Annotated in this window: 425 protein-coding genes, 5 tRNA genes, 3 pseudogenes and 1 riboswitch (1 of these 434 running past the window's edge); of the genes and pseudogenes, 177 read left to right on the forward strand and 256 right to left on the reverse strand. The window is 67.0% G+C overall.

What is annotated here, in order from left to right; translation table 11 throughout:
• The 5 genes from K7711_RS06165 to K7711_RS06185 form a co-directional block, all read right to left on the reverse strand.
• Positions 1–83, reverse strand: partial view of a hypothetical protein gene (locus K7711_RS06165; protein ID WP_222965596.1) — the beginning only. Its footprint begins 361 nt before the window's first position; 83 of the gene's 444 nt are visible here — the first part of the coding sequence; it begins with the start codon at positions 81–83; the stop codon falls past the left edge of the window.
• 171 nt (positions 84–254) lie between these two features.
• Positions 255–464, reverse strand: coding sequence for a hypothetical protein (locus K7711_RS06170; RefSeq protein ID WP_222965598.1), 210 nt, complete (start codon positions 462–464; stop codon positions 255–257).
• On the reverse strand, positions 461–769 hold the full coding sequence (locus K7711_RS06175; protein WP_222966914.1) for a hypothetical protein: 309 nt from the start codon (positions 767–769) through the stop codon (positions 461–463). Before K7711_RS06175 ends, K7711_RS06170 begins: the two co-directional genes overlap by 4 nt.
• Positions 766–1,227 carry a hypothetical protein gene (locus K7711_RS06180; RefSeq protein ID WP_222965600.1) on the reverse strand — a complete coding sequence of 154 codons (462 nt, stop codon included), beginning with the start codon at positions 1,225–1,227 and terminating at the stop codon, positions 766–768. Before K7711_RS06180 ends, K7711_RS06175 begins: the two co-directional genes overlap by 4 nt.
• Before the next feature lie 43 nt (positions 1,228–1,270).
• Positions 1,271–2,014, reverse strand: coding sequence for a GntR family transcriptional regulator (locus K7711_RS06185; protein ID WP_222965602.1), 744 nt, complete (start codon positions 2,012–2,014; stop codon positions 1,271–1,273).
• Between the two features lie 65 nt (positions 2,015–2,079).
• On the opposite strand from K7711_RS06185, the gene K7711_RS06190 reads away from it, so the two are divergent.
• Both K7711_RS06190 and K7711_RS47360 read left to right on the forward strand, forming a co-directional pair.
• Positions 2,080–3,186: a DUF1152 domain-containing protein gene (locus K7711_RS06190; protein ID WP_222965604.1), complete on the forward strand. Its 1,107-nt coding sequence runs from the start codon at positions 2,080–2,082 to the stop codon at positions 3,184–3,186.
• A gap of 26 nt (positions 3,187–3,212) precedes the next feature.
• Positions 3,213–3,395 (forward strand): annotated as a pseudogene (locus K7711_RS47360) (site-specific integrase); the annotation flags it as partial.
• 444 nt (positions 3,396–3,839) lie between these two features.
• Here the strand turns inward: K7711_RS47360 and K7711_RS06195 are convergent.
• From K7711_RS06195 to K7711_RS06215, 5 genes are all read right to left on the reverse strand, one after another.
• Positions 3,840–4,877: a type II toxin-antitoxin system HipA family toxin gene (locus K7711_RS06195; RefSeq protein ID WP_235746582.1), complete on the reverse strand. Its 1,038-nt coding sequence runs from the start codon at positions 4,875–4,877 to the stop codon at positions 3,840–3,842.
• Positions 4,878–5,082: 205 nt separating this feature from the next.
• Positions 5,083–5,427, reverse strand: coding sequence for a helix-turn-helix domain-containing protein (locus tag K7711_RS06200; RefSeq protein ID WP_222965608.1), 345 nt, complete (start codon positions 5,425–5,427; stop codon positions 5,083–5,085).
• A gap of 479 nt (positions 5,428–5,906) precedes the next feature.
• A tRNA-Arg gene (locus K7711_RS06205) sits at positions 5,907–5,979 on the reverse strand.
• Positions 5,980–6,014: 35 nt separating this feature from the next.
• Positions 6,015–6,104, reverse strand: a tRNA-Ser gene (locus tag K7711_RS06210).
• A gap of 87 nt (positions 6,105–6,191) precedes the next feature.
• Positions 6,192–6,908, reverse strand: a complete 717-nt coding sequence (locus K7711_RS06215) for a dienelactone hydrolase family protein (RefSeq protein WP_222965610.1) — start codon at positions 6,906–6,908, stop codon at positions 6,192–6,194.
• 123 nt (positions 6,909–7,031) lie between these two features.
• Here K7711_RS06215 and hisC point away from each other — a divergent pair, with 123 nt between their 5' ends.
• Positions 7,032–8,111, forward strand: coding sequence for a histidinol-phosphate transaminase (hisC, locus tag K7711_RS06220; RefSeq protein ID WP_222965612.1), 1,080 nt, complete (start codon positions 7,032–7,034; stop codon positions 8,109–8,111).
• Positions 8,112–8,165: 54 nt separating this feature from the next.
• Here hisC and K7711_RS06225 read toward each other — a convergent pair whose 3' ends face one another.
• Positions 8,166–9,221 carry an alpha/beta hydrolase gene (locus tag K7711_RS06225; RefSeq protein ID WP_222965614.1) on the reverse strand — a complete coding sequence of 352 codons (1,056 nt, stop codon included), beginning with the start codon at positions 9,219–9,221 and terminating at the stop codon, positions 8,166–8,168.
• A 136-nt stretch (positions 9,222–9,357) separates the two neighbouring features.
• Here K7711_RS06225 and K7711_RS06230 point away from each other — a divergent pair.
• Positions 9,358–9,442 (forward strand) — tRNA-Ser (locus tag K7711_RS06230).
• 14 nt (positions 9,443–9,456) lie between these two features.
• Here K7711_RS06230 and K7711_RS47365 read toward each other — a convergent pair.
• A complete protein-coding gene (locus K7711_RS47365) occupies positions 9,457–9,663 on the reverse strand; it encodes a PASTA domain-containing protein (protein ID WP_235746583.1) in 207 nt (68 codons plus the stop codon).
• Between the two features lie 710 nt (positions 9,664–10,373).
• Between K7711_RS47365 and K7711_RS06240 the strand changes: the two genes are divergently transcribed.
• Complete coding sequence (locus K7711_RS06240; RefSeq protein ID WP_222965616.1) at positions 10,374–10,811, forward strand: NUDIX hydrolase; 438 nt, start codon at positions 10,374–10,376, stop codon at positions 10,809–10,811.
• 97 nt (positions 10,812–10,908) lie between these two features.
• On the opposite strand, the gene K7711_RS06245 is transcribed toward K7711_RS06240, so the two are convergent.
• Complete coding sequence (locus K7711_RS06245; protein WP_222965618.1) at positions 10,909–11,373, reverse strand: MarR family winged helix-turn-helix transcriptional regulator; 465 nt, start codon at positions 11,371–11,373, stop codon at positions 10,909–10,911.
• Between the two features lie 125 nt (positions 11,374–11,498).
• Here K7711_RS06245 and K7711_RS06250 point away from each other — a divergent pair, with 125 nt between their 5' ends.
• Positions 11,499–12,467 (forward strand): alpha/beta hydrolase, encoded by a 969-nt coding sequence (locus K7711_RS06250; protein ID WP_222965621.1) that lies wholly within the window; start codon positions 11,499–11,501, stop codon positions 12,465–12,467.
• Between the two features lie 61 nt (positions 12,468–12,528).
• On the opposite strand, the gene K7711_RS06255 is transcribed toward K7711_RS06250, so the two are convergent.
• Both K7711_RS06255 and K7711_RS06260 read right to left on the reverse strand, forming a co-directional pair.
• Positions 12,529–13,023 carry a MarR family winged helix-turn-helix transcriptional regulator gene (locus tag K7711_RS06255; RefSeq protein WP_235746584.1) on the reverse strand — a complete coding sequence of 165 codons (495 nt, stop codon included), beginning with the start codon at positions 13,021–13,023 and terminating at the stop codon, positions 12,529–12,531.
• Between the two features lie 28 nt (positions 13,024–13,051).
• Positions 13,052–14,227 carry an alpha-hydroxy-acid oxidizing protein gene (locus K7711_RS06260; protein WP_222965623.1) on the reverse strand — a complete coding sequence of 392 codons (1,176 nt, stop codon included), beginning with the start codon at positions 14,225–14,227 and terminating at the stop codon, positions 13,052–13,054.
• A 213-nt stretch (positions 14,228–14,440) separates the two neighbouring features.
• On the opposite strand from K7711_RS06260, the gene K7711_RS06265 reads away from it, so the two are divergent.
• Positions 14,441–15,430, forward strand: a complete 990-nt coding sequence (locus K7711_RS06265; protein ID WP_222966752.1) for an NAD(P)H-quinone oxidoreductase — start codon at positions 14,441–14,443, stop codon at positions 15,428–15,430.
• 15 nt (positions 15,431–15,445) lie between these two features.
• On the opposite strand, the gene K7711_RS06270 is transcribed toward K7711_RS06265, so the two are convergent.
• Positions 15,446–16,648 (reverse strand): cysteine desulfurase-like protein, encoded by a 1,203-nt coding sequence (locus K7711_RS06270; protein ID WP_040817337.1) that lies wholly within the window; start codon positions 16,646–16,648, stop codon positions 15,446–15,448.
• A 368-nt stretch (positions 16,649–17,016) separates the two neighbouring features.
• Here K7711_RS06270 and K7711_RS06275 point away from each other — a divergent pair, with 368 nt between their 5' ends.
• The 7 genes from K7711_RS06275 (at position 17,017) to K7711_RS06305 (ending at position 23,466) form a co-directional block, all read left to right on the forward strand.
• Entirely contained in the window at positions 17,017–17,607 is a 591-nt protein-coding gene (locus K7711_RS06275) for a bacterial proteasome activator family protein (protein ID WP_222965625.1), read from the forward strand.
• A 33-nt stretch (positions 17,608–17,640) separates the two neighbouring features.
• Positions 17,641–18,534, forward strand: coding sequence for a galactan export ABC transporter permease subunit Wzm/RfbD (gene wzm / locus K7711_RS06280; protein ID WP_372460099.1), 894 nt, complete (start codon positions 17,641–17,643; stop codon positions 18,532–18,534).
• Positions 18,535–18,542: 8 nt separating this feature from the next.
• Positions 18,543–19,358 (forward strand): galactan export ABC transporter ATP-binding subunit Wzt/RfbE, encoded by an 816-nt coding sequence (gene wzt / locus K7711_RS06285; RefSeq protein WP_222965627.1) that lies wholly within the window; start codon positions 18,543–18,545, stop codon positions 19,356–19,358.
• On the forward strand, positions 19,355–20,308 hold the full coding sequence (gene glfT1 / locus K7711_RS06290; RefSeq protein WP_222965629.1) for a galactofuranosyltransferase GlfT1: 954 nt from the start codon (positions 19,355–19,357) through the stop codon (positions 20,306–20,308). The genes wzt and glfT1 overlap by 4 nt, the downstream gene beginning before the upstream one ends.
• Positions 20,309–20,327: 19 nt before the next feature.
• Positions 20,328–21,176, forward strand: a complete 849-nt coding sequence (locus K7711_RS06295; protein WP_222965631.1) for a hypothetical protein — start codon at positions 20,328–20,330, stop codon at positions 21,174–21,176.
• A 737-nt stretch (positions 21,177–21,913) separates the two neighbouring features.
• The gene (locus tag K7711_RS06300; protein ID WP_222965633.1) at positions 21,914–22,762 is read left to right on the forward strand and encodes an SDR family oxidoreductase; all 849 of its coding nucleotides are present in this window, start codon (positions 21,914–21,916) and stop codon (positions 22,760–22,762) included.
• Positions 22,763–22,857: 95 nt separating this feature from the next.
• Positions 22,858–23,466 (forward strand): TetR/AcrR family transcriptional regulator, encoded by a 609-nt coding sequence (locus K7711_RS06305; protein ID WP_222965635.1) that lies wholly within the window; start codon positions 22,858–22,860, stop codon positions 23,464–23,466.
• A 216-nt stretch (positions 23,467–23,682) separates the two neighbouring features.
• Here the strand turns inward: K7711_RS06305 and K7711_RS06310 are convergent, their stop codons facing one another.
• Together K7711_RS06310 and K7711_RS06315 are read right to left on the reverse strand one after the other, a co-directional pair.
• The gene (locus K7711_RS06310) at positions 23,683–25,587 is read right to left on the reverse strand and encodes a glycosyltransferase (protein WP_222965637.1); all 1,905 of its coding nucleotides are present in this window, start codon (positions 25,585–25,587) and stop codon (positions 23,683–23,685) included.
• 66 nt (positions 25,588–25,653) lie between these two features.
• The gene (locus K7711_RS06315; RefSeq protein WP_308014493.1) at positions 25,654–26,163 is read right to left on the reverse strand and encodes a GtrA family protein; all 510 of its coding nucleotides are present in this window, start codon (positions 26,161–26,163) and stop codon (positions 25,654–25,656) included.
• Positions 26,164–26,427: 264 nt separating this feature from the next.
• Here K7711_RS06315 and K7711_RS06320 point away from each other — a divergent pair, with 264 nt between their 5' ends.
• A complete protein-coding gene (locus K7711_RS06320; protein ID WP_222965639.1) occupies positions 26,428–27,393 on the forward strand; it encodes a glycosyltransferase in 966 nt (321 codons plus the stop codon).
• The gene (locus tag K7711_RS06325) at positions 27,390–28,955 is read left to right on the forward strand and encodes a DUF2142 domain-containing protein (protein ID WP_222965641.1); all 1,566 of its coding nucleotides are present in this window, start codon (positions 27,390–27,392) and stop codon (positions 28,953–28,955) included. The genes K7711_RS06320 and K7711_RS06325 overlap by 4 nt, the downstream gene beginning before the upstream one ends.
• Before the next feature lie 25 nt (positions 28,956–28,980).
• Here K7711_RS06325 and rfbB read toward each other — a convergent pair whose 3' ends face one another.
• Positions 28,981–29,982, reverse strand: coding sequence for a dTDP-glucose 4,6-dehydratase (gene rfbB / locus K7711_RS06330; RefSeq protein WP_222965643.1), 1,002 nt, complete (start codon positions 29,980–29,982; stop codon positions 28,981–28,983).
• A gap of 309 nt (positions 29,983–30,291) precedes the next feature.
• On the opposite strand from rfbB, the gene K7711_RS06335 reads away from it, so the two are divergent.
• Positions 30,292–31,005, forward strand: a complete 714-nt coding sequence (locus K7711_RS06335) for a DUF8020 domain-containing protein (protein WP_222965645.1) — start codon at positions 30,292–30,294, stop codon at positions 31,003–31,005.
• 100 nt (positions 31,006–31,105) lie between these two features.
• Here the strand turns inward: K7711_RS06335 and K7711_RS06340 are convergent, their stop codons facing one another.
• Positions 31,106–32,104 (reverse strand): alpha/beta hydrolase, encoded by a 999-nt coding sequence (locus K7711_RS06340; protein WP_222965647.1) that lies wholly within the window; start codon positions 32,102–32,104, stop codon positions 31,106–31,108.
• Between the two features lie 229 nt (positions 32,105–32,333).
• Between K7711_RS06340 and rfbA the strand changes: the two genes are divergently transcribed.
• Both rfbA and K7711_RS06350 read left to right on the forward strand, forming a co-directional pair.
• A complete protein-coding gene (rfbA, locus tag K7711_RS06345; RefSeq protein ID WP_222965649.1) occupies positions 32,334–33,233 on the forward strand; it encodes a glucose-1-phosphate thymidylyltransferase RfbA in 900 nt (299 codons plus the stop codon).
• Between the two features lies 1 nt (position 33,234).
• Positions 33,235–33,792, forward strand: coding sequence for a dTDP-4-dehydrorhamnose 3,5-epimerase family protein (locus K7711_RS06350; RefSeq protein ID WP_222965651.1), 558 nt, complete (start codon positions 33,235–33,237; stop codon positions 33,790–33,792).
• 228 nt (positions 33,793–34,020) lie between these two features.
• Here K7711_RS06350 and K7711_RS06355 read toward each other — a convergent pair whose 3' ends face one another.
• Positions 34,021–35,493 carry an MFS transporter gene (locus K7711_RS06355; protein ID WP_235746585.1) on the reverse strand — a complete coding sequence of 491 codons (1,473 nt, stop codon included), beginning with the start codon at positions 35,491–35,493 and terminating at the stop codon, positions 34,021–34,023.
• Between the two features lie 86 nt (positions 35,494–35,579).
• On the opposite strand from K7711_RS06355, the gene K7711_RS06360 reads away from it, so the two are divergent.
• Entirely contained in the window at positions 35,580–35,981 is a 402-nt protein-coding gene (locus K7711_RS06360; protein ID WP_051192484.1) for a MarR family winged helix-turn-helix transcriptional regulator, read from the forward strand.
• A 172-nt stretch (positions 35,982–36,153) separates the two neighbouring features.
• Here K7711_RS06360 and K7711_RS06365 read toward each other — a convergent pair whose 3' ends face one another.
• Positions 36,154–37,032, reverse strand: coding sequence for a helix-turn-helix domain-containing protein (locus tag K7711_RS06365; RefSeq protein ID WP_222965655.1), 879 nt, complete (start codon positions 37,030–37,032; stop codon positions 36,154–36,156).
• Positions 37,033–37,217: 185 nt separating this feature from the next.
• Positions 37,218–37,772, reverse strand: a complete 555-nt coding sequence (locus tag K7711_RS06370) for a DUF4282 domain-containing protein (RefSeq protein ID WP_222965656.1) — start codon at positions 37,770–37,772, stop codon at positions 37,218–37,220.
• A gap of 353 nt (positions 37,773–38,125) precedes the next feature.
• Here K7711_RS06370 and K7711_RS06375 point away from each other — a divergent pair, with 353 nt between their 5' ends.
• The gene (locus K7711_RS06375; protein WP_040817384.1) at positions 38,126–38,611 is read left to right on the forward strand and encodes a hypothetical protein; all 486 of its coding nucleotides are present in this window, start codon (positions 38,126–38,128) and stop codon (positions 38,609–38,611) included.
• 130 nt (positions 38,612–38,741) lie between these two features.
• On the forward strand, positions 38,742–40,958 hold the full coding sequence (locus tag K7711_RS06380) for a molybdopterin oxidoreductase family protein (RefSeq protein WP_222965658.1): 2,217 nt from the start codon (positions 38,742–38,744) through the stop codon (positions 40,956–40,958).
• Positions 40,959–41,123: 165 nt separating this feature from the next.
• On the opposite strand, the gene K7711_RS06385 is transcribed toward K7711_RS06380, so the two are convergent.
• Positions 41,124–41,678, reverse strand: a complete 555-nt coding sequence (locus tag K7711_RS06385) for a GtrA family protein (RefSeq protein ID WP_372460100.1) — start codon at positions 41,676–41,678, stop codon at positions 41,124–41,126.
• A gap of 136 nt (positions 41,679–41,814) precedes the next feature.
• On the opposite strand from K7711_RS06385, the gene dprE1 reads away from it, so the two are divergent.
• From dprE1 to K7711_RS06415, 6 genes are all read left to right on the forward strand, one after another.
• Positions 41,815–43,299, forward strand: coding sequence for a decaprenylphosphoryl-beta-D-ribose oxidase (dprE1, locus tag K7711_RS06390; protein ID WP_222965660.1), 1,485 nt, complete (start codon positions 41,815–41,817; stop codon positions 43,297–43,299).
• On the forward strand, positions 43,296–44,057 hold the full coding sequence (gene dprE2 / locus K7711_RS06395) for a decaprenylphospho-beta-D-erythro-pentofuranosid-2-ulose 2-reductase (RefSeq protein WP_040817310.1): 762 nt from the start codon (positions 43,296–43,298) through the stop codon (positions 44,055–44,057). Before dprE1 ends, dprE2 begins: the two co-directional genes overlap by 4 nt.
• Positions 44,058–44,372: 315 nt before the next feature.
• Complete coding sequence (locus K7711_RS06400; RefSeq protein ID WP_222966760.1) at positions 44,373–46,286, forward strand: galactan 5-O-arabinofuranosyltransferase; 1,914 nt, start codon at positions 44,373–44,375, stop codon at positions 46,284–46,286.
• Positions 46,287–46,487: 201 nt separating this feature from the next.
• Positions 46,488–48,617: a hypothetical protein gene (locus K7711_RS47370; RefSeq protein ID WP_372460101.1), complete on the forward strand. Its 2,130-nt coding sequence runs from the start codon at positions 46,488–46,490 to the stop codon at positions 48,615–48,617.
• Positions 48,618–48,788: 171 nt separating this feature from the next.
• On the forward strand, positions 48,789–52,082 hold the full coding sequence (locus K7711_RS06410) for an arabinosyltransferase domain-containing protein (protein WP_308014495.1): 3,294 nt from the start codon (positions 48,789–48,791) through the stop codon (positions 52,080–52,082).
• Positions 52,083–52,176: 94 nt separating this feature from the next.
• Positions 52,177–55,548 carry an arabinosyltransferase domain-containing protein gene (locus K7711_RS06415; RefSeq protein ID WP_222965662.1) on the forward strand — a complete coding sequence of 1,124 codons (3,372 nt, stop codon included), beginning with the start codon at positions 52,177–52,179 and terminating at the stop codon, positions 55,546–55,548.
• 51 nt (positions 55,549–55,599) lie between these two features.
• Here K7711_RS06415 and K7711_RS06420 read toward each other — a convergent pair whose 3' ends face one another.
• On the reverse strand, positions 55,600–55,800 hold the full coding sequence (locus K7711_RS06420; RefSeq protein ID WP_040817300.1) for a DUF5988 family protein: 201 nt from the start codon (positions 55,798–55,800) through the stop codon (positions 55,600–55,602).
• 256 nt (positions 55,801–56,056) lie between these two features.
• On the opposite strand from K7711_RS06420, the gene K7711_RS06425 reads away from it, so the two are divergent.
• A complete protein-coding gene (locus tag K7711_RS06425; RefSeq protein WP_235746866.1) occupies positions 56,057–58,159 on the forward strand; it encodes a class I SAM-dependent methyltransferase in 2,103 nt (700 codons plus the stop codon).
• Between the two features lie 49 nt (positions 58,160–58,208).
• On the opposite strand, the gene K7711_RS06430 is transcribed toward K7711_RS06425, so the two are convergent.
• The 9 genes from K7711_RS06430 to K7711_RS06470 form a co-directional block, all read right to left on the reverse strand.
• Positions 58,209–59,753, reverse strand: a complete 1,545-nt coding sequence (locus K7711_RS06430; protein WP_222965666.1) for an acyl-CoA carboxylase subunit beta — start codon at positions 59,751–59,753, stop codon at positions 58,209–58,211.
• Positions 59,750–65,023, reverse strand: a complete 5,274-nt coding sequence (pks13, locus tag K7711_RS06435; RefSeq protein WP_222965668.1) for a polyketide synthase Pks13 — start codon at positions 65,021–65,023, stop codon at positions 59,750–59,752. Before pks13 ends, K7711_RS06430 begins: the two co-directional genes overlap by 4 nt.
• A gap of 67 nt (positions 65,024–65,090) precedes the next feature.
• Complete coding sequence (fadD32, locus tag K7711_RS06440; protein ID WP_222965670.1) at positions 65,091–67,013, reverse strand: long-chain-fatty-acid--AMP ligase FadD32; 1,923 nt, start codon at positions 67,011–67,013, stop codon at positions 65,091–65,093.
• Positions 67,014–67,156: 143 nt separating this feature from the next.
• Positions 67,157–67,567: a hypothetical protein gene (locus tag K7711_RS06445; protein ID WP_222965672.1), complete on the reverse strand. Its 411-nt coding sequence runs from the start codon at positions 67,565–67,567 to the stop codon at positions 67,157–67,159.
• 168 nt (positions 67,568–67,735) lie between these two features.
• The gene (locus K7711_RS06450) at positions 67,736–68,701 is read right to left on the reverse strand and encodes a cutinase family protein (RefSeq protein WP_308014496.1); all 966 of its coding nucleotides are present in this window, start codon (positions 68,699–68,701) and stop codon (positions 67,736–67,738) included.
• 29 nt (positions 68,702–68,730) lie between these two features.
• Positions 68,731–69,264, reverse strand: coding sequence for a DUF732 domain-containing protein (locus tag K7711_RS06455; protein ID WP_222965674.1), 534 nt, complete (start codon positions 69,262–69,264; stop codon positions 68,731–68,733).
• Between the two features lie 380 nt (positions 69,265–69,644).
• A complete protein-coding gene (locus K7711_RS06460; RefSeq protein ID WP_372460102.1) occupies positions 69,645–71,531 on the reverse strand; it encodes an alpha/beta hydrolase-fold protein in 1,887 nt (628 codons plus the stop codon).
• 1,210 nt (positions 71,532–72,741) lie between these two features.
• Positions 72,742–75,360, reverse strand: coding sequence for a hypothetical protein (locus K7711_RS06465; protein ID WP_222965677.1), 2,619 nt, complete (start codon positions 75,358–75,360; stop codon positions 72,742–72,744).
• A gap of 324 nt (positions 75,361–75,684) precedes the next feature.
• Complete coding sequence (locus K7711_RS06470) at positions 75,685–76,707, reverse strand: NAD(P)/FAD-dependent oxidoreductase (RefSeq protein WP_235746587.1); 1,023 nt, start codon at positions 76,705–76,707, stop codon at positions 75,685–75,687.
• Positions 76,708–76,890: 183 nt separating this feature from the next.
• Between K7711_RS06470 and K7711_RS06475 the strand changes: the two genes are divergently transcribed.
• The 5 genes from K7711_RS06475 (at position 76,891) to efeB (ending at position 83,312) form a co-directional block, all read left to right on the forward strand.
• Positions 76,891–78,294, forward strand: a complete 1,404-nt coding sequence (locus K7711_RS06475; protein ID WP_308014498.1) for a glycoside hydrolase family 27 protein — start codon at positions 76,891–76,893, stop codon at positions 78,292–78,294.
• Positions 78,295–78,378: 84 nt separating this feature from the next.
• Entirely contained in the window at positions 78,379–79,395 is a 1,017-nt protein-coding gene (gene curA, locus K7711_RS06480; RefSeq protein WP_222965681.1) for an NADPH-dependent curcumin/dihydrocurcumin reductase, read from the forward strand.
• A gap of 125 nt (positions 79,396–79,520) precedes the next feature.
• Positions 79,521–79,721 (forward strand): hypothetical protein, encoded by a 201-nt coding sequence (locus K7711_RS06485; RefSeq protein ID WP_222965682.1) that lies wholly within the window; start codon positions 79,521–79,523, stop codon positions 79,719–79,721.
• A gap of 178 nt (positions 79,722–79,899) precedes the next feature.
• Positions 79,900–82,029: an iron uptake transporter permease EfeU gene (efeU, locus tag K7711_RS06490; RefSeq protein WP_222965684.1), complete on the forward strand. Its 2,130-nt coding sequence runs from the start codon at positions 79,900–79,902 to the stop codon at positions 82,027–82,029.
• Positions 82,030–82,076: 47 nt separating this feature from the next.
• Positions 82,077–83,312: an iron uptake transporter deferrochelatase/peroxidase subunit gene (gene efeB, locus K7711_RS06495; protein ID WP_222965686.1), complete on the forward strand. Its 1,236-nt coding sequence runs from the start codon at positions 82,077–82,079 to the stop codon at positions 83,310–83,312.
• 35 nt (positions 83,313–83,347) lie between these two features.
• On the opposite strand, the gene K7711_RS06500 is transcribed toward efeB, so the two are convergent.
• Complete coding sequence (locus K7711_RS06500) at positions 83,348–84,001, reverse strand: sigma-70 family RNA polymerase sigma factor (RefSeq protein ID WP_222965688.1); 654 nt, start codon at positions 83,999–84,001, stop codon at positions 83,348–83,350.
• Between the two features lie 357 nt (positions 84,002–84,358).
• Between K7711_RS06500 and K7711_RS06505 the strand changes: the two genes are divergently transcribed.
• From K7711_RS06505 to metE, 4 genes are all read left to right on the forward strand, one after another.
• Positions 84,359–84,559 (forward strand): CbtB domain-containing protein, encoded by a 201-nt coding sequence (locus K7711_RS06505; RefSeq protein WP_372460117.1) that lies wholly within the window; start codon positions 84,359–84,361, stop codon positions 84,557–84,559.
• Between the two features lie 21 nt (positions 84,560–84,580).
• On the forward strand, positions 84,581–85,441 hold the full coding sequence (locus tag K7711_RS06510) for a CbtA family protein (RefSeq protein WP_222965692.1): 861 nt from the start codon (positions 84,581–84,583) through the stop codon (positions 85,439–85,441).
• The gene (locus K7711_RS06515; RefSeq protein ID WP_222965693.1) at positions 85,438–85,998 is read left to right on the forward strand and encodes a histidine phosphatase family protein; all 561 of its coding nucleotides are present in this window, start codon (positions 85,438–85,440) and stop codon (positions 85,996–85,998) included. The genes K7711_RS06510 and K7711_RS06515 overlap by 4 nt, the downstream gene beginning before the upstream one ends.
• A 113-nt stretch (positions 85,999–86,111) precedes the next feature.
• A riboswitch (cobalamin riboswitch) is annotated at positions 86,112–86,343 on the forward strand.
• Between the two features lie 94 nt (positions 86,344–86,437).
• Positions 86,438–88,747: a 5-methyltetrahydropteroyltriglutamate--homocysteine S-methyltransferase gene (gene metE, locus K7711_RS06520; RefSeq protein WP_222965695.1), complete on the forward strand. Its 2,310-nt coding sequence runs from the start codon at positions 86,438–86,440 to the stop codon at positions 88,745–88,747.
• A gap of 156 nt (positions 88,748–88,903) precedes the next feature.
• On the opposite strand, the gene sthA is transcribed toward metE, so the two are convergent.
• The 5 genes from sthA to K7711_RS06545 all read right to left on the reverse strand — a co-directional run bounded on the left by sthA (position 88,904) and on the right by K7711_RS06545 (position 94,493).
• Entirely contained in the window at positions 88,904–90,304 is a 1,401-nt protein-coding gene (gene sthA / locus K7711_RS06525; protein ID WP_222965697.1) for a Si-specific NAD(P)(+) transhydrogenase, read from the reverse strand.
• 70 nt (positions 90,305–90,374) lie between these two features.
• A complete protein-coding gene (locus K7711_RS06530; protein WP_222966767.1) occupies positions 90,375–90,920 on the reverse strand; it encodes a LeuD/DmdB family oxidoreductase small subunit in 546 nt (181 codons plus the stop codon).
• 17 nt (positions 90,921–90,937) lie between these two features.
• Positions 90,938–92,185, reverse strand: coding sequence for a 3-isopropylmalate dehydratase large subunit (locus K7711_RS06535; protein ID WP_222965699.1), 1,248 nt, complete (start codon positions 92,183–92,185; stop codon positions 90,938–90,940).
• Entirely contained in the window at positions 92,176–93,063 is an 888-nt protein-coding gene (locus K7711_RS06540) for an isocitrate lyase/PEP mutase family protein (protein WP_222965701.1), read from the reverse strand. Before K7711_RS06540 ends, K7711_RS06535 begins: the two co-directional genes overlap by 10 nt.
• Positions 93,060–94,493 carry an MmgE/PrpD family protein gene (locus K7711_RS06545; RefSeq protein WP_222965703.1) on the reverse strand — a complete coding sequence of 478 codons (1,434 nt, stop codon included), beginning with the start codon at positions 94,491–94,493 and terminating at the stop codon, positions 93,060–93,062. Before K7711_RS06545 ends, K7711_RS06540 begins: the two co-directional genes overlap by 4 nt.
• A gap of 146 nt (positions 94,494–94,639) precedes the next feature.
• Between K7711_RS06545 and K7711_RS06550 the strand changes: the two genes are divergently transcribed.
• The 3 genes from K7711_RS06550 (at position 94,640) to K7711_RS06560 (ending at position 97,340) form a co-directional block, all read left to right on the forward strand.
• On the forward strand, positions 94,640–95,749 hold the full coding sequence (locus K7711_RS06550) for an Lrp/AsnC family transcriptional regulator (protein WP_235746589.1): 1,110 nt from the start codon (positions 94,640–94,642) through the stop codon (positions 95,747–95,749).
• Positions 95,750–95,785: 36 nt separating this feature from the next.
• Positions 95,786–96,820, forward strand: coding sequence for an ABC transporter permease (locus K7711_RS06555; RefSeq protein WP_308014500.1), 1,035 nt, complete (start codon positions 95,786–95,788; stop codon positions 96,818–96,820).
• A gap of 202 nt (positions 96,821–97,022) precedes the next feature.
• Positions 97,023–97,340 (forward strand): hypothetical protein, encoded by a 318-nt coding sequence (locus K7711_RS06560; protein ID WP_040826102.1) that lies wholly within the window; start codon positions 97,023–97,025, stop codon positions 97,338–97,340.
• Positions 97,341–97,412: 72 nt separating this feature from the next.
• Here K7711_RS06560 and K7711_RS06565 read toward each other — a convergent pair whose 3' ends face one another.
• The 5 genes from K7711_RS06565 to K7711_RS06585 all read right to left on the reverse strand — a co-directional run bounded on the left by K7711_RS06565 (position 97,413) and on the right by K7711_RS06585 (position 101,528).
• A complete protein-coding gene (locus K7711_RS06565) occupies positions 97,413–98,249 on the reverse strand; it encodes an alpha/beta fold hydrolase (protein ID WP_222965707.1) in 837 nt (278 codons plus the stop codon).
• A gap of 12 nt (positions 98,250–98,261) precedes the next feature.
• On the reverse strand, positions 98,262–98,537 hold the full coding sequence (gene catC, locus K7711_RS06570) for a muconolactone Delta-isomerase (RefSeq protein ID WP_222965709.1): 276 nt from the start codon (positions 98,535–98,537) through the stop codon (positions 98,262–98,264).
• 41 nt (positions 98,538–98,578) lie between these two features.
• Complete coding sequence (gene catA / locus K7711_RS06575) at positions 98,579–99,424, reverse strand: catechol 1,2-dioxygenase (RefSeq protein WP_222965711.1); 846 nt, start codon at positions 99,422–99,424, stop codon at positions 98,579–98,581.
• 62 nt (positions 99,425–99,486) lie between these two features.
• On the reverse strand, positions 99,487–100,590 hold the full coding sequence (locus K7711_RS06580) for a mandelate racemase/muconate lactonizing enzyme family protein (RefSeq protein WP_222965713.1): 1,104 nt from the start codon (positions 100,588–100,590) through the stop codon (positions 99,487–99,489).
• Positions 100,587–101,528 (reverse strand): LysR substrate-binding domain-containing protein, encoded by a 942-nt coding sequence (locus K7711_RS06585; protein WP_222965715.1) that lies wholly within the window; start codon positions 101,526–101,528, stop codon positions 100,587–100,589. The genes K7711_RS06580 and K7711_RS06585 overlap by 4 nt, the downstream gene beginning before the upstream one ends.
• Before the next feature lie 265 nt (positions 101,529–101,793).
• Between K7711_RS06585 and benA the strand changes: the two genes are divergently transcribed.
• The 10 genes from benA (at position 101,794) to K7711_RS06635 (ending at position 114,044) form a co-directional block, all read left to right on the forward strand.
• The gene (gene benA / locus K7711_RS06590; RefSeq protein WP_222965717.1) at positions 101,794–103,185 is read left to right on the forward strand and encodes a benzoate 1,2-dioxygenase large subunit; all 1,392 of its coding nucleotides are present in this window, start codon (positions 101,794–101,796) and stop codon (positions 103,183–103,185) included.
• A gap of 10 nt (positions 103,186–103,195) precedes the next feature.
• The gene (gene benB / locus K7711_RS06595; protein ID WP_222965719.1) at positions 103,196–103,720 is read left to right on the forward strand and encodes a benzoate 1,2-dioxygenase small subunit; all 525 of its coding nucleotides are present in this window, start codon (positions 103,196–103,198) and stop codon (positions 103,718–103,720) included.
• An 18-nt stretch (positions 103,721–103,738) separates the two neighbouring features.
• Positions 103,739–106,441, forward strand: coding sequence for a benzoate 1,2-dioxygenase electron transfer component BenC (gene benC, locus K7711_RS06600; protein WP_222965721.1), 2,703 nt, complete (start codon positions 103,739–103,741; stop codon positions 106,439–106,441).
• Positions 106,442–106,506: 65 nt separating this feature from the next.
• Positions 106,507–109,365: a helix-turn-helix transcriptional regulator gene (locus tag K7711_RS06605; protein WP_222965723.1), complete on the forward strand. Its 2,859-nt coding sequence runs from the start codon at positions 106,507–106,509 to the stop codon at positions 109,363–109,365.
• Between the two features lie 209 nt (positions 109,366–109,574).
• Positions 109,575–109,925 carry a hypothetical protein gene (locus tag K7711_RS06610; RefSeq protein ID WP_222965725.1) on the forward strand — a complete coding sequence of 117 codons (351 nt, stop codon included), beginning with the start codon at positions 109,575–109,577 and terminating at the stop codon, positions 109,923–109,925.
• A 554-nt stretch (positions 109,926–110,479) separates the two neighbouring features.
• Positions 110,480–110,662: a hypothetical protein gene (locus tag K7711_RS06615; RefSeq protein ID WP_222965727.1), complete on the forward strand. Its 183-nt coding sequence runs from the start codon at positions 110,480–110,482 to the stop codon at positions 110,660–110,662.
• A gap of 40 nt (positions 110,663–110,702) precedes the next feature.
• Positions 110,703–111,095, forward strand: coding sequence for a hypothetical protein (locus K7711_RS06620; protein WP_222965729.1), 393 nt, complete (start codon positions 110,703–110,705; stop codon positions 111,093–111,095).
• A gap of 308 nt (positions 111,096–111,403) precedes the next feature.
• Complete coding sequence (locus K7711_RS06625; RefSeq protein ID WP_040826112.1) at positions 111,404–111,835, forward strand: hypothetical protein; 432 nt, start codon at positions 111,404–111,406, stop codon at positions 111,833–111,835.
• 173 nt (positions 111,836–112,008) lie between these two features.
• Positions 112,009–113,118, forward strand: coding sequence for an FAD-dependent oxidoreductase (locus tag K7711_RS06630; protein ID WP_222965731.1), 1,110 nt, complete (start codon positions 112,009–112,011; stop codon positions 113,116–113,118).
• Positions 113,119–113,300: 182 nt separating this feature from the next.
• The gene (locus tag K7711_RS06635) at positions 113,301–114,044 is read left to right on the forward strand and encodes a DsbA family protein (protein ID WP_222965733.1); all 744 of its coding nucleotides are present in this window, start codon (positions 113,301–113,303) and stop codon (positions 114,042–114,044) included.
• Between the two features lie 140 nt (positions 114,045–114,184).
• Here K7711_RS06635 and K7711_RS06640 read toward each other — a convergent pair whose 3' ends face one another.
• Positions 114,185–114,544 carry a DoxX family protein gene (locus K7711_RS06640; protein WP_222965735.1) on the reverse strand — a complete coding sequence of 120 codons (360 nt, stop codon included), beginning with the start codon at positions 114,542–114,544 and terminating at the stop codon, positions 114,185–114,187.
• Between the two features lie 183 nt (positions 114,545–114,727).
• On the opposite strand from K7711_RS06640, the gene K7711_RS06645 reads away from it, so the two are divergent.
• The 3 genes from K7711_RS06645 (at position 114,728) to K7711_RS06655 (ending at position 117,700) form a co-directional block, all read left to right on the forward strand.
• On the forward strand, positions 114,728–115,609 hold the full coding sequence (locus K7711_RS06645) for a sigma-70 family RNA polymerase sigma factor (protein ID WP_222965737.1): 882 nt from the start codon (positions 114,728–114,730) through the stop codon (positions 115,607–115,609).
• Positions 115,610–115,685: 76 nt separating this feature from the next.
• Positions 115,686–116,609, forward strand: coding sequence for an SDR family oxidoreductase (locus K7711_RS06650; RefSeq protein ID WP_235746590.1), 924 nt, complete (start codon positions 115,686–115,688; stop codon positions 116,607–116,609).
• A 251-nt stretch (positions 116,610–116,860) separates the two neighbouring features.
• Positions 116,861–117,700 carry an alpha/beta fold hydrolase gene (locus K7711_RS06655; RefSeq protein ID WP_222965739.1) on the forward strand — a complete coding sequence of 280 codons (840 nt, stop codon included), beginning with the start codon at positions 116,861–116,863 and terminating at the stop codon, positions 117,698–117,700.
• A gap of 51 nt (positions 117,701–117,751) precedes the next feature.
• On the opposite strand, the gene K7711_RS06660 is transcribed toward K7711_RS06655, so the two are convergent.
• The 5 genes from K7711_RS06660 to K7711_RS06680 all read right to left on the reverse strand — a co-directional run bounded on the left by K7711_RS06660 (position 117,752) and on the right by K7711_RS06680 (position 121,927).
• Positions 117,752–118,516 carry a crotonase/enoyl-CoA hydratase family protein gene (locus K7711_RS06660; RefSeq protein WP_222965741.1) on the reverse strand — a complete coding sequence of 255 codons (765 nt, stop codon included), beginning with the start codon at positions 118,514–118,516 and terminating at the stop codon, positions 117,752–117,754.
• A 144-nt stretch (positions 118,517–118,660) separates the two neighbouring features.
• Entirely contained in the window at positions 118,661–119,413 is a 753-nt protein-coding gene (locus K7711_RS06665; protein ID WP_222965743.1) for an SDR family NAD(P)-dependent oxidoreductase, read from the reverse strand.
• A gap of 12 nt (positions 119,414–119,425) precedes the next feature.
• The gene (locus K7711_RS06670; protein WP_222965745.1) at positions 119,426–120,256 is read right to left on the reverse strand and encodes a mycofactocin-coupled SDR family oxidoreductase; all 831 of its coding nucleotides are present in this window, start codon (positions 120,254–120,256) and stop codon (positions 119,426–119,428) included.
• A gap of 19 nt (positions 120,257–120,275) precedes the next feature.
• Positions 120,276–121,157 carry a DUF6282 family protein gene (locus tag K7711_RS06675; RefSeq protein WP_222965747.1) on the reverse strand — a complete coding sequence of 294 codons (882 nt, stop codon included), beginning with the start codon at positions 121,155–121,157 and terminating at the stop codon, positions 120,276–120,278.
• Positions 121,154–121,927, reverse strand: coding sequence for an SDR family NAD(P)-dependent oxidoreductase (locus K7711_RS06680; protein WP_222965749.1), 774 nt, complete (start codon positions 121,925–121,927; stop codon positions 121,154–121,156). Before K7711_RS06680 ends, K7711_RS06675 begins: the two co-directional genes overlap by 4 nt.
• A gap of 129 nt (positions 121,928–122,056) precedes the next feature.
• Here K7711_RS06680 and K7711_RS06685 point away from each other — a divergent pair, with 129 nt between their 5' ends.
• Positions 122,057–123,289 (forward strand): cytochrome P450, encoded by a 1,233-nt coding sequence (locus K7711_RS06685; RefSeq protein ID WP_222965751.1) that lies wholly within the window; start codon positions 122,057–122,059, stop codon positions 123,287–123,289.
• Between the two features lie 417 nt (positions 123,290–123,706).
• On the opposite strand, the gene K7711_RS06690 is transcribed toward K7711_RS06685, so the two are convergent.
• Both K7711_RS06690 and K7711_RS06695 read right to left on the reverse strand, forming a co-directional pair.
• Positions 123,707–125,146, reverse strand: coding sequence for an MFS transporter (locus K7711_RS06690; RefSeq protein WP_222965753.1), 1,440 nt, complete (start codon positions 125,144–125,146; stop codon positions 123,707–123,709).
• A gap of 98 nt (positions 125,147–125,244) precedes the next feature.
• On the reverse strand, positions 125,245–126,294 hold the full coding sequence (locus K7711_RS06695) for an LLM class flavin-dependent oxidoreductase (RefSeq protein WP_222965755.1): 1,050 nt from the start codon (positions 126,292–126,294) through the stop codon (positions 125,245–125,247).
• Between the two features lie 118 nt (positions 126,295–126,412).
• Here K7711_RS06695 and K7711_RS06700 point away from each other — a divergent pair, with 118 nt between their 5' ends.
• The gene (locus K7711_RS06700; RefSeq protein ID WP_222965757.1) at positions 126,413–127,540 is read left to right on the forward strand and encodes a CaiB/BaiF CoA transferase family protein; all 1,128 of its coding nucleotides are present in this window, start codon (positions 126,413–126,415) and stop codon (positions 127,538–127,540) included.
• Between the two features lie 198 nt (positions 127,541–127,738).
• Here the strand turns inward: K7711_RS06700 and K7711_RS06705 are convergent, their stop codons facing one another.
• Together K7711_RS06705 and K7711_RS06710 are read right to left on the reverse strand one after the other, a co-directional pair.
• Complete coding sequence (locus tag K7711_RS06705) at positions 127,739–128,209, reverse strand: nuclear transport factor 2 family protein (protein ID WP_222965759.1); 471 nt, start codon at positions 128,207–128,209, stop codon at positions 127,739–127,741.
• A 40-nt stretch (positions 128,210–128,249) separates the two neighbouring features.
• Entirely contained in the window at positions 128,250–129,059 is an 810-nt protein-coding gene (locus K7711_RS06710) for an SDR family NAD(P)-dependent oxidoreductase (protein ID WP_235746591.1), read from the reverse strand.
• A gap of 158 nt (positions 129,060–129,217) precedes the next feature.
• Between K7711_RS06710 and K7711_RS06715 the strand changes: the two genes are divergently transcribed.
• Genes K7711_RS06715 through K7711_RS06725 form a run of 3 tightly spaced genes read left to right on the forward strand, consistent with a single transcriptional unit; the run spans position 129,218 to position 131,563 of the window.
• Positions 129,218–129,949, forward strand: a complete 732-nt coding sequence (locus K7711_RS06715) for a FadR/GntR family transcriptional regulator (protein ID WP_222965761.1) — start codon at positions 129,218–129,220, stop codon at positions 129,947–129,949.
• A gap of 1 nt (position 129,950) precedes the next feature.
• A complete protein-coding gene (locus tag K7711_RS06720; protein ID WP_222965763.1) occupies positions 129,951–130,370 on the forward strand; it encodes a Zn-ribbon domain-containing OB-fold protein in 420 nt (139 codons plus the stop codon).
• Between the two features lie 5 nt (positions 130,371–130,375).
• Entirely contained in the window at positions 130,376–131,563 is a 1,188-nt protein-coding gene (locus K7711_RS06725; protein ID WP_222966775.1) for a thiolase C-terminal domain-containing protein, read from the forward strand.
• A gap of 20 nt (positions 131,564–131,583) precedes the next feature.
• On the opposite strand, the gene K7711_RS06730 is transcribed toward K7711_RS06725, so the two are convergent.
• Entirely contained in the window at positions 131,584–132,360 is a 777-nt protein-coding gene (locus K7711_RS06730) for an SDR family NAD(P)-dependent oxidoreductase (RefSeq protein WP_222965765.1), read from the reverse strand.
• A gap of 82 nt (positions 132,361–132,442) precedes the next feature.
• Positions 132,443–133,648: an acetyl-CoA C-acetyltransferase gene (locus K7711_RS06735; RefSeq protein ID WP_222965767.1), complete on the reverse strand. Its 1,206-nt coding sequence runs from the start codon at positions 133,646–133,648 to the stop codon at positions 132,443–132,445.
• Between the two features lie 247 nt (positions 133,649–133,895).
• Here K7711_RS06735 and K7711_RS06740 point away from each other — a divergent pair, with 247 nt between their 5' ends.
• From K7711_RS06740 to K7711_RS06750, 3 genes are read left to right on the forward strand one after another with little or no spacing between them, the layout of a single operon-like run.
• The gene (locus K7711_RS06740) at positions 133,896–134,687 is read left to right on the forward strand and encodes an SDR family NAD(P)-dependent oxidoreductase (RefSeq protein WP_222965769.1); all 792 of its coding nucleotides are present in this window, start codon (positions 133,896–133,898) and stop codon (positions 134,685–134,687) included.
• Positions 134,688–134,745: 58 nt separating this feature from the next.
• On the forward strand, positions 134,746–135,939 hold the full coding sequence (locus K7711_RS06745; RefSeq protein WP_308014503.1) for a CoA transferase: 1,194 nt from the start codon (positions 134,746–134,748) through the stop codon (positions 135,937–135,939).
• Complete coding sequence (locus tag K7711_RS06750; protein ID WP_222965771.1) at positions 135,936–137,324, forward strand: amidohydrolase family protein; 1,389 nt, start codon at positions 135,936–135,938, stop codon at positions 137,322–137,324. Before K7711_RS06745 ends, K7711_RS06750 begins: the two co-directional genes overlap by 4 nt.
• 18 nt (positions 137,325–137,342) lie before the next feature.
• Here K7711_RS06750 and K7711_RS06755 read toward each other — a convergent pair whose 3' ends face one another.
• The 7 genes from K7711_RS06755 to K7711_RS06785 form a co-directional block, all read right to left on the reverse strand.
• Positions 137,343–138,446 (reverse strand): acyl-CoA dehydrogenase family protein, encoded by a 1,104-nt coding sequence (locus tag K7711_RS06755; RefSeq protein WP_308014504.1) that lies wholly within the window; start codon positions 138,444–138,446, stop codon positions 137,343–137,345.
• A 49-nt stretch (positions 138,447–138,495) separates the two neighbouring features.
• On the reverse strand, positions 138,496–139,755 hold the full coding sequence (locus K7711_RS06760; RefSeq protein ID WP_222965773.1) for an acyl-CoA dehydrogenase family protein: 1,260 nt from the start codon (positions 139,753–139,755) through the stop codon (positions 138,496–138,498).
• 3 nt (positions 139,756–139,758) lie between these two features.
• Entirely contained in the window at positions 139,759–142,131 is a 2,373-nt protein-coding gene (locus K7711_RS06765) for a CaiB/BaiF CoA transferase family protein (RefSeq protein WP_222965775.1), read from the reverse strand.
• 101 nt (positions 142,132–142,232) lie between these two features.
• Entirely contained in the window at positions 142,233–142,373 is a 141-nt protein-coding gene (locus K7711_RS06770) for a hypothetical protein (RefSeq protein ID WP_157186392.1), read from the reverse strand.
• 19 nt (positions 142,374–142,392) lie between these two features.
• The gene (locus tag K7711_RS06775; RefSeq protein WP_222965777.1) at positions 142,393–142,542 is read right to left on the reverse strand and encodes a hypothetical protein; all 150 of its coding nucleotides are present in this window, start codon (positions 142,540–142,542) and stop codon (positions 142,393–142,395) included.
• Positions 142,543–142,663: 121 nt separating this feature from the next.
• Entirely contained in the window at positions 142,664–143,404 is a 741-nt protein-coding gene (gene fabG / locus K7711_RS06780) for a 3-oxoacyl-ACP reductase FabG (protein WP_222965779.1), read from the reverse strand.
• A gap of 49 nt (positions 143,405–143,453) precedes the next feature.
• Positions 143,454–144,638 carry an acyl-CoA dehydrogenase family protein gene (locus K7711_RS06785; protein ID WP_222965782.1) on the reverse strand — a complete coding sequence of 395 codons (1,185 nt, stop codon included), beginning with the start codon at positions 144,636–144,638 and terminating at the stop codon, positions 143,454–143,456.
• A 107-nt stretch (positions 144,639–144,745) separates the two neighbouring features.
• On the opposite strand from K7711_RS06785, the gene K7711_RS06790 reads away from it, so the two are divergent.
• On the forward strand, positions 144,746–145,969 hold the full coding sequence (locus K7711_RS06790) for a CoA transferase (RefSeq protein ID WP_222965784.1): 1,224 nt from the start codon (positions 144,746–144,748) through the stop codon (positions 145,967–145,969).
• A 76-nt stretch (positions 145,970–146,045) separates the two neighbouring features.
• Here K7711_RS06790 and K7711_RS06795 read toward each other — a convergent pair whose 3' ends face one another.
• From K7711_RS06795 to K7711_RS06815, 5 genes are read right to left on the reverse strand one after another with little or no spacing between them, the layout of a single operon-like run.
• Complete coding sequence (locus tag K7711_RS06795) at positions 146,046–147,338, reverse strand: acyl-CoA dehydrogenase family protein (RefSeq protein ID WP_222965786.1); 1,293 nt, start codon at positions 147,336–147,338, stop codon at positions 146,046–146,048.
• 60 nt (positions 147,339–147,398) lie between these two features.
• Entirely contained in the window at positions 147,399–148,163 is a 765-nt protein-coding gene (locus tag K7711_RS06800; RefSeq protein WP_222965788.1) for an SDR family NAD(P)-dependent oxidoreductase, read from the reverse strand.
• A 36-nt stretch (positions 148,164–148,199) separates the two neighbouring features.
• Positions 148,200–148,961, reverse strand: a complete 762-nt coding sequence (locus K7711_RS06805; protein ID WP_222965790.1) for an SDR family NAD(P)-dependent oxidoreductase — start codon at positions 148,959–148,961, stop codon at positions 148,200–148,202.
• A 45-nt stretch (positions 148,962–149,006) separates the two neighbouring features.
• Positions 149,007–150,185: a thiolase family protein gene (locus K7711_RS06810; RefSeq protein WP_222965792.1), complete on the reverse strand. Its 1,179-nt coding sequence runs from the start codon at positions 150,183–150,185 to the stop codon at positions 149,007–149,009.
• Between the two features lie 47 nt (positions 150,186–150,232).
• Complete coding sequence (locus tag K7711_RS06815) at positions 150,233–151,711, reverse strand: class I adenylate-forming enzyme family protein (RefSeq protein ID WP_222965794.1); 1,479 nt, start codon at positions 151,709–151,711, stop codon at positions 150,233–150,235.
• 252 nt (positions 151,712–151,963) lie between these two features.
• Here K7711_RS06815 and K7711_RS06820 point away from each other — a divergent pair, with 252 nt between their 5' ends.
• The 4 genes from K7711_RS06820 (at position 151,964) to K7711_RS06835 (ending at position 156,399) form a co-directional block, all read left to right on the forward strand.
• Positions 151,964–153,010, forward strand: coding sequence for a phosphotransferase family protein (locus tag K7711_RS06820; protein ID WP_222965796.1), 1,047 nt, complete (start codon positions 151,964–151,966; stop codon positions 153,008–153,010).
• Positions 153,011–153,029: 19 nt separating this feature from the next.
• Positions 153,030–153,947, forward strand: coding sequence for an enoyl-CoA hydratase (locus K7711_RS06825; protein WP_222965798.1), 918 nt, complete (start codon positions 153,030–153,032; stop codon positions 153,945–153,947).
• Between the two features lie 101 nt (positions 153,948–154,048).
• Positions 154,049–154,756: a DUF8020 domain-containing protein gene (locus tag K7711_RS06830; RefSeq protein WP_222965800.1), complete on the forward strand. Its 708-nt coding sequence runs from the start codon at positions 154,049–154,051 to the stop codon at positions 154,754–154,756.
• 233 nt (positions 154,757–154,989) lie between these two features.
• The gene (locus tag K7711_RS06835; RefSeq protein ID WP_222965802.1) at positions 154,990–156,399 is read left to right on the forward strand and encodes a purine-cytosine permease family protein; all 1,410 of its coding nucleotides are present in this window, start codon (positions 154,990–154,992) and stop codon (positions 156,397–156,399) included.
• A 56-nt stretch (positions 156,400–156,455) separates the two neighbouring features.
• Here K7711_RS06835 and K7711_RS06840 read toward each other — a convergent pair whose 3' ends face one another.
• Entirely contained in the window at positions 156,456–157,349 is an 894-nt protein-coding gene (locus K7711_RS06840) for a fructosamine kinase family protein (protein ID WP_222965803.1), read from the reverse strand.
• Between the two features lie 24 nt (positions 157,350–157,373).
• Complete coding sequence (locus tag K7711_RS06845) at positions 157,374–158,327, reverse strand: glycoside hydrolase family 3 N-terminal domain-containing protein (RefSeq protein ID WP_308014506.1); 954 nt, start codon at positions 158,325–158,327, stop codon at positions 157,374–157,376.
• A gap of 310 nt (positions 158,328–158,637) precedes the next feature.
• Between K7711_RS06845 and K7711_RS06850 the strand changes: the two genes are divergently transcribed.
• The 3 genes from K7711_RS06850 to K7711_RS06860 all read left to right on the forward strand — a co-directional run bounded on the left by K7711_RS06850 (position 158,638) and on the right by K7711_RS06860 (position 164,354).
• Positions 158,638–159,348, forward strand: coding sequence for a DUF4328 domain-containing protein (locus K7711_RS06850; protein WP_222965807.1), 711 nt, complete (start codon positions 158,638–158,640; stop codon positions 159,346–159,348).
• 114 nt (positions 159,349–159,462) lie between these two features.
• Positions 159,463–160,104, forward strand: a complete 642-nt coding sequence (locus tag K7711_RS06855; protein ID WP_222965809.1) for a hypothetical protein — start codon at positions 159,463–159,465, stop codon at positions 160,102–160,104.
• 77 nt (positions 160,105–160,181) lie between these two features.
• Complete coding sequence (locus K7711_RS06860; protein WP_222965811.1) at positions 160,182–164,354, forward strand: nSTAND1 domain-containing NTPase; 4,173 nt, start codon at positions 160,182–160,184, stop codon at positions 164,352–164,354.
• A 4-nt stretch (positions 164,355–164,358) separates the two neighbouring features.
• Here the strand turns inward: K7711_RS06860 and K7711_RS06865 are convergent, their stop codons facing one another.
• Entirely contained in the window at positions 164,359–165,024 is a 666-nt protein-coding gene (locus K7711_RS06865) for an RNA polymerase sigma factor (protein WP_222965812.1), read from the reverse strand.
• A gap of 30 nt (positions 165,025–165,054) precedes the next feature.
• Entirely contained in the window at positions 165,055–166,164 is a 1,110-nt protein-coding gene (gene rlmN / locus K7711_RS06870) for a dual-specificity RNA methyltransferase RlmN (protein ID WP_222965814.1), read from the reverse strand.
• Positions 166,165–166,273: 109 nt separating this feature from the next.
• Between rlmN and K7711_RS06875 the strand changes: the two genes are divergently transcribed.
• Positions 166,274–166,702: a lipopolysaccharide assembly protein LapA domain-containing protein gene (locus K7711_RS06875; RefSeq protein ID WP_222965816.1), complete on the forward strand. Its 429-nt coding sequence runs from the start codon at positions 166,274–166,276 to the stop codon at positions 166,700–166,702.
• A 3-nt stretch (positions 166,703–166,705) separates the two neighbouring features.
• Here K7711_RS06875 and K7711_RS06880 read toward each other — a convergent pair whose 3' ends face one another.
• The 7 genes from K7711_RS06880 to rpsB all read right to left on the reverse strand — a co-directional run bounded on the left by K7711_RS06880 (position 166,706) and on the right by rpsB (position 173,314).
• Complete coding sequence (locus K7711_RS06880) at positions 166,706–168,382, reverse strand: metallophosphoesterase (protein WP_222965818.1); 1,677 nt, start codon at positions 168,380–168,382, stop codon at positions 166,706–166,708.
• A 111-nt stretch (positions 168,383–168,493) separates the two neighbouring features.
• A complete protein-coding gene (locus K7711_RS06885) occupies positions 168,494–168,712 on the reverse strand; it encodes a hypothetical protein (RefSeq protein WP_222965820.1) in 219 nt (72 codons plus the stop codon).
• 156 nt (positions 168,713–168,868) lie between these two features.
• A complete protein-coding gene (locus K7711_RS06890) occupies positions 168,869–169,813 on the reverse strand; it encodes a phosphatidate cytidylyltransferase (RefSeq protein ID WP_222966779.1) in 945 nt (314 codons plus the stop codon).
• Positions 169,814–169,912: 99 nt separating this feature from the next.
• Complete coding sequence (frr, locus tag K7711_RS06895; protein ID WP_222965822.1) at positions 169,913–170,470, reverse strand: ribosome recycling factor; 558 nt, start codon at positions 170,468–170,470, stop codon at positions 169,913–169,915.
• Positions 170,471–170,554: 84 nt separating this feature from the next.
• On the reverse strand, positions 170,555–171,283 hold the full coding sequence (gene pyrH / locus K7711_RS06900) for a UMP kinase (protein WP_222965824.1): 729 nt from the start codon (positions 171,281–171,283) through the stop codon (positions 170,555–170,557).
• 195 nt (positions 171,284–171,478) lie between these two features.
• Positions 171,479–172,303 (reverse strand): translation elongation factor Ts, encoded by an 825-nt coding sequence (tsf, locus tag K7711_RS06905; RefSeq protein WP_222965826.1) that lies wholly within the window; start codon positions 172,301–172,303, stop codon positions 171,479–171,481.
• Positions 172,304–172,435: 132 nt separating this feature from the next.
• Complete coding sequence (rpsB, locus tag K7711_RS06910) at positions 172,436–173,314, reverse strand: 30S ribosomal protein S2 (RefSeq protein WP_222965828.1); 879 nt, start codon at positions 173,312–173,314, stop codon at positions 172,436–172,438.
• Positions 173,315–173,679: 365 nt separating this feature from the next.
• Between rpsB and K7711_RS06915 the strand changes: the two genes are divergently transcribed.
• Complete coding sequence (locus tag K7711_RS06915) at positions 173,680–174,144, forward strand: M23 family metallopeptidase (RefSeq protein WP_235746885.1); 465 nt, start codon at positions 173,680–173,682, stop codon at positions 174,142–174,144.
• Between the two features lie 13 nt (positions 174,145–174,157).
• On the opposite strand, the gene K7711_RS06920 is transcribed toward K7711_RS06915, so the two are convergent.
• Positions 174,158–174,925: a siderophore-interacting protein gene (locus K7711_RS06920; protein ID WP_222965832.1), complete on the reverse strand. Its 768-nt coding sequence runs from the start codon at positions 174,923–174,925 to the stop codon at positions 174,158–174,160.
• Positions 174,926–175,048: 123 nt separating this feature from the next.
• Here K7711_RS06920 and K7711_RS06925 point away from each other — a divergent pair, with 123 nt between their 5' ends.
• Positions 175,049–175,564 (forward strand): DUF1990 domain-containing protein, encoded by a 516-nt coding sequence (locus K7711_RS06925; protein WP_222965834.1) that lies wholly within the window; start codon positions 175,049–175,051, stop codon positions 175,562–175,564.
• Between the two features lie 60 nt (positions 175,565–175,624).
• Here K7711_RS06925 and K7711_RS06930 read toward each other — a convergent pair whose 3' ends face one another.
• The 13 genes from K7711_RS06930 to K7711_RS06990 all read right to left on the reverse strand — a co-directional run bounded on the left by K7711_RS06930 (position 175,625) and on the right by K7711_RS06990 (position 188,828).
• Positions 175,625–175,996 carry a GatB/YqeY domain-containing protein gene (locus K7711_RS06930; protein WP_235746593.1) on the reverse strand — a complete coding sequence of 124 codons (372 nt, stop codon included), beginning with the start codon at positions 175,994–175,996 and terminating at the stop codon, positions 175,625–175,627.
• Between the two features lie 62 nt (positions 175,997–176,058).
• Positions 176,059–176,982, reverse strand: a complete 924-nt coding sequence (locus K7711_RS06935; RefSeq protein ID WP_222965836.1) for a tyrosine recombinase XerC — start codon at positions 176,980–176,982, stop codon at positions 176,059–176,061.
• Positions 176,983–177,441: 459 nt separating this feature from the next.
• The gene (gene dprA / locus K7711_RS06940; protein ID WP_235746887.1) at positions 177,442–178,554 is read right to left on the reverse strand and encodes a DNA-processing protein DprA; all 1,113 of its coding nucleotides are present in this window, start codon (positions 178,552–178,554) and stop codon (positions 177,442–177,444) included.
• Between the two features lie 479 nt (positions 178,555–179,033).
• The gene (locus K7711_RS06945) at positions 179,034–180,542 is read right to left on the reverse strand and encodes a YifB family Mg chelatase-like AAA ATPase (protein ID WP_222965838.1); all 1,509 of its coding nucleotides are present in this window, start codon (positions 180,540–180,542) and stop codon (positions 179,034–179,036) included.
• Positions 180,542–180,898, reverse strand: a complete 357-nt coding sequence (locus K7711_RS06950; protein WP_222965840.1) for a YraN family protein — start codon at positions 180,896–180,898, stop codon at positions 180,542–180,544. The genes K7711_RS06945 and K7711_RS06950 overlap by 1 nt, the downstream gene beginning before the upstream one ends.
• A 129-nt stretch (positions 180,899–181,027) precedes the next feature.
• Positions 181,028–181,333: a DUF2469 domain-containing protein gene (locus K7711_RS06955; protein WP_011210678.1), complete on the reverse strand. Its 306-nt coding sequence runs from the start codon at positions 181,331–181,333 to the stop codon at positions 181,028–181,030.
• 67 nt (positions 181,334–181,400) lie between these two features.
• Positions 181,401–182,144: a ribonuclease HII gene (locus K7711_RS06960; protein ID WP_308014587.1), complete on the reverse strand. Its 744-nt coding sequence runs from the start codon at positions 182,142–182,144 to the stop codon at positions 181,401–181,403.
• 75 nt (positions 182,145–182,219) lie between these two features.
• On the reverse strand, positions 182,220–183,047 hold the full coding sequence (lepB, locus tag K7711_RS06965) for a signal peptidase I (RefSeq protein ID WP_222965844.1): 828 nt from the start codon (positions 183,045–183,047) through the stop codon (positions 182,220–182,222).
• An 80-nt stretch (positions 183,048–183,127) separates the two neighbouring features.
• A complete protein-coding gene (gene lepB, locus K7711_RS06970; protein ID WP_222966785.1) occupies positions 183,128–183,940 on the reverse strand; it encodes a signal peptidase I in 813 nt (270 codons plus the stop codon).
• Between the two features lie 150 nt (positions 183,941–184,090).
• On the reverse strand, positions 184,091–184,432 hold the full coding sequence (gene rplS, locus K7711_RS06975; RefSeq protein ID WP_040826229.1) for a 50S ribosomal protein L19: 342 nt from the start codon (positions 184,430–184,432) through the stop codon (positions 184,091–184,093).
• A 147-nt stretch (positions 184,433–184,579) separates the two neighbouring features.
• Entirely contained in the window at positions 184,580–185,464 is an 885-nt protein-coding gene (locus K7711_RS06980) for a hypothetical protein (protein WP_222966787.1), read from the reverse strand.
• 163 nt (positions 185,465–185,627) lie between these two features.
• Positions 185,628–188,006, reverse strand: coding sequence for a Tex family protein (locus tag K7711_RS06985; protein ID WP_222966789.1), 2,379 nt, complete (start codon positions 188,004–188,006; stop codon positions 185,628–185,630).
• A gap of 246 nt (positions 188,007–188,252) precedes the next feature.
• Positions 188,253–188,828: a TetR/AcrR family transcriptional regulator gene (locus K7711_RS06990; RefSeq protein ID WP_222965846.1), complete on the reverse strand. Its 576-nt coding sequence runs from the start codon at positions 188,826–188,828 to the stop codon at positions 188,253–188,255.
• Between the two features lie 83 nt (positions 188,829–188,911).
• Between K7711_RS06990 and K7711_RS06995 the strand changes: the two genes are divergently transcribed.
• Entirely contained in the window at positions 188,912–189,796 is an 885-nt protein-coding gene (locus K7711_RS06995; protein ID WP_222965848.1) for an SDR family NAD(P)-dependent oxidoreductase, read from the forward strand.
• A gap of 15 nt (positions 189,797–189,811) precedes the next feature.
• Here the strand turns inward: K7711_RS06995 and trmD are convergent, their stop codons facing one another.
• The 11 genes from trmD to ftsY form a co-directional block, all read right to left on the reverse strand.
• On the reverse strand, positions 189,812–190,495 hold the full coding sequence (trmD, locus tag K7711_RS07000) for a tRNA (guanosine(37)-N1)-methyltransferase TrmD (RefSeq protein WP_222966791.1): 684 nt from the start codon (positions 190,493–190,495) through the stop codon (positions 189,812–189,814).
• A gap of 37 nt (positions 190,496–190,532) precedes the next feature.
• Positions 190,533–191,087, reverse strand: a complete 555-nt coding sequence (gene rimM, locus K7711_RS07005) for a ribosome maturation factor RimM (RefSeq protein ID WP_040826251.1) — start codon at positions 191,085–191,087, stop codon at positions 190,533–190,535.
• 32 nt (positions 191,088–191,119) lie between these two features.
• Complete coding sequence (locus tag K7711_RS07010) at positions 191,120–191,365, reverse strand: RNA-binding protein (protein ID WP_040826244.1); 246 nt, start codon at positions 191,363–191,365, stop codon at positions 191,120–191,122.
• On the reverse strand, positions 191,366–191,800 hold the full coding sequence (rpsP, locus tag K7711_RS07015; protein WP_222965850.1) for a 30S ribosomal protein S16: 435 nt from the start codon (positions 191,798–191,800) through the stop codon (positions 191,366–191,368). It lies immediately after the preceding gene.
• A 289-nt stretch (positions 191,801–192,089) separates the two neighbouring features.
• A complete protein-coding gene (locus tag K7711_RS07020; protein WP_222965852.1) occupies positions 192,090–193,190 on the reverse strand; it encodes an amidohydrolase family protein in 1,101 nt (366 codons plus the stop codon).
• Positions 193,191–193,374: 184 nt separating this feature from the next.
• Positions 193,375–194,940: a signal recognition particle protein gene (gene ffh, locus K7711_RS07025; RefSeq protein ID WP_222965854.1), complete on the reverse strand. Its 1,566-nt coding sequence runs from the start codon at positions 194,938–194,940 to the stop codon at positions 193,375–193,377.
• A 143-nt stretch (positions 194,941–195,083) separates the two neighbouring features.
• Complete coding sequence (locus K7711_RS07030; protein ID WP_040826300.1) at positions 195,084–195,395, reverse strand: hypothetical protein; 312 nt, start codon at positions 195,393–195,395, stop codon at positions 195,084–195,086.
• 320 nt (positions 195,396–195,715) lie between these two features.
• Complete coding sequence (locus K7711_RS07035; protein ID WP_308014512.1) at positions 195,716–198,124, reverse strand: [protein-PII] uridylyltransferase; 2,409 nt, start codon at positions 198,122–198,124, stop codon at positions 195,716–195,718.
• Between the two features lie 98 nt (positions 198,125–198,222).
• Positions 198,223–198,561 (reverse strand): P-II family nitrogen regulator, encoded by a 339-nt coding sequence (locus tag K7711_RS07040; protein WP_222966793.1) that lies wholly within the window; start codon positions 198,559–198,561, stop codon positions 198,223–198,225.
• Between the two features lie 5 nt (positions 198,562–198,566).
• Positions 198,567–199,982 (reverse strand): ammonium transporter, encoded by a 1,416-nt coding sequence (locus tag K7711_RS07045; protein ID WP_222965858.1) that lies wholly within the window; start codon positions 199,980–199,982, stop codon positions 198,567–198,569.
• A gap of 571 nt (positions 199,983–200,553) precedes the next feature.
• Positions 200,554–202,050: a signal recognition particle-docking protein FtsY gene (gene ftsY, locus K7711_RS07050; protein ID WP_222965860.1), complete on the reverse strand. Its 1,497-nt coding sequence runs from the start codon at positions 202,048–202,050 to the stop codon at positions 200,554–200,556.
• Between the two features lie 267 nt (positions 202,051–202,317).
• Here ftsY and K7711_RS07055 point away from each other — a divergent pair, with 267 nt between their 5' ends.
• Entirely contained in the window at positions 202,318–202,707 is a 390-nt protein-coding gene (locus tag K7711_RS07055; RefSeq protein WP_040826261.1) for a DUF2237 family protein, read from the forward strand.
• A gap of 273 nt (positions 202,708–202,980) precedes the next feature.
• Here the strand turns inward: K7711_RS07055 and K7711_RS07060 are convergent, their stop codons facing one another.
• The 6 genes from K7711_RS07060 to K7711_RS07080 all read right to left on the reverse strand — a co-directional run bounded on the left by K7711_RS07060 (position 202,981) and on the right by K7711_RS07080 (position 207,518).
• The gene (locus K7711_RS07060) at positions 202,981–204,252 is read right to left on the reverse strand and encodes an MFS transporter (RefSeq protein WP_222965862.1); all 1,272 of its coding nucleotides are present in this window, start codon (positions 204,250–204,252) and stop codon (positions 202,981–202,983) included.
• 31 nt (positions 204,253–204,283) lie between these two features.
• A complete protein-coding gene (locus K7711_RS07065; RefSeq protein ID WP_222965864.1) occupies positions 204,284–205,210 on the reverse strand; it encodes a hypothetical protein in 927 nt (308 codons plus the stop codon).
• 20 nt (positions 205,211–205,230) lie between these two features.
• Positions 205,231–205,902, reverse strand: a complete 672-nt coding sequence (locus K7711_RS07070) for a hypothetical protein (protein WP_222965866.1) — start codon at positions 205,900–205,902, stop codon at positions 205,231–205,233.
• Positions 205,903–205,914: 12 nt separating this feature from the next.
• Positions 205,915–206,313 carry a hypothetical protein gene (locus K7711_RS07075; RefSeq protein ID WP_222965868.1) on the reverse strand — a complete coding sequence of 133 codons (399 nt, stop codon included), beginning with the start codon at positions 206,311–206,313 and terminating at the stop codon, positions 205,915–205,917.
• 68 nt (positions 206,314–206,381) lie between these two features.
• Complete coding sequence (locus K7711_RS48340; RefSeq protein WP_268929154.1) at positions 206,382–206,516, reverse strand: hypothetical protein; 135 nt, start codon at positions 206,514–206,516, stop codon at positions 206,382–206,384.
• A gap of 210 nt (positions 206,517–206,726) precedes the next feature.
• Positions 206,727–207,518 carry a TetR/AcrR family transcriptional regulator gene (locus K7711_RS07080; RefSeq protein WP_222965870.1) on the reverse strand — a complete coding sequence of 264 codons (792 nt, stop codon included), beginning with the start codon at positions 207,516–207,518 and terminating at the stop codon, positions 206,727–206,729.
• Between the two features lie 109 nt (positions 207,519–207,627).
• Between K7711_RS07080 and K7711_RS07085 the strand changes: the two genes are divergently transcribed.
• The gene (locus tag K7711_RS07085) at positions 207,628–208,524 is read left to right on the forward strand and encodes an NmrA family NAD(P)-binding protein (RefSeq protein ID WP_222966795.1); all 897 of its coding nucleotides are present in this window, start codon (positions 207,628–207,630) and stop codon (positions 208,522–208,524) included.
• Between the two features lie 156 nt (positions 208,525–208,680).
• Positions 208,681–209,484, forward strand: coding sequence for a DUF6585 family protein (locus K7711_RS07090; RefSeq protein ID WP_222965872.1), 804 nt, complete (start codon positions 208,681–208,683; stop codon positions 209,482–209,484).
• A gap of 3 nt (positions 209,485–209,487) precedes the next feature.
• Here the strand turns inward: K7711_RS07090 and smc are convergent, their stop codons facing one another.
• Complete coding sequence (gene smc, locus K7711_RS07095; RefSeq protein ID WP_222965874.1) at positions 209,488–213,096, reverse strand: chromosome segregation protein SMC; 3,609 nt, start codon at positions 213,094–213,096, stop codon at positions 209,488–209,490.
• A gap of 73 nt (positions 213,097–213,169) precedes the next feature.
• Positions 213,170–213,610 carry a DUF1707 SHOCT-like domain-containing protein gene (locus K7711_RS07100; protein ID WP_222965876.1) on the reverse strand — a complete coding sequence of 147 codons (441 nt, stop codon included), beginning with the start codon at positions 213,608–213,610 and terminating at the stop codon, positions 213,170–213,172.
• A 167-nt stretch (positions 213,611–213,777) separates the two neighbouring features.
• On the opposite strand from K7711_RS07100, the gene K7711_RS07105 reads away from it, so the two are divergent.
• The 3 genes from K7711_RS07105 (at position 213,778) to K7711_RS07115 (ending at position 217,084) form a co-directional block, all read left to right on the forward strand.
• Positions 213,778–215,007 (forward strand): acyl-CoA dehydrogenase family protein, encoded by a 1,230-nt coding sequence (locus K7711_RS07105; protein WP_222965878.1) that lies wholly within the window; start codon positions 213,778–213,780, stop codon positions 215,005–215,007.
• Between the two features lie 16 nt (positions 215,008–215,023).
• Positions 215,024–216,148, forward strand: coding sequence for an acyl-CoA dehydrogenase family protein (locus K7711_RS07110; protein WP_222965880.1), 1,125 nt, complete (start codon positions 215,024–215,026; stop codon positions 216,146–216,148).
• 96 nt (positions 216,149–216,244) lie between these two features.
• Positions 216,245–217,084: a DUF72 domain-containing protein gene (locus K7711_RS07115; protein WP_222965882.1), complete on the forward strand. Its 840-nt coding sequence runs from the start codon at positions 216,245–216,247 to the stop codon at positions 217,082–217,084.
• 91 nt (positions 217,085–217,175) lie between these two features.
• On the opposite strand, the gene thpD is transcribed toward K7711_RS07115, so the two are convergent.
• The 6 genes from thpD to K7711_RS07145 all read right to left on the reverse strand — a co-directional run bounded on the left by thpD (position 217,176) and on the right by K7711_RS07145 (position 222,156).
• On the reverse strand, positions 217,176–218,066 hold the full coding sequence (gene thpD / locus K7711_RS07120) for an ectoine hydroxylase (RefSeq protein ID WP_222965884.1): 891 nt from the start codon (positions 218,064–218,066) through the stop codon (positions 217,176–217,178).
• A gap of 15 nt (positions 218,067–218,081) precedes the next feature.
• Positions 218,082–218,477, reverse strand: a complete 396-nt coding sequence (locus K7711_RS07125; RefSeq protein ID WP_222965886.1) for an ectoine synthase — start codon at positions 218,475–218,477, stop codon at positions 218,082–218,084.
• A 2-nt stretch (positions 218,478–218,479) separates the two neighbouring features.
• A complete protein-coding gene (ectB, locus tag K7711_RS07130) occupies positions 218,480–219,739 on the reverse strand; it encodes a diaminobutyrate--2-oxoglutarate transaminase (protein ID WP_040826274.1) in 1,260 nt (419 codons plus the stop codon).
• Positions 219,736–220,326 carry a diaminobutyrate acetyltransferase gene (ectA, locus tag K7711_RS07135; protein WP_222966797.1) on the reverse strand — a complete coding sequence of 197 codons (591 nt, stop codon included), beginning with the start codon at positions 220,324–220,326 and terminating at the stop codon, positions 219,736–219,738. The genes ectB and ectA overlap by 4 nt, the downstream gene beginning before the upstream one ends.
• 74 nt (positions 220,327–220,400) lie before the next feature.
• Positions 220,401–221,459 (reverse strand): HAMP domain-containing sensor histidine kinase, encoded by a 1,059-nt coding sequence (locus K7711_RS07140; protein WP_222965888.1) that lies wholly within the window; start codon positions 221,457–221,459, stop codon positions 220,401–220,403.
• Entirely contained in the window at positions 221,446–222,156 is a 711-nt protein-coding gene (locus tag K7711_RS07145; protein ID WP_222965890.1) for a response regulator transcription factor, read from the reverse strand. Before K7711_RS07145 ends, K7711_RS07140 begins: the two co-directional genes overlap by 14 nt.
• A 540-nt stretch (positions 222,157–222,696) precedes the next feature.
• Between K7711_RS07145 and K7711_RS07150 the strand changes: the two genes are divergently transcribed.
• A complete protein-coding gene (locus K7711_RS07150) occupies positions 222,697–223,905 on the forward strand; it encodes a L,D-transpeptidase (RefSeq protein ID WP_222966799.1) in 1,209 nt (402 codons plus the stop codon).
• Between the two features lie 70 nt (positions 223,906–223,975).
• Here K7711_RS07150 and K7711_RS07155 read toward each other — a convergent pair whose 3' ends face one another.
• The 4 genes from K7711_RS07155 to kdpF form a co-directional block, all read right to left on the reverse strand.
• Positions 223,976–224,911 carry a potassium-transporting ATPase subunit C gene (locus tag K7711_RS07155; protein WP_222965892.1) on the reverse strand — a complete coding sequence of 312 codons (936 nt, stop codon included), beginning with the start codon at positions 224,909–224,911 and terminating at the stop codon, positions 223,976–223,978.
• A complete protein-coding gene (gene kdpB, locus K7711_RS07160; protein WP_222965894.1) occupies positions 224,911–227,067 on the reverse strand; it encodes a potassium-transporting ATPase subunit KdpB in 2,157 nt (718 codons plus the stop codon). The genes K7711_RS07155 and kdpB overlap by 1 nt, the downstream gene beginning before the upstream one ends.
• Before the next feature lie 243 nt (positions 227,068–227,310).
• Positions 227,311–228,984 carry a potassium-transporting ATPase subunit KdpA gene (gene kdpA / locus K7711_RS07165; protein WP_222965896.1) on the reverse strand — a complete coding sequence of 558 codons (1,674 nt, stop codon included), beginning with the start codon at positions 228,982–228,984 and terminating at the stop codon, positions 227,311–227,313.
• Positions 228,985–229,182: a K(+)-transporting ATPase subunit F gene (gene kdpF / locus K7711_RS48845; RefSeq protein WP_040826286.1), complete on the reverse strand. Its 198-nt coding sequence runs from the start codon at positions 229,180–229,182 to the stop codon at positions 228,985–228,987.
• Positions 229,183–229,479: 297 nt separating this feature from the next.
• Between kdpF and K7711_RS07175 the strand changes: the two genes are divergently transcribed.
• The 6 genes from K7711_RS07175 (at position 229,480) to K7711_RS07200 (ending at position 236,060) form a co-directional block, all read left to right on the forward strand.
• Positions 229,480–232,020 carry an ATP-binding protein gene (locus K7711_RS07175; RefSeq protein ID WP_222965898.1) on the forward strand — a complete coding sequence of 847 codons (2,541 nt, stop codon included), beginning with the start codon at positions 229,480–229,482 and terminating at the stop codon, positions 232,018–232,020.
• Positions 232,021–232,112: 92 nt separating this feature from the next.
• A complete protein-coding gene (locus K7711_RS07180) occupies positions 232,113–232,778 on the forward strand; it encodes a response regulator (RefSeq protein ID WP_222966801.1) in 666 nt (221 codons plus the stop codon).
• Positions 232,779–233,193: 415 nt separating this feature from the next.
• Positions 233,194–233,664, forward strand: coding sequence for an OsmC family protein (locus K7711_RS07185; protein ID WP_222965900.1), 471 nt, complete (start codon positions 233,194–233,196; stop codon positions 233,662–233,664).
• Positions 233,657–233,968: an acylphosphatase gene (locus K7711_RS07190; protein WP_222965902.1), complete on the forward strand. Its 312-nt coding sequence runs from the start codon at positions 233,657–233,659 to the stop codon at positions 233,966–233,968. Before K7711_RS07185 ends, K7711_RS07190 begins: the two co-directional genes overlap by 8 nt.
• 25 nt (positions 233,969–233,993) lie before the next feature.
• Positions 233,994–234,890, forward strand: a complete 897-nt coding sequence (locus tag K7711_RS07195; protein ID WP_308014514.1) for a hypothetical protein — start codon at positions 233,994–233,996, stop codon at positions 234,888–234,890.
• Positions 234,891–236,060, forward strand: coding sequence for a glutathionylspermidine synthase family protein (locus tag K7711_RS07200; RefSeq protein WP_222965904.1), 1,170 nt, complete (start codon positions 234,891–234,893; stop codon positions 236,058–236,060).
• Between the two features lie 6 nt (positions 236,061–236,066).
• Here the strand turns inward: K7711_RS07200 and coaD are convergent, their stop codons facing one another.
• Together coaD and K7711_RS07210 are read right to left on the reverse strand one after the other, a co-directional pair.
• Positions 236,067–236,552 carry a pantetheine-phosphate adenylyltransferase gene (gene coaD, locus K7711_RS07205; RefSeq protein ID WP_222965907.1) on the reverse strand — a complete coding sequence of 162 codons (486 nt, stop codon included), beginning with the start codon at positions 236,550–236,552 and terminating at the stop codon, positions 236,067–236,069.
• A gap of 37 nt (positions 236,553–236,589) precedes the next feature.
• Positions 236,590–237,108, reverse strand: coding sequence for a GtrA family protein (locus tag K7711_RS07210; RefSeq protein ID WP_235746595.1), 519 nt, complete (start codon positions 237,106–237,108; stop codon positions 236,590–236,592).
• Positions 237,109–237,334: 226 nt separating this feature from the next.
• On the opposite strand from K7711_RS07210, the gene K7711_RS07215 reads away from it, so the two are divergent.
• The 7 genes from K7711_RS07215 (at position 237,335) to K7711_RS07245 (ending at position 242,667) form a co-directional block, all read left to right on the forward strand.
• Positions 237,335–238,081 carry a DivIVA domain-containing protein gene (locus K7711_RS07215; protein ID WP_222966805.1) on the forward strand — a complete coding sequence of 249 codons (747 nt, stop codon included), beginning with the start codon at positions 237,335–237,337 and terminating at the stop codon, positions 238,079–238,081.
• Between the two features lie 103 nt (positions 238,082–238,184).
• A complete protein-coding gene (locus K7711_RS07220; protein ID WP_222965909.1) occupies positions 238,185–238,787 on the forward strand; it encodes a YceD family protein in 603 nt (200 codons plus the stop codon).
• 63 nt (positions 238,788–238,850) lie between these two features.
• The gene (rpmF, locus tag K7711_RS07225) at positions 238,851–239,033 is read left to right on the forward strand and encodes a 50S ribosomal protein L32 (RefSeq protein ID WP_040826295.1); all 183 of its coding nucleotides are present in this window, start codon (positions 238,851–238,853) and stop codon (positions 239,031–239,033) included.
• Between the two features lie 22 nt (positions 239,034–239,055).
• Complete coding sequence (rnc, locus tag K7711_RS07230) at positions 239,056–239,790, forward strand: ribonuclease III (RefSeq protein ID WP_222965911.1); 735 nt, start codon at positions 239,056–239,058, stop codon at positions 239,788–239,790.
• 58 nt (positions 239,791–239,848) lie between these two features.
• Positions 239,849–240,706 (forward strand): bifunctional DNA-formamidopyrimidine glycosylase/DNA-(apurinic or apyrimidinic site) lyase, encoded by an 858-nt coding sequence (gene mutM / locus K7711_RS07235; protein WP_222965913.1) that lies wholly within the window; start codon positions 239,849–239,851, stop codon positions 240,704–240,706.
• Positions 240,707–240,786: 80 nt separating this feature from the next.
• Complete coding sequence (locus tag K7711_RS07240; protein WP_222965915.1) at positions 240,787–241,413, forward strand: dihydrofolate reductase family protein; 627 nt, start codon at positions 240,787–240,789, stop codon at positions 241,411–241,413.
• A gap of 210 nt (positions 241,414–241,623) precedes the next feature.
• A complete protein-coding gene (locus tag K7711_RS07245; RefSeq protein ID WP_222965917.1) occupies positions 241,624–242,667 on the forward strand; it encodes a PHP domain-containing protein in 1,044 nt (347 codons plus the stop codon).
• 1 nt (position 242,668) lies between these two features.
• Here the strand turns inward: K7711_RS07245 and K7711_RS07250 are convergent, their stop codons facing one another.
• Positions 242,669–243,292, reverse strand: a complete 624-nt coding sequence (locus tag K7711_RS07250) for a LysE/ArgO family amino acid transporter (RefSeq protein WP_308014517.1) — start codon at positions 243,290–243,292, stop codon at positions 242,669–242,671.
• Between the two features lie 72 nt (positions 243,293–243,364).
• Between K7711_RS07250 and K7711_RS07255 the strand changes: the two genes are divergently transcribed.
• A complete protein-coding gene (locus K7711_RS07255) occupies positions 243,365–244,273 on the forward strand; it encodes a LysR family transcriptional regulator ArgP (RefSeq protein ID WP_222965921.1) in 909 nt (302 codons plus the stop codon).
• An 11-nt stretch (positions 244,274–244,284) separates the two neighbouring features.
• On the opposite strand, the gene rsmD is transcribed toward K7711_RS07255, so the two are convergent.
• Both rsmD and K7711_RS07265 read right to left on the reverse strand, forming a co-directional pair.
• Entirely contained in the window at positions 244,285–244,842 is a 558-nt protein-coding gene (rsmD, locus tag K7711_RS07260) for a 16S rRNA (guanine(966)-N(2))-methyltransferase RsmD (protein WP_222965923.1), read from the reverse strand.
• An 84-nt stretch (positions 244,843–244,926) separates the two neighbouring features.
• The gene (locus K7711_RS07265; RefSeq protein WP_222965925.1) at positions 244,927–248,331 is read right to left on the reverse strand and encodes a pyruvate carboxylase; all 3,405 of its coding nucleotides are present in this window, start codon (positions 248,329–248,331) and stop codon (positions 244,927–244,929) included.
• A 420-nt stretch (positions 248,332–248,751) separates the two neighbouring features.
• On the opposite strand from K7711_RS07265, the gene K7711_RS07270 reads away from it, so the two are divergent.
• Entirely contained in the window at positions 248,752–250,173 is a 1,422-nt protein-coding gene (locus K7711_RS07270) for a short-chain fatty acyl-CoA regulator family protein (protein ID WP_040826659.1), read from the forward strand.
• A 13-nt stretch (positions 250,174–250,186) separates the two neighbouring features.
• Here K7711_RS07270 and K7711_RS07275 read toward each other — a convergent pair whose 3' ends face one another.
• The 3 genes from K7711_RS07275 to K7711_RS07285 form a co-directional block, all read right to left on the reverse strand.
• Entirely contained in the window at positions 250,187–251,098 is a 912-nt protein-coding gene (locus K7711_RS07275) for an EamA family transporter (RefSeq protein WP_308014518.1), read from the reverse strand.
• 88 nt (positions 251,099–251,186) lie between these two features.
• On the reverse strand, positions 251,187–253,454 hold the full coding sequence (recG, locus tag K7711_RS07280; RefSeq protein ID WP_222965927.1) for an ATP-dependent DNA helicase RecG: 2,268 nt from the start codon (positions 253,452–253,454) through the stop codon (positions 251,187–251,189).
• A gap of 2 nt (positions 253,455–253,456) precedes the next feature.
• Positions 253,457–255,391 carry a DAK2 domain-containing protein gene (locus K7711_RS07285; protein ID WP_222965929.1) on the reverse strand — a complete coding sequence of 645 codons (1,935 nt, stop codon included), beginning with the start codon at positions 255,389–255,391 and terminating at the stop codon, positions 253,457–253,459.
• A 328-nt stretch (positions 255,392–255,719) separates the two neighbouring features.
• On the opposite strand from K7711_RS07285, the gene rpmB reads away from it, so the two are divergent.
• Both rpmB and K7711_RS07295 read left to right on the forward strand, forming a co-directional pair.
• Positions 255,720–255,911, forward strand: a complete 192-nt coding sequence (rpmB, locus tag K7711_RS07290) for a 50S ribosomal protein L28 (RefSeq protein WP_011210730.1) — start codon at positions 255,720–255,722, stop codon at positions 255,909–255,911.
• An 80-nt stretch (positions 255,912–255,991) separates the two neighbouring features.
• Positions 255,992–256,519: a GNAT family N-acetyltransferase gene (locus tag K7711_RS07295; RefSeq protein WP_222965931.1), complete on the forward strand. Its 528-nt coding sequence runs from the start codon at positions 255,992–255,994 to the stop codon at positions 256,517–256,519.
• 34 nt (positions 256,520–256,553) lie between these two features.
• Here K7711_RS07295 and K7711_RS07300 read toward each other — a convergent pair whose 3' ends face one another.
• The 3 genes from K7711_RS07300 to K7711_RS07310 are packed head-to-tail and all read right to left on the reverse strand — an operon-like array spanning position 256,554 to position 258,517.
• On the reverse strand, positions 256,554–256,820 hold the full coding sequence (locus tag K7711_RS07300; protein WP_222965933.1) for a hypothetical protein: 267 nt from the start codon (positions 256,818–256,820) through the stop codon (positions 256,554–256,556).
• Positions 256,821–256,855: 35 nt separating this feature from the next.
• Positions 256,856–257,533, reverse strand: coding sequence for a uracil-DNA glycosylase (locus K7711_RS07305; protein ID WP_222965934.1), 678 nt, complete (start codon positions 257,531–257,533; stop codon positions 256,856–256,858).
• A 39-nt stretch (positions 257,534–257,572) separates the two neighbouring features.
• Positions 257,573–258,517, reverse strand: a complete 945-nt coding sequence (locus K7711_RS07310) for a thiamine-phosphate kinase (RefSeq protein WP_372460104.1) — start codon at positions 258,515–258,517, stop codon at positions 257,573–257,575.
• A 145-nt stretch (positions 258,518–258,662) separates the two neighbouring features.
• Between K7711_RS07310 and K7711_RS07315 the strand changes: the two genes are divergently transcribed.
• On the forward strand, positions 258,663–259,256 hold the full coding sequence (locus tag K7711_RS07315; protein ID WP_222965936.1) for a DUF3515 domain-containing protein: 594 nt from the start codon (positions 258,663–258,665) through the stop codon (positions 259,254–259,256).
• A gap of 143 nt (positions 259,257–259,399) precedes the next feature.
• Here K7711_RS07315 and K7711_RS07320 read toward each other — a convergent pair whose 3' ends face one another.
• A complete protein-coding gene (locus tag K7711_RS07320) occupies positions 259,400–260,563 on the reverse strand; it encodes a D-alanine--D-alanine ligase family protein (protein WP_308014519.1) in 1,164 nt (387 codons plus the stop codon).
• 33 nt (positions 260,564–260,596) lie between these two features.
• Positions 260,597–261,592 (reverse strand): NAD(P)H-dependent glycerol-3-phosphate dehydrogenase, encoded by a 996-nt coding sequence (locus K7711_RS07325; protein ID WP_040826333.1) that lies wholly within the window; start codon positions 261,590–261,592, stop codon positions 260,597–260,599.
• A gap of 91 nt (positions 261,593–261,683) precedes the next feature.
• On the opposite strand from K7711_RS07325, the gene cofC reads away from it, so the two are divergent.
• The 3 genes from cofC to K7711_RS07340 all read left to right on the forward strand — a co-directional run bounded on the left by cofC (position 261,684) and on the right by K7711_RS07340 (position 265,703).
• Positions 261,684–262,385, forward strand: a complete 702-nt coding sequence (cofC, locus tag K7711_RS07330; protein WP_222965938.1) for a 2-phospho-L-lactate guanylyltransferase — start codon at positions 261,684–261,686, stop codon at positions 262,383–262,385.
• 154 nt (positions 262,386–262,539) lie between these two features.
• Positions 262,540–264,756 carry an RNA degradosome polyphosphate kinase gene (locus tag K7711_RS07335; RefSeq protein ID WP_222965940.1) on the forward strand — a complete coding sequence of 739 codons (2,217 nt, stop codon included), beginning with the start codon at positions 262,540–262,542 and terminating at the stop codon, positions 264,754–264,756.
• On the forward strand, positions 264,753–265,703 hold the full coding sequence (locus K7711_RS07340; protein ID WP_222965942.1) for an NUDIX hydrolase: 951 nt from the start codon (positions 264,753–264,755) through the stop codon (positions 265,701–265,703). Before K7711_RS07335 ends, K7711_RS07340 begins: the two co-directional genes overlap by 4 nt.
• 81 nt (positions 265,704–265,784) lie before the next feature.
• Here K7711_RS07340 and K7711_RS07345 read toward each other — a convergent pair whose 3' ends face one another.
• The 3 genes from K7711_RS07345 to leuC all read right to left on the reverse strand — a co-directional run bounded on the left by K7711_RS07345 (position 265,785) and on the right by leuC (position 268,698).
• Entirely contained in the window at positions 265,785–266,408 is a 624-nt protein-coding gene (locus K7711_RS07345) for an HU family DNA-binding protein (RefSeq protein WP_040826339.1), read from the reverse strand.
• 165 nt (positions 266,409–266,573) lie between these two features.
• On the reverse strand, positions 266,574–267,173 hold the full coding sequence (gene leuD, locus K7711_RS07350; RefSeq protein WP_222965944.1) for a 3-isopropylmalate dehydratase small subunit: 600 nt from the start codon (positions 267,171–267,173) through the stop codon (positions 266,574–266,576).
• Between the two features lie 100 nt (positions 267,174–267,273).
• Entirely contained in the window at positions 267,274–268,698 is a 1,425-nt protein-coding gene (gene leuC, locus K7711_RS07355; RefSeq protein ID WP_222965946.1) for a 3-isopropylmalate dehydratase large subunit, read from the reverse strand.
• Between the two features lie 277 nt (positions 268,699–268,975).
• Here leuC and K7711_RS07360 point away from each other — a divergent pair, with 277 nt between their 5' ends.
• Entirely contained in the window at positions 268,976–269,677 is a 702-nt protein-coding gene (locus K7711_RS07360) for an IclR family transcriptional regulator (protein ID WP_222965948.1), read from the forward strand.
• A gap of 64 nt (positions 269,678–269,741) precedes the next feature.
• Positions 269,742–270,242 (forward strand): PPOX class F420-dependent oxidoreductase, encoded by a 501-nt coding sequence (locus tag K7711_RS07365; RefSeq protein WP_040826345.1) that lies wholly within the window; start codon positions 269,742–269,744, stop codon positions 270,240–270,242.
• Positions 270,243–270,302: 60 nt separating this feature from the next.
• On the opposite strand, the gene K7711_RS07370 is transcribed toward K7711_RS07365, so the two are convergent.
• The 4 genes from K7711_RS07370 to K7711_RS07385 all read right to left on the reverse strand — a co-directional run bounded on the left by K7711_RS07370 (position 270,303) and on the right by K7711_RS07385 (position 272,871).
• A tRNA-Glu gene (locus K7711_RS07370) sits at positions 270,303–270,375 on the reverse strand.
• A 41-nt stretch (positions 270,376–270,416) separates the two neighbouring features.
• Positions 270,417–270,488 (reverse strand) — tRNA-Gln (locus K7711_RS07375).
• 131 nt (positions 270,489–270,619) lie between these two features.
• A complete protein-coding gene (gltX, locus tag K7711_RS07380) occupies positions 270,620–272,083 on the reverse strand; it encodes a glutamate--tRNA ligase (protein ID WP_222965950.1) in 1,464 nt (487 codons plus the stop codon).
• A 14-nt stretch (positions 272,084–272,097) separates the two neighbouring features.
• Positions 272,098–272,871 (reverse strand): fumarylacetoacetate hydrolase family protein, encoded by a 774-nt coding sequence (locus K7711_RS07385; RefSeq protein ID WP_222965952.1) that lies wholly within the window; start codon positions 272,869–272,871, stop codon positions 272,098–272,100.
• 159 nt (positions 272,872–273,030) lie between these two features.
• On the opposite strand from K7711_RS07385, the gene K7711_RS07390 reads away from it, so the two are divergent.
• The gene (locus K7711_RS07390) at positions 273,031–274,209 is read left to right on the forward strand and encodes an MFS transporter (protein ID WP_222965954.1); all 1,179 of its coding nucleotides are present in this window, start codon (positions 273,031–273,033) and stop codon (positions 274,207–274,209) included.
• Between the two features lie 230 nt (positions 274,210–274,439).
• On the opposite strand, the gene K7711_RS07395 is transcribed toward K7711_RS07390, so the two are convergent.
• From K7711_RS07395 to K7711_RS07405, 3 genes are all read right to left on the reverse strand, one after another.
• Positions 274,440–275,447 (reverse strand): 3-isopropylmalate dehydrogenase, encoded by a 1,008-nt coding sequence (locus K7711_RS07395; protein WP_222965956.1) that lies wholly within the window; start codon positions 275,445–275,447, stop codon positions 274,440–274,442.
• A 324-nt stretch (positions 275,448–275,771) separates the two neighbouring features.
• A complete protein-coding gene (gene serA / locus K7711_RS07400) occupies positions 275,772–277,370 on the reverse strand; it encodes a phosphoglycerate dehydrogenase (RefSeq protein WP_222965958.1) in 1,599 nt (532 codons plus the stop codon).
• Positions 277,371–277,715: 345 nt separating this feature from the next.
• Positions 277,716–279,734, reverse strand: a complete 2,019-nt coding sequence (locus tag K7711_RS07405; protein WP_222965960.1) for an ATP-binding protein — start codon at positions 279,732–279,734, stop codon at positions 277,716–277,718.
• 146 nt (positions 279,735–279,880) lie between these two features.
• Between K7711_RS07405 and K7711_RS47385 the strand changes: the two genes are divergently transcribed.
• A complete protein-coding gene (locus K7711_RS47385; protein ID WP_235746597.1) occupies positions 279,881–280,078 on the forward strand; it encodes a hypothetical protein in 198 nt (65 codons plus the stop codon).
• Position 280,079: 1 nt separating this feature from the next.
• Here the strand turns inward: K7711_RS47385 and K7711_RS07415 are convergent, their stop codons facing one another.
• The 12 genes from K7711_RS07415 to K7711_RS07470 form a co-directional block, all read right to left on the reverse strand.
• Positions 280,080–280,283 carry a cold-shock protein gene (locus tag K7711_RS07415; RefSeq protein ID WP_040749676.1) on the reverse strand — a complete coding sequence of 68 codons (204 nt, stop codon included), beginning with the start codon at positions 280,281–280,283 and terminating at the stop codon, positions 280,080–280,082.
• A gap of 321 nt (positions 280,284–280,604) precedes the next feature.
• Positions 280,605–280,781, reverse strand: a complete 177-nt coding sequence (locus K7711_RS07420) for a hypothetical protein (protein ID WP_157186394.1) — start codon at positions 280,779–280,781, stop codon at positions 280,605–280,607.
• An 81-nt stretch (positions 280,782–280,862) separates the two neighbouring features.
• On the reverse strand, positions 280,863–281,072 hold the full coding sequence (locus K7711_RS07425; RefSeq protein ID WP_222965962.1) for a cold-shock protein: 210 nt from the start codon (positions 281,070–281,072) through the stop codon (positions 280,863–280,865).
• 97 nt (positions 281,073–281,169) lie between these two features.
• Positions 281,170–283,011 (reverse strand): 3D-(3,5/4)-trihydroxycyclohexane-1,2-dione acylhydrolase (decyclizing), encoded by a 1,842-nt coding sequence (iolD, locus tag K7711_RS07430; RefSeq protein ID WP_222965964.1) that lies wholly within the window; start codon positions 283,009–283,011, stop codon positions 281,170–281,172.
• A 169-nt stretch (positions 283,012–283,180) separates the two neighbouring features.
• Positions 283,181–284,068, reverse strand: coding sequence for a 5-deoxy-glucuronate isomerase (gene iolB, locus K7711_RS07435; RefSeq protein WP_222965966.1), 888 nt, complete (start codon positions 284,066–284,068; stop codon positions 283,181–283,183).
• Positions 284,065–284,211: a hypothetical protein gene (locus K7711_RS07440; RefSeq protein ID WP_222965968.1), complete on the reverse strand. Its 147-nt coding sequence runs from the start codon at positions 284,209–284,211 to the stop codon at positions 284,065–284,067. The genes iolB and K7711_RS07440 overlap by 4 nt, the downstream gene beginning before the upstream one ends.
• A complete protein-coding gene (locus K7711_RS07445) occupies positions 284,208–285,101 on the reverse strand; it encodes a Cgl0159 family (beta/alpha)8-fold protein (protein WP_308014520.1) in 894 nt (297 codons plus the stop codon). Before K7711_RS07445 ends, K7711_RS07440 begins: the two co-directional genes overlap by 4 nt.
• A 9-nt stretch (positions 285,102–285,110) precedes the next feature.
• Complete coding sequence (iolC, locus tag K7711_RS07450; RefSeq protein ID WP_222965970.1) at positions 285,111–286,076, reverse strand: 5-dehydro-2-deoxygluconokinase; 966 nt, start codon at positions 286,074–286,076, stop codon at positions 285,111–285,113.
• A 71-nt stretch (positions 286,077–286,147) separates the two neighbouring features.
• Positions 286,148–286,945, reverse strand: coding sequence for an ATP-binding cassette domain-containing protein (locus K7711_RS07455; RefSeq protein ID WP_222965972.1), 798 nt, complete (start codon positions 286,943–286,945; stop codon positions 286,148–286,150).
• Positions 286,942–288,009: an ABC transporter permease gene (locus K7711_RS07460; RefSeq protein WP_222965974.1), complete on the reverse strand. Its 1,068-nt coding sequence runs from the start codon at positions 288,007–288,009 to the stop codon at positions 286,942–286,944. Before K7711_RS07460 ends, K7711_RS07455 begins: the two co-directional genes overlap by 4 nt.
• Positions 288,010–288,020: 11 nt before the next feature.
• Positions 288,021–289,025 carry a sugar ABC transporter substrate-binding protein gene (locus K7711_RS07465; RefSeq protein ID WP_222965976.1) on the reverse strand — a complete coding sequence of 335 codons (1,005 nt, stop codon included), beginning with the start codon at positions 289,023–289,025 and terminating at the stop codon, positions 288,021–288,023.
• Positions 289,026–289,067: 42 nt separating this feature from the next.
• Positions 289,068–290,000, reverse strand: coding sequence for a TIM barrel protein (locus K7711_RS07470; protein ID WP_222965978.1), 933 nt, complete (start codon positions 289,998–290,000; stop codon positions 289,068–289,070).
• Between the two features lie 171 nt (positions 290,001–290,171).
• Here K7711_RS07470 and K7711_RS07475 point away from each other — a divergent pair, with 171 nt between their 5' ends.
• Together K7711_RS07475 and K7711_RS07480 are read left to right on the forward strand one after the other, a co-directional pair.
• Positions 290,172–291,266, forward strand: coding sequence for a LacI family DNA-binding transcriptional regulator (locus tag K7711_RS07475; protein WP_235746598.1), 1,095 nt, complete (start codon positions 290,172–290,174; stop codon positions 291,264–291,266).
• 66 nt (positions 291,267–291,332) lie between these two features.
• Positions 291,333–292,337 carry a Gfo/Idh/MocA family protein gene (locus tag K7711_RS07480; RefSeq protein ID WP_222965981.1) on the forward strand — a complete coding sequence of 335 codons (1,005 nt, stop codon included), beginning with the start codon at positions 291,333–291,335 and terminating at the stop codon, positions 292,335–292,337.
• Positions 292,338–292,343: 6 nt separating this feature from the next.
• On the opposite strand, the gene mraY is transcribed toward K7711_RS07480, so the two are convergent.
• On the reverse strand, positions 292,344–293,420 hold the full coding sequence (gene mraY, locus K7711_RS07485; RefSeq protein WP_222965983.1) for a phospho-N-acetylmuramoyl-pentapeptide-transferase: 1,077 nt from the start codon (positions 293,418–293,420) through the stop codon (positions 292,344–292,346).
• Positions 293,421–293,610: 190 nt separating this feature from the next.
• Positions 293,611–294,093 carry an NUDIX domain-containing protein gene (locus K7711_RS07490; protein WP_222965985.1) on the reverse strand — a complete coding sequence of 161 codons (483 nt, stop codon included), beginning with the start codon at positions 294,091–294,093 and terminating at the stop codon, positions 293,611–293,613.
• A 218-nt stretch (positions 294,094–294,311) separates the two neighbouring features.
• Between K7711_RS07490 and K7711_RS07495 the strand changes: the two genes are divergently transcribed.
• Complete coding sequence (locus K7711_RS07495) at positions 294,312–295,304, forward strand: GIY-YIG nuclease family protein (RefSeq protein WP_222965987.1); 993 nt, start codon at positions 294,312–294,314, stop codon at positions 295,302–295,304.
• Positions 295,305–295,400: 96 nt separating this feature from the next.
• Here the strand turns inward: K7711_RS07495 and K7711_RS07500 are convergent, their stop codons facing one another.
• On the reverse strand, positions 295,401–295,646 hold the full coding sequence (locus K7711_RS07500) for a hypothetical protein (RefSeq protein WP_222965989.1): 246 nt from the start codon (positions 295,644–295,646) through the stop codon (positions 295,401–295,403).
• 129 nt (positions 295,647–295,775) lie between these two features.
• Here K7711_RS07500 and K7711_RS07505 point away from each other — a divergent pair, with 129 nt between their 5' ends.
• Positions 295,776–296,204, forward strand: a complete 429-nt coding sequence (locus tag K7711_RS07505) for a MarR family winged helix-turn-helix transcriptional regulator (RefSeq protein ID WP_222965991.1) — start codon at positions 295,776–295,778, stop codon at positions 296,202–296,204.
• Between the two features lie 584 nt (positions 296,205–296,788).
• On the opposite strand, the gene K7711_RS07510 is transcribed toward K7711_RS07505, so the two are convergent.
• Positions 296,789–297,484 (reverse strand): KpnI family restriction enzyme N-terminal domain-containing protein, encoded by a 696-nt coding sequence (locus K7711_RS07510; protein WP_222965993.1) that lies wholly within the window; start codon positions 297,482–297,484, stop codon positions 296,789–296,791.
• A 117-nt stretch (positions 297,485–297,601) separates the two neighbouring features.
• On the opposite strand from K7711_RS07510, the gene K7711_RS07515 reads away from it, so the two are divergent.
• The 5 genes from K7711_RS07515 (at position 297,602) to K7711_RS07535 (ending at position 303,698) form a co-directional block, all read left to right on the forward strand.
• The gene (locus K7711_RS07515) at positions 297,602–299,008 is read left to right on the forward strand and encodes a ParB N-terminal domain-containing protein (RefSeq protein ID WP_222965995.1); all 1,407 of its coding nucleotides are present in this window, start codon (positions 297,602–297,604) and stop codon (positions 299,006–299,008) included.
• Positions 299,008–300,837 carry a DEAD/DEAH box helicase gene (locus K7711_RS07520; protein ID WP_222965997.1) on the forward strand — a complete coding sequence of 610 codons (1,830 nt, stop codon included), beginning with the start codon at positions 299,008–299,010 and terminating at the stop codon, positions 300,835–300,837. The genes K7711_RS07515 and K7711_RS07520 overlap by 1 nt, the downstream gene beginning before the upstream one ends.
• Complete coding sequence (locus K7711_RS07525) at positions 300,821–301,654, forward strand: protein NO VEIN domain-containing protein (RefSeq protein ID WP_222965999.1); 834 nt, start codon at positions 300,821–300,823, stop codon at positions 301,652–301,654. Before K7711_RS07520 ends, K7711_RS07525 begins: the two co-directional genes overlap by 17 nt.
• Before the next feature lie 266 nt (positions 301,655–301,920).
• Positions 301,921–303,153 (forward strand): DUF262 domain-containing protein, encoded by a 1,233-nt coding sequence (locus tag K7711_RS07530; protein WP_222966001.1) that lies wholly within the window; start codon positions 301,921–301,923, stop codon positions 303,151–303,153.
• Positions 303,150–303,698: a HEPN domain-containing protein gene (locus K7711_RS07535; protein WP_222966003.1), complete on the forward strand. Its 549-nt coding sequence runs from the start codon at positions 303,150–303,152 to the stop codon at positions 303,696–303,698. The genes K7711_RS07530 and K7711_RS07535 overlap by 4 nt, the downstream gene beginning before the upstream one ends.
• 524 nt (positions 303,699–304,222) lie before the next feature.
• Here the strand turns inward: K7711_RS07535 and K7711_RS07540 are convergent.
• On the reverse strand, positions 304,223–304,717 hold the full coding sequence (locus tag K7711_RS07540) for a very short patch repair endonuclease (protein ID WP_372460105.1): 495 nt from the start codon (positions 304,715–304,717) through the stop codon (positions 304,223–304,225).
• A gap of 95 nt (positions 304,718–304,812) precedes the next feature.
• On the opposite strand from K7711_RS07540, the gene K7711_RS07545 reads away from it, so the two are divergent.
• From K7711_RS07545 to K7711_RS07555, 3 genes are all read left to right on the forward strand, one after another.
• A complete protein-coding gene (locus tag K7711_RS07545) occupies positions 304,813–306,213 on the forward strand; it encodes a DNA cytosine methyltransferase (protein WP_308014521.1) in 1,401 nt (466 codons plus the stop codon).
• A gap of 145 nt (positions 306,214–306,358) precedes the next feature.
• A complete protein-coding gene (locus K7711_RS07550) occupies positions 306,359–306,775 on the forward strand; it encodes a PPOX class F420-dependent oxidoreductase (protein ID WP_222966007.1) in 417 nt (138 codons plus the stop codon).
• 127 nt (positions 306,776–306,902) lie between these two features.
• A complete protein-coding gene (locus K7711_RS07555; RefSeq protein ID WP_222966009.1) occupies positions 306,903–307,178 on the forward strand; it encodes a hypothetical protein in 276 nt (91 codons plus the stop codon).
• Positions 307,179–307,232: 54 nt separating this feature from the next.
• Here K7711_RS07555 and K7711_RS07560 read toward each other — a convergent pair whose 3' ends face one another.
• Positions 307,233–307,856, reverse strand: coding sequence for a DedA family protein (locus tag K7711_RS07560; RefSeq protein WP_222966011.1), 624 nt, complete (start codon positions 307,854–307,856; stop codon positions 307,233–307,235).
• A gap of 186 nt (positions 307,857–308,042) precedes the next feature.
• Here K7711_RS07560 and K7711_RS07565 point away from each other — a divergent pair, with 186 nt between their 5' ends.
• A complete protein-coding gene (locus K7711_RS07565) occupies positions 308,043–308,462 on the forward strand; it encodes a hypothetical protein (RefSeq protein WP_222966013.1) in 420 nt (139 codons plus the stop codon).
• Between the two features lie 225 nt (positions 308,463–308,687).
• On the forward strand, positions 308,688–309,023 hold the full coding sequence (locus K7711_RS07570; protein WP_222966015.1) for a hypothetical protein: 336 nt from the start codon (positions 308,688–308,690) through the stop codon (positions 309,021–309,023).
• Positions 309,024–309,049: 26 nt separating this feature from the next.
• On the opposite strand, the gene K7711_RS07575 is transcribed toward K7711_RS07570, so the two are convergent.
• Complete coding sequence (locus tag K7711_RS07575; RefSeq protein WP_222966017.1) at positions 309,050–309,811, reverse strand: TetR/AcrR family transcriptional regulator; 762 nt, start codon at positions 309,809–309,811, stop codon at positions 309,050–309,052.
• 117 nt (positions 309,812–309,928) lie between these two features.
• Here K7711_RS07575 and K7711_RS07580 point away from each other — a divergent pair, with 117 nt between their 5' ends.
• On the forward strand, positions 309,929–310,588 hold the full coding sequence (locus K7711_RS07580; protein ID WP_222966019.1) for a hypothetical protein: 660 nt from the start codon (positions 309,929–309,931) through the stop codon (positions 310,586–310,588).
• A gap of 153 nt (positions 310,589–310,741) precedes the next feature.
• Here the strand turns inward: K7711_RS07580 and ilvC are convergent, their stop codons facing one another.
• The 3 genes from ilvC to K7711_RS07595 all read right to left on the reverse strand — a co-directional run bounded on the left by ilvC (position 310,742) and on the right by K7711_RS07595 (position 314,424).
• Positions 310,742–311,755 carry a ketol-acid reductoisomerase gene (gene ilvC / locus K7711_RS07585; protein WP_222966021.1) on the reverse strand — a complete coding sequence of 338 codons (1,014 nt, stop codon included), beginning with the start codon at positions 311,753–311,755 and terminating at the stop codon, positions 310,742–310,744.
• 228 nt (positions 311,756–311,983) lie between these two features.
• Entirely contained in the window at positions 311,984–312,487 is a 504-nt protein-coding gene (ilvN, locus tag K7711_RS07590; RefSeq protein ID WP_040826388.1) for an acetolactate synthase small subunit, read from the reverse strand.
• The gene (locus tag K7711_RS07595) at positions 312,484–314,424 is read right to left on the reverse strand and encodes an acetolactate synthase large subunit (RefSeq protein WP_222966023.1); all 1,941 of its coding nucleotides are present in this window, start codon (positions 314,422–314,424) and stop codon (positions 312,484–312,486) included. Before K7711_RS07595 ends, ilvN begins: the two co-directional genes overlap by 4 nt.
• Positions 314,425–314,782: 358 nt before the next feature.
• Here K7711_RS07595 and K7711_RS07600 point away from each other — a divergent pair, with 358 nt between their 5' ends.
• From K7711_RS07600 to K7711_RS07625, 6 genes are all read left to right on the forward strand, one after another.
• Complete coding sequence (locus K7711_RS07600; protein ID WP_222966025.1) at positions 314,783–315,304, forward strand: PH domain-containing protein; 522 nt, start codon at positions 314,783–314,785, stop codon at positions 315,302–315,304.
• A gap of 367 nt (positions 315,305–315,671) precedes the next feature.
• Positions 315,672–317,513 (forward strand): dihydroxy-acid dehydratase, encoded by a 1,842-nt coding sequence (gene ilvD, locus K7711_RS07605; RefSeq protein ID WP_222966027.1) that lies wholly within the window; start codon positions 315,672–315,674, stop codon positions 317,511–317,513.
• 192 nt (positions 317,514–317,705) lie between these two features.
• Positions 317,706–318,032, forward strand: a complete 327-nt coding sequence (locus K7711_RS07610) for a WXG100 family type VII secretion target (RefSeq protein ID WP_222966029.1) — start codon at positions 317,706–317,708, stop codon at positions 318,030–318,032.
• Positions 318,029–318,325, forward strand: coding sequence for a WXG100 family type VII secretion target (locus K7711_RS48350; RefSeq protein ID WP_222966031.1), 297 nt, complete (start codon positions 318,029–318,031; stop codon positions 318,323–318,325). Before K7711_RS07610 ends, K7711_RS48350 begins: the two co-directional genes overlap by 4 nt.
• Positions 318,322–319,809: a colicin E3/pyocin S6 family cytotoxin gene (locus K7711_RS47390; RefSeq protein ID WP_235746599.1), complete on the forward strand. Its 1,488-nt coding sequence runs from the start codon at positions 318,322–318,324 to the stop codon at positions 319,807–319,809. Before K7711_RS48350 ends, K7711_RS47390 begins: the two co-directional genes overlap by 4 nt.
• The gene (locus K7711_RS07625) at positions 319,806–320,084 is read left to right on the forward strand and encodes a DUF7683 domain-containing protein (RefSeq protein ID WP_222966033.1); all 279 of its coding nucleotides are present in this window, start codon (positions 319,806–319,808) and stop codon (positions 320,082–320,084) included. Before K7711_RS47390 ends, K7711_RS07625 begins: the two co-directional genes overlap by 4 nt.
• A 62-nt stretch (positions 320,085–320,146) precedes the next feature.
• Here K7711_RS07625 and K7711_RS07630 read toward each other — a convergent pair whose 3' ends face one another.
• From K7711_RS07630 to K7711_RS07655, 6 genes are all read right to left on the reverse strand, one after another.
• A complete protein-coding gene (locus tag K7711_RS07630; RefSeq protein ID WP_222966035.1) occupies positions 320,147–321,586 on the reverse strand; it encodes an NCS1 family nucleobase:cation symporter-1 in 1,440 nt (479 codons plus the stop codon).
• A 10-nt stretch (positions 321,587–321,596) separates the two neighbouring features.
• Complete coding sequence (locus tag K7711_RS07635) at positions 321,597–321,902, reverse strand: hypothetical protein (RefSeq protein ID WP_222966037.1); 306 nt, start codon at positions 321,900–321,902, stop codon at positions 321,597–321,599.
• Entirely contained in the window at positions 321,899–322,924 is a 1,026-nt protein-coding gene (locus K7711_RS07640; protein ID WP_222966039.1) for a TIGR03842 family LLM class F420-dependent oxidoreductase, read from the reverse strand. Before K7711_RS07640 ends, K7711_RS07635 begins: the two co-directional genes overlap by 4 nt.
• Before the next feature lie 10 nt (positions 322,925–322,934).
• Entirely contained in the window at positions 322,935–324,356 is a 1,422-nt protein-coding gene (gene hydA, locus K7711_RS07645; protein WP_040826396.1) for a dihydropyrimidinase, read from the reverse strand.
• 67 nt (positions 324,357–324,423) lie between these two features.
• Complete coding sequence (locus tag K7711_RS07650; RefSeq protein WP_222966041.1) at positions 324,424–325,272, reverse strand: nitrilase-related carbon-nitrogen hydrolase; 849 nt, start codon at positions 325,270–325,272, stop codon at positions 324,424–324,426.
• 203 nt (positions 325,273–325,475) lie between these two features.
• Positions 325,476–326,285 carry a DoxX family protein gene (locus K7711_RS07655; protein ID WP_222966043.1) on the reverse strand — a complete coding sequence of 270 codons (810 nt, stop codon included), beginning with the start codon at positions 326,283–326,285 and terminating at the stop codon, positions 325,476–325,478.
• Positions 326,286–326,511: 226 nt separating this feature from the next.
• Here K7711_RS07655 and K7711_RS07660 point away from each other — a divergent pair, with 226 nt between their 5' ends.
• Positions 326,512–327,645, forward strand: coding sequence for a PQQ-dependent sugar dehydrogenase (locus K7711_RS07660; RefSeq protein ID WP_222966045.1), 1,134 nt, complete (start codon positions 326,512–326,514; stop codon positions 327,643–327,645).
• A 60-nt stretch (positions 327,646–327,705) separates the two neighbouring features.
• Here the strand turns inward: K7711_RS07660 and gatB are convergent, their stop codons facing one another.
• The 4 genes from gatB to K7711_RS07680 form a co-directional block, all read right to left on the reverse strand.
• Entirely contained in the window at positions 327,706–329,220 is a 1,515-nt protein-coding gene (gene gatB / locus K7711_RS07665) for an Asp-tRNA(Asn)/Glu-tRNA(Gln) amidotransferase subunit GatB (protein ID WP_222966047.1), read from the reverse strand.
• Between the two features lie 362 nt (positions 329,221–329,582).
• Positions 329,583–332,075: an ABC transporter permease gene (locus K7711_RS07670; RefSeq protein ID WP_222966048.1), complete on the reverse strand. Its 2,493-nt coding sequence runs from the start codon at positions 332,073–332,075 to the stop codon at positions 329,583–329,585.
• Positions 332,072–332,797, reverse strand: a complete 726-nt coding sequence (locus K7711_RS07675; RefSeq protein WP_222966050.1) for an ABC transporter ATP-binding protein — start codon at positions 332,795–332,797, stop codon at positions 332,072–332,074. Before K7711_RS07675 ends, K7711_RS07670 begins: the two co-directional genes overlap by 4 nt.
• Positions 332,798–332,858: 61 nt before the next feature.
• Entirely contained in the window at positions 332,859–333,179 is a 321-nt protein-coding gene (locus K7711_RS07680) for a hypothetical protein (protein WP_222966820.1), read from the reverse strand.
• Positions 333,180–333,362: 183 nt separating this feature from the next.
• Here K7711_RS07680 and K7711_RS07685 point away from each other — a divergent pair, with 183 nt between their 5' ends.
• From K7711_RS07685 to K7711_RS07720, 8 genes are all read left to right on the forward strand, one after another.
• On the forward strand, positions 333,363–334,727 hold the full coding sequence (locus K7711_RS07685; protein ID WP_222966052.1) for a sensor histidine kinase: 1,365 nt from the start codon (positions 333,363–333,365) through the stop codon (positions 334,725–334,727).
• Positions 334,727–335,419, forward strand: a complete 693-nt coding sequence (locus K7711_RS07690) for a response regulator transcription factor (RefSeq protein ID WP_222966822.1) — start codon at positions 334,727–334,729, stop codon at positions 335,417–335,419. The genes K7711_RS07685 and K7711_RS07690 overlap by 1 nt, the downstream gene beginning before the upstream one ends.
• Positions 335,420–335,491: 72 nt before the next feature.
• Positions 335,492–338,365: a serine/threonine-protein kinase gene (locus K7711_RS07695; RefSeq protein WP_308014524.1), complete on the forward strand. Its 2,874-nt coding sequence runs from the start codon at positions 335,492–335,494 to the stop codon at positions 338,363–338,365.
• A gap of 182 nt (positions 338,366–338,547) precedes the next feature.
• The gene (locus tag K7711_RS07700; RefSeq protein WP_222966054.1) at positions 338,548–339,447 is read left to right on the forward strand and encodes a serine hydrolase; all 900 of its coding nucleotides are present in this window, start codon (positions 338,548–338,550) and stop codon (positions 339,445–339,447) included.
• 254 nt (positions 339,448–339,701) lie between these two features.
• A complete protein-coding gene (locus K7711_RS07705; RefSeq protein ID WP_222966056.1) occupies positions 339,702–340,565 on the forward strand; it encodes an amidohydrolase family protein in 864 nt (287 codons plus the stop codon).
• Positions 340,558–341,454 carry a substrate-binding domain-containing protein gene (locus tag K7711_RS07710; RefSeq protein WP_222966058.1) on the forward strand — a complete coding sequence of 299 codons (897 nt, stop codon included), beginning with the start codon at positions 340,558–340,560 and terminating at the stop codon, positions 341,452–341,454. The genes K7711_RS07705 and K7711_RS07710 overlap by 8 nt, the downstream gene beginning before the upstream one ends.
• Positions 341,455–341,540: 86 nt before the next feature.
• Positions 341,541–342,863: a cation:dicarboxylate symporter family transporter gene (locus K7711_RS07715; RefSeq protein WP_222966060.1), complete on the forward strand. Its 1,323-nt coding sequence runs from the start codon at positions 341,541–341,543 to the stop codon at positions 342,861–342,863.
• A gap of 187 nt (positions 342,864–343,050) precedes the next feature.
• A complete protein-coding gene (locus tag K7711_RS07720) occupies positions 343,051–344,082 on the forward strand; it encodes an ATP-dependent 6-phosphofructokinase (protein WP_222966062.1) in 1,032 nt (343 codons plus the stop codon).
• Here K7711_RS07720 and K7711_RS07725 read toward each other — a convergent pair.
• Positions 344,030–345,214, reverse strand: coding sequence for a Cmx/CmrA family chloramphenicol efflux MFS transporter (locus tag K7711_RS07725; protein WP_222966064.1), 1,185 nt, complete (start codon positions 345,212–345,214; stop codon positions 344,030–344,032). The two genes, K7711_RS07720 and K7711_RS07725, sit on opposite strands and share 53 nt — an antisense overlap.
• 870 nt (positions 345,215–346,084) lie before the next feature.
• Positions 346,085–346,924 (reverse strand): LysR family transcriptional regulator, encoded by an 840-nt coding sequence (locus K7711_RS07730; RefSeq protein WP_308014526.1) that lies wholly within the window; start codon positions 346,922–346,924, stop codon positions 346,085–346,087.
• Between the two features lie 104 nt (positions 346,925–347,028).
• Between K7711_RS07730 and K7711_RS07735 the strand changes: the two genes are divergently transcribed.
• The 6 genes from K7711_RS07735 (at position 347,029) to K7711_RS07760 (ending at position 351,727) form a co-directional block, all read left to right on the forward strand.
• On the forward strand, positions 347,029–347,754 hold the full coding sequence (locus K7711_RS07735) for an SDR family NAD(P)-dependent oxidoreductase (RefSeq protein WP_222966066.1): 726 nt from the start codon (positions 347,029–347,031) through the stop codon (positions 347,752–347,754).
• Positions 347,755–347,987: 233 nt separating this feature from the next.
• Positions 347,988–348,317: a helix-turn-helix domain-containing protein gene (locus K7711_RS07740; RefSeq protein WP_222966068.1), complete on the forward strand. Its 330-nt coding sequence runs from the start codon at positions 347,988–347,990 to the stop codon at positions 348,315–348,317.
• Positions 348,314–349,147, forward strand: a complete 834-nt coding sequence (locus K7711_RS07745) for an ImmA/IrrE family metallo-endopeptidase (RefSeq protein WP_222966070.1) — start codon at positions 348,314–348,316, stop codon at positions 349,145–349,147. The genes K7711_RS07740 and K7711_RS07745 overlap by 4 nt, the downstream gene beginning before the upstream one ends.
• Positions 349,144–349,785 carry a PIN domain-containing protein gene (locus K7711_RS07750; RefSeq protein ID WP_222966072.1) on the forward strand — a complete coding sequence of 214 codons (642 nt, stop codon included), beginning with the start codon at positions 349,144–349,146 and terminating at the stop codon, positions 349,783–349,785. Before K7711_RS07745 ends, K7711_RS07750 begins: the two co-directional genes overlap by 4 nt.
• Positions 349,786–350,654: 869 nt before the next feature.
• Entirely contained in the window at positions 350,655–351,536 is an 882-nt protein-coding gene (locus K7711_RS07755; protein ID WP_222966074.1) for a helix-turn-helix domain-containing protein, read from the forward strand.
• Entirely contained in the window at positions 351,533–351,727 is a 195-nt protein-coding gene (locus tag K7711_RS07760) for a DUF397 domain-containing protein (protein ID WP_222966076.1), read from the forward strand. Before K7711_RS07755 ends, K7711_RS07760 begins: the two co-directional genes overlap by 4 nt.
• An 11-nt stretch (positions 351,728–351,738) precedes the next feature.
• Here the strand turns inward: K7711_RS07760 and K7711_RS07765 are convergent, their stop codons facing one another.
• Positions 351,739–352,875, reverse strand: coding sequence for a hypothetical protein (locus K7711_RS07765; protein ID WP_222966078.1), 1,137 nt, complete (start codon positions 352,873–352,875; stop codon positions 351,739–351,741).
• Between the two features lie 137 nt (positions 352,876–353,012).
• On the opposite strand from K7711_RS07765, the gene K7711_RS07770 reads away from it, so the two are divergent.
• The gene (locus K7711_RS07770) at positions 353,013–353,819 is read left to right on the forward strand and encodes an SAM-dependent methyltransferase (RefSeq protein WP_308014527.1); all 807 of its coding nucleotides are present in this window, start codon (positions 353,013–353,015) and stop codon (positions 353,817–353,819) included.
• 8 nt (positions 353,820–353,827) lie between these two features.
• Here the strand turns inward: K7711_RS07770 and K7711_RS07775 are convergent, their stop codons facing one another.
• The 4 genes from K7711_RS07775 to K7711_RS07790 form a co-directional block, all read right to left on the reverse strand.
• Complete coding sequence (locus K7711_RS07775; RefSeq protein WP_222966080.1) at positions 353,828–355,591, reverse strand: serine/threonine-protein kinase; 1,764 nt, start codon at positions 355,589–355,591, stop codon at positions 353,828–353,830.
• 115 nt (positions 355,592–355,706) lie between these two features.
• Positions 355,707–356,366 (reverse strand): response regulator, encoded by a 660-nt coding sequence (locus K7711_RS07780; protein ID WP_222966082.1) that lies wholly within the window; start codon positions 356,364–356,366, stop codon positions 355,707–355,709.
• Positions 356,367–356,376: 10 nt separating this feature from the next.
• Positions 356,377–357,321 (reverse strand): undecaprenyl-diphosphate phosphatase, encoded by a 945-nt coding sequence (locus K7711_RS07785; protein WP_222966084.1) that lies wholly within the window; start codon positions 357,319–357,321, stop codon positions 356,377–356,379.
• A 124-nt stretch (positions 357,322–357,445) separates the two neighbouring features.
• The gene (locus K7711_RS07790) at positions 357,446–358,657 is read right to left on the reverse strand and encodes a sensor histidine kinase (RefSeq protein ID WP_222966086.1); all 1,212 of its coding nucleotides are present in this window, start codon (positions 358,655–358,657) and stop codon (positions 357,446–357,448) included.
• 858 nt (positions 358,658–359,515) lie between these two features.
• On the opposite strand from K7711_RS07790, the gene K7711_RS07795 reads away from it, so the two are divergent.
• Positions 359,516–360,193, forward strand: a complete 678-nt coding sequence (locus K7711_RS07795) for a hypothetical protein (protein ID WP_222966088.1) — start codon at positions 359,516–359,518, stop codon at positions 360,191–360,193.
• Between the two features lie 287 nt (positions 360,194–360,480).
• Positions 360,481–361,773 carry an alpha/beta-hydrolase family protein gene (locus tag K7711_RS07800; RefSeq protein ID WP_308014528.1) on the forward strand — a complete coding sequence of 431 codons (1,293 nt, stop codon included), beginning with the start codon at positions 360,481–360,483 and terminating at the stop codon, positions 361,771–361,773.
• A 40-nt stretch (positions 361,774–361,813) separates the two neighbouring features.
• Here K7711_RS07800 and gatA read toward each other — a convergent pair whose 3' ends face one another.
• Both gatA and gatC read right to left on the reverse strand, forming a co-directional pair.
• Positions 361,814–363,289, reverse strand: a complete 1,476-nt coding sequence (gatA, locus tag K7711_RS07805) for an Asp-tRNA(Asn)/Glu-tRNA(Gln) amidotransferase subunit GatA (protein ID WP_222966092.1) — start codon at positions 363,287–363,289, stop codon at positions 361,814–361,816.
• A complete protein-coding gene (gatC, locus tag K7711_RS07810) occupies positions 363,286–363,582 on the reverse strand; it encodes an Asp-tRNA(Asn)/Glu-tRNA(Gln) amidotransferase subunit GatC (protein WP_222966094.1) in 297 nt (98 codons plus the stop codon). The genes gatA and gatC overlap by 4 nt, the downstream gene beginning before the upstream one ends.
• Positions 363,583–363,945: 363 nt before the next feature.
• Here gatC and K7711_RS07815 point away from each other — a divergent pair, with 363 nt between their 5' ends.
• Positions 363,946–364,596 (forward strand): ACT domain-containing protein, encoded by a 651-nt coding sequence (locus K7711_RS07815; RefSeq protein WP_222966096.1) that lies wholly within the window; start codon positions 363,946–363,948, stop codon positions 364,594–364,596.
• 43 nt (positions 364,597–364,639) lie between these two features.
• Here K7711_RS07815 and K7711_RS07820 read toward each other — a convergent pair whose 3' ends face one another.
• Together K7711_RS07820 and ligA are read right to left on the reverse strand one after the other, a co-directional pair.
• Entirely contained in the window at positions 364,640–365,188 is a 549-nt protein-coding gene (locus tag K7711_RS07820) for a GNAT family N-acetyltransferase (protein ID WP_222966098.1), read from the reverse strand.
• Positions 365,188–367,281, reverse strand: coding sequence for an NAD-dependent DNA ligase LigA (gene ligA, locus K7711_RS07825; protein ID WP_222966830.1), 2,094 nt, complete (start codon positions 367,279–367,281; stop codon positions 365,188–365,190). Before ligA ends, K7711_RS07820 begins: the two co-directional genes overlap by 1 nt.
• Positions 367,282–367,489: 208 nt before the next feature.
• Here ligA and K7711_RS07830 point away from each other — a divergent pair, with 208 nt between their 5' ends.
• From K7711_RS07830 to K7711_RS07840, 3 genes are all read left to right on the forward strand, one after another.
• Entirely contained in the window at positions 367,490–368,275 is a 786-nt protein-coding gene (locus K7711_RS07830; protein ID WP_222966100.1) for an SAM-dependent methyltransferase, read from the forward strand.
• Between the two features lie 44 nt (positions 368,276–368,319).
• Positions 368,320–368,739, forward strand: coding sequence for a PPOX class F420-dependent oxidoreductase (locus tag K7711_RS07835; protein ID WP_222966102.1), 420 nt, complete (start codon positions 368,320–368,322; stop codon positions 368,737–368,739).
• Between the two features lie 277 nt (positions 368,740–369,016).
• On the forward strand, positions 369,017–370,096 hold the full coding sequence (locus K7711_RS07840) for a YncE family protein (protein WP_222966104.1): 1,080 nt from the start codon (positions 369,017–369,019) through the stop codon (positions 370,094–370,096).
• A 58-nt stretch (positions 370,097–370,154) separates the two neighbouring features.
• On the opposite strand, the gene K7711_RS07845 is transcribed toward K7711_RS07840, so the two are convergent.
• Together K7711_RS07845 and K7711_RS07850 are read right to left on the reverse strand one after the other, a co-directional pair.
• On the reverse strand, positions 370,155–370,937 hold the full coding sequence (locus K7711_RS07845) for a nucleotidyltransferase domain-containing protein (RefSeq protein WP_372460119.1): 783 nt from the start codon (positions 370,935–370,937) through the stop codon (positions 370,155–370,157).
• 54 nt (positions 370,938–370,991) lie between these two features.
• Complete coding sequence (locus K7711_RS07850) at positions 370,992–371,801, reverse strand: ArsR/SmtB family transcription factor (protein WP_222966108.1); 810 nt, start codon at positions 371,799–371,801, stop codon at positions 370,992–370,994.
• 119 nt (positions 371,802–371,920) lie between these two features.
• Here K7711_RS07850 and K7711_RS07855 point away from each other — a divergent pair, with 119 nt between their 5' ends.
• A complete protein-coding gene (locus tag K7711_RS07855; RefSeq protein WP_222966110.1) occupies positions 371,921–373,165 on the forward strand; it encodes an AAA family ATPase in 1,245 nt (414 codons plus the stop codon).
• Positions 373,166–373,246: 81 nt separating this feature from the next.
• Entirely contained in the window at positions 373,247–373,594 is a 348-nt protein-coding gene (locus K7711_RS07860; RefSeq protein WP_222966112.1) for a hypothetical protein, read from the forward strand.
• Between the two features lie 109 nt (positions 373,595–373,703).
• Here the strand turns inward: K7711_RS07860 and K7711_RS07865 are convergent, their stop codons facing one another.
• The 3 genes from K7711_RS07865 to K7711_RS07875 form a co-directional block, all read right to left on the reverse strand.
• Entirely contained in the window at positions 373,704–374,747 is a 1,044-nt protein-coding gene (locus tag K7711_RS07865) for a methionine synthase (RefSeq protein ID WP_308014532.1), read from the reverse strand.
• Between the two features lie 109 nt (positions 374,748–374,856).
• Positions 374,857–375,981, reverse strand: coding sequence for a tRNA 2-thiouridine(34) synthase MnmA (mnmA, locus tag K7711_RS07870; RefSeq protein WP_222966116.1), 1,125 nt, complete (start codon positions 375,979–375,981; stop codon positions 374,857–374,859).
• The gene (locus K7711_RS07875) at positions 375,978–377,204 is read right to left on the reverse strand and encodes a cysteine desulfurase family protein (protein WP_222966118.1); all 1,227 of its coding nucleotides are present in this window, start codon (positions 377,202–377,204) and stop codon (positions 375,978–375,980) included. Before K7711_RS07875 ends, mnmA begins: the two co-directional genes overlap by 4 nt.
• A gap of 384 nt (positions 377,205–377,588) precedes the next feature.
• Between K7711_RS07875 and K7711_RS07880 the strand changes: the two genes are divergently transcribed.
• On the forward strand, positions 377,589–378,290 hold the full coding sequence (locus K7711_RS07880) for a type 1 glutamine amidotransferase domain-containing protein (protein ID WP_222966119.1): 702 nt from the start codon (positions 377,589–377,591) through the stop codon (positions 378,288–378,290).
• A gap of 66 nt (positions 378,291–378,356) precedes the next feature.
• On the opposite strand, the gene K7711_RS07885 is transcribed toward K7711_RS07880, so the two are convergent.
• Positions 378,357–379,331: an aldo/keto reductase gene (locus K7711_RS07885; protein WP_308014533.1), complete on the reverse strand. Its 975-nt coding sequence runs from the start codon at positions 379,329–379,331 to the stop codon at positions 378,357–378,359.
• A 532-nt stretch (positions 379,332–379,863) separates the two neighbouring features.
• Here K7711_RS07885 and K7711_RS07890 point away from each other — a divergent pair.
• Entirely contained in the window at positions 379,864–381,270 is a 1,407-nt protein-coding gene (locus tag K7711_RS07890; protein ID WP_222966122.1) for an MmgE/PrpD family protein, read from the forward strand.
• A 65-nt stretch (positions 381,271–381,335) separates the two neighbouring features.
• Here K7711_RS07890 and K7711_RS07895 read toward each other — a convergent pair whose 3' ends face one another.
• Complete coding sequence (locus tag K7711_RS07895) at positions 381,336–381,587, reverse strand: hypothetical protein (protein WP_222966124.1); 252 nt, start codon at positions 381,585–381,587, stop codon at positions 381,336–381,338.
• A 225-nt stretch (positions 381,588–381,812) separates the two neighbouring features.
• Complete coding sequence (locus tag K7711_RS48850) at positions 381,813–382,709, reverse strand: LysR family transcriptional regulator (RefSeq protein WP_222966125.1); 897 nt, start codon at positions 382,707–382,709, stop codon at positions 381,813–381,815.
• Positions 382,710–382,925: 216 nt separating this feature from the next.
• Here K7711_RS48850 and K7711_RS07905 point away from each other — a divergent pair, with 216 nt between their 5' ends.
• From K7711_RS07905 to K7711_RS07920, 4 genes and pseudogenes are all read left to right on the forward strand, one after another.
• Positions 382,926–384,347 (forward strand): DHA2 family efflux MFS transporter permease subunit, encoded by a 1,422-nt coding sequence (locus K7711_RS07905; RefSeq protein ID WP_222966127.1) that lies wholly within the window; start codon positions 382,926–382,928, stop codon positions 384,345–384,347.
• Positions 384,348–384,483: 136 nt separating this feature from the next.
• Positions 384,484–384,765, forward strand: a pseudogene (locus K7711_RS07910) (muconolactone Delta-isomerase family protein); the annotation flags it as partial.
• A 107-nt stretch (positions 384,766–384,872) separates the two neighbouring features.
• Entirely contained in the window at positions 384,873–385,586 is a 714-nt protein-coding gene (locus tag K7711_RS07915) for an SDR family NAD(P)-dependent oxidoreductase (RefSeq protein ID WP_222966129.1), read from the forward strand.
• 40 nt (positions 385,587–385,626) lie between these two features.
• Positions 385,627–386,001, forward strand: a complete 375-nt coding sequence (locus K7711_RS07920; protein WP_222966131.1) for a nuclear transport factor 2 family protein — start codon at positions 385,627–385,629, stop codon at positions 385,999–386,001.
• A gap of 109 nt (positions 386,002–386,110) precedes the next feature.
• Here K7711_RS07920 and K7711_RS07925 read toward each other — a convergent pair whose 3' ends face one another.
• From K7711_RS07925 to K7711_RS07935, 3 genes are all read right to left on the reverse strand, one after another.
• Positions 386,111–387,814, reverse strand: coding sequence for an alpha/beta hydrolase fold domain-containing protein (locus tag K7711_RS07925; RefSeq protein WP_222966133.1), 1,704 nt, complete (start codon positions 387,812–387,814; stop codon positions 386,111–386,113).
• Between the two features lie 410 nt (positions 387,815–388,224).
• Positions 388,225–388,722 (reverse strand): hypothetical protein, encoded by a 498-nt coding sequence (locus tag K7711_RS07930; RefSeq protein ID WP_222966135.1) that lies wholly within the window; start codon positions 388,720–388,722, stop codon positions 388,225–388,227.
• A gap of 48 nt (positions 388,723–388,770) precedes the next feature.
• On the reverse strand, positions 388,771–389,259 hold the full coding sequence (locus K7711_RS07935; protein WP_222966137.1) for a hypothetical protein: 489 nt from the start codon (positions 389,257–389,259) through the stop codon (positions 388,771–388,773).
• A gap of 113 nt (positions 389,260–389,372) precedes the next feature.
• Here K7711_RS07935 and K7711_RS07940 point away from each other — a divergent pair, with 113 nt between their 5' ends.
• Positions 389,373–389,567 (forward strand): hypothetical protein, encoded by a 195-nt coding sequence (locus K7711_RS07940; protein ID WP_222966139.1) that lies wholly within the window; start codon positions 389,373–389,375, stop codon positions 389,565–389,567.
• A gap of 289 nt (positions 389,568–389,856) precedes the next feature.
• A complete protein-coding gene (locus K7711_RS07945) occupies positions 389,857–390,492 on the forward strand; it encodes a hypothetical protein (RefSeq protein WP_222966141.1) in 636 nt (211 codons plus the stop codon).
• A 16-nt stretch (positions 390,493–390,508) separates the two neighbouring features.
• Here the strand turns inward: K7711_RS07945 and K7711_RS07950 are convergent.
• From K7711_RS07950 to K7711_RS07980, 7 genes and pseudogenes are all read right to left on the reverse strand, one after another.
• A pseudogene (locus tag K7711_RS07950) lies at positions 390,509–390,895 on the reverse strand (transposase); the annotation flags it as partial.
• Positions 390,896–391,457: 562 nt separating this feature from the next.
• Entirely contained in the window at positions 391,458–391,739 is a 282-nt protein-coding gene (locus K7711_RS07955) for a hypothetical protein (RefSeq protein WP_222966143.1), read from the reverse strand.
• Between the two features lie 237 nt (positions 391,740–391,976).
• Positions 391,977–392,528, reverse strand: a complete 552-nt coding sequence (locus K7711_RS07960; protein WP_222966145.1) for a carbonic anhydrase — start codon at positions 392,526–392,528, stop codon at positions 391,977–391,979.
• A gap of 79 nt (positions 392,529–392,607) precedes the next feature.
• Positions 392,608–393,579, reverse strand: a complete 972-nt coding sequence (locus K7711_RS07965) for a GlxA family transcriptional regulator (RefSeq protein WP_222966147.1) — start codon at positions 393,577–393,579, stop codon at positions 392,608–392,610.
• Between the two features lie 341 nt (positions 393,580–393,920).
• Positions 393,921–394,298: an NAD(P)H-dependent oxidoreductase gene (locus K7711_RS07970; protein WP_222966149.1), complete on the reverse strand. Its 378-nt coding sequence runs from the start codon at positions 394,296–394,298 to the stop codon at positions 393,921–393,923.
• A 297-nt stretch (positions 394,299–394,595) separates the two neighbouring features.
• A complete protein-coding gene (locus K7711_RS07975; RefSeq protein ID WP_222966151.1) occupies positions 394,596–394,997 on the reverse strand; it encodes a PPOX class F420-dependent oxidoreductase in 402 nt (133 codons plus the stop codon).
• A gap of 303 nt (positions 394,998–395,300) precedes the next feature.
• A complete protein-coding gene (locus K7711_RS07980; protein ID WP_222966153.1) occupies positions 395,301–395,948 on the reverse strand; it encodes a maleylpyruvate isomerase family mycothiol-dependent enzyme in 648 nt (215 codons plus the stop codon).
• 72 nt (positions 395,949–396,020) lie between these two features.
• Between K7711_RS07980 and K7711_RS07985 the strand changes: the two genes are divergently transcribed.
• Positions 396,021–396,959: a MerR family transcriptional regulator gene (locus K7711_RS07985; RefSeq protein WP_222966155.1), complete on the forward strand. Its 939-nt coding sequence runs from the start codon at positions 396,021–396,023 to the stop codon at positions 396,957–396,959.
• Between the two features lie 85 nt (positions 396,960–397,044).
• On the opposite strand, the gene K7711_RS07990 is transcribed toward K7711_RS07985, so the two are convergent.
• From K7711_RS07990 to K7711_RS08000, 3 genes are all read right to left on the reverse strand, one after another.
• The gene (locus K7711_RS07990; RefSeq protein ID WP_308014534.1) at positions 397,045–397,818 is read right to left on the reverse strand and encodes a MerR family transcriptional regulator; all 774 of its coding nucleotides are present in this window, start codon (positions 397,816–397,818) and stop codon (positions 397,045–397,047) included.
• 66 nt (positions 397,819–397,884) lie between these two features.
• Positions 397,885–399,018: a serine hydrolase domain-containing protein gene (locus tag K7711_RS07995; RefSeq protein ID WP_222966159.1), complete on the reverse strand. Its 1,134-nt coding sequence runs from the start codon at positions 399,016–399,018 to the stop codon at positions 397,885–397,887.
• Positions 399,019–399,152: 134 nt separating this feature from the next.
• Positions 399,153–399,359, reverse strand: a complete 207-nt coding sequence (locus K7711_RS08000; RefSeq protein ID WP_222966162.1) for a hypothetical protein — start codon at positions 399,357–399,359, stop codon at positions 399,153–399,155.
• A gap of 197 nt (positions 399,360–399,556) precedes the next feature.
• Between K7711_RS08000 and K7711_RS48855 the strand changes: the two genes are divergently transcribed.
• Positions 399,557–400,003, forward strand: a complete 447-nt coding sequence (locus K7711_RS48855; protein ID WP_308014535.1) for a hypothetical protein — start codon at positions 399,557–399,559, stop codon at positions 400,001–400,003.
• A 12-nt stretch (positions 400,004–400,015) separates the two neighbouring features.
• Here K7711_RS48855 and K7711_RS08010 read toward each other — a convergent pair whose 3' ends face one another.
• From K7711_RS08010 to K7711_RS08020, 3 genes are all read right to left on the reverse strand, one after another.
• Positions 400,016–400,885: a lysophospholipid acyltransferase family protein gene (locus tag K7711_RS08010; RefSeq protein WP_308014536.1), complete on the reverse strand. Its 870-nt coding sequence runs from the start codon at positions 400,883–400,885 to the stop codon at positions 400,016–400,018.
• A gap of 93 nt (positions 400,886–400,978) precedes the next feature.
• Positions 400,979–401,833, reverse strand: a complete 855-nt coding sequence (locus K7711_RS08015; protein WP_372460106.1) for a GNAT family N-acetyltransferase — start codon at positions 401,831–401,833, stop codon at positions 400,979–400,981.
• A 191-nt stretch (positions 401,834–402,024) separates the two neighbouring features.
• Positions 402,025–402,504 (reverse strand): MarR family winged helix-turn-helix transcriptional regulator, encoded by a 480-nt coding sequence (locus tag K7711_RS08020; RefSeq protein WP_222966166.1) that lies wholly within the window; start codon positions 402,502–402,504, stop codon positions 402,025–402,027.
• A gap of 82 nt (positions 402,505–402,586) precedes the next feature.
• Between K7711_RS08020 and K7711_RS08025 the strand changes: the two genes are divergently transcribed.
• Both K7711_RS08025 and K7711_RS08030 read left to right on the forward strand, forming a co-directional pair.
• Entirely contained in the window at positions 402,587–403,522 is a 936-nt protein-coding gene (locus tag K7711_RS08025; RefSeq protein ID WP_222966168.1) for a VC0807 family protein, read from the forward strand.
• A gap of 18 nt (positions 403,523–403,540) precedes the next feature.
• The gene (locus tag K7711_RS08030; RefSeq protein WP_222966170.1) at positions 403,541–403,762 is read left to right on the forward strand and encodes a hypothetical protein; all 222 of its coding nucleotides are present in this window, start codon (positions 403,541–403,543) and stop codon (positions 403,760–403,762) included.
• A gap of 89 nt (positions 403,763–403,851) precedes the next feature.
• Here K7711_RS08030 and K7711_RS08035 read toward each other — a convergent pair whose 3' ends face one another.
• From K7711_RS08035 to K7711_RS08055, 5 genes are all read right to left on the reverse strand, one after another.
• Complete coding sequence (locus K7711_RS08035) at positions 403,852–404,730, reverse strand: AIM24 family protein (protein ID WP_222966172.1); 879 nt, start codon at positions 404,728–404,730, stop codon at positions 403,852–403,854.
• A gap of 6 nt (positions 404,731–404,736) precedes the next feature.
• The gene (locus K7711_RS08040; RefSeq protein WP_222966174.1) at positions 404,737–405,534 is read right to left on the reverse strand and encodes an AIM24 family protein; all 798 of its coding nucleotides are present in this window, start codon (positions 405,532–405,534) and stop codon (positions 404,737–404,739) included.
• Positions 405,535–405,623: 89 nt separating this feature from the next.
• Positions 405,624–406,883, reverse strand: a complete 1,260-nt coding sequence (locus K7711_RS08045) for a glycosyltransferase family 4 protein (protein ID WP_040826448.1) — start codon at positions 406,881–406,883, stop codon at positions 405,624–405,626.
• The gene (locus K7711_RS08050; protein WP_308014538.1) at positions 406,880–408,466 is read right to left on the reverse strand and encodes a 1,4-alpha-glucan branching protein domain-containing protein; all 1,587 of its coding nucleotides are present in this window, start codon (positions 408,464–408,466) and stop codon (positions 406,880–406,882) included. The genes K7711_RS08045 and K7711_RS08050 overlap by 4 nt, the downstream gene beginning before the upstream one ends.
• Positions 408,463–409,287 (reverse strand): class I SAM-dependent methyltransferase, encoded by an 825-nt coding sequence (locus K7711_RS08055; RefSeq protein WP_222966178.1) that lies wholly within the window; start codon positions 409,285–409,287, stop codon positions 408,463–408,465. The genes K7711_RS08050 and K7711_RS08055 overlap by 4 nt, the downstream gene beginning before the upstream one ends.
• Before the next feature lie 191 nt (positions 409,288–409,478).
• Between K7711_RS08055 and K7711_RS08060 the strand changes: the two genes are divergently transcribed.
• The 6 genes from K7711_RS08060 (at position 409,479) to K7711_RS08085 (ending at position 414,443) form a co-directional block, all read left to right on the forward strand.
• Positions 409,479–410,264: an electron transfer flavoprotein subunit beta/FixA family protein gene (locus tag K7711_RS08060; RefSeq protein WP_222966179.1), complete on the forward strand. Its 786-nt coding sequence runs from the start codon at positions 409,479–409,481 to the stop codon at positions 410,262–410,264.
• 35 nt (positions 410,265–410,299) lie between these two features.
• A complete protein-coding gene (locus K7711_RS08065; protein ID WP_222966181.1) occupies positions 410,300–411,259 on the forward strand; it encodes an electron transfer flavoprotein subunit alpha/FixB family protein in 960 nt (319 codons plus the stop codon).
• Positions 411,260–411,585: 326 nt separating this feature from the next.
• Positions 411,586–413,079: an ATP-binding protein gene (locus tag K7711_RS08070; RefSeq protein WP_222966183.1), complete on the forward strand. Its 1,494-nt coding sequence runs from the start codon at positions 411,586–411,588 to the stop codon at positions 413,077–413,079.
• Positions 413,079–413,486, forward strand: coding sequence for a roadblock/LC7 domain-containing protein (locus tag K7711_RS08075; protein ID WP_040826456.1), 408 nt, complete (start codon positions 413,079–413,081; stop codon positions 413,484–413,486). The genes K7711_RS08070 and K7711_RS08075 overlap by 1 nt, the downstream gene beginning before the upstream one ends.
• 11 nt (positions 413,487–413,497) lie before the next feature.
• Positions 413,498–413,848 carry a DUF742 domain-containing protein gene (locus tag K7711_RS08080; RefSeq protein ID WP_040826457.1) on the forward strand — a complete coding sequence of 117 codons (351 nt, stop codon included), beginning with the start codon at positions 413,498–413,500 and terminating at the stop codon, positions 413,846–413,848.
• Positions 413,823–414,443: a GTP-binding protein gene (locus tag K7711_RS08085; RefSeq protein WP_222966185.1), complete on the forward strand. Its 621-nt coding sequence runs from the start codon at positions 413,823–413,825 to the stop codon at positions 414,441–414,443. Before K7711_RS08080 ends, K7711_RS08085 begins: the two co-directional genes overlap by 26 nt.
• A 3-nt stretch (positions 414,444–414,446) precedes the next feature.
• On the opposite strand, the gene K7711_RS08090 is transcribed toward K7711_RS08085, so the two are convergent.
• Positions 414,447–415,304 carry a LysR family transcriptional regulator gene (locus tag K7711_RS08090; protein WP_040826745.1) on the reverse strand — a complete coding sequence of 286 codons (858 nt, stop codon included), beginning with the start codon at positions 415,302–415,304 and terminating at the stop codon, positions 414,447–414,449.
• Between the two features lie 111 nt (positions 415,305–415,415).
• On the opposite strand from K7711_RS08090, the gene K7711_RS08095 reads away from it, so the two are divergent.
• A complete protein-coding gene (locus K7711_RS08095) occupies positions 415,416–416,708 on the forward strand; it encodes an NAD(P)/FAD-dependent oxidoreductase (protein WP_222966187.1) in 1,293 nt (430 codons plus the stop codon).
• Between the two features lie 58 nt (positions 416,709–416,766).
• Here K7711_RS08095 and K7711_RS08100 read toward each other — a convergent pair whose 3' ends face one another.
• Positions 416,767–417,471 carry an SDR family NAD(P)-dependent oxidoreductase gene (locus tag K7711_RS08100; RefSeq protein ID WP_222966189.1) on the reverse strand — a complete coding sequence of 235 codons (705 nt, stop codon included), beginning with the start codon at positions 417,469–417,471 and terminating at the stop codon, positions 416,767–416,769.
• Positions 417,472–417,570: 99 nt separating this feature from the next.
• Here K7711_RS08100 and K7711_RS08105 point away from each other — a divergent pair, with 99 nt between their 5' ends.
• On the forward strand, positions 417,571–418,239 hold the full coding sequence (locus K7711_RS08105) for a TetR/AcrR family transcriptional regulator (RefSeq protein ID WP_222966191.1): 669 nt from the start codon (positions 417,571–417,573) through the stop codon (positions 418,237–418,239).
• Positions 418,240–418,248: 9 nt separating this feature from the next.
• Here the strand turns inward: K7711_RS08105 and K7711_RS08110 are convergent, their stop codons facing one another.
• The 8 genes from K7711_RS08110 to K7711_RS08145 form a co-directional block, all read right to left on the reverse strand.
• Positions 418,249–418,677 carry a nitroreductase family deazaflavin-dependent oxidoreductase gene (locus K7711_RS08110; RefSeq protein ID WP_372460107.1) on the reverse strand — a complete coding sequence of 143 codons (429 nt, stop codon included), beginning with the start codon at positions 418,675–418,677 and terminating at the stop codon, positions 418,249–418,251.
• A gap of 72 nt (positions 418,678–418,749) precedes the next feature.
• A complete protein-coding gene (locus tag K7711_RS08115; protein WP_222966195.1) occupies positions 418,750–420,075 on the reverse strand; it encodes a cryptochrome/photolyase family protein in 1,326 nt (441 codons plus the stop codon).
• 115 nt (positions 420,076–420,190) lie between these two features.
• Entirely contained in the window at positions 420,191–420,796 is a 606-nt protein-coding gene (locus tag K7711_RS47400; protein WP_308014539.1) for a lipocalin family protein, read from the reverse strand.
• Between the two features lie 622 nt (positions 420,797–421,418).
• The gene (locus tag K7711_RS08125) at positions 421,419–422,780 is read right to left on the reverse strand and encodes a TIGR01777 family oxidoreductase (protein ID WP_222966199.1); all 1,362 of its coding nucleotides are present in this window, start codon (positions 422,778–422,780) and stop codon (positions 421,419–421,421) included.
• Positions 422,781–422,917: 137 nt separating this feature from the next.
• Positions 422,918–423,643: a hypothetical protein gene (locus K7711_RS08130; RefSeq protein WP_222966201.1), complete on the reverse strand. Its 726-nt coding sequence runs from the start codon at positions 423,641–423,643 to the stop codon at positions 422,918–422,920.
• Between the two features lie 76 nt (positions 423,644–423,719).
• Positions 423,720–425,366 (reverse strand): M4 family metallopeptidase, encoded by a 1,647-nt coding sequence (locus K7711_RS48355; protein WP_222966203.1) that lies wholly within the window; start codon positions 425,364–425,366, stop codon positions 423,720–423,722.
• A gap of 263 nt (positions 425,367–425,629) precedes the next feature.
• On the reverse strand, positions 425,630–426,172 hold the full coding sequence (locus K7711_RS08140; protein WP_222966205.1) for a DUF1697 domain-containing protein: 543 nt from the start codon (positions 426,170–426,172) through the stop codon (positions 425,630–425,632).
• A gap of 55 nt (positions 426,173–426,227) precedes the next feature.
• Complete coding sequence (locus tag K7711_RS08145; protein ID WP_222966840.1) at positions 426,228–426,998, reverse strand: acyltransferase; 771 nt, start codon at positions 426,996–426,998, stop codon at positions 426,228–426,230.
• A gap of 224 nt (positions 426,999–427,222) precedes the next feature.
• Between K7711_RS08145 and K7711_RS08150 the strand changes: the two genes are divergently transcribed.
• A complete protein-coding gene (locus K7711_RS08150) occupies positions 427,223–428,593 on the forward strand; it encodes an outer membrane protein assembly factor BamB family protein (protein WP_308014540.1) in 1,371 nt (456 codons plus the stop codon).
• A 21-nt stretch (positions 428,594–428,614) separates the two neighbouring features.
• Here the strand turns inward: K7711_RS08150 and K7711_RS08155 are convergent, their stop codons facing one another.
• The 8 genes from K7711_RS08155 to ctaD form a co-directional block, all read right to left on the reverse strand.
• Positions 428,615–429,784 (reverse strand): THUMP-like domain-containing protein, encoded by a 1,170-nt coding sequence (locus tag K7711_RS08155; RefSeq protein WP_222966207.1) that lies wholly within the window; start codon positions 429,782–429,784, stop codon positions 428,615–428,617.
• Positions 429,785–429,806: 22 nt separating this feature from the next.
• On the reverse strand, positions 429,807–430,784 hold the full coding sequence (locus K7711_RS08160; RefSeq protein ID WP_222966209.1) for a class I SAM-dependent methyltransferase: 978 nt from the start codon (positions 430,782–430,784) through the stop codon (positions 429,807–429,809).
• A 116-nt stretch (positions 430,785–430,900) separates the two neighbouring features.
• Positions 430,901–431,665, reverse strand: coding sequence for an enoyl-CoA hydratase-related protein (locus K7711_RS08165; RefSeq protein ID WP_222966211.1), 765 nt, complete (start codon positions 431,663–431,665; stop codon positions 430,901–430,903).
• Positions 431,666–431,685: 20 nt separating this feature from the next.
• The gene (locus K7711_RS08170; protein WP_235746937.1) at positions 431,686–432,459 is read right to left on the reverse strand and encodes an NUDIX hydrolase; all 774 of its coding nucleotides are present in this window, start codon (positions 432,457–432,459) and stop codon (positions 431,686–431,688) included.
• Between the two features lie 269 nt (positions 432,460–432,728).
• Entirely contained in the window at positions 432,729–433,559 is an 831-nt protein-coding gene (locus K7711_RS08175; protein ID WP_222966215.1) for an ABC transporter ATP-binding protein, read from the reverse strand.
• Between the two features lie 161 nt (positions 433,560–433,720).
• Positions 433,721–434,473, reverse strand: a complete 753-nt coding sequence (locus K7711_RS08180) for an aminoacyl-tRNA hydrolase (RefSeq protein ID WP_222966217.1) — start codon at positions 434,471–434,473, stop codon at positions 433,721–433,723.
• Between the two features lie 11 nt (positions 434,474–434,484).
• Positions 434,485–435,780 (reverse strand): phosphoserine phosphatase SerB, encoded by a 1,296-nt coding sequence (serB, locus tag K7711_RS08185; protein ID WP_222966219.1) that lies wholly within the window; start codon positions 435,778–435,780, stop codon positions 434,485–434,487.
• A 158-nt stretch (positions 435,781–435,938) separates the two neighbouring features.
• Positions 435,939–437,675 carry an aa3-type cytochrome oxidase subunit I gene (gene ctaD / locus K7711_RS08190; RefSeq protein ID WP_040826489.1) on the reverse strand — a complete coding sequence of 579 codons (1,737 nt, stop codon included), beginning with the start codon at positions 437,673–437,675 and terminating at the stop codon, positions 435,939–435,941.
• 380 nt (positions 437,676–438,055) lie between these two features.
• Between ctaD and K7711_RS08195 the strand changes: the two genes are divergently transcribed.
• Complete coding sequence (locus K7711_RS08195) at positions 438,056–439,063, forward strand: ABC transporter substrate-binding protein (protein ID WP_222966221.1); 1,008 nt, start codon at positions 438,056–438,058, stop codon at positions 439,061–439,063.
• An 8-nt stretch (positions 439,064–439,071) separates the two neighbouring features.
• Here the strand turns inward: K7711_RS08195 and K7711_RS08200 are convergent, their stop codons facing one another.
• From K7711_RS08200 to K7711_RS08270, 16 genes are all read right to left on the reverse strand, one after another.
• Positions 439,072–439,911, reverse strand: a complete 840-nt coding sequence (locus tag K7711_RS08200) for a hypothetical protein (protein WP_308014541.1) — start codon at positions 439,909–439,911, stop codon at positions 439,072–439,074.
• Complete coding sequence (locus tag K7711_RS08205) at positions 439,886–440,719, reverse strand: alpha/beta fold hydrolase (RefSeq protein WP_222966223.1); 834 nt, start codon at positions 440,717–440,719, stop codon at positions 439,886–439,888. Before K7711_RS08205 ends, K7711_RS08200 begins: the two co-directional genes overlap by 26 nt.
• Positions 440,720–440,902: 183 nt before the next feature.
• A complete protein-coding gene (locus K7711_RS08210) occupies positions 440,903–441,748 on the reverse strand; it encodes a hypothetical protein (RefSeq protein ID WP_222966225.1) in 846 nt (281 codons plus the stop codon).
• Between the two features lie 2 nt (positions 441,749–441,750).
• Complete coding sequence (gene aroQ, locus K7711_RS08215) at positions 441,751–442,197, reverse strand: type II 3-dehydroquinate dehydratase (protein WP_222966227.1); 447 nt, start codon at positions 442,195–442,197, stop codon at positions 441,751–441,753.
• Positions 442,198–442,200: 3 nt separating this feature from the next.
• Entirely contained in the window at positions 442,201–443,376 is a 1,176-nt protein-coding gene (locus K7711_RS08220; RefSeq protein WP_222966229.1) for an MFS transporter, read from the reverse strand.
• Entirely contained in the window at positions 443,373–444,848 is a 1,476-nt protein-coding gene (locus tag K7711_RS08225; protein ID WP_222966231.1) for an FAD-dependent oxidoreductase, read from the reverse strand. Before K7711_RS08225 ends, K7711_RS08220 begins: the two co-directional genes overlap by 4 nt.
• Positions 444,849–444,891: 43 nt before the next feature.
• Complete coding sequence (locus tag K7711_RS08230) at positions 444,892–445,632, reverse strand: SDR family NAD(P)-dependent oxidoreductase (protein ID WP_222966233.1); 741 nt, start codon at positions 445,630–445,632, stop codon at positions 444,892–444,894.
• Positions 445,633–445,679: 47 nt separating this feature from the next.
• Complete coding sequence (locus K7711_RS08235) at positions 445,680–446,855, reverse strand: enolase C-terminal domain-like protein (RefSeq protein WP_222966235.1); 1,176 nt, start codon at positions 446,853–446,855, stop codon at positions 445,680–445,682.
• The gene (locus K7711_RS08240; RefSeq protein WP_222966237.1) at positions 446,845–447,717 is read right to left on the reverse strand and encodes an alpha/beta fold hydrolase; all 873 of its coding nucleotides are present in this window, start codon (positions 447,715–447,717) and stop codon (positions 446,845–446,847) included. Before K7711_RS08240 ends, K7711_RS08235 begins: the two co-directional genes overlap by 11 nt.
• Positions 447,717–449,402, reverse strand: a complete 1,686-nt coding sequence (locus K7711_RS08245) for a GH3 auxin-responsive promoter family protein (RefSeq protein ID WP_222966238.1) — start codon at positions 449,400–449,402, stop codon at positions 447,717–447,719. The genes K7711_RS08240 and K7711_RS08245 overlap by 1 nt, the downstream gene beginning before the upstream one ends.
• 3 nt (positions 449,403–449,405) lie before the next feature.
• On the reverse strand, positions 449,406–450,296 hold the full coding sequence (locus K7711_RS08250; RefSeq protein WP_308014544.1) for an NAD(P)-dependent oxidoreductase: 891 nt from the start codon (positions 450,294–450,296) through the stop codon (positions 449,406–449,408).
• Entirely contained in the window at positions 450,290–450,475 is a 186-nt protein-coding gene (locus K7711_RS47415; protein ID WP_235746602.1) for a hypothetical protein, read from the reverse strand. The genes K7711_RS08250 and K7711_RS47415 overlap by 7 nt, the downstream gene beginning before the upstream one ends.
• Positions 450,472–451,383, reverse strand: a complete 912-nt coding sequence (locus tag K7711_RS08255; RefSeq protein WP_235746941.1) for an NAD(P)-dependent oxidoreductase — start codon at positions 451,381–451,383, stop codon at positions 450,472–450,474. Before K7711_RS08255 ends, K7711_RS47415 begins: the two co-directional genes overlap by 4 nt.
• Positions 451,384–451,388: 5 nt before the next feature.
• On the reverse strand, positions 451,389–452,009 hold the full coding sequence (locus tag K7711_RS08260; protein WP_222966242.1) for a 3-isopropylmalate dehydratase small subunit: 621 nt from the start codon (positions 452,007–452,009) through the stop codon (positions 451,389–451,391).
• Positions 452,006–453,430 (reverse strand): 3-isopropylmalate dehydratase large subunit, encoded by a 1,425-nt coding sequence (locus K7711_RS08265; RefSeq protein WP_222966244.1) that lies wholly within the window; start codon positions 453,428–453,430, stop codon positions 452,006–452,008. Before K7711_RS08265 ends, K7711_RS08260 begins: the two co-directional genes overlap by 4 nt.
• 25 nt (positions 453,431–453,455) lie before the next feature.
• Positions 453,456–454,253, reverse strand: a complete 798-nt coding sequence (locus K7711_RS08270; RefSeq protein ID WP_222966246.1) for an SDR family NAD(P)-dependent oxidoreductase — start codon at positions 454,251–454,253, stop codon at positions 453,456–453,458.
• A gap of 227 nt (positions 454,254–454,480) precedes the next feature.
• Between K7711_RS08270 and K7711_RS08275 the strand changes: the two genes are divergently transcribed.
• The 4 genes from K7711_RS08275 to K7711_RS08290 all read left to right on the forward strand — a co-directional run bounded on the left by K7711_RS08275 (position 454,481) and on the right by K7711_RS08290 (position 457,502).
• Positions 454,481–454,954, forward strand: a complete 474-nt coding sequence (locus K7711_RS08275) for a helix-turn-helix domain-containing protein (protein ID WP_222966249.1) — start codon at positions 454,481–454,483, stop codon at positions 454,952–454,954.
• The gene (locus K7711_RS08280) at positions 454,923–455,477 is read left to right on the forward strand and encodes a hypothetical protein (RefSeq protein ID WP_222966251.1); all 555 of its coding nucleotides are present in this window, start codon (positions 454,923–454,925) and stop codon (positions 455,475–455,477) included. The genes K7711_RS08275 and K7711_RS08280 overlap by 32 nt, the downstream gene beginning before the upstream one ends.
• Positions 455,474–456,622 carry an MAB_1171c family putative transporter gene (locus K7711_RS08285; RefSeq protein WP_222966253.1) on the forward strand — a complete coding sequence of 383 codons (1,149 nt, stop codon included), beginning with the start codon at positions 455,474–455,476 and terminating at the stop codon, positions 456,620–456,622. Before K7711_RS08280 ends, K7711_RS08285 begins: the two co-directional genes overlap by 4 nt.
• Positions 456,623–456,716: 94 nt before the next feature.
• The gene (locus tag K7711_RS08290) at positions 456,717–457,502 is read left to right on the forward strand and encodes an L-threonylcarbamoyladenylate synthase (RefSeq protein ID WP_235746603.1); all 786 of its coding nucleotides are present in this window, start codon (positions 456,717–456,719) and stop codon (positions 457,500–457,502) included.
• A 55-nt stretch (positions 457,503–457,557) separates the two neighbouring features.
• On the opposite strand, the gene nrdF is transcribed toward K7711_RS08290, so the two are convergent.
• From nrdF to K7711_RS08310, 4 genes are all read right to left on the reverse strand, one after another.
• Entirely contained in the window at positions 457,558–458,520 is a 963-nt protein-coding gene (gene nrdF, locus K7711_RS08295) for a class 1b ribonucleoside-diphosphate reductase subunit beta (RefSeq protein WP_222966848.1), read from the reverse strand.
• A 401-nt stretch (positions 458,521–458,921) separates the two neighbouring features.
• The gene (locus K7711_RS47420; RefSeq protein WP_222966255.1) at positions 458,922–459,764 is read right to left on the reverse strand and encodes a helix-turn-helix domain-containing protein; all 843 of its coding nucleotides are present in this window, start codon (positions 459,762–459,764) and stop codon (positions 458,922–458,924) included.
• Between the two features lie 2 nt (positions 459,765–459,766).
• Positions 459,767–460,285 (reverse strand): DUF6879 family protein, encoded by a 519-nt coding sequence (locus K7711_RS08305; RefSeq protein WP_222966257.1) that lies wholly within the window; start codon positions 460,283–460,285, stop codon positions 459,767–459,769.
• Positions 460,266–460,595 (reverse strand): hypothetical protein, encoded by a 330-nt coding sequence (locus tag K7711_RS08310; protein WP_222966259.1) that lies wholly within the window; start codon positions 460,593–460,595, stop codon positions 460,266–460,268. The genes K7711_RS08305 and K7711_RS08310 overlap by 20 nt, the downstream gene beginning before the upstream one ends.
• Positions 460,596–461,373 lie beyond the last annotated feature (778 nt).

Consider the following 461,373-nt stretch of genomic DNA (forward strand, 5'->3'; position numbering starts at 1 on the left):
GGCGGCTTGGCGTGTGCTGGCGCGGCGACCGATGTCGCGATGATCGCGGCGGCCGCGGCGACCCCCTTGGTGACGATGTTCAATTTGTCCTCCCTGAATTGCGTTGGGGCTAATCGGGTTTCGATTGCCCCTGGTCGCGCCGATCGCACTCGGCCCATTCGTCTAGGCCGGTCGCGACGCGGATCAGCAGCGCGAACGCCGCTGATCCCGATCTGTGCGGAATCTGGGGTGCGCCGGGTGCGCGGCGCGGCAGCTCACGATTCATCCGCGCCGCCGATCTCACGGTGAATTTCGTTGTCCCGCAACATCTCCGGCTCGACGTCGGTGGTGGGCACATCCAAGGCGGCGGGCCCCGACTCGCCCTCGAGTTCGCGGGCGAATTCGGCCGGGTCCGAGAGTTGGCCGTCGGACCCGACGATCTTCCATCCGTCAGGGCCGATGTAGTGCCCGATATAGTCGCTCATCGCGTCCGTCCAGCGTCCGGCCGCACGTGGCCCTCTTCGACGAGCACGTTGTACGCGTGCTGCTTGCGCGGGCACTCGGTGATGATGCAGTCGATGTGCAGCTGCATCGCGCGGTGCGCCTGGTCGACAGTGAACCGGCGCAGCGGTGCGGCGCACACGCCGGTCGTGAGCCGGGCAGGAGTGAAACGGTGCGCGGAATCCGCGCGCGAGTGCAGGACGCCTTGCCAGCGCAGGCCGCCGACGGTGACGACCAGGAAGCACGCGAGAGCAACCGCGATCAACCACGTCGTTGCCTCGGGGCTCATCGGATTGCCGCCCACTTCGCCTTGGCGCGTGCGTCGGCCTCGTCCATGATCTGCTGGGCTGCGACCGAGATCAGCTGGGCGCGTGCGCGAATCTGCTGCTCGATGCCTTCGACGACTCGCATGTCCGGAACGATGACGTGCGTCGCGCGGGTGCGGCCGATGGCGTTCGCGACGGTAGCCCACGGCCCCATGACGTCTGGATCGATGACGACGACCGTGTCGTCGACAGCGAGGTGCAGACGCACGCCGAGCTCGGTCATTTCCTGCTCAATGCGTTCGCGGTCACCCTCGGCGATCAGGTCCGGCCGGATGCAACGTATCGCGAGGCGGGATGAGGGGGTGTTTTTCTTCATCGGAGGCGTCCTCCTGATGTCGGTCGGATGGGTCCAAACCGCCCCAAGATGTGAACTGAGGCATAAGTGGACTATGCCACCTGCCAGAGCAGTGGCATAGTCCACTTGCGCGAATGTGGAGATTTTTCTGGAGTAACAGCGTGTCGAGCTAGAGAGTTACGGGGAACTCTTGGCGGAAGGCAAACCGTTCCGGAGGATAGATACCCTCGTCGAATTCGAGTGGTACATCGTTGCTGTCGCAGGCGACGAGCCAGTACACCAGCACCGCCGATGTCTCCGGCAGGTGCAGTGCGGCAACTTCCTCGGCGGTTCCCAAACGGGCGCACACCTGGTCACGCGCATAGGTGGGCTGTATGTCGGTGGAGCGGGCGAGGTAGCCGAGCGTGCCACCACCGACGCGCTCGGTTTCGAGCAACCGCGGTGCGACGTCCGCCAGCGCGGCCGGGAACCACGACGTAGAAAACTCGACCGGCCCGGTCGGGTTGTTGATGATCCGCTGGCGGCGAACGACTCGACTGCCAGCGGGTAGGTTCAACGCCTCGGTCACGTACCCGGGGCCGTCCACGATGCCGACGAACGGGAACGTGCAATCCTCGCTGTCGCTGTACATGCTGCCCAGCTCGACGGCGCGTTCGAGGCGCTCACGTGCGCGCGGCGCCGCATTCGGAGAACGGACGAAAGTGCCCGCGCCCTGCCGGGCTTCGACGAGCCGTTCGCGACGCAGGACCTCGAGCGCGCGACTCGCGGTCGGTCGCGCAACGCCGTAGAGCTCGGCGAGCCGACGCTCGGACGGTACTTCGGCGCCGGGCTGGAGGTCGCCGCGGATGATCTGATCGCGCAAGAAACCAGCAATCTGCAAGTACTTCGCGGGCACCTCTTTGATCTCGGACACCCGGACACCTCCTGAACTACCATAGGCCACTAGCCACTATAGGACCACGGAACAGGTAGTCGCCGATGCGCTCTGCGATAGCTATTGCGGCGGGAGGCGGTGGCGACGCGGTCTCCGCGGCCATGCTCGCCTCCGCCCGCCCGGAGCTGGGGATCGCGGCAATCATGTCGTATTCCTGGGATCGCTTCATGATCGACCCGTCGCCCGGCCCGCGTGTCCGCGGCGATTTCGACGGGCTGATCGACCGCGGCGGCGTCGCGGAAATCCCGCCGACCGCGGCACTGCGGATCGGGCAGTCGACGCTGCCGAGGCTCGCCGGGGCGATCGACCGGCCGTTGCTGCTCATCGAGGCCGACGAGGGGGCCGTCGGGTTGTCGGCGCTGATCGCTCGCGCCGCAACGGCATTCGACGCCGACGGGATCGTCGTGATCGACGTCGGCGGCGACATCCTCGCCGAGGGGCATGAGGTGGGTCTGCGCAGCCCGCTCGCCGATTCGCTCGCGCTCGCCGCGGCCGTGCGCACCGGGATCGACACTCGGGTCGTGGTGGCCGGGATCGGCATGGATGGCGAGCTGTCCGCGGCCGAGGCTGCCGAGCGACTCGACAAGCTGCACGCCAACCAGCTCCCTGACCTCACTCCGCGGGACGCTGCACCGTTCGAGAGCATTTGGGCATGGCACCCGAGCGAGGCGAATGCTCTGCTCGCCGCGGCGGCGGCCGGTTGGCGCGGCGTGGTGGAATGCCAACGCAATGCCGCGGTGGAGCTCACCGACGCGTCGATCGGCGTGTACGAAGTGGACGCGCGGCAGCTCGTCGACGCGTCCCTCGCCGCAGTGCTCACGGGCACAACGAGTCTGGCCGAGGCCGAGCAGTTGCTACGAGACCGGCGTGCCGGTCGCAGCGAGCTGGACGTCGAGCGCCAGCGCGCGGCCGGTGACCGTGCGAAGGTCCGGATGCCCGGCCCGGAAACGCTCGCCGTGATCGACGAGTACGCCGCCGACGCGTGCGAACGAGGCGTTACTGCGCTCACCGTGCGGCGGGTGGCCGAGATGGTGTCGGCGATCGCGCCGGAGGCTACCGACGCGCTTCGCGCCCTGCTCGCCCAGCATCGGCCGGACAGTTTCCGGCCGCCGCTGTACCGGGTAAGTTCGCCGGATGCTTCGGGCGAATAGCGGCGTGCACTTCGCGAAGAATTGCGGTGACGCCGTACAGCTTCCGGCGGACGGTCGCGACAGTGGTTCGTGATGATCTCGGTCCGGCGCAGGCTCAGGCTCAGCTGTCGCATGCGAAGCTGTCGACAACCGAGCAGCACTACCTCCAGCGACAGACTCAGGGACCGGATGCGCGACGCGCCCTCGACCGGTACGCCGAAGGAAAGTAATGGCTCGTTTGTATGGAGAAAGTGAGAAGCCAGAGGGTTACCGTAGTCGTATATAGCCTGGCCGGGATGCTGATTTCCATAGCGGCCTTGGTCGTGGATTCGTTCAAGAAACACTACAGTCCTGCTGATTGGTCACCTCCACTGTTTGCCGGTTCCGAGGTGCGTGCACGGACCGGTCGGAGCATGATCCTCGGTCCGCCTGGTACGGGACTGAACATGAAAATCATCTCAAATTGACTGTGCCGGATCCTGAGTGATGCCGACGCGGTGGAGAAGGCTCGTGCAGTGGTCGTCGAATCACCGTCCGGATCCCCGGCGACGACTCGTAAAGAGGTTGGCGCACAAGGCATGCCGCCGGGCTGGCATACGATGCGGGTCGGGGACATCTGTGATATCAAGATCGGGCCTTCCGCTCGGGCCATGCCCGAAGACGAGCACGGCTCGCTACCCGTAGCCGTACCCGGCAAAAGGGTTGAGGATTTGCCTGTGCCACAGGAAATTCCGCTGCGCCTGCGTTAGCCCGACAAGATCGGCGACTTCCGAGAAATCTCGTTGGACAACATCGATCTGGTAGTCGATGATCTCGCGGCCCTCGGCCTTGCTCAGGCCGTATACAGCGCACGCATTCAGCAAGGCAGCGAACGACGAGTCTCGTTGTCCCGCACGATCGAACGCCATCGCCTGTGCGGACGTCTCACCCGAACGCGGCTGTGGGCACAGGTCGTAGGCGGGCGTCAGCCGAAGATCTCGCCCGTTCCAGAACGCGGCATGATTGCGCGCGTGATCGTCATTGTTGCCGATGGCGACGTTGAACACGATGCGCTCGAACAGCTTTCGGCCGACCTGCGGATCCGCTCCGTCGCGGCGCAAGACGTCCAGCAGGTCGGGGTAGGTGGCATACCGAGCCTCCATTTCGTCGAGGCCGAGCATTGTCAGTCCCGAGACCAGGATGCGCCGGTCGCCCGCTCGCCCTCGGTCGAAACGCTCGATCACCAGGATGTCTTTACCCAAGGACGAGGTGACGAACGAATGCGGCGTGTCGATGCCGACCCTGCGCGCGAATTCGAAGGCCAACGCTTCGGAGTTCACCACCGGATAGTGGTCGGAAGTCGACGAGAATTTCGCGATACACGGAACCCCGTCGACGTCGATCAGCGCTTTGGGGCGCGCGCCACCGATGGAAGTCCCCCGCACCAGAGCCGCAGCCAGTTCGGGACCTATCGGCCGTCCTTCCTGCAACGCATCGGCGGCCGCGTGCAACTCGTCGATCGACGCGGTAGTGCCGCGTGGGACATAGGTTTCCGGGCTGGTTTGAAAATCGAGTCCGCCGATACGGTTCGAGCCCGATTCGAGAAAGTAGGTGATCTGGTCGAGATCTCCGGGGTCGGCATCACGACCTCTGACGCCATCAACCCGCTCCAGAATCACTCGTTGTCCCCACGAGTCCGGACCGGCATCACGCAGAACCGAGGCGATGGCCATATAGCCGGACGGCTCCTGCCAGCCGCTGATGAGCGGAAGCTCCGGCGCGTACAGGCTGATGGCATCCGGACGTTCGAGGTAGCTTCGTCCGTATCCGAAGCGGTACCGGCTCCCATGACGCTGAACGCGCCCGGCGACGACCGGCTGCAGGTGACCGGGAAGCCACGCCCAGACATAGGCGTCTTCTCGCCGAGGAGAACTGCCGTCAGAAATCGAGGCCATCGTCGTCTCCCTTGGAACGCGGCCGGTATTCCCGAGCAGGGATCAACGCAACGCGCTCCTGCCCTCGTCTGCGAAGCCGAGCCAACTCGTCATTACTCGCGGCGAAGAGCGGAACGCCCACAACAGAGGCCGCACTGAATACCGTCCCCACAGCGACTCCCGGCGCCCCTCGCTCGATGGCCGTAATCGTCCGCGGCCCCACACCGACACGCGCCGCCAGGTCAGCAGCACTCCAGTTCTTGTCATGCCTGGCAAGCCGGATGTGCGCACCGAGCACACTCAACGCATCAGCTGCCCCACGGGTCGGAGCAATTTCACGCTTGGCCATGGTCCACCTACCATTAAAGTGCAGTAGATCTACTCTACTGCACTTTAATAGTGAACAGCGATCGATCTCGCCGGTTTCGATCAGCATCCCGCGTACTCAGTTCACGCGCACAGCTTCGACCGAGACAGCGGTCAGGGCGACCAGTTCACCCGGGTGGGTAGGAGACAGCGCGACCAGCACGCCGACCTGGCCAGCGACCCGACCCACGAAGTAGCAAGGTTTCGTGCCGAATTCGAACGAACTGAGGACTTGGTCCCGATACAGCGAGCGCCCCACCGTCCAAGGCATCCCGTTTCATGTCCGAGGTCAGCTGGTCGCCTTCACGGCGCCAACATCCCGCACGCGCACGACCACGATCGGCTCGCCGTCGCCCCGGATCTGCGCAATCACAAATGCGAGCCCGTCGTCGCCAATCCCACCGTTGGCACACGGGACGGAAGAGGCCCCTTCCGCAGTGAGCGAAAAGGGCCTCCTACCAGCGCGCCCGAAGGGATTCGAACCCCTAACCTTCTGATCCGTAGTCAGATGCTCTATCCGTTGAGCTACGGGCGCAGATCTATCAAGTTGTGTGTCCGGCGAACCGGACGTGGCGGAGGCGAGAGGATTTGAACCTCCGGTCCCCGTGAAGGGACAACTCATTAGCAGTGAGTCCCATTCGGCCGCTCTGGCACGCCTCCTGGAGCCTTCTCTTCCGAGGGCCCGGTCCTTTCGAACCGCCGAGACGAAAGAGTACAGAGCAACAGCTCAGGACGCAAAACGGCTGGTCAACGTAGGTGAGAATCGAACCAATCGAAGATTCTCGTGTGCGCGGAGACCAACTCGTCCGCATCCGCGGGGTCGAAGGCCAGACGATCGGGGCGGTGCCCCAGACCCGGGTAGCTGACGACCAGGGTCGCCACGGCGGCGGCCGCGGCGGCCTCACGCAGACGTTCGACCTGGTCGGCGGGGATGACCGGATCGTCCGCGCCGTACAGGCCGAGCCAGGGGGCCTGTAATTGCGCGGCGGCCCGGATCAGCGCGTCCGCGCGCTCGGTGAGCGGCTCGTCGATACCGGGTGCGGCGACGCTGACCGCCGCGCCGATCTGTCGATTCGTGGCGACCAGGAATGCGGCGGTTCCGGCGCTGTCGAAGCCGAGAACTCCGGTCAGATCCGGGTAGACGCCACGTCCGACGAGCCAGTCGAAACAGGCGTCGAAATCGGCGAACAACTCCTCGCCGAAGATCTGATCGTCGGCGGCCTCACGGTGGAACAGGTTGGGCGCCACCACGATCCAGCCCTCGGCCGAGAGCGCCGTCATCAGCTCCAGCAATGTTTCGGCGAATTCGCGCGATTCGTGCAGCAGGACGATTCCGCCGCGCGCACGCCGGTCCGGTTCGATCACCCGAATAGGTACTCGCGCGATTGTCGTGGCCTGTCCGTCCTGCGCCTGAGCGGGGTCGCCGGCGCGCAGGGGCGCGTTGTCGTGATAGCTGCCCGGCATGAAAACCAGAATAGTTCGGTTGGGTAACGTTCCGGACAACTCGTATGCCCGATATTCGGGCGCGAAATTACCCACGGCATCCACCCGGTAATCGCAGTCGCGCCGCACGTCTAATGTGGAGGGGTGAGCGCTCGTATTCGTCCGGACCTCGAGTCCATCCCGGCCTACTCCCCCGGCCGCAGCCATCCCGGCGCGGTGAAACTGGCCAGCAACGAGACCACTCTCGGACCGTTGCCGACCGTCGCCAAGGCCATCGCCGAAGCCGCCGAACAGGCCAACCGGTACCCGGACAACCAGTCCGGCGAACTCCGGGCGGCCATCGCGAAGTTCCACGGCATCGAGGTCGAGCGGGTCGCGGTGGGCTGCGGCAGTGTCGCGCTGTGCCAGGAACTGGTGCAGATCACCTGCGATTCGCCGAGCGACGAGGTGCTGTTCGCGTGGCGGTCGTTCGAGGCGTATCCGATCGTCACGCAGGTGGGCAATGCGACGTCCGTGCAGGTGCCGCTGACCGAGGGCCTCGGGCACGATCTCGACGCGATGGCTGCGGCGATCACCGATCGCACGCGACTGATCTTCGTCTGCAATCCGAACAATCCGACCGGTACCGCGGTCGGCCGCGCCGAACTGATCCGGTTCCTCGACAAGGTGCCCGAGCGCATCCTGGTGGTCCTGGACGAGGCCTACTACGAATATCTGCGGCTGCCCGCGCAGGAGCACCCGAACGGCGTGGAGATCGGCCGTGACCGCCCGAATGTGCTTGTGCTGCGGACGTTCTCGAAGGCCTACGGCCTGGCCGGGCTACGCGTCGGCTACGCGGTCGGCGATCCCGAGGTGATCACCGCGCTGCTCAAGGTGCACATCCCGTTCAGCGTGAACCGTCTCGCCCAGGCGGCGGCGATGGCCTGCCTCGAGGCGGGCGACGAACTGCTCGATCGCACCGACCGCACTGTCGCGGAACGCGATCGAATGCGTGCGGCGCTGGTGGCGGCCGGATATCCGATCGTCCCGAGCGAAGCCAACTTCGTCTGGCTCGCACTGGGTTCGCGCAGTGCGGAATTCGGTGAGGCGAGCGCGGAGGCCGGGGTGCTGGTGCGGCCTTACGGCACCGATGGTGTGCGGGTGACCGCGGGTGATCCGCACGAGAACGACAAGTTCCTCGCGTTCGCGACGAATCCGGAGATCACCGGACGCTTCCTGGGCTGATCGGCGAAGCCGCGGGTTCGGCCGGAGAGCCTGGCCCGCCGCAGGTCTCGTGCCTCAGCGAATGCCGAGCGCACCGGCCAGCGTCGGCCAGGCCCGCGGCAACTCGGCAGCCCAGTACGGCCAGGAGTGCGTGCCGACCTTGCGCAGATCCACTGTCGCGGGGATCTGCATGCGCTCGAGCCGGTCGGCCAGCGCCATCGTGCAGGCGTAGGCACCGGCCTCGAGCGGGCCGCCGAAGATGACCGAGGTGCGCGAATCGGGATTGCTCGGGCCGTCGAAGGGGCCGGGCATACCGTTGCCCGCCGACAGGTACAGGGCCGTACCGCGCAACTCGCCGGCGTGCGTCATCACGTCGTGTGCGAGCCAGGCAGGATTGTCCTGGCCGCCGAACATGTTGTCCGGATTCCCGTTGTAGGTGCTGACGATCGCGCGGGCCTGCGCCTGGCCGACGTCCGAACCCATCGCGTAGCAACCGCTGTGCGCGGCGACCGCGAGATAGTCGCCCGGATGCCGCATGGCCAGCATCATCGCGGCCTCCGCGCCCATCGACACACCTTCGAGGGCTTTTCGGCCGTTGCCGTTGAACTTCGCGTCGATCAGCGGGGGCAGCTCACGGGTGAGGAAGGTCTCCCATTTGTTGTTGCCCAACACCGGGTCCGGATGGTGCCAGTCGGTGTAGTAACTGGCCGGGCCGCCGAGCGTGAGCACGACGTTGACGTCCTTGTCCGCGAAGAACTGCACCGCCCCGCCGTACTTGGTCCAGTTGTTGACCTCGTTGCTCGCACTGCGTCCGTCGAGCATGTACAGGGTCGGGCGCGGTGCGCTGCGGTTCTTCGGCAGCAGGATCTCCACCGGCAGTGTGCGTCCCATCGCGGGCGAGCGCACGAACACCTTCAGCCGGCGATCGGTGATCTTCTGGATGTGGTCGATCGACGCGGCGACCGGTCGCGGATTGTCCACCGGCGCCTGTGGTTCGGGACCGTCCGAGGATCCGCTGTTCACCGGCGGACCGGCGAACGCGGTCGGCACCGTCCCCGCCGCCGCACCGACCAACAGTGCGGCGCACGCGAGAGCGCCGGCTAACCGACGCCGGTTCCAACGGCGTCTCATGGCCGACATCCTGCCAGAGTCCGCTGAATCATTCCTGTGAGGCGACACGCCCTCTCCTGCACCCCCGAACCGCCGATTCGGCAACCCACCCCTCCCGCCGCTACCCTGAAACGGCCACGCATCCCACGCGAGGCGAGGTGGGTTGCCCGAGCGGCCTAAGGGAACGGTCTTGAAAACCGTCGTGGTTCACGCCACCGTGGGTTCAAATCCCACACCCACCGCACATCTTGTCGGCTCAGCCACACGAGTTCGGTTCGCCGTTCTTCACGACCGAAAGAACCGCGCTTCCCTCTGTGATCGGGGTTCCCGGGCCTGGCGACTGGGCGACAACGATCCAGTTGCGATCGATGATCTGCCGTCGACCGGCGCCGGTGGCATCCCGCGAGCGGGAGAAGAAGACTCCGACAGCATGAATCGCATTCTGTGCGTCCTGCAGATTCATGCATACGACATGGGGCATCAGTCGCGTGGCGGCAATGGCACCCGCGGATGACGTGTTCGTCGGCGTCGCCGCACTCGAGGTGGGCACGAGGGTCGATGCTGGTGTTACGGAAGCCGATATCGCGACCGCCGCGCTACTCGCCGAAATATTCTGTGGCACAGCCCTATCGGAACTCGCCGCACATCCTGCAGTCGCACCGACGATACCGACCGTCAGCACGGCGAAACGCAGTATTTTCGGCCGGTTTCGGCTGCTTCCTGGATCAAGGACCGAATTTGAATTGGTGGCGAATATCTTCACAAAGTCCCCTCGATAGCAGGATCTCTCGCATGCCGAACCGTGATCTTCACCGAGTCACCGAACTTGCCATCAGGATCGGGCGAGGAATAGAGCATTCAGGCCCTTGTCATCGAGAGGTCGCTCATGCATCGTCCGAACGGATGCCGAACTCGGGTCCTGTGCCCGAGACAGGGCTACCCGAGAGACGAATTCTCACCCAGAATGGGCAAATAACCGAAGACTTCCGAGCGTGGCACGGCTTCAGGCCAGGGGAACTATTCGTCGCCTCTCCTTCCCATTCAGCACTCAGCACACCGAGAGAACTCGGGCTCTGGCGGACAAGCGGCTTGATCGGACCGGTGCCGGTTCGGTCAGCGACAGAGCGATCTGCATTCCCGAGAAGATGTCGACCACCTGAAAGGATGAGTTTCATGGAACCCGACCTGATCGAACGACTCACCACCGAAGCGAGCGGCGACGGCATCCAGCAACTCGTGGTCGGTGCCGTTGTTCAACACGACGGCAAAGTGCTTCTGCTGCAACGTCCCGAGGACGATTTCATGGGCGGCATCTGGGAACTGCCGAGCGGCAAGGTCGAACTCGGTGAAGCCCTTGACCAAGCTCTGGTCCGCGAGGTCAAGGAAGAAGCCGGTCTCGACGTCACGGCCATGAGCGCCTATCTCGGCAGCTTCGACTACCAGTCGGGCAGCGGTAAGAAGTCGCGGCAGTTCAACTTCGCGGTCAACGTCGCCGACGCTGATCCTGTGCTGCTCCAGGAGCACGGCGCCTACACCTGGACGGCACTCAGCGAGGAACCGCCCGTGACGGATGCCGTGCGGCAGGTGCTTGCGGCGTACCAGGCGTTGTAAAGAAAAGCCCGCGAATCCATACGAGGGGCGAACTTCGGGGACCGAGACCTCTGTACCGCAGGAGTTTCGCGGTGTCGGGCGCGGCTTCCCGCCCGGATCAGGATTGCCCGGAGACGTTGATCGTCAGCTGGCGGAGGATTCGTTTGGCTTCGGTGAAGTCGTTCTCCGGCAACGCCATTGCCGCACCCATGGCGGCGGGGACTTCGCGGGCTCGTTCGCGCAGGTCGACTCCGCGGTCGGTGAGGCTGACGCGGACGGTGCGTTCGTCGTCGGGGTCGCGTTCGCGGCGGACGAAACCTGCTGTCTCCAAACGTTTCACCAGTGGGGTCAGGGTGCCGTAGTCGAGTTGGAGGGCTGCGCCGATGTCCTTGACGGGGACGGTGTCGTGTTCCCAGAGGACCAGCAGGACCAGGTATTGCGGGTAGGTCAGGCCGAGGTTCTCGAGCAGGGGGCGGTATCGCTGGGTGACCGCGCGGGAGGCCGCGTAGAGGGCGAAGCAGAGTTGGTCGTCCAGGATCAGGGAGAACTCCCGTGGCGGCCCCTCGCCGGTGTTCCTACTCATCGAATCGACGCTACATCGACGATCAGGCAATTTCAACGGGCACATTCTACTTGTGCACGAGGTAATCGTGCGATAGGTTTCTCTCCAGCGGGAACCACCGGGGTTGCCGCAGAAAAGGAGCAGAGATGTCGGAGTACACGCCCGTTGCGCCGGTGCTCGAGCAGGCCGCGGCCGAGTTCGCCCAGGCCACGTCGAAGCCGCCGTTCCTTTTTCAGCTGCCCGTCGAGGAAGGCCGCAAGACCGTCGACGAGGTTCAGGCCGGGGAGATCGCCAAGCCCGCGGTCGACGAGGAGTGGGTCACCGTATCGGGTGGGCCGACCGGGTCGGTCAAGGCTCGGATCGTGCGGCCCGCCGGTGTCGAGGGCACCCTGCCGGTCATCTTCTACATCCACGGGGCGGGTTGGGTTTTCGGTGACGCCCACACCCACGACCGCCTGGTCCGCGAGCTCGCGGTCGGTGCGCACGCGGCCGTGGTCTTCCCCGAGTACGACCGCTCGCCCGATGTCCGCTACCCCGTCGCCATCGAGCAGAACTACGCCGTAGCGCAGTGGGTCGTCGCCGAGGGCGCGGGGAAGAATCTGGATTCCGGCCGGATCGCCGTGGCCGGTGACAGCGTCGGCGGCAACATGGCCGCGGCGCTGACCCTGATGGCCAAGGAGCGCGGCGATGTCCCGCTGGTCGCGCAGGTGCTGTTCTACCCGGTCACCGATGCCAGCTTCGACACCGGTTCCTACCACCAGTTCGCCGAGGGCTACTTCCTCGCCCGCGAGGGCATGAAGTGGTTCTGGGATCAGTACACCACCGACGAAACCGAGCGCGCCCAGATCACCGCCTCACCGCTGCGCGCCACCCTCGACCAACTCGCCGGACTCCCCCCGGCGCTGGTCATCACCGGCGAGGCCGACGTCCTGCGTGACGAAGGCGAGGCCTACGCCAACAAACTCCGCCAGGCCGGAGTTCCGGTCACCGCCATCCGCTACCAGGGCATCATCCACGACTTCGTCATGCTCAACGCCCTGCGCGGCACCCACGCCGCCGAAGCCGCCATCACCCAGGCGGTCACCACTCTGCGAAATACATTGGGCACCAACTGATCACGACGCGGCGCCTGACGGTCCGCAGCATCACAACGCGGACCGCCGGGCGGCTCGCACCCTATTTCGTCGGGCGCGTGGAGAGTTCGGTGTCGATGAGTTCGAAGACTTCGGCGATTACGCGGAGTTGGGTGGGGGTCAGTAGGTCTACGAAGTCGCGGCGGACTTCGTCGACGTGGCCGGCGGAGGCGGCCCGGAGGCGTTCCATGCCCTCGTCGGTGAGGTGGGCGCGGACGCCTCGGCCGTCCTCCTCGCAGGAGGTGCGGCGGACCAGGCCGGCGGTTTCCATGCGGCGGATCTGGTGGGTCAGACGGCTTCTGGAGGACAGGACGCCGTCTGCCAGGTCGCTCATCCGCAGGGAGCGGTCGGGGGCCTCGGACAGCAGGACCAGGATGCGGTACTCGGCGACGCTCAGGTCGTTGTCGCGCTGGAGTTGGCGGTTCAGTTCCGCCATCAGACGCTGATGACCGTCCATGTAGGCGCGCCAGGCCCGCTGCTCGGCCGAGCTGAGCCACCTCGGCTCCACCGCCATGCGACCGACCGGTTCCTTGATCATCCGGACAGTGTATTGGCCGAACCGAACCTCACCGAGCGCTCCGCAGCACAGTGCGATCCAGGTCGCCGGGGCGGGCGTAGCCCGAAAGTCCCATCGACGCATCGAAATCGGCCAGCAGCAGGCGCAGCGCGTGACGCACGCCGTCGCGACCGGCCAGGCCGAGGCCGTACGCCCACGGACGGCCGTAGAGCACGGCCTTGGCTCCCAGCGCCAGGGCGATCATGACGTCCGAACCGGTGCGCACGCCGGAATCGAACAGCACGTCGGCGCGGTCGCCGATCGCCGCGACGACCTCCGGCAGGGCATCGAGCGCCGCGATCGAACCGTCCACCTGACGGCCGCCGTGATTGCTCACCACGATCGCGTCCGCACCCGCGTCGACCAGTTCGCGGGCGTCGGCGGGATGCAGCACACCCTTCACGGCGATCGGCAGATCGGTCCATTCGCGCAGTCGCCGCAGGTCCGCGGGACGCAGGGTGTGATTGCCGAACAGCCCCACCCAGGTCAGCACGGCTATCCGCATCGCCTCCTCGCTCTCCTCCGGCGGGGTGGCGAGTTTGGCGCGGAACACCGGATCGGACAGGTAGTTCGCGATGCCTTTCGCCTGCAGGAAGGGCAGATGACCGAGTTCGAGATCGCGTGGCCGCCAACCCATTCCGGGAGTGTCGGCGGTGACGACGATGGCCCGCGCCCCGGCCGCGGCGGCACGCTCGACCAGTGACCGAGCCAGGTCGTGGTCGTCCGGCCAGTACAGCTGGTACCACCACGCGCCAGCGGCCGCGCCGACCTCCTCGATCGGCGTGGAGGACGCGGTCGACAGGACCATGCCCACACCCAATTCCGCGGTGACCTCCGCGACCAGCTTCTCGCCCTGTTCACGCAACAGTTCCAGCACGCCGATCGGCGCGGTGAGCACCGGCGCGGCGAGCTTGGTGCCCAGCACCTCCACCGACAGATCCCGCCCGCCCGGACCGCTGGTCCCGCGCCACATCCGCGGCAGCAGCCGATGCCGATCGAAGGCGGCCAGGTTCGCCGCGGCAGTCCGCTCCGCCGACGCACTACCCGCGACGTAGGCGTAGGCCACCGCGTCCAACTGCTCCTGCGCCCGCTGCTCCAAACCCGCGGCGGACATCGGCAGATCCGGCACCACACCGGACAATCCGGCCAGATAGATCTCGTTCTGGAAGTCGGCGAAGCTGCTCATGCCGGGAACGCTAGCCTACGGCCACCGACCGGCACATCCGTCACAGATCGCCGCGGGAGCCGATCATCGTCGGCACGCGAGGTCGACATCCGGAAGGTGAATGCAAGCCCCCTCGACTCCGGAACGCGGACAACCTGCGAATCCGCCGGAACCGGGCACGCCCGGCGAGGCCCGGGGCCGCATCCGCGGCGAGCGGAGTTCACAATGAGCGTCATGTATGCGATCGAACTGGACGGCTTCGGTGGGCCCGAGGTGATGCGGTGGGCGCAGAGCCCTGATCTGCCTGGTCCGGGAGCCGGGGAAGTTCTGATCGACGTCACCGCGGCGGGGGTGAACCGGGCCGACCTGTTGCAGCGGCAGGGGTTCTATCCGCCGCCTCCGGGTGCCAGCGAAGTGCTCGGGCTGGAGTGTTCGGGAGTGATCGCGCAGGTCGGGGACGGTGTGCGGGACTGGCATCCCGGTGACCGGGTGTGCGCGCTGCTGTCCGGGGGCGGGTACGCCGAGCAGGTGGTGGTTCCGGCGACGCAACTGCTGCCGGTACCCGAGGGGATGGATCTGGCTGTGGCAGCGGCGCTTCCGGAGGTCGCGGCGACCGTCTGGTCGAATCTGGTCATGCGGGCCGGACTGCGCGCCGGACAGCTGCTGCTGATCCACGGCGGCGGAAGCGGGATCGGGACGCACGCCATTCAGGTGGCGGTCAGCCGAGGTGCGCGAGTCGCGGTGACGGCCGGATCTCAGGGAAAACTGGATCGCTGCAAGGAATTCGGCGCGAGCATCCTGATCAATTACCGCGAAGAGGATTTCGTCGCCACCCTCGCCGAATCCGGCGGCGCGGACGTCATTCTCGACAATATGGGCGCGGCCTATCTGGGCCGCAACATCGAGGCCCTCGCCGAGGACGGACAGCTGTGCGTCATCGGCATGCAGGGCGGGGTCAAGGGCGAGCTGAATCTGTCCACGCTGCTGGGCAAACGCGGCACCGTGCACGCCACCAACCTGCGCAAACGCCCGGCCACCGGCCGATCCAGCAAAGCCGAGATCATCACCGAACTGCACCGCCACCTGTGGCCGCTGATCGCCGAGGGCACCGTGGTCCCGGTCGTGCACGCCGAACTTCCGGTTACCGAGGCCGCCGGCGCGCATCAACTGCTCGATTCCGCGGAAACCGTCGGCAAGGTCATCCTGCGAATCCGTGAGGACTGAGCTCGGGGAGGCTCGTCAGTCCAGTGAGGTGAGTGCTCGGCCCAGCTGATCGATCTCGAATTTCGTTGTGTACGGGGCCAATCCGATGGTCACCGCACCGCCCTCGTCGTTGACGCCCAGCGCGTCGAGCAGGCGGCTGCCGCCGTGCGCACCCGACAACGTGCCGATCCGCAGATCGGCCAGTTTGGCGGACACCTTCTCGGCCTGCAATCCGGAGATGGTGAAACTCACCGTCGGGATGCGGGTGGACGCGCGGCCGATGACGGTCAGGTTCGGGATGCGATCGAGCACCTCCATGAGGTGCTCGAACAGGTGGTCGTGATAGTCCTGCAATGAGGTGATCGACATCTCGAGTCGTTCGCGCCGGGTCCCGGTGGCCTGCTCGTCCAGCCCGGCCAGATAGTCGATCGACGTGGTCAGCCCGGCCAGCAGGGCGTACTGATGCCCGCCGACCTCGAGCCGTTCGGCGCCCTTGGCGTACGGGTTCAGCGACATCGACGGAATCCGGTCCAGGAAGGCCGGATCGCGGAACACCAGGGCGCCGATCTGCGGACCGCCCCACGCCGGAGCGGACAGCGCGACCACATCGGCGTTCAGATCGTCGATATCGATCAGCGCGTAGGGTGCGGCGCCGAAGCAGTCGGCGACCAGCAGCCCGCCGACCTCGTGCACACGATCGGCGGCCACCCGCACCGACGGGGCCGAACCGACGATCGGCGAGGCGGCGGTCAACGCGACCAGCCGCGCGGTCGGCCCGATCAACTCCTCGAACTGCCAGGCGGGCATCTCACAGGTCTCGATCTCCACCTCGGCCCAGCGCACATGCGCGCCATACCGATTCGCGATCCGCAGCCACGGCGCGACGTTCGCCTCGTCGTCCAGGCGGGACAACACGATCCCGGTGCCCAGCCCGAGCCGGGAACTCAGCGACTCGGCCAGCCAGGCGAGCAGAACCGCCCGATCCGGACCGAGCACCACACCCGCCGGATCCCCGCCGACCAGATCCGCGACGGCCTCGCGGGCCGCGTCCAGGATGGCGCCGCTGCGCTTGGCGGCGGCGTGACGATTGGTATGGGAAAAGGCCGACGTGCGGAAACCCGTTGAGACGGCGCGCGATACCGAATCCGGAACAAGCATGCCTGCCTGCGGGTCGAGATGGATCCACCCGTCGCCCAGGGACGGTATGAGGCCCCGAACCCGTGCGACGTCGTAAGTCATGCAGGCCACTCTAAGCGCACGGGGCAAGTCGGCGTAACCGTGTTCACGGCAAACGACCGGTCGCCGACTGACGAACGCGGCACCTCGGAACCCGCAGCGAGCGGACTACCGGGTGGGAGATCACGCAACATGGGTAACCGACTTTCAGCAAACCGAGCACCACACCTGATGCGAACAAGACGGCAACAGAATACTGGGTTCAATTTGCCTCCGCTCCGCTCCGGCGTGTTCGCGGTCGGCGTTTTCCGAGGTATCCGAACCAGGCCGGGCCGGGGTTGTCTCGTCTCCGGGCAGTCGGTTCGTAGCGCTGCGGCCGCGGATCCAACCTCACTTAGCGCATCGCGTTCCAACCGGACATGATGGAGGTCATGACGCACTCGGACGGAGAATCGGATTCCATCGTGGTGATCGGACCCGACGGCCAGCCGCTGGTCGTCCCTGCCAGTTCCCGGGGTGAATCGCCGCTCGCCGGTCAGGTGGTCGGCGAGGGCGACGCCGAGGCCGGTGACGACGCGGCCAAGGAGGAGTCGCTCGCCGATATGGTCGAGCAGCCCGCCAAGGTCATGCGGATCGGCACCATGATCAAACAGCTGCTGGAAGAGGTGCGGCACGCGCCGCTGGACGATGCCAGCCGCACCCGGCTGCGCGAGATCCACAAGACCTCGATCCGCGAGCTGGAACAGGGCCTGGCGCCGGAGCTGCGCGAGGAGCTCGAGCGGCTGGCGCTGCCGTTCGGCGACGACACCATCCCCTCCGACGCCGAATTGCGCATCGCCCAGGCCCAGCTGGTCGGCTGGCTGGAGGGTTTGTTCCACGGCATTCAGACCGCGCTGTTCGCCCAGCAGATGGCCGCCCGCGCCCAGCTCGAACAGATGCGTCACGCGTTGCCGCCCGGTATGCACGTTCCGCGCGACGGTGGTCAGCAAGGTTCCTCGGGGGTCTCCGGTCAGTACCTGTAGAGCGATCGACACAGTCCGCTACAGTCGAGCACTGTGCCTGCAGCTGCCCCTGCCGAGTCGGCGGTCGCCGAACAGAGCCCGGCCGACGTCTCGGTAGCCATAGTGTCCGATTCCCAATCTTTCCGACGTGCCTTCAAGGATCTGCGCGACGGCTTCTCCCAGCGTGAGCTATGGCTGTCGCTGGGCTGGCAGGACATCAAACAGCGTTATCGGCGATCGGTGCTGGGTCCGTTCTGGATCACGATCGCGACCGCGGTCCAGGCGGGCGCGATGGCGGTGCTGTATTCGACGCTGCTGGGCCAGGATCTGCGCGCCTACGTGGCCTATGTGACGGTCGGCCTGATCACCTGGAACATCATCTCGAACAGCATTCTCGAGGGTTCGGAGATCTTCATCGCCAACGAGGGGTTGATCAAACAACTCCCGTCGGCGCTGAGCGTGCACGTCTACCGGCTGGTGTGGCGGCAACTGCTGTTCTTCGCGCACAACCTGATCATCTACGTGATCCTGATCCCGGTCGCCGGCCTGTGGCATCACCTGCATTGGAGTGTGCTGCTGGCGATTCCGGCGATCGCGCTGATCTTCCTCAACGCCATGTGGGTGACGCTGGTGTTCGGCATCTTCGCCACCCGCTACCGCGATATCGCGCCGATTCTGAGCAGTATGACGCTGATGCTGTTCGTGCTGACGCCGGTGATGTGGAATACCAAATCGCTCACCGACCACGCCGGCGCCGTCGGCGAACGCGCCCGGCTGATCGAGATCATTCCCACCTACCACTACCTGGAGATCGTGCGCGCGCCGCTGCTGGGTGAGCCGTCGAGCCTGTTGAGCTGGGTTGTGGTGCTGGGCATCACCGTGGTGGGCTGGGCAGTGGCGATCCTGGCCATGAAGCAGTTCCGTTCTCGCGTCCCGTACTGGGTGTAAAGGGCCATATGACCGAGCGAGTGAGCATCGAAACCCATGACGCATGGGTGGAATTCCCGATCTTCGACGCCAAGTCGCGATCGCTGAAGAAGGCGTTCCTGGGCAAGGCGGGCGGCGCGATCGGACGCAATCAATCCGACGTGGTGGTGGTCGAGGCGCTGCGCGAGATCACCCTGTCCTTTTCCGAGGGCGATCGGGTCGGGCTCGTCGGGCACAACGGCGCGGGCAAATCGACACTGCTGCGCCTGCTTTCGGGGATCTACGAACCCACCCGCGGCAGCGCGCAGGTGCGCGGACGGGTCGCGCCGGTGTTCGATCTGGGCGTCGGCATGGATCCGGAGATCTCCGGATACGAGAACATCATCATTCGCGGACTGTTCCTCGGACAGACCCGCAAGCAGATGCTCTCGAAGGTGGACGAGATCGCCGAGTTCACCGAACTCGGCGAATATCTGAACATGCCGCTGCGCACCTATTCGACCGGTATGCGGGTGCGCCTGGCGATGGGCGTGGTGACCTCCATCGACCCGGAGATCCTGCTGCTGGACGAGGGTATCGGCGCGGTGGACGCCGAGTTCCTGAAGAAGGCGCGCAACCGGCTGCAGGATCTGGTGGCCCGCTCGGGCATCCTGGTGTTCTGCAGCCATTCCAACGAATTCCTCGCGCAGCTCTGCGATTCCGCGATCTGGATCGATCACGGCACGGTGCGGATGCGCGGTGACATCGAGGAAGTGGTGCGGGCCTACGAGGGTCCGGAGGCCGGTGACCACGTCGCCCAGATACAGCGCGAACTCGCACGGGAACTGGAGCACAATCGTTCATGAGTGATCAGGTCCCGGGCGACGGCGCGCAGCTGCCTCCTCCCGGCCCAACGTCCCGGATCGTCGCGGTGGTCGTCACGCACAAACGCCGTGAGCTGCTCGCCGAATCGCTGAAGGTGCTCACCGCGCAGACCCGGCCGATCGATCATCTGATCGTCGTGGACAACGCCAACGAGCCCGAGGTCGGCGAACTGGTGCGCGAGCAGCCGGTGGAGTCGACCTATCTGGGTTCGGAGCACAATCTCGGCGGCGCGGGCGGTTTCGCTCTCGGCATGTTGCACGCGCTGACCCTCGGCGCGGACTGGGTGTGGCTGGCCGACGACGACGGACGTCCCGAGGGACCCGAGGTGCTGGCCACGCTGGCCGACTGCGCGACGAAGAACGGGCTGGCCGAGGTGTCCCCCGTGGTCTGCGATATCGACGACCCGGATCAGCTGGCCTTCCCGCTGCGCCGCGGCGTGGTGTGGCGGCGTCGGCGTTCGGAGCTGTACACCTCCGCGGACGGCGACGAGGATCTGCTGCCGGGGATCGCCTCGCTGTTCAACGGCGCGCTGATCTCCGCTCGCGCAGTGGACGTGATCGGCGTGCCGGATCTGCGGTTGTTCGTGCGCGGCGACGAGGTGGAGGTGCATCGGCGGCTGGTGCGTTCGGGTCTGCCGTTCGGCACCTGTCTGCGCACGGCCTATCTGCACCCCAACGGGTCCGCGGAATTCAAGCCGATTCTGGGCGGCCGCATGCACACCCAGTATCCGGACGATCCGGTGAAGCGGTACTTCACCTACCGCAATCGCGGATACCTCATGGCCCAACCCGGTATGCGCAAACTGCTTCCGCAGGAGTGGGCCCGATTCTCCTGGTTCTTCCTGGTACAGCAGAAAGATCCGGCGGGTCTGCGAGAATGGTTGCGCCTGCGGCGGCTCGGGCGGCGCGAGCAGTTCCACAAACCCGGATAGACCAGTACTTTTTGGAGGCATGGCCGTGAGCAACCCCTACGGCGGACAATCACCCTACGGGCAGCCCTGGCAGCCGAACAGCCCACAGCCGAGTCCCGGTGCGCCACAGTCGCCCAACGGACACCACCCGCAGGGGGCAGCGCAGCCGCAGACCGGACCGGGACAGGCCGCGGTTCCGCAGCCGGGTTATCCACAGCCGCAAGGCAATTCCATGCCGGGCTACCCGCAGGTCGGCTATCAGCAGCCCGGTTATCCACAGCAGCAGAATGTTTCGTCGCCCGGAATTCCGCAGCAGGGTGTGCCGCAGCCGGGCTACCCGCAGCCCGGGTATCCGCCGCAGGGTGCACCCCAGCCGGGTTACGGCGCGCCGAATCCCGGTGTGCCACAGCAGTTCGGCGGTCCGGTGAATCCCTACGGCGCCCAACCCGCTCCGTACCCGCAGCCGAATTACGGTGCGCCGCAAGCAGATGTCTTCCAGCCGCAGCCCGGACCGCCGGGAATCGTGGTCGAGGCGTCGTACTACCCGCTCCAGGCCCTGCTCGCGCTGAGCAGCCCGCGAATCCTGCTGAACGGGCAGGAAGTGCCCGGATCACGTTGGGGCACAACGCATATCCCCGTCGGTGCGGGTCAGTACCACGTGCAGGTCAAGACCAAATGGCTCTGGGATTTCGGCCCGGGTGACGCGGTCGTACCCGTCGCCGACGGGCAGAGCACGAAGGTCTACTACCGCTCACCGGTGATGTGGATGCTCAAGGGCGCGATCGGCCCGGTACCGCAGAAGACGCCCGGCGTCACGGCCATGTACATCATCTGGGGCATCCTGGCGGTCCTGATCCTGCTCGAGCTCGTCGTCGGCCTGGCCGCGTAAGAGCCGACGCTAAATTCCGTTGCGGTCCGTGTAATGGACTGCGACAGTAGGTATCACAGTTCAGCAGCCATCGAAGGGCAGGAGGTGAGATACGTGAAGGCGAATTTCCGGACAGAGGTGGCCGGACTGCGAGGTGGTGAGGCGACCCCCATCGCCGCACATATCTCACTCCGCTACCCGTTGCGCTGAGTTCCCGCGCGCAGGCACCGGACCGCCCTACCGGTCCGGTCGCACCTGTGCCGTTCTCACCGTCGACGTGACCTCTGTCCGCACGGCTGGAATACGGCCGTCTTTCGCTGGGTATGCACGGCTGTTCGATACCGGCTGGGTCCCGGCCCGCGCGATCCTTGTGGACGCGGCGCAGAAATCGCGACACCTTCGGGGCTCTCGCATGCGCGCCGCCGCGGGCGGATACCAACATCGACGGCCTGTGCGCCGGTGATTCCCCTTGTCCAGCATACGATTTCGTAGCAGCCGCCCGGAGCCGAACTGCCACAGCGGAGCGGAGGCCAACTCCAAGGTTCGCGGCCCGTCTCGCCGATCGGACGCGTGGCGGGTGCGAGGAACGAGTACCCGACACGGGGCCGAACGGTGAGACTCAGGGGGCCGCGAACCCGCCGGAGCGAAGCGGAGGCCAAAGACACAGGTTAGTCTGCGATTCAGGTCGATCCGGACACCGGCGGCGACTCATTCGAGATCATCGAGTGGGAGCGACGCCGAGAAGATTGGAGACAGGCATGACGAACGCAGCAAAGCCGCTAGCGGGCAGGACCATGATCATGTCCGGCGGCAGCCGGGGCATCGGACTCGAGATCGCCAAGCGTGCCGCCGCCGACGGGGCCAACATCACCCTGATCGCCAAGACCGATCAGCCGCATCCCAAACTGCCCGGCACCATCCACACCGCCGCCGCCGAACTCGAGGAAGCGGGCGGCGCCGTGCACAAATTCGTCGGCGACGTGCGCGACGACGAGGGCGTCGCGCGGGCGGTACAGGAGACCGTGGACCGCTTCGGCGGTATCGACATCGTGGTGAACAACGCCTCGGCGATCGATCTCGCGCCCACCGAACAGCTGGCGATGAAGAAGTACGACCTGATGCAGGACATCAACGCCCGCGGCAGTTTCCTGCTGTCCAAACTGAGCATTCCGGCACTGCGAGCCTCGGCCGAAGCCGATCGCAACCCGCACATCCTGACCCTCTCGCCGCCGCTGAACCTGGACCCGAAATGGGCCGGAGCCTCGCTCGGCTACACCATCGCCAAATACGGAATGTCGCTCACCACACTGGGTTTGGCCGAGGAACTGCGCAAGTACGGCATCGGGGTGAACTCGCTGTGGCCGCGCACCACCATCGCCACCGCCGCGGTCCGCAATCTGCTCGGCGGCGACGATATGGTCTCCACCTCCCGCACCCCCGACATCTACGCCGACGCCGCGTACCTGGTGCTGACCTCACCTGCCAAGAGCGCCACCGGCAACTTCTACATCGATGACGAGGTGCTCGCCGAACACGGCATCACCGATCTGGACAAGTACCGGGTGACCCCCGGCGACGGACCGCTCACCACCGACCTGTTCCTGTAATCGACAGTCCGCGCCCGGACCTCGTGCCAGGTCCGGGCGGGACTAGTCTGTGGTGCCATCGGAGTTCCGCTTCCCGACCGAGGAATGCCCTGGAGATGGCCCCACCCCGCAAGCACGACACCGACGCGATCCTGGATGCCGCCCGCAGTCTGGTACTGCGGGACGGTCCGCGCGCGGCCAGCGTCGCCGCGATCGCGGCGGCCAGCGGTGCGCCGGTGGGCACGCTCTACCACCGGTTCGGCAATCGCAACGGCGTCCTGGTCGCGACCTGGATGCGGGCCCTGGAGCGTTTCCAGGCCCGCGCCCTGGCCGCCGCCGAACACCCCGACCCGCTCGAGGCCGCGGTCGGAATGGCGGTATCCACAATAGATTTCGCCCGCGCCCTACCCGAGGACGCGAAACTCCTGCTCCAACTGCGCCCCCGCGACCTACTCGACGGCGAACCCGAATCCGATCTGCGCCAGCGCCTCGAGCAGATGAACGCGCCCCTGTTCGGCCACATCCAACGCCTCACCCGAGACCTGTTCCACAGCACCGCCCCCCGCGACCTGGACCGGGTGGCCAACGCCGTGGTCGACCTCCCCAACGCCACCCTCCGCCGGCACGCCCGCCAGGGGGAACTACCCCCCTGGCTGGAAACGGACGTCGCCGAATCGGCCCGAATCCTGCTGACCGCCGACCGAACGCGCTGCGACACCTGGTAGCCACGCGAAACCAACCGGAGGCCACCTGGTTCCGCCCGCCCCGAGGCACGCCAACTCCAAGGCCGGGGCCCGCCCCGGTCCTGGACTGACCGGAGCGGAGGAGCGAAGCGGGGGAGCGGAGGGAGGGAAGGACCGGGGTTAATAGGGCCCCGGCCCGCCGCAGCGAAGCGGAGGCAAATCAGACACAGCCCCGCCGCAGCGAAGCGGAGGCAGAAATTACAGCTCGTACAGGCGTTCCCAGTTTTCTCGGCTGGTGAGTTCGGGCATGGCGGTGCGGTACTGCTGGCTCAGGGCCGGGAGTTCGCGGCGCAGACGACGCAGGACGCGGATGGTGCGCAGCAGCAGGGCGCGGGCCTTGGCCTTGTCCCGCTTGCGGATTCGCACACCGGACTGCGAGGCGTCGGTGACCATGACGTGGTCGAACAGGGCCACGTGCCACCAGTGCGCGTCCTCGCGGGTGACCGCCTTGAGGCCGGGCTGGGTGCGGCCGGTCCACTGCTGGATCGCGCGCTTGATCAGCACCAGGACCGGGCGGCTCGGATCGCCGACGTCGCGGCGCACCTGGATGTCGGCGGACCGGATCGGAGCCGTCGCGGCCGGATGTTTGACCGTCTCCTCGAACTCCGAACGAGTGCCGCGCGCGGCGGCGAGGGCGTCGATTCCGCCGTCCCGCAACACCTTCGGGCCCTTCAGGAAATCCTCGATCCCCTGCAGCGTGGTGTGCACCAGGCCGTACTGCATCGCGACGAGATGTTCGGCCAGCGTCCGGAACAGCTGGCGGGTGACCGCCTTGGGATCCAGGTCCGCGTGCATCGATCCGACGATGAGCGAATTGCGCATACTGAAGTAGCGCGCCCAGTCGTCGTAGTCCTTCCAGTAGAAGTCCGCGTGCCACACCGCGGCGTTCGGCAGCGTCACCGTCACGAAACCGGCCTCACGGGCCCGGATGCCGTATTCCACGTCGTCCCACTGGAAGAAGATCGGCACCGGAAGTCCGATCCGGTCCACCACCTCGGCCGGGATCAGGCAGGTCCACCAGGCGTTGTAGCCCGCGTCGACGCGACGTTCCTGATTGCGCTTGAGCATGCTGGTGTTGCGCAGCGCCTTGGGCACCTTCTGGCCGTGCTTGAGCTCGCCCAGGTGCACCTCCTCCGCGCCGACGTTGAGGTAGTCGGGGTTGAGCAGGAACAGCATCTGCGCGCCGACCAGCGTCGGCTCCACGGTCAGATTGGCGAAAGCCTGAAGTCGCACAACGGTTTCCGGCTCGCACAGGATGTCGTCGTCCATCAGGATGATGTCGGCGTGCTCCGAACCGGTGAAACTGCCCGACGCGGACACCTCGTACAGTCCGCGCGTGAATCCGCCCGCGCCACCGAGATTGGGCTGCCGGATGTAGTGCAGCTTCTCGCCGAACCGCGGTGCGGTCTCCTGGTACAGCGGACGGTTCTCGACCAGATCAGTGCCCTGATCCACCACGTACACCGCGGTCAACGCGGACAGCACCACCGGATCCGAGGCCAGCGCGGCGACGGTGTGCGCGCAGTCCTGCGCGCGGTTGAACGTGCAGATCGCGATGGCCACCGGGCGGACGCGCTCGGGCGCGGGCGCGGTCCAGGCGAGTTCGGTGATGCCGAGTTCCCCACCGACAGCGTCGAATTCGAGCCACAGCGCACCGCCGTCGACGTACTGGTCCAGCGGTGCGCGCAGCACCACGCGGCCGTCGCCGGAGACGTCGGCGGAGTCGATGATGCGGCGATGCCCGGCGATGTCGGAGGCGGCCAGGCGGATACGCGCCCGATCACCCACCTCGAGGGTCATCGCGACCTCGACCTCGGTCACGGTCGTCCACCGCTGCCAGTAACTGGCCGCGAACCGGCCGAAATAGGTGTTGGTGTGCGCGCTCGCGCCCTTGTCCAGCCGTAACGACTGCCGCTCGCGCTGCGATTTGCCCTTGACCACGGCGTATAGTTCGTCGCTGATCTTGGGCGCCGGTCCGGTGAACACGCCGCGCGCCAACACCAACCGGTCCGGGGCCAGGTTCTCCGTGGCCCGCGCCTCGGGCGCGGGGGTGACGGAGCGCGGGTCGTTCTCGGTCACGGCCTGGCCAGCCGACTGTTCCATACTGGATTTCCCTCTGTGTTTCGTCTGCTAGGTGATTCCTGTGCGACGGCAATCATTATCGCCGACTCACGCGTCCGCGTCGGGCCGGGCTGCCGACGCGCCGGTGAACACGAATTTGTCGTATGCCCAATAGCGAAAAATCACGGCCACGATCTGACCGATGAGTGTGCCGGAGATGTTGTCCGACAGCGGTGTCGAAAGATGCAGCACATACCGGGAAAACCCCAGGCAGCCGAGCTGCAACGCGATGGCGATCAGGTTGAACACGGTGTACAGCACATATTCGCGTGCCGCGCTGCCACCCTTCTTGTGCGCGAAGGTCCACCATTTGTTGCCGAAATAGGTGACCACGGTCGCAACCGCGATCGCGATGATCTTCGCGACCAGCGGCGAGTGGTACAGCACACCGTGACCGCCCCAGAACACCAACAGGTTGTAGGTGCCCGCATCGACCAGGAACCCGATCGCGCCGACCACCAGAAACGCTCCGCCGGTACGCAATGCGGCGATCAACTTGCCGAGCAGGGCACCACCCGATTTCTCGGTTCCCTCGGTCACCGTCTCACTGCCAGGCACGCTGCCATCATGGCCTCCGCTTCGCTCCGGCGTGTTCGCGGCCCCCCAAGTCTGGTCGTGCCGCGAACCTCGGGGCCGGCGTTGTCCGGGTGTATCGGAACCAGGTGGGCGGGTTGTGGAGTCACTACCCGTTCGGTGCGCTGGGTGTCGTCGAAGGTCGGGCACAGCTCTTATACAGGGTTACCGGGCGGGGGTTTTCGCGGGCGCTGTAATCTCCCGGTGTTGTGTTTCGTCGGCCGATCAAAATACCGAGGGATTGACGGGGTGGACCCCACCGAATTTCGCATCGCCGCCGTGGTGCCGTGTCATAACGAAGAAGCCGCGGTCGCCAAGGTCGTCAGCGACCTGAAGGCCGCCGTGCCGGACATCGTCGTCTACGTCTACGACAATCTGAGCACCGACGGCACCGCCGACCGGGCCCGCGAGGCGGGCGCGATCGTGCGCACCGAGACGACCAAGGGCAAAGGCAACGTGGTCCGGCGTGCCTTCGCCGATATCGAAGCCGACATCTATCTGATGATCGACGGCGATGACACCTACGACGCCGCCGCCGCACCCCGGATGATCGAGGCACTGCTGTCCGGCCCCTACGACCATGTGCTGGGCGTGCGCCGCGAGGACGCGGGCGCCTCGGCCTACCGCGCCGGTCACGAAACGGGCAACAAAGTGCTCAACGGCGTGGTCGGCAAGGTGTTCGGTGAGAACGTCGAGGACATGCTCTCCGGCTATCGGGTGTTCTCGCGCCGATTCGTCAAGAGTTTCCCGGCGGTCTCGCGCGAGTTCGAGATCGAAACCGAACTCACGGTGCATTCGCTGCATCTGCGAGTGCCGCAGACCCAGGTCCCGGTCGGTTTCCGCGATCGGCCCGCGGGCAGTGAGAGCAAACTGCGCACCTACCACGACGGCTTCAAGATCCTGGCGTTGATCGTCGGCCTGGCCCGGCACGAGCGCCCGGTCGCGTTCTACGGGCTGTTCGGCACGCTGGCGTGGCTGATCTCGATCATCCTGACGGTGCCGATCATCGTGGAGTTCTACGAGATCCACCAGGTGCCGCGATTCCCGACGCTGTTCCTGGCCTTCACCCTGCTGCTGCTCGGCAGTCTGGCCTGGACCGCCGGCCTGATCCTGGACGGTATCCGCCGGTCCCGGCACGAGGCCGCGAGACTGATGTACCTGCGCTATTCGGCGGTGGGCGCCGCGGTGCCCGAACATGCCGGGCAGGCGAGATGACCACCCAGGCCGAGCCCGAAGCCGACAACTCGCCCGCCGACGACGCCGGGCACACCGACACCAAGTCGGATGATGCTGTGCCACACGAGGATTCGTCCTCGACGTCGAGCCGTACGAGTGCGGTGGTGTGCTGGGCGCAACGGCACCTGGGCATCGGCACGGTCGCCTTCCTGCTGATCGCCACGGTCTTCGGCGCGGTGTTCACCGCCGTCACGCCGCCGTTCTGGGGACACGACGAGCTCACCCAGTTCGGCAGGTCCTATCAGGTCGCACACGGCGGCTTCGGGCCGGAGCGGATCGCGGATTCGCGCGGGGTGGCCTACGGCGGGCAGATCCCGGTCAGCATCGACGCGCTGATGGATTACGCGTTCAAGGACTACAACCGCAGGCCGCCCGAGCCCGCCCCGCTGTCCGCCGGTCGCGCGCAGTACGACCGGCTCGGGGACGCGCCGGTGTCCTCGGCGACCAAGCAGATGTGGTTCACCAACACCGCGGCCTACTCTCCGGTTCCGTACGTACCCGCGGCGGTGGGCCTGCGCATCGCGGAGGCCGCCGGGCTGAACGTCGGGCTGACGGTCCTGCTGACCAGGCTCGCCGGACTGCTCGCCTATCTGGTGCTCGTCGCGTTCGGGCTGCGCGCGTTGCGCGGGTATCGGGTGCAGTGGCTGGCGTTCACCGTGGCGGTGCTGCCGATCGCACTGTTCCAGGCCGGCACGGTCACCGCCGACACGATCACCAACGCGCTGGCCGTGCTGGTGTCCTGTCTGCTGGTGAAGGGCCTGTTCCTGAACGCCCGGCTCTCCCGCGGCGAGATGGTCGCGGCGCTGTTCACCGCGATCGCGCTACCACTCAGCAAACCCACCTATGTGCTCCTCGCGATGCTGGTCGCGCTGATTCCGGCCCGGCAGTACGGCTTGCGCCGCGCGCTGCGCTGGATCCCCTGGTTCTTCGCGATTCTCGGTGCGGCGCTGTTCGCGGTGTGGATGAAGATCGCCGCGCCGACCACCGAGGGTATGGGCCTGATGCGGCCGCCCGCCCAGTGGTATTCGGTGCGGACGGGCGATCAGCTGCACTTCATCCTCGAACATCCAGTGCAGTTCACGCAGATCTTCGTGCACAGCATCTGGCTCCGGGATCAGCACTGGTTCATCCAGTTCTTCGGTGAGCTCGGCTTCTCCTACGTGGAGGTTCCGGCGCTGTCGATCCTGGCCTGCCTGCTGGCCTTCGCGGTGAGCGCCGGGATCGCCGAGCGGATGTCCGCCGCGCACCTGCGCACCGCGATCGTCGCGCTGGTGATCGTGGCGAGCGTCGCGATGATCTACGTGACGCTGTACATGTCCTTCTCACCGGTCGGGTTCTACCTGCTCGACGGGGTGCAGGGTCGCTACTTCGTCCCGCTGGCCATCGTGGGCCTAGCGGTGCTGCTGCGCTGGATGCCGTTGCGGCTGGCCGACTCGACCGGTCGCACACCGGCGCGCGGCCCGGCCGTGGTGATCGTCGTGGCGACGGTTGTGGCGCTGGTCGCCGCGATCCTGAAGTACCGCTACATGGTCTGGGGCTGAGCCCGGGAATTCGCGGTGGGAGCGATCACAGCACCCGCTCCCCCGCTTCGACATAGGCGTTTTCCACGGCGGCTTTGCCGGGCCGCCACCAGGTTTCGTTCTCGCGATACCACCCGATGGTGGCGGCCAGCCCGGCGCGGAAATCGCCGTACCGCGGTTCCCAGCCGAGTTCGGTGCGCAACAGGCTCGCATCGATGGCATAGCGACGGTCGTGTCCGGGCCGATCGGTGACGTGGTCGAAATCGCCGGGATCGCGGCCGAATTCGGTCAGAATCAGCTGTACCACGGATTTGTTGTCGAGCTCCCCGTTCGCGCCGATCAGATATGTCTGTCCGATTCGCCCGAATTCCAGAATCGTCCAGACCGCTCGGTTGTGGTCCTCGACGTGAATCCAGTCCCGGATCTGATTCCCCGCGCCGTACAACCGCGGCCGCACACCATCGATGAGATTGGTGATCTGGCGTGGAATGAACTTCTCCACGTGCTGATACGGACCGTAATTGTTACTGCAGTTGGAGATCGTCGCGCGCACCCCGAACGAGCGCACCCAGGCTCGCACCAGCATGTCGCTCGAGGCCTTGGACGCCGAATAGGGACTGGACGGATTGTAGGGAGTGCTCTCGGTGAATGCCGGATCCTCGGCGTCGAGGTCGCCGTAGACCTCGTCGGTGGAGATGTGGTGATACCGCACGTCGTGCCGCCGCACCGCCTCGAGCAACGTATAGGTGCCGACGATATTGGTCTGCACGAACGGCCACGGCCGGGCCAGGGAGTTGTCGTTGTGCGATTCCGCGGCGAAGTGCACGACCGCGTCCGCGCCGCCGACCAGGCGATCCACCAATTCCGTGTCGGCGATATCGCCGCGCACGAACTCGATTCGATCGGCGATCGAATCCAATGAGGCGCGGTTACCGGCATAGGTGAGCGCATCGAGTACCACCACGCGGATATCCGGACGTTCCGCGACGGTGTGCTGGACGAAGTTCGCACCGATGAATCCGGCGCCTCCGGTAATGAGCAATCGCACGGTCACCGATCATATCGGCCGAGTGGATACCCGGCGTGCGCGTGGTGTCAATACCCCATTCAGATCAAGTTTCCAGCACTGAATGCCTTCATTGGCTGTGATGTTCGCCACACTGAGTCCTGGGTCACCGGCCCGATAGACCCCTGAAAACCGCACGCGCGCTGCGTTTTTCCGCAAACGCACAGACCGCTGGTACCGCTCGGTGAACAGAATTTGAATTAACGGTCACAGCCGATTCACCGCACGTTAGCTGACCTGGATTTCGATTTCCATGTCCCCCCGATTCGAAACCACCGAGGTTCCACGAACATGTTGATGAGGAAATTCGCCGCGACGTCGGCCCTGGTGATCGCCGCGCTCGGCATCACCGCCGGTACCGTCAACGCGGCCCCGGCCGCCGCCGACAAGGGCGCGGTCGACTACAAGGCCACCACCACCAAGACCGCCACCATCATCAAGACCGATGCCGGTTCGATGGACGTCGAGAACGGCGTCTTCAAGATCAAGGCCGCCAGCGGCAAGGTACTGGCCGGAACGCCACTGAACTTCCGGGTGGACGACTTCGTGTTCCCGATCGCGGCGAACATCGCGGATCACACCGCGACCCTGACCCCGCAGTTCGATATGCAGCACGCGGTCTACAAGCCGGTCGACCTGCCCTACCAGGACAGCGCGCCGTGGAAGACCCCGTACGACCGTGAGCAGGCGGCGTTCAACCGCATGAAGGACACCATCTCCACCGGCGCCACCATCGGCACCCTGGTCGGTGGCCTCAGCGGCGGCGCGGTCGGTTGCGTCCTGGGCGGCATCGCCGGTGCGACCGTCGCGGCCGCGGCCATCGTCGGCCTGTTCGGCGGCTTCATCCCGGCCGCCGCTGTCGGCTGCCTCGGTGGCATCATCGCCGTCGGCGCCCTGGGCACCCTCGCGGGCCAGTTGCTGGTGACCGCTCCCGTCGCGATCGCGGCTGCGGCGCAGTACTTCACCACCATCAACGCGCCGTTCAACGCACCCAAGACCAAGTAATACCGCTCGAAACGAACAGCACCCCCGCACGAATCGACAGTGCGGGGGTGCTTTCTCATTCAGGTCGTGCGGCTGCGGCGTTCGAGCAGCACGCGCACTCTCATGCCGTGCGAGCGGGCGATTCCGCCTCGATCCGGGCCCGCACGAAACGCGCCACCCGGCCCAGCACCGACCGGCTCTCGGGCATGTTCGGCAGGATGCTCATGAACGCGTGCACCTGACCGCGCCACAACTCCAGGGAGTTCGGCACCCCGGCCGCGGTGAGCCGTTCGGCCATCAATTCGCAGTCGTAGCGCAGCAATTCGTCCTCGCCGACGACCAGCAGCGCCGGCGGCAGACTCGCCAGCGCGCCGTTGACCGGCGAGAGCGCCGGATCCAGCCGACCCTGGACCTTCGCGCCGTATTCGACCACCTGCTCGAGTCCGGACAGCGGGATGTAGGGGTCGCGGTGGACGTTGACGTAATCGCGTTTGGCCGCACAGTCCAGATCCAGCAGCGGGGACAGGCCGACCAGTCCGGCCGGGCTCGGCAAACCGGCCGCGACCGCGCGTAGCGCGGTCGCGAAACTGAGATATCCACCGGCCGAGTCGCCGGCGAAGACGATCTTCGCGGGATCGGCCCCGTGCCGCAGCAGCCAGCGGTACGCGGTCAGGCAGTCCTGGACCGAATCGGCGATGGATGTGCCCGGCAGCTGGCGGTATTCGACGTTGACCACCGCGAGGCCGGTACGCCGGGCCAGGGCGGCCGCGACCGGACGATGCGTATCCAGGCCACACAGGAAGAATCCGCCGCCGTGCATGTACATGACCGCGCCGTCGCGCAATGCCTTGCGGGCTCCGGCGGGACGCAGGATCTCCATCCGGAAACCGTTGAGCCGCACCTGTTCTCGTTCCACACCCGACGGTCCCGGGCGCAGTGTGGACAGTCCGTCCACGAGCATTCGGGCGAGCGGCATGGTCAGCGGGGTGACCGGATAGTGCCGTACGAACGGTGCGACGACCCCTCGGCAAGCGAACAGCAACATTCGGGAAGTCAGACTGCTTCCATCCGGATTCGCCACGACACCCGGGCCGGATTCCAGCACTCGCACGGTCGCCATCACGCACCTACCTCACTCCGGGCGCGCCGCATTACCAGCAACCGGAGTTCCGGCGGCGAGTTGTCGGCGCTGACATCTCACACAGTGCCATTTCAGAGGACCACGGAAACGTGATCCCCGCAATATCAATCGACCGCATCGAGTCCCGCGTAACCCGCCGTGACAGTTTCGCCGCCGAGTCGGAACCTCACCGAGCCCTATCTCGCGGCAGCTGGCAGACTCGTGTGACATGCGCGGAATCATCCTGGCCGGTGGCACCGGAACACGGCTGCACCCGATCACGCGCGGGGTGAGCAAACAGCTGGTCCCGGTCTACGACAAGCCGATGGTGTACTACCCGCTCTCGACTCTGATGCTCGCCGGTATCCAGGACATCCTGATCATCACCACGCCCGAGGACGCCCCGTCGTTCACCCGGCTGCTGGGCGACGGGTCGCAGTTCGGCATCGCGATCAGCTACGTCGTCCAGCCCGAGCCGGACGGGCTGGCGCGGGCGTTCGTGCTCGGCGCGGATCACATCGGCCATGAGCCGGCCGCACTCGTGCTGGGCGACAACATCTTTCACGGCCCCGGCCTGGGCACCCGGCTGCGCCGGTTCCACCGGATCACCGGCGGTGCGATCTTCGCCTACCCGGTGTCCGATCCCACCCGCTACGGCGTGGTCGAATTCGCCGACGGCCGTGCGATTTCCATCGAGGAGAAGCCCGCGAAGCCGCGGTCGAGCTACGCGATCCCGGGGCTGTACTTCTACGACAACGACGTCGTGGCGATCGCCCAGGGCCTACGCCCTTCCGCGCGTGGCGAATACGAGATCAGCGATATCAACCGGATCTATCTGGAACAGGGCAGACTCCGGGTGGACGTGCTGGCCCGCGGCACCGCCTGGCTCGACACCGGGACGTTCGATTCGCTGCTGGACGCGGCCAACTACGTCCGTACCATCGAGGAACGTCAGGGCCTGAAAATCGGTGCGCCCGAAGAGGTCGCGTGGCGGATGGGCTATATCGACGACGATCAGCTCCTGCGGCTGGCCGAACCGCTGACCCGTTCGGGCTACGGCGAGTATCTGCTCGGCCTGCCCGCGCGCGGACGCGAGCCGAGTCCGCCGGAATACGAACAGGATTGGTGATATGCAGATTCGCGAGTTGTCCGTCCCCGGCGCCTGGGAGTTCACCCCTCGCCTGCTCGGTGACGATCGCGGGATCTTCCTCGAGTCGTTCAAGGCTTCGGAGTTCGAGAAGGCCGTCGGGCGGCCGTTCGATCTGCGGCAGGTGAACACCTCGGTGTCCGCGGCCGGGGTGCTGCGCGGCATCCACTACACCGAAACTCCGCCCGGACAGGCGAAATACGTGACCTGCGTACACGGTGCGTTCCTGGACGTCATCGTGGATCTGCGCCCCGGCTCCCCCACCTTCGGCACCTGGGACTCCGTGCTGATCGACGACACGGACCGCCGCTCGGTCTACCTGTCCGACGGCCTCGGCCACGCCCTGCTCTCCCTCGCGAACGGCTCCACCGCCACCTACCTCTGCTCCCTGGAGTACTCCCCCGAATTCGACCGCGACCTGGACGCTTTCGACCCGGACCTCGCCATCGACTGGCCCACCACCGGCCGCGACGGCCAACCCCTCACCTACGTCCGCTCCCCGAAGGACGCGGCGGCCCCGAGCCTGCGCAGCTTGCTGTAGTTTTGGCCTCCGCTTCGCTCCGGCGTGTTCGCGGCCCCCGAAGTCTCACCGCTCGGCCCCGTGTCGGGCACTCGTTCCTCGCACCCGCCACGCGTCCGAACGGCGAGACGGGCCGCGAACCAGAGGTTGACGTTGTCCGAGGTATTGGAACCAGGTGCGCGGGCCGCAAATACCAACTCGGTGGACGAATCATGTTCGTCCACCGAGGGGGTTGCCCGATCATGGGATTCAGGCGGCTGCGAGTTCCTCCCGAGGCTCGTCGTCGAGGTCCCGGACAGGTTCGTCCGCTCGGCGGGTGGGCAGGAAGTGGGTCAGCGCCACGAGTGCGCCGATGAACGCCACCACGCCGACGAAGATCAGGCCCGGACGGTAGCCGCTCAGGACGGCAGCGGGTGAGGTGTCGGTGTGTGACCCGGAGGCGATGATCGCGGTGTTGACCGCCAGGATGATCGCCGCGCCCACCTGCATCGAGGTTTGCAGCACGCCGGCGGCCAGGCCCTGTTCGTCGTCATCGATGCCGGCGGTGGCCTGGATGTTGATCGACGGGAAGCCGATCCAGCCGATGCCGACCAACATGACCGCAGGCAGGATGACCGTCAGATAGGACGGGTGCGTGTCCACCCGCAGGAACAGCAGGTAGCCGATGCTCATCGCGATCATGGTCACCGCGATGATCGGGCCGGTGCCGAACCGGTCGACCAGCTTGTCGGAGAACACCGAGGACAGCGCCACCAGCAGACCCACCGGCAGCAGGCCCATGGCCAGTTGCAGCGGCGACCAGTGCAGCGTGTCCTGTAGATACAGCGTCACGATGAACTGCCAGCTGAAGTAGGACCCGGCCAGTGCGACGATCACCAGACTGGCCCGCACCAGCGTCGCGCGGCGCAGGATGCCGAGCCTGATCAGCGGATGCCGCACCCGCTTCTCCACCGCCACGAAGCCGACGAACAGCGCCGCCACCGCCGCGAACGAGCCGATCGTACGGGCCGAACCCCATCCGGCCTGCGGTGCGGAGACCACTGTGTACACCAGCAGCAGCATGCCCGCGGTGGACAACAGCGCGCCCAGCAGATCGTGTCCGCCCTCCTCCGCGCGGCGGTCGCGCGGCACCAGGATCAGTGCGGCGATCAACGCGGCCAGGGCGATCGGCACCGGCAGCAGGAAGGTCCAGCGCCAGCCCAGCCCGGTCATCAGGCCGCCGAACACCAGGCCCATCGAGTAGCCGCCCGCGCCGAACACGGTGTAGATGGACAGCGCCCGGTTGCGGGCCGGGCCCTCGGCGAAGTTGGTGGTGATGATGGACAGGCCGGTCGGCGCGGTGAACGCCGCGGCCAGCCCCTTGACGAAGCGGGTCGCGATCAGCAGTGCGGCCGAGCTGACCAGCCCGCCCGCGAGCGAGGCCAGCGCGAACACGCCCAGCGCGATCAGGAAGACGCGGCGGCGGCCGAGCAGGTCGGCGGTGCGCCCGCCGAGCAGCAGCAGCCCGCCGTAACCCAGCACGTAGCCGCTGACCAGCCACTGCAGGGTCGAGGTGCCCAGATGCAGATCTTTACCGATGGACGGCAGGGCGACGCCGATCATCGAAACGTCGAGTCCGTCGAGGAACAGCACGATGCACAGCGTGATCAGCATGCCCCACAGGCGTGCCGACCACCGGGAATCGGCAGCGGAGCTTGCCGAGAACGTTGCCGTGGAAGTCATGACACGGAACATTACTTGCGCGTGCATTAATTGTGCAAGCATTTAATGCGTTTGCATTGTTCGGCTCGCAGCACTAGGATGGCGACATGACAAAGGCGTCGACAGCGTCAGCGCCGCGAGCGGCAGCACCCACCGCACTGGTGGGGCAATGGCGCGAGCTCCTGGACAAGCACGCGACGGTGTCCTGCGCTCTGGAGAAGGAGTTGCAGCACCGGCACCGCATCGGTCTGAGCGAATTCGAAACGCTCGACCGCCTGGTCGACGCCGACTGCGAGACCTATCGGATGAGCGATCTGGCCGCCGACATCTACCTGAGTCAAAGCGCCCTGTCCCGCGCGGTCGCCCGCCTCGAGCGCGACGACCTGGTCAGCCGCAGCATGTGCAGCGACGACCGCCGCGCCATCTTCGTCTGCCTCACCGACAAGGGCCGCGCCGTGCACGCGGAGTCGGCCCGCACGCACCGAGAGGTGCTGTCCGAGCTCCTGTGAGCTCCCCCGCCTCTCCGCGACTTCAGCGGGTCGTCGGGGGCACAGGGACTTTCGCGTCGGGCCGGGGGTTGAGAGCCGATTGCGTTCTGGGCGTACCCGGGGAGTTACCGATGTTCTTACGAAACCAGTTGTTGCGGTGGCGCACTCGAGACAGCAGGGCGCAGGCGGAGGGTTATGCGCTCAGACCCGCGCGGGCCTGTTCGAGTGGTTCGCGCGCGTCGATGGTGACCGAGCGGATGCTCTCGAAGGCCTCGCGGTAGCGGGTGATGTCCTGTTCTTTGTCGAAATACGCGGTGCCGGTGTAGTTCTGGACGAACACGACCGGGGGTTCGGCGAGTTCCCCTGCGGCATCGTCGAATTCGAGTAGTGCGAAGCGACCCGAGTCCATGCCCTCGTGATAGCCGGAATCGGTTGGCACGACCCGGATCTCGATATTCGGTAACTCGCACAGGCGACGCAGGTGGTCGAGCTGGGCGGCCATCACGCCGGTGCCGCCGATGCGATGCCAGAGCAACGCCTCGGTGATCATCGCTTCCAGCCGAAGCGGATTCGGGCTGCGGGTCAGCACCGACTGACGGGCCAAGCGCACCGCCACCCGCCGATCGACGTCGATCTGGGAGATGTCCGGGCGCGCGCCGGTCAGCACCGCGCGAGCGTAGTCCGGGGTCTGCAACAGGCCGGGGACCAGCTCGTTCTCGTAGGTGGCCAGGCGGGTGGCGGCCTCTTCCAGGCCGAGATACACCTCGAAACCCTCGGCGATCACGTCGCTGTACTCGGTCCACCAGCCGCGCGCCTTGGTCTCGCGGGCCAGCGCGATGAGCGGTTCGGCCGATTCCGCGGACGCGCCGTAGATCTTGCACATGGCCTCGACATCCAAGCCGCGCAACGACGTTTGCCCGGTTTCGATGCGCCAGATCTTGGCCTCGGACCATTCCAGCCGCTGTGCCGCCACCCGCGTGGTCATCCGGGCCCGGTTGCGCAGATCACGCAGGCGGCGGCCCAACTGGCGGCGGGGCATCGTCGAACCGGTGATCCCGTGCGGTAGGCCCATGTACTTCCCCCTGCGTCACGTGCGCCGATCGCACTCGCTCCATCGCGGCACGCCGAACGGCAAAACCCTTATGCGGTACCGGATTCGGCTTGCCGGACCCGAGCTCGGATTGTCGCACAACAAAACGATCTCCCGATATAGGGTGTGGCGCATTCACGCCAACCTCACAGATGAGCCAACCAGGGTTATTTTCGCGGGGCGCGCTTGCGGAACCGCCAGAACTGCACCGCCCGTACATCCTCGGACAACTGGTTGACCGGTGCGGCCACATCGGACAGCGCCTGGAACAGATCGTCAGCGAGTTCGGTGATGTGCTCCACACGTCCGGCCAGGCGCGCGGCGTTCACCAGGAACTCCAGCGCCAACCGCACCACCGCCGCGATCGTGAGTCCCAGCGGCACCGCCACCACCACCAGAAATACGATCCCCAGCGGTAGTGAGAGCCGCCACAGCAGCACCGTCAGCACGGTCGGCACCGCGAGAGCGAAGGCCAGACCCAGGATGTAGGCCAGCGGCAGCAGGGTGCGCGTCGCGGGCCGGGCGAACTGCACGTCGAGCAGGGCCCGCGCGGCGGAGGCACACCACTCGCGGAATGCCCCCGGACTGCGGAACGGCTCCGCCCGCGGCTCCTCACTCGCATTACGGGAACGCAACGGCAGCCGCTGTGCCACGGATTCACGCCAGGCGAGGTACTCCTCGTCCGGATCCACGGTCACCGGTTCGCCGGTGTCATCGGTCATATCCGTGATCCTCTACCCGCCCGCAGCCTGCGGCAATGCGGCGGCTCCCAGCAAGCGTTAAGAAATCCGTTGGGAATCTGCCAGTCCCAACGGATTTGATTCACAGGCAGCACCTCGGAGATTCACAGGCAGCAGCGCGAAGGTAGGAGCCATGACAGCCGGAGGCAACACCGTCGAGGTCATAGCGGTTACGAATCAGACCGCCGATCTTGTGATGAATTCTACGGCTGGCGAAAAAGTTTCGAGGATATGTAACACCGCGGATGCTGCCGCCCGATATCACTCGTGACCAGCTGGTGACAGCAGCAAGACCTCAAAGCAGGACTAGATCTACCCGGGGAATGGAGAAGACAGTGCGTACGACGTTTCCGACTTCCGTCAAGGCGGCCGAGCGTGCCGCTAGCGCGCAGGACTACATCCAGCGCGGCTGGACGGTCGCCGAAACGGCCAACGGCATCTGCCTGATCACCGACGAGGATGTATCGGGCATCGAGGTCACCGGCGAACTCGCCGCGGCCGTGCGCCGGTTCTTGCGAGCGAACGATCTGACGGGTCCGGTCATCGAGATTCCGGGCGCCGAGCGCCGCGAGATCCATCTGGTCACCGGAGTCGCCAAGGCCGCCATGGCCGTCGAGGCGCTGCGCAGGGCAGGCGCGATCGTCCACACCGACGGCGCGGGCATCCCGCTGCCGCCGACCCAGCTCTCGACCGGCGACGCCTGCTGGGGCGTCGCCCCGAGCGAGGCTCGCTGGATCCCGCCGGTGGTCGCGCTGGGCGCGGCCGTCCGTTCGGCCACCACCGGCCGACGCAAGCCGCAGCTGGCCCGCATCGCGAGCTGAGCCGGGCCGAAGGACCAACAACGCTGAATTTCTGACAACAAAGCCGCGAGAACCACCCGGTTCTCGCGGTTTTGTGTTGTGGATGGCCGTTTACATATCCGCAGTCGGCGGTGCGGGTGATGATGGGGATATGACGGATGTCACCACTGCGCATCGCACCCTGTTGCGCACCTGCCCGCTGTGCGAGGCCGTGTGCGGACTCGAACTCACCCTCGACGCCGAGGATCACGTCGTCGGCGTGCGCGGGGATCGGGCGGATCCGTTCAGCCGCGGATTCCTGTGCCCGAAGGGGGCGAGTCTGGGACATCTGGACGCCGACCCGGACCGGCTCACCGAACCCATGATCCGCGATCGCGCCGACGACAGCTGGCGCACCGCCTCCTGGCAGGAGGCGTTCGATCTGATCACCGAACGGATTCCGGCGCTGGTCCAGGAATTCGGGCGTTCGGCCACGGCGCTGTATCTGGGAAATCCCAACGCCCACACCGTCGCCGGGGCACTGTACGTCCCGGTGCTGATCCGCGCGTTGAGCACGCGCAACCTGTATTCGGCCAGTACCGCGGACCAGATGCCCAAACAGGTCGCCAGCGGGCTGATGTTCGGTGATCCGCTGACCGTGCCGGTGCCGGATCTGGACCGCACCGACTACCTGCTGATGCTCGGGGCGAATCCCCTGGAGTCCAACGGATCACTGTGCACCGCGCCGGACTATCCGGGACGGCTCAAGGCGCTGCGCAAGCGCGGCGGACGGTTCGTGGTGGTGGATCCGCGGCGCACGCGCACCGCGAAACTGGCCGACGAACATCTGTTCATCCGTCCCGGCAGCGACGCCTATCTGCTGTTCGGGATCGTGCACACCCTCTTCGCGGAGAATCTCACGCAGATCCGCGTGCCGGTCGACGGGCTGGCGGAGGTGCGCTCGGCCGCAGCCGATTTCACCCCCGACGTGGTCGCCGAACGCACCGGCGTCCCCGCGGACACCGTGATCCGGCTGGCGCGCGAACTCGCCGCCGCGCCCAGCGCCGCGGTCTACGCGCGCATCGGGACGTGCACCGCCGAATTCGGCACGCTGACACAGTGGCTGGTGGACGTGATCAACGTGCTCACCGGCAATCTGGATCGTCCGGGCGGGGCGATGTTCGCCACCGCCGCCGCACTCGGCATCGTGCGCACCCGGCCGTTCCGGCTCGGCCGCTGGACCACCCGCGTGCGTGAATTGCCCGAAACCATGGGCGAATTCCCGATCGCGGCGCTCGCCGAGGAGATCCGCACACCGGGTAAGGGGCAGATCCGGGCGCTGATCACCGTCGCCGGGAATCCGGTGCTGTCCGCACCCGGCGGCGCCCGGCTCGCCGAGGCGCTCGCCGACCTGGAGTTCATGGTGAGCGTGGACCGATACCTCAACGAGACCACCCGGCACGCCGATGTGATCCTGCCGCCACCGCGCACCGTGCAGTCGCCGCACTACGATTTCGCGCTGCTGCAATTCGCGGTGCACAACTACGCGCGCTACTCCCGGCCGCTGGTTCCGCTGGGCGACGCGGTGTCGGAGGCGGAGATCCTCGCCCGGTTGGCGACGGCAGTTTCCGGTCAGCAACCCGAACCGACCCGCGATCCGATCGCCGCCGTGGACGAATTGGTCATCGCCGGAACGCTGCACAAGGCCGGACTGCTCGAACGTCGCGAGGAGCTGCACGGCGAGAACAGCACCGAACAGCGCATCGACATGATGCTGCGCCTGGGCCCGTACGGCGAATGGAACTCCGCCGCGGCCCCCGAGGACGCCGCCGTCCGCCACGATCTGAATCTGCAAGTGCTGCTGGACAATCCGCACGGCATCGACCTGGGACCGCTGCGTCCGCGCCTGCCCGGCGTGCTGCGCACCGCCTCGCGCCGCGTGGACCTCGCACCGCAGCCGCTGCTGGACGACCTGTCCCGGCTGCGCGAACGCCTCGCCGACACCGCACCCGAACTGCTGCTCATCGGCCGCCGCCAACTGCGCTCCAACAACAGCTGGATGCACAACATCCCCACCCTGGTCGGCGGATCCAACACCTGCACCCTGCACATCCACCCCGACGACGTCGAACGCCTCGGCCTGACCGACCGCGCGGTGGTGAAATCCGCCGCGGGCACGGTCACCGTCCCGCTCGAACCGACCGAGGAGATCATGCCCGGCGTGGTCAGCCTCCCGCACGGCTGGGGCCACGAGGCGAACAACACCCAATCGGTCGCCCGCACCCATCCCGGAGTCAACGCCAACATCCTGACCGACGACACACTGGTCGACGTCCCCTCGGGCAATGCGGTGTTCAACGGCGTCCCGGTAACCCTGACACCCGCCTGAGCCATCCGACAGCAACCGTCGCCCGACAGAATCACTGATCTCGCGAGACCATGGGTAACTCCCCGGGCACGCCCGAAAGGTAATCCGGCTCTCGACCGCCGGCCCGAGGCCCCGAGTCTCCACGCTCCCAACGGCCCGCTGAAGTCTCGGGGAGGCGGGCGAGCCCTAGCGCATCTTGAAGATGACCGCGCGCTGCACGACGAAGTTGATCACCGTCGCGACGCCCTGGGCGATGACGAAGGCGACCAGCACCGCGAGCGCCACCTGGTGGCCCGCGATGCTCAGCTTCATCGCTGGCAGCGTCGTGTTCAGCAGCGCGTTGATGCCGACCTGGGCGGCGAAGGTGATGGCGTAGAGCACGACCACAGCGATGAACCGGGCGCGGCTGGGTTCGGCCTTGAACGTCCAGCGACGGTTGATCAGATACGCCGTCGTGGTGCCGACGATGAAACTGCAGGCCTTGGCGATGTCGCGGTCGAAGCCCACGACCTTCCACAACACCAGGTAGAGCCCGAAATCCACGACCGCCGACAACACACCGGTCAGAATGAACCGGATGATCTGCGTCAGCAGATCGACATCCGTGCTCGGTTCGACTCGGTGCTCCAGGGGCCCTACGTGGTTACGCAAGCTGCCTCCTTCGGGCCTGCCTTGCTCGCCGCCGGGCTCGTCGACCAGAGGCAGTTCGGGCGGCAGAGGCAGGTGGGGTTCCGCGGTCACGGGCACGAGCGTAGCGGTCCGGACTCGTGGGCGGGATCCAGTGACCACCCAGCACACTGTGACCTCGGTTCCGATCCGGGCAGGGCGGTGGTGACACCCGATCCTTCCTCCGGCGATACCTGTAGCCTCTATCCCGATGTCCACGAAAGCTCAGACCTCAACAGCCGCGGATCCGGCCGCCAGTGAGGGCGGCGAACCGCAGATCGGCAGCGCCGAGTCGCAGGGATCACCAGCACTCGCCACGCACACCCGTCGGCTGACCGGGTGGGGTCGCACCGCGCCAACCACCTCCGAAGTGCTCACGACCGGTGATCCGGAAGTGATCGCCCGAGCCGTCGCCATGGTCGCCGAGGACAACGAGTCCAAGCCCGCACACCTGCGCCGCGGCGTCATCGCCCGCGGCCTGGGCCGTTCCTATGGCGACCACGCGCAGAACGCGGGCGGTCTGGTCGTCGACATGACAGCGATGAACCGCATCCACCGCATCGACCGCGACACCCACATGGTCGACGTCGACGGCGGCGTCAGCCTGGATCAGCTGATGAAGGCGGCGCTGCCGTTCGGGCTGTGGGTTCCGGTGCTGCCGGGCACCCGGCAGGTCACCATCGGCGGCGCGATCGCCTCCGACATCCACGGCAAGAACCACCACAGCGAAGGCAGCTTCGGCAATTGGGTTCGCTCGATCGAGCTGCTCACCGCCGATGGTCAGGTGCAGCACGTCACGCCCAAGCGCAACGCCAAGTTGTTCTGGGCGACGGTCGGCGGCAACGGGCTGACCGGCATCATCCTGCGCGCGAGCATCGAGATGGCGCCGACCGAGACGGCCTACTTCATCAACGACGGCCTGAAGACCGCGACGTTGGACGAGACCATCGCCGCGCACAGCGACGGCAGCGAGGCGAACTACACGTACTCGAGTGCGTGGTTCGACGTGATGAATCCCGCGCCGAAACTGGGCCGGGCCACCATCACCCGTGGACGCCTGGCGAAGCTGGACGAACTGCCGAAGAAGAAGCAGAAGGCTCCGCTGAAATTCGATGCGCCGCAGTTGCTCACGGTGCCGCCGATCTTCCCGAGCTTCACCGCGAACCGGCTCACGCTGGGTGCGGTCGGCGAGGCGTACTACGCGATGGGCGGCAACTACACCGGCAAGATCCAGAACCTGACGCAGTTCTATCACCCGCTGGACATGGTCGCGGAATGGAATCGCGCCTACGGTCCGGCCGGATTCCTGCAGTACCAGTTCGTGGTGCCGACCGAGGCGGTCGACGAGTTCAAACGGATCATCATCGACATCCAGGCATCCGGGCACATTTCGGCGTTGAACGTTTTCAAGCTGTTCGGCCCGGGTAACCCGGCTCCGCTGAGCTTCCCGATGCCCGGCTGGAACATCTGCTGCGATTTCCCGATCCGGCCCGGCCTCAACGAGCTGGTGAGCGATCTGGACCGCCGCGTCATGGAATTCGGCGGGCGGCTCTACACCGCGAAGGACTCCCGGACCACCGCGGAGGCCTTCCACAAGATGTACCCACGGATCGACGAGTGGATCAAGATCCGCCGAAGTGTCGATCCCACAGGCGTTTTCATGTCCGATATGGCGAGAAGGCTGGAGCTGCAGTGATCAACGCCGTAGGTAACCCGCAGACGATTCTGCTCCTGGGCGGCACCTCGGAAATCGGCCTGGCGATCTGCGCCGAGTACCTGAAGAAGGGTCCGGCGCGCATCGTGCTGGCCGCGCTGCCGAACGATCCGCTGCGCGCGGACGCGGTCGCGCAGATGGAGGCCGCGGGTGCGTCGGCGGTCGAGGTCGTCGACTTCGACGCCCTGGACACCGAGAGCCACGCCAAGGTGATCGACGCGGCGTGGAGCACGGGCGACGTCGACGTCGCCATCGTCGCGTTCGCCCTGGACGGCGATCCCGAGGAACTCTGGCAGAACCAGGCCAAGGCCGTTCGGGTGGCGCAGGTCAACTACACCGCGTCGGTGTCGGTCGGTGTGCTGCTGGGCGAGAAGATGAAGGCGCAGGGCTTCGGGCGGATCATCGTCATGTCCTCGGTCGCCGGTGAGCGCGTGCGTCGCTCCAACTTCGTCTACGGCTCCACCAAGGCCGGACTGGACGGGTTCTACCTGGGCCTCGGAGAGGCGCTGCGCCCGCACGGCCCGCGCGTGACGGTCATCCGCCCCGGCATGGTGCGCACCCGGTTCTCCGCGCACGTCAAGGAGGCCCCGCTCACCGTCGACAAGGAAGACATCGCGACGCTCGCGGTCTCGTCCGCGCAGAAGGGCCGCGAACTGGTTTGGGCCCCCAACCAGTTCCGCTTCGTCATGATGATCCTGCGCCACATCCCGCGCCCGATCTTCCGGCGTCTGCCGATCTAGCCGCAGATCCCGATCCAGCACCACAGATCCCGGGGCGTCGAAACGCTCCGGGATCTCGTGCATATCGGGACCGAACCGTTCGACGGACACCGAACCGACCTCGTCCACCGGCGTGATGACGAGTGGCTAGGCTGACGCCCGGCGACGGACGCTCACCGCAGCGTGGCGAGAAGACTTTTCCGGAGGCACAGTGCACAGGATCGGGCAGTTCCCGGTATGCGGCTCACCCGCGCGACGATTCGGCGGGGATCGCCCGGCCGGGGTCGTGGTGGGGACGCTGTGATGAGTGCGGTGCGTTCGGCGGGGCGGTTCTCGATGGTCGGGCGGCGGATCGGTGGGGCCGTCGGCGACGGCGTGCTCGCGACGGTGGTTGCCGTCGTCGTGGCTCTCGTCGGGCTCGAAGCGTTCTCGATGGTGCACTGGCCGGCGTTCAACGCGTCCAACGTGACTCGCGCGATTGCGACCGTCGGACAGGTGGGGGCGGCGGTACTGCTGATCGCCGCGGTGACGCTGATGCGGCTACGGCGGTGGCCGTGGCTGGCGAAAGTGCTGTCGTGGGCAGGGATTTCGGCGTTCGTCACGGTAACGCTCGGAATGCCGCTGGCGGCCACCAAGTTGTATCTGTACGGAATTTCGGTGGATCAGGAGTTCCGGACCGAATATCTCACGCGGCTCACCGATTCCGCGGCGCTGCACGATATGACCTACGCGGACCTGCCGCCCTACTACTCGGCCGGCTGGTTCTGGCTCGGCGGTCGGGTGGCGAGCGTGCTCGGGATGCCGGGGTGGGAGGCGTACAAGCCGTGGGCGATCGTCTCGCTGGCGGTCGCCTCGGTGCTGGCATTGGTCCTGTGGTCCAAGCTGATTCGCGCGGACTGGGCGGTCGGGGTGGCCGCGGCGACCACCGCGGTGATGGTGGCCTATGCCTCGCCGGAGGCGTACAGCGCGGTTCTGGTGGTGTTGTTCGCGCCGGCGATGGTGCTGGCGTGGGGTGCGCTGCACCGGCCGCAGACCGCCGAGGACGTCGCGACCGCGGGCGGTTGGGGAGCGGTCGTCGGCACCGGGATCTTCCTGGGCGTGTCGGCGATGTTCTACACGTTGTTCTTCGGCATCGCGGTATTCGCGGTGTGCCTGATGGCGCTGTTCGCGTGGATCGCGGCGATTGCACGACGACGCCGGGACGGGGATCGGGCGGGCGTGTGGTGGCTGCGCCCGGCGTGGCCGATCCTGTTGCGGCTCATCGTGATCGGCGTCATCTCCGGGGTGCTCGGCCTGATCACCTACGGGCCCTACCTGCTGAAATCGCTGAGCGGGCAGATGTCCAACGCCGCACTGCACTATCTGCCCGAGGCGGGCTCGCAGCTGGCCTTCCCGATGTTCCAGTTCTCCCCGCTCGGTGTGCTGTGCCTGATCGGCACGATCTGGCTGGTGCTGCGGGCGGCGAGTTCGCGGCGGGCGCAGTCGCTGGGTATCGCGGTCGTGGCGATCTACCTGTGGTCGCTGCTGTCGATGACCGCGACGGTCGCCGGGACGACCCTGCTGGCCTTCCGGCTCGAACCGATCCTGCAGGTGCTGCTGGCCTCGGCCGGGGTCTTCGGATTCGCCGAGGGAACCCGCGCGGTGTACCGATCCCTCAACGAGCCCAAGCGGTTCCGCGCGGTGACCGTGGTGGTCGGGGTGGTCGGCGCGCTCGCGTTCACCCAGGACATTCCGAGCATTCTGAACACCGAGATCACCACCGCCTACACCGATACCGACGGTGACGGCGTGCGCGCCGATCAGCGCAGCCCGTCGGCGGTATCGCACTATCACGACGTCGATGCGGCACTACTGGCCCAGACCGGGCGTCCGCGTAACCAGACCGTGGTCCTGACCGCGGACACCAGTTTCCTGTCCTACTACCCGTACTACGGTTTCCAGGCGCTGACCCCGCACTACGCGAACCCGCTGGCCGACTTCTCCGCCCGCGCCGACGAGATCACACGCTGGAGCAAGCTGAAGTCCCCGGCCGAACTCCGCGACGCGCTCGCGCACTCCCCCTGGCGCGCGCCGGATGCCTTCCTGTTCCGCACCAGCGACGACAGCTACACCCTGCGCCTGTCCTCGGATGTGTATCCGAACGATCCGAACGTGCGGCGCTACTCGGTGACGTTCCCGAAGACGTTGTTCGCTGATCCGCATTTCCGAATCACCGATATCGGGCCCTTCACGCTGGTCGTCGTCCGATAACACTCCCGCGATAACGCCTCTACCTGGTGTTTCATCCTGCCGACAGCGACATGGTGGCGATGCACACACACTCGGCAGCCTGTGCATAACCTTGTGGAAGAGGGCATTTTCTTGTGGATAACTCCCCGCCCGATCTGCGGGCAGCCCGGCTACGCAGGTAGCCTGGGCCGCTGATCGCGATCGGCAAGAGGAGTTCTACCAGTGGTATCGGGGCGGGCATCGGATCCAACCGACCAGACGGCGGGAGGCGCCGGAGCCGCGGTTCTGGATCGGCCCACAGCGGGCGACGAGGTCGCCCCGCACGGACGGCGGCTCGCGCTGTCGCGCGCCGACCTGGTCATCGGCGCCGTCTATCTGGTCCTGGCCACCTACGTCCTGTCCGGTCAGTGGCGCGACACCCACAACGGTTACCTGGTCAAGAGCGGGCAGGACCAGTTCATGTGGGAATGGTTCTTCGCCGAGACCGCCCACGCGATCGCCCATCTGCAGAATCCGCTGGGCACCCACCTGCAGAACTTCCCCGACGGCGTGAACATGATGGCCAATACGGCCATGTTCGGCGTCGGCGTACCGCTCATCCCGGTCACCATGCGGTTCGGTCCGACGGTCACCTTCGTTCTGGTCCTCACGCTGGGCCTGTCCGGCACCGCCTTCGCCTGGTACTGGCTGTTCTCCCGCGAACTGGTGCGCTCACGCTTCGCCGCGGTCGTCGGCGGCCTGTTCGGCGGCTTCGCCCCGGCGATGATCTCGCACGCCAACGCCCACCCCAATTTCGTCCTGCTCGCCGCCCTGCCCGCCATCGCCGCCCTGCTCATCCGCATGGCCCGCCGCACCCTCGCCGAGGACTCCGCCCCAGACAACACCGGCACCAGGTTCGCGGCCCGTCTCGCCGTTCGGACGCGTGGCGGGTGCGAGGAACGAGTGCCCGACACGGGGCCGAACGGCGAGACCAAGGGGGCCGCGAACACGCCGGAGCGAAGCGAAGGCAATCACACACAGTTCGCGGCCCGTCTCGCCGGTCGGACGCGTGGCGGGTGCGAGGAACGAGTACCCGACACGGGGCCGAACGGCGAGACTCCAGGGGCCGCGAACACGCCGCAGCGAAGCGGAGGCAAATCAAACGTAGCTCTGTTGGCCGCGCTGCTCACGTTGCAGATCGCTCTCGGCGAGGAACCGCTGCTGATCTTCTCGCTCGGGTTCGGGGTGTTCGTCCTCGTGTACTACCTGCATCGGCCGCGAGCCGGACTGCGGGTGCTGCGCGGGCTGGCTCCCACGGTGGTGGCGGCTGCGGTGATCACGGTCGCGCTCACCGCGATACCGCTGTGGTGGCAGTTCTGCGGACCGCAGAGTTACGGCTCCATCGATCATGGGCCGATGGGAAACGACGTGAAGACGCTGGCGCAGTTCCCGTCCGAATCGCTGGGCGGGGAGTTCGCGCCGGGACAGAACGTCGCGATCAACCCCACCGAACAGAACGCGTATTTCGGCTGGCCCCTGCTGATTCTGGTGGCGGTGGCCGCAATACTGCTGTGGCGCAGGCGCGATCGGTCGGGTCAGGAGCGCGCGGGATATCGCGTGGTGCGCGCGGGCACGGTGGTGATCCTCGGTTTCGGCGTGCTGTCCCTGGGCTCACCGGCGATGTTCGGCACGCACAAGACCGGAATCACCCTCCCATGGCATTGGCTGGCGAACCAGCCCCTGCTGGACACGATGCTCGAGACGCGCTTCAGCATGGCCGCCGTCCCGGCGATCGCCGCGATACTCGCGCTGGCCACCGAACGCGCACTGGCCTATTGGCAGGTTTCGCTGACCGAACCGCGGCCGCTGATCTGGTTCGCCGCCCTGGCCCTGGCGCTGGTCCCGCTGGCCCCGACGATCCTGCCGGTCACCCACCGCCCGGCGGTACCGGCCTTCTTCACCGACGGCACCGTGAAACGCTATGTCACCGACGGCTCGGTGGTCATCGCACCGCCGCCGACCCGCCTCGATGCGAGCCCGCTGCGCTGGCAGTACGCGGCGAACTTCGACTTCCCCATCGCCGGAGGCTATTTCGTCGGCCCGATGGCCGACAAGAAGGGCGGCTACGGCCCCATCGACCGCCCCACCGCGGGCCTGCTCATGGACGTCAAGCGCACCGGCCACCTTCCCCGCATCGACGCCGCCACTCGCGAACGAGCTCGAAAAGACCTGCGCTACTGGAACGCCGACATCGTCGTCCTCCCGCCCACGCGCAACGCCGACGCCCTGCAGGACGCCCTCAACCAATTGCTGGACGTGCCAGAGCAATACGTCGACGGCGTCCGGCTCTGGGATGTGCGCGGACTCAGCTGATTCCCACGGTCCGGGCGAACCAGCAGGCACGCGCACCTCGCCGCCCACGACATCGGGCACAGGCAACGCCGACGGAACCTGCACCTCGCTTCACCGACACGTGGCCCAGGTCACTGCAAGGTAGAGCCCACCACGAGGATCCGAACAGGTCGATGGCTAGCATCGGGGATCGTGCGCGCTGACTCCCCGGGATTCTCCCGTGTCCGGCTGGTTGCTCTCGTCTCGGGGGTGCTGGCAGTTCTGTTGGCGGTGATCACGCCACTGCTGCCGGTGCGGCAGGATCACGCGACGCTGGACTGGCCGCAGCCGCAGTCGGTGAACGTCGATGCGCCGCTGGTGTCGTATACGCCGCTGGAACTGCATCTTTCGATGCCGTGCACGGTTTTGCGCGAGCTGTCGCACGGGACCGTGCTGTCCACGGTGCCGGTCGAGGCGTCCAAGGCATCGGCCAAGGGGCTGCTGGTGCGGGTGAGCGACGAGCCGGGCACCGGGCGGATGTTCTCGGTGTTGCAGCGCGAGATTCCGGTGCTGTCCGCGCCGGTCGCCGAGGTCGCCGGATGCGGTGAGTTCACCCTCGACTCCACGGTTGCCGGGACGACCGCGACCCTGACCGACGTGCACCGCAAGGACGGCACGCCGTTCACCAACACCGTCGGTGGGGATGTACGGCCGCAGGTGGTGGGTGTGTTCACCGATCTGAACCGCGCCCAGCTCGGCGATACCCATCTGCACGCCGACATCGACGCGCGCTTCTCCTCCTCGCCGACCGTGCTGAAGACCGCCGCGACCGTGGGCGCGGTGCTGTTCACCATCATCGCGCTGATCGCCCTGCACCTGATCGACACCGCCGACGGCCGCCGCCCGCGCCGGTTCCTGCCCGCGCACTGGTGGCGGTTCTCCCTCGCCGATGCGGTGGTGCTGGGCACGCTGGTGCTGTGGCACATCATCGGCGCGAACACCTCCGACGACGGCTACATCCTGAATATGGCTCGCACGGCCGGACATTCGGGCTACATGTCGAACTACTACCGCTGGTTCGGCGTGGCCGAGGCCCCCTTCGGCTGGCCGTACGAGGTGCTGTCCTGGATGACCCGGATCAGCGATTCGAGCCCGTGGATGCGCCTGCCCGCGCTGCTGGCCGGAATCCTGTGCTGGCTGGTGATCAGCCGGGAAGTGTTGCCGCGCTTGGGCGCTCGGGTGCGCCGGGATCGGGTGGCGCTGTGGACCGGCGGGCTGATCTTCCTGGCCGCCTGGCTGCCCTACGACAACGGTCTGCGCCCGGAACCGCTGATCGCCCTGGGCGCGTTGCTGACCTGGGCCTCGATCGAGCGCGCGATCGCCACCGGACGCCTGCTCCCGGCCGCGATCGGCGTACTCATCGCGGCCTTCTCCCTGGCCGCCGGTCCGACCGGACTGATCTGCATCGCCGCCATGATCGCCGGATCGCGTCCGGTACTGCAGATCATCGTCAAGCGCGCCCGGCACGGTTCCGGGCGCGAGGTGTCCGATGCGAAGCGGGGCGGAATCGGTTCGGTCCTCTTGCGTTACGGTTCGGTGCTCGCGCCCGGCGTGGCCGCGGGAACGCTGGTGCTGGTGGTGGTCTTCGCAGATCAGACGCTGGCCGCGGTGATGGAGGCGACCCGGGTCCGCACGATCATCGGGCCCAATGCCGCCTGGTTCGACGAACGCACCCGCTGGGACGCGCTGCTGGCGCTGTCCCCCGACGGGTCGCTCGCGCGCCGGTTCGGCATCCTGGGAATGCTGCTGTGCCTGGCGGTCTGCGTCCTGGTGATGTTGCGCAAGAACGGCAGGATTCCCGGGACCTCGCGCGGGCCGTCGGCACGCATCCAGGGCATCGTGTTCATGTCGCTGCTGCTGATGATGTTCACGCCGACCAAGTGGACCCACCACTTCGGCGTGTACGCGGGGCTGGCCGGTTCGATGGCCGCGTTGACCGCGGTCGCGGTGGGCACCAACGGAATTCGCGCGCGGTACAACCGATCGGTGTTCGCCGCCGGGGTGTTCTTCCTGCTGGCGGTGACCTTCACCGGGTCCAACGGCTGGTGGTACGTGTCGAGTTACGGGGTGTCCTGGTACGACAAGGCCCCGCTGATCCTCGGCAAGGGTTTCTCCACCGCATTCCTGGGGCTGGCCGTGCTGTGCCTGCTGCTCGCGGCCTGGCAGTACTACCGGGAGCCGTACCGGCACAAGGGCGTTGCGGGCGGGACGGGACGTTTCGACCGATTCGCGGTTCAGCCGCTGACCATCGCCGCAGCGGTCATGGTGCTGTTCGAGGTCGCCTCGCTGGGCAAGGCCGCGATCACGCAGTACCCGGCGTATTCGATCGCGAAGTCGAATCTGCGTGCGCTGGCGGGCAATACCTGCGCCCTCGCCGATGACGTTCTGGTGGAGACGAATACCGCGGACTCGCTGCTCACCCCGTACTCCGGTACGGCCGCCAACGGCCTGTCCGGGGACAGCGCCGGATTCACCCCGAACGGCGTCGCCGAGGATCTGACCGCCGACGCCGAGGAGACCTCGACCGGCGGCGCGAACTCGGTCAACCAGGATTCGCAGAACAAGACCACCCGCACCACCTCGGCCGGAACCGGCGGCGGCACGATCGAGCACCCGGGCGTCAACGGCAGTACGGTCGCACTCCCGTTCGGCCTGGACCCGGCCCGCACGCCGGTGATGGGTAGTTACACGACCGGCGACAAACAGCAGGCCCACCTGACCTCGCAGTGGTACGGCCTGGACCTGGCCCGGGCACAACAGGATCCGGCGTATCGGATGCTGGTGGTGACCGCGGCGGGCCGGATCAAGTCGGTCGACAAGGACGGCGTGGTCACCTACGGCCAGGATCTGAGCGTCGAATTCGCCCATCGCGCACCGGATGGCACCGAAACCTCGCTCGGCTCGTTCGTCCCGCTGGACATCGGCGGCGCACCGTCCTGGCGGAACATGCGGATCCCGCTGGACCGAATTCCCGCGCAGACCAACGCCGTTCGCATCGTCGCGGTCGCTAACGACCTGACCGACAAGCAGTGGCTCGCGGTCACCCCGCCCCGCCTGCCGAGGCTGGCGACGCTGGATTCGGTACTGGGCCACCACGATCCGGTTCTGGAGGACTGGCACGTCGGGCTGGCCTTCCCCTGCCAGCGCCCCTACGACCATCGCGACGGCGTGGCCGAGGTCCCGAAGTGGCGCATCCTGCCGGACCGCACCGGCTCGGACGCCGCCAACGCCTGGCAGGACGATATCGGCGGCGGCCCCCTCGGCTGGACCGGCCTGCTCCTGAAAGCCCAAACCGTCCCCGCCTACCTCGACAACGACTGGGACCGAGACTGGGGCTCCCTGGTCCGCTTCACCCCGTACGCCCCGCAATCCACCCCCGCCACCATCGGCGTCACCACCCGGAACAACTGGGGCTGGAAGAAGGAACCGCCCATCAAAGAGAAGTGAGCACCGAAAAACTGCCGCGGCGCAGCGGAGCGCGAAAATACAGCACGACCAGCCGTAGCGAAACGGAGACTGGAATCACAGCTACGATCAGCCGGTGCCCGACGCTGCTACTGCTGTCTTGACAGACCCGACCCCCGCCGCTACTCGAGCGGCGTCCCGAGACTTCCGCACAGCGCGCCTGATCGCCCTGATCGCCGGCATCCTGGGCGCGCTGTTCGCGCTCGCGACGCCGTTCCTGCCGGTGAACCAGACCACCTCCGAGGTGAACTGGCCGCAGAACGGCACGCTCGGCAACGTCGAGGCGCCGCTGATGTCGCAGGTCCCGGTGGATCTGCAGGCGAGTATTCCGTGTTCGGCGGTGGCGAAGCTGCCGACCGGCGCGATGGTGCTCAACACCGCCCCGGCGCAGGGCGATCGCGCCGCGCTCGAGGGACTGTTCGTCCGGGTCACCCCGGACACCGTCGATGTGGTGAATCGCAATGCCATCGTGGCCTCGGCCAAGCGCTCCGAGCTGCGCGGTTGCAGCACGATCCACATCGTCTCGGATATCGGTCACACGTATGCCGCGTTCGGGGGCCTGACCACGCAGGTGGATCAGCCGGGCCCGAACGGGGTGACCACGAAGGCGACCGTGCCGGTCGAGGGCACCCAGGCGGGCGATCTGCGACCGCAGGTGGTGGGCGTGTTCTCCGATCTGAAGGGGGCCGTCCCGGCGGGGCTGTCCTTCCACATGACCGTCGACTCGCGTTTCACCTCCACCCCGACGGTGACCAAACTGGCGGCCTCGATCGCGGCGCTGCTGTGCACGCTGATCGCCCTGGGCGCGCTGGCCCGGCTGGATTCCGGCGACGCGCGCGGCCATCGCCGGATCTTCCCGCGGCACTGGTTGAAGCCGACCTGGGCGGACGGCGCGGTGATCGGCGCGCTGGTGGTGTGGCATTTCATCGGGGCGAACACCTCCGATGACGGCTACATCCTGACCATGGTGCGCGTCGCACCGCACGCGGGCTATCTGGCGAACTACTTCCGCTGGTACGGGGTGCCCGAGGCGCCCTTCGGCTGGTACTACGACGTCATCCAGGCGTTCGCGCACGTCTCCACCGCCAGCCCCTGGGTCCGCATCCCCGCGACGCTCTGCGCCATCGCGTGTTGGATGGTGATCAGCCGCGAGGTGGTGCCCCGACTGGGCCGCGGCGTACGTAACTCCCGCGTCGCACTGTGGACCGGCGGGCTGGTGTTCCTGGCCTTCTGGCTGCCGTACAACAACGGCCTGCGCTCGGAACCCATTGTCGCCCTGGGCGTTCTGCTGACCTGGGTGTCCATCGAACGCGCCATCGCGACCGGACGCCTGATGCCCGCCGCGATCGCGGTACTGGCCGCCGCGTTCACCCTGGCCGCCGCGCCGACAGGATTGAACTGCATCGCCGCACTGCTGGCCGGAATCCGTCCGCTGGTGCGAATCGTGGTGCGCCGCAGACGCGTTCTGGCCGAATCGGGCCGGACTCGGTGGGATCGATCGTTCCTCGGTTCGACACTTCCGCTGCTGGCCCCGATAGCCGCGGCCGGATTCCTGGTGCTGACGGTGGTCTACAGCGATCAGACCTTCGCCGGAATCCAGGAAGCCGACCGGCTGCGCCAGCAGACCGGGCCGAATCTGGCCTGGTACGAGGATTATCTGCGGTACTACTACCTGTTCGTGGAGACCGTGGACGGCTCGGTGTCGCGCCGCTTCGCCTTCCTGGTGATGATCCTGTGCCTGTTCACCACGATGCTGGTGCTGCTGCGCCGGCGCCGGGTGGCCGGCATCGCGAGTGCGCCGACATGGCGGCTGCTGGGCGTGGTGTTCGGGACGATCTTCCTGATGATGTTCAACCCGACCAAGTGGACGCACCACTTCGGCGCGTACGCCGGTATCGCCGGATCGCTGGCGGCGGTGACCGCGGTCGCGGTCTCGGCGACGGCGCTGCGCTCACGCAAGAACCGCTCGATTTTCCTTGCGGCGCTGCTGTTCACGCTGGCGGTGTCGTTCTCGGGCATCAACGGCTACTGGTACGTGTCGAGTTACGGCGTGCCGTGGTTCGACAAAATGGTGATACTGCACGGCATCAAGTCGAACACCGTGATCCTGGTGTTGTTCGGCCTGGCGGTGATCCTGGTGGGCTGGCAGGCGTTGCGCGAGGGCTACGCCAAACCACCCGAGTCCGCGAAATCCGTGCGCGGCAGGCGGATTCGAAAATTCGCCGCCATCCCGCTGACGGTCATCGCCGCCGCGATGGTGCTGTTCGAGGTGCTCTCACTGGCCAAGGGCGCGTACTCGCAGTATCCGGCGTTCTCGCTGGGCCGCTCGAATTTCGATGCGGTGGGCGGTAATTCCTGCGGTCTGGCCAACGACGTTCTGGTGGAATCGAATCCGAACGAAGGACGATTGCAGCCGATCATCGACCGGACGAATCCGCCCGCGAAGGGTGACCCGCTCGCGGGCGCCGACCCGTCCGGATTCACGCCCAACGGCGTGCCCTCGGATCTGAAAGCCGATGCGGTGGAGGTGAAACCAGGCACCGGCAACACCTCGAGCCAGTCGGTCGGCGCGAATTTCGCGGAAGGACAGAGCGCCGGGACCGGCGGCGGTTCGATCCAGCATCCGGGCGTCAACGGCAGTACCGTCGCCCTGCCGTTCGGGTTGGATCCGGCGAAGACGCCGATCATGGGCAGCTACCAGGAGGGTCTGCAGACTCCGGCGCATCTGACCTCGAGCTGGTATCAGCTGCCGCCGCGTTCGGCGCAGTCCCCGCTGATCGTGGTGACCGCGGCCGGGCGGATCCTGTCCTACGACCAGACCGGCGCGATGCAGTACGGCCAGAATCTGGTGGTCGAATACGGTAAGCGCCAGGCCGACGGAACGGTGCTCTCGGAAGGCAGCTACGTGCCGCGCGACGTGGGTCCGGCGCCGTCGTGGCGCAATCTGCGGGTCCCGCTGGACAAGCTCGCCCCCGACACCGACGTGGTGCGCATCGTCGCGGATCGCCGGGTGCTGATCGGCGATCAGTGGCTGGCCTTCACCCCGCCGCGGGTGCCGAAATTGCAGACGCTGAACACCTTCCTGGGTCCGAAGCAGCCGGTGCTGCAGGACTGGGCAGTCGGCCTGCAGTTCCCCTGCCAGCAGCCGTTCCTGCACCGCTACGGCGTGGCGGATATGCCGAACTACCGCATCCTGCCGGACCGCCCGCTCGCGGTGAGCTCCACCGACACCTGGCAGGCCGAGGAATTCGGCGGTCCGCTCGGCTTCACTCAGATGCTGGCGAGCTCCACCACCATTCCCACGTATCTGAAGGACAACTGGGCCCGCGACTGGGGTTCGCTCGAGCGTTACGACCGGTACGTCCCCGACGCCACTCCCGCGGCCATCACGACGGGCACCGCGACCCGCTCGGGCCTGTGGTCTCCGGGCCGCATGCGCTCCTACTGAACCCGAGCGGCAGGCGGCGCGGTCGTCCGCGCCGCCTGCCGCCGGTTCGCCTCAGGGCTCGATGCGCTCGCACCACTGGTACACGGGGAGGTTTCCCTCTGGGGTGTCCTGGTGCCGGGGCGTGACCTTGAAGCGCTCGTAGCCGCCGTGGAACTGCACCCGTAGTTCGATACCGGGCGGGGTGATCGGAACGATGCGTTGTGGCAGGTCGGCGGGCCCGCCTTCTAGTACGGCCTTCGGTGCGCTACCCATAGCTGAAGGCTCTCACATGCGGGAGGGTGGACCGGCCGAATCCGGCAAAGACACTCCGTTCAGCTGTCGTTCAGTACCCCGACGATGACCGTTCAGCACGACCTCACCCGCGTTCCGCGCTCAACCGCGGTCTCGCGCACGAAATTACAGGCATTCCCCGCTCCGGTAGACTGCGGTGAATCCAGACGCGGCTCGGCCGCGCGGTGCCGATGGGAAGGCGTACATCTCCGTGCCGGTCGACGGACAACCCGTGGTCATGCTCACATTCGCCGGTCGTCGGGACCGCATGGAACTGCTGACCGATTATGTGCGAGAAGCATTGCGCCGGGGCATCATCGATGAATGGCACGTCTGGAACTTCTCCCGGAACGATGACGACGACAGTTGGCTGAAATCGCAATTTCCGGTGATCGGGCGCACTCCGGATGATCTGGTCTATTACCCGACGGTCCGGGTGGACACGAATTTCGAGAACACCCGAAAATTCTCCGCCCGGGTACGCGCGGGAAGCGATGTCCATATCGGGATACACCCCTTCTATCCGTCCGCACCGGCCTATGAATTGATCATCGGGGGATGGGCGAACACCCGGACCGCACTCCGGCGCATGGACGTTGCCGACCTGTTCGCGGAACGCGGCGAAGAACCACCCGTGATCGCCCAGAAGGAAACGCCCGGAATTCTTTCCGCGGTGCTGTTCCGCGATATCGAACTCACCATGGACTCGTCGGGCCTGACACTGTCGATCGACGGTAGCCCGGCATTCGAGCACCAGATGGACATGGCGCAGGGCAAGTACGACATCCACGTGAAGACCGGTTTCGGCGCCGCGGGTGAATGGCGATTCCCGGACCGGGAGGACGTCAAGGAATACCTCTACCACACGGCCGGGCGCTCGGAGTCGGGCTGGTCCGAGGCACTGGCGAGCTACGCGAACCGCGCCGAGCACTACGCCGATACGGTATTTCTCAAATGCGATGACGACATCGTCTACATACAATTGGAAAACCTCGCCGACTTTATCCGATTCCGCGCCCGCGAACGCCGGTATTTCCTGGTGAGCGCGAATGTCGTCAACAATGGCGCGTGCGCCGATCTCCAGCAGCAGCAGGGTGTGTTACCGCAGGACCTGATCCGGGTCACCCCTTCCCCGCACGACCATCACCCGTTCCTCTGGACCAGCGCCGCGATGGCGACCGATCTGCACAATTATTTCCTGGACAACCGCGAACTGTTCGAGCAGATGCCCGACCGGCCCGTCCCGTTCAACGGCCGCATCAGCATCAACTTCGTCTCCTGGCTCGGCAGGGATATGTCCTTCATGTCCGCCGACGTGGCGGACGACGAACAGATGCTCTCCGTTCAGATACCGGAATATCTCGGCCGGCAGAATTGCATATACCCGAAACTGCTGGTCAGCCATCTCACATTCTTCACGCAGGATGCGGGGTTCGGCCACGACGCGGTCCTGGGCAGATATCGGCAACTCGCGGAACAGGTGATGGCATCGTCGAACGATGTCGTCGACCACGATGCTCGCCCGGCCCGGTGGACCGTCGAATCACACGAGGAATCGGCGATCGAATGGTCCCGGAAGCTCGACGAGCTACGGCATTCCCTCCGCGAGGAGATAACCAAGGAACTGCGCGATCACGTGACGTCCACCGCCAACGAGATGCTGTGGTCGATCGACGGTTACGAGCGACGTCACCGGCGCAACCTGGCTTTCGCCGCGCAGGCCGTGGCCGCCTCGGACAGCGCCCGCCTGGCGACCGACGAGATGACGACCGGCCAGGTCTTCAACACTCCGTGCAACACCCTGCAGTACGCGTTGTCGCTGTGCACCGGCGACGGTCTGGCCTTGGAATTCGGCGTGTCCACCGGCGGAACCCTGCGGATCATCGCCGCGAACCGCAACGGCGGGGTGTACGGATTCGATTCGTTCCACGGTCTGCCCGAGACGTGGCGGACCGGCTTTCCGGCGGGCACCTTCGCCACCGAGGAATGGCCGGAGGTGGCAGGCGCGGAACTCGTCGTCGGGCTGTTCGCCGATGTGCTGCCGGAATTTCTGGACGAACATCCCGGTCCGGTGGATTTCCTGCACATCGATTGCGACCTGTACAGCTCCGCGCGCACCGTGCTCGAATTGGTCGGGCCGCGACTGCGCCGGGGCAGCATCATCGTGTTCGACGAGTACTTCAACTATCCGGGCTGGCAGCACCACGAGTATCGGGCCTGGAAGGAGTATGTGGCCGCCACGCACACCGAATTCGCCTACGAGGGTTACACCATCGACAACGAGCAGGTCGTGGTGCGCATAACCCACACGACAGGTGAGGACACCTCGCCGCAGGCGTGACCGGTGCCCGCCCACCGGGATGGTGATCGGGCACCCGTGTCGTCGGCTGTTACAGCGGCAGCAGGTGGTGCTTGCGCGGGTTGCGGATGAGCTTCTTGTCGCGCAGCAGCTTCATGGCGCGACGGATCTCCAGACGCGTCGCGGAGGGTTCGATGACCGCGTCGACATATCCACGTTCGGCCGCCACCCAGGGGGTCGCGACGGTCGCGTTGTAGAAGTCGATCATCTGCTTGCGGATGCCCTCGCGCTGCTCCTCCGGCGCGGCGGCGATCTGCCGTCCGCCGATCAGGCTCACGGCACTCTCCGCACCCATGACCGCGATACGGGCGGTGGGCCAGGCCAGATTGATATCCGCGCCGAGCTGCTTGGACCCCATCGCGGCGTAACCGCCGCCGTAGGACTTGCGGATCACCACGGTCACCTTCGGCACCGTGGCCTCGACGAACGCGAACAGCAGCCGCCCGCCGCGCTTGATGACGCCGATCTTCTCCTGCTCCACACCGGGCATGAACCCGGGCGTATCGACGACGTACACCAGCGGAATGTCGTACGCGTCGCACATCCGCACGAAGTGCGAGGCCTTGTCCGAGGCGCGCGCGTCCAGCGAACCCGCGTACACCATCGGCTGATTCGCCACCACACCCACGGCATGTCCGTCCACGCGGGCGAATCCGGTGATGATGTTCTTCGCCGCCGCCCCGCCGACCTCGTGGAAATCACCGTCGTCGAAGATGCGCAGCAGAATGTCGTGCATGTCGTACCCGGCGTTGTCCGAGTCCGGCACGATCGAGTCCAGTTCGCGGTCGGTCTCGGTGACCTCCGGCTCGAGCCCCGGATTGATCACCGGCGGAACGTCCTGGCAGCTCGACGGCATGAAGCTCAGATAGTGCCGCACCCAGTCGAAGGCCGCCTGCTCGTCCTTGGCGATGTGGTGGACGTTGCCGTACTCGGCCTGGCTGTACGCGCCGCCGAGCTCCTCGAGGCTGATGTCCTCACCGGTCACCTCGCGCAGCACCTTCGGCCCGGTGACGAACATGTGCGCACTCTCGGTGGCGACCACGACATCGGTGTTGATCGGCTGGTACACCGCACCACCGGCACAGTTGCCCAGAATGATCGAGATCTGCGGAACCATGCCGGACAGCGGCTCGGTCAGCAGCGCGAGGTTGGCGTACCAGGCCAGCGAGACCACGGCCTCCTGCACGCGCGCGCCGCCGGAGTCCTGGATGCCGACGATCGGGCAGCCGACCTTGGCCGCGTACTGCATGATCATGCCGACCTTGCGGCCGAACATCTCGCCGACCGACCCGCCGTACACGGTCTGATCGTGCGAGAACACCGCTACCGGACGCCCCTCGACCTTGCCGTGGCCGACCACGACACCGTCGCCGTACAGCGAGTCCTTGACGTTCGGGTTGCGCATCAGCGCGCCGATCTCGACGAAGCTGCCGGGATCGAGGAACATGTCTATCCGCTCGCGCGCGGAGGGAATCCCCTTCTTGGCGCGTTTGGCCACACCGGCTTCGCCGGCCGGTTCCTGGGCAAGTTCGAGCTTCTTGCGCAGATCGGCAAGCTTCTCCGCCGTGGTGTTCACTGGGCTCCCTTCGCAATTTCCGCGAGTTTCAGGGTGAGGTCTGCCCCGATCGTTGCGATGCGTGGTTCGTCGATGATCTGGAGATGATCCCCCGGGATGTGGATGATTTCCAGACTCGGGATGAAATCGTCCCAGCCGCCGTCGGGCAGCCGGTCCGCGTAGCGGGGTTCGATCTCGATGATGCCGTCGTGGTAGCGATCGGCGAGGTACAGCACGGTGTCGCCGTCGTAGTGCGACGGGCGGGTCTTCTCGAGGTCCCGGCCGTCCAGCCACGAGGTGCGCTGATGTTCGATGACGCCGCCGGGAATCTTGACGTCGGCGAACTTCATCAGCTCCATGATGATCTGGTACTGCTCCTCGTCGGAGGCCGCGGCCAGCTCGTCGAGCATGTCGTCGTCCAGTTCGCCCTTGATGCCGTAGGTCTTCTGGGCGAACTCCTGGAACCGCTCGACGCGGGCACGACGGCCCTTCGGGCTGTTGTCCTCCGGCTCGACCGGAATCGCGAGATCGATCAGACCGACCAGGCGCACGTCGTCACCGGCGGCGCGCATCACCTGACCGACGCCGAGCGCGAACACCGCACCCAGCGACCAGCCGTACAGCACGTACGGACCATCCGGATGCAGCGCGCGGATCTTGTCCGCGTACTCCCGGGAGCGATCCTCGATCGAGCCCTCGATGCGCTCGAAGCCGTACATCGGGGTGTCGTCGGGCAGCCGCCTGAGCAGCGGCTCGTACACCAGCGTGTTGCCGCCCGAGGGGTGGAAGACGAAGACCGGCAACGCATTCGAGCCCTCGACGGGCGCGCGCAGGGTGCGCACGTAACCGTCGACGTCGCCCTCCTGATGTTCGCGCACGATGTTCGCGAGCTGTTCGATGGTCTCGCTGGTGCGCACGTCGGCCGCGGTGACCTCCGAGCCGAGCCGCTCGGTGAGCCGTTCGGCCAGCTTCTGCGCGGTGGACTCGTCCAACTGCGGAAGCGCGTCGAAGATCCCGCCCGCGGACTTGCCGACGATGGTCGCCCAGGTGGCGTAGGCCAGTCGTTCGGCGGCATCACGCGGTGGGATGTTCGCCTCGGCGGCCTTGGCGATATCCGCCGGAGTCGAATCCGGCTCCGTGGCAGCGGAATTCCCGTCCGAGGATTCGGTTGCCGCAGCAGCCTTTTCGGCATCGGCGTACTTCCCCGCTTCGTCGACCTTGGCCTTCACCGCAGCCGCAGGATCGTGCCCGGCCTCCACAGCAGCCCGCGCAGCGGCGACGAATTCGTCGTCCACCGCGAGCGTTCCGCCCTCGGCGGCCTGCTTCTCCGCCATGGCGACCATCTCGTCGCGGTGCTCGATGGCGTAGTGCAGCACCTTGCCGACCTCGTGCAGGCTGGCATCGCGCACCGCCGCGATCTGCAGCTGCGGAATGTCGAATTCGTATTCGACGCGGTTCTTGATCCGCATGGCCATCAGCGAATCCAGACCCAGCTCCATCAGCGGGATCTCCATCGGCAGATCCTCCACGGCATAACCCATGGATTCCGCGACGATGATCGCCAGGCGCTCCTCGACCGTCTCACTGCTGGCCGGATCCCAGCGCTCACCGAATTCGGCGAGCACGGCCGGACCGTCCTCGGCGGCAACAGCCGGCGCCGCAACGGTTTCCACGGCGGCCGGAGTCGTCGCGACCGGGGCAGCACCTGCCGACGACGAGGTGATCACCGCTTCGAACAACAGCCGGAAAGCGTTGTCCTGCTTGGCATGCACCTGCACCGACGCACCACCGGGATGCGGGGTCAGCGTGGTGGTCAACGTGCCCGAGGCGGGTGCCGGCGAATGCGCCACGGCCGCACCGACAACGGCGTCGGCGAGCACCTGCGACGCGGCGGCGGCGACCAGTTCGGGCAGTCCGGCCACGGCCGCTGCCTGCACCTCCCAGGCGTGCCGGCCGTCCGGCATCGCGACGTGCGCACCCGGCGCCCGGCCGCTGCCCGCTGTAGCCGATTCGCGGCTCGCCGCGGTGGCAGCGAGACTGACCTTGGGCCAATATTCCTTGCGCAGGAAGGCCGTTCGCGGAATGTCGGCGTAGTCACCGTCGCCCAGCAGCGAGGACAGATCGACCTGGTGTCCCTGCACGTACAGCTGGGCGAGCGCGGAGATGATGCCCGCGGACTCGTCCTCCTTGCGCTTGAGCGTCGCGATCAACGCCGCGTTGTGCACTCCGGCAGCGAAGGTGGTGCCCAGAACCTGCATCAGCGCAATGGAATTCGGCGCGAGCTCGAGGAACGTGGTGATCCCGGCGTCCACGGCCTGGCGCACCGCATTGGTGAAGTACACCGAGTGACGCATATTGGTCACCCAGTAGTCGACGTCGTGCACCGGATCCGAACCGGCGCGGTACACCACGCTCTTGTGCACGGTGGAAAACAGATCGACCGTCGGCTTGGTCGGCTCGATACCGGCCAGCTCGGCCGCCAGCTCACCCAGCAGCGGATCCATCTGCGAGGTGTGCCCCGCGCCGCGGGTCTGCAGGACGCGGGCGAATTTGCCCTCGGCCTCGGCCCGCGCGACGATCGCGTGCACCTGATCCGGCGGGCCGCCGATCACGGTGTTGGTGGGCGCGGCGTACACGGCCACCTCGATATCCGGGAATTCCGGCAGCAGCGCGTCGACGTCCTCGGCGCTGTACTCCAGCAGCGCCATGTTGCGGATGTCGGAGTCGGGCAACATCTCGTCGCCCTCCTTCATCAGCCGCGAACGCGCGCAGATCACCCGGACCGCATCCTCGAGCGGCAGACCGCCGGACAGATACGAACCGGCCGCCTCGCCCTGGGAATGTCCGACGATGGCCGAGGGCTCGGCGCCGTGCGCGCGCAGCAGCGCGGCGATACCCAGCTGGATGGCGAACACGCCGACCTGCGAGGTGCCGATATCCCAGTCCTGCGCGTCGTCGAGCATCATCTCGCGCACCGAGTATCCGGCCTCGTCCTGCACCAGTTCGTCGACCTCGTCGACAGTGCGGGAGAAGATCGAATTCTCCAGGTACAGCTGCTTGCCCATCTTGCGGTGGTGCGAGCCGAAGCCCGACAGCACCCACATCGCGCCCTTCGCGGCGGGCGCGTCGGCGGTGAACACACCCTGCCCCGGCTTACCGGTGGCCAGGGCGCGCAGACCGGCGACGGCCTCCTCGCGAGTGGTCGCCACGACGACGCCGCGCGAGCGACCGTGGTTGCGCTTGGCCAACGACCGCGCCACATCGGCGAGCGGAACATCCTGTGCCGCATCGGATTCCAGCCAGTCGGCCAGCTGCTGCGCGGCATGGCGACGACGCGAGGGCAGATAGGCCGAGACCGGCAGGATCACCGGCAGCGCCTCGGTGCGCTCCGCGGTCCATTCCGGCGCATCGGATCCGACGCTCTCGTCGGTCCGGTCCAGGATGGCCTCGGCGTCGGCGACGATATCGGTGGTCTCGTCGTCCAAATCTGTTGTGCCGCTTGCCTCCGGGGCCTGCACCTCGGCGGTCGCGGGCACGTATTCCTGGATCACGACGTGCGCGTTGGTGCCGCCGAATCCGAAGCCGGACACGCCGATCGTGGCCGTGCCGCTGTAGCGCGGGAATTCGGTCGGCGCGTCGACGATCTTCAGATGCGCCTCGTCGAACTGGATGTACGGGTTCGGGCCCGCGAACCGGATGTTCGGCGGAATGACGTTGTGCTGCAACGACATGATCACCTTGGCCAGGCTCGCCGCACCCGCGCCGGATTCCAGGTGACCGAAGTTGGTCTTGGCCGAGCCGAGCAGCGCGGGCTTGTCCTCGTCACGTCCGCGACCCACGATGCGGCCCAGCGCACTCGCCTCGATCGGATCGCCGATCAAGGTGCCGGTGCCGTGCGCTTCGATGTAATCGACTGTGGAGGGCGCGATTCCGGCATCGCGGTAGGCGCGACGCAGCACATCGGCCTGCGCCTCGGGATTGGGCGCGAGCAGGCCGTTGGACCGGCCGTCGTTGTTGATCGCGGTGCCCTTGATCACCGCGTGGATGGTGTCACCGTCGCGTTCGGCGTCCGCGAGCCGCTTGAGCACCACCAGACCGGCGCCCTCGGACCGGATCATGCCGTCGGCGTCGGCGGAGAACGCCTTGATGTGCCCGTCCTTCGCGAACGCCCCGATGGCGTCGAAACCCAGCGATCCCGCGGGCGCGAGCAGCATGTTCACCCCGCCCGCGAGGGCCAGGTCGGCATCGCCCGAACGCAGATCGCGCACGGCCTGATGCACCGCGACCAGCGCCGAGGAGCACGCGGTGTCGACCGCGACCGACGGGCCGCGGAAGTCGTAGAAGTAGGAGACGCGGTTGGAGATGATCGCCGAGGAACTACCGGTGATCGCGTAGGCGTCGGCCGAGGCGGGCGCATCCGGATCGGACTTGCCCGCGCCCAGCACCGCGAGCAGCTGGAAGTCGTTGGTCGAGCTGCCGACGTACACGCCGACCGACTCGCCCTTCAGCCCGTTCGCGGGAATCCTGGCGTGCTCCAACGCTTCCCAGGTCAGTTCCAGCATCAGCCGCTGCTGCGGATCCACCCGCGCCACCTCGACCGGCGACATCGCGAAGAACTCGGCGTCGAAGCCCTTGACGACGTCCTGGTCCAGATAACCGCCCAGGGTGTTGGCCGCGGCCACGGCCCCGGCGACCTCCGGATCGGCGGTGAACTCCGACCATCGGCCCGGCGGCAGATCCCGGATGGCATCGCCGCCGCCGATCAGGAATTCCCACGTCGACTCGGGCGTATCGCCCGCGCCCGGCAGCCGGGTGGACAGGCCCACGATCGCGATGTCGTGCGCCGCGCCCGGCTGATATCCGGCGGTATAGAAGGAATCGTCGGTGGTCTCCTCGGGAAGTTCGGGCTCCCCGTTGATGATTCGCTCCGCCAGCGAGGCGATCGTCGGATGCTGGTACACGATCGTCGCGTTCAGCATCACGCCGGTCAGTTCCTCGACATCGCCGCCGAGTGCGATGGCATCGCGCGAGGCCAGGCCGAACTCCTCCATCGGCCGGTCCACCGTGATGCTCTCGATCGGCTGTCCGGTCGCATCGGCGACCCAGCGCTGCAACCACTCGCGCAGTTCGGCCACCGACATCTCGGCGCCCGCGGCGGGCTGCGAATCGCCCGTCTTCGCTACTGCCGCAGTCGATTCCGCGTTCTCGCTCGACGCCGCGGCGGTGCCTTCGGCAGACTCCGCGTGCGCAGCGTCGGTCTGGGTCGTCTGGGTGCCCTCGTTATCAGCCATCAATCCTCAAGCTACCTGTGTCCGGGTGGTGCGCGGGCAGGGAACGACGGCCGACATCGCCGTCACGTCACTCTTCATCGGGTGCATCGGGGAATGCCTGCTGTGTGTAACCGCCACGCAGCGTGCCTTCCAGATACGAGGCCTTGCAGGCGCGGCGGGCGATCTTGCCGCTCGAAGTGCGGGGGATCGAACCCGCCGGAACCAACAGTACGTCGCGAACGGTAACACCGTGCCGCTGCGAGATCGCACCGCGTACCGCATCGGCGATCGGCAGCGGATCGGCCTTACCCGCACCCGGTCCGCGCTCGGCCACGACGACCAGCTGTTCGGAGGAGTCCTCGGGATCGAACTGCAGACCCGAATGGCTGCCCGCCTCGAACACCTCGGCCGGCAGCTGATTCGCGGGCACCGAGAAGGCGGCGATGAAACCGGGGCGCAGCGCGTTGCTGGCCTCCTGCGCCGAGTACTCGAGATCCTGCGGGTAATGGTTGCGGCCGTCGACGATCACCAGGTCCTTCACGCGGCCGGTGATGTACAGCTCGCCATCGATGTACACGCCGTAGTCGCCGGTGCGCAGCCAGATACCGTCCTGCGGCGAACCCTCGGCGTGCGAGCCCTCGGGCTGCCGGTGCGTCAGCTGGTTCTTGAAGGTCTTGCGAGTCTCCTCGTCCCGACCCCAGTACCCGATACCGATGTTCTCGCCGTGCAACCAGATCTCACCGACCCGGCCCTCGGGCAGCTCGCGCGCGCCCTCGGCGCTGTCGATGGAGTCGCCGTCGACGATCGCCGCCCACTGCGACAGCGCGATGTAACCGCAGCTGACCTGCGGGATCGCGTTGGGCGTGCCCTGCTCGACCTTGACCACGCGACCGGCGTTGAGCTCGTCGCGGTCGACGTAGATGACCTTCGCCTCGTCCTCGTGCCGCGTCGCGGAGACGAACAGCGTCGCCTCGGCCATGCCGTAGCAGGGCTTGATGGCCGTCTTGGGCAGGCCGTACGGCGCGAACGCCTCGTTGAACTTCTTCATCGAGGAGGTCGTCACCGGCTCACTGCCGTTGATCAACCCGATGACGTTCGACAGGTCCAGCGTCTCGCCGTTGCGCGGCAGGCCACGGGCGGCGGCGTGCTCGAACGCGAAGTTCGGCGCCGCGGCGAAGGTGCCCGCACCGTCGGATACCGCGGCCAGTTCCTTGATCCACCGGTACGGACGCCGCACGAAAGCGCTCGGGGACATGATGGTGATGTACTTGCCGCCGATTGCGGGCAGGATCACGCACAGCAGGCCCATGTCGTGGAACAGCGGCAGCCAGGTGACACCGCGCGAATTCCAGTCCAGATTGATCGCGTTGACCATCTGCAGCAGGTTCGTGCCCACCGCGCGGTGGGTGATCTCCACACCGGCCGGAGTGCGCGTCGATCCCGAGGTGTACTGCAGGTACGCGATATCGTCGACGTCGACCTGGGGCACGACCCATTTGTCGCCCAGGGCATCGGGCACGGCGTCCACGGCGATGATGCGGGGACGTTGCGCGGCAGGCAGGGCACGGAAGAGCTGGCGCACGCCGGCGGCGGAGGAGCTCGCCGTCAGGATCGCCGAGGGCTCGCTGTCGGCCAGCACCGCATGCAACCGGTCGGTGTGACCGGGCTCGTCCGGATCGAACAGCGGCACCGAGATGCAGCCCGCGTAAATCGCGGCGAAGAAGGAGATCACATAGTCCAGACCCTGCGGCGCCAGAATCGCCACTCGATCGCCCGGCTTGCTCACCTGCTGCAGGCGCGCGGCCACCGCGCGCAGCCGGACACCGAATTCCTTCCAGGTCAGGTCCTGGTACTCACCGTCGCGCTCACGTGAGTAGTCGATGTATCGATAAGCAAGAGTGTTCGCGTCATTGCGGGTGTGCTTCTCGACGTAGTCGACCAGGGTACGACCCTCGGGAATTCTGATGTTCCCGGTTTCGTCCAGGTAGTCGTCGAAAGTCTCGTCCGTCATTCCTTCTCCTCCGAGGCACACGCAGCACGGCGCCATGGCCGCTGATACCTGTGAGGCCCCGACTCTCTTACGCCCGCGGCCGCTCTTCGTGCAAGAGCCTGCCTGCAGCTTTGTCGGCGGTCTGCGCGGTGACCGCCTATCGGTTAGATGTATTCAAAACCAGAGACATGGTACAGAGCGGGCACCGTGGCAGTCAGCTCAGCGGACCCAACCTGTTGCGGACCACACCCCGTGGCCCGATTCCGCTCTGCTGTCACGATGTCGCCACCCCGTGACGACGAAATCTCCGGCACGAGGACATCCGTCCGGGTCGGAAACGCTCCACTATAGAACATCGACCCGTCCCGAAACACGTTACGGATATCTTCGCTGATCTCACCGGATGTGCCGATCACCACAGTCGGCGAGAGACCGGCGCCGATGCGCGGGACACGTTCGGTGAACGCGTCCACATCGCCCCGGTGCTGATTGCCCTCGCCTGCCGTCACGGGGAGCACCCGCGGCGGCGTGCCCGGCGCGGTCGTACGACCGGCCGGTGCAGCGACTTGTGTCATGAACCCATGCTCCTGACCCTGCGGAAATCGGTGCGACGCCGGTCGGTCCCGATGGAACCGGCTCCGGCGTCGCGATCAGAGGTGCACTTTACAGCCTATGAGGCGAACCGAGTGGTTCTCGCCGGGTACTCCCTGCGAGGACTCCCGATGAGGACCTCGCGAACCCGCTCACGAGTGCTTCGGATACGGCGCACCCTTGACCAGACCCTCGGCCCAGCCCGCGGTCCACTGCGTCGCGGTGGTGCGATCGCTCGCATCGACCACGAACGAGTTGTACAGGCTGTGGATCGGATTCCCGGCCGCGCGGACCAGCGTCAACGCACTCGGGATCATGTTGGCCGGCGTCAGCGCCTGATTCGGCGCATCGCAGATCAGATCGCCCTTCGCGCAGATGGTGTAGGTGCGGTCGGCCACCTTGCCGAATCCCGCACGCGCCCCGGTCATGCTGATGCCCGGCACGCTCAGCCCCTTCAGGGTGACCTCCGCGCCCACGCCCGCCGGCACCGGGCCGACCTCGATCGCCTGTCCGGGTCCCGGCTCACGGCGGCCGTCGGCGATGAGCATCACCCCGAGCACCTGATCGGCCGGAACCGGGCCCTTGTCCGCGCCGATATCGGCCGCGATGTCACCGGCGATCACCGCGCCCTGCGAGAAACCGGCGATCACATAGGTGGTCAAGGGGCATTTCTGGTACATCGTGGTCAGTTCGGCCACCGCCCGCGAGGTGCCCTCGGACCGGCTGACGTTGTACGAGGCCTGACCGTCCGGCGGGAAGGCGATCGGATTGGAGAACTGCGCGACGTACGGGACGGTGTAGACGTCCAGGCGACTACCCGCGTACTGCTGCTGCACCGGTTTGGTGACGTTCAGCATCAGTGACGCCGGATTCGCGGTCGGATTGTGCGGATCGTCGTTGCTGCTGGACTCCCAGGTGCCCGGAATCGCCAGCAACTGCACGTCCGGACAGGAAGCCGATTGCGAGGTCGGCTTCTTGGTCGTTCCCGGCGGCGTCGGCACGGGCACGTGCGAACACCCGGCCAGCATGTACCACAGCAGAATCACGATGACGACGATCACCGCGAGAGCCGCGAGCACCGTCAGACATCCCGCACCCCGGCGTCGCCGTCCGCGCACGCCCCTGCCGTATCCCGAACGTCGCGGCGTCACTTGTTGCAGTACGTCTGGTTGGCTACATCGACATAGATCTGGCCGAGCTGAGCGATCGGCATCTTGTTCGGATCATAGGAAGGATCCTGACCGGCCATCGCGTTCACGTAGGTCTGGATCTCCTGCGGTGACACGTTGCTCTTCTTCGCCTGGCAGACGTAGTTGGCCACGGCCAGCGGGATGTCCGGGGAGGACACCGAGACCCCGCGCGCCTTGAGCGCGTCCAGGAACGCCTGATCCTTCGCGGTGATCTTCGGGGTGGCCAGCGTCGGCGTCACGGCGGCCGGTGGCTGCTCGCTCGTGGTCGTCGTGGGGGCGGCCTTCGTGGTGCTGTCGGCGACGCTGGGCGCGGACGTCGTAGTGGTCGCCGCGGCCGTGGTGGTCGAGGTCTTCAGCGTCGGCGTGCTCGATGCGGTCGAGTCGTTGCCGCCACAGCCGGTGAGCAACAGGACGGAGGCGATCGCGACGGCCGCACCCGCGGCCACACCGCGTCCGGCGAGGCCGGCAGCCTTTCCACTGGTCCGAAGCATGAATTCGTATCCTCGATCTGGGTCAGGGCAGAAGGTCGCCGTCCAGGCTAGCCGCATCCACGAAGAACCCCCACCGTCCACGGCCCGCGAACAGCGAGGTTCGCGCCCGGACAACCTCGAGGTCCGCGGCCAGACGCCTCGTTACGCCAACCCCAGACAACACCAACCCCAACGTCCGCCGCCACACAATCTCACGGTCCGCACCCGGACACCTCGTTCCGCCAACCCCGGACAACGCCCACCTGTTCGCGGCCCGTCTCGCCGGTCGGACGCGTGGCGGGTGCGAGGAACGAGTACCCGACACGGGGCCGAACGGTGAGACTCAGGGGGCCGCGAACCGCCGGAGCGAAGCGGAGGCCAAAGACACAGCGGAGGCCAAATTACAGCCCGTGGATTTCCGGTTTTCCGTCGTGGAACACGATGAAGCCGGTCTGGAAGTTCTGCTGTACGCCGCCGGGGACCGGGAACTCGTCGCTGATCGGGTAGCCGAGCTTGCCGTGTTCGAAGCCCTGCCGGCCCCAGGCGTCCATGATCGGTCCGTTGCGTACCGCCCACGCGCCCGAGAGCGGGCTCCAGTAGATGTTGCCGCCTTCGAAGCGGCTGATCCGTCCGGCGTTGGCGACCGGCTGTTCCTCGGCGATCGGGAAGCCCAGGAAGCTGTTCTCGAAACCGAGCTGCGCGTACTTGCCCAGGATCAGCCCGAGCACCCGATGGGCTCCGGTCTTGGCGCTGAAGTACATCGGGCCGTTCTGGAAGCCCTGCACCACACCGTCCCGGTTCGGCGTCCTGGTCTCCGGTCCGGTCGGATATCCGGCCGGGCCGCGCTCGGATCCCTGTTTGCCCCACGCCTCCAGGATCGCCCCGCGCACCACCTGGGCGCCGGTCTGCGGAGTCCAATAGATCACGCCGTTGCGGAAGCTCTGGAAACGTCCGTGGCCGTCGGGCAGCGGGCGTTCGTCGGAGACCGGAAGTCCCAGTGGCCCAGCGGGTCCCGCGGTGGCCTGATAGGTGCCGCTGATCGCACCGGCCACCGGATGCGCACCGGCGGACGGGGACCAGAACACCTGGCCGCCGTGGAAGTCCTGCGCGCTGCCACCGGCCACCTGGTATTCGCCGGTGGTGCACGGGCCGAGCCAGGTGCCGATCTTCGCCGCGCCCGCGATCGCGCCGCCGGAGTTGCAGGCGGGGGCGTCGGCCTGCAGGCCGAGCGCTTGTGCGGCCTGCGGCCAGGACTGTCGCATCTCGAAATCCCAGTACGGCCACGAGTGCGTGCCCGAGGGGCGATATTCCGTGGTCACCGGGATCGCCAGTTTGTTCAGCTTGCTGACGAAGTTCTGGGTGGTCAGGCGGGACAGGATCTCGAGGCCCATCCCGGTGACGTTCGTGCTGACCCCCGGCGCGAGGCCCGACGGCGTGTCGAAGGTGCCCGCGGTGCCCGCGCCCGCCGAGACGTACAGGCTGATTCCCTTCAACTTCTCGGCGAGACCGGCGGGATCGTGTGCGGCCCATTCCGAGCTGGTCGGCGGACCCCACATGTCGTTCGCGTCGAAACCGCCCGCATCGCGCATCGCGAACATGATCGCCTGCGGCATGCCCAGCGTCGTGGTGGTCAGGAAGCCCGAATACGAGGCCGCGTACTTCACCCAGTTCGGATTGCGTCCCGCCAGGAACATCGCGGCCGTGCCGCCCATCGACAGACCCTCGACGCCGCGCACGGCCGTGGCTCGCCACTGGTTCTCGAGGACGGGGGACAGTTCCTTGGTCAGGAATGTCTCCCACTGATAGTTCTTGCCGTTGTCCTGGCGCGCCCAGTCGGAGTAGAAACTGGACTGCCCGCCGATCGGCAGTACGACCAGCGCATCCTTGTCGGCGTAGAAGTCGATCGCACCGGCGTCGTGGGTCCAGCCGCTGAAATCGTCGGTCGCGCGCAGACCGTCGAGCATGATCAGCTGCGGGAAACGCATGTCCGGGTGGGTGTACCAATCGCGCGGCAACAGCAGCTGCACCTGAACCGGCGTTGCCATCGACGGCGAATTGATCCACAACGAAACCCACCGGCTCGTCAACCACACCACCTTCTGCACGCTCGCCCCACCCGGCAGCGGGGCCGGCGCGGGCGCGGGCTTGGCCTGCGGCGCGGGAGCCGGTTGCGCAGCCTGCGGCGCGGGAGCCGGAGCGGCAGGCTGCGCAGGCGCGGCCTGTGGCGCCGGAGCAGCAGGTGGCGGGGCAGGCTGTGGCGCGGCCGGGGCAGGAGCCGCAGGCTGCACGCCCGCCGCCGGTGTCGCCCCGGGCGCTGGTGCAGGCGCAGCCGGGGCGGGAGCAGGCGCGGCATGGGCCGGAGCGGGAGCCGCAGGGGCCGGAGCAGGTGCGGCCGAAGCCGGGGCCGGAGCCGGAGCAGCCGGTGCGGGGGCACGAGCGGGAGCCGTGGCCGGAGCTACTCGGCCCGGAGCGGGCCCCGCCGGGGCAACCGGTGCCGGCGCAGGCCGGGATGGCCCCGCCGGCGCCGGGGCAGGTGCTGCGGGGCGAGCCGGAGCCGCCGCGGAGGGAGCGGGGGCCGGAGCAGCAATCTCGGCTGGGCCCGCATGGGTCGCAGGCGCAGGGGCCGGAGCCGCCGAAGAAGGAGCGGGGGCCGGAGCAGCAATCTCGGCTGGCCCCGCATGGGTCGGAGCTGCCGCTGCGTGGCCTGTGGCGGCCGGGACAGCGGGAGCAGGGGCCGCGGGTGCCGGAGCGGGGGCAGCCGGTTTTGCGGCGGGGGGGGGAGAAGGGGGGGGGGGGGCGGCGGCGGGGGGCGGGGGGGCGGGGGGCGGGGGCGGGGGGGGGGGGGGGGGGGGGGGCGGGGGGGGGGGGGGGGGGGGTTGTGGGGGGGGGGGTGTGGGGGGGGGGGGGGGGGGGGGGGGGGGGGGGGGGGGGGGGGGGGGGGGGGGGGGGGGGGGGGGGGGGGGGGGGGGGTGGGGGTGGGGGGGGGGGGGGGGGGGGGGGCGTTGTGGCGGTGGATGTTCGGGTGGGGGGTGCCGTGGAAATCGTGCGGCATCCAGATGTCGTGGAAGGTCTCGGCGGTGACCGTGGGGTCGGGGCGCGCGAGATCGATGTCCAGCAACAGGATGTCGTCCTCGGTGTGCGGAATTGCGTTCTCGTCCAACCATGTTCCCGGGCCGGTGAGGACCAGGTCGCAGATCGTGGCAGCCGGATCCAGGTCGCAGGGACGGGCCGCGAGCAATGCCTCGGCGGTGGCGGGATCCTCCAAGCGGTGGTCCAGGGTGATCGTTGTCAGTACCCCGGGGACGATCCTGCCTGCCACACACCACTGGCAACGCACCCGGTCGGGACGCAGCAGTCCGTGCCGGGCGGTGATGTCGGCAAGCCGGGCGGCCACCTCGAACTGCGCCGCGGGGCCGTCGGCCACCTCGGTGGGCCACCACGTCCAGGTGAGGCTGAAATGCGGGGCGCGCAACAGCGTCCGATCAGACATCACTCACCTCACCCGCCGGGGAATACCGATCCGTCTCCGGGAATGGTACGGGTGGTGCCGTCGGTAAATCGGAGGTAGTAGGTGAGACCGCCGCGCTGGGCCGACTGCGCCAGACTCTGCGCGGTCTCATCGCTCAGTTGCGAGGCCGGAAAGGGCACATCGAGGATGCCGACCTTGTGATCGGCCGGTGCGTTGACCAGTTGCCGCACAACGCTGTTCGAGGCATTGCGCGGATTTCCGGTCTCCTTGAGCTGATAGCCGTACAGCAGATGGCCGTCGGAGCCCTTCACCCCCACATCGATGTCGTAGACCCCGTCGACCTTCCGCTCGAAGACCAGATTTCGCTGGCCGCGCCGATACAGTTCGTCACCGAAACGCAGCTGCTGCGCCGCGGCGCTGCGCCCGGTGGCACTGGATTGGGCCAACGCCGAGACCTGATCGGCGTAGCCCTCCATATCCTTCAGATGCTCCGAGCGAACGATCTCGGCGACCTCCGCACCCGCGGGCGTGCGATCACCGGCGCGCAGATTCGCCAGAATCTTGGCCCGGTCTCCCTGCTTGACCGACAGACGACCCAGCGCCGCGGACACCGCCTCCTCCTGATCGGACCGCATCCCGCCGGTGCCGGGCGCCCGTGAGGAGATCCGGTCGTACTCCCGGGTCCACTGCTGCCGCGGAATCGGACTGCCCGAATCGGTATGGCGCTGCGCGGCATCGGCGGCGTCCTCGGGCTCGTCGGGATTCAGCGCGGGAACCTTCTGACCATTGCCCGTGACCTGCTTGCGCACCGCGTCGACCTGGGCGTTCCCCATCGCCCGAACATGGCAGACGACTCTGGCCTCGATCGGGAAGGTCTCCCCCTCGTACGACGCGACCGGCGGGACGTAGGTCGCGGTGCAGGTCAACGTCTTCGAACCATTGGCGGGCATGACCGCCTCGCCCTGACACTCCGGCCCGAGATTCATCGCGACCTCGGCCGACATGGTGACCTGATAGGTGAAATCGACCGATTCGATAGTGATCCCGGGCCCGGCCGTGACGGTGTTGGACACATCGAACTGCACCGTGCAGACGCCGTCGCACGGAGTCTGCAGGAAGTGCCCGGTGACGGTGCCGTTCAACTGAACTCGGGAATCGATGGCATCGGACAGGGTGTTCACCTGGTCCGGCATCGCGTCGTAGAGATCCTCGGCCTTGTCGCCGTCCGCCGAACTGGTGTTCAGGTCCATCTGCGGCAACTGCGGCTCGCCCGGTGCACTCGCGCCCGCGTCGACCACGATCCGATCGATATCGGGCACCGGGTCGCCGGACTGATTCGAGGACGGCTCGTCGGAATTCGGCACCCCGGAAGGAGCGGGATCGCGATGTGCGGGGGTGTACCGCGCGGGTACCACGGCCGCCGATGATGACGAAAGCCCCAGGGACACCGGACCGGAGGTCTGCGACGGTGGCATCGCGACCGCCGACGTGCCCCGCGACCGCACCTCCGGATACCGCGTAAGAGCCAATGTCGTTGCGACCGATCGCGTCCCCGGAGAAAGCTGCCGCTCGGCCGCCGAAAGCGTTCCCGGAGACGACATTGCGAGCATCGACAGCCCTGAAGACGGCAGTGCAGGCGACGGCGTCCCCGACGACATCGCGATCGTCGCTGCCACGGCCGACTGCGTCCCCGGGAACGACATGCCCACAGGTCGCGTCCCGGGCGACGGTGTCGCAGGCGGCGGCGCGACCGACGACGCTGCGGGCGGTTGTGGCGCGGGCGTCGCTGTCGCGGGCGGTTGTGGCGTCGGCGTTGCGGGCGCGGGTGCCGCCGGAGTTGGCGTTGGCGGGGGCGGTGATGCGGCCGACGACGGCGCTGTCCCCTGCGGCGCGGACGACACTGCGGGGGACGGCGTGGACGCCTGCGCGGTGTGCCGCACCGGATCGCTCAGATACACGGTGACATTCCCACTGGTCACCGGTGTCGAACGATGGCCGCCGATGGTCACCGGCGTGCCGATGCGCAGCGGTTTATCATGTGCCGCAGCCGGATCCAGGGCGACGGCGAGGTTGATCGGAGCCAGGACCGTGGCCGGGTCGGCGGTGAACAGGCTGGGCGGAATCAGCACCTTGTGCCCGGCATAGTTCGCGGCGGTGTCGGCCGGGACGCCGAACGCGGCCCAGGCATCCGCCGCACCCTCGAGGAAGGACTTCCCGCCCGTGGCGAAGTAGTTCAGCGACGCACCCGAGGAGGCACCGACCGTGCCGGTCGCCTCGCCGACGTTGGTCACCATCAGATCCACCTGCAACCACTGCGACGGCGAACTCGCGCCCCCGAGCATCCTGCCGGTGAAATGCACGGCCGGAGTGCGGGTCAGCCGCAACTGGGCCGTCGCCAGGTTCTCCCGGGCGACCTGCTGCCGCTGGGCGGTGGTGTCGGACACCTGCCCGATCCGCACCGCCGTGAACACCACCAGCCCGACGATCAGCAGAACGGACAGGACCGAGAGAACGATCGGCAACCCCCGGGAACGACGTCGCGGCCCGGGAGAATTCGACGGCGGAAATCCCGGCGCGTTCGACGGCAGCGGAACTCCGAACGAATGACCCGGCGGCACCGGATATCCCGGCCTCGAAGCGTCGGTCACGGCCCCTCCTCGCGAGTCGGTCACCCCTCGCGCCGACCAGGACAATCGTACGACGGGGCACCGACAGGCACCAGGAAGTTTCGGTGCCGCAACGGGATCGAGCGACCACGTCCGACCGCGGATCGAAACTCCCGGTCGCAGCCACCGAGCACTCCCGGCCGACCGCGTCGACCAGCGGCCGTGCACTCGCCCACGCCGACCGCGGCAGAGACTCGAGCCGCCGTCGTATCGAAGACAACGACCCGGAGCCTCCGCCGCGGTCGAAGAGCTATCGGCAACGCGCGGTTCCGAAAGTTCCGGACCGAAACGGCCGATCGCCGCGCGCTAGATCCCGTGCACGCGTTCGCCGCCGACCGCCGCGGCGACCTGCGCCTCCATCGTCGCGGAGAACGGCGATTCGTAGGCGGCCACGGCCTGCGCGGTCTCCTCGAGGATCAGATCGGCGTTGATCTGCGCACCCGCCATGGCTCCGGCCGCGGCGGCCGCGCCGACCTGCGCGAAGGGGTCGGTGACGTTGCCCGCCAACCAGACTCCCTCGACCTCGGCCCGCCCGACCGGATCGGACGGGATGTAATCGCCTGCGCCGCTGGGATGTTCGACCGGGTGCAGGTCGATTCCGGCGAGGAATCCGGCGCGGGCGGCCAGCCGGGAGGCGACGGCCACGGCCGATCGCGGAACCAGCGTGCCGTCGGCCAGGCGCACACCGGTGATGTGCCCGTCGGTCACCTCCACCGCGGTCACCGTGCCCTGCACCACGCGGATTCCACGCGCGGCGAGCTGCACCGCCTGCTCGGTGGACAGCGCGGGCGCGGTGTGCGCGAAGTAGACCACGTCGTCGCTGAGCTGCCGGAACAGCTGCGCCTGGTGGATCGACATGGGCCCGGTGCCGAGCACCCCGATGGGCTGGTCGCGGACCTCCCAGCCGTGGCAGTACGGGCAGTGCACCACGTCGCGGCCCCACTGCTCCCGCAGTCCCGGAATATCGGGCAGCTCGTCGACCACGCCGGTCGTGACCAGCAGCCGCCGCGCCCGCACCGACCTGCCGTCGCCCAGACTCACCACGAATCCGTCCGCGTCGCGTCCGAGCGCGGTGACCTCGCCGGTCACCACCGTCCCGCCGTATCCGGCGACCTCCGCGCGACCGCGGGCCAGCAACTCACCGGGCGGGGTGCCCTCGCGGGCCAGCAGCCCGTGCACCCCGTCGGCGGGCGCGTTGCGCGGTGCGCCGGAATCGATCACCGCCACCGATCGCCGCGACCGGCCGAGCATCAGCGCCCCGTTCAGCCCGGCCGCACCGCCACCCACCACGACCACGTCGTATCCGTCCTGCAATTGCTCGGTCACCATGACCACCTCCTCGACACACCACACTCCGGACGGCATCCAATTCCGGCAAGTAGATTTGCTGAATCAGCAAAATGCGGCCGGACGTCACCCCGCGCACATTGCCGGACGCGCACACCCCGTACCGATATGCCACCGTGGTGCGCGACCCGGTGAACGCGCCGGGCGTGACCGGCGGGAGGCAGCGTGGTTCGCAGAGGCCGATGGGCCGGTCTGCTCGGCAGCGTCGTCGCGACGATATGCCTGCTACCTCTGCCGTCCGCGACGGCAGCACCCGCCGCAGCGGGCCCGCCGATGGGCTGGAATTCCTGGAACTCCGGAATCGCGTTGTCGGAGAAGAATATCGAGACGACGATCGATGCCATGGTCGCCTCCGGCATGCGCGACGCCGGATACCGCTACGTCGATCTGGATGCGGGCTGGGCCGCACCCGATCGCGATACACGGGGCGATCCGCAGGCCGATCCGGAGAAGTTCCCGCACGGGATGGCGGCCCTGGCCCGCTACGCGCACCAGCGCGGCATGCTGCTGGGCCTGTATTCCAGCCCGTACAACGAGACCTGCGGGCAGACCCTGCAGAATACGAGCGCGGGGCACGAGGTCCAGGACGCGCGGACCTTCGCGGCCTGGGGCGTGGACTACCTCGAGTACGACTGGTGTCGCGCGAGCAGCGACCAGATCTATCAGGTGCGCAAGTTCACCGCCATGCGAGATGCGTTGCGCGCCAGCGGACGTCACATCGTCTACAGCATCAACCCGAACAGCTCGGATCGGGACACCGCGGCCGACTACGACTGGTCGCGCATCTCCGATGTCACCCGCAACGCACACGATCTGTTCCCGTTCTGGCGCAACGCATTACCGCCGATCTCGATCAACCAGTTCGTTTCGCAGCAGTTCCTCGGCGTGGTCGATCAGGTGCGCGCCGTGGCACCGCTGGCCGGGCGCAGCCGCCCGGGGCACTGGAACGATCCGGACATGCTCGTGGTGGGCACCCAGCTCGCGGAATTCCTCGGCACCCATGTGGGCACGGTGCCCGGCACCCTGCTGAAGGCGTTTCCGCTGACCCAGGATCAGCAGCGGGCCGGGCGCACAGCGGTCAAACAACTCTCCGGAATGGTCACCCTGAGCCCGGAACAGATTGCGGCCCTGAGTAATCCGCAATACAGCCTGACCCCCGCCGAACAGCGCGCGCACTTCACGCTGTGGGCGATGTTGGCCGCGCCGCTGATCGCGGGCAACGATGTGCGCACGATGTCCGCACAGACCCGGGCCGTGCTGACCGATCGCGACGTCATCGCGGTCGATCAGGATCCCGCCTCGGTGCAGGGCGCGTTCCTGCCGACCGACGATCGAGTCATGACCAAACGCCTGTCCGACGGGTCGACGGCCGTGGCGCTGCTCAACCGCGCCGATACCGCCGCCGACGTCATCACCAGCGCCCACGCCGCCGCCCTGACCCCGGCATCCTGTTACACGGTGCGAGACCTGTGGTCGCACACCACGACCACCACGACCGGCGCACTCACCGCGAAGACCCTGGCGCCGCACGACGCCGCACTGCTGCGGGTCACCCCGCACTGCGACTGAGCAGCGGGTCCTCGCCCTCGCCGCGGCGACGCGTGGGAGACTCTTGCGCGTACCGATTCCGACTCACCGGAGGTGGCAGCACCGATGAAGAGCACCCGGATCGTCCTGGCCTCGCGCCCGGTCGGCATGCCCGAACCCGACAATTTCCGGACCGAAACCGTCGAGCTGCCCGAACCCGATACGGGTCAGGCGCTGCTCGAGACGCTCTACCTCTCGCTCGACCCGTACATGCGCGGGCGGATGAGCGATGCGCCGTCCTACGCGCCCCCGGTGCAGCTCGGGCAGACCATGGTCGGCGGGACGGTCTCACGCGTCCTCGAATCCCGTGATCCCGCACTGAGTTCCGGCGACATCGTGCTGGGTTACGGCGGCTGGCAGACCCATTCGGTCGAGCAGGTGCGCTATCTGCGCCGTCTGGATCCGGCCGTCGCGCCGGTCAGCACCGCGCTGGGCGTGCTCGGAATGCCGGGATTCACCGCGTATTCCGGTCTGCTCACCATCGGCCGGCCGCAGCCCGGAGAGACGGTGGTCGTCGCGGCGGCCACCGGGCCGGTCGGATCCGCGGTCGGGCAGATCGCGAAGATCCACGGCGCTCGGGCGGTCGGCATCGCGGGTGGTCCGCAGAAGGTCGCGCTGCTGCGGGAACGTTTCGGCTTCGACGCCGCACTCGACCATCGCGCACCGGATTTCGCCGAACAGCTCGCCGCCGCGGTGCCGGACGGTATCGATGTCTACTTCGAGAACGTCGGCGGCGCGGTCTTCGACGCGGTGTTCCCGCGGCTCAATTCCTTCGCGCGAATTCCGGTGTGCGGCTTGATCGCCGACTACAATGCCACCGGCCTGCCCGAGGGTCCGGACCGGCTGCCGTTGCTCATGTCGGCGGTGCTGCGCAAGAGCCTGACCATCCGCGGCTTCATCCAGACCGAATTCGCCGGTGAGCAGATGCCCGCCTTCCTCGAGCAGATGTCGCAGTGGATCGCGCGGGACCGGGTGCACTACCTGGAGGACATGGTCGAAGGCTTCGACGGGACCATCGAGGCGTTCCGCGGACTGCTGGTCGGCAAGAACCTCGGCAAACTCGTTGTGCACGTAGCGGACTGACCGGTCTGTGCCGCGGGCCGCGCGCCGATCGACGGCCGCGGCCCGTCACGGCGGGGCCGCGAAGTGACTTACGACCGAATGTGAAACACGTACCCCGCCACGGCGATACCAGTCATGTGAGCACCATGTCATTACCCCTCGCGCCTACCGAGCGGCGTGCTGCGGTGCGACGGCTCGTCGCGATCTTCGGCTCGGTGAACGATCTGATCGAACTCCTCGACGCAGATCCGCTCGACCCCGCCCTGGCCCGCGCCCGCGCCACCCGCGACATGATCGGCGAACTCGTCGTCGATCTGGCCGGAACCGCCGTCCGCACCTCGGCCTGATTCGTCGCAGGCTACCGTCTCGCACCCGCGGCGCCACTCGGGCCGGAACATCCTGGCCGTGCACACCGTGCCGTATAGCTGGGTAGACAGACTGTTCTGCCACGACTTTCAGCAAATTCACAAAATTCGGCGCCGAATGATTGGACCTGACATATAGGTATGCCTTACCTTTTGCAGTGTGAACTGGGCTGAGGCTGTACCGAACCTGCTGATCTGCCTTCGGGAAGGTCTCGAGGCCGGTCTCGTCGTAACAATCCTGCTGGCGGCTGTGCGCAAGGCAGCGACCGCGGAACGTCCCGTCTCCACCGCACCGATCTGGCTCGGCCTGCTCGGCGCGATCTCGGTGGCGGGCAGTTTCGCAGCGGTGCTGACCTATTCGACCAGCGTGTTGTCCAGTTCGGCGCAGCAGGCGGTCGGCGGCATCCTGAGCGTGCTGGCCGTGATCATGGTGACCGCGATGATCTTCTGGATGCGGCGCACGGCGGCGACGCTGTCCAAACAGTTGCGCGGCGAGGTCGTGCGCGCCGCGGCCCTGGGCGCGGGCGCGCTCGCGCTGACCGCATTCCTGGCGGTCGGCCGGGAGGGCCTGGAGACCACGCTGTTCGTCTGGACCGCGGTCAAGGCGTCCGGCGCGACGGTGGCTCCGCTGATCGGCGCGGCGCTGGGCCTGATCATCGCCGTCGCACTGTGCTGGCTGCTGTATCGGCAGAGCGTGCGGTTCAACCTCGGGGTGTTCTTCAACCGGACCGCGGTGCTGCTGATCGTCATCGCGGCCGGTGTGCTCGCGTACGGTCTGGGCGATCTGCAGGACGCGGGGTGGTTGCCCGGCGGGAACTGGATCGCCTTCGATATCAGCGCGCACGCGGACCCGAACTCGTGGTGGGTCGCGATCATCTCCGGCATCACCGAACTCACGCCCAAGATGCGGGTGCTGCAGGTCGTCGCGTGGGTGGTGTACCTGGCCGTGGTGATCCCGCTGTTCGTGCGCGCGGGCCGTCCGGCCAAGGCGCCTGCCGCCGCAACGACGGCGGCAGCCACCGCGCCTGCCGCCGAAACCGCCGAGACCGCAACCGCATCCGCGACCGCTCCGGCCACGCAGGACGCCGAGCCCGCGCCGGACTGGTGGGAGCGCGTCGCCGGACCACGCCTGCCGCTCGTAGCCACCGCGCTGGTCCTGGTCCCCGTCCTGGCCGCGGGCATCGCGATCGCACTGCTGCCGTCGAGCAGCAACGGTTCGGTCCAGGCCGTGTCGATCAGCGACAGCTCCTGCGCACCCGAGTGGAAGTCCGGCAAGTCCGGCATGCAGACGTTCGCGATCCAGAACAAGACGAGCAAGGCGGGCGAGATCAACCTGCTCGACGCGGGTGGCGCGATCGTCGGCGAGATCGAGACCATCGGCCCGGCCACCACCGCCGACATGACCGCGACGCTGGGCAACGGCAGTTACACCATCACCTGCCTGATGTCCGGCAAGCCCAAGACCACCTCACCGACGGTGCAGGTGAGCGGCGCGTCCGGGGATGCCCCGCCCTCGGTCAAGCCGGTCACCGCGGATGATCTGACCCCCGCCAACAACGCCTACCAGGCAGCCGCCGCCCAGGCGCTGAGCCGGCTCGCCGGCGCGGTCACCGCGATCGGCAACGACGTGCAGGCCGACAACATCCCTGCCGCGCAAGCGGATTGGCTCAACGCGCAGATGGAATGGGAACGTGTCGGCGCGTCCTACAACAGCTTCGGCGAAGCGGGCACCGCCGTGGACGGGCTGCCCGACGGTCTGCCCGGCGGCACCTCCGACGAGGGTTTCACCGGCCTGCACCGCATCGAATACGGTCTCTGGCACGGTCAGGGCGCCGATCAGCTGATGCCGGTGATCGATCGGCTCGGCGGCGACATCGCCAACATCCAGAAGAATCTGGGCAGCGACGATCTGGCGGGCGATCCGACCAACCTGCCGGTCCGCGCGCACGAGATCCTCGAGGACGCCCTGCGCGATCACCTGTTCGGCAACGACGACGAGGGCTCCGGATCGGCCTACCCGCTGACCGACGCCGATATCGACATCACCCGCACGGTGCTCGACGAACTCGGTCCCCTGCTGGACGCCCGCTCCCCCGGCCTGCGCACCGAACTGTCCGCCCACCTGGACACCCTGCACGCCGCGCTGCTGGCCACCCAGGACAACGGCAGGTGGCGCGCGCCCGCGCAGACGCCGCAGGCCCAGCAGCAGGCCGTGCGAGCCGCGCTCGGCGCGGCGCTGGAAGACCTCGCCCGGGTGCCACGGTTGCTCGAAGTTCCACTCGCGCACTGAGCTTCGGCCCCACACCCCACCCCCGACACAGTAAGTAGGACCTCACGATGGATGTCAGTCGCCGCCGATTCTTCTCGGGCGCCGTCGCGGGTGCGGCCGGAACCGCGTTGACCGCCGGAGTACTCGCCGAGGGCGCCCGCGTGGACGCCGCCGCGGCCGGTACCGGACAGAGCGCGATGGCGTCGTCGTACCCGTTCCACGGCACCCATCAGGCCGGGATCCTGACCCCGGGACCATCGGGCAAGCAGAATGCGGCCTGCTTCGCCGCATTCGACGTCACCACCGCGAACCGGGCAGAGCTGGTCGATCTGCTCAAGACGCTCACCGGCCGCGCGCGCTTCCTGACCGCCGGTGGCGCGGCACCGGCTCTCGGTGTGGGAGAGCCGCCTTCGGACAGTGCGGTACTGGGCGCGGACATCCCCGCCGACGGCCTGACCGTCACCACCGGCGTCGGCGCGAGCCTGTTCGACGACCGGTTCGGACTGGCGAAACTCAAGCCCGCCAAGCTGACTCCGATGCGCACCTTCCCCAACGACGCCCCCGACCCGGCCTGGATGCACGGCGATCTGCTGGTGCAGCTGTGCGCGAACCATCCCGATACGGTGCACCACACGATTCGCGACATCACCCGCCAGACCCGCGGCGCGCTCCAGTTGCGCTGGAAGATCGAGGGTTACAACTCCCCGCCGCGTCCGTCGGGCACCGGCCGAAATCTGCTGGGCTTCAAGGACGGCACCGCCAATCCGACCGGCTCGGACGCGGAATCGCTGATCTGGACCGACGGCTCGGACGAGCCCGCCTGGACCCGCGGCGGCACCTATCACGTGGTGCGTCTGATCCGCATGCTGGTGGAGTTCTGGGACCGCGTCGGGATCACCGAGCAGGAGAACATGTTCGGCCGCCGCCGCGATTCGGGCGCGCCGCTGGACGGCAACCAGGAATTCGACACCCCGAACTACGCCGCGGACCCCAAGGGATCGGTCATCCCGATGGATTCGCATATCCGCCTTGCCAATCCGCGCACCCCCGACACCGCGCGCCAGCAGTTGGTCCGCCGGTCCTACAACTACGACCTGGGCGTTGACCCGAACGGCAACCTCGCCACCGGCCACATCTTCTCCTGCTACCAGCAGGATGTGAAGCGTCAGTTCGAGGCCATCCAGACGCGTCTGATCGACGAACCGCTCACCGACTACGTCCAGCCCTTCGGCGGCGGGTACTTCTTCGCCCTGCCCGGCGTCGCGGACAAGGACGACTGGTACGGCCGCGGGATGCTCGCCTGACCGCATACCCGCCTACGCCCGGATCTCGGTGGCGCTCAGTGTGAACCGTCATCCGCGAGACAGATCGCCAGATGGCGCAGGCCGTCCCGGATCCGGGACTTCACCGTTCCCACCGGCTTGCCCAACCGCTCGGCGACCTCGGGATAGGTGAGTCCGCCGTAATAGGCCAGGACGATGGTTTCGCGCTGTAGCGGCGTCAATTCGCGCAGACCGCGCACGACCGCCCGCTCGTCCAGCATCTGCTCGACCGCTTCGAAGACCACGTCGTGATCCCGTGCATGGTTGAGTCTGCCGAAGTCCGAATCACGGGCGATGGCAGCGGATTCGGCGCGGATCCGGTCGACCGATCGGCGATGGGTCAGCGTCCTGAGCCAATTCATCGGGCTCGACATCTGTTCGTCGTAACGGCTCGCGAACAGCCACACCTGCATGTACACCTCCTGAGAGATCTCCTCGGCCATCGCGCGATTGTGCAACAGCCACAGGGCATATCCGAGCACTCGATGGTTGGTCTGCCGGTAGAACGCCGTGAACGCCGTGCGGTCATCGGCGCCCACCGCGTGCAGGAGTTCGACGAGGTGACGCCGATCGGCATCCTGCACCGGCCGCAGCGGGCCGGCAGCACTCGTGCGGACGACTTCGTCGAAGGCTCGCGATCGCGAGTGGCGTACCGGATTCTCGATCTGCATAACACTCTCACCTGCAACAATCCACCGAACGGATCGGAATGATCGGTATTCGCAGCAACGGTCGCGGAACTTCACGGCCGATCGGACGCAAGGGGCTTCGCACAGCGCCACCCGACGGTTTGGTCGGAGCGTGGCCCGCCTTCCGTTCGAACGAACAAGGGGGCGATTGACCGTTGTGTCTCAGGTTTCGTATGGTTGTCCCAGCGGCGATTCGAGGAATCCGGTGTAACTCCGGAACGGTCGCGCCACTGTGAGCATCCGAACGGATGTGAGTCAGACCCCGTGCGCCGCTGGTTCCATCATCGATGGGGACGCGAGATCCCCCGAAGGCAAGGAGTTGCCGTGGCCACGTCCTACGTGCCGCGCACCGGTACCGGTGCGATTCCCCTTTCCATTCCCACCACCGCACTGTGGCTCGTCGGCACGACGGTGCTCGCGCTGCTCGCCTACTACTTCATCGGCGTGGACCAGGGCGCGGTGTCGATCTTCGGCAGCGATATGCACGTGCACGAATTCGTGCACGACGCCCGGCATTTCCTCGGGTTCCCCTGCCACTAGGCGCGGGAATCGAGCAGCACAATGGAAAAGCGAATCATCGGCCGAGGTGCGCTGGTCGGCGCACTCGGCGGATTACTGGCGTTCCTGTTCGCCCGTCTGCTGGCCGAACCCGTCATCGAGCGGGCGATCGACTACGAGAGCGGCCGGGACGAGGCCCAGCAGGCGCTGGACAAGGCCGCGGGACTCCCGCTGCCCGCCGACGGCCCGGACCTGTTCAGCCGGTCGGTCCAGTCCAGCATCGGTGTCGGATTCGGCATGATCGTGTTCGGTATCGCGATGGGCGCGCTGTTCGCGGTCGTGTACTGCCTGTGCGTGGGCCGGGTCGGGCGGATCATGCCGCGGAATCTGGCGCTGCTGGTGGCCGGGGGGATGTTCCTGGTCCTGTACGCGGTGCCGTTCCTGAAGTATCCGGCGAATCCACCGTCGATCGGGCATCCCGAGTCGATCAAAGAACGAACCGCGCTGTACCTGCTGATGGTGGTGATCAGCGCGGTCGTACTGGTGGCCGCGATCTGGCTGGGCCGCAAACTCCAAGCACGCCTGAGCAATTGGAATTCGGCGCTGGTCTCGGCGCTGGCCTTCGTCGTAATCGTGGCCGTGGCGATCGTCCTGCTGCCCTCGCTGGGACATCTGTCGGTGAATCATGCCTACGGTGACTACGCCACCGAGACGCCGCAACCGCTGAAGGACCCGGGTGGACATATCGTCTTCCCCGGATTCCCGGCCGACGATCTGTATCTGTTCCGGCTGTATTCCTTTGCGGCACAACTACTGTTGTGGACCGTGATCGGCGTCGGATTCGCCTCGCTGGCTCCGCGCCTGTTCGGCCGGGACACCGGGACCGCGAACTCGGACAGCACGACCGCCGCGCCGATCGTATGAATTCACCCACGCGGCTGACCCTGGTGACGCACGCGATCACCGACGCCGTCCGGGCAGCGCGCTTCCCGCTCGACGAACCGCTCGACGTGCGGGCGGTCGAGCGGGGCGGCGAACTGCCCGAACCCCTCCGGGCCGATCTGGTGCTGATCGGCCCGGAGGTGCGGGCGGCGCAGACCGCGGCCCTGTTCGGATTGGACGGCGTCACCGAACCCGCTCTGGCAGACCTGAATTCCGGTTCCTGGGCGGGCGCGAGCATGGACGCGATTCCCGGCGACCAGCTGATGGGCTGGCTGACCGATCCCGAATTCCGTTCGCACGGCGGCGAATCCGTCACCGACCTGCTGGCGCGCACGAAGACGTGGCTGGCCGAGGTGGCGGCGCGGCAGCGCCGGATTGTGGCGTTCACCCATCCCGGCATCGTGCGGGCCTGCATTCTGCTCGCCCTCGACGCACCACCGATCTCCTTCTGGCGCTTGGATATTCCGCCGTCGAGCGCGACCACACTGCATTTCCGCGGGGGTTCGTGGACCGTGCGCGGCACCGCCCGGCCACTCTGACGCGACCGCGTCGCGCGACCGGGATGCACGGGCACCGCACGGCGTCGTATGCTGGACGGTGCAGCTGGTTCGCCGCGGTGTAGCTGAGGAGCCCCGAACTCACCCTCCGGCGTCGAAGCCCGGTCGCCGACGGTCTCGTACCCCGGCGCCGGGTGAGAGGGAACCCGGTGAGAATCCGGGACTGTCCCGCAGCGGTGAACGGGAACGACTGCCGTCAGAGGCACTGGGTCCGAGACCTGGGAAGCGACGGCCGCTAGGACCAGCCCGGCAGCACTGCCTGCCGTGGTCGATTCACACGAATCGGCGCCCGTGAGTCCGAAGACCTGCCGTCTGTGCCGGATACGCCGTATCCGGCGGTCGTCGCCCCGTGGACAGGGCGTGCGCCGAGTGGAACCGGGCACGGTGATCATGCTGTGAGGGCTCCGTCAGCGCACGTTCGATGGGTGGCGGCCGTCCACTGTCGACCAGGAGCACAACCGTGCCTGATACGAACACCACATTCACCGCGACGGTGCTGGGCGCACCGCGCATCGGCCCGAACCGGGAGCTCAAACGGGCCGTCGAAGCCTATTGGGGCGGGCGCATCGACGCCGCCGAACTGCATCGCGTCGCCGCCGACCTGCGCACCGCGCAGCTGACCTCGATGCACACGGCCGGATTGGATTCGGTGCCGGTGGGCACCTTCTCCTACTACGACCACGTCCTGGACACCGCGGTGCTGCTGGGTGCGCTGCCCGAACGCGTGCAGGGCATCGAGGACGAGTTGGACCGGTATTTCGCCGCGGCCCGCGGCACCGATACCGTCGCGCCGCTGGAAATGACCAAGTGGTTCGACACCAACTATCACTATCTGGTACCGGAAATCGCTGCGGGGACACAGTTCTCGCTGCATCCGGACAAGCCGCTCACCGAATTGCGCGAGGCGCAGGCGCTGGGGATCCCGGCGCGTCCGGTCGTGGTCGGCCCGATCACCTTCCTGAAGCTGGCCAAGGCGATCGACGGCGCCGATCTGCTGGATCGGCTGGAGGATCTGCTTCCGCTCTACGAGCAGTTGCTCGCGCTGTTCGCCGAGGCGCGCGCGGACTGGGTGCAGGTGGACGAGCCGTCGCTGGTAACCGACCTGAGCCCGGCCGAACTGGCCGCCATCGACACGGTGTACCGCCGTCTCGCCGCGTCGTCCTCGCGACCGAAGATCCTGGTCGCAACCTATTTCGGCCGTCTCGGCGAGGCGCTGGAACCGTTGGCGCGTACCGGTGTGGACGCCGTCGCGGTGGATCTGGTGGCCGGTGGGACGGCCGGTCTGCCGGTCGCCCGCACGCTGACCGAGACGTTGATCGTGGCGGGCGTGGTCGACGGGCACAACGTGTGGCGAACCGATCCGGATGCGGCCCTGGCCGCGCTCGCCGAGCTGTCCGACGGCGGCGCATCGGTGGCGGTGTCCAGCTCCTGCTCGCTGCTGCATGTGCCGTATTCGCTCGAGGCGGAGACCGACCTGGAACCGCGACTGGCCTCGTGGCTGGCATTCGGCGCGGAGAAGGTCGCGGAGATCGTCACCCTGGCCACGGCCGTCCAGCAGGGGCCCGCCGCGGTGGCCGAGCGGCTCGAGATCGCGCGCACGGCACTGCGGGACCGCCGCGCGGACCCGCGTCTGCACGTCGAGCCGATTCGCGCCCGGCTGACCGCACTCGAGGCCGCCGACACCCGACGGGCTCCGGCCGATCAGCGACGCGAACTCCAGCAGGCACGCCTGAGCCTGCCGCAGCTGCCGACCACCACCATCGGCTCGTATCCGCAGACCGGCCGGATCCGGCTGGCGCGCGCCGCACTGCGCCGCGGTGAGATCGACGGCGCCGAATACGACGCCCGGATGCGCGCGGAGATCGCCGAAGTCGTTGCGTTGCAAGAGGACATCGGCCTGGACGTGCTGGTGCACGGCGAGCCGGAACGCAACGACATGGTGCAGTATTTCGCCGAGCAGCTGGACGGATTCGCCGCGACGAGCAACGGTTGGGTGCAGTCCTACGGCACCCGCTGCGTCCGGCCGCCGATCATCTACGGCGACGTCGCCCGGCCCGCGGCGATGACCGTCGAGTGGATCTCGTACGCGCAGTCGCTGACCGGTAAACCGGTCAAGGGCATGCTGACCGGCCCGGTGACCATCCTGGCCTGGTCGTTCGTGCGTGACGATCAGCCGGAGTCCGACACCGCGCGGCAGATCGCGCTGGCCATCCGGGACGAGACGATCGATCTGGAGGCCGCGGGCACCGCGATCATCCAGGTGGACGAGCCCGCCCTGCGCGAACTGCTACCCCTGCGCCGGGCCGATCAGCCCGACTACCTCGCGTGGGCGGTGGCCGCGTTCCGCCTGGCGACCTCCGGGGTGGCCGATACGACCCAGGTGCACACCCACCTGTGCTATTCGGAATTCGGCGAAATCATCGGCGCCATAGCCGAACTCGACGCCGACGTGACCTCCGTCGAGGCGGCCCGCTCGCACATGGAAGTCCTCGACGATCTCAACGCCGCGGGCTTCGACCTCGGCGTGGGCCCGGGTGTGTACGACATCCACTCCCCCCGCGTCCCAGGCGCGGCGGAGATCACCGAGTCGCTGAGCCGGGCGCTGAAAGCGGTTCCCGCCCAACGTCTCTGGGTCAATCCGGACTGCGGCCTGAAAACCCGGGGCACCGACGAGGTCGTCGCCTCACTGCGCAACATGGTCACCGCCGCCACGGCGCTACGCCAGGCATGACCCACTCCGCCGGTCGGCGTTCCCGACGCCGACCGGCGGGATCGGCCCCGGGGCGGGCTGATTCCGATACCACGGCCGTCGTAGATCTATTGCACACCGACGCAACTGGGCTCGCCGGTGCCGAATCACGTTGTGGCACCGGCGATCGGAGGCTCGTCAGTCCATGTGTTCGATCTGGCGGATCTTGTTCATGGCGTCCAGGGCGGCGACCTTGTAGCACTCGGCCAGGGTGGGATAGTTGAACACCGCGTCGACCAGATAGTCGACGGTGCCGCCGCAGCCCATCACGGCCTGGCCGATATGGACGAGTTCGGTTGCGCCGGTGCCGAATACGTGGACGCCGAGCAGTTCGCGAGTCTCGCTGCAGACCAGGAGTTTCAGCACGCCGTAGGAGTCGCCGATGATCTGGCCGCGAGCCAGCTCGCGGTAACGGGAGATGCCCACCTCGTACGGCTTGCGGGCGGCGGTCAGCTCGTCCTCGGTCCGGCCGATGAAACTGATCTCCGGAATGGTGTAGATGCCGATCGGCTGCAACGAGGACAACGCCTGAACCGGTTCGCCGCAGGCGTGATGGGCGGCCAGGCGGCCCTGCTCCATCGAGGTGGCGGCCAGCGCCGGGAAGCCGATGACGTCGCCGACCGCGTAGATGTTCGGCACCTCGGTACGGAAGTACTCGTCCACCGAGACACGTCCGCGCTTGTCCGCGCTCAGACCCGCCTTCTCCAGGCGCAGCGTCTCGGTCATGCCCTGCCGTCCGGCCGAGTACATCACCACCTCGGCGGGAATTCGCTTGCCGCTCTCCATGACTGCGATCGCACCGCGCGGATGCCGCTCGACCGCGGCGACCGTCTCCCGGAATCGGAAGGTCACCGCCAGATCGCGCAGATGGTACTTGAGCGCCTCGACCACCTCGATATCGCAGAAGTCCAGCATCCGCTCGCGCGACTCCACCACGGTCACCTTGCAACCCAGCGCGGCGAACATGGACGCGTACTCGATGCCGATGACACCCGCACCGACCACGATCATCGACTGCGGCACCCGCTCGAGTTGCAGGATTCCGTCCGAATCGATGATGGTCTTCCCGTCGAAGTCGACCGTTTCCGGCCGCGCGGGCTGGGTTCCGGTGGCGATGACGATGTTCTCGGCGCTCACGCGGGTCTCCCGGCCGGTGCCGTCCATCACCTCGATCGTGTGCTCGTCCAGGAACGACCCCATCCCGGGTAGCACCGTGACGTGGTTGCGGGACAACTGATTCCGGATCACATCGACCTCACGGCCGATCACGTGCTGCGCCCGGGAGAGCAGATCGGTGACGGTGATGTCCTCCTTCACCCGATAACTCTGCCCGTACATCTCGCGCTGGCTCAGGCCGGTCAGATACAGCACCGCCTCGCGCAAGGTCTTGGACGGGATCGTGCCGGTGTTGATGCACACCCCGCCGATCATGTCCCGCCGTTCCACCACGGCGGCTCGTTTGCCCAGTTTCGCGGTCGCGATCGCCGCCTTCTGACCGCCGGGACCTGATCCGAGAACCAGAACGTCGTAGTCGTACATGCGGCCAGTGTGACAGCGAAAGGTGAAATCCACAGGTGCAACAGCGGGTCCGGATCGATCCGGCCCGGCGCTACGCCCCGGAACCGCTCTCCACCGGCACCGCACCCGACCGCAACACCTCGAGCAGTTCGATCGGCAGATATCCCTGTTCGGCCAGTCGGGCCAGAACTCCGCCGCTGGCCAGGATTTCCAGGATCAGCGGCGGCAGCGGGGCGGTGCGGCCGGTCGTGGCCGTGGTGTCGTTGCGATACTCGCCGGTGGCGATGTCGACGGTGACCTCGTCGCCGTCGCGGAAGACGGTCCGCGCGCCGGGCACGGTCAGCGCGGGCAGACCGGCGTTGACGGCATTGCGGAAGAACAGCGAGTTGAAATCCTCGGCCAGCAGCGCGGCGACGCCGAGCGTGCGGAACAGGGTGGCGACCGGGCGCGAGGACCCAACGCCGAAATTCCTTCCCGCGACGACGATGTCACCGGGCCGGACCTGATCGGTCCACCCCGGCCGGAGTTGGTGGAACACGTGCCGGGCGGCCTCGGGCACATCCATCTTCATGGCGAATGCCGGATACATCGCGTCGGTGTCGATCGAGTCGCCGAAGACCCAGACCCGGCCCGAGATGATGGTCGATGGCATGCTCATGCGGTCACGCTCCGGGGATCGGTGATGCGGCCGGTGATCGCCGAGGTCGCGACCGTGGCCGGGGAGGCCATGTAGATCTCGGCCTCGGTGCTGCCCATTCGGCCGGTGAAGTTGCGGGTGCTCGAGGTCAGGCACACCTCGCCGGGCCCGAGCACGCCCATGTGGTAGCCGAAGCACGCCCCACAGGTCGAATTCGTCACCACCGCACCGGAATCCGCGATGTCCTGCAGATATCCCAGGCGCATCGCGTCCCGGTAGACCTGCTGGGAGGCGGGCGTGACCAGCAATCGCACGCCCGCCGCGACGCTGCGGCCGCGCAGGATGTCCGCCGCGATGCGCAGATCCTCGAGCTGCCCGTTGGCGCACGAGCCGATGAACGCCTGATCGATCCGGCGCTGCTCGATCCGCGAGACGGGAATTCCGTTGCGGCTCACCGTTCCCGGCCGCGCGACGTACGGCTCGAGCGCATCGAGATCGATGGTGCGCACCTGTGCGTACTCGGCGTCCGGATCGGCGAGGGCGGGTTCGTAGTCGTGCACGCCACGGTCGGCCAGGAAGTCCGCGAGCACCTCGTCCACCGCGAAAGTGGCGAAGTCGGCGGAGATCTCGGCGGCTTGCGTGGCGATGGTGCGGCGATCGTTGAGCGGCACACTGGCCAGACCCGGCCCGCCGAATTCGAGATTCTGGTTGGTGGCGTCGCCGTAGGTCGCGGCCAGCGCGAGAAAGACGTCCTTACCGCTGATTTCGGGCGGCAAGGTGCCGATCAGTTCGTAGCGGACGGTCGGCGCGATCTGGTACCAGGTCGATCCGGTGCACATGATGGAGTAGACCTCCGCCGGGCCCAGTCCGCGCGCGGCGGTGTTGTACGCACCACCCGCGCAGGTGTGTGAATCGGTGCAGGCCAGCACTTCTCCGGGCCGGGCCAGTCCGTTCTCGGCGATGACCTGATGGCAGATGCCGTGCCGGCCGACGTCGAAGAACTTCTCGATCCCGAAGTCGGCCACGAACTTTCGCGCCCGCGGACCGCCTGCCGCGTCCTTCAGTGTGGGCGCGGGAACAGCGTGATCCATCACGACCGCGATCTTGTCCGGGTCGTGGATCCGATTCGGCGTCATCCACTGCGTGGCGAACTGCAGGTCGATCATGACGCACATGTCGACCTCGACGGTGACGATGTCCCCGGGCCGGACGCGCCCGACGCCGCCCTTGCGCGCGAGCAGGTTCTCGATCATGGTCATACCCATGGCTGGGGTGCTCCTGTGCGGTAGTGCTCGCCGAGTGCGGACCATTCGGCCAGACCGACGAGTTCGAAGAATCCCATGGGGCCGGACGGCAGCAGGTCGGCCACCTCGCGACCGGCCAGTTCGCCGAGCCCGGTGAGCATGGCGTAGGCGGCCGCGGCCAGCGGCAGCGTGGGATGAATCGCGATCGCGTACCCGAGTTCGCCCAGGCGCGTGGTGGATTCGATCGGAGTCAGACCACCGGCCACCAGGTTGATCAGCAGCGGAGCGGAGACCTCGGCACTGATCCGCTCGATCTCCTCGATGCTGCGCGGGGCCTCCACGAAGATCACGTCCGCACCCGCGTCCGCGTACGCGTTGGCGCGTTCGATCGCGGCGTCCAGACCCAGCGGACCCCGCGCGTCGGTCCGCGCGATAACCACCAGACTCGGGTCGGTGCGAGCCTCGAGCGCGGCGATCAACCGGGTGCGGAATTCCTCGGTATCGATGAGTTCCTTGTCCGGCAGATGCCCGCACTTCTTCGGAAAAGCCTGATCCTCCAATTGAATTGCGGCCACACCGGCGGCCTCGTATTCGCGCACGGTGCGAACCACGTTGAGCGTCGCGCCGTATCCGGTGTCGGCGTCGGCGATCAGCGGGATGTCGCCGAGTACGCGGGTCATCATCCGGGCGCGTTCGGTCATCTCGGTCTGGGTGACCAGTCCGATATCGGGCAGCCCGAATCCCGATGCCGCGACGCCCGCGCCGGTCAGATAGGCGGCGGAGAATCCCAGGCGCGCGACGAGCGAGGCCGAGATTCCATCGAAAACTCCTGGAGCAGTGAGTATTTCACCGGAGTCGAGCGCAGCTCGGAGTCTGCGGCGGGCATCGTGGGCGGTCATCGATCGCCCTCCTTTCCATCCAACGCACCGGCCACGGGTGCGGCCAGCAACTCGGTCAGCTCGCGAATATCGGACAGCTCGTCGATGCCCAGCACGGCCCGCTGAATCGCGTCGAGCCGGGCGGCGGACATCAGCGGCCCGGCCAGCGAGCGGTACTTGGCGACGAGCTCGGCATCGGTGACCGGGTCCGAGGGGCCGCCGTGCGGCTCGGTGACGCGCCTGCGCCGCACGGTGCCGTCGTCCAGGGCGAGAGTGAGTTCGGTGGCGAATCGCTCACGCGCGGAGGCATTCTCGATCGCCTCGTCCAGGACGACCTCGACCCGGCCGAGCAGATCCCACACCTCGTCCGCGTCCAGACGCTCGGCAGTGAACTGCGGCGGCAGGACCTGTCCGTCCAGCAGGGCGACCGCGGCGGCGTAGCCCAGATTCATCTGCGCGCCGATACTCGTCAGCGGACGTTCGGGCGTCCACCAGCCGTGATGGTAGATCGCGTGGCCGACCCGAATCTCGATGCGGGACACCGTCTTCGGGTCGATCGCGAATTCGTCGCGCAGCGCCAGCGCGGCCTGGACGACACCGTGCAGCCCGCCCTGGGCGGCATAGGACTTCACCATGATCACCTCGGTCTGCCAGTCTCGGCCCAGCCCGGCGACCACCTGCGCCGGATCCGGATCGTGCCCCTCACCGAACACCGCGAGGTAGCCGCCGTACGGGCGATCGAAGACCTGCTTGATCCCGGTGTACCCCGCCGCGGCCAGACCCGCGGCGTAATAGCCGTTCCGAGCGGCGAATCCGTGTTGCATGCGTTTGGACATCGCCTCGTACTGCGCGGCCATCAATCCGGCCGATTGCGTACCCGCCATGCCGACCGCGTCCTCCAGTCGATCCGCGTCCAACCCGCGCAGCTTCCCGGCGACCACCGCGGCGGTGTGCGTACCGAAGACCGGGCCGCTGTGCCAGCCGCGCGAGAGCATCTGCGCACCGTGCAACGCCGCGCCCACGCGCGGGCCGACCTCGAATCCGGCGACCGCGGCCGTCAGCGCGTCCGGGCCGGATACGCCGCCGAGGTGGTGCGCGGTGGCCAGCAGCACCGGCAGCACCAGCGAATTGCTGTGCAGCGGGGCCAGCGGATGGAAGTCGTCGAGTTCGAAACCCTGTACGAACGTGCTGTTGAGCAGTACCGCCGCGGGCGCGCTGGTGGTGCGGCCGGTGCCGATCACCGCCACATCGCCGGCGCCTTCCAGGTCGAGCACCGCGCGGGTGGCCACGCGGGACCACGGCAGTTGCGCGCCGACCAATCCGCAGGCCACACCGTCGAGCAGCAGGTGCCGGGCCCGGGAGAGCACCGCGTCGGGGATCTGTTCCGGGGTCAGCTGTTCGACCCAGCGCACCAGCGGAACGGTCACGCCCGATGTCGTCGATTCCGTCATGCGTCCCAGTGAACGCCCGGCCCAGCCCGGCCCCGCGAAATCGCCGGAAATATGGTCACAATCGAATGCATATGCCGGAACTCGACGAGGTGATTCGACAGAGTGCAGGTATTCGCAGCACGCCGCCGATACCGATCGAGAAGAACATGCCTCCGCAACCGCCGGACCGCCCGGTCTCTCGCGCGTTCGACGAGACCGACATCCAACTGCTCGATGCCCTGCACGCCAATCCCCGGGCCAGCTTCGAACGGCTCGGCCCGGCGCTGGACATCTCCGCGGTCACCGCCGCCCGGCGCTGGCAGCGTCTGGTCGAATCCGGACGCGCCTGGGTCTCCTCGGTGCCGGGACCGCAGCTGGCCCTGGCCGGGGCATCACTCGAGATCCGGGCACAGCCCGGCCGCGCCCTCGAGGTCGCCCGCGCGCTGGCGGCGGTCCCGCAGGTGATGAGCGTCTACGCCACCGACGGCGCGTTCGACCTGCAAGCCCTGGTGATCACCGACACCGTGACGTCGCTGAGCCGTCTGCTGCTCGAACATCTCACCGGCATCCCCGGGATCGCCACCGCGCAGAGCCAGGTGTGCCTGGAGTGGTACAGCGGCACCCGGTGGCGACTGGGCGCGATCGACACGACCCAGCAACATTCGGTCACCGACAGTTCCGGTAACCGACCGCCCTCGGTAGGTAAGCAACCGACCTTCCGGAATCGGACACTCACCGCCGAGGACCGCGCACTGTTCCTGGCTCTGCAGCACGACGGCCGCGCCCGGTACCGGGACCTCGCGACCCAGCTGGAGATGACCGAACAGCAGGTCCGGCGACGTCTGGACACCCTCGTGCGACACGGCGTACTCGGCTTCCGCACCGATTTCACCCGTTCGGAGGGTGGCTGGCCCACCGAATACGCGCTGCGGCTCTCGGTGCCGCACCACGCCCTCGCCGAAGTCGGCACGGAAATCGGCCGATGGCCGCAGACGCGCATCTGCGCCGCCACGACGGGCCCGGCGAATCTGCTGGTCATGGCGCAGGTTCATCACACGAGCGACCTCACCGGCCTATTCGATCGCATCCGATCCGGCACACCCGTGGCCGAGGTCGTCGACCATCGGCTCGTCCTGCGCGCGGTCAAGTCCTGGGGCCGCCTGCTGGACGAAAACGGACATTCCGACGGCGTGGTCCCGGTCGATCCCTGGGCGTCATGGCATCGGGCGACCGCGCCGCAACCCGATCGCCGGTCATCCGCACCGAGTCACAGCTAATCTGGGGCGAATGTCCGACGGCGAGGCGAGGTAACGGTGGCGCGGTCCAAGCTCGATCCGCACGAGATTCGCACACTGCGACACCGAATTCGGACCTCCCGCTTCCTTCCGGCCACCGCGCTGCTGTTCATTCTGGCGATCGCGGCCTCGCTGTTCGCCGGGTCGTACACCTATGTGCTGGCCGCGCCGACGCCGCACCACATTCCGGTGGCGGTGGTCGATCCCGGCTCCGATCAGCGCACCGAGACGGTCGTCGCCGCGATGAACCAGAAGCTCGGTGACACGCTCTCGATTCGACGCGTCGATTCGACGCAGGCACACGAATCACTGTTGCAGCAGCAGATTTTCGCGATCATCTCCACGAAACAGGACCATGTCGCGGTCGATACGGCCGGAGCCGCGGGCGAGTCGCTCGCCGAGACCATCTCCAGCACCGCGACGGCCGTCGCCGCCTCGACGCACGTGCCGGTGACGACCACCGACCTGGTGCCGCTGCAGCACGGCGATCCGCGCGGACTCGGCCTGTTCTACATCACGCTGGCCGCGGTGATCGTCGGATTCGTCGGCGCGATCCAGCTCCACGTCAACGCCGCGGCCCTGCGACACGTCGAACGCATCCTGTTCACCGCCGCATACTCCCTGCTGGGCGGGTTCGGCATCGCCGTAACCGTGGACTGGATCCTGGACGCGATCCGGCTGCCGTTCGTCGAATCCTGGCTCATCCTGGCCCTGACCATGTTCACCTCGGGCATGGTGTGCTCCATGTTCACCGCACTGCTGGGCCGCTGGGCGATGGTGCCGACCTGGGTGGTCATGGTGCTGGTGGGCAATCCGTCCTCCGGCGGGGCGGTGTCCTGGCCGATGTTGCCGAAACTGCTGGGCCTGATCGGCCGCTGGCTACCGCCCGGCGCCTCGGTGTCGGCACAGCACACCGCCGTGTATTTCCGTTCCTACCAGCATATTTCGCCATTCCTGGTACTGGCCGGATGGGCACTGGCTGCCACGGTCGTGTACTGGATCTTCCGCGACCGCCAGCAGACGCGCGCCGCCGCCGAGGCCGCCGCCTCCTGACTCGCGGACTTCGCGGCCCGGACCATTCGCCCAGGTGAGGGTGCGAATGTCGGAAAATATGTTTCGCGATCGATCGCGCGGTTACTCGGGGGAGAACGCTGACACAGTGGTCGGCGTCGAAAGGGTTCGAAAACTGGCCCACGCAATCGAAGACCGGTCACACCCGTGACCGTCCGTCCCGACAGCGGAAGGAACCAGACACATGCTCATGCTCACCCCCACAGCCATCGAGGCCGTTCGCACGATCACCTCCGGTGACGGCTCCCCTGCGGAGGCCGGGCTGCGGATCTTCTCCGCAACCGAGAACGCGCAGGCCCTCCAGCTCGCGGTCGCCGCGGCCCCCGCGGAACAGGATCAGGTCCTGAGCGCCGACGGCTCGCGCATCTTCCTCGACGAGAAGGCCGCCGCGTTCCTGGACGACAAGATCCTCGACACCGGCGTGGACGACGAGGGTCAGAGCACATTCGTGGTCGCACCCCAAGGCCAGAACCAGCCCGGTCAGGACGCGCCGCAGGGGTAGTCCCCCGGCGCAGTCCCGCCACACCGAACACCAGCCGCACCGCGTACGACGGTGCGGGCCGATGGCGCGCGGTCAGCCGCGGGCGAAATCGTGACCGTGCTGCTGAGTTCCCGGCGAAATCGACGCGAGAAAGTCCTGCACGACGGTGTCGAACGCGCCGGGCGTCTCCATACTGGGTGTATGACCGGCCTCGGGGAGGATCGCGAGCCGAGCGTCCGGAATCAGCCCGGCCAGTTCGTCGGCCAGCACGCCACGGTCGAACACGTCCTCCGCACCGGCCAGCACCAGGACCGGAATATCCAGTCCCCGTGCGGTTTCGGTGTAGTCCGGTCGTGCCGCGCGCCCGCGCAACGCGGCCGCGGCGGTCACCGGATGAGCGGCGGCCATCATCTCCCGGGCGTGTGCGACGACCGCCGGACGTTCGCGCACACTGCGTTCGCTCAACACCAGCGGCAGGAATTCCTCCGCGTAGACGTGCACGCCCTCGGCTTCGAGCCGATCGGCCAGCGCCAGGCGCGACGCGCCCGCCCCGGGCGTGTCCAAACCGGCGAAGGTGTCGGAGAAGACTGCGGCACTTACTCTTTCGGGATGCCGATCGAGCAGATCGAGCACCACCTGTCCGCCCATCGAATATCCGATCAGCACCGCCTCGTCGATTCCGCGATCGTCCAGGACGGCCAGTACCGCCCGGGACTGCGCGGCCATCGTGATGACGCCGCAGGCCGCGGCGCTGCCACCGAAGCCGACCAGATCGACGCAGATCACCCGGTAGCCGATCGCCACGAAGGAGTCGATCTGCGGCTGCCACATGCGTTTGTCGAACAGGAATCCGTGGACGAGGACCAGCGCGGGCCCGGTCCCGTGATCGGTGTATCCGACGGGACCGAATTCGGTGGCGAGTATCGACACGATCGGCTCCGTTCAGATCTTGGACGGATGGGTGGCCAATGGCGTCACCGTGATTCTCATATGCTCGAAAAGCGGTAGCCCGGAGAGCAATTCGTGCAGTTCGTCGGTGGACTCCACATCGAAGATCGAGAAGTTGGCGTACTCGCCGACGATTCGCCAGATCTGCGGCCACTTACCCGCCCGCTGCAACTCCTGGCTGTACGCCTTCTCCCGGGCCACGATCTGCGCGCGGGCCTCGGGTGCGAGGTCACGCGGCAGCTGGACATCCATCCGCACGTGGAACAGCATGCAGTCCTCCTGGACTCGAAAGGTGTTCGGACCGGGCCCGCTCAGGCGCGGTCGAGCACGAAATCGTAGGTGATGGCGTCACCGCCGTCCGGGCGCGGCTGCGGGTCGAGGATGAGCTCGGGCTTGACCGCGGAGGCGATGTCGTCGTCGTTGTGCTGATCGTTCGGGAAATACAGCTGCGCGGTGAGCAATTCGTGCCCCGGGGCGGAGACCTTCACGTGCAGGTGCGCCGGGCGCCAGGCGTGCCAACCCGCCGCGGCGATCAGCTTGCCACATGCGCCGTCGGTCGGGATCTGATATGGCGCGGGACGCATGGTGTGGATTTCGAAGCGGCCCTCGGCGTCGGTGCGGAACGCGGCGCGCAGATTCCACTCCGGAATGCCGGGCGCGAACTGCGAGTACAGGCCGTCGGAGTCGGCGTGCCAGAGTTCGATCGTGGCGTCGCCCAGCGCGGCGCCGTCGGTCGAGGTGACTTGCCCGGTCCACACCAGCGGGCTGCCGGATTCGTTCTCGCGCATCGGAACCGATTCGCCGACACCGCGTTCGGGGGCGTCGGGCACATAGTAGGGGCCCTCGATGGTGCCCTTGTTGCCGTGCCGGTGCTCGGTGTTGACCTCCTCCACCACGTGCTCCACCCAGACGTCCAGGAACAGCGGCCATTCGCCGTCCTGCCCGACGTTGATCAGCCACGACTTGAGCGCGTTGTACTCGGCGTAGGTGAGCTTGTGCCGCCGGATGGTGCCGGCCACCGCGTCGAGTACCTCGCGGGCGAGCAGATCCACCCGCTCGGGCGGGGTGTTCGCGACGTTCATCTTGTCGGCGGCGAAACGTTCGGTGGCGCGGGCGCCGGAGTCCGCGGCGGTCGGGGCCGGGTTGATCGTGGTCATCGGATCCTCCTTGATTACTGACCTGTATTCGGTTGTCGGGCTGCTGATTTCGGAAGGTAGCGTCAGATGTCCTGGCGATACCGGGCGAGTTTGTCCGGATCCAGGTCGACGCCCAGGCCGCCGCCGGGCCGGATGGTGAGTTCGCCGCCGCGGATCTCCAGGGGTTCGGTGAGCAGGTCGTCGCTCATATCCAGGAAGTTGGACAACTCCCCGGCGCGGCGCGAGGTGAGCCGGTAGGCCGAGCCGAAGACCACCGAGCACATCGAACCGAGCTGGCCGTCGATCTGGTTGCCCATCACGACCTCGAGGCCGAGCCCTTCGGCGAGGTGATGCACCCGCTGCGATCCGGTGAATCCGGTGCGGGCGGTCTTGATGCTGATCGCGGTGGCCGAGCCGCCGAGCACCTCACGGGTCACATCGGCCGGGGTGGGCACCGATTCGTCGGCGATGAACGGGATGTCGATGCGCGAGACCAGCCAGCGCCGCCCCAGTACGTCATCGGCGGGGCAGAGTTCCTCGGCGAACAGCAGATTCAGATCGGCCATCTGCTTCATGGCCGCGGCCGATTCCGACGCGGTCCAGCCGCGGTTGCCGTCGATGTAGAGTTCCACGCTCTCGCCCAGCGCCGTACGCAGCGCACGCACCACCGCGACGTCCAGCTCGACCGGACGCCGACCGACCTTGACCTTGAAAGTGTTGATGCCGTGGCGATCTCGCATCTTCTCCGCCTCGGCGACCATCGCGGCCGGGTCGTCGAAGCCGAGCATGTGCGCCACGCGCATGCGGTCGGTGTAACCACCGAGCAGTTCGGTGACCTGGATGTCCAGGGTGCGGCCCAGCGCGTCCCAGACGGCCATGTCGATCGCGGCCTTGGCCACCGGATTGCCGACCGTGCGCGCGAGCCGCGCGTGAATCGTCTCGCGCTGCAACAGATTCAGCCCGATCACCTGCGGGGCGAAGATCTTCCGGATCACCGCCACCACGCCGTCCTGCGTCTCGCCGTAGGTGAACGGGCGCGGCGGGGCCTCGGCGATGCCGATCACACCGTCGTCGGTGTGCACCCGGACCAGGACGTGTTCGGCGACGTGCACCTCCCCGGAGGCGAACGTCAGCGGTTTGCGATAGGGGATGGCGAACGGAATCGCCTCCACGGCTGTGATTTTCATCGTCCGGCCTCCGCGGGCTCGTCGTGCTGTGTCAGGGTGTGGGATGTCCGGTCGCTCGCGGGCGGCAGCGTGGGCGCGAGCGCGTCGAGTACGGAATGCACTACCGGGGAATCGATGTCGCGCCGCCAGGCCAGGGCCAGCTCAACTGTCTCGGCGTCGGCCAGTTCCCGGAACACGACCCCGGCCAGCGGCAGCGCGCGAGCCGATGCGGGCAGCACCGCGACGCCCAAACCCCCGGCGACCAGCGCCAGCAGCACTCCGGTTCCACTCGCCTCGTGGGCGACCTGCGGACCGAATCCCGCTGCGCGGCAACTACGTACGACCGCGGCGTTGACCACCGAATCGCGGCCTGAATAGCAGACGAAGCTCTCCGCGCGCAGATCGGCCATGGCGATGACCGGTTCGACGGCGAGGCGATGGTCCGCGGGAATGGCCAGGATCAGCGGTTCCACTTCCAGCACACGCAGTTCCAGGTCATCGCCCCGCAGCGGCGGCCGCAGCACGCCCAGGTCCAGACTGCCCGCGCGCAGCCGGTCGCACTGTTCGGAGGTGAGCAGATCGGAATGGATCTGCAGAGCGACGTCGGGTAGTTCGTACTGCAGCCGGCGGGCCATCGTGGGCAGATGCGAGAGGGTGGCGGTCCCGGTGAAACCCATCCGGACCTGCCCGAGCCGCCCGTCGGAAATCCTGCGGACGCCGCGCACACTGTCCTCGACGGTGTCCAGCACGCGCTGCGCCTCACCGAGCAGGAATTCCCCGGCCGGGGTGAGCGCGACCTGCCGGGTGGTGCGGGTGAACAGCGGCGCGCCGAGTTCGGCCTCGAGCTGCCGGATCGACTGCGACAGGGCGGGCTGGGCCATGTGCAGGCGTTCCGCGGCCCGGCCGAAGTGTCTGGTGTCCGCGACGGTCGCGAAGTACCGCAGGTGACGAAGTTCCATCTCCGGGTCTCCTTCCGATGCACCGTGACGCCTCGATGTGTATTCAGTCACGGTAGATATGAATATTGAGTCAGGACAAATACTATTTTCGGTCCGATTGATACGCCAGATTTATCAATAGCGCCCTGGGTCAGGACTGGGCATTCACCTGGGGTGATCGGGGTCACATGCTGCCACGATCGGGACACAGGCCACTGCGGAGACGCATCGTCCCCGGCACGAGGACTCCGCCGCAGGCCGTTCCCGACGCGGTTGGAGGACCCCCATGACCAGTACGTTCGAACACCTGGCACAGGTGCTCACCGACGCGATCGTCGACGATCGGGAGGCCGGGGTCTTCCGCGCGAATCGCCGGATCTTCACCGACGAGGAAGTCTTCGAACTCGAGATGAAATACATCTTCGAAGGCAACTGGATCTATCTGGCGCACGAAAGCCAGATCCCGAATCCGGGCGACTACTTCACCACCTACATCGGCCGCCAGCCGGTGGTGATCACCCGCGACCGGGACGGTGAGCTGCACTGCCTGATCAACGCCTGCGCGCATCGCGGGGCGATGATCTGTCGCCGCAAGACCGACAACCGCACGACCCTGACCTGCCCGTTCCACGGCTGGACATTCCGCAACGACGGCACCCTGCTCAAGGTCAAGGACCCCGACGGCGCCGGTTATCCGGACACGTTCGACAAGAACGGCTCGCACAACATGACCCGCGTCGCCCGCTTCGAGAGCTACCGCGGATTCCTGTTCGGCAGCCTGAATCCGGACGTGCTGAGTCTGCGTGAACATCTCGGCGACACCACCGCCGTGATCGACATGCTCGTCGACCAGTCCCCCCACGGACTCGAGGTGCTGCGCGGATCCTCCACCTACACCTACGACGGCAACTGGAAGGTGCAGGCGGAGAACGGCGCGGACGGCTATCACGTCACCGCGACGCACTGGAACTACGCGGCCACCACCTCCCGCCGCGACACCGGCGCGTCCAAGAACGACACCAAGACGCTGGACGCGGGCAAATGGGGTAAGGCCGGCGGCGGCTACTGGTCGTTCCCGCACGGGCACCTGTGCCTGTGGACCTGGGCGCCCAACCCGCAGGACCGGCCGCTGTGGCCGCGGATCGAGGAACTCAAACGCGAATACGGCCAGGCCCGAGGCGAATTCATGGTCAAGGGCTCGCGCAACCTGTGCCTGTATCCGAACGTGTACCTGATGGACCAGTTCAGCACGCAGATCCGGCACTTCCGCCCGATCGCGCCGGACAAGACCGAGGTCACCATCTACTGCATCGCCCCCAAGGGCGAGAGCCCCGACGCGCGGGCCTGGCGGATCCGGCAGTACGAGGACTTCTTCAACGCCTCCGGTATGGCCACCCCCGACGATCTGGAGGAATTCCGTTCCTGCCAACTGACTTTCCGCGCCGAGGCGGCCCCCTGGAACGATATGAGCCGCGGCGCGGAGCACTGGCTCACCGGACCCGATCCGGTCGCCGAATCCCTCGGTATGCACGGTGTGGTCTCGGCCGGGGTGAAGAACGAGGACGAGGGCCTGTTCCCGATCCAGCACGGCTACTGGCTGTCCCGGATGCGAGAGAGCCTGTCCCGCGAGCGATCTCGATCGGCCGGGGAATCCGCAACCAATCGCGTCGAGGCCTGAGGAGTTCACGATGATCATCACCACCGACACCCCCGCGGGCTCGAAACTCATCACCCACAACGACATCGAGCAGTTCCTGTATCGCGAGGCTCGCTACCTCGACGATCGGGAATTCGAGAACTGGCTGGACTGCTACGCCGACGACGTCGTGTACTGGATGCCCGCCTGGGGTGACGACGATCTGCTGACCGAGGACCCGCAGACCCAGATCTCGCTGATCTACTACGCGAACAAGGGCGGCCTGGAGGACCGGGTCTTCCGAATTCGCACCGAAAGGTCCTCGGCCACATCGCTTCCCGAGCCGCGCACCAGCCACAACATCAGCAATGTGGAGGTGATCGAACGTCGCGGTGATCTGGTGGACGTCCGATTCAACTGGCACACCATGTATTTCCGGTACAAGACCGTCGATCCGTACTACGGGACCTCGTTCTACACGATCGATTTCTCCGGGCCCGCGCCGCTGATCCGGCGCAAAACCGTGGTGCTCAAGAACGACTACATCCACCACGTCGTCGACGTGTACCACTTCTGAGCCGCGAAAGAGCCCGTCATGAACCACCGGATCGCGCTGTCGTTCGAGGACGGCGTCACGCGCTTCATCACCTGCGCCGCGGATCAGACCGTGGCCGACGCCTCGTACCGGGCGCGCATCAACATTCCGCTGGACTGCCGCGACGGCGCGTGCGGCACCTGCAAGGCGTTCTGCGAGTCCGGTGACTACGACGGCGGGACCTATATCGACGACGCGCTCAGCTCCGACGAGGCCGCGAACGGCTACGTGCTGCCGTGCAGTATGACGCCGAAATCCGATCTGGTACTGCAGATTCGGAGCTCCTCGGCGGTGGCCAAGACCCAGCCGACCAGTTACACCGCGACGATCACCGCCCTGGATCGGCTCTCCCCCACCACGATCGCGCTGACCGCGGAGATCGCCGACCGCGACAAGCTGGCCTTCCTGCCCGGCCAGTACGTCAACATCGCGGTGCCGGGGACCGATCAGAGCCGGTCGTACTCGTTCAGCAACGGACCGACCGACAAGAGCCTGACCTTTCTGATCAAGCTCACCCCGGGCGGGGTGATGTCGCAATACCTCACCGAACACGCGGCGGTGTCGGACGAGCTCACCTTCCTCGGTCCCAACGGCAGTTTCTTCCTGCGGGAGACCGAACGTCCGGTGTTGCTGCTGGCCGGCGGCACCGGGCTGGCTCCGGTGCTGTCGATTCTGCGGGCGATGCGGGCGGCGGGCACGAGCCGTCCGGCCCATCTGATCTACGGCGTGAGCACCGACGACGATCTGGTGGAGCTGGACACGCTCGCGGAACTGGAGCTGGATGGATTCACTTGGGACTATTGCGTTTCCGCGCCGGGGAGCGCCGCACCGAACAAGGGGTACGTCACGAGCCTGATCCGCGACGAACACCTCCACGACGGCGACGTCGCGGTATATCTGTGCGGACCGCCCGCGATGGTGGAATCGGTGCGCAAGGAATTCGCCACGCGCGGAATCGAACCCACCGGATTCTATTACGAGAAGTTCGCGCTCTCGGGCACCGCGAAATCGCCATCGCCGAGCCGGGTCGACGCGACGTCGGACGAAGTTGCCGATGATGCGGCCGTCGCCGAGCCGCAACCGGTCCACGTCCCGGCAGCCGAACCGAAAGTCACTGCACAGCAACCTGTTTCGGAGTCGCCACAATTCTACGAATCCGTCTCCGCCACAGTGACTTCCGGCGGACGGGCGGTCGCAGGTCAAGAGATCTTCGCCGCGGCCTCCCTGACTCCGCTCGAGGCGGCGAACCGGGTACCGGACGATTCCGTCACGTTGCGCTCGATAGCCGGTCACGCCGTGTGGCCCGGCACCGGCGGCTCCCGTGAACTCGATCCCGGCGATCCGCTGCTGACGACCGGATCGGCGCGCAATATCGCCGGGCAGCGGATACTTCCCGCCGACGAAGCCCGCACACCGCTCGTCGCGCCGAGCGAGACCACCGGCGGATACGAGATCGGTGAGGAACATCCCTCGATCCACGAATCCGATGCGGTGTTCGAGGCCCGCGAAGCCCTCGAACTGGGCGCACTCGAACTCACCATCGGCCGCCTGGACACCCGGCACCTGGCCGGATACCGGCTGCTGGCCGAATCCACGCTGCCGTACGTGGACGGCGACCGGTTCGTCGACGCCGCGGCGTACACCGAGGCCAATGCCGCATTCCACGACTATCTGTTCACCCTCACCGGCAACGAACATCTGCTGCAGGCCTATCGCGCACTGGGAGTGCAGGGCCGGATGGAAGAGACGCTGCGCAATGCGACGTGGTGTCATCCGCGCTGCGCCCAGGATCATGTCGATATCGTCGCCGCCTTCGAATCGGGTGATCGGCAGACCGCGCGGCAACTGATCGTGGAACACGCCGAACGGTCCAAGACCACCATGCGCCGCGCCATGACCGACGCGGTCGCGGAGAAGCGTCCGGCGTTCATCTCCCCCGGCCGGTTCGACGGCAAGGTCGTCGTGGTGACCGGTGCGGCACAGGGCATCGGTGAGCGCACCGCCCGGCGGATCAGCGCCGAGGGCGGATCGGTCGTCCTGGTCGACCGATCCGAACTGGTGAATCAGCTGGCCGGTGAGCTGCCTCGATCGAGTGCGGTCACCGCCGACCTGGAGACCTGGGCGGGCGCCGAGCAGATGATCACCCGGGCGCTGGCCCGGCACGGGCGGATCGACGTGCTGATCAACAATGTCGGCGGGGCCATCTGGTTCAAACCGTTCACCGAATTCACCCCGGCGCAGATCCAGGCCGAGATCACCCGCTCGCTCATGACGACGCTGCTGGCCTGTCGCGCGGTCCTGCCGGGGATGGCCGAACGCGGCAGGGGCGTCATCGTGAACGTCTCCTCCGCGGCCACCCGCGGTATCCATCGCATCCCGTATTCGGCGGCCAAGGGCGGGATCAACGCGCTGACCGCCTCGCTCGCACTGGAATACGCCGATGCCGGAATCCGCGTCGTCGCGACCGCGCCCGGCGGCACCGACGCCCCGCCCCGCCGTATCTCGCGCGGCGGATCGGCGCTGGAGAGCGCGCAGGAGCAGGAGTGGTTCCAGGCGCACATCGATCAGACGATCGACTCCAGCCCGATGAAGCGCTACGGAACGCTCGACGAGCAGGCCGCGGCGATCACCTTCCTGGCCTCCGACGAGGCGTCCTACATCACCGGCACGGTTCTGCCGGTCGCGGGCGGAGATCTGGGCTGAGCCGAGCACGCGCCACGTCCCCGCGATCGCGTTCCCGCGCGGGTCGCGGGGATTACCGTGAGGGTGTGACTGGAACGGACCCGTCGGGCGCGGTACATCAGGCCGCCCTCGCGGCCCTGGTCACCCGGCTGCGCGACGTCCACGACCGAGGCCCCGGCCTCATCCTGCTCACCGGACGTCCCGGTGACGGCCGCACCACGGTGCTGCGCGAACTGGCCGCCCAGCACGACGGCCCGGTTCGCTGGTCCACCGCCGCATCCTGGGAAACCGGTTACCCCTTCGGCGTCATCGGCCAACTCTTCCCCGAACTCGCCTGCGCCGCCCAACCTCGCAGCGCCACAACGGCTCTCGCAACAGCTACGGCCCCGGGCCGCGACGCAGCGCCGAATCCCACTGCCGCAGTGGCGGAGTCCGCAGCATCCGAGAATCCGGCCGCTGCCGTTCCCGAGGAAACAGTCGGTGCCGGTCCGGCCGCGACGATCGCGGATCACGGTGGAAACCGGGGGCCCGTCGAGGTCGCGGCGATGATCGCGGAACGGATCGGTGCCGCGGAAACGGTTCTGGCGGTGGTGGATGACGCGCAGTGGGCCGATGTCGTTTCGTTGCGGGCGTTGGCCTCGGCGGTGCGTCACTATCGCGATACTCGGCTGCTGATCGTCGCGGCGACGGTCGTCGGGGATGCGGGCGTCGCACCGGACGCGGTCGAGCTGTTGCCGCGGATCGCCACGGGCACAATACGAATCGCACCGCTCACCGTCGCGGAGGTCGGGCAGGTCGCCGCGCGCCGCGGGCTCGCGCTACATCCGTCGATGGCCGAGCGGCTGTGCACGCATACCCGCGGAGTGGTGCGCGACGTCGAGCGGTTGCTGATCGAGGTTCCGCCGCAGGTGTGGGCGGGCTTCGATCCGGACCTTCCGGCTCCGGCCGCGATCACCGCGAAAACACGTGCAGCACTGGGTGACTGCACAGCGTCGGCGCGGCGGTTGATCGAGGCGACGGCCGTGCTCGGGTCCGGCACCGCGGTGGGTGATGCGGCGGCGCTGGCGGGTATCGACGGCGATCTGCTCACGGTGCTGGACGAAGCAGCCCGGACCGGGTTGGTGCGACTGGGCCCGCAGGGGCTCACCGAGATCGGCCCGGCCGACCCGATGCTGCGGGCAGCGGTACTCGCGGATATGGGTCCGGCCGCGACGGCCGAACTACGTTGCCGTGCAGCGGAATCCACCGAGGATCCGGTACGGCGGCTACGACTGCTGGTCGCGGCCACGCCGGTTCCGGACGCCGGTCTGGCGGACCGGCTGGACGCGCTGGCCGACGAGCAGGCCGCACGCGGCGCGTGGGGCACCGCGGCCTCACTGTTGCGAGATGCCGGCCGCCTCACCGTCGACCGGCTCACCCGCGAAGGGCGATTGACCCGGGCGGTGGACGCACTGGTCGGCGCGGGCGACATCTTCGCCGCCACGGCCCTGATTCCCGAGGTGGAGAGTCTGCGGGAGACGCCGCTGCGCAATGCGGTCCTGGGCTATCTGGCGATGGTGCGAGGGCGGCCCGCCGAGGCGGAGATCCGGCTGGCCCGAGCCTGGGATCTGGTGAACGCCGAACGGGAACCCGAGGTGGCGGCACTGATCTGTCAGCGCTATGTGTTGCATGCGCTGTGCCGTTGTCGGCCGACGGATCTGGTGGACTGGGCGGATCGGGCGATCACGCTGGTCGGGTCCGGTAATCCGGCGGCGGTCGAGGCTGCCGCGATTCGCGGACTCGGCCTGGTCTACGGGCACACCGCCGCGGCCCGGCGATCGTATTCCGAAGTATCCCAACAGATCCGGACCGGCGCTCAGGTGCAGCGCATCACCATGGGGCGCGGCTGGCTGCATCTCATCACCGACGAATTCGACGACGCCCGCTCGGATCTGGAAAGCTCCGTCCCGACAACCTATCTCGGCGGTTCCACGCGAATCTCACTGTGGGCCAGGGCATGGCTGGCCCGCGTCCAGTTCCTCACCGGCGACTGGGACGACGCGCTGCACACCGTCGCCGAGGCCGCCGAGTTGGTGGAGCGCACCGGCATCGTGCTCTCGGCCCCGCTTCTACACTGGACCGCGACGTCCGTGCACTGCCTGCGCGGCGACTGGACCGCAGCCCAGATCTCCCTCCAGCACGCGGCGACGGGACCGCAGGACTACGAAATCATGCGGGTGCCTTCCTATCTGGCCCGCGCACAGTGGGCCGAGGCGCGAGCGGACTCGGCCGGAGTGCTGCGCGCACTGCATCCGCTGACCCAGGCGTGGGCATGGAACGGCCCCGACGATCCGGGCCAGTGGCCGTGGGCCGACATGTACGCGCACGCGCTGATCGCCGAGGGCAGATACGACGAGGCCGAGGCATTCCTGACTCGACACGAGCGGCACGCCGCCGAGTTGGCTCGCCCCTCGGCCCAGGCGCGTCTGCGCGCGGTGCGCGGCCAATTGTCCGGGGTGCGAGGCGATCTCGACGGCGCCCGCGCGGCCTTCGCCGAGGCCCTCGAACAACTCGACGGTATGCCGCTGCGATACGACCGCGCCCGGGTGAGCCTGAGCTACGGACAGATGCTGCGGCGCGCCGGTAAACGGCGCGAGGCCGACGCCGAACTGTCCACCGCCCGCGACCTTTTCGCCGCCCTGGACGCACGCACCTACGTGACCCGATGCGACCGTGAACTCAAGGCCGGAGGGGTACGAGCCCAGCGCGCGGGCCGGACCGGCGACCAGCTGACTCCGCAGGAGAACGCCGTCGCGACCCTGGTCGCCCGCGGCCTGCCCAATCGGGAGGTCGCGGCCGAGCTGTACATCACCACGAAAACCGTTCAGTACCACCTGACTCGGATCTACACCAAGCTCGGCATCCGCTCCCGAGCCGAGCTGGCGGCCCTGCGCGAGAACACCTGACCCGCGAAATCGGCTGTCGGGCCGGGCCTGTTGTCCGATGTTCACACACCCTTCCCGTACCGGGCGGTACCTACCGAACAATGCCCGCACCCCGACGGGTATCCCCCGGAACGCGCCGACTCGCGAAACGAGATCCTGGAATCGCCGATCCGTACATAAGCATTTGCTGGCTAGTGACTAATTCTCCGACTTCGGGTATGTTCTGAAGGATGGCGGATGCTAGAGAGTTGCTCACCTATCAGGTGACGATCTCGCGGCCCGACAACTACGGAGAGCCGTGGTGGCGGGTCGGTAATGCGGGCACCCCTGCTCAAGCCGCCGCCGCGCTGTCCGAACTGGCCGTTCGATGCGCCCTGGAACCGACCTCACCCACCGGCCGCTGCTGGTTCGTCTGTGATGTCCGTTTCTCCGATGACGTGCAGGTCGACTACTTCGTAGGCTCCATCAGCACCACCCATCTGGGCGAGCAGCTGCACGGTGCGGCAGACCGCATCCGCGAGGTGACCGATGCGGCCTCCCGCGTCACCCACCCGACGCTCCGACCTCGCGGTTCACGCTGAGCGACCCCGCACACAGCGGTACCGAGCGAATACACATTCGACTCACAGCTAACTCATAGCAATATCAGACCGGCCCTGGTAGGTCGCGCTTTCGCCGAGTCCGGGCGGACGACCCGCGTCGAAACGACCCGCCTCGAGCAGGCTTGCCACAACCCCACGCCCGCATGCGGATGATTCGGGCGATCTCGACGGTTGCGCGCTGCCGCGTCGACGCGCACTGCCGCTCCGCAAGTCCAACCGAACGCCGCCCGCCCCTCAGCATCGATCACCGATGAGCAAAGCGGCTCACAACACCCAGTGAGTCTACGAAAATGCTTGCCGCACCGAGTGATACATGACACACACCCGGCCCGGTCGAACTCACAGCGACCGTTCGCAATCAACCCGACAATGCGTAACCCGGAGGCAACCGAGGGGCAACTGGTCAGTCGAACAAGACTTTTACGGTACCAACCGTCAGGTACTCAGCGGCGAGTGCTCCGCACCGATTCGCCGAGGTCGGGAAGCACTTCCGACCCAGTTTTGCACCGGATTCCCCGTAGAAAGCACGAGAAATGCGCGAATACATTCTGGATGTCGCCCGGGATATCTGCACTACCCGCACCGACGCCACCCTCGACGAGATCGCTGCCACGGCCGGTCTGGACTCGTCTCAGATCCACGACTACTTCCGCGGCGTGAACGATGTGCGCGATGCCCTCGCTCCGGGCATGGCCGTTGTAGCCCGGACGGCCTGACGATCATGAACCTCAGGCCCACCAACCCGAATCCCGCCCGATGGCGACTGTCCCCAACGGATTCCGACGATCGCGCAACACTCCGACGCTGGCCCGGGTCGGCGAGGAACGCGACGCCAGCTACAGCACCGGCCCGCAGGATTGCGTCCAAGCTGCAGGCCCCGGCCCGGAATGGTCGAACAAGCCGCCGGTCGTGGCCTCGTACGCGGTCATCCGACTGTGCGAGGAACTGGTCGGCGCGCAGATCACCATCACCGCGCGATGTGTCCGCGCCCGCGGCTGCTTCAGCAGTTGGCAAGTGACGGTGCGTGATTCACACGAGACGGTCGGCGAGGGCCGGATGGACTTCGTCGCGGTGCATCGTCCGCATTACGAGGCCCGCCGCCTCGAACCCAAACGCGCCGCCCTGACCTCGGCCCTCAGCACGGCCTGAGAGCCCGAATCTCACACGAGCGCAGGCGAAGTCGGAGGGCCTGCGACAGTGGCCGAAGCCTCCCTCTGCCGGGTTGCAGAGGGAGGCTTCGGCATTCCGGGAGTCTGCTCGGCGTCGGCCGGGCCGGGCGTTCCGCTCGACGATCACCCTCTCCCGGACCACGAGTCTCGCTGATCCCGTCCCGGGCCGTCCGTGCGACCATGGTGAACGCCGAACCAGCCGAGTCGCAGCCGCCGAACTCTGTGGCCGGCCCAGCTCACCACCACCGGCGGGCAGCGTCCCGCCGTCGAACAGACAGGAGCTGTCCCATGAGTTCCGCCCAGGCCGTCATCACCGCCGTCCTGTTCGTCTGGCTCGGCATGGTGCTGGCGATCTCGTTCCTGGAAGCGCCGTTGAAATTCCGCGCGCCGCAGGTGACCCTGCCGATCGGACTCGGCATCGGTCGCTTGGTGTTTCGCGCACTCAACACCGTCGAGGTCGGCTTCGCCGCGATCACGGTGGTGGCTCTGCTGTTCGCATCGTTCGGCGGCGTCGCGGTCGCGGCGGTGATCGCGGTGGTGATACTGGCGGCTCAACTCCTGTTCGTCCGCCCCGGGCTCACCCGCCGCAGCGATGCCGTCCTAGCGGGCGAGGACGCTCCCCGCTCGAACGCCCACTTCGCCTACATCGCCCTGGAGGTGATCAAGGCGATCGCCCTGCTGGTCGGCGGAATCCTGGCCCTGCTCGACGCCGTCGCCTGAGGCCCGGAACCCACCGCATTCGGCACCGCCCGTCACTCCGACAACACGTCGACTTCTGCTGGTAGCGGAAACACCGCCGTCCGCTTCCGCCGAACGGCAAGCTTTTCCTCACACCGGCCTGCCGGAAAGCGCTGAGCCAGTTCAGTAGTCGAAACGACGTATCGGAGGAAGTCGTGACCATCGCTATCGTCGGAGCCGGGCCGGGCGGTCTGACCCTTGCCCGGATGCTGCACCTGAACGGCATCGATGCCGTTGTGTACGAACGGGATTCATCGCGCGACGCGCGCGGTCAGGGCGGCATGCTCGATATTCATTCCGGGCAGCGAGCGTTGCGCGAGGCCGGTCTGATCGATGGATTCCACGCGATCGCCCGCGGCGAAGGCCAGGACATGCGTCTGCTGGAGCCGGACGGCACGCTGCTGCTGCAGGAGGACACGCCCGAGGACGCGCCCCTTCTTCGGCCCGAGGTCGACCGCGCCGATCTGCGTGACCTGCTGCTGGATTCGCTCCCCGACGACGCGGTGCGCTGGGGGCGGGCATTCGAATCCGCCGACGACGGCGTACTGCACTTCGCCGACGGCAGCAGTGCGACGTACGACCTGCTGGTCGGCGCGGACGGTGCGCAGTCCCGGGTCCGCGCGCTGCTCACCGACGCCCGCCCGGTACACATCGGCCAGAACGTCGTCGAGGTGTGCATTGCGGACATCGACCGCACGCATCCCGACCTCGCCGCGATGGTCGGGCGCGGCAGCTACTGGGTGTTCGGCGACGGACTGTCCCTGGCGGCGCAGCGCAACGGCGACGGCTGCGTTCGCATCGGCCTGAACTTCTACAACACCCCCGAGGACTGGTTCGCCACCAGCGGGATTCCGTTCGACGACCCGGCCGCCGCCCGCGCGCGGCTGATCGACCTGCTGCCCGGCTGGGACGCGCGGTTCACCGCGCTGATCGCGGCCTGCGACGACACGATCGTGCCGCGGTCGATCACCACCCTGCCGCTCGGCCTGACCTGGCCGTCGTCGCCCAGCGTCACGCTGGTCGGCGATGCCGCGCACCTGATGCCGCCGGTGGGCGAAGGCGCGAATATGGCGTTGCTCGACGGCGCCCTGCTGGGTCTCGCACTGGCCGCGCATCCGGACGACTTCCCCACCGCCGTCGAGGAATACGAGCGCGAGATGTTCGAGCGCACCGGCGCCGCCGCCCGGATGTCCGCGCAGATGCAGGAGTTGCTGAACGCGCCGGACGCCGCCCAGCGATTGCTCGCCTTCTTCCAACCAGGCTGAGCGACAACCTGATACGAGACCGGGCAGCCATCGAAGACCGGGCGGTCGCGGCGCGCCCGACGCTCCTGCGCCACGTCCGGCCGGTCACTCACCTCCGCGGGCGTCGTCGCGTCGGATCGGCATGATCGGAAAGTGCCACCTAAGCTGAGGCTCCGAACGTCCGGCGAACGGGGGAACCTGAGATGAGCATCAATCCCGGCGACTGGTCACCGCCGCCGAAACCGACGGCGAATCGGAAATACCTGGCTGTCGTGATTCCCGTCGTGGTGGTGCTGGCCGTCGCCCTCGCGACCGGCATCGGGCTGCTGGCCCGCACCGCGTTCGCGACGGAGATCCGGGGCACCGCCGTCGCGACGCCCGGAGCCTCGTCGGCCGAGCATGTGCTCGCCGACGGCGCGGTGCGGATCGGTGATCCGCATGCGAAGGTGACGGTCCGGGTCGTCATGGATCTGCAGTGCCCGTACTGCAAGATGTTCGAGGCGAACAACGGATCGGTGCTCGAGGGTGCGGTGCGCGACCACACCGCCGCGGTCGAGTACAGCGTCATCACCTTCCTGGACCGCGCGAGCACCACGCAGTACTCCTCCCGCGCGGGCAATGCCTCGTTCTGCGTCGCCAACTCGGGCCTCGAGCACTACCAGTCGTGGCTGGCCGCGATGTTCGCCCAACAGCCCGAAGAGGGCAGCGACGGTCTCACCGACGATCAGCTGATCCGCATCGCCAAGACGGCCGGTTACACCGAAGACGCTGTGGCGCAATGCATCATCAACCGCAGCTACGACACGTACCTCCGCACCGAGACCAAAGCGGTGCTTGCCGGCGGTGTGGACTCGACCCCCACGGTCACCGTCAACGGCAAGCAGATCACCTCCAGCAGCGCCCTGATGACGCCGGGCGGCCTCGCCCCGCTGATCGCGGCGGGCTGAGCCGCCGGGTCACCAGGACGGCGGTCCGACACGCGCAGCGCCGCCGCCGAGAGCCTTTTCCTCGACGGCAGCCGCGCAGACGCCTCGCGGCACAGGTGAACCCCCGCGGCCTACGACGCGGGACGCTCGACCATGTCACGTCACGTCCCGACCGCGACGTGGACCATGTAGCCGGCGGACGCCAGCGCGAACACCAGGTAGAGGCCCGGAAACGCGATGTTGTAGAAGACGCGCGCTCTGATGTGTGCGACGAGCGCGCCGACGAAGAACAGGATCAGACCGACACCGGCCGCCACGCCGAGCCAGGGCAACCAGATCAGCCCGGCGACGAGTCCGATCGCCCCTGCCAGTTTCAACGTCGCGAGGTAGGGCACGGCCCGTGCGGGAACGTGCACCTCGGCGGAATTCTTCAGCACGAACCCGACCGGGACATAGTCGGCGAGCGCGATGGCCGCATTCGCCACGATGCACACGATCGTGACGACGAACAGGGCGATCATGCGCCGCACCCGGTCTGTGCTCGGTCACGATCGGCGACCCCGGGAATCTGTCGGGATATGGTCCGAGACCGGACTTTCGATACGCTCATCAGCAGGTTGCTTCCTCGAGTAGTGGTGAACTTCGGATCCGAGATGGTGGTCTCGTTCGTCCCGACGTCGCGCGCCTCGGAAAGGTGACACCTGGTGGTATCAATCGCGGAATTCGAAGCGGCCCGCCCGCAACTGATCGCGGTGGCATTCCGATTGCTCGGATCCGTGCACGACGCCGAGGACGCCGTGCAGACCACCTGGATCAAGGCATCGACCGCCGATGCGGTCGATGTCCGCACCCCGGCGGCGTGGTTGACCACGGTGCTCACCCACGTCTGCCTCGACCAGTTGCGAACGCGGCGCAGGCGCGGCGAGGAGCCCTTGCTCGCGGACCTGATCCCGGCCGAGACCCTCACAGCGGACGAGCACTGTCTGCGGCGCGAGAACATCTCCCGGGCCCTGATGGTGGTCCTGGATCGCCTGACTCCGCCGCAACGCGTCGCCTACGTTCTGCACGATCTGTTCGACGTCCCGTTCCGGGAGGTCGCGCACACTCTCGGCACCAGTTCCGACAACGCGAAGAAGCACGCCAGCCGCGCACGACGACGGATCGAGCAGGCCGATCCCGCACTCGCCACCACCGCCGAGGAGCGCGCGGTCGTCGACGCCTTCCTCGACGCGGCCGCCGGCGGTGACATGGACCGCATGCTCGCCCTGATGACCGACGACTGCGTGCGCGCCGCCGATCCCGCACTCGTGCCGCCCGGTACGCCGTCGGTCGTCACCGGCGCCCGCGCGGTCGCCGAGGAGACGAGGCTGTTCGCCGACCGAATCCGCGCCGCCGTCCCGATGACGGTCGCCGGCCGGCCCGCCCACGTCATCGCACCCGGCGGTCACCTGCTCGCGGTCGTCGAGGTCACCCTCCGGAACGGTCGCGTCAGCCGGATCGACATCGTTCGTCCTCATCCGGACACCGCCATCTCGATGCCCGGAATCGACTCGCCACAACCCACCTTCGACCCGCGTTCGAACTGACCATCGTCACCAGATCTCCCCGCACCCGGACACCGCGTCTTGACAGCAAATAGACAGCGAACAATCGTGGAAAACGATGGAACCCGGAACAGTTTCCGACCGGCTGCTGTCCATGTCGCCCGAACCGCTCGGCGAGATCATTCGGGGCACCGTGGAGCGGCTGCTCGATGCGCAACAGCCGCGCGAACTCGATTGCACGGCAGCGGATCTGCTCCGCGCGGCCATGGGCGCCGACATCGAACACCATCGACCGAAGGGGAATCTCATGAAGATCTCGGTTATCGGCACCGGACTCATCGGCGCACAGGTGGTCGGCGATCTGACCGCGGCCGGGCACGAAGCGAGCGGGCACTCCCGCTCGACCGGCGTCGACCTGCTCACCGGCGCCGGACTCGACGACGCGCTGCGCGGTGCGCAGGTCGCGGTGAACCTCACCAACTCGCCCACGTTCGACGACGACTCGCTCGACTTCTTCCGCACATCGGTGACCGAGCTGCTGGCCGCGGCGCAGGCGGCAGGCGTCGGGCACCTGGTGACGCTGTCGATCGTCGGCGTCGACCAGGTGCCCGACATGGCCTATTACCGGGCGAAGACGTTGCAGGAGAATCTGGTCGAGGCGGGGCCGATCCCGTACTCGATCGTGCGCGCCACCCAGTTCATGGAGTTCATCGCGCCGACAATGGAATCGACGACCGACGGCGAGGTCGTACGTCTGCCCGCCACCCCGATACAGCCGATCAGCTCCGCCGAGGTCGCTGCCGCGGTCGCCGAGGTCGCCATGGGCGCCCCGCTGCACGGTATCCGGAACATCGCCGGGCCCGACGTCTTCACCCTCGACGAATTGGGCCGAATCACACTGGAAGCCAAGGGGAATCACCGACACGTCGTCACCGACCCGACCGCCGGGTTATTCGCCGTCGTCAAGGGCGACGTGCTCACCGCACCGGAGGGCGCACGACTGTTCGGCACCCACTACCGCGACTGGCTACAGTCGCACTGACCCGGCCGGGCACTACACCTCCACCCGCCGGACACATTCGCGCTCAACAAGTTTCGGCAATTTTTCACCCCTGCCACACAGCACGATGACAGGTCCGCTCCCGGCCTCCGGACCACCGACACCCGAGGCCGACACAGAGGCGGGCGCGGACAGCTACCATCGGCTCTACCTGCACATCCATCCGCCCGACGCTCGGTTGGCCTACGAGATCGTCGACATCGACGCCGAAAGGGACCGGAGAGTGGGCACTCATGACACCACCCATGGATAACCTCGAGACCACCGTGGCCACGCCGCTGGGCAGCTTGCACGTCGAGGTCGCGGGGAGCGGCGAGGCGCTGGTGCTGTGGCCGAGCCTGCTGATGGACGCCGACCTGTGGCGTGCTCAGGTCGAGCGCTTCGCACCGAACTACCGCACCGTCTCGATCGATCCCCCGGGACACGGCCGATCCCGGTCGCTGACGCGGGAATTCACCTTCGACGAATGCGCGCGCTGCGTGGTCACGATCCTCGACGCGCTGGGAATCCGGCGCGCCCACTTCGTGGGCAACTCATGGGGCGCGATGATCGGCGGCACCCTCGCCGCGACCTACCCCGACCGGGTGCACACCGTGATCCTGATGAACGGGACCGCATCGCGAGCCTCGCTGCTGCAGCGGATCGAATACTCCGCGTTGATCACGGTCGCCCGGTTGCTGGGCGGGATCCGACCACCGCTGACCCGGTCGGTCGTGCGCGCGTTCCTGGGTCCGACCAGCCGGGCCACCCGACCGGACGTGGTCCGGCAGGTGCTGGACACCGCCACCCGCAACGAGGTCACCTCGGTGGCGTTCGCGGTGCGGTCGGTGGTGATCCACCGACCCGACCAACGCCGCCTCTTCGGTGCCATCACCTGCCCCGCACTCGTGGTCGCCGGCCGCGAGGACAGCACCTTCCCGCTGGCGGAACTCCAGACCATGGCGCGCGCCATCCCGACCGCCGAACTGGTCGTCATCGACGACGCCGCGCACCTGGCCGCCGCCGAAGTGCCCGAGATCGTCAACGACCTGATCGAGCAATTCCTCACCCGCCACCGGAGCACCGAGCCCTGAGCGACTGCGGGCGAATCAGCCTCGTGGCCAGTATATTTCGAGCTACGCTCGTCACTCTCCGAGCCAGCGCGGCGGTCGCTTCTCGGCGAAGGCGCGGGCGCCTTCCTGCGCGTCGGCCGAGGCGAACACCGGGCCCGTGATCGCCCGCTGCCGTTCGAACATCGCGTCCGGCGGCCACTGCACGCTCTCGTGGATGATCCGCTTCGAGGCCCGCACAGCCAGCGGCCCGTTCGCCGCGACCGAGCGGGCCAACTCGATCGCGGTGTCGAGTGCATTCCCTTCGTCGGCAAGACGATTGACCAGGCCGAGAGCGAAAGCTCGCTCGGCTCCGATCAGGTCGCCGGTCAGCGCCAGTTCCATCGCCACGGCCGGCGGGATCCGCCGAGGCAACCGCATCAGCCCACCGGCCGCGGCCACCAGCCCACGTTTGACCTCGGGTATGCCGAATGTCGCTGTGCGCGATGCCACCACGAGATCCGCGGCGAGAACGGCCTCGCAGCCGCCTGCCAGTGCGAATCCCTCCACGGCGGCGATCAGCGGTTTCTCCGGCGGGGCCTCCACCAGGCCGAGGAATCCCCGTCCCGGGATCACGGGTGACTCCCCGCGCACGAACGCCTTCAGATCCATCCCGGCGCAGAACGTGCCGCCAGCGCCGGTGAGTACGCCGACCGTGAGATCCGCGCGGGCATCGAGTTCGGTCATCGCCGCGGCAACCGCCTCGGCGACAGCGAGATTCACCGCATTGCGCGCCGCGGGCCGGTTGAGTGTGACCACGAGGACGCCGTCCTGGACATCGACCAGCACCTCATCACTCATCGCGACACCGCCGAGTCCGCGATGCCGAATCGGCAGCGGCGCCGGGGGCCGAGCACGTGTTCTCGTTCGAGGTTCATCTCCGTCTTTCTGGCTGAGCGCCGTGTCATCCGGCGCGAGAAGTGTTGCCACACAAGCAGAGCCGGATCACCGTGCGGTGAGGCCACCGTCCGCGGCGACGACCGAACCGGTCATGTACGACGACTCCGCCGATAGCAGGAAGGCGATCACGGCCGCCATCTCCTCCGGGTCGGCGCGGCGGGCCAGCGGAGTCGAGGCGACCGCGTTGCTGGTCACGCCCTCCACCTCCCGGGCACGGCGCGCCAGCGGGGTGTCCACCACTCCGGGGCACAGGCAGTTCGCGCGCACACCGCGATCGGCATAGCCGACCGCGATCGAGCGCGTCAGCCCGAGCACGCCGCTCTTGGACGCGTCGTAGCTGGGGGTATTGGTGTTCGCGGACACCAGCGAGGCGACCGATCCGATGGTCACCACGCTCGACGCGCCCGCTTCCAGCAGGTAGGGCAACGCGGCGCGGATCGCGAGGAACGTCCCGTTGAGATTGACCGCGATCACCGAAAACCAGTCGTCCAAAGCCATTTCGTGCGGCAGACCGGAACGGGCGATGCCCGCGCAGGTCAGCACGCCGTCCAGTCCGCCGAGTTCCTTCGCCACGGCCGTCACCGCGGTGTCGAGCGATCGTTCTTGCGTGACATCGCATTCGAACGACGTGGCATCACCCAGCTCGGATGCCAGCTGCCGCGCCGCATCGGCGTCGGTGTCCAGGATCGCGACAGCGGCTCCTTCGGCGGACAGTCGTCTCGCGGCCGCGGCGCCGATCCCGCCCGCTCCCCCGGTGATCAGGATTCGCCTGTCGCGCAATCGTTTTCCGTAGTCCATCGTCATCTCCGTTCAGCCGATCCGGCGGCCGCAGTCCACCGGCAGGGATACGCCGGTCACGAATCGCGCCTCCTCGGAGGCGAGATACAGCACGGCGTTGCTGATATCCACCGCTTCGACCCAGCCCTGTCCGAGAACGTCTCCGGTGCGGGCACGTTCGCGCAGATCGTCGGGTGTCGGATTCGCCAGATCCGGGCAGAAGACCCGGAGCGTGGAATCGCTGAACAACATGTCGGTGGCGACGTTGCCGGGATGCACCGCGTTGACGCGGATCCCGTGCTTACCCAGTTCCGCCGAGAGGGTTTTCATCAGCCCGACCACTCCGCTCTTGGACGCGTTGTAGTGCGCGACGTTCGCGGCGCCGACGAAGGTCACCACCGAGCTGGTCAGAACCACCGAACCGCCACGACCGGCCGAGATCATGTGCGGTACAGCGGCTTTCACCGTGCGCCACACTCCGGTCAGGTTGATGTCGAGCATGTCCTGCCATTCGGTGTCGGACAGGTCGAACGTCGGGCGGCAGCCACAGACGCCCGCATTGGCGCTCACGATGTCGATGCCGCCCAGGGTTTCGACCGCGTCGGCGGCCACCTGGTCGAGACCGGCCTGATCGCGCACGTCGACCTGGCGGGCCAGCACCCGGCGCCCCAGATCGCGCACCAGCTTCTCGGTTTCGCGCAGGTCGTCCACCGTGGCCATCGGATATTCCAGCGACGGCACGTCCGAACAGGAGTCGACCGCGACGATGTCCGCGCCCTCCTGCGCGAGCCGCATCGCGTGCGCTCTGCCCTGTCCGCGCGCAGCGCCGGTGATGAACGCGACCTTCCCGGTAACCCGTCCCATCCGCATAACCTCCATGTCCTCAGTCCAAACCCAACAGCCGCGCCGGAACCGTGCCGGCCATCAGCCGCAGGTCGTGCTCGTCGACGCCTTCGTCCCACAGGGCATTCACGTACCCCTGCAACCCCGCCGCCGGGTGCGGCAGGGTGTCGGTCCAGCCGTAGTCGGTGGACACGATCGCCCGTTCCGGGCCGATCCGGCCGATAGCGGCAATGACCTGGGCGAACGTCGACGGCTTTCCCATGCACGTGTGCGCGGCGAACTCGATCACGGCGCCCAGATCGGCCAGCTCCGCGACCTGATCGATGGACAGCCCCGGCCCCGCGCTCGCATGCATCGCATGGGTGACGACCAGGTTCCCGCGCCCGCAGAACGCGCGAGCCACCGCGTAGTGCTCGTCGGTCGTGATGTGCCCGGTGGCCAGCACCGCGCCGCTCGCGGCGACGAGATCCATGATCTCGCGCACCTCGGACACCAGCGCACCGTCCGGACGTAGAACCGGAATCCCCTGCGGCACACCGAATGCCGCCTCGACCGCCCGCGGGCTGTTCGAGGCCGAGGACAACGTCGGCAACCAGATCACCCGCGCGCCCGCGCGCAGCGCGGTCTCCACCGCCTGCGGGTTCAGTCCGCCGACCGGGTGGTCACAGCACATTCCCGCGATCGACAGGACGTCCGGTACGGCCTTGTTCGCCAGGTCGGCTACCGCGGTCGAGGGGAACTCGTGCGCCTTCAGCACGATCGCGCGCATCCCACCGGCCGCCGCCTCCCGGGCGGCCTGGATCGGGTCCACCGCGTGCGGATGCTTCGCGAGTTTCTCGACCAGCGGTTCCGGGCCGAAGTGGCAGTGCATATCGATGGCGCCGTCGAAAAGGATAGGGGCCCGGCCGGATTCGCGTGTCATTCGGCAGTGACACCCCCGTCGGCGAGAATCGCCTGCCCGGTGACGTACGAGGCGTCCGAGGACGCGAGGAATGCGACCACCGCCGCGATCTCCTCCGGTTCGCCGTACCGGCCCAGCGGCACGTTCAGCGGCTTGGCGGGGTTGCGCACCGCACCGGTGGTCGGGACGATCGCCGCGGTATTGCTGCTCAGGTTCGTCTTGACCGCACCCGGGCAGACGCTGTTGACCCGGATGCCGTGCGGCGCATATTCGATCGCGAGCGTCTGGGTGAGCATCTTGACCCCGCCCTTGGACGCCCGGTACGGCGCGAGGCCGCCCTGGGTCGCGATGAAGGAGGACGTCGAACCGCAGGTGACGATCGAGCCGCCGCCGCGGCGCAGCATCGATGGCAGCGCGGCCTGGATGGTGAAGAAGGTGCCGCTCAGGTTGATGTCGAGCACACCGCGCCAATCCTGTTCGGGCAGTTCGTGACTGTCGATCCGCGCGCCCGAGACCCCGGCTCCGGTGAACACCACGCCGACGTCGCCGAACCGCGTGACGATTTCGGCCACGACCTCCTGCATCCGCGCCCGGTCCCGCACGTCGGCCTCGAAGGCGGCCGCCAGGCCACCGGCCCGCCGGATGTCGTCGGCCGTGGACTGCGCGGCGGCGGAATGCAGATCGACGACGGCCACGGCCGCCCCTTCCGCGGCCAGCCGCCGCGCGGACGCGGCTCCGATCCCCGAACCTCCGCCGGTCACCACTGCGGTGGTGTCCTCGAGCCTGCGCATGCCGGGCCTCCCAAAGTCGTCCGATTTTATCCGAATCATGCACATCATTAGATTGGATGTCAATCGTTGACGTAGATCACATTCATGCTAATAATTCGCAGTGACCGTAGGACTCGATGAGGAGATGCCATGACCGAGGTGGCCGACAATTCCGCCGGTGTACGCGATCTCGGCGGATGTCCGGTGTTCCACACCGACTACCGCGTGGAACGCCCCGCGCTGGAGACGCACCGACTGCTCAATGCCGACCGGGAAGCCGCGCGATTCGCCTGGAACGACTCCACCGAGGAGGGTTTCTGGGTCCTGAACCGATTCGACGACGTGCGCGAGGCGCTGCAACGGGACGCCGACTTCAGCAACGACCAGGTCAGCTCCCTGCACCGGTCACCGCCGGGAATTCTGTTGCCGGAGAACCTGAACCAGCCTCAGCACGCCGAGATGCGGCGGATCCTCAACCCGTTCTTCGCGCCCAAGCTGGTCCGGCGCATCGCGGACCGGGCGCAGGAGCGCGCCGTCGCACTGGTCGAACAGATCGCACCGCGCAAGTCCGAGGATATGGCGACCGGATTCGGCATGACCTACCCGACCGAGCTGTTCCTGGCGCTGCTCGGTCTGCCCGTCGAGGACGGGCCGACGTTCCAGCCCTGGGTGGAGGGACAGTTCACCGGATTCTTCGACAAGTCCCCGCAGGCACAGCAAACCGCCGCGCAGACCCGCCGGGAGCTCGACGCCTACTTCGCCGCGGCGATCGCCGACCGCCGGGCGAATCCGGGCGATCCCACGACCGATCTGGTGACCCGGCTGGTCACGGCGGAATACCAGGGCGCCCCGATCCCCGACGAGATGATCCTGACCATCTGCATGACGATCATGGCGGCCGGGCTCGACACCACCCGCAGCGCCCTGGGCTACACGTTCCTGCACATGGCCACCCATCCGCAGGACCGGCAGCGACTGCTCGACGAGCCCGAGTTGTGGCCGAATGCGATCGAGGAGATCATCCGGCTCTACGGCCTGATCATCCAGGACGGCCGGGAAGCCGCACACGACATGGACTTCCACGGCCTGCCGATCCGCAAGGGCGATCTGGTGTGGCTGGGCCTGGCGGCGGCCAACCAGGACCCGCGGGTGTTCGATGACCCGCACGTCTTCGACCCGGACCGGCCGAACCTGCAACAGCACCTCGGATTCGGCGCCGGATACCACCGCTGCCTCGGGATGCATCTGGCGCGTGCGGAACTCGTTGTCGCACTGACCGAGTGGCACGAACGGATCCCGCACTACCGGATCGCCGAGGGCGCGCAGCTGCGCGAGCGCGGCAGCCAGCTGCGACTGCAGCATGTCCCCCTGGTCTGGGACTGACTGCGGCGCAACCGGATTCACACCAGTCCACCGACCGGCGGCCCGGCATCCTGCACGAGGATGCCGGGCCGTGGTGTTTCCCGGACCGTTCCGCGGAACCGCGGGAGTTACGAATCGCGCACCGCGATGGCCGATTCCGGGCACGCGTGCGCCGCCGACTCGGCCTCGGGGTCAAGCCCTCCGGGACTTCCCAGCTGCGGCCGCGCTCGGCCACGAATCCCTCGTCGTCGTCGGTCAGCAGCCGTTCGGCCATCGCATAACACCGGCCGTGCCCCATGCAGCGGGCACCATCGATCGAAATGAACATCGTCGTCCTACCTGTCGGTCACGTTCTCGCGGATGCCGCGTCGGGTCGTCGTCTCACCGAGGAAGGCGGGGCCCCGCATCCAGCTGGATGCGGGGCCCCGCCCGAGGTCGTCAGACCGTCTCGGCCGCAGCGGTTCTGGGGGCCCGGATGAGCGCGACGAGCAGCAGGCCGACCACCGAGAGCACGGCTCCGATCACCCACCCCAGCTGGAAGCTGTGCTCGGTCGGAACCGCCTTGTGTCCCACCTTGATCACCTGCGCCGTCAGCACCGCGCTGATCGCCGCGCTGCCGATCGCGCCGCCGAGCGGACCGCTGATCTGCCCGATGCTCGCCGCCGTCGCGACCTCGTCGGGATGCAGGGCCTGGATGAACGTCAGGTAGGCGCTGGCGACGGCGAGCCCGTAGGACACACCGACGATGATCGGCCACACCCACAGCTGCCACGCCGACCCGTGGGCGAACGCGATGAGCAGCATGCCGACGCCACATCCGACGAACGCCAGCAAACACAACGCCCGGGCCGGGACGATCCGGCTCAGCGGCCCGACCGACGCACTACCCGCCACGATGCCGAAGCAGAACATCAGCATCAGCAGACCGCTGGACAATTCGTCGTAGCCGAAACCGAAACCGGCCGATGCGGGCACCTCGGTGAAGGTCGGCAGGGTGAAGTTGACGATCCAGGCCAGCATGCCGGCCAGGAAGAACACCAGCCATCCGCGCAGGAAGTTCATGTTCCGCAGCGCGCGGGTGTTCACCAGCGGCTCGGACACTCGCGCCTCGACGTTCCACCAGATCACCACCACGACCACACCGAGAATCAGCGGCACCAGCGTCTTCGGCGACGACCAGCCCCACTTCGACCCCATGCTGAGCGGAACCAGGACCAGGGCGAGCGCGACGGCCAGCAGCAGCCCGCCGACCCAATCGACCCGGCCGCGACCCGGCCCCTGCCGGCCCGGGACCGCCGCGAGCGTACCGAGGACCCCGATGATGCCGAGCACCGCGAGGATCACGAACACGATCCGCCAGTTCACGTGCACGGTGTCGGTCAGCAGTCCGCCGATGGCGAACGAGAGCCCGGCGGCGATCCCTTCCGCGGCCGCGATCCAGGACAGCACGACGCGCAGCGTCCGGCCGGTCAGGTTGGACCGCGCGATCGCCAGCGCGAGCGCGATGCCGCCGAGGGTGAATCCGCCGATGAACCGGCCGATCAGCAGCACGGTCATATTCGGCGCGCAGGCTCCCAGGAGACTGCCGAATGTCAGCAGGCACATCGTGACCAGCGCCATCCGCCGCTGCCCGAACAGCGACGCGAGCGGCGGGAGCAGGGATGTGCCGATCGCGCCGCTGAGCGATCCGATGATCACCACCCAGTTGAGCAGGCTGCCGGACGCCCCGAGGGCGGGGCCGATCTGGCCGAGCAGCTTGAGCGGAATGGTCAGCACCAGGGTGGCCAGGATGACGAAATAGCCGATCATCAGGACCAGGCCGCGTGGCATCGCGGCCGACACCTCACTGCCGTTCGAATCCGTTGCAGTAGTTGTCATCTTGCCTCTTCGTTGAGTTGATGGAGATGCCCGGTGGTCCGGGCGGTCAGGGAAAGTCGTGTGTCGACGCCGCCCCGCGGGGCGGCGCTCGACGGGTTCTAGGGGCGGTAACCCAGCTCGACGAGTTCGGGCAGGACCGCGGTTTCGAACAGGCGCAGGCTGCGCCGGCCCGCTTCCAGCGGCAGTCCGCCCATCAGGGGCTGGAAGACCAGTTCGGCGTCGGGTCCGAGCTTCTGGCACAGCTCGACGCACTCCTGCGGGGTCACCACCCGAATGTTCGGGTCGGTCCGCAACTCGGCCAGTCCCGCGGCGGGCCGGTAGGCGGTGGTGCCCACCCCACGCTCGCGGGCCCAGTTCGCGTTGGCGTTCGTCGTGTACAGCACGTGCGGCGCGACGATCTCCCAATCGCGCGCCGGATCCTCGGACACGAACAGGAACAGCGGACCGAGCACCGGGGCACGCGGCGGAACCGGCGCACCGAGCCGTTCGCGCTCGGCGGCGTATATCTCGTACAGCCGGTCCTTCTCGGATCCGGCCGGGCGGTACCCGTCACCGATCCTGGCGGCCCGGATCGCCGACGCCTCGGCCGAGCCGCCGATGTAGAGCGGCGGTCCCTGCGGGCGCGCGGGACGGGGACGGACCTTGACCGGTTCCCCGCGAAAGTCGAACTCTTCCCCGGTCCAAGCCTGTCTCAGCACTTCGACGATCTCTTCGAGGGTCTGCACACGCCGACGACGTTCGATACCGAACATCCGGTATTCCGAGTCACGGTATCCCAGGCCGAGCGTGACCTCGACCCGGCCCCCACCGACCAGGTCGAGCGCGGCGAGGTCCTCGGCCAGCCGCAGCGGATGGTGCAGCACCGCGACGAGCGCGGACAGATGCACCGTTATCCGGCGGGTCCGGCCGAGCATCGCCGACCCGAGGATCATCGGAGCGGCGCAGTAGCCGTCGTCGGCGCCGTGGTGCTCGGCGAGATACACCGTCTCGAACCCGAGTTCGTCCGCCCACGCGACGTGCTCGAGCGCGGCGGCGTACTGATCGGGACTGCCGACCCCGATTCCGGGGGCGCGCATGTCATAGCGCAGAGCCAGTTTCACGGTCGTCCGGTTACCGCTGGTAGCGGCCGTTCCGGAGTCTTCGGCCATGGGTTCCACACTCACCTCACGTGTTCCAGGTCACTCGCAAATTCAGTAGAACCATAGCAACCATGCGCATGAATGTGTAGGGTCTCGTTCGAAGAAAATCACCCCGGAAAGGACGACCATGACCGTCACCGAACCAGGAGCCCTGACCGGGATGCGCATCGTCGACTTCAGTCGCGTACTCGCGGGGCCCTACGCGACGATGCTGCTGTCGGACTTCGGCGCGGAAGTGATCCGACTGGAACGTCCCGGCGTCGGCGATGACACCCGCGGCTGGGGACCGCCCTGGTACGAGGGTGAGTCCACCTACTTCCTGGGGCTCAACCGGAACAAGACCTCCGTCGCGTTCGACCTGACCAGCGAGGCGGACCGGGCGATGGCACGGGAGTTGATCAGCGACGCGGACGTCGTGGTGGAGAATTTCAAACCCGGCACGCTGGAGCGGTACGGATTCGGCTACGAGCAGCTCGCCGCCGAGCATCCCGCGCTGGTGTACTGCTCGGTGACCGGATTCGGTTCCGGCAAGGGCGCGCACCTGCCCGGCTACGACCTGATCGCGCAGGCCACCGGCGGACTGATGAGCATCACCGGTCATCCGGAGAGCGGTCCGGCCAAGGTCGGCGTCGCGATGGTCGATGCCATCACCGGTCTGCACGCCGCGCTCGGCATCCAGACCGCGCTGATCCACCGGCTGCGCACCGGGCAGGGACAGCTAGTCGAGGTGAATCTGCTGTCCTCGGTGCTGGCCTCGCTGACCAACCAGGTCTCCGGGCACATCCTCACCGGCAACGTGCCGAAGCTGATGGGCAACGCGCACCCCAGCGTCGCCCCGTATCAGCCGGTGGCCACCGCCGACCGGCCGCTGGCCATCGCGGCCGCGAACGACAAGCAGTTCATCGCCCTGTGCCGCGCGCTCGGTCGTCCTGAACTGGCCGAGGATCCGCGGTATCGCAGCAATACCGACCGCGTGACCCACCGCGAGGCACTGATCGAGGATCTGGAGAACGTCTTCCGCACTCGCGACGCGGACCACTGGTTCACCGTCCTGGTCGACGCGGGCGTCCCCGCCGGTCCGATCAACGACATCGGCCAGGCCGTCGCCCTCGCGGAAAGCCTCGGTCTCGAGCCGGTGGTCCTGCCCGACGACGAACCCGAGGGCCGGGGAATCGCCCAGGTGCGCAACCCGATCCGGTTGTCCCGGACACCGGCGACGTACCGGACCAACCCGCCGAAACTCCCCGTTCGCTGAAATCGATTCGAGCGACGCGGGGCCGGATCGCCTGTCCCCGCGCCGTTTCGGCGATACACGCTCAGCGCGTGCGGGCATCGGCCACCGCACAACAGCACCGATCCTCTTGCGCACCAAAGATTTCCCGTACACTAAGCACGTATCAGCCGAAGGTCCGCTCGTGCAGCCGGGCGACCGGCGAGCCGATCCCCGACGGGCTCAGCGGACTTCGGGAGCGTGCGGCCATCCGGCGACCAGATCGGTGCTCACCTCGATCACCATGTGTTTCTCGGTGAATCGCGGCTGCGGACCGCTGACGTCCACGATGTCGTCATAACTCCCCCACCCGACGACGGAACGCTCGGCTCCGCGGCCGGTGAACAAGACCTGAGCCTGCACGCGCACGCGGGAGTCGCCGAGCCAGATCGTGCGCGCGTTGGTGATGAAATGCCGTTTGATCGAGGCGTCGGCCCGGAACGCCCATGCGTAGAATTCCCGGATCTCCGCACGGCCGTTCGCCTTTCGCGACGGCGTGGTGAGTACGGCGTCGGGCGCGAACAGCGCCGTCACCGTTTCCGGCCGCGGATCGTCGAGGATCCGCGCATAGGCGTGCAGGTGATCGCGGGCGATCTCGGCCGCTTCCAGCCGACGCATCCGCTCGCGCAGTTCGGCCAATTCCTCGCCACTCATCGACGGTCCTCCCGATCGCGATCCGGTTGCGGCACAACGCTCAATCGATCGCGACCACGTCGTGCACGCCGCGCCAGGCCATCGTCCCGCCGTCGACCGGGACCGCGACGCCGGTCAGGAACGACGCTTCGTCGCTCGCCAGGAAACACGCCGTTCGCGCCACCTCGACCGGCAGGCCGAGCCGGGGAATCAGGTGCGTTCCGTACATCGATCGCGCTCGGGCGGGTCTGTCCGTCGCGGCGGCCAGGTGCGCGTCACTCATCGGCGTGCGAATCGCCCCCGGGCAATAACAGTTCACCCGGACGTGCGGCGCCAGGTTCACCGCCGCCACCTTGGTCAGCTGGATCACCGCGGCCTTGGACACGCCGTAGGCGGGCATGTGGGTACCCGCCAGACCCGCGACCGACGCGGCATTGACCACCGAAGGTCCGCGCTCGGAGGCGCGCAGATGCGGAGCCGCGAACTTGATCGCCGACCACACCGCCTTGAGATTGATGTCCATCACCGCATCCCAGACCTCTTCCTCGAGCGTTTCCAGCCCGGTCCGGTCCGCGTCGGTGAACATGTGGTCCAGAACACCCGCATTGTTGAACAGCGTGTCCAGGCCACCGGCCCAGCCGGCGAATTCCGCCACCACGTCCCGGATCTCGGACGTCGAACGCAGGTCCGCCCGCAGGTGCCGGACCTGTGCGCCCGATTCGGCGAGGAGCGAGGCCGTCACCGCCAGCTCGGCGTCGTCGACATCGGTGATGCCGATTCGGCTCGCGCCCTGCCTGGCCGCCTCGAGCGCGAGCTCACGGCCCATTCCCCGGGCCGCCCCGGTGACCAGAATTCGCTTGTCGCCCAGCATGCTTCCTACTTTCATCCGGGGAGAAACCGAGCGTCCGGCGGACGAGGCCCCGGGAAGTGACACGCGAAGAATTCCGCGCCAATCTATACACATGAATAGCATTGAATGTAGGGTGTGGGAGCTGCAAGCACAAGAGCGCCACCCAGGGGAGAACGATTATGACCGCTTTGGAACGACCGAAGAAGACCGCGCTGCTCGTGGCACAGCGCATCGTCGAGGACATCAACGCCCGAGGGAACCAGGTCGGCGACCGGCTGCCCCCGGAGAAAGCGATGCTCGAGGACTACGACGTCGGGCGCGGGACGCTGCGAGAATCGTTGCGGTTTCTCGAATTACAGGGCGTCATCACGCTCAAGCCCGGCCCCAGCGGCGGCCCGATCGTGCAGCAACCGGACAGCTCCGCACTGGCCACCTCGCTGAGCCTGCTGTTGCAGTTCCAGCAAGCGCCCTTCCAGACGGTGATCGAGACCCGCGCCGCGCTGGAACCGCATATGGCCCGGCTCGCCGCCCAGCGGATGAGCGAGCAGGACGTCGCGAAACTGTTCGAGATCGTCGAGCTCGAACGACAGAACCTCGACGACCACGCGGGATTCCTGAGCCAGACGCGGCGCTTCCACACCACCGTGGCCGAAGGCTCCGGCAACCTGATCTTCGCGGCACTGTTCAACGCGCTGTTCGACATTCTCGACGGGGCCGCGGTCGGCATCGAGTACCCGCCGAAGCAGCGACGGCTGACCGTCGACATCCAGTCCCAGATCGCCACCGCGATCTCCGAACACGATGCCGACCGCGCCGAGGAGCTGATGGCCACGCAGATGCAGGCACTGGCCGCCTACACCCAGAAGAACTACGCCAAAGTGCTTGCCGCACCGGTGATGTGGAAGATGTGAGATGACAACGGCCACCCGCCCGATCCCCTTCCCCGACGATGTGACCGAGGGATTCTGGGACAGCGTCCGGGCGCGCACGCTCAGCATTCAGCGCTGCGCCGCCTGTTCGCGTTTCAACCACGCGCCGAGCCTGACCTGTCCCGCCTGCGGCGGCGCGGAACTGGCCTACGAGCCGGTCTCGGGCCGCGGCGTCGTGTACAGCTACACGGTGCTGGACGAGGCGCCCGGCCCCGGATTCGCCGGGCTGGTACCGCTCGTGGTCGTCGTGGTGGAACTGGTGGAACAACCCGGACTGCTGATGGTGGCCAACCTGCTCGGCGCGGGACCGGACGAGGTGCGGATCGGCGCGGTCGTCGACGTGGAATTCGAAGAGATCTCCCAGGACTGCGTACTCCCGCAGTTCCGGCCGGCGGAAGTGTGAAAGATATGTGGGAGCTGCGGGACAAGGTCGCCGTCGCAGGGGTCGGATACAGCGAACTCGGCCGACGGTTGCCTCGCACGCTCGCGGCGCTCACCGTCGAGGCGTGCGATCGCGCACTCGCCGACGCCGGTCTCACCCGCGCCGATGTGGACGGGATCGCCACCTCCCCGTCGATGCCGCGCTACGGCGGGACGAAGGGCACCGGCGAGGGCATCGACGTCGTCACGCCGTACTACCTGCCCGAACTGCTCGGCATCAAGCCGCAGATCACCTGGACCGGATCCACCAACGGCATGGTGACGCAGAGCCTCATGGACGCCGCGATGGCGATTCACTCCGGCGTGTGCACGCACGCCGTCGTCTACCGTTCGCTGCATGTGCCCAAAGGGCGATACATCAACTACGACAACACGATCGCCGCGGGACCGGACCAGTTCCAGGCCCCGTTCGGCTTCAGCATGCCGCCCGCGTGGGCCGCGACCGTGCTGCGCCGATACCTCGATCTGAACGGCCTGACCCGAGCGGACCTGAGTCCGTTCATCGTGGCCAACCGGGACAACGCGCAGAAGAACCCGAACGCGTACTGGCGCGGGCAGCCCCTGACCACCACGGACTACCTGAACGCCCGGATGATCGCCGACCCGATGTCCATCCTGGACTGCGACCTACCCGTCGACGGTGCGGTGGCGCTCCTGCTCACCTCGACGGAGCGGGCCCGGGATCTGCGGCAGCCACCGGCACTGCTCACCGGATTCGCCGCGGGAACGCATGCCGCGCCGACCGGTGCGGTGATGACGCTGGAAGATCTCGTCGAGGGCTCGGAGCAGATCGCGCGGACGCTGTGGCGCACCAGCGGCCTCGGCCCGGCGGATATCGACAACGCCCAGTTGTACGACGGCTTCAGCGTTTTCGTGTACACCTGGCTGGAAGGGATGGGTTTCGTCGATCGCGGCGAGGCCGTGCCGTTCGCGCGCGACGGACACACCTCGTTGACCGGCAAGCTCCCGGTCAACACCGGCGGCGGCGCGCTCGGCGAGGGCCGCCTGCACGGTATGACCCATCTCGCCGAAGCGGTCCTACAGGTGACCGGACGGGGCGGAGAACGCCAGGTGCCCAACGCGTCCCGGGCTCTGGTGACCGTCTCCAACGGACTGGCGAAATCGACCGCGTTCGTGTTCAGCCGGGACCACTGAGCCCCGGCCGCACGAATTCCTCAGTGCCCGGCGAACTTTCCCTTGGCGAAGCTCGCCGGGCCCGGGGCATTCGTATACCCCGCATCGGCGAACAGCTCACTGCCGGTGACGAATGCGGAGTCCGCACTCGCCAGGAACGAGACCGCACCGGCCACGTCCCCGGGGACACCCGGCCGCCCCACCAACGGGCTGGGCGCCATGGCCCGCGCCGCCGCGTCGAGATCGGCGGGATCGTCGGCGAGCACGGCCGCGGTCATCGGTGAGACGATCGCCCCGGGCACAACGGAATTGACGCGAATGCCGTACTCGCGTACCTCGGCGGCGACCGAGCGCACCAGCCCGGCGACACCGGCCTTGGTCGCGCTGTAGACGTGCGGGCCCACTCCGCCGACGATCCCGCCCGGACTGGCCGTGACGATGATCGAACCCCGCCCGCGCGGGCGCATGACGCGCACCGCGTGCTTGAGACACAGCAGCGTCCCGCGCAGGTTGACCGCGATCGTGCGATCCGCGTCGTCGGCGACGGTCTGCTCGATCGGCCCCAGCGCGCCGAAAACACCTGCGTTGGCGAAGAATACGTCGAGCGATCCGGCGCGGTCGACCAACGCCTCGATATCGTCCTCGCGGGTCACGTCGGTGCGCGCGAACTCGCCGCCGATCCGCTGAGCGACGTCCCGCCCGGACTCTTCCTGCACATCCGCGACGAGCACATGGAAGCCGTCGGCGGACAGCCGCTCGGCACACGCCGCCCCGATCCCGCTCGCACCGCCCGTGACGATCGCATTCCGCTCAGCCATGGACGACCGCCCGCGCGAATTGCTCTGTCCTCATGCCCTTCTCCCAACTCGCAGCAGTACCGACGGCCGACCGGGCGATGCCTCAGACCGCGGTGATCGCGGCCGCCATGCCCTGACCGCCGCCGATGCACATCGTCAGCAGTGCGCGACCGCCGCCGCGGCGCTGCAACTCGTACAAGGCCGTGGTCAGCATGCGCACACCGGTCGCGCCGATCGGGTGGCCGAGCGAGATTCCGGAACCGTTGACGTTCAACCGGTCCCGGTCGTCCCAGCCCCAGCCGCGCAGCACGCCGAGCACCTGGCAGGCGAATGCCTCGTTCAGCTCGACCAATTCGAAGTCGTCGAAGCCGTATCCGTTGCGCGCGAACAGTTTCTCCACGGCGGCCACCGGCCCCAGGCCCATCAGCGCCGGATCGCATCCGGCGGCGGTCCAGCCGTCGAGGAAGCCGATCGGCTCGAGTCCCAGCTCGTCCAGACGGTCCTCGGCGACGACGAGCACCGCTGCCGCGGCATCGTTCTGCTGGCTCGCATTGCCCGCGGTCACCACTCCGCCGGGCGTGATCGCTCGCAGCTTCGCGAGCGATTCGGCGGTGGTGTCCGGCCGGATCCCTTCGTCGCGAACGAATTTCGTCACCTTACCCTTGCGATCGGTGACCTCGACGGGAACAACCTCGGCATCGAATCGTCCTGTCTCCCATGCCTCGTGGGCGCGGCGGTGACTTTCCGCGGCGAGGATGTCGGACTCCGCGCGAGTGATCTCGTAACGGGCAGCGACGTTCTCGGCGGTTTCGATCATTCCGCTGATCGGGCCGAACCGCCATTCCGGCTGCGAACGCTCCCGGCCACGATCGAGGCGGTCGAACAGTTGCAGACCACCGGCGCGCGTACCCCAGCGAGCCCCGGTCGTGTAGTGCTCGATACCGCTCATCGACTCCACGCCACCGGCCACGACGACGTCCGCGGCCCCGGTCTGCACCATCATCGCGGCGGTCACCACCGCCTGTAGTCCGGTCCCGCAGCGGCGGTCGGTCTGCAATCCGGCCACCGAGATGGGCAGGCCCGCGTCCAGGGCCGCCCACCGGCCGATACAGGGGGCCTCCGAATTCGCGTAGGACTGCCCCATCGCGACGTCGTCGATCCGCTCGGGATCGATTCCCGAGCGCGAGACCGTCTCGGCGAGAACCGTTTTCGCGAGCGTTGCCGCAGGCACATCCTTCAGCGCGCCACCGAAGCGTCCGACCGCGGTGCGGACGGGGGCCACCAGCGCTGCACGTCTCGAGGTACCCATCGCGATCACACTCCACCCATCGCGCCGGACAGCGACATCCGGCCGCGCTCGCGCACCGTCCCCACCAGCAGAGTCTCTTCGTCGTTCAGGTAGTAGCTCACGCCCGATGCCCTCGTCATGTCGCGGGCTCACCGAGCCCGTAAGGATTGGTACGGCCATCGTCAGCCAGGTGAAAGAAAATGTCAATCATGATAAACATTTATAGAGACTTTGCCACCTGATTCCACCACCCTCGAGAGGTAGCACCATGAGTACCAACGGACGTCTGGCCGACAAGGTCGCACTGATCACCGGCGCGGGATCGGGCCTCGGCCTGGCCTCGGCGGTTCGCTTCGCGAACGAGGGAGCGGCAGTCGCCGTCGTCGACCTCGACGGCGCGGCGGCGGCCTCGGCCGCCGAGCAGATCGTCGCGGCGGGCGGGCGCGCGCTGCCGGTCACCGCGAACATCACCGCCGACGCCGACGCACAGCGGATGATCGCCGAAATTCTGGCGGAGTTCGGTCAACTCGACGTCGTATTCGCGAACGCCGGGATCAACGGCGCCGGCAATGCCGCGGACACCACCGAGCAGGAGTGGGACCGGGTCATCGCGGTCAACCTCAAGGGCGTCTGGCTCACCTCGAAATACGCACTGCCCCATCTGATCGAACGCCGGACCGGATCGATCATCAACCAGGCCAGCATGGGCGGGCTGATCGGGCTGCCCGGAATCTTTCCCTACGCCGCGGCCAAGGGCGGAGTCATCGCGATGACCAAGCAGATGGCCGTCACGTACGGACCGGACAACGTGCGCGTCAATGCGATCTGCCCCGGCACCATTCCGACCCCGCTGGTGTACCAGTCGCGCGTCGACCGCGGCGCGGCCGCACCGGATGCGGACCAGGCCGCCCTCGACGCCGATGCCGCCGCACGCTTTCCGCTGCGCCGGCTGGGCACCCCGGAGGATCTGGCCTCGATCGCGCTGTTCCTGGCCAGCGACGAGGCCGACTGGGTCACCGGCGGCATCTACACCGTCGACGGCGGCCGCAGCGCCTTCTGACCCGACATCTCCGGATAATTCCTGCGCATGATTATTAGCGCCGTGTAGGATCGGCGGGGTGTCCGGCGCCTCGGGAGATCTGTCGCATCGCGTGCGCGACTGGGCCGAGAGCGGTGTGCCGCTGCTGACCGGACACGCCGACGGTCCACCGCTGATTCCTCCCGGCTCAGCGGCGACCGTCGCGCGGCGGCATACCGACCGGATCGCCGCGGTGACCGGCGGCCGAGTCAGGCTCGACGGGGCCCGGTTGCTCTCCGAACGGGCCGCGTTCACCGGCTTCGGACGCGGCGGGAGCACCTCGGCGGGCGGGCACTGCCGCCTGCTGCCCACCGCCGACGGCTGGGCCGCGGTCAGCTGCGCCCGCCCCGACGATCCCGTCCTGCTCGGCGCACTCGTCTGCCGGGACGTCGGCGACGATCCGTGGCCCGAGGTATCGAGCTGGCTGCGCACACACACCGGGGCCGAATTGGCCGAGCGGGCAGAACTTCTCGGAGTGGCGGCGGGACCCGTTGCCCCGGTGGAGACCACCACGCCGGAACCGCTACAGCCGCGCCCGGTGAACGGGCTGCGAGTGGTCGACTTCAGTGCGCTGTGGGCGGGGCCGCTGTGCGCGCACATCCTCGGTCTGGCGGGAGCGCACGTCATCAAGGTCGAGACACCCACACGACCCGACGGTGCGCGTCGCGGGAATCCGGACTTCTATCGCCTGCTGCACGCGGGTCACGAATCGGTCGTCTTGGATCCCGGCGACCGCGAACAGCGCAGCGCACTGGCCGACCTGGTCGCCTCCGCGGATATCGTGATCGAGGCCTCGCGCCCCCGCGCACTCGCCGGATTCGGGCTCGACGCAGCGGGTTTCGCCGATTCCGGCGGAACCTGGATCTCGATCACCGCGCACGGCCGGGCATCGAACCGGATCGGATTCGGCGACGACATCGCCGCCTGCGCGGGCCTGGTCGCCCACACCGACGACGGCACACCGGTTTTCGTGGGCGACGCGATCGCCGACCCCCTGACCGGACTGACCGCGGCGGTCCTGGCGATGTCGGCCCCCGCCGACGGGTCCGGCCGGCTGTGGGACGTCGCGATGTCCTCGGTCGTGGCCGCGACGCTCGATCCCGCGACCGTCACCGAGCCGATCGACGAAGCACTGATCCTCGCGCCGAGCCGCCGGGAGACGACCGGCGAGGCGCCGCACAGCGGCCGCGACACCGACGCGGTGCTGGCTCGGCTGCGCAGGCAATCGGTATGACGGAGTTTCTGATTCGCGATGCCGAGGTTTCCGGGACGCGCACCGACGTGCTGGTCCGGGACGGGCTCATCGCCGCGGTCGGAACGGCACCGGCGACGCCCGGGATCCGCGTTATCGACGCCGACGGCGGAGCGCTCCTGCCGGGCCTGCACGATCACCATCTGCATCTGCACGCGATGGCCGCCGACGCGAACTCCGTCCGCTGCGGTCCACCCCGGGTTCACACGGCCGGCGAACTCGCCGAGGCGCTGGCCGCGGCTCCGGGTGATGGTTGGATCCGCGGGGTCGGCTACGTCGAGACCGTCGCCGGGATGCTCGATTCGACGACACTCGATGCGCTGCAACGTGAACGGCCGGTGCGCATCCAGCATCGCAGCGGCGCGATGTGGACGCTCAACTCGGCCGCGGCCCGCCTCGTCGACCTGGATTCGGCGACGGAACACGGGGTGGAACGCGATGCCGACGGTCGCGCCACCGGCCGCGTCTGGCGGGCGGACACCTGGCTCCGAACGCGACTGCCCGACACCGGACCTCCCGACCTCACCGCGATCGGCATCCGGCTGGCAAGGTTCGGGATCACCGGAATCACCGATGCCACACCGGATCTGAGCACGGAATCGCTCACCGGCCTGATCGACGCGGCAGCCTCGGGGGCGATTCCGCAGCGGCTGAATCTGCTGGGCGTTCCGCTCGGTCACCCGGGCGATCCCGGCGTCACGACCGGGCCGTACAAGATCGTCATCGCCGATTCCGACCTGCCCGATATCGAAACCCTGGAAGCCACTGTCCGGCAGGCACACTCGCTGCGACGGCCGGTCGCGGTGCACTGCGTCAGCCGGGAGGCGCTGCTCATCCTGCTCGCCGTATTCGACGCCACCGGATCGATCCCGGGCGATCGGATCGAACACGGTGCGCTGATTCCGGCCGAGTCCATCGAGGTGCTGCGACGCCTCGGAATCACCGTGGTGACCCAGCCCGGTTTCATCGCCGACCGCGGCGACGACTATCTGCGCCGCGTCGAGTCCCGCGATCTGCCGGATCTCTACCGCTGCCGGAGTCTGTGCGATGCCGGTGTGGGCCTTGCTCTTTCGAGCGATGCCCCCTACGGGCCCGCCGATCCCTGGCAGGTGATCGCCGCGGCCGTCGCGCGTCGCGGTCCCGACGGAGTCCTGGTCGGAGCCGGTGAGACACTGCGGGCGTCCGAGGCTCTCGGGCGCTATCTGGCACCGCTGCTCGAGCCGGGTGGCCGGGCGCGCACCGTAGCGCCCGGCGCGGCGGCCGATCTGGTACTCATGGACCGGCCGATCGCGGAGGTGTATTCACAGCCGAGCAGTGACGCGGTCCGCTGCACGCTCGTCGGTGGACGAATCGTCCACGAGCGGTAGGCGATCCGGGATCGGCGATCAGATTCCGACGAGTTCGGCCAGCAGTTCGGTGTGGTGCGCGTTGTTGCCGAGGATCGGTTCGGTGGCCTTCGCGCGACGGAAGTACAGATGCGGTTCCGCCTCCCAGGTGAACCCGATCCCGCCGTGCACCTGAATGTTCTGTGCCGCACAGAGAGTCAGGCATTCCGACGCCTGCGCCTTGGCCATCACCGCGACCCGGGGGAATTCGTCGTTGTCCTCGTTCGCGCACATCGAGGCGTACATGACCGTCGCCTGCGCGGAATCGATCGCGATGGCCATATCGGCGCACTTGTGCTTGATGGCCTGGAAGGATCCGATCGGACGGTTGAACTGGACACGCTGCTTCGCGTAGTTCACGGCCATCTCGAGCACGGCCTCGCTCGCCCCGAGCGCCTCGTTCGCGAGCAGGGTGCGCACGAGGTTCACCACGCGGCCGATCGCGGCCGGGTCAGCGCCCAGGAACTGGGCTCGAGCGTCGGCCAGCTCGACCGTCGCCACCGGACGAGTTGGATCCAAAGATGTTCGCGCCGTGATACTTACACCGCTCGCGCGCGCGTCGAGCACATACAGCGCCACCTCGTCACCGGCCGGGGCCAGCGCCGGAACGACCAGCAGATCGGCCACATGCCCGAACGCGACGTAGTCGAGTCGGCCCGTCAGCGTGGGTGCCGATGGATCCCCGGTCGCGCGCACCCGCACGGAACCGACCGCGGTGTCGTCCGATCCGCTCAGCGCCAACGCGCCGATCACGCTGCCGTCCAACAGTTTCGGCAGCAGTTCACGGTGCTGCGCAGCGGACCCGAGCCGCAGTACGGCTTCGATCGCCCCGGTGGTGGCGACCATCGGCACCGGCGTGAGGGCACGCCCCAATTCCTGTGCCACGATGACGGTTTCGAGGAAGCTGAACCCGCCGCCGCCGAACTTCTCCGCGACGTGCAGACCCGGAACGCCCATATTCGAGGCCAGCAGCCGCCAGGTGTCGGCATCGTGGCCGCCGCTCGCGACGATCTCCCGCACGCGGGTCATGGGGGCACGTTCGGTCAGGAGACGGCGAAGCGAACTCCGAAACTCCTCCTGGTCTTCGTCGAATGCGAAGTACACGGTTGTCTTCCGTTCTTCCGTTTCGCCGTGGCTGCGGCGAAGTATCGAATCAGGCGCTGCGACGGCGGCCGATGTCCTGGAAGGGGCCGCCGTCGAGGCGGGGTTCCTTCGGCAGCCCGAGCAACTGCTCGCCGATGATGTTGCGCTGGATCTGCGAACTGCCGCCGTAGATGGTGGCGGCGCGGGCGTACAGCGCGATGTCGGTCCAGCAGCGCGACGAATTGTCCGTGCCCGGGTTGGGCGTCACCAGGATGCCGTCGTTGCCGCCGCCGGTCGGGGTGAGCGCCTCGAGGCCGAGCACTTCCATGCCTACCTCGGTGAGTCGCTGGAAGAATTCGCTCCAGATCACCTTCGAGAACGATCCGTCCACGCCGTACGAGCCGCCGTTGAGCAGTTTGGTCAGGGCGCGATATCCGCGAAAACGCATGGTCTGCACGCGAGACCAGCACCACGCCAGTTCGGCCCGGATCCGCGGGTCGGTGGTCAGGCCGCGTTCACGGGCCAGTTCGATCAATCGCTCGACCTCACGGCCGAAGCGGACCGCATCGGTGGTGGCGCGCACGCCACGCTCGAAGCCCAGCAGCGTATTGGCGGTCTTCCAGCCACCGCCCACACCGCCGAGCACATGCGACGCCGGGGTCCGCGCATCGGTGAAGAACACCTCGCTGAAGGCGACGTAACCGGCCGCGTTGACGATCGGCCGCACCTCCACGCCCGGCTGATCCATGGGCACAAGCAGGAACGACAATCCCTTGTGCTTGGCCACCGCCGGATCGGTGCGCGCGATCACGAAGATCCAGTTCGCGTTGTGCCCCTGCGACGTCCACGTCTTCTGACCGTTGATCACCCACTCGTCGCCGTCCAGGACGGCGCGGGTACGCATCCCGGCCAGATCGGAACCGGCCTCGGGCTCCGAATAGCCTTGGCACCACACGTGTTCCCCGGACAGCATGCGCGGCAGAAAGTACTCCTTCTGCTCCTCGGTGCCCAGCACGGTGATCGTGTTGCCCAGCAGTTTGATGCCCAGGGTGTCGTTCTCGGTGCCGTCCGGCACGCCGAGTCGCATGAGCTCCTCGTTCAACACGACCTGTTCGATGCTCGACAGACCGGCCCCGCCGAACTCCCGCGGCCACGACACCGCGAGAAGATCGTTGTCGGACAGGACCTTTCGCCAACTCTTCAGAAACTCTTCCTGTTCGGCGGCGGGCAGGGCGCCGATGCCCCGCCAGTCCCCGGGCAGTTCGGCCTCGAGCAGCGCGCGGACCTCGGTCCGATATGCCTCCGCCGCAGCGGGATACGTGATGTCCATGGTTCAGGCTTCCTTCGCCGCGGCTGCCGCGACCGCGGGTCGACCACACGCGGTCTCCAGCAAGGTGGCGACCCGGTCGGCGGAGTAGCCGAGTTCGCCGAGAATGTCGGCCGAATCCTGGCCCAGCCGTGGACTGCCGCCCTTGAACCGGCCCGGCGTCTCGGACAGGTGGATCACCATGCCGACCTCCCGCGACCAGCCGTATTCGGGATGATGATGTTCGACCACCCGCCCCGACTCGACGGCCCACTCCTCCCACAGCAGCTCGGGCATGATCGGGTAGTCCAGCGGGATCTCGGCGGGGACCCGATTGCCGTCGAGCAACGTGAATGCTTGCGCGCTGCCCAGTTCCGCGAATCGGGCGGTGAGCAGATCCGCGAGCGCGTCCGCGTTCGCGGCGCGGGCCGCAGTGCTCATGAAGCGTTCGTCGGCGGCGAGACCGGCCAGGTCCAGTGCCGAGGCCAGCCTGTCGAAGGCGGCGTCACCGAATACCGCGATCGCGATCCAGCCGTCGGCGGTGCGGTACAGGCGATAGAGCGGGGACAGGCCCATCTGCTGCGAGTCGAGCTGATGTGCGGGTACCGCGGCACCGTCAGGAGTGGCCGAGTGCTCGCTGATCACGAACAGACTCGAATGCAGTTGCGGGCTCTCGACATACTGCCCGGCGCCGGTGTTCGCGCGGTGATGCAGCGCCAGCAGGACAGTGACGGCGCCGAGGAATCCGTTGTAGAGATCCTCGTTGCCGATCACGCGGCGGATCGGCGCATTGCCCGCGCCCGCACCCTCGAAGTTCAGTCCCACCAGGCCCGACACCAGCGGAGCGAAGGATTTCAACATCGACTTCGGTCCGCTCGAGCCGAATCCGGGGAGGTAGGCGTAGATCAGGTCCGGGTTGATCGACCGCAGCTGCTCGTACCCCAGGCCGATCTTCTCGGCCTTGCCGGGACGATAGTTCTGCATCACCACATCGGCCTCGGCGACCAGGCGGTGCGCGATCTCCTGCCCCTCGGCGGTGCGCAGATCCAGGGCGATATTGCGCTTGCCGCGGTTGGCGGCCTCGAACAGGTCGCCGAGCGGGCGCATCTGATCACCGACCAGCGGCTCGATCTTGATCACGTCGGCGCCCAGATCCGAGAGCAGGCGCGCGCCGAACCCGGTCGCGAAGTAGGAACTGAAGTCCAGAATCCGCACGCCTTGCAGCGGTGCGCCGATCGCCTCGCCTGCCGGCACGGGCGCCCACAGCGGCGATCGGGTGATCTCGCCGACGCGCTCGTTGTGCGCACCGACGCCGGGGGCCGGTTCGGGGGTCGCGGGCGAGGACTTCTCGAAGCGGATCACCGGGCCGATCTGCCGCAGCGTGCCGTGTTCGGCATCGGGGAGATCGATCGCGACCTCGGCGTAGATCACCTGGTCGTCGGCGAAGGTCTCCTCGGGGTGCAGCACGGGCAAGGCCGCGATGTCCGCGGCGTGGAACAGCTCGAGCCACTCGTCGCGCGGACGTGAGCGGAATGCCTGCGGCACCTTGTTCCGCGCGATGTCGAGTTCCACATCATCGAGCGGAACCGCCATCTCCGGACCGGCGATGGTCTGCGTCTGCTCGCCGAAGCCCAGCAGCTCCATCATTCGCTTGTAGGAGCCGGGCCCGCCGGTGTGCGGGATCAACCACTTCCCGTCCGCGCACTGGAAAGGATCGGTGATTAGGCGTTTGTTGCCGAAACCCTTCTGGTTTCCGCTGCGGGCGAGGTAGGAGATGTCCTTCTCGTTCCACCACCAGTTCATCGACGAGATCGCGAGCATTCCGTCGAGCAGCGAGGTGTCCACCTTCTGACCGGCGCCGTTGAGCTTGCGTGCCCGCAGCGCGGCCAGGATTCCGATCGTGGTGATGAATGCCGTGCCGTAGGAGACGGTCGGGTGGCCCATGAAGATCGGGCCGTCGCGGTGACCACCCTGCTCGGCCATCTGACCGAGGCGCGCGTTGAGCAGTGCCTCGTAGCCGGGACGTCCCGCCAGCGGGCCGTCGTTGCCGTAGCCGGTGACCGAGCAGTACACCAGTTCGGGAAACAGCTCGTGGATCCGGTCGTAGCCGAGACCGAGCGCTTCGGCCCGGCCTGTGCCGAAGGATTCGACGAAGACGTCGGCACCGGCCAGGAGTCGTTCGGCGACCGCCCGCCCCTCGGGGGTGTTCAGATCCGCCTCGACACTCCACTTGCCCCGGTCGGTCGACTTGCGCAGGGCCGAATCCGCGTCGACCGGGCCGCCGGGGCGCTCGAGTTTGACGACACGGGCGCCGTAGTCGGCCAGCATCATCGTCGAGATGGCCGCCGGCATACCCCAGCTCGCATCGATCACGACGAGTCCGTCGAGTGGACCAGCCATCTGAACACTCCTTCTGTTACGCGGGTACCGCACCGGTCCGGCGCGTTAGCGCACTGACGACGGTGTTGCGGCACAAAGAATTTCGGCTCCGGCTTCAGGCCCTAGTCCGAGGACGGCAGGGGCTTGGCGGTGAGTAGTTCCATGGGCGCTGCGTGGCAGCTGAAGCGGCCCGCACCCTTCTTGACGCAGATGACCTGGGTCTGGCAGGTGGCGCAGGTGTAGCGCTTACCGATCTCGTTCATCGTGGTGTTCTCTCTCCGGTCAGCTGCCGGCGAAGGTGATCTCGAGGGGGACGCCGCAGCAGGTCAGCGCGGACCCGCCCGCGGTGGTGACGATCGCCTCGGAGCCGCATTCGTTGCAGCGCAGGCGGCTCCCGCCGGAAGCCTGCGTACCTGGTGTGTTGTCGGACATCTGCGCTCCTCAGCCGTGAATGCATCGAACGGAGCGGACCGCGTCCACGTCGCACCGATGCGAAATCCTGTCGTAGATCACCATAATGATAGTCATGAATTAAGGCAAGGGATCCGGGCCGTCACATCAGACGTCCACCGGTCACCTCGAGCACGGTGCCCGTCATATAGCTCGACAGGTCGCTGGCCAGGAACAACACCACCGAAGCGATCTCGCTCGGCTCACCGGCGCGACCCATCGGGATGTCGGCCATCTTCTGCTCCCAGATGCGCTCGGGCATCGCCTCGGTCATCGGCGTGCGCACCAGACCCGGCTGCACCGCGTTGACGCGGACGCCTCTGAAAGCCACTTCCTTCGCGGCAGCCTTGGTCAGACCGACGATCCCGGCTTTGGCCGCCGAGTAGTTGGTCTGTCCGAGCATGCCGACCTTGCCCGAGATCGACGAGATGTTGACGATCGCGCCCGCGCCGCGCTCGCGCATCCGGTTCGCGGCCGAGCGGGTGCCGTTCCACGCGCCCTTGAGGTGCACGGCGATGACGTCGTCGAAATCCTGCTCGCTCATCTTGCGCATCGTCGAATCCCGCGTCATACCCGCGTTGTTGACGAACACCCCGAGCGGCCCGAAGACGTCCTCGGCGATATCGACGGCCGCCTCCACGGCGGCGCTGTCCCGCACATCACAGCGCACATATCTGGCGACACCCGCGCCACCGAGTTCGGCCTCCGCCTTCGCACCCGCATCGTCGTTGACGTCCGCGAGCACGACCCGGGCGCCCTCGCGCACGAAGGTCCGCGCGATCTCTAGGCCGATCCCCTGCGCGGCTCCCGTCACGACGGCGACCCTGCCATCCAGTAGTCCCACTACCACTCCTGTTCGTCCGTGAATCCGATTCGACCGGCGGGCAACCGCCTCAGCGCGCGCCGCCCGCCGCTTTCCTGGCGGCGTTCACCACACCGGCGCCGATGATCAGGCGCTGGATCTCGCTGGTGCCTTCGTAGAGCCGCAGCAGGCGCACGTCCCGGTAGATCCGTTCGACCGGAACCTCACGCAGATATCCCGACCCGCCGTGCACCTGCACGGCGAGATCGGCTGCGCGGCCGACCATCTCGGTGCAGAACAGCTTGGCCGCGGACGGGCCGATCCGCCGGTCCTCGCCCGAGACGTACCGGGCCGCGGCCTCACGCACCATCGCCCGACCCGCCATGACGCCGGTCGCGATATCGGCGATCATCGCCTGCACCAGCTGGAAGTCCCCGATCGGAGTGCCGCCCTGGGTCGCGGTCGCGGCGTAGGCACTCGCCTCGTCGAGGGCGCGCTGCGCCGTCCCCACCGACAATGCCGCGATGTGCACGCGGCCGCGGGCCAGCGAGGTCATCGCGGCGCGGTAGCCGACGTCCTCGCTCCCGCCCACGAGCGCCGCGCCGGGAACCCGCACGTCGGTGAAATGAACGTCGGCGGTCCAGGCTCCCTCCTGCCCCATCTTGCGATCCTTGGGGCCGACCTCGACTCCCGGCGTATCGGCGGGCACGAGGAAGACCGCGATCCCGGTGCCCTTCTCGTCGGCGGGCCGAGTCCGCGCGAACACGATGAACAGGTCCGCCAGCGGAGCATTGGTGATGAAACGCTTCTGACCGGTGATGACCCAATCGTCGCCGTCGCGAACCGCCCTGGTCCGCAACCCGGCCGGATTGGATCCCGCCCCGGGCTCGGTGAGCGCGAACGAGGCCACGACGGCTCCGGAGGCGATGCCCTCGAGCCACCGCGCCTTCTGCTCATCGGTGCCGAACCCCACCAGCACCTGACCCGCGATGCCGTTGTTGGTGCCGAACATCGACCGCAGCGACAACGACGTGTAGCCGAATTCCATTGCCAGCTCGACGTCCTGGGTGAGGTCGAGTCCGAGCCCGCCCCACTCCTGCGGGATCGCATAGCCGAACAGACCCATCGCCGCCGCGTTCGCGCGGATGTCCGCGGGGATGCTGTCGGTATCCGCGATCTCCTGTTCGCGCGGCACCACTTGCTTGCGGATGAACTCGCGAGTCTGCGCCAGGATGTCAGCGAAATCTTCCGGGTTCACTGCCGAAGTGGTTGCCATGCTCGCAGTATTGCGCCAAAGAATCATGCTGTCAAATGTTATGGTTCGAACTATTATCATCAATTACCAACCTTGCTCACTCCGAGCATCTACCGGAGGATTCCTGGATGCCCCCCACGAACCGGACGGATGATCGTCCCCTCGCCGGACTTCGCATCGTCGAGATCTCGAGCTTCGTCGCCTCTCCCCTGTGCGGACTCACGCTGTGCCAGCTCGGCGCGCAGGTCATTCGCATCGACCCGCTCGGCGGCGCCGCAGACATCGACCGGTGGCCACTGACCGCCACGGGGGAATCGATCTACTGGACCGGACTCAACCGCGGCAAACGATCGCTGGCGCTGGATCTGCGCAGCGACTCGGGGCGCGACATCGTGCAACGCCTGATCACCGCTCCCGGCGACGGCGGCGGGATCCTGGTGACCAATGCGGGCGGACGAGACTGGCTCAGCCACGAAACACTGTCCGCGCTTCGCTCCGACGTCATCACGCTGGAACTGCTCGGCCGACACGACGGCCGCCCGGCCGTCGACTACACCGTCAACGCCGCACTGGGATTCCCGCAGATCACCGGCCCGCTGGAGCACAGCGGCGTGGTGAACCACGTACTGCCCGCGTGGGACGTCGCGGCGGGCCTGCATGCGGCGCTCGCGGTCACCGCCGCCGTGCATCGCCGCGCACTCACCGGGACCGGTTCGCGAATCGTGCTACCGCTCGAGGATGTCGCCCTCGCGACGGCGGGCGCACTCGGTTACCTCACCGAGGTGCAGGTCAACGGCAGTGCACGGCCCGCCACCGGCAACGCCGTATACGGAACGTACGGAACCGATTTCGTCACCGCCGACGGCGAACGCTTCATGGTCGTCGCACTGACCTCGCGCCATTTCCGGGACCTGATGGCCGTCACCGGAACCGAGCAGCTCGTGGCCGCGGTGGAGTCGGCCCTGGGCGCCGACTTCGCCCGCGAAACCGACCGCTTCGAACATCGGGACGTGCTGACCGCGCTGTTCGCGCGCTGGTTCCGCACGCACGATGCCGACCACGTCGGGCGGGAACTGGGCGCGTCCTCGGTGCTGCACGAGCGATACCGCAGCTTCGAGCAGGTGGTCCGATCCGGGGATCTGGACACCAATCCGCTGTTCGCCCAGCTGGCACAGCCGCGGATCGGCGAGTATCTGGCTGCGGCCGCACCCGCCTCCTACGACGGCGTCCACCTGCGGACCGGACCGGCCGCGCGATTGGGCGGCGACGGCCCCGATGTCCTGCGCGAGGTGCTCGCGCTCGGCGATCCGGAGATCAGCGCACTGGAGAAAGCCGGTGTGCTCGCGATCTAGCGCGGTACGCAACGACGAAGGGCCGCAGCGCATTTCCGGTTCGAGGAAGTGCTCTGCGGCCCGCTCGCGGGCACAGCTATCCGTCGAGTTCACCCAGTACATCGGCGAACTTCGCGCGCGCCTGCTCCTCGAGCGCGGGCACGTGGTAGCTCGGGAACAATCCCTCGTGCGGTGTCGCATCGCGCAGCAGCTGACGGGCCAGCCCGATCTTGTGGATCTCGGTGGCGCCGTCGGCCAGGCCCATGTGATACGCCTCGAACAGCCACTTGCCCAGCGGAAGCTCCTTGGACACCCCCAGCGAACCGTGCAACTGCACCGCCCGCGAGGTCACATCGAGCAGCACCTTCGGCATCGCCGCCTTCACCGCCGCGATGTCCTTGATGACCTTGCGGTAGTCGTTCTCCTGATCGATCCGCCACGCGGTGCGCAGCACCAGCAGCCGGAACTGCTCGAGCTGCAGCCACGAATCGGCGATCATCTCCTGCACCAGCTGCTTGTCCCCCAGCCTGCTGCCCCGCGTCGTGCGCGAGACGGCGCGCTCGAGCATCATGTCGAGCGAACGCTTGACCAGGCCGACCGTGCGCATCGCATGGTGGATGCGGCCGCCGCCGAGGCGAGTCTGCGCCACCTCGAAGCCCTGCCCGACGCCACCGAGGATGTGGTCCTTCGGGATCCGCACATCGGTCCAGCGGGTGTAGGCGTGCGTGCCGACCTCGTAGTCGTGGCCCCATACACCGGTATTGCGGACGATCTCGAGTCCGGGCGTCTCGGCCGGGACGATGAACTGCGACAACCGCCGGTGCGGCTCGGCCGCCGGATCGGTCACGGCCATCACGATGTAGAACGACGCGAAACGCGCGTTGGAACCGAACCACTTCTCGCCGTTGATCACCCACTCGTCGCCGTCGAGCACGGCCGTGGTCTCGAACTCGACCGGATTCGATCCGCCCTGGGGTTCGGTCATCGCGTAGCAGGAGACGATCTTGTTCTCGATGAGCGGCTCCAGGTACCGCCGCTTGAGCTCCGGAGTGCCGTAGTGCGCGAGGATCTCGGTGTTGCCGGAATCAGGCGCCTGCGAACCGAAGACGATCGGGCCCGAGTGGGTGCGCCCGACGATCTCGTTGAGCAGCGCCAGTTTCAGCTGACCGTAGCCGGGTCCGCCCAGTTCGGGGCCCAGATGTGTGGCCCACAGCCCCTTCTCCCGGACCTTGTCCTGCAGCGGCGGTATCAGCTTCTGCCGCAACGGATCCCGCAGATCCCACGCATGGGTGATGACCTGATCGATCGGCTCGACCTCGGTGGTGACGAACTCGTCGGCCCAGTCGAGCACCTGCTGATACTCGGGGTCGGTCTCGAATCCCCAGCTCATATCGTGGTTCCTAATCAGTTGGTAGGGAAAAGGTTTCGGTGTCTCCTCCAGGAGGGAGGATCAGCGCATCGCAGTGCGGCCGCCGTCGACCGGGATGATCGCGCCGGAGGTGTAAGCAGCACCCGGACCCGCGAGATACAGTGCGGCGCCGACGATCTCGCCGGGATTACCGGCACGGCCCAGCGGCAGCGCCTTCATCTTCTCGGCGACGACGTCCATATCCCACGCCTTGCTGATATCGGTCAGGAAGGGACCGGCCATGATGGCGTTCACCCGCACGTTCGGCCCATATGCCTGGGCGAACCCCTTGGTCAGGACGTTGAGACCGGCCTTCGCCGCGGCATAGGGCAGATCCTCCGGGGTGGGCCGCTCCGACGCGATCGAGCTGATGTTGATGATCGCCCCGCCGCCGCCCGCGGCCATCCGCGGGCCGATCAGCGTCGTGAGCCGGAAGGCGCCCTTGAGGTTGACGTCGAACACCTTGTCGAACAGCGCCTCGGAGACCTCCTCGAGGCTCGGGTACAGCGGGGACATCCCGGCGTTGTTGACCAGGATGTCGACCTTGCCGAATTCGTCGTAGACCCGGGAAACCAAGCGCTCCTGCGCATCCCAGTCACCGACGTGGCACGCCACCGGCAGCGCGCGCCGTCCGGTGGACGCGGTGACCTCCGCCGCCAGCTTCTCGCAACTGTCGAGCTTGCGGCTGACGATCACCGTGTCGGCGCCGGCCCGCGCGAACGCGAGCACCATCTCACGGCCGAGTCCCCGGCTGCCGCCGGTGACCAGAGCGACCTTGCCTTCGAGCGGAAGGGGCGGAACAGTCATCGTTGTATCTCCTTGTCGGGCAGGTGAATACCGCGCTCAGCGCGGGGCCATCCGGATCGCGCCGTCGAGCCGGACGACCTCGCCGTTGAGCATCGGGTTGGATACGATATGCGCTGCGAGAGAACCGAATTCGGCGGGATTTCCCAGCCGGGCGGGGTGCGGGGTCTGCGCGCCGAGGGATGCCTTGGCCTCGTCGTTCAGGCCCGCGAGCAGCGGAGTGTCGAACAGTCCCGGCGCGATGGCGACGACCCGGATGGCGAGCGATGCCAGATCCCGGGCCAACGGCAGCGTCATCCCGGCGACACCGGCCTTCGAGGCGGCGTAGGCGGCCTGGCCGATCTGTCCTTCGAAGGCCGCGACCGACGCGGTCGTCACGATGACACCGCGCTCCTCACCCTCACGATCCAGGCGCGACATCCGCTCGGCGGCCAGCCGCACCACGTTGAACGTTCCGATCAGATTGATCGTCACGACACGAGTGAACACCTCCAGCGGGAAGACGCCTTGGCGGCCGACCACCCGCAGCGACCGGCCCGTGCCCGCGCAGCTGACGACCGCACGCAGCTCGCCGAACTGCTCGGCCGTGTCGAGCGCCCGCGCGACGGCGGACTCGTCGGTGATGTCCGCCGGAGCGAACACCGCGTTCTCCCCGAGTTCGGCGGCCACTGCCGCACCCTGCGACGTCGGCAGATCGAGCAACACCACCTTCGATCCCAGATCGAGCAGCTGCCGCGCCGTCGCCAGCCCGAGACCGGACGCGCCGCCGGTGATGAGCGTGACCTTACCGTTGATATCCACGAATGTGCCTTCCTTGGCTGCTGTCGGAAATTCGTTGCCGGATGCTCAGATGCGTTCGACGAGTAGGGCATTGGCCATACCGCCGTGTTCACACATCGTCTGCAGGCCGTACCGCCCGCCGGTGCGCTCGAGCTCGCCGACCATGGTGGCCAGCAGCCGCACGCCGGAGGCGCCGATCGCGTGACCGAGCGCGATGGCGCCGCCGACCGGATTCAGCCGGTCCGGGTCCGCGTCGAACTCGCGCGCCCACGCCAGCGGCACCGAGGCGAAGGCTTCGTTGACCTCGTAGACGTCGATATCGCCGACAGTCAGACCGGTGCGGTCCAGAAGCTTGCGCGTCGCGGGGATCGGCGCGGTCAGCATGTACACCGGGTCGTCACCGGCGACCGCGAAGTCGACGAAACGTGCGCGGGGAGTCAGCCCCAGCTGTGCGGCCTTCTCCTCGGACATGATCAGGGTCGCGGCGGCCGCATCGGTGAGCGGCGAGGAGTTGCCGGGGGTGATCATCCAGCCCAGACCCGGAAAGCGCTGCGCCGACTCCTCGGAGTGGAACGAGGCGCGCAGTGTGCCCAGCCCCTCGACGGTGGTGGCGGCGCGGATCGTCTCGTCGGCGGTGTGCACTCCGTCGGACACCGGAACCGGAACGATCTCGCGATCGAAATGACCTGCGGCGGCAGCCGCGGCGGCGCGCCGATGCGACTCGAACGCATACCGGTCGACGTCCTCGCGACTCGCGCCGAACTTGCGCGCGACCAGTTCCGCGGCGACACCCTGACTGATCCACCCCTGCGGATACCGCTGTGCGAGTGCGGTTCCCACCAGATCCCGCCCCATCGACGCGGTACCCATCGGAACACGGCTCATCGATTCGACGCCGCAGGCGATCACGACGTCGTAGGCGCCCGCGATGACGCCCTGCGCCGCGAAGTGGACCGCCTGCTGACTCGAACCGCACGCGCGCGTCACGGTCGTCGCCGGTGTGGATTCGGGCAGGCCCGCGGCCAGCGCCGCGGAACGGGTGATGTTTCCCGCCTGCTCCGAGGCCTGGCTGACACACCCGCCGATGACGTCGTCGACGAGAGCGGGGTCGATACCGCTGCGCGACACGAGTGAGCGCAGCACCTCGGCCAGCAGGTCGATCGGGTGCACGCCGGACAGCGCGCCACCGGCCTTGCCCCGGCCGGACGCCGAACGGACGACGTCGACGATCACGGCATTTCGCATGGATCCTCCAGGAGAACGGAAATCTATGGTGAACAGATGTTTCGGGGTCAGCCCGCGACCCGCGCGACCAGATCGCGGCGGACCAGCTTTCCGGTGGCGGTCCTGGGCAGTTCGTCCACGAACACGACCTCGTCGGGTGTGCGGGAGCCACGCAGCCGTTCACGGCACCACGTCCGGATCTGCTCCGGGCCGACGTGGTCGGCGGCGTTGGGCACGATGACCGCGCAGATCCGCTCGCCCCACTCGTCGTCGGGAACGCCGACGACCGCGACCTCGCGCACATCGTCGTGGTGCACCAGGACGTCCTCGATCTCGGCCGGGGCGATGTTCTCGCCACCGCGAATGATGGTGTCGTCGGCGCGGCCGCCGATGTAGAGGTAGCCGTCCTCGATGCGGGCCTGATCCCGGGTCGGGAACCAGCCGTCGGCGTCCAGTGCCGAGCCCTTGCCCATGTATTCCCCGCTGACCTGCGCACCCCGCACCCACAGCAGACCGGTCTCGCCGTCGGCCAGCACGGTGCCTTCCTCGTCCCGGATCTGGGCCTGCATCCCGGGCACGATCCGCCCGACCGACGACAACCGGGCACGAATATTCGGATCCGCCAAGGCTTCGCGGTGATCGTCGGGACCGAGCACAGCGATCGTCGAACTGGTCTCGGTGAGCCCGTAGGCGTTGACGAAACCGGTGTCGGGGAATGCTTCGAGCGCACGCTCGAGTACGGGTTGCGGCATCCGCGCGCCGCCGTAGGCCAGCGATGCCAGGGTGGGTGCGTCACCCGGCGCCCCGTTCAGATGCTCGACGATGCGCGCGAGCATGGTGGGCACCACCATCGCGCCGGTGATCCCCTCCCCCCGCACGATGTCCAGCCAGCCCTGCGGGGTGAAGTCCGGCAGATACACCATCCGGCGGCCCGCGTAGATGTTGCTGAGCACCGCGCCCATACCGGCGATGTGATATGGCGGCGTACTGACCAATGTCGCGTCCTGCTCTGCGGCGGAACCGAATTCGACCGTATTGAGCAGATAGGACAGCAGGTGCTGGTGACGCAGCAGCACGCCCTTGGGGGCCGAGGTGGTGCCGCTGGTGAACAACACGACCGCGGTGGCGTCGTCAGGGGCGACGCCCGCCACGGTGTGCCCGGCCGAACCCGCGAGCTCGAGGAACTGCGCGCTGGTGAGCACGGTGTCGGCGGCGCCGTCGAGTGTGTCCCGGTATGCCGGATCGGCGACGATCACCGGCCGCTCGAGCTGCCCGATCAGATCGCGCAACTGGTCGTTCGCGAGCCGGTAGTTCAGCGGCGCGATCGGGATCCCGGCGCGGGCAGCCGCGAAGGTCAGCACCGGCAGTACCGGCCCGTTGACCCCGACGAACACCAGGTGCGCGGCGCCGTATTCGGTCAGCACCCCGGCGCCACGGGACGCGACATCGCTGAGCTGCTGGTAGGTCATCCCGCAGGCGCGGCGCCCCACCGCCAACCTGTCCGGATGGACCGATACAGCCATGTCCAGAACCATTTCGATACCCATTGCACCACCTGGTGAGAACGCTTCGATTGATCATTCGTGCCCAGCGTGCCGGGTCGTGTACGACCGGGCAACCTCCGGGCAGCCTGCCTCAAACGATAACAACCATGCGCCTCAATTTGAAATAATTCATGACAATGGTTGCTAGAGATGTGTAGGCTCCGGTGAGCGTGAATGACCTGGGTCACTCCGCTTCGCCCACTCCGAGGACAGCGCCGCGTACACGGCAGACAGGGAAGACACGAGGTGAATTCGATGACCGATCGGGATCCGGTGGACGTCGCCACACTGACGGCGTGGCTCGACCGGAACGAGGTCGGGACCGGCCCCGTCACCGATCTGTTCGCGTTGACGGGCGGCACCCAGAACATCCTGGCCCGGTTCTCCCGGGGCGGCTCCGACTACGTCTTCCGCCGTCCGCCACTGCACAAACGCAGCAACAGCGACGAGACGATGCGGCGCGAAGCACGGCTGCTCGCCGCGCTCGCCGACAGCGCGGTACCCCATCCGCGCCTCGTCGCGGTGTGCGATGACCTCGATGTTCTGGGATGCGTCTTCTTCGTCATGGCGGCCGTCGACGGATTCACCGCGACCACCGAGGTGCCCGAACCGTTCGCGTCCTCCCCCGATCTACAGCACGCGATGGGCCTGTCCGTCGTCGACGGCGCGGCGACTCTCGCGCAGGTCGATCCGGCGCTCCTGGGGCAGGCGCAACTCGCTCGCGCCGACGGCTGGATCGAGCGGCAGGTCGACCGCTGGCGGCGACAGCTCGACTCGTACCACGAACTCGACGGCTGGCCGGGCCCCGAACTCGACGGTGTCGACGAGATCGGCCGGTGGCTCGACGCGCACCGGCCCGCGCAGTGGCGCAAGGGAATCATCCACGGCGACTATCACTTCGGAAACGTCATGTTCCATCGTGACCGTCCGGCAGTGGCGGCCATCGTCGACTGGGAACTGGGCACCGTCGGAGATCCGCTTCTCGACCTGGGCCACCTCCTGGCAACCTGGCCCGACCCCACCGAATCCCGCACCGTGGGACTCGCGCGCCGGCTGGACGGCCTGCCCGCACGCGCGGAGGTCATCGCCCGGTACGGCGCCGTCAGCGGCCGGGACATGTCCGAATTCGACTGGTATCAGGTGCTCGCCTGCTACCGCCTCGCCATCATCCTCGAAGGCACCCATGCGCGCGCCTGCGCCGGCAAGGCCGACGCCGCGCTCGGCCGTCGCTTCCACGGCGTCTCCCAGGCCCTGCTCGACCAGGCCCTGCGGCTCGTCCGGCCGTCATCCGAAACCCGCTGACCGGAAAGAACATGCACTGATGTCCCACGATCCCACCACCCCTGCCGACTACCGGTACCTGCGTTACGAGACCCACGACGACGGCACGATCGTGCGAATCGTGTTGAACCGCACCAAATATCGCAACGCCCAGAACCGCGGCCTGCTCGTGGAGCTCACCGAGGCGTTCCTGCGGGCCGAGGCCGACGACACGGTGCGCGTGGTGATCTTGGCGGGCGACGGGCCGATGTTCTCCTCCGGCCACGATCTCGGCAGCTCCGAATACCGGGCCGAACGTACTCCCGGCCCCGATCAGCACTGGTCGTTCACCTGCACCGGCGCCACGCACGACGCCGTCGAATCCCGCTACCACCAGGAGTGGCACTACTTCTACGAGAACACCGTGCGGTGGCGCAAACTCCGCAAGATCACCATCGCGCAGGTGCACGGCAACGTCTTCTCCGCGGCCCTGATGCTGATGTGGGCGTGCGATCTCATCGTCGCCGCGGAAGGTACGCGGTTCGCCGACGTCGTCGCGACCCGGCTGGGCATGTGTGGCGTCGAATACTTCGGCCACCCTTGGGAATTCGGCCCGCGCAAGACCAAGGAGCTGCTGCTCACCGGTGACTGCGTCGACGCCGAGGACGCCCGCGCCCTGGGCATGGTGAGCAAGATCTTCCCCGCGGACGATCTGGGCGAGCGAACCCTGGATTTCGCCCGCCGGATCGCGCGGGTGCCGACCATGGCCGCGTTGCTGGTCAAGGATTCGGTGAATCAGAGCCAGGACGCGATGGGCTTCTCCCAGGCGCTGGATTCCTGCTTCTCGATCCATCAGCTCGCGCACGCGCAGTGGACCCATCTGTCCGGTGGCAAGAGCCCGGTCGGAACCCCGGAACTCGGTCTGCCCGACTGGAAGTCGGCGCCGCCGATCGAGCGGGCGGACCCCTATACCCCTTGAACAGGTCCGGCCGGTGCACGGCCGTCGACCCACACCGGCGTCACGCCGGGGCTACACCTTCTCGGCAATGCCGCCGAGGAGCCCGAAGAGAGGAAAACCTGATGAGGAAAATTGCTGCGACCTGCGCGTTGGTCGCCGGAGCCGCCGTGGGCATCGCGGGGACCGCGCACGCGGCCCCGCCGACCGACGCGATCCACTACACGACCTCCGCTACCCCCACCGGGACCGTCGTCAAGACCGATGCGGGATCGATGACCGTCGACAACGGCGTGTTCGAGATCAAGAGCGCCAAGGGAACCGTGCTCGCCGGATCCGATCTGTCGTTCCGGGTGGACGATTTCGTCTTCCCGATCGCCGCGAAGATCAGTGACCACACCGCGACGCTGACCCCCCAGTTCGACCTCGCGCACGCCACCTACCGCCCGGTCGCCCTGCCGTTCGAGGACCAGGCGCCCTTCAAGAATCAGTACGACCGTGAGCAGGCCGCCTGGAGCCGCATGGCCAGCACGATCACCACCGGCGCGACCGTCGGCACCATGGTGGGCGGCCTGAGTGGCGCGGCCGTCGGCTGCGTGCTCGGCGGAATCGCCGGTGCCACCGTCGCCGCCGCGACCATCGTCGGCATGTTCGGCCCGTTCATTCCCGCGGCCGCCGTCGGCTGCCTCGGCGGCATCGTGGCCGTCGGCGCGCTGGGCACCGTCGTCGGCCAGTTGCTGGTGACCGCTCCGCTCACGATCATGGCCGCGGTGCAGTACTTCACCACCATCAACGAACCCGCCCCGCACCCCGCCCCGGCCACCGCGAAGTAGCTCGCGAGCACCCGGGGAACATCCGGCCGCCGAACGATCGGACGCCTCCCCCGCATGTGCCGATGCGGCCGATTCTCCCGAGCCGCCGTGCGTCATCCAGCACCCGCAATCTCCACCCGTGCAGATTTGCCATGCCTGGAATTCCGTGGGTTACAGGAGAATCGGCCGCAGGCCACAACACCGTCCCAATAGAACCCATTGCACGTGCCGTTATATAGCGGTACATTAAACAAGTGCATAAAGAGGGCGATGTCGCCGCATCCTCATGGTGGCGACGAGTCAGCGACGAGGTCGAGACGGTCGGGGTGGCCCCGGTACCCGACGACCAGCGAAATGCCACTGCCGGAAAGCTCTTCATCACCTGGGCCATGACCGCGGCCTCGGCGATGACACCGCTGATCGGCGCGATTCTGTACCCCTACGGCCTGTGGTACACGATCGGTGCGATGGTGGTCAGCTGGCTGATCTTCCTCGTCCCGTGCGGCCTGTTCTCCGAGATGGGCCGGGAGCTGCCGCTGACCGCGCTGGTGGTCGCCCGCCGCACCTACGGCCGGTCGGCGACGTTTCTGCTCTCGACCCTGTTCTCCTTCGTCAACATGGCCTTCTTCGGGCTCAATGCCGCCGGCGGCGCCCATATCCTCGCCGCGCTGACCCACACCGGCGCGGCGCCCTGGTACTGGATCATCGGCGGATCGAACGTGGTGCTGGTGCTGTTCGGGTTCAAGTGGCTCGAATATTTCTATCGCTACACCGCACTGCTGTTCCTGATCTGCTACGGCGCGCTGACCGTCTATCTGGCAACGCACTATTCGCTGCACGTCCCGGCGCAGACCACCCCGATGCAGTGGGGCACGGCGATTTCGGTGATCGGCGGATTCTGCATCCTGTCCTGGACCTACAAGACCTCCACGGTCTCGCGCTTCTGCCGCCCGGCCGACCGAACTCCCCAGCGGCGCTGGTACTTTCTCGCACCGAGCCTGGGAATCATGGTCCCCAACCTGGCCATGGGCATCATGGGCGCGTACTCGAAGGAGGCGACCGGCGACTGGAACATCGCCGTCGCCGGCGCGCACATCCCGGGGTGGGGTGCGGTGGCGGCACTGGGGGTGGCACTGGCGATCATGCACATCAACGCCATGAACCTCTACCCCGCGACCGTCGATATCCTGGTGTCCCTCAACACCATTCGCACCCCGCGCAGCTGGGAACAGCCCATCGCGACGATCGTGCTGGGCGTTCTCGGCGTCCTGCTCGCCCAAGCCGGAATCCTCTCGCACGCAGAAACTTTCGTCACCGACGCCGGAGAACTGCTCGGCCCCTTCACATTCGTCATGATCGTCGACTGGCTCTGGGGCCTGCGCGACAAACACGACATCGACAGCTACTTCCGCCCCGCGCACACGACCGCCGACCGGTGGCGCCCGGCCGCCCTGACCTGTTTCCTGGCGGGCTTCATCGTCAGCTTCTGGGGCACACACTTCCTCCCCGCGGCCTTCTACCACGCGGTACCCCTGAGCCTGGTCGGCTCCCTCACCGCGGCCCTGAGCTACGCAACCGTTCTGTTCGTCCGGCGCCGCCGCTCATCCGACGCCTCTCGCGCCGCCGTCATCGAAACCATCCCGGACCCCCTGCCCAAAACCTGAACATCGCATGATCGTCCGAAATATGCAGCGACACAGCCGGAGTCACCGACAGACCCTCATCGGTCAAGCTGCGACTCGCCGGAGCGAGTCGGCGTGGCGGCGGCACGTACCAGATCCGCATACACAGGTCCGGCCATCGCCGTATGGACCAGGGCCAGATGCAACTGGTGTACTCCGACTCGTTCCTCCCAGCCTGTCGCGAGTGGATGAATCTCCTGATAACCGGCGATGATTCGATCCAGGTACGGCGCGCCGCCGAACAAGCGCAAAGTGGCCAGGTCGGTCTCCCGATGTCCACCGTGCGCGGCCGGATCCACCAGCCATACTTCGCCGCTACCCCAGAGCAGGTTGTGCGGATGCAGGTCGCCGTGAATCCTGGCCGGGCCTTCGACCGGCGGGTCGAACCTGTCCAGAGCCGTCTCGACGGCCGCGACGTCATCGGCGGTGAGAGCCCCCGAATCCCTGGATGCGCGCAGATACGGCTCGATTCGGCGCAGCCGGTACCACTCGAGCCACGCGGTCGCGCCGCTGGTCGGCGTGTTGTCCAAGGGTTCCGTGCCGATGTACCCCGCCCAGTCGGCGCCGAAGTCCGGACAGGGTGCCTGATGCAGTACAGCCAGTCGCCGACCGAAGTCCTCGGCCCCGGCTGGACTGGGTTCACCGTGATCGATCCATTGCAGCGCGATTCCGCTCGAATCCACCGCAATCACCTCGGGCAGCGACGGACCGCCGGGCACCGCGAGCCACCGGAGCCCCGCTGCCTCGGCGGCGAAGAAATCCGCGGGCGGCGTCATCGACAGTCGTTTGGCGAACAGCTCACTGCCGTCATCCAACGTCAGTCGTTCCGCGACGCACACATCGCCACCGGACACCGGAGTCACCCGAATTCGCTGATGCTCGAGGAACATTCCCAGATGGCGTGGGTTGGCACGAAGCCAATCGAGGTCCATCGGCGGATGGTACGCCACCGGGGCTCAGCGCAGTGCCTGCGCGGCCTCCTTGCCCTGCTCGATGTCGCGGGATGAACAGCACAGCAGATCTATCCCGGCCTGGTTGGCAGCGATCGCCCGGTTGCCGGTCGACCCGTAGCGCGCGAGCGCTCCCGCTTCCAGTGCGTCGCTGATGATCGAACCCCGGAAGCCGAGCCGCTGGCGCAGGTGATTCTGCACGATCACCGGCGACATACCCGCCGGACGGTTCGCATCCAGCGCCGGATAGACCGCCCAGGACATCATGACGTGGGCCACCCCGGCTCGGATTGCCCGAGCGAACGGGACCATATCGATCCCGGTCAAGTCCTGCGCCGACGAGGTGATGGTGACCGGCTTTTCGTCGGTGTTCGCACCCGCGGGCGCGGATCCCAGGCCCGGAAAATGTTTCGCGCAGGCCGAGACCTTATTGCCCTGCAGGGTCCGGATATACGCCTCCGCGCAGTCACCCACCACGGCCGGGCGGTCGGAATAGCTGCGCCCGTACTGGTCCAGAAAATCCCCCGGACGACGGTACACATCGAGCACAGGAGCGAGATCGGTGTCGAGATTCGCCGCGGCCAGCACGTGCGCAGCACCGGCTGCCTGAGCGTCCGCGGCACGAGCGACATCCCCGGCGGCGCCGACCTGCTTGTTGGACTGGGTCGGCCCGCCCGGCAACCGGTTGACCTGCCCACCCTCCTGATCCGTGGTCAGCAGCAACGGCACCGGCGAAGCCTTGCGCAGCTCCGCGGCGACCTCGGCGAGCTGCTGAGCCGACGCAATGTTGTCGGCGAAAAAGATGACGCCCCCGATCTGGCTCTTCGACGCCAACGTGAGCAATTCCGCCGGAGGCTGGGTCCCCTTGTACGAATAAATGATGCGCCGCCCAGCAGGCAGAGCCGCAGCCTGAGCGCGCATCGCCGGAAGTGCCGCGACGCCCACTGCAGCAGCGGACACCGAGGTCAAGAACCTACGCCGGTCGAGCATACGTATCGTTCCGTTCGTTGGCAGGGTCGGATGAGCCGTCATCCACAGTAACCGCCCAGCACACCGGCCGAATCACCCCTCGGCAACCGGCGGACCGCATGCCGCGGCGATCTCCCGCCCCTCGTATCACGCACCGCGCACGCCACCCCCTGCGTCCCGCGACGGCGCGACCCAACGATTTCCACGGTCGAGAGGTTGGTATCGATGTCACCCCGGCGACCCGTTTCCAGCATTCGGTCGGCCGCGGTCGGCATCGTTGGAATCGAAAGGGACAGAGGCCATGTCAGTAGAACCAAAAGGCGAGATCGCGCACGAGGGCCGGAGCACTGCTCCGCTGGGGCTGCTCGGAACCTCGACGATCATCCTGATCGCAAGTTCCGTCCTCATGCTTTTCATCAGCGCGATCATCGACTGGATACAGCTCGAGGACTTCGAGAGAAGCTGGGGAAACCCGCAGGGGACGAACAGGGAGTGGCAGTCCGACAACTGGGCCGGTGACATCGCGTCGTTCTCGATGATCGGCGCGGGGGTCGCCCTCATCGCCTGGCTGTGGCGGGCGCGCCGCAATGCCGAGGCGATCTGCGCCGCGCGGCATCGGCTGCCGATCGGCTGGGTGATCGGCAGCTGGTTCTGCCCGGTGGTCGACATCTGGTTCCCGCACATGATCATGGCCGACGTGGTGCGGGCGAGCGACCCGCGAACACCCGCGGATGCATCGGACCTGCGTGGCCGTCCGACCGATGCGCTGATCACCGTGTGGTGGCTGACCTTCCTGGTCAACTGGGTGCTCACGCTGGTCGGCGTTCGGTTGAGCATGCCGAAGATGCGGTCGGAGACAACCGACGAGTACTTCATGTACGGGTACGCCCCGCAGGGCGGGTTCGGCCTGATCGCGGTGGAGCTGATCGACGCCGGTGTGCTCGCTGTCTCGGCAATCTGCCTGGGGGTCTTGATAATTCGAGTGCAGCGATGGCAAGAGGCGCGGGCGTAGCGGCTGGACACGGTGATTGTGATCATGTCGCGATGGTTCGAGGGGGTCTGGTACCGGCGATGGCCACACGGCGGGCCGCCTCGTCGGCCCGGCCCAGGGCGATGGATAGTGGTCGTGCTCGGGTTGGGTGTGATCGTGGCGGCCCTGTACTCCGCCGCCGGCCCGTACCGGCAGATTCGCGAGTTCCGCGCGGTCATGACCTGCGAACACAATTCCGGTGGGTGCCTCGACAGCGAGCGGGGTTCCATTGCCGATCGGCGCACCTACACCACGGTCGAGACGCAGACCGACTCGAACGGCTCCATGACAACGACGGTGATCACCCACTACGAGGTCACCTGGCAGCGTGCTGACGGGTCCCGGCAGCCCCGCCAGGTGTCGCGGTCCTTCTACGACAAGGCCGCGAAGAGAACACCGGTAACACTCCGGCTCTGGCACCAGGAGGTCGTCGGAGTGCAGGTGGCGGGTGGCGCGGAGTGGTTCCTGCCGAAATCCGGCGAGGCGCTCGGATACCGCTTCGGCCTGGCCTTCCTCGGTCTCGGAATGCTGTTGTGGGGACTTCTGTTCGGCTGGTGGGACGGGATCCTTCTGCTCTTCTTCCGCACCTGCATATGGATGTTCATGGGTTTCGTGCTGGTGGGCACAACGACGCATGCGCTGGCCTACGGGCTGAACACCTGGCCGTATCTCATTCTGGAGATCGCGCTGGTCGCCATTGGTGGTGGGATGCTGCTCGTTTCGATCGACGGCTCGTAGTGGCGATCACCGATCCCGGCGCGCGACCGGGGCGTTGGATGCTACGGTCCTGGCCACCACGGGGAGGAGTCTTCGGGATGGCTTCGAATGGTCAGCAGGACACCGACCGGCTGCGTTCGGCAACGGTGCGCATTCTCACCTCGGGCGGTGAGGTGGTCGGGGCAGGATTCGTCGTGCGCCCGGATCTGGTCGCGACCTGCGCGCATGTCGTGGCGCTCGCCGTCGGCTGCGATCCCGGGGACGGCCGAGCGCCGGAGCATCCGGTGATCGTGGATTTCCCCTGGAGCGACACCCCGGTGCGTTCGACGGCGCGGGTGCGGCACTGGTCACCGATCCGCGCCGACGGTCGCGGTGACCTCGCGGTGCTCGAACTGGTCGGCGCGGCACCGGATCGGGTTGCGCTACCGGCCTTCTGGCACGACGAGGAGCCGTGGGGCCGCGAATTCCGCGTGCTGGGTTTTCCGGCGGAGCTGCCGGGCGGCGCGTGGGTATCGGGTGAGTTCCGCGCCCGGCAGGAACAGGGCTGGCTGCAACTGCAGGCGGCCACGGGCGGGCAGCCGATCACCGGCGGCTTCAGCGGCGCGCCGGTATGGGATACCGAGGCCGAGGCGGTGACCGGGATGGCGGTCGTGGCCGACCGGCGCCGCTACACCAGGACCGCGTTCATGGTGCCGATCGGCGAAGTACTCGGCATGGATTCGGGCCTGGTGACCAACCCGTACCGCGGGTGGGAGCCGTTCGACGAGGAACACGCCGACCTGTTCTTCGGGCGCGACGACGACATCGAGCGGGTGATGTCGACACTCGAGCGGCGGCCGCTGGTCGCGGTGGCCGGTCGTTCCGGTGTCGGCAAGTCCTCCCTGATTCGTGCCGGGGTGATTCCCTGGCTGCGGGCGCGCGGGGTGCGCATCGCCACGGTCCGGCTCGGTAGCGACCGGTCCGGATTACACGCGGTCACCGAACGGCTCGACGCCGGCGAGGACGAGCCGTTCGCCGCGTGGCTGACGCAGCAGTCGGCGGGCGCGCCGGGCACCCTCGCGCCGCCGCCTCGGCTGCTGGAAGAGCTTCCGGCACAGGGTGTTCTGCTGTTCGTCGACCAATTCGAGGAGCTGGCCTCGACCGCGCCACAGCGGGCGCGCGAGTTGTTGCGGTCACTGATCGAACTCACCCGCTCCGGCACCGACCGCCCGGTGCGGGTGGTGCTCACCGTGCGGTGGGATGCGCTCGACGAGCTGGTCGACGACGAACTCGCCGCATTCCTCGACGGCGCGACCGTGGCGCTCGCGCCGATGGGGCGAGCCCAGCTGCGCGACGCGATCCGTCGGCCCACCGCCCGCGCACCGGGCGCCCTGCTGGCCGACGAACTGGTCGAGCGCTTGATCGACGACACGATCGGCGAGCCGGGCGGCTTGCCGCTGTTGCAGTCGCTGTTGTCCGATCTGTGGGCACAGCGCGGGAGCGGCGTCCTCGACGTGGCCGACTACGAACGGGTCGACGGCGTCGCCGGTGCGGTCACCCGACGGGCCGAGGAGGTGTTCGCGCAGTTCGACACGCCGCAGTGGCAGCAGGCCGCGCAACGGTTGCTGACGCTGCTGGCCGTGCCGTCGGTGAGCGGCGCGGGTTTCGTCCGCTCGGTGGTGTCGATGCGCGAGTATCCGGAGCTGCGCGGTGTGGCCGGTCGTCTGGCGCGGGACCGGCTGGTGGTCGTGGGTCGTGACGCCCAGGGCGCGGACACCGTGGAATTGGCTCACCAGGCGCTCATCGACCACTGGCCCAGGCTGCTCGGCTGGCTGCGGGACGATCGCGATTTCCGGCTGTGGCAGTGGCAGATCGGGCAGGAGCGGGCGAAGTGGGAACATGCCGGCAAGGACGGTAGGAAGGACACTCTGCTCCGGCCCGGTGCGCTGGAAGCGGCCACGGCATGGGCCGACAAGCGCGGATCCGATATCCCGGCCCCCGATCGCGAGTACATCGCCGCCAGCCGGAAGGAGCGACGTCGGGAGGTGCGGCGGTGGCAGCTGGTCACGACACTGATTGCGGTCCTCGCGGTCGCCGCGGCCTCGACCGCGGTGGTGGCGTACCGGACGAGTCAGGAGCGCGCGGCCCAGCTCCGGTTGCAGGCCGCGCGGACGCTGGCAGCGGAGTCGATGCGCGTCGCCGACACCGAGCCCGGCAAGGCGTTGCAGTTCGCGCAGGCCGCCGCGCGGTACGCGCCGAACGACCCGGCCGTGTCGACCGCGTTGCTGTATCAGCAGGTTCGGATCGCCTCGGTCGTGGAGATGAGGACCGGGCCATGGTCGGCCGGGACATCCGTCGCAGCGAGCGGAGACGGGTCGATCGTCGCGGTCGCCGAGCGCGGCCACGACATCGGACTCTGGACCGGGCTGGACGCCGAGCGACCCACCTCATGGCGGCTTCCCCCGACGACCGCCGAGATCTCGTCGATGACGATGAGCGGCAACGGCTCCCGGCTCGCCGTCGTCACCGCGGACGGCGCAGTCGTGGTGTGGAATCTGCGGGACCGCAAGGGCCCGTTCGAAATTCGAGTACCCGAGCCCGATCCGCTGCCGTCGATGGCCGTGTTCGCGACATTCGACGAGACCGGGAAGTGGCTGGCGGTGCGGGTCGACCGCAAGCACGACCTGGCCCTGGGCAACACCGACCTGCTCGAGCTGTACGACACCTCGGGCACCGCACCGGCCCGGGTGGCAACGCCCCTGCCGGAGAACGGGGTTACGCAATATCCCGCCTACATCGACGCCTCCGGTGCGCTGATCGCGTTCAAGGAAATCGGCGCGGCCGGTGAGCGCAACGTGGTCCGCGATGCCAGAACCGGCAGCTGGATCCGTGACCTTCCCGCCGGGGTGGTCACTTCCGCAGGGGCGATCGTCGGATGCGCCGACGACAAGTTGGTGGTCTGGGACGCGACGACGGGCGCCGAACGCTTCCGCCCGGCCCCCGGTGGCCCGCTGGGCGCGTGTGAATGGACGACGTCCGGGCGATACGCGATCAGGGCGGAGGCGGACGACGGCGACACGGTCAAGACCGCCGATATCGTCGACCTCCGCACCGGTCGGCGGTATGCCTTGCAGGCACGAAACAACAAGGGCCCGAAGCCGATCGGAAACCTCATGGTTCCCACCGAAGCCGGACCGCGACTGTTGTCCATCACCGCCGATGGGTTCTCCCGGTTCGCTCCGGCGACGCCGGTCGAGCCCGCGGACGATCTCGCGTCGGTCTCGGATATCGAATGGGGGCCGGACGGTCGGTTCATCGTCAGCTTCGAAGCGGCTGCGACCGACTCGAGTCCCGGGATGATCCGTGTGCTCGCGTTGTCGCCCGGCCGACGTGAGGTTGCGCGGGTATCGGCCGACGGCGGGCGGACCCGGCGCATCACCGATGACGGTAGACACCTCGTAGTGGCTTCGGGCACCGGCGCCATCACGCTCTATTCGCTGCCGAACCTCACCGTCGAGTGGCGGCTGACACTGCCGTTCCCGTCCGTGCCCGGGTTACGGCAGTGGTCGGTGACATCGATCATGCAGTCGGGTGCCGACGAACTGGCCCTCCTGCACGCGGGTTTGCTGACCCGCTGGCGAATCGACGACGGCCGCCAACTCGGCCGGGAACTCGCGACGTGGGGAAGCGAGGACGAGTTGCGGTGGACGATGCAGGTGGGTGTGCAGGCCGATCTCGTTCCTACGCAACCGGATCGGTTCGTGACGATGACGCCGGACGCCTACGTCGTACGGGATGTGCACGACGGGCATGTGCTCCACTCGATCACGATGGACCAACGCGAGTCGCTGACCGGGCGAGCATTCACCAGGCCCGGCGCCCCGATCGTGTACATCAGGTACGACTCGGGAAGAAGCGTCGTGCAGAACCTCGGGACCGGCGTGGAATCGGTTTCCCCGCAGCCGATTCCGTCCGGCGACCCGATCGGCATGACCCCGGACGGCCTGCTGGTCGTGAACAAACTCCTCGACGGCGTAGAGGTCTGGGATTTCGAGCGCGGCACGAAACTTTTCGAAATCAAGACCGCGCGAAACCTGGTGGTCGACGGCGCGACGTTGCTCGGGCACACCCTGCACCTGCTGTCGTACGACGGCGAGGTCTACACGATCAACCTCGACCGCAATGACATCATGGGACGACTCTGCCCGATCAACGACCGCGCCTTCACCGACGCGGAACGGAACGCGCTGCCGCTCGGCGCCGATGCCACCCCGCCATGTCGCGACAGGTGACCTGCTAGCCACCGACGCCCGAACCATTGTCGGGGCCTGCGAGGCACTTCCGCATCCGGATCAGGCCGTCATGCACGTAACCCTTGACGGTGCCCTCGGCGATCTCCAGGATCAGCGCGGTTTCCCGGTAGGTGTGCCCCTCGTAGGTGAAGAGAACGACCGCCTCACGTTCGCGCGGCGGCAAACAGTTCAGGCAGCTCAGCAGCATGTCCTTCATCACCACCGCGTCGTCGAACGACAGTCGAGCCCGATCAGCGAGGAGCGGGATCTGATCATGGCCGGCGGGATCGATCCGTTCGCGCTCCTTCCCCCTGCGCCGCCACTCGTCGCGGAGGCAGTTCTCGGCGGCCGTCCAGATGTATCCACGCAACTTGTCCACTGCGACAATGTGTTCCGGTCGCCGGGCGAAGACGCGCATGAGCGCCTTCTGGACGATGTCCTCGGCGTCGGCGCTGCTTCCGGTCACATGCCGCATCCTGGCCAGCAGCTCGTCGTGCCCCGACTCGTACGCCTCGACTAGCAACTCGTCGAACGAAGGCTCGGACGCGCGCTCACCGCGTCCGATCCGGACGAGTGCCGATTCCGGCCTGTCCGACACGAGCCCGAGGGGGTCGCTCGCGAACTCCCGAAGGACAGCACCGAGCAACTCGGCCAATGGTGCGTCATACATGTTTTCAGCCTCGCACACTTTTCGAAGGCGCTACCCTTCGGCGGCGAGCTGCCCACACGCCGCGGCGATCTCCTGCCCCCGCGTATCCCGCACCGTACACGCCACCCCCTGCGCCTCCACCCGCCGAACAAACTCCCGCTCAACAGGTTTCGGCGACGCATCCCACTCCGAACCCGGAGTCGGATTCAACGGGATCAGATTCACGTGAACCCGTGAACCGAGCGCCTTGTGCAACTTCGAACCCAACATGTCCGCACGCCACGGCTGATCGTTGATATCGCGGATCAACGCATATTCGATCGACACACGACGACCCGACTTGTCCGCGTAATACTTTGCCGCGTCCAGAACCTCGGCCACCGACCAACGATTGTTGACCGGCACCAACGTATCCCGCAGCTCATCATCCGGAGTATGCAGCGACACAGCCAAAGTCACCGACAAACCCTCATCGGCCAACTTCCGAATCGCCGGAGCCAAACCCACCGTCGAGACCACCACACTCCGCTGCGAGATGCCCAAACCGTCCGGAGCCGGAGAAGTGATGCGCCGCACCGCATTCACCACACGCTTGTAGTTCGCCAGCGGCTCACCCATGCCCATGAACACGATGTTGGACAGGCGACCGGGGCCGCCGCTGACCTCGCCGTCGCGGAGGGCGGCTGCGGCGGCGCGGACCTGGTCGACGATCTCGGCGGTGGACAGGTTGCGGTTCAGGCCGCCCTGGCCGGTGGCGCAGAACGGGCAGGCCATGCCGCAGCCGGCCTGGCTGGAGATGCACAGGGTGTTGCGATCCGGATAACGCATCAGGACCGATTCCAGCAGGGTGCCGTCGCCCGCGCGCCACAGCGTCTTGCGGGTGGTGCCCTCGTCACACACCACGTGCCGGACCTCGGTCAGCAGGGGCGGGAACAGCGATTCGGCCACCGTGGCCCGCAGTTGCGCGGGCAGATCGGTCATCTGCTCGGGATCGGCCACCAGACGGCCATAGTACTGCCGGGCGATCTGGTCGGCCCGGAACTTGGGCAACCCCAGATCCTGAACCGCCTTGCGACGCTCGTCCGCATCGAGGTCGGCGAGATGCCGCGGCGGCATGCCGCGACGCGGAGCATCGAAAACGAGCGGAAGGGGGGTAGCCATAACCTCACCAGTGTCCCATCCACATCCGGGTCGGTGGGGTCCGGGGCACGAAACGGTTTCGGGCGCCAACCTGCGTGCAGAACAGATAGCAATGGGTAATCATCGAGGTATGACCAGCGACGCCGCATCGAGCTCGGGCCCGGACACTCCCCCGCGGACGTCTGCGGTCCCGGAATCCCCCACGATCCCGGAACCTGCCACCAGCTCGGAACCCCCCGCCGTCCCGGACACCGCGACACCCGACACCACTCCCGAAAAAACTCCCGCCACCACCACCCGCCCCGCAGGCAAGGACCCTCTGCGCACACGCGCCGGAGCCACCTGGGTCAGCCTGGTCGCCGCCGCGATCATCGGCATCATCCTGCTGGTCTTCATCCTGCAGAATCTGAATCAGGTGAAGGTCACGCTGTTCTTCTGGAGCTTCTCGCTGCCGTTGGGCGTGACCATCCTGCTGTCGCTGATCGCCGGATCACTGGTGATGGGACTGGCGGGCGGCTGGCGGATCATGCAGTTGCGGCGCGCGGCCAAACGCGCCTGAACGTCATCGGCGCACCAGACGCCGGAAAGTCACCTTGTCGAATTCGCGCCCGAACTCGTCGATGGCGATCACATCCATCTCACTGGAGAACACCCCCGGCCGCACATCCACGCGGATGAACGAATACCGGCTGTAGCGCACCCGCGACCACTGCACCGCCTCGTACTGCTGCTTCCCGTCGGCGTCCCACAGTCCGCTGCGCGCGACAGCGGTATCGGGCAGTTCGTGGCCGCGGTAACTCTCCCCGAACTCGAACTCGCCGTGTGCGGCGCCACCCCCGCCGACGACGTAGTACACGGTGCCATCGGTTTCCGGATAGACGATCGCGTTGTCCGCCGCGACCCGGGTCGCGCGGCCGCCACGAATCGGATCCGTGCGTTCGAAACAGTGGTTGTGCCCCTGCAGCGCCAGATCCACGTCGTAGCGATCGAACAGTTCCGCGAACGTCCCACGCACCCCGCCGTCACTGGCTCCGCCCACACCCGTGGCATAGGCGCATTCGTGGAAGAAGCAGACGATGAAGTCCACGGCCGGATCGGACCGATGCGCGGCCAGCGTCCGCTCCAGCCAATTCTTCTGCGCCCCACCGGAATAGCCGAGATTCGCCTGATACTGGTGGCAGGTCTCGTTGGCGTCGAGCGAGAGCACCGCCACGTTGCCGTATCGGAACGAATACACCGACGGGCAACCGGCCGGGCCGTTGTCGGGCATATCCAGCCGCGCGGTCAGCCCGCCGTACCCGTGCGTGCCGTACACCGCTTCCATATCGTGATTACCGGTGGCGAACATCCACGGCACCCGCGCGGCACTGCCCTCGATGGCCTGGAAGTAGTTGTCCCAGACGAACGGGTTGTACGCGTCGATCTTCTCGTTCTTCGAGGTGCCACTCGGAACGAACCAGTCCGGTCCACCACCGTGCGAAGGATCGGCGTAACTGATGTCACCGGCCAGAATGTGGAAGTCCGGCTTGCAGGCGACGATCTGACGCTGAATCGCCGCGGCATTGCGCGCGCCGGGCGCATCGCCCTTGCCGTACTTGTTCCGGTAGCCACCGGGCTGCAGACCCGCGGGATGAGCGGGAGTGTCATCGATACCCTGATCGCCCATCATGGTGAAGCGGAACGGCAGCACCGCCGCCCGCGAACTCGGCATGGCCGGAGCCGCCGAAGCCACCTCGCTCACGAAGCCGTCGGAGGTGCGCCAACGGTAGAAGTGCGGAATCCGTCCGGGCAGCCCGTTCACCGGAGCGTGCACATAGAACTGTTCGGCCGCGAGCACCCCGCCGTCGGTGCGCGGAATCTGGGTGAGGAGATTGCGCACCTGCGCCTCGACCCGCCCACCCAGCGCGGGAGTGGGACCGTGTTCGAGAAATACCTTGGCGCTGCCCGGATTACGCGACAGCTGCGCCGAGAACCGCAGCTGGCTCGCCGCATCCGGCCCGAACCCGACATGCCGTCCGGCCACCGCGAGCGGAGCACCGTCCGCATAGGCGAGCGCGCCGAACGAGGAAAATCCCGCCGCCATCGCCGCGGCCGAACTGCCGCGCAGGAATGAACGACGGCTCACCGCATGCCGTTTCAGATACGACCGATGCCAGTCGTACTGCTCGTCCATCGTCATCCGGGCGGCCAGGCCCTCGGGAATTCCGGTATTCGGGGCCAGGCCGGGAGGGTTGAACATGATGGAAACCTTCGCGCCGAGGGGTGGGAACGGATATCCGACTCATCCAAGTCGCGCAAGATTACCGAGACCCGACAGCGCGATGAACGCAGTCTTCCCCGCCTCGGGAGGTTACGGCGTCGAAGGCGCCGACAGGCTGTCCTCGTGCGGTTGATCCGGCGCGTTGTGGTCGGTGCCGTGAAAATGCATCGGATCGTCCTGGCTCTGGCAGGGCACGTTGCTCACATCCGCACAGGACGGGAGCGGATGGTCGGCCAGTGCGACACCGGCGCCGACGACCGGCCCCACCGCGATCACGGCCCCCACGGCGGCAATCATCAACGAGCGCATGCTGATCCTTTCCAGGCGGCGATGTTCTCCACCACCAGATCAGACTGCGGCAGGCTTCGAGTCACCTGGCAATCGGCGCGGAAAACGCCCAGAACCCAACGAGTTTCGATGATTGCAAGACGAAACGAGGCGAATCGGGCACACCGCCCGGCGAATTCACAGCAGCGCGGTCAACACCAACCAGGACACGAACGCCGAGGGCAGCATCGAATCGAGCCGATCCATGATGCCGCCGTGGCCGGGCAGCAGCGTGCCCATATCCTTGATGCCCAGCTCCCGCTTGATCTGCGATTCGATCAGATCCCCGCAGGTGGCCACCAGCACCACCGCAACGCCCAGCAGCACGCCGATCATCGAATTCGCCTGCAGCAGCAACGTCACCGTCAGCAGTCCGCCGATGATGCAGAACACCAGGGAACCGCCGAAACCCTCCCAGGATTTCTTCGGGCTGATCGCCGGAACCATCGGATGCCGCCCGAACAGCACACCCGCCACATAGCCGCCGACGTCCGAGCAGACCACCAGGATCATGAAGGTCAGCACCCGCAGGTTGCCGCTCGGCTCGGACAGCATCAGCACCGCGAACGAGGCCAGCAACGGGATCCAGGCCAGCACGAACACCGTGATCGCGGTGTCGCGCAGGAAATTTCGCGGTGTCGCGGACAGGCCGTGATCGAACAGCCGCCACGCCATACACACCAGCGCCGTCAGGCCGAACGCCCCCGCGACCCCCTGCGCGCCGTACGGCCAGGCCAGCCAGACCAACGCCTGCCCGCCCACCAGCAACGGGATACGCGGCACCAGCACATCGGCCTCGCGTAGTCGCTTGGCGACCTCCCAGGTGGCGATCGCGATCGCCACCGCGATCACGCCGACCAGAATCCTCGGTGCGAACAGCAGGATCGCGATCAGGGACAGACCGAGACCGAAGCCGACCGCCAGCGCGGCCGGTAGATTGCGGCCCGCCCGCGAGGGCTTGGCCTCCTCGGGCCGGTCGGCCTCGGGCTGCGACTGCTCACCCTCGGCGGACGCCTGCTCCGGACCGGCGGAAGCCGCCTGGTCCGATGCGCCGGATGCACCGGCTGCTTCGCTCGCCGGCATGCCCTCGCCGGCCGCGGCTTGTTCGGCCACGATTGTCCCGTCGCTCACGTATCCGTCCACTCCGTCCCCGCCCCGGGCAGGCACTCGCGCCCTGGGCCGTCAGACCTCGAGCAGCTCCGATTCCTTGTGCTTGACCAGTTCATCGATCTGCGCCACGTACTTCTGCGTGGTCTTGTCCAATTCCTTCTCGGCGCGGCCCACTTCGTCCTCGCCCGCCTCGCCGTCCTTCTGGATGCGGTTCAGCTCGTCCATCGTCTTGCGACGCACGTTGCGGATGGAGATCTTGGCGTCCTCGCCCTTGCTCTTGGCCTGCTTCACCATCTCGCGGCGGCGCTCCTCGGTGAGCTGGGGCACCGAGACGCGGATGATGTTGCCGTCGTTGGTGGGGTTCACGCCCAGGTCCGAGTTGCGGATCGCGGTCTCGATGGCCTGCAGCTGCGCCTGCTCGTAGGGCTTGATCACGACCATGCGGGGCTCGGGCACGGTGATACCCGACATCTGGGTGATCGGCGTCATCGATCCGTAGTACTCGACCTGAACCCGGTTGAACATGCTCGGGTTCGCCCGACCGGTACGAATGGATCCGAGGTCGTCCTTCGCCACCGTGACGGCCTTCTCCATCTTCTCCTCGGCGTCGAAGAGTGCTTCCTCAATCACGACCGTTTCCTCCACAGCGTTAGTCGTTGTCGGTTCCGGGATCACGAGGGCGGGCATCCACGAAGACACCGCTCCCGACGCTCGTCAGGACCGAACCAGTGTGCCGATCTTCTCACCGGCGACCGCGCGGGCGATATTGCCCTTGGTCAGAAGATTGAACACCAGTATCGGCATCTGGTTGTCCATACAGAGACTGAAGGCGGTGGCGTCGGCCACCTTGAGCCCACGTTCGATGACCTCCTTGTGGGTGATCTCGGAGTACATCGTGGCCGCCGGATCCTGCCGGGGGTCGGCGTTGAACACACCGTCGACCGCCTTGGCCATCAGCACGACCTCCGCGCCGATCTCCAGCGCACGCTGGGCGGCGGTGGTGTCGGTGGAGAAGTACGGCATGCCCATACCCGCACCGAAGATCACCACGCGGCCCTTCTCCAGGTGCCGCTTGGCGCGCAGCGGGATGTAGGGCTCGGCGACCTGCCCCATGGTGATCGCCGTCTGTACTCGGGTGTCGACCCCCTGCTTCTGCAGAAAGTCTTGCAGCGCAAGGCTGTTCATCACGGTGCCGAGCATGCCCATGTAATCCGAGCGCGCCCGCTCCATCCCGCGGTCCTCGAGCTCCGCGCCGCGGAAGAAGTTGCCGCCGCCGATCACCACCGCCACCTGAACGCCGGTCGCGACCACCTCCGCGATCTGCTCGGCAACGGTCTGCACGACATCCGGGTCGAGCCCGACGTTGCCTCCGCCGAACATCTCTCCTCCCAATTTGAGGAGTACTCGGCGATAGCCCTCACGAGCCGGTTCCGGGTCCGACATCTGTCTCCTTCTCCTCGGCGGAACGCCATGCACACGCGAAAAGACCATCCGGTGTCGCAACGAGCACGGGATGGTGACAAAAGCTGCGTCCATCCTGCCCTATGCCGGGCCGCGATGGTCAGCCGACCCTGATTCGACGCACGGAGGGCTCCCCGCGCAGTGCACGGGGAGCCCTCCGTAGTCGATCCGGCCCGGTCAGGCCTGGCCGACCTCGAAGCGAGCGAAACGGGTCACGGTGACTCCGGCCGCGTCCAACTGCGCCTTCACGGTCTTCTTGTTGTCGGTGACCGACGGCTGCTCCAGCAGGACGACGTCCTTGTAGAAGCCGTTCACGCGGCCCTCGACGATCTTCGGCAGGGCGGCCTCGGGCTTGCCCTCCTCCTTGGCGGTCGCCTCGGCGATCTCGCGCTCCTTGGCCACCAGATCCGCGGGGACGTCCTCGCGGCTCAAGTACTTGGCCTTCAGGGCCGCGACCTGCATACCGGCGGCACGAGCGGCCTCGGCGGCGCCCTCGCCCTCACCCTGGTACTCGACCAGCACGCCGACGGCCGGGGGCAGGTCGGTGGCGCGCTTGTGCAGGTAGGTCGCGACCGGGCCCTCGAAGGACACGACGCGACGCAGCTCGAGCTTCTCGCCGATCTTGGCGGCGAGCTCCTGCACGACCTGGTCGACGGTCTTGCCGCCGAGCTCGACGGCCTTGAGCGACTCCAGATCGGCCGGACGCGCCTTCGCGGCGGCCTCGACGACCTGAGCGGCCAGCGTCTGGAACTCGGCGTTCTTGGCGACGAAGTCGGTCTCGGAGTTGATCTCGACCATGACGCCGTCCTGGGCGGCGACCAGGCCCTCGGCGGTGGCGCGCTCGGCGCGCTTGCCGACGTCCTTGGCGCCCTTGATGCGCAGCACCTCGACGGCCTTGTCGAAGTCGCCGTCGGTCTCTTCCAGGGCCCTCTTGCAGTCCATCATGCCGGAGCCGGTGAGCTCGCGGAGCCGCTTCACGTCAGCGGCGGTGTAGTTCGCCATCCTGGCGAGCCTCCTTAACGGGGAGTGGGTATCAGGTCGAAGCACCACCATGCCGACCGCTTCCGAACAGGAAGGGCCGGCACGGTGAACAAATCCGTCATGGCGGCGGGGCTGCCGCCATCGGACGCTGGGTCAGCTCTCGGCGGCAGCCGGAGTCGGCTCTGCAGCCGGGGCCGACTCCGCAGCCGGGGCCGACTCTGCGGCCGGGGCCTCGGCAGCGGCCTCGTCGGTGGACGGGGTCGCCTGAGCCAGCAGCTCCTGCTCCCACTCGGCGAGCGGCTCACCGGCGCCGGCCTCGGGCTTCACATCGCCGCTGGCGCGCGCGGCACGAGCCTGCACACCCTCGGCGACGGCAGAGGCGACGACCTTGGTCAGCAGCGCGGCCGAACGGATCGCGTCGTCGTTGCCCGGGATCGGGTAATCGACCAGGTCGGGGTCGCAGTTGGTGTCCAGGATCGCGATGACCGGGATGTTCAGCTTGCGAGCCTCGCCGACGGCGATGTGCTCCTTGTTGGTGTCGACGACCCAGATGGCCGAGGGAACCTTGGCCATGTCCCGGATACCGCCGAGGGTGCGCTCCAGCTTGTTCTTCTCACGCGTGAGCATGAGGATTTCCTTCTTGGTGCGACCCTCGAAACCGCCGGTCTGCTCCATCGCCTCCAGCTCCTTCAGGCGCTGCAGCCGCTTGTGGACGGTCGAGAAGTTGGTGAGCATGCCACCGAGCCAGCGCTGGTTCACATACGGCATGCCGACGCGGGTGGCCTCGGCGGCGATGGATTCCTGCGCCTGCTTCTTGGTGCCGACGAACAGCACGGTGCCGCCGTGGGCGACGGTCTCCTTGACGAACTCGTACGCCTTGTCGATGTACGTCAGCGTCTGCTGCAGGTCGATGATGTAGATGCCGTTGCGGTCGGTGAAGATGAACCGCTTCATCTTCGGGTTCCACCGGCGGGTCTGATGCCCGAAGTGCGCGCCGCTGTCGAGCAGCTGCTTCATAGTTACGACAGCCATGGCTGCGTATCTCTCTTTCGTTGCTGGTTGTCGCAGGGGTCGGCGACCTCTGCCCTGGCGTCCACGGCCGCCGGAACCCCGTTTCTGGGGACCAGCCGACGGCTTGTGCGCTGGACGCGCGAAGTCGGTCCCGGAATGAGCGGACCGCCGGACCAGTCTACGAGCCCGCGAGCGGATCTCCTAAACGGGGTGCTGGGGGGCTCGAACAGCGGATGCCGCGAGCAGTTGATCGGAAATGGTGTGCATTCACACCGTCGTAGTTGTCCACACTCGCCGAAGGCGGGCTTTCGCGACACGATTGCCGCCCGCACCGTGGATCCATGCGCCGGATATTCGCGATTCTGCTGGGCTGGCTGGTGGTGCCGATGCTACTGCCCATGCCCCGGGCAGAGGCTGTGCCCGGGGCGTTCGACTGGCCGCTGCATCCACGACCGCCGGTGCTGCGGCGGTTCGACCGGCCGGTGCACGATTGGCTGCCCGGACATCGCGGAGTCGACCTCGGCGGCGCTACCGGGCAGCCCGTACTGGCCGCCGGGGACGGGGTCGTCGTCTTCGCGGGGGAGGTGGCCGGAAAACCGGTGGTGTCGGTGAATCACGAGGGCGGGTTGCGGACCACCTACGAACCGGTGCGCGCATCGGTTGCGTTGGGGCGCAAAGTGTTTCGCGGCGAGGTTCTCGGCGCGCTGGAGGCCGGGCATCCGGGGTGCGCGGCCGCCTGCCTGCACTGGGGGCTGCGGCGTGGGCGCGAGTATCTCGATCCGCTGGGGCTGATCCGCCTCGCGCCGCTACGACTCAAACCGGTGCTGCCGCAACAGGGGCAGCCGCCGTGATCCCGCCGGTGCGCTACCGCGGCGCGCCGGTCGGCTGCGCGCCCTCGCGTTCGGCCAGCTCGCGCTTCCACTGCCGGAAGGTCTCCTCGGTGCGGCCGCGGCGCCAATACCCCGAGATCGAGGCGTGATCGGCGGGGACGCCCCGCTCCTTGCGGATGTAGGGACGCAACTCGTGCATGACGACCTGGGCCTCACCGTGGATGAACACGTGCACCCGCCCGGCGCGCCACGGTTCGGCGAGCACGGCCTCGGCGAGAGCGGCGCCGGGCTCGCGGTCGCCGCGGTGCACCCAGTCCAGGTTCACGCCCGCGGGCCGCGGGAAGTCCAATTCGTCTGCGGGACCGCTGATCTCGACGAACACCCGGCCCACGGCGCTCTCCGGCAACGCGGCACAGGCCACCGAGATGGCCGGCAGCGCCGATTCGTCACCGGCGAGCAGATGCCAGTCGGCGTCGAGCTTGGGCGCATAGGCGCCGCCGGGCCCCGACAGCGTGAGTTCGTCGCCCGGCTGCGCCGCCGCGGCCCACGGACCCGCCACACCCTCGGCGCCGTGGTAGACGAAATCGATGGCGATCTGCTCGAGTTCGGGATCGATCGAGCGGACCGTGTAGGTACGGGTGGTGGGGCCGTCCGGTCCCGGGATCTGCAGTTTGACGTAGGCGTCGGTGAAACCGTTGGGCGTGAAGGCCGAGAATCCGGGGCCACCCAGATGGACCCGGATCAGATGGTCGCTCAGGCGTTCGGTGCGCCGGACAACGAAGGACAACGGTGTACGAGCCACAAGGCACCTCCAAGTAATTAGGATTACCTAAGGAACATTAGCATGAAGTATCGCCGATAGCTCGCGATATGTCATCGAACGATAATTCAGTCGGGCGGGCACGTCATCGGCCAGGATGGGGACATGGCCGACGAACCCGATACCCCGCCCTTCACCTATCCCGAAACCGGTGCCACGGACAGGGAATTCCCGGCCGGCTACCACCATTTCCGGCTCCGGCGGCAGATCGGCACCGGCCGTGCTCTCTTCGAGTCGGCGGCCGAGGAGGTGCTCACCTATCGCATGCAACGCGGTGTCGGCATCTTCGGCTCCGCGAGCACGCCGTCCGCGGCGCCCGGCACGGCACTCACGGTCCGCCTGGGGATCGGCCCCCTGGCCATCACCGCACCCTGCCGCGTCGTCTACGTCCTGGACGAGCCGAATCGCCGCGGTTTCGCCTACGGCACCCTGCCGGGTCACCCCGAGATCGGCGAGGAACTGTTCGCCGTCGAATACGACCCCGCTGACGACTCGGTGCACGGCCTGATCGCCGCCTTCTCCCGCCCGGGCACCTGGTACACCCGCCTCGGCGGCCCGGTGACCCGCCTGCTGCAGAGCTACATCGCCGGAAAATACATCGACGCCATCCGCCCGGCCTGACCCGCACTCGAACCGACGAGAGATTCGGATGCCGACTCGACGAGTTCGTGTCGCCGACGCTCAGCCGAGCAGAAATGCCTCGAGAACCACAGCCTCCGCACGCAGCGCCGCCACTCGATCCCCGCGACCCCGCGCATCGAATTCGCCTGCGGCCGCATAGCGTTCGTCGACCTCGGCGCGCACGATGCGTTCGATTTCGGACTCGGTGAGTTCGCGGCGGGGGACCTCGGCGGCGCCGGGGCCCAGGGCGCTTGCCTCGACGGGTCCGGCCGACAGATCGTCGATGGTGACGGCCTCGGCATTGTCGATCGCGGCCAGCGCCGAGCGCAGGACCGCCGTCGCACAGCGGTCGCGCCGTTTCATGGCGTCGGGCAGGGCCGCGCGCAGACGTTCACGCAGGGAAGATACCTGGGCGATCGGATCTGTCGACATGAGTGCGACGGTACGTGCCGGACAGCGGTCGGGTCGAACCGATTCGCGGCGGGACGGCGGGATCAGGCCCGAGGATGGGCCTGGTCGTGGACCTTTCGCAGGCGTTCGACGGAGACGTGGGTGTAGAGCTGCGTGGTGGCCATACTGGCGTGGCCGAGGAGTTCCTGGACGATGCGCAGGTCCGCGCCGCCCTCGAGCAGGTGGGTGGCGGCGGTGTGCCGCAGGCCGTGCGGACCCAGGTCGGGGGCGCCTGGTATGGCCGAAACAACTTCGTGCACAACGGTTCTGGCCTGCCGTTGGTCGAGGCGGCGACCGCGGCGGCCCAGCAGCAGGGCGCGACCGGACTCGGTGTTGGCGAAGGCCGGGCGGCCCGAGCGCAGCCAGCTCTCGAGTGCTTCGTCAGCGGGCGCGCCGAACGGGACCGCACGCTCCTTGTTGCCCTTGCCGAGTACCCGGACCAGGCGGCGTTCGCGATCGATATCGTCGATGTCGAGGCCGCACAGCTCGCTCACCCGGATACCCGTCGCGTAGAGCAGCTCCACGATCAATCTGTCCCGCAGTGCCATCGGATCATGTTGTGCGGCACCGGATTGCGCGGCATCCATCACATCGGCCGCCTGCTCTCGACCGAGCACCGCGGGCAGGACCCGATGCGCCCGCGCCGATCCCAGCCGCGGTCCCGGGTCGATCGACAGCCGCCCGGTGTGGGTGAGCCAACCGGTGAAGGTGCGCGCCGCCGACGCGCGCCGCGCCATCGTGGTACGTGCCACCCCTGCCCCCGACTGCTCGGCCAACCAGGACCGAAGCAGCGGCAGATCGATCTCCCCCACCCCGGAATCGGCCGCCCGAGAACACAAATGCATCAGCAGCGACCGCGCATCGCCCACATACGCCCGCACCGTGTGCGCGGACCGGTTGCGCCCGAGCCGCAGATGCCGCCCGTACTCCAGCAGCAACGCTTCCAGATCCTCGGGCAGTGCATCCATACCCACCACACTCACCGACCCCAGCCCACCTGACAAGTCACCGCACCGCATCCACCGTGGATCCGCACCTTACGCAAGACACCGGACAAGGGTGCGTACTTCCATCGACCGCCCCGCGCACTCCCGAACCAACCAGATTCATCGCGGACTCGCACCTCACCCCAGGGCACCACCAGACAGGCGCACACATCACCATCGACCATCCCACGCGTTCTGGACCACCCAGATTCATCGCCGATTCGCACCGCCCCAGGGCGCCACCGGACAGGCTGCACATCGCTAACGACCATCCCGCGCGATCCTGAACAGACCAGATTGATCGCCGATCCACACCGCAGCCAGGGCACCACCGGACCGGCGGACACATCCCTATCGACCATTCCACGCGCTCCCGAACCAACCAGATTCATCGCCGATTCCCGCCACGCCTACAGCACCACCGAACAGACGTACGCATCCCTATCGACCATTCCGCGTGATTCGAAACCAGCCGGATTCGTCGCAGCCGACCAGTCCCGCGAGGTCCAAGGCAGCGAGTGCGGCGCGGACGGACGGGAGTGGGAGTCCGGATTCGCCGGACAGTTCGAGCGGGATTCGGGCGCCGGTTCTGGGGATCGCGGCGTAGACGAGGGCCTCGTCACCGTCGAGGGATCGTTCCGGGGTGGGGGCGTCGGCGGGTAGCGACAGTTGCAGGGGACCCGCCTCGTCGATGATCTCCTCGACACGGCCGACCAGCACGGCCTCACCCTCGCGGATCATGCGGTGGCAACCCACTGAGGAGGCGGAGGTGACCGGCCCGGGGACCGCCAGGGCCGGACGGCCCAGCCTGCGAGCCCATTTCACGGTATTGCGGGCGCCACTGCGCAATCCGGCCTCCACGACCAGCACACCGTCGGCCAGAGCCGCGATGATCCGGTTCCGCGCCAGGAAGTGATGCTTGTGCGCGGTGGTGCCGGGCGGATATTCGCTGACCACCAGTCCGGTCTCGGCGATCTCGGCCAGCAGGCGCGCGTGCGAGGCCGGATACGGCCGGTCCACACCGCAGGCCAGGACCGCGATCGTCGGCGCACCGGCGGCCAACGCCGCGCGATGTGCGGCGCCATCGATCCCGAATGCGGCTCCGGAGACGATCGTCCAGCCGCGGGGCGCGAGATCGCCGACGATTTCGGCGGTGACCCGCTCGCCGTAACCGGTACTGCATCGCGCACCCACCACGGCCAGAGCCTGTTCGCTAGCAGTCAGCAACGATCGCGGCCCCCGCACCCACAACACCAGCGGGACCGCCGCACCCGGATCGCGTGCCGAGTCGAGCTGGCCGAGCCCCAGCATCCGCCAGGCGGGCCACTCCGGATCATCCGGCGTCACCACACGCCCACCCGATCCGAGAATGCTCTCCAGATCCCTTTCGGCACAATCGATCCCGCGACGCTGCTCGGTCGGCCCACGCAGCGACTCGGGCAGATCACACTCCCGCACCGCCCGCGCCGCCTCGACGACACCCACCCGCTCGATCAACGCGGACAATGCCGCACACGGCCCCTGCACCACTCGCGACAGATACACCCATGCCAGCCGCCGCTCATCGGCCTCGTCCCCGGCGAAGCCCACTGAGGCACCGACATTCTCGTGTTCGAGCGACGTCGTTTCCCTGTACACCGCCACTGTCCTTGTGCCGTCACGAGCGGGCAGCGCCAACTCCTCGCCCATCACTTCCGCTGCACCGTCGCAAGCACGCAACGCCAACTCCTCACGCACCACCGCCCCCGCACGGTCACGACCACCCAACGTCAACTCTTCACCCACGACCACCCCCGCACCGCCACGAGCGCGCAACGCCGATTCCTCGCCCATCACCTCCGCACCGCCACAAGCGCGCAACGCCGATTCCTCGCCCATCACCTCCGCACCGCCACAAGCGCGCAACGCCGACTCTTCACCCACGACCACCCCTGCACTGTCACGACCACGAAGCGCCAACTCCTCACGCACCACTGGCCCGGCACTGTCGCATTCGCTGCACGTCGGGTCCTCGTGCGACCACTGCCCTGTACTCATGCCGCACCCCGCTGCCGGAAGTTCAGCGCCTGCATCACGTCCTGGGTGCCGGGCATCTCGCCGCCGCGCAGGTCGCAGATGGTCCAGGCGACTCTGATCGCTCGGTCGGCGCCGCGGGCGGACATCCGGCCCTGCCGGAGTGCGTTCTCCACCGGGACGAGCGCCTCGCCCGGCAGCCGGAAACGTTGGCGCAGAGTATGTCCGGGGACCTCGGCATTGGTGCTCCAGCCGTACTCGAGCCAACGCTCGGCGGCCGCCTTGCGTGCTGCTTCGACCCGGCCGCGCACCACCGAGCTGCTCTCGGCCTCCGAGGAGGCGAACGCACCCGAAGCCTGCCCGTGCATCTGCACCCAGATATCGATGCGGTCCATCAGCGGCCCGGACATCTTCCCGAGATAACGCCGCCGCGCCAGCGGTGCGCAGATGCAGTCGACATCACGCGCGGGCGCGCACGGACAGGGATTTGCAGCGAGCACGAGCTGGAAACGCGCCGGATACCGGGCCACGCCGTCGCGTCTGGCAATGCGGATCTCCCCCTCCTCCAAGGGAGTTCGCAACGCCTCGAGCACCTTCGTACCGATCTCGGCGCACTCGTCCAGGAACAGCACGCCGCGGTGGGCGCAGCTCACCGCGCCCGGCCGCGCCGAGCCCGACCCGCCGCCGACCATCGCGGTCACCGAGGTCGAATGGTGTGGCGCCACGAACGGCGGGATGGTGATCAGCGGATGATCGCCGGGCAGGATGCCCGCCACCGAATGAATCGCGGTCACCTCCAGCGCCTCCCGTTCGGTCAACATCGGTAGCAGGCTCGGAAGACGTTGCGCCAACATGGTTTTGCCGATCCCGGGCGGTCCGGTCAGCAGAACGTGATGCCCGCCCGCCGCGGCGACCTCGAGCGCCCAGCGCGCCTCGTCCTGACCGATCACCTCATTGAGATCGCCGCAGGGACGCTCGGACGAGGGCAGCGCACCCTCGGGCGGACGCAACTCCCCGTCACCGCGCAACCAGTCGATCAATTCGCGCAGGGTGGCCGCACCGAGCACCGTGATCCCGTCGACCAATCCCGCTTCGGCGAGCGCCGATTCGGGGACCACCACCGTGGTGCGGCCCGCCGCCCGCGCGGCGAGCACCGCGGGCAGCACCCCTCTGGCCCGCCGCACCCGCCCGTCCAACGCCAACTCCCCCAGCAACACCGAGCCCGCCAGCCGCACCGAGGGAACCGCATCCCCCGCATCCAGCACCGCCGCGGCCAGCGCCAGATCGTAGACGCTGCCGACCTTGGGCAGAGTGGCCGGTGACAGCGCCAGGATGACCCGCCCGTCCGGCCATTTCTCCCCGGAGTTCTGTACCGCGGCCCGCACCCGGTCCCGGGATTCGTTCAGGGTGGTATCGGGCAGCCCGACCAGATGAATCGACGGCAGCCCCTGGCCGATATCGGCCTCGATCTCCACCAACTGCCCGTCCACACCGGTCACCGCAACGGAGAACGCCCGGCCCAGCGCCATCAGAACACCGCTTTCAGATGTTCGATGACCGGCTCGGATCGGGGTTCGACCAGCACCGACACCACATCGAAGCGGATCTGACGCCACGGCCCCTGCTGCTCGTTGAGCCACAACAGCGCCAATCGCCTGATGCGTTGCTGCTTGGTGAAGGTCACCGCCTCGGCCGGAATGCCGAATCTCAGGCCCGAACGCGTCTTCACCTCGACGAATGCGGTCACCTCCGCATCGCGCGCGATCAGATCCAGCTCGCCGTACCGGCAGCGCCAGTTCTGCTCGACGATATCCATCCCGGCCGCACGCAGATACTGTGCCGCCAGTTCCTCCCCGTGTGCGCCGAGCGCCAGATTATGTGCCACCCGATCAGGATCACCGCTCCACGCGCCCGCCCTGAACCCCTGAACTGGGGAAACAGAAATCCTGTGGACAACCCCCGAATGTGGACAACACGCTGCCGACCCGCCGGACGCGGTATCGGCCGGCGGCCGTTATTCGGGCAGGCGCAGGTCCGGCTTCTCCAGCTCCTCGATGTTCACGTCCTTGAAGGTGATGACGCGAACATGCTTGACGAAGCGCGCCGGACGATACATGTCCCACACCCAGGCATCGGACATGCGCACTTCGAAATACACCTCGCCATCGGCGTTCTGCGGGCGTAGTTCGACGGAATTGGCCAGGTAGAAGCGGCGTTCGGTCTCCACCACGTACGAGAACTGGCCGACGATGTCCTTGTACTCGCGGTACAGCGAGAGTTCCATCTCGGTTTCGTACTTCTCGAGGTCCTCGGCACTCATCTGGTGGAAAGTCCTCCTAATTCACGACGCCGCCCCCGCCGGGCTCGCCATCCTGCGTGTTCTGACATCATCTCGCATGCGCGGCGTCGGTAGCCAACCGCCTCGCTCCGGAACCGACGCGACGGACCGGCTCGGCCTCGGCCCCGCCGACCATCCGCACATTGCGCCAGCTCCTGCGGTGCTCACTGCTGGGGCCGAGACGATCCAGCGCCGCGGTGTGCTCCGGCGTGTTGTAACCCTTGTGCGCCGCGAAACCGTAGCCGGGCAGTCGCCCGTCCAGCTCGACCATCATCCGGTCGCGGGTCACCTTGGCCAGGATGCTGGCCGCGGCGATACATGCCGCCGTCGCATCGCCGCCGATCACCGGCAGCGAGGGCGCCGAGATGCCGGGCACCTTGAAACCGTCGGTGAGCACGTAGCCGGGCCGCTGATCCAGTCCGGCCACCGCCCGCCGCATCCCCTCGATATTGGCGACGTGGATGCCGATCGCATCGATCTCCCAGGCCGGAATCACCACTACCCGCCAGGCCAGGGCCCGGCGCTCGATGATCGGGAACAGCTCCTCGCGGGCGGCCTCGGTGAGTTTCTTGGAATCGTCCAGGCCGGCGAGAGAATCGTAGGCCTTGGGAGCGAGCAGGCAGGCCGCGACCACAAGCGGACCCGCGCAACACCCGCGCCCCGCCTCGTCGACCCCGGCGACCGGCCCCAGACCACTGCGAATGAGCGCCGCCTCGAGCGTGCGCAGACCACTGGCCCTGCGCATCACCACTCGCGGCGGCCAATCCCCGGCTCGTTGGCCGTTGCGCGCCACTGCACCCACCGTTCGATTATCCGTTCGCTCTCGCAGCCGCATCCGCCGGATCCCCCCGCACGCCCGGCGCGGCGATCAGTTCTGCTGGGGATTCTGGGATCGCACCGGACCGATCCGACCCGGCGGCCAGATCTTGAACACCGCTTTACCGCGTACATCCTTCACCGGGACGGTGCCGGAGAATTCGTCGTCCTGATGCGCGCGCGAATCGGCGGATTCGTTGCGGTTGTCGCCCATCACCCACAGATTGCCCTCGGGCACCTTCACCGGGCCGAACTCCCGGCCGATCGGGTTGATCGACAACCCCATCGGCGTCTTGACCGCGAACGGCAGACCCGGCTGGTACGGGTACAGGTACCGGGCGTACGGCTCGTCGAGCGGCTTGCCGTCGACCAGCACACGACCTTGGGCATCGCAGCACTGCACGGTCTGACCGCCCACCGCGATCACCCGCTTGACCAGATCGTTCTCATCCGGCGGCACCAGACCGAAGAAGGAGAAGAAGTTCTGCACCCCACGCGCGACGACATTGCTGGAGCGATTCGTGTGGTACTCCTTGTTCCACGATCCGCTCGGGCCCACGAAGACGACCACGTCACCCTGCTTGGGATCACCGAAGTCGTAGCTCAATTTCTCGACGTAGATCCGGTCCCCGGTACACCCGGGACAACCGTGCAACGTCGGTTCCATCGACTGCGACGGAATCACGTACGGCCGACCGATGAACGTCACCACCAACGCCGCGATCACCGCCGCGATCACGATCAGAATCGGCAACTCCTGCCAGAACGGCCGCTGCTTCTTCTGCTTCTTCCCTCGCGATCGCCGCCGGCGCGGCACCGGCGCGCTCGCACCGTCGTCGTCCACCTCGGTCGACGCCCTCGAGTCGAATTCGTCTGCCACGCCGAACAGGTTATCCCGCCCACACCTGCGGCGGTGACCGGGATGTCGACAAGTGCCGCAACGCGTTCGGCGCGACCCGATCAGTTCGTCTGCGGATTCTGCGATCGCACCGGGCCGATCCTGTTGAGCGGCCAGATCTTGAACACCGCCTTACCGCGCACGTCCGTCACCGGCACGGTGCCGGTGTACTGATCGTCGATATGTCCGCGCGAGTCGAGCGAATTGTTGCGGTTGTCGCCCATCACCCACAGGTTGCCCTCGGGCACCTTGATCGGCCCGAACTCCCGCCCGGTCGGGTTCGTCGAAACGCCCATCGCGGTCTTGACCGCGAACGGCAGTCCCGGCTGATACGGGTACATGTAGTGGGCATACGGCTCGTCGAGCGGCTTGCCGTCGACCAGCACACGACCTTGGGCGTCACAGCACTGCACGGTCTGACCGCCCACCGCGATCACCCGCTTGACCAGATCGTTCTCATCCGGCGGCACCAGACCGAAGAAGGAGAAGAAGTTCTGGATCCCCCGGACGACGCCGTTACTCGATCGCGTCGAGTGGTAGCCCTCGTCCCAGGAACTGCTCGGCGACTTGAACACCACCACATCGCCCGGCTTCGGATCACCGAAGTCGTAACTGAGCTTCTCGACGTAGATCCGGTCCTCGGTGCAGCCGGTACAGCCGTGCAGTGTCGGCTCCATCGAGCCGGACGGAATCTGATACGGCCGGCCGACGAACGTCACCACCAACGCCGCGATCACCGCCGCGATCACGATGAGAATCGGCAACTCCTGCCAGAGCGGCCGCTGTTTCCTGCGCTTGTTCCCGCGCGACGAATCCACCCGTGACCGGCGCGGCGTGAATCCGCCCGCTCGCACGTCGTCGGATTCGCGCACCATCTCACTGTCCCGCGTCACGACGAACAACCTAGCCGCACTTCGCATTCACGGGCGGATCGATGACCTGAGAAAATGACCTGAGAATACGAAAAGCCTCCGGCCGTCGGGCCGGAGGCTTTCGAAGAACGCAATCCCGTCAACGGGATGTGTTCAGCGCTTTTCCTTGATCTTGGCGGCCTTGCCGCGCAGATCGCGCAGGTAGTACAGCTTGGCCCGGCGGACATCACCGCGGGTCACCACATCGATGTGATCGATGTTGGGGCTGTGCACGGGGAAGGTGCGCTCGACACCGACACCGAAGGAAACCTTGCGGACCGTGAAGGTCTCGCGGATGCCGCCACCCTGACGCCGGATCACGGCGCCCTTGAAGACCTGGATGCGCTCCTTGTTACCTTCGATGACCTTCACGTGCACATTGATGGTGTCACCCGGCCGGAAGTCGGGGACGTCGCTGCGCAGCGACTTTTCATCGACGAAGTCGAGGGTGTTCATTTCCGTCCTTGTGGAGTTCGCGTGAACAGAGGAACCTGGCGGCGCGCACTGGGCACTCGACCGGTTCGTGCTCCGGATATGGGCGGTGCGCTGGGCAGATCTGCCCAAGGCAACCCGATTATTGTGCCAGAGGTGCGCGCGCGACCGTTAATCGGCCCCGGTCCGGCGGCTGTGACCGTGAATTCTCGGCAGGGATTGCCCGATCGGATGCGGCGGCGCGGGTGCGGGCACCACCGTGCGGGCCAACTCCTCCTCGGCCGCCACCCGCATGTGCGCGACGGCATCGGGCTTCCCGGCGATCAGATCCTGGACGAAGATCTTCGCACGGATCACCGGGCGCCGGTACCGGCGTTCGCGCCGGATCGCGCGCTGCATCAGCCGGGACCGGTCGGCATACCGCCAACGCGCCCACGGTGCGCCGGGTCGGCTCAGCCGCAGTGCGCCGACGAACAGCAGGGGCAGGAAGAACATCCCGAACAATCCGGTCCAGATCTTGCCCTTGGCGATGACGATCGCCGCCAGCATCAGATTCACCAGGGCGAACAGGCTCAGGAAGGTCCGGCCCGTGGGGCTGCGGTCGTGCCGGATATCCCCGACGTCCAGCAGCCACAGCGGATGAAAGCCCAGTAGGAGCAGACCGGTCACCGCCAGGGCGACGAAGACCGCGTCGACCGAGGTGCGGCCCTGCTCCTCCCAGTAGACGTCGCGTAGGTAGTAGATGAGGGCGAATTCGTCCAGGACCAGGGCCGCGCCGAGGCCGAATACCGAGGCCAGCGCGCTGACCGTGCCGACCCCGTCGTTGTAGAGGGTGACCAGGCCGATCCCGGACAGCAACACCAGCACCACGCCGAACACCATGTGGTGGATGTGCACGTCGCCCGCGCGCAGATTGCCGGGCCACCAGCGCACCCGTTTGCGGATCAATCGGACACTGAGCCTGATCAGCAGAAAACCGACGATGAAGCCGAGCAGGAAACACAGCAGCGGCAGACGGCCGTGCGCGACCACGGTCTCGTCCAGCCACCGTCGCATATCTGCCATGTCCCGTCATCTCCGCGACCCGGGCGTACGAGCTACCGGGTCCGGGCCCGCATCACCCGCCCAGCCACATTGTGCAGCACCACCAGCCCCGGCAGGGCGCATCCCGGACGGGATGCGGACCACCGGGGCCGGACCGCCGCGTACTGCGACGAGCCTACTTGCCGAATCCGGCACGGCGCAGTGCGTCGGCCATCGCTCCGGTGGGCTCGGATGCGTTGCGGCGCTGCTGGTTCCGCCCCTGCTGGTTGCGGCCCTGGCCCTGCTGAGCACGGCCCTGCCCGCCCTGCTGACGCGGATTGCCGCCACCGCGCTGACCGCCCTGCTGCCGCGGACGCGAATCGCCGCGCTCCGGCTTGCCGGCGCCGGGCTCGTCGTCCAGACGCAGCGACAGGCCGATGCGCTGCCGGGCCACGTCTACCTCGAGCACCTTGACCCGCACCACGTCACCGGACTTCACGATCTCGCGCGGATCCTTGACGAAGTTGTGCGACATGGCCGAGACGTGCACCAGACCGTCCTGGTGGACACCGATGTCGACGAAGGCGCCGAAGGCCGCGACATTGGTGACCACGCCTTCGAGCACCATGCCCGGTTGCAGATCGGCGACCTTCTCGATTCCGGCGGCGAATTCGGCGGTCTTGAACTCCGGGCGCGGGTCGCGACCGGGCTTCTCCAGTTCGGAGATGATGTCGGTGACGGTGGGCACACCGAAGCGCTCATCGGTGAATTCACCAGGGCGCAACGCGCGCAGCACGGTGGTGTTGCCGATCAGCCCGGCCACATCGCGACCGGTGGACTCGAGCATGCGCCGCACGACCGGATACGCCTCCGGGTGCACCGCGGAGGTGTCCAGCGGGTCGTCGCCTTCGCGGATGCGCAGGAAGCCCGCGCACTGCTCGAATGCCTTGGGGCCCAGCCGCGGCACCTTCAGCAGGGAGTTGCGGTTGCGGAACGGGCCGTTCTGATCACGATGCGCGACAATGGATTCCGCCACCGACGACGCGATGCCCGACACCCGGGACAGCAGCGGCACCGAGGCGGTGTTCACGTCGACACCGACCGCGTTCACCGCATCCTCGACCACCGCGCCCAGCGAGCGGGCCAGCAGCGTCTCGGAGACGTCGTGCTGGTACTGCCCGACGCCGATGGACTTGGGGTCGATCTTCACCAGCTCGGCCAGGGGATCCTGCAGGCGGCGGGCGATGGAGACCGCGCCACGCAGCGAGACGTCCATATCCGGCAGTTCCTGCGACGCGTAGGCCGATGCCGAGTAGACCGACGCGCCCGCCTCGGAGACCACGATCTTGGTGGGTTTGTTCTCCGGGATGCGGGAGATCAGTTCCGTGGCGAGGGCGTCGGTCTCGCGCGAGGCGGTGCCGTTGCCGATGGCGATGAGCTCCACGTTGAAGCGGGCGACCAGCGCGCTCAGCACGGCGAGGGACTTCTCGGTCTGGCCCTGCGGCTTGTGCGGGTAGATGACCTCGGTGGCCACCGCCTTGCCGGTGCCGTCGACCACGGCCACCTTGACGCCGGTGCGAAAGCCCGGATCCAGGCCCATCGTGGCGCGGGTGCCCGCGGGGGCGGCCAGCAGCAGATCGCGCAGGTTGTTGGCGAAGACGTCGACCGCGTCCTTCTCGGCGGACTGCCGCAACCGCATCCGGATATCGATGCCGAGGCTGACCTGCAGCTTGGTCCGCCACGCCCAGCGCACGGTGTCCAGCAGCCAGGTGTCCGCCGCGCGACCCTGTTCGGCGATGTCGAACTTCAGCGCGATCCGGCCCTCGAAGATGGTGCGTTCGCCCCCCGGAGCGGAGCTCGCGGAGCGACCATCAGACGCAGCGGACTCCTGGGCGTCGGGCTCGAGGTGCAGGGTGAGCACCTCTTCCTTCTCCCCGCGCAGCAGCGCCAGGATGCGGTGCGAGGGCAGCGTGTCGAACGGTTCGCTGAATTCGAAGTAGTCGGCGAATTTCGCACCCGCCTCCTGTTTGCCCGCGCGCACCTGGGAGCTGACCTGACCGCGGCTCCACATCAGCTCGCGCAGCTCGCCGACGAGGTCGGCATCCTCGGCGAAACGCTCCACCAGGATCGCGCGGGCGCCGTCGAGTTGTTCGGCGGTGTACTGGGCCGGATCGGTGGTCGGATCACCGATCAGGGCGTCGGCCACCGGTTCGTGACCGGCCTCGCGAGCGATCTGGGCCTTGGTGCGACGCTTGGGCTTGTAGGGCAGGTAGATGTCCTCGAGCCGGGCCTTGGTCTCGGCGAGCATGATCTGCTGCTCCAGCGCGGCGTCGAGTTTGCCCTGGCCGCGAATGGATTCCAGGATCGAGGTGCGCCGCTCGTCCAGCTCACGCAGGTAGTGCAGCCGCTCCTCGAGCTGGCGCAGCTGCGCGTCGTCCAGACCGCCGGTGACCTCCTTGCGGTAACGGGCGATGAACGGCACGGTGGATCCGCCGTCGAGTAGCTCGACCGCGGCGCGCACCTGCTCGTCCCGCACATTCAACTCGTCGGCGAGGCGACGGCCGACGCTGGCCAGACGGACCGGCGCGGTCGCATCCGGCGCGGCATCGCCGCCCGCGGCGCTCGTGTTGACGGCATCGTTGCTGCCGGATTCGCTGCTGACGGTTTCGGAGGCTGTCGTCACGCCCGCAGACACTACCGCCGCACCCCGACAGGTAGCCACAGCCCCGCGCCGAATCGGCCGCAGCCGCACCCTTTTCGAATGGCCGTCCCCGTTGTGCAGGGCCGATCCGGGACGCGCAACACTCACCCGAAGTCGGGTTCAGCGGGCCGAGGAACCCAGGTAGACCAGCAGGTCGTCGATCAGATCCGCGGGCGCGGCCCGCCCCTTGCCGTCCGCGGCGAGATGTCCCGCGGCGGCCAGATCCGCCGCACCGTGTGCGAGTGCGCGCAGCAACGCCGCCATCCGCTCCGGATCGCCCCCGGGCAGTGCGTGATCGGACTGCGCCTGAGCGACCAGCGCCGTGAGCGCCTGCTGCGCGTTGTGCGCGACCTCGGCCAGCTCCGGGGATTCGTTGGTCCAGCGACCGAAGACCAGTTTGAAGCGCGCCGGATGCTCGTGAGCCCAGGCGATGTACCCGTGCAGCACCGCGCGAACCCGCTGCACCGGATCCGGCTGCTGCGCCACCAGTTGCGCGAATTCCATTGCCCGTTCGGACAACTCGCGCGCGGCGACCGCCGCGAGCAACGCCTCCTTGTTGGCGAAATGCTTATAGGGCGCGTTGTGCGACACCCCGGCCCCGATCCCGACCTCACGCAGCGTCACCGCCTCCACCCCGCCGGAGTCCAGCAGACGAAGGGCGGAATCGAGGAGAACATCGCGAGTGCTCGACGGCATCCGAACATCCTAATCCGAGGTTGACAACGTCAACCCAGCCGCCTAGGTTGACGTTGTCAACCTCATCTGACCGGGGAGAAATCATGAACACAGCACAATCCGCAGTGGTCACCGGCGCGACCGGCGGCATCGGGGAGGCGATCGCCCGCAGACTGGCCGCGACGGGCCGGAGCGTCGTGCTGGTCGGCCGCGATGCCGCACGCCTGGCCGCGGTACAGCGGCGAATCCGGGACGTGGTCCCCGACGCCGACCTGCGAGCCGAACTGGCCGATCTGTCGCTGCTGAACCAGGTGCGCGCGCTCGCCGATCGGCTCGACACCACCGGGATCGACATCGTGATCAGCAACGCCGCGGTGGTCGCACCGCTCGCCGATCACACCTCCGAAGGAATCCAGCGCACCGTGGCGACGAACCATCTCGCGCCCTATCTGCTGCTGCGTTCGCTCGGCGAATCCCTCGCCGCCGCAGGACGATCCGCGCGACTGGTCGTGGTCGGAGCCTCACCCGCCGCATTGCGCCGGCTGCCCGTGAACCTGGACGATCCCGGCCTGGCCGATGAACGGAGTATCGGAGTCCCGCCGAGTTTCCGGCCCTTCGTCGCCTACGGCCGCACCAAGAATATGAACGCCATGTTCGTCTACAGCCTCGCGCAGCGACTGGCAGGCAGCGGCGTCACCGTGAACGGCGCGCATCCGGGGATCATCCGCAACACCGGCCTGGGCCGGGAATCCGCCCGCGGACTGTTGCGCGCCTTCGCCTGGACGCAGTGGGTGAATCCGTTGCTACCCGGCCCCGAGGCGGGCGCGGACACGCCCGTCTGGCTCGCTACCGCTCCCGACCTGGAGGGCGTCACCGGACGATTCTTCGTGCGCCGCCGAGAAGTCCGAACCGCACCGCACACCACCGATCCGGCCCGGCTGGACCGTCTCTGGGACACCAGCGCCGCGCTGACCGGTCTCCCGGCGTGATCGGTGAATCGGAACTTATTGCGGCGGTAGCAGATCCGGGCGGCGCTCGCGCGTGCGGGCCAACGACTGCTCATGCCGCCAGGCATCGATCCGCGCGTGATTGCCGGACAGCAGGATCTCCGGGACGTCCAGTCCGCGCCAGCTGACCGGGCGGGTGTAGCTGGGCCCCTCGAGCAGTCCGTCGGAGAACGAATCCTGTTCGTGCGACTGCTGATTGCCCAGCACACCGGGACGCAGGCGTACCACCGCCTCGGTCATCACCAGGACCGCCGCCTCACCGCCGATCAACACGTAATCACCGATGCTGACCTCCTCGACGCGCACGCGCCGGGCCGCATCGTCGAAGACACGCTGGTCGATACCCTCGTAGCGACCGCAGGCGAACACCAGATGGCGTTCGTCGGACCAGCGGTGCGCGGTGGCCTGCGTGAACGGAACACCCGCCGGGGTGGGCACCACCAGCAGCGCGTCGTCGGGGCAGACCTCGTCGAGCGCATCACCCCACACCGTGGGTTTCATGACCATGCCGGGCCCGCCGCCGTAGGGCGAATCGTCCACGGCCTTGTGCACGTCGTGGGTCCAGCGACGTAGATCGTGCACGCCGAGTTCGACCAGCCCCTTGTCGATGGCCTTGCCCAGCAACGCCGTTCGCATCGGCTCGAGATATTCGGGGAAGATCGTCACGACATCGATGCGCAGCGCTACGGAGGACTCCCCGACTTCCTCGGGCATTGCTCTACTCCTTGTCGAGCAGTCCCTCGGGCGGATCGATCACGATCAGGCCCTCGGCGACCGATACGGTGGGCACGATCGCGGTGACGAACGGAATCAGAATCTCCCGGCCCGGCTCGGCGGCGGACTCCACGCCGTCGAAGCTCGCGGCCGCGCGCACCGAAAGCAGTTCTCCCGCAGCCGAATGCAAGACCTCGTCCACGGTGCCGACCACGGTGCCGTCGGCCAGCTGCACCGACAGTCCCTCGAGCTCGTGGTCGTAGAACTCGTCGGGATCCTGCGAGGGCGGCAGATCGTCGGTGTCGACCAGAAAGAGCATGCCGCGCAACGCATCCGCCTCGGAGCGATCCGCGACGCCCTGCACCCGGACCAGGAGCCGACCCGAATGTTCCCGAGCCGATTCGACCGTGTACTCCCGCACTGCCGTCGCCCGCGGCAGCCGCCCCTTCAGGACGGCGCCGTGGACGAAACGCAGCTCGGGTTCGTCGGTGCGGACCTCCACGACGAGTTCACCGCGCACACCGTGCGATTTGGCGACCCGCCCGACTACCAGTTCCATGGGGTCATCCCCGCTCACGCGGGGCGCGGGTATCAGCCCGCATCGGTGTCGACGACGTCGACCCGGATGCCCCGGCCGCCGATCCCGGACACGAGCGTGCGCAGCGCGGTCGCCGTGCGGCCACCGCGCCCGATCACCTTGCCCAGGTCGTCCGGGTGCACGTGCACCTCGACGGTGCGGCCGCGACGGCTGGTGATCAGCTCGACGCGGACGTCGTCGGGATTGGCGACGATGCCGCGAACCAGATGTTCCACGGCATCGGCAACAACGGCACTCATTTACTCGGCCTCGGCCGCGGCCGGAGCCTCCGCCTCGGCGTCCTTCTTCGCGGCCTTCTTCTTCGGCGTCACGGCCTCGGCAACCGGCTCGCTGTCGGCGGCGGCCAGCGCGGCGTTGAACAGATCCAGCTTCGACGGCTTCTCCGCCTTGGTCTTCAGCGTGCCCTCGGCGCCCGGCAGGCCCTTGAACTTCTGCCAGTCACCGGTGATCTCCAGCAGGCGCTGCACGGGCTCGGTGGGCTGCGCGCCGACGCTCAGCCAGTACTGCACGCGCTCGGAGTTCACCTCGATCAGCGAGGGCTCCTCCTTCGGGTGGTACTTGCCGACGTTCTCGATGGCGCGGCCGTCACGACGGGTGCGCGCATCGGCGACGATGATGCGGTACTGGGGGTTGCGGATCTTGCCGAGCCGGGTGAGCTTGATCTTGACAGCCATGGGCTATCGCCTTTCGATGACGGCCGCCCGCAGGCAGCCTGAGTGGTCACGGCGCAATTCAGCGACCCGCACGGAACGCGGGCCCGGTTTTGCGTTTGAGTGTGTGACCGCCGCGCGGTACGTAACCGGAGACGGGCTGACACCTGTCCTCCACGAGGACGGTCGACCATTCTGCCAGACCGGGCCCGACGTCTCGAAATCGGCCCGTGATCAGCACAGTTGCACCGTCGGGATCTCGCCCGGGGCCGGCGACGCCCGTCGATCGACGACGCGGAACGCCCCGGCAGGGTCAGCGGTGGCCGGTGACGGGGTCACGTCGTTTGTGGACCCTGCCGCGCAGGACCACGTGGGCCGGTGTGGCGAGGATCTGTCCCGACGTGCGGGGGTCCCGGTCGTACACGACCAGGTCCGCCGGTGCGCCGTGTTCGATGCCGGGGCGGCCGAGCCATTCGCGGGCGTTCCAGGAGGCTGCGCCCAGGGCGTCGTGGCGGGACAGGCCCGCACCTGCCAGGGCGTCGATCTCGTCGGCGATGCGGCCGTGGCGGATGGAACCGCCCGCGTCGGTGCCGGTGTAGATGGGCACGCCCGCGGCGTGGGCGTCGGCGACGGTGTCGCGGACACGGCGGTGCAGGTCGCGCATGTGGGCGGCGTAGACGGGGAATTTGGTTGCGCCGTCGGCGATTTCGGGGAACGTGTCGATATTGATCAGGGTCGGGACCAGGGCCGTGCCGTGGTGGGCCATCATCTCGATGGTTTCGTCGGTGAGGCCGGTGCCGTGTTCGAGGCAGTCGATGCCCGCGCTGATCAGGCCGGGTAGCGCGTCCTCGCCGAAGACGTGCGCGGTGACCCGGGCCCCCTCGCGGTGGGCGGCGTCGATCGCCTCCTTCAGGACCGCATCGCTCCACAGCGGGCGCAGATCGCCCACCGAACGATCGATCCAGTCACCGACGATCTTCACCCAGCCGTCGCCGCGACGGGCCTGCTCGGCGACGATCTGCGGTAGATCGCGCTCGTCGTCCAGTTCGATGCCCAACTCGCGGATATAGCGTTTGGGCCGGGCGATGTGGCGACCCGCGCGGATGATCCTCGGCAGATCCTCGCGTTCGTCGACGAAGCGGGTATCGATCGGTGAACCGGCATCGCGCAGCAGCAGCGCCCCGGCATCGCGTTCGGTCTCGGCCTGGGCGATCGCCCCCGCGTCGTCCTCGTGCCCGCCGCCGTAGCGGATGCCGACGTGGCAGTGCGCGTCCACCAGTCCCGGCACGATCCAGCCTGCGGCACAGAGGGTTTCGGCGTCGGCGATCGGCTCGAAGGAGATCAGTCCGTCGCGGATCCACAGATCGCGCACATCCTCGTCCGGAAGAACCACTCCCCGCAGATGCAATCGCATACCGCCTCCTGCTCACGTCGACCTTCTACTGCCACCACCGTCGGACGAACCGGCCCGCGACGAACCACGCATCGGGCGGGGCGAACCGTAGGCATCACCCCGAGGAATCGTGCGAGCCGGTTCGGCGACGCCACCGGAGGACGTCGGCCCAAGCGCCTCGAATCCCTCAGCGCCCCGGAGGGTTTCAGTTCTTGGGGAACTTCAGCTTGGACAGATCGATGCCGTCCAGCCCCGGGGGCAGCTGGTCGAGTCCGGAGGGCATCCCGGACAGGTCCGGCATCCCGGGCGGCATGGCGGGCATCCCCGGCATCCCCGGGAAACCGCCGCGCACCTTGGGCGGAGTGGGACCGCGCCCACCCTTCTTGCCCTTCTTGCCCTTCTTGTTGTTGCGCCGGTTGCCGGCGCCGGGCATACCCATCTGACGGCCCATCTGAGCCATCATCTTGCGCGCCTCGAAGAAGCGGTCGACCAGCTGATTCACATCGGTGACCGTGACGCCCGAGCCGTTGGCGATGCGCAGGCGGCGGGAGGCGTTGATGATCTTCGGATTGGCCCGCTCCCCCGGTGTCATACCGCGGATGATGGCCTGCACCCGGTCCAGCTGCTTGTCGTCGACGGCCGCGAGGGCGTCCTTCATCTGCCCCGCGCCGGGCAGCATGCCCAGCAGGTTGCCGATCGGGCCCATCTTGCGGATGGCCAGCATCTGATCGAGGAAATCCTCGAGGGTGAGCTCACCGGTGCCGATCTTGCGCGCGGCCTCCTCGGCCTGCTGCGCGTCGTAGACCTGTTCGGCCTGCTCGATCAGGGTCAGCAGATCGCCCATGCCCAGGATGCGGCTGGACATGCGATCGGGGTGGAAGACGTCGAAATCCTCGAGCTTCTCACCGGTGGAGGCGAACAGGATCGGCTGACCGGTCACCTCGCGCACCGACAGCGCCGCACCACCGCGGGCGTCACCGTCGAGCTTGGTGAGCACCACGCCGGTGAAGCCGACGCCGTCGCGGAACGCCTCGGCGGTGGTGACCGCGTCCTGACCGATCATCGCGTCGAGCACGAACAGGATCTCGTCGGGCTGCACCGCGTCGCGGATGCCCGCGGCCTGCGCCATCAGCTCCTCGTCGATACCGAGGCGGCCCGCGGTGTCGACGATGACGACGTCGTACTGCTTGCCGCGCGCCTCGGCGATACCCTGCTGCGCGACCTCGACCGGATCGGCGGCGGTGATGCCCAGCGGGTTCTCGCCGCCACCGATCGAGGTGCCCGGATGCGGTGCGAAGACCGGCACCTCGGCCCGCTCACCGACGACCTGCAACTGCGTCACCGCGCCCGGACGCTGCAGATCGCAGGCCACCAGCAACGGCGTATGCCCTTGGCCCTTCAGCCATTTCGCGAGCTTTCCGGCCAGGGTGGTCTTACCGGCGCCCTGCAGACCCGCGAGCATGACCACCGTCGGCGGGGTCTTGGCGAACTGCAGCCGCCGCGTCTCCCCGCCGAGGATCGCGATCAATTCCTCGTTGACGATCTTGACGACCTGCTGCGCCGGATTCAGCGCGGCGGAGACCTCCGCGCCCTTGGCGCGCTCCTTGACCCGGGTGATGAACCCGCGCACCACCGGCAGCGCGACGTCGGCCTCGAGCAGGGCCAGGCGAATCTCCCGGGCGGTCGCGTCGATATCCGCCGGTGACAGCCGCCCCTTGCCGCGCAGATCGCTCAGTACACCGGTCAACCGGTCGGAAAGGGATTCGAACACCGATCGCGCTCCTGATCTCGAGGGACGTCACTCGACATACCAGGGTAATGCGCGCATGCCGATCGAAGGATTCAGCCTAGTCGTTCGTGGTTTCGGTGTTCGCGGCACCGGTGTCTGCGCGCTCGCGCAGCGGTTCGCGGACGCTATTCCAGCATGCGCCGCCGCGGCCGCGGAGCCTGGCGGATATCGCGATCCTCACTCGCGACCATACCGAGCGCCTCACGGGCGGTCAGCCCCAGTTCCAGGGCCATGGAATCGAGCATCGTCCATTCGGCCTCGGTCGGTGTCCGACCGTTCACCGTGGAGGCGATCGTCATCGCGGTCACTGCCTGCTGCCCGGACAGGGTCCGCCCGGGAAGCCAGGACACCACCCAGCGATCTCCACCGACGCACCGGGCGATGTGCTGGGTCAGATCACTGGTCATTGTCGATGCGGAAACGACTTCAATTGCCACCGGCTCGCTCCTCATGCTCGAAAAGCTCGGACAAGCCTCGAACAACACCCGGCATGCGGGCCGACATCGCCGTCGACCCCTGCGCACACCGCCTCCGCCATGTGACTGCACAGATCCGGTCTGATCCTAGAGCGGCTCACCCCACTAAAGCTCTACCTTGCAGCAAATCTCACGCAACAATCCGATCACCGGGCAAACGTCCAGTTTGCCCGGAAAGTCGCGGGCAGAACGGCCGACCCCGAATCGCCGCGGAAATCCGGGCGGATGTCCGTTTCGGCCCGCACATTCGATTCCGAATCGAAATCCCGCCCGGGTCCGGCTTATTCGGCGTCCTGCTCCGGCGGCGGCGCGGGCGTCTGCGGCGGAACAACGTCAAGCACCGCGGCCGCGATCTCGTCCCGCCGCGCCGGGCTGTCGGTATCTCCCAGATCCAGGCAGAACGCGTCCACAACCGCTGTGCCCCGGGTGATCACCTTCGCCCACCGCACATCCGCACGCGTGCTCGCGAGCGCACCGGCGAGCCGGCTGAGCAGTCCGATCCGGTCCTCCGCACGCAGTTCCAGCAACACCTGACCGGGAATCCCGGTGTCGGCCCACAGAATGCGCGGCTCGGCCTGCGCATACTCATTGATCGGCAGACCCGCCTCACGCTCCTTGCGTTCGAGCACCGCCGCCAGATCCAGGTCACCGTTCACCGCCCGGATCAGATCCTGGCGTAGCAGTCCGGCATCGGGCGGATCGCCGAATTTCGGTGCCACACGGAAGATATCGATCGCCGATTCCCCCTCCGACCCCAGCGAGGCCGACAACACCCGCAGCGAATGCAGGGCCAGCACCCCGGCCGCGTCGGAGAGCAGTCCGGGCGTATCGGGCGCGACGACGGTCACCACATGACTGAAACGCCCTTCACCGGGCGACAATTCGACGTGCACGCCACCGGATTTCGCCTTGACCAGCAGATCCGGATCGATCGGATCGGGCTCGGGAGCCTGTTCCCCGGCCATCGCCAACCGGGAGCGACGCACCAGCTCCCCGATCAACGAGGCTTTCCAATCCCCCCACACGCCCGGACCGGTGGCCAGCGAATCGGCCTCGGCCAGGGCGTGTAGCAGCTCGAGCAGCTGCGAATCACCGCCCAGCGCGGTCACCACCGCCTCGGCGGTCGCCGGATCGGCCAGATCACGGCGCGTGGCGGTATCGGGCAGCAGCAGGTGATACCGGACGATCGCGCTGAGCGTGCGCACATCCGAGGGCCACAGCCCGAGCCGACGGCCGATCTGGGTGGCCAGCTCCGCACCGACGATGCTGTGATCCTCGGTGCGGCCCTTGCCCAGATCGTGCAGCAGCGCGCCGAGCAGCAGCAGATCCGGCCGCGCGACCCGGGTGCTCAACGCACCCGCGTACGCGACGGTCTCCACCAGATGCCGATCCACCGTCCAGGTGTGCACCGCATCGCGCGGAGGCAGATCGCGCACCGCACCCCATTCCGGAAACAGCCTGCCCCACAAGCCCGTTCGATCCAGCGCCTCGACCGCGCCGATGGCGGCGCGGCCGGTGCCCAGCAGCACCAGCAGATCGTTGAGCGCCTCGCGCGGCCACGGCTCCCGCAGTTCGGGCGCATCCTCGGACAACCGGTTCAGCGTGGTCGCCGACATCGGCAACCCGTTCTGCGCCGAGGCCGCGGCCACCCGCAGGATCAGGCCCGGATCCCGTTGCGGGCGAGCGTCGCGAGCCAGCACCACCTCACCGGCGTGTTCGACCACCCCCTCATCGAGTGGTCGACGCACCGGCATGCGGCGAAGCCTGGCCAGCCCGCGACGCGGCAGGGCGTTACCCGCCGTGCGCAACCCGACGTCGACCGAATACCCCACCGTGCGGGCGGCATCACTCAACGTGCGGGCCAGATCGAAACGGTCACCGATGCGCAGCGCCGCGCCGATCTCGTCGGCATCCTGTGCGCGCAACTGGTCGCGGGAGCGTCCGGCTACGCGATGCAGTTCGGTGCGCACATCCAGCAGGCGACGATGTGCGTGCTTCAGGCCACCGCCCGGGACGTCGGGTCCCAGGCCGGGCATGGCGTCGGTCAGCTGGGCGATGGCGAGGGCGTCGAGCAACTGGATGTCGCGCAGACCGCCGCGCCCGTTCTTCAGATCGGGTTCGGCGCGATGCGCGATCTCGCCGCTGCGCCGCCACCGGGTCTGCGCCTGCTCCACCAATTCGCCGAAGCGGGAACGGATTCCGGTGCGCCACTCGCGACGCACGCCGCCGATGAGCAGATTGCTCAACTCGGCGTCGCCGACGATGTGCCGGGCGTCCAGCATGCCCAGCGCGGCGGTGAGATCGTCGGCGGCCACCCGCAGCGCCTGCGGGACGGTGCGCACACTGTGATCGAGTTTGATGTGCGCGTCCCACAGCGGGTACCACAGCCGATCGGCCACCTCGGCCACCCGCTCCGGATCGACGTCGTCGTGCAGCAGCACCAGATCCAGATCCGAGTACGGCAGCATCTCGCGTCGTCCCAGCCCGCCGACCGCGACCACGGCCAGCCCGCTGTCGGAGGTGATGCCCAGTTCGGCGCCCTTACCGGTGAGCCACAGATCGTGCAGGTCCACCAGCGCCTGCCGCAACGCATGGGCGTCCAGTCGCGGACGGCGAACCTGGCCACCTTCCAGGAGCTGATCCCGGGCCCGTACCAGATCCGTTGCACCGCTCGGCGTGTCGCTTTTCACCTGCACCACCCAACCCTCGTGCGGGCGGCCTCGCCCCTACCGTCGTCCGGTGAGAGCGAGGCCGCCGATCGACCCGCTGACCTCTAGAGTTGCACGCGCTAGAGCGCGTCGCCGCCACGCTCTCCGGTCCGAACCCGGACCACGGCCTCCACCGGCGTCACCCAGACCTTTCCGTCGCCGATCTTCCCGGTGCGCGCGGCCTCGACGATCACCTCCACGACCTTCTCGACCGAGGCGTCGTCCACGACGACCTCGACCCGTACCTTCGGCACGAAATCGACCGAGTACTCCGCACCGCGGTAGACCTCCGTGTGGCCCTTCTGCCGTCCGTAGCCCTGTACCTCGCTGACGGTCATCCCGAGCACACCCGCCTGCTCCAGACCGCTCTTGACATCTTCGAGCGTGAATGGTTTGACGATTGCAGTGATCAGTTTCATATCGGTCATGCCTCCTTGACGGCGGTACGTGCCGTGCCACCCACAGCAGCGAAATCGTATGCCGTTTCCGCATGCTCCGATTCGTCCATACCCGCGAACTCGTCCTCATCGGTAGCCCGCAACCCGATGGTGAATTTGATGATGTACGCCAGGACGAGCGACACGATGAAGGAGAAAGCCAGCACCGACGCCGCGCCGACTGCCTGCTTTCCGAGCTGTGTGAAACCGCCGCCGTAGAACAGGCCCTTGGCGCCGTTCAGGCTGGCCGAAGCGCCCGATTCGGGGGCCAGGAACAGCCCGACCATCAGGGTGCCGATCACACCGCCGACCAGGTGAACACCGACCACGTCGAGCGAATCGTCGAAGCCGAGTTTGTACTTCAGGCCGACCGCCAGGGCACACGCGATTCCGGCGACCGCGCCGATGGCCAGTGCGCCCAGAACGTTGACCGAGGAGCAGGACGGGGTGATCGCGACCAGACCGGCGACCAGACCCGAAGCCGCACCGAGGCTGGTGGGTTTGCCGTCGCGGATCTTCTCCACCAGCAACCAGCCCAACATCGCCGCACAGGTGGCGAAGGCGGTGGTGAGGAAGGTCGAACCGGCCAGTCCGTTCGAGCTCACCGCGGAACCGGCGTTGAAGCCGAACCAGCCGAACCACAGCAGACCGGCGCCGAGCATGACGAACGGCAGGTTGTGCGGGCGCATCGGGGACTTCGGCCAGCCCTTGCGCCGACCGAGCACGATGCACAGCGCCAGACCCGCGGCGCCGGCGTTGATGTGCACCGCGGTACCACCGGCGAAGTCGATGGCCTGCAGCTTGTTGGCGATCCAGCCGCCGTGGTGGACGATGTTGCCCGCGGCGTCGGAAACGTTGAAGTCGAACACCCAGTGCGCGACCGGGAAGTACACGACCGTGGCCCAGACCGCGGCGAAGATCAGCCAGGCGCGGAACTTCAGGCGGTCGGCCACCGCACCGGAGATCAGCGCGACGGTGATGATCGCGAACATCAGCTGGAATGCGACGAAGACCGTCATCGGGATGGTGCCCGCGAGCGGAATGTCCGCACCGTGCACCGCCGCTGCACCGGTCGCGGGGTCGGCGGGCGAGGCCTTGACGCCGTTCGTCCCGATCAGCCCTTTCAGCCCGAAGAACTGGGCCGGATTGCCGATCACGCCGAATTTGTTGTCCCCGAACGCTTCCGAGAAGCCGTAGATCGACCAGAGCACGCCCACGATGCCCATCGCGCTGATGCTCATCATGATCATGTTCAGGACGTTCTTACTACGGACCATGCCACCGTAGAAGAACGCCAGGCCCGGTGTCATCAGTAGGACGAGTGCCGAGCTCGCCAGCATCCATGCGGTATCGCCGGTGTCCGGCACACCGACCAAGGGGTACGCCACCTTGTTCCTCCTCATCTCGGGCCCGGCCTGAAATACGGCAAACGAGCCTGCACAGAAGGTTCGCTATTCGGTGTTTCATCTGTGCCGCCCCCGTGTTTCACATGAGTGAACGGATGTGCTTCCCGTGTTGCTACCACGTTTCGTTTCCTACACAGCCGTTTCCGGATCGCTGTGAGGTTCGTGTCGCGTTGCGGAACTCATCGATGAATATGCAGTTCAGCCGATATTCGAGCAAGGCGCCGGTCGGAAGTGAAGATCACCATCCGATACACAGCCTGAAATCGTATCCAACCCCCGGTGAATACCTCCGCTACCCCAGCGACTCCACACAGCTACCCAACGGACCCCCCCACACCCACCCGGTTCCAATACCCCGGACAACGCCGACACCGAGGTTCGCGGCCCGTCTCGCCGGTCGGACGCGTGGCGGGTGCGAGGAACGAGTACCCGACTCGGGGCCGACCGGTGAGACTCAGGGGGCCGCGAACCCGCCGTAGCGGAGCGGAGGCCAAAGACACAGCACCCGCCGCAGCGAAGCGAAGGCCAACGACACAGCACCCGCCGGAGCGGAGCGAAGGCAGAAAATTCAGCCCAGCAGAGCGTCGACGAATGCGCCGGGTTCGAAGGGGGCCAGATCGTCCGCGCCCTCACCGAGGCCGACGAGTTTGACCGGGACGCCGAGTTCGTGTTGGACCTGGAACACGATGCCGCCCTTGGCGGTGCCGTCGAGTTTGGTGAGCACGACGCCGGTGATATCGACCACATCGGCGAATACGCGCGCCTGGGCCAGGCCGTTCTGGCCGACGGTGGAGTCCAGCACCAGCAGCACCTCGTCCACGGCGGCCTTCTTCTCCACCACACGCTTGACCTTGCCCAACTCGTCCATCAGGCCGGTCTTGGTGTGCAGGCGGCCCGCGGTGTCGACCAGGACGACGTCCACGCCGTTATCGATGCCGGTGCTGACCGCGTCGAAGGCGACCGAGGCCGGATCCGCGCCCTCACGCCCGCGCACGGTCTGCGCGCCGACCCGCTCACCCCAGGTCTGCAACTGATCGGCGGCCGCGGCGCGGAAGGTGTCCGCCGCACCCAGCAGCACCCGGCGGCCGTCCGCGACCAGAACGCGTGCGAGCTTGCCCGTCGTGGTGGTCTTACCGGTGCCGTTGACGCCCACCACCAGCAGGATGGAGGGGTGGTTGTCGTGCGGCAGCGCGCGGATCGAGCGATTCAGCTCCGGCCGCAACGCCTCGACCAGAACCGAGCGCAGCGCGGCGCGGGCCTCGTCGGCGGTGCGGACGCTGCGGGAGGCCAGTTCGCTGCGTAAGCGTTCGACGATGGTCGAGGTGACGGCCGTTCCGAGGTCGGCCATGACCAGCGTGTCCTCGATCTCCTCCCAGGAGTCCTCGTCCAGGTCGCCGCCGCCGAGCAGGCCGAGCAGACTCTTGCCGACGGCGTTCTGGGAGCGGGACAGACGCCCGCGCAGCCTGGTCAGACGCCCCGCGGTGGGTTCGATCTCCTCGAGTTGCGGTGCGGGAGCGACGGTTTCGGCGGGAGCCGGAGGCGCTTCGACAACTGTGGCCTGCTCGGGCTCCGCTTCGGGTTCGACCGTCGGAGCCGCCTCGACCGACGCTTCGGCGCTGGGCTGTTCTTCGACTGCCGCGGGCTTCGCTTCGACCTCGGGCGCTTCGACCTCGGCGGCCTCGGGCGCTTCGACCTGTGCCTCTGCCGTCTCGACCGCGTCGACCTCGGGTTCCGGCAGCCGGACATCGGTGATTCCGCGACGTACCGAATCGCGCGGAATAGCCGCGTCGTCGCCGATATGCGGTTGCCCCTCGTCATCGGTGCGCTCGATCGGCACCGGTTCGGGTTCGGGTGGCGCCAGCGTGCCCGTGCCCGCACCGCCCTGACTGAAACTGAATCCGCCCGACGCGGTGTACCCACCGGAACGGTCGGTCACCTCTTTGTCCGATGTCGCGGGAGCCAGCGTCACCCGGCCGCGCTTGTACCGGACGAATCCAGCGACGACGAGCGCCACCACCAGGATGGCGGCGATCACGGCGATCAGAATCCAAGCTTGCGCAGTCACGCCCCCATCCTTACAGAACGTCGGCTACGAACCCGCAGGGCCGCGCGACGGGCGGAGAATCCGAAACTCTCGACCTGTGGTTTCGACTCGGAGCCGTTCTCACGAACCACCTCGACAGCGGGCGATAACACACGGATCGGCGGACGCCGGGACGACACGCCGGAATTGCCGCACATGCGCGGTTCGCCTACCGACCGGTCTGCTCGTCTCGGTGTCACGGCGCAGAAGCAGGGGCGAATCCAACACAGAGACAATAGGATCGGCGATGTGACCGATCGAAATGTGCTTGGGGGACCGCTGGAGGAGTGCGGCACCGATCCTCTCACCGGCTTCTACCGGGACGGCTGCTGCAGCACCGGCCCCGAAGACCTGGGCAGTCATACGGTGTGCACTGTCGTTACCGCGGAGTTCCTGGAGCACCAGAAGTCGATCGGCAACGATCTGAGCACCCCGCGGCCGGAGAACAACTTCCCGGGACTGCAGCCAGGTGATCGCTGGTGCGTGGTCGCGGTGCGCTGGCTGCACGCCCACGAAGACGGTGTCGCTGCCCCGGTGATCCTGGCCGCGACTCACGAGAACGCGCTCGAGGTCGTCCCGATGGACACACTGCGCAAGTACGCCGTGGACGTCCCGGACGACGTCAGCGACCTGCTCTGAGCGTCTCTCCGGAACTTCAGTGTGTCGTCGGTGGGTCGGGGCCTGCTTCTTCGGGCCTCGTTGGGCTGCAACGGGTGTCGCAGATGGTGAGAAGTTGGTTGTCGGGCGGTGAGTGCGGGCGGCCAGGCCGAGTGTGATGAGTCACACATCGGGTCTCGGATAGCCGACGTCGGTGTACCGGTGACCCGCTCGCTGGGCACCGGTACACCGTCCGAGTGGCGCAGATGAGCCATCGGGACGAGTTGATCGGTGCGCTTCTCTCCCCCGGGTTGTTCACGAGTCGGTCGGAGCCGATGACGGGCTGACCGTGGATTCCTCGGGCAGTTCACGTTTTTCCACTGCCGAGGCGATTCGCTTGTTCGCGTACAGGCTCGATCCGATCAGTACTTCGCAGGCGCCGAACAGGATCAGCAACGTCGCCGGGTGCAGGAAGCCGTGACTCGGCGCTCCGGCGTGACCTGCCAGGATGCCGCCGATGACAATGGCCGGGGGAACCAGGCCCTGCCCCAGGAGACGTCGTGCTCCGAATACGGTGCCTTGCACCTCGCGTGGGACTTGTTCCATCCAAACGGCGCTCAAGGGAGCGTTGTTCACCTGCACCGTTCCCGAACGCAGGAAACCCGATATCGACCAGACCAGGACGAACGGGGTGAGCGCCAGGATAATTCGCGAAATACCGCTCACGACGACGCTCGCCCAGATCAAGAGGTGTCGAGAGAATCGGGAGCCCAGCCAGGCCACCAGCGCGGCGCCGACCACTCCGCCGATCGCCGAGGCCGTTTGGAACGACGCCAGGGCAACACTTCTCTGGTGCGCATGCCCGAGCACGAATACGGTCACTGCCGTCATACCCAGCCCGTTGAAGAGGTTGAACAGCGTATATCGCACCTGGATGGCCACCAGTTCGGGGCGCGCCAGAATGAACTTGAATCCCGCGAACGTGGATCGGGCAGCTTTGGTGGGCAGGTCGCCGCGCCAGCGGCACACGAGTACGAGCAGACCGGCGAACAGGAAAGTGGCGGCGTCGACGGCGAATACGGGCGTCGCGTGCCATGCCGAATAGAGCGCAGCGCCCAGCGCGGGTGACACCAGCAGTGGCGCCGTATCCAGAATTCCCGAAATTCCCGCTGCCCGAGTGAGATCGGCTTCGGCGCTCAATTCACGAATAGCCGCCATGATGGATGTGGACAGCGCGGAGTCGCAGAAGCCGGAAAGCCCGACCAGCGCCACGAAAACCGCGATGGGAGTTCGCTCCGACGATGCGGCGAAGGCCAACGTCGCCGAGATCACGGCGAGAACGACATCCAGACAGATGATCGCGGTCCCACGCCGCAATCGGTCGACGAGCGCTCCGGCAATCGGTGCGCAATAGATCATGCCGACGAATTGCGCCGCGGTGATCGCCGCGAGTGCGGTACCGGAATGTGTGCGATCGAAGATCTCCAGGCTGAGCGTGATCCCGGCCGCGCCGGACCCGATGACCGACACGAGTTGTCCCGCCCACACCCACCAGAACAGACGTCCGACGACAGCCACTCCGCTCACCCCCCGAACCTTTCGTCGAGGATGCAGGATATCAAGCGCGCCAGTTCTGCCACAACTCGACAGCGATGCCTGTTTCCGCTTCCAGTTCATTCAGTTCCACATTTCCCTCATCCGTGAACAAGGTGCGATTCCGAAGCAATTCCGAAACCAGATATGTCACGGCATCGACCCCCTCGGCCAGAGCGTCGGCGAATGCCTGCCGTTCCAGCGAGTTCAGGTCGTTCCGGGAAAGTTCGGTCAGTCTGAATCGCAGCAGCGAGTTGTAGACGAAAGCAGCATGGAAGGCCCTGTCCACCTCCCACCACTGATTTCGTTCGGAGCCCTGATCGGCTCGCCAGGTGATCTCGATCTTCGGAGAAGTCTGCGAGGAATACTCCGGCGCGAACAATTTCCTGGTCAGGATGGTCTGACTGATGCGCTGATGAACCGACTCGTGCAGGATGTTCTCCGCCAGCAGCCTGGACGACGCCCCCGTGATGACGGTATTCGGCGGAATGTGCTGCGCGGCCTTGTCGGTGAACATGATGGCGAACGGCAGCGCCGGATCACTGGAGCTGGTGATCCGGGTGATCGATGTGTTCGGATCGCGCAGGGACAGCCAGAAAAGGTTTCGCACGAACATCGCGACGTGCCGGAATTGCTCCGCATGCACCTCGGCGAGCCGACCGAGGGCACCGACCAGGAGAGTTCGCCGTTGCGCGGTGTGTGCCGCGACGGCGTAGGCGTCGAGCCGTAGAGCCCGGGAGACCGGCGGCGAGATCGAACGATCCATCCAGAGGAATTCCGAACCCCCGACCCGGATGACTTCGAAATCCCACTCCCCCGCGGTCGCGAATGTGCCCGGCTGTTCGCCGAGGATGTTCTCCATCAGCGTGAATGATTTGGTTACCGCGTCCGCGCCGGGAAGACGATTCAGATCGAAGAACGACCCCGGGTGAATACTGGCGACAAGAGACATCGTGACATACCTTCCCGGGATCAGAATCCCAGACTCAGAAGTGTGATCGACTCACCCGGTGCGAGCACCGTTCTGCCGTGCGGGTTGGTGGCGCCCGAAAAGGCGAGGAATTGCCCCGGGCGCAGCCGGAACCGCGACAGTCCGGCGGGCGAGGCGACCACCGTGGCACTGGCCTCCCCGATGGTGGGTGGCACGTAGCGGACGCAGACCAGCACGGTGAGTTCACCGAACTCCCGATTGTCGATGTGGAGCGGAAGCTTCTGGTGCTCAACATATTTCAGATAGGAGCCGGCTCGCGCGGTCCGACCGGCCAGCGGGTGGAGGCGACTGCCGGTCGCCCACTCCGCATTTTCCAGCCGGGATGCCAGACGCCCGGCCTGCGGACCTGTCGTCGCATTGAGCTTGCCGTTCCGCTCGTATCCGCGAGCGGCCAGAATACTTTCCGCCTCCTCGGCCACCGCGGCGAGGAGTTCGGTGCCCGGACGCAACCACGACGGTGAATACACTTCCGGAAGTTCGGCACGGGAATCGGCGCACAGTTCCCGGGCCAACGACACCAGCTCGTGAATCTTCGCCGCATCCGTCTCGCCGGATCGAAACTCGCCGATATCGGCGATTGCGGAAATCTGTGCCAGCCGCGCCGCATGATCGGGCTCGACTCGGCTATCGAGGAACTCGGCCGCCTGGTTCATGGCGAGAATCCCTCAGCCGATGAAGTATCCGGCATCGGTGGATCGATGATCACCGATTTCGTGCAATTTATCCGACATGGGAACGTCTCCTGGAACCAGGGTATCGATCCGCTCGACCAGGAACTGCAACTTCTCGATATGCGTCATCGAATCGCCGGGCACCAGCTGATCGATTCGGGCACGCAGTTCGGTCAGTTTCGATCGCGCCGTTCGGTGGTGCGCGCTCAGCAGCTGCGAACCGGGGACCACCCGGGCCAGCCGCTCGACCCGCTCATTGGGCCCCATGGACGAGCACGGCAGTTTTTCCGCGAGATAGTCGCAGATGGTTTTCAGCTCCCGGCAGACGTCGTCGAAACTCTCCGCCCACTCGATATTGTATTCCGAATCCTCGAAGTATCGACTTCTGGACATATTTCCTCCCCGCCACGCCCCGGAAGGGGCTGCGCCCGTGCGGCGACAGCCCCGTGGTCCAACCGATGTCAGGACTGCATCTTCGGGTCCGGGACCATGTGGTCGAGCTGCCGCGTCAGCGAATTGACATCCATCGTCACTCCGCCTGCCCGGCCCGGCTCGATACCGCCGTCGACAGAAACCGTGCGATCCTCGTTCGACATGAATTCCTCCTATGGATTCACCTTCGGTGGCAGCGTCGTGATCGCTGCACCGCAAAAGTTATCGATTCGAGGACTGCCGTGTAGCGAGCCGGATGGCATTTCACCCGGAAACGAGCTGGTTGGCGGGTGGAAAGCAGCCGTCCGGTGCGGACGTTCAACAGCACTTCCCGGACAACGCGATACCGGTGAATTCCTGTTCGGATCTCGAATTCACCGATGGGTGACCACAGCCCGCTCCGTGCCCGAATTTCTCCTGCGATGCGCCTTCTGGCGACAGGCGGCCGAACAGTAGCGCGCGGGACGGCCCAGACCGGTCGCCTTCAAGACGGAGCCGCACATCGGACAACTCGCTGCGGAAGTAATTTCGTTATTACTTTCGTTACGAATCGGATCGTCGTGGCCGGGTTTCGTCACGGCGGGCGCCGCCGGGGAACGCAGTGCGTCCAGGGCGATCCGGGCGGCCGTCACGAGTTCCTGATCGGATCCCGAAATGCGCTGTATTGCAACACATCCGGTGAACATCGCGGAGACGTCGGCGACGGTGATATCGGAGCGGGCCGCACCGCAGCGCTGCGCTTCGGTGAGTAGCGCGTGCAGGGCCTGGTGGAATCGGTCGCCCGCGCCGCGCATGAGGGTGCGGGGCCAGCCGTCGTCGGCGGTGATCAGATCGCAGACCGCCCGGCTGCGCGGCGAGGTGAGCACGATCTCGGCGCAGAAGGCGAAGAACGCCTCGCCCACGTCGGGTGCGGCCAGGCACGCCGCCGCCCGCGCGGTCATCCGCTCGATACGCTGCTGCATCACCGCCTCGAGCAGATCGGTCTTGGTCGGGAAGTGCCGATAGACGGTGCCCGCGCCGACACCGGCGCGCCGGGCGATCTCGGCCAGGGAGACCGAGGTGCCGTGATCGGCGAAGGCGCGCTGCGCGGCGGTCAGCACCAGGGCCCGGTTGCGCCGGGCATCGGCGCGGGCCGCGGGCCCGGAACTCTGCGGTACGACGGTCATTTCGTTACGGCACCCCTCTGCGCGGACCTGGCGAACCCGGTCGGGGCACTCGTATCGTCCGAAATACGGGTTGCCCAACCCGTATTCTACCGACAAGAGACAGGTGACCATGTCCTCGCAGCACGATCGGATTCTCGTCACGGGCGCCACCGGCAAACAGGGCGGCGCGACAGCACGCACATTGCTCGCCGACGGCATCCCCGTCCGCGCCCTGGTGCGCGATCCGCATACCCCGGCCGCTCGCGCGCTGGCCGAACTCGGCGCCGAGTTGGCGATCGGCGATTTCGACGCACCGGACACCATCGCCGCCGCAGTGACCGATGTGCGCGCGGTATTCGGTGTGCCACCGGCCGCTTTCGGGCCGGATGGCTGGAATATCGAGGCGGAGGCGACCCGCGGCGAGGCGCTCGTCGCTGCCTCCCGCGCGGCGGGAGTCGAGCAGTTCGTCTTCACCGGCGTCGCCTCCTTCGCCCGTGACAAGCAATGGGGCAGCAACGGAAAACGCCGGATCGAACAGGCCGTCGCCGACAGCGGTATGCGCTACACCCTGCTGCGGCCGGTGCGATTCATGGAGAACTATCTGGCTCGGGGACTCCCGGTCGACGGCATCCACAACGGCGTGCACCGGCACCTGTTCCCCGCGGACTTCCCGGTCCAGATGATCGCCGTAGATGACATCGCCGCCGTCGCGGCCGTGGCCTTCGCCGATCCGGAGCGCCTGCACGGCCGGACCCTGGACCTGGCGGGCGATCAGCTCCCCATGCGGGTAGCCGCCGCGAAAATCAGCGAGGCCACCGGAATTCCGGTGCGCTACGAGGAGGTTCCCGAATCGGAGGCCGCCGAGCGAGGCCCGCAGATCCACACCGTCTGGCGGCTCACCCGCGAGGGCGACAGCTGGAACGCAGACATCCCCGCTCTCCGCGAAATCCACCCCGCTCTACGCACTTTCGACACCTGGCTCGCCGAAACCGGTACAGCCCAACTGAAATCCGTGCTCGCCGGTTAGCCCCAGGGGAATCCCCCGAACAGCTCCTGCACACAGGCGGTTCCCCGGCACAGCCGGAGTTCTCCGGCCGTGCCGCCGCCTGGCAGGCCTCCCGCGCCACACTCGGTGAGTTACGCTGTGCGCGAACATGATCAACTATGCACCCCGGGGGAATCAATGGCGCAGCCACAACCACATGCCGAGCTGAACTCGGCTGGACAGCAAGCCGAAGCGGCAGCGCGAGCGGGGCTCGGACAGCATCTGCGGACCTATCCCGCCCTCGCTTCCAGCGGCTCCAACGTGAAGGGACCGGCGACGGCGACGGCGATCTTCGTTGCCATAGCGATCGCGGCATTCATCGGCAAGCAGCCCGTGATGGGCAGCATCGCGGGCATCGCGGGTGTTCTGTGTGGCATCGGGGCAATCGTGGCACTGATGCGAGACTCGTCATGGCAGCGGACATTCCGAGGCGCACGACTCGACCTGTACAGCGACGGCGTGGTGGCCTTCATCGAGGCACGCGCACGAGTTGTCCGGTACGACTCGACCGGCGTCTTCCAGAAAGTCGTCCACTACGAGAGAACCGGCAGAACCAGCTACACATACACGCTGATCGATACGGCGGGGGAAAAGTTCGTCCTGCAGAACTCTTTCGTCGAGCCCAGCGCATGGGGCGCCACCATACAACGAGCCGTGACCGAGGCCCAGTATCCGCGCGCCCTGTCAGCCTTGGAGGCCGGAGAACGATTGACCTTCGGTCCTTGGTGGATCGATCGGCACGGGATCGGCCGGAACGACAAGGCACATCCCTGGGCCGACATCGAGCGGGTCAATGGAGCCGGCGGTGTCGCCAGTGTGTCGATCAAGGGAAAACTCATCGGATTGGGCCAGGCCGATGTCAGCAGCATCATGAACTACCCGCTGTTCGAATCCCTGTGCACACAACTGATAACCGCCCACGCAGCACCCGGGCAGCCGTAGTCCTCAGCCGTTGGCGCCCACCAGGTTCTCTCCCCGCAACCGCTGGGAGATGACCTGGGTGATGCCGTCGCCGCGCATGCTCACGCCGTAGAGGGCGTCGGCGATCTCCATGGTGGGCTTCTGGTGGGTGATGACGATCAGCTGGGATTTCTCGCGCAGCTGCTCGAACAGGCCGATCAGGCGGCGCAGGTTGGTGTCGTCGAGAGCCGCCTCGACCTCGTCCATGACGTAGAACGGGGAGGGGCGGGCGCGGAAGATGGCGACCAGAAGGGCGACCGCGGTCAGGGATTTCTCGCCGCCGGACAGCAGCGACAGACGCTTGACCTTCTTGCCCGGCGGACGCGCCTCCACCTCGATGCCGGTGGTGAGCATATCTGTCGGGTCGGTGAGCACCAGCCGTCCCTCGCCACCCGGGAACAGTTTGGCGAAGACGCCGACGAATTCCTGCTCCACGTCCTCCCACGCCTCGGTGAACACCTGCAGGATCCGCGCGTCCACCTCGGCGACCACGTCGAGCAGATCCTGACGTGCCTTGGTGACGTCGTCGAGCTGGGTGGACAGGAAGTTGTAGCGCTCCTCGAGCGCCGCGAACTCTTCCAGCGCAAGGGGATTCACCTTGCCGAGAGTGGTGAGGTCCTTCTCGGCGCGTTTGGCGCGGCGCTGCTGGGTGGCCCGGTCGTACGGCATCGGCTGGGGTTCGCTGACCGACTCGCCGCGCTCCTTGGCCTGCTCGTACTCCTGCCACTCCAGCGCCGAGGGCGGGGTGGGCACATCCGGGCCGTATTCGCCGATCAGCGCGTCCAGGGCCATGCCGAACTGTTCGCCGATGGTCGCTTCCAGCTGTTCGATGCGCAGGGCGGCCTCGGCGCGGGCGACCTCGTCGCGGTGCACCGCATCGGTCAGCTGGGTCAGCTGGGTGGTCAGCGCACGGGAGCGCTCCTTGATCTGGTCGACCTGCCCGGCGCATTCGGTGCGACGGCGCACGAGTTCGTCGCGTCGCGCGGAGGCTTCGGCGACAACGGATTCCAGCTCGGCGGCAACACGTTCCGCGGATTCGGCGACCACCGAGGCGACCGCGGCGGCCTGCCGACGCGCGGCCTGGGCCCGTTCGGCGCGCGCCCGGGTCTCGCGTTCGGAGCGGGCCGCGCGACGCAGTGAATCCGCTTTACCCCGAACCGATTCCGCGCGTTCCTCGGCAGTGCGCACGGACAGGCGCGCTTCCACCTCCATCGCACGGGCCTCGGCGAGTGCGGCGGCGGCCTCCTCGCGATGCAGGCCAGCGGTCTCGGTTCCCGCGTCGGAGTCCGAATCCAGGCCGGACTGTTCGGATTCCACGCGCCGCAGACGATCCTCCAGGTCGGCAAGTTTCTCGGAGTTCTCGTCGCGCGCGGTCTCGGCGTCGTCCCGCTGGGTCAGCAGGCGCTCGCATTCGCGCTGCGCATGCCGGGCCGCCTCACCCAACCGGCCCAGCCGGTCGTAGATCGCGACGAGCGCCTGATCGGATTCGTGCAGGGCCAGCAGCGCCTGATCGACGGACTCCTTGCGATCGGTCTGTTCGGCCAGCGCGCCCGACAACGCCGCCTCGAGTTCCTCGGCCCGGCGCTGCCAGGACGTGAGTTCCGCGGCGGCCGCGTCGATATCGGCCTGGATCTCCAGCTGACTGGGCGCGCGGTCCGACCCGCCGAGCAGCCAGCCCGAACCGGTCAGATCGCCGTCGCGGGTGACCACCCGCAATTCCGGTCGCGCGGAGAGCAGTTCGGCCGCGGCGGGCAGATCCTGCACGACTACGGTGCCCGCGGTCAACGCCACGACCGCGCCGCGCATATTTTCCGGGCAGTCCACCACGTCGATCAGCTGGCGCGCCCCGGCGGGCAACTCGGTCGGGGCCGAATTAGACAGTGCCGCACCGCCGTACACCACCGCGGCCCGGCCGCCGTCGGCCTCCTTCAACGCCCGCAGCGCCGCGTGTGCCGCGCCACCGGACTCGGCGGTGACCGCGTCCGCGAGCGGTCCCAGCGCGGCGGCGACCGCGGCCTCGAATCCGTTGTGCACCTGCAGAATTCCCGACAGCGGCCCGAGCAGACCGTCGGCCCGGTGCTCGACCAGCCAGGCCGCGCCGTCGCGGCGGGCCAGCCCCATGGTCAACGCCTCGATCCGGGCGCCGAGCGAGGCGACCTTCTTGCTCGCCTCCCGATCCCGCTCACGCAGTTCGGTGACGCGCTCGTCGGCCTGCGCGAGGGCCTGGGCGGCGTGCTCGTAGGCGGCGTCCAGCCCCTCCTCGCCCGCATCGAGCTCGCTCAATTCGCTTTGCACACGCTCGAATTCGTCCTCGGCCGCCTCGCCGCGGGCGCGCGCCTCGGTCAGCGAGGTCGACAGCCGGGCGATCTCACCCTCGGCGGACTGCGCCCGCGACCGCAGCGTGTCCACCTGCCCGGACAACCGCGCCAAACCCTCGCGACGATCGGCGATGGCGCGCACCGCGGCCAGATGCGCCTGTTCGGCGGCCTTGGCGGCCTGTTCGCGCTCGTGCAGCTGATCGCGGGCGGCCTCGAGCGTCTCGGCGGCGATCTCGACTGCCTCGAGCAGTTCGGCCTCCTGCGCCTCCACCCGCGCGGCCTCGGCCTCGAGCTGTTCGGGATCGCGCCCGGTGCCGGTGGGCTGCTCGATGGTCAGGTTGCGGGCGCGGTCGCGGGCGATGCGAATGGTCGCGTTGACCCGCTCCACCAGCGCCGAGAGCTGGAACCAGGTCTGCGCGGCGGCCTCCGCGCCCGGCGTCAGCCGGGAGAGCTGGAATTCCTGTTGTGCGAGTGCGGCATTCGCGGCATCGAGTTCGGCCTGCACGTTGATCTGCTGTTCGCGGGCGTACGCCTGTTTGCTCTGCTGACTCTCCAGATCGCGACGACGGGCGACCAGATCGTCGGCGGCCAGGCGCAGCCGCGCATCGCGCAGATCCGCCTGCACGGTGGCCGCACGCCGCGCCACCTCGGCCTGCCGGCCCAGCGGCTTGAGCTGGCGACGCAATTCGGTGGTCAGGTCGGTCAGCCGCGCCAGATTGGCCTGCATGGCCTCGAGCTTGCGGACCGCCTTCTCCTTGCGCTTGCGGTGTTTGAGCACACCGGCGGCCTCCTCGATGAAGGCGCGGCGATCCTCGGGACGCGATTCCAGGATCGCCGAGAGCTGCCCCTGCCCGACGATGACGTGCATTTCCCGGCCGATACCCGAGTCGCTCAGCAGTTCCTGCACATCCATCAGGCGACACGTGCTGCCGTTGATCTCGTACTCCCCCGCGCCGTCGCGGAACATGCGGCGGGTGATGGACACCTCGGAGTAGTCGATCGGCAGCGCGCCGTCGGAATTGTCGATGGTCAGCGTGACCTCGGCGCGGCCCAGTGGCGCGCGACCGGCGGTTCCGGCGAAGATGACGTCCTGCATCTTGCCCCCGCGCAGCGCCTTGGCGCCCTGCTCACCCATCACCCAGGTGAGCGCGTCGACCACATTCGACTTACCCGAGCCGTTGGGACCGACCACACAGGTGATCCCCGGCTCGAGGCGAAGTGTCGTCGCGGACGCGAAGGATTTGAACCCCTTCAGCGTCAGGCTCTTCAGGTGCACAGCACGCCAATCTACCTGCTGCCGTGAGATAGCCGCGGGTACGCCGGGCAGATGTGCTGCTCATCGACCCGACTCACCCGGCGAGGCCGCGCTTGTGGCAGCCGCGAGCCTCCCACCCGGTCAGCGCCCGGAACGCCAGCGCGACACCCCACGGCCCGATCACCCACATCGGCCACGGATAGGTGAACCGGCCCACCCCGAGACAGATCAGACCCCAGATGACCAGGCACAGCACACTCACGCCGAGCCAGGCCGCACCTTCGATGCGCTGCCAGATGGGGATGCGCGCACCCCGGTTCCCGGCTGCTCTGCCCCCGGGCCGCTCGGCCGCCAGATTCGGCAGATCGGCGAGTACGAGGTGCAGATCCTCGCGCGTCGCGGTGGCCCACACCTGCGCGACCCGCTGGTCGTATTCGGTCAGATCGATGCGTCCCGCGCCCAGGTGCCGGGCCAGCAGATCGGCGACCTGCTGTCGCTCGGCGTCGTCGGCGCGGGTTCCGGACGTGATGTCCATCAGCTGTCCCTCTCGGCGAGATCAATATTCCAAAGTGGAATGTTTGATATCAGGATCCTACCTCCACAGTGGAATGTCAATGGCGACTCGCTAAGTTAACGACCATTTGCGTTCGATGGCCAACAAATGAGAAGGTAGAGCTCCACTTATCGACCAAGGAGTTCTTCGTGGATCTGGACTTCTCACCCGCCGATCTGGCGTTTCGCGACGAGGTACGAGACTTCCTCGACGAGCATCTGACCCCCGAAATTCGCCGCGCCGGGCGCCTGGCTACGAGCGTGTACCCCGACCACGAGGCCAGCATGCAGTGGCAGCACATCCTGCACGCCCGCGGCTGGGCCGCCCCGGCCTGGCCGGTGGAGCACGGCGGGTGCCCGTGGAGCCTGACCCAGCACTACATCTTCGAGCGCGAGGCGACCCTCGCGGGCGCGCCGCTGCTCTCCCCCATGGGCATCCGGATGGTCTCGCACGCCATCGTCGCCTTCGGCACCGAGGAGCAGAAGAACTACTTCCTGCCCGGCATCCTGACCGGCGAGGTGTTCTTCTGCCAGGGCTACTCCGAGCCCGAGTCCGGTTCGGATCTGGCCTCGCTGAGCATGGCCGCGGTGTCCGACGGCGACGATCTGATCGTCACCGGCAGCAAGATCTGGACCACCCACGCCACCGAGGCGAACTGGATCTTCGCCCTGGTCCGCACCTCGAAGCTGGAGCGCAAACAGCAGGGCATCACCTTCCTGCTGATCGATATGAACACCCCCGGCATCCAGGTTCGCCCGCTGGTGATGACCTCCGGCGAGCAGGTGCAGAACCAGGTGTTCTTCGACGCGGTGCGGGTGCCCAAGGCCAACGTGCTCGGCCGCATCGACGACGGCTGGACCGTGGCCAAATATCTGCTCAACTTCGAGCGCGGCGGCGCGATGGGCCCGGCCCTGCAGGTGATGGCCGAATCCCTTGCCGCCCATGCGGTCTCCCAGCCCGGCCCGAACGGCGATGCGCTACTGGACGATCCGGCGTTCGCGGCCAAGCTGGCCGATATCCGCATTCGCGCGGACGTGCTGGAGATCCTGGAATACCGCACCATGTCGGCGATTTCGCGCGGTAAGGATCCGGGCCCGGCCGCATCGACGCTGAAGGTGCTGGGCACCGAACTGAGCCAGCAGCTCACCGAGCTGATCCTCGAGGCGGCCGGCCCGCGCGGACGTGCCTATCAGCCGCACGCGGCGATGCCCGGCGGTCCGGTGGCCGATTTCGTCCCGCCCGCCGACGGCTACCTCAGCGGCCAGGAGTGGCAGGCGGCCGCACCGCTGCGCTACTTCAACGACCGTGCCGGATCGATCTATGCCGGTAGCAATGAAATTCAGCGCAACATCATCGCCAAGGCCGGCCTGGGCCTGTGAAGGACGGGATCTGATCATGGACTTCGAATACACCGCAGAACAGCAGTTGCTGCGCGATACCGTCACCGAATTCCTGGCGGCGCGTTACGACCTGGAGAAGAGCCGTGCCGCGGCGCGGATCGGGATCGGCTGGCAGCCGGAGATCTGGCACGCCTTCGCCACCGAGGTCGGCATTCTCGGCGCGGCGCTGCCCGAACAGGTCGGCGGCTTCGACGGCGGACCGATCGAAACGCTCATCATCGCCGAGGCGTTCGGCGGCGCACTGGTCGTGGAACCCTATGTCGACACCGTCGTGGTCGGCGCGGGTCTGCTGCGGCGCGCGGGCGGGGCGCGCGCGGAGGAGTTGTTGCGCGGCATCGTCTCCGGCGAGGTGATCACCGCGCTGGCCGCCCTGGAAGCCGATTCGGGGTACAACCTCGCGAAGGTCTCGACCACCGCCCGCCGCGACGGCGACGACTGGATTCTCGACGGCGCCAAGACCGTCGTGACCAGCGCTCCGCTGGCCACCCACCTGCTGGTGACCGCGCGCACCCCCGATGCGGACGGTGTGTCGCTGTTCCTGGTGGAGGCCGGTGCGGCCGGGCTCACCCTGCACTCCTATCGCACCATCGACGAGCGTCGCGCGGCGGACATCATCCTGGACGGCGTGCGCGTTCCGGCCGACGCACTGCTGGGATCGGAAGGGGCAGCGGACGATTCGCTGGCCACCGCCGCCGACGAGGCGATCGCGGCGATCTCCGCCGAGGCGGTCGGCGCGATGCGCCGCGTGCTGGCCGACACGGTCGACTACGCCAAGCAGCGCCGTCAGTTCGGTGTGCCGATCGCGAGCTTCCAGGTGCTCCAGCACCGCATGGTCGATATGTACTTCGAACTCGAACAGGCCGTCGCCGCAACGTATCTGGTGACATTGAAGCTCGGCGCCCCGAAGCACGAGCGCGCCCGCGCCGCCGCGGCGGCCAAGGCCACGATCGGCCGCGCGGCCCGCTTCCTCGGACAGTCCGCGGTGCAGTTGCACGGCGCGATGGGAATGACCGAGGAACTCGCGATCGGTCATTTCTTCAAGCGGCTCACCGCGATTCAGTTCGAGTGGGGCACCACCGACCAGCACATCGCGCGCTACGCCGCGCTGACTCGCCCCTGAACCAGACCCCGCCGGGCTCAGGGCGGGGCTGAGGACGCCGGATCCGGCCCGCCCGCCGGATTCGGCGTCGGCGTCGTCATTGGCTAACGTCGGGGGATGCGATTGTCCGTGGGATGTGCGCAGTGGACGCATACCGCCTGGCAGGAGCAGCAGCCCGATCCGCGGGAACGTTTGCGCGGCTACGCCGGTTGGTGCACCGCCGTGGAGACCAACACCACCTTCTATGCGATTCCGGCGCGCAAGACCGTGGAATCCTGGGCGCGGCAGACTCCGGCCGAGTTCCGATTCGTGGTGAAACTGTCGAAGATCATCACCCACGAACGCCGGATGAGCGGCGCGGAGCACGAGCTGAACGCGTTCCTCACCGCGATCGAACCGCTCGGCCCCCGGGTGCACGCGCTGTGGGTGCAGCTACCGGCCTCGTTCGGGCCCACCGATCTCGGTGTGCTGGCCGGATTCCTGCGCCGGCTCCCCCGCGAGTACCGCAGCGCCGTGGAAGTCCGCCACCCTGCGTTCTTCACCGACGAGCAGGCCGCGGGACAACTGGAGTACGTGCTGAACCGCGTCGGCGCGGAATGGATACCCTTCGACACCACAACGCTTTTCGCCGCCCGCCCGATCACCGCGGGTGAACGCGAGGCGTGGGGCAAGAAGCCGCGCCTGCCCCGCCGCGATCGGGCGCTCACCCAGTTCCCGATCGTGCGGTACCACGGCCGCGACGACGCCGAGACCACCATCGCGGGCTGGCAGCGGTGGACCGAGGTGGTGGCCGATTGGCTCCGAGAAGGCCGCTCCCCCACAGTTTTCGTGCACACGCCCGACAACGCCGAGTCGCTGATCCTGGCCCGGCGCTTCCACGAGCAGATGCGCACGCTGGTACCCGAACTCGAACCGCTGCCCCGGCCGCCGGAGACCTCTCCGATGACGTTGTTCTGAATCTCAGGCGCGGCGAACATGGTGCCCCCGAACAGCCGAAAGCCCCGCTCGCCCGAGATATCCAGGGCGACGGGGCATTCGAGGGACGCGATCAGCGAACGGGATCGAAATCCCGTGCCGCGATGTATGTCGGCCGTGACGCCGGCGCGGAATACGGTGCCACGAGCTCGTTCTCGACGCTGTTGAACACCAGGAAGATGTTCGAGCGCGGGAACGGAGTGATGTTGCTGGCCGAACCGTGCATGATGTTCGAATCGAACAGCAACGCCGAGCCACGCGCACCGGTGAACTGGGCGATGCCGTACTTCTCGGCCATCTCGGTGATGTGCTCGTGCGAGGGCACACCGATCCACTGCTCCTGCAACGATTCCCGGTAATAGTCGGTCGGTGTGCTGCCTTGACACGGCACGAATGTGCGGTGCGAACCGGGCATCAGCATCAGACTGCCGTTGAACGGGTAGTTGTCGGTCAGTGCGATGGACAGGCTCACTGCCCGCGGCGCGGGCATCCCGTCCTCCGCATGCCAGGTCTCGAAGTCCGAATGCCAATAGAATCCGGTGCCCTCGAAACCCGGCATGTAGTTGACCCGGCTCTGGTGGATGTACACATCCGACCCCAGAACGTGCCGTGCCAGCTCGATGACCCGGGGATCGCGCACCAGATCGGCCACCATGGGGCTGATCCGGTGCACCTCGAAGATCGACCGCACGCGGTTCGACTTCTTCTCGACGATCACCCGTTCATCCAGTCGCAACTCCGGATCACTTGCGAGCCGGTCGATCTCGGCGGAAAAGTCCGCGACCTCGGCGGTCGTGAGCAGTTCGTCGATGATCGCGTACCCGTCCGATTCGAAGCTCGCCAACGATTCGAGCGCCCCCGACTCCGGCCCGCCCCACACCGCGGGGTCGAGCCGGTCCAGCACCGCCTGCGGCGACGGGGTCCGGGTCGGGTAGCGATCGATTCCATTGTCGGCCAACGTCATCCGGCAGATTCCTCCTTACAGATCCGGAACGGCCACCAACGGGTAGACACCGTTCTCGTCGTGCACCTCCTGGCCCGTTACCGGCGGGTTGAACACACACAGCATCCGCATCTTCGTACGGGTCTCGACGCGATGACGTTCGTGCCCGTTGAGCAGATACATGGTGCCGGGGGCCAAGTCGTAGGTCTTGTCGTTCGTGAGGTCGTGGAGCGTGCCCTCGCCCTCGACGAGCCAGACCGCTTCCACATGGTTCTGATAGTGGAACTCGTGCACGGTGCCGGCCTGGATCGTGGTCTCGTGGAACGAGAATCCGACCCGGTCACCGCCCAGGACGATGCGCTTGCTGCGCCACTGTTCCTGACCGACATCGCGGCTGGTACCGGTGATTTCAGCAGTGGTACGAACGATCATTTTCAGCGACCTTCCCGGATGGTGTGCACGGCGTCGGTGAGGATGCTCAAACCGTGAGAGAGCTCGTCATCGGTGATGGTCAGCGGCGGCAGCAGCTTGACCACCTGGTCCTCGGCGCCGGATGTTTCCACGATCAGCCCCTTCTCGAAGCCGATGCGGCAGACCTTACTCGCCTGGGACGCATCTTCGAAGACAAGTCCCTGGACCATGCCGCGACCGCGGGTGGAGATTCCCTTGTACTCGCTGCTGAGCGCCTCGAAGGACTTTCGGATCTGCTCGCCCTTCGCAAGGGTGCTCTCCTCGAGCTTTCGATCGCTCCAGAAGTGCTCCAGCGACACCTTCGCGGTCACGAAGGCCGGGTTGTTGCCGCGGAAGGTGCCGTTGTGCTCACCGGGCGCCCACTGGTCGAGCTCGGGACGCATCAGCACCAGCGCCATCGGCATGCCGTAACCGCTGATGGACTTGGACAGCGTCACGATGTCGGGGGTGATGCCCGCAGTCTCGAAGGAGAAGAACGGCCCGGTGCGTCCGCAGCCCATCTGCACGTCGTCGACGATGAGCAGGATGCCGCGCGCGGCGCACAGGTCGGCCAGCGCACGCAGCCATTCATGCCGCGCGACGTTCACGCCGCCCTCGCCCTGCACCGTCTCGACGATGACCGCGGCCGGCTTCTCCACGCCCGAGGAATTGTCGTCCAGCACGCGTTCCATCCAGGTGAAGTCCGCGCCCTCGACATAACCGTCGTACGGCATCGGATTCACATGCACCAGAGGCACTCCCGCGCCCGCGCGCTTGGCGGCGTTACCGGTCACCGACAGCGCGCCGAGGGTCATGCCGTGAAATGCGTTGGTGAAGTTGAGAATTGTGGTGCGGCCGGTGATCTTACGCGCCAGTTTCAGCGCGGACTCGACGGCGTTCGCGCCGGTGGGCCCGGGGAACTGCACCTTGTACTCCAAGCCGCGCGGGCTCAGCAGAACCTGCTCCATCGTCTCGAGCAGCTCACGCTTGGCAACGGTGGACATATCCAGTCCGTGCGTAATTCCATCACGCGCGATGTAATCCAGCAGCGCCGATTTGAGGACCGGGTTGTTGTGCCCGTAGTTCAGCGCGCCCGCGCCCGCGAAGAAGTCCAGATAATCCCGGCCACTCGCGTCGCGCAGCCACGCGCCCTGAGCGGTGTCGAACAATGTCGGCCACGCCCGGCAGTATCCGCGAACGTTCGATTCCATCGACTCGAAAATTGTCAGTTCGGCGGTGGTCATCGGTGATCCTCCGTGATGTGATCGCCACTGTGTTGCAGCGGCGAGATCCGGTACAGGTCTTCGGGTTCATGCCCGTCCGGAAAGTCTTCGGGTGCGAACAACGACTCGCGGCTCATTTCCGCGCCGCGTCGGCGCGCAAGTGAGGCGAACATCGCCACTGATGCCTCGTTGTCCGGGGAGACCGTTGTCTCCAGTGTCGAAATACCTTGTTCTGCTGCAGCATTGACCAGGTGGTCGAGCATTGCCACGCCTACTCCGCGTCCGCGGAAGGCGTGGTTCACCGCCACCTGCCAAACAAAAACCACCTCCGGTGCTTCAGGACGCAGATATCCGGTGACGAAACCCGCGATGTCGCCGTCGATTTCGGCAACAACCGATGTGGATCCGAAGTCCCGGCACCACAGGAGATACGCATAGCTCGAATTGGCGTCCAGCACTTGGGAATCCACTGCGATCTGCCACATCGCGGCACCGTCGCCGATTCGCGGGGAACGAATCACCACCGGGGAATCGGCGGGGGCTCGGTGGCTGCTGCCATCATCGGAATGCGAGGAACTCAAAGTGGTGCTCCGCGTTCGTGTCTGCATCACCTCTATAGGCTTCCCATCCAACTTTGAGGGAACCCGGTCCGTTACTTTACGGTCGTGTTACAGGTTTGTTTTCAGTGAGTTTCGTCACTTAACGGCATAGTGACGACGAAGCGCGCGCCACCGCCCGGCCGATCACTGCAAACGACGTTTCCGCCATGCGCAGCAATGGTTTCCGCAACCAGCGCCAAACCGATCCCGGTTCCGCTTCCCGAGCGGCGGGTTCGGCGAACCGTGACGAAACGATCGAATATGCGTTCACGATCCTCCGGCGCGACACCCGGCCCGGCGTCGTCGACCGTAATGACAACGTCATCTCCCGCCGGTCCCGCGGTGATCGCGACCGCGCCACCGCCGTGCCGTTCGGCATTCTCCAGCAGATTCGCCAGAGCGCGTTCGAGTTCGATTTTGCGGCCGATGACGGTGGCATCGGCCGAGACGGTCAATAAATCGGGTTGATAGTGCAACTCCTTCAGAGTGTGGGTCAGCAATTCGCGCACCGATAACGGTTCGGCGTCCGCGCGGTGGATCCGCGCCTCGGCGCGAGCCAGCGCCAGCAGGTCGTCCAGCAACCTGCGCAGATGATCGAGTTCGGCCCGCACCAGCCCCAGCGCCCGGCGGGAGCGCTCGGGCAACTCGTCCTCGTGCCGGACCATCACCCCGACGCTGGTGGTCAGCGTGGTCAACGGGGTGCGCAGTTCGTGGCTGACGTCGCCGACCAGCCGATGTTCGCGATCGATGCGACGTTGCAGCGAATCCACCATGGCGTTGAAGGCGTCCACCGTCGGCGCGAGGTCGGGATCGTCGGTATCGGGCAGGCGGGTGCCCAGCTCACCCGAGGCGATCTTGGCCGCGGTGCGGGTGACCCGCTGCAACGGCTCGAGCAACCGGCGGCTCAGCCACAATCCGACGATCGCGCCGATCGCGGTGCCGAACACCGCGCAGGCGATCAACGTCATCCACACGCCGCGGTCCACCACCGTCACCGCGACCGCCAACACCGAGGAGACCAGGCCCGCGGTCAGCGCGAAGGCGATGACCGCGCGTCCGCGCAGACTCTGGCGACGCGGTAGGACCCGCCGACGACGCGGCGGCAGTTCGGCAGTGGTTCGGGTCAGCTCAGCGCTGCACATCGAGTCGGTAGCCGAGCCCGCGCACGGTCACCACGATGACGGGATCGGACGGATCGCGCTCGATCTTGGTGCGCAACCGGCGCACATGCACGTCCACAATCCGCTCGTCACCGAAAAACCCGCGGTCCCAGACCCTTTCGAGCAGGACGCTGCGCGAGAGCACCCGGCCCGGGGTCTCGGCCAGCTCGCACAGCAACCGGAATTCGGTGAGGGTGAGATGCAACTCCTCCTCGCCGCGGCGCACGGTGCCGGCCTCGGGCGAGAGGACCAGCGGAACCTCGGGATCCGAATCGAGCACCAGTTCCTGGGGAGCCTGCGGCTCGACCATCTGATTCGCCCGCCGTCGCAGCGCCCGCATCCGGGCGGTGATCTCCTTGATCTCGAAGGGCTTGGTCACGAAATCGTCGGCGCCGGCCTCCAGGGCGGCCACCACATCGTGGGTATCGTCACGCGCGCTGACCACTATGATCGGCACGTCGTGGTCCCGGCGGATCTCCCGGATACAGGTGAATCCGTCCATGTTGCCGAGCATCAGATCGACGATCATCACATCGGGCGCACCGTTGTCGCGTAGATGTTCGAGGGCGTCCTCGGCCTCCTCGGCCTCGGCTACGTCGTAGCCCTCGTCCTCCATGGCCAGTCGCAGTGCGTCGCGGACCCGGTCGTCGTCCTCCACGATCATCAGGTTCGCTGTCATATTCCAATCCCTGCTAGCACGCGGCGAGGGCGCCCTCGGGCACGGCATCCTCTTCGGGCAACGGTCATCTGAATACCCACGACCACGCTGAAGTAAACGTAGGGCAATCGGGCCGAGGGCATCAACCGGCCGGTCGGGATGAACCCGGTCGGCGAAACCGTTATCGGCCTGTTACATTGGCGTTTGCCACCGAACGAACACGACGTGATTAATGCCACAGTGGGTCACAGTCACGACGTGGGAGGACCGAATCGACCGACACTCCAGCCCCGTGTCACCGAGCGTGCGCTCAAAGATAACGGGGTACCCCACAACTGCACCCGGAAACATTCGGCAATCACCGCGATGTGCCGCCGCTCTCGCGCGCCCCGTAAGCTGGTTCGCGAACAGTTCGGCGACGGTGCGCAGCGGGGGCGAAGGCCCGGCGCGCGCACGGGCAAGCGCAGGAGACACACCATGTCAGGTCGCCCAGTATGGAGCGACAGCCTCACAGGCGTGCGGTACCAGGGCGGGGCTCGTAGCAAACTCATCCGATTCGGCATGGGCAAGGGCGGTGTCGCGCTGTGCCTTGCGCTGACGGCAGCACTGCTTGCCGGGTGCTCGTCCTCGGGGAGTTCGTCCTCCAACGGGAGTCCGGCGTCCAGTGCGCCCGCGGCCAAGATCTCGGTGACCCCGGGTGGCGGCGACAAGGTCGACCCGCTGGGCAAGATCGAGGTCAGCACCTCACAGGGGCAGCTGACCTCGGTCACGATGACCAACGAGGACGGCAAGCAGATCGACGGGATCTACACCCCGGACAAGACGGCGTGGAAGCCCTCGGAGCCGCTGGGCTACAACCACACCTATTCGGTGGCCGCCCAGGGCGTCACGGTGACCGGTCCGATCCCCGCGGCCAAGACCTCGTTCACCACGCTCACCCCGAGCAATCAGACCAAGGCGTATCTGACCACCACCGGTGGCAAGGAGATCGACGGCGGGACCTACGGCGTCGGGACGGTCATCGTCGCGCACTTCGACGAGTCGATCCCGGACAAGGTCGCCGCGGAGAAGAAGCTGTCGGTCACGACCAACCCGCCGGTGCAGGGCTCCTGGTACTGGCTCGACGACCGCAACGCGCACTGGCGGCCCGAGAAGTACTGGGCGCCGGGCACCAAGGTGACGGTGCAGGCCAACATCTTCGGCGCGCAACTGGGCGACGGGCTGTACGGACAGGAGAACTCCAAGGCCGCCTTCACCATCGGCCCCTCGCACGTGTCGATCGCCGACGACAACACCCACCAGGTGCAGGTCTTCGAGAACGGCAAGCTGATCCGCACCATGCCGACCTCGATGGGTATGGGCGGCACACAGGTGGTCGACGGTAAGACCATCTACTTCTGGACCATGCCCGGCAACTACACGGTGATGGGCAGAGGCAATCCGGTGACCATGGACTCCTCCACCTTCGGGCTGCCGGTCAACTCCCGGCTCGGCTACAAGGAGGAGATCAACTGGGCCACCCAGATCAGCGCCGACGGGATCTACCTGCACCAGCTGGACTCGACCGTCTCGGCCCAGGGGGTCCGGAACACCTCGCACGGCTGTCTGAACCTCAACCAAACCAACGCGCAGTGGTTCTACAACTACTCCGTCCTGGGCGACGTGGTCGAGGTGCACAACACCGGTGGCCCCGCGCTGCAGGTGTGGGACAACGGCGACTGGACCCTGCCGTGGAACCAGTGGCTGCAGGGCAGCGCACTGAGCAAGTAGTTCGTGCCACGAAGTAGCCGGGCCGCCTTCATCATTCGATGAGGGCGGCCCGGCTGCTTCGGGTGAGTTCTCAGCCCCGGAAGGGGTATTTTCCGTCCAGGTCCAGGTTGAGCTGCAGGACGTTGACCCGGGGTTCGCCCAGGAAGCCGAGATCACGGCCCTGAGTGTGCGCCGCGACCAGGGTTCGCACCTGATCCTGGGAGATACCGCGGGCCTTGGCCACGCGCGCGACCTGGATGTTCGCGTAGGCCGGGGAGATGTTCGGGTCCAGGCCCGAGGCCGAGGCGGTGACCGCGTCGGTGGGAACGGGGGTCTCGGCCGTCGCAGTGCCCCGGATCGGCACGATCTGCCCGGCCGAGTAGTCCTGCCCCGCCTTGGCCGGTTGCACCGCGACACCCTCGTAGAACGCCAGGAACGGGATTTTCGTGCTGCGCGAATCCTCGTTCACGCTGATCACCGCGGTCGGATCGATCACGGTTCCGTGTGAATCGCGCGGGCCCATCACCGCCAGCACCGCACCGACGCCGCCGGAGGTGCAGAACGGGCGAGCACCGTCCACGCCCTCCAACGCGCCCACGGCTTGACTGCGCGAGCACACGGTGGACAGCAACGACAGCTTGTTCTGCTTCGGATCCTTCGGGTCCAGGGTGTCCACGATGCTCTCCGGGCCCATATTGCCGAAGGTGGAACTGGCCGGGTCGTAGCCGTCCGGAATGGCGCTCGCGCCGGTGGCCGGATCGGCCGCGGGCGCGGCGTTGGACGGACGGGTCTGGAAGTACTGCACCTTCGCTGCGCCCTTGCCATCGGTGAACGCCTGGCCGATCAGGCTGCTGCCCACCACCTTTCCGTTCTGCTCGACCAGCGAGCCCTCCGCCCTGTCGTGCAGGCCGGGCAGCTGGGCGACCACGAAAACCAGTAGCGGATAGGCGATTCCGAGAATCACCGTCATGACCAGCAACGCGCGTAGCGCCGCGAGATGCTGTCTGATCCAGGTCGATATACGCATTAGGACATCCCGGGGAAGAATTGGATGATCAGGTCGATCACCTTGATGCCGATGAACGGGGCGATGATGCCGCCCAGGCCGTAGAGGGAAAGGTTGCGGCTCAACAACTTCGACGCACTGGACGGCCGGTAGTTCACCCCGCGCAGCGCCAGCGGGATCAGCGCGACGATGACCAGCGCGTTGAAGATGACCGCGGACAGGATCGCGGACTGCGGGCTGTGCAGGCGCATGATGTTGAGCACGTCCAGACCCGGGAACAGCGAGACGAACATCGCCGGGATGATCGCGAAGTACTTGGCGATGTCGTTCGCGATCGAGAACGTGGTGAGCGCACCGCGCGTGATCAGCAACTGCTTACCGATCTCGACGATCTCGATCAGCTTGGTCGGATCCGAATCCAGATCGACCATGTTCCCGGCTTCCTTGGCCGCCGAGGTGCCGGTGTTCATGGCGACGCCGACGTCGGCCTGGGCCAGTGCGGGCGCGTCGTTGGTGCCGTCACCGGTCATGGCGACCATCCGGCCGCCCTCCTGCTCCCGCCGGATCAGCGCGAGTTTGTCCTCGGGGGTGGCCTCGGCGAGGAAGTCGTCCACCCCGGCCTCGTCGGCGATCGCCTTGGCGGTCAAGGGATTGTCGCCGGTGATCATGACCGTGCGGATGCCCATCCGGCGCATCTCGTCGAAACGTTCGCGCATGCCCTGTTTGACGACGTCCTTGAGGTGGATGACGCCGAGCAGCCGCGCCGCACCGTCCCGCACCTCACCCACGACCAGGGGCGTGCCGCCGGAGGCGGAGATGCCGTCGACGGTCTGCCCCAATTCGGGCGGAATCCGCCCGCCCTGCGAACGCACCCATTCAGTGACCGCGCTGGCCGCACCCTTGCGCAGTTGATGTCCATCGGACAGGTCCACCCCCGACATGCGGGTCTGCGCGGTGAACTCCACCCAGGTCGCACCGGTCAGCTCACCGGCGGTGCGTTCGCGTTTGCCGAACGCCTCCTTGGCGTACACCACGATCGAGCGCCCCTCGGGCGTCTCGTCCGCGAGACTGGAAAGCTGTGCGGCATCGGCCAATTCGTCCGCGGACAGACCCGGCATCGGCACGAAGTCCGACGCCTGGCGATTGCCGAGGGTGATGGTGCCGGTCTTGTCCAGCAGCAGGGTGTTCACATCGCCCGCGGCCTCGACCGCACGTCCGGACATGGCCAGCACGTTGCGCTGCACGAGGCGGTCCATCCCGGCGATGCCGATGGCCGACAGCAGTGCGCCGATCGTCGTCGGGATCAGGCACACCAGCAGGGAGACCATGACGATTCCGGTGACGCCGTCGGCATCGAGCGTCTGATTGTCCGCGACGCCGGGATTGTTCGCCTTCGAGAAGATCGCCAGCGGCTGCAGCGTCGCGACCGCGAAGACGAAGATGATCGTCAGCGCGGCCAGCAGGATGTTCAGTGCGATCTCGTTCGGTGTCTTCTGCCTGCTCGCACCCTCGACCAGCGCGATCATCTTGTCGATGAACGAGCCGCCCGGTTCCTGGGTGATCCGCACGACGATCCGGTCCGAGAGCACCGTGGTGCCGCCGGTCACCGCGGAACGATCGCCGCCGGATTCCCGGATCACCGGTGCGGATTCACCGGTGATGGCCGATTCGTCCACGGACGCGATGCCTTCCACGACATCGCCGTCACCCGGAATGACCTGACCGGCCTCGACCACGACATGATCGCCGCGCTGCAGTTCCGGCGCCGGGACGCTCTCCTCGACCACCCGGCCGCCCGGTGACCAGTTCACCAGCCGCCGGGCGACGGTGTCGGTCTTGGCTTTTCGCAACGTGTCGGCCTGCGCCTTGCCTCGCCCTTCGGCGACCGCCTCGGCAAGGTTGGCGAAAAGCACTGTGAGCCACAGCCATACGACGATCGCCCAGGCGAAGAACGTCGGGTGGACCAGGGCCAGCACCGTGGTCCAGACCGCGCCGATCTCGACGATCAGCATCACCGGATTTCGCCACAGCGTGCGCGGATCCAGTTTGCGCAACGCGTCCGGCAGCGACTTCAGCAGCATCTTCGGATCGAACAGGCCGCCGGAAACCCGCCCCTTGTGCTCCGGGTCTGACTGCTTTTCCGGCGCGGTGCTCTTGTCAATGGTTGGAGTGGTCATCAGGTGTTTGGCGCGGATACCCTCTCGTTCAGGAGGAGAGGATGCGCCTTCTCCTAATCGTGTCAGTGGTGACGGTTAAGATGTTGGGGCATGGATGAGCTGCTAAGGCGATTCCGGTTGTGGCAGAACGCAACCACACACGTGTTGAGGACGTTGGACAATCGAATCACCTCCTTCGGGTGGTTGGTGTCGGTCGCGGTCTGAGCGTGAAATCTCCTGCATCCTGGCAGGAGAGGCGTTAAGTCAGTGGATTCCTTCACCTAGCGGCCCGAGCGCGAGCGCGGGCAAGAAGGTAAGTGCGACCAGGATGATTGTCACGCCGGCGACCATGCCGACGAACAACGGCCGGTGCGTGGGTAGCGTGCCCTCGGAAACGGGGGTATGCCCCTGCGCGGCCAGCGAACCGGCCAGGGCGAGCGCGAATATGATCGGCACGAAACGGCCGAACACCATGGCCAGGCCCAGCGCGGTGTTCCACCACGGGGTGTTCGCGCTCAGGCCCGCGAAGGCCGAACCGTTGTTGTTCGCCGCGGAGGTGAAGGCGTACAACACTTCCGAGAGGCCGTGCGGGCCGGTATTGGCCATCGAGGCGCGTTCACCCGGCAGCGCCATCGCCGCGGCGGTGCCGGTCAGCACGATCAGCGGTGTGACCAGGAAATAGGCTGCGGCCAGCTTGATCTCGCGCGGGGTGATCTTCTTGCCGAGGTACTCCGGAGTCCGGCCGACCATCAGGCCGGCGACGAAGACCGTGATCACCGCCAGGATCAGCATGCCGTACAGACCCGAGCCGGTACCGCCCGGTGCGACCTCGCCGAGTTGCATGTTGAACATCGCCATCATGCCGCCGGTGCTGGTCATCGAATCGTGTGCGGAGTCCACCGCACCGGTCGAGGTCAGCGTCGTCGCACTGGCGAACGTCGCGGAATCCGCTACCCCGAAACGGGTTTCGATACCTTCCATGGCCGCCCCCACCGCGGTCGGCACGGTGCCGTGGTGATGCAGCTGGAAGAAATTGGTCAGTATCGTGCTGAACAGTGCCAGCGTGCCCATCACCGCGACGATCGCGAATCCGTGCTTCTTGCTGCCGACCATGCGCCCGAAGGTGCGCGGCAGCGAGAAACTGATCACCAGCAGCAGGAAGATCTCCACGAAATTCGTCCAGGCCGTGGGGTTTTCGAACGGATGCGCGGAGTTCACGTTGAAGAATCCGCCGCCGTTGGTGCCCAGCAGCTTGATGACCTCCTGGCTGGCCACCGGACCGCCCGGCAGCGTCTGGGAGCCGGTGTTGGCGACCGTGCTCGCGGTCTGCGAGAACAGATGGAAGTTCTCGATCACCCCGCCGGAGATCAGCACGATCGCGAAGACGAACGCCATGGGCAGCAGAATCCGGATGGTCCCCCTCACGAGATCAACCCAGAAGTTGCCCAGATCGCCGGTGCGGTGCCGGGCGAAGCCGCGGACCAGGGCGATCGCCACGGCGATACCGACAGCGGCGGAGACGAAGTTCTGCACGGCCAGACCGCACATCTGCACGACGTGTCCCATCGTGGACTCACCGGCATAGCTCTGCCAGTTGGTGTTCGTCACGAAGCTGATCGCGGTGTTCCAGGCCAGATCTCCGGTCATCGGAGTGCCCGGATCGTGCGGATGCAGCGGCAGCCTGCCCTGCAGCAGTTGCAGGAAGAACAGGAACAGCACGCCGACCGCCGAGAACGCCAGCACGCTGCGGGCGTAGACCCCCCACGTCTGCTCGACCCCCGGTTGCACGCCGATGAGCCGGTAGATGACGCGTTCGGCGCGAGAGTGCTTCTCCCGAGCGAAGACCCGATACATGTAGTCGCCGAGTGGTACGTGGACCACGGCGAGCGCGATGACGAGGGCCGCCACGAAGACGATCCCCGCAGTGGTCGTGTTCACCTAGAACCTTTCCGGGTACAGCAGGGCCGCGACCAGGTAGATCGCGATTCCGACGGCGAGGACGAGACCGATGATGTTCTGCGTCACAGCCGTTCGACTCCCCGTTGGATGAGCCCGAGCAGGGCGAAGATCGCCACGGTCAGAACCGTGAACACCACGACAGACATGGATCGAACCTTTCTTGGACCAGCGGCGCACACGAGTGCGCCGTTGTGAGTCAAGCGTCCGAATGGTGTCTTTACGAGGGTCCTTGACGCCTTCTTAGCGCCCGGGGCGGCGGCTTTGACGGGTCACTTACGGGCGGGTCCGCACGGGCCGCTCGAAGGGCGTAAAGGTCCAGGTCCGGGCCGTCAAGAAACCGTCAATTCCCCGGTCGATCGGTGTGGCGACGGTAGACAGATAGGGCCCGGCCGCACATTCTCCCGGCCGTTCCTCGACACCGCCTCAGGAGACGTGCATGCCGGACCACGCCGCGACAGCGCCCCACCAGCCACGATGGTTCCCACGCGAGATGATGGACGCGTGAAACGCGGTCAGCTACGCATCTACCTCGGCGCCGCGCCGGGCGTGGGCAAGACCTTCGCCATGCTCGGTGAGGCACATCGGCGGCTGGATCGCGGTCGTGACGTGGTCGCGGCGGTGGTCGAGACGCACAACCGGAGCAAGACCGCCGCACTGCTCGAGGGCATCGAGCGGATCCCGGTGAAGACGATGACCTATCGCGGCGCGACGCTGACCGAACTCGACGTCGAGGCCGTCCAGCGCCGCGCGCCCGCGGTGGTGCTGGTCGACGAACTCGCGCACACCAACGTGCCCGGCTCGAAGAACGACAAGCGCTGGCAGGACGTGCACGAACTGCTCGCCGCCGGAATCGATGTGATCTCCACGGTCAACGTGCAGCATCTGGAGAGCCTGAACGACGTGGTCGAGCAGATCACCGGCGTCGTCCAGCGAGAAACCGTGCCGGACTGGGTGGTTCGCGGCGCGGACCAGGTCGAGCTGGTCGACATCACCCCGGAAGCGTTGCGGCGCAGACTCTCCCACGGCAACGTCTACGCCGCGGACAAGGTCGACGCGGCGTTGCGCAACTACTTCCGTCCCGGAAACCTCACCGCGCTAAGGGAATTGGCGCTGCTGTGGCTGGCCGACCAGGTCGACGCGGCACTGGCGAAATACCGCGAGGACCATCGGATCACCGAAACCTGGGAGGCCCGCGAGCGCGTCGTCGTCGCGGTCACCGGCGGGCCCGAATCGGAGACCATCGTGCGCCGGGCCAGCCGCATCGCCGCCAAGTCCAGCGCCGATCTGATCGTCGTGCACGTGGTGCGCGGTGACGGCCTGGCCGGGGTGTCCACCCAACGACTGAACCGGTTGCGCGAGCTGGCCACCGGGCTGGGCGCGAGCCTGCACACCGTGACCGGCGAGGACGTGCCCACCGCACTGCTGGGCTTCGCCCGCGGGGTCAATGCCACCCAGCTGGTGCTGGGCACCTCCCGGCGCTCGCGCTGGGCGCGGATGCTCGACGAGGGGATCGGCTCGACCGTCGTGCAACTGTCGGGCAAGATCGATGTCCACATGGTCACCCACGAGGAGTCCAATCGGGGATTTCGCTGGTCGTCGCTGATGCCGCCGGAACGCAAGCTCTCCTCCTGGCTAGCGGCGCTGCTGGTGCCCGCGCTGATCACCGCGATCTGCTACTACTTCCTGGACTCGCGGCTGGATCTGGCCGGAGAGAGCGCACTGTTCTTCATCGGCGTGATCGCGGTGGCCCTGCTGGGCGGCGTCGCACCGGCCTCGCTGTCCGCGGTCCTGGGCGGACTGCTGCTGAACTGGTTCTTCGTCTCCCCGCGCTACAGCCTGACCATCGCCGAGCTGAACAACTTCCTCACCATCGTGGTGATGGCGATGGTCGCCGTCGCCGTGGCAGCGCTGGTCGACATCTCCAAACGACGGGCCAGCGAGGCGCGCACGGCGTCGCGTCAGGCGGAACTGCTCACCCTTTTCGCGGGTGCGGTGCTGCACGGCGCGGATCTGCCCGACCTACTCGAACACGCCCGCGAGACCTACGGCCAGCGTGCGGTCGCCCTGTACACCGACGGCGAGGTGATCGCCTGTGTCGGTACGGATCCCGCACGCCGGGTCAGCGATGCGGACACCGCCATCGAGGCCGGGGACGATCAGCACTGGCTCCTGCTCAACGGCCGCTCGCTCACCGCCGCCGATCGCGTCGTCCTCGGCGCGGTCGCCAACCAGGCGGCCGGGCTGGTCCGTCAGCGCCGCCTCGCCGACGAGGCGCAGGCCGCGGCCGGAGTGATGGAGGCCGACCGGCTGCGCCGTGCACTGCTCTCGGCGGTGAGTCACGATCTGCGCACCCCGCTCGCGGCGGCCAAGGCCGCGGTGTCCAGTCTGCGCAGCGACGACGTGGAGTTCTCCCCCGAGGACACCGCCGAACTGCTGGAGACCGTCGAGGAATCGGTCGATCAGCTGACCGGACTGGTCGGCAACCTGCTCGACTCCTCGCGACTGGCCGTCGGGGTGGTCACCCCGCGGCTCAAGCCGGTGTATCTGGAGGAGGTCGTGAACCGAGCGGTGGTCGGCGTGGGCATGGGCACGCGCGGATTGCGCCGCGCGGTGCACGACCGGGTGAAAGTGGAGGTCGGCGACGTCGAGGTACTCGCCGACAGTGGTCTGCTGGACCGCGTGCTGGCCAATCTGATCGATAACGCGCTGCGCTACTCCCCGCCCGACACGCCCATCCGGGTCACCGCCGAGCACACCGGAGACCGGGTCTCGCTCACCGTCGTCGACTACGGTCCCGGGGTGCCGACCGGGCTGGAGGACCAGCTGTTCGAGCCGTTCCAGCGGCTCGGCGACCGGGACAACTCCACCGGCGTCGGCCTGGGCCTGTCGGTGGTGCGCGGATTCGTCGAGGCGATGGGCGGCAGCGTGCACGCCGAGCCGACGCCGGGCGGAGGTCTGACCGTGGTGATCGATCTACCGGCCGTGCGAGGAGAAGAACAGGAGGAACTCGGGTGACGACACCGGCGAGCACGAACGACGGGGAACGCGCCACGCGCCCCCAGAGCGGATCCCGCGATCAGACCAGCGCAGCAGCGACGAAAGTCCTTGTGGTGGACGATGAACCGCAGATCCTGCGCGCACTGCGGATCAACCTGTCGGTCCGCGGCTACGAGGTGATCACCGCCGCCACCGGTGCGGCGGCGCTGCGAGCGGCGGCGGAGAAACATCCCGACGTGGTGGTGCTCGATCTCGGTCTGCCCGATATGGACGGTATCGATGTGCTGGCCGGTCTGCGCGGGTGGAGCACCTCCCCGGTGATCGTGCTGTCCGCGCGCACCGACTCCGCGGACAAGGTCGAGGCGCTGGACGCCGGGGCCGACGACTACGTCACCAAACCCTTCGGCATGGACGAGCTGCTGGCCCGCCTGCGTGCCGCGGTCCGGCGCGGCGCGACCGCCACCGAGGGGATCGATCCGATCGTGGAGACGTCCTCGTTCACCGTGGACCTGTCGGCGAAGAAGGTCGTCAAACACGGCGGCGACGTCCACCTGACCCCCACCGAATGGGGTGTGCTGGAGATGCTCGTGCGCAATCAGGGCAAACTCGTCGGTCGCCGCGAACTGCTGCGCGAGGTCTGGGGGCCGTCCTATGCCACCGAAACCCATTATCTGCGTGTGTATCTCGCTCAGCTGCGCCGCAAGCTCGAGGATGATCCGTCGCACCCGAAGCATCTGCTCACCGAAGCGGGGATGGGGTACCGCTTCAGTGTTTGATGGCCTCCGCTTCGGCGGGAGTGAGTGAGGGGCTGGCGGCCTCCGCAAGCTCCGGCGGGAGTGAGTGAGAAGCTGGCGGCCTCCGCAAGCTCCGGCGGGAGTAGGTCTGTATTTTTGGCCTCCGCTTCGCTCCGGCGGGTTTTCGGCGCTGTAAGGCTCGTCGTTCAGCCCTCGAGACTCGGCCTTCGGCCATGCGCTTCGAGGGCTGAACGACGAGCCCGCGCCGAAAACCTTGGAGTTGGTGTTGTTGAGCCTTTCGCTTCGCGGGCGACTTCCAGCGGGACGGAGACGCTTCGCCGCTGGGCGCGTTGGGCTTCGCCTCGCTTCGCTTCGGGGGGATCCGGCTCGCTTCGCTTCAGGGGATCCGGCTCGCTTCGCTTCGGGGGCGAAAATCCAGCATGGCAGGATTGGGGGTATGGGTGAACAGAGCTCGACCAGTACTGCCGCGGCTACCTCGGGTGCGGGTGGCAAGACGCCTACCTCGCTGTGGGTGGAGCGCACGGGCACGCGGCGGTACACCGGACGCAGTTCGCGCGGCGCCGAGGTGCTGGTCGGATCGGACGGGGTGGAGGGTGTGTTCACTCCCGGTGAGCTGCTCAAGATCGCACTGGCCGCGTGCACGGGGATGAGTTCGGACTTTCCGCTGTCGAACCGGCTCGGCGAGAACTACGACGTCACCATCCGGGTTTCCGGCGACGCCGACCGCGAGAGCGAGGTGTATCCGGAGCTGAACGAGATCGTCGAAATCGATCTGTCCGAACTGGACGAGGCCGGGCGCGAGCGTCTGCTGGTGACCGTGCAGCGGGCCATCGACAAGGTGTGCACCGTCGGCCGCACGCTCAAGGCCGGATCGCAGGTGAATCTCTCCTTCCAGGTGGATGCGTGAGCGAGCCTGCGAGCGAGGCGCGGTCGTGAGCGATGACGTCCGGCTGAGCGCCTGGGTGCACGGCCTGGTCCAGGGTGTCGGTTTTCGCTGGTGGACCCGCGCCCGCGCACTCGAACTGGGTCTGACCGGATCCGCGCGGAACACCTCCGACGGCCGGGTGCACGTCATCGCGGAGGGTTCGCGGGCGAATTGCGAGAAGCTGCTGGGACTGCTGCGGTCGGGAACAACCCCGGGTCGCGTGGATCTGGTTGTGGAAGACTGGGGTCCCGCCCAGGGCGAGTTCTCGGGCTTCGTGGAGCGGTAACCGGTGGGGAACAGGGAGTAGATCGGTGGCAACGGAACATCCGGGTATGGGGCCCTACAACCCCGACCCCGGCGAAACAGGCAACACACATCCCGCCGAGGGTTCCGGGCCCACCGAACGCATGAATCCGCCCGGACAGCAGGGCCCCGGCTTCGCCGAACCCCAGCCGACGCACCCACTGCCGGGAATGCCGAATCCGACCCTGCCCATGCCCGGCCTCGGCAGCGAATTTCCGCGAGCGAGCGAGCCCGGCGCCGGCGAACCGGACGCGAGCGCGACCACCCCCGGACTCGGTATCCCCGACGAGACGAAGGTCGGCTCCCGAACCGCGGGCCCCGACGTCGGCGGTGCGGTCTATCCCCCGCCCGACGATCCGCCACCCGGCCGGATCGAACGTCAGGAAGCGGGCGTCACCCAACCCCGCCCGCCGACGGTCGCCGAGGCGCGCGCCCGGGACAAGGCGCGCAAGCGGGCCGAGGAGGCCGAACGCGCGGCGGCGGTCGCCCTGGAGACCAAACAGCGCAACCGCAAGCGGATGCTCATCGGCGGCGCGGCGATCGTCGGCGTGGCCGCGGTGGTCGGCGCGGGCTATCTGGCCTGTCAGCCCTCCGAACCCGATGTCACCGCCTACTGCACCACCGATACCAACGGCCAGCAGACCGTCGTCGACGACAACGACTGTGTCGCCGCGCAGAATTACGCCACCAGCACCGGCGCGTACCACAGCGGACTGCCCGCGGTGTTCTTCTTCAACGGTCACCAGTACCGGTACTACTACGGCGGCGCCAACAACACCGTCGGCCGTCCACCGGTCGGCGGTAGCTTCAGCGCACCGTCCAATGCACACGTCAGCACCAAGAGCGGCACCGTGATTCGCGGTGGCCTGGGTTCCAGCAGCGGCGGAAAATCGGGAGGTTCATAGATGCGCCGGGTGCGCGAGCGGCCACGGGCCGGCTGGCAGCGGATCATCGCCGATCAGGGCCTGGTATTCGGTTCCCCCGGCCGCGACGCGAACGGGCAGCCCCGCCCCTACTGGGACGAATCGGTGCACTACGCCTTCGATCTGGACGAGATCCTCGCGATGGAGGCGCAGGTCGAGGTGCTGCACACCATGTGCCTGCACGCCGCCGAACAGGTCGTGCTGACCGAGCGGTTCGCCGATTTCGGCCTGCCCGAATGGAGTTGGGGCCCGATCGCCGAATCCTGGCGTCGCTCGGATCCTTTCGTCTACGGCCGCTTCGATCTGCGCTACGACGGCCGCGGTCCGGCGAAACTGCTGGAGTACAACGCCGATACGCCGACCTCACTGCTGGAGGCGGCAATCGTGCAGTGGCATTGGCTCACCGACGTGCACGAGGGTGACGACCAGTGGAATTCGTTGCACGAGAAGCTCGTCGAGCGCTGGGGCGAGCTGCGCCCGCAACTCCCCAAGGGCGCACTACATTTCACCTGGTCCTCGGCCGACGGCAGCGGCGAGGACAACGTCACCACCGCCTATATGCAGGAGACCGCCGCCGAAGCCGGATTCGACACGGTCGCACTGCCGATCGAGGAGATCGGCTGGGACAGCGAACTGGAACGTTTCGTGGATCTGGCCGAAGCGCCGATCGAATCCATCTTCAAGCTGTATCCGTGGGAATGGGCCCTGGACGACGACTTCGGCAAACGCGTGGTCGACTCGCTCCCGGAGACCATGTGGGTCGAACCGCTGTGGAAGGCCCTGTTGTCCAACAAGGCGCTGCTCGCGGTGCTGTGGGAGATGTACCCGGGCCACCCGAATCTGTTGCCCGCCTACATCGATGAGCCGCACGAACTCACCGAATACATCCGCAAACCCAAACTCGGCCGCGAGGGCGCGAACATGACCATCGTCGGCGCCGGTATGGAAACCTCGACCGGCGGCGTCTACGGCGAGGAGGGCTACGTCTACCAGTTGCTCGATCCGCTACCGGATTTCGACGGTATGCGCCCGGTCCTGGGCGCATGGATCGTCGGCGACGAGGCCGCGGGCCTGGGCATCCGCGAAACCCCGGGCCTGATCACCGACGACTCCTCGACGTTCGTCCCTCATCGCATACCGACGAAGAAGTAGGAACGCTCAGCCGCGACGTTCGGCGATCCGGGCCAGCAGCCGCTTGTGCACGCTCGGCGGGAGCATGTCGGTGACGTCGCCGCCGAAGGTGGCGACCTCCTTCACCAGGGAGCTGGACAGGAAGCTGTAGAGCGGATTGGTGGCGATGAAGAAGGTGTCGACGCCGGAGAGCTTCTTGTTCATCTGCGCCATCTGCAGCTCGTAGCCGAAGTCGGTGGCATCGCGCAGACCCTTGACGATGGCGGTGATGCCCTGCTCCCGGGCGAAGTCGACCGTCAGGCCGTACCAGGACTCCACCCGGACGTTCGGCAGATCGGCAGTGACCTCGCGCAACATCTCGACGCGCTCGTCCACATCGAACATGCCCTGCTTCTTCTTGTTGATCGTCACCGTCACGACGACCTCGTCGAATTGCGCTGCCGCGCGGGCGAAGACGTCCACATGTCCATACGTCACCGGATCGAACGATCCGGGGCACATTGCTCCAGCCATGATTGAACGCTAACAGGATGTGAGCATCGAGTGAGCGTCAGAAGACCCACAGTCGCAGGCTGAGGAAACGCAGGGTCCCCACTGCCGCGGTGATCACGATGACGGCGATCGCCTCGGCGATATCGCCCATCCCGGGAGCCACCACGTCCAGCAGGGCCAGCGCCGCCGACGTGATCGCCAACCCGGCCAAGGCCAGACCGCCCCCCTCTATCTGGGCGGTCAGCCAGCCGACGCGATCGGCGGCGTGGAAGGTCAGGCGACGATGCAGTTCGTTGGCGATCGCGGTACTCACGACCGACCCGATCAGATTGGCAAGCTGCGGTCCACTGCCGTAGCAGGCCGTGAACAACAGGAAGTAGCCGATATTGCTGAATCCACCGACCAGAGCGAAACGGATCAGCTGAGCCAGCCATCGGTCACCACGCAAATAGTCCCCGATCAGGCCGAACGCCCCCCGAAGCCGGGTCGTCACGGTCTGCTCGGGTTCGGTGGATGCGGCGGACTCGGGCTCGGGGGTCATCCCCATGCCCGGATCTGCTGGATACACCACAGCCATCGTCATTCCGATCGAGACATCGCCGGACCCAGTCCGGCTGATCTACCGCTCGGTAAGAATTTAGCACCAACCGGAGAGAATTCCTCCACTTGATTGTGTGGGATAGGAAACACCCAGCCGACACACCGCCGTCGAACCCGGTTGAGGCCGCCGATCAGAGGCACACTGGGCTACGACGGCAGAGATGTTCGCCATCGCAGGTTCGGCAGGAGAGTGGGGTCAGCAGATGTACCGCGTATTCGAGGCACTCGACGAACTCGTCGCGATCGTCGAAGAGGCACGCGGGATCCCTCCCACGCGCAACTGCATCATCCCCCGCGGTGACGTACTCGAACTCCTGGACGACGTGCGCGAGGCATTCCCGGGCGAACTGGACGACGCCCAGGACGTGCTCGACCACCGCGACAAGATCGTCAACGATGCCACCGATTCCGCCGAGAACACCGTCAGCAGCGCCAACGCCCAGGCCGATCAGACCGTATCGGCCGCCCGCGAGGAGGCCGACCGGATTCTCGCCGACGCCAAGGCACACGCCGACCGCATGGTCGCCGAGGCCCGCGCGCACGCCGATCACATGGTCGCCACCGCCACCGGCGAGGCCGACCGGGTCGTCGCCGAGGGCAAGGCCGAATTCGAGGCCGTCACCGGGCGCGCGCGAGCGGAGTCCGAGCGGATGATCGCAGCCGGTCAGTCCTCCTACGAACGTTCGGTCGCCGAGGGCCAGGCCGAACAGGATCGCCTGGTCCAGCAGACCGAGGTCGTGCGGGCCGCGCACGCCGAGTCCGCGCGGCTGATCGATTCGGCGCAGGCAGAGTCGGACCGGTTGCGCGGGGAGTGCGACCAGTACGTCGACGGCAAGCTCGCCGATTTCGAGGAGATCCTGCACGGCACGATGCGCATCGTGGACCGTGGTCGGCATCAGCTGCGCACCGGCACCGGCATCCCGGATTACGCCGGCGACTTCCGCCGCTGACGTCGCAGGCACCGGCCGTATCCGGGCGATTTCGGTTCGGCCATACGTATTCGGTATCGTGAACTGGTTACCCATCCATGCCTACAGGTGAAGTGAGTTCGTGATGCCCGCCGACTCCGGTTCCGGTTCGCGTCGTCGTCCCAGCGACGCGGGTTTCGTGCTGGATACCCGCAGCCTCGGACGCAAACCGGGCTCGATGAAGACACTGCAGCGTTCGATGACCGTGCCGGACAAGATCGGGCTCGACCTGATCGGCGTCCCGGCCGGGGCCGAGGTCAACTTGGATCTGACGCTGCAATCGGTGTCCGAGGGTGTGCTGGTCACCGGTTCGGTGACCGCGCCGATCGCCGGGGAGTGCTCGCGCTGCCTGGAATCGTTCACCGACGAGATCGTCCTGCAGGTGACCGAGCTGTTCGCGTATCCGGACAGCGTCACCGAGCAGACCACCGAGGAGGACGAGATCTACCGCGTCGTGGACGACATGATCGACCTCGAATCGGTGGTCACGGATATGGTCGGCCTGGAACTTCCGCTGCAACCACTGTGCGAACCGGACTGCGCCGGATTGTGCGCCGAATGCGGTGTGCGGATGGCGATTGCGGGTTCGGACCATCGGCATGAGATACTGGATCCTCGCTGGGCGGGGCTCGCCAAATTCACGGCCGAATCCCCCGGCACCGGCGGCACCGCCGCCGACCTCAATTAGACGTAGACGGATTTCCTGCGGCCCGGACCGGTCCGGCAGGAGAGACTTTAAGGAGAAGCAGTCGTGGCCGTTCCGAAGCGCCGGATGTCCCGTTCCAACACCCGCTCCCGGCGCAGCCAGTGGAAGGCCACCGCGCCGACCCTGATCACCTGCCCGAACCGGGCCTGCGGCGAGAAGACCCTGCCGCACATCGCGTGCCCGAACTGCGGCACCTACAAGGGCCGCCAGGTCGCGTCGGCGGTTTGATCGCACCGGCAGCAGCGCAGAAGTGACCGCCAGTAAGGACCGCGCGGACGCCCCCGCCGTGGGTGAGTCCGCCGATCATACGAGCCTGCTCGAAGCACTCGGCGTCGACCTGCGCGAGGATCTGCTGCGCCTGGCCCTCACCCATCGTTCCTACGCGTATGAGAACGGTGGGCTGCCGACCAACGAGCGCCTGGAATTCCTGGGCGATTCGGTGCTCGGCCTGAGCATCACCGAGCGGCTGTATCTCGAGCACCCGGACAAGTCCGAGGGCGAGCTCGCGAAGTTGCGCGCCAGCGTGGTGAACATGCACGCGTTGGCCGAGGTCGCTCGCGGGTTGGGCGAAGGCGGCCTCGGTCGGCATCTGCTGCTGGGCAAGGGCGAGGAGATGACCGGCGGTCGCGACAAGCCGAGCATCCTCGCCGACGGAATGGAATCGCTGCTGGGCGCGGTCCACCTCGATCACGGCATCGAGGTGGCGCGTGAGGTGGTGCTGCGGCTGTTCGCCGAACTGCTCGAGCGTGGTCCCCGCATGGGCGCGGGTCTGGATTGGAAAACCAGCCTGCAGGAGCTGACCGCCGAGCGCGGTATCGGCGTGCCCGCGTACGAGATCACCTCGACCGGCCCGGATCACGACAAGGAGTTCACCGCGACCGCGGTGATCGGTGGTCAGGCATACGGTTCGGGTGTCGGCCGGTCCAAGAAGGAAGCCGAACAGAAGGCCGCCGGGGCTGCCTGGCAGTCCCTGAACGGTGCTTGATTGCCCCCGCTTCGCTGCGGCGTGTTCACGACCCCCTGGGGCTCGAACAGGAGGGTAGATGCCCGAACTTCCCGAGGTCGAGGTCGTTCGACGCGGCCTCGCCGATCATGTGGTCGGTCATATCGTCGAATCCGTCACGGTGAAACATCCCCGCTCGGTGCGCAGACATGTGCTCGGCGGGGATGATCTGTCGGCGCGGATGTCCGGTCTGCGGGTCGAATCCGCCCAGCGCCGCGGCAAATTCCTCTGGCTGACCTTCGACGACCCGGACACCGCGCTGGTGGTGCATCTCGGGATGAGCGGGCAGATGCTGGTGCAGCCCGCCGACGCTCCCCTGGAGAAGCACGCGCACATCGTGGCCACCCTCGATTCGGGTGCGCAGCTGCGGTTCGTGGATCAGCGCACCTTCGGCGGCTGGGCGTTGCACCCGCTGGTCGAGGTCGACGGCACGTCGTTGCCCGAGGCGGTCGCGCACATCGCCCGCGATCCGCTGGATCCGCTGTTCGACGCCGACGCGGTGGTGCGCGCGATGCGCGCCAAACACTCCGACGTGAAGCGGGTGCTGCTGGATCAGACCGTGGTGTCGGGCATCGGCAACATCTACGCCGACGAGGCGCTGTGGCGGGCGAGCATCCACGGTGAGCGCATCGCGAGCAAACTCACCCGTCCCGCGGGGCACGGGCTGCTCACCGAGGTACAGGCGGTGATGTCCGAGGCGTTGCGCGCGGGTGGCACCTCCTTCGACGCGCTGTACGTCAACGTGAACGGGCAGTCCGGCTACTTCGAACGCTCCCTGGCCGCCTACGGGCGCGAGGACGAGCCGTGCCGCCGGTGCGGTGCGCCGATCCGGCGGGAGAAATTCATGAACCGGTCCTCCTACTCCTGCCCGCGCTGTCAGCCCCGCCCGCGACGCTAGCTGCGCAAAACCCGGCGGCTGCGGATTTGCTCGCGCTACCGTCTTCACTACGGCCATGTCCCGGCTGTTGAGGAGGACAGATGCGCAAACTGACCTACTACGTTGCCTCGACGATCGACGGATTCATCGCTACCGGCGACGGTTCGGTGGATTTCTTCCCCGTCGGCGGTGATCACATCCCCGCGATCACCGCGCAGTATCCGGAAACCCTGCCGACGAAGGTGCGTGAGGCACAGGGCCTCGACAAACCCGCGACAACCTTCGACACGGTCCTGATGGGCCGCCGAACGCACGATTTCGGCGTACGCACCGGAACGTCGAGCCCGTACGCGCATCTGCGCCAGTTCGTGGTGTCCACCACGCTGCCCGAGGATCCCGATCCGGACGTCGAACTCATCGCCGGCGATCCGCTCGCGCGGGTGCGAGAGCTCAAACGCGAACCGGGCCTTGGCATCTGGTTGTGCGGGGGCGGTGTGCTCGCGCAGGCGCTGCTGCCGGAGATCGATCAGATCTTCCTCAAGCTGCATCCCATCGTGCTGGGTAGTGGGCGGGCGTTGTTCGGACCGGGATCGCGTCTGCCGGAACCACATCGGTTCCGGGTGCTGACCAGTCGCGTGTTCGAGGACGGCGTCGCCTTCATCAAGTACGTCCGAATCTCGCCTTCCCGCCGCCCCGCGACTTCAGCGGGCTCCCCCGCCTCTCCGTGACTTCAGCGTGTCGTTGGGTACCCGAGGGCTTACTCATCGGGCCGACTGTTGGGTACCGAACGCTTTCTGGACGTACCCCGGTGAGTTACCCATGTGCTCATGAAATCAGTTGTTGCGTTGGGCACCGGGAGAGTCCGTGCCGTGAGACTTGCGATGCCGAGTCGCAGTTGAGAGCGTGCCCGAGTATCGGACGTACCCCAGGAGTTGTCCATGTCTTCGCCGGATGAGTTGCCCTTGACGTTGAAAGTGCGAGGGGCGCTTCGGGAGATCGCGTTCTGGATGGAGCGTGCGCGGGCGCAGACGCATCGGGTCAAGGCGTATCGGCGGGCGGCGGATGCGGTTGCGGGGCTGTCGGATGCGGAGTTCGAGCGGTTTCGCAAAGGCGTTGGGTGGCAGGATATTTCGGGGATCGGGCCGAAGACCGCCGCTGCGATCGCGCAGGTGTGTGCCGGGGAGGTGCCTGCGAAGCTGGCCGAATTGCGTTCGGAGGCAAGTCCGATCGCGCCGGAGGGTGCGGAGTTGCGGAAGTTGTTGCGCGGGGATCTGCATACGCATTCGGATTGGTCCGATGGCGGCAGTCCGATCGAAGAGATGATGCGGACGGCGATGGCGCTGGGGCACGAATACTGTGCGCTGACCGATCATTCGCCGCGGCTGCGGGTCGCCAACGGGCTGTCGGCCGACCGGCTGCGCCGTCAACTCGACGTGGTCGCCGAACTGAACGAGCAACTGGCGCCGTTCCGGATCCTGACCGCCATCGAGGTCGACATCCTCGACGACGGTTCGCTCGATCAGCGCGCGGATCTGCTCGCCGAACTCGACATCGTCGTGGCGAGCGTGCATTCGCAGCTGCGGGCGGACAGCGAGACCATGACCCGGCGCATGGTCACCGCAGTCGCGAATCCGGATGTCGACGTCCTCGGACACTGCACCGGGCGGCTCGTGGAGGGTGAGCGCGGTGTCCGGCCCGAATCGGAGTTCGATGCCGAACTCGTCTTCGAGGCGTGCCGACGTTTCGGGACCGCCGTGGAGATCAACAGCCGCCCCGAACGTCGCGATCCGCCCGGACGGCTGATCAAGCTGGCCGTGGAGGTGGGCTGCCATTTCTCCATCGACACCGACGCCCACGCCCCGGGTCAGCTGGACTGGCAGGGCTACGGCTGCGCGCGGGCGCTGGCCAACGGCGTTGATCCGGATCGGATCGTCAACACGTGGCCGCTGGATCGACTGCTGGCCTTCACCGGCACACCCTGACTCAATGCTGTAGGACCAGCACGGTGCCCAGCGCGAACATGATCAGCGCGATCACCGAATCCAGTACACGCCAAGCGGTTCGGCGCGCGAACAGCGGGCCCAGCAGGCGAGCTCCGAAGCCGAGACCGGTGAACCACAGGATGCTGCCGAGCATCGCACCGGCGGCCAGGAACCATCGGTACGCGCCCGCGTAGGTGCTGGCGAACGAACCCAGCAGGACCACGGTGTCGAGGTAGACGTTCGGATTGAGCCAGGTCATCCCGAGGCAGGTGAGCAGCGTCGCGCCCAGGGCCACCGAGGCGCCGGAGGGTTCCCCGGTGATCGCACCCGGCGACAACGCCCGCCGCGCCGCCAGGATCCCGTAGCCGATCAGGAATGCCGCCCCGGCATACCGCGCCACGACCAGCACCGTGGGGGCCGACCGGATGACCGCGCCGAGCCCGGCCACGCCCGCCGCGATCAGCACCACATCCGAGACCGCACAGACCGCCACCACGGCCGGCACGTGCTCGCGGCGGATGCCCTGACGCAGGACGAAGGTGTTCTGCGCGCCGATCACCACGATCAGCGAGAGTCCGAAACCCAGGCCCGACAGGGCAGCCTGCACGGCCGACGACGTATTCACCGGCTCCACGCTAAGTGCGGCAGGATAGCCAGACCAGCTAATGTTTTTCACCGATCATTACAATTTCTTGATATGGATCTGCAGCTGGATCAGCTCCGGGCCCTGGACGCGGCCGTCGCCGAAGGGACCTTCGAGGCGGCCGCGCGACTACTGCGCGTCACCCCGTCGGCGATCAGTCAGCGCATCAAGGCGCTCGAGCGGGCCGTCGGGCGCATCCTGCTACAGCGCACGAAACCCGTGCGCCCCACCGAATCCGGCCTCGCGGTGCTTCGCCTGGCCCGTCAGATCGAGTTGCTGACCGGCGATACCGCCCGCGAACTCGGCTCTGCCGCAGGCGAATACGGCGAGGTCGGACCCGAGGCCGACCGACGCGTCCGGCTGCCGATCGCGGTCAACGCGGACTCACTCGAGACCTGGGTGATGCCCGCGCTGTCCGGCGCACCGCCCGGGGTCTGCTTCGAAATCCACCGCGAGGACGAGGAACACACCACTCGCCTGCTGCGCAACGGCACCGTCATGGCCGCCATCACCGCCACCGCCCAGCCGGTGCAGGGCTGCCGGGTGCGCCGACTCGGCGCGATGCGCTACCGCCCCATGGCCACCCGGGAGTTCGCCCGCACCTGGTTCGCCGACGGCGCGACCGCACGCGCCTTCGCCACGGCCCCGGTGATCGTGTTCGATCGCAACGACGATCTGCAGGACCGCCTGATCCGCCGCCGCACCCGTCGCCCCGTCGACCCGCCCCGGCACTACATCCCCGCCACCTCCGGCTACGCCGAAGCCGTCCGCCTCGGCCTGGGCTGGGGCCTGCTTCCCGACCTCCAGATCGACATGCACGGCTACGCGAAGTCGCTGGTCACTTTGGACGAATCGCTGCACATCGACGTCGCGCTGTATTGGCAGCAATGGCGACTGGACTCCCCCGCGCTGACCTCCGTTGCCACCGCCATCGCCGAGGCCGCCGCCGAATCACTGCGCTGATTCGACTGCATTCAGGGTTCGTAGTCGGCCGATTCGATGCGAGTTTCGCCATAGCGCCGGACGCGATGTGGGGAAAAGCCGGTGGGCCAGGCGGTTTCGGGTGAACGGGTGGCGCGTTCGACGACGACGAGAGCGTCGGTGTGCAGCCAGCCGTTGGCGGCGAGAGCGGTCAGGTCGTCGGCGATCCGGGTGCCCTCCAGGGCGTAGGGCGGATCGGACAGCACCAGGTCGTACGGTTCGGGCGGAGGTGTGGCCAGTACGGAAGATACTGTGCCGATCCGCAATTCACCGCCGGGCAGACCCAGGTCGGCGATATTGCCGCGAACCACCGCCGCCGCCTTGCGATCGGATTCGATCAGCAGCGCGTGGGATGCGCCGCGGGACAACGCCTCCAGTCCGAGCGCCCCCGAACCGGCATACAGGTCGAGCACCCGAATGCCGTCGAAATCCATTCGGGCACACAACATGCTGAACAGCGCCTCACGCACCCGATCCGAGGTCGGCCGGGTCCCTGCGGGCGGCACCCGCAACCGCCGCCCGCCTGCGGCTCCGGCCACGATCCGTGTCATCGGGATACGCTCCCGCCCAGGAGATCTCGCGAATCACGACCGGTGAACCTCACCGGTCGGCCCTGGATTTCCGCCGACTCCGGTTCACTCGGCGGCGGTCTCGTTCACGCGGACGTTCACCAGCAGATCGCCGCCCTCCACCTGCTGCACCCGGCCGATGGCGACCCGGGCGACGGTGCCCGCGCGGGGCGCGGTGATGGCTGCTTCCATCTTCATCGCCTCGATGGTGCCGATGGTGTCACCCGCGGCGATCGTGTCGCCCTCGGCGACGACCAGGGTGACCACACCGGCGAAGGGTGCGGCGATGTGGCCGGGATCGGACTTGTCGGCCTTCTCCGCGGCGGGAATCTCGCTGGCGATCGAACGGTCGCGCACCAGGACCGGCCGCAACTGGCCGTTCAGGATGCACATCACCGTGCGCATACCGCGCTCGTCGGGCTCGGAGATCGCCTCGAGGCCGATCAGCAACGTGACGCCCTTCTCCAGCTGGACGCGATGCTCCTCGCCGTGCCGCAGACCGTAGAAGTACTGGTTCGTCGAGAGGCCGGAGGTGTCGCCGAATTTCTCGCGGTGGGCCAGGAATTCGCTCGTAGGGCCGGGAAACAGCAGGCGGTTCAACGTCTCTCGGCGCAGCGCCGAATCACCGTTCAGCCCGGCCTCGTCCTGCGCGGTGAGCTCGGTCTCGGGTTTGGCCGCCCCCCGCCCGGCGAGCGCCCGACTGCGGAACGGTTCGGGCCAGCCGCCCGCGGGCGTGCCGAGTTCCCCACGCAGGAAACCGATCACCGAATCGGGAATGTCGTAGCGGCCCGGATCACCGGCGAAATCGTCGACCGTCACGCCGGATCCGACCAGCGACAGCGCCAGATCACCGACCACCTTCGAGGACGGGGTCACCTTCACCAGACGGCCCAGGAGTCGGTCCGCCGCAGCGTATTTCGCCTCCACCTCCTCGAACCGATCGCCCAGGCCCAGCGCGATGGCCTGCTGCCGCAGATTCGACAGCTGACCACCCGGGATCTCGTGCTCGTAGACGCGCCCGGTGGGACTCGGCAACCCGGATTCGAAGGGCGCGTAGCCCTTTCGCAACGCCTCCCAGTACGGCTCCAGATCGCAGACGTGCTGCAGGTTGATCCCGCTGTCGTACGCCGAATTCGCCGCTGCGGCAACGATTGCCGACAGCGCGGGCTGCGAGGTCGTACCGGCCATCGGCGCACTTGCGCCATCCACCGCATCGGCCCCGGCCTGCCACGCGGCCAGATACGTCGCCAGCTGCCCGCCCGGAGTGTCGTGCGTGTGCACGTGCACCGGCAGATCGAAGTTGCTCCGCAACGCCGTGACCAGGGTGTGCGCCGCAGGTGCGCGCAGCAAACCGGCCATGTCCTTGATCGCGATGATGTGCGCACCGGCCTCGACGATCTGCTCGGCCAGCTTCAGGTAGTAGTCCAGCGTGTACAGATCCTCGCCCGGATCCGACAGATCCCCGGTGTAGGACAACGCCACTTCCGCGATCGTGGTCCCGGTCTCGCGCACCGCATCGATCGCCGGACGCATCTGATCCACATTGTTCAGCGCGTCGAAGATCCGGAAGATATCGATACCGGTCGCCGCCGCCTCGGATACGAAGGTGCGCGTGACCTTCTCCGGATACGGCGTGTACCCCACCGTATTACGGCCCCGCAGCAGCATCTGCAGGTTGATGTTCGGCACCGCCTCCCGCAGCGCCGCCAGCCGCTCCCACGGATCCTCGTGCAGGAATCGCAGCGCCACATCGTACGTTGCCCCGCCCCAGCATTCGATCGACAACAGTTCCGGCGTCATCCGCGCCACGTGCCCGGCGACCTGCAACAGGCTGTTGGTGCGCACGCGAGTGGCCAGCAGCGACTGATGTGCATCACGGAAGGTGGTGTCGGTCACCGCGATTGCGCTCTGCTGCCGCAGCGACTGCGCGAAACCTTCCGGCCCCAGCTGCAACAGCCGCTGCCGCGAACCGTCCAGCGGCGGCACGGTCAGATCCAGCGCGGGCAGTTTGTCCTGCGGGTAGACCACGGTGGGCCGTTCACCGTGCGGCTTGTTGACGGTGATGTCGGCCAGATAGTTCAGGATCTTGGTGCCGCGGTCCGCGGACCCGCGCTGGGTCAGCAGATGCGGCCGCTCGTCGATGAACGAGGTGGTGACCCGCCCGGCCCGGAAATCCGGATCGTCCAGAACAGCTTGCAGGAACGGAATGTTCGTGGCGACGCCGCGAATCCGGAATTCGGCCACCGCCCGTCGCGCACGCGCCACGGCCGTGGCGAAATCCCTTCCGCGACAGGTGAGTTTGACCAGCATCGAGTCGAAGTACGCGGCGACTTCGGCACCCAGGTTGGCTCCGCCGTCCAGGCGGATGCCGCTGCCGCCGGGACTGCGGTACGCGGTGATCCGGCCGGTGTCGGGCCGGAATCCGTTGGCCGGATCCTCGGTGGTGATCCGGCACTGCAGCGCCGCACCGTGAATGCTGATCGAATCCTGGCTCAGCCCCAGCGATTCCAGCGTCTCCCCCGCCGCGATGCGCAGCTGCGACTGGACCAGGTCGACATCGGTGATCTCCTCGGTGACCGTATGTTCCACCTGGATACGGGGATTCATCTCGATGAACACATGATTGCCGCGCTCGTCCAGCAGGAATTCCACGGTGCCCGCGCAGCTGTAACCGATCTGCCGGGCGAAGGCCACGGCGTCGGCGCAAATACGCATCCGCAGTGCGGGATCCAGATTCGGCGCGGGCGCGAGTTCGATGACCTTCTGATGCCGCCGCTGCAGCGAACAGTCGCGCTCGAACAGGTGGATCACATTGCCGTTGCCGTCGGCCAGGATCTGCACCTCGATGTGGCGCGGATTGATCACCGCCTGCTCGAGGAAGACCGTCGCATCGCCGAAGGCCGATTCGGCCTCACGCATCGCGGCCTCGATGGATTCGCGCAATTGGGCGCGATCCGCGACCCGTCGCATACCGCGACCGCCACCACCGGCGACGGCTTTGACGAAGACCGGGAATTCCATCGACTCCGCGGCGGCCAGCAGTTCGGGCACATCGGCCGACGGCTCACTCGAGCTGAGCACCGGGAGTCCGGCCGCCCGTGCGGCGGCGATGGCGCGCGCCTTGTTACCGGTCAGTTCGAGTACCTCGGACGAGGGACCGATGAAGGTGATGCCCTCCCGGGCGCAGGCCGCGGCCAGATCGGGGTTCTCCGACAGAAATCCGTATCCCGGATAGATCGCGTCGGCCCCGGCCGTCTTGGCCGCGGAGATGATTTCCGGGATCGACAGGTAGGCCCGGACCGGATGGCCGGGCACGCCGATCTGGTAAGCCTCGTCGGCCTTGAGACGGTGTACCGAGTTGCGGTCCTCGTACGGGAAGACCGCGACGGTCCCGACGCCGAGTTCGTAGGCGGCGCGGAACGCACGAATGGCGATTTCCCCGCGGTTGGCGACGAGCACTTTGGAGAACATCCGATAAAGGTACCTGCCCGGATACAGGTCGACGCAAACTGTAACGGGTTCGACCGAACGCTCACCGAGTGCCCCTGCGACCGGTGCGTGGCCCGACATCACCGCGACATGTCACTGTGCTTCGACCGACTGCGGACTCCGGCGTCATCGGCGGGAAGCATTCGAACAGCGCGAACCGATCGGTCCCGACCGATCGGAGATACCGGCGACACGGCTCACCGTCGGTTACCTTCGATGAACGGCTCGGCCTCCCGGAGCGAACAGCAGTCGGCAATTGCCGTCCCGAACCCGGACGACCACGGCAAATTCGCACACTACGCATCAGTAATATCGACCGAAACAGCGGGCACGGGAGATTGCCCGCAGACGTGGCCGAAGATATTGCAATGATTGCGAATCTCCACGGGTACCCTCTTGCACGTGCGCAAGATGTATGCGGGTGCCCGACTACGGCGATTGCGCGAGGAACGGCGGATGACGCAGGCCGCCCTGGCAAAGTCCCTCGAGCTCTCGCCCAGCTATCTCAACCAACTCGAGCGCGACCAGCGGCCACTCACCATTCCTGTTCTGCTGAAATTGAATTCGACATTCGACCTGGATGTGCAGTTCTTCGCTGCCGACTCCGACGCGCGTCTGGTCTCGGATCTGCACGAGGTTCTGGTCGAGGCCGCGGGCGGCACCGCCCCGCCCGCCGCCGAGGTCGAGGATCTGGCCACCCGCCTACCCGAGGTCGCCAAGACCATCGTCGCCATGCACCGCCGCCTGCGCGCGGCCACCGATCAGCTGGATCTGCTCTCCTCCAAGGTCGCCACCCCGACCGGTGCGCCCGGTGTGCCGATGCCGTACGAGGACGTGCGCGACTTCTTCTACGACCACCACAATCACATCGCTCAGCTGGATCTGGCCGCAGAGCAACTGTTCGAGGAGTCCGGCCTGACGATCGGGTCACTGGACCGCCAGCTGGCCCGGGTCGCGGAGGAGCGCGCGCGGGTGACCGTGCTGGTGCGCGGCGACGGAGCCGATCCGACCATCCCCAAACGGCACTACGATCCGGAGAGCCGCACCCTCACCCTGGCGCGACGGCTGCGTCCGGGACAGCGCGCCTTCCAGATCGCCACCACCCTGGCATTCCTGCTGTACGGGCCGCTACTGGACGAGGTGATCGCCGGGACACCGTCGCTGACCGGCGAATCGCGAGCCCTGGCCCGAGTCGGGCTGGCCAACTACTTCGCAGGGGCACTGGTACTGCCGTACGGGAAATTTCTGCGCTCCGCCGAGGAGTTGCGCTATGACATCGATCTCCTCGGACTGCGCTTCGAGGTGGGTTTCGAAACCGTCTGTCATCGGCTGAGCACGCTGCAGCGGCAGGGGCAACGCGGCGTGCCGTTCTTCTTCGTGCGCACCGACCGCGCCGGGAACATCTCCAAACGTCAGTCCGCGACCGCATTCCATTTCTCCCGCGTCGGCGGCAGTTGCCCGCTGTGGGTCGTGCACGAGGCGTTCGCGAATCCCGGCCGGGTCCTGACCCAGGTCGCCGCCATGCCCGACGGGCGTCGCTACCTGTGGGTGGCGCGCACCACCAACCCGGCGACGCGCGGATTCAGCTCGGCCACCAAGGAATTCGCGATCGGGCTGGGATGCGATATCGAATACGCCGACCGCCTGGTGTACTCCAGCGGCCTGCAACTCGACGACCCGTCCGCCGCGGTGCCCATCGGCGCGGGCTGCAAGGTCTGCGAGCGCTCCTCCTGTCCGCAGCGAGCGTTCCCCCAGATCGGGCGGCCGCTGGCCGTCACCGAGACGACCTCGGTCGACCTGCCGTACCCCCGCGCGGTGCGCTAGCGGCCAGCTGTCCCTAGAGTTCGGCCCGGCCGGTGCGGGTGGCGCCGGCCGACGCGGCGACCACACACGCGATACCCGCCCACTGCATCGGGTTCATTCGCTGGCCGAGCACGAGCAGCCCGGCCACCGCCGCCACGGCGGGTTCCAGGCTCATCAGCACCCCGAACACCCGGGGCGGAATCCGGCGCAACGCCTCGAGCTCCACCGAATACGGCAGTACCGAGGACAGCATCGCGACTCCGAAACCGGCCGCCAGCACCGACGGATGCAGTAGCGACGTGCCCGCGCCCGCGATGCCGATCGGCGCCATGAGCACCCCGCCGAACGCCATCGCCAACGCCAATCCGCCACCGCCGCTGGTCTTCTCACCGAGTTTCGCACCGAGCAGGATATAGCCCGCCCAGCAGGTCGCCGCGCCCAGCGCGAGCAGCACACCCGTCCACGGCACCTGCCCGGCCGCCCGGGTCAGAAACAACACCCCGGCGCCGGCCAGCACCGCCCACGCCGGATCGATCCAGCGGCGCGATCCGGCCAGGGCCACCGCCAGCGGGCCCAGGAATTCGAGCGTGACGGCCATGCCGAGCGGGATGCGGTCGATGGCCTCGTAGAAGGACAGGTTCATCAGCGCCAGCACCGCGCCGTAACCGAGGACGACCGGCAGCGCCCGGCGTTCGATCCGCAGCGACGAACGCCAGAACACCAGCAGCACGACCCCGGCGAAGAACAGTCGCAGACTCACCGCACCGGCGGGGCCGGTCGCGGCGAACAACTCGGTGGCCAGGGCCGCGCCCACCTGCACACTGACGATGCCCGCCAGCACTAGCAGCGTCGGCGGTACCCCACCGATCCCCTGCCACACCGGCACCCGGGAGAACCACCGCGGCGCGGCCTCCCTGCGCATCCGCTCGAAATCGATCGCGACCACCGAATCCGCCGTCCTTCCTATCCAGCGCCCGCACGCACCGACGCCTTGTCCAGCACCAGCACGCACCGACGCCGACCCGAGCGAGTGCTCACGACTTGGCCAGGTACTCCAGTCGTTCTCCGTCGACCGCCGCTCGCATCATCGTCGCCAGACCGGGATGACGGGTCAGACCCGGGTCCGATTCGACGATCTCACGGGCGAGGTGCTGTGCGGCGGTGATCACCTCGAGATCGTCGAGCAGCGACAGCAGGCGCAGCGACCGCGCGGTGCCGGACTGGGCCGAGCCGAGCACGTCACCCTCCCGGCGTTGCCGCAGATCCAGCACCGACAATTCGAATCCGTCCAGGGTGCCCGCGACCGCTTCGAGCCGAGCCATGGCGGTACCCATCGGGGAGGTCTCGGTGATCAGCAAGCACAGTCCGGGGTGTTTGCCGCGACCGACGCGACCGCGCAGCTGATGCAGCTGGCTGACGCCGAAGCGGTCCGCGTCCACGATCACCATGACCGTGGCGTTGGGCACGTCCACGCCGACCTCGACGACGGTGGTGCAGACCAGCACATCGATCTCGGCCTCGTTGAACGCGCGCATGACCGCGTCCTTCTCATCGCTCGGCAACCGCCCGTGCAGCAGTCCGACCCGCAGACCGGCGAGTGCACCGGCCGAGAGCGTCTCGTAGACGTCCCGAGCCGCGTGCGTGGTCGGCCCCTCCTTCTCCTCCTCGGGTTTCGCCTTGCGCCCCTTGGCTTTCGGCTTGTCCTCCTCCTCGCCGATGCGCGAGCACACCACATATGCCTGACGACCCTGCCCGACCTCCTCGCGGATCCGTTCCCAGGCCCGGTCCACCCATTTCGGGTGCATTCGGGCGGGAACCACGCGGGTGGTGATCGGCGAACGCCCGCGCGGCAGTTCGGTCAGCGTCGAGGTCTCCAGATCGCCCAGGGTCGTCATGGCGATCGTGCGCGGGATCGGGGTCGCGGTCATCACCAGCAGGTGCGGGCTGATGCCGTCCTTGGCCTTGGCGCGCAACGCATCCCGCTGCTCCACGCCGAAACGGTGCTGTTCGTCGACGATCACCATGCCCAGGTCGAGGAATTCGACGTTGTCCTGGATCAGCGCGTGCGTGCCGATGACGATTCCGGCCTCGCCGGTCACCGCGTCCAGTAGCGCGGCCTTCTTCGCGCCGGTGGACATCGAGCCGGTCATCAGCACGACCTTGGTGGCGTTGTCGGCCGCGCCCAGCTCACCGGCCGTGCCGAGCTCGCCGAGCATCCCGCGCAACGATCGATAGTGCTGGGCGGCAAGCACTTCGGTGGGTGCGAGCAGCGCACACTGCTGTCCGGCGTCGACCACCTGCAACATCGCGTGCAGGGCGACGATGGTCTTGCCGGAGCCGACCTCCCCCTGTAGCAGCCGGTGCATCGGATGCGGGCTGGACAGGTCCTCCGAGATCTCCGAGATCACCTGCTTCTGGCCCGCGGTGAGTTCGAACGGCAGGCGTTTGTCGAATTCCGTTGCGATACCGCCGGTCCGGGGCGGGCAGGGTTTCGCGACGCGTCCCGCGGCATCGTGCCTGCGTTCGGCCAGGACCAGTTGCAGGGCCAGCGCCTCGTCGAAACGCAAACGCTCCCTGGCCTGTTCGATATCGGACTTGCGTTCGGGCAGGTGGATCAGGCGCAGCGCGTCCGAGACCGCGAGCAGTTCGCGATCGGCCCGAAGCTCCTGCGGCAGGGGATCATCGATCGGGTCCAGCTGATCGAGCACCTGCCGCACGCAGGCGAGGACATCCCAGCTCTGCACCTTCGCGGTCGCCGGATAGACCGGGATGTATTCACGCTCGAAGAACGACACGTCCACGCCCTCGGCGCCTTTCGCGCTCTGCGCCAGTCCGCGCAGATCGCCGCTGCCGCGCACCGCGGTGAGGTTCTCCACCGATTCCCCGGCCTCGGGCAGGATCAGGTACGAGGGGTGCGAGAGATTCCAGCGGTCCGGCCGCCAGTAGTGCACGGTGCCCGACATCATCGCCCGCACACCCTGTTTCACCAGATAGCTCACCTTGTCGCCGTTGAAGAAGGTGATCTCCACCGGTTTCGCGGATCCGGCGTCGAGTTCGACCTTCAACAACCGGCCGCGGCGGTTCTTCATCGGCCGCAGTTCGGTTTTCGTGACCACGCCGACGAGGGTCAGGTGCGCGCCCTCCTCCGGGGCCTCCTCGCTCAGCGGCTGGCCCTGCGTGGCGTAGCGCAGCGGATAGTGCCGCAGCAGATCCTCGACCGTCTGCATGTCGAAGGCGTCGGCCAGGGAGTCGGCCGCTTTCACCCCGAGCACGTGATCGAGCCGGTCCCGCAGTGTCGCCATGGTTATTCCACCCCGATCTGCACCAGATCCACGGACTGGCCGCCGAGGTAGGCGACCACCTCGACCCCGGGAAATGTCGCTGTGATGTGTTCGGCCAGATCTCGGCCCAGTTCGTCGGATGCGTCCGCGCCCAGCAGCAGAGTGACCAGCTCGCCGCCGAGGCCGAGCATCCGGTCCAGCAGCGTGCGGGCCGCGGCGCGCGGATCGGGATCGATCACGACGACATCGTTGCCGACCAGACCGAGCCCGTCGCCGCGGGCGCAGGTGCCCACGATGGTCAGCGCCCGCTCGGGAGCGACCCGCAGCGCACCCCAGCGGGTGCCCGCGGCGGCCTCGGACATGGCGAACGCGTCGTCCACGGCGATCCGCCCGCCGTCGTGCACGGCCAGCGCCGCCATGCCCTGCACCATCGACCCGCTCGGCAACATCAGCACCTCCCGCGGGACGGCCCCGGCCCCGCTGCGAGCGGCCATACCGACCGCGACCAGTTCGTGTGCGGCCAGCGCGCCGTTGGGCAGGACCAGCACCTCGCGTTGCGGCATGCGTCGGATCGCGGCCAACAGCGCCTCCGCGGTGACCTCGCCGTCCAGCACGGTCGCCCCGGAATCCTCGAACAGCCGCGCCGCGCCCGCACCCGTCGCGACCGCGAGTATGCCGCGATCGGTAGAGCCTTGCGCGGCAAGCGGATTCACCGTCAGACCCTCGATGCGAATCCGGCTCAGCGTGCCCGCGACCAACCCGGCCTCGACGGCCGCGCCCGCATCCGCGCAGTGCACGTGCGCCGACCAGCCGTCCTCGCCGTCACCCACCACGACCACCGAATCCCCCAGGAGCGCAAGATGTTCACGCAGTTCGTCGATGCGTGACACGGTCGTCCCGGACAGCAGGTACATCACCTCGTACTGCGGAACCGTCGGATCACCCGTCACCGAATGCTCGTGCCGCGCTGGAGATCCGGATGTATCGGCCACCATGCCCGGTCGATGCTCCTGTCGCGCCGAGGATTCGGGATCCTCGTCCGATGTGGTCGGCCGCACTGTGGATTCGGGGGCACCGCTCGACCGATACTCCTGCCGCACCGGCGCCTGTCCGCCACTCACCGCCACCAACGCATCCAGGACCACCAGCAGCCCGCGCGCCCCGGCATCGACCACCCCCGCCGCCCGCAACACTCCCAGCTGCGAGGGCGTATCCCCCAACGCCTTGCACGCGCCGTCGGCAGCCGCACGAGCGACCTCCGCCAGATCCGTATCCGGACAGTCCGCCGCCCGCTCCGCCGCCGCCTCCAACACGCTGAGCATGGTCCCTTCGACCGGGTTGCTCAACGCCGCCCGCACCAGCACCGCCGCCCGCCGCAGCGCGGCACGCAAGTTCTGCGCGGTCAACGGCCCGCTGCGCACGGCCTCCGCCAACCCCCGCAGCACCTGCGACAAGATGATCCCGGAGTTTCCCCGTGCCCCGGCCGTCCCCGCGCGCGCCATCGCAGCAAGCACCCCGCCCGCGTCTGCGCTGCTCGGACCGCCCTGCCCCGAATCGCTCCGCGCATCGTGGCCGCTCAGATCACCGACGCCGCTACTCCCATCACGCCTGGTCGCCGCATCGCCACCGGAATCGTCGTGACGCCCGGCGCCGCCCGACTTGTCGTGACGCGCACCGCGGTCGATCTCGGCGTCACGGCCCGTACCGGCAGCACTGTCGCCGGCGTCAGGACCGGCTACACCCGACGTTCCAGCGGTATCCAGCGCATCTTCCGCGGCAGTGACGGCGGCGCGCATGGTGGCCAGGAGGTTGGTCCCGGTATCCGCGTCGGCCACCGGGAAAACGTTCAGCGCGTTGATCTCCTCACGGTGACGCTCCAAGCCCAACAGGCAGAGCTGACCCCACCGGACCATCGCGGATTCATCGAGCACCTCCCGGACCCCGGGCACCGTCACCATCCTTCCGTTCCCACCTGTGACCACGACCTCGGCAACCACCGCCCAGATCCCCCCGCAAGGGTAATCACCTCCACCGACACCGCAGCGCCACGGCGGGAATCATCGGCCGGCCGCCTGGCTATCCTGCTGACCGGCCACCTCGTTACCCGGCTACCGGAGGCGATTGGACATGGCTCGGCGCGGGCGGCTACTCTTGCACGGTTGCCTCACGCGCCCGTCGATCGGTCGCGTCGCCGACGCTCTCGTCGGCAGGCATTGGACGATACGTTTCCGGATCGGCTGTCTCGAATGGCAGCAGTCCGTACATGACATGAAGGAGCTCGCGACTATGGCTGCCGTCTGCGACGTCTGCGCCAAGGGCCCCGGCTTCGGTAAGTCGGTTTCGCACTCGCACCGGCGCACCAACCGTCGCTGGAACCCGAACATCCAGACCGTTCGCGCGCAGGTTGCACCCGGCAACACCCGCCGCATGAACGTCTGCACCTCCTGCCTGAAGGCGGGCAAGGTCGTTCGCGGCTGAGCTGCACGAAACCGTTCGTCGACGCCCCGGCACCCGATGAGGGTGGTCCGGGGTGTCGTCGTTTACACACAGGTGCCGAGATGACATCCGACCGCCCCTGGCACATCACCCCGCTGCGCGCCGAACACTGCCTCGGCCTCGCCGAATGCCATATCGGCTGCTGGCGTGAGGCGTATCGAGGGCTGGTTCCGGACCATGTCCTGGACGCCTTCGACGTCGACCGCCGAGCCGAACAGTGGGAACGTATCCGAGCCGCGACCCGGGCCCCGGATGCGGTCCTGGTCGCCCTCGCCGACGACGCGGTCGTCGGCTTCACCGGCATCCGCGCGATCGACGAGCCCGCGGCGGTGGCCGAGCGGGAATTGAACGCGATGTACGTCCGGGCCGCCTGGTACGGCACCGGACTCGCACACGATCTGATGCGCGAGGTCCTGGACGCCCGCAGGAACACCGCCCTGTGGGTGTTCGAGGAGAATCCCCGCGCCCAGGCCTTCTATCGCAAGTACGGTTTCGAACTCGACGGCGCTCGACGAACCGAGCGCTTCTCCCCCAGTATCGAAGTCCGGATGCTGCGCCCAGCCGATGCGGCCCCTGCCCACCAGGGCTGACCCGCACCGCGGGGCGCGGCGCTACCGACCGGAATTACCTACCGCCACCGAGGCACTGCACGTTCGCGCTGATGCTCTGGACTGCGCACAGGCCGAACGCGTTGACATTCGACGACAGCGAGGCGGAACCCGTCTGCGGGTCGTACAGCGCCAGCACCGGCGCGGCCTGCTCAGGGTTCGCGGGCGCTGCCGGAACCTGCTCCAGCGGAATGGTCTTGGCCTGTGCCGCAACCGGCGCCCCCAGGATGGCCGCTCCGGCGGCGACGGTCACGATGGCACCGCGCACGGACTTGATCTGCATGCATCTGCTCCTACTGTGATGAGTTAGAACACCGGTCAAGGCAGGCGCCAGTCGACCGGGGCGGCCCCCAATGTACCGAGCAATTCATTCGTTCGGGAGAACGGCTGGGATCCGAAGAATCCTCGGGAGGCCGACAATGGTGAGGGATGGGCCGATTCGATGGACGGCACGGAGCCGAGCATCGGCTTGAGGGTGGACGCGTCGCGGCCCCACAGGATCGCCACCAGCGGCTGCTCACGCGCGACGAGCGCACGAATTGCCTGCTCGGTGACCGCTTCCCAGCCCTTGCCGCGATGTGAGGCGGGCTGGCCGGGCGAGACGGTGAGCACCCTGTTGAGCATCAGCACGCCCTGATCCGACCACGGCGACAGATCACCGCACGACGGCGTCGGGAATCCGAGATCCCGGGAGTACTCGGAAAAGATGTTCGACAGGCTGCGCGGCACCGGCGAGACATCGGGCGCGACCGAAAAGCTCAGGCCCATCGCATGTCCCGGCGTCGGATAGGGATCCTGGCCGACGATCAGCACCCGCACCTTGTCCAGTGGACGCTGGAACGCGCGCAGCACGTTCTCGCCCTTGGGCAGGTAGCCGCGCCCGGCCTCGTTCTCCGCGCGCAGGAATTCGCCCATGGCCGCAATGCGGTCGGCCACCGGCTCCAATGCCTCGGCCCAGCCCGAATCGATGATCTCCGACAGTGGTTTCGCACCCATGTCGGACAAACTTAGTGTGGCCCGATTCACCACGACCGCTCACCTACCTTCCGAGAAGGATTCCCAACCGCCCGGTCCGGACCGGCGCACGCCGTCGACCGTGACGCCGACGCCGTCCGCGACCCGTCCGACCCGGGTCCATCCTGCCGGAAGCACCTGTCCCGCAGCGAATGTGGCCGCGAAGGCGTGGTCCTCACCGCCGGTGAGGACCCAGTCCGACGGATCCTCACCCAGTTCACGAGCGACCGGATCCAGTTCCTCGTCGCGAATCGCGGCGGTATCGAGATCGATGGCGACGCACGAGGATTCGGCGATATGCCCGATATCGGCGAGCAGCCCGTCGGAGACATCGGTCAGGGAGGTGATCGCCGCGTCGTCCGGCAGGTCCAGCACGGCCCGATACGGCGGTTGCGGAACCCGGTGCGCGGCAACCACACCGGGGAATCGGGCCGGATCGAGTCCGGCACTCAACACGGCCAGCCCGGCCGCCGACCAGCCGAGCCGTCCGGCGACCGCGACCACGTCACCCGGCTGCGCACCGGACAGCAGCACCGGCGTGCGGCGCGGATCACCGAACGCGGTCACCGAGACGATCAGCAGCGGTGCGCGCACCACGTCACCTCCGGCGATCGAGGCGCCGACGCGGCCCGCCTCGGCCCACATCCCCTCGACGAATCCGTCCACGAAGTCCACCGGGGTGTCGGGCGGGCAACCGAAGGACACCACGAAGCCGCTCGGCGCGGCTCCCATCGCCACCACGTCGGCGGCGTTCTGCGCGATCGCCTTGGCCCCGATATCGCACGGACTCGACCAGTCCAGCCGGAAGTGCCGGTCCTGTACCAGCATGTCGGTGCTGACCACGAATCGCCCGTCCGGCGCGGCGAGCACCGCGGCGTCGTCGCCGGGCCCGAGCAGGACGGCCGGAACCTGGGCGCGCCCGGTGCTCATCCGCGCGATGAGCCCGAACTCGCCCAGTTCACGCACCGTTCGCGGGCTGGTATCAGTGATGACCGTCTCCTTTCACGAACCGCGCCGGGGGCGACGGACTATCGCGACGCTACCCTCGGACCCGAAACCAACGACCACCAGCCAGGATCCGGTACCGAGACGAGTGGAGAAGATCTCCGGGATGAGCAGCGAAACGGAAGGGCCGGACGCGGACCGCTACAGCGTCGAACCCGAGGACACCCGGCGATCGCCGGCGCTCATCGCGACCGCCGTGGCACTGCCGGTCGCGATGATCGTCGCGGTCCTGGCCATCGCGGTGTTCGCGCGGCAGCACCCGACGCGCGAGCCGCTCGCACTGGGGTCGGTCCCGCAACCGCAGGCCACCGGTCAGGCGTGCACGACGCTGCTACCGGCGCTGCCGTCGAGCGTGAGCAGCTACACCCGCGCGGATCTGGCCCAGCCCGCTCCGCCCGCGACCGTGGGCTGGCAATTGCCCGAGGGCGGCGACCCGATCGTCCTGCGCTGCGGCCTGGACCGTCCGGCCGAATTCATCAAATCCGCTGCGCTGCAGGTGATCAACGGCGTCAACTGGTTCGAGGTGCGTGATCCGGCCAGCGGGGTGACCTCGGGCACCTGGTACGTCGTCGACCGCGGCACCTACATCGCCGTCACCATGCCCGACAAGGCCGGACCGACTCCGTTGCAGGACATTTCGAACACGGTCGCCAAGGTGCTGCCGGTCCGCCCGATCGATCCCGCGCCGATCCCGAACTGATCCTCAGCCGGGTCGGCGGAAGGTGACCCGGCCCGTGCCCACCGGACCCGGGATCGTCATTGCGAACAACACCAGCCCGAGGATCCGAGCCGGACCGAACCGCACGTCAGGATCGGTCGGGGCGACACCTGCCGGGTCGGGAATCAGCGCAGGCCGGTGCCGCGGGCGAGCGCTGTCTCGATCAACGTGCTGACCAGCGCGCCGTTGTCGATGCCTGTCGCCGCCCACATCCGCGGGTACATCGAGATGGCGGTCATCCCGGGCATGGTGTTGATCTCGTTGATCACCGGGCCCTGCTCGGTGATGAAGAAATCGACACGGGCCAGTCCCTGGCAGTCCAGCGCGCGGAACGCCCGCACCGCCAGCTCCCGGATCTGCAGGGCCACATCGTCGTTCAGCTTCGCCGGAATGTCGAACTCGCACACGTCGTCGAGATATTTGGTGTCGAAGTCGTAGAAGTCCGGAGCGTCCGAACTCAGCTCCGGCATCCGAATCTCCGCGGGCACACTGGCTTCCACCCGGCCGTCCGGGAATTCCAGTACACCGCACTCGATTTCGCGCCCGATGATCGCCGCCTCGACGATCACCTTCGGATCGTGCAGGCGCGCAGCGGCGATCGCCTCGTCCAGCCGGTCCCAGCCGTCCACCTTCGTGATGCCGATGGAGGATCCGCCGCGAGCGGGCTTGACGAACACCGGAAGCCCGAGCCGCTCGCGATCCGCCTCGCTCACCGTGGCCGTCCCGGGCCGCAGCACGACGTGATCGCCGACCGGAATGCCCTCGGCGGCAAAGAGTTTCTTCATGAACTCCTTGTCCATCCCGGTGGCACTGGCCAGCACCCCGGGCCCGACGTAGGGCAGCCCCGCCATCTCCAGCAGACCCTGCACGGTGCCGTCCTCGCCGAACGCGCCGTGCAGCACCGGGAACACCACCTCGAGCGCGCCGGGCCCGCCCGTGGAACCATCGAGCGGCAGCAGACTGCCGCCGCGGGTCGGATCGGCAGCCAACACCAGTTCGGTACCGGATCGGTCGACCGCGGGCAACGTGCGATCGGCGATGGCGAGCGTTCCGGCTTCGGAGCCGCTCAACACCCAGGTCCCGTCGTGGGTGATCCCGACCGGCACGGCCTCGTATCGTTCGGGGTCCAGGTTGCGCAGCACGAAGCCCGCCGAGACGCACGAGACGGCGTGCTCGTTGCTGCGGCCGCCGAAGACGACTCCGACCCGAATCCGGCCGCGGTCAGGCCCGGAGGCGGCAGCTTGCGTAACCACGGAGGGCCCCGCGCCCGCCGCCATCGACTCAGTCATGCCCGGAACCGTACCCGGACAGCGGCGATTCAATCATTCCGGCTTCATCGACCGCCCGAGCAACCGTCCGACGGCGGCGGCGACCGACAGTCCCTCGTGACACACCTGATGCACCGAGGTCGTCAACGGCATCTCCACCCCGTTCCGTTCGGCCAGTGCCCGGATCGAGGTACACGATTTGACGCCCTCGGCCACCTGACCGTGGGTGGCCTGCTGCGCGGCCTCCATGGACCCGCCCGTGCCCAGCACGTGCCCGAACGACCGGTTGCGCGAGAGCGGCGAGGTGCAGGTGGCGACCAGGTCACCGACCCCGGCCAACCCCGCCAGGGTCACCGGATTCGCACCCAGCGCGACGCCCAGCCGGATGATCTCGGCCAGCCCACGGGTGATCAGGCTCGCGACGGTGTTGTCGCCCAGACCCATTCCCGAGGCGATACCGCAGGCCAGCGCGATGACGTTCTTGCACGCACCGCCGATCTCGCAGCCGATCACGTCGGTGTTGGTGTACGGCCGGAAGTAGCCGGTGGCGCACGCGTGCTGCACGGCCTGTGCGCGCGCCTCGTCCCCGCAGGCCACCACCGAGGCCGCGGGCTGTTCGGCAGCGATCTCCCGCGCCAGGTTCGGCCCGGACAGCACCGCGATCCGGCCGGGATCCGCGCCGGTGACCTCCGCGATCACCTCACTCATCCGCAGCAGCGTGCCGGTCTCGATGCCCTTGGCCAGACTCAGCAGCGTGGCGTCGGGACCGATCGCGGGCCGCCAGTTCGCCAGATTGCCGCGCAGCGACTGGGACGGGACGGCCAGGACGACGATCTCCGCGCCGTCGAGCGCGGCCAGATAGTCGTCGGTGGCCCGCACCCCGTCCAGACGCACGTCGGGCAGATAGTCCGGATTGCGATGCTCGGTGGCCAGTGTGCGGGCCACCTCGGGCCGCCGGGCCCACATCGTCACCTCGGTGCCCGCGTCGTTCAACACCTTCGCGAATGCGGTGCCCCACGATCCCGCACCCATCACTGCCGCCCTAGTCACCAGACCGATACTGCCATTCGTTCCCGGATTCGCGTCGCAATACCGGTGGTCATGACCCCCACCACAGTGCGGGACATGCAACGATGGGCGCATGCGTCCGGATGCCGTCCACGCCGTGATCGCGGTGAAGAACCTCGAGCGCGCCAAGAGCCGACTCGCCGAAGAGTTGTCACCCGCCGATCGGCCGCGTCTGGTGCTGGCCATGCTGTCGGACACCGTGCACGCGGCGCTGGCCGCGGGGATCGGCTCGGTCACCGTCGTCACCCCGGACTCCGGTGTGGCGGCGGCGGTGCACGCACTGGGTGCGGCGACCCATCCCGACCCGGAGGCCGCCGACGACGGGCTCAATGCCGCACTCGCCGACGCTGCCGAGGCGGTGCGCGGTCGGCACGGTGCGGTGGATCTGCTTGCGTTGCAGGCGGATCTGCCCGCCCTGCGACCGAGCGAATTGACCGATATGCTGGCCTGCGCCCCCGTGACCGGACGCGCCCTGGTCGCCGATCACACGGGGCAGGGCACCGCCGCCCTCCTGGTGCGCGACGGGCTCGCCCCGCTGAGACCGCTGTTCGGCCCGGATTCGGCTCGCCGCCATGCCGACTCGGGCGCGAAGGATCTCGACGGCGACTGGCCCGGCCTGCGCCTGGACGTGGACACACCCGCGGATCTGCGCGCCGCGGTGACGCTCGGCCTCGGCGCGGCCACGACCGCACTGCTGCGCGACATCGGCTGGCCGCACCCTGTTCACACGGATCTCATACGGAGGTGCGGCGCGGGTCATATGTGTGCTAGATGATCGCCAGACCTGCATCGAGGGTTGGCAACCAGCGGTGCCGGTCGCGGTGCCGCTCGAACATGAGGGATGATCGTGAGTGTGATCGAGCCTGCGAGCGAACCAGCAGCACTGCCTGCGCCGAGCAGGTTACGACCGAGCGCAGCGAGGTGATGGTGTGAGTGATACAGAAATCGTCCAGCAGCAGCCCCGGTTGCCGGCGGCGCCGCCGGCCGCCGCACCGCCTCCCGGGAGCACCACTGCTTCGCAGTTGCCCGCGGATCGCTATCTCAATCGAGAACTGAGCTGGCTGGACTTCAACGCGCGGGTGCTGGCCCTGGCCGAAGATCATTCCGAACCGTTGCTGGAGCGCGCGAAATTCCTCGCGATCTTCGCCTCGAACCTCGACGAGTTCTACATGGTCCGCGTTGCCGGGCTCAAACGCCGTGCCACGGCCGGACTCTCGGTGCGTTCGGCCGACGGCCTGTCCCCCACCGAACAGCTGGAGCTGATCGCGGCCGCCACCCAGGAACTGGCCTCCCGGCACGCCCGGGTATTCCTGGACGAGGTGCAGCCCGCGCTCGTCGAACAGGGCATCGCCATCATCGGCTGGTCCGATCTGGACGATGACGAGCGTCGCCGCCTGTCGGGCTACTTCCAGGATCAGGTCTTCCCGGTGCTGACCCCGCTGGCCGTCGACCCCGCCCACCCGTTCCCCTACATCAGCGGCCTGAGCCTGAACCTCGCTGTGACGGTGAAGGATTCCGACAACGGCGGTGAGCACTTCGCACGAGTGAAGGTGCCCGACAACGTCGACCGCTTCGTGCGCGTGCGCCGCAGCACCCCGGCCGTCCCGGGCCGCGCCGCGGCCGCACTGCGCGACGGTGATCCGGCGGTGTCGAGCCTGGCCGCCTTCCTGCCGATGGAGGATCTGATCGCGGCCCACCTCGATCAGCTGTTCCCGGGAATGGATGTGGTGGAACACCATTCGTTCCGCATCACCCGCAACGCCGACTTCGAGGTGGACGAGGACCGCGACGAGGATCTGTTGCAGGCCCTCGAGCGCGAACTCGCCCGCCGACGCTTCGGATCTCCGGTGCGCCTGGAGGTTTCCGACGACATGACCGAGCACATGCTCGATCTGCTGCTGCGCGAACTCGACGTCGACCCGGGCGACGTCATCCAGGTGCCGGGCCTGCTGGACCTGTCCTGCCTGTGGCAGGTCTACGGGGTGGACCGGCCCGCGCTCAAGGACGCCCCCTACGTGCCGACCACTCCGCCCGCGTTCGGCGAAAGGGAAACGCCCCGAAACGTTTTCGCCGCCCTGCGCGAGGGCGACGTGCTGGTGCACCACCCCTACGACTCGTTCTCCACCAGCGTGCAGCGATTCATCGAACAGGCCGCGGCCGACCCGCAGGTCCTGGCGATCAAGCAGACGCTGTACCGCACCTCCGGCGACTCCCCGATCGTCAACGCGCTCATCGACGCCGCCGAGGCCGGTAAGCAGGTCGTGGCCCTGGTGGAGATCAAGGCCCGCTTCGACGAGCAGGCCAACATCAAGTGGGCGCGGGCGCTGGAGCAGGCGGGCGTCCACGTGGTCTACGGCCTGATCGGGCTCAAGACGCACTGCAAGACCTGCCTGGTGGTCCGGCGCGAGGGCGCCACCATCCGCCGGTACTGCCACATCGGCACGGGCAACTACAACCCGAAGACCGCGCGACTATACGAGGACGTCGGATTACTTACCGCCGCACCGGAAATCGGCGCGGATCTGACCGATCTGTTCAATTCGCTGACCGGATACTCGCGTAAAGCCTCCTATCGAAATCTGCTCGTCGCCCCGACCGGTGTGCGGGCCGGGATCATCGAGCGGATCCAGCGCGAGGTCGAACTCGCCGAGCAGGGCCTGCCGGCCCGAATCCGGATGAAGGCCAACGCCATCGTCGACGAACAGGTGATCGACGCGCTGTACCGGGCCTCACAGGCCGGGGTGCAGGTGCAGATCGTGGTGCGCGGCATCTGCGGGCTGCGACCGGGCGTGGCCGGGATGAGTGAGAACATCGAGGTGCGCTCGATCCTCGGGCGGTTCCTGGAACATTCCCGGGTCATGCACTTCCAGGCTCAGGACGAGTACTGGATCGGAAGCGCCGACATGATGCACCGCAATCTGGACCGGCGCGTCGAGGTCATGGCGCAGGTCAAGGATCCCAGGCTGTGCGAGCAGCTGGCGGTGATGTTCGATTCCGCGCTGTATCCCACGACGCGCTGCTGGGTACTGCAACCGGACGGGACCTGGCAGGCCCGCCCGACCCCGGAAGAGGTCGCCGAGCTCGGCGAGCAGGTGCGCGACCATCAGGAATTCCTCATGCGTCTGCGGCGTCCGGATCAGCAGTGAGTCGTTCGGCGACACAGGATTCCGGCACCGTCCGCTATCCCGACCCCCGGGTCACCGCCAACATCCTCGCCGCCGGCGCCGTCGTATGGCGTCGGCGGCAGGACGGTGCGATCGAAGTCGCGGTGGTGCACCGCCCGAAGTACGACGACTGGTCGCTGCCCAAGGGAAAACTCGATCCGGGCGAGACCGCGATGATCGCGGCGGTGCGCGAGGTCGCCGAGGAGACCGGTCTGAGCACCCGGCTCGGCCGGTATCTGGGCAAGGTCACCTATCCGGTGACCGGGCACCGCAAACTCAAGCGTGTGGACTACTGGTCCGCCCGGATCGACGACGGTGAATTCGCGTCCAATTCCGAGGTGGACCGGCTGCAGTGGCTCACCATGGACCGGGTCATGGATGCACTGTCGTATCCGATGGATCGCACCATCATCCGCAATTTCCTGCGGTACCCGCCGGACACCGCCACCCTGCTGTTGGTGCGGCACGCCAAGGCCGGACACCGGGCCCGCTTCTCCGGGCCCGATGGCGAACGTCCGCTGGACAAGAACGGCATCGCCCAAGCCCTGGCCCTGACGCCGAATCTGGCGGCCTTCGGGCCCGCGGAGGTCTACTCGGCCCCGCCCCTGCGCTGTACGCAGACCGTCGAACCACTCGCGGACGAACTCGGCGTCGAGATCGGCATCGAGCCCACGATGTCCGAAACCGCTTATGCCACAGCGCCGGACGCGGCACTGCGGCGGATCCGGGAACTGGTGTCACCGGACACCGTGCGCGTTATCTGCAGTCAGGGCAAGGTGATTCCGCCGCTGATGGCCGCCTGGGCCGAAATCGACGGTGTCACACTGCCTCCCGCGCGCAATCGCAAGGGCAGCGCCTGGGTGCTGTCGGTGGCCGACGGGCGGTTGGTCGCCGCCGACCATCTCGACAAGGCGTTGCGCGAGCACTGACGCGCGAGCACACCGAAACATCGTGCCGACACACTAATCGGCCCCGGCCTGATGGGCCGGGGCCGATTCGTTGTGCAGACGTCAGCGGCGAGCGGTCCGCTTGGCAGCGGTCTTCTTCGCCGGGGCCTTCTTGGCGGCCGTGGTCTTCTTGGCGGCGGCCTTGGTCGCCGTGGCCTTCTTGGCCGGAGCCTTGGCAGCCGTGGTCTTCTTGGCGGTGGTCTTCTTGGCCACCGTCTTCTTGGCCGCGGCCTTCTTGGCAGGAGCCTTGCTGGCCGTCTTCTTCGCCACGGCCTTCTTGGCGGCCGTGGTCTTCTTGGCGGCTGCGGTCTTCTTGGCCGCCGCCTTCTTGGCTGCGGTCTTCTTCGCCGCACCCGACACCGGTGCTGCCACACCGCGTTTCACGGCCGGACCCGAGGCCGCGACCTTCTGCTTCCCGGCAATGATTGCCTTGAACTGCGCACCCGGCCGGAATGCAGGGACCGAAGTGGGCTTGACCTTGACGGTTTCACCGGTACGCGGGTTACGCGCCACTCGCGCAGCGCGCTTGCGCTGTTCGAACACACCGAATCCGGTGATGGTGACGCTGTTGCCCTTGTTCACCGCGCGCACGATCGTGTCGACAATCTGCTCGACTGCCGCAGTGGCCGTGCGCCTGTCAGTACCCAACTTTTCGGTCAGAACGTCGATCAGTTCCGCCTTGTTCATTGAATCCTCCGCAGACTAATGGCCCGTCGTCGGACCGACTAGGTACCACGGTAAACCTTCAATGGGCAAGAGTCTATGTGCCACGCCAAATTTCATGTGGTGTGGCACACGCACAGCTACCGCGATTGGCAGCTCTCAGCTAACGCCTAGGGCGGATTAGCCCCGCTAATTAGGCGTCGGAATGGTGGTGGGTTTCCAACCTGGCCTTGCCTTTTCGAACCGGTCGATCGTCTGTTCCTGACGAAGTGTCAGGCCGATGTCGTCCAAGCCCTCGAGCAGACGCCACCTGGTGTAGTCGTCAATTTCGAAGGGCAACACGACGGTTCCGGTCGCCACCGTGCGTGCCTCGAGGTCGACGATCAATTCCTGACCGGGTCGTTCCTCGAGCAACTTCCAGAGCAATTCGACATCATGTTGTGACATGCGGGCCGCCACCAGCCCGCCCTTACCGGCGTTGCCCCGGAAGATGTCACCGAACCGTGAGGAGATCACCACCCGGAAGCCGTAATCCATCAACGCCCAAACGGCGTGTTCGCGTGAGGATCCCGTACCGAAATCCGGGCCCGCCACCAGCACGCTGCCCCGGTTGAACGGTTCGGCGTTGAGAATGAACGTCGGATCCGAGCGCCAGGCCGCGAACAGCCCGTCCTCGAATCCCGTACGTGTGACTCGCTTCAGATAGACCGCCGGGATGATCTGGTCGGTATCGACATTGGACCGGCGCAGCGGCACCCCGATCCCCTTGTGCACCTTGAAGGGTTCCATGAGAGTTCTCCTGAGTATGTGGCGGCATGAACGGTCAGGCGCGGAGGCGGCAGCGGAGCATAACCACGTAGCGCCCCGGCTCATGCCGAAATATGGACGATCAGTTCAGGTCCGCAGGTGAGGACAGGGTTCCGCGCACCGCGGTGGCCGCCGCGACCAGCGGCGAAACCAGATGTGTGCGCGATCCTTTGCCCTGCCGGCCCTCGAAATTGCGGTTGGAGGTCGACGCGCAGCGCTGGCCCGGAGAAAGTTGATCGGGATTCATGCCCAGGCACATCGAACATCCGGCCTGCCGCCATTCCGCGCCCGCCGCGGTGAAAATCTCACCCAAGCCCTCGGATTCGGCCTGCGCGCGCACCCGCATCGAACCGGGGACGATCAGCATGCGCACACCATCGGCCACCGTGCGCCCCTCCAGCACCGCCGCTACCGCACGCAGATCCTCGATCCGACCATTGGTGCAGGAACCGACGAATACGGTGTCGACCGCGACATCCCGAAGCGGAGTACCGGGCTCCAAATCCATATAACGCAATGCCTTCTCGGCGGTCTCGCGCTGGGTCTCGTCGGCCATTTCGGCCGGATCGGGCACGACCGCGCCCAGCGGGACGCCCTGTCCCGGGTTCGTCCCCCAGGTCACGAACGGTGTCAGCGCGGAGGCGTCGATATGCACCTCGGCGTCGAATTCCGCGCCCGGGTCGGTCTTCAGCGCATCCCAGGCCGTCACCGCCGCATCCCAGTCCGCGCCCTGCGGCGCGTGCGGACGGCCCTTCAGGAATTCGTAGGTGGTCTCGTCGGGGGCCACCATGCCGGCCCGCGCGCCCGCCTCGATGGACATGTTGCACATCGTCATCCGGGCTTCCATCGACATCGACCGCACGGCCTCGCCGCGATACTCGATGACATAGCCCTGACCGCCGCCGGTGCCGATCTGCGCGATCACCGCCAGGATGACGTCCTTGCTGGTGACGCCGTGCGGCAGCTGACCATCGATATTCACCGCCATGGTCTTGAACGGCCGCAGCGACAACGTCTGCGTGGCCAGAACATGTTCGACCTCGCTGGTGCCGATGCCCATCGCCAGCGCGCCGAACGCACCGTGCGTGGAGGTGTGCGAATCACCGCACACCACAGTCGTGCCCGGCTGGGTCAACCCGAGCTGCGGACCGACCACGTGCACGATGCCCTGCTCGATATCGCCCATCGGATAGAGCCGGACGCCGAATTCCTCGCAGTTGCGGCGCAATGTCTCGACCTGGGTGCGCGAGGTCGGGTCGGCGATCGGCTTATCGATGTCGACGGTCGGGACGTTGTGGTCCTCGGTGGCGATGGTGAGATCGGTTCGGCGCACCGGCCGTCCGGCCTGCCGCAGTCCGTCGAACGCCTGCGGGCTGGTCACCTCGTGCACCAGGTGCAGATCGATGTAGATGAGATCGGGCTCGCGCGCCTCGCCCTCGCCCTCGCCGCGGGCGACGACATGCTCGTCCCAGACCTTCTCCGCCAGTGTGCGTGGCCGTTCGGCCATCGGTATCACCTCTGTATTTTCGGCCTCCGCTTCGCTCCGGCGGGTTCGCGGCCCCTGAGGCTCGCCGTTCGGCACTCGAGACTCGGGCTTCGCCCATGCGCTTCGAGTGCTGAACGGCGAGCCGGCCGCGAACGGTCGCTCGACGGATCGCTCCGTGCGGGCTGGGTTGAGAGCGGAAGTTGCGTGGTTGTGTTGTTGCTTGGCTCGTTCTCCACCGGGCTGGGTGGGGGTCGGACTGGTTTGCAAATCTCATTATCTGAGACTTAAATATCGTCCTATGAGACAGCATAGCGGTATCGGGGTGCTCGACAAAGCCATGACCGTGCTCTACGCGGTGGCCGAGCAGCCCTGTGGCCTCAATGAGCTGTGTGCGCGGACCGGGTTGCCCCGGGCGACCGCGCACCGGCTGGCCGTCGGCCTCGAGACGCACCGCATGCTGGCCCGCGACGCCAACGGCCTCTGGCAGCCCGGACCCGCACTCTCCGAACTCGCGAGCACAGCGCAGGATCCCATGCTCGACGCCGCGGCCGTCGTACTGCCCCGGCTTCGTGAGATCACCGGGGAAAGTGTGCAGCTCTACCGGCTGGACGGCCATTCGCGGATCGCGGTCGCGGCCCTGGAACCCGCCTCGGGACTGCGCGACACCGTCCCGGTCGGCGCTCGCCTGCCGCTGACCGCCGGATCGGCGGCCAAGGTCCTGCTGGCATGGGCGGATCCGGAACTACAGCGCAGCGTGCTGCCCGACGCGGTCTTCGGCGAACGCGCGCTGGCCGAGGTCCGCCGACGCGGCTGGGCGCAGAGCGCGGCCGAGCGGGCGGCGGGGGTGGCCAGCATCTCCGCGCCGGTGCGCGATTCGTCCGGCGCCGTGGTCGCCGCGGTCTCGGTGTCCGGTCCGATCGACCGGATGGGACGTCGTCCGGGCGCGCGCTGGGCCGCCGATCTGGTCGCGGCCGCGGATGCCCTGCACAAACGCCTGTAGGCCCGGCACCACTGTGACAACGGCCATGTGACGCGCACCATACGCCGTAAACTACAGTCGGCCCATGGGAGTGAATCAACGCGCACAGATCGTGATGTCCGACGACGAGGTCACCGGATTCCTCGAGCGCAGCCGCATCATCACGCTGGCCACGCTCGGCCCGAAGGGCCTGCCGCATCTGACCGCCATGTGGTACGGCCTGGTGAACGGCGAGATCTGGTTCGAGACCAAGGCCAAATCGCAGAAGGCGGTCAACATCCGCCGCGACCCCCGGGTGACGGTGCTGATCGAGGCCGGTGACAGCTACGACCAGCTGCGCGGGGTCTCCATCGAGGGCCGCGCGGAGATCGTGGACGACCCCGAGGCGCTGTTCAAGGTGGGCGTGAGCGTCTGGGAGCGCTACACCGGCCCGTACACCGAGGAACTGCGCCCGATGGTGGACGCCATGCTGAACAAGCGGGTCGCGGTCCGGCTGGTGCCCGAACGCACCCGCAGCTGGGATCACCGCAAGCTCGGTATGCCGGAGATGCCGGCGGGCGGGTCGACCTGGCCGCTGGACAACTGAGCGCCGCACCCGCCGCACAACGAAAAGATCCCCCAGCCGAATGGCTGGGGGATCTTCGCGTAGCCCCGACGGGATTTGAACCCGCGCTACCGCCTTGAGAGGGCGGCGTCCTAGGCCGCTAGACGACGGGGCCAGGACAAGTGCAACCGGATCGAAAGACCCGGACACACTCCGCTGGGGTACCAGGACTCGAACCTAGAATGGCTGAACCAGAATCAGCTGTGTTGCCAATTACACCATACCCCAATGACCTGGGCGTTCTGCCTCCCTCCCGGTGGGCTGGAGGCTCGTTTCCGGGCCGGGGAGAAGATTACCAGTCCCCTCCCCGCTTTATACAAATCGCCTGGTCACATGGGGTCGAACGGCGTCCGAGGCGGTCAGATCGCGGTCGCGGCGGCCCGCAGCCGCTGCATGCTCACCTCGCGGCCGAGCAGCTCCAGCGACTCGTAGAGCGGCGGGCTGATGTGTGAACCGGTCACCGCAACTCGCACTGGTGCGAACGCCTTACGCGGTTTGAGGCCCAGATCGTCCACCAGAGCGGTTTTCAGCGCCGCTTCGAGTGCGATTGCCGACCAGTCGGAAATATCCTCCAGCGCCGCGATGGCGGCCTGCAACACGGGTGCGGCGTCGGGTCCCAGATTCTTTTGCGCCGCGGCCTCGTCGACGGTGAACTCCGACGGCGGCAGGAACAGGAACTTCAACAAGTCCCAGGCGTCCCCGAGAACCACGATCCGGGTCTGCACCAACTCGGCCGAAGCCGAGAAAAGTGCGTCGTCGACTTCGGCGCCGATGTGCCCCTGCCCGGTGAGGTAGCTGCGGAGTCGATGAGCGAAATCCGCGGGCTCCAGCAAACGAATGTGCTCGGCGTTGACGGCGTCGGCCTTCTTCTGGTCGAACCGGGCCGGATTCGAATTTACTTTCGATATGTCGAATGCCGCGACCATCTCCTCCATCGAGAAGATGTCGCGGTCCTCACCTATGCTCCACCCGAGCAAAGCCAGGTAATTCAGCAAACCCTCGGGAATGAATCCCCGATCCCGATGCACGAACAGATTCGACTCGGGGTCGCGTTTGGACAACTTCTTGTTGCCCTGCCCCATCACGAAGGGCAGATGACCGAACTGCGGAGTGAACTCGGCGACCCCGATCCGGGTCAGCGCCTCGTACAGCGCGATCTGTCGCGGAGTGGAGGACAGTATGTCCTCACCGCGCAGTACGTGGGTGATCTTCATCAATGCGTCGTCGACCGGATTGACCAGGGTGTACAGCGGCTCGCCGGTACCCCGGGTGATCGCGAAGTCGGGCACCACGCCGGCCCGGATGGTGGTCTCACCGCGCACCAGATCGTGCCAGGTGATGTCCTTGTCGGGCATCCGCAACCGGATCACCGCACCGCGGCCCTGCGCCTTGAAATCCGCGATCTGCTCGGCGCTCAGGTCGCGGTCGAAGTTGTCGTAGCCGAGCTTCGGATCGCGTCCTGCGGCCTTGTGCCGGGCCTCGACTTCCTCTGGGGTGGAGAACGATTCGTACGCTTCGCCCGCCTCCAGCAACCTTCGGACGATGTCCATGTGCTGGTCTCGGCGCAACGACTGCCGGTACGGCGCATAGGGTCCGCCGACCTCCGGGCCCTCGTCCCACGTCAGGCCGAGCCAGCGCAGCGCGTCCAGCAGCGCGTGGTACGACTCGTCGGAATCGCGTGCGGCATCGGTGTCTTCGATACGGAAGACGAATGCGCCGCCGTGGTGCCGGGCGAAGGCCCAGTTGAACAATGCCGTCCGGATCAGCCCGACGTGCGGCGTGCCGGTCGGCGACGGGCAGAAACGGACCCGTACGTCTGTCATGTCTCTACTTCCGATCAACGTTTGGCGGCAACGGGATTGGTGAGGGTGCCGATGCCCTCGACCGTCACGGAGACGGTTTGCCCGTCCTGCATCGGTCCTACACCCTCGGGAGTGCCGGTCAGGATGACATCGCCGGGCAGCAGCGTCATCACGGTGGTGACCCACTCGATCAGCTTCGGAATATCGTGCAGCAGAAGTGATGTCCGGCTGCGCTGGCGGACCTCGCCGTCGAGCTCGGTGACGATCTCCAGATCCGTTGGGTCCAGCTCGGTTTCGATCCAGGGGCCAAGCGGGCAGAAGGTGTCGTACCCCTTGCCGCGGGTCCACTGCCCGTCGTGCCGCTGCTGGTCACGCGCGGTGACGTCGTTGGCGACCGTGTAGCCGAGGATCACCTCGCGGGCGCGGGCGGCGGGCACGTCCTTGCACGGCCGTCCGATGACGATCGCCAGCTCGCCCTCGTAATCGACCTGAGAGGAACTGGGCGGCAACACGATTGCCGAGTTCGGTCCGGCGATCGCGGTGTTGGGCTTGAGGAAGATCACCGGATCCGCCGGCGCCTCACCGCCCATCTCGCGGGCGTGCGCGGCGTAGTTCTTGCCGATGCACACCACCTTGCTGGCCAGGATCGGCGCGAGCAGCCGGACATCGGCGACCGGCCAACTGCGGCCGGTGAAGGTGGGCGTGCCGAACGGATGTTCGGCGATCTCCTTGGCAACACCATCGGAGGTGGTTCCTTCGATGCTCACGAACGCGACCCCATCGGGGCTGGCAACTCGACCTAGACGCATGGTTCGCAGTCTATCCACCAGGTGGTATGGGCCCGACCACCCGGTCTGCACACCGCCGCCGCGCCACCGCCGCACATCCGGCCCCGAGCCGGGTGTACCGTGATCGAGGAGTTCACAGAATAAGATTTGAATCCCAATATTTGAGATAGAGGTGAGAATATGGTGGCCGTGATCCAGCTGAGCACCACTCGACGGTGGGTCATGCTCGGCCTCGGACTCTTCGCCCAGGCCGCCAGCGCGGTGATGAGCAACGGTGCGCCGTTCCTGCTACCCGCCCTCACCGAACGCGGAATGCCCTTGGCCACAGCCGGTCTGCTGGTGGCGATGCCGATGGTCGGCATGGTCTGCACGCTGGTCGCCTGGGGCTACGCGGTGGACCGGTTCGGCGAACGCACGGTGCTGATCGTCGGCCCGCTGCTGATGTTCGGCGCGGGCGCCGCCGCGGCCGCCACCACGAATTACCTTGCGCTGGGCGCATTGCTGCTGCTGGCGGGTATCGGCGCGGCGAGCACCAACGGCGCGAGCGGACGGGTGATCGCGGGCTGGTTCCCACCCGATCAACGCGGATTGGCGATGGGAATCCGGCAGACCGCACAGCCCCTCGGCGTCGGCATCGCGGCCCTGGCGATCCCGGCAATCGCGGCGGCACACGGGTTTTCCACCGCCGTGCTGGTTCCCGCGGTGATGGCCGGGGTCGCCGCGATCGGCTGTGCGATCGGAATCATCGATCCACCGCGCCCCGAACGTTCTGTTGCGCAGACCGATTCGGACAATCCCTACCGCCGAGATACGACATTGTGGCGCATTCACGCCGTTTCGGTCCTACTGGTGATCCCGCAGGCGACGGTGTGGACGTTCGCACTTTTGTGGCTGAATCACGGTGTCGGACTGTCACTTGCGGTCGCGGGCGTTCTCGTCACTGTGACGCAGATCCTGGGTGCGGCGGGACGTATCGGCGCGGGAATCTGGTCCGATCGCCTGGGCAGCCGACTGCGCCCCCTGCGCACTATTGCGATCGCAGCAGTGGTTTCCATGGCCGCCCTGGCCTTCTCGGCATGGCTGCACTGGTGGTGGGCAGCGCTGCCGATCCTGGTGATCGCGTCGGTCATCACCGTCGCCGACAACGGCCTGTCCTTCACCGCCGTAGCCGAAATCGCGGGCCCCTTCTGGAGCGGTCGTGGCCTGGGCATTCAGAACACCGGCCAGTACCTCGCCACCGCCGCGGTGGCCCCGGTCTTCGGCGCTCTGATCACCGCCGCGGGCTTCCCCGCCGCCTACCTCGCAGCCGCGGCCTTCGCCATCGCCGCCGTACCGCTGGTCCCTCGGGATAGCCGCTAGCCCAGCACGATCGCGCCCCCGAGCCGGACGAAAAGACCGGTTCGGGGGCGCGAGTTCGTTCCACTCGGAATCTCCTCTGCGAGAACAAGATCGAACTCGAGGCCCGAAAGGGCTTGTCCGCCTCGGCATTCGCAATCGAGCGCACGCCCGATGACATTCTCGAAGTTGAGGCTACAACCGAAAAGCCCCGCGCCCGAAGACATTCGGACACGGGGCCTGGTTGCCGATACTCAGACCGCGGCGGCGATCCGGTCGCCGATCTCGACGGTGGACGCGGCGCCGGTGCGGGTGGACAGATCCTTCGCCACGGCGGACTCGATACGGGCGGCCTCGTCGGTCCGGCCGAGGTGGTTCAGCAGCAGGGAAACCGAGAGAATCGCGGCGGTGGGGTCGGCCTTGGACTGGCCCGCGATATCGGGAGCGCTGCCGTGCACGGGCTCGAACATGCTCGGGTTCACGCCCGAGGCGTCGATATTGCCCGATGCGGCCAGGCCGATACCGCCGGAGACCGCGGCGGCCAGGTCGGTGATGATGTCGCCGAACAGGTTGTCGGTGACGATCACGTCGAAACGACCCGGATCGGTGACCATGTGGATCGTCGCGGCATCGATGTGCTGGTAGGCGACCTCGATGTCCGGATATTCCGCGCCGACCTCGGTCACCGTGCGCTGCCACAGCGAACCGGCGAAGGACAGCACGTTGGTCTTGTGCACCAGGGTCAGATGCTTGCGGCGCTGCTGGGCCGCGGCGAAGGCGTAGCGGACCACGCGCTCGATACCGAAGCGGGTGTTCGTGCTGACCTCGGTGGCGACCTCGTGCGGGGTGTTCACGCGGATCGCGCCGCCGGTGCCGGTGTACGGGCCCTCGGTACCCTCGCGCACGACGACGAAATCGATCTCCGGATCACCCGACAGCGGGCTGCGCACGCCCGGAAACAACCGCGACGGACGCAGATTCACGTGATGATCCAGCGCGAAGCGGGTGTGCAGCAGCAGCCCGCGCTCGAGCAGACCGCTGGGCACCGACGGGTCGCCGATCGCGCCGAGCAGGATCGCGTCGTGCTGCTTCAGCTCGGGCAGCACCGAATCCGGCAGCACCTCACCGGTCTCGTGGTATCGCTTGGCGCCCAGGTCGTAGTGGGTCTTCTCGACACCCGGCACGACTACGTCGAGCACCTTGAGCGCCTCGGCGATGACCTCGGGACCGATACCGTCACCGGGGATGACAGCCAGTTTCATATGACAACGCTCCGTTCGTTCACGCTCATGGCCCACACCGGATATGTGGCCGAATCAGCCGGTCCGGCCGACCGGCACGATCTCGGCCGCCGCAGCGGCACCGAGCCGATCGACCGTGCGATCACACGCGCCGATCGCAAGCATCGCCACCTTATCGGTAGCCCGGATCTGCCCCGTCACCAGGGCAAGCCGCTCTCAATCCGTGAGATTCGGCCCCGAGACCGGCGGCGTCCGATCACTCGAAAGCTATCGCTGTGGCAGAAAAGCAGTGTGCGCGAACCGATCCGGTCGAGGATCGGTTCGCGCACCACATCTGCGCCGGACTCAGCTCAGGTCGACCTGGGTGACCTTGGTCGCGCCGACGGCCTGCGCGATGGCGGCCTGCACGTCGGCGGGGACCTGGGTGTTCACCCGCAGGATCACCGTCGCGCCCTCCTGGTCGACGTCCTGGCTCAGCTGCGCGGCCTGGATGTCGATGCCTGCCTCACCCAGGGCGGTGCCGATCCGGCCCAGCGCGCCGGGACGGTCCTCGTAGTTCAGCACGGCCAGGTTCAGGCCCTCGGCGCGCATGTCGTAGTTGCGGCCGTTGACGTTGACGATCTTCTGCACCAGCTCCGGCTCGGTCAGCGCGCCGGACACGTTCAGGGTGCGGCCGTCGCCGAACACCGCGCGCAGATCGACCACGCTGCGGTGCGAGGGGCTCTCGGTGACGGTCGTGACGGTCGCCTCGATCCCGCGCTCCTTGGCCAGCGCCGGCGCGTTGACGAAGGTGACCGGATCCTCGATCAGCGCCGAGAAGATGCCGCGCAGCGCCGAAAGTTCCAGCACCGCAACGTCGTACGCGCTCAGCTCGCCGCGCGCCTGCACCTCGAGGCCGACCGGCAGCTCGTCGGCCAGGGCGCCCAGCAGCGCGCCCTGCTTGCGCACGATCTCCAGCCACGGCGCGACGAACTCGTCCACCGCACCGCCGGTGACGTTCACCGCGCCGGGCACGAATTCACCCGCGAGAGAGAGCAATACGGACTTGGCCACATCGGTGCCCGCGCGATCCTGCGCCTCGGAGGTGGATGCGCCCAGGTGCGGGGTCACCACGACCTGCGGCAGGTCGAACAGCGGGCTGTCGGTGCACGGCTCGGTCTCGTACACGTCGAGACCCGCGCCGCGCACATGACCCGACTTGATCGCGTCGGCCAGCGCGGACTCGTCGATCAGCCCGCCGCGGGCGGCGTTGACGATGATGACGCCCGGCTTGGTCAGCGCCAGCTTCTCCGCGGACAGCAGACCCTTGGTCTCGGGGGTCTTGGGCAGGTGCACCGAGATCAGGTCGGCCCGAGCGAGCACCTCGTCCAGCTCGAGCAGTTCGATGCCCAGCTGCGCGGCGCGGGCGGGCGAGACGTAGGGGTCGTAGGCGACGATCTTGGTCTCGAAAGCGGCCAGGCGCGCGGCGAACAGCTGGCCGATGCGGCCCAGTCCGATCACGCCGACGGTCTTGCCGAAGATCTCGACGCCGTTGAACTTGCTGCGCTTCCAGGTGTGCTCGCGCAGGGTGGCGTCGGCCGCGGGGATCTGGCGTGCGGCGGACAGCATCAGGGTGACCGCGTGCTCGGCGGCGGTGTGGATGTTGGAGGTCGGCGCGTTGACGACCATCACACCGCGCTCGGTGGCCGCGGGCACGTCGACGTTGTCCAGGCCGACACCGGCGCGCGCGACGATCTTCAGCTGCCGACCGGCGTCGAGGACCTCGGCGTCGACCGTGGTAGCGGAGCGGACCAGCAGTGCGTCGGCCTCGGGCACCGCGGCCAGCAGTTCGGGCCGATTGGGCCCGTCGACCCAGCGCACCTCGACACCGTCGCCGAGCGCATCGACGGTCGACTGGGCGAGCTTGTCGGCGATCAGAACAACAGGACGGCCATTTTGGCTCACTGGGGGCACTCCTGGGAAAAGAGGGATCGGCATTTACCGGGGCCAAGCTTAATGGGCTCGTCTGCGGCGGGGAGTGCGGGTGGTCCGATCGCCCGTACCCTCCCGCACCGGGGGTGACCTCGGTCTCATTGGCACAGCGACAGCAGCACCCGCGCCACGCGGCGCTGTCTCACCATCGCTCGCAGGCAGCAGCCGCCGCCGGGTAGCAGCCGCACCCCGGGGCCACATGACGCGTCCACTACCCGCCGCGTACACCGCTGCGGGTCGAGCCCCGCCGAAGATCTCACCGCACCGGCGCGATCCCGCGGCCCATTCGCCAGGACGCACGCTGACGACCCGGGTCTGCTACCCCGCCTGCGCCCGCTCCTCCTCTAATCCGCGCATCGCGTAGACCCGTTCGAGGAAGTCGCGATGGGCACGCAAGGTGGAGTCCAGGAGTTCGCGCCAGGTGCGGCGGTCCACGCGGGCGTCGCTGTCCAGCGAGGAGAGCGAGGCGGGGCGGAGGCGGTCGATGTGGTCGACGATGAAGGTGAGCCGGCGCCGGGGGAACTGGTCACCGATGCGGGGGTTCTCGGTCAGGAACGTGTCCAGCGCGTAGAGGTAGTTGATCGCGCGGTTGTACTCCTCGTCGGTGAGGTGGTAGTCCATCCGCTTGATCTCCACGATCCACAGCTCACCGGCATCGTGCAGCAGGACGAAATCGGGCTCGCGCTTGGCGCTGCCGATGGCGCTGGTCACCAGGGTGGAGCCGAATTTCTGCGCGTACCAGCGTTCGAAGGCCGCGCGGACGCGGGTGAGCGATTCGTTCATGCCCAGCGGAGTCCACTCCGGTGCGAGCAGCCACGGTGCTCGCTCGATGAGTTCCTGGAAGGGCCGTTCGAGCGAGCGGCGATCGTCGATGAGCGTATGCAGCTTGTCCACCACCGCGACTCGTTCCCCGGCGATCTGCCCGAGCGAATAGATCTCCGCCACCCGGGCGCGTTCGAACAGCGCCACCACGACGTCCAGACGCGGATCGGAGTCCTCGGCGATCTGTTGCAGGGTGTCGAGCAGGCTGCGCTGCGGTCCGAGCGAGAGAGCCAGGCGCACAATGCTTTCCACGTGCCCTGGATCGTCCAGTGCGGCACGGTCCTTGTTGGCCACCAGGATTCGCGCTGCCGCGGCAACCGATTCGCGAAACAGCTTGTCGCCCGGGGCGATCGCCTCCAGCGTCCGGTAGATGTGCGAGCGTTCGACGAACTCCTCCCACACCCGACGGCGGATCGAGCGCTCCCCCATCCGGCCGATCTCGGCGATGAGCTCGCGACCCCACGCGGCCAGCGCCTCACCCCGCCCGGAATTCCAGATGATGTCCTGCCGGTCCGAGCGCACCAGATCCTCCTCGTCGTCGAGCCAGTCCACATGGATGGCCCCGACCAGGTAGGAACGCAGTTTGTACTCACCGGTGAATCCGGCCGCGATACCGAAATCCCTTGTCTGAGCGACGATCTTGCCGCGCGCATAGATCCGCACGCCCGCCATCGCCTCGTCGCGGTAGGGGTGCCGGGAGTAGGCGATCCAGCCGGTGACGGGCAGATACTGCCGACCCGTGAGCACCGGGCGCGAGGCCACATCGATACGCGTCTCCTCCATCACATCGATCGGCAGATCGCTGAGGATGAAGCTCTCGGTCTCCTGTGCCGCGCTGTTGTGCACCTCGACCCGCCAGTCCGGGCGCTCGATCCCGAACCGCGCGGCGAGCTGGCGATTCAGTTCCGCCCCCGAATTGACCCGCTTGCGGAAGAAGTCCCGCAGGATGACGGTGGTGCCGCGCCTCGGGGCGACCGTGCCGTCCAACGGACCGACCGCCGGATAGTAGTCGCTCTCGGTGTCGTGCACCATATCGTCCAGGTCCAGAACGATATGGGAGACAGGCCATCCGGCCTCGGTGCGATCCTGCTCGCCGCTGCCCGCGCTGATCACCTCGATGGTCCGGCAGATTCCGAAGGCGGCGAGTTTCCCGATTCCCTTGCGGCCCATGACCGGTCGGCTGCGTTCACGCGAAAGATCCGAGCCCGTGCGGATTCGACGGTCCGAACCCACCATCAGATAGTGCTCGTTGACCTCGTCCGCGGTCATGCCGTGACCGTTGTCGGTCACGACGATCTCGTAGGGCGGCTCGTGCGCGCCACGCACGGTGCCGGCGAGGGTCACTCCCCAGGGCAACCACACCGCCACTTCGCTGGCGTCGGCGTCGTAGGAGTTGGCGATGAGTTCGGCCAGAACCGCCGAAACCCGGTCGTAGAGGCGGATTCCCAGCTTGTCGATGGCCAGCCGGCTGATCCGCATCGTGTACTTGTGGTCGGTCTGCACATCTTCATCCATGGTCGGGCCTTCCGCTGCCCGTGGGCAGCCGCTGTTCAGCTACCACCACTGCCACCCATGCTGCGTGGCCCCGTTGACCAGGGGTTGAACGGTAAACGTCCAGGTCGTCACAAGCCGATTCCGGTCCGGCCGCACATCACGGAACGATGACCGCTCCGGGCGAGCTGCCCGCGGATCTCGTTGCGGCCGTGGGTGAGCTGACCGAGCTGAAGTCCCGCACCCGCGAGATGGGCAGTGGTCCAGCGCCGGTGGCGATCGCCCGATTCATCGGTCGGCTGAAACGTCCCCCGGAAACGCGAAAGGCCCCGCACCACAACGGTGCGGAGCCTTACCAAGTCAGGTGACTCAGATCACGCGCACGCCCTGGGCCTGCGGACCCTTCTGGCCCTGGCCGATCTCGAACTCCACGCGCTGACCCTCATCGAGGGACCGGAAGCCGCTTCCGGAAACAGCCGAGTAGTGCACAAACACATCCGGACCACCGTCATCCTGAGCGATGAACCCGAAGCCCTTCTCGCTGTTGAACCACTTCACTACGCCTTGCGCCATTTCATACCTTCTGTGTAGACGAGCCGGACCGGCCAACGTCCGCTCGACCCGGTCTCGATGCTCCAGAATGCCATGCCCAGGCGCTGCCGCGCCACTGTGATTTCCCGCAACCGGCGATTGCACCTGATATGCCAGCAGCCCTGACGGATCCGTCCCAGCATTCGTGATCGTACCGATATAGGCAGATCAGCCGGCGGATCCGATTTCGGTGATCCGTATTCCGTCCGGCTTCGCGACCCAGTCGGAAAAGAAGTGGCCGGTCCTGGACAGCGGCTGTCCAGGACCGGCCACGCGGCCGATTCACCCGGCCGTTGTGCGAGCTCAGCCGCCGAAAGACCCGGTCCACAGCGTGTTCAGGATCCCGTGGAACGCAGCACTGCCGGTGTTGAACAGTCCGTGCAGAGCGGCGGAACCGGTATCGATGATAACGGGGATCATGGAATTGCCTTTCATTGTCGTCATCCGGCCGAACCGGCTTTCGACAGGCATATCGACCAACTTGAAACACTCGTTAGCCACAATTGCGGGATAGTGACCCGCACAACACGATTTCAAAACTGTGTGCCACGACACACACAATCAGTTCTGTACGATCCGGACGTTCCTGGCCTCGGGCCCGGTCTTGGTATGACGGATTTCGAAGACCACCCGCTGTCCCTCCGCGAGCGAGCGGAAGCCGGTCCCCTCCAGCTCGGTGTAGTCGACGAAGGCATCGGGGCTGCCGTCATCCTGACGGATGAACCCGAAACCCTTCTTGGTGTCGAACCACTTGACCGTGCCTTGTGCCATATCACATACCTTCTCGCCATCGGGCCTGCCAGACCATAGCGAGGCAATCGGCGCCAGTCCAGGCCGATTCGGCGCGTCGCGCGCCGTGCCGTGCGTTTCACGGCCGCAGATACCGCACCTGACGCGCCGTCGCGGCCTCCTGAGCCTCGTGACCGGACAGCTGTTCCGGCACGCCTACCTGCCAGAACGCACCGGATTCGGTCCAGGACGACGGGTGCGTGCGCACCACGACCACCGCGGGGCGCGACTGCCGGGCCGCCGCCTCTCTGGCGTGGCCATATGCCTCACGGAATTCGTCCGCACTCGAGGCGGTGAATACGACACAACCCAGCGAATGCGCGTGCGCGGCGAAATTCACCCGTGGCGGCGCGGGATGATTGGTACGGCAGTCGCGATACATATTGTTGAAACCGTTGCCGCCCTGGCCCTCCTGCAGGCGTGCGATGACCGCGTAGCCGTCGTTGTCGCACACCACCGCGACGAAGCCGTGACCGGCGAACGCCGCGGAGAACAGCTCGGAGTTGAGCATCAGATACGAGCCGTCGCCGAGCAACGTGGTGACCTGTCCGTGCCGGTGCGCCATCACCGCGCCCCACGCGCCCGCGAGTTCGTAACCCATACAGGAGAATCCGTACTCGACGTCCATGGTGGGTTCACCGCCCTCGGCCCGCCAGCCGCCGACCAGCTCACCCGGCAGACCACCGGACGAGGTCATCACGTAGTCGCCCGGTTCGCTCAGGTCGTTGACCTCACCGACGATCTGGGCGTAGGTCGGCGGTCCGGCTGCCGGTGTGCGCAGGGTGTCGATGTAGTCGTCCCACTCTCCGCGTACCGCCGCGGCACGGGTCGTCCACTCGCGAGCCACGCGCCAGCCGGACAGTTCGACCTCCAGATCCTCCAGTGCCGCAGCGGCATCCCCGACCACCGCGAGCGCACCGTGCTTGACCGCGTCGAAACGCGCGGCATTGATCGTGATCATCCGGACCTCGGGTGCGAAGGCGGTCCACGACGCGGTGGTGAAGTCCTGCAGGCGAGTTCCCACCGCGAGCACCAGATCCGCCTCCGCCGCAAGGGTATCGGCCGAGGCCGACCCGGTGATGCCCAGCGGTCCGGCGTACAGCGGGTGATCGTGTGCCACCAGGGTGCGCCCGGCGGTCGTCTCGGTGATCGGAATGCCGTGTCGCTCGGCGGTTTCCAGCGCCTGCGATGCGGCGCCGGAATAGCGCACGCCGCCGCCCAGGATCAGTAGCGGACGTTGCGCGGACCGCAGCGCCTGCGCCGCCGCCGCGAGTGCGGTGCGATCCGGGCGCGGCCGGGCCACGGTATGCACGACCGGTTCGAACAGCGCATCCGGGAAGTCGAAGGTTTCGGCCTGAACATCCTGTGGCAGAGCGAGTGTCACTGGCCCGGCATCTGCGGGATCGGTGAGTACCCGGGCGACCTGCGGCAGCGTCGCGAGCAGTTGCTCGGGCCGGGTGATCCGGTCGAAATAGCGACTCACCGCCCGGAACGCGTCGTTGGCGGTCACGGTCGGATCGCCGAAGTGCTCGACCTGCTGCAACACCGGATCCGGACCGCGCCCGGTGAACACGTCACCCGGGAGTAACAGCAGCGGAAGACGATTCGCATGCGCGACACCGGCCGCGGTCACCATGTTCAGCGCGCCGGGCCCGATCGAGGAGGTGACCACGCCGACCTGCCGTCGGTGCACGGCCTTGGTCAGACCGACCGCGGCCAGGGCCATGCCCTGTTCGGAATGCCCACGCCAGACCGGGATCACATCGCGGCGCTCCTCGAGCGCCGTCCCCAGGCCCAGGACGTTGCCGTGCCCGAAGATCGCGAACACCGCGGGGAACAGCGGCACCTCACGCCCGTCCAGGGTCTGTGAGCGCTGGGCGATCAGCCAGGCCACCAGTGCCTGCGCGGTCGTCAGTCGCATCTGTTGTCGCTCCTCGTCATGCCGGTCGTACGTTTCGGGCGAGGCCGGTTTGTCCGTCTTCCGGCCCGCTTTCGGCGAGTACCCACCGTGACCCACGTCATACCAACAACATTCCGGCCGAGCGATCGTCGCCGCCGGACGCCGGACGGATCCCGCCGCGGCCGGGTCATCACATGCGTCCCCGATGGTCGGTCACCGGGCAGCGCGGGTCGGGCGCGGTGGAGGCCCACGTGTCGCGAACCCAGCCGTGCGCCGGATCGTCACAGAAGGCCATGGATCGCTCGGGCGCCGGGCCCGCCAGGACGTTCAGGTAATACATCGGGTAGCCCGGTGCAGCCACACACGGCCCGTGATAGCCGCGCGGGATCAGAAATACGTCGCCGTCCCGCACCGCGACGTTCTCGTCGAGCTCGCCGTCGATGGTGTAGGTGCGATGCAGGCCGAATCCCTCCCGGGAAGGGGTGATCTCGTCCCGTCCAGCGATGCGGAAGTAGTAGATCTCCTCGTTGACCACCTCGCACTCGCTCACCTCGTCGTGCTTGTGCGGCGGATAGGAGGACCAGTTGCCGTCCGGGGTGAGGAGTTCACAGGCGTTGAGTTTGTCGGCGTGCTCCCACACTCCGGGTGTACCGAAATTCGTGACCTGCCGCGTCGCCCCGCCCGCACCGCGAACCTCCACCGGAACATCCTCGGCCGCACCGTATTTCGGGGACAGCCGCCGCTCGCAGCGAGCCATCGGCAGCGCGATCTCCGCACCGGCCTGGGAGGTGAGCTCCACCTCGGCCTCGCGCGGGACGTACGCGAAATCGGTGACGCGGGCGAAAACCGTCTCCCGGCCGGTCAATTCGAAGCTCTCGCCGTCCACCCGAACGGTGCAGCCACCGCTGAGTGGAAGGACGAACGCCTCGTATTCGCCGGTGTGTACCGTCCGCGACTCCCCCGCAGACAGCTTCAACACCCGCAGACCGGCGTAGGTCCATCCAGCGTCCTCGGCGGTCAGCAGGACCGGATCGTGGCCGTCGGCGAGCGTGCCTGAGGGCCGGTGCAATCGGCTCATCGGGCAGCCCTCCCGGAGACGATTCGGGACCGCCCGCCGGGCAGCCCCGGCCACGAACAGGTCCGGCCCGAGGCAGTGGTGGACAGCAGGACGGGATCGCCTCCGTCGGCGAATGTTCCGATCGGCCGGTGCAGAATGCTCATCGCGCCTCCGTCAGGATTCGTGCGGCGGCGTCGACCGCGCCCGCGACATCGCCGTCGGGTGGATACAACAGACTGCGACCGACCACGAGACCGCGCGAAACCTCGTGTCGCAGTGCACCTCCCCAGGCAGCCAGATCCGCCGCCGAATCGCCGGAGGGGGCACCGCCCAGCATGAGCACCGGCAGCGTGGTGGCGTCGAGTACCGAGATATCCTCCGGCGCGGGGATTTTCAGCCAGGTGTAGGCGGAGGTGACACCGAGGCCCGACGCGACGGTGATCGCCCGCTGCAGCGAGGCCGAATCCTTGTGCATCACCAGCGATCCGGACTCGTCGCGATGGTAGGGCAGCGGTTCCACCATTGCCATCAGGCCGTGCGCGGCCAGTTCGGAGACCGCTCGGGCGCACGCTTGCAGTGTCGGGATGGTGCGCGGGTCCGAATCCACCAGTCGCAGCAGCATTTTCCCGCCGTCCAGGCCGAACTCGACCAGCGATCGGGCATCGTATCCGGTGAACCGATCCTCGATCTCCCAGTCCGCACCAGCCAGGCCGCCGCGATTCATCGAGCCGATGACGACCTTGTTGTGCAGCGCGTCCAGCAGCAGCAATTCCTCCACCACGTCCGGGGAGCCGAGCACGCCGTCCACCGCCGGATTGTCCAGCGCGATCAGCAAACGCTCGAGCAGGGTGCGCCGATCGGCCATGGCGGTGCGGTCCGAACCGACCCCGAGCGCGCCGCGGGCCGGATGGTCCGCCGCGACCAGGAACAGCGTGCCCTGCTCGGACAGCAGCCGCTCGCGCCGACGCCGCCCGGCGTAGGCACGCGCGACCGCTGCGGGTTCGGTGCTGCGCACGTGCAACAGCTCACGCCAGCGTTCGTCGGTCAGGTACACCGCATCTCCTCATACGATCTCCTCCGCGCGCCGTCCTCGGCGCAGCAGTTCATCGATCTCCGCACTCGTGGGCATGGCGTCCGCGCAGGCCAGCCGCGAAGCCACCAGGGCCCCGGCGGCATTGGCGTATTCCGCGGCCCGCCGCGGATCCCAGCCCGCGAGCAGTCCGTGCGCCAGCGCGCCGCCGAAGCCGTCGCCGGCGCCGAGTCCGCACACCACCTCGACCCGACACGGCGGCACGGTCCACCGATGTCCCGTCGCATCGGCGACGAACACCCCGTCCGCACCGCATTTGATCACCGCCAGTTCGACCCCGCGCTCGACTAGCCGATCGGCGGCCACACCCGGATCGTCGGTCCCGACCGCGACCCGCACCTCGGTTCTGTTGCCCACCACCACATTCACGTGATCGAGCAGCGCACCGATCGCACGCCCGGCGGTCATCGCATCGGGCCAGAACATCGGCCGATAGTCCAGATCGAGCACGGTATGTCCCCGCCGCGCACGCTGTTCGAGCACCCGATGCTGGGTGCTGCGTGCGGGTTCGGCGCAGACGCCGGTCCCGGTCACCCACAGCAGCGGCACGGATTCGACGACGTCCCAAGGGATATCGTCCTCGGTCAGGGTCAGATCCGGCGCGATCGGGGCACGATAGAACAGCAACGGCGGATCGGCGGGCGGATTCAACTCGCAGAACACCACGGGCGTCAGCAGATCCGCGGAGGTGGCCACATATCGCGCCGAAACCCCGAACTCCCCCAACGCGGTTCGCACATACTCCCCAAACCCGTCCGCCCCGACCTTGGTCACCACCGCACTGCGCCGCCCCATCCGCGCCGCGGCCACGGCGACGTTGGTCGCGGTGCCTCCCAACGATTTCGCGAACGTGCGCACCTGAGCCAGCGGAACCCCGCTCTGCTCCGGATACAGATCCACCCCGACGCGGCCGACGGTCAGGACCTCGAGTTCGCTCATGCTGTGTTCACCGGGCATGAGCGGGGGGCCTGCGTGGTGACGCTCCGCTGCCGCCTTCGGCCCTGACCCGCTCATTCCACCACCCGCTCCAATTCGTGTTGCAGCGCAGCGAGTTCCGCTCCCCCGGCCATCTGGCGGGTCAGCTCGGGCAGGTCGATCTCGGACTTCTCGTACGAGCCCAGCACCGCGCCGCGTTTGAGCAGCAGGAACCGGTCGCCGACGGGATAGGCGTGATGCGGATTGTGAGTGATCAGCACGACCCCGAGGCCGCGATCGCGCGCCTGGACCACGTAGCGCAGCACGACCCCGGCCTGTTTCACACCCAGCGCGGCGGTCGGCTCGTCCAGAATGAGCACCTTCGCGCCGTAGTGCACCGCTCGCGCGATCGCCACGCACTGCCGCTGCCCGCCGGACAGGGTGCCGACCGGCTGCTCCAGATCCCGGATCTCGATTCCCATATCCGACAAAGCCTTCCGGGCGATCTCCCGGCTCCGGTCGCGATCCAGGAAGCGCAGCGGCCCGATCCCGAAGGTCGGCTCCGAGCCCAGCACGAAATTGCGCCACACGCTCATCAGCGGGACCACCGCCAGATCCTGGTACACCGTGGCGATTCCACGATCGAGCGCCGCACGCGGAGAGACGAACCGGGTCGCCTCCCCCTCGACGCGCAGCTCACCCGCGTCGTGCTGATGTACGCCGGCCAGAATCTTGATCAGCGTGGACTTTCCCGCACCGTTGTCACCCAGCACGCAGGTGACCTCGCCGGCGTTCACCACCATGGACACGTCCTCGAGCGCGACCACCCCGCCGTAACTCTTGGTCACGCCGACGGTTTCGATGAGCGTGGTTGCCCCGGACGTCGCGGTCATCGCCGAATCCTCTCCGCGCGCTTGCTGAATGCGTTGTTGACCAGGACCGCCGCGAGTAGCAGCACGCCGAGGAACAACATGAACCAGTCGTCGTTCCAGCGAGCGAATACGATGCCCTGCCTGGCCATCCCGAAGATCAGCGCACCCAGGGCCGCACCGATCACCGACCCGAATCCACCGGTCAGCAGGCAGCCGCCCACCACGGCGGCGATGATGAACTGAAGTTCCAGTCCCACACCCTGATTGGCCTGCACGCTGCCGAACCGCAGAATGCTGCACGAGCCGACCACCCACCCGGCGAAGCCGGTCCCCATGAACAGCAGGATCTTCGTGCGCACCGCGGGCACGCCGACGGCGCGGGCACTGGGCAGCGAACCACCCACCGCGAACGTCCAGTTGCCGAATCGCGTGCGCAGCAACAGGATCGAGCCCAGAACGGCCAGCAGGATCCACCACACCACCGACGCCTGGATGCGGGTGCTGCCCAGATCGATCGTGGAGGCGAAAACCGCACCGGCCGAGGCGTATCCGGCCGCACCGCGAATCCCGGCGACCTGCACTGTGTCGGTGACCAGCCGGGTAACACCGAGATTCAGGCCCTGCAACGCGAGGAACGTACCGAGCGTCACGATGAAACTCGGCAGTCCCGTGCGCATCACGACCCACCCGTTGAACGCGCCCACGGCCAGCGCGAACACCAGCGAGGCCAGCAGCGCGAACCACACGTTCCAGCCCGCGTGCACGGCCAGCAGCGCGGTGACCAGCGAGGTCGAAGCGGTCATCACCCCCGCCGACAGATCGAATTCGCCGCCGATCATCAGCAGCGCCACCGCGACCGCCATGATCCCCAACGTCGAGGAGTCGTCGAGCCAGTTCGCGATGCCCAGCGGGCTCAGGAACCGGTCGGTGATGACGCTGAAGAACACGAACACCAGCAGCGCGCCGAGCAGTGCCCCGATCTCGGGCCGCACGATCGCGCGTTGCAGCAGCGTGGGGCCCGAGGTCGTGTCCGGCGCACCGGCCTGTGCGGAGGACGAGTCCGATGACGTTGCGGTGGTACTCAATTCATCGCCTCTCAGCGCGTGCCCTGCGACACCAGCGTCGCGATCGCGTCGACATTGTCCTTGTCCACGAAGGCCGGACCCGTCTGCACCGGCGCGCCGCCGCCGACGGTGTTGCGATTGGACTTGTACAGCTGCAACATCACGATCGGCAGATAGCCCTGCTCGTACTGCTGCTGATCAATGGCGAACAGCAGTTTGCCGGATTTGATGGCGTCCACTACCTCACTGTTCAGATCGAACGTCGCGACCTGCGCGGTCGAACCGGATTCCCCGGCCGCGGCCACGGCCCGCGCCGCCACCTGCGAATTGAGCGTCAGCACCGCGTCGATGGAGTGATCGGCGTCGAGCGCTCCTTTGATCCGGGACTGGGCGTCGGTCGGATTGTTGATATCGACCTGCAGCGTGGTCGCGCTGCCGCCGAAGCCCTTCGTCGCGCCGTCGCACCGCTGGTTGTCGCCGATGTTCCCGGCCTCGTGAATCACGCAGAGCAGCTTGTGTTTTCCGGCTGCGGCCAAGCGCTTGCCCGCCCCCTCGCCGGCGGACTCCTCGCTCTGCCCGACATGACCGATCGCCCCGACGCTCGCGCTCTGCGCCTCACCGGAGTTGATCGTGACCACGGGAATGCCTGCGGCGACGGCCTTCTGGATCGAGGGACGCAGCGCATCGGGATTGGCCATCGAGACCACCAGCCCGCCGACCCCTTGAGCGACAGCGTTGTCGATGAGTTTGGCCTGCTGGGTCGGATCGCCGGAGGACTGGTAGTCGACCTTGACACCGAGCTGCTTACCCGCGGCGGCCGCGCCGTTCTTCACCACGTTCCAGAACGCATCACCCGCACTGCCGTGTGTGACAACGGAGACCGAGGTCAATGTGCCTGTCGGACCGGCCGTCTGGGTCGTTGTGTTCTCGGCGGCAGGTCCACTGCACGCGGCCAGCACCGCGGCCGTGGCGAACCAGGGCAGCACGCGCCGCCAACGTGTTCGGACGGTGCGGGCCGAGGCGGACTTCGTTGTCATCTTCTCTCCTAATCGATCCGGAATGAGCCGGGGCCTGCGTGGTTACACCCCTGCTGCCCTGATTCGCTCATTCCTGGGTCCGGCGGAACCCAATGCCGCGCCGATATTTTCGAGTCGGCGCAGACTCCGTTCGGTATCCCGGCTGGGCCCGGCCGCGGTGTCGTCCGCGGCCAACGCCGTATCCTGTTCGAGCACGTACCAGCCTCGGTAGCCGCCCGCGTGGGCGCAGCGCACCAGCGTCTCGATGTCCACGTCGCCGTCGCCCAGCGGCACGAACAGGCCTTGGCGCACCGCCGCGCTGTATTCGATTGCACCGCAGCGGATCCGTTCGGCGAGATCGGCCCGCACGTCCTTGAGGTGGATGTGCCCGATCCGATCGGCGTGCCGCCGAGCCAAGGCCACCGGATCCGTCCCGCCGATCAGCAGATGTCCGGTGTCCAAGCACAATTCGAGGTCCGAATCGGCGAGCAGGCGCTCGACCTCCGCACCGGTCTCCACGAGTGTGCCCACATGCGGGTGCAGGACCGTGCGCAGGCCGTATCCGGCGGCGATATCGCGAATGCCGGTGGCCGTGTCGATCAGGGTGCGCCACTGGTGCTCATCGAGCTGCGGACGGGTGTCGTATCCCTCGTCCCCGGTCGCCGCCGCGAGTACCAGCACCTCGGCCCCGGCCGCGGCGAACAGTTCGGCGCTGGCGCGGGCGGCGGTGCGAGCAGCCGGTGGATCCCGGTGCAGGGCCAGGGCCAGGAATCCGCCGATCGCGGCGATCCGGTAGGGCGCCAACAGTTCCCGGAGCCGGTCCGGCTCGACGGGCAGATATCCCGGCGGCCCGAATTCGGTGGCGGTGAGGCCGAGCGCGGCCATCTCCGACAACACGGTCGAGGCGGGCAGCACATGCCCCCAGCCCGGCACCTCGCACACGCCCCACGAGATCGGCGCGGCGGCGATCCGCAGCGGATGCATTGGTTCGGTCATAGCCTGCTCCGGCCTGTCGGTGCACGGTGCGCGCTCGGCGTCATTGGAGCGCTCCAATAATGTAACCTGTGTCACGATAGTGTCAAGAGGTCGCCGTACCGCGTTTCCACCGGATCTACCTCGGAGAATATGCCCCAGCCAGGCGAATCCGGGAAAATCTCGGTGGCGCGAATGTCCGATTGGAGCGCTCTATTGCTCGGTGCGTTGCCGCGCGGTACCGTCGGCGCACAGGTTCCGCCGAACGTCCGGGAAGAGGACACGATGCAGCGACCGACGATGCAGGACGTCGCCGCTCGGGCGGGCGTCTCGCGCGCCCTGGTCTCGCTCGTGATGCGCGATTCGCCGAAGGTCAGCCAGCACCGCCGCCGCGCGGTCCTGGCCGCGGCCGCCGAACTCGGCTATCGGCCGCACACCATGGCCCGCTCGCTGGCCAGCCGGACCTCCAATATCGTCGGCGTCCTGGTTTCCGATCTGCACAACGCGTTCTTCGCCGACGTGGTGGAGGCCATGGACGGCGCGGCGCAGCAGGCCGGACTCGAGCTGATCCTCAACACCGGCCGCCGCAGCCCCGCCCGCGAACGCACCGCACTGAGCAGTCTGCTGGCCTTCCATCCGGGCGGAATCATCCTGCTCTCACCGGTTCTCGCGGCGGCGGCGATCCGCGAGGCGTCCACGCAGTGCCCGGTGGTGCTGGTCTCGCGCAGCTCGTCGGCGGCGGAGGTGGACACCGTCGACGACGACGGCGAGACGGGATCCGCACTGGCCGTGGATCATCTGGTCGCCCTGGGGCATCGGCGCATCGTGCACTTCGACGGCGGCGCGGCCTTCAGTGCGACGCCGCGACGCAAGGGATACGTTGCGGCCATGCATCGGCACGGCCTCGAACCCCTGGTCGTGCCGAGCGAGCACACCGACGAAGCGGGGATCGCGGCCGTGCGCAAACTCCTGACGGTGTTCTCCCCCAACAACTTTCCTACCGCCCTGGTGTGCGGCAACGACTTCAACGCCGTGGGCGCGATGTCGGCGCTGGAGGATGCGGGATTGCGTGTACCGCAGGACGTCTCGGTGGTCGGCTACGACAACTCCTCGCTGGCCGCACTGCGACACGTCGCGCTGACCACCGTCGACCAGCCGCGCACCGAGATCGGCCGTCTCGCGATCGAAGCGCTCGCACAACGTCTGCACGCCGACCGTACCGACCCGGTCCGGCGACGCGTGCAGCCCTCGCTGATCGTCCGCGCGACCACGGCCGCACCCGCCGATTGACCACCGACGCCGGTCGTGGCGAGTCCACCCGACGCGCACGACCCGCCCCGAAAGGAGAACGCACCCATGACAATCCGGATCGGTCTGGCCGGAACCGGCCGCATCGGCGTCGCCCATGCGGAGATCCTGCGCAATCTGCCCGAGGTGGACCAGGTCGTCGTGGCCGATGCCGAGCCCGAACGCGCCCGCAGCACCGCGGCGAAACTGGGCATCGAATTCGCCCCCGACATCGAGAGCCTGTTCGCCTCGGACCTCACCGGTGTCGTGATCACGACCGCCACGGACTCGCATCCCGAACTCATCACCGCGGCGGTCGATCTGGGTATCCCGGTCTTCTGTGAGAAGCCGGTCGCAGCGGATATCGCGGGGACGCTCGCGGTGATCGAACGTCTCGAGCATTCGAGCGTCCCGGTGCAGATCGGTTTCCAACGCCGTTTCGACGCCGGATACCGGGCCGCCCGCGCCGCGGTCGCCTCCGGCGAACTCGGCCGCCTGCACACCCTGCGCGCCACCACCCTGGACCCGGCTCCCCCACCGGCCGAGTACATTCCGCGCTCGGGCGGGTTGTTCCGGGATTGCGGCGTGCACGATTTCGACATCATCCGCTGGGTCTCGGGCCGCGAGATCACCGAGGTGTCGGTGCTGGGCGCGAACCGCGGCGAGCAGTTCTTCCGCGACGCCGGTGACGTGGACACCGCCGCGATCCTGCTGCGCCTGGACGACGACACCCTGGCGACGGTCTCACTGGGCCGCTACAACGGCGCGGGCTACGACGTGCGCCTCGACGTCCTGGGGTCGCGTGCCAACGCCATTGTGGGCCTGGATGATCGGGCCCCGCTGCGCTCGGTCGAGCCGGACTATCCACCGCCGCTGTTCCCCGCCTATCCCGGTTTCATGGAACGCTTCCGCCGCGCCTACATCGAGGAACTGACCGTCTTCACCGCGGTGGCCACCGGCGAGGCCGAAAGCCCTTGCGGCCCACGCGATGCCCTCGAGGCGTTCTACGTCGCGGAGGCATGTGAGTTGTCCCGCGAGCGAAACAGCACGGTGTCGGTCACCGAGGTGCGTTGACGCGGCTCACCCGACGACGTGCAGATACTCCCCGTAGAACAACATCAGCCCGATGGCGCAGGCGCCCGCGCCCAATATCCAGAACCGGATGATGACCGTCGTCTCGGCCCATTTGCTCAGTTCGAAATGATGATGGAACGGGGCCATCTTGAACAGTCGGCTGCGCGTGGTGCGGAAGACCACGATCTGTAGCAACACCGAGGCAATCTCGGCGACGAACAGCGCGCCGATCACGACGGTCAGCAACTCGGTCCGGGTGGTGATGGACAGCCCGGCCAGCATTCCGCCCAGCGCCAACGATCCGGTATCCCCCATGAAGATCCTGGCCGGTGCGGCATTCCACCACAGGAATCCGACGCAGGCCGCCACCCCGGCCGCGCACACCACGGCCAGATCGAGCGGATCGCGCACGTCGTAACAGCCGATCTGGGGCCGGGTGGCGCAGGAGTTGATGTATTGCCACGACGTCACCACCACGTACGCGCCCAGCGCCAGGCCGACCGATCCGGCGGCCAGCCCGTCCAGCCCGTCGGTGATGTTCACCGCGTTCGACCAGGCCACCACCAGAAAGCTCACGACCGCCAGGAAGGCGATGAGACTGAAGGAGACGGTGTCGATATCGCGCACATAGGACACGTGCTCACTGGCCGGAGTCAGCCCGGTACTGCTCGGAAAACGTAGCGCCAGCACGCCGAAGATCAGCGCGGCGGCGATCTGCCCGATGAACTTCCCGGCCGCGGTGAGCCCGAGATTGCGTCTTCGGCGGACCTTGAGCAGATCGTCGATGAATCCGACCGCGCCCAACGCCGTGGACAGCCCCAGCACCAGCAGGCCCGAGGCCGATATGCCCGGCGGGTGGTCGCTCACTCCGATCAGGTGCGCACCCAGATATCCCGCCCACATGCCGACCAGGATGGCGATGCCACCCATCGTCGGCGTGCCGCGTTTGGCCTGGTGACTGGCCGGACCCTCGGCACGGATCTCCTGGCCGACCTCGCTCTTGGTGAACCACTTGATCAGCAAGGGCGTCAACGTGATCGAGACCGCGAGCGCGATCATGGCCGCGAAGAGGACCTGGTTCATGCGCTCCCGTACCACCGATCACCACCGCCGAGGGCTCCGACGGATTGCACCGATGGTAGCCATGTCGGGTTCCGCGCGCTGTTTCCCCGCCGGAACGACGCAAGATCGAAACGAGCGGCAGCATAACCGCTTCCGGAACACCTCACCCGACACACGTTGCGCGCAGCCCGAATTCCCGGGCACGACCACCTCATACCGCGGCGAACGGCTCCCCGCGCTCGAGGTACAGCATGCCGCCGTCGTGATAGGCCGCGTACGCCTGCCGCAGGCGGCTCGCCAGCCGCGGCACCGCGTAATCCTCCACCGATTCGATGGGCGCCCACTCCCAGCGATCCAGTTCGCTGTCCTGCAACACGATGGCCGATTCGTCGCCGAGCTCACCGCAGTCGAATACGAACAGCAGCCGGTCGGTACCGTCGTGCGGTGCCCAATCACAGACCAGCAGGCGCCGGGGCGGACGCGCGAGGCCGAGTTCCTCGGCGATCTCCCGTCGGCACGCCTCCACCGGGGCCTCGCTCACGTCCACGAATCCGCCGGGGATGTCCCAGCCGTCGCCGTAGGTCTTGTGCACCAGCAGTACCGACTCCTCGCGCACGAACAGCGCTCCGGCGGCCAGCCATGGTCGGGCGAAAACTTCAGGGGTATAACTGGTTTGCTCAAACGAGGCATTCATGCCGCCCACCGACCTCACCAGCCCGCACGATGCGAGACTTCATTCCGGATCCGAACATTCGCCGAACACGATCTCACACCGACACCGCCTCGCGCCCGGCATCCGAACAGGACAGCGTGGCAGGCGAAGGCTGTTCATCTGGGACGCACCGGGTTTCATGGGTATCGATAGGCATGCATAATTACCCCGCCGCCTGGCAATTCTGATATCGATGACCCATGGCGAACGATGCGCTCGAGCCCGAGTACCGATTCAAGTGCTACAACGTGTCGGGTCTGGGTACCATCACGCCGCTCCTGGTCGCGGAGACGACGCTCTGCGGCCTGTACGTCCTGCACTTCGGGGACGGTGAGGCGTATGTGGGCCAGTCCGTCAACGTGGCGGCCAGATTCTCCGCGCACGCCCGGATGTGGAACGACATCGAGACGATCGATTTCGCGCCCTGGCCGGTCGAGGACCTCGATTTCGCCGAGCGTCACCTGATCTCCCTGCTCGAGCAGACCACCGAACTGCGCAACAAGCAGTGGGTCTATCTCGCCGGTGACGACGACGACGAATTCGTCCCGGTCGAGCACGCACGCTCGATCGTGCTGCCCTGGGACCGCGGATCACGCACCACGGTGGAAGCCGGAACCGCCGGCGAGCAACGACACCGCTACTGGGAGTTGCACCGGCACAACGACTATCCCGCACTGCGTGCCGCCATCGCGCTGTACATCAACGAGACCATTCCCGATCCGGTGAACACCCAGCGCTACCTGTGGAACATTTCCGCGCTGCCGACCCGTTCACGAGGCGGGCGCCGGCTGATGACGTTGCGCTGCGGCGCCCTGGAGACGTTGTTCGTCTCGGAGAGCAAACTCGACGACGGCAGTCTCTACACCACGATCCGGATGAACGTCGACATCCCGAAGGGGATGAGCGACGAGGACCTGACCATCGAGAGCGATCTGTTCCACGCCCTACCCGGCACCTATCGCAATCAGCGCGTCTGGTCGTGGGTCTTCGGTCTGTACGACCTGATCGAGGAGGACATCAACGTCGACTCGGTCACCGGCGGCTACGACTTCTTCGACCTCGCGTACGGCCTGAACATCCGGATGATGCGCCGCGGCATCTCCCGCTACGCCCGCAACCACAATCAGGATCTGGCCAACGACGTACTGACCGAGGCATACCGCCAGCAAATGGATTTCGGCGGGGAGACCTGATCCCGCCGATCAGCCCGGAACCTGCCCGAATCCGACACCATCCACGACCGATCCGGTCGTTCACCAACGTCGCATCGGCGGGAGCCCGGATCGCCCTCAGTGGATCCGGTACAGATCGCTGTGCCGGGGATGGGGCTGAGGCTCGGTGAACAGGTACTTCACGCGGCACCGCAGGCATATCGGCTGCGCCCGGTGATGCTTGTTGATCATCCACCGGTCACAGTTGACACAGTTCGTGGAGGTCGGCGGGTCGGACAGCTCGGACCAGCCGATCAGCAGCCCCACGATCACCAGGATCAAGACGATCACCGGCAGTACGAAAGCCAGAATGTCCAATGTCATGGGCTCAACTCCTTCTACAAATATCGTACTACGATACTTATATGTCGTGACCCGATACAAGGGCGGTACGGTGTGAACAATCAGTCAATCGCACCGACCGGTACGCGATATGAGGGAATTGGAACCGGCATGCCCAAGCTGACATCGCGTGACTACAGCACGCTCCTACACTTCCGCACCGCCCTACGCCGCTTCGAGCGCTGGAGCGAGGAACGCGCCAAACAGGTAGGCCTCACCCCCGCCCAACACCAACTCCTGCTCGCGATCACCGGCCACACCGACCACCAAGGCCCCACCATCGGCGAGGTCGCCGACTACCTCACCGTCCGCCACCACAGCGCCGTCGGCCTGGTGGACCGCGCGGTGGATGCCGGTCTGGTGGAACGTATTCGGGATCCGCAGGACTCACGCGTAGTGCGTCTGATCGCCACCGCGTTGGGTGAGGAGCGGATCGAGGCGCTCAGCGAGTTGCACCTCGCCGAGCTGGGGCGGCTCACACCGCTTCTCGACCATTTGACTGCGAGCCTGCCCATTCCGGGGGTTCCGGCCGAGGGGTGAGGTTCGGCCTTACGCGGCCTGATACCAGCGAATAACCGACCCCGACAAGGCCGGTCGGCGCCATCAGCACCCCATCACCATGACCGCGATCGCACTGAGCCCCTTCGCCGAGACCGTCCCATCAACAAGGTTGTCCCCAAGCAGACCGCCCCACCCACCACACCGATCCGCGACGAAACACCTAATGTCCCGCGCCCGGCATCGTTGCGGTGCAACAACATCACCGCAACGACGACGAAAGCCCTGATCCCAGTAGATCCCGATGGCGAGCAAGTAGCAGTCCTGCGGATCCGCGATGTAGCCGAATGCCCGAACCCACCACAGCCGACAGGATGGCCAGCACACTCGCAGTCGCCACGATCAACCATCCTGCTGAGCCGAACCTTCATGTCGCTCTTAATCACTCACGCAACGCATCGCTTCTCAGCTTGCCCTGGAAGTGAATCCGCCGGACGGTGATCGATCCTCGGCTCCCCATCACCCACGGGGTAGCCACGCCACCGTTCTTGGTCGAAACCGATCCTCGCAGCACGGGCTAAACGAGTCCCTATGGCTCGCATAGGGTCCGCGTAGTCAGGTATGGGCTACTTCACCGTTATGAGCTGATCAGCGATTTCCTTTCGCTGGCCTGGCGGTACCCGGAGGTAGGCCGCCCACGCGCGGTCGAGCTCGGTAGCACCGCGGCGACCCCGCTCCATCCACCGGAGAAAGCGACGCAGTTCCCCTGGCCCGAGCTCGCGTGCCGCGGCGACCGCCTCCTTCACGTCTATAGGCGCGTCGCCGCGACCCGCCCGGCATCGCTTGCACTCGGTGATGAGTACTTCTGTCTCGCGTCCGTCGGCACCGCTGACTGTGCGCCGGGAAACTGCGAGAACCGCAGTCATCACCACGTCGTCGGGATAGGGCTCGCCACCCGCGATACCGCACAGCGTGCACATGAAGCTGTCTCGTGCGAGCACAGCTTGGCGATCCTTGTTTGAGATCGCCTTCTGCGGCGCAGCGGCTCGGCGCGCCTTCGGATCCCAGACGGCAATGCCTGCCTTAACGAACCGCTGGTCCTCGGCAAACAGTGACGCATCCTCAGTGTTCGAGTACACGACCCATCCATAGTCACGAAGGTCCCGGATACGGCGGTCAACCTGCGAGACGCCGGGGAATGCATCGCGGAGCTGATTCTTCGTGAAGGTATTGCCCTCGCCGACCACTTGCAGGAGCCAGAGTGCCCCGCGGATCATAGTTCCTGCTGAAAACGCTGGATCATCCCACACTGGCTGTTCCACGATCGGCTCCTCCCTTATGCACCGACGCCACCTTACCGATTCCTGGCGATGTTCCGGCCCCATTTGTAATGTTGCTGTTGCACCGGTTCCAGGCTCAATTTTTCCAAAGGAGCGCCCATGCCAGACTTCGGCATTCCTCCCAAAGGGGAGGAGATCAACGCTGTTATCAGCCAGCGCCTTAAGCAAGCGATGGCTGAAGATGGCGCGAAGGTCACGATCGACTGGCGCGGCGAACCGCGACATCTGTACGTGATCTCAATGCCGGTCGACATGCTCTACTTCAACCCGGACACTCACCGCATCCGCGCTCAGCGGACTCTCGACCCAGTGCGAAACAGGGCCATAGACGAAGACCCCTGGGGGCAGGTAGCCCAGGAGTACCTCCACGACCTGCTCAGACAGAGGCCGGCGAATCCGGACCAGACCGACCCCGACTACACGGCCCTGATGGACGAGTTGGACGACGTCGGCCAGCGTGAGCCCGGCATCGTGAGCCCGCACGGGATCTTGGTCGACGGCAACACCCGGGCTGCAGCGTTGATCGACCTCGGCGAGCAGAACATCAGGGTCGGTGTCCTCCCCGCTGACACTTCGCGCCAGGACATCAACAACGTCGAGCTGTCTCTCCAGCTCCGAAAGGACCGCCGACGCGACTACTCCTATATCAACCGTCTGATCGCTATCGACGAGGAGCTCGGTCGCGGTCGCTCCGAGGCCGACGTCGCCAAGGACTTCAACATCAAGCTTGCGACCCTGCAGCGTGATCGCTGGGTCTACAAACTGATCCTCGATGCCATCGATCGCAGCAAGACTGACGATGATGCGTCACTGCGGCTGATCGACTTCGAGCAGCATCAGGAGAAGCTGCGAGAGCTCCACCGCGACTACACCAAGCTGGCCACGACGGACCCCGATGCTGCGAAGCGCCTGATGCAGTCACGACTGGCCATGGTGCTTCTCGACTACCCTAAGACGTCCTTGCGTCTCGCTGAGGCGGACTTCCACACGCGGTACCTCGCGAGCCGCCTCCCTGAAGACCTCAAGCCCATAGTGCCCGCCTCGAAACCGGTCTCGGTGCTGGGCATTCCAGGGGCAACCCTGCCGAGCGAGAGCAGTGACTCAGCGGCCGCCGAAGCTCTGACGAACCGGCTGCTGCGAGCAAAGGCCGTGTCCCTCGATGGCAACAGTGCCACCCCTGAAGAGGTCGCAGAGGCGTCGGCGACGATGAGAAAGGCACGCGAGACATTCAACGTCGCGGTGAAGCTCGCCGGGCAGAACGCCGAACTGGTGAAGCGACAGACAGCCGTACCAGAGCGCCTGACCGACGCCGCAGACTACGTGACCCAGTGCGCGAACGAGTTCGCCGAGGCGAAGGCCAAGCGCGCCCTGGACGAAGAGGCGTTCGACGATGCTCTCATCGTGCTCCGCGACAGCCTCGAAAGCCTGGCCCGGCAGGCAGGACGCACGTTCCCAGCACCAGGGGAAGGCGTAGCCTGGCTCCTCGAGGCGGTCCGGTCCAGGTGATGGCGGATGAAGGTCCGAGCCTCTCGATCGGCCTCGCAGCCGAGGTGACGCGCGCACGGCTGATTGCTCGGCCTGGCCTGGAAGATGATCTTCGCCGACTGGCGGTCAGTTTCCAGACGAGCACCCAGCGTTCGCCGAGCAGCATCGAGATCGAGCTCGACGATCTCCTGACGAATCTTGAGGCCCTCAATAGCTGGCCGCACAAGGCGGACGGCGAGGTGATCTGGGACGCGCAGTTGCAGGCGCTTGTGGTCGACTCGCTCCGGGACGCCCAGACGGTTTCCGACAGACTTAACATCGCGGACACACCAGGGGCGGTCAGTCCTGAGTCAGTCCCCGACCTCCTCAGCCCAGGTTGGACCGGTGACCTCACATCGTTCCAGCGTCGAGACATCGCTAAGCTGCTGTCGCTGCGGCACGGAGCGAACTTTTCCGTCCCCGGCGCCGGCAAGACAAGGGTGGGGCTAGCCGTGTTCCATGCGCTACGCCGCCAGGAGGGCATAGAGCGGCTGCTCATCGTCGGACCCAAGTCAAGTTACGGTGCGTGGCAGGACGAGAACACCGAATGCCTGCAGCCCCCCCTGTCCATGGAGATCGCTGATGGTGTCACGCCGGGTACCTCGGAGGCGATCATCGTCAACTACGAGCGCCTCCCGAACCTGGTCAGCTCCCTCGGCCGCTGGCTGACGGAGCAACCATCGATGATCATCCTCGACGAGGCCCACCGGATGAAGCTCGGGGCAGACGGGGCGTATGGCGCGGCGTGCCTTGCACTTGGTCCCCGCAGTCGGCGGCGGCTAATCCTGACCGGCACCCCGGCTCCAAACGGGGTCAGAGACTTGGAGAATCTCTTCGGGTTCGTGTGGCCTGGGACCGGCCGCCAGAGCGTTCTCCGGGCGGTCAATGGCGGCGATCTCGCCGAGGCTAGCCGAGCGCTCAGGCCACTCTTCGCCAGGACAACCAAGGGTGAGCTTGATCTACCGCCGGTGCAGACGACCCTTCGGACTATCCCACTCCCACCTCTGCACGCCGAGATCTACGAGGCCCTCCTCGGCCAGTTCTCCGCTCGTGCATCAGGATCCGAGGGCGACTTCCAGGCCCTCGGCCGAATCCTGATCTACATGCTGATGGCTGCAACCAGTCCGGCTCTCCTCGCAGTCGGGACCACCCGGTATGAGCCGCTTGCGTATCAGGTGCCGCCGCTTTCTGTGCCGGAGCGATCCTCGCTGTATCAGCTGATGCAGGACCTGCCGGCGTACGAGATGTCGCCGAAGTACCAGGAAGTACTCGCGATCGTCCGTGAGAACGCCGCACAAGGGCGAAAGACTCTCGTGTGGTCGACTTTCATCCGCAGCCTCAACACCCTGCAGCGAGTTCTGTCGCAGTTTGATCCTGCCATGGTGCACGGCGGAACCCCGGACCGTGAGGAGCAGGTCCTGCGGTTCCGGACCGACCAGGGCTGCATGGTCCTGCTGTCCAACCCCGCAACGCTCGGCGAAGGGATCAGCCTGCATCACGAGTGCCATGACGCCGTGTACGTGGATCGCGATTTTGCTGCAGGCCGCTTCCTACAGAGCCTTGACCGCATTCACCGCCTCGGACTCAGGCACGACATCACGACTCGCATCACAGTTCTGGTCTCGGAGGGCACCATCGATGAGCAGGTCGCGAAAAGGCTCGCGGACAAGCTGACGTTCATGGGCGGAATCCTCGATGATCCGGCGGTGCAGCAGCTCGCCGATCTTGATCAAGAGCCCGCAGTCGGCGGGGGTCTCGACCGAGCCGACCTTCAGGCGCTGATGGGACACCTGCGTGCGTCTTCCACCTGAGCCGGTCCTGCTCGCCGCTAAGCGCTGGCTGGAGATTCTACCGTCGAGCGGCGGCATTCCTCGCGCCCAGGCCCTGCTGACGACCCACACGCAGTACAGCGACCTGACACCCACCCAGTACGCGACCGCGCTCACCTGGTTACGCGACCTGGCGCTCCTAGCGAATGTGAGGTCCACGATCCCAGCAGCCGACCTGATACTTAGCACGATCTTTGAAAAGGCAGCTCCACCCTGGGTGCAGGATGCTGACGAGCTCGTTAAATCACCCGACGAGTTGCCCTCCGATATAGTCTCGGCCGGAGAAGTGCTGGGCATCGATGCAAACGGGGTATTCGAGCAACTCGTCGCCAGCTGGGGCAAGGTCGACGCCGAAGCTCGCAAGCGGGTGGGTACTGCCGGCGAAGCAGCGCTCGTCACCCTGCTCAGGGACGGTACTGACGGCCGCGTCGACCATGTGTCGACCTGGTCGGATGGGTTCGGCTATGACATCGCCTTCGCCCAGGGATCGGTGTCCGCTCACCTGGAAGTGAAGAGCACATTGCGGCTCGGCCGGTTCACCGCTTACCTGTCGCGGCACGAGTACAGCGTGATGCTCCGCGATGACCAGTGGGTACTCGTTACCGTGCGCCTGACCGCTGACCTCAAGATCATCAGCGTCGGCTCTGTGCCTAGCGACTGGATCGCTGAAAATGTGCCATGCGATTCTGGCCCGTTTGGGAGCTGGGCGTCGTGCAAGCTTGAGATCCCCGCCGAGGTCATCGACGACGGGATACCGCAGCTCGGCGAAGATGTTGCACGCCGACTCCCATCTTGGTGACGCACCGCAGGGCCTTTCCCGCAGCGATGAGCTCTCACCAAACCGTCTGTCGGTTTCACGCAGAGCACCGAGGACCTCCTGGACGCAAAAGGCCAGATGGTCCCAGAAATCAAGGTTCCGACCCCGGACGACCATCCAGGTAAGGGACCGGCTTCAGTGCCTGACTAGGGAAAGACTGATCATTTCTGACGGTCGACGCGCAGCAGTCGGATACGATGCGCACGCTAGCTTGATACTTAAACCATCGACACGAAGGACCCGTTGGCATGGAAAGGGACAGCGCAGAAGACGTCGACAGCCAGGCGGAGTTGGACACGATCGACGACCAAAACGCCTGGCGGCCGCCGACGGGCGGGCCAGTTTCATGGCTCGACGATGCGTCACAGGAACAGGACGATGACCTGTCAGTTATTGAATACGATATCGTTTCCTCTCCAAATGACTGGAACTTCGCAACTCTAGTTAACTTTATCGAATCAGGCGCATTAAAGGTACCCGCTTTCCAAAGGAATTTCGTCTGGGACAAAAAGCGAGCCTCCAAGTTGATAGAGTCTCTGCTAATCGGCCTCCCCGTCCCTCAAGTCTTCTTATACGAAGAGAGTCGAAACAATTTTATTGTCATCGATGGCCAGCAACGTCTGCTTACTTTATACTTCTTCGCAAAGGGAAGATTCCCACTTCCAAAGATTAGAGGATTACTTCGGCCAAGCCTTAGCTCAGGAAAGATAGATGCATCCCTTCTGGAAGACAGCACCCTGTTCACAGATTTCAGTCTGACTCTCCCAAAGTCAGCGAGCGGACAGCCGAATCGCTACCATGGCCTCTCATACGTGAACCTGGGCGAAGAAAAGATTGTCCTCGACCTTCGAACCATGAGAAATGTAGTCGTAAAGCAGATGAGCCCAGCCGGCGATTCAGCTATGTACGAAATATTCAGCCGCCTGAACACAGGCGGCGTAAACCTGACACCCCAGGAAATTCGAGCCAGCCTCTATCATTCCTATCTCATCGACTCGGTATTGGAGCTGAACACCCAGAATGAATGGCGAGAATTGGTTGGCCAGCCAATACCTGACCCTCGTATGCGAGACACCGAGTTCTTGCTCCGCAGTCTAGCTCTAGCACGAAAGCTTGATAGCTTCGGCGGTTCGATGACAGCCTTTGTGAATGCCTTCTGCGAAGAAGTCAAAGCATTCTCGGCTCCGCAGGCAGACGCCGCCATATCAGATCTTCGAGCTTTCTTTTCCATTTTCCCTCAAGGGACGACAGAAATATTCGATCGGGCAGGTAAGTTCAGCGGCGTCTTGTTTGAGAGCTTCTTTGCAGGATGGGTCCGCCAAGGGAAACCTACACTCGCGCCGCAGGACGCAGTCCGCGCCGTCAGGCGTGTAAAGTCTGATGACAGGTTCGCTAAATCGCTACATCAAGGGTCTACGAAATCTAATAATATTAAAGATCGCATAAGACTTGCTGAAGAAGAAATCAAGGCGCTAATATGACCGAGCCGGGGGTTGATCACGAAAAAACCGGGGCGGTCGGGTCTCTCTATGGAGACTATCTCGGCTTGGTGGATGACCTAAGGGACCGAAGCCCATCAGGACTGGCAGCATTGAATCGCACTTTTCACAAGGTCATACTGGTAGCGGCCGCCAGCAGCCTTGAGGATCAGGTAAAGAACGTCGTAGAGTCCCTCTTCTGCAACCATGGAAGAAACGAGCTTGGGGCTTTTATACAGAAGCGGGTAATGGCCAGAGGATACCATCAGCTCTTCGATTGGGACAACGAAAAGGCAAAGCCGTTCTTCAGCAGCTTCGGCAAAACCTGTGGTGAATTATTTGATCAAAAAAGAAAGAGAGACGATACATTCGAAAAACAGCATTACGCATTTATGCGGTTAGGGAATCTGAGAAATCAGCTCGTCCATAGAGATTATGCAACATACACCTTAGACGAAACTCCAGAGGAATTGTTTAAATTCTATTGCTCAGCTATTCATTTCCCAGGAAGATTCGAAGAAATTATCTTTGCGAGCACCGGAGTTTGAGTTCGGTGAGCACGAACCAATCTCCCAAAAACCGATTGAGGTTGTTGAAAGTCTAGGACGACGCTGACCGTAACTGTCTACCACTCAGGGCGATCAGGCATCCGGTTTGATCAAGTAACCAGTTCCTAGGCTTGGCAGTATCGGCATCAACCTGTCCGATGCCGATACGGGGCGCAGCCCATGATGCTCTTGCCTCAGTCCAGCTCCCACTTCCGGCTAGAAACCCAGAGTCAGAAGTTCGTTGGACAGGGTCTGTGAGGGCTAACGTCTCGGGCAGCCTTTCCGGATTCGTCGGCGGCACAACAGATTCTATCCCGGCGGTGATTCGGTTCGTCCAGCAGCCCGGACACGTAGGCGGCCAGCTCCACGCTTGCTGCGCCATGGGCATCCGCTGAGTTGGGACCCTGCTCCCAGCCCAGCTTGTTCTTCTTGCTCGGCTTCCAGCCAAGCAGCTCTATCCTGAACGGCGCGCCCACGATTGACGAATCTAGCGCGTATGCTGCGTCTGGCGATCAACCTCGACCTCATCCCATATGATCGCTCACATGTTCGGGTCGGTCCTTCTCCAGCGCTCTGGTAACGGCAGCCACAGCAGCCTCCAGATGTTCGTGCTCCCAGAGGCGAACGACACGCCAGCCGCCAGCAATCAGGGCATCGTTCGACGCACGATCTCGTTCGATGTTCCGCTGAAGCTTCGGCGTCCAGTACCACTCGTTGGTGGCTGGTTGACTACCATGTTCGGGGCAAACATGCCAGAAGCAGCCGTCCACGAAAACGGCGACCTTGCGGGCCGTGAAAACGATGTCCGGACGGACCTTCATGGAGCCGAGATCGAGCCTGAGGTCCTTGCGGTATCGATACCCCATGCGATGCAGCGCGCTTCGCAGCGCAACTTCAGGCTTAGTGTCGGAGCGGCGATTGGCCCGCATGTTCCGCGAACGGCCCTCGTTGAGCGGGGCCGGGTATACCCCGCGTTCGTGGGCCTTCCTCCGCGCTTCTTCCAGTACGCTCTCCGCCACCACTGTCCCCGTTCGAGGCGAGCACATGTCGTGCGGAAAGATACTCCCGCACGCACAGGCACTCAAGTCAGACTTCCCTATCGAAAGGTTTCGGCGTGACCGACGCTTCCGACACCGGGACCGGGACCGAAGGCCGGCAGGAGCCGTCGACACCGCACCAAGCAGACCCCGAGCCTCTCTTCCAACTGCCCGCGGTTCGTATCAAGCAGAAGGTGCAGACCAAACACGCTGCCTCCCAACGCAAATCCGCTACCGCGAAGCGACGCTCGCGTGGTACAGCGAAGTCGAAGAAGACCGGCAATGCCTACTCATTACCTGTGAAGCGCGAGTTCACATCGATCGAAATCTGCGCAGGAGCCGGTGGCCAGGCGGTTGGTCTGCACCAGGCAGGTTTCCGCCACCTCGCCTTGGTTGAGATCGACAGCTATGCGGCGCAGACTCTCCGGCTCAATATCGAGGACCACGAAGTATGGGACTGGGAGCGACAAAATTGCGACGTACTGACTAGTGATGTCAAGGAATTCGACCCGTTCAATGATCTGACGAAGAGAATCATCCCACTCGAGAAGCGCGAGCTGGACCTTCTCGCCGGAGGCGTTCCATGTCCGCCGTTCTCACACGCTGGGAAACAACTCGGCAAAGATGACGAACGTGACCTTTTTCCGCGCATGCTCGAATTGGTCGAGATGCTTGAGCCTCGGGCCGTGATGATCGAGAATGTACGGGGAATTATGGACCAGAAGTTCGCCAATTACCGAGCTTGGATCGAGGCGAAGCTGACAGGTGGCACTTTCCAGGACGATCATGGCAATATTGTCACTGAGACCGGCCTCGGATACACGATGGGCGAATGGGAAGTGCTGGAAGCCAGCCACTTCGGAGTCCCTCAGCTTCGGCCGCGCGCAGTCCTGGTTGCCTTCCGGAACGACGTCATTGAAGGTATCACCTACAAATGGCCAGGCGAATGGCCCCAGGAAACGCCGGTCAGTGTTGCCGACAGTCTCAAGGCTTCGATGCTCGAGCGATTCAGGCCGTATTTCGACAGCGCTGCGCCGGGAGCCGCCGAAGAAGCTTTCGAGCGATGGTTCAAGAAAGCATCCGACCGCCACGAGGCACTCAACGATAAGGGAGGTGGCATTGCGCCAACTCTCGTCGGCGGTTCAAAGAAGCATGGTGGTGCAGACCTTGGACCCAGTCGTGCAAAAGCAGCATGGAAGCAACTCGGAATCTCGGGGATGGGTGTCGCCAATGATATTGACACCTGCGCCCTGAAAGGCACCGAAGCACGGGACCTCTTCGGACCTGATGGGCCTATGCTCACCGTACGGCAAGCTGCTATCATTCAGGGATTTCCCGACGAATGGGACTTCGCTGGCGGGAAGACAGCCCAATATCGGCAGGTAGGAAATGCCTTTCCTCCACCTGTTGCGCGAGCAGTAGGCAGATCGATAATAGATGTGCTTAGAGCAGACCAGCGGCGCAACAAAAATCGCTGATCATTTTGTTTCTATTGCACCAGATGGGGGAGCCGGGCCAATACCCGACTCGTCGATGAACAGAGCTCATTGTAGGCGCCTTTCCTTATCAAATCCGCATTTGAGATCTTGACCTCGACTCAGCTTGAGGTTTTACAGTCGCTACATGCCCTTCACACCACTCGAGCGCGTCTACCTGAGCACCCAGAACCTCGGCCGCCTGGCGACTGTTACCCCAGGTGGCAAGCCCCTCATCGCCCCCGTTGGCTTCCAACTGAACGATGACGGGACCATCGATATCGGCGGCCCGAACCCGGAGTCTCAGCGGTACCGGAACGTCGAGAAGAATCCGAACGTCACATTCGCCGTTGACGATATGACTCCCGATGAGCCGGGAGCGGTCAAGCCAGGCTGGGGGCGCGGGGTGATCATTCGGGGAGTTGCCGAGGTGCTGACCGTGGAGACGCCGCCGGTCGCTCCGGAGTGGTTCTCCAACAAGATCATTCGGATTCGGCCGGTTCGGATCCACAGTTGGCATATCGATCCGGACAACCCCGACGGGGAAGCTCGGGTCGTCGGGTAAGGGTTGTCCCTGAGGGGGTCTCATCCCTGCGGGGGATTCTCACCCGGAAGTCGGGCCGCGGCCGGTGACCTTCGGTTGTTTCTGCGCGAGACTGCTTGCAGGGCAATCGAGTTGGAAGGTGGTCGGGATGAGCAGACGGTACTGGGCGCGGGCGGTGTTCGCGGGGGCGATCGTTGCGGTCCCGCTTGCGGCGCTGGCTGTTCCGGCGCAGGCCGAGCCGACTGCCCCGCACGTTACGCAGGTTCGGCACGAGCACTGGAACGTTCCGTGGGACGTGCCGGGGACCTGGGACAATTGGAATCGTCATGGCCGGTGGGACGATCGCTACCCCTACGAGCGGCGTCACCACCATCATCGGGGATGGCAGCGATCCGTACCTCCGGGATGGTTCGGGAGCAGCTAGATCCGGGGGCGATGGCCCGGTACCGCACGGGGTGCCGGGCCATCGTCGTGTCTGTCAGTCCTCGTCGGGGGTGGTCGCGACTCGGCGGTGACGTCGCCATCTCCAATAGACGACGCCTAGAACGACGAGTGCGACGACGACCACCGCCGCCCACAAATCGACTCGTTGCAGGATCACCGTGAACGACTCGCCGATCGCGTAACCGGCCATCACCATCGCGCAACCCCAGATGATCGCGCCGAGTGTGCTGGTGAACAGGAACCGCGAATATCGCATCGAGGACATGCCGACCAGCTGCGGCAGCATGGTTCGGAAGAACGTGCTGAAACGGCCGAAGATCACTGCCCAGCTGCCGTGACGTTCGAAGTATCGGCCGGAGCGGTCCAACCGCTCACGATGGCGTTCGAACACCGCCCAGCGCAGGATTCGCGCGCCGAAGATCCTGCCGGTGCCGAATCCCACACTCGCGCCGACGATTGCGGCTACGACCACGAGGACCAGGGTGGTCGGCAGATCCAGCCGACCGCGGTTCGCGGCGACGCCGGCCAAGATCGCGGCGGTGTCACCGGGCACCAGCAGGCCGAAGACCATCGCCTCCTCCGCGCACACCAGAAGCGCCACAACCAGGTACGTCCACACCGGCTGAAGGCCCAGTACGCGCTGAACCAGCGAGTCCATGCCATCGACGCTAGCCACTGCGGCGAGCGATTTCAGGCGAGATGGTCGCGGACTGTCCGAACCGATATCGACTGCACAGCTCGATCGGCGGCTAGATTCCGAATGGAACAAATCGAACGTTCGTCACGACATACCTCACGTACAGATCGACCCGAACACGAATCGACCCCCGAAGGAGCCGAACGGATGAAATTCGGTCGTATCGCCGCCGGTATCGCACTCGCCGCCGCCGCTCTCACCACAGTCCCGGCCGTCGCCTCCGCCGACGACCCGGAATTCCCGCGCAACGGCGTGATCCCACCCGGCACCTATCACATCATCAGACACCCCTCCAACGTCGTCGGCTCCCCGATGGAGAACTGCGACCTGCAGGTATTCGTCGACCACATCGTCGTCGTACTGGTCTGCGGGGAGTCCGGGGTCACCGGACGTCAGTCCCCCGTCGGTCCCGACGAAACTCGCGTGACCTTCGACGGCAGGCCGTTCGGCCTGGATCTACAGGACATCGACCCGCGGTTCGGACATTGGATCGGCGTACCGAACATCGCGGGAACCCAGTTGAAGGCACCGTATCCGCTGGCGGGAGTCACCCTGAACCGCCGCTGATCCGGCAGCCGTTCTGTCCTCCGCGGATACACCTCATCTATCCGCGGAGGCAGTCGGCTCATCGCACGGCCACCGGCCCCACCGGACCCACGAGACCGCGTTCCCGAAAACACCTCTGCGCAGAACATGCGATCGAGTGCTCGGTAGGCGAAGTGCCGGTGCGGCGGAGATTCGGCAAGTTCCTCCGGCCGGGTGCTCGCCCGGCGATACGTCGACTTGGACGCAATGGCGCGGGAAATCCACTTTGCGCGTCCGCCCCATGTGGTTGCGGACCAGCCTGGGGCGCTTTTCGGATCCGGGCAGACGCTGTGGGCGGTCGTCGATATTCCGCTGGGTCAGCTGGATACTTTTCGGCAGCGGTACGGACTCCGGCACTTCAGCGCCGCTGTGCCGCTGGACATTCCCGGCTACTTCAAGGAGGCCGGGGTGGTGGCCGACGTCCTGAAATCCGATGACGGAAACGTCAGTGTCGAAAACGCCCACGCGCTTCCGGCACGACGCGTCGCCCTGCACACCACAGGTCCTGCCGAACGACGGGTTTTCATCAGCGTGCTCTGCTGACACTTCGCCCGAACGACAGAAACCGTTCAGCCCTTGTAGGTTTCACTTCCTTCGAGCACTCCCGCGACGCCGTCGAGGATCAGTTCCAGGCCGAAGGTGAAGTCCTCGTCGGCGGTGTCGGGTGGGGGGACCGATTCGAACAGGCCCGCGGCGAGGAGTTCGGCGACGTCCGGGAAGCGGTCAGGGTCGACGAGTTGGGTGAGTTCGCGGCTGTAGATTCGCAGGGCACGGGACTCGTCGAGGTCGGCTGCGCGACGGGCGGTGTCGAGTTGGTTCGCCATCAGGAAGCCTTGGCGCACATAGCCGCTCAGGACGGTGATGACGCCGATCTTCGTGCCCCAGTCGGCATCGGTCGCGCGCAGCGCGCGCAGGCCCGCGTCCATCCAGCCGACGGCGTGCGGGCCTCGAGGGGGGCCGCTGATCGGGATCTGCACGAGCCACGGATGACGTTCGAAGACGGCGAATTGATCTCGCGCCCAACGGCTCAGGGCCGAACGCCAAGGTTCGTCGTCTGGGCCTGGTTCCGGAGTCGGACCGAAAGCGGCGTCGGACATCAAGGCGATCAGTTCGTCCTTGGAGCCGATGTGGCGGTACAGCGACATCGGCGTGACGCCGAGTGCGGCAGCGATTTTCGGAAGGGTCGCGCCGGACAGGCCGGTGCGGTCGGCCAGGTCGATCGCGGTGCGGACCACCGTGTCCACGTCCAACTCGGCCGGCCGACCCAGGCGGGTACCGAGCGGCAGCCGCCACAGGCGGGCCAGATCGTCGGGGATCTGTCGCTCAGCCATGATCCGAACATCCTTCCACAGAGGCTTGCCCGAACCTTAAGTATATGTCTTATAGTTTAAGCCATATACTTAGTGTCGATGTGCACCGGCACCTCACCGAACGAACAGCGAGACCGTATGAACACCACCGTCATTCGCCGTATCACCGGAGCGACCGCACTGCTGGGAGCGGTGTGCCAGCTCATCGAACTGCCGCTGTACTTCGTCTACTCCGGCGCCCCGCCGGACTCGAACATCCTGACCCGGTCGCTGTTCGGCCTGATCGGGCTGACGTTCTACGTGGTCTTCATGACCGGCATCGGCCACCTGGTGAGCGAACTCGGCCCGCAATACCGCTGGCTCGGCACGTTGACCAGCACCGCGGGCCTGATGTGGCTGGCGGTCGCGTTCGTGAGCATGGGACTCGAGGTGGGCGCGGTCATCCAGTCACCCGCCGACATCGATCCGACGATCGCCGTCAGCGGTACCTACATCCTCTACGGCACCATCTCGAAACTGCTGATGGGCCTGTTCCTGTTCGCCTTCGCCACCTCCGTACGCCTCACCCGCATCCTCCCGACGTGGACAGCGTGGTCGGCATACGTTCTGGCACTGGTGAATTGGGTATTCGTCCCGTCGATGTTCTTCGGCAACACCCCGGCCCACTTCTACGCCGCCAACGGCTGGGGCACCACCGCGACCACCGGCGGGATACTGATGCTGTGGCTGCTCGCCGTCGGCGTCACCCTGCTGCGGCAGCCCTCCCCCGCCAACTCCACACAACCGCAACCAGCCTGAGGAGAAGGCATCCGGTCTCGGCCCAGGCGCGCCGAACCTCACGATCCGCCGGCGAATGGCCCCGCACAGAAGTCCGGGCGCGTAGCACCGCCCCGAAACGCACTGCGGCCCGGCACCTTCGGAAGGTGCCGGGCCGCAGGTGAAGCGAAAACCTTACGCGGTCTCGGTGATCGGGCGGTCGACCCAGCTCATCAGGCCGCGCAGCTTGGCGCCGGTGACCTCGATCGGGTGCTCGGCGTTGGCCTTGCGCAGGCCCTCGAGCTCCTTGTTGCCGCCCTCGACGTTGGCGACGAGGCGCTTGACGAAGGTGCCGTCCTGGATGTCCTTCAGGATCTCGCGCATGCGCTCCTTGGTGCTCGCGTCGATGACGCGCGGGCCCGAGAGGTAGCCGCCGAACTCCGCGGTGTCGGACACCGAGTAGTTCATGCGCGCGATGCCGCCCTCGTACATCAGGTCGACGATCAGCTTCAGCTCGTGCAGCACCTCGAAGTAGGCCATCTCCGGCGCGTAACCGGCCTCGACCATGACCTCGAAACCGGTCTTGACCAGTTCCTCGGTGCCACCGCAGAGCACGGCCTGCTCACCGAACAGGTCGGTCTCGGTCTCCTCCTTGAAGGTGGTCTTGATGACGCCCGCGCGGGCGCCACCGATCGCCTTCGCGTAGGACAGCGACAGCGCCTGGCCCTCACCCTTCGGGTCCTGGTCCACGGCGATCAGGCAGGGCACGCCCTTGCCGTCGACGAACTGACGACGCACCAGGTGGCCGGGGCCCTTGGGGGCGACCATGCCGACGGTGACGTTGCCCGGAGCCTTGATCAGGCCGAAGTGGATGTTCAGGCCGTGGCCGAAGAACAGCGCGTCGCCGTCCTTCAGGTGCGGCTCGATGTCGTTGGTGAAGATCGACGCCTGGGCGGTGTCGGGGGCGAGCAGCATGACCACGTCGGCCCACTCGGAAACCTCGGCGGGGGTGCCGACCGTCAGCCCGGCCTCCTCGGCCTTGACCCGCGACTTCGAGCCCTCCTTCAGGCCGATGCGGACCTCGACGCCGGAGTCACGCAGGCTCAGCGAGTGCGCGTGCCCCTGCGAGCCATAGCCGATGACGGCGACCTTGCGTCCCTGGATGATCGACAGGTCGGCGTCGTCGTCGTAGAACAGCTCGATAGCCACTGGTTGTATCCCTTCGCGGATGGCCCCCGGAGCATGCCGGGGAGTGTGTTCGGTATGCGCGCCACGAGGCGCATTCAGTTCAATGCATCAATTTCGATCGGACCCCGCACCAGCGGGGGAAAGCAGTTGCGCCGACCTATCGACAGACGACAACCCTAGTCCTCGCGACGCCGCGTCGGTGCAGCGCCCGTCCCCTACCACCGCGTACGGCGTGGAGCCCGATCGACGTCACCGGGTCGCGGTGATCGACTTGGGCCCGCGGCCCACGGCCACGACACCGGACTGCACGATCTCCCGGATGCCGTACGGTTCCAGCATCCGCAGCAGTGCGTCGAGTTTGGACCGGGTGCCGGTCGCCTCGACGGTGAGCGCGTCGGGCGAGACGTCGATCACCTTGGCGCGGAACAGGTTCACCGATTCGATGACCTGGGTGCGCACACTCGCATCGGCCCGCACCTTGACCAGGATCAGCTCACGGGCGACCGAGTTGTCCGAATCCTGCTCCACGATCTTGATGACGTTCACCAGCTTGTTGAGCTGTTTGGTGACCTGCTCGAGCGGCAGGTCCTCGACCGTCACCACGATCGTCATCCGCGAGACGTCCGGCAGTTCGGTGCCGCCGACCGCGAGGGACTCGATGTTGAATCCGCGCCGGGAGAACAGGCTCGCCACCCGAGCCAGCACACCGGGCTTGTCCTCCACCAGCACGCTCAAGGTGTGGGTGGTACTCATGAGTGGTTCCCCTTCTGCCCGGCCTGCTCGTGCGCCATCGCCTCGTGGATCACCGAGGGCTCCGCGGCCGCTTCGTCGTCGTCGAACAGCGGGCGGATACCGCGGGCTGCCATGATCTCGTCATTGGAGGTGCCGGCGGCGACCATCGGCCACACCTGCGCGTCCTTGCCGACGATGAAGTCGATCACCACGGGGCGGTCGTTGATGGACTGTGCCTCGCGGATCGCGGCCTCCACATCCTCTTCCTTCTCCACCCGGATGCCGTGGCAGCCCAGCGCTTCGGCGAGCTTGACGAAATCGGGGATGCGCAGGGTGTGGGTGCCCAGATCGGTGTTGGAGTACCGCTTCTCGTAGAACAGGGTCTGCCACTGGCGGACCATGCCGAGGTTGCCGTTGTTGATCAGCGCGACCTTGATCGGCACGCCCTCCACGGCGCAGGTGGCCAACTCCTGGTTGGTCATCTGGAAGCAGCCGTCACCGTCGACCGCCCACACCTCTTTGTCCGGAGCGCCCATCTTCGCGCCCATGGCCGCCGGAACGGCGTAGCCCATCGTGCCCAGACCACCGGAATTGAGCCAGGTGCGCGGCTTCTCGTACTTGATGAACTGCGCGGCCCACATCTGATGCTGGCCGACTCCGGCACAGTAGATCGCGTCGGGACCGGCGAGCTGGCCGAGCTTCTCGATGACGAATTCCGGGGACAGCGAACCGTCCGAGGGCGGGGTCCAGCCCAGCGGATAGCTTTCGCGGACACCGTCCAGGTAGCTCCACCAGTCCGAAAGTTCCAGCAGCGCAGCGTTCTCGGCGGTCGAATGCGCGGGGTCGGCCTTGAGCGTCTCGATCAGCTCGGCGATCACCTCGCGGCAGTCGCCCACGATCGGCACGTCCGCGTGCCGGTTCTTGCCGATCTCGGCGGGGTCGATGTCGGCGTGGATGACCTTGGCGTTCGGGGCGAACGAATCGAGTTGACCGGTGACCCGGTCGTCGAACCGCGCGCCCAGGGTGATCAGCAGATCCGACTTCTGCAGCGCCGCAACGGCTCCCACGGTGCCGTGCATACCGGGCATACCCATGTTCTGCCGGTGGCTGTCCGGGAACGCGCCGCGCGCCATCAGCGTCGTGACGACCGGGATGCCGGTCAGCTCGGCCAGTTCCAGCAGTTCCTTCGACGCCTCGGCCTTGATCACGCCGCCGCCGACGTACAGCACCGGGGACTTCGAGTCCAGGATCATCCGGGCGGCCTCGCGCACCTGCTTACCGTGCGGCTTGGTCACCGGGCGGTAGCCGGGCAGCCGCATCTCCGGCGGCCAGCTGAACAGCGTCTGCGCCTGCAGCACGTCCTTGGGGATGTCGACCAGCACCGCGCCCGGACGACCCGTCGAGGCCAGGTGGAACGCCTCGGCGATCATGCGCGGGATATCGAGCGGGTCGTTGACCAGGAAGTTGTGCTTGGTGACCGGCATGGTGATACCGGAGATGTCCGCCTCCTGGAAGGCGTCGGTGCCGATCAGGCTCCGGCCGACCTGTCCGGTGATGGCGACCAGTGGCACCGAGTCCATCTGCGCGTCGGCGATCGGCGTCACCAGGTTCGTCGCACCCGGTCCCGACGTGGCCATGCACACACCGACCTTGCCGGTGGCCTGGGCGTATCCGGTCGCGGCGTGACCCGCGCCCTGCTCGTGCCGAACCAGCACGTGACGAACCTTGGTGGAATCGAACAACGGATCGTAGACCGGGAGTACCGCACCGCCCGGAATGCCGAAGACCGTGTCGACGCCGAGCTCCTCGAGGGAGCGGACGACCGACTGCGCGCCGGTGACCCGCTCGGGCGGGACCTGGCGGCGGTTCGGTGCGGCAGTAGTCGCGGATGCCGGCTGATTGGCCGAGGGCGCGGGCCTGCGGGCCGAGGGCCCGGGCCGTGCGGTAGGTGCGCTCACCGTCTTGATCCTTTACTGCTTGTCTTCTCTAGCGGAACTTGGCCTGAACACAAAAAAGCCCCCGACAGCCGATGGCTGATCGAGGGTGGCGCGTCGCAGCTACGAGCTGAGGTAATCAGTCTCAGCGCTGGACGCGCCGGCCGATTACGAGGAGCTCGATTCGATTCACGCGCACGACGGTATGTGGGCGTGCAGCGTTGAGTCAAATTCCCTGACATGGGTGTCCCATCATGTGAGACAGGGCGGTATCTGTGTCCGATCGCCGTGATGCGAGGATGTGGGTGTGTCCTCGTCGCATCAGTCCGTGCCACCTGCTCGATCGTCCCACACCGCCGACCAGGCATCCGATACGGGTCGGGTGATCAGAAACCCGCGCCTCGGCCATCTCGCCGTGTTCGTGCTGTTGCTCTGTGTGGCGTTCGCGTTCTTCGGGTGGCCCCAGGTGCTGTGGATTCTGTTCGTCATTCCGATCGCCGTCGTGATCTGGATCGAGCGGACCCGGACGAAGGTGTCCGCGTCGGGGCTGGATCTGCGGACGTTCTTCGGCTCGCGGCATATCGACTGGTCACAGCTGCAAGGGGTGAGCATTCCCAAGCGCGGCTACGTGCGGGCGCATCTATCCGACGGCTCCGAGGTGCCGCTGCCCGCGGTCGGATACGACCGGCTGCGGATCCTGGTCGAGGCCAGCGGGGGGCGCATTCCGGACCCGTTCGCCGCGGCCGAGGAGGCCGAGGCGAAGGCCCGCGCCGAGGCCGCCGCAGCACGGGACGACGCGGCCGAGGACACCGGCGACGAGACCGAGATCACCAACGCGGCCGAGGCCACCGCCGAGTCCGACGAGAAGAACAGCGCCGACGGCTCTGCCACGCACACCGCGTGATCGCACACTGTTGATTCTCGCCGCGGACCCGCGACCGGCACCTGACCTCCATCGCCCGGCCTGATCTCCTCGGCGCACCCGATGCGATCTCCCCGGGCCATCGCGGCGAGCAGAGTCCGCTGGATCGCGCTGGATGTGCGGCTCCATGTCAGCGGATCCGACACGTCCGCTGATGCCGCGGGAATATCGGCCGCCGGTTGTGTGCTAGTACAGAAATCGGCCGATCGCGGCGCAACAATGTCGCGGGCCGCGAAGTCGCCCACCGGCGCATCACACCCTCCTCACTCGGGAGTACCGTAAAAGGGCCGTCCAGGCAGTCACCAGTCGCCGAACAGCCCCCGCGACGAGATTCGAGGACCCGACACCTATGCCACCGCTTCGTTCACGCACCACCACGGCCGGACGCAACGCCGCAGGCGCACGCGCGCTGTGGCGGGCCACCGGCCTGACCGACTCCGACTTCGGTAAGCCGATCGTCGCCATCGCGAACTCGTACACCCAGTTCGTCCCCGGCCACGTGCATCTGAAGGACGTCGGCGAGATCGTGGCGGACGCGGTCCGGGCCGCGGGCGGCGTACCGCGCGAATTCCACACCATCGCCGTGGACGACGGCATCGCGATGGGCCACGGCGGCATGCTCTACTCGCTGCCCAGCCGCGAGATCATCGCCGACTCGGTGGAGTACATGGTCAACGCGCACACCGCCGACGCGCTGGTGTGCATCTCCAACTGCGACAAGATCACCCCCGGCATGCTGAACGCCGCCATGCGGCTCAACATCCCGGTCGTGTTCGTCTCCGGCGGCCCGATGGAGGCCGGTAAGGCCGTCGTCGTGGACGGCGTCGCCCAGGCCCCGACCGACCTGATCACCGCCATCTCCGCGAGCGCCTCGAGCGCCGTGGACGACGAGGGCCTGTCCGAGGTCGAGCGCAGCGCGTGTCCGACCTGCGGTTCCTGTTCGGGCATGTTCACCGCCAACTCGATGAACTGCCTGACCGAGGCGCTGGGTCTGGCGCTGCCGGGCAACGGCTCCACACTGGCCACCCACGCCGCGCGGCGCGCGCTGTTCGAGCGGGCCGGGACCACCATCGTCGAGGCCGCCAACCGCTGGTACCGCGACGACGACGCCTCGGTGCTGCCGCGAAACATCGCCAACGCCAAGGCTTTCCGCAACGCGATGGCGCTGGACGTGGCCATGGGCGGATCCACCAACACGGTGCTGCACACCCTCGCCGCCGCGCAGGAGGGCGAGATCGACTTCGACCTGGGCACCATCGACGAGATCTCACGTCGCGTGCCGTGCCTGTCGAAGGTCTCCCCCAACTCCGACTACCACATGGAAGATGTGCACCGGGCCGGCGGCATTCCCGCCATCCTCGGTGAGCTGCGTCGCGCGGATCTGCTGGAGACCGACGTCTCCACCGTGCACACCCGCAGCTTCGACGAATGGCTGGACACCTGGGACATCCGCTCGGGCAAGGCCTCCGAGGAGGCGCTGGAGCTGTTCCACGCCGCACCCGGCGGTGTGCGCACGACCGTGCCGTTCTCCACCGAGAACCGGTGGTCGTCGCTGGACACCGACGCCGAGGGCGGGTGCATCCGCGATCTGGCGCACGCCTACACCGTCGAGGGCGGGCTGTGCGTGCTCAAGGGCAATATCGCCCCCGACGGCGCGATCCTCAAGACCGCGGGCATCGACGAGGACCTGTTCACCTTCGAAGGTCCGGCCGTGGTGCTCGAGTCGCAGGAGGACGCGGTCTCGGCCATCCTCGGCAAGAAGATCACCGCCGGCGACGTCGTCGTCATCCGGTACGAGGGCCCTGCGGGCGGCCCCGGTATGCAGGAGATGCTGCACCCCACCTCGTTCCTGAAGGGCCTCGGCCTGGGCAAGGTCTGTGCGCTGATCACCGACGGCCGCTTCTCCGGCGGCACCTCGGGCCTGTCCATCGGGCACATCTCCCCCGAGGCCGCCAGCGGCGGCACCATCGGCCTGATCGAGGACGGCGACCGCATCCGCGTCGACGTGCACACCCGGGCGTTGGAACTGCTGGTCTCCGACGAGGTGCTGGCCGAGCGTCGCGCGAAAATGGATGCGCGCGAACGGCCTTGGCAGCCGGTTGCCCGTGATCGCCCGATCACCACCGCCCTGCGCGCCTATGCCGCGTTGGCGACGTCGGCCGACAAGGGCGCCGTGCGCCGCGTGCCGTAAACAGTCTCGACGAATTCGGGCCCGCTCACTGTGAGCGGGCCCGAATTCGTTGGTGGGGTTGATGATCGGAGTCTTCGACTCCACCCGTGTCTCTCCGACTGAAGGTCGCATCAGCCTTCTCGAGGCGGGTAGGCTTGCGAGAGAGCTGTAAAGACGAAGTGCCACAGTGACATCGAGGGGGATGAGTATCCATTGACGTCATCGGACGGAACCACTGGCAGCGCTTTCGATGTTGCGCCGGAGGATGTGAAGGAATTCGGTCGTACCGCATATCGCCTCGCCTCGGAACTTCGGGCTGCGGCATCGATGCTCGATAACGAGGTGCGCGGTCTGGAAACCAGCTGGACAGGTGCAGCGGCGAGTTCTTACCAGGCAGGTTGGGGCGAACTGCACGCTGGAGCTGCGGACGTGTGGGACGCACTGTTCGGGTTGGCCGACAAGCTCGGCATTACAGCGGAGAACTTCTCCCAGGCCGATACGACATTCGCGTCCGCGGTGAGTTCGTTGGACTTGCCGTGAGCAGCGCTGATTTCTCCGTAGACCTCGATCACCTGGATCAAGTAACCGGTCGGATAAAGGCGCTTGCCGAACTCCTGACCGAGCATCTCGCCGAATTGGACAAGCGAGCGGGACAGCTGATGCAATCCTGGTCGGGCGAGGCTGCCTCGGCATATTCGTCCGCGCACGCGGAGTGGAGTACGGCAGCCGTGGAAATTCGCGACGGACTGCACTCGATCGAGACGGCTGCGCGGTCCGCACACGGCAATTACGGCACGGCTCTGAAGGGCAATAAGGGAATGTTCAATATATGAGCCCGCCGGTCAACGTATCGCCGGGTACGCTAACCAGCGTAGGCTCTGCCCTGAACAACGTGTCGAGTGCCGTTTCCGCCCAATTGACGGCACTTCAAACCAGCCTTTCCGCATGCAGCGGTATGTGCGGCAACGATCCATCCGGCGTCGTACTGGCGAAATCTGTCAACAAGACGACAAATGCGCTGATGCTGGCATTGACGAATATCGTCAATGGAACAGCACGCACCGGCGATGCCATCAAGGCATGCGGAGCCAATCATGGCAACGCCAACGCAGCATCTGATATCAGCACCACCGACGGTTGCCCGTTTCCCTTTCCAGCCGAAACGCCGAAGATCGAGGTCAAGTACCCGCCATCAAGTGAGGGGGGCGTAGGCGAGTCGATAGTTGCGCGAACTGCGGAATTACTCGTCGGCATGGTTTGCCCGAACGGTGACCAAGGTAAGTTACGCACCGCCGCCGCGGCGTGGCGTTCGATGAGCGCAACGTGCAGTGCCAACTCGACAAGTCTCAGCGGCCCCAAGGCAGACGTTGCCGCTCAGAAGATGCCCGAGGGGGAGGATATCTGTGATTCGATCGGTTCCATCGCTGACTGGCTGACAAACACGGCAACCTCCTGCACGAATCTTGCGGCGCAGCTCGAGCAGTACGCACAGCACTTGGACGATATCGACGAGGCGCTGGCGCGGCTCACGGCGAAGGTCACCCACCCGTCCTCATTGATTTCGGGCGTTATCCACCTGATCGAAGGTGATCATAGCGGCGTCGCAGGTGACATCCGCACGGTACTCGACAATTTCGGATCCGAAGCCGATGCACTCGGAAGTATTATCGCCGCCGAGGCGGAGAAGGTCGAGAAGATCGCATCCGACGCCGCGCGATATGCGGGAATAGTTCTCTATAATGTGGCAGCGGAGCTGGTCAATGTAGCCGCTTCATACGGAAATGCCATCCAGCATGACCCATTGCGCATGGGAACCGATATCGCCACGACGGTCGCCGGATTCGCGCTGACTACATTGGGCGGCGGCGGTGAGATCCTGGGAACAGGGCTCGATGCTACGGGCCTGGGAGCGGTGCTCGGCGTTCCCACCAACATTGCTTCAGCCGGAGTTATCGCGGCCGGTGTCGGCCTGGCGGCGGGCGGCATTACAGATTCGGCCCGTGATGTGCAGGGCAATATGGTCTCGCCGATGGCTCGCAAGAGTCCCGGGGGCCGCGGCCCGGTCCAGCGCGAACCGGCACCAAAGACTCTGAATGCATTCCCTGATGCGACAAAGGCAGTACGAAAGACTCCGGTTCAAGGCGGAGGTTCACTGCGGCCGCGTTGGAAGGATCCAAAAGGGCGGATATACGAGTGGGATTACCAACATAAAACAGTGGAAATGTACAATAAGAACGGTAAACATCTTGGCGAGTATGATCCCGACACCGGAGTACAAACCAAGCCCGCAGACAAAAATAGAAAGGTTGAACCATGAGATTGGAAGTCACAGTCTTCGACCGGGAATCCGACCAGTTGGTCAGCGAGATCGACGTGACTTCGATCGAGCCTACCTTTGCGTGCGAGCTATTGGGTATCCCTTTTGAAAATCTCGTGTACGTCAACGAGTTGACCGCTGATCAACTCAGATCGATCTCGCAGCGTGCAGGTATAGATATCCCTTTCGACTCGTCGAAGTCATACTTCCTGGAACCCGAGGCTGAATTCGATGGCGAGACTTGGCCGCCCAAGCCGGAACAGCCGGAAGAATAAGGCTGCTTCAGCGAAGTTGGTGGAGGTGTGTCGGAACTGAAGATCCGACTGCTGGTGGCGCATCACACAACCGCGGAACGTCTTCCGACGCTCAGTGCATACATCAGCCCGCCGCCGAGGATTACACCGACCGGCCAGGACAGCGCCGTCACGTACTGAGAGTGCGGAACCAGGGCGACCAGGACCCCGGCCGTTCCCGAGATCGCCAGGGCGGTCAGAGCGCGAGGGTTGAAGCCGCGGGTGTAGTGGTACATGCCTTGGGGCGCTTCGGAATACAGGTCGGCCACTACTGTGCGCTGGCGGCGGATGAGATAGTAGTCGACGATCAGGATGCCGAACACCGGGCCCATCAGGGCGCCGACGCCGCCGAGGAAGTAGACGATGAAATTCTGGTTCTCCCACAACTTCCAGGGCAGCACCAGGATCGACAGCACGGCGGTGATGATGCCGCCGGTACGGAACGAGATGTATTTCGGTGCGGTGTTGGAGATGTCGTAGGACGGGGAGACGAAGTTCAGCACCACGTTGATGCCGACCGTGGCGATCGCGAACACCGCCGCGGCGATGATGACGATCGTATCGCTGTGGATGTGCGCGACCAGCTCCACCGGATCGGACAGCACCTTGCCGTACACCTTCAACGTGGCCAGTGAGATGACGATCGAGATCACCACGAAAGCTGTCTCGTTGAACGGAATTCCCCACGCGTTGCCGCGCACGATGGCCTTCCTGCTCGGCGAGAAGCGCGCGAAATCGGCGTAGTTCACCAGCGGCCCGGCCATGAACGCCACCATCAGGAAGGCCACTCCCACGAACGCGGCAACGGTCTTGCCGCCCGACAGCGCCGCACCCGCGCGCGAGCCGAAATCGATACTCCAACCGGCCTTTCCGAGAATCCAGATCGCCAGCGCGAGCATCCCGATCCACACCACCGGCCCCGCGAAATCCGACACCCGGCGCACCACTTCCATGCCGTAGGTGATGACCAGCAGCTGCACCGCCCACAGCACCAGGAACGCGATCCAGCCCAGCTCCGACAGGCCGATGAAGCTGTGCTGCGTCAGCGATTTCAGTCCTGGTGCGACCCGCAGCAGCAACACGATCACCGCTGTCGAGGCCAGATACGTCTGAATGCCGTACCAGAACACCGCCACCAGCGCCCGCAGCAGTGCCGGGATGTTCGCGCCGAAAATGCCGAACGCACCCCGGGCGAACACCGGGAACGGCACCCCGACCCGCTGCCCGGCCACCCCGATCAGATTGCTACCGCCCCACAGCACCAGCACGCCGACGAACAACGCCAGCATGGTCTGCCACCCGGTCAGGCCCAGGGCGAGCATGCCGACGGCGAATCCGTAGCTGCCGATGCTGTGCGCCGAGGTCATCCACAGGCAGAACAGGTCCCAGGTGCGCCAGGCGTCGGAATCGGAGGTCGTGGGCTTCAGGTCCGCATTGACCAGCGCCGAGCGTTCGACTACCGGTGCAGGCTGTGTGTCCGTCATGGGAAATTCCTCACTCGATCTCGAGGCGGTCGGCTCGCGGGGCCGATGCCTCGCGAATCACGCCCACCACGGTCCCCACCTCACGGGCGGTCACCAGGGACGGCTGCACCACGTGAATCCTTCTGTCGGCCAGGCAAACCGGCCCATCAAGCACCGCACTGATCAGCGAAAGACTCTGTGCCGGTGGCGCATCGATCGGCTCGCGTCCGACATCGACGGCGTCACCGATCACCCGCGACTGCTGCACGAACCACCCCGGCGACACCTCGATCTGGGCGAAATCGTATGCCTGCCAGTTCATCTCGGCGGTGGTCACGAGTCCACCCGTAGCGCGGTCACGGCCGGAGTGAGCTGCGGTATCACGGTGTTCCCGTACACGCGCATGGTCTGCTCGTTGTCGTCGTGTTGCAGGTATCCGGCGAACTGATCGACGCCGAGTTCGGCGAGGCGGCGCAGCTTGGCGAGGTGTTCCTCGGGGGTGCCCAGGATGCAGAACCGGTCGACGACCTCGTCGGTGACGAAGTCCGCGTGGGTGTTTCCCGCGCGGCCGTGCAGGTTGTAGTCGTAGCCCTGCCGCCCGGTGATGTAGTCGGTCAGCGCCGCGGGGACCTGTCCGTTCGCGCCGTAGCGGGCGACGATGTCGGCGACGTGATTGCCGACCATGCCGCCGAACCAGCGGCACTGCTCACGCATGTGCGCGTAGTCGGTCCCGATGTACATCGGTGCTGCCACACAGACTTTCACCGCCCCCGGGTCACGTCCCGCCGCGGCGGCGGCCTGCCGGACCGTGCTGATCGTCCACTCGGCGATGTCCGGGTCGGCCAGTTGCAGGATGAATCCGTCGGCGACCTCGCCCGCGAGTTGCAGGGCCTTCGGGCCGTAGGCCGCGACCCACACCTCCAGCCGCGAGCCGACGCTCCACGGGAATTGCAGCGTGCGCCCGCCGTATTCGACCGCGCGGGAGTTCGCCAGCTCTCGGATGACATGGATCGATTCGCGCAGCGTCCGCAGTGTGGTGGGATGACCGCCGCCGACCCGCACGGCCGAATCACCGCGCCCGATACCGCAGATCGTGCGATTGCCGTATGCCTCGTTGAGGGTGGCGAAGGTGGACGCGGTCACCGCCCAGTCCCGGGTGGCGGGATTGGTCACCATCGGGCCGACCGTAATTCGCTTGGTCTCGTTCAGGATTCGGCTGTGCAGCACGTACGGCTCTTGCCACAGGATATGCGAATCGAATGTCCACACGTGGCTGAAGCCGTACGCCTCGGCCAGTTTCGCCAGATGCACCGTGCGCGCCGAGGGAGGATCGCACTGCAGGACCGCGCCGAATTGCATTGCCGTCTCCCTAGATCAGGTATTGGCAGGGATCGCGGCGCACGAAGCGCCCGTCGCCCTTGCGTCCGAGATACTCCCCCGCGTCGACGACAACCTTGCCGCGGGAGAGCACCGTGTCGACGTGCCCATCGATCTCGAAACCCTCCCAGGCCGAGTGGTCCATATTCATGTGGTGGGTCTTGCCCAGGCCGATGGAGGTGTGCCCGTTCGGGTCGTAGATCACCACGTCGGCGTCCGCGCCGGGCGCGAGCACGCCCTTGCGGCCGTAGAGCCCGAACATGCGCGCCGGTGTGGTGGAGGTGATCTCGACCCACCGCTCGAGGCTGATCCGGCCCTCGACCACACCCTGATACATCAGGTCCATCCGGTGTTCGACCGAGCCTATGCCGTTGGGAATCTTGGAGAAATCCCCGACGCCCATATCCTTCTGCCCCTTCATACAGAAGGGGCAGTGGTCCGTGGCGACCATCTGAATGTCGTTGGTGCGCAACGCCTGCCACATGTGGTCCTGATGGTGTTCCGCGCGCGAGCGCAGCGGGGTGGAGCAGACCCACTTGGCGCCCTCGAAACCCGGTGCGCCCAGTTGCTCCTCGAGTGACAGATACAGATACTGCGGGCAGGTCTCGCCGAAGACGTTGCGGCCGCGATCGCGCGCCGAAGCAACCTGTGCGACAGCCTGTTTCGCCGACACGTGCACGACATACAGTGGGGCGCCGGTCAGATCGGCCAACATGATCGCCCGGTGGGTGGCCTCCTCCTCGAGCTGCCAGGCCCGCGCGATGCCGTGATAGTACGGATCGGTCTTGCCCTGTTCGAGCAGCTGGCCCACGAGAACGTCGATGGCGGGCCCGTTCTCGGCGTGCATCATCGTCATCAGGCCGGTCGACGCGCCGGTCTGCATCGCGCGCAGGATCTGCGCGTCGTCGCTGTAGAACACGCCCGGATAGGCCATGAACAGCTTGTAACTGGTGATGCCTTCGTCCGGCAGCCCGCGCAGCGCCTGCAACGACGCGTCGTTCACGTCGCCGACGATCTGATGGAACCCGTAGTCGATCGCGCACTGTCCGGCGGCCATCTCGTGCCAGGTCGCCAGGCTGTCCTGCAGACGCTCGCCGAACTTCTGTACCGCGAAGTCGATGATCGTGGTGGTGCCGCCCCAGGCCGCGGCACGGGTGCCGGTCTCGAAATCGTCCGAGGCGGTGGTGCCGCCGAACGGCATCGACATGTGCGTGTGCGCGTCGATGCCGCCGGGGACGACGTATTTGCCGGTCGCGTCGATGACCGTGTCCGCGGTCCGGGCCAGGTCCGTACCCAGCACGGTGCTGCCCGGTTCGAGCAGTGCGGCGATCCGTTCGCCGTCGACGAGGATGTCCGCGGCGGTGCGGCCGGTTGCCGAGACGACGGTGCCGCCGGTGATGAAAGTGGTTGGCATACCGGGAAACTCCTTAGGAAGAGGACCGGAAGAGGTGAGGCTTGCGGAGTCGGCGGGCGGGCCGGGCTCAGGGAGCGACGATCGCCTCGTACGAATCCGGGCGACGGTCCCGGTAGAACTGCCAGTCCCCGCGCACCTCACGCAGCACGTCCAGGTCCAGTTCGCGGATCACGAGTTCCTCGGTGCCGGTGGAGGCGACCGCGCCGACGTAGTTGCCGCGCGGATCCACGAAATACGAACTGCCGTAGAAGGTCACCGCCGCATCGCCGAATTCGTCGCTCTCCGTGCCGATCCGGTTGTTGGCGGCGATGTAGTACTGGTTGGCGGCCGCGGCGGCGGGCTGCTCGAGCTCCCAAAGCCGGTTGGACAGACCGGGTTTGGTGGCCGAGGGGTTGAACACCAGCTCCGCGCCGGCCAGGCCCAGCGCCCGCCAGCCCTCGGGGAAGTGACGGTCGTAGCAGATGTAGACACCGATGCGGCCGACCGCGGTATCGAAGACCGGGTAGCCGAGGTTGCCGGGCCGGAAATAGAACTTCTCCCAGAAGCCCGGCAGGTTCGGGATGTGGTGCTTTCGGTACTTACCCAGATAGCTGCCGTCCGCGTCGATCACCGCTGCGGTGTTGTACAGCACGCCGGGTTGCTCCTGCTCGTAGACCGGCAGGACGACGACCATGTTGTGCTCACGGGCCAGTTCGGCGAATCGCGTCGTGGTCGGACCGGGCACCGATTCGGCGTACTCGTAGTACTTCTTGTCCTGAACATTTCCGAAGTACGGCCCGTAGAACAATTCCTGGAAGCAGATCACCTGCACACCCTCGGCCGCGGCCTGCTCGACGAACTTCTCGTGCTTGGCCAGCATCGATTCCCTGTCCCCGGTCCAGGTGGCCTGGGTGATGGCCGCCTTGATCGTCGCCATGGAGGTTCTCCTTCCAGAATTCAATTATTGTCGAATATAAACATTTCCTGAATATTTCGATGAATGCAGGAATTGTAAACCTGCCGCCGCGACGACCAGGCGGAAATGCGCAGAGTACGCGGAAGGCCGAGCCCGACAGATGCGGGCTCGGCCTTCCGGACGGCGAATCGCGGGACAGCGGATCGCCGGAACAGCGGTTCAGGTCAGTGACGAATGCCGTGGAACGGGTTACCGCCGTGCAGGTAGAACCAGGCGCCTGCGGCGGCGACCAGGGCGAGGACGAGGACAACGAAGGAGCCGTAGCTGGGGCGGGTCGCCCAGCCGCGGCTGCGGTCGAAAGACAGACGGCCGGGACCGGTGAGGATCAACGCAGCGGCCAGGCCCGCGAGGATCGACTCCAATTCGACTGTCTTGTACTGGAATCCGGAGGACATGCCCTGTTTCCAGAGCCACGCGTCGCTGATCGAGGCCAGGACCGCACCCGCGGCCAAGGGCGTAGCCAGCCCCAGGATGATCAGGATGCCGCCACCCACCTCGGCGACGGTGAGCATCGACGCGGACAGTTCGACGTGCTTCCAACCGCCGGAGGACAGCATCTCGCGGGTGCCACTCAGGCCCGGTCCGTGGAACCATCCGGCCAGCTTCTGCAGGCCGTGGTAGAGGAAGGTCAGGCCGATGACCAGGCGCAGCACCAGCAGGCCCAGATCCTGTGTGCCGCGGCGCGCGTCGATGCGAGTCAGACGTTGCCGCGGGGTGCTGTCACCACCGCCACCACTCGGCGCGGGCGGAATGGTGGCGAAGGAATACGTCGCGGCCATGGAATCGCCCTCCGGCACATCCCGGTCCTCGCCGGGCAGTTCACTCTTGGCCGATTCGTACCGGCCGATGCCCACCGACTCGTACTGGCCGGTGGTATACGGTTCGGCGGACGAGCCTCCCCTTGCGGGAACATCGGGATCGAGGCCGAGTTCGTCTTCGGTGCGCGGGACATCCGAGCCGGGAGCGGATTTCATTGTCGGGAACTCCCCGGTGGGCGCATCGTACGGACTGCGCGCCGGCTCCCCGGGATGCCCCGGGGTGTTCGACTCGGATAATGCATGCGGCTTGTCGGTCACCCGAGCAGACTATGTCGGCGCCGGGATCCGCGCTTCGTCTCCGCGCGGCGTGTCCGCGCCACGCGGGCCGGTCGGGTCACCCCCCTGCGAGCGTACGCCGCGGTATTTCCGTAACGTCTGACCCATGAGTGTGGTTGTCGCGGGCCGTATCGCTGTCAGCTTGGCCGTCGCCGCAGGTCTGCTGGCCGGGTGTGCCAGCTTCGACGATTCCGCCTCCAAACCGTTCACCCCCGCGCCCAGCATCAGCCCCGAGGGATCGGGACCGACCACCACACCTCAGACCAAACCGTCCACGCCCAAACGCGCCGCTGGCCCCTGCGTCGACTCGGATCCGAGCGTCGTGGTGTCCTGCCTGGACACCACCGGCGGGCTCACCGTCCTGCCCGACGGGCAGCAGGCGCTGGTGGCCGAGCGCGTCACCGGACGGATCCTGAAGGTGGTCAACGTCGACCCCAGCGAGATACCGCCGACCCCTACCGAGGCGGCAAAGGTCGATGTCGATGCCGCAGGTGACGGCGGCCTCACCGCCGTCGCACTGTCGCCGACCTACGACGAGGACGGGCTGATGTACGCGTACGTCACCACCGCGAGCGACAACCGCATCGTGCGCATCGGCGCGGGCGGCGTACCGAAGCCGATCCTGACCGGAATCCCCAAGGGCGCCACCGGGAATCGCGGCGCCATCGACTTCGTCTCGGCCTCGAAGATGGTGGTGGAGACAGGTAACGCGGGCGATCCGGGCGCGGCCGGAAATCCGAATTCGTTGGCGGGCAAGGTATTCACCATCGACAACCCCGGACCGGGCAGCGCGAATCCGAAGATTCTCGCCTCGGGCATCGGCACGGCCGGTGGCATCTGCCCGGATCACAAGGACACCATCTGGTTCACAGACCGCACCGCGACCGAGGACCGGCTGCAGCGCGTGGACGCCAACGGCACCGTGAGCACCGGGTGGACCTGGCCGGACCGGCCGGGAGTCGGCGGCTGCGCGGCCGCCGCCGACGGCGTCGCGGTCTCACTCGCCGCGGGCAAGGCACTGGCGTTCGCCAACGCCGACCAGAACACGCACGCCATCACCACCCCGCCGACCATGGTCGCGCAGAACAAATACGGCCAGTTGAACGGCGCGTCGCTGGCCCCGGACGGCTACGTCTGGGTGGACACCGTGAACAAGCCGTCCGCCGCCGGACCGCTGGACGACCGCGTCGTGCGGATTCCGCCGCCGAAGGGCGGCTCGGGCAACGGCTCGCCGGACTGATCGAAGGCCGGTGGCGCATCGGCTCGAATGCGCCACCGCTGCTTCATCCGCCGATGGCGGCTATCCGGCGACTCCGCAGGCCGCCAGCACCAGCTCACGCACGCGGGCGGCATCGGCCTGACCGCGGGTGGCCTTCATGACGTCACCGACGACCTTGCCCGCGGCCTGCACCTTGCCCGAACGGATCTTCTCGGCGATATCGGGATTGGCCGCCAGGGCCTTGTCGACCTCGGCCTGCAGGGCAGAATCGTCGGACACCATGCCCAGGCCCTTGGCCTCGACGATCGCGCCCGGCTCACCCTCGCCGGCGAGCACGAAATCGACGACCTGCTTGGCGACCTTGCTGTTGATGGTCTTGGCCTCGACCAGGGCGACGACCTCGGCGACCTGCTGCGGGGTGATGGGCAGCTCCTCGAGCGCCACCTCGCGCTCCTTGGCCTGCTCGGTGAGGTAGTTGACCCACCAGGCGCGGGCGGCGTCGACCGAGGAGCCCGCATCGACGGTCGCGATGATCAGATCCAGCGCGTCGGCGTTGACCAGATCGCGGAACACCTCGTCGGACAGACCCCATTCGGCCTGGATGCGGGCGCGCCGCAGCCACGGGTACTCCGGGATGGTGCCGCGCAGCTGCTCGACCCACGCCGCGTCGGGGGCGATGGGCTCGAGGTCCGGCTCGGGGAAGTAGCGGTAGTCCTCGGCGGACTCCTTGATGCGGCCGGGCGAGGTGGTGCCGTCGGTCTCGTGGAAGTGCCTGGTCTCCATGAGGATCGCACCGCCCTCGGCGAGGATCGCAGCCTGACGGCGCATCTCGAACCGCACCGCGACCTCGACGCTCTTGAGCGAGTTCACGTTCTTGGTCTCGGTGCGGGTGCCGAACTCCTTGGCGCCCTTGGCCATCAGCGAGACGTTCGCATCGCAGCGCAGCGAGCCCTGCTCCATCTTCACGTCCGAGACGGCGAGCGATTTGAGGACCTCGCGCAGCGCCGTGACGTAGGCGCGAGCCACCTCGGGCGCGCGCTCACCCGCGCCGGTGACCGGCTTGGTGACGATCTCGATCAGCGGAACGCCCGCGCGGTTGTAGTCCAGCAGGGAGTGGCTCGCGCCGTGGATGCGGCCGGTGGCGCCGCCCACGTGCAGGGACTTGCCCGTGTCCTCCTCCATGTGGGCACGCTCGATCTCGACCCGGAAGGTGGAGCCGTCGTCCAGCACGACGTCCAGGTACCCGTTCACGGCGATCGGCTCGTCGTACTGGCTGATCTGGTAGTTCTTGGGCTGATCCGGATAGAAGTAGTTCTTGCGCGCGAACCGGCCCCACGGGGTGATCGAGCAGTTCAGCGCGAGGCCGATCCGGATGGCCGACTCGACGGCCTTCTCGTTGACCACGGGCAGCGCACCGGGCAGCCCCAGGCAGACCGGGCAGACCTGGGTGTTCGGCTCGGCGCCGAAGGCTGTCGGGCAGCCGCAGAACATCTTCGTCGCGGTGCCCAGCTCGACATGCACTTCCATGCCCAGCACCGGCTCGAACCGGTCGACGACATCGGCATAGTCCATCAAGTCCACCGTTGGTGCAGTCATGCCGACAAGTCTATGTAAAGCCCCGACACCGTCGAGTCGCCGCACCCTGTCCAGGTCGCCGCACCCATTCCCAGCCATTGCAACGGGTGCGACCAACGCGAAAGAGTGCGGCGGAGCCCCACCCCCGGCGTGAGCCGAGCGCCCCGACGTACAAACACGTGCCCGGCGGCGAATCGTCTCTGTACGCCGAAAGCCGCCCGCGAAGCGAAAGGCTCAACAAGAACACCCCCGAGGTTTTCGGCGCGGGCTCGTCGTTCAGCCCTCGAAGCGCATGGCCGAAGGCCGAGTCTCGAGGGCTGAACGACGAGCCTTACAGCGCCGAAAACACGCCGCAGCGAAGCGGAGGCCAAAAATACAGCCGATCAATCGGCTGCTATTGCCTCGACGATCGGCATGCGGGCCGCGCGCAGCGCCGGCGGGATCGAACCCAGTAGCGCGAGAACCAGTGCGGCCGAGGCGTAGACGAGCAGCATCGGGCTCGGGGTGTAGGTCACGGGGATGGTCATGGCCCGTCCGAACGCGATGTCGGCAAGGTACTGGACCGCGGCGCCGATCGCCAGCCCGAGCACCGCGCCGGTCAGCCCGATTCCGGCGGCCTCGGTGAGTACCGCGCGCAGCATGAATCGGCGGCTGGTGCCCATCGCTCGCAGGACGCCCAGTTCACGGCGTCTTTCCAGCACCGAGAGCATCAGTGTGTTCAGCAGGGCGATCGTGGAGACCAGCACCACGATCCACAGGATCGATCCGGACAGCGACGTCCCCTGTTTCACGCTGCTGGACACCGCCGCCACCGAACCCGCACCGGTGTCCACCGCCAGTCCCTGCGGCACGGCCCGTCGCAGCAGGTCGAGTTCGGTCGCGGGGTTCACACCGGGCGCGTAATTGATTCCGAGAATGGTCTCCCCCGGCCGCTCGTACCACCGGCGCATCATGTCCAGATCCAGCAGCACCGTGCCGGTGATCGCCGAGAAGTACGGAATCACTTGCAGCACATGAACTTTGTGAATTCCGGTCGGCGTCGGCAGATCCAGTTCGGAACCCTCGTGCACTCCCAGCTGTCGCGCCACATCCCCCGAGACGACCACACCGTCACCGCGCGCCATCCGATCCTGCACACCGGGACGCAACTCGGTGACCGGACCGGCCGGGATGCCGCGCTCATAAGCCTGCAACATCACCTGCCCGCCACCGAGCGTGGCGAATGCCATCTGCGCGGAACCCACATCGACCACCCCCGGCAGCGCCCGGATCCGGGCCTTCAGATCCGCGGGCAGCAGCGGCCCGGTCGGGAACTCCGCCATCGAACTCGTGCTGACGTAGGCGTCCCGGCGTCCCACATCGGCGAAGGTCGCCGTCGCCGAATCGACCAGATTGTGTGACGCGCCGCCCATCGCGACCACCGCGGTCACACCGATCATGACGGTCATCGCGGTGGCCCAGACCCGGCGCGGAGCGCGCTCGATCGTGGTGGCGCCCAACGCTCCCGGCGCACCGAACACCCGCGCGACCGCCGCCGCGGATCGCACGATCGGTCCGGTCGCCGCGAAGCACAGCACCACCGCCGCGCTGATGGACAGCGAGATCGCGGCCAGGGACAAGCGGCCCAGGTCGGAGCGGGCGATCAGGATCGCCGCGGCGACCATCACACCGCCGAGAAGTACCGCGCCCCAGCGCAACAGCGGATTCACCGCATCGGATTTGGACACCCCCACCGGGGCCAGCGCCTCGATCGGCTGCACCTTGTAGATCTGCCGTGCCGCGATCGCTGCCGCGGCGGTACTGGCCAGCACACAGGCCGCGATGGCGATCGGGACGGCATATCCGGGCACCATATATTCGATCCGGCCCTGCACCGAGGCCATCATCGCCGAAGGCACCTGATCGATCGCGGTGCGCCCCATGAACATTCCCACCACCGCGCCGATACCGCCGCCGATCAGGCCGAGCAGCGCGGCCTCGGCGATCAGATCGCGCACCATCGGCCCGCGCCGCCCGCCGATGGCGCGCAGCAGCGAGAGCACCGGACGTCGTTGCGCCACAGCCATACTCATCGCGTTGTAGATCAGGAAGCCCGAGACGATCAGCGCCGCGGCCGAGGCCATCGTGGTCGAATAGCGCACCAGCTGAATGGCTCCGCCCGCCTGCGCGGTGCGCAGACTCGGATCGGCCACCACCGCACGTCCGTTCACCACTCCGGTGAGCGCCGAACGAAGTTGTCCCACATCGGTTCCCGGCGTCGGCACGATCTGGATCGAGTCGAGCTGACCGGACCGGCCGAGGATCTTCTCGGCCACCGGTAGCGCCGCCACCACGATCTGACCGCCGTTGAGCTGTCCGGACGTGTTGTCGTCCAGCACGCCCGCCACCGTCACCGTGGCCGATCCGAGGGTGAACCGCTCCCCCTCGTGTCGCCCGAGACCCGCGCCGACCAGCACTCCGTCCGGCACCGAGAGCAGTTTCACCGCCTGCGAACTCATCGGCCCGGCCAGCGCGCTGTCCAGCGCGGACACGCTGGCGTCGGCCCCGAGCAGCAACGTGCGATCCTCACCCGTGCCGACCCTGGATCGCACCATCGGCACCGCCGCCGAGACCCCGGGCACCGCCCGGATCCGCGGCAGCAGATCCTGGTCGAATCCGCCGTCGGTGACACCGGAGATCTCCAGTGCCGCTTTACCTCCGAGTGCCCGGGTGAGTTTGTCGACCGAGCCGGTGACCGAGCCGGAGATGCTCAGCACCGAGACCAGCAGCCCGGCCGAGACGGCCATCACGACCAGCGACATGATGGTGCGGCCGCGATGCGCGATCACCTCGCCGATATTGAACAGCCGCAGGCGATCCCACGCGGCGGCGATCATGCGCGAACCGCCGGCCGGCCGTCCGCGGAACGTCGCTCGGGGGCGTGCTCGCCGCGGGTGATCGATCCGATTCGCCCGTCCCCCAGGGTGATCACGCGATCGCAGTAGTGCGCGGCGCTCATGTCGTGCGTGACCATCACCACCGAATTGCCCTGCTCGGTGATCGTGCCGAACAGTTCCAGGATGGCCGCGCCGGTCTTGGAATCCAGGTTGCCGGTGGGCTCGTCGGCCAGGATCAACGGCGGATCCATGATCAGCGCCCGCGCCACGGCGACCCGCTGCATCTGCCCGCCGGACAACTCGGCCGGGCGGTGCTCGGCACGCTCGCTGAGCCCGACCAGGTCCAGCAGTTCCAGCGCCCGCGGTTTGGCCTTGCGTAATCCGGTGCCGTCCAACAGCTTCGGAATGGCCACGTTCTCCCAGGCGGTCAGCGTCGGCAGCAGATTGAAGAACTGGAAGACGAATCCGACACGGTGCCGCCGGAATTCGGACTGCCGGTCGTCGCCGAGGTCGCCGATCTCCTCCCCCTGGAAGGTGATCGACCCCGAATCGGGCGAGTCCAGCGCACCCAGCAGATGTAGCAGCGTGGACTTGCCGGATCCGGACGGGCCGATGACGGAGGTGAACTCGCCCGCGGCGATGGTCAGGCTGATGCCATCGAGGGCGCGGACCCGCTGCTGCCCCACTCGGTATTCCTTGACGACGTCGGTCAATTCCAACATCGGTGCTCCCCTCCTCGTTTCTGCCCGTCGACCGGGCACTGTCTCCGGTTTGTGGTCGGCCTCAGCGCACGAGCACCTCGGGCGCGCGCCACCGGCGCACGTCCTGGGCGTCGAGTACGGCGCGCAGCACGGGTTGTTCGGCGGCCAGTTCGAGATATGCGTCGGCGGCCGATTGTCCTTGCAGCAACGCCAGATCGAGCTTCACGTGCAGATGGTTGTCCCAGCGGTATTGCAGCGCGGCCAGCACTCCGGCAGGCCCGCCGAACAGCCGATCGACGTCCGGAAGTCTGTGTAGCAGACCCGGATTCGCCGGGTCGGCCGCCGCGCGCGTCAGCACCACATCGAGAATTTCGGTACGGGCGTGCAGATCTTTCCACGTCATCGCACTCACCCCTTCCCTCCTGCGCCCGGCATCGGTCCACCGAACGCTGTGGCATCGACGCTACGGACACGACGTCGGCGAATCGTCGTGCCGAGGGCGTGAGTTCGACTCCTACTCCGGTAGGAGCGCACACCCACTCCAGGGACGATGATCGGTGTCACACCGACTGGCTAGCCTTGGTACATGGAGGTGCTGCGGATCATCGTGCTGACCGCCGCCGCGGTGCTACTGGCCGTGGTGGCCTGGAAGGCGATCGTGGGGTGGCGGCACGCGCGGCAGCGGATCGTGGACTTCTGGCACGACCCGCGCGGCACATTCGAGCAACACATCGCCGAACTGCCGTTCGACTATCCGCCCGCGGTGATCGTCACCGCCGATCTGGCCCTGTCGATCGCCGCGATGACCGGCGTGATCCAGCGGCACGGCTACCTCGGGACCACCCTGCCCATTCTGGCGCTGCTGCTGGTCACCTTCGCATTCCCGATCCTGACCGTCTTCGGTGTCCCGCCGCGCCCGGTGCCGCTGTGCATCGTCGGGCTGATCGCGCAGGGCATGTTCCTGTTGCAGCCGGTTCCGCTGGACGCCTCGCCCTTCGTGCTGGTGGTCGTCGCCGGGGAGGTCGCGGCGATCGCGAGCAAACGGATCAGCCTGCCGTTCGCGGCCCTGGCCATGCTGCAACTGCTGCTGTTCCACATCGTGGGCCCCGGGATCGATTCGCTGCCCGCCTACCTGGTCGGCATCGTGCTGGGCACGCTGGTCGGGCTGATGATGCAGTACCAGCGCCTGTATCTGTACCAGGAACGCGAGAATCAGGAGATCCGCGCCGCGCGCGCCGCCGACGAGGAACGCCGCCGGATCGCCCGCGAGGTGCACGATGTGATCGCGCATTCGCTGAGCGTGACACTGCTGCACCTCACCGCGGCCCGCCATTCACTACAGACCGACCGCGACGTCGAGGAGGCGATCGACGCGCTCAGCGACGCCGAGCGGCTGGGCCGTCAGGCAATGGCCGACATCCGGCACACCGTGGGCCTGCTCGATCAGCTTCCGTCCAGCCTGACCCCCGAACCCGGTATGGACGATATCGCCGCTCTGGTCGAGGATTTCGTGCGCGCGGGCCTGGACGTGGACTACTCGGTGTCCGGGAATATCACGACCGTCTCGGCGACGACGGGTCTGGCGTTGTTCCGGATCAGTCAGGAATCGCTGGCCAATATCGCCAAGCACGCCCCCGACGCCGCGGCGACGCTGCGCATCGAGGTCACCGACACCCGGGTCAGCGCGGTCGTCACCAACACCCTCACCGGTCCGGCCCCGACCCGGCGCGGCCGCGGGATGGGCATCTCCGGAATGCGCCAGCGCGCCACCCTGATCGGCGGCAGCCTGACCGCAGGCCCCGCCGACGGTCAGTGGGAGGTGCACGCCGGATTCCCGATCACCGACCCCGCCACCGGCCTGACGTGCCCGGTCTCGGGCCCGGAGGATCATCTGCGGAGCGTGCGCGACGCGTTCACCGCTCTGACCCGCAAACTCCAGGAGGGTATGTGATTCCGGGTACTTCGCAGTCCGAGGAGAACGCGCTCGGCGTACTCGTCGTCGACGATCAGGAGCTGGTGCGCGGCGGCCTGCGCCGGATCCTGCGCCGCCGCGACGGTTTCCTGGTGAGTGAATGCGCCGACGGCGACGAGGTTCCGGCCGCGCTCGCCGCGCAGCCCGCCGACGTGGTGCTGATGGATCTGCGAATGAAGCGCGTCGGTGGCATCGACGCGACCCGAATTCTGCGCTCGCGCACCGACGCGCCGCCGGTTCTGGTGCTGACCACCTTCGACGACGACCAACTGCTCTCGGGCGCACTGCGCGCGGGCGCGGCCGGATTCATCCTCAAGGACTCCCCCGCCGAGGATCTGATCCGCGCGGTGCGCACGGTCGCGGGCGGCGGATCCTGGCTCGATCCGTCGGTAACCGGACGAGTGCTGTCGGCATACCGCACGGTTGCGCCGACTGCGGTCAAGACCCGTTCGGGCCTGGACGAGCTGACCGCGCGGGAGTATGAAGTATTGCAGCGAATCGGTCGCGGGCGGGTGAACACCGAGATCGCCGCCGAGTTGGGCATCTCGGAGGTCACGGTAAAGAGCCACGTCGGACACATTTTCGGAAAGCTCGGGTTGCGGGATCGAGCCGCGGCGATCGTGTTCGCGTTTGACCACGGAGTAGTCGCACCTGGAGAATCGTCGGCGTAAGAGGGGCAGGCAACCCCGGTGAGACAGCCGGGCACGGGTCTCGCACCCTGCCCAGGGACGGAGGTTTCACCGGTGAACGCATCGCGGCCGCGGACCGGCGGCCGATTCGGTCCGTACGAGCTGCGCTCCATGCTGGGCCGCGGCAGCATGGGCGAGGTCTACGAGGCGTACGACACCCACAACGATCGCGTCGTCGCCCTGAAGTTGCTGCCCGAGGAGCTCGCCCAGGATCCGAGTTATCGCGAGCGGTTCCGCCGGGAATCACATGCCGCGACACGCATCGCCGACCCGCACATCGTGCCGATCAATCGCGCGGGCGAGATCGAGGGCATGCTCTATCTGGACATGCGGCTGATCCGTGGCGACAACCTGCGCGCGCTGCTGCGTCGGCAGGGATCGATGGAGCCCGCGCGCGCGGTGCACATCGTCGAGCAGATCGCCACCGCGCTCGATGCGGCACATGGCGCGGGTCTGGTGCACCGTGACGTCAAACCGGCCAATGTCCTCGTCACGCCGACCGATTTCGCCTTCCTCACCGATTTCGGCATCGCCCGCAGCGAGGGCGACAGTTCGACCACGATGGTCGGCATCACGGCGGGTTCGTACACCTACATGGCGCCAGAGCGGTTCGACTCGGGTCCGGTCACCGGCCGCTCGGACATCTATTCGCTGGCCTGTGTTCTGTACGAATGCCTCACCGGTGCAACGCCGTTCCCGGTGCAGAACGTGAGCGCACTGATCCGCGCGCACCTGTCCGAGACGCCGCCGCGGCCGAGCCTGCAGCGTTCGGACGTGCCCGCGGCGCTGGATGCGGTTCTCGCGCACGCCATGTCGAAGTCGCCCGAGGACCGATTCGCCTCGGCCGGGGAGTTCGCCGGGGCCGCTCGTGCCGCGGTAGGTCTGTCGGGCGGGAGCGAGACCGCTGTCGCGGCACCACCGCCGCCGCCCACCCCGACCCCGGTCGATCCGCCGCGGCCGCAGGACACCGGTGCGGTGCAGGCGGGTCCGCTGCCGCCACTGCCACAGCGCGCGGCTCCCGGACCGGGTGCAGCCCGGCCGGTGCTGGAACCCACGACGTTCCAGCCGTTCGGGCCCGACGGTCCGACGATCGCGGCGCAGTTCCAGCCGCGCGGCGACGAGTTGCCCGAGTCCGGACCCGAACCGCGCGAGGAGATCCCCCCGGCCACGGGTTCGGCGACCACCGTCATGCGGACCGGCGCGGGCACGGGCATACCGTCCAATGCGGACGAGACGACCAACGCGCTGGCCCGTGGCCCGGTGCCGACCTCCGCGGATCAGGACATCCCCGACGAACCGGCCCCTGCCCCACGGGGTTACGAGACGACCGGATCGTTGCGGATCATCGCCCCCGCCGATCCGGAGGAGCGCGATACCAGCAGCGATCTCCCGGTGATCACGCCTACGGATCCCTCCCGGATGTCCCGGGAGGAGTTCGAGTTCGCCCCGAAATCACCGCAGCCACCGGGGCTGCCGCAGCGGGCGGGCGAATCGGCCCCGTCGGCGCCGAAGGTGCCGCAACGCGGGGCCCAGTCGGAACCGACTCTCCCGCAACGAGGACCGGAGTCGACTCGATCGGCGGCGCAACTCCCGCAACGCGCGCCGCAGCCATCGCAACTTCCGCAGCGGTCGCCGCAGCCGGTTCCCCCGCCGGAGCCGACTCCTCCGACATCGGTACTCCCGCAACGGTCACCGCAGCCGATCCCACCGCCGGAGCCGACTCCTCCGACATCGGTACTCCCGCAACGGTCACCGCAGCCGATCCCACCGCCGGAGCCGACCCCTCCGACCTCGGTACTCCCACAACGCGCGGCGCAGTCGGCCCAAGCGACGCAGCATCTCCCGCAGCGAGCGCCCGAGTCGACCAATCAGGCATTGAGTCTGCCGCCGCAGGCATCGGAGCCGACCTCGCCGGCGCCGAAACTGCCACCGCGAGCGCCGGAGTCCGATCCGGCGCCACATACCGAACTGCTGCCGCACGGCACCACCGCCGGCGCGGCGGCCGCGGGCGTGATCGGTGCGGGCTACGCCGAGTACGAGGACGAGTCGCAGTACGGATCGCACGACGGTTACGACGACCAGGCCGGTTACCGCACCGAAGACGGCTACGAGGACGAGTACGGCGACTACGACTCCGAGGCCACCCACACCGGTCAGGGTTACGCCGACTATTCCGAGGACGAGTACGCCGAGAACGGGTACGGCCGGGACGAATACGACAACGGCACCTATGCCGAGGGCGAGTACGCGGAAGGCGAGTACGCCGAGAACGACTACGTCGCGGGCGAATACGACCAGGACGAGTACGGCCGGGACGAATACGACGACCGCACACCGCATTCCGTTCTCGGTTACGGCCCGGACGACAACGGCGAGTACTCCGACGACTACGAATACGCCGACACCCCGGCCGGATACGGCGAGCGCAGCACCACACCGAAGAAGCGTTCGGTCGCGGTGCCGCTGGTACTGGGCTTCCTGGGCGCGGCAGTGGCCATCGGCGTCGGCGTGGTCGGCTGGCAGGTGCTGGGCAAATCCCCCACGAGCAGTTCCTCGGCCGCGCAGCAGACCGCCGCGGTGGCGGCCACCACCGCGCCGATGGCCGCTCCGCAGACCGAGGCAGCGGACACCACGACCACCGCGGCCACCTCGACACCGCCCGAGGGGTCCACGGCGTGCTCGTCGAGTTCGTCGGGGCAGGACACCAAGTACACCCGGGCGGCGTCGGGCAATTCGCAGACGACCTGTGGCTTCGCCGAAGCGGTCCGCAAGGCGTACGCGAAGGAGGCCGACGCGGAGTCCGACTCGCCGACGTCGGTGGTCGCGGTCAGCCCGACCACGGGCCGCTCGTACACCATGACCTGCAAGGCGACCGGTCGTCTGATCACCTGCTCCGGCGGCGACAACGCCGTGGTGTACGTGTACTGAACAAGGGCCGCTCCGGCAAATGGACCGCGATCGGGTCGTGTGGCCTGCCGAAACGTCACGCGTTCCGTCACATATGCGCCATCGCGCGTCGGTGCATTTGACCCCGGGGGCGTGACGGCACAGAATTCCACGACTGACCGGTGGCCCGGACGCGGGCCACCGCGCGATGTGGAGGTGGCCGGGTGCAGGTACCCAGAGAGCCGAGCAGGTGGCGCAGGAGCCTCGGGGCAGCCGTGTGCGGGCTGGCCCTGTTGGCGAGCGCGGCATGCTCCAAGGCCGCCGACAACGCCGCCCCCCTCCTCGATCCGGTCGTGACCCATGCGACCACGTCCAGCAGTCCCGGTCCGCTGGTGGCGTTGCCCGGAAGTCTGGCCGCCGATTTCACCTCGCTGCTGCCGACTCTGGGCGGGCACGCCGGGATGGCGATCATGGCGGTCGGTAGCGACACCGCGACCTCCATGGGCGACTGGACCTCCGGTCCGGCCTGGTCGACGATGAAGGTGCCGTTGACCCTGGCGGTGCTGAGCACCAACGGCAACACGCCCAGTTATGCGATGTCCGCGGCCATCACCGAATCGGACAACAATGCCGCCGACTCGCTGTGGCAGTCACTGGGCACCGGCGATCAGGCCGCGCAGGCGGTGCAGAAGGTCTTGCAGCAGGGCGGCGACAGCACCACCAAGGTTCCCGCGACCCGATCTCGCGCGGATTATTCGGCGTTCGGCCAGGCCACCTGGGCACTGGCCGATCAGGCGCGGTTCGCTTCGCATCTGCCGTGCCTGCCCAATGCGAATACGGTCACCGATCTGATGGGCAAGGTGGTCCCCGGTCAGCAGTGGGGTCTGGGGCATCTGGAGAACGTCACCTTCAAGGGCGGTTGGGGCCCCGACCCGTCGGGCAACTATCTGGTCCGCCAATTCGGCCTGGTGACGACGCCGAACGGGCAGATGGCGATCGCCGTCGCCGCCCAGGCGAATTCGGGGTCCTTCGACGACGGCACCGCGATGCTGAACAGGATCGCCCCACTGATCACCCAGCATCTCGGCGATCTTCCGGTGGGTTCCTGCGCTTCGGCGCACTAGCAGAATCACCCGGTCATCCGGCTTCCTTCCCTGCACACAGCGCAGTTGTCACTTCGAGCTTCAAGATCGCCAACGCTATTGTCAACAATAATGTGAACATATAGGCTCCAAGGCGGTTCGGGCGACTGTGCCAGGCGCCACTTTCCGCCGACGACGTGTGCCACCACACAGATCGACCAGGACCGACCGGCTCTGGGCGCAGGTGTGCCGTGCGCTGGACCGATCGACCTGAGAACACGAGGAGCACAGCGACTGTGAGCATCATCGATTCGCATACGCACGTCATCGCCACCGACGCGGACCGGTATCCGGTGGACCCCATCGGCGGACGGCAATCCACCTGGTCGGTCGAGCATCCGGTCGACGTCGACGGCCTGCTGGCCGCGCTCGACGAAGCCGGGATCGACCGGGCGGTCGTAGTTCAGGCATCGACCGTGTACGGCCACGACAACCGTTATCTGGCCGATTCGGTTCGCGCCCATCCCGATCGGCTGACCGGTGTGTTCTCCCTCGACGCGCTGGCACCCGACGCGGTGGACCGCATCAACCACTGGCAGGATCAGGGACTCTCGGGCTTCCGCCTCTTCACCACCGGCACCACCATGCCGGGACAAGCGGACTGGCTGGGCCACGAGGACTCCTATCCGGTGTGGGAATGCGCTCAGGCACAGGGCATTCCGGTCTGTCTGCAGATGACGATCGAGGGAATCCCGGCACTGCGGCGCATCCTCGAGCAGTTCCCGCGGGTCAGGGTCGTCCTCGACCACTGCGCCCGGCCGATCCTGTCGGACGGCCCGCCGTATGCCGAGGCACGCGGGCTCTTTCAGCTCGCCGAGTACCCCGGGGTGCACCTGAAGGTGACCCACCGCGCGCTGCAGGCGGCCCGCGAGGGAGCCTCGACGATCGACGACTTCCTGGCGGCGCTGCTCTCCGCCTACGGATCGCGGCGGCTCATGTGGGGATCGAATTTCCCGGCCGCGGCGGGCGCCCTGTCCGGACTTCTCGCCGACGCCCGCAGCGCACTCGGCGGACTCGATCCGGCCGACGCCGCCAACCTCTTCGGCGGCAGCGTCGCGAACTTCTACGCGCTGCGCGAGCAGGGACCGCAGCATGTCTGACCAGACCGTCACCCTGACTGCGGCGTTGGGCAAACACCCTGTCGCACAGATACTTCGCAGTCGCGAGGTGAGCGACCCGATGGTGCGGCTCGACTTCGCCGACGTCGACCCCATCCACCGGGCCTTCGCGCCGATGGTGCGCGAGCAGAGCTTCGACGTCTGCGAGCTGGCGATCGTCACCGCGCTGCAGGCGGTGGCCTTCGGTCATCCGATCGCGCTGCTGCCCGTCGTCGTGGCCGGACGCTTCCAGCGCGGATGTCTGGTCGGCCGGGCCGAGGATCGGATCGAGGATCCCATCGAACTGCGCGGTCGGCGCATCGGTGTGCGCTCCTACACGCAGACCACCGGCTTCTGGATCCGCACTCATCTGCACGAGGACTACGGCCTGCGTGCCGAGGACATGGCGTGGCTGACCCAGAATCCCGCGCACGTCCCCGAGTACGAGGATCCGGACTTCGTCTCCCGCACCCTGTCGGGAAGTCTCGTCGACGCCCTGCGCGACGGTGCGATCGATGCGGCGATCTTCGGCAACGACCTGCCGGCCGGCGATGAGTTCGTCCCGCTGATAAGTCAAGCGCGGCAACGCGATCGACGTTGGTACGACGAATATGGCTACGTCCCGGTCAACCACCTCGTGGCAGTGTCGCTGCCCACCCTGCAGGCCCACCCCGAGACCGTCGGCCGGGTCTGGGAGATGCTGACCCGCGCCGAGTATCTGGCCGCCGAGCGCGCCACGGATATCCCGGTGACCGCCGCCGGATTGTCGCGGCTGGCCGGCCCGATCGACGCCATCGCCGCACAATGCCATGCCCAGGGCATGCTGCCCCGGCCGCTGACCTCCGCAGAGGTGTTCGCATCGCTCGACCGGATTCCCGCACCTCGAGCGTGAACTCGATCCCCCGATAGCGGCATGGCCCCGCCCGGTCCGTGCCCCTCCCGAACGCCGCACCGGCGTTGCTCAGAGAGAAGTTCCGCATGTCCGCTTCAGAGACTCTGCCCCGACCCGAGCAGTCACGGCATCGGCGATTCGACTGGAAGGCGTTGAGCCCCTTCAGTAAACCGCTGTACAAGGACCTGACCTTCCAGGTCCTCGTCGGCATGGTGCTCGGCGTGCTGCTGGGCGTCTTCGTCCCGATCGTCGGCAAGAACGTCAACGTGGTCAGCACGATCTTCATCAATCTGATCCAGATGGTGGTCGGGCTGGTGGTCTTCTGCACGGTCACCCTCGGCATCGCCAAGGTTCGCGATTTCGGCAAGGTCGGACGGATCGCGGTGAAGGCGATCCTCTACTTCGAGGTGGTGACCACCTTCGCGCTGGTGATCGGTCTGGTCGTGGTCAACGTGCTGCACCCCGGGTCCGGCATGCACGTGGATCCGGCATCGTTGAGCGGCGCGAAGTCCGTGCATGCCGCGAAATCCATGAGCATCTCGACCTTCCTGGAGGGTCTGGTGCCGACCAGCGCGGTCGATGCCTTCGCCAAGGGCGACATCCTGCAGGTGCTGGTGTTCTCGGCGTTGTTCGGCTGTGGTGTCGCCGCCCTCGGCGCCAAGGCCGAACCGCTGGTGGGAGTCATCGACACCGTGCAGCAGAGTCTGTTCTGGGTCATCGGCAAGGTCATGAAGCTCGCTCCGCTGGCGGCGTGTGCGGCGATCGCCTACTCGGTGGCCAGTTACGGGCTGCACACCCTGTTGTCACTCGGCTCGCTGGTACTCGTCTTCTTTCTCACCGTGGCGGTGTTCTTCGTTGTCGTCCTGTGGCCCATTTCGTTTTTCGCCGGTGTCAGCCTCTGGAAATTGCTCAGGTATTTCCGGGAGGAGCTGCTGCTGGTCATCGGGACGAGTTCCTCGGAGAGCGTCTTTCCGCAGCTGACGGCCAAACTCGAGAAATTGGGTGTGAGCGAGTCGGTGGTGGGTCTGGTCCTGCCGACGGCGTACAGCTTCAACCACGACGGCACCTGCCTGTACTGGGCGGCGACGAGTGTGTTCCTGGCGCAGGCGACCGATACCCACCTCGGCGTGGCCGGTCAGTTGAGCCTGATGGTCGTGCTGCTGCTGACTTCCAAGGGCGGCGCGGGGGTCGCGGGTTCGGCGATCCCGATGCTCGCACTGACCCTCGCCGCCACCCACACCATCCCGGTGGCCAGCGTGGCGCTCATCCTCGGGGTCCACAAGATCCTCTCGGCAGCCTTCGTGTTCACCAACATCGCCGGGAACTGCCTGGCCACGGTCGTGGTCGGGAAGTGGGAGAAGGCGATCGACTGGACGAAGATGAACGCGGAGCTGGCGGCGCGGGTTTGACATGGTGGACCGGCCTCCGGTCCCCGAGGCCGACAACACCAACCCCGAGGTTTTCGGCGCGGGCTCGTCGTTGCACGCTCGAAGCGCATGGCCGAAGGCCGAGTCTCGAGCGTGCAACGACGAGCCTTACAGCGTCGAAAACACGCCGGAGCGGAGCGGAGGCCAAAAGTACGGCAAGATATGTGGCATGCGCATCGGAGTCTTGACCGGAGGCGGAGACTGCCCCGGACTGAACGCGGTCATCCGAGCCGTCGTCCGCACCGCGAACGGCCGCTACGGGGACGCGGTCGTCGGGTTCCAGGACGGCTGGCGCGGACTACTCGAGGATCGCAAGATCCACATCCACAACGACGATCGCACCGACCGGATACTCACCAAGGGCGGCACCATACTCGGCACCGCGCGCACCAATCCGGACGTGCTGCGTGACGGCCTGGGCCGGGTCAAGCAGACCCTGGACGACAACGGCATCGACGCACTCATCCCGATCGGCGGCGAGGGCACGCTCACCGCGGGCAGCTGGCTGGCCGACGAGGGCGTCCCGGTGGTCGGCGTGCCCAAGACCATCGACAACGACATCGATTGCACCGATACGACTTTCGGCCACGACACCGCGGTCACCATCGCCACCGACGCCATCGACCGCCTGCACACCACCGCCGAATCGCATCAGCGCGTGATGCTGGTGGAGGTGATGGGTCGGCACGCCGGATGGATCGCGATGAACGCCGGTATCGCGGCGGGCGCACACCTGACGCTGGTCCCCGAGGTGCCGTTCGACGTCGACGAGGTGTGCACGATGATCAAACGCCGCTTCCAGCGCGGAGATTCGCATTTCATCTGCGTGGTGGCCGAGGGCGCGAAACCCGCTGAGGGCTCGTTCGCGCTGCGCCAGGGCGGCATCGACGAATACGGTCACGAACGTTTCACCGGTGTGGCCCATCAGCTCGGTGTGGAGATCGAACGCCGCATCGGCAAGGAGGTCCGCACCACGGTCCTGGGTCACGTCCAGCGCGGCGGCACCCCCACCGCCTTCGACCGCGTCCTGGCCACCCGCTTCGGCGTGCACGCCACCGAGGCCGTGCACAACGGCCAGTTCGGCCAGATGGTCGCCCTGCACGGCACCGAAATAGACCTCGTCCCCCTCTCCGAGGCCACCAAACAGCTCAAACTCGTTCCGGCACACCGGCATGACGAGGCGGCCGCCTTCTTCGGCTGAGCCGCGCCAGCACGACACCCACCGCAGCAGCGGTGAAGACGGCGCTGCACCACAGTGCCGTGGCCGGGCGGTCGGTGCGGTCGACCAGTGGACCGGCGGCGACCGGGCCGAGGACGGCACCGACATTGAATGCGGTGGTCGCCAAGGCACCGGCGATACGCGGAGCAGCCGGTGCGGCGGTCTGCACGATCGTCGCGATCAGCGTCGAACCGACACCGAACGCGACCGCGCCCGCCACCACCGACATGACCAACACCCCGACCAACGTATGCGCGGTCACCGCGGCCAGCAGCCAGACTCCGGCGAGTAGGGCCGTTCCGACGACGATGATCCGCCGCTGATGACGGTCGCTGTAACGACCGGTGACCATCACTCCGAGAAATGAGCCGACGCCGAACAGGGCCAGCACCACCGGAACCCACCGATCACCCCCGGCGATGCCGTTCGTGATGGTGCCGAGATAGGTGAACGCGGCGAAGGTCGCCGCGTTGACCAGGACCCCGGCCACGACGGCGACCAGAACCGGTCGCTGCCGCAGCACCGACCATTCGCGCCGCACCGACCGTGCCCGGCCGTCCGGCGTGGCGCGATCGCGGACGTCACCGAGCATCATCCACACCGGCACGAGCGCTGCCGCGCTGAGGACGGCGACGGCCCAGAACGCCGAACGCCAACCCCAGACCTGCCCCAGCAGCGTGCCCGCGGGAACACCCGCGATGCAGGCCACCGTCACCCCGGACACCACCACCGAGGTCGCGCGCCCGAGCACCGCCGGGCCCACCAACCGCGGCAACACGGCCAGCGCAATCGCCAGGAACCCGGCGTTGGCGACCGCCGCGGCGACGCGCGTCACCAGCAGCACCGCGAACCCGGTCGTCGCGGCGCCGACGATATGCGCGGCACAGAACAACCCCAGAAACGCTGTCACCGAATGCCTGACGGGCAACCGGCCCGCCGCCATCACCGGCGACCCCAGCACCATGCCGGCCGCGAACAGCGAGGTCAGCAAACCGGCGGCACCGAGCGACACCCCGACATCGGCCGCGATCGGCCCCAACAGTCCCGACACCATGAACTCGGACGTGCCCTGCGCGAAAACCGCAACAGCCAGCACGAACACCACAATGGGCATAAGAGAGAACTCCCCGGATACGAGGCGCCGCAGTCATTCCCACGGCACCCGAGACGAGTTGCAGAATCGGGCGAACCAGCACCCGACAGCAGGAAACCGACATCATCCGGCGCTGCGAGAATCGCGAACCGCACCAGTCGCTCAGCGACCGGCGACACGCACACTCACAACGCCGCCCGGCCCACAGGCCGAGCGGCTACCGTCTGGATGCCTCCGGAGAACTCACTCCGACACCTTAACAACCCACCTGCATCACACTGAAGCGGCGACTACAGCGTCATGCCCCGCCACCCTTCGGATGATGGCCCGTCTGGCCGCAATTCGATTACGACGTGCCGGAACAAGTTGTGCCGCAGGATGTTCGGCCCGTCACCGATGAGTTGTCGAAATGTCTTGCGCGATGCTCCGGTGCAGGTGACAGGGATGCTCCGCTGGCACCCTTCGGATGATGGTCCGTCTGGCGGGAATTCGTTTGCGACGTGCCGCAATAAGTTGTGCCGCACAATGTTCGGCCCGTCACCGATGAGTTGTCGAAATGTCTTGCGCGATGCTCCGGTGCAGGTGACAGGGATGCTCCGCCGGCACCCTTCGGATGATGGTCCGTCTGGCGGGAATTCGTTTGCGACGTGCCGCAATAAGTTGTGCCGCACAATGTTCGGCCCGTCACCGATGAGTTGTCGAAACGTCTTGCGCGATGCTCCGGTGCAGGTGACAGGGATGCTCCGCCAGGTTCCGAGCCAGTCTGTCCAGCACGTCGGCTGCATGGAGGAGATGACCATTCAGCACAGCGCGACCGGGCGAGGATCGCCTGTGATGTGGAGTCGTGCGCCTGCGGTGTATCGGCTGCGACCAGCACATTCGATACCAGTACTAGAGGCGTGTCGCGGTGCGGACGAGGTCGGCGACGGCTCTGGATCTGCTGTGCGGTGGCCAGGCGATGACGGTCGTGACGGCCGGTGCGTCCGATACGGGGACGAGGGCATGTCCCTCGCGCAGGTGCGTTCGCGCCGACTCGGGCAGGATCGCGCAGGCGCGTCCGAGCGCGATCAGCTGGGCGAGCTGGGTGTGGTCGCGGACCTGCGGGCCGGGCCCGTCCGGATAGCTTCCGTCCGGACGGGGCCAGCGCGGCAGCGGTAGGTCCGTGAGGGCGGCGACCTCGGCCGAGGAGATGTGGGACCGGGTGGCGAGCGGGTGGCCCGCGGGAAGAACGAGAATCTGCTGCTCGGTGTACAGATCCTCGGTGTCGAGTCCGGCGGTGGTGTCGAAGGGCCGGTGCAGCAGGGCGACGTCGGCGCGCCCGTCGCGCAGCAGACGTTCCTGCTCGCCGGGCCCGCACAGCAGCACCTCCACGGTGACCGAGTCCGGTTCGGCCGCATAGGCATTCAGCAGTTTCGGCAGCAGTTCGCTGGACGCTCCGGCCTTCGTGGCCAGCACCACGCCAGGCCGATCGGCGGCGGCGCGACGGGTGCGACGTTCGGCGGCTTCGACCGCGTCGAGTGCGGCACGGGCCTCCCTGAGTAGCACCGACCCCGCCTCGGTCAAGGCGATCGCGCGGGTGGTGCGGTGCAGCAGAACCACTCCGAGCCGTCGTTCGAGCTGCTGGATCGCCCGCGACAACGGTGGTTGCGCGATGGCCAGACGCTGTGCCGCCCGCCCGAAGTGCAACTCCTCGGCGACCGCGACGAAGTATCGCAACTCCCGAGTCTCCACCGTCCCATCGTATCCGCCGCTGACCGCGATCCATACCCGTGCGGTATTGTCGCCTACTCGGTAGGTGTTGGACGTCCCATCCGAAGCCGACCCAGTATTTCCGTATGAGTGAACAGACGATCGCGCTGGTGACCGGCGCGAACAAAGGAATCGGCTACGAGATCGCAGCGGGCTTGGGCGCTCTGGGCTGGCGCGTCGGTGTGGGCGCGCGAGACGCGCAGCGCCGCGACACCGCCGTGGACAAGCTGCGCGCGGCCGGAGTCGATGCGTTCGGCGTACCGCTCGACGTGACCGACGACGCGAGTGTGGCCGCCGCGGCCGAGCTGATAGCCGACCGCGCCGGCGGGCTCGACGTCCTGGTCAACAACGCCGCGATCACCGGAGGTATGCCACAGACACCCGCCACCGTCGCGCCCGCGACCGTGCGAGATGTGGTGGACACCAACGTGATCGGGGTCATCCGAGTCACCAACGCGATGCTGCCCATGCTGCGCGCCTCGGCCTCGCCGCGGATCGTGAACATGTCCAGCACCGTCGGCTCCCTCACCCTGCAATCCACGCCCGGCGCCGAGACGGGCCCGATCTCCGCCGCCTACGCGGTGTCGAAATCCCTCCTCAACGCCGTGAGTATCCAGTACGTCAAGGAACTGGGCGACACCAACATCCTGATCAACTCCGGCTGCCCCGGTTTCACCGCCACAGACCTCAACGGCTTCCGCGGCAGCCGCACCCCGCAACAGGGTGCGGCAATCGCAATCCACCTCGCAACCCTCCCCGACGACGGACCGACCGGCGGATTCTTCGACGACGCCGGAACAGTCCCCTGGTGAGGACCACAACACCCAGATCAGCCTGAGGTCGGATCGCCGGTGTCCCTACACTCCCCGAAAGATTGAATGGACGGGCCAGTCGTCCCCAACCTCTGCGGGCCGCTGACTTGCCTCAATGAGCCAGCGGCCCGCGGTGTGAAATCCGCACGCCCCCAATGCCACCCCATTGCGTCAGCTTGCTGATGTACACTGAATCAGTCAGAGAAAAACGATTCAGAGGGCGGTGAGCACTGATGTCGATCGGCGATCGCATTGATCGTGCCCGCGCATCTGCCGGGCTTAGCCAGCACGAGTTGGCAGCGCGCACTGGGATCACCCAGCCGACATTGTCCCGGACGATTGCCGGTACTCGAGTACCGAAGATGAACGAGCTGGTGGCAATTTCGAACGCCACAGGCTTTCTCCTACAAGAACTTACGGGTTCTTCGCCGATTTCCGGGCAGGTGCGGTGCGCTGCCCGCGCAGCGAACAGTGCCGCGATGGACTCCATGTATCAGCAACTGCTCCATTTCCTCGAGCTGGACGCTTTCCTGGACGATCAGGGCATCGAGCCGGTCGGATGAGCGCCGAATCCGAGGGGCGGGCAGCCGCCGAGCGCTTCCGGGCCAACCATCATCTCGGCTTCCATCCGCTCGGCGATTTGGTGACGCTGATCGAACAGACCACCAGCGCCGACGTCGCAGTACTCGATACCGAGGTCGACCAGCACGGCATGACAATGAAGCGAGGGGAAATGGGGCGGCTGCACATCGCGGTGGCTCGCACTCGGCGGCCGATGCGCCAACGAAGCACTCTTGCGCACGAGTTGGCTCATGTGGTGTTCGAGGACTGGTCCGATACTCCCGAGGTGGATTCCAGCAGCCCGGCCGAGAGTCGCGCGAACGCTTTCGCGCGGCACCTACTGATCCCCCTCTCCGGCGTCAACGACCTCGTCACAGACAGTTCCCGCCACGCCGATCTGGTGGTCCTGTCGAAAGTTGTTCAGTGGTTTCAGGTCTCACCGTCAATTGCTGCCATCGCACTCGAGCAGGCCGGGTACATCGACGCTCCGACGAAGGCTCGATTCAAAGCCGAGACCACCCCCCGATTAGCTGCCCGCTTCGGCTGGACTGATCAGTACCACGCACTGCAGATCGAGTCGAATAGGCGGCGCGCACCGCAGCGACTGCTGGCGCGGGCAATCTCCGGTTGGCAGCAAAACGTCGTCTCGGCCGAAATGATCGCCACCTTGCGCGGTCTCGACGTCGAATCCGCCGAACGTGAACTGCGAGACGCAGGCATCGTGCGCTCGAAAATCACTCCAGCCTGGACCGACCCCGCCGACCTCCCCGCAGCCGATATCGATCTGACCGAATTGGATGCCGCAGAGCTCGGCGACGGTGGCCCCGCGTGAGCCCTCGGCCAGTCATCGATGCTGGACCGGCCCTGAACTTTCTCGCTGCCAATCAGCAACGGTTGTTGTTGCGGGTGCTGGGCAAACTGAGCACTCCAGAGACGGTCGAAGCAGAGATCCTGCAAAAAGCAGGAACCGACCGGCGCTTCAAAGGAGTTGATCTAACCTGGTCGAAGCTGACACCCAAATGGATCGAGGTTCTATCCGACGACATCACCGACGAACTCGATTCGGCTTGTCAGCGCATTACCGCAACGGGTCTGGCCGAACGCAAATCCCGCGCCTCGGACCTCGGCGAACTCATGGTCATCGCCCACGCGGTCACCGAGGCAGAACACCGTGGGACCGTCGTTACCGTCGTCATCGATGACCAAGCGGGTGCCACTCTCGCGACAGCGGAAGCGCAACGCCTGAATAGACTTCGCGCACAAGGGCGGCCGGTCGGCACTCTGCTGCTCGTGAATACGATTGGAATCCTGCAAAAGGGCGTCATCGATGGGCACATCCAGAACCGAAGTCAGATGCGGATGATCTACGACCGACTGTACGGCTACGACGACGGCCTACCACCGATCGACCGGACTCCACTGCTCTCGGGCGGTCTATGGAACAGTAAAGAAACCAACAGGATTCAATAGCAGATCCGGCCGATCGTCGTAGTGGAGCACTGTGGGCGCAACAACGCCCTTCCGATTCCCGAAGCGACGGTCGACGGACCGAGCGCCTTCAGCTGGATCGTCAGACCTCTCCGCAACGTATTCGACCGTTCCGACGTACAGCGGTGCACCTCCGGATCGACTGCCGATCCAGTCGGTGGGCTTTCGGTCATATCGATCAATGCGTGCCGTGCATCTCGGGTGATGTCGAAATCTCTGTAGTGCAGACGTTTCCGGCCTGGGCGTGACTTCGCTGGCCGCGGGTCGATGTTCGGACTTCGTGCAGCAGCCGGTTGTCCGGCAGCACGACCAACAGCACCGAACACGACGATCGCGCGCCCGCGCGGGACGACGCCGATGTCGTCGGCAGATCACTTGCCAGGATGTCCACCGCCGGGCCGTCTGCTCCAGAGCGGTGAAGTGGCCGCAATCGGCGTGTGCCGGATCGTCATTCGCCGCGCCACCGGGCAGCGTCCGCGCGGTTCGCCTCGCGCACATATGTTTCTGCACTGTTTGTGGGGCGATGTTCGTACTTCGGAATTCCTGCACGGTGAATTCCAGTACGGATAGTTGGTGGTGCCTCCTCGGGCCGGGGATGTTCGCTGAGTCGCACCCTGTCTGTGATCGGGTTTCCGGATTGTCGGTGGGTGTCATTACAGTCGTGGCTGCACTCTCCGAAGACGTAGTTTGCAGGCGAATGCCCGACGGGCGCTTGCTGATTCGTTCTCCCTGCGGCACACATCGAGTACACACCGAATCGTGCTAGCTTGGGGTCCGGTCAATGGCATTCGTCGCCAAAAGAAAACGTTCCAATCAATCTGAATGCAACAGTCACAGCCAAAGGGGGCCTCATGACGATCGAAGCGACCACCGTGCCACGCAGGCTGCTCGCCAGACGGCTGGTCGAGTTGCGGGAGTCCACCGGCCTCACGCGCGACGCCGCCGCCGAACTCGCCGAGATCGGTCGACAAACCCTGTGGCGCTTGGAGAACGGACGCACCTCGGAGGTCAAGAAGCCGACCATCCGGGCGCTCTGCCGCGTCTACGAGGTCGAGGATGAGGATCTCAACAACCTGCTGTGGCTGGCGGACGAGTCGCGTAAGGACGGTTGGTGGCAGCCGTACAGTGAAGCGATCTTTCCCAACACCGACCTGTTCATCGGTCTCGAACAATCAGCGAGTCGGATCGCCTCATTTCAACTCACTTTGATACCCGGACTCGCACAGACAGCCGACTATCGCCGCGCAATGGCATTGGATTACCGACCACCGCTGAGTGATCAGCAAATCGACCAGCATCTCGAACTCCTCGCCAAACGCCAGGCATGCCTGACTGATTCGAAGAATCCGAAGATCTTCGATATACGAATAAGCGAGGCAGTGTTCCGTCACCTGATCGGAGGTAAATCCGTGATGCGCGATCAGGTGCGCCACCTGTACGAACTGAGCATGCTGCCGAACATATCGGTGCGAATCGTGCCTTTTTCGATCGAAGGATATCTCGGACTGCAAGTGAGCTCATTCGTGATGCTCGAGTTTCCGCGACAACTGAATCCGGCGCTCACTCAGACCCCTATCGTCTACATCGAGAACTATGCTGGGTCTTTGTATCTGGACAAGCCGATGGAGATCGAGAGGTATCGCCAGGCGCTGTCGGACATCGAGGCGGTATCACTGGACGAATCGCAGTCCAGAGCACTTCTACAGACGATCGAACGGGAGTACATGGCATGAACATCGACCTGTCCGCCGCGCAGTGGTTCAAGAGCAGTCGAAGCCAAACGGGAAGGGACTGCGTGGAGGTCGCCCACCTCGACGGCGGCATGGTCGGCGTACGCGACTCCAAGAACCCCACCGGCCCGGCACTGATCTTCACCCCGGGCGAGTGGGATGCCTTCGTGGCCAACGTGAATCACCACGCGTAAGAAAACGCGCCTCACGACGCGGCGTCCGCCACCCCGTTCGCCGCGTCGGCAGGCCGCTCACCTGCCTCGTCCCGCAGCTGCCTCGCGCGCCGATCGCGGTAACGCACCAGCGCCCACAGCAACACCGCCTCGGCGATCGCGGTGAAGACCGTCAGGAACTGACTGAAATAACTGGCCAGCACATTCACCACGGTCAACGACACCAGATCGGACCAGATGGCAAGGCGCACACCGAGTTCCTCGTTCCCGCGCAGCCATGCCGTCGCACCGACCGCGCACCCGATGCCGACCGCGAGTTCGGCCACCGCCGCAATCGCCAAGGCGGTCAGGGATTTCCAGCCGTGACCCTGGGTCATGTCGAGCATCCGGTCGATTTCGTCCCAGTGCGAATGCCAACCGGCGATCACCACACCGGCCAGCACCAGGCGCAGCAGCGACCACACGCCGTGTGCGATCAGCACCGCGATCAGTACGACGCGCAGCATCGGCAGCGGCAGGAACCGCTTCTCGATCGCGAGGCCGATCCGGGTCAGCCGCCGCTCGAGTTCCGGCTCGGTGTCACAGGGCAGCGCGCTCAGGTAATCGTTCAGTGCGACAACGAGTTCGCGATGTTCGGGACCGCAGCGCTCCGGATCGATGGCGCGAAGTTCGGCGAGCAGCTCCGCGCGGCGCTGGGCGTTCATCCGGGTGCCGACGGACTGGCCGACCTCCTCGGTGATCGCGCCCAGTGCCAGCTCCGGATGCACGTTCCGCCGCCGCGCCGACATCCGCGCCACCGCGACGGTCAGCAGAAAGGCCAGGTAGATGATCGGAGCGGCCAGCGGAAAGAAGTAGTTGTTGTCCGTGGTGATGAATTTGCCCACCTCATCGATGAACAGCCCCAGCCCCACTCCGGACAGCAGCGCGGCCCAGGTCATCGCCGTCCGCCCCGAGGACATCAGCAGCAGCAGGCACGAAATCACCAGCAGCAGACCGCCGAACAGGGCGTGCGCGATGTGGTAGGTACTCCCGCCGATCTTCGGATATCCGGAGGCCATCAGGTACAGCCGGGTGATCACGACGGTCAATCCGAACGCCACCGCCATCAACGTCACCAGCCGCCCGGCCTCGGGCCGCCACCGCATCCTCACACCCTGTGTGCCGATCATGAGAGTCACACTTCCATACCCCCGACCCGGGCGAATGCCGGTCACTCGATCGCGCCACCCCGAGGTCGAACCGACATGCTCGCTCAACGCCCGCTTGCTACCTTGATGTCGCCTCGTCTTCGAAAGGACTCTGCACCGTGGAACCCGGCTCTCCCGTCGACCTGCAGAAGGATCAGCCTCACACCGCCCGGATGTACGACTACTACCTCGGCGGCAAGGATCACTACCGCGCAGACCGGGAGGCAGCCGAAAAAGTCCTGGGCATCTGGCCCGGAGTACGGGCAGCCGCGCGGGAGAACAGGGCCTTCATCCACCGCGTGACACGTTTTCTCGCGAACGAGGGCATTCGTCAATTCCTCGACATCGGCACCGGTATCCCGACCGAGCCGAATCTGCATCAGGTCGCCCAGCAGGTCGCGCCCGACGCGCGAATTGTCTACGCCGACAACGATCCGCTGGTACTCGTACACGCCAGAGCGTTGATGGTCAGCACACCGGAGGGTCGCACCAACTACGTCTCCGCCGACGTCACCAAGCCCGAAACGATCCTGGACGCACCGGGATTGCACGAGACGCTGGACCTGACCCAGCCGGTCGCGCTCAGTCTCAACGCACTGTTTCATTTCGTCCCCGACGAGCAGGATGCCTACGGCATCGTCGACACGCTGATGGACGGGCTCGCGCCCGGCTCGTATCTGGTGATGACGCACGTGACCCCGGACTTCGATCCGGCCGCGATAGGCACCGTGGTCGACATCTACCGCAGCAGCGGCTTACCCTGCCAGGTCCGAACCCGGGACGAGTTCCTGCGGTTCTTCCGGCAGCTGGAGCTGGTCGATCCCGGAGTGCAGGTGCCGCACCGCTGGCGTCCCGACGGCCTCGAGCACCCGAAGAAGGTGGACGCGGAAGTGTCCGCCTACGCCGGCGTCGCGCGCAAGCGATAGCTCGCGCACTACAGCGGCGTCTGGTCCCACCATCTGGCGAGCACCTCGTGCGCGGGGGTGTCCGCCATCATCTCCACCGAACCGGTGTCGTAGGCGTAGAGCAGCGTATTCGCCCGTGCCGGATCGTTTTCGAAGGAGACGAGCATTTCGGCCGTCTCGGTCCGCATGTCCTCGGGCACGATCCAGTTGCGGACGGCGAAGGTCGAGTCGCCCTTGGTGCCGCCGGTGGTGCGGGTCATCGGAGCCGTGGCCAGGGCGGCCTGGACGGCGGCGGGGCTGTCGAAGACCGCGATCGCGTAGCTGAGCGAGGTCTGGCGCGACGTGCACTCCCAGGCGCCGATCCAATTCGCCGCGGCGAGCGGATCGCTGCGCCGGAGCACGCCGGTCATCGGGTCGCTCTGCAGTACCTTGCCGGGTTGACCGGCTTGACTGCGCTGACAGAACACTCGGCCCTGGTAGGCGTCCCCGGCGTTCGAATCCCCTTGCGGCAGTAGCGTCGGGAAGGACTGCTGGATCTCGCTGACCGGATCGGACAGCCGTGTGACCGTCGGTGTCCCACCCCCCGCCCCGGTCGGCGGAGCGGTGGCCTTCGGCCCGGCCGCCCCTTGGTGCGAACCACCGGGGAGTACGAGGAATCCCAGACCGACCACGATCAGCAGCACGACCGCACCGAGCACGCCCCACAGCAGCAGATTGGACGTGTGCCGCGAAACCGGTTGCGGTACAGCGGGAATGGGGGGAAATCCACCGGTCGGCGGCCCCGGGGGCGACGCCGGTGACGCCACCTGATGACCATTCATCGCCTGCGCGCCAGCCGGGATCCCGGCGGGCGGAACTCCTCCGGGCGCGACTCCGACAGGCGGCACTCCAGCGGGAGCCAACGGCACCCCCGGGCGCACGCCGGCAGGCGGCACGGCGACGGGCGGCACCGCGGGAACGGGTGCGGTCAGCGCCTGCTTTGCCGCCGCGGCGAATTCCGCACAACTGGCGAACCGATCGACCGCGCGCTTGGCCATCGCCCGCGCCAGCACCAGATCCATCGCCGGATTCACCCCGGGCCGACGCGCGCTCACCGGCGGCAGCGGCAACTGCAGATGACCGTGGATCAGCTCGTTCGGATCCTCCGAATCGAACGGCCCGGTACCGCTGAGCAGCCAGTACAGCGCACACCCCAGTGCGTACTGGTCCGAGTGGTTGTCCAGCGGTGAGCCGGTCATCTGCTCGGGCGACGCGTAGGCGAGTGTCGCGGTGAACATCCCGGCCTGCGTCAGATGGGTGGAATCCTCGCGCAGCCGGGCGATCCCGAAATCGGTGAGATAGACCCGCTCACCCTTACCGTTGGTGTCGCGGCCGAGCATGATGTTGGCGGGCTTGACATCCCGGTGCAGCACACCATTGCTGTGCGCGTAATCCAGTGCGGCGGCGACACCTTCGATGATCTGCACCGCGCGCGCGGGCGGCAGCGTATGCGGATTCACCGTGGCCGCGTCGACCCCGTCGATGTACTGCATGCTGATCCACAACTGTTCGTCCACGACGCCGCGGTCGTAGACGGCCACGATGTTCGGGTGATCGAGCTGGGCGACGAGATCGGCCTCACGCTCGAAACGCGCGCGAATCTCCGCGTCGGCGAACAGTTCTCGGTTCAGCAGTTTCAGCGCCGTCTGCCGCTGCAATCGCGGATGCCGCGCCAGATACACCGAACCCATGCCGCCCTGGCCGAGCAGTCGCTCGACAGAGAAACCGGCGAACACGTCACCGCTGCGCAACACCTACGACTCCCCTTCCGGCGACGGGCTCATCCCCGCGAGCGCGGGGCGTGCGTTATCCGAGTCGATGCCACGCGCATCCTACTCGACCTGGACTCCGCACTTCCTGCTCGGGAATTCAGCCCGGCGTCACCAGACCCGATTCGTAGGCCAGTACCACCGCCTGTGCGCGGTCACGCAGGTCCAGTTTCGAAAATACCTTCGATACATGCGTTTTCACGGTCTGTTCCGCGACGAACAGGGTCTCGGCGATCTCGTTGTTCGACATTCCGCGCGCGATGAGTTCGAGTACCTCGCGCTCGCGCGGGGTGAGGGCGTTCAGCGCCGGGGACGGAGTGCGACGGGCGCGACGTCGAGTGACGTCGGCGATGAGCCGCCTGGTCACCGTCGGGGCGAGCAGCGCTTGGCCGTCCGCGACGACCCGCACCGCGCGCACCAACTCCTCGGCGGGGGCGTCCTTGAGCAGAAAACCGCTGGCCCCCAGGCTCAATGCCTCGTACACGTAGTCGTCGATATCGAAGGTGGTCAGCATCAGCACCCGCACCGGCGGATCGAATCCGGCGGCGAGGATGGCGCGGGCGGCATCGAGGCCGTTCATCTCCGGCATGCGCACATCCATCAGCACCACGTCGGGGCGCAGGCGTTTGGCCTCGGAGACCGCGACCTGCCCGTTCGCCGCGTCACCGATGACGCTGATATCGGACTGCGCGGTCAGCAGCGCGCCGAATCCCTGCCGAACCATCGCCTGGTCGTCGGCGATCAACACGGTGATGGGCACGGACTTCGCCTCAGACGAATCGAATGATCGACAGCAGGCCCGCGACCAGGCAGTACACCGCGAACGGCAGCATCGTGCGGGTCTTGAAGAACCGTTCCAGGAACCGCACCGCGAACCACGCGGCCAGACCGGCGACGATCGCGCCGACCACCGACTGGCCGATGATGTCGCGTCCCTGCGGACCGGCCAGTTCGGGCAGCTTGAGCACACCCGCGGCCAGAATGACCGGTGTGGCCAGCAGGAAGGCGAACTTGGCGGTGTCCTCGTGGTCGAGTCCGCGCAGCAGACCACCGACCATGGTCAGACCCGAGCGACTGAATCCGGCCAGCAGCGCACCGGACTGAGCAAGGCCGATGCCGAGCGCATCCTTCACGCTCAGGGCCGCCAGACGTTCGTTCGAGACGACATGCTCCTCGGTCAGCACATCGCCGCCGTGGCCCGACGCCCGCTCCTGCTCCTCGGCGAATTTGCGTCCGTAATCCGACAGCGACGGCGCGTTGCGGCGGCGCAGACCCTCGCCGACGATCAGCACGACGCCGTTGAGCATCAGGAAGATACTCGCGTAGATCGGGGTGGCGAACAGTGTGCGCAGCGGATGTTCCAGAGCCAGGCCCAGGATGCCGACCGGAATCGTGGCGATGACGATCAGCCAGGCCAGCCGCTGCGTGGAGGTCTCGATGCGGCGGGTGCGCAGCGTCTGCACGAATCCGATGATGATGTCGCGCCAGTCCCGCCAGTAGTACCCCAGCAGCGCGATTGCCGTCGCGACGTGCAGGGCGACCACGAACGCCAGGTACGGCGTGCCCGACTTGGAATCCCCCTGCGTGACCAGCTCCTGCCAGCTGCCGCCGATCCACGCCGGGACCAGCACCGAATGACCGAGACTGGAGATGGGAAACAACTCGGTGACGCCTTGCAGCGCACCGATCACGATGGCTTGGAAGTAGGTGAGCATCGTGAGCAGTCTCCCATGTGCACCATCGATCTGCCGCACCAGTTCCCGGGTCGCTCGATCGCACCCCCGAACCTGTGCAGAACCGGCGCTGCCACACTCCCCCGGGTGTCGGATGCGGCACGACTTACAGCAGAGCGCGCGGTGTGGTGATGGCGGACGGGGTCGAGGGAAGCCGGGCGCTGACCTCGAATCCACCGTCGGGACGCGGCTGGGCGGTGAGGGTTCCGCCGATGGATTCCGCGCGGGCGCGCATCCCGGCGATCCCGGTTCCGGAGGTGCCGTCGGCCGGGGATTCGCCAGGGGCATTGACGACCCGCAGGTTCACGAAGTGTTCGTCGACGGCCACGCTCGCCTGCACGGCCGCGTGCGGGGCATGGCGCGAGGCGTTGGACAGCGATTCCTGCACGATCCGGTACAACGCCAGACCGACGGTGTCCGGCACGGTGTGCAACGGGCCCTCGACGGTCCAGTCGATCGGGACACCGGCCCGGCGCGCACCCTCGAGCAGCGGGAGAACGTCGGCGGCCGCGGGCTGCGGAGCGTGATCGGGGAGCTGGCCGTCGCTGCGCAGCACACCCAGCATGCTGCGGACCTCGTTGAGCGCATCGCGCGCCGAGGCGCCGATCGACTCGAATTCCGCACGCGCGGCCGGTGATACGTCCGCGATCCGGTAGGGCGCGGTCTGCGCCTGCACCACCACCATCGACATGTGATGCGCGACGACGTCGTGCAGATCGCGGGCGATGCGCGCCTTCTCCTCGAGGACGGTCCGGCGGGCCCGTTCGAGCTCGCTGACCTCCTCCTGTTCGACCAGCGCCCGGCGCGAGAGCACCAGCCAGCGCACCAGCAGACCGAACAGCACCAGCCCCGTCATCGCGATCGGCCAGCCGAAGGCCGAGGAGGCGACCGACGCGTCCGCCCCCGCCATCGTCGTGGCGAACAGCAGCGCCGAGGACACCCAGGCGACCAGCACGATCTGAACGTGCGCGCGCACCGCGACCGCGAACAGCAGCGGGAAGAACACCAGGATGTGCACCACCTGGAACGGCAGGTCGTTCCCCGGCTGATGCGGAATCGCCAGCGCGATCAGCAGTGCCGAACCCGCCGAGATCGCCCATCCCAGAGCGGGATTCACCCGGATCAGCACCAGCGGCAGCGCCGCCAGCCCCGCGATGAACGGTTGCGCCGCCGCGGGCACCTGATGCGTCAGATGCAACGTCGGCCACGCCACCGAGAACATGATCGCGGCAACCACCCCGATGAATACGTCGAACCACAACCGCATCCGTTTCGGGTCCCGCGCCGTTCGCGCCAGCATCCGCATCGTCCGAGCCATACCCATGACCCTAGAAACCCCGTCCACCCGATTCCGTCATACCGGCGGGTGAATTCGCACCCCTACTCCAGTACGAGACGCACCGCCACCTCCCCCACCACGTCCGCTCACGAACAGACCCCCAGCGTGAGGCCCGATTCGCGTCCGAATTCATACGTTCAACCCATGAGCGAGCCCCATGCCGCAACCCCGCAGAATGCCGGCCCCGTTCCGCGCAGCACCCCTGCGGAAACGGTGATCCCGGCCCCTGCCGAAGACCACGAATCAACGCCCGTTCGGCACGAATCCCCCTGCACCCCAGCATCATCGGACTCACCTGACGCGACCCCGACCGACTCACCGGCGGTCCCGCCCACGCACCGGACACCCGGAGCGGAGTCGCCACACGCAGACGAGAACAGCGCCCACGATGTCCCGACGCCGCCGCACGAGTGCACCTCACGACCCGCCAAAAGATCAGGGCGAGCGCAGCACAGCTCGGAATCGATCGCATCCACAAACAAAGAACCAGACGTTTCGCATCGTCCGACGGAAGACGGCGCCACCGACAGCCCTGGAAGGGTACGCGGGCTAACTGACCGAGTACCGCAGTCGAAAGACGGCTCGACATCGTTGAACCAGCCACGAGATGCCGACTGCGAGCACACAGAACCATCGCACCGTCCGAACAAGCACGCCACTACCGGCGACGGCGAACGCGTAGGCGTATCCGCACACCGAGCGCCGCACTCGGAATCGATCGACCGGACGGGGGATGCCGATGACGCAGAGCCATCACATCGCTCGAGTGACCAGGTATCGGGTGCCTGGGTTGCGACCGACTCTCGGAACCGCGCGGGGAGATCGTGGCGGGGGCGGGTGCTGGCGGGGGTCGGCGCGGTCGGTGTGGTTACGGCATTCGTTGTCGCGCAGCCGGTTGCCGGGGCTGCAGTGGGGGCTGCGGGCGGCGAGAATTCCGCGGCTCGGGTGGCGGTAGCGGAGTTGACCGGGCCGCATCCGGGAAATGTGGCGCTGCCGGCGGACTTCGCCGCCGAGCGGGGGTATCGGCCGGTGGTCGCCGATGGGCTGCTGGTGGATCCGGGTGGCGCCTGTTCCTCGCCGGTGCGGTTGCCCGCGGAATTCCGTACCGCGTGCCAGGCACACGACCTCGGATACGACCTGCTGCGTTATGCCGATGACCACGGACAGCCGCTGGGGACGTGGGCGCGGCAGGCGATCGATGCCGTCCTCGAGCAGCGCATGCAGGCCGCCTGCGACGACCGGCACGGCCTGCACCGGACCGGGTGCCGGACCATGGCCACCGTCGCCGGAACCGCCGTGGACCTGAACTCCCGTCGCCAGAACTACGCGACACCCCGCCCCGAGTACCTGTTCGGCATCCGACTCGCGGGCGAACACTTCGGCTACCAGTTCCTCGCCATCGCCGCACCCGCCGCACTGGTGCTCAGCGCTCTCGCACTACTCATCACCGAATCAGTGCGCGGCAGGCGGCGGCGAAACACTGCCTCCTCCGATCGTGCCGAGACAACGCGATGATCCCGGACAGCAGCAAAGCGCGCCATACGGCAGCTCATGGCCTGCCGACCACAGACGACCAGCCCGCACGACCGTCGCTGGCCGACACAAGCGATCACCGATTCAGCAAGCGCACCAGGCACGGCGGTCTATTGCTTCTCGACTGCACACGTCCAGCGAGGAGTTCGGCCCGGATACAGGGGGTTTCGATGAGTTCGCCAACTGCTCACGTTCGGACCGATGGCGAATCCGCAGGGGTTTCCAGGCCGCGGCGTTTTCCGATGCCGCGTCTGAGCACTGCGGTTGCGGTGACGGCAGGGACTGTGGTGTCGCTGGCTCCCGGGCTGCTGCCGCGGACTCCGATCGCGCAGGGGCTGCTCACTGGAGTACTGGTGGCGTTGTTCGTCGGTGTGGCCGCTGGAGTGCGAATGGTTCTGCGGCACAGGCGGTCCGGTATGGAGCAGCGGTGGGTTCGCAGTGCGGTTGTGGCGGGCTGTGCGCTGGTGGTGGCGCTTGCGGGGGTGCGGGCCGAGTCGTGGCAGAACCGGTTGCGGGCGGCCATGGGGTTTCCGGACGTGGGTGTCGGCTACTGGCTCGAATGTGCTGTCGTGGCGCTGATGGTAGCCGTCGCGCTGATCGGGAGCGCTCGGGCGCTGCGGTGGGTGGTTCGGTGGGCAATGCGGGCGCGGAACGTCACGCTGACGATTGTCACCGCGCTGGCGATACAAATCGCGCTGATGCCCGCGATGGCCGATGGACGGCGACCCGCCGACGCGCGCGCCGACGCGCCGACGGATTCCGCGAGTGCGCGGCAGATATCCGAAAGCCTTTCCGGGAGTGGCGAATCAGCGGTCGACTGGTCCTCGCTGGGGACACAGGGTCGCAAATTCATGTCCGCCGACGCCGGACGCTCGGTACGGGTCTATGCCGGTCTCGATTCGACACCCGACCTGAATTCCCGTGTCGCCCTGGCAATCCGCGAACTCGAACGGTCGGGCGGACTGGATCGCTCGAATCTCGTCGTCATGGCCCCGACCGGATCGGGCTGGGTCGACGAGCACGCAGTGACGGGTCTGGCCCGGCGATTCGGCGGCGACGTCGCCCTGGTCGCCCTGCAATACTCGGATGCTCCGAGCTGGGTCGGCTACCTGTTCGGCCGCGACGCCGCCGAACAGTCGCAGCGAGCCCTGTTCACCGCACTCGAACGGCGACTGTCCGACCTGAAACATCCACCGCGCCTGTACATCTACGGCCAGAGCCTGGGCGCGACCGCCGGAAGCTCGGTCTTCACCGACGACGCCGATCAACGTCACCGCGTCTGCGCCGCGCTCTGGGCGGGCCCGCCCGCGGACCGCGTCCACCGCGCCGGTGCACGGATCCTGGCCAACTCCTCCGACCCGGTAGTCCAGTGGTCGCCCGAATTACTCTGGCATGCACCGAATCTCACCGACACCCGCCCGGATGCCCCGCACCCGCCCTGGATCCCCGTCGTCGGCTTCATCCAAACCAGCGTGGACATGCTCACCGCCCTCACCCCCGCCCCTGGTCACGGCCACCGCTACGGCGCCGATCAGGGCACCGCCCTGGGCGCCTGCGGCTGACCGGCTCAACCCGGCGCGAGTGGCGAAACCCCTTGCGGGATCAGGCAATCGGACCGCGCGCCGCCTCGTAGGCCGCACCGACGCGGTACAGGCGGTCATCGGCCATGGCGGGGGCCATGATCTGCAGACCGACCGGCAGATCGTCGTCCGCGCTGAGCCTCGACGGGACCGACATGGCGCAGTGCCCGGCCAGGTTGGTCGGCAGCGTGCACAGGTCGGACAGGTACATCGCGAGCGGATCGTTGACCTTCTCCCCCAGCTTCCAGGGGGTGAACGGGCTGGTCGGCGAGACCAGGACATCGACCTGCTCGTAGGCGCGGTCGAAATCCTGCGCGATCAGGGTGCGCACCTGCAGCGCCTTGCCGTAGTACGCGTCGTAGTATCCGGCGGACAGCGCGTAGGTGCCGATCATGATGCGGCGCTTGACCTCCGGGCCGAATCCGGCCTCGCGGGTGGCGGCCATGACCTGCTCGGCGCTGTGCTGACCGTCGTCGCTGACGCGCAATCCGTACCGCATCGCGTCGAAACGCGCCAGGTTCGAGGAGACCTCACTGGGCAGGATCAGGTAGTAGGCGGCCAGCGCGTGCTCGAAGTTCGGACACGACACCTCCAGCACATCCGCGCCCAGATCCTTCAGCGCGGCGACGGCGGCGTCGAAGGAGGCCAGCACGCCGGGCTGATAGCTGTCCGAATGCAGCTCCTTGACCACGCCGACCTTCAGACCGCTCAGATCCCCCCGCGCGCCTTCGCGAGCCGCGGCCACCACGCCGGGCACCGGCGCGTTGCGGGAGGTCGAATCCTTCGGGTCGTATCCGGCGATGACCTCGTGCAGCAGCGCGGTGTCCAGCACCGTGCGCCCGCACGGACCACCCTGATCCAGCGAGGACGCACACGCGACCAGGCCGTATCGCGACACCGTGCCGTAGGTCGGCTTGGTGCCCACGGTCGCGGTGACCGCGGCGGGCTGGCGGATCGATCCGCCGGTGTCGGTGCCGATGGCCAGCGGAGCCTGATACGAGGCCAGCGCGGCAGCCGAACCGCCGCCCGAACCGCCCGGAATCCGCTCGGTGTCCCACGGGTTGCGGGTCGGACCGTAGGCGGAGTTCTCCGTCGACGAACCCATCGCGAATTCGTCCATGTTGGTCTTGCCGACGATCGGGATGCCCGCGGCGCGCAGCTTGCTCGTCACCGTGGCGTCGTACGGCGACACCCAACCCTCGAGGATCTTCGACCCGCAGGTGGTGGGCATGTCAGTGGTGGTGAACACGTCCTTCAGCGCCAGCGGCACACCGGCCAGGGCCGAGGCCACCTCGCCGCCGGCGATCGCGCGGTCCACCTCGGCCGCGGTCAGCAGCGCCTGCTCACCCGCGACGTGCAGGAAGGCGTTCAGCTCCCCGTCCACCTCGGCGATGCGCTGCAGATGCGCCTCGGTGACCTGCACCGAAGACACCTCGCGGGCGTGGATCTTCTCCGCCAGCTCGGCTGCGGACAACCGGGTCAGATCGGCCTCGCTCATTCGCCCTCCCCCAGAATCTGCGGAACCATGAACCGCTGCTCGTCGACCGCCGGAGCACCCGAGAGCGCCTGGTCGGGCGTCAGGCAATCCACCGGCACATCCGCACGAGTCACATTCGTGGTCGGATTCGGCGCCGCGGTGGCGGGAACATCGGCGGCGACCTCCGAGATCACCTGGACGTGGCTCAGGATCGAATCCAGCTGGCCCGCATACAGGTCGAGCTCTTCGTCGGTCAGAGCGAGCCGGGACAACCGGGCGAGGTGTGCAACCTCGTCGCGGGAGATGGCGGGCACCGCGGGACCCCTTTCGGCAGGTTCGAACGTGGAACAGGTCCGGCATCGAGACGATCGCGCCGGTTGGCACAGATAGCCTAGCGAGTCGGCCTGCAGACCCCACGCACAGGAGGCTGGATCTTCGGCCTACGCTCCGCTACGACCGGGCCGGAGCCCGTCAAACCGACCTTCGGGCGGACATTCGGTTGACCGCTCAACGTCCACTCGGCTTCGGTGGCACGAACGGCCGATGAGGATCACAATGCGAGTGATGTAGGTCACCGCGGATACTTCGAGTCGATTGCCCGGCATTGTGGGTGTAAAGATGACCAGGCTCGGGTACCCGTCCGAAAGTTTCGGTCGCACAGGAAGGAAGGAACGCACGTGTCATTTCTGCTCCGCGTGCAACTTCCGGATCGCCCAGGAAGTCTCGGATCTCTCGCCCTCGCCTTGGGCTCGGTAGGCGCGGACATTCTCTCACTCGACGTAGTCGACCGCGGGGCCGGTTACGCCATCGACGACATCGTCGTCGAGGTCACCCCGGGCGCCCTGCCCGACACGTTGATCACTGCGGCCGAATCGATCGAGGACGTCCGCGTCGATTCCCTGCGCCCGTATTCGGGGGTGCTGGACACCCATCGCGAACTCGAGCTGATCGACCAGGTCGCCGGGGCGCGTGATGATCGACTACAGGTGCTCGTCGACGGCGTGCCTCGGGTGCTGCGCGTCGGCTGGTGCACGGTCCTGGACATGGGTCCGCAGGGCGCGTATCGGCTGGTCGGCAGCCAGAGCGCACCCGAGACCCAGGCGTCCACGGCGCCCTGGATGCCCCTGGAGAAGCCGGTCGGCCTGGACGGCGAGGCCGACTGGGTACCGCAGATCTGGAAGGACATGGACACCAAGCTGGCCGCCGCACCGCTCGGCAACACCGGCAAGGTGCTGATGCTCGGTCGCCCCGGCGGGCCCGAGTTCCGTCCCTCCGAAATCGCCCGGCTGGGTTACCTTTCCGGCATCGTCGCCACTGCCCTGGGCTGAACGCCCGGTCCGGCTCTCGGCGCGATCCACGAAATGCGAAGGGCTACAACGCCAGACGCATGACGGTCAGCTGCAGGCCCGAATCGGTGGCCCAATCCCGTTCGGGCACATGGTCGAAACCGATTCGGTCGTACATCCGGCGGGCGTCGGCCATGCCCGGCATGGTCGTGAGCACCACCGCGTCGAAACCCTCCGCTCGCGCGGTATCGATGACCGCACGCACGAGCGCGGCGCCGATACCGCCGCCGCGGGCCTGCGGATCGACCGCGAGCATCCGGAACTCCAGCTCGCCCGGCCGGGCGATATCGGCGAACGGCGTCCCCGGGCGCGCGATCGTCACCGAGCCGAGCACCGCACCGGCCCGGGAGGCGACCAGCACCAGCGCCGAGCGCACCCGCGTTGCGGTGTCCAAAAGCTCTGCTACATAAGTACTCTCGGCGTGCACATGCCCCTCGCCGACGTAGACGCCGGCGGTCAGCGCGCCGATATCGGCGAACTCCTCCTCACGTGCCGAACGGATCTCGACCTGTTCGGGTGCGAGATCGGCTCGGCTGCGTTCGGGCGTGGTTCCCGCTGGCCGTCCCGGGTTCATTACTCGTCCTCGCTCTCGTCCGCATCCGGCTGCGGCGGTGTCACCGCCTCGGGGCCGCTCTCCAGCAACGTACGGAATCCGTCCTCGTCCAGGATCGGCACCCCGAGTTCCTCGGCCTTGGCCGCCTTGGAACCGGGTGCGTCGCCGATGACGACGAAGGCTGTCTTCTTCGAGACCGATCCGGCCGCCTTACCGCCCCGTACCAGGATCGCTTCCTTGGCCTCATCGCGCGAAAAGCCTTGCAGCGAACCGGTGACCACGATCGACAGGCCCTCGAGATTGCGTTCGATGGAGGTGTCGCGCTCGTCCTGCATGCGCACACCCGCGGCGCGCCATTTCTCGACGATCGCGCGATGCCAGTCGACGGTGAACCATTCGATCAGGGCCGCCGCGATGGTCGGGCCGACGCCGTCGACCGCGGCCAACTCCTCGCCGGCTGCCTGTTCGATCCGTTCCATACTGCCGAGCTCGGCGGCCAGGGCGCGCGCCGCGGTCGGCCCGACGTGCCGGATGGACAGGGCCACCAGCACCCGCCACAGCGGACGGTCCTTGGCCGAATCCAGATTCTGCAGCAGGCGGCGGCCGTTGGCCGAGAGGCTGCCGTTCTTGTTGACGAAAAGCTTTGTACTGAGGAGCTTTTCCTCGGACAGGTCGAACAGGTCGCCCTCGTCGGTGATGACACCGGACTCGAGCAGATCGACCGCGGCCTCGTAGCCCAGCGATTCGATGTCGAACGCACCGCGCCCGGCCATGTGGAACACCCGCTCGCGCAGCTGCGCCGGACAGTGCTGCTGGTTCGGACAGCGGATGTCGGCGTCGCCCTCCTTCTCGGGGGCCAGTTCGGTGCCGCACTCGGGGCAGTGCGTCGGCATCACGAAGGCGCGCTCGGACCCGTCGCGCATATCGACCACCGGCCCGAGCACCTCGGGAATCACGTCACCGGCCTTGCGAATGGTCACCGTATCGCCGATCAGCACGCCCTTGCGCACGACCTCGGCGGCATTGTGCAGGGTGGCCATCGCGACGGTCGAGCCCGCGATGGCCACCGGTTCCATCACCGCGAACGGCGTGACCCGGCCGGTGCGGCCGACATTGACCTGGATGTCGCGGAGTTTTGTGGTGGCCTCCTCCGGCGGATATTTGTAGGCGATCGCCCAGCGCGGGGCACGGGAGGTCGACCCGAGCCTGCGCTGCAACGCGATCTCATCGATCTTGATGACCTGGCCGTCGATCTCGTGCTCGATATCGTGCCGATGCTCGCCCCAGTACGCGATGCGCTCGAGCACCGCATCGGCCCCCTGCACCCGCAGGGTGTGCGCGGACACCGGCAGGCCCCACGCGACCAGCGCCTGATACGCCTCGTACTGCGAGGCCGGGCTGAAACCCGTCATCCGGCCGAAGCCGTGACAGATCATCCGCAGCCGCCGCCGGGAGGTGACCGCCGGATCCTTCTGCCGCAGCGAACCGGCCGCGGTATTGCGCGGATTCGCGTACGGCGCTTTACCTTCCGCGACGATGGCGGCGTTCAGATTCTCGAAGTCCTCGAGCCGGAAGTACACCTCACCGCGCACCTCGAGCAATTCGGGGACCGGGAACTCCGCGGTGGGGGTGAGTTCGGTGGGGATGTCCTCGATGGTGCGGGCGTTGAGCGTGACGTCCTCACCGGTGCGGCCGTCGCCTCTGGTCGCGCCGCGAACCAGCTTGCCGTTCTCGTAGACGAGGTTGAGTGCGACGCCGTCGATCTTCACCTCGCAGACGTAGTGGATGTCCGGACCGGTCTCGGCCTCCACCCGGCTGATCCAGGTGCGCATCTCCTCGGCGTCGAACACGTTGTCCAGCGACAGCATCCGCTCGAGGTGGTCCACCGCGGTGAATTCGGTGGCGAAACCGCCGCCGACCAGCTGCGTCGGCGAATCGGGGGTGCGCAGGTCCGGATGCGTCTCCTCGAGGGCAAGCAGGCGCTGGAACAGCACGTCGAACTCGCCGTCGGAGATGATCGGCGCATCGCGCACGTAGTAGCGGAACTGATGTTCGCGCACCTGCTCGGCCAGCTCCTGCCACTGCAGCCGCTCATCTCCGGTGGCCGCGCTGATCCCGCTACCGGATGCCTCCGATGTCACCGATTCCCTGGTCAGCTCGTTCACGGGTCGAACATTAGCCGAACCCACCGACACCGAGCGTGACCTGCGTCGACCGCGCGTAGCGCGGCATGTCCGACAGTGATCCGAGCCGACCGATGATCGATTCCCTCCGGACATTGTTCCCACTCGAAACCCGTTGCGGGTCTTGTATCTTGACACCATGCCGCCAACGCCCGACGTGGATCCGAATGTGCCGCACATCGCCCGGATGTACGACTACTACCTGGGTGGAAAAGACCACTACCAGGTCGATGCCGAGGCCGCCGAGAAGGTGCTCGAGGCGCTGCCCGCCGTCCGGATCGCCGCCCAGGCGAATCGGGGTTTCATGCATCGCGCAACGCGGTATCTGGCCGCTGAGGCCGGTGTGCGTCAGTTCCTCGACATCGGCACCGGGATCCCGACCGAACCCAACCTCCATCAGATCGCGCAGGAACAGGCGCCCAGCGCACGGGTCGTCTACGCGGACAACGACCCGCTCGTGCTCGCCCACGCGCGCGCCCTCATGAAGGGAACTCCCGAGGGACGCACCAACTACATCCAGGCCGACGCCACCCGCCCGCAGGAGATCCTCGACGCCGCGCGCGCCACTCTGGATTTCACCCAGCCGATCGGGTTGTCGGTGATCGCACTGATGAATTTCGTGCCCGACGCGTACGAGATCATCGACACCCTCACCGCCGCGCTCGCCCCCGGATCGCACCTGGTCATGACGCATCTGACGGCGGATTTCGATCAGGAGGGAGTTGCCGCCACCGCAACGGTGTACCGGGACCGCGGAATGCATTGCCAGCCACGGAACCGCAGCGAGATCGCCCAATTCTTCGACGGCCTCGAACTACTCGAGCCCGGAGTCGTGCCGATCCATCGCTGGCGAGCCCCCGTCGAACCGCCGAAGGCGAGGGACGCGCAGGTTCCCGGTTACGCAGCCGTCGCCCGCAAGCCCTGATTCGCGGCGGGAACACCACCCCCGCCGCGCAGGTTGGAGACCTTATGGAACTCGCCACCGCCCTGGACTTCGCCCGCACCCACAACCGCTCGGTCCTGACGACGATCCGCCGCAACGGCCGCCCCCAGCTGTCGAACGTCACGCACTGGCTCGCCGACGACGGCCTCATCCGCATCTCGATCACCGCCGACCGGGCCAAATACGTCAACCTGCTTCGCGAGCCGTGGGCCGCGCTGCACATCACCCGCGAGGATTTCTGGGCCTACGCGGTGATCGAAGGCGACGTCGAACTCACACCCGTCGCCGCCGACCCCGACGATGCCACGGTCACCGAACTGATCGACTACTACCGCGCCCTGTCCGGCGAACACCCGGACTGGGACGACTACCGCCGCGCCATGGTCGCCGACCGCCGAGTGATCGTGCGGATCACCCCCACCCGCGCCTACGGCATGCTCCCCTGATCGGAATCACCTGCGCCACTGGTTGTTTCGCAAGCCAACCGGCAACCCCGCGCGATGCGTGGCGACCACGCCATCGGCTTGGACCGTCGGCCACCCACGGCAAGCGGATCGACCGCGCACTACCGCGCCGGGGTTTACCAGTTGTACAGGGCACGGGCGCTGACGTCCCGGAACATGCGGACCGACAAGCTGTTCGGGGTGGCCAGGAAGGCGGCACCGAGGTCATGCGCATTCCGCGGCGGGACAGCATGCTCATGGTGCTGATAAATTCCGACAAATGAGCTTCACGACAAGGCTTCTCGGGGGGATCGGCCTTGCGGCGGTCGTTATCGCGACCAGCAGCTGCTCCTCTCCGACCACGGCCACGACGCCTGCGACGACCTCCGCCCCGACAACCTCGGACCCTGCCGAAAATCCGGATTTCGCGCAGCTCGGCGCCGGTCCCTACCGCAGCCGCGGAACGGTGGGGGTCGGCACCGGACCGGTCGCCGTGACCGTGGATCCCGGCCTGCACCAGGCGTACACGGCCAACATGGACCACACCGTCAGCGTCGTCGACACCCGGTCCCGGACGCTCACGGCGACAGTCCCGTTGGGGGACGTCTTCGTGCACAATCCGCGATCGATCGCCGTGGACCCGGCGACGCACCTGGTGTACTTCGCCGACGAGGGCCCGGTCGGTGATGTGTCCGTCATCGACCCGGCCACCAACACCGTGACGGCCCGGATTCCGCTCGGCGACGGCCACAGCGCTGCTGTCACCGTCGATTCCGAGCGCCACACCCTTTACGTCGCGAACACGAACCGTCGCAAGGTCACCGCGATCGATACCCGGACCAGGGCGGTCGTGGCAACGATCGCACTCACCAACGGCCCGACAGCGCTGGCCGTCGACCCGGGCAACCACCAACTGTGGGCCGCCGGAACCGGCACCCTCTCGGTCGTCGACCCGGCCACGTTCGCGGTGAGCACCACGATTCCGGTTTCCGGAGACACCGATGCCATGGCGATCGACCCCGGCACCCATACCGCCTACATCACCCACCTCTTCGGACATTCGGTCTCGTTCGTGGACACCACGACCCATGCGGTCGGCAGCATCTCACTCGGGAACGAAGGGTCGTACGGGGTCGCGATAGATCCCGACACGCACACCGCCCTGCTCACCTCGTTGTCGTTCGAGAGCATCACGATGATCGACACCAGGACACACACCGTGAGCGCATCGCGCGTGACCGAGAAGTCCTCCGCCGGAACCCATTCGAGCTGGGGGATCGCGGTGGACACCACCACGCACGACGTCTACGTGACGTACGGCGAGTACGAGCGGGGCATGGAAGTCCTCACCCGGACGTAATCGCAAGTCCACCATGGGTTTCGAGTGCCGGGGCAGCAAGCGCTCGACCATCCCGCTATCAGAATCCCTCACTGCCGCAGATGTTTTCGAGTTCGGATCTGCACAGCACGCGCGCGCTTTCGATGGCGTCGCGCAGGGCCTGCGGGTCGGTGGTGAGTGATTCGACGATCTCATCTATCGCCGTGAGCCCGGCTCGGGTGAGCAGCGACTTCTCGTTGGTGACCCATTCGGCGCGGGCGGCGAGGATGGCGTGGGCGAAACAGGATGCGGCTACTGCGATCTGACCGGCGCAGGGGGTGAGGCGGCCGTGCGGGGCGTGGTTGGCGGCGGCGTAGTCGAGGGTCATTTCGGCGTGCGCCGCCCAGGTGCGTGGCGCGTTGCGGCGCAAGGCTTCCGGGTAGGCGGGGCGCGGAAGTGAGCCGCACAGGACACGATTGATCGCCAGCTCGGCGACGACCAGATAGGTGGGAATGCCCGCGAGATGGAAGGCCAGCGGCTCGATCCGGAATCTGCCCGACTCGGCCGCGCGCAGTTGGGCATCCACCACGTCCAGGTCGCGGTAGTGCACGTCGACGCGGCGGTCCTCGATGGTCAGCCAGGCACCGCCGTTGAAGACGCCACCGCCCCATTCGCCCAGTTCGCAGACCTGTCCGGGCCATCCCACGGCGGCCAGGTCCGCCGGGGCGAAGGCGCCGCGATAGTAGATCGCCAGATCCCAGTCGCTGTCGGGGCGGGCGGTGCCCTGCGCCCGCGAGCCGCCCAGCGCCACCGCGGTGACGCCCGGCAGCGCGAACAGCGTGTCGGCGGTCGTATTCAGGAATGTCTCGTCATCCACGCGCACCATCCCCTGTCGCGATGAAATTCGTTCGCCGCCTTGCTCGGCGGACCCGCGCCCCTACGCCTGGTCGGGCTGCGGCAGTTCGGGCAGCACCTCGCCGGTTTCCAGCAGAGTCTTGAGATTCGCCAGGATCGCGGGCCAGCCCTCGGTGATGCCCGCGAGCATCGCACTGCCAGGCCCGAACCCATTGTGCACCACGGTCAGCTTCACCTGATCACCCAGCGGCTCGATCTCGAAGCGCACCCGTGAACGCGGCTCCTGCGACAGCTTCTCGAAATCCTCTGCACTGAAACCGAATTCGTCGGCGAATGCCTGATCGACGGTATGCCAGGTGTAGGACAGCAGGCGGTAGGGCTGCGCCTCGAGCACGACCTGCTCGGGGTCCTTGCCGGTCCAGCCGCGCTGCGACCAGGTCATCGGCGAGCCGGGCTGCCAGTCGGTGTCGAAACTCGCACCCCAGTAGCGGCTGGTGAAGGCCGGATCGGTCAGCGCCTGCCACAGCTGACGGTCGGTGGTCTTGATGTAGGTGGTGTAGACGAATTCGTTCGAGTCGGTCATGGTCACGCTCTCCAATGTGGATTTGAGGTCGGCGAGCAGATGCACTCGCCCGCGGTCGTAGCGGTTGATCCAGCGATCGGCGATGGCGTTGATGGGCTCGGCGTTCAGATAATGCAACTTCTCCCGGCCGCGGCGGCGGGTGCTGACCAGATTCGCCGCCTCGAGCACCGCGAGATGTTTGCTGACGGCCTGTCTGGTCATCGCCAGCCCGGCACACAGCTCCCGCAGGGTCTGGCCGTTGTCCGCGTTCAGACTGTCCAGCAATCGGCGGCGGCTGGGATCCGCCAGGGCCTTGAACACCTCGTCCACATCACCATCCTCCATATGCAACCATTTGGATGCATATTCGACAATAGGCATCCAAATGGTTGCCTGTCAATACCGGCCCGGTGTCACCGCCTCGGACAGCGGGCGGCAGGATCACACCCGTGCTGCGCAACTTTCAGGTGACCAATCACAGATCGCTGGCCGAACCGCAGGAACTACGACTGGTCGGTACCCGGGCCGCGTCGCTGCCCGCGCCGGTGACCGCGGTGCACGGCCCGGCTGCCTCCGGTAAGTCGAGCCTGGTGGACGCGTTGGGCCAGATGCGCGACGCGGTGCTGAACTCGGTCACCGGCTGGGATCCGTATGCCGGCCCGGTCCGCGCCCCGCATCTCGGATTCGCCGAGCGCCCTTCGGAATTCGCCGCGACGTTCATCGCCGAGGGCGTCCCCTACACCTACGGCTTCCGGCTGGACAACGCCGACGTCAGCGCCGAATGGCTGCACAGCCACCCGCACAATCGCAAACGCATCGTCTTCGAACGAGACGGCGAGCAGATCCGCATCGGCCCGCAGTTCGAACCGGTGCGCTACGGCATCGGCGCGCTGGTACCGCTGGTGCGCCCGAATGCGCTGCTGCTCAGCCTCGCCGGGCAGATGTACGCCGAGGCGCTGGTCCCGGCCTATCGCTGGTTCTCCGCGCAACTGGACGTGCTGCGCGGCCGGGAGGATCCGGAGACCACCGCCCGGCGCCTGGCCGGTCATCTGTCCCGCTCACCGGAGACCGCCGCCCGGCTGCTGACCCTGCTGCGCTCAGCGGAGCTGGGCATCGAGGATCTGCTCATCGCCGAGCCCGATCCGATGTACGCGGACTACCTGCGCGATCTGGATGCCGAGATCGCCGGTGCGGCAACCCAGCTCGACGCCTGCCTGGCCTCGCCCGCACACGCGGTGCAATTCGAGAACACGCACGGGCTCAGCCCGACGGGCCTGGAACGGGAGTTGAGCAATCTGCGCGCGGCCCGCGACACCCTGTACACCCGGATGGTGAGCCGCCGCGGCGCGGGCCTGGGTCTGGTGCACGAGGGCATCGACACGCCGTTCGACATCGCCGACGAGTCCACCGCGACACTGGCTCTGCTGCGCCTGTTCCCCACCGTGCTGGACGCCCTGGACACCGGCCGCGTCCTTGCCGTGGACGATATCGACACCCACCTGTCCGGCGACACCGCCGACCGGCTCATCCAGCTGTTCCAGAATCCGGAGACCAATTCCCGTGGCGCACAACTGATCTACACCACCAGCAACCGCACCCTGGTCGACCGCGGCAACGGCCGCTCCTCCCGCCGCACCACCGTCTGGCAGCTGCGCCGCACAGCGAGCGGCACCAGCGAACTGACCGCCCACTGACCGGATCGGACCTCGGCAGGCCGTGGTGATCCACCTCGCGCCGGACGTGGCCCGCCGCGAACAACGCCTAGCATGGTGACCATGCTGCTGCAGATCGTGTTCGTTGTGGTGATCGCCGGTGCGCTGGTGGCCATGGTGACGTTGTACCTGCGCGGACGCAGTGGGACGCCGCGGGCGGACGCCGAGTCCGGGACGCTGTACGTCACGGGTGTGAGTCCCCGTCCGGCGGCGCAGGGTGAGCAGTACGTGACGATCACCGGCACCCTCGCCGGTCCGTCGGTGTCCGGGGAGACGGTCTACGGCCGCTACGCCTGGGATGTCAACCAGTGGCCCAGCCCCGGCGACCAGATCCCGGTCAGCTACCCGCCCGGTAAGCCGCAGCACTGGCAGCTCGCGCATCCGGGAGCCCGGCCGCCGCTGGGTTCCTGATCGGCCGGGGCAGCGGGTCGGTCGAACGTCGACGCCACAACTCAGCCGGACATCGGCGCCACACAGCCGAACGTCGGCGCGACGACGCGACGGAACGTCCGCACGACGCTCAGTCGAAGGTCAGCGACTCCGGGTCTTCGGTGAAGGCGCGGGCGGTTTCGGTGGCCAGGGGAAGCGTGCGGCGGGCCCAGGACAGCGGGGCGTTCGCGAGGCCGCAGGCGGGGGTGATCAGGATGCGGTCGGCGAGGGTGCGGCGGCCCACGCCCAGGCGGTCGACCAGACGTACCGCAGGTTCGGCGAACTCGCGCCAGGTGACCGGGGCGGACGGTGGCTGGACCGCGATCAGCCCCAGCGCCAGTTGTTTTCCGGCCTCGAGCAGTTCGCCGATGTCGTCCAGGTCGGCGGTTCGGATCGTGGCGAGGTCGAAACCGATTGCGGCGGCCATACTTCCGCGCAGGAACTCCAGGGCGGGACGGTCCGCGCAGGTGTGCACCAGGACGGGGTGCCGCACGCCGGTGATCACCGAGTCCAGGATGGACAGCGCCTCGGGGGCGGGGACGGCGCGCACCGAATCCAGCATGTCGGTGCCGGGCAGCGATCCCTCCAGCACGGCGGTGCTGGACGGTTCATCCAACTGCACAACGACTTTCGCACCGAGCCGCGCGGCCACCTCCGCCGCGTGCCGGGCCAGGCCCTCGGCGAGCGACTCGGAGAGGTCGCGCACCGCACCGGAATCGGTCAGCACGCGATGTCCGCCGGCCAACTCCAACTGCGCGGCCAACGTCAGCGGTCCCGCCGCCTGCACCTTGACCGTGCGCCCGACCCCCGCCGAACCGGTACCCTCCCAAGCTTCTTCGAGCGCGTCGAGATCGGCCCGCAGCAGATCGCGCGCGCGGCGAGAGACCGCACCGGGGCGCGGGGTGAGCCGATACCCGCGCGTACTCACATCGAAAGGCATATCGACCAGCAGCGCGGACGTGCGCCCGATCATGTCCGAACCCGTTCCGCGGCCGGGCAATTCGACCAGATGAGCCAGATCTCCCAACTCACCGGCTATGGTCGCGGCCGCCTCCCGCGGATCCGTCCCGGGCCACGACCCGACCGCCGTGGCGATGCCGCCACGCAACAACTGCTCGGTCTGCTCAGCGCTCACCGCACATCCCCTCGGTCGACGTCGAACCGGCGCGACCGGCGAATGTCCACGCACGGTATGGGTTCGGTCCGATCGGCTCGAATTCGCACGACGGTGGTCGGGGAATCCCTCACCGACCGGCGTCCGACACCAGACCGGCGGCATCCAGGTCGCTTCGATCCCGGTCGGCGCCGGTGATGGTGCCGCTACCGATGACCTCGTCGCCGAGCGTGTCGGTGCGATACAGCACCACGGCCTGGCCTCGGGCGACGCCGGTCAGCGGCTCCCGCAGCCGGGCCACGAGGCCGTCGCCGACCGCCTCGGCCACCGCGGGCGCGGTGCCGCCGTGCGCGCGGACCTGCGCGATGCACTCGATCGGCCCCTCGGGACGCGCACCGGAAGTCCAGATCGCGCGATCGGCTCGCACCGTCCACACGTCCAACTCGTCCGCGCCGCCGACGCGCACGGTCCCGGATTCGGGATCGATATCGGTGACGTAGCGGGGACGGCCGTCCGCGGCCGGGCCGGGCAGACCCAGACCCTTGCGCTGGCCGATGGTGAAACCGTGCACGCCGTCGTGTTCGGCGAGCCGGTGCCCGTCGGAGTCCACGATCGCACCCGGCCGGATGCCGATCTTCGCGCCCAGGAAGGCACGGGTGTCACCGGACGGGATGAAGCAGATGTCGTGCGAATCGGGCTTGTTCGCCACGGCCAGACCACGTTCGGCGGCCTCGGCGCGGATCTGCGGCTTCGGGGTGTCGCCGACCGGGAACATCGCGCGCGAGAGCTGCTCGGCGGTCAGCACCGCGAGCACGTAGGACTGATCCTTGTCCGCGTCCACCGCGCGACGCAGCACGCCGTCCTCGAGACGGGCGTAGTGGCCGGTGGCCACCGCATCGAACCCCAGCGCGACCGCGCGGTCGGCCAGGGCGGAGAACTTGATCTTCTCGTTGCAGCGCAGGCACGGATTCGGCGTCTCCCCCGCCGCGTAGGCGGCGACGAAGTCGTCGATCACGTCCTCTTTGAACCGATCGGCGAAATCCCAGACGTAGAAAGGGATTCCGAGCACATCGGCGGCGCGGCGGGCATCACCCGCGTCCTCCTTGGAGCAGCAGCCCCGCGATCCGGTACGCAGCGTCCCGGGTGTTGCGGACAGCGCCAGATGCACACCGACCACCTCGTGACCGGCCTCGACCGCGCGGGCGGCCGCGACCGCCGAATCGACGCCGCCGCTCATCGCCGCGAGCACTCTCATCGCGAACCTCCCTGCACACTCGCCAGTCCCGCCGCCCGCGCACGGTCCACCACCGGCGGCAGCACCTCCAGAACTCTGTCGATATCGGCGCGGGTCGAGGTGTGCCCCAACGAGAATCGCAGCGAACCCCGCGCCGCGCGCGCCTGCGCGCCCATCGCCAACAGGACGTGACTGGGCGCGGCCACACCCGCATTGCAGGCCGACCCGGTCGAGCATTCGATCCCCGCCGCGTCCAGCAGCATCAGCAGCGAATCACCCTCGCAGCCGGGAAAGGTGAAGTGCGCGATACCCGGTAGCCGCAGCTCGGCGGGGCCGTTGACCACCACATCGGGCACCGTGGCCCGCACACCGGCGATCAGATCGTCGCGCAGAAGCGTCAGTTCGGCTGTGCGCGAAGGCAATCCCCGCACGGTCTCGCGCAGTGCCGCGGCCATGCCGACCGCGCCGGGCACATCCGAGGTCCCCGAACGCAGATCACGTTCGTGGCCGCCACCGTGCAGCAGCGGCACGCAGCCGACCTGCCGACCCAGCAGCAGCACGCCGACACCGTGCGGCCCGCCGACCTTGTGCGCGGCGAAACTTGCCGCGGCAGCGCCGCTTCCGGCGAAATCGATGGGCAGCTGCGCGGCGGCCTGCACCGCGTCGGTGTGCAGCGGCACGCCGAACTCCTGTGCCACGGCTGCCAATTCGGCAATCGGCTCGATCGTGCCGACCTCGTTGTTGGCCCACATGATCGAGATCAGCGCGACCTCGCCGGCATGCTTGGTCAGAATCTCGCGCAGCGTGCGGGGCGACACCAGTCCCTCGCCGTCGACCTCGAGCAGACTCACCTGAGCGTCCTCGTGCTGTTCGAGCCACTCGACCGCATCCAGCACCGCATGATGTTCGACCGCGCTGACCAGAATTCGGGTGCGCTTCGGGTCGGCGTCACGACGCGCCCAGTAGATCCCCTTGACGGCAAGATTGTCGCTCTCGGTGCCGCCCGAGGTGAAGATCACCTCCGAGGGCCGCGCCCCCAGATCGGCGGCGATCGATTCGCGCGCCTCCTCCAGCTGCCGCCGCGCCACGCGCCCGGACCCGTGCAACGAGGACGCATTGCCCGCCGCCCCCAGGACAACCGTCATCGCCTCGACGGCGGCGGGGAACATGGGTGTTGTGGCCGCGTGGTCGAGGTAGACCGTCTGGGGCACCGCACCGACCGGACCCGGGAAGACCGACTTCATGACCGTGTAAGCCTAACCGACCGTTGACCTGGGCATCCTGGGGGTATCCCTCCTGCTTCTACGAGTTTTCTACGATTTACCCACGATCCGTAACCCGGTGGCCGCCCTCCGGTATTCCCGCCAGGCCGCGGTGCAGCACCTTTCCGAGGGAACGCTCCTGCCCGCCGGCCCCCATAGCGCCGCACCCTGCGCTGCCGGTGCTGCCTCATGCACCTGCGCCCGCGGCACCGGTGCCATATTTCGACTGCAAACCCGAGCGTTTCGGGCAACGCAGGTGCGCACCTGTCGATGTCTCGAATTCAAAGTTCGAAGACGGCCGGGGCGCGAGCGCTGGGCCGGTTCGGGTGTCAGGCTGGGAAGGGGCCGATCGGAGAGGAGTGTGTCATGTCGAAGCCGAAGATCTTGTTCATCGTGAGCGGGGCCACGTACTGGGTGCTCAAGGACGGCACGAGGTACGCGACCGGTTACTGGGCCGAGGAGTTCGCCAACCCCTACAAGATGCTTACCGACGCAGGCTACGAAGTCGTCGTCGCCACTCCAGGCGGCACCACGCCGAACGTCGACATGATGAGCCTGCGCCCTTCGATGGCGGGCGGCGAACAGGCCGCGCTGGACCTGGAGGCGATCATCCGCGACGCGGAGGCTATGCGTCGGCCGCTCGAGTTGTCGGACGTGCGCCTGGAGGACTACGTGGCGGTCTATTTGCCCGGCGGCCACGGCCCCATGGCCGACCTGGCGTTCGACGCCGATGCGGGCCGCCTGCTCACGGCGCAGCTGGAGTCGGGCAACCCGCTGTTCATCGTGTGCCACGCGCCGTCCGCGATGCTGGCCACCAGGATCCACGGCGTCTCGCCCTTCCAGGGCTACAACGTCACCGGCTTCTCCAACGAGGAGGAAGAGGCCGTCGGCCTCGCCTCACGGGCCACGTGGCTGCTGGAGACGGACCTGAAGGAGAAGGTCAAGGTCAACTACAGCCGCGGCCCCATCTGGGAGCCCTACATGGTCGAGGACCGTAACCTCGTCACCGGCCAGAACCCGCACTCCGCCGCGGTTCTGGGAGAGCGGATGCTGGAGATCCTGAAGTAGGAACGTGGACCGCCCAGCGGCCACCCCAGCACAGAACGCCCCGATCCTGACGCAGGATGCGCCAGGTCAGTAGCGCGCGCCGGTGGGGGCCGGGATGGCGTCGAGATCGGCCAGGTCGGCTGCGGACAGTTGGATGTTTGCCGCGCCCGCGTTGTCGGTGAGGTACTTCGGGGTCTTGGTCCCCGGAATCGGCACGACGTGCTGTCCCTGAGCCATCAGCCAGGCCAGCGCCACCTGCGCCGGAGTCACCCCGATGCGCTCGGCTACCCGGCGGACCTTCGCCGCAATGTCCAGGTTGGCGCGCAGGTTGTCCTGCTGGAAGCGGGGCAGACGACGACGCTGGTCGTTCTGCGGCAGTTCATCGAAGGACGTGAAACGACCCGCCAGAAAACCACGGCCCAGCGGCGAGTACGGCAGGAGGCCGATGCCGTGCTCCTGGCAGTACGGCAGGACTTCGGCTCGGACGTCCCGGGTCCACAGGGAGAACTCGGACTGCACGGTCGTGACCGGGTGCACGGCCTGGGCTCGCTGGATCTGCTCCACGTTCACCTCGGACAGGCCGAGGTAGCGAGCCTTGCCGGCGGTGACGGCCTCGGCCAGGGCGCCCCAGGTCTCCTCGATCGGGACCTCGGGGTCGACGCGGTGGAGCTGGTACAGCTCGACGTGGTCTGTGCCCAGTCGGCGCAGGCTTGCGTCGATGGCAGCGCGGACGTGCTCGGGCCGGCCATTGGGGCGTACCAGCGGTGAGCCGCCGGGTCCGCCTGTCGGATCGATCGCTTCCATACCGACCTTGGTGGCGATCACTGCCCGGTCCCGGTGGCCGACCAGGGCCCGGCCCAGGAGTTCCTCGTTGGTGAACGGGCCGTAGACATCGGCTGTGTCGATCAACGTCATCCCCAGTTCGAGGGCCTGGTGGATGACCGAGACAGAGGTGGCCTCGTCACGAGGGGTCGCCATGTCGTAGGCGAAGCTCATCCCCATCGCGCCCAGGCCGATGACGCCGACCTGCGGGCCCTGACTGCCAAGAGTGGTGGTACGCACTTCGTGTTCTGCCTTTCGTGCCGGTGCGAAGGACCGCCGCAGCCGACGAAAGTAATCGACCGTGCAGCTATTCGGACCGTAGGCGGCGGATCCACACTTAGGCCAGGACACGATTCCTTCCTTTGATAGGCCAGACCTCCCAGCGCCCGTCGGTGTGGCATTGCAACCCGTCGGATGCCTGGCGCCATCCTCGAGCGTTCAATCGCTCGCTCCGGTCACCACGAATAGGGTCTCGGCAATCCGAACGTCTTCTCTGCTTGTTGGAATTACGCGGTGCGAGTAAACTCTTCCCATATTGCTCAGTATGTTTCTTTGCGGACACGCTGTGCTTTGTTGCAATGGCGGTGTGGATAAATCAATTCACATATCGATAACCGCGAGTTGTCGCGTGTCGTCACGCAATTTGTCGAGATCGGCAAGACCGTCGACATGAGCACGAGCCAACCCGCCGGGCAAGAACTCGGGGGCGTGCCCCGTCTCGACAAGCGCAATCTACCCACGGCGGCTCGCAGTCCGACGAAAGGCCCTGCAGATGACGGCAACTCACGTGGTAGACGAGCTTGGTCAGTTCGTTGTCGACGCCAGCGTCTCCGACATTCCCGCAGTGTCGCTGCAGATGCTCGAGCGCAATGTGCTCGACAGCGTCGCGTGCGCACTGGGAGCCCTCGACGGCGAGCTCATTCCCGCGATACGCGCGCAGGCCGAACAATTCAGCAGCCGGCCCACGACCACGTTTATCGGTGGAGGGCGCACCTCGGTTGACCAAGCAGCGTTTTTCAACGCCGTGCTGGTGCGCTATCCCGATCTACTCGACACCTATTTGACTCCCGGCGGGCTGTGTCATCCCGCCGACAATTTCGGCGCCGTCCTGGCGATGGCCGAACACGTCGAGGCCACCGGTGCGGACTTCTTGCTGGCGTTGGCACTCGCCTATGAGGTGCAATGCCGGTTCAGCGCGCAGGTTCCGCTCATGGCGCGCGGGCTCAACCATGCGCTTCAGTTGGCGATGTCTGTTGCGGCAGGGGCATCGAAACTGCTCGGGCTCGACGCGGACCGCACAGCGGCGGCCATCGCCGCGTCTACTGCTGACAACATCTCCCTGGCGGCGGTGCATACCGAACCCGTGTCGAACTGGAAGGGCATCTCGCCGGCCATTACCGGGATGCGCGCCGTTTATACAACGCTGTTGGCCGCGCGTGGGGTCACGGGCCCGAAAGCGCTGATCGATGGCCCCCTCGGCCTGGTCCAACTGCTTGACCAGCCTATCGACTTCCGCACCGTCGACCATTCACTGACCGCTGTCGAACAGACCTATCTCAAACAATATTGCTCGCTGATCCACGGCCAGGCCATCATCGACGCGATACTGGCCGTACGTGACGAGTACAACCTCAGCGGTGACGATGTCGCCCACGTGACACTCGAGGTCTTCCAAGGCGCATACGACTTCGCGGGCGGCGGTAGTTATGGCGACAAAGACCACCCCTGGACCAAGGAACAGGCCGACTACAACCTGAAGTACCTCGGCGCGGTGGCTCTTCTCGACGGGCAGGTCGGACCTGAGCAGCTCGAGACCGAGCGAGTCCGCCGCAGCGATGTCCAAGATCTGCTGACCCGCGTCGACGTGCGGCCGGCCGCAGACTTGACCGCGGCCTACCCGGAACGGACTTCGGCCCGAGTACACGTCGCCTTGCACGACGGGCGCGGGTTGGACCGTGAGCAATCCGACTTCGAAGGATCCCCGACGCGGCCGATGTCGTGGGAACGTGTCGTCGACAAGTTCCATTGGCTAGGTGAGCCGTTCGCCGATGACGGCCTCCGGGGGGACATCATCACTGCAGTCGAGCACCTGCAGGACATTCCGATCGCCGAGCTCACCAGGCTGCTCGGGGCAGTGAGTCCGGCGGCGCGACGCCCCCGCAGTCGACATCGGTTGTAGCGGTCGAGAAGCCATTCGGCCCCGACTTGCCCTGACCCATGGATCAGTGCCGACTGCTTTCGACTTCACGATTGCGGCTGGGGTTGCGGCGGAATGAAGCTGGTCCAAAATTCGTGTCGGACCTCGTCCCACAGCTTCGCCAGTTCTGGAAACAGTTCGCGAACCTGCGCCAGGTCGGGGAAGTGGTCCGGACCGAAGGAGACGACCGGCGTGGCGTCCCGTGCATAGTTGACGGCAATGACTGCGATGATGTGGTGGCGGATCAAGCGCCAAGTCACCCGCAGGCCGTCGACTTCGGTTCGACGCACATCATCCATGTCCCACACCCTGTTCTCGGCATCGACCGTTCGTTCCTTCGGCCACCAATGAGGGCCGACACAGGATGCCGGGCGTTGAATCGGTATCGGACTGTGCAGGTGACCGTTCGGTCACTGCCACAGCCTCCGCTAGATCGCCGACAACGGTGCGTGTCATGCGGTGTCCTTCCGAGATCCCCGACACGATTCAATTCCGCTCGTGACGCGGAGTCCAGGACGGTGCTCTTACCTTTGATCGGGCGGACTTTCCACTGCAGCCGACGAATTATCGCCGCTGACGAGCGCGTCGCGGTGCGGATCGTCGACCGGTGTCCAACATGAGCCGGGCGGCGGGACAGTCCAGCGGTTGTTGCGGGCGAGCGTGACCAGCGACTCGACGGCGTGCCGAACGCTCACGCGGTCGTCGTCGGCGCGGTGTAACAGTGACCACGTCCATAACGGAATCGGGTCGGCAACGGGACAGTGTCCCAGGGTCGGGGGTGTGACGGCAGTGTGGTGTTTGGGGCCCACTTGGATCGCGAATTCGGTGGCGAACCGATGCCATGACGACCAGGCCCATTCGTCGCTGTCGACCAGCACCGTGATGTCGGACGCGGACACCGGCTTGGTTGAACTCACACCGGGGTAGACCGCCCCGAGAGGTTGTGCGCGAACCAGATGCGCGCTGAGCCCGTGGGTATGGGCGGACCTCGCGCTGATCCAGGCCAGCGCGAGGTCGAGGCTGCCTTTGGCGACTCGGTCGGCCTGCACGTGAGATGGCAGGACCCATTCGTCGACTCGCAGAGCCACCGTGGGGCCGAGACAGGCGATAACGTTGTCAGGCAACCAACTGACGTAGCCCAGCCGTAGCGGTATCGCCTCAGCCGCTCGCTGTCGGACTCGTTGCCGCGCACCGTCCGTGAGGGCGAGAACCTGACGTGCGTCTTCGAGCAGTGATCGCCCGGCTTCGGTCAGTTGTACGCTGCGCCGGTCGCGGCGGAACAGTTGCACTCCGAGATCTCGTTCCAGGGCGATGATCTGCTGGGATAGCGCAGGGCCCGAAATGTACACCCGCTCAGCGGCGCGGCCGAAGTGGAGTTCCTCGGCTACAGCGACAAAATAGCGCAGTTGCCTCAGTTCCATCCATCGATCCTAGTGTCCGATCGCGGCTGACGCGGTCCCTGTGCTCACGCACCCGAGTCGCAGTGGCTGCGTGGTCAGCGCCGTCTTGCGCGGCACTGCCGCGGCTGCCGGCGAAGCGCAATCCGGGTCACAGAGCGCTCCGGGTGAGAGGCGACGCCGAACAGAGGTAGGAGATCGGTCGTGGCCTCCCTACGTGCGATGCGCTTGCCTGGTCGAGTGACGACACCCGAGACACACACAGCATCAGAGGCTGCCCGGCACCGCCTGGCGTTGGCCGCGATCTGCATCGGATTCCTCATGATCACCCTCGACGCGACGATCGTTAACGTCGCGTTGCCGACGATCCAGAACGCCATCGGCGGTAGCCTCGGTGCGCTGCAGTGGGTCGCCGACGCCTATACCGTGGCTCTGGCGGCGGTGCTGCTCACCGCTGGGACCGCCGCCGACCGCCGTGGGGCACGGCAGGTCTTCCTGGTCGGCCTCGTCGTGTTCGTGGTGGCGTCCACGATGTGTGCGTTAGCCACGAACATGACGATGCTCGTCGCCGCCAGGTTGTTGCAGGGGGTGGGCGCGGCCGGGCTGCTGCCGCCCTCGCTGACACTGATCGTGCACGAGTTCCCCGACCCCGAGCGACGTGCGCACGCACTCGGCATCTGGGGCGGGATGAGCGGTATCGGGCTCACCGCAGGCCCGGTGCTCGGTGGCCTCGCCGTCGCTACGATCGGCTGGCGGTCGATCTTCCTGGTCAACGTGCCAGTGGGGCTGGCCGCGATCGTGCTGACCGTGCGCACGGTGTCCGAAACACCACGACAGCCCGGTGCCCGCTTCGACTGGGCCGGTCAGTTACTCAGCATCGTCGCGCTGGGCACGCTCGCCGCCGGTCTGATCGAGGTCGGCCAACTCGGCTGGTCCCATCCGATGGTGGTGACACTGCTCGTGACCGCGCTGGTCGCCGCGGCTGTGTTCGTGCTCGCCGAACACCGGACCCAGGCGCCGATGCTGCCACTGCGGGTATTCGGCAACCATCGGTTCAGCATCGCCAATGGGATCGGCTTGCTGTTCAACTTCTGCCTCTACGGTTCGCTGCTGTGCATCCCGTTGTACCTGCAGCAGAGCCGACATCAGTCCGCGCTGGCGGCGGGCCTGCTGCTGGTGCCGATGACCGCGATCGTCGGGATCAACGCTTTCTGCGGCGGCAAGCTCACCGGAAGGGTCGGCGCGCGGATCCCGATGCTGCTCGGCGCGAGCGCCGGCGTCGTGGGGGCGGTGCTGCTGGCCTTCCTCGGTGACAACACATCGCTGGCGTGGTTCTTCGCCGGGTCGGCGGTGTTCGGGTTCATTTCGCTCGCCATGCCCTCGATGACTTCGGTGGCGATGCAGGCGCTGCCCGCGAGCCAGGCCGGGATGGCCAGTGGCGTATTGAACGCCGCTCGCCAAACCGGCAGCGCGCTCGGCATCGCGCTGCTCGGATCGCTGCTGTCCACCAGATCCGGAGGGGTCTCGATCCACCGGCCGTTCGCGGTCGTCGCGATCGCGTTCGGCGTGACCGCCGTGCTGGCTGTGCTCGCGACCGCCGACGTCCGTCGAGCAGGACAGTCCGGCCGCGCACCCGCACACCGTGAGCACCAGAAGTCATGACCGTCCCGGAGCCGGGAAGCAGGTGATTGCCCGACTGTTGCCCTGGTGCGACCCGAAGATCAGGCGGGAGCATGGACATCAGCAACCGATCCCGCTGGCCGACTTTACGAATTCGCCGATCGAGGAGGTGCCGACGATGGAGTTTCTGGTGACCATGACCACCCACGTGCCGGACGGCACGCCGAATGAAGAAGTCGAACGCGTTCGCGCTCGCGAAGCCGCCCGCTCTCGCGAACTTGCCGACGAGGGCCGACTGCTACGGCTGTGGCGCCCTCCGCTCCAGCCTGGCCAATGGCAAACGCTCGGGCTCTTCGCCGCCGAGGACGCGGAGCAGTTGGAGATGACGCTCGCCTCGATGCCGCTGCGCGTCTGGCGCACCGACGAGGTCACCCCCCTGTCCCCGCACCCGAACGATCCGGCGAACACCCGAACCTGATGCCCACCGCCGTCTCCCGGCACCTCGCCGAAATCGTCACCGGCTCCGACCAACTCTGATCATCCGATTCCAGAAATGAGCAATCTGCCATGAATTCGACACGAAAAGTCGCAATCGTCACCGGCGCGTCCCAGGGCATCGGGGCGGCACTGGTCCCCGCCTATCGCAAGCTCGGCTACGCCGTTGTCGCGACCGCCCGCTCCATCGGCCCGTCCAATGATTCCGAGGTACTTGCCGTGCCCGGCGATCTTTCCCGGCCGGGTACCGGCGCGCAGGTCGTCGAGCGTGCGCTGGCCCGGTTCGGCCGGATCGACACGCTGGTGAACAACGCCGGGATCTTCATCGGCAAGCCGTTCACCGACTACACCGACGCCGACTATGACGCCGTCACCGGAGTCAACCTGCGCGGCTTCTTCGACATCTCGCGCGGCACCGTCGCCGCGATGCTCGCCGCGGGCAGCGGGGGGCACGTGGTGAACATCTCCACCTCGCTGGTCGATCACGCCAACTCACAGGTGCCCTCGGCGCTGGCCTCGCTCACCAAGGGCGGACTGACCGCGGTGACCAAATCGCTGGCGATCGAGTATGCGGCCCGTGGTATCCGGGTCAATGCCGTGGCGCTGGGCACCATCCGCACGCCCATGCACTCGCCCGAAACGTACGACACCCTTGCCGCACTGCACCCGATCGGTCGGCTGGGTGAGATCGGCGACGTCGTCGAAGCGATCGTCTATCTCGAGCAGGCACGGTTCGTCACCGGGGAGATCCTGCACGTCGACGGCGGCCAGAGCGCGGGCCACTGAACTCGAGACAGAGGTGTCGATGAACAACACGGAGCACGGCATGACAAACAACAAGGCAGCCGACGACAAGATCCTGCGGGATGTACTGGACCGCTGGAAGTCCGCGGTCGATGCACATGAACCCCATCGCGTCGCCGACAATTTCACCAGGGACGCGATTTTTCAGGGACTGCACCCGTACACGGTCGGACGGCAGGGAATCGCTGATTACTACGATTCGCAGCCGCTCGGCATGACGGCCGTGTACCGAATTCTCGAACGTCGCCGCCTCGCCGACGACCTCGTCCTCGGCTACCTGAGCGTCGATTTCTCGTTCACCGACCGACCGACCCTCTCGGTGTACCTGTCGGTGCTGGTGACTCATTCGCCGAACGGTAGCCAGATCTGCCACTACCAGGTATCCAAACTCGACTGATCAGATGCGAGGGCGTTTCGGGGCAGGACCGACTGCGCCGAGTAGCCCGGCGAGCTCGGTGATCGGGAGGGTCGTAACCGCGACTGCTTGTTCAGCGAGCAGTGGGAACTCAGCTCAGTTGCTGATCCAACGCCTGGCCTGCCGGTGGCGGTGCGGTCCAGGTGTCGTTGAAGTCGAGCACAGCGACCTCTACTGTGGCGCCTGCGGCTGCGAGGTCGGCGGCGAGCTGGGCGGGCGCGGGATCGTTGGGCGGATAGTGCACCGGGATCACCGTGGTCACGCCGAGCCATCGGGTGGCCAGGGCCGCGTCGGCCGGCGGCAGTTCGACGACCTTCACCGCACCGACCCAGAGGCCGCCAATGCCCAGGATCGCGATCTGCGGCCGGTACAGCTGCCCCCAGGTCCGCAGATCCCCCGACAGCGACGTGTCCCCGCCACAGAAGATCCGCTGCCCGTCGGCGGTGGTGAGCAGAAAGCTCTGCGGCTGGTCGGTGAGGAATTGACCTTCGAGCGTCATGCTGGACTCGTGCCGGGCCGGCAGGGCCTTGATCGTGACGTCGCGGAAGTGGAACTCCACTCCGGACACCATCGGGCTCAGGCGCTGTAGGGGAATGCCGGCCTCCAGCGCGGCCCGAAACAGCGCGGTTCCGCAGACCACGGTGGCCTGCCCGGCCTCGGCGATCTGCAGGGCCTGGCCACGGTGGTCGTAGCCGGCATGGGTGACGGCGATGATGTCGGCTCGGGCGAGTTCGGCTGCACGGATTGGACTTTGCGGAAGTCCGGTGTGGAATCCTTCGGAGCCGGCCAGGTAGGGGTCGACCAGCACCCGGGTACCGCGCTGGGTGACAATCTCGCAGGCCGCCCATCCGATGCGTCGGATTGTCAGCGGTCGGTCGCCCGAGGCCGGGGGTGCGGCGGTGAGTTGCCGGGCGGTGAAGGCGGCTATCCGGTCGAGTGCGGCGTGTGCGGCTTCGGTTGGCAGCAGCGGGAATCCGTGCGGCATGCCTTCATATATCTCCAAACTCACTTCGACGCCGTCTGCGGCCGCCCGTTGTGCGAACCGGGTCGCGTCGTCGCGCAGCAGCTCCACCTCGCCGCACACAATCAGCAGCGGTGGCAGCCCGGCGCAATCCCCGGCCAGCGGGGACTGGGGCGCTGCGGCCGGGTTCGCGTCGCCCAGGTAGGCGTCGCGGGCTTGCCTTACCTCGGCCTCGGTGACCATGTCCTTGCCGCGGTTGGCGATCAGAGAGTCGCCGCTGAGGGTGAAGTCGGTGATCGGGGAGATCGCGGCAGCGCCCGCCGGTAGGGGGCGACCGGACTCGCGCAGGGCGAGCAGCGCTGAGAGCGCGAGGGTGGCTCCGGCCGAATGGCCGACGAGCACAACGCTTTTGGCTGGTATTCCCTGATCCAGCAGGGCTTGGTAGGCGGCGAGCACGTCATCCAGGGCGGCGGGGTACGGGTGCGTCGGGGCCAGCCGGTAGTCGACCAGCAGCACCGGCAGGGCGGTCGCCGCCGACAGCCGGCCGGCGAAGACACCGGCAGGCTCGCCGTACTGGAACCGGCGGGCATGCAAATACAGCACCGCGCCGGAGCTTGCGGTACCGGGCGCGGCGACCCACTCCCCCCGTGCAGAGTCCGTCCGAAAAGTCGTCGTCGCGAAATCGGACGAGAACACAGGCTCGCCGGGCGCGGGCTCACCGAGACGGTCCAGCAAGACCCGCCCCGAGTCACCACCGACCACATGTGCATCGGCCACGGCGTCGGCAACCACTTCGAGGTCACCGGCAGACACCGGATGGACAGTCGTGCGCATGTAACTCTCCCCTCAGACGTAACCGATTTTTGCCTTGATGCGCGCCCCGTTCGAATAAGTCGAGACGAATCGTCGGGCGATGGTCCGCACGCTGTCGGGGGTTGGCGATACGCCGCGCCGCATGCGAATCGGCTACGGGCGCATCTCGACGCGCGATCACCACCCGAAGCACAATACGACGCACTCACCGCAGCCGGCCGAGGTATCTGTCACCGGCTGTCGGTGTCCGAGCTGGTGGTTTGGCGTCGCCTGATCCCGGCTCGACCGAGCTGATCGGGGGCTCCAGGCGGCACACCGGAATTCGAAGCGCTTCGCCTGCCCTTGTGCTGAGGAGCTCGACGGCGATTGTCGGTGTCCGTAGTCACGAGCACCGATGTCCGGAGCTGTCTGCCCGAGGGACCGCGCGGGTGCTAGGTGGCCTGTGTTTGCTCGATGCAGCGTGCGCGGACCTCGGCTTCGAGTTTCTCCACGGTGCGGCCCCAGCCGCCCTCCCATTCGTCGGCGAGGCCGTAGAGCTGCCCCAGGGGAAGCGCGTGGACTTCGTAGTCGTAGTCGGCATGGACGACGATCTGCTCGACTTGTTGGGCGACCCATAGTGCGCCGGCCTGCCCGGTCAGGTGCAGTTCGGCGATCAGGCGGAAGGCTTCACTCGCTGCGGCCGAGAGCGTCATGGGCAGTTCGACACCGGCCTCGGCCAAGACCGCTGGCAGCAAGTCGCGCACCGCATAGGGTTCGCGCCCGTTCAGACCCGCCAGTTCCCGTAGCGCTGGGCCGTCATGGCCGTCCGCGAGCCATTGCGCGGCCCACCAGGGGACGCGTTCGGAGGGTGTGATGCCGAGTACGAGCCAGGCTGCGACGGTGCCCGGCGCCGGAGTCCGGCTTTCGTAGTGGTCGAAATGGCGGTTCATCGGTGATCCTCTGCTCATGCCGCGGCAAGGAACATGATGGGCTGCCCTTCAGTTATGGCGTCGTCGCACCCGCCTGATCCTGCCGGTCGTGGACTCGGAGAACGACTTCGAATGGGGAGTGTGGATTTCGCTGCGATCGCGGATCAGCTCGGGTTGGCTGCGCCAGAGTTGCTGTCGCACAGTGTGGTTCATCTCTGGATCAGTGACGATGGCGGTCAACTCGGCCCATGCGACAACGTCCTGAACGGACGGATCGGCGGGTGGCAGCGGCAGTGCGAGTCGTTCCGCTCGTCGTGCTCGGGGAGCTGTCCGGACTGCCCGCAGCGATGCACGCCGCCGTGCCAGGGATCTGAATTCGACATCGAGCCGGGCACTTTCGGTGGCGATGGTCTGGTCGATCGACTGTTGTCCGTGCAGAATCTCGGTGATCGGTCCGAGCCCGAGGGCGGGCAACAGCCGGACCAGCAGCAGTTGTTCGGTGGCGCGGTCGGCATCGATCGGTCCGAGACTGCCGAACAGGGCACTGTTGACCGACACTGCTTCGAAAGTAGCGAGTTGGCGGATATTCGAGGGTGGCGAGACTGCATAGACTCTCCGCCATGCCAAACCGACTGTCATCATATGAAACCCCCGCTGTGCGGCGCGTTCTCGTGACCCTCGCCTTCAGCGCCGCGTTGGGTGCACTGAGCTGTACCACCGCTGCCGCACAGCAGATTTCGCTGGAACCGGCCACCACTGCCCCTGCACCGATCGCCACTACCCCCGACACCGGCAGCGCCAGCGGATCGGCGAGTTTTCTCTGCCAGTTGACAAACCTGTCGGGCACCCCGACCGAACATTGCTGATGTTTTCGGCTTGCACTACCTGCGGGTGACGCTCCCAGAGGCGATCTGCAGGACTGCGTACGGTTTCCGACCCGCCTCACCACCCATATGAACGGACCGCGACGGTGATCGGGTCACGACTCCACAACCGCCGACGGAAGTGAGCCGACCGAACGATCGCTCCCCGCAACACGCGCTCATCGGCTAGTAGTGTGCGTTCTGCCGGTCGAGATGATCTCGGCCCGTTGATCTCTTAGAGGGCATCTGAGAACCCGGGAGCTGGTCGGCGTGTGGTGCCCGATATAACCGCTTGCCGGAGTGGGCAGGTCGGCTCATCATTCAGCACGTGGCTGGTTCTGATTATGTTCGCTTCATCGATTCGCCGGCTGCGCGGCGGATCAGCCTGATCGTCTGGGTCGGCGGCTCGGTGGCTTTGCTGGCCGCCAGCGTTCTCTACGTACTCACTCTGATGCGCTCGATGGCACCGCCGCATGATGTATTCGTACCGATTATTGTGCTGGTGTTTCCGCTGTTCTTCTGGTCGTTTTTCGTGACGACCAGGTACACCGGGCTCGGACGGCGCCCACTCGGCGAGCTTCCGATGGCCTGGCGAGCACTTACCGCTGTCGTTCCGCGTCCGGCGGCTGTCGCGCTCATAACGATCATCCTCGCCGGAGCGTTGCTGGCGTTCATCACGCAGAACCTCGACTCGCCAGCCGGACAGCCGCAGTACGACAGTGCCCACAACACCTACGGACTCAACATCCACGGCACTGTAGAGGTCATCGATCACGACGCCTATCTCACCGCGGTCGCCCAGGAGAACCGCTTGTTTTTGGCGACGTGCATGGTGTTCCTGCCGGTCGCGGTACTCGGTGCGCTCTATCACTGGCTCCGCACCCGGTCCACCCCTGCGATCGACAACACCGCCTTCGGCACTTCCTGACCAGGCACTCGAGAACTCAGGTGGCTGGCCCGCTGCCGCGTGCAAGTCGACGGGTGAGGGTGTGGATGGCGGCGATGTAGACCATGGCCTCGTGATGGCTGGGGCGGGTCTCGTAGTCACAGACCAGACGCCGGTGTCTGACGAGCCACCCGAAACTTCGCTCGACGACCCAGCGGCGGGGCAGGACTTCGAATCCGGTGGTGGTGTCGCTGCGTTTGATGATCTGGATCGTGAGTGCCAGAACGGATTTCGCCCAGTCGACGAGTCGTCCGGTGTAGCCGCCATCAGCGAACACGAGCGTGATGGTGGTGAAGCGGGCGCGCAACGCAGTCAGCAGCCGGTGCGCGGCGTCGCGGTCCTGGATCGAGGCGGCGGTCACCACGACCGCAGAAGATCGCATCGCATACCAGCCGCCGGGGCCATTTCTCCGGTCGACCCCGGCGACCTGCGATGTTGCCCGGTGGCGGCAGCAGCGGTTCGAGCAACGCCCACTCGGGGTCGGTCAGCGACGAGGACGGGTAGAACGGGCACTTCGGCGACCCGCGGTGAGCCAGGCACGACAAACACGAGCAGGTAAGCGACACTGGCACAGGGACTCTCGGATTGCGGCGACTTGGTGTGGGAACCTCAGTCGTACCGGGGAGTCCCTCTACATACCTGGCATCACACGCCGACCGGCTACCGAGTTCTCAGATGCCCTCTTACACGGGCCGCGTTGGCCTGTTCGAAACGCGCGCCTCGATATGGCAGGACGTCCGGCGATCAGCTCAGACACCATGGCCGGCCTGTGACCCGGCCTGAGCTTCGCGCATATTTGCAGGGGCCGATAACTCCCAGTGCAACAAGACATTACGTGTGACTGCCCGCTGGCCGCCCACCGGATTGGGTGCAGACATCCAGGGTGGCGGTTCACGAAGATCGGGGCGAGTGAATCGTCCTGGCCGTCGAATAAGCCGGAGTCTGGTTCAGTCCTGACCGAACAGCGGCAACTGGCGGTCCGGGGCGGGGTTTCTTCCGAGACGACGTAGACACCGCGCGCAGGTCACCTGCGCTCGGGTCGGTTCCAAGGCGTCAGGCGACCACCCGGCCACGCCGGTCCGGCACAGCAGCTCGGGCACCTGCTCCCCACCGACCCACCCGCCCAGGCTTACCGCGTGGACGGTGCGCCCGGCCCGCACCACCGCGTGCACACCGGGGTCACCGAACCGCGAGCGCGCGGACGCGGCCAGTGGCGCGATATCGGTCATGAATTCGGACGATACGGGCCGCCACCGACACATTCCGGGGCTCAGCGGATCGCCGACGGTGGGCGATGAGCCCTTATTCGCCGTACAGCACCTCACCACCGAACTGCCCAAGTAACTGCCGAACTGCCCAAGTAGCTCTGTCTCGTCGCCCGAGCGCTCGCAGTCATCCCGCGTCGCCGTCACCTCGGCGATGACGGCGAGCTCGAACGCATGCCGCTCGCTCAGCGGCTGGAGCGGCTACAGCGGTTGTTCGGCCCTGGCTCTTGGTGGCGTGACCAGGGTGAGGCGACCGGTGGCGATGTCGTAGCTGTAGCCCGAGACTCGAATACGGCCCGAGGCGGTCGGCGAGTGCAGGATCTTGTCGACGTCGATGGGAACTGTGGTGGCCGGATCGGTGACCGCGGTGGCCCGCAGGGGCGTCTGCTGGAAGCCGCGCTGGATGAAGCCGCGGCTCAGCTTGTCGTCAGCCATCAGGGCCGAGCCACAGTCGGTGTGGTGGATGACGGCCATTTCGAACCAATCGGCGCCGGGCGTCACGGTCTCGTGCAGGTAGCTGATCCAGGCGAGATCGTCGAGGAACGACTGGTTTGCCCGCCCGCCGACGGTGCGCGCCACGATCGCGTCGCCGAGTCGCAGACCGAGGATGGCGGCGGGGTCGACACGAGGATCGATGCAGGTCAAGATATAAACCTGCTTGTTGGGAAGGAACGGGATTTCCGGCAGGTGGTCCCTGAAGTCGGTTGCCGCGAAACGCTTGTTGTTCTCGAGTAGCTCGTCGAAGTTGGTCACATACCCAATCTCGCAGTTCGGTGGGGTCGTGATCGTGCGGATCCGGCCAGCTGTCGTCAGAGTTACGCCACCAGCACTCTCAAGCCGGTGTGCGGTCCGGGATACGGCGATGGGTTCGGCGGTATTCGGTGGGTGTCGTGCCAAGTGTGCGCGCCATGTGCAAGCGCAGGTTGCCTGCGGTGCCCAGCCCGCAACGCTCGGCGATGTGGTCCATTGGCAGGTCGGTTGTCTCGAGGAGCCGTTGCGCTTGCAGCACTCGTTGGCCGGACAGCCAGCGCATCGGTGTCATGCGGGTTCGTTCGCGGAATCGGCGCGAGAACGTGCGTGTGGGCATACCCGCGTGCCGGGCCAGGTGGGTCAGCGACAGGGGCTGGTGCATCCGCTGGATCGCCCATTCGAGCGTTCGAGCAAGGTGGTCGGCGTCCTCGCGCGCATCCCGTCGGGGGGCTTGGGCATGATCGCCGGACCGGTGGGTGGCTACGACCATGCGGCGGGCCACCGAGTCTGCGAGGGCTGCCCCGAAGTCCGAGCGGACGAGGTGGATGTAGAAGTCGATGCTCGCGGATTGGCCCGCGCCGGTCAGGATGCTCCCACCGTCGACGAACAGTACCTGCGCGTCGAGCCACACGCTCGGGTAACGTCGGCGGAACTCGTCGGCTTCGCGCCAGTGTGTGGTTGCTCTGCGGCCGTCGAGCAGACCGGCCGCGGCGAGCGCGAACGTACCCAGACACACCGAAACCAGGCGTGCGCCACGGTCGTACGCCGACCGCAGCGCGGCGCGCACGACGGCGTCCGGTTCGACGGTCGGGTAGAAACCGGGCACGATCACCGTATCGGCCGTTGACACCGCATCGAGGCCTGCTCCTGCGTCGATGGTGAACCCTGTCGAGGTCGGGACAGGGCCCGGTCGCAACCCGCACACAGTGAACGAGTAATGCTCGGCTTCATCGCGGAATCCGAAAATCTGAGCGGCGGTCGAGAGATCGAAAGCCACAACTCCCGGCAACGCCAGCGCGACGACCACGTGCGGGCGCCGGTGCGACCACGTCATCGGGCCACCTGGTCTGACAACATCGCGCCCCTTCTGCGATACGCGGGCCCCGACATTGCACGGTTGTGGCACCGATGCGACCCAGCTCGACGCCGGGACTCACGTGGCCCGGCCCGCACCATTATGCGCCTGCGGCGAGCGTCGTCGGATCGCTGCCTGGAGATGGTCAGCCCAACCCCGCGCGGGGATCCATTCCCTATCCACGGCAACGGGTCTGGGAGCCAGTGTCAGATGCAGCGGCCATTCTGAGCGGCTTGTTCGAGAACGTACGCCGGGTGCTGCCGCTGCCACCGAGGACGAGCAGATCAGTTACGAGGGTTGCTTCGTGGTCGGTTCGGGGTTCACGCGGCGGTCGTGCGGTCGGCGATGGTGGCGGCGAGTTCGCGGGCACGGTGGTGGGCGCTGGCCATGGAGGCTTCGTGCTTCGGCAGCAGAGCGGCCAGTGCCGGGGCGTGGGGCACCATGGTCAGTTCGGGGATCACGGTGGTGAGGGCGAGGCCGAGCATGTCCTCGCGACCGAGCACGGCTTCGAGGGTGGGCACGACGTAGTCCAGGCCGTGCTTTGGTGCGCCGGGGCCGTAGCCGCCGCCGCGCGCCGAGATCACCACGGCGGGACGACCGGCAGACGGCGCGGGGGCCTCGTGGCTCATGGTGCGGCCGAAGACCATGATCTGGTCCAGCCATGCTTTGAACACCGAGGGCATTGTCAGGTTGTACATCGGCACCGACAGACTGGTGACCTCGCTTCCCGGCCTGCGGCCCACGGCGCGCGGTACCCGTTCGTATGGCCACCCCGGAACGCAAGAACCCCAGGTGTCGGAATACCTGGGGTTCCAGCGATTTCGTGTTGCCTCCGGCACTCAGGCCCGGTCGAACTCCCCGCCCTGTGCCTCTGCCTGCCGCCGCCTCCGCCCGGTATGCCTTGTGGCACAGTGAAGTTCGTTCGGCGATCAGCACTGCTGCTCGGCGTCCGGTTCCAGAGGACGTGTTGTGGCGAATACGGCTCAGGCGACGGTTCACACGTCGCGGGTGTAGAAGCCGGGGCGGTCGGGGACGAGGTTCCAGCCGGTGATCCGACGCGGATGGATGCGTATGAAATGCCTGCTCAGGTGACCGTCGTCATCAAGAGCGTCGCTCGAGACGGTCTCAGCGCGCCCGCGAATCTCCAGGAATCGCACGCCCTCGGCCCCGTCTCCGAAGACGTCGTCGACGACGAAGGCGACGTCGGGATTGATTGTGACGTTGCGGAACTTCGCCGATTTCTCCATGTTCATCCCATAGACGTCGATGGTGCCGAGTTCGGCGTTGTAGTCGAACCCGACGGGCTTGTTCTGCGGAGCGCCGTTGGGCGCTACCGTGGCCAGCCGTGCGAGCGGTTGCGTGCGCAGGTATGTCTCTTCGATGTCGGTCAGCGTCATACCTCCATCATGGAAGCTCAACCATTCTCGAGGTCAAGGGACGAGCGACCTGGTACTGGGGATCTCCCGATCGTGTGCGCGATCCGGAACCGATCAGTGCCATGTCCGACGAGCATTCGAGGCACACGGCGCGTCCGCGCGGCCCGCCGCGCTGGAACTCGAACGCCGCGTTGAGGTTGGGGACCCGCCGCACCTGCCACCGCACCGCCTCGTGACCATATTTCGTTGCAGCGGTGTCGGTCTCGCGTGCAGTTCATCGAGGGCGACCGAGGTGAATCCGGTGCCGATATTGCCGATGTCGGCTCACCGGGAGGTCCATCGCGCCGCGCCTGCTCCGGCGAGCTGATCCGCTGCGACGTCACGTCCGGTGAGCACCAGCAGCAAGGCAGTCACGGATCCTTCGATGACCAGCCCGTCGCCGACGGCCCAGTCGGTGTCGGTTGCCTCGAGACGGTAGCCGTCGAATTTCTCGGGCGCGTGGAACGGGGCGCCCGTGCGCCAGATTCGGTCCAGCGCCGACCGCGCGGCCGCAACCGGCACGGTGTGCGCGATTCCGAGGGGTACCGCGATGTCCTGGCCGTGCACGAGCAGATCCATCAGCCGGTCGGTCGGTGTCGTGCCGATCGGCGCGACCCGGGCGCCGATACTCTCGCGCAGCTCGGCGAGGAGCTGGGCGCTGGTGCGGGCGTCCGCGTGGCGGATGGCCGTGTCGCGGATCGCGCGGTCGAGGCTGCCGCGGGCGCGTGCCAGATTGAGCAGTAGCCATCCGATCCTGGGCCGGGCGGACAACACCAGGTGCGCGACAACGTCGCGCACCCGCCAGCCGTCGCACAAGGAGGCGTGGTCCCACTCGGTCTCGGGCAGGGCCTCGAGCATTTCGGCCAGGCCGGCGCGTTCGGTGTCCACCGCCTGCCAGATCTGTTCGGTGCTCATCGATGTCGGTCCGGTCATTCGCGTGACTCCTTTTCCCGATGGGTGTTTCAGTAGGGTAGGAATTCCAGTCGGGTGGAGGTTCCAGGCATTGTGACCGATATCACACTTCGTAAGGAGCTGGTCGGCATCGGGGAATTGTCCCGGCTGATCGGTGTGCCGGTGCGCACGATTCGCTTCTACTGCGACGAAGGGCTCGTTCAACCCCACCGCAGCTCCGGCGGGCACCGCCTGTTCGATCCGGCTGCGGTGGATCGGCTGCGGCTGGTGCGCCGGTTGCGCGCGCTCGGGCTCGGTCTGGCCGCGATCACCGCTGTCCTGGACGGCACGATGTCGATCACCGAGGCCGTAGCCGCCGAACAGTCGGCACTCGACACCGAATTGGGTGCACTGGTGTGGCGGCGAGCGATACTGGCCGCCGCTCAGGATGTGCCGCCGAGCGCGCGAGCCACGCGGCTGGACCTGCTCGCAACGGTTGGCGATCCACACGGCGCTCACGACGGTCTCGTCACCTTCTGGCAACGGCTGCTGGCCCCCGCATCGGCGAGCGTCTTCGAGGGGTTCGTCGTGATGAACGTCCCGGTCCCACCGGCCGACCCGACCCCCGAGCAGGTGGTCGCCTACGCCGAGCTCGTCGGAACCGCGGCCGATCCCGCACTGGCAGAGGCGATCTCGCGCCAGCTGTGGCGATCGGATCCCGCGAGCATCCGTCACCCGCGAGAACTTCTGGCCGGAATCTCCGAAGCCTGCGCCATGGTGGAACCCCTGCTCAGTGCGCGCGTTCCACCGCGTCCAGGACCCGAACTGGACTGTTTCCTCGATGCCCACGCCACCGCCCGGCACGAACTCGACACCCCCCGCTTCCGGCAGCACATCCTCTGTGGCGCTGACGATTTCGACCCTCGCATCCACCGGTACTGGGAACTCACCGGCGAGATCACCGCAACGACCACCGCCGGCACCGCCCTACAGTGGCTGCGACAAGCCCTGGGGCAGTCTCGAGCATCCGAACGGACCGACCGCGAGCCCTGACCACGAGACCGCACAGCCGCTCCAGCGGTGTTTCCGGGTCAGGCCCTGGCCGGTCGTCAGTGCGAAGCACCGGTGCACGGCGTGGTCAGTGCGAGTCCGGCCCGGGGATGCGGACCCCGGCGGAGCGCAACTTGGTCTCGACCAGCGCGAGTGCCCGAGCGGCGGCCGATCCCTGCTGTTCGCCGTGGTGCGCGATCAGGTGGTAGCGCGTCCCGGCCTCGGTGCGGGCTTGCATGCCGGTCACGATTTTCAGCTGTGCGGGGTTGGCGAGGTAATGCTCTGCCATGGCGGTGGCGAGTTCGTCGATGCGCGGGTCGTCCGGCTGCCAGGCCGCGGCCTCGGCGGCGCCTCGGATCAAGGCGACGTAGCGGGGGTCGTCCAAGGCGTGCTCGAGGTGCGTGAGGTAGTCCTCGAAGCCTTCCGGGACCAGGGCTTTGGCCAACACCCAGCCCTCCCTGGTGGCCGCCACCTCGTCGGCGGGGAAGCCGAGGCCGGGCATCCGCTCCAGCAGCGCCACCGCGCGGTCGCCCAGCAGCGCGCGGTCACCATCGGCGAGCTTGTGCAGCGTGTCGCGCCGCGCGATCAACTCCTCGATCCGCGCGGTGAGCTGCCGGTCGACGTCGGCGACTGCGGCGGCGAACGAGGTGGTGTCGGCGTCGAGCATCGGCCCGACCTCGGCCAGCGGCACCCCGGCGGCGGCCAGCGTCCGGACTCGCACCAGCCGCAAGAGCTCGGCCGATCCATACCGCCGGAAACCGGAGCTGTCACGTTCGGGCTCGGCGACCAGACCGAGCTTGTGATAGTGCCGCACCGTCTTCACCGTGACGCCGACGAATGCCGCCGCCTGCCCGATCGTCACTCCGTTCCGCACCTACCCAGCCTTCCTCACGAACTTTCCGCGAACCGTGGACACGCCGCCGGGTGTTCAGCCCACCGGTCGAGCCGGATCCGCCTGCCCGACGCAGAACACCTCGTCGACGAGCCTGCGCTGAGCGTTCCGGAACGCTGTTGCGATCGAAAGGTCGGCGTCGTCGACACAGTTCAGCGCGGCAGTCAGGGTCTTGCTGCCATCGGGCGTGCTGTACATCAGCGCCGCGTAACCCGCGGCGGCGCCGTTGTGGCAGATGACGGTGCCGCCACCCTCCGTGGTCAGCACGAAAACTCCCAGGCCGTAATCCATATCCGGGATGCCCGTCGGATGCGGAGTGCACATCTCGGCCAGCAGCGGCGCGGGCAGGAGCTTGCCGCCCAACAGCGCGGAGATGAACCCGGCCAGGTCCGCGGTGGTCGAGATCATGTCACCACCGGTGCAGACCCAGGAGGGATTCTGCCGGGTGATGTCGATCGTCTGCTGCCGATCGTCGTCCGCGTAGCGGTAGTAGGCGTGGGCGTGCGGCTCGGGGATCTCCGGTGAGGCGTCCGGCAGCACGGTGCCCGACAGACCGAGCGGCCCGATGATCCTGAGCCGCATCTCCTCGGCCAGCGAGCGGCCGGTGACCTTCTCGATCAACAGCCGGGCCAGCACATAGTTGGTGTTCGAATAGCTCCAGCCCGTTCCCGGCTCGAACCGCGCAGGCTCGGACAGCGCCACCTCCACCAACTCCTCGGGACGGTAGGTGTGGAACCGGTTGTCCAGCCACTGCCTGCCCGTGGCGCCGTACGGGACGGGGATCGCATGCACGATCGTCCCGTCCGCATCGACCTCACCGGTGAAGTTGAAGACTCCGCTGGTGTGCTGCAACAACATTCGCACCGTGATCCGCCGGTCCAACCCGAACTCGGGCAGATGATCGGTCACGGGGGCGTCCAGCGCGATCCTGCCCTCGGCCACCAATTGCAGTACCAGGGTCGCGGTGAAGGTTTTCGTGTTGCTGCTGATCCGGACGTGCCCGTCGGTCGGCGGCTGCTCGGCACCACCCAACTCGGCCACCCCGGCGCTGCCGACCCATTCGCCGTGGTCGTCGCGCACACGCAACGTCACGCCGAGGAAACCGGAATCGACGATCTCCTCGATCGTCCGCAGAAGGCGTTCGTCTTGCTCGGAATGGGAGACGGACATGGCGATGTGCTCCTTGAAACTGTTGTGCCCCGTCGGCGTCGTGCCGCTCGCGACGAGCCTGCACCCTGCCCCCGGGTCAACTTCAACAGTGACCTGGCACACAACCATGTTCCGTCCGGTCCGGCAGCGACCTGCTACAACACGTCGGTGATGTCGACGCCGTTCCTGGTCAGACCCACTTCACCGCCGCGTTCGGTGATCGCGCCGAGTACGGGCTCGATGGCTCCGATGAGTTGGCCGAACGCGGGTGCGAACTCTTCGGTCATGGCTGCGGGCACGGTGAAACGGAGTACGTATTCGGTGGACTGCTCTGCATCGACCGGATCAGGGGACGTGCTCATGGTGCGTCCTCTCGTTCACGAACGGCGGATGTTGCATCGACAGACGGGTATAGCCGGATCGACCCCGAGTCGAAACCTCCGGCTCCGCAAAATCCCGCCACGCCGGCCGCCCGGCCGCGACATCTTGTCCCGAAACACGAAGTCGAGTTTCACGACGCGAGCCGCGGGAAGGTCGTCGGTGTGGGAAGGAGAAAGCCGTGACCGATCCTCGAGAGACTTACGATCCTCCGCAGAATACCGGCGCACCGGATGCCGTGGAGGCCGATCCGGCCGCTCCGAACAGCGCCGTTGCCGCGCCGCAACCGGGCCGCACCAGCGCCGGACCGCGGTCACCGGAGCAGAGCCGGCAACCTCGCCTCACGCCGGTGGCTCCCCGCCGCGACGACTCCCGGCGTTGGCGCAGACACCACGCCGGTGAAGGTATCGAGGACACCTACAACGTCCCCGGCATCATCCTGTGCGGACTCGCGTTGGTCGCGCTCGCGCTCACACTCACCGCGGCGGGATACGGTTTCGCCGGCTGGGCCGTGATCTGCGCGGTCATCTGCGCAGTCTGCGGCATCGCCGGAGTGACTTGGCTACTTCTGGAACGACGCCGCACCAATCGGCGAATCCCGTCGGTTCCCGAGCGGCAGGGCCACTGATCGCCCGACGCCTCAGGCGACCTCGACCGGATGGTGAATATCGTTGTCCGAGACGATCTTGCGGGTCGGTCCGGTGCCCAGGGCGGTGGCGCGGGCGTCGATGGCGGGGGTTTCGTCGCCGCGGATGGCGCGTTCGCAGCGGCGGGCCAGATCGTGCCGGTCGTCGCCGGCGGATTCGGCGGGCAGCAGGGTGATCTCGGCGACCACGCCGCGGGCATGCAGGACCCGGCCGACCGAGTCCAGGAAGGTGTCCACGCCGACGAAACCGGGCACGGTGGACAGCTCACCCGTGCGGTCGAGGTACCGCACCCGGATCGGCTGTACGGCGGTGCCGGTGTCCACCGCGGCCTGGAACAGCGCCGGGCGCATCCGGCCGTGTGCGCGACCACACCAGGTGGTGCCCTCGGGGAACATCGCGACGCGCTCACCCGCGGACAGCCGCGCGGCGATCGCGTCGATCACCTCCGGCAGCGCCCGCAACCGTTCCCGCTCGATCGGGATCACCCGCATCAGCCGCGCGAGCCCGCCGAGCACCGGCCAATCGATCAGATCCGCCCGAGCCACGAACCCCATCGGCTGCACCGCGGCCAGCGCAATCACATCGGTCCAACCGACGTGCCCCGCAACGTTCAGCAGCGCTTTATCCTCGCCCTCCGCGTTCGCCGAGCCGGAGTTCACACCGCGCTCGTCGACGACCCGCAATCCGATTCCGCAGCAACGCAATACGGCTCGGGCGTAACCACGATGCAGTCCCTTGCGGCGGCTGCGCGGAGTGACCAGGTTGACGACCGGGAAGGTGAACAGCAAGCCGAACGCACCCAGTACCCGACCGGCGACGCGCAGCGACCCGACCTCGGCCTCGGTCTCGACGCAACTCGGCACGCAGGGGCTCGACGGCATCCAGGAGTGCACGGCCTCGGCGGGCGGGCACGATAACGCTGCTGAACCCGGAGAAACGAACGCGGGCATCGACATTCACCGTCCATCCATGACCGAGGCCGCCGACTGTAAGCGCTCCAGATACCGGCGGTTGATGGTGTCCAGGCCGAGCAGGACGACGAAGTCCGCGACGGCGAAATCAGGATCGTGCGCAGGCTGACCGCAGATATCCGCGCCCAGGCGCAGATATCCGCGCAACAGCGGCGGAAGTTTCGGCCGCGCGGGCGGTTCCAGCTCGTCCAGGGTGCGGCCGTCGACCACGACCGGGTTCAGCGGGCGCGCCCACCGCGCCGGATCGCCACCGTGCTTGGCCAGCACCATGTCTCGCACGCCGCGCACATTGGCACCGATCGGATCGCCGGGCGCGTCCTGCATGGGCACCGACGCGCAGCCCATCACCCAGTCGTAACCGGTGAGCTGGATGTAGTGCAGGATGCCCGCCCACATCAGCGTCACCACCGAGCCGTTGCGGTGGTCGGGCACCACGCACGCCCGGCCCATCTCCACGATGCGGTGACCTTCGGGATCCATTGCGCTGAGGTCGAATTCGGTGGCGGTGTAGTAGCCGCCCGCGGCGGCGACCTTGTCCGGCGGCAGCATCCGATAGCAGCCGACGAACTGATCGGTCAGCTCGTCGCGCACGAGCAGGTGGTCGCAGTGGTCGTCGAACGAGTCCGCGTCCAGGCCGTCGGCCCGCTCAGGAATGCGGAATCCGGGTTCCCCGGCGAAGACCTGATAGCGCAACCGCTGTGCGGCGATGCGGTGCTCGGCGTCGGAGGACACCACCAGCGAGTACTGTGGGCGGCCGTCCCCGGCGGCCGCGCTGCGCACCGGCGCGGGCGAAACCGCGGCGGGTGCGGACTCGAGTGAGAGCAGGGCGGGATCTGACACTGCCTTTATCGCCATGATCCGATGAAGCCAGCCCGAATCGGCCCTGAAGCATCCGCCGAGTGTCGCCCCGATGCCAGTCCGGTGAACGAGACGAGCATCACACCCGACGTTCACCGCGAGGTCGTGTCCAGTTCGCCCAGATTGCGAAGTGCGCCGCTACTCGAAACGAATCCGTCACTTCCGCAGGCGTTTCAACTCTCGATCGTATCCGCGAAGCCGGGCTCGCCGATCCGCCGGGTGTTGCTCCGGAGAATCTCCGTGACGCGCTCCACCCAGTCCGCGATCGCCGCCCACTCCTTCGCGCTGTACCGACCCGTCAGCCCGGCCATGTCCTGCCCGAAGGGCACGAACACGGCAGTGAGCAACGCGTCGACACGAGCGTTCGGGATCAGCTCGACCAGCACCTTGCGCCGATCCCCCGGATCGCGCGTGCGGCGCGCGTACCCGGCCTTCTCCAGGCGATCGACCAGTCCGGTCACCGCCCCGGTGGTCAACCCGGTCCGTTCGGCGATCACCCCGGCGCTGACCGGTCCCAGGACCGACAGCGTATCCATACATTTGCGCTCGGATGCGCTGAGCCCCAGCAGTTTTCCGGTCGCCTCGTGAAAGTTCACCATGGCGGCCGCGAACTCGCGGCCCGGCAGCGTGTTCTCCTCCGGCACTTGCGTCATGTCCCGAGTATATCTTAGCCTCTAATTATCTCGTCAACTAAGATACTTTCCAGATGAGACGATCCGAAGGGGGACCCGATCCATGTCCGAACCCGACAAACGCACCAAGGCGATCCGGCTGGCGGCCGCAGTGGCAAACCTCGCCGCGGACATGCTGCTGCCGACGCTGATCTACCTGGCGCTCGCACCGACCGGACTGTCCGCGGCACTGCGCCTGACCGTCGGCGGAATTCTGTTGGGCGCCAAGGCGGTCGGCGGCCGAATCGAGACCGGCGAGTTCCGGTGGCGATTCGCGCTGCTCGCCACGGTCGTCCCCCTGATCGCCGTCTTCGGCGCACACCTGGCGGGTGCCGGCGACCGGATATCGATGCTCGCGGGCGCGATCGTGGCCGCCGTGATCGTCCTGGCCGATCTGGCGCGCACCCGGCTGGGCAGGACGGCGGACGACGCGCCACGACCACCGATCGACACGATCGCGATCATCGTGCTGGCCGAGGTCGCGACGAGCGTCGTGCTCACCTCGATCAGCGGTGACGCCCGATTCGTCCTGGCCCGCGGTTCGTTCTACCTCGTCGTCTTCGGGGTGATCGTGCTGGCCTCGACCTGGACCGACCGGCCGATGATGCAAGTTGCACTCAAACCCGTTGCCACACAAGGTGATCCACTGCGCACTGCGGCATACGACCGGCTCTGGGCGAGTTCGAGGCGATTCCGCGCGATCTACCGGACGGTCAACGGCTCGCTGGGAATGGTTCTGCTGGCCGACGCGGCCCTGCGAATCGTCGTGATCTACAGCTTCTCATCCGGGCAGATCGCGCAATCCGGACTCGTCTCCCAGCTGCCGTTCGTGGTGCTGATCGCCGCGTGGTTCCTGATCAATCGAGGGCTGCTGGTTCCGCGCGCCCGGCGCATGTTGGACGCGGAATGTGATGTGGCTCAGGGCACGGAAAAGAAACTGTTCCCACCGGCCGGCGATTCTTATACTCGGATGTCGTCGGCCGTCCGGCCGACCGGGTAAAAAAGGGACAAATACGAAATGAAACGTGTTTTCGCCGGTACCGCAGTAACTCTCGCTCTCGTAGCGGGCGGCAGCACCGTCGCCGCGACCACCGCGAGCGCACAGACGTTGTCGGCTCCGATCGCCAGCACCGGGTCCGCCAATGGGGCGGGGACGACCGGCATCCTGCAGACGCTGCTCGCGGGCAAGGTCGGCTGCATGCTGGGTGGCCTGTTCGGGACCAAGCTGCCCAACTGCTGATCTGCCCGATAAACGCTCGGGTACATCATGATTCGCGCCCGTCCGGCACAGTCGGGCGGGCGCGACGGTCATCGGCGGAAGCGTGAGGCTCACCAACGCCGCACGGTCGCCTGCGAATGCGAGCGGATCGCCTCGGACTCCTCCTCGGGCACGTAAACCGATTGCACCGCAACACGTCCCGGCCCGACCAGCCGCAACCAGATACTGCGATAACTGAAACTGCGCCACCAGCCCAGACCGCGAGTGTGCGGATATTCCAGGTGCAGATGCGCGGTCACCGACAGGTCCCGATACAGCAGCGCAGAAGGTTTGACCAACAGACTCTGCCCCGGCGCGAGATCCCGGATGAAGGTATTGCCCGGCGCGTGCAACAACAGCAGACCGGGACCGGACTGCGCGCTGAAGATATCGCCGAACATACCCAGCGGATAGTGCGTCTTGCGATCATCGCCGCTGCCGGTGACGAACCAGACGTTGTTGTTGGACCAGTCGTAGGAGATATTGCCGCTGGCCGCGAGGAATCGATGCTCACGCACCCACATCTGCTGATTGTGCGCCAGTGGCAGCACCACGATGTCACCGGCGTGCGTACCGGACAGCGCGATGTGGCCAGGCCCGCGGCCGGTCATCATGATCAGCGGCAGCCCGCCCATCATCCGCCGCCACGCGCCCTTGAGGCTCATCCGGTCCAGCTGCGCGGCCGGATCGACCCAGAGCAGATTGTGATGCGAGAAGTAGATCCAATCACCCTGTGCCAGAGCGAAATCCGCGGCCGGAACCAGCGTTCCCTCGATCTGGCAACGGGATTGGCCGAACTGGATGCGGGTCATATCGCGGATCGCGGGCTGCTTGGTCCAGCCCGACGCACTGACCGCAGCCCGGATATCCACCGGCGCACCGCAATTCGGGCAGGTGCTGGCGTTCGGATCGCTCGCCTGACGACAGAACAGGCAGGTGTAGGCGTTCATCTCGGCCTACCCCGACCGGTGGTGGACGTACATCGACTGGATGCCGACCCGGCCCGGTCCGGTCATCTCGGCCAGATACATCCGGCCGAACAAACCGACCTTGATGTTCTGCGGCACCGCCTGCATCTGCACGGTCGCGTCCTTGTAGAGGAATCCGCCCGGCTCGACCAGGATCTTCTCCCCCGGACGCAGATTCCGCTCGAAGACGTTGCCGTACCCGTGCAACATCAGCAGCCCCGGATAGCCCTGGGTGATGAAGCGGTCCATGTACATGCCGTTGCCGCCGTGCAGGATATTGGCCAGGCCCTTGATCCGCACGAACGAATAATTGATGCTGCCCGAGGCGAGCAGGAACGCGTGCTCGCGCACATCGAGTTCCATCCCCGGATGCATCGGCAGCACCACCAGCTCGCCCGGCGAATCCCGGGAGAACGCGATGCGCCCCGGTCCCTGGGACACGGTGACGACGTGCGGCATACCGGCCAGCGACCGTTTCACCCCGCCGCCGGTGTTGAGCGCGAAGATCGGGACGGCCTCGTCCTTCCACAACATCACGTGATGCTCGTAGTAGACCTGATCCCCTGGCCCGAGCGCGATCTCGGCCACCGGCACCAGCTCACCCTCGACCTGGCAGACGCTGTTGCCGAACCGGAATTCGGTCATGTCCCGCAGCCGCGGGGCCTCCCGCCAGCCCGAATCGCTGACCTTGTTCGCCTCGTCCAGCGGCGCACCGCAACTGGGGCAGGTATGCCCCGTACCGGGCGGCGTCTGCACCCCGCACCAGTCGCACTGCAGCTTGTCCACAGCCGAATCCTCCCCGTGCGCAACCGGTCCGCGACCGTCCATCGAAAACGAGTAGAACGTAGCACCCGGCCGCGGATCCTTCGAGTGCGTTACTCCGAGTTCGGATCCCGCTCCGGCAGCGGCCGTTCGACGACGACCGGACGTCCCATCGGATTGCGCACCCGGCGCTTGGCGGCCTGATAGACCAGGATCGTCTCGGCCGCAACCACATCCCAGGCGAAGTCGGCGGTGAGCCGCTCCCGCGCGGCGAACGCGCGGTCCTGCGCGGCGCGCGGATCATCCAGCACCGCGCACGCCGCCTCGACCAGGCCGGACACGTCCGCGGGCGCGAAGGACGCACCCGTCACACCGTCCACGACCAACTCGCCGAGTCCGCCCGCATTCGAGGTGACCAGCGGGATACCCGCCGCGGCCGCCTCGAGCGCGACGATGCCGAAAGGCTCGTAGCGGCTGGGTAATACCACCGCGTCGGCGCCGTGCAGCCAGCCCAGCAGCTCCTCGTGATCGAGACGGCCGACGAAATTCACCGCCCGCGCCACCCGATGCACCCGGGCGCGCTCACGCAGCCACTCGAACTGGGTGCCCACACCGGCGACGGTCAGCGTCGTGCCCGGATGCGCGCGCCGGATCCGGGGCAGCGCCGCGATCGCGTCCTGCACGCCCTTCTCGTACTCCAACCGCCCGACGTACAGCAGCCGCGGCGGGCCCGAGCGCGGACCCCGGGCGCGAAAAGGCCAGGCCCCCACATCGATTCCGTTGCGGATCACCCGCAGCGGCACCCGCTCGGGGTGATAGAGCCGCTCCACCTCGTCCTGCATCGAGGCCGAACACGTGATGAGCGCATCGGATTCATTGGCCAGCCACCACTCCACCGAGTGCACCTGCCGGTTGACCCGGCCGGACACCCAGCCGCTGTGCCGTCCGGCCTCGGTGGCGTGGATGGTGGAAACCAGTGGCACGTCGAAGTATTCGGCCAGGGCGATGGCCGGATGCGCGACCAGCCAGTCGTGCGCGTGCACCACGTCGGGCGTCCAGCCCTCGGCGATGCCCGGCTTGCTCAGCGCCACGCCCGCGCGCACCATCGCATGTCCCATCGCCAGGGTCCAGGCGAGCATGTCCTCGCCGAAGTCGAAGGCGGGAGGGTCCTCCGCGACCGCGACAACCAGGACCCGGTCCTCGATATAGGTGTGCGTGGGGTGGGTGGAGGCATCGGTGCCCATCGGCCGACGGGCCAGCACGACGACCTCGTGTCCGGCGACGGCCAATTCGGTGGCCAGGTGATGCACGTGGCGGCCCAGGCCGCCGACCACGACCGGTGGGTACTCCCACGACACCATCAAGATCTTCATGCTGGTCCTCTGTGTTCGATGTGGCCGCCCGCCGAGGGTGCCATCGATGCCGCAGGGCCCAGCCGCCGCGCGTCCAACGCGGGAAAGAGTCCGTCGGCCGCGTACCATCCTGCCGCCAGATCACGCGCCTTGGCCAGTTGCCCGCCCAACACCGCCGCGGCGATCTCCCGCACCGCGTGCGAATGCCGATGCGCGCGATCGCGGGCATATCCGGCGGCGGAGTCCTTACTGACCATGAACGCCCAGTCGCTGGACACCGCCAGCACGACCTCGCGCAGCAGCTGATCGGCGACGCGATCGCGCACCTGCACGCCGCCGGCCTCAGCGCGCATCTTGTCCAGCGTCTCCAGGGTGAAGCGCACGATCTCGGCATTGAGCTCGACCAGATCGCGCACCTGATCCCCGGCCCACACCCGCCAGTCCTTGCCCGAACCCCAGGACGAGTCCGCGAGCTGAACCGGTTGTCCCACATAACCGTTCGCGCGGGCGTCGGCCAGCGTGCCGACGGTGACGCCGGCCTCGGGCAGCGCGCGCAGCACCTGCTCGAGCCACTGTGGGCCCTCGTGCCACCAGTGCCCGAACAGTTCGGTGTCGAACGCGGCCACCACCAGCGCCGGGCGTCCGATGCGCGCGGATTCGGCGATCAGGCGCTCGCGCACGGTCGCCACGAAGTCGGCGACGTCGCGCCGCACCGCCGCGGCCGCGAGCTCCGGATCGTAGGGCGCCTTGTCCGGGCCTTCGACCTGCTTTCCGGTGACCCGCGCGGGTTTGAGGCCCGTGGCGTGGTCGTAATGATGGAAGTCGCGGTACGCGCCGTGCCCCGGATATCCCGACTTCGGCGACCACACGCGGTAACTCACCTGCAGGTCCCGGCCGAAGGCCAGCACATCCGAATCCCGCACCGCCCGACCGAGACTCGTGTCGCCGCGCAGGGCCGGGCCGTCGACCATGAAGTGCGTCACACCCGCGGCCGCGTATTCGGTTTCCATGCCCGGGGTGAAACCGCATTCGGGAGCCCAGATACCCGTGGGGGTGTGCCCCCACCGGTGCTGCGCGTCGGCCAGGCCCTCGGCGAGTTCGTAGGTGCGCAGCCGCGAATCCAGCAGCGGCTGGAACGGATGCGACAGCGGCCCGCCGAGCAGCTCGATCGTCCCGGCGTCGATCAGCTCCCGCCACACCGGCGAACCGCCGTGCCGCCAGCGCTGTTCGAAATCGGCCAGCGCGGCCGCGGCGAGGCCGTGTTCGTGGCGGCCGAGCGCGACGTTCCCGGCCATCGCGGCCTCGTCGGCGCGCAACTGCCAGTTGCCGAGCCAGTGATGCATTCCGGCCAGGGCGTGCGGATCGTCCAGCTGAGCGGCCAGCACCGGCGTGATGCCCAGGCTCAGCAGATTCGAACGCCCCTCGGCGGCAAGGGTTCTCAACACTCGCGCCACGGGCAGATAGGACGCGGCCCAGGACTGGTAGAGCCACTCCTCGCCCACCGGCCACCGCCCGTGATGGGCCAGCCAGGGCAGATGTGAGTGCAGCACCAGGGTGAACTGCCCCGGCACCGCGTGGGTCTCGGCGTCGGATACGCCGGTCACGGCTTCACCGCGATCGCGACCAGGTCCAGGCTCGCATCGATGCGCGGATCCCATACTCCGCCGAAACCTTCCGGCCCGTGGTCCGCCGGTGTGATGTCCAGGGCGAAATCCGCACTGCGGACCGCGGCGACGTCGGCGGCCAGATCGACGGGCCAGGGTTCACCGGCGAGCGCGCGCTCGATCTGCGCGTCGATGATCGATCCGCCCCACTTCCGGTCCAGCGCAACGATTTCGGGACCGTGGTGCACACCGGTCATCACCTCGAGCCGAAAACCAGCCTCCACCAACAGTTCCGCCATCTCCGAGGCGGCGAGCTCGCGGGTGTGGAAGGGGTTCAGCGGCGTATCGCGGCCGGGCGAGAAGGTGATCCGATTCGGCGTGCTGATCAGCAACTCACCACCGGGACGCAGCACCCGCAGACATTCGCGCAGGAACTGCCCCTGATCCCAAAGGTGTTCGATCACCTGGAAATTCACCACCACGTCGACCGAATCGTCGTCCAGCGGCAGCTCGGCGAGATTCCCCTGGAGCATCTCCACCCGCGGGTAGGCCGCGCGCACGTGCTCGACCGCGCTCGCGTCGTAGTCCAGGCCGATCACCCGGGCGGCGACACCGGCGATCATGTTCGCGCCGTATCCCTCACCGGATCCGGCCTCGAGCACGGTGCGACCGACGCAGCGCGAAAGCAGTCGCAGATAGGCGATCTCGTGACGACGGAACCAGTAGTTCTCCTCCGGAATGCCCGGCACGGTCCGTTCACCGGTCAGCGGTAACGGGTCCACCACACTGGCTTCCTCAGGGGAGAAAACGGCCTCACTCATTCAACAGACGTTAGCGGTTGCCTGTATCACACCGACGCGCGGAGGTGTCGATGCAGAACATCACACCGTAAGTTACCCATGAGTAACTTAACGTAGGGTAATGTCCCGAATCGAGCTACTTCCGTGGACGTACGGCCCTCGTGCGACCCCACTTTCACGTGTCCACCAGAACAGGAGGTCGACGAAGACCAATGCCGAACATCGTCGTACTGATCAAGCAGGTTCCCGACACCTGGTCCGAGCGCAAGCTGACCGATGGTGACTACACCCTCGACCGGGAGGCCGCCGACGCCATCCTGGACGAGATCAACGAGCGTGCCGTCGAAGAGGCCCTGCTGATCAAGGAAGCGCAGGGCGGCGAGGTGACGGTCCTGGCCATGGGCCCCGAGCGTGCCACCGAGGCCATCCGCAAGGCGCTGTCCATGGGCGCCGACAAGGCGATTCACGTCAAGGACGACGCGATCCACGGCTCGGACGCCGTGCAGACCGCGTACGTTCTGGCCGCCGCGCTGGGCCAGGTCGAGGGTGTCGAGTTGGTCATCGCCGGCAACGAGGCCACCGACGGCCGCAGCGGCGCGGTGCCCGCGATCATCGCCGAGTACATCGGCATCCCGCAGCTGACGCACCTGCGCAAGCTGACCGTCGACGGCGAGAAGATCACCGGCGAGCGCGAGACCGACGAGGGCGTGTTCAAGCTCGAGGCCAGCCTGCCCGCCATCGTCTCGGTCACCGAGAAGATCAACGAGCCGCGCTTCCCCTCCTTCAAGGGCATCATGGCCGCGAAGAAGAAGGAAGTGCAGACCTTCACCCTGGCCGACCTGGGCGTGGATCCGGCCACCGTCGGCGTGGCCAACGCGGGCTCCGCAGTCACCGGTGTCACCCCCAAGCCGCCGCGCACGGCGGGCGAGAAGATCGCCGACGAGGGCGAGGGCGGTAACCAGATCTCCGCCTACCTGGTCGGCCAGAAGATCATCTGATACCGCCCCCGAGCAACTCCCAGGAGAAGAGAACAATGGCAGAAGTACTCGTGCTCGTGGAGCACGCCGACGGTGCGGTCAAGAAGGTCAGCACCGAACTCCTCACCGCCGCCCGCACACTGGGCACCCCGGCCGCGGTCGTGCTCGGCCCGGCCGGCACCGGTGACAAGCTCGCCGACGCGCTCGCCGCGGCCGGCGCCGAGAAGATCTACGTCGCCGAGTCCGACGACGTGGACGGCTTCCTGGTCACCCCGAAGGTCGACGTGCTGGCCGGCCTGAGCGAATCGGCCGCCCCGGCAGCCGTTCTGGTCGCCGCCTCCGCCGAAGGCAAGGAGGTGTCGGGTCGTCTGGCCGCCCGCATCGGTTCGGGCCTGCTCACCGACGTCATCGACGTCAAGTCGGACGGCATCGTCACGCACTCCATCTTCGGTGGCGCGTTCACCGTGGACGCCAAGGCCACCGGCGACGTGCCGGTGATCTCGGTGCGCCCGGGCGCGATCGAGGCCGCCCCGCAGGCCGGCGCCGGCGAGAAGGTGAGCGTCGAGGTTCCCGCGCAGGAAGAGGGCGTCACCAAGGTGACCTCCCGCGAGCCCGTGGTCGGCGGCGACCGGCCGGAGCTCACCGAGGCCACCATCGTGGTCTCCGGTGGCCGCGGTGTCGGCAGCGAGGACAACTTCCACAAGGTCATCGAGCCGCTCGCCGATGCCCTCGGCGCGGCGGTGGGCGCCTCGCGCGCCGCGGTCGACTCGGGTTACTACCCGGGTCAGTTCCAGGTCGGCCAGACCGGTAAGACGGTCTCCCCGCAGCTCTACGTCGCACTGGGCATTTCCGGTGCCATCCAGCACCGCGCGGGTATGCAGACCTCGAAGACCATCGTCGCGGTCAACAAGGACGAGGAAGCCCCGATCTTCGAGATCAGCGATTACGGCATCGTGGGCGACCTGTTCAATGTCGCCCCGCAGCTGACCGAAGCGGTCAAGACCCACAAGGGCTAGTCCGTTCGGACCTGCACTACTGTGGCCCCGGCTGGAAACAGCCGGGGCCACTGTTGTTTTCGATCACAAGAGTTTGTAACGGTTCGGTCGCTGTCATCCTGAATTACTGCTAATGTTGGCCCGCGTCGGGTTACGGGAGTGGTCGGGTCCCGCATCGGCGTTGCCGTCGCGAGATCGCCTGTCCCGGCGGCATTTCCAGCATTCAAGGGCAGGCCTGCGCCTGCCCGGTTCCAGAGAAGTTGACAGGCATGATCCGGTCGCGGGCAAGACGCGACCGACGAGCTGAGGAAGGCGAGGCGGCCGGACACCCGGCAAGAGGAAACCTGATGAATCAATCTACTGCCGTGACGATTTCGTGGATCCTCGCCGTGGTGCTCCTCCTGGCCGTCTGCGCGGCGGTCTACGCGGTCTACTATGCGGCCCAGCAGCGCGCACGCGCCGAGACCGCAGCCCGCGAGGTCACCTCGCGCGAGGACGAGCTCGAGTATTTCGTCACCACGACGATGCCCTTCGCGGTCGAGTCCACAAGACATTCGGACAGCCAGGTGGAACTACCCACCGGCAACGAGCGCTTCCCCCGCCTGCTGCGCGGGCTGGCCGAGCGCTACATCTCGGATCTGCACATGGTGCAGGCCGAGACCCGCGACCGAACCCGTCACGAGACGGAATTTGAAGCGCAGCAAGCAATTTCGCAAGCCGAAAGCGCCGGGCGGGCCGAGATCGAGGCTGCCCGCGCGGAAGCGGACAAGGTCCGCAACGACGTCCAGGCCGGTGCGCACGAGGCCACCAGTGCCGCGGTGCGCTCGTTCGGCACGTCGGTGGTCAGCCTGGGCGCCGACGTCGGCCAGGTGGTCAGCGACGCGCTGCGCCGCCACCGCGGCGACGAGGTCTACGAGACGCTCTCCCGCATCGACCACAACGTCCAGCAGATGATCCGTCAGGCGCAGTCCTACGTGATCGTCTGTGGTGGTCTGCCCGGTCGCCGCTGGCCCCAGCAGTCGCTGACCGACATCGTCGGCGGCGCCATCGGCCGTGTGCGTGACTACACCCGAGTCCGGCCCGGACAGCTCGACCGGGTGGTGATCAGCCGTGCGGTCGAGCCGCTGGTGCACACCCTGGCCACCCTGCTGGACAACGCGCTGCGCTACTCGCCGCCGACCTCCTTCGTGGACGTCAGCTTCCAGGAAGGCCATCACGGCGTCACGATCATCATCGACGACGCCGGCGTGCGGATGAACGCCGAGCAGATGGAAGAGGCTCGGCAGATCCTGGCCGGCGAGCGCGCCGTGGACATCCACCAACTCGGCCCCGCACCCCGAGTCGGTCTGCCCGGTATCGCCGCCCTGGCCCGACGCTACGGCTTCAGCGTTTACGTCGATGGCCCCAACGCGTACGGGGGTATGCGCGCCATGGTATTCGTTCCCGAAACCCTGCTCACCGAACGCAAGAACACCGATCAACCCGCCGCGGAGCCGGCGGTACCGGCGGTGTCCGCCCCCGTACCCGTGGAACCCGTTGCGGCGCAACCGAATCCGCCGATGCCCGCACCCGCCCAGATCAGGGAGCCGGAGCCGGTGTCGATGCAGGATCCGGAGCCCGTCACCACCTCGACCGTGCACGAGATCACCCCGGGCGGCCTGCCGCGCCGCCGTCGCCGGACCGTTTCGGTCTCCAGCGTGGCGCGACTGGCCAGCGCCGAGGACGGCACCGTCTCCGAAACCACCGCGCTGCCCCGCCCCGAGATCGCGACCGCGTGGCACAGCGGTTCCCAGAGCGGCCGCGCCGCATTCGACGAACACAGCGAAGGGATGACATCCTGATGGGCACACCCGGTACAGCCGTCACAGACGGCAACAAACTGGCCTGGATGCTCGACGATCTCCACGTTCCCGGCGTTCGCTTCGCCGTCCTGCTCTCCGAAGACGGTCTGCGCATCGCCCATGTGGGCGCCATCAGCCTCGACGACGCGGAGCGTTTCGCCGCCGCGTCCTCCGGGCTACGTTCGCTGGGCAAGGCCCTGGGCGAATTCTGCGGTACGGCGAATGCGGTGCGGCAGAACATGACCGAGTACGACGACGGGATGATCTTCATCACCGCGGCCGGTGAGGGCGCCCTGATCGGCGTGTCGACCACCAGCGAGGTCGACGTCAGCATGGTTGCCCACAGGATGAACGAACTCGCCGGCCGGGTCGGCCGGGAGCTCGGTAGCCTTCCGCGCCAGCACTAGCGGCCGGTGACATGAGTAACCACCGGCGCGACCCGGATCTGGTGCGTTCGTATGTCCGTACAGGCGGTCGTCTGCGTCCCAGTCGAGAACTCGACCTGGTGACCCTCGTCGTCGCAGCTCAGGATCCAGCACCCGGCGCGAGCCCGGATGCCTTGAGGGTCCTGGGTGTGTGCAATCGACGCCGCGTGCTCTCGCTGGCCGAGATCGCCGCCTACCTGGATCTACCACCCTCGGTGGTCAAGATCCTCGCATCCGACCTGCTGGACAGCGGCCACCTGGCCACACCGGCCCCGGCGAAATCCGTGCCGGAGCTTGCTCTGCTCGAGGAGGTACTCAATGGGCTCCGCGCTCTCGCCGTCTGAGTCTGCGGTCCCCGACCGCACCGTCGACTATGTGCCCGAGACCGTGACCCGGTCGGTGAAGCTACTGGTCGCCGGTAATTTCGGCGTCGGCAAGACGACGTTCGTGGGCAGCGTGTCCGAGATCCGGCCGCTGCGCACCGAGGAGACCATCACCGAGGCCAGCGTCGGCATCGACGATATGGCCGGCTTGCCCGGCAAGGTAACCACCACCGTGGCAATGGATTTCGGCCGCATCACGCTGAACCCGCAACTGGCGCTGTACCTTTTCGGCACGCCGGGACAGCGGCGGTTCATCCCGCTGTGGGAGGAACTGTCCCGCGGCGCGCTCGGCGCGCTGGTCCTGGTCGACACCCGGCGCATCGACAAGGCCGACGAGGTGCTCGCGGTCCTCGAGGAACGTGGCGTGCCGTATTCGGTCGCGGTCAACGAGTTCGAGGGTTCGCAGCGGTATCCGCTCAGCGAGATCCGCGACGCTCTGGACCTCGAGCCCGGCACACCGCTGACCGCCCTGGACGCGCGCGACCGCGGCACCTGTCTGCGTTCACTGATCACCCTGGTCGAACATCTCTTCCACCGCGTCGAGATCCGCGGCTAGAGCTCACGAGCTGTGCAGTGCGGCCAGCAACGTCACCAGAATCGGTGAGGGCCGCACATCACTGCGCACGACCGAGGACACCGGTATCCGCAGCGGGTTCCCGGCCAGGTTCAATCGGGCGATCCCCTCGACGGCACTGTTCGCGTACAGGATGGTCCACGCGTCCGGGCGATTGATCAGTTCCATCGTCGCCGTGTGATCCGGCGGGATCGGCGGGCCGAAGGTGGGCCGAACCGGCAGATCCGCGAACGCGGAGCGCACCACGTTGTGCAGCAGCACCTGTTCCTGTTCCGGCGGCAGCAACAACGGGTAATTACCCAACTGGGTGAGTGTGACGTCCTCGCGTCCGGCGAGCGGATGCGATGTCGAGGCGGCCAACTCGAGGTCCTCCACCCACAGTTGTTCGACCGTCAGACCGGGCTGATCGACGCTGCCACGGATGAGAGCAAGATCACAATCGCCATCTGCTACCGCGGCGATGCGCTGCCGGAACGGCTTGATCACGAACTCGATCTCCGCCCCCGGATGCGCGTCGCGCGCCCCGGCGATGGCCGACAGCGATCTTGTTGCGAAGGACATATTGGCGGCCAGGCGAATCCGCGGTCCGGATGCCCGCACAGCTGCGCGAATGGCCGATTCCAGACTCAGCATCTGTTTCGCAAGCGGAAGTAGCCGAGCGGTTGCGTCGGTCGGGACGACCGATCGCGTGGAGCGTTCGAAGAGCTGTACGCCAAGATCATGTTCGAGTCTGGCGATCTGGTGACTGATAGCCGATTGCGATATGAAGCACCGCGAAGCCGCCCTACTGAAGCTGAGCTCCTCGCAGACGGCGACGAAGTACGAGAGCTGCCGTAGTTCCATCACGAACTCCATTCATGAAAGATCCAGATAAGAGTCATCTGAATTATGCGCCCTGACCCGTGGAACAGTCTCCTTCCGGATCGCGTTTACTAATGACAGAAGGAGGCTGTCATGCAGAACGTGGATGCGGGTATCGAAGCCGCGGATGTCGTCATCGTCGGATCGGGCTTCGGCGGGCTCGCCGCCGCGAAGCAATTGAACAAGTCGGGGGTTGATTACGTCCTCATCTCGAGCACGCCGGAGCATTTGTTCCAGCCGCTGCTGTACCAAGTAGCGACGGGTGTGCTCCCGGCCACAGACATCGCCCCGCCGATCGCGCAGGTGCTGCGTCGGCACAAGGGTGCGGATGTGCGGCTGGGCAAGGTCGTCGAGATCGACGCCGACGCCGCGGTGCTCACCTACGAGACCGAGCAGGGCGCACGCAAGATCCGCTACGGGTCGCTGATCGCGGCCACCGGAGCCAACCAGTCCTATTTCGGCCGTGACGATTTCGCCGAGAAGACCTACTCGCTCAAGACCATCGACGACGCCCGCCGGCTGCGCGCGCAGATCGAGCGCGTCTTCGCCGACGCCGCCGGGGCCGACCAGCAGACCCGGGAGCGGCTGCTGAGCTTCGTGGTCGTCGGCGCCGGGCCGACCGGTGTCGAGGTCGCCGGTCAGCTCAAGGAACTCGCGAAAAGGTACTACCACCAAGAGATTTCGGTCGCCCTCGTGGAGGGCGCCGGCGCCGTGCTGCCCCCGTTCGGCGGCAGCCTGTCGGAATACGCGCGGGAATCGTTGACCCGTAACGGCGTCGAGGTGCTGCTCGACACGTTCGTCACCGATATCGATGACGGCAAGGTGACGGTCAAGACCAAGGACGGCGTCGAGCGGGGCATCGCCGCCGAGACCGTGGTGTGGTCGGCGGGTGTGGCGGCCGGCGGATTCGCCGGACTGCTGGCCGAGGCCACCGGCTGCGAGACCGACCGCGCCGGGCGACTGCTGATCAACCAGGACTGCACCGTCGGCGGCCACGCCGACATCTACGCCATCGGCGATATGACCTCGCTGAACGGCTATCCGGGCCAGTCGCCCACGGCGATGCAGGAGGGCCGCCACGTCGCGGACATCATCCGCCGCAAGAAGCAGCCCGGCACCCCGTTCGTCTACTGGGACAAGGGATCCATGGCGGTGATCAGCCGGTTCAGCGCGGTCACCAAGGTCAGCGACAAGCTGAAGTTCACCGGCGTCATCGCGTGGACCACCTGGCTCGCGGTGCACCTGTTCTACCTGGTCGGGTTCCGCAACCGGTTCATCGCGGTCGCGTCGTGGCTGGTGGCCTTCATCGGCACCGGCCGTCCGGGCTTCGCCGAGACCGAGAAGGTCACCGCCGAACCCGCGGCCGAACAACGACGAGCGGCCTAGCCACTCCCCCGAGACCCTCCGGTATCGACCGGAGGGTCTCGTCGTCTGCGACGGACTCTCACGCAGCGCGTTCCACCTCCGTATCGGTCGTCGCCATCTCGAACAGCGCGTCGGCGAGCGCATCGGGCTCGACCCGCTCGACCTCGTTCGGCTCCACCGAGGCGAAATGCCCGGAGTCGTACAACCGCTGCGCCGCGCTCGTCTCGATGAGCCTGCTGATCTGCAGACTACCCACGCGCACCCCCGCCGGGCGGACCTGCTGAGCCGCCGAGCGCAGGTAGTTGAGCAGACCGGACTGCGGAATCCCGACACTGGCCAGCGCGGACTGCGGTTCATGCAGGGAACTGCCCTGAGCGACGAGCGCCGCGCCGGATCCGCGGCGCACCATCTCCGGCAACAGGGCGTGCAGGATGCGGACGGGGGTGGTCAGATTCAGCGGCAGCCAGGTTCGCAGGGTGTCCGCATCGAGGGCGAGCGCGTCCACCGGGAGGCGTTCGACGCCGCCCGGCGAATAGAGCAGCACATCCGGAATGCCATGGCGGGCACGCAGATTCGTCAGGGCGGTATCCACCTGCGCGTCGTCGGTCAGATCCGCCAGCAGGATATCCGCGGCGATGCCGTCGGCAGCCAGACTCCGCCGGAGCGTGTCCAGTGTGTCGCCGTTGCGCGCGATCAGCGTCACCGAGTACCCGGCGCGGCCGAAGCGGCGCGCGGCAGACAGACCGAGAGCGGGACCTGCGCCGAACACTGCCAGATGAGGCATGGCGAGTTCCTTTCACTGAAGTTGAGAAGGCGCTCAATTTGAGCACCCTCTCAACTTAGCTCGAAGTCGAGAGGGCGTTCAACTTGTTAGGCTGAAGTCATGGTGGACGCGGTCGAACGAGGAACTATCGCGAGTGCCGCATCGACGCGTCCGCGCCGCCGGGATGCCCGCGACAATCGGGACAGGGTCGTCGTCGCGGCCCGCAGCCGGTTCGCCACCGACGGACTGGATGCCTCGCTCAACGCGATCGCCCGCGATGCCGGAGTCAGCATCGGAACGCTCTACAACCACTTCCCGACCCGCGAGGAATTGATCGGCGAAGCACTGCTGGAGCAGGTGCGGGAGTCGGTGCGCAGCGCCGAGGCGGCACTGCGGGCCGCGGATCCGTGGACGGGGCTGGTCGAACATCTGACCACGCTGGGCTCGTGGCAGGCCCGCGACCGCGGATTCACCGATATCTGCGTGCGTTCCCTACCGCCGGACAGCCCCATTGAGATCGCGAAACATCAGGGCCACAGCCTGTTTCATCAACTGGTCGCCCGGGTGCGGGATTCCGGTGCGTTGCGCGCGGATGTCGAGGTCGCCGATATCGGGTTGCTGCTATGGTCGGCCGTGCGGGCGACCGAGGGGGTACGCGAGCAGGCGCCCGACGCCTGGCGGCGGCACCTCGGCATCCTGCTCGACGGGCTGCGCAGCGAGGCCGCGCATCCCCTGCCGGGGCCGCCGCTGGACCAGGAAATCCTGCGTACGGCAATGCGATTCGGGTAGCCGGTCGGGTCAGGCGCGGCGCAGCGACAGCACCGGAATCGTACGGATGCCCGCGGTCTTCTCCGCGTACTCCGCGAAACCCGGATAGCGGCCGGCCTGCTCGTCGAAGATCCGGTCCCGGTCCGCGCCGGTGACCTCGGCCACGGTGACCGGATAGGTCTCGGTACCGCGTTCGATCTGCGTGGATCCCGCGGTGGTGAGGTTGTAGTACCAATCCGGGTTGGTCGGCGCGCCCGCCTTGGACGCGAAGACGTAGACCAGATCCGGATCCTGATCGTCGGCCATGTACATCGTCGGAGTCACCGACTCACGTCCGCTCTTGCGGCCGCGATGATGGAGCAGCAACATCGGCGCACCCTCGAACGGCCCGCCCACACGTCCCTCGTTGGCACGGAACTCGGCGATGATATTCGCATTCCAGTCGCTCATGCGAACCATCCTTCCCGATATCTCGCCAGGTGAGGCCGATATCGGGTCGGCGCGGCGACGATCGATCGGCGCGGGGGCCAACTACATACCGTTGACCTCGACGATCGGGGCCGGATACACCGAGTGCGAGATACCGGACCGCCACGGCGTATGCACCGAGGCGCCGGACAACTGCGCCAGTTCGGGAAGCCAGCGGCGCACGTACTCCCCGTCCGGATCGTGCCGTTCGGCCTGACGGAGCGGATTGAGCACCCGGTTCGGGCGGGTGTCGGTGCCGGTGCCCGCCGCCCACTGCCAGTTGAGCTGATTGTTGGCCACATCCGCGTCGATCAGCCAGCGCCGGAAATGCGCGGCCCCGATACGCCAATCGATCCGCAGCGTCTTGGTCAGGAATGCGGCCACGATCAACCGGGCCCGGCCCGGCATCCACCCCTCGGCCACCAGCTGACGCATCGCGGCGTCGATCACCGGATATCCGGTGCGACCGCTACGCCATGCCTCGACGGCGTCCGGGTCGTCGCGCCATCCGGCGGGCGGGCGCCGGTAGTCGGTCCACCCGGCCTCCGGCCGATCGGCCAGCAGCTGGTGGTGGAAATCGCGCCAGGCCAGCTGACGTACGAAGGCGTGGCCGCCGGGGGTCGAGGTGTCGGTCCGATGCACCAGCTCGGTCGCGGAGACACAGCCGAAATGCAGATACGCGGACAGATGCGAGGTCGCGTCGGATGCGAGGTCGTCGCTCATCGAGTCGTACTCGCGGATCGGGCCGGACAGCCACTGCTTCATGAGCTTGCGACCGCTGGTCTCGCCGCCCACAGACATCTGCGGCGAGCCCGGTTCGGCACACAACTCCTGCGGCCGCGGCAGTTCGGCACCGTGCAACGGCGGCACCACGAACCGCGGCGGCGGCGCGAGTGGTCGGCGCACGGGCGTCTCCATCCACCGCCGGAAATACGGTGTGAAAACGGCGAAATGGCCGCGACCGGTGGCGGGCGACGGGTCGCCGGGTTTGGCCACCGTCACCGAGTCGTCATGCGCGTGCAGCAGACAATCCCGGCGCGCGAGCCGCTCGCGCAGCCGCCGCTCGCGCTCGCGGCTGTACCAGCTCACGTCGGCGGCGATGTGCACGCTCTCGGCGTGCGTGTGCGCGACCACCTTGTCCACCTCGTCCAGGACATCTCCGCGCCGGATCACCAGGCGCCCGTCCAGGGCGTGCAGTTCGTCGTCCAGCTCGCTCAGGGCGGTCAGCAGAAACCGGATCCGATTGGGCGACACCGGTTCCCGGGTGATGATCCGGTCGTCCAGAACGAAAAGCGGGACGACCGCAGCGCCCTCGCGACAGGCCGCACGCAACATCGGGTTGTCGTGCACGCGCAGATCGCGGGTGAACAGCGCAACCGTGACCGTCATCGGCTCCCACCTCCGGAGCAGCTATCTCCGGATCGAGCGGTGGACAGGAAAATCTTTGACACACTTACCCTTTCGAGATCGCGTCGGACATCCGGATACCCTCGGCGCCCACCGGTCAGACCGAGCACAGCGGAGCGATCGTGCCGAGCCCGCCCGTCGTGGGCGAGGTCAGATAGATACAGCTGTTCTCGCCCGCCGCGGTGATGGCGGCGCGGATCGCGGCCCAGTGTGCCGAGTCGAGCGCAGGCGTGCGGGAGAGCACGAAACCGGATATCCGCGCGGGATCGGTCACCAACGCCCAGTCGTAGTCGGCACCGAGCGCGGTCACGATGTAGTTGGCTGGGCCCTCGCGACGGTCCTGGGTCGGCACCCCCGGAAAGCTGACGTGCAGTTGGGCATCGGTCGCCGGATCGGTCACGGTCGCGGTTCCCGCGATCTGGTTCAACGATCCGTTCCAGGTGGTGCAGCTGTTGTGCACCGATACGTCGCCGCGGGCGTCGAGGGCATAGACAGCTCGCGTATCGCGGGCGCAGACGAGGTTGAAGTACTGCGGCACGGCGGCGAGCTGATACCAGGTGCCCAGATACCGCTGCAGGTCGAGGCGCGGCACCGGCGCGGGCGGGGCCGCGGACGCCGGCGGGGCGATGATCGCGAGGGCAGCCGCTGCGACGCCGAGCGCGCCGGCGAAACGGCCGAGCCACTGTGGTCGATCGGTGATCACACCGTTCTCCTTCGAATCGACTAGATACCCACTGTAGCAAGCTTTCGATGCATGAACGATGCAAAAGTCGCAACCGATGTTGGTGATGCCTGCGCCGGTCGCGCTGCGGTCCCACAGAAATCCACGGCCCTGGCCTCCTCGACACGAGCTCGCCTCAACGTTGACTCGGCGGTCCATATTGGAGGGCCGAACTGAGCATACGTCCGACTTCCTGCCGAAATACACACCCTCATCGATCCGGCTGCACCCCTCACCGCGCTCAGCTGACCGGCGCGGACCCATGTCGGGCCACATCGATCCATCGATGCACAATCGATGCGTTCGACTGATCGCCGCCTTCGCACCGGTCGCATCATCCGGTCGCCGAATCCGGCGACCGATCACGGTGTTCCCGCCTCCTTCGGAACACAGCAGCCTGAGGATCCCCGTGTTCGCCGCCTGCCCCGGTTCCGATCGTCCGGCCTTCGACAAGTCTTCTGCCGCAGGATGATCGGTTGTCCGCGAGCCCGGTTCGCGGTGGTGGCACACTACTTCGCGCTCGTCCGGGAAGTGGGACCGGCTCAACGCTTCGACGGCGAGTGCCCCACTCGCCTCAGGGCCGGTTCGCTGCGTCGGTCCGGGATCAGTCGTGAGTCTGGTTGTCGAGCGTGCGTCCGAGGATGTGGCGCAGGGCGAAATCCAGTTCGGGAGTGCGGAATCGGTGTCCGGCGGCCTGCAATCGGGCAGGTTGCACGCGCTGGCTGGCGACGGCCAGTTCGCGGACGCCCTCACTCCCCAGGAGCAGGGCCGGGCCGAATGCGGGGACCGGGAGCAGGGCGGGGCGATGCAGCACGTGGGACAGGGTGCGGGCATAGTCGGCATTGGTGACCGGTTGGGGCGCAACGGCATTGACCGGCCCGGTCAGCTCCGTGTCCCACAGTGCCCGGTGGTAGATGTCGACCAGATCATCGATGCCGATCCAGGACAGCCATTGGCGGCCGTCGCCGATGCGTCCGCCGAGTCCGGCCGCGAACAGCGGACGCTGTAGCCGCAGTGTGCCGCCGCGCGGCGATTGGACGATCCCGGTGCGGACGGTAACCACCCGAATGCGATCCGCGACCGCCTCGGCGGCGGACTCCCACCGGGTGACCAGATCCGCGAGGAAACCCGTACCGCGCGAACTGTTCTCGGTCAGTTGCTCCGCACCCCGGTCGGCGCCGTACAGGCCGATCGCGGAGGCACAGACGAAGGTGCGCACCCCGGACCTGGCGGCCAGGTCGGCGAGTCGCCGCGTCGGCTCGATCCGGCTGTCGGCGATGGCACGCTTGTGCGCGGCGGTGAACCGGCCCGCGATGGAGGCTCCCGCCAGATGCACCACCGCATCCACCCCCTCCAGCAGTGCCGGGTCCGGATCGGACGGATCCCACCGGCGCTCGCCGGAACCGGACGGTGCGCGGCGGACCAGGCGGATCACGGTATGACCGCCGGTGCTGAGCATCGCCGTGAGCGCGGCCCCGACCAGTCCGCGCGCACCGGTGACCGCGACGACCGACGGCGCCAGGCCGTGCTGGGCCGCGCGTCGATGCGCCGCCAGATCATCGGACAGCTGGCGAGATCGGTAGGCGAACATCGGCCGCAGGGCGAACTCCGGCACCGGGGAATCGACGCGATCCACCACCCGGGTGTGGTCCGCGTCCAGAGCCTCGAATTCGTGGGTGTGCCGCCATGGCAGCAGTCCGGCGGGCAGCGTGGTGAGCCCGCTGGTGACTACTTCGTCCACGAACCGATGCGGCGGGTCGTAATCCGCCGAACGATGCTGTGCCACCCAGGACAGCCCGCCCGGTAGTCCCAGGATCGCGCGCCCATCGGCCAGCGACCGAGCCTCCGATCGCACCCCGACCGGTTGCCACGGCGGAGCCAGCCGAGTGAACGCCCCCGGACGCTCGAACCAGGCGAAAACCTCGTGACGAGGCACAGCGACGACACTCGACCATTCGATGCCCACGAACCGAGCCTAACCATCCGAGAGCGGAATCCGGCTCATTCACCCGCCCCGCCCGGCAACGATCAGCTTGCCGCCGCCCGACCTCCGATGCAGTCGCCAGGCGAGAGCTCCCGACCCCAGCCGGGAGCCGTACCTGCTCAATTCCTGGCTGGGAGCCGATCGAGAATCTCCCGCAACAGATCGCCGTGCGCCCGCATCAACTCACCCTGTTCACGGAACATGGCATCGTGCCGATCCAGCCTGGCGTTCACCGCCCGGAACTCCGCTCGCATGGCATCGAGCTCTCCACGCACACCCGCGAGTTCCTCGTGCACAGCGGCGAACTGCCGATCCACATCAGCGAACTTCTCCCGCATACCGGCAAGCTCTTTGTGCACAGCAGCGAACTGCCGATCCACGTCCTCGAACTTCTCCCGCATACCAGCGAGTTCTTCGTGTACAGCAGCGAACTCCTGACGCATCCCGGCCAGCTCACCGTGCACGACAGCGAACTCCTGACGCATCCCCGCCAATTCACCGTGCACGACAGCAAATTCTTGACGCACACCGGCCAGCTCACCGTGCACAGCAGTGAATTCCTCACGCATCCCCGCCAGCTCACCGTGCACGACAGTGAATTCCTGACGCATCCCCGCCAGCTCACCATGTACAACGGTGAACTCCTGACGCATCCCCGCCAGCTCACCGTGCACGACAGCGAACTCCTGACGCATTTCTTGGAGGGTGCCGTGGACTCGGCCGAATTCTTCGAGCACCTTGTCGTGGTTGGTGGCTACGGTTACCTCGAGTTTGTCGAGGCGGCCGGTGGTGGCGACGGTGATGTGTTCCAAGTGGGTCACCCTGATCTCGAGCGGCGCGGTCACTGTGGGTCCTCTCAGTAGTGGGATGTTAGCAAGCCGTGGTCCTGCGACACCGGCGATGACGGAGGGCGGTCGGCCCTCAGGCGCGGTCCTCGCGGAGGGGGATGCGGACCGCCTCGACGGCGGTGCGCACCTGCTGACAATCGGTGTCGGTGAAGTCGGCGTCCTTCTCCAGGACGGCGTCGTGGCAAGCCGTGAGCAATGTGTTGGCCAGGGCCGGATAGTCGGCGCTGGAGTACAGCTCGGTCTGCACGGTCCAGTACAGGGCGGCAGCCTTCTCCAGGCCGATTCCCCGGATCTTCCGGCGGCCGAGGGTTCCCCCGTCGGTGATCAGGAAGGCCAGCTTGTTGCCGACGCCGCTGTTGATGTGCACGCCACCCAGATCGGGCACCCGATTGCGATCGGAGTACGTGGCCGGCGCCCACCCCGGCCCACGGTAGGTCTCCGGTTGCGGATCGGCCGCAGTGGCCGGAGATTTCATATCCCGGATGACGCCCACCTGCGTCCCGTTGCCGATCTTCCAGCGATCCTCGGCGGAATGCTTTGCACGAGTGGTCAGTTCGGCGAATTCGCCGAATACGTCGGACAGTGATTCGTTGATCGCGCCCGACTCGTTGAGGTAGTCCAGATCACTGGTCTTCTCGGTGACGCCGTGGGTCAGCTCGTGTGCGACGACGTCCGGCCCGAGCACCGCGGTGCCCATCACGAACCCTTCGGCATCAGACCAGAATGCGTTCGCGTACGGGCAGGAATCGGGGCATACCCGGACATGCGCGCGTAACGCCTTGCCGCGGCCGTCGTGCGCATCGATGCCGATCAGATCGGTGAGGCTGCCCAGATCGGTGTAGCGCGCGTAGAACTTCTCGGTATCGCCGATCCAGTCGTAGACCTTGTTCGCATCGTCGTTTCCGCGCACGCGGTCCTGCCCCTCGGCGCGCACGACCGGATACGATCCATCCGCGCCGCACGGAATGCCCAGCTCCGCCTCCGCACCGTGGAAATTCGCATCGCACACCACCCGAGTCAGATTCGCGCCTGTCTGCCAAGCGTCCAGTACCGCGCCGGACGAATCCGCCGCGACGAATATCCGCCATCCGGCCCCGGCTGCCGTGACCTCGAACCGGTACGCGGGAACCGCGGTCTTGTCCGGACCGCTGCCGGTCAGCTCCGGATCGAACCAGACCGCCGCCCCGCCCCGCACCCGCACCGCGCTCGCCGGGACACGAGCGAGTGCGATGGCGGTGGTGATCGCGCGGTCCCGGGCACTCGCCGGGGGCGTCGTCCGGCCGGCGGGGAAGTGGCCCGAGATGTGTTCGGCGAGTGCGCCGCTCGCCGAGAGCAATGCCCCGTCCGGTTGCAGGGCCAGTGCGACGGCCGCGCCGTAGACGGGCACCGCACCGATCGACTGCGTGAGCCGCACAGTACTGCCCCGACCGCGCCGAGAAACCTTCTGCACCACCAATTTCCCCGATGTGGTCGCACCGAAGAGGCGCTCGACGGCGGCGGTGTGCGCGAGAGCCGCGTCGGCATCACCGCCGGACGCACCCGCCCGCGGGACGGGCCGATCCGGGACGACCTGACGCACAGATCCGGCCGCATCGCGGTGAATTCGCTTGGGCGCGGCCACAAGTGCGGGCGTGGCGGGCGGCTGAGCCGATACAGGTCCAGCCGCCGGAACGGATGCCAGTACCGCAACCGCGCACAGGGCAGCGATCGAAACCCTCATGAATCCCCCTACTACTCGATGACGACGCAGAAACCCGGCATGCGTCGAGCGATCCCCGACAACGGATCACCACCGAACTACCGAGAGAAAACGTCTTCCGACAAATTCGTTTTTTTGCAATCCATTTCGATTGCGGTCCCCCGAGACGAATTCTCTCGGTATTCACCTGATCAGTTCATCGACTGTGTGCGCTCATCGGATGATCCGGCATTCCCGATGTGCCCCTGGATCCGCAAGGATCGCCGGAGGGTATCGCCGAGCCCCTACAACTTGGCGAAAATCTTGTGCACCGTGGCCCAAGTACGGGTGGTGACCTGTTTGCCGAAGGTCTTGTCCAGCCAGACCATATGATTCGGCGTACCCGGCGTGCTGTTGTCCATCACCGCGAAAATCGCCCGGACCTGCTCGTCGTACCCGAGGATCTTCACCTGGTCGGCCAGATGCGGCGGCGGTTCGGCGCCCAGACCGGGATTATCGGCATCCTTCAGAAAGGTCACCATCAGATAGGTCTCCCGCGAATGCGTGAGACCCGAGAACGGATCGGATTCGATCAGAGCCTGTAACTCGGCGCGGGAGCGGATCAGGGTGCCGCCACCGATACCGAGTTCGGTGGACAATCCCTGCTGAATCCGCGATTCCAATGCGGCACAATCGGATTCCGCACTGCTGAACACGACGTTGCCACTGCCCAGCACCGAGCCGACCGATTCGAAACCCAAACCGCTGAACACGCCGCGCAACTTCTCCCCGCGCATGGCGGGATTGCTCGGAGTTATTCCTCGCAACAGAGCGGCGTATCGGTTCATGGCTCAGACGCTACCGCCCGCCACCGACAGATTCACCCTCCTGCGGCCAGCCGCCCTATGACGCGCCGATACTGGAAGATTCCACTTGTGCGGCATCTCCGTCGGCCGCCTTCTTGCGTTCGATATCGGCCAGCGCGGCAGCGTGGGCGGCGCGCGCATCGGCGGCCGCATCCCAGGCGTCCTTGCGGTTCTTGACCACTTTGGCGGGGGCGCCGACCGCGATGCTGTAGTCCGGGACGTCGCCCTTGACCACCGCGTGCGCGCCCAGGACACAGCCGCGGCCGACGCGGGTGCCGCGCAGGACGGTGACCTTCGCCGCGATCCAGGTGTCCGGGCCGATGCGCACCGGGCCCTTCACGATGCCCTGATCCTTGATCGGCATGGTGACGTCGTCCATCTTGTGGTCGAAGTCGCAGATGTAGCACCAGTCCGCCACCAGCGTGGACGCGCCGATCTCGATGTCGAGATAGGTGTTCACGACGTTGTCCTTGCCGAACACCACCTTGTCGCCGATGCGCAGCGAACCCTCGTGGCAGCGGATCGCGTTGCCGTCACCGATGTGCACCCAGCGGCCGATCTCCATGCGCCCCAGCTCGGGCGTCGCATGCACCTCGACCCGACGGCCCAGGAAGACCATGCCGCGCAGCACGATGTGCGGATTGGCCAGGCGGAATTTCAACAACCGGTAGTACCGCACCAGATACCAGGGTGTGTACGCCCGATTGGCGAGTACCCAGCGCAGCGACGCCACGGTCAGGAAACGCGCCTGCTCCGGATCCCGGCGGCGCGAACCCCGCCAACGCGAGCGCAACGGTGCGCCCCACATGCTCGTCACGAAGTGCTCCTCGAGTCCATCGGGCGATCCTCTCGTCCCGCGGTGTCGTCGTCGAGCTACCAGGGTACTTTCGGTCGAAATCGACCGGATCCCCTACCCTGGCCGGGCGCGGAAATCCCCCGAAGCGGGCGCACTGCGTGAGGCGGCACACCACCCGCTCGCCGGGACGGTTAGTCTCGTGCAAGCCCGTACGAGCAGAGGGGAGACAAGGTCAGGTGCGTACCAGCATCCGGCGACCCGCGCACGTTCTCCGTACCATTGTGCGCCGCCCGGCATTTCGTGCCGCCGCGGCCCTCGGTGCGGTCGGCGTGCTGACCCTGAGCGGCTGCGGGGGGACGACGCTCGACGACATCACGGTGGGACCCGGCCACGGCTGGCCCTCGGCCTTCCACGACGGGCGCAACAGCGGCACGACCACGGTCACCGGTTCGCGGCATCTGACGCTGAGCTGGTCGAGGCCGATCGGCGGGCCCGCTCTCACGCCCACCACGGTCGGACCGGACGGGCAACTGTTCGTCACCACCGGAATCGACAACGCCTGCGTCGGCGCTCCGGGCGCCGTCGGTGCACTGTTCTCGTTCCAGATGCCCACGGGCCGCAAACGGTTCTGTAATCCGCTGGGCGTGAATGCGATCCACTCCGTGTCGGCGGTCGACGAACTGGCCAACGTCTACGTGGGCGACGACGGCGGGGTGAATTCGATCAACTCGCTGGGCGAGCCGCGCTGGCGCACGCCCGTGGCCGGTGTGCCGGTCTCGGTGCAGTTCACCGGTGACAGCAATGTGCTGACCATCACCCAGTCCGGTCAGGTCGACGTGCTGAACCGGCAGACCGGCGATCGCACGGTCCCCTCGTTCCAGCTCCTGGGCGAACCCGACTTCCTGGCACATCCGAACCTGCCGCGCCCGGCCGACGGCGACGGCCTCGACGACTGCGGCTCGGGCGGTCCGCAATGTCCGGTGGCCAACGTCTCGGCCATCGATCCGAGTTCCGAGCGCTTCTACGTGACCGTGTGGCAGCGTGGATCGGCGAACGCGTCGCTCGTGGCACTGCGCTACGCGGACAAACGAATTCAGCAGGACTGGAGCGCCGACATCCTGACCGACGGCAGCGCCACCAGCCCGACGCTGTCCCCCGACGGCAAGACCGTCTACGTAGGCGACAACAGCGGTCGGCTGATCGCCGTCGAGGCCGAGAACGGGCACACCAAATGGGCGCAGCCATTGGGCTTCACGCCGCGCGGCGCGGTCTCCGATGACGACGGCCTGCTGATTCCCGGCGGTGACGACGGCCATCTGATGGCGTTGCACGACAACGGCGACAGTGCCCGGATCGCCTGGGAGCGTAAGGATCTGCAATTGCGCGGTCGCCCCGCGCAGACCGCGGGCGACACCGGATACGTGGTGTCCCCGATCGGTGATGCGCTGAATCTGGTCACCTTCGACACCCGCACCGGCACCACCATCGCCTCGGCCGTGCTGCCCGGTGCTCAGGGCACCACCACGGGAACCTCGGTCGGCCAGAAGGGCGAGGTCGTGGTGACCTCCCGCGTCGGGCAGATCTACGTCTTCGAACCGGAGACGTAGCCACAGACGGACAGGCCCCGATCAGTGCACGGGAGGCGTCCGGCAGAGGAATACCGTCGGTGTGCGGCCGATTCTGGTGATCACCAAGGTGAACGGAACGCTCCCACGGGGTTTGAGGCGTCCACGCAGGGCGTCAGGGTCCAGATCCACGCCGCGGGTGAGGATTTCCAGCGGGCCGCAGTCCCGGCGGCGCAGTTCGGCGCGCAACGTCTTCTCGCGCAGGTCCAACCGGTCCAGGATGCGAAAGCCGCGTATCCCCGCCGGGACACGGTCGCCGGTGAGGTAGGCGATGCGGGGATCCAGCTGCCACAGGCCGTGCTCGGCGGCGTAGTGGCGCACCAGACCGGCGCGCACCACCGCGCCGTCCGGATCGATGATCCACTCCCCTGGCGGTCGTTCGGGGATCTCGTCGGGGGCGGCGTCGGTGAGCGTCCAGGAGCCGCCGTCCGAACGCAGCACCGTCGCCCGGCGGGTGACGCCGGGTTCGGTCAGTCCGGGTGACCACAGGCACGCCTCGCGCACCGCTCCGTCGAGGGAGACGACCTCGGCTTCGCATTCGGTGAACTGGTCGAAATCCAGTCCGGGAGCGCATTTCACGGCGATGTCGCAGCCGCGGTAGGCATCGAGCAGATCCGGCAGCGGTGGTTGCAGCTTCGCCGGATCATGCGTGCGGCGGCCGTCCGCGCGCCGGGCCGGATCGGCGATGACGACGGTCCCGGTACTGCACGGAACGAGCGCATCGGCCCGCGCCAGCAGGACGTTCCGGGCGTCGGCGAGATTGTGCGCGGCCATCGCGAGGCGCACCTCGTCCAGATCACTGCCGATCACCGCGGGACAAACCTGTTGCAGCGCAGCGAGTTCCGCACCGACCGAACAGGTCAGATCATGCACCGTGCGCCCGGCCAGCCGACGAGCCCGATGCCGCGCGACCACACTCGGCGTGGCCTGCTGCAATGCCTCGTCGGTGAACAGCCAGTCCTGCGCGTCGGCCAGTTTCGCCGCGGCCCGGCGACGCAGACGCACTGTTTCCACCAGCGCGGCGGCACGATCACCGTGATCGCGCCGCACCCGCTCGAGATCGCCGAGCAGACTCGCGGTGGTCAACGTCAGCCGATCCACCTCGGCCAGCGCCGCCCGACCGGCGGAGTCCCCGAGATACGCGACATCCGCACGGGTGAAGCGGTACGCCACTAGAGCACCCCGCCCGGTCGCATTACCTTCCCGCGCCGCCCGGCTTCACGCCGGTGATCATCGCGTTGTAGAAGAACTGCCGGGGCACGACGTGCCGCAGCACCTTCTCGTCCAGCTTGCTCAGGCCCAGCCACGCCCGGTACTGCGCCATGCGGTAACGCCAGGTCAGCTTCGCGTCGGGCACCGCGGCCTCGAAGGTGCGCACCGGCCAGCCCCACAGCGCCGCGGCGAACTCCTCGGTCTCGGCGTGCACCTCGGTCGCGCCCGCGCGACGCGCGATGTTCTCGAGCTCCGAGGGATCGAAGGTGTGCAGATCCACCACGGCCTCGAGGGCCGCCGCACGGGAGGACTCGTCGAGTTCCTCCTGCGGACGCCGCCAATCGGACAGGAACGGCAGCTTGGTGACCTCGGTGGTCACCTTCCAGGTGATCTGGCCCAGTTTGCGGGCGTAGAAATTGCCGATCGTGGTCGGCTCACCGGCGAACACGAAGCGGCCGCCGGGCTTGAGCACGCGCAGGCATTCCTTCAGCGCCAGCTCGACATCCGGAATGTGGTGCAGCACAGCGTGACCGCAGACCAGATCGAAGGTGTCGTCGTCGTACGGGATGGTCTCGGCGTCGGCGACCCGGCCGTCGACGTCCAGGCCCAGGTTCTGGCCGTTGCGGGTGGCGACCTTGACCATGCCGGGCGACAGATCGGTCACCGAACCGGCCTTCGCCACCCCGGACTGCATCAGGTTCAGCAGGAAGAAACCCGTGCCGCAGCCGAGTTCGAGCGCGCGCTCGTAGGGCAGCGGAGCATCGGGGACCACGGCGTCGAAGCGACCACGGGCATAGGCGATGCAACGCTCGTCGTACGAGATCGACCACTTGTCGTCGTAGGTCTCGGCCTCCCAGTCGTGGTAGAGGACCTGAGCGAGCTTGTTGTCGGAAAGTGCGGCCTGGACCTGCGCCTCGGTGGCGTGCGGGTTCGGCGCGGGGTCGGCAGGACGTGCGGTCATGATCGGAAAGGGTAGCCGAGCCTCACGTGCCCATTATCACCAGGCCCGCGGCGGACGGCTCGGTCGAACACCGGCGACCGCGGGCGGGATCGGCAGCCGATTCCCGCCCGATGCGGTCAGTGGCCGACGAATTCGGCCGACCCCGGACCGGCCGCCAAATAAGAACCTGTTCCTATCCTGCGATCTTCGGTCCCGAACAGCTCCGCCCACTCGCTCCGGGCCCGATCGTGGCCGTGCGTCCCGGCCTCGAACACGGCCTTCGCGGCGGCCAGCGCACGAGCCGGGCCGGCGACGAACTGCCGGGCCCAGCGCATCGCGGCGAGGTAGACGTCGTCGGGGGCGACGACCTCGTCGACCAAGCCGAGCGCGGCGGCCTCGTCGGGCTCCACGAAATGTCCCGTGTACACCAGATCCTTCGCCCGCGCGGGCCCGATGAGCAGACTCAGCCGCCGGATCCCCGCGAGCGGGATCAGGCCCGCGCGAATCTGCGGGAGCCCCAGGCGCACGTTGTCGCCGATGATGCGCCGATCCGCGCCCAGGGCCAGTTCCAGCCCGGCGCCGAGTGCGTAACCACTGATCGCGGCAACCGTGGGTTGCGGCAGACGGGCCAGGCAGCCGAGCGCGGACTGCAGATCACCGGCCCGCGCCGCGGCCTGTTCGGGGGTGAGGCGATCCAGCTCGGCCAGCTCGTCACCGGCGCAGAACACCCGTTCGTCGCCGTAGACGAGCACCGCGCGCACCTCGGCGTCCGCGCCGATCCGCTCGGCCTCGGCGACCAGTTCGCGCGCCACCTGCAGATCGATCAGATTCATCGGCGGTCGCGCGAAGCGCAGCACGGCGATTCCCGCCTCGGGACGGTCAACGGTCACGAATTCGGCCACGGGGCAGGAGCCTACTGGTCTCAGTCCGCGGGCTGGGATCCGCGCAGGCGCGAACCGTCCGGGAGGTCGGCGAAGTAGCGCTCGTTGTTCGGGAACTGCAGGCGCGGTTTACCGTCGACGGTGGTCAGAACCGGCTGGATGGGCTCGAAATCCGGTGTGGCGGCGAAGATCTCGGCGGTGGAGGAATACTCGCCGATCGCCGTCAGCTGGGACCAGGTGGGCGGCAGCAGCACGTCGGTACCGGCCTTCCACCGCTCGATGGCCGCCGCGGGAGTGCACCAGAGGACCTGTTGAGCTTCGGAGGTGGCTCCGTCGGCGCGCTGTCCCTCCGGCAGGACCGCCAGGAAGAACCGGGTGTCGTACCGGCGCGATTCCACGGTGGGAGTGATCCAGTTGGCCCACGGCCGCAGCAGATCCGCGCGCAGCACCAGCTTCTCGGCGGCCAGGAACTGTCCGAGCGAGAGCTCGCGACGCTCCAGCCCGGCGCGCGCGGCGCTGTACACCGACGTGTCGGAGACGACGGTATCGGCCGTCGGGCCCGCCAGCAGCACGCCGCATTCCTCGAACGTCTCGCGCACCGCCGCACACACCAACGCCTGCGCGCGCGCTTCGTCGACGCCGAACCGCTCGCCCCACCAGGCCGGACCCGGTCCGGCCCAGGTGATTTCGGCCTGCGCGTCCGACGGGTCGACCCCGCCGCCCGGAAAGACCGTCATCCCGGCGGCGAATGCCATCGCCTTGACCCGTCGCTGCAGGAAGACCTCGGGACCGGCCGCGCTGTCACGGACCAGCATCACCGTGGACGCGTCCTTGGGCACCGGGGGCGTCGAATCGTTCACAGCTGCACCGTGCCGGTACTCGGGTTCGCGCGACGCCCGGCGCGCTGTGTCCTCGGTTCACTCACGGCAACAGTCTCGCTCACCCTTCGCACCCTAACGGGTGCTTGGTCCCGCTCATCGCGAGCCCCGGCTCCGCGCACTCGCGGCCGCGCGCCCCGGTGCACCCGCTCGACCAGGGTCCGCACGATCGAGTGCCGCGCGATCACGACGGACCGCGTACTGGCTCAGGCGCGGTGCCGCCCCAGCCGACGACTCCGACGCGCGAAATAACGCCCCTCGATGCGGTCCAGGGTGATCGACTGCCGGAACGCCTTGCTGAGGTTCTCCGCGGTGAGTACGTCCTCGAGCAACCCCTGGGCGACGACGCTGCCCTCATTGAGCAGCAGGCCGTGCGAGAAGCCCGGCGGAATCTCCTCGACGTGGTGGGTGACCAGCACGGTGGCCGGTGAATCCGGATTCGACGCCAGATCGCCGAGCCGCTCCACCAATTCCTCCCGGCCGCCCAGATCCAGCCCGGCCCCGGGTTCGTCCAGCAGCAGCAGTTCCGGATCGGTCATCAGCGCCCGCGCGATCAACACCCGTTTACGCTCCCCCTCGGACAGGGTGCCGTAGGCGCGATCGGAAAGATGTTCCGCGCCGAGACTTTCCAGCATGTCCACCGCGCGGTCGGTGTCCAGGTCCTCGTATTCCTCGCGCCAACGGCCCATCACCGCGTAGCCCGCCGACACCACGAGGTCACTGACCTTCTCGTCCAGCGGCACCCGGCTGGCCACCGCGGCCGAGGACAGGCCGATGCGTGGGCGCAGGTCGTTGATGTCGGTCCGGCCCAGCACCTCACCCAGCAGATGGGCGGTACCCGAGGTCGGATGCAGTTCGGCGGCGGCCATTCGGAGCAGGGAGGTCTTACCGGCGCCGTTGGGACCGAGCACGACCCAGCGTTCGTCGAGCTCCACTTGCCAGCTGATGGGACCTACGAGCGTATGTCCCGACCGCCGGACGGTCACCTGGTTGAAATCGATGAGTAGATCGGGATCGGGTTGCGACACGGGCTCCATCTTGGACCACGCACCCGAAACATTCCCAACATGGTCCGTTTGCACGTAGATGTCATATCCCGCGGTACGCCCGAAGTGGCCGCGAATTCGCCATCACGCCGGTGAGATTCGACACTGTCGCCTTCATGACAACCGGACGCATGGGGCAGCCGTGGCCGCGGTCAGACCGAAACGCCTGGCGGGACGGCGATCACCGTCATCGATCCGGGGGCGACCTCGGTGAATCCGGCGTCCCGCACCGCCGTCGCCGAACCCACCCGGACCAGGCGGGACAGCTCGGGCCAGCGCGAACCGGCCTCGCGCACCGAACAGCGATAACCGTGCCCGGCCCACCGGAACACCTGCTCCACCGACAACGCACCGGCCAGCAACATGCTCGCGTGGCCGACCTGGGCGGCGGCCTTGCCGACGGTCATGCCCAACTCCGAATCCACCCACAGCACAGGCAGTTCCGGATCGACCGGACCGGGATCGTCCGCTTCGAGATCGGTGCCGCCGATCTGCAGCCGGCGAATTCGCTGATCGATGGCGCCGACCGGACCCGGCACCAGCGCCCGAGCCTGCGCGCCGTCGATCTCCACGGTGATCCCGTCGACCTCGTTCGCCGCCAGCCACTGCGCACCGCGAGCCCGCCGCGCCACCTTGCGAATCCGTGAGCGTTTCCAGGTCAGATACCGCTGCTCCCATTCGCCGTCGGGGCCGACCCGCGAATCCATGCACAATGCGACCGCCGCCGTCGCGGCAGCGGCGAGCAGTGCACTGCGAGGCGGCGGATCCTGCTTCGGAATGTGCAGCACCATCTGCATCGCCTGAACCAGCGCCGGATCCTCCGGATCCCCGCCGCCTCCGTAACCACGTGCCAATTCCGCGTGCCGCGCGACGAATCCGTCGTCGAGCTCCGACTCTACGAGCATTCCGGAGCTGCTCAGTTCAGCGGGACGCGACGCAGCAGACCGTCGCGAGCGTCGGCGGCTTCGACCTCGTCACGGGTGACGCCGAGGATGAACAGGACCGCATCCAGGTAGGGGTGCGACAGGGCGGCGTCGGCGATCTCGCGCAGTGCGGGCTTGGCATTGAAGGCGATACCCAGACCTGCCGCGTTGAGCATGTCGATATCGTTCGCACCGTCCCCCACCGCGACGGTCTGTTCCATCGGCACACCGGCCTCGGCGGCGAAACGCCGCAGCGCCACGGCCTTCGCGGGCCGGTCCACGATCTCCCCGATCACCTTGCCGGTCAGGCGACCACCGACCACCTCGAGCGTGTTGGCCTGGACGAAATCGAGTTCCAGCTCGTGCGCGAGCGGCTCGATGACCTGGCGGAAACCACCGGAGACCACACCGCAGCGAAAACCCAGCCGACGCAGCGTGCGAATGGTCGTGCGCGCGCCGGGGGTCAGCGTGATCGCCTCGGCGACCTCGTCGATCACCGACTCCTGCAACCCGCTCAGCGTCGCCACCCGCTGCCGCAGCGATTCGGCGAAGTCCAGCTCCCCGCGCATGGCCGCCTCGGTCACCTTGCGCACCTCGTCCTCGACCCCGGCATGTGCGGCGAGCATCTCGATCACCTCGCCCTGGATCAACGTGGAGTCGACGTCGAAGACGATCAGCCGCTTGGCACGCCGGGCCAGGCCCGCGCGCTCGACGGCGATATCGATGTTCTGCTTGGCCGCGACCTCTGCCAGGGTGGTGCGCAGCCGCGTCTCGGCGGATTCGGTCGCGGGAGCGGTCACGGTCAGCTCGAGACCCGTCACCGGATAGTCCGCGACACCGCGGATCGCGTCGATGTTGACGTCCTGTTCGGCCAGTTTGCGGGCGATGACGCTGAACGCCCGCGCGGTCACCGGGCTGCCCAGCACCACGATCGCGTGCGTCGACAACCGCGCCCCGGCCGAGGGCTCCGCACCGATCTCGACCTCGACCTGCATGCCGACGGTGACCATCGCATCCTCGAGCTCGTCCTGCAGGCCCTCCGGATCGCCCGGGCAGGACACCAGCACACCGAGGGTCAGGCGGCCGCGGATCACGACCTGCTCGACGTCCAGGAGGCTCACTCCGTTGCGCGCCAGCGCCGCCAGCAGAACCGAGGTGACGCCGGGCCGGTCGGGGCCGGTGACGGTGATCAGCACCGTCGTCCCCGCGGCAGCCTGTGCGACCACGGACGGACCGTGGTTGCCGGGTTCAGGCTCGGACGTGCTCACGTTGTCTCCCTCTCGCGACATGCTCGGCCGCCGACGACGGCCCCTTATTGTCTCAGGCTGTTTCCGGCGCACCGGACACGGCCCACGCACCGTGGCCGGAATCACTGCCGGAAAAGCCGAACGCGGCGGCCGTCTCGGAAGAGACGACCGCCGCGCAGGTCATAGTGAGGATCAGCCGATCAGTTCGGCACCTTCTCCAGCTCCTTGACGGCGTGCGACTTCCCGCCCCAGCCGACGTGGGCCTCGGCCCGCATCCGCTCCACCATGTGCGGGTAGTGCAGCTCGAACGCCGGACGCTCGGACCGGATGCGCGGCAGCTCGTAGAAGTTGTGCCGCGGCGGCGGGCAGGAGGTCGCCCACTCCAGCGAGTTGCCGTAGCCCCACGGATCGTCCACGGTCACGACCTCGCCGTAGCGATAGGACTTGAAGACGTTCCAGATGAACGGCAGCGTCGAGGCGCCCAGGATGAACGCACCGATCGTGGAGATCGTGTTCAACGTGGTGAAACCGTCGGTGGGCAGGTAGTCCGCGTACCGACGCGGCATACCCTCGGCGCCCAGCCAGTGCTGCACCAGGAAGGTGGTGTGGAAGCCGACCATGGTCGCCCAGAAGTGCCACTTGCCCAGTCGCTCGTCCATCATGCGGCCGGTCATCTTCGGGAACCAGAAGTAGATGCCCGCGAAAGTCGCGAACACGATGGTGCCGAAGAGCACGTAGTGGAAGTGCGCGACCACGAAGTAGGTGTCCGACACGTGGAAGTCCAGCGGCGGGCTGGCCAGGATGACACCGGACAGACCACCGAACAGGAATGTGACCAGGAAGCCCACCGACCACAACATCGGCGTCTCGAACGTCAGCTGGCCGCGCCACATGGTGCCGATCCAGTTGAAGAACTTCACACCGGTCGGGACCGCGATCAGGAAGGTCATGAAGGAGAAGTACGGCAGCAGCACCGCGCCGGTGGCGTACATGTGGTGCGCCCACACAGCGATGGACAGCGCCGCGATACCCAGGGTCGCGTAGACCAGCGTGGTGTAACCGAAGATCGGCTTACGGCTGAAGACCGGGAAGATCTCCGAGACGATGCCGAAGAACGGCAGCGCGATGATGTACACCTCGGGGTGGCCGAAGTACCAGAACAGGTGCTGGTACAGGATGGCGCCACCGTTGGCCGGGTCGTAGATGTGCCCGCCCAGGTGCCGGTCGTAGGCCAGGCCGAACAGCGCCGCGGTCAGCAGCGGGAACGCCAGCAGCACCAGCACGCTGGTGACCGCGATGTTCCAGGTGAAGATCGGCATGCGGAACAGCGTCATACCCGGGCAGCGCAGGCAGACCACGGTGGTCAACATGTTGACGCCACCGAGGATGGTGCCCAGACCGGAGACGGCCAGACCCAGGATCCACAGGTCGGCGCCGACACCCGGGGAGTGCACGATGTCCGACAGCGGGGTGTAGGCGGTCCAGCCGAAGTCGGCCGCGCCACCGGGGGTGATGAAACCGGCGGTCGCCATGCTCGCACCGAACAGGTACAGCCAGTAGCTGAAGGCGTTCAGACGCGGGAAGGCGACGTCGGGCGCACCGATCTGCAGAGGCAACACGATATTCGCGAAACCGAACACGATCGCCGTCGCATAGAACAGCAGCATGATCGTGCCGTGCATGGTGAACAGCTGGTTGAACTGCTCGGGCGAGAGGAACTGCAGACCTGGACGAGCCAGTTCCGCACGCATCAGCAACGCCATCAGGCCGCCGATCATGAAGAACGACATCGCCGTCACCAGGTACATCACCCCGAGGACCTTCGGGTCGGTGGTGGTGACCAACTTGTAGATGAACGAACCCTTCGGCCCCAGACGTTGCGGGTACGGCCGAGTCGCTTCCAATTGGGGGACTGGCTGGGGCTCTACAGCAGTCACTGATCCTCCTGAAGGTATGCCTTCTGGTCGTTGTCGTACGTCTGGCTCCGGCCCGGCGGACAGGCGCACGGCGAACGACGGTGGCTTTCGCTACTACGGATCGTAAACCGTGCTGCCGCAAGCATCACGCCCGGTCCTACTCTGTGTCGTAATTGGGTGTCACGCACCAGCATTTGTGTTGAGCCCGGAGGCGGCGGCTCGCGTGACCGCGCAGGGCCCGCACACGCCGTCGAAGGCACCGCTTGTGTACCCTTCCCCGCATGCCCGTGAGCCAGCGCAGCGAGCGAACCTCCGACCCGGCGAAGCGTTCTCGTGGTAGCGGTGTACGCGAGGACCTCGACGCCCGACGTCGCACGCGCCGTGTGCGCGGTGGTTGCCTGATGCTTGCTGTGGCCGTGACGGCATTGACCGCCTGCAGCAACGGCTCCGGTGACGACGCCAGTTCGATCGTCCGCACCACCACCAATATCGCCGGCGCGGACGTGGTGGGTATCGAGCGCGACACCACCCGCGCCTGCCCGCTGCCGAGCGATCCGGATCAGCCCGCGGGCACCCGCGATGTGACCAGTCCCGCTGGGACAACTCAGGTTTCGGCCGATCCGAAGCGCGTCGTCGTCCTGGACACGGCCGCGCTGGACGCGGCGTGCGCGCTGGGCCTGTGGCAGCGCGTGGTCGGCGCGACGACGCTCGCCGGTCCCAGCCCGCAGCCGTCATATCTGGGTTACGGCCTGCAGATCGTGCCGAGCGTGGGCGCCTCGGGCGCACCCGACGTCGCGAAGATCGCCGCGATGCACCCGGATCTGGTGCTCGGCACGGTCGGCGACGGTGATCTGAACGCGTTGCGCACGGCCGCGCCCACCGTGCTGATCGGCAAGGATCCCAGCTGGCAGGCATCGTTCAGCGCCTTCGCCGATGCCCTGGGGCGCTCGAACGCCGGAGCCAAGGCGATCACCGACTACCACACCTACGCGCACGACACCGGCGTCTCGATCGCGGCCTCGCTGTCACAGGCCTCGGTCCTGCGATTCGGGACCTCCGATGCGCAGGTACAGGGTGCGGACACCTTTGCCGGACGAGTGCTGGCCGATGCGGGCGTACAACGTCCCGAAGCGCAGCGGGGTGCGTCGTACCAGGTGAACAGCCTGAGCAGTGAGCGGGACCGGGACAAGGTCGAGGGCGACATCATCTACGCGATGTTCGACGGCAAGGACGGCGAGACCTACGGACAGAAGGTCATGCACGGCGACGACTGGAAGAAACTCGCCGCGGTCTCGGACAAGCGCGACTTCGTCGTCGACGACACCATCTGGCACGGTTCGGGCCTCACCGCCGCCCGCGCCCTGATCGATGATCTGCGCACCTCGCTCAACGCGTACGTGAACGACTAGTCGACAGCTCAGTAGATCCGCAACCCACGACGCCGCACGATGGCCAGGGCGATCGCGGTGCCGAGAATCCACACCAGCAGCCCGACCCCGGCGTTCCAGACGAAGCGCAGATTCCGATCCAGGTGCGGCAGCAGTCGTAGCAGCGGATCGTGCTGGGCACCGTCGATCGGGGCGATGAGGTAGTACACGCCGTACGGCAACGCCAGATGACCGAGCCACAGCAACGTGGTCCGGTCACGCCGTTCGCGCCATCGCCGCACCAGCGTCCGGGTCTCTACGGCCAGCAGGACCGAGACGATGTTCCCGACGCCGAGCCAGCACAGCAGCGGCAGTGTCACCACGAACAGGGTGCCCATGAGCGGACCCGGCCGCATCGCATGCGCGAGGATCGCGGTCAACGCCAATGTCGGCAGGCCCACGATGACCAGCAGCGCAAGGTTTTTCGTCACCAGGATGCCGCGCATCGACATGCCCTCGGCCAGGCTCGCGCGCACGCGCGGTGCGTCCAGGCCCAGCACGTTGGTCGTGGTGACGTCGGCCAGGATGAAGGTGGCGAAATAGGTTCCGACCAGCACCACCCAGCCGAACTGACGATGCGGGTGGACCAGCGGCGAGTAGAGCAGATAGAGCAGCGAGAGCACGACGTTCACTCCGACGCCCTCGAGCCAGTGCCGCGGCGGCGCGAACGACCAGCGCACCTCGTCGGCCACGCGCCGCAGCAGACCGTCTCCGGGGACCATCGGCGGGGGTGGTGGTGCGGTGCGAACCTCATGTTCGCTCAGATATGCGCGCAGCCGTCCGCGCGCACCCGCGGAAACCTGCTCAGCCCACCGAATCGACAAATTCACCTATCTTCGCCGCGATGACATCCGGAATCCGCTGCGGCAGCAGATGTCCGCCTCCGGCGACCAGCTCCAGGCGGGATCGCGGAAACCGGTCGTGCAGCGCGCGTGCGGTCGAGATCGGGACGACTTTATCGGTCGGATCGGCAACGATCAACGCGGGCATATCGGTTGCGTCGAGGCGCTCGAGCCAGTGGTCCAGGCTGCGGAACAGTTCGCGCTGTTCGAGCAGGACGGTGCGCCACACCGAGCCGTACTCGTGCTGGATGTCGCCGAACGCGTGCCAGGACGCGACGGCGTCCGGGTGACGTGTGCGATGCCACCGGGCCAGTCGCGGCATCATCGACCACATCGCCAGCGCCAGCGCCGGTCCGGCGACGGGTGCGGCGAGCACCTCGTCCCATCTCGTGGCGCAGTCTGGCCCGATTCCGGCGATGGAGATCAGCCCGCGCACCCGTTCGGGCGCGATCGCGGCAGCGGCGAGTGCGACACCGCCGCCATAGGAATGCCCGGCCAGCACGGCATCGTGAATCCCCGCGCGCTCCAACCGATCCAGCAACCAGACAGCATTTTCTTCGAGGGTGCCCGCGGGCCGCTCGTTGGCGCCGTATCCGGGCCGATCCCACGCCATCGCCCGCACCGAGGACGGCAACTGCTCGAGCACACCGTTCCAAGCGGAATGATCCCCTGGCTGCCCGTGCAGCAGGACAACCGGCGCGGTCGTGGTCATCGCCCTCCCCCTCCGCAAGCCCGTCGAGTGCCCGAGCACCGCGGGAGCCGTCGGCCCGACGACCACGTCGGAAGTATTCGTCATGACCCGCTCCTGTCCAATTACTGTCCAGTTACCGACAGTAACGGCCGAAGCTGGCCCCCAGCCAGGTACTTTCTGTGCGCTTGCTGTGCACCCGATCCGAGCGGACGACTCGGCGCGACGTCACCCGACTGCTACTTCGCAGGCCACCAGCGACGGTGCCGCTGACAGCCTGCGAAGCGACGCTCACGTTCCGATCGTGTTGGACAACTCCAGCTCGTATCCCTCGATTCGCGCGATGATCCGATCGCCACGATCCAACCGGAAACCGGCCTGGTAACTGCCTTTGTCAGCGCCCAGATAGAGGTAGTGGACCGTACCCGGACGGGTCAGTTCGGGATAGCCGAACAGCGTCGACACCAGATCGTCCACTCGGTAGTGCAGCGCATCGGCGCCGGTGCGGAAGGCGCCCTGCCACGCGGGCGCGCCGTCCCGCTCGATGGTGACCGTCCCGGTGACCTCGGCGGGCGGCGGTTCGCGGAACAGCCACGGCAGGATGGCCGGCTGGCAGAGTTTGGCGTAGGCCAGGTGCCCCGGCAGACGCTTGAAGTGGCCGATATCGGTGAGGTCGTTGCCGAACGTGTATCCGACGTAGACCGGGGCGCCGGTCGGATCGATGACGTAGACCAGCACCACCTCGATCTCCTCGCACAACGCCTCGAAGGTGGCCGGGACGCGCAACGGGCCGTCACCCACGGCCAATGCCGAGCCGAATCCTTTGAAGAACCAATTCGGCTGAGCCGGAACGTCATCGGCGGCCTTCACATGATGGGTGCGCATGAAGCCGCTGACCAGGGCCGCACCGGTGCGAGGCAGTAGGGGCGGCCGGAATACGACGTCGGCGGCCGCCACCCGGATCGGAGTCGCGCCGGGACGCAGCGCCGCGGACGCATCACCGGCGATCGACGCCTCCGCGGAATCATCTGTGGCACAGGGGAACAGATCGATCAGCTCGGCCGCGCAGCGCACTGCCAGGTACTCCGCACCGCGGTATTCGCACTGGGCGACGGCGGCAATCTTGCGAGCAGCCATGATCAGACTTCTCGGCTCACCAGTGTGACCAGCTCCCGGATCGCGAGTTCGTATCCGTCGACACCGAGCCCGCAGATGGTGCCGCGCGCCACCGCGGAGATGATCGAATGTCGCCGGAACTCCTCGCGGGCATGGATATTCGTCAGATGGACCTCGATCACCGGCACCGGGATGACGTCGATGACATCACGCAGCGAGAGCCCGTAGTGCGACAGCGGGCCGGGGTTGATGATCGCGCCGTCATAGGAATCGACCGCATCCTGCAACAGGGTCACCAGTTCGCCTTCGGAATTGCGTTGCGCGGCAGTGAGTTCCACACCGAGTCCGGCGGCGAATTCGATCAGGCGCTTTTCGACCACCGGCAGCGGTGTCGAGCCGTACAGGTGCGGGTCGCGAAGCCCGAGCAGGTTCAGGTTCGGGCCGTTGAGCAGCAGAATCCGGGTGGTCATGGTTCATCCCTTCACGAGAGCGACGGCGCCGGGTGCGACGCGCCGGTTCAACAGGAGCAACAGACTGGGGGCGGTGAGGGCGGCCGCACATCCGGCGACGATGAACGCCGTGCCGGGACCGCGGTCGTATATCGGCAGCAGTGCCAGGGGAGCCACGGCCGAACCGGTGAAGCGCAGCGCCGACACCACCGACAGCGCACCGGCCTTGTTGTCCGGCTGGGCCCGCACGGTCAGGCTCTGAATCACCACGGTCAGCATCGAGCCGCCGCAACCGGCCAGTGTCCACAGTGTCGCGAGAAGCGCTGGACTGCTACTGAACCCGACGCCGATCACGCAGGCCGCGGTGCCGACCGCGGCGACGACGCCGCACCGGATCGGGCCGAATCGGTCGGTGAGCCGACCCCAGACGGTCCCCAGCAGCAGTCCGGCCAGGCCGAACCCCAACAACAGCGCACCGGTATCGGCCTCGCCGACGCGCAGCTGGTTCTCCGCGTACAGCGCCACCAGGAACGGCAACGAGGACGCGCCGAAATAGGACATGAACGCGGCCACCGACAACGAGCCGATCGTCGGGGTGAACAGTTTGCGGAACGGCGGCGCGTTCACTCCGGGCCGCGGTTCGCCGAGCGGCGGCAGACCCGCCAGGCCGACCGCCACGACTGCGACCGCCACGAACGACCACTGCCATCCGTGATCCGCGAACAGCCCGCCGACCAGCGGCGCGAAGGATTGACCGGCGGCCAGGCAGCTGGAGAACAGCCCGACCGCACGGCTCAACTTCGCCGCCGGCACGAGTTCGGCCAGCCCGGCCAGCAGCAGCGGGGTGGTGAACGCATTCGCGGTGCCCATCAGCACCCGAGCCACCATGAACAGGCTCACCGTCGGGGCCAGTGCGCACAACACCGCCCCGGCGGCATAGGCCAGGAACGCCACCCGTGCGGTCCTGCGGCGACCCCACCGCTCACCCAGCGTGCCCGAAAACAACTGCGCCGCAGCGAACGGCACGAAATACGCCGTCAGCGCGGTCGCGGCGGTGGCCGTACTGGTGTGCAGAGTATGGGCGATATTCGGCAGCATCGGCGAAACGACCGTGCCGCCGAGTGGCCCCATCCCTGCGCCGAGGTACATCGCCACCCGAGTCGCCCTGTCGCGCAACGACACCCGAGTCGTCTCGGTCATGCGCGCACCGCCTCCCCGACCACGTTGCGGCCCGCGATCCGGCCGAAGGTGAGGCATTCGGTGATATTGCTGGCGCCCTGATACAGAAAGCCCCAGACCGAACCGAACTCGCCCGCCGAGTACAGCCGCCCGATCGGGGCGCCGTCGGCATGGATCACCCGGGCGCGTTCGTCCCGTCGTGCCCCGCCCTGAGTGTTCAGCACGGTCGGATGCAGCCGGATGGCGTAGTACGGCGGTTCCAGAGGTTCGAGAGTGTCTGCGGCCCGGTCGAATTCGCTGTCCGCACCCGCGGCGCAGGCACCGTTGTAGCGCTCCAGGGATTCCCGTAACCGGTCCGCCGGTAGTCCGGTCCGCCGCGCCAATTCCTCGATGGTGTCGGCCCGTTGAATCCAGCCGCGTTCGATCTCGGCGGAACTGTCGGCGCTCCACCGATACAGTTCGCGGTTGTAGCCGCTGGTGGACCAGGTCAGCGGACCGGCCAGCCGGGTGCGCTCGTTGAACAGACCCCAGGCCGGAATGCGCGGATAGTCGATCGCCTCGATATCGAAGTGCGACAGCGAACGATAGAACTCGTGCAACTCGATTCCGGTCTCGTCGACGAATCGCCGGGCGTGTTTGTCCAGGTAGACGAAGCCCGGACGAGGGAAGAAGATTCCGAAGGCCGCCTCGAATTCCGGCGCCTGGAATCCGATGATGCAGGAGGTCCGGCTCATATGCCACAGATCGCCGCCGATCTGCTGCACCAGCCGGATGCCGTCGCCGGTATTGCCGGGATTGCCCGCGAACTTCACCTCGATACTCGGCAGGTTGTCGATCTTCCGGACCGGATCGTTCTCGAATCCGCCGCACGTCAGCACCACTCCGCGGCGGACACCGATGGTCCGCGATCCTTCCGGTGTCTCGACTCGCGCACCGATGACTTCCCCTGCCTCCGTGAGCAGTTCGCGCACCGGGCTGTCGTAGCGCACCGCGATGGCGGTGCGGGCCACCGTGTCCGAGAGGAATTGCCACATGCGCGCGCTCGGCGGCAGGTCGACGGGTTCGGGCATGCAGTATTTGGCGAAGGTGCCGTGTCCCCCGGGCACGGCGGGGAAACCGGGCCCCACGATGGTGCGCGGATAGGTGTCGGCGACGATCAACTGCTCCGGCACCGTCAGCGCACCGCCCAGATCGGCGAACCACTTGCGCAGCGCGCGGGATTCGGCGACGAGCGCATCGATCACGGGACGCTCGGTCGTCCCGAAGCACAGTGCGTGCAGATAGTCGGCGAATCGGGCGGCGTCGGCGTCATCGTCGTTCGCGATCACGCAGTTGCCGCCACTGACCCGGGAATTTCCGCCGCCGTGCGGCATTTTCTCGACGATGAGCACCTCGGCGCCCAGATCGGCGGCGGTGAGGGCGGTGGCCGCGCCCGCGAAGCCGTACCCGACCACCAGGACATCGACCGTGGTATCGAACGGAGGGTAGTCCATGATCATCTCCTCATGTGCGAAACTTTGTGACTGACAATGCTTTTCAGACGAACAGACCACCGTTGACGTCGATCACGGCACCGGTGGTGTATCCGGCGGCGGGCAGGCACAGCGGCACGACCATCGCCGCGGCCTCCTCGATCGACCCCAGCCGTCCGACCGGAATGCGATCGAGGATCGCCGTTCGCTCGGCCTCGGCCTTGTCCTGCCAGGAAGCATCGATCCGGTCGGTCCGGATGGGACCGTGCGCGACGGCGTTGACGCTGATCCCGTACGGTGCGAGCTCATAGGCGGCCTGTTTGGTCAGCCCCACCACGGCCGCTTTCGCCGCGACGTAGGCGGCGTTGCTGAACACGCTGTAGGTACGGCCGGCGATCGAGGCCAGATTGACGATGCGGCCCCAGCCCTGTGCCCGCATCAGCGGAATCGTCAGTCGCATGAAGGTGAATGCGGTCTGCACATTGTGCAGATAGGACCGGTGTAACGCCGCCTCGTCGAGGTCGGTCAGATTCACGCGGCGGGTGTCACCACCCACCCCGTTCACAAGCACGATGTTCCGATTGTCGAAATCGACTGTACGAAAGAGCTTTTCGACCTGCTCATGGTCGATGGCATCCACTGACCACAGCTGCAGCGCACCGCTCCCCGATGACAGGGAGGCCAGCGCGTCGTCGTCGCGGTCCACGGCGAGGATGTCGTGGCCCAGAGCCTGCAACCGGGTCAGCACCCGACGTGGAATGCCACTTCCGGCGCCGGTCACGATCGCCAGCGGACGTTCGGTCATGGTGGATCCTCCTTCGATTCCGATCGGCGGTGCGGACTCGCGCGGGTTCATGACGCCGATCGCTGCGGCGCCCACGCGCCCAGCGGGGTCAGCCGGGCGTGCAGGGCCGGGCTGGGCGTCACACCGTGCCCCGGGCCCGGAATCGGTTGTGCGGTAGCGGAACCGCGGTCGACGACGAAGGCGGGTTCGGTCAGCGGAGCCGGGAACCACTCGTCCTGCCGTCCCGCCTCGACGGTGACCGCATCGTGCGCCCAGCTCGCCAGTGCCCGGCCGCACGCCCAGAGCGGGCCGATCTCACCGACCTGCACGCCGATCTGGAAGGCCAACCCGGCCCGCCGGATCCGGTCGATCAGCCGCGCCGCGGCCAGCGGGCCGCCGACCTTCGAGATCCGCACGTTGACATGGGTGAGCGCATCGTGCGCCAGAGCCTCGGCGAGATCGTCCGCGCCGGTGCAGGATTCGTCCAGCATCACCGGAACGCCGTGACTCACCAGGGCCCGCATGCCCGTCCAATCCCGTGCGGGCAAGGGCTCCTCGATCCAGTCCACACCCGCCTGCACCAGGTCCGGGCCGTGGCGCATCGCCTCGGATCTCGTCCAGCTGCCATTGGCGTCGACCGAGAGAGTGACCTGCGGATCGAGTGCGCGACGCAGCTCCACCACCTCCGCGGCCAGCCGATCCGGTTGCGCGGCTTTGAGTTTGAGATGTCGCGCCGCGCGCGCCGAACCGGCCGAACGGAGCAGCTCGGTGATCGGCCGGGTCAGGTCCGCGGTGACCGTCACCGGAAAGCTCTCGCGCGCAACAGCATCACCGGACAGATCCAACGCCTGTAACGCGTCGGTCACACTCCGTCCGTGGGCGCGGCACAGCGCATCCAGCGCGGCGGTCTCGACCGCCGCGGCTGCGGCTGGTTCGCGCCGATTGCGCCCCGGCAGAACGTCTCCCAGTCGCAGGGCGGCCAACGCCCGCACCGATCCACCGAAACTTCCTGCCGCCATCGCCGCCGCCACCGGAGCGGGATCGAAGTCGCGCACTGCCGCACCGACCGAATCGATGGTCTCGCCGGTCACATACGATCGCGGTGCGCCCTCGCCCCACCCGGTGAACTGCCCGGCGCGTAACGTCAACAACACCGATTCCGAGGTCATCCGCCGATGCGCGGCATGCGCGAACGGGACCGCGAACGGCACCCGCGCGGCCGCGAGGGACAGTTCATCGATCATCGCGTACTCCCCTCGAAACAGCCTGGTGCGCAAGCCAATCCCAGTACTCGTGACGCGCGGGAGTGAATTCGAGATAGTGCTGCTGTGCGGCGCCGAACCGCACGGTGTCGAGTCCCGGAATCCGGGTTCGTAGTTCCCGTTGCGTCACGGCGAGGTCGATGATCCGATCCCGCGCCGGAAGGGCAAGGGCCACCGGCACTGTCACATTCCACTCGGCGACCGCCAGATAGCGGTCCTCCAGTTCCACCATCGTGGCCAGGGTCCGGGCGGGTACCTCGCGCAGCATCAGCGGGTCGTCCGCCATGAAGCGCAGGTAGCCCGGATCGTCGGTGTAGTCGCGATCGTCCAGCGGAACCGCGCGCAGTTCGGCGCCATCGAGCAGCCGCCGCGCCGCCAGCGCCGAATCCTCGTGCCGGGCGCGCTGCTGACCGATGGCCGGAGCGGTGAACACGACCGAATCGAAGCTGTCCGGGCGCTGGACCAGCAACGCGGCCAAGACACTGCCGCCGAAACTCTGTCCCAGACCGGTCAACGGCACTGCGGTGTCGGCCCGAACCAGCTCCAGCGCGTGGGCGTGGTCGTCCACCACGGTGAGCGCGTCCGGCAGATACCCGCGCGAACCGCCGCTCATCCCGGAGCCACGACGATCCAGCAGGTAGGTGCTGACCCCGCGCCGGGCCAGCTCGGGCCCGGTTTCGAACAGCCAGCCGCCGTGCGACTGAATGCCGTGCACGTAGAACACAGCTGCCCGCGGCCGGACACTGCGCCATCGGTGCAGCACCAGCTCGATCCCGCCCGCACCTGCGACATCGAGCCGGTCGGCACGCACCGATCCCACGGCCGCCGGGTGATCGAGCGACATCAGCGCGCTCCTGCCACGACCGCGTCGTCGGCCACGCCGAGCTCGGCGAATACCGAGAGCAACTGCGCATCCGACTGCAGCCAGTGATGTTTGATCTGCGCCGGCGCCGCACCACGCGCGAGCCGGTATTCGGTGACCCGGCGAAACGCCCCCGGACGCAACGGAAGTACCTGGATCGGGGCCAGCCGATTGGTCAGGCGCTTCTCCGCGTATTCGATGTTCACCTGCTGCAGGGTTTCTTCCAGGGGCTCGGCCAGAGGCAACAGATCCGCGGCATCGAAACCGTCGCCGACCTCCAGTGCGACGACGTAGCGCGGCGGGGTGTCCCACACCGGGATCGCGGTGAACATCGGCATACTCGAACCGCAGCCGGTCGTGACCCGGGCGACCGTGGTGTGCAGGTCCGCGTCGGTCAGTTTCTCGCCGGTGAACGAGCTACCGACACCGGCTCGGCCGCTGAATTCCAGACGCGGGGTGGCGCCGACCCACCCGGTGACCCGGTAGGTGTCCCCCACGTCGTAGCGGTACAGACCATTGGCCTGGCTCATCACCAGCCGGTAGTGCACCCGGCGGGACAGTCCCGGAGCCGGTACCGGATCACCGGTGATCTCACCGTCGTCGCCGACCTCGAAGAATTCGAACAAGCCCTGGTTGGCGGCGAGTGGCCCGGCACTGGGATGCCCGTCGACGGGCAGAGTCACGATGCCCTCGGTGCCGGTCGTGCTGAACGGCAGGATCGCGACGTCGGGGATCAGATCGCGCAACCAGGATTCGTAGAAGCGAGCCGAACTCGACATCCAGCACACCACCAGATCCAGCCGCGGCCACAGATCGGTCAGTCGCAACGGCCTCCGGTGGAATCCGCGCAGCGCCGAAAGACGCACGGCCATCTCGCGATCCGGAGCCAGCGCCGGATGCGGTCGGCCCAGCAGGGTGCCCTCGCGCACGTCGCGGATCAATTCCTCGCCGCGGTCACGCAGTTGCTCGGCGAGCAGCACGATCTTGGACGGATTGACCGCCACCACGATGCGCACATCCTTGCCGACCAGCAGACGCATCTTCGCGTAGAGCCGGTCGGTGCTGTCGATCCCGTCCATCTGGTCCGCGAACCAGGGCATGGAGAACCACGGCGGGGTCCAGTCGTTGCCGCCCAACGATTCCCACCGCTGCGAGATGCCGTACACCGGGAAACCACCCTGCACCGCGGTGGGCACGGTGCGGTCCCAGGACAGATCCAACGCCGTCCACGGATGGACCTTGCGCAGGCCGAGCAGTTGAAAGTACAGGCCCCACTGGGCGTACAGCGCCGGTCCGCGATAGTTCATCCGCCAATGCCGGGTGGTGGGAACGAGTTTCGGTGAGCCCGAGGTGCCGGAGGTCTTCAGGAACGCATAGGGATCGGACCGGGTCAGCACCTTGTGCTGACCGTCGATCGCGGCGTCGATGTACGGACGAAAGTCACTGTAGGAGCGCACCGGCACGGCTCGCTGCCAGTCGGCCAGAGTGCGCACGCCGTGCAACTCGTGTTCCCGGCCGAATCGGGAGTCGGTGGCCTGGTCCAGCAGGTCGGCCAGCACCTGCTGCTGGGCGGCGGCCGGGTCGAGGCAGGTCGCGCGCTGCATCGCCAACGCGGTGTGCGTTCGGGTCAGGAAATCCATGGAACCGGTCAGTCGTGGCAAGAGCATGGGTCACTCCTCGATAGCACCGCGCGTCCCGGTCCGGGATCTGCGGTGAGGGTTGGAAATTCGTGATCTCCATTGATCGACCGCCTCGCGGTTGGCGAGATAGGCGGGTAGCCGGCCGTCCAGCAGCGCGGTGGTGTTCTCCACCGCCGCCGGGACCAGCGAGGCGAACAGGTCGCCGGTGTGCCCGGCATTGTGGTTGGTGAGAATGGTGTTGTGGCACTGCGCCAGCGGGTGATCAGGGGGCGGTGGTTCCTGAGCGAAGGTGTCCAGCGCCGCGCCCGCCAGATGTCCGGACCGCAGCACTTCGGCCAGCGCCTGCTCGTCGACGATGCCGCCGCGCGCGGTATTCACCAGTACCGCACCGGATTTCATCGACGCCAGGGCGCGGTGGTCGAGCAGCCCACGGGTCCGCGCGGACAGCGGCAGGTGCACCGAGACCACATCACTGTGGGCGAGAACCGTTGCCAGATCTGTGAATTCGACGTCCGGGAAGCCTTCCGCCGGAGTGCGCGTCCAGGCGAGAGTCCGGCCCACCGACCAGCCCTGCAGACGCCGGTGCGCCTGCCGGGCGATCCGGCCGAAACCGAGGAATCCGATCGTCCTGCCCCGCAGCATCCGACTCGACAACGCCGCCACCTGACGGCCGGGCGGATGCCGGAATTCGCCGATCTTGGGCAGCAATTCGCCCAGCAGGGCTGCCATGAGCACAACCGTGGCCTCGGCGACGCTTTCCACGTTTTCGCTGGTGGCGCCGTTGGCGACCAGGATGCCACGGCTCGTCGCGTGGTCGACGTCGCAGGAATTGGTGCCGATCGAGCCGAAGACGATGCCGCGCAACCGCGGCGCCCAGTCCAACAGGTCGTTGGACAGGACCGTCCGCGAACTGATCAGCACGACGTCGGCGTCGGCGAAGTATCGAGGCCACTGGTCCGGGGAGAACTCGGTGGTCGCGGCGGTGCGGCGGCGGGCAGCCGCCGCACCGGATGTCCGGCCGACTCGAGCCGACGAGCCGCCTCGTCCAGCACACTCCCCAGGGTGTGATCCCGGCCCACCACCACCGTGCCCGCGCTCATGCGCCGCCCCCGGTCGCGCGGTCCAGCGTGCCGGCGACCGCCCGGACTCGGCCGCGGTCGTCCTCGACGAGATAGCGCAGTGCGGCGTCGAAGAACCGGCCGACCGCGTCGGTGGTCATCCAGGCCATGTGCGGCGAGACCAACACCCTGGGGTCCTGCCACAGCGGGTCGGTGGGCGGCAGCGGCTCGATATCGAACACGTCCAGCGCAGCTCCGCCGATCAGGTTCTCGGCCAGCATCTTTCGCAACGTCGTCGTGTCGACGATCTCCGACCGTGCCGTATTGATCAGCAGGGCAGTCGGTTTGAGCAGCGGCAGCAGATGCGCATCGAGCAGGCCGCGGGTGGCCGGGACCAGCCGCAGGTGCACCGAGACCACATCGCTGCTCCGCAGCAATTCCGGGAGTTCCACCGCTGTCGCGTCCACGAGCCCCGGATCATCGACCGGCTCCCAGTACAGCACCTGCATCCCCAGCGAACGGGCCAGCGCCGCCACCCGGATCCCGATCGCGCCCAGGCCGACGATGCCGAGTACCCGGCCCTGCGCGGCGCGGCCGAGTTTCGGAAGCCACTGCCCGAGGGTGATAGCGGCCGGAAGTCCGCGCAGCAGGGCGAGCAGCAGTGTGATCGTGTACTCCGCGACCGCGTTCGCCGCCAGTCCGGGGGTGTCCACGACGGAGACGCCGCGCTCGGCCGCCGCGTCGAGATCGACGGCCCCGGCATGCGGACCGGCCACCACGACCGTCGTCGGCCGATACCGCTCGAGCAGTTCTGCCGTGATGGGCTCGGCGTCGAAGAAGTGCAGCAGGGCCGTGGCATCGCCGCCGCTCTCGCCGCGAACCACCTGCGCGGCGAGCGGATGCGCATCGAGTACGGCATCGACAGCGGCCAGTCGCGGCCGGTTCGGCATCACGATCACAGCGCACCTCCGCCGGCGAAGTCGGTCAGATAGGGAAGTCCGGCAGCGACCGTGCGGACCACATCGGCGGACTCGCTCAGCACGCTCAGCGAGTCCCATCGCCCGGTCAGGAATCGTTGCCGCAGCGCCTCGTTCAATCGCACCGGCAGCCGAAGGTCACCGACGTGCAGGCCGGACTGCGCCAGCCCCAGCGTGACCGCGCGGCCCGGTGCGTCCGCGACCAGGCGGCGGGCCTCGGCCAGATCGGCCGGATCGGCGGTGAGGCACGGCAGTCCGATGGTGGCGGCGTTGTCCCGGAAGATCTCGCCGAAGCTGACCGCGACGATGGCCTCGATCCCCCACCGGCGCAATGCCTGCGGTGCGTGCTCCCGCGATGATCCGCATCCGAAGTTCGCCGCTGCCAGCAGAATTCGTGCGCTGCGTCGAGCCGGGTCAGTGAAGGGATGCAGCGTTCCCGCGTCCGCGGCATACAGGCGGTCGGTCTCGAAGACGTGCTCACCCAGCGCGACGAAGGTCTCGTCCTTGAGGTATTTGGCCGGAATGATCCGGTCGGTGTCGATGTCGTCGTCCTCCAGCGCGATCGCGGTGCCGCGGATCTCGTCGATGACGGTGCTCATAGCTCCTCCAGCAGGCCGAAGACCTCACGCGGATCGGCGACGTGGCCGCGTACGGCCGAGGCCGCGACCGACGCCGGGGACATGATCAGGGTGCGGCCGGTGGGCGAGCCCTGACGGCCTCGAAAGTTCCGGTTCGACGAGGACACACACACCTCGCGTCCGACGAGCCGATCGGTGTTGATCGCGATGCACAGCGAGCAACCCGGCTCGCGGAATTCGAATCCCGCATCTTCGAGCACCTTGTCCACACCGCGCGCGACCAGTTCCTCGCGCACTTTCTGCGAACCCGGCACGGCCAGCGCCCGCACACCGGGAGCGACACGAAATTCCCCGCGCTGCAACAACTCCGCGACCGCGAGGAAGTCCGAGAACCGGCCGTTCGTGCAGGAACCGAGGAACGCCACGTCCACCGCGACGTCACTGACCGGCTGCCCGGCGGTGACGCCCATGAATTCGCGAGCCGCGGCCAGTTCGGCGGTGCGCCGCGCGTCGGCCGGATCATCGTGCGGCACATGCCCGGTCACCGGCGTCGACTGCCCGAGATTGGTGCCCCAGGTGACCATGGGCTCGATCGCGGAACCGTCGATCACGACCCGATCGTCGTACCGCGCATCGGGATCCGAGACGAGTGATCGCCACCAACGCACGGCGCGGTCCAGGGCCGGGCCGGCGGGAGCGAACGGTCGCCCGCGCAGATAGTCGACGGTGGTGTCGTCGGGATTGCAGTAGCCGACCCGGGATCCGGCCTCGACGGCCATGTTGCACAACGTCATTCGCTCGTCCATCGACATGGCATCGACCACCGGCCCGCCGAATTCGAGTGCGTAGCCGACGCCGCTGGTCGGCCCGAGCGTGTTGATGATGTGCAGGATGACATCCTTCGCGCCGACCCCGAGGCCGAGCGCACCGGTGATCTCGATCCGGCGCACCCTCGACCGATCGGCGATCACCGTCTGCGTGGCGAAGACGTCGCGCATCTGGGTGGTGCCGATTCCGAAGGCCAGGGCGCCGAACGCACCGTGCGTGGCGGTGTGCGAATCACCGCAGGCCACCGTGATTCCCGGCTGGGTCAGCCCCTGTTCCGGGCCGACCACGTGCACGATGCCGTGCTCGCCCCGGGCCGGGGACAGATACCGCAGGCCCCGGCGTGCACAGTTCGCTTCCAGAGCGCTCACCAGCGCCTCGGCCCGCAGGTCGGAGAAGGGCCGGGCCACCGTTCCGGTGGGGATGACGTGATCGATGGTGCCGACGGTGCGATCCGGATAGGCGATCCCGGACGATCGCTCGTCGAGCATGGCGAAGGCCTGGGCGCTGGTCGCCTCGTGGAACAGGTGCAGGCCGACGAACAACTGGAACTGCCCACCGCCCAGGTCACGGACGGTATGCAAGTCGAATACCTTGTCGTACAGGGTTTTTCCCATGAAGCTGCCTTCGGTGCGAGGGGCGTCAGGAGGCTCCGGCGGTGACACCGCCGTCGGCGATCAACGTCTGACCGGTCACATAGCTGCTGGCCGGGCTGGCCAGCCATACCGCGGCCTCGGCGATTTCGGCAGGTGTGCCCAGTCGACGCAGAGGTGCGCGCTGCTCTCGAGCCGAGATCGCATCGGCTGTCGGATAGATCGAGCGCAACATGCCGGTATCGGTGGACCCGGGGCTGATCGCATTGACCCGGATGTTGTATCGGGCATATTGCAGCGCAACGGATTTGGTGAGTCCGACCACGGCGTGCTTGGTGGCCGAGTAGAGCGGGCTGCGGGCGTGGCCCAGGTGCGCGGCGACCGAGGTGGTGTTGACGATGGCTCCACCGCGCTCCAGCAGCGCCGGGATCTGGTGTCGCAGACACGACCACACACCGCGCAGGTTCGTGCCGACGACGGTGTCGAAGTTGTCGGCGGTGTCCTCGTGGATCGGCCCGAACCGGCCGAAGATGCCCGCATTGTTCAAACAGGCGTCCAGGCAACCGAATTCGGCAATGGCATAGGCGACCGAACGAGCCACGGCGGCATCGTCGCCGACATCGCAGACCACCGTCCGGGTGCGTTCCGGGTCGAGAGTCGACACCGCCGCCGCCACGCGCTCCGCATCGCGGCCACCGGCCACCACCTGGGCTCCCAGGGCGCTGAACCGGGCGGCGGCGGCCTGCCCGATTCCGCTGGAGGCGCCGAGGATCAGCACGGTCCTACCGGTGAACCCGAGCGGGTCCACGGCGGCGGCGGCCGGCGCGGCCTCGTTGAGAATGGTCATTCGATTCCCCCGTTCGACGGACAACGTCGGAGTTGATGTTCAACTGCCAGTTGTTTACGCTGTTCAGAGCATCATGAATAGTGCCCACATCGGCAACTCCCAGTTGATAACCTCATCCTTAATCAACTGACAGTTGATGGCAAGGGTGCTTAAGATCACACGTACGGACTGCGGCGCAGATTGATCACCTGGGCGGACAGTGGTGTACTGAGCCGAAGGAGGCCGAAATGCCCGCCGACGACGACGGATTGGCCGAACGTCTCAATCACTTGTTCGCGTCAACTGCCAGTTTGCGGGGCCGCTGCGCCAGCAACAACGAAGTAGCCGCCGACATCAAAGCCGCCCACCCGGAGGTTCGGGTGAGCGGGGCCTACCTGTCGGCACTACGCTCCGGCAAACGGTCCCAACCCTCGGTGAAACTGTTACGCGCGCTGGCCGACTACTTCAACGTCTCGATGTCGTACTTCACCGAACCGCACCACTCGGACGCGGCAGCGTCCACGGCCGATCGCGACACCGCCGAATTGGCCGCGCAGCTCAACGAACTCGGCGTGCGGCGAATCGCGCTGCGCGCCGTCGGCCTGAATCAGGACAGCCTGTCGACGGTGACGGCAGTCCTGGATCATGTCCGCAAATTGCAAGGTCTACCTGCAATAGAGGGGGATAACGATGAGGGTGCCGGTTTGGGGCCGTCACAGTAGCGAACACCGCAGGCTGCACCGGCTCGCGCGAACCTGCCGCAACCGTGTGCGCGAACTCGACATCATCCCGGGCGATGATCTCGAGTGCGTGCGCGCGAAGATCTCGGACCGGTTCGGCAGACAGATCGCACTGGTGCCGTTCCCTCTGAGTGATTCCGCGATCCACGGGATTCTGATCTCCACCGATACCGTGGATTACGTTGTCTACGAACAGCACACGACCGCGCTGCACCAGAATCACATCATCCTGCACGAATTCAGCCACATCATGTTCGGGCACTACCAGAACGCCCAGCCGGCGCCCACCGAGGCGCTGGTCTCACTGGCGCCGGGCGGCGAATGGGGCTCGGCCACCGTTCTGGGCCGTCAGGCCTACGACGATCCACAGGAGCTCGAGGCCGAGCTGACCGCGACGATCCTGGGCGAATGCGTCAGCAGCGGAACGGAATTCCCCGTTCCCAACCTGCACGACGCGGACGAGCGGATCAGCCGGGTACTGCGGACCTTCAGCCTGGAGCCTTGATCGTCGCCGCCCTCGCGGCAGCCGCTACACCGATGTACGGCATCGCGACCCTGTTCTGCTGGCTGAGCGCAGCGCTGCACCTGTACCGATTCCATTCCGGGGGAAGGAATCTGGCCTCGGCGAGCCTGTTGGCGGCGTTCACCTTCAAGGCGATCGCCTTCAGTCTCGCGATCCCGGACGTCTACGCGCTGGTCGATCGGCTGTTGCAGACGCCGAACGTGTCGCGGTTGCTGCTGTGCGTCTGCAGTGGCCCGGCGTGGACCGGCGCGATTCTGGTGGCGCTGTCGTATTGGGATCCGGCCCCTCGGATACCGCGCGTCTGGGTCGGGGCGCTGGCCACCGGCACCGTCGCGACACAGGCGCTGCTGTGGTCGCGGTGCACCCAGGACGAACTGGATATGGCGTTTCCGGTGACCACCGCGCATTTCCCCATGGCCACCGCATTTCTCACCGTCTTCGATGTGGCGCTGGCATTCGGCACGTACCAGGTGGCACGGCGCTGCCGCACGGTGGCCGACCTTCCGGTGCAGCCGTGGCTGCGCACCGGTATGCGGGTCACCGTCGCCGGGGCGTGCCTGTATCTGATCTTCTGCGTCCTGCGGCTGGTCTCGATCATCTTGGCGCACACCAGGATCGACAGCACCGCGCTGCAGGCGCTGACCGCGCCGATCACGACGGTGGCGGTGTCGGTGATGGCGGTGGGCCTGACGCTGCCCGCAGCCCACGTGACGGCGACCGCCCTGGGAACCTGGATACGGCATCATCGTCGCTACCGCGTCATGTACCCGCTGTGGGCGGATCTGCGCTCGGCCGACGAGGTCATCGTGTTGATGCCGCGAGCTGCCGGGTTCGGTTCCCTGTCTTTTCGGGTCTACCGGCGAGCGGTGGAGATTCACGACGGCATTCTCCGGTTCGCACCGCGCGCGTTACAGCGGGCGGACGCATCGGAGGTCACCGACGTTCGCAGCACCGCCGCAACGATTTTCGCGGAACTTCACGCCAGGTCCGAGACACCCGCCGGTCGGCTCACCGACACACCGCCCCGTGCGGCCGCGTCGGCCGGACCTCATCCGGACACCGATCTGGAGTGGCTCGCGGCAGTCGCTCGGGAGTATCGCAAGCTCCGCCAGAGTTCCAATATGTGAGATTGTCGTTCCATTATGTGGCAGAGCGGTGCTACCGTCGAATGCGCCGGGGCCCACGGGGACAGCAATCCACCACCACAATCGAGGGGAATTCATGCTGGCCATGACACGCAGAATCGCTTGGGACGGAACGACTGTCACCGACGCGGTGAATATTCTGGCCGCCGACGGCGGCTTGGTCGTCACGCCGACCAAGGTCGGCTACATCCTGATCGCCACCGACGGCGCCGGGCTCGAGCGCAAGTTCGAGGCGAAACAGCGCAACCGCGGCAAGCCGGGAGTGGTGCTGTGCGCCTCCCTGGCGCAGTTGGCGGAATTGGCCGAGCTCAACGACGAGATCGCCGAGTTCTACCGCAAACATTGGGACGCCGACATCCTGCTGGGCTGCATCCTGCCGTGGCAGCCGGAGGCCCTGGCGCTGCTACCCGACGAGACCGCCGCCGACCTCGCCCGCGACGGACGCGGCACCAGTTGTTTCGTGATCAGATTCGGCACCCCCGCCGAGCAGATCGTCGGCGAGTTGTGGCGTGAGCACCGACGATTGAGCTTCGCCAGCTCCGCCAACCCGTCCGGCATCGGCAACAAGGGACGAGTCGAGGGCATCGGCGACCGCATCGAGGATGCGGCCGACCTGATCGTCACCGCCGACGACTACGTCCGCTCGATCCAGCCCGACCGCGACGACGCCAGTCGGCACGAGCAGGGCGTCATGGTCTCGATGGTGGATCGCGACGGGACATTGGTCCCTCAGCAGGACCGCCGGCGTCTCGTCAGCCCTGCTCCGACGGTGATCCGTCGTGGTCTCGACATCGATCGGATCATGGAGAATCTGGGCGAGAGCTTCCCGTCCTGGGACTACCGCCACGGCGACTACTACTGAAAAACCGAGCCCCGCACCGGCCACGGCCGGTGCGGGGAGGTTCAGGAACGCGGGATCAGAACTCCCAGTCCTCGTCCTCGGTGTTGACCGCCTTGCCGATGACGTAGCTCGAGCCCGAACCGGAGAAGAAGTCGTGGTTCTCGTCGGCGTTGGGTGAGAGCGCCGAGAGGATGGCCGGATTGACCTCGGTCTCGTCCTTGGGGAACAGGCCCTCGTAGCCGAGGTTCATCAGGGCCTTGTTGGCGTTGTAGCGCAGGAACTTCTTGACGTCCTCGGTCAGGCCGACCTCGTCGTACAGATCCTGGGTGTACTCGACCTCGTTCTCGTACAACTCGAACAGCAGCTCGAAGGTGTAGCTCTTGAGCTCCTCGCGTTCGGGCTCGGTGAGCTGCTCGAGGCCCTTCTGATACTTGTAGCCGATGTAGTAGCCGTGCACGGCCTCGTCGCGGATGATCAGCCGGATCAGGTCGGCGGTGTTGGTGAGCTTGGCCCGCGAGGACCAGTACATCGGCAGGTAGAACCCGGAGTAGAACAGGAAGCTCTCCAGCAGCGTGGAGGCCACCTTGCGCTTGAGCGGCTCGTCGCCCCGGTAGTAGTCCAGCACGATCTCGGCCTTGCGCTGCAGATTGCGATTCTCCTCCGACCAGCGGAAGGCGTCATCGATATCGCGCGTCGAGCAGAGCGTGGAGAAGATCGAGCTGTAGCTCTTGGCGTGCACCGACTCCATGAACGCGATGTTGGTGTACACCGCCTCCTCGTGCGGGGTGATCGCATCCGGGATCAGGCTCACCGCGCCGACCGTGCCCTGAATCGTGTCCAGCAGCGTCAGACCGGTGAAAACCCGCATGGTGAGCTGCTTTTCATGCGCGGTCAACGTGTTCCACGAGGGAATGTCGTTGGACACCGGAACCTTCTCGGGCAACCAGAAGTTGCCGGTGAGCCTGTCCCAGACCTCGGCATCCTTCTCGTCGGGCACCCGATTCCAGTTGATCGCACTCACTCGATCGATCAGCTTCACGCCCACCTCACTCACCCTTCTCGCTTCGCCGAATCGCACGGATATCACTCACCCCAGACACTACTACTAGGGGCCGACATCCTTAAGCAGCACAACACCTTGTGTCCCGACCATCCTGCAGATATGCACGCAAGCGTGCGGCGACCCACACCGGAACAGCCGGTCACGACGAAATGCGGCCCGTCACATCAGATTCGCGACACGAATGCCGTACCTACAGGACGCTCATCCGAGGCGCTCGCAGTTTGCCAGACGACCTCCTCCCGACGACGCGCACCCCAGCCGTCCGCCGACCCGCTGCCTGAACCAGCGCCTTACTGACAAGCCTCCTTGCAGTCTCAGATCTTCAGTCACCGGGACGAAGACCGAGCCTGCGTGTTTCCCCCCTCCGAACCCCCTGATCATTCGATCCCTGACCGCGCAGCTATCGCCTTGTGGATCAACTCGCGCGCCTTGTCGCCGGTCACGGCCCGTCCGGCCAGCAGATCGAACGCCCGGCCGTAGATTGCCACTTCTCGCGGTTGAGTGATGGTCAGCTCTGCTGTGATCCCCTCGACAGTCACCATACGGTTGTCGAACAGTACGAAATTCGTTGTTTGCATCGGCGGACCGGCTTGTGCTGGGACAATTCCGAGCAAGACACGAGAAAGCCCTATCACGGCCATGAGCCGATCGAGTTGCCCAACCATCACAGCGTCGGTGCCTACCGACGTAGACAAGGCTTGTTCTGCGATCAGGATATGAAATCGACGTTCGCCCCGGTACAAGAATTGTTGGCGTTCGAGCCGCTTGGATACGGCTTCATCTATGTCGTCGGGAAGCTGGTAAAAATCCACCGAATGCCTCAAAATGGCTTCGGCGTACTCGGCAGTTTGAAGTATGCCGGGAATAACTACAGGCTGATAAATCCGCATGAGCTTCGATCGCTCAGCGAGCCTCACCGACTTCAGCTGCCCCCTGCTCAGCCCTGCCGCATGCTGACGCCGATACTCCATGTACGCGGCATCAATGTTGTGCACGGTAGCCAGCAGGTCTGCCAACTGATCATGTGCGCCCGTATGGGCACAGTAAGCACGAATGTCCGCATCGGATGGTTTTACTCGACCATATTCGATCTTACTGATTTTGCTTTCATGCCACCCGGACAGGCGAGCAAGCTCACGGCCGGAAACCCCCGCTCTGCGGCGGATTTCCCTGAGCCGCTGCCCGAGCGCCTGCCGGGCTTCATGAACGCTGTTGTTCACCTTTAGGCGTCTGCCACGTATTCAGCGTACGGCGTCGCCAACGTCCACAGGCGTTCTTTCACCTGTCGGCACTGGTCGGCAATCCGGGTGTCGGTAGTCAGAGCGGAAACCCCGGCCGCACGGCCATTTTCGTCAACGAGGTTGAACACCACCTGTTTGTCATCCAACAACCAGAAATCATCAGACGGGACATCTCCGGCATCGCGCCTCGGCAGGTACCGAATATCTTCGCCCGCTTCGGCATTCAGCGAAGCGAGCGCAAGCAACCACCGCTGATAATCAACGTGAGGCACTGTCACAACCCGAACCCTCGTGACAGCGACTCCACGGTCAACCGTCGCCCTTACCAGCTGCTCCCAAGGCTTGAACCACGCGTTGTCGTCCGGCTCTCCATCGAGAAACCGACGCAACGGTTCGGATTCGTCGGAAACCGCATAAGTGTCCCTGACTTCGAGGTGGAACGCTTCCCGCTGGCACTGCCCGAGCAGGTCAGGCCACGAATCACCTCGAAGCAACTGCACCGTAGAACGTCCTCTCTCGCTTCGGGACCTCGATAACGGTTTCGTAGGTCTCCATGGTCGTTTGATCCAGCGTGTCACGGTCCGTAATCGGCCGGCCGGACAGGGTGAAGGTTCCCCGGCCGGTGTCGGTGAGATCGGCACCGATGAAGGTGTCCGGCTCGAGGAAGCCCAACAGCAGATGAGGAATCTCTACGATTCCCGGCGTCTCGGTAACCCACCCGATGACGGCGTATGTGCCCTGGTCAGTGGCGTACAGCGTAGGACAATCGTTGGTGCCCGATCCGCCTTTACCGAGGAAATACAAGAGCATGATCCTGCTCCTTGCCGACATGTGTGCACGGACTTTCCGCACTGCGTCCCGATGATCCCTCGCACTAGACGACAATGTCACCTGTTCACTAAATATGAGCAAGTTTTATCAAACTTGTGGATTGCACGGTCAACCTATTCGTAGCGTCATATCAGCACCCGGGGTCGGTGAGAGAGGCCCGGCCCCGGGTTGCCTTCCACTGGCCGACTACAGGGATCAAGATGAGCGCAGGCGCAGACCAATCAGACAGGCGCACAAGGCTTTATACGTTTCCGGGTGGAGTGCTCGAAGTTCAGGAGCACCCCGGAGACGAACCGGGGGTAGGGGTGTACTTGGAGTACCGCCCCCGGCAGTCCTGCAACGACGCGAGGACGTTCGGCTCGGGCGAATGATTGACCGGCGACGATCCTGAGATCGCCTGATGGGGCTGTGCCTAGCCTTCGGGGTGCCGTTGGTGACGTTCCTCGCCTTGCTGCTTTGGCCGCATAGACAGTGATGAGAGCCATGCTTGATCAACGCAGCGAACCTGGAACCTACATGACTCCGCAGTTGGCCACCGGAGCGAAGGCAGAACCGTTGCCGGTCGACGTGATCGTCCGGTTTCATGACGCACTCAAACACGTAAGCGATGATCGAAATACCCAGGGGGACATATGAATGCGCGGTTCATCTTGGTTCTCGCCGCTGCACTCGCCGGGCTGAGCCCCACGCTTACGGTCGGCACCGGTCCGGCTCACGCGGCGAAGGATTGCGACTTCGAGTTCAACCCGGAGCGGCC

Origin of the sequence: Nocardia coffeae (assembly GCF_019890715.1) — a bacterium.
GTDB classification, from domain to species: Bacteria; Actinomycetota; Actinomycetes; order Mycobacteriales; family Mycobacteriaceae; genus Nocardia; species Nocardia jiangxiensis.

What these genes read in the sequence shown, in the direction of transcription:
- K7711_RS06170 (WP_222965598.1), bottom strand. Translation starts at nt 464, where the DNA reads ATGAGCGACTATATCGGGCACTACATCGGCCCTGACGGATGGAAGATC.
- K7711_RS06175 (WP_222966914.1), bottom strand. Translation starts at nt 769, where the DNA reads ATGAGCCCCGAGGCAACGACGTGGTTGATCGCGGTTGCTCTCGCGTGC.
- K7711_RS06190 (WP_222965604.1), top strand. Translation starts at nt 2,080, where the DNA reads ATGCGCTCTGCGATAGCTATTGCGGCGGGAGGCGGTGGCGACGCGGTC.
- K7711_RS06195 (WP_235746582.1), bottom strand. Translation starts at nt 4,877, where the DNA reads ATGGCCATCGCCTCGGTTCTGCGTGATGCCGGTCCGGACTCGTGGGGA.
- K7711_RS06200 (WP_222965608.1), bottom strand. Translation starts at nt 5,427, where the DNA reads ATGGCCAAGCGTGAAATTGCTCCGACCCGTGGGGCAGCTGATGCGTTG.
- K7711_RS06215 (WP_222965610.1), bottom strand. Translation starts at nt 6,908, where the DNA reads ATGCCGGGCAGCTATCACGACAACGCGCCCCTGCGCGCCGGCGACCCC.
- K7711_RS06225 (WP_222965614.1), bottom strand. Translation starts at nt 9,221, where the DNA reads ATGAGACGCCGTTGGAACCGGCGTCGGTTAGCCGGCGCTCTCGCGTGC.
- K7711_RS47365 (WP_235746583.1), bottom strand. Translation starts at nt 9,663, where the DNA reads ATGAATCTGCAGGACGCACAGAATGCGATTCATGCTGTCGGAGTCTTC.
- K7711_RS06240 (WP_222965616.1), top strand. Translation starts at nt 10,374, where the DNA reads ATGGAACCCGACCTGATCGAACGACTCACCACCGAAGCGAGCGGCGAC.
- K7711_RS06245 (WP_222965618.1), bottom strand. Translation starts at nt 11,373, where the DNA reads ATGAGTAGGAACACCGGCGAGGGGCCGCCACGGGAGTTCTCCCTGATC.
- K7711_RS06250 (WP_222965621.1), top strand. Translation starts at nt 11,499, where the DNA reads ATGTCGGAGTACACGCCCGTTGCGCCGGTGCTCGAGCAGGCCGCGGCC.
- K7711_RS06255 (WP_235746584.1), bottom strand. Translation starts at nt 13,023, where the DNA reads ATGATCAAGGAACCGGTCGGTCGCATGGCGGTGGAGCCGAGGTGGCTC.
- K7711_RS06260 (WP_222965623.1), bottom strand. Translation starts at nt 14,227, where the DNA reads ATGAGCAGCTTCGCCGACTTCCAGAACGAGATCTATCTGGCCGGATTG.
- K7711_RS06265 (WP_222966752.1), top strand. Translation starts at nt 14,441, where the DNA reads ATGTATGCGATCGAACTGGACGGCTTCGGTGGGCCCGAGGTGATGCGG.
- K7711_RS06270 (WP_040817337.1), bottom strand. Translation starts at nt 16,648, where the DNA reads ATGACTTACGACGTCGCACGGGTTCGGGGCCTCATACCGTCCCTGGGC.
- K7711_RS06275 (WP_222965625.1), top strand. Translation starts at nt 17,017, where the DNA reads ATGACGCACTCGGACGGAGAATCGGATTCCATCGTGGTGATCGGACCC.
- wzt (WP_222965627.1), top strand. Translation starts at nt 18,543, where the DNA reads ATGACCGAGCGAGTGAGCATCGAAACCCATGACGCATGGGTGGAATTC.
- glfT1 (WP_222965629.1), top strand. Translation starts at nt 19,355, where the DNA reads ATGAGTGATCAGGTCCCGGGCGACGGCGCGCAGCTGCCTCCTCCCGGC.
- K7711_RS06295 (WP_222965631.1), top strand. Translation starts at nt 20,328, where the DNA reads ATGGCCGTGAGCAACCCCTACGGCGGACAATCACCCTACGGGCAGCCC.
- K7711_RS06300 (WP_222965633.1), top strand. Translation starts at nt 21,914, where the DNA reads ATGACGAACGCAGCAAAGCCGCTAGCGGGCAGGACCATGATCATGTCC.
- K7711_RS06305 (WP_222965635.1), top strand. Translation starts at nt 22,858, where the DNA reads ATGGCCCCACCCCGCAAGCACGACACCGACGCGATCCTGGATGCCGCC.
- K7711_RS06310 (WP_222965637.1), bottom strand. Translation starts at nt 25,587, where the DNA reads ATGGAACAGTCGGCTGGCCAGGCCGTGACCGAGAACGACCCGCGCTCC.
- K7711_RS06325 (WP_222965641.1), top strand. Translation starts at nt 27,390, where the DNA reads ATGACCACCCAGGCCGAGCCCGAAGCCGACAACTCGCCCGCCGACGAC.
- K7711_RS06335 (WP_222965645.1), top strand. Translation starts at nt 30,292, where the DNA reads ATGTTGATGAGGAAATTCGCCGCGACGTCGGCCCTGGTGATCGCCGCG.
- K7711_RS06340 (WP_222965647.1), bottom strand. Translation starts at nt 32,104, where the DNA reads ATGGCGACCGTGCGAGTGCTGGAATCCGGCCCGGGTGTCGTGGCGAAT.
- rfbA (WP_222965649.1), top strand. Translation starts at nt 32,334, where the DNA reads ATGCGCGGAATCATCCTGGCCGGTGGCACCGGAACACGGCTGCACCCG.
- K7711_RS06350 (WP_222965651.1), top strand. Translation starts at nt 33,235, where the DNA reads ATGCAGATTCGCGAGTTGTCCGTCCCCGGCGCCTGGGAGTTCACCCCT.
- K7711_RS06355 (WP_235746585.1), bottom strand. Translation starts at nt 35,493, where the DNA reads ATGACTTCCACGGCAACGTTCTCGGCAAGCTCCGCTGCCGATTCCCGG.
- K7711_RS06360 (WP_051192484.1), top strand. Translation starts at nt 35,580, where the DNA reads ATGACAAAGGCGTCGACAGCGTCAGCGCCGCGAGCGGCAGCACCCACC.
- K7711_RS06365 (WP_222965655.1), bottom strand. Translation starts at nt 37,032, where the DNA reads ATGGGCCTACCGCACGGGATCACCGGTTCGACGATGCCCCGCCGCCAG.
- K7711_RS06370 (WP_222965656.1), bottom strand. Translation starts at nt 37,772, where the DNA reads ATGACCGATGACACCGGCGAACCGGTGACCGTGGATCCGGACGAGGAG.
- K7711_RS06380 (WP_222965658.1), top strand. Translation starts at nt 38,742, where the DNA reads ATGACGGATGTCACCACTGCGCATCGCACCCTGTTGCGCACCTGCCCG.
- dprE1 (WP_222965660.1), top strand. Translation starts at nt 41,815, where the DNA reads ATGTCCACGAAAGCTCAGACCTCAACAGCCGCGGATCCGGCCGCCAGT.
- K7711_RS06400 (WP_222966760.1), top strand. Translation starts at nt 44,373, where the DNA reads ATGGTCGGGCGGCGGATCGGTGGGGCCGTCGGCGACGGCGTGCTCGCG.
- K7711_RS06420 (WP_040817300.1), bottom strand. Translation starts at nt 55,800, where the DNA reads ATGGGTAGCGCACCGAAGGCCGTACTAGAAGGCGGGCCCGCCGACCTG.
- K7711_RS06425 (WP_235746866.1), top strand. Translation starts at nt 56,057, where the DNA reads ATGCTCACATTCGCCGGTCGTCGGGACCGCATGGAACTGCTGACCGAT.
- pks13 (WP_222965668.1), bottom strand. Translation starts at nt 65,023, where the DNA reads ATGGCTGATAACGAGGGCACCCAGACGACCCAGACCGACGCTGCGCAC.
- fadD32 (WP_222965670.1), bottom strand. Translation starts at nt 67,013, where the DNA reads ATGACGGACGAGACTTTCGACGACTACCTGGACGAAACCGGGAACATC.
- K7711_RS06445 (WP_222965672.1), bottom strand. Translation starts at nt 67,567, where the DNA reads ATGACACAAGTCGCTGCACCGGCCGGTCGTACGACCGCGCCGGGCACG.
- K7711_RS06455 (WP_222965674.1), bottom strand. Translation starts at nt 69,264, where the DNA reads ATGCTTCGGACCAGTGGAAAGGCTGCCGGCCTCGCCGGACGCGGTGTG.
- K7711_RS06470 (WP_235746587.1), bottom strand. Translation starts at nt 76,707, where the DNA reads ATGGTGACCGAGCAATTGCAGGACGGATACGACGTGGTCGTGGTGGGT.
- curA (WP_222965681.1), top strand. Translation starts at nt 78,379, where the DNA reads ATGAAGAGCACCCGGATCGTCCTGGCCTCGCGCCCGGTCGGCATGCCC.
- K7711_RS06485 (WP_222965682.1), top strand. Translation starts at nt 79,521, where the DNA reads ATGTCATTACCCCTCGCGCCTACCGAGCGGCGTGCTGCGGTGCGACGG.
- efeB (WP_222965686.1), top strand. Translation starts at nt 82,077, where the DNA reads ATGGATGTCAGTCGCCGCCGATTCTTCTCGGGCGCCGTCGCGGGTGCG.
- K7711_RS06500 (WP_222965688.1), bottom strand. Translation starts at nt 84,001, where the DNA reads ATGCAGATCGAGAATCCGGTACGCCACTCGCGATCGCGAGCCTTCGAC.
- K7711_RS06510 (WP_222965692.1), top strand. Translation starts at nt 84,581, where the DNA reads ATGGAAAAGCGAATCATCGGCCGAGGTGCGCTGGTCGGCGCACTCGGC.
- K7711_RS06515 (WP_222965693.1), top strand. Translation starts at nt 85,438, where the DNA reads ATGAATTCACCCACGCGGCTGACCCTGGTGACGCACGCGATCACCGAC.
- metE (WP_222965695.1), top strand. Translation starts at nt 86,438, where the DNA reads ATGGGTGGCGGCCGTCCACTGTCGACCAGGAGCACAACCGTGCCTGAT.
- sthA (WP_222965697.1), bottom strand. Translation starts at nt 90,304, where the DNA reads ATGTACGACTACGACGTTCTGGTTCTCGGATCAGGTCCCGGCGGTCAG.
- K7711_RS06535 (WP_222965699.1), bottom strand. Translation starts at nt 92,185, where the DNA reads ATGGGTATGACCATGATCGAGAACCTGCTCGCGCGCAAGGGCGGCGTC.
- K7711_RS06540 (WP_222965701.1), bottom strand. Translation starts at nt 93,063, where the DNA reads ATGACCGCCCACGATGCCCGCCGCAGACTCCGAGCTGCGCTCGACTCC.
- K7711_RS06545 (WP_222965703.1), bottom strand. Translation starts at nt 94,493, where the DNA reads ATGACGGAATCGACGACATCGGGCGTGACCGTTCCGCTGGTGCGCTGG.
- K7711_RS06550 (WP_235746589.1), top strand. Translation starts at nt 94,640, where the DNA reads ATGCCTCCGCAACCGCCGGACCGCCCGGTCTCTCGCGCGTTCGACGAG.
- K7711_RS06560 (WP_040826102.1), top strand. Translation starts at nt 97,023, where the DNA reads ATGCTCATGCTCACCCCCACAGCCATCGAGGCCGTTCGCACGATCACC.
- catC (WP_222965709.1), bottom strand. Translation starts at nt 98,537, where the DNA reads ATGCTGTTCCACGTGCGGATGGATGTCCAGCTGCCGCGTGACCTCGCA.
- catA (WP_222965711.1), bottom strand. Translation starts at nt 99,424, where the DNA reads ATGACCACGATCAACCCGGCCCCGACCGCCGCGGACTCCGGCGCCCGC.
- K7711_RS06580 (WP_222965713.1), bottom strand. Translation starts at nt 100,590, where the DNA reads ATGAAAATCACAGCCGTGGAGGCGATTCCGTTCGCCATCCCCTATCGC.
- K7711_RS06585 (WP_222965715.1), bottom strand. Translation starts at nt 101,528, where the DNA reads ATGGAACTTCGTCACCTGCGGTACTTCGCGACCGTCGCGGACACCAGA.
- benA (WP_222965717.1), top strand. Translation starts at nt 101,794, where the DNA reads ATGACCAGTACGTTCGAACACCTGGCACAGGTGCTCACCGACGCGATC.
- benB (WP_222965719.1), top strand. Translation starts at nt 103,196, where the DNA reads ATGATCATCACCACCGACACCCCCGCGGGCTCGAAACTCATCACCCAC.
- benC (WP_222965721.1), top strand. Translation starts at nt 103,739, where the DNA reads ATGAACCACCGGATCGCGCTGTCGTTCGAGGACGGCGTCACGCGCTTC.
- K7711_RS06610 (WP_222965725.1), top strand. Translation starts at nt 109,575, where the DNA reads ATGGCGGATGCTAGAGAGTTGCTCACCTATCAGGTGACGATCTCGCGG.
- K7711_RS06615 (WP_222965727.1), top strand. Translation starts at nt 110,480, where the DNA reads ATGCGCGAATACATTCTGGATGTCGCCCGGGATATCTGCACTACCCGC.
- K7711_RS06620 (WP_222965729.1), top strand. Translation starts at nt 110,703, where the DNA reads ATGGCGACTGTCCCCAACGGATTCCGACGATCGCGCAACACTCCGACG.
- K7711_RS06625 (WP_040826112.1), top strand. Translation starts at nt 111,404, where the DNA reads ATGAGTTCCGCCCAGGCCGTCATCACCGCCGTCCTGTTCGTCTGGCTC.
- K7711_RS06635 (WP_222965733.1), top strand. Translation starts at nt 113,301, where the DNA reads ATGAGCATCAATCCCGGCGACTGGTCACCGCCGCCGAAACCGACGGCG.
- K7711_RS06640 (WP_222965735.1), bottom strand. Translation starts at nt 114,544, where the DNA reads ATGATCGCCCTGTTCGTCGTCACGATCGTGTGCATCGTGGCGAATGCG.
- K7711_RS06650 (WP_235746590.1), top strand. Translation starts at nt 115,686, where the DNA reads ATGGAACCCGGAACAGTTTCCGACCGGCTGCTGTCCATGTCGCCCGAA.
- K7711_RS06655 (WP_222965739.1), top strand. Translation starts at nt 116,861, where the DNA reads ATGACACCACCCATGGATAACCTCGAGACCACCGTGGCCACGCCGCTG.
- K7711_RS06660 (WP_222965741.1), bottom strand. Translation starts at nt 118,516, where the DNA reads ATGAGTGATGAGGTGCTGGTCGATGTCCAGGACGGCGTCCTCGTGGTC.
- K7711_RS06665 (WP_222965743.1), bottom strand. Translation starts at nt 119,413, where the DNA reads ATGGACTACGGAAAACGATTGCGCGACAGGCGAATCCTGATCACCGGG.
- K7711_RS06670 (WP_222965745.1), bottom strand. Translation starts at nt 120,256, where the DNA reads ATGGGACGGGTTACCGGGAAGGTCGCGTTCATCACCGGCGCTGCGCGC.
- K7711_RS06675 (WP_222965747.1), bottom strand. Translation starts at nt 121,157, where the DNA reads ATGACACGCGAATCCGGCCGGGCCCCTATCCTTTTCGACGGCGCCATC.
- K7711_RS06680 (WP_222965749.1), bottom strand. Translation starts at nt 121,927, where the DNA reads ATGCGCAGGCTCGAGGACACCACCGCAGTGGTGACCGGCGGAGGTTCG.
- K7711_RS06685 (WP_222965751.1), top strand. Translation starts at nt 122,057, where the DNA reads ATGACCGAGGTGGCCGACAATTCCGCCGGTGTACGCGATCTCGGCGGA.
- K7711_RS06690 (WP_222965753.1), bottom strand. Translation starts at nt 125,146, where the DNA reads ATGACAACTACTGCAACGGATTCGAACGGCAGTGAGGTGTCGGCCGCG.
- K7711_RS06695 (WP_222965755.1), bottom strand. Translation starts at nt 126,294, where the DNA reads ATGGCCGAAGACTCCGGAACGGCCGCTACCAGCGGTAACCGGACGACC.
- K7711_RS06700 (WP_222965757.1), top strand. Translation starts at nt 126,413, where the DNA reads ATGACCGTCACCGAACCAGGAGCCCTGACCGGGATGCGCATCGTCGAC.
- K7711_RS06705 (WP_222965759.1), bottom strand. Translation starts at nt 128,209, where the DNA reads ATGAGTGGCGAGGAATTGGCCGAACTGCGCGAGCGGATGCGTCGGCTG.
- K7711_RS06710 (WP_235746591.1), bottom strand. Translation starts at nt 129,059, where the DNA reads ATGCTGGGCGACAAGCGAATTCTGGTCACCGGGGCGGCCCGGGGAATG.
- K7711_RS06715 (WP_222965761.1), top strand. Translation starts at nt 129,218, where the DNA reads ATGACCGCTTTGGAACGACCGAAGAAGACCGCGCTGCTCGTGGCACAG.
- K7711_RS06720 (WP_222965763.1), top strand. Translation starts at nt 129,951, where the DNA reads ATGACAACGGCCACCCGCCCGATCCCCTTCCCCGACGATGTGACCGAG.
- K7711_RS06725 (WP_222966775.1), top strand. Translation starts at nt 130,376, where the DNA reads ATGTGGGAGCTGCGGGACAAGGTCGCCGTCGCAGGGGTCGGATACAGC.
- K7711_RS06730 (WP_222965765.1), bottom strand. Translation starts at nt 132,360, where the DNA reads ATGGCTGAGCGGAATGCGATCGTCACGGGCGGTGCGAGCGGGATCGGG.
- K7711_RS06735 (WP_222965767.1), bottom strand. Translation starts at nt 133,648, where the DNA reads ATGGGTACCTCGAGACGTGCAGCGCTGGTGGCCCCCGTCCGCACCGCG.
- K7711_RS06740 (WP_222965769.1), top strand. Translation starts at nt 133,896, where the DNA reads ATGAGTACCAACGGACGTCTGGCCGACAAGGTCGCACTGATCACCGGC.
- K7711_RS06750 (WP_222965771.1), top strand. Translation starts at nt 135,936, where the DNA reads ATGACGGAGTTTCTGATTCGCGATGCCGAGGTTTCCGGGACGCGCACC.
- K7711_RS06760 (WP_222965773.1), bottom strand. Translation starts at nt 139,755, where the DNA reads ATGGACATCACGTATCCCGCTGCGGCGGAGGCATATCGGACCGAGGTC.
- K7711_RS06765 (WP_222965775.1), bottom strand. Translation starts at nt 142,131, where the DNA reads ATGGCTGGTCCACTCGACGGACTCGTCGTGATCGATGCGAGCTGGGGT.
- K7711_RS06770 (WP_157186392.1), bottom strand. Translation starts at nt 142,373, where the DNA reads ATGAACGAGATCGGTAAGCGCTACACCTGCGCCACCTGCCAGACCCAG.
- K7711_RS06775 (WP_222965777.1), bottom strand. Translation starts at nt 142,542, where the DNA reads ATGTCCGACAACACACCAGGTACGCAGGCTTCCGGCGGGAGCCGCCTG.
- K7711_RS06785 (WP_222965782.1), bottom strand. Translation starts at nt 144,638, where the DNA reads ATGGCAACCACTTCGGCAGTGAACCCGGAAGATTTCGCTGACATCCTG.
- K7711_RS06790 (WP_222965784.1), top strand. Translation starts at nt 144,746, where the DNA reads ATGCCCCCCACGAACCGGACGGATGATCGTCCCCTCGCCGGACTTCGC.
- K7711_RS06795 (WP_222965786.1), bottom strand. Translation starts at nt 147,338, where the DNA reads ATGAGCTGGGGATTCGAGACCGACCCCGAGTATCAGCAGGTGCTCGAC.
- K7711_RS06800 (WP_222965788.1), bottom strand. Translation starts at nt 148,163, where the DNA reads ATGACTGTTCCGCCCCTTCCGCTCGAAGGCAAGGTCGCTCTGGTCACC.
- K7711_RS06810 (WP_222965792.1), bottom strand. Translation starts at nt 150,185, where the DNA reads ATGCGAAATGCCGTGATCGTCGACGTCGTCCGTTCGGCGTCCGGCCGG.
- K7711_RS06815 (WP_222965794.1), bottom strand. Translation starts at nt 151,711, where the DNA reads ATGGGTATCGAAATGGTTCTGGACATGGCTGTATCGGTCCATCCGGAC.
- K7711_RS06820 (WP_222965796.1), top strand. Translation starts at nt 151,964, where the DNA reads ATGACCGATCGGGATCCGGTGGACGTCGCCACACTGACGGCGTGGCTC.
- K7711_RS06825 (WP_222965798.1), top strand. Translation starts at nt 153,030, where the DNA reads ATGTCCCACGATCCCACCACCCCTGCCGACTACCGGTACCTGCGTTAC.
- K7711_RS06830 (WP_222965800.1), top strand. Translation starts at nt 154,049, where the DNA reads ATGAGGAAAATTGCTGCGACCTGCGCGTTGGTCGCCGGAGCCGCCGTG.
- K7711_RS06840 (WP_222965803.1), bottom strand. Translation starts at nt 157,349, where the DNA reads ATGGACCTCGATTGGCTTCGTGCCAACCCACGCCATCTGGGAATGTTC.
- K7711_RS06850 (WP_222965807.1), top strand. Translation starts at nt 158,638, where the DNA reads ATGTCAGTAGAACCAAAAGGCGAGATCGCGCACGAGGGCCGGAGCACT.
- K7711_RS06860 (WP_222965811.1), top strand. Translation starts at nt 160,182, where the DNA reads ATGGCTTCGAATGGTCAGCAGGACACCGACCGGCTGCGTTCGGCAACG.
- K7711_RS06865 (WP_222965812.1), bottom strand. Translation starts at nt 165,024, where the DNA reads ATGTATGACGCACCATTGGCCGAGTTGCTCGGTGCTGTCCTTCGGGAG.
- rlmN (WP_222965814.1), bottom strand. Translation starts at nt 166,164, where the DNA reads ATGGCTACCCCCCTTCCGCTCGTTTTCGATGCTCCGCGTCGCGGCATG.
- K7711_RS06875 (WP_222965816.1), top strand. Translation starts at nt 166,274, where the DNA reads ATGACCAGCGACGCCGCATCGAGCTCGGGCCCGGACACTCCCCCGCGG.
- K7711_RS06880 (WP_222965818.1), bottom strand. Translation starts at nt 168,382, where the DNA reads ATGTTCAACCCTCCCGGCCTGGCCCCGAATACCGGAATTCCCGAGGGC.
- K7711_RS06885 (WP_222965820.1), bottom strand. Translation starts at nt 168,712, where the DNA reads ATGCGCTCGTTGATGATTGCCGCCGTGGGGGCCGTGATCGCGGTGGGG.
- K7711_RS06890 (WP_222966779.1), bottom strand. Translation starts at nt 169,813, where the DNA reads ATGCCGGCGAGCGAAGCAGCCGGTGCATCCGGCGCATCGGACCAGGCG.
- pyrH (WP_222965824.1), bottom strand. Translation starts at nt 171,283, where the DNA reads ATGTCGGACCCGGAACCGGCTCGTGAGGGCTATCGCCGAGTACTCCTC.
- tsf (WP_222965826.1), bottom strand. Translation starts at nt 172,303, where the DNA reads ATGGCGAACTACACCGCCGCTGACGTGAAGCGGCTCCGCGAGCTCACC.
- rpsB (WP_222965828.1), bottom strand. Translation starts at nt 173,314, where the DNA reads ATGGCTGTCGTAACTATGAAGCAGCTGCTCGACAGCGGCGCGCACTTC.
- K7711_RS06915 (WP_235746885.1), top strand. Translation starts at nt 173,680, where the DNA reads ATGCTACTGCCCATGCCCCGGGCAGAGGCTGTGCCCGGGGCGTTCGAC.
- K7711_RS06925 (WP_222965834.1), top strand. Translation starts at nt 175,049, where the DNA reads ATGGCCGACGAACCCGATACCCCGCCCTTCACCTATCCCGAAACCGGT.
- K7711_RS06930 (WP_235746593.1), bottom strand. Translation starts at nt 175,996, where the DNA reads ATGTCGACAGATCCGATCGCCCAGGTATCTTCCCTGCGTGAACGTCTG.
- K7711_RS06935 (WP_222965836.1), bottom strand. Translation starts at nt 176,982, where the DNA reads ATGGATGCACTGCCCGAGGATCTGGAAGCGTTGCTGCTGGAGTACGGG.
- K7711_RS06945 (WP_222965838.1), bottom strand. Translation starts at nt 180,542, where the DNA reads ATGGCGCTGGGCCGGGCGTTCTCCGTTGCGGTGACCGGTGTGGACGGG.
- K7711_RS06955 (WP_011210678.1), bottom strand. Translation starts at nt 181,333, where the DNA reads ATGAGTGCCGAGGACCTCGAGAAGTACGAAACCGAGATGGAACTCTCG.
- lepB (WP_222966785.1), bottom strand. Translation starts at nt 183,940, where the DNA reads ATGGTGCGCGAATCCGACGACGTGCGAGCGGGCGGATTCACGCCGCGC.
- rplS (WP_040826229.1), bottom strand. Translation starts at nt 184,432, where the DNA reads ATGAACACCCTCGACTTCGTCGATGAAAAGTCGCTGCGCAGCGACGTC.
- K7711_RS06980 (WP_222966787.1), bottom strand. Translation starts at nt 185,464, where the DNA reads ATGCGACGGTGGCTGGACGAGACCGTGGTCGCGCACGGCCGTCTGCCG.
- K7711_RS06990 (WP_222965846.1), bottom strand. Translation starts at nt 188,828, where the DNA reads ATGCCGTCGAGCACTCGCGATGTTCTCCTCGATTCCGCCCTTCGTCTG.
- K7711_RS06995 (WP_222965848.1), top strand. Translation starts at nt 188,912, where the DNA reads ATGAACACAGCACAATCCGCAGTGGTCACCGGCGCGACCGGCGGCATC.
- rimM (WP_040826251.1), bottom strand. Translation starts at nt 191,087, where the DNA reads ATGGAACTGGTAGTCGGGCGGGTCGCCAAATCGCACGGTGTGCGCGGT.
- K7711_RS07010 (WP_040826244.1), bottom strand. Translation starts at nt 191,365, where the DNA reads ATGAGTGCCGTTGTTGCCGATGCCGTGGAACATCTGGTTCGCGGCATC.
- rpsP (WP_222965850.1), bottom strand. Translation starts at nt 191,800, where the DNA reads ATGGCTGTCAAGATCAAGCTCACCCGGCTCGGCAAGATCCGCAACCCC.
- K7711_RS07020 (WP_222965852.1), bottom strand. Translation starts at nt 193,190, where the DNA reads ATGCGATTGCATCTGCGGGGAGTGGTTCTTCCGGACGAGGATGTGCGC.
- K7711_RS07040 (WP_222966793.1), bottom strand. Translation starts at nt 198,561, where the DNA reads ATGAAACTGATCACTGCAATCGTCAAACCATTCACGCTCGAAGATGTC.
- K7711_RS07045 (WP_222965858.1), bottom strand. Translation starts at nt 199,982, where the DNA reads ATGAGGAGGAACAAGGTGGCGTACCCCTTGGTCGGTGTGCCGGACACC.
- K7711_RS07065 (WP_222965864.1), bottom strand. Translation starts at nt 205,210, where the DNA reads ATGTCTCTTGTCGCCAGTATTCACCCGGGGTCGTTCTTCGATCTGAAT.
- K7711_RS07070 (WP_222965866.1), bottom strand. Translation starts at nt 205,902, where the DNA reads ATGAACCAGGCGGCCGAGTTCCTCGATAGCCGAGTCGAGCCCGATCAT.
- K7711_RS07075 (WP_222965868.1), bottom strand. Translation starts at nt 206,313, where the DNA reads ATGTCCAGAAGTCGATACTTCGAGGATTCGGAATACAATATCGAGTGG.
- K7711_RS48340 (WP_268929154.1), bottom strand. Translation starts at nt 206,516, where the DNA reads ATGTCGAACGAGGATCGCACGGTTTCTGTCGACGGCGGTATCGAGCCG.
- K7711_RS07080 (WP_222965870.1), bottom strand. Translation starts at nt 207,518, where the DNA reads ATGACCGTCGTACCGCAGAGTTCCGGGCCCGCGGCCCGCGCCGATGCC.
- K7711_RS07085 (WP_222966795.1), top strand. Translation starts at nt 207,628, where the DNA reads ATGTCCTCGCAGCACGATCGGATTCTCGTCACGGGCGCCACCGGCAAA.
- K7711_RS07090 (WP_222965872.1), top strand. Translation starts at nt 208,681, where the DNA reads ATGGCGCAGCCACAACCACATGCCGAGCTGAACTCGGCTGGACAGCAA.
- K7711_RS07100 (WP_222965876.1), bottom strand. Translation starts at nt 213,610, where the DNA reads ATGGACATCACGTCCGGAACCCGCGCCGACGACGCCGAGCGACAGCAG.
- K7711_RS07110 (WP_222965880.1), top strand. Translation starts at nt 215,024, where the DNA reads ATGGACTTCGAATACACCGCAGAACAGCAGTTGCTGCGCGATACCGTC.
- K7711_RS07115 (WP_222965882.1), top strand. Translation starts at nt 216,245, where the DNA reads ATGCGATTGTCCGTGGGATGTGCGCAGTGGACGCATACCGCCTGGCAG.
- thpD (WP_222965884.1), bottom strand. Translation starts at nt 218,066, where the DNA reads ATGACGTTGGCCGACAATGGAATCGATCGCTACCCGACCCGGACCCCG.
- K7711_RS07125 (WP_222965886.1), bottom strand. Translation starts at nt 218,477, where the DNA reads ATGATCGTTCGTACCACTGCTGAAATCACCGGTACCAGCCGCGATGTC.
- ectB (WP_040826274.1), bottom strand. Translation starts at nt 219,739, where the DNA reads ATGACCACCGCCGAACTGACAATTTTCGAGTCGATGGAATCGAACGTT.
- ectA (WP_222966797.1), bottom strand. Translation starts at nt 220,326, where the DNA reads ATGCAGACACGAACGCGGAGCACCACTTTGAGTTCCTCGCATTCCGAT.
- K7711_RS07140 (WP_222965888.1), bottom strand. Translation starts at nt 221,459, where the DNA reads ATGTGCAGCGCTGAGCTGACCCGAACCACTGCCGAACTGCCGCCGCGT.
- K7711_RS07145 (WP_222965890.1), bottom strand. Translation starts at nt 222,156, where the DNA reads ATGACAGCGAACCTGATGATCGTGGAGGACGACGACCGGGTCCGCGAC.
- K7711_RS07150 (WP_222966799.1), top strand. Translation starts at nt 222,697, where the DNA reads ATGGGCAAGGGCGGTGTCGCGCTGTGCCTTGCGCTGACGGCAGCACTG.
- K7711_RS07155 (WP_222965892.1), bottom strand. Translation starts at nt 224,911, where the DNA reads ATGCGTATATCGACCTGGATCAGACAGCATCTCGCGGCGCTACGCGCG.
- kdpB (WP_222965894.1), bottom strand. Translation starts at nt 227,067, where the DNA reads ATGACCACTCCAACCATTGACAAGAGCACCGCGCCGGAAAAGCAGTCA.
- K7711_RS07175 (WP_222965898.1), top strand. Translation starts at nt 229,480, where the DNA reads ATGGTTCCCACGCGAGATGATGGACGCGTGAAACGCGGTCAGCTACGC.
- K7711_RS07185 (WP_222965900.1), top strand. Translation starts at nt 233,194, where the DNA reads ATGGGTGAACAGAGCTCGACCAGTACTGCCGCGGCTACCTCGGGTGCG.
- K7711_RS07190 (WP_222965902.1), top strand. Translation starts at nt 233,657, where the DNA reads ATGCGTGAGCGAGCCTGCGAGCGAGGCGCGGTCGTGAGCGATGACGTC.
- K7711_RS07200 (WP_222965904.1), top strand. Translation starts at nt 234,891, where the DNA reads ATGCGCCGGGTGCGCGAGCGGCCACGGGCCGGCTGGCAGCGGATCATC.
- coaD (WP_222965907.1), bottom strand. Translation starts at nt 236,552, where the DNA reads ATGGCTGGAGCAATGTGCCCCGGATCGTTCGATCCGGTGACGTATGGA.
- K7711_RS07210 (WP_235746595.1), bottom strand. Translation starts at nt 237,108, where the DNA reads ATGGCTGTGGTGTATCCAGCAGATCCGGGCATGGGGATGACCCCCGAG.
- K7711_RS07215 (WP_222966805.1), top strand. Translation starts at nt 237,335, where the DNA reads ATGTACCGCGTATTCGAGGCACTCGACGAACTCGTCGCGATCGTCGAA.
- K7711_RS07220 (WP_222965909.1), top strand. Translation starts at nt 238,185, where the DNA reads ATGCCCGCCGACTCCGGTTCCGGTTCGCGTCGTCGTCCCAGCGACGCG.
- mutM (WP_222965913.1), top strand. Translation starts at nt 239,849, where the DNA reads ATGCCCGAACTTCCCGAGGTCGAGGTCGTTCGACGCGGCCTCGCCGAT.
- K7711_RS07240 (WP_222965915.1), top strand. Translation starts at nt 240,787, where the DNA reads ATGCGCAAACTGACCTACTACGTTGCCTCGACGATCGACGGATTCATC.
- K7711_RS07245 (WP_222965917.1), top strand. Translation starts at nt 241,624, where the DNA reads ATGTCTTCGCCGGATGAGTTGCCCTTGACGTTGAAAGTGCGAGGGGCG.
- K7711_RS07255 (WP_222965921.1), top strand. Translation starts at nt 243,365, where the DNA reads ATGGATCTGCAGCTGGATCAGCTCCGGGCCCTGGACGCGGCCGTCGCC.
- rsmD (WP_222965923.1), bottom strand. Translation starts at nt 244,842, where the DNA reads ATGACACGGATCGTGGCCGGAGCCGCAGGCGGGCGGCGGTTGCGGGTG.
- K7711_RS07265 (WP_222965925.1), bottom strand. Translation starts at nt 248,331, where the DNA reads ATGTTCTCCAAAGTGCTCGTCGCCAACCGCGGGGAAATCGCCATTCGT.
- recG (WP_222965927.1), bottom strand. Translation starts at nt 253,454, where the DNA reads ATGGCGACACTGCGGGACCGGCTCGATCACGTGCTCGGGGTGAAAGCG.
- K7711_RS07285 (WP_222965929.1), bottom strand. Translation starts at nt 255,391, where the DNA reads ATGGTGACGGTGCCCGGGGTCCGGGAGGTGCTCGATGAATCCGCGATG.
- rpmB (WP_011210730.1), top strand. Translation starts at nt 255,720, where the DNA reads ATGGCTGCCGTCTGCGACGTCTGCGCCAAGGGCCCCGGCTTCGGTAAG.
- K7711_RS07295 (WP_222965931.1), top strand. Translation starts at nt 255,992, where the DNA reads ATGACATCCGACCGCCCCTGGCACATCACCCCGCTGCGCGCCGAACAC.
- K7711_RS07300 (WP_222965933.1), bottom strand. Translation starts at nt 256,820, where the DNA reads ATGCAGATCAAGTCCGTGCGCGGTGCCATCGTGACCGTCGCCGCCGGA.
- K7711_RS07305 (WP_222965934.1), bottom strand. Translation starts at nt 257,533, where the DNA reads ATGGGTGCGAAACCACTGTCGGAGATCATCGATTCGGGCTGGGCCGAG.
- K7711_RS07315 (WP_222965936.1), top strand. Translation starts at nt 258,663, where the DNA reads ATGAGCAGCGAAACGGAAGGGCCGGACGCGGACCGCTACAGCGTCGAA.
- K7711_RS07320 (WP_308014519.1), bottom strand. Translation starts at nt 260,563, where the DNA reads ATGACTGAGTCGATGGCGGCGGGCGCGGGGCCCTCCGTGGTTACGCAA.
- cofC (WP_222965938.1), top strand. Translation starts at nt 261,684, where the DNA reads ATGCGTCCGGATGCCGTCCACGCCGTGATCGCGGTGAAGAACCTCGAG.
- K7711_RS07345 (WP_040826339.1), bottom strand. Translation starts at nt 266,408, where the DNA reads ATGAACAAGGCGGAACTGATCGACGTTCTGACCGAAAAGTTGGGTACT.
- leuD (WP_222965944.1), bottom strand. Translation starts at nt 267,173, where the DNA reads ATGGAACCCTTCAAGGTGCACAAGGGGATCGGGGTGCCGCTGCGCCGG.
- leuC (WP_222965946.1), bottom strand. Translation starts at nt 268,698, where the DNA reads ATGGCCGAACGGCCACGCACACTGGCGGAGAAGGTCTGGGACGAGCAT.
- K7711_RS07360 (WP_222965948.1), top strand. Translation starts at nt 268,976, where the DNA reads ATGAGACAGCATAGCGGTATCGGGGTGCTCGACAAAGCCATGACCGTG.
- K7711_RS07365 (WP_040826345.1), top strand. Translation starts at nt 269,742, where the DNA reads ATGGGAGTGAATCAACGCGCACAGATCGTGATGTCCGACGACGAGGTC.
- gltX (WP_222965950.1), bottom strand. Translation starts at nt 272,083, where the DNA reads ATGACAGACGTACGGGTCCGTTTCTGCCCGTCGCCGACCGGCACGCCG.
- K7711_RS07385 (WP_222965952.1), bottom strand. Translation starts at nt 272,871, where the DNA reads ATGCGTCTAGGTCGAGTTGCCAGCCCCGATGGGGTCGCGTTCGTGAGC.
- K7711_RS07390 (WP_222965954.1), top strand. Translation starts at nt 273,031, where the DNA reads ATGGTGGCCGTGATCCAGCTGAGCACCACTCGACGGTGGGTCATGCTC.
- K7711_RS07395 (WP_222965956.1), bottom strand. Translation starts at nt 275,447, where the DNA reads ATGAAACTGGCTGTCATCCCCGGTGACGGTATCGGTCCCGAGGTCATC.
- K7711_RS07405 (WP_222965960.1), bottom strand. Translation starts at nt 279,734, where the DNA reads ATGGATGAAGATGTGCAGACCGACCACAAGTACACGATGCGGATCAGC.
- K7711_RS47385 (WP_235746597.1), top strand. Translation starts at nt 279,881, where the DNA reads ATGACCGCTCCGGGCGAGCTGCCCGCGGATCTCGTTGCGGCCGTGGGT.
- K7711_RS07415 (WP_040749676.1), bottom strand. Translation starts at nt 280,283, where the DNA reads ATGGCGCAAGGCGTAGTGAAGTGGTTCAACAGCGAGAAGGGCTTCGGG.
- K7711_RS07425 (WP_222965962.1), bottom strand. Translation starts at nt 281,072, where the DNA reads ATGGCACAAGGCACGGTCAAGTGGTTCGACACCAAGAAGGGTTTCGGG.
- iolD (WP_222965964.1), bottom strand. Translation starts at nt 283,011, where the DNA reads ATGCGACTGACGACCGCGCAGGCACTGGTGGCCTGGCTGATCGCCCAG.
- iolB (WP_222965966.1), bottom strand. Translation starts at nt 284,068, where the DNA reads ATGAGCCGATTGCACCGGCCCTCAGGCACGCTCGCCGACGGCCACGAT.
- K7711_RS07440 (WP_222965968.1), bottom strand. Translation starts at nt 284,211, where the DNA reads ATGAGCATTCTGCACCGGCCGATCGGAACATTCGCCGACGGAGGCGAT.
- iolC (WP_222965970.1), bottom strand. Translation starts at nt 286,076, where the DNA reads ATGAGCGAACTCGAGGTCCTGACCGTCGGCCGCGTCGGGGTGGATCTG.
- K7711_RS07455 (WP_222965972.1), bottom strand. Translation starts at nt 286,945, where the DNA reads ATGACCGCGACGTCCGGGGCAACCACGCTCATCGAAACCGTCGGCGTG.
- K7711_RS07465 (WP_222965976.1), bottom strand. Translation starts at nt 289,025, where the DNA reads ATGACAACGAAGTCCGCCTCGGCCCGCACCGTCCGAACACGTTGGCGG.
- K7711_RS07470 (WP_222965978.1), bottom strand. Translation starts at nt 290,000, where the DNA reads ATGACCGAACCAATGCATCCGCTGCGGATCGCCGCCGCGCCGATCTCG.
- K7711_RS07475 (WP_235746598.1), top strand. Translation starts at nt 290,172, where the DNA reads ATGTCCGATTGGAGCGCTCTATTGCTCGGTGCGTTGCCGCGCGGTACC.
- K7711_RS07480 (WP_222965981.1), top strand. Translation starts at nt 291,333, where the DNA reads ATGACAATCCGGATCGGTCTGGCCGGAACCGGCCGCATCGGCGTCGCC.
- mraY (WP_222965983.1), bottom strand. Translation starts at nt 293,420, where the DNA reads ATGAACCAGGTCCTCTTCGCGGCCATGATCGCGCTCGCGGTCTCGATC.
- K7711_RS07490 (WP_222965985.1), bottom strand. Translation starts at nt 294,093, where the DNA reads ATGAATGCCTCGTTTGAGCAAACCAGTTATACCCCTGAAGTTTTCGCC.
- K7711_RS07495 (WP_222965987.1), top strand. Translation starts at nt 294,312, where the DNA reads ATGGCGAACGATGCGCTCGAGCCCGAGTACCGATTCAAGTGCTACAAC.
- K7711_RS07500 (WP_222965989.1), bottom strand. Translation starts at nt 295,646, where the DNA reads ATGACATTGGACATTCTGGCTTTCGTACTGCCGGTGATCGTCTTGATC.
- K7711_RS07505 (WP_222965991.1), top strand. Translation starts at nt 295,776, where the DNA reads ATGCCCAAGCTGACATCGCGTGACTACAGCACGCTCCTACACTTCCGC.
- K7711_RS07515 (WP_222965995.1), top strand. Translation starts at nt 297,602, where the DNA reads ATGCCAGACTTCGGCATTCCTCCCAAAGGGGAGGAGATCAACGCTGTT.
- K7711_RS07520 (WP_222965997.1), top strand. Translation starts at nt 299,008, where the DNA reads ATGGCGGATGAAGGTCCGAGCCTCTCGATCGGCCTCGCAGCCGAGGTG.
- K7711_RS07530 (WP_222966001.1), top strand. Translation starts at nt 301,921, where the DNA reads ATGGAAAGGGACAGCGCAGAAGACGTCGACAGCCAGGCGGAGTTGGAC.
- K7711_RS07535 (WP_222966003.1), top strand. Translation starts at nt 303,150, where the DNA reads ATGACCGAGCCGGGGGTTGATCACGAAAAAACCGGGGCGGTCGGGTCT.
- K7711_RS07550 (WP_222966007.1), top strand. Translation starts at nt 306,359, where the DNA reads ATGCCCTTCACACCACTCGAGCGCGTCTACCTGAGCACCCAGAACCTC.
- K7711_RS07555 (WP_222966009.1), top strand. Translation starts at nt 306,903, where the DNA reads ATGAGCAGACGGTACTGGGCGCGGGCGGTGTTCGCGGGGGCGATCGTT.
- K7711_RS07560 (WP_222966011.1), bottom strand. Translation starts at nt 307,856, where the DNA reads ATGGACTCGCTGGTTCAGCGCGTACTGGGCCTTCAGCCGGTGTGGACG.
- K7711_RS07565 (WP_222966013.1), top strand. Translation starts at nt 308,043, where the DNA reads ATGAAATTCGGTCGTATCGCCGCCGGTATCGCACTCGCCGCCGCCGCT.
- K7711_RS07570 (WP_222966015.1), top strand. Translation starts at nt 308,688, where the DNA reads ATGGCGCGGGAAATCCACTTTGCGCGTCCGCCCCATGTGGTTGCGGAC.
- K7711_RS07575 (WP_222966017.1), bottom strand. Translation starts at nt 309,811, where the DNA reads ATGGCTGAGCGACAGATCCCCGACGATCTGGCCCGCCTGTGGCGGCTG.
- K7711_RS07580 (WP_222966019.1), top strand. Translation starts at nt 309,929, where the DNA reads ATGAACACCACCGTCATTCGCCGTATCACCGGAGCGACCGCACTGCTG.
- ilvN (WP_040826388.1), bottom strand. Translation starts at nt 312,487, where the DNA reads ATGAGTACCACCCACACCTTGAGCGTGCTGGTGGAGGACAAGCCCGGT.
- ilvD (WP_222966027.1), top strand. Translation starts at nt 315,672, where the DNA reads ATGCCACCGCTTCGTTCACGCACCACCACGGCCGGACGCAACGCCGCA.
- K7711_RS47390 (WP_235746599.1), top strand. Translation starts at nt 318,322, where the DNA reads ATGAGCCCGCCGGTCAACGTATCGCCGGGTACGCTAACCAGCGTAGGC.
- K7711_RS07625 (WP_222966033.1), top strand. Translation starts at nt 319,806, where the DNA reads ATGAGATTGGAAGTCACAGTCTTCGACCGGGAATCCGACCAGTTGGTC.
- K7711_RS07630 (WP_222966035.1), bottom strand. Translation starts at nt 321,586, where the DNA reads ATGACGGACACACAGCCTGCACCGGTAGTCGAACGCTCGGCGCTGGTC.
- K7711_RS07640 (WP_222966039.1), bottom strand. Translation starts at nt 322,924, where the DNA reads ATGCAATTCGGCGCGGTCCTGCAGTGCGATCCTCCCTCGGCGCGCACG.
- hydA (WP_040826396.1), bottom strand. Translation starts at nt 324,356, where the DNA reads ATGCCAACCACTTTCATCACCGGCGGCACCGTCGTCTCGGCAACCGGC.
- K7711_RS07650 (WP_222966041.1), bottom strand. Translation starts at nt 325,272, where the DNA reads ATGGCGACGATCAAGGCGGCCATCACCCAGGCCACCTGGACCGGGGAC.
- K7711_RS07655 (WP_222966043.1), bottom strand. Translation starts at nt 326,285, where the DNA reads ATGAAATCCGCTCCCGGCTCGGATGTCCCGCGCACCGAAGACGAACTC.
- K7711_RS07660 (WP_222966045.1), top strand. Translation starts at nt 326,512, where the DNA reads ATGAGTGTGGTTGTCGCGGGCCGTATCGCTGTCAGCTTGGCCGTCGCC.
- gatB (WP_222966047.1), bottom strand. Translation starts at nt 329,220, where the DNA reads ATGACTGCACCAACGGTGGACTTGATGGACTATGCCGATGTCGTCGAC.
- K7711_RS07670 (WP_222966048.1), bottom strand. Translation starts at nt 332,075, where the DNA reads ATGATCGCCGCCGCGTGGGATCGCCTGCGGCTGTTCAATATCGGCGAG.
- K7711_RS07675 (WP_222966050.1), bottom strand. Translation starts at nt 332,797, where the DNA reads ATGTTGGAATTGACCGACGTCGTCAAGGAATACCGAGTGGGGCAGCAG.
- K7711_RS07680 (WP_222966820.1), bottom strand. Translation starts at nt 333,179, where the DNA reads ATGACGTGGAAAGATCTGCACGCCCGTACCGAAATTCTCGATGTGGTG.
- K7711_RS07685 (WP_222966052.1), top strand. Translation starts at nt 333,363, where the DNA reads ATGGAGGTGCTGCGGATCATCGTGCTGACCGCCGCCGCGGTGCTACTG.
- K7711_RS07710 (WP_222966058.1), top strand. Translation starts at nt 340,558, where the DNA reads ATGTCTGACCAGACCGTCACCCTGACTGCGGCGTTGGGCAAACACCCT.
- K7711_RS07715 (WP_222966060.1), top strand. Translation starts at nt 341,541, where the DNA reads ATGTCCGCTTCAGAGACTCTGCCCCGACCCGAGCAGTCACGGCATCGG.
- K7711_RS07720 (WP_222966062.1), top strand. Translation starts at nt 343,051, where the DNA reads ATGCGCATCGGAGTCTTGACCGGAGGCGGAGACTGCCCCGGACTGAAC.
- K7711_RS07725 (WP_222966064.1), bottom strand. Translation starts at nt 345,214, where the DNA reads ATGCCCATTGTGGTGTTCGTGCTGGCTGTTGCGGTTTTCGCGCAGGGC.
- K7711_RS07735 (WP_222966066.1), top strand. Translation starts at nt 347,029, where the DNA reads ATGAGTGAACAGACGATCGCGCTGGTGACCGGCGCGAACAAAGGAATC.
- K7711_RS07740 (WP_222966068.1), top strand. Translation starts at nt 347,988, where the DNA reads ATGTCGATCGGCGATCGCATTGATCGTGCCCGCGCATCTGCCGGGCTT.
- K7711_RS07745 (WP_222966070.1), top strand. Translation starts at nt 348,314, where the DNA reads ATGAGCGCCGAATCCGAGGGGCGGGCAGCCGCCGAGCGCTTCCGGGCC.
- K7711_RS07755 (WP_222966074.1), top strand. Translation starts at nt 350,655, where the DNA reads ATGACGATCGAAGCGACCACCGTGCCACGCAGGCTGCTCGCCAGACGG.
- K7711_RS07760 (WP_222966076.1), top strand. Translation starts at nt 351,533, where the DNA reads ATGAACATCGACCTGTCCGCCGCGCAGTGGTTCAAGAGCAGTCGAAGC.
- K7711_RS07765 (WP_222966078.1), bottom strand. Translation starts at nt 352,875, where the DNA reads ATGATCGGCACACAGGGTGTGAGGATGCGGTGGCGGCCCGAGGCCGGG.
- K7711_RS07785 (WP_222966084.1), bottom strand. Translation starts at nt 357,321, where the DNA reads ATGCTCACCTACTTCCAAGCCATCGTGATCGGTGCGCTGCAAGGCGTC.
- K7711_RS07790 (WP_222966086.1), bottom strand. Translation starts at nt 358,657, where the DNA reads ATGGCTCGGACGATGCGGATGCTGGCGCGAACGGCGCGGGACCCGAAA.
- gatA (WP_222966092.1), bottom strand. Translation starts at nt 363,289, where the DNA reads ATGAGCGAGGCCGATCTGACCCGGTTGTCCGCAGCCGAGCTGGCGGAG.
- K7711_RS07820 (WP_222966098.1), bottom strand. Translation starts at nt 365,188, where the DNA reads ATGAACCCGGGACGGCCAGCGGGAACCACGCCCGAACGCAGCCGAGCC.
- K7711_RS07830 (WP_222966100.1), top strand. Translation starts at nt 367,490, where the DNA reads ATGCCGCCAACGCCCGACGTGGATCCGAATGTGCCGCACATCGCCCGG.
- K7711_RS07835 (WP_222966102.1), top strand. Translation starts at nt 368,320, where the DNA reads ATGGAACTCGCCACCGCCCTGGACTTCGCCCGCACCCACAACCGCTCG.
- K7711_RS07840 (WP_222966104.1), top strand. Translation starts at nt 369,017, where the DNA reads ATGAGCTTCACGACAAGGCTTCTCGGGGGGATCGGCCTTGCGGCGGTC.
- K7711_RS07860 (WP_222966112.1), top strand. Translation starts at nt 373,247, where the DNA reads ATGCTGCTGCAGATCGTGTTCGTTGTGGTGATCGCCGGTGCGCTGGTG.
- mnmA (WP_222966116.1), bottom strand. Translation starts at nt 375,981, where the DNA reads ATGAGAGTGCTCGCGGCGATGAGCGGCGGCGTCGATTCGGCGGTCGCG.
- K7711_RS07875 (WP_222966118.1), bottom strand. Translation starts at nt 377,204, where the DNA reads ATGAAGTCGGTCTTCCCGGGTCCGGTCGGTGCGGTGCCCCAGACGGTC.
- K7711_RS07880 (WP_222966119.1), top strand. Translation starts at nt 377,589, where the DNA reads ATGTCGAAGCCGAAGATCTTGTTCATCGTGAGCGGGGCCACGTACTGG.
- K7711_RS07890 (WP_222966122.1), top strand. Translation starts at nt 379,864, where the DNA reads ATGACGGCAACTCACGTGGTAGACGAGCTTGGTCAGTTCGTTGTCGAC.
- K7711_RS07895 (WP_222966124.1), bottom strand. Translation starts at nt 381,587, where the DNA reads ATGGATGATGTGCGTCGAACCGAAGTCGACGGCCTGCGGGTGACTTGG.
- K7711_RS48850 (WP_222966125.1), bottom strand. Translation starts at nt 382,709, where the DNA reads ATGGAACTGAGGCAACTGCGCTATTTTGTCGCTGTAGCCGAGGAACTC.
- K7711_RS07915 (WP_222966129.1), top strand. Translation starts at nt 384,873, where the DNA reads ATGAATTCGACACGAAAAGTCGCAATCGTCACCGGCGCGTCCCAGGGC.
- K7711_RS07920 (WP_222966131.1), top strand. Translation starts at nt 385,627, where the DNA reads ATGACAAACAACAAGGCAGCCGACGACAAGATCCTGCGGGATGTACTG.
- K7711_RS07925 (WP_222966133.1), bottom strand. Translation starts at nt 387,814, where the DNA reads ATGCGCACGACTGTCCATCCGGTGTCTGCCGGTGACCTCGAAGTGGTT.
- K7711_RS07930 (WP_222966135.1), bottom strand. Translation starts at nt 388,722, where the DNA reads ATGAACCGCCATTTCGACCACTACGAAAGCCGGACTCCGGCGCCGGGC.
- K7711_RS07955 (WP_222966143.1), bottom strand. Translation starts at nt 391,739, where the DNA reads ATGACCGATATCGCGCCACTGGCCGCGTCCGCGCGCTCGCGGTTCGGT.
- K7711_RS07965 (WP_222966147.1), bottom strand. Translation starts at nt 393,579, where the DNA reads ATGACGTGGTCGCACCGGCGCCCGCACGTGGTCGTCGCGCTGGCGTTG.
- K7711_RS07970 (WP_222966149.1), bottom strand. Translation starts at nt 394,298, where the DNA reads ATGTACAACCTGACAATGCCCTCGGTGTTCAAAGCATGGCTGGACCAG.
- K7711_RS07975 (WP_222966151.1), bottom strand. Translation starts at nt 394,997, where the DNA reads ATGACGCTGACCGACATCGAAGAGACATACCTGCGCACGCAACCGCTC.
- K7711_RS07980 (WP_222966153.1), bottom strand. Translation starts at nt 395,948, where the DNA reads ATGACCGGACCGACATCGATGAGCACCGAACAGATCTGGCAGGCGGTG.
- K7711_RS07995 (WP_222966159.1), bottom strand. Translation starts at nt 399,018, where the DNA reads ATGTCCGTCTCCCATTCCGAGCAAGACGAACGCCTTCTGCGGACGATC.
- K7711_RS08000 (WP_222966162.1), bottom strand. Translation starts at nt 399,359, where the DNA reads ATGAGCACGTCCCCTGATCCGGTCGATGCAGAGCAGTCCACCGAATAC.
- K7711_RS08020 (WP_222966166.1), bottom strand. Translation starts at nt 402,504, where the DNA reads ATGACGCAAGTGCCGGAGGAGAACACGCTGCCGGGCCGCGAGTTCGCG.
- K7711_RS08025 (WP_222966168.1), top strand. Translation starts at nt 402,587, where the DNA reads ATGTCCGAACCCGACAAACGCACCAAGGCGATCCGGCTGGCGGCCGCA.
- K7711_RS08030 (WP_222966170.1), top strand. Translation starts at nt 403,541, where the DNA reads ATGAAACGTGTTTTCGCCGGTACCGCAGTAACTCTCGCTCTCGTAGCG.
- K7711_RS08035 (WP_222966172.1), bottom strand. Translation starts at nt 404,730, where the DNA reads ATGAACGCCTACACCTGCCTGTTCTGTCGTCAGGCGAGCGATCCGAAC.
- K7711_RS08045 (WP_040826448.1), bottom strand. Translation starts at nt 406,883, where the DNA reads ATGAAGATCTTGATGGTGTCGTGGGAGTACCCACCGGTCGTGGTCGGC.
- K7711_RS08055 (WP_222966178.1), bottom strand. Translation starts at nt 409,287, where the DNA reads ATGAGTGAGGCCGTTTTCTCCCCTGAGGAAGCCAGTGTGGTGGACCCG.
- K7711_RS08060 (WP_222966179.1), top strand. Translation starts at nt 409,479, where the DNA reads ATGCCGAACATCGTCGTACTGATCAAGCAGGTTCCCGACACCTGGTCC.
- K7711_RS08065 (WP_222966181.1), top strand. Translation starts at nt 410,300, where the DNA reads ATGGCAGAAGTACTCGTGCTCGTGGAGCACGCCGACGGTGCGGTCAAG.
- K7711_RS08070 (WP_222966183.1), top strand. Translation starts at nt 411,586, where the DNA reads ATGAATCAATCTACTGCCGTGACGATTTCGTGGATCCTCGCCGTGGTG.
- K7711_RS08075 (WP_040826456.1), top strand. Translation starts at nt 413,079, where the DNA reads ATGGGCACACCCGGTACAGCCGTCACAGACGGCAACAAACTGGCCTGG.
- K7711_RS08080 (WP_040826457.1), top strand. Translation starts at nt 413,498, where the DNA reads ATGAGTAACCACCGGCGCGACCCGGATCTGGTGCGTTCGTATGTCCGT.
- K7711_RS08085 (WP_222966185.1), top strand. Translation starts at nt 413,823, where the DNA reads ATGGGCTCCGCGCTCTCGCCGTCTGAGTCTGCGGTCCCCGACCGCACC.
- K7711_RS08090 (WP_040826745.1), bottom strand. Translation starts at nt 415,304, where the DNA reads ATGGAACTACGGCAGCTCTCGTACTTCGTCGCCGTCTGCGAGGAGCTC.
- K7711_RS08095 (WP_222966187.1), top strand. Translation starts at nt 415,416, where the DNA reads ATGCAGAACGTGGATGCGGGTATCGAAGCCGCGGATGTCGTCATCGTC.
- K7711_RS08100 (WP_222966189.1), bottom strand. Translation starts at nt 417,471, where the DNA reads ATGCCTCATCTGGCAGTGTTCGGCGCAGGTCCCGCTCTCGGTCTGTCT.
- K7711_RS08105 (WP_222966191.1), top strand. Translation starts at nt 417,571, where the DNA reads ATGGTGGACGCGGTCGAACGAGGAACTATCGCGAGTGCCGCATCGACG.
- K7711_RS08110 (WP_372460107.1), bottom strand. Translation starts at nt 418,677, where the DNA reads ATGGTTCGCATGAGCGACTGGAATGCGAATATCATCGCCGAGTTCCGT.
- K7711_RS08115 (WP_222966195.1), bottom strand. Translation starts at nt 420,075, where the DNA reads ATGACGGTCACGGTTGCGCTGTTCACCCGCGATCTGCGCGTGCACGAC.
- K7711_RS48355 (WP_222966203.1), bottom strand. Translation starts at nt 425,366, where the DNA reads ATGAGGGTTTCGATCGCTGCCCTGTGCGCGGTTGCGGTACTGGCATCC.
- K7711_RS08140 (WP_222966205.1), bottom strand. Translation starts at nt 426,172, where the DNA reads ATGAACCGATACGCCGCTCTGTTGCGAGGAATAACTCCGAGCAATCCC.
- K7711_RS08145 (WP_222966840.1), bottom strand. Translation starts at nt 426,998, where the DNA reads ATGTGGGGCGCACCGTTGCGCTCGCGTTGGCGGGGTTCGCGCCGCCGG.
- K7711_RS08160 (WP_222966209.1), bottom strand. Translation starts at nt 430,784, where the DNA reads ATGACCGCACGTCCTGCCGACCCCGCGCCGAACCCGCACGCCACCGAG.
- K7711_RS08170 (WP_235746937.1), bottom strand. Translation starts at nt 432,459, where the DNA reads ATGCTGGTCCGTGACAGCGCGGCCGGTCCCGAGGTCTTCCTGCAGCGA.
- K7711_RS08175 (WP_222966215.1), bottom strand. Translation starts at nt 433,559, where the DNA reads ATGGAGCCCGTGTCGCAACCCGATCCCGATCTACTCATCGATTTCAAC.
- K7711_RS08180 (WP_222966217.1), bottom strand. Translation starts at nt 434,473, where the DNA reads ATGCTCGTAGAGTCGGAGCTCGACGACGGATTCGTCGCGCGGCACGCG.
- serB (WP_222966219.1), bottom strand. Translation starts at nt 435,780, where the DNA reads ATGTCGCGAGAGGGAGACAACGTGAGCACGTCCGAGCCTGAACCCGGC.
- K7711_RS08195 (WP_222966221.1), top strand. Translation starts at nt 438,056, where the DNA reads ATGCTTGCTGTGGCCGTGACGGCATTGACCGCCTGCAGCAACGGCTCC.
- K7711_RS08205 (WP_222966223.1), bottom strand. Translation starts at nt 440,719, where the DNA reads ATGACGAATACTTCCGACGTGGTCGTCGGGCCGACGGCTCCCGCGGTG.
- K7711_RS08210 (WP_222966225.1), bottom strand. Translation starts at nt 441,748, where the DNA reads ATGGCTGCTCGCAAGATTGCCGCCGTCGCCCAGTGCGAATACCGCGGT.
- aroQ (WP_222966227.1), bottom strand. Translation starts at nt 442,197, where the DNA reads ATGACCACCCGGATTCTGCTGCTCAACGGCCCGAACCTGAACCTGCTC.
- K7711_RS08220 (WP_222966229.1), bottom strand. Translation starts at nt 443,376, where the DNA reads ATGACCGAGACGACTCGGGTGTCGTTGCGCGACAGGGCGACTCGGGTG.
- K7711_RS08225 (WP_222966231.1), bottom strand. Translation starts at nt 444,848, where the DNA reads ATGGACTACCCTCCGTTCGATACCACGGTCGATGTCCTGGTGGTCGGG.
- K7711_RS08230 (WP_222966233.1), bottom strand. Translation starts at nt 445,632, where the DNA reads ATGACCGAACGTCCGCTGGCGATCGTGACCGGCGCCGGAAGTGGCATT.
- K7711_RS08235 (WP_222966235.1), bottom strand. Translation starts at nt 446,855, where the DNA reads ATGATCGATGAACTGTCCCTCGCGGCCGCGCGGGTGCCGTTCGCGGTC.
- K7711_RS08240 (WP_222966237.1), bottom strand. Translation starts at nt 447,717, where the DNA reads ATGTCGCTCGATCACCCGGCGGCCGTGGGATCGGTGCGTGCCGACCGG.
- K7711_RS08245 (WP_222966238.1), bottom strand. Translation starts at nt 449,402, where the DNA reads ATGCTCTTGCCACGACTGACCGGTTCCATGGATTTCCTGACCCGAACG.
- K7711_RS47415 (WP_235746602.1), bottom strand. Translation starts at nt 450,475, where the DNA reads ATGAGCGCGGGCACGGTGGTGGTGGGCCGGGATCACACCCTGGGGAGT.
- K7711_RS08255 (WP_235746941.1), bottom strand. Translation starts at nt 451,383, where the DNA reads ATGCCGAACCGGCCGCGACTGGCCGCTGTCGATGCCGTACTCGATGCG.
- K7711_RS08260 (WP_222966242.1), bottom strand. Translation starts at nt 452,009, where the DNA reads ATGAGCACCGTCATCGACGAGATCCGCGGCACCGCGATCGCGCTGGAG.
- K7711_RS08265 (WP_222966244.1), bottom strand. Translation starts at nt 453,430, where the DNA reads ATGGGAAAAACCCTGTACGACAAGGTATTCGACTTGCATACCGTCCGT.
- K7711_RS08270 (WP_222966246.1), bottom strand. Translation starts at nt 454,253, where the DNA reads ATGACCATTCTCAACGAGGCCGCGCCGGCCGCCGCCGCCGTGGACCCG.
- K7711_RS08275 (WP_222966249.1), top strand. Translation starts at nt 454,481, where the DNA reads ATGCCCGCCGACGACGACGGATTGGCCGAACGTCTCAATCACTTGTTC.
- K7711_RS08280 (WP_222966251.1), top strand. Translation starts at nt 454,923, where the DNA reads ATGAGGGTGCCGGTTTGGGGCCGTCACAGTAGCGAACACCGCAGGCTG.
- K7711_RS08290 (WP_235746603.1), top strand. Translation starts at nt 456,717, where the DNA reads ATGCTGGCCATGACACGCAGAATCGCTTGGGACGGAACGACTGTCACC.
- K7711_RS08310 (WP_222966259.1), bottom strand. Translation starts at nt 460,595, where the DNA reads ATGCTCTTGTATTTCCTCGGTAAAGGCGGATCGGGCACCAACGATTGT.